This is a genomic window from Aliiroseovarius crassostreae (assembly GCF_049803815.1).
GTDB lineage: Bacteria > Pseudomonadota > Alphaproteobacteria > Rhodobacterales > Rhodobacteraceae > Aliiroseovarius > Aliiroseovarius crassostreae_A.
In genome coordinates, this window is sequence record NZ_JBNAGI010000001.1 from 57,672 (window position 1) to 514,412 (window position 456,741).

Sequence of the window (456,741 nt, forward strand, 5' to 3'; positions counted from 1 at the left end):
CAGCGCAGGGCGCAACCAGCCAAAGAACTCCGAGGCCCCTTCCTTGAAAACCAGCGTGAAGAACACGAAGGCCAGAATGACCGCTGCGGAAATCCCGAAGACGGGATTGTGAAAGTCGAGCCCGAAGATCTGGACGTTGTCCTGACCGACCTCATAGTCTGTATCTGTTTCTTGTGCCACGGGCACCCTCCTTACTCCTTCAGTATGCCGCGACCCTGCGGAGAAGGGTGATTCACGTCTGGGTTCAAGAGACCCTTTACCGCCTAAAACCGACACACGTGTCGCAAATGAACCCAACCCTGTCCTTTTTGACCATTGCTTCACGCGTTCAAGACCTCACTCTTGTGCGCATGGGGGGCAATTGGCACCCGTCCCCTGCAAGAAGAAGATAAAAGACAGGGAATAACATGAGTATCAAACCACCGTTTACGGAGCTGGAGATCCCAAAAGCTTCCTCCGGGTTTTATGAGGGGAACAGCGTTCCGATTGCGCTGATCTCGAAGGGGATCATGGTCGCCTTGGTGATCTGGGCACTGGTCTTTCCGGCCAATGCAAACTCAACACTGGGCAGCCTGAACTGGAAACTTCTGGAAGGCTTCAACAGTTTCTACATCATCATCGTCGGGCTGTTTTTGTTCTTTCTGGCCATCGTCGCCATCCTGCCCTCGACGGGTAGACGGGTGATGGGGCTGCCGGGGGAAAAGCCCGAGTTCTCCAACTTCTCCTGGTTCTCGATGATGTTCGGGGCCGGTCTGGGTGTGGGGCTGATGGTGTTTGCCACCGCCGAACCGCTGGGCCTGTGGGGATCAAACCCGGTGATCCTGACCGGGGACGTTGCCCCGAACACACCGGAATCTTTGCAATCCGGGTATCGTTATACCTTCTTGCATTACGGGTTCCATGCCTGGGCGATCTATGTCCTGACCGGGCTGTCGCTGGCCTATTACGCCTATACGCGTGACATGCCGCTGACCATCCGGTCGGCGCTGACACCGCTGTTTGGCAAGGCCGTGAACGGGTTCTTTGGTCATGTGGTTGACGTGCTGGGTGTTGTGGCCACCATTCTTGGTGTCTCGGTGACCATCGGCTTTGGCGTCAGCCAGTTCATCGATGGCCTTTATGCGATCACCGGAATGGAATGGATGATGGATATGTCGGGCGAAGCCCCTGCCCCGGGCAAGGTTGGCCTGGTGGCCGGTCTGGTCATGATCATGGGCCTGTCGATCATTTCGGCTGTGTCAGGTGTGGGGCGCGGGGTGAAATACCTGTCGAACCTGAACCTGGTTCTGTCGCTGATCCTGCTGGGCACCTTCGTGATCTTCGGGTCGTTCTTCTTTGCCATGTCCACCTACGGCTCGGCCCTGATCGACTATATCCTGCATATCGTGCAATTGTCCTTTGGCGCTTATGGTCCGCAGCCCGCGGGCGAGTTTACCGCGAACCTGCCCGAAGCCGCCGCCCCTCTGGCGGACGCCCTGAAAGGGGGCGCCACCAACGCCTGGGGCAGCTATGGGGGCTTTGTCTCTGGCCTGGAAGGCGATGCTGCCGCCCTGCCCGAAGATGTGCTGCGTCAGGTCTACGCCGCCGGTGAACCCGCCCGTCAGTTTGGCTGGCAGGCTGGCTGGACCACTTTCTACTGGGCTTGGTGGATTGCCTTCTCGCCCTTCGTTGGCCTGTTCCTGGCCCGCATCTCCAAGGGCCGTTCGGTGCGCGAGTTCATCGTGGGCTGCGTCTTTGCCCCGGCGCTGGTGTGTTTTGCCTGGATGACCATCCTTGGCGGCACGGCCATTGATCTGGAGCTGACCGGCGGCGCAGAGGGCGCCATCATCGGCGCGTCAAACACTGCAAAGCTCTTTGTTACGCTGGGCGAAATGATCTCGGGTCCGTTCCTCTCGGCGATCACCGTGATGTGTGTGGTGCTGATCCTGACCTTCCTGGTCACCTCGGCGGACTCGGGCATTCTGGTGATGAACACCATCATGTCGGGCGGCGAACAGGAAACCGGCATCAAGCACCGCATCGTCTGGGGTGTGATCCTGACACTGGTGATCGGCACGCTTCTGATGGCTGCCGGGGACAACAACCCGATGGATGCGTTGAAAAACGCGATGATCATCGGGGCGCTGCCCTTTACCGCGGTCATGGGGCTGATGATGGTGTCGCTGACCAAGGCGCTTTACCGCGACGGGTTGCGTGACAAACATGCCGAAAGCGCCGAGGCCCAAGTGGCTGAATAAGCGACCAGGTTAAAAACAGAATGCGGCGCGGGTAAAACCTGCGCCGTTTTCTTTTGCCCCACCCCGTCTTCCTGCATCACAGCGCCCGCTGAAACCGTGCCGCGTCTGCTGTTGAGGGGGCGAACCCGGCCCCTTGGTAAAACTGCTGTGCCCGGTCATTTCCAACCTCGGCCGCCACGGTCAGGAAATCTGCCTGCATTTGCCGCGACAGCTCTGCAGCGGCATGAAGCAATGCCCGCCCCACACCCGCTCCGCGCAACGGGCGATGCACAAAGAGGTGGTGCAGCTCCATCCCCCGTTGACCAAATTGCATCCGGGCGCGCGGGCACAGGGCTGCGTAGCCCACCAGACCGCCATGGTGTTCGGCCACCAGCACCCGCAGCCAGGGCGCCTGCCCCAGACAGTCGCGCGCAAGGCTGGCCTGTGTCACCCGCGCGGTATCCCCGTGGTGGCGCGCCAAACTGCTTACCAGATCGCCCAGCGCCCGCAGATCGCGCGCCTCGACGGGCCGTATTGTCAGATTGTCCATCTTGTCTTTCCTTTCTCAGCTCCCGAAAGACGGAGTTGGAAAAGAAAAAACCGCCCTCGGGGCGGTCGTCAGTGTCTGCACATGCGTTTCCACCCGTTCTATGAGAACAAGGCGTAAAAGACAGCGCTGTGCATGGTCATCTTCATAGCAGCCTTCTCGCGCATCGTCCGGGGCGGGTCAAGCCCCGCTTACCGTTTTCCCACCTCCTGGGCCAGGCGACGGACCTCAGCGTCCTCGGGCCAGCGTTTCATCGCCGCCTCAAGCAGATCACCGGGATAATACGCCCCTTCGGCCAGTGGACTGTCCGCCAACCGCGCCAGAACCAAGGGTTTCAGGATCGCAGCGCCCACATCCTGATCCACCATCAGCCGCAGATCTTCGGTGGTGAAGGTGCCGATCGGTTTGCGCCGCAGCGCGTGACTTTGTGCCACCAGATATGGGGCGCAACAGGGCATCGGCCAGACCACGCCTTCGATCTGCTCAATCGTCCGGGTCAGGTCGATCTGGGTCAGGTCGGCCCGGTTCAGATCGGCCTGTGGCTTCGGGTCGAGGGGCGCCCGCGCGCGCCCCTCTGGTCTTTGGTCTGGTCCGGTCATGGGAGCGCCTTAAAAGCTCATCCGTGCGTCGGCCTCAAGCATCGCCTTGGCCATCGCGTCCGGGGCCGCGACCCCAACACCGTCCAGCAACACCTCTGGCCCCACATCCTTGTTGGGCAGGTAAATCGCACAAACCTCAACCTTGGCACCGGGCAATCCGGCGATCTTCTGCATCAACGCCTGCGGGCCAACGCCCAGCGGTTTTTGCGGCGCAGTGGCGCTGTCGGGGGCGTCTTTCAGCGCCATATCGGCGGCAGGACCACACAGCAGCACATGCGGGCGCACGCCCTGTTCGGCGGATTTCATCGTCAGGACCATCGCCATCATCTGGGTTTGCGCATCCGGCGCGGTCAGGATGGTGACCAGCGTGTCGTCATCATCCGCAAGCGCAGGCGACACGGCGGCCCCAAGGGCCAAAATGGCGGCGGAGAAAGCGGTTTTCAAAGAGCTCTTAACAGCGGATGTCATGGGTGTATCCCTTTAGGTTCCAAAAAGAAAAAGGCCCCGCCAACGCGGGACCCCTTTGATCTAGTAATTACATTCACAAACATGAATGCGGCATCTTTGCATCCCCCCAAACCAGCCAGTTTTTGCCGTGGGGTCGGCGGTTGTCAGCCGTTCACATCCACAACCACGCGGCCCTTGACCTGACCTTTCAGGATATCCGCGCCCAGACGGGGCAGATCGTCGAGTGTCGCCGGGTTGATCATTGCCTCCAGCTTGTCCATCGGCAGATCCTTGGCAATCCGCTCCCAGGCGCGCAGGCGGTTGTCATAAGGCTGCATCACACTGTCGATACCCAGGAGGTTCACACCGCGCAGCAGGAAGGGGATCACCGTGGCCGGCAGCCCAGCGCCACCCGCCAAACCCACGGCCGATACGGATGCGCCATATTTCATCTGCCCCAGCACGCGGGCCAACATGTCGCCCCCCACGGCATCCACACAGCCCGCCCAGGTTTCCTTCTCCAACGGGCGTTTGGTGGTTTCATTCAGCTCTTCGCGCGGCACGATGGTGGTGGCCCCCAGCGATGTCAGATAGTCCGCCTGATCGGGGCGTCCGGTGACAGCGGCCACCTCATAGCCGAGATTTGCCAGAATGGCGGTGGCGACCGAGCCCACGCCCCCCGCCGCGCCCGTGACCAGCACCGGGCCAGTGCCCGGCGTCAGCCCATGATCTTCCAGCGCCATCACGGCGAGCATTGCGGTGAACCCTGCGGTTCCCACGGCCATCGCCTGACGGGTGGTCAGCCCCTCGGGCAGCGGCACCAGCTTGTCTGCATCGATCCGGGCCTTCTGGGCATAGCCGCCCCAACTCACTTCGCCAACGCGCCAGCCGGTCAGCACCACCTTGTCACCGGGTTTATACCGATCATCGTCCGACGCCTCGACCGTGCCCGCATAATCAATGCCCGGCACATGGGGGTAATTGCGCACAAGCCCCCCGCCCTTGGCCGAGAGGCACAACCCGTCCTTGTAGTTCACGGTGGAATATTCCACGGCAACCGTCACATTGCCCTCGGGCAGCGCATCCGTGTCGATCTCCTTGATCTGGGCCGCGGCCAGCCCCTCATCATTTTGCTCCATGACCAGTGCTTTAAACATCTTCATCTCCTCCTCTCGGGGCCTCTTGTCAGAGGTCTCTCCCGGTTAAATCCAAAACGTGTCGAAAACCGTGGCCGCGCGCGGGCCATCCGGGGTGATGACATCCAGTTCGGTGCCGCTCTCCCAATGGGTCATGCGCACCATACCGATGGCGACCCCGGTGCTGAAATCCGGCGAGTTGGCGGCAGAGGTCACCTGCCCCACCTGTCTTGTGCCATCCATCAGGGGCCAGGCGCGATCACAGGGTGGCACCAGACGCCCGTCACCTGTGTGGATCTCGATCGCGCGCACCTGCTGCACCGGGCCTTCCTTGGCCACACGCAACAGCGCATCGCGCCCCACACAGCCCAGCGCGCTTTGGGTCGAACAAAACCGCCCCAGACCGGCCTCATGCGGGGTGTTGTCGCGGGTCATATCGTTGCCGTAGCTGAGAAGCCCCCCTTCGACGCGTTCAATGCCATTGGGACAGCCGGCATGCACATCCATGGATCTGCCCGCCTCCATCAAAGCGTTCCAAAGCGGCATGGCGATATCACTGCCCTCCACATAGATTTCAAACCCGCCCTGTTTGGAGTAACCCGAGCGCGCCACAACCAGATTGCGCCCCTGAAACGCCAACCTCTTGTAGCCGAAAAACCGGATATCGCGCACCGCGTCGCCAAAGACCGCCGCGGCCAGATCGTCGGCTTTGGGCCCCTGAATGGCAAGCGGCGAGACATCCGGTTCATCCACCAGCACATCCAGCCGGAACCCATAAGCCAACCCTTTGACCCAAAAGAGCAGATCACTGTCGGCAATGGAAATCCAGAACCGGTCCTCGTCCAGTTTCACCGCCACCGGGTCGTTCAACATCCCCCCGGTCTCATCGACCATCGGCACATAGAAACACTGCCCGTCCCGCATTTTCGACAAATCGCGCGGGGTGAGCATCTGGATCAGGCGGGCGGCATCGGGGCCACGCAGCTCGACCTGACGCTCGCAGGCCACGTCCCAGACCTGAACCGCTTCTTTCAGGTGGCGATAATCTTCCTCCACCGACCGAAAGACGGTCGGCAGCAGCATGTGGTTGTAAACCGTGTAGCCCCTGACCCCGGCAGCTTCGACGCCATCAGAGAAAGGGGTGCGCCGCAAACGGCGTGAGGGTGAAATCAGTGCGGCAGTCTGTGCCATGGGTCGCGCTCCCTTGCCAGAACCTCCGGCCGCGTCAGCGACCGGGGCCTTTCCAGTCGATCTGGCAGATCTCGGCGGATTTGCCGTCGAAATCCCAGACCCGGCCAAAGGCGCGCACGCGGGCCTCGTCTGCTTTGGCGACGGTGATGTCCGGCCCCATCCAGTAATTGGTGTTGGTGATCACCTGATCGGCCCCACCCTTGCCCGGAACCGGGGTCACGGACCCGCGAATGGCCTTGCCGACAATCAGGCGACGGGTGTTGCCTTCGGTTTCAAACGATACCGGCGCGCGTTCGGCGCCCAGAAACTCGCTGACCAGCATCTTAAAGAGCCCGGTGGTGCCTTTGGCGGCCCCGGTGAAGATGTGGCAGAGCGCTTCAAACGCATCATCATCGGCGCGCTCGTCGATATAGGCGGCGGCTTTCCAGTTGCCGCGGGCCATACGACCGGGGATTTCCAGCAAAAGCCCTACGTTCAGGCCCGACAGGTCCACACCGCCGTAATTGCCGCTGTCGATGCGAATGCCCGCCCAGCCCATGCAATAGCCTTCCGTCGGCGGATGATCCCCCAGGCTGACCACACAGGGGCAAAACACCGTGCAGTTACAATTGAGGATCAGTTCCCCTTTGATGGCCCATTCAACCTGGCCGATTTGCGTCCCGTCCATTTCTCTCTCCCTTCTTTGCGCGCCCTAGATCAGGGTCAATGCGCCATTGGTGATGACCGCAAGCCCCAGGATCGTCAGTCCCCAGCCCAGCGGTTTGGTGATATAGCGGCCCAGTTCCGGCAGCTTTTCGAAAATCATGATCAGGGTGGCGAGCCCCATGAAGGCGATGTTCATCACCCCGCCCACGAACCCAAGCAGCATCAGGGCCCAGCAGCACCCAAGGCAGACCGCCCCTAGGCGCAGACCAAGCGAGATCGCGTTCCAGCGGCTCTCGCGCCAATACTGCATGTAAAAACTCATCGGATGGCGGCATTTCGACAGGCAGCTCTCTTTGAGCGCCGAAAACTGATACAACCCCGCGCCAATCAAAAGCCCGCCAGAAAGCCAAGCCGACAGGCTTTGCCCCAGGGGCGAGATCAGCCCCGCCTGAAACAGCGCCAGCTGCGCCCCAGCGGCCAGTAGTGAAAACCCCAGCCAGATGGCAAGGTATCCGCCCAGCAGTTCCGCAAAACCCCGGCGTGTGCCCGCCCCCGATGCAATCAGATCATCATAGGTCGCCAGCGCGGGAAGTGCGGTCGGGGCCATCATTGCCGCGGACATGATCATCCACATGGCAGACAGCCCCCAGAACCCGGCCTTATCCGGCGACACGATACACAAAGAGCGCCAGAACTCCGCCCCGTAAATCTGCGCCATCGCAAGCTGATCCGCCGGCACCGCCATGGCGTAAAGCACCAGCCAGCCCAAGGCCACCAGCCCAAACAGCGCCAACCAATGAGGGGCGGCCATCTGCCGAAGGCGCGGGGCTATTTTGGAAGCAAGCTGCATGTCGATCCTCATCCGAGTCGCAATTGTCTTACATTTAAACCTACGCGCAATTGTAATTGTCTGACAAATGAAATCTTCGCCCCCCGAAAGTGACGCGGCGTCCTGTTGACCGACCCGCCCCTTGCCGCCTACACAGGAAGGCATGAACGAGCAGAAACAAACCCCGCAGGACCTTTCGGCGCAAATTGCCAGCGACATTCGTGATGCGATCATCGCAGGCGACCTGATTGTTGATCAGCGCCTGCCCTCCGAGGCAGAGCTGGCCGATCAGTTCTCGGTCTCGCGCCCCACCGTGCGCGAAGCCCTGAAACGGCTGGCGGCGCAGAACCTCATTCGCACCCAGCGCGGAGCCACCGGCGGCGCCTTTGTGAACCGCATGTCATTTGAAGACGCCTATGATCAGCAGATCACCACTTCGACCCTGCTTCTGTCCATGAACCGCGTGGACTTCGAGACTGCGTGCGAGGCGCGATATGCGCTGGAACGTGCCTGCGCTCCGCTCTCTGCCCAACGCCGGACGGCCGACCACCTTGCCACCATGCGCGCCGAAATCCACCGCCAATCCCAACCAGGCCTGACCGACGAAGCCTTCTGTGCCTCGGACGTGGCCTTTCACCGCGCCCTGGTGGATGGCGCGGGCAACCCGGTGCTGTCCTACCAACTGGCCGGCGCGGTTGAGGCGATGCAGCCCCTGATGAACATGATCACCTATACGCAAAGGGATCGGGATCGGATTGTTGGGCTGCATACGCGGCTGGCGGATATGATCGAAGGACAGGATGGCGTGCAAGTTGACGCCATCCTTTCAGAGCTTGCGGATTATACGGTCGAATTGGGGCGCACTCGTTTGTCACAAAGCTGATGTGAGTGAGCCCAGCTTTCAGTCCGCGTTCACTTTCGCCGAAGAGACCGGAGCGCGGATTTCACGCGCGTAGATCATTGCCATCATGGCAACGGTTCCCCAAAACACGATGAGTGGGACCAGCAATACAAAGATCGATGTTCCGGCATTCAAAAGGACAATCGACACCCACCGGCTGCCCAACTGAGCCAACGGCCAATTTGGCAACATGATCCCAAGATCTGAAAGTACCGCAATCGCAGCCAAGAAAGCGCAGCCCACCATGATTTCTTTTCGATGCCGCATGCAGATGCGAACAGATCTAATCATGGAAACTCTTTTGTGCCCTACGGCCACAGCAATAAATCCAAGCCATAGGTAACACATGAGATGCATCATCAGGAAATACCTGACAAAGAGCCCTGCGGCTCCGAACACTTCAAATGGTATCGGGTCGAGTTTCTGACTTTGGAAAACTGCCCAAAGCAAATAGGAAAAATAGCCGACCCACTCCGATCCAAACCACCAGATCAGCGCAACAATTGTACCCCTCCACAAACAGGGCCAAACGACACCCGGCCGGGTGTGCAATCCACACCATCTCGGTTTCTCTCGTAGCAGTAGAAACCTCCACAGCCCTATTGCCATGAGGACCGCCAACAAAAGTCTTGTGAGTACCGACAGCCAAGAGGTGATTTGCAGATATTGCAGTATTTGCGGCTCGGGATTGATTTGCGCCAGCAACAACGCGGAAATGACACTGTAGACCACCAGCACAACCAAGTAAGGCACTGTCAGAAACAAAACCTGAGTGCGGGCACCGGCAAGAAGGCGAAAAATAGAAAAAACCACGAGAACTACCGCCTCTAAAAACAACTCAAAGCTTCACAGCTTTGATTATTCCCTCTGCCCCCTCTTTTCAATCCCGTCATCACCCCCTACATATGATCTGTCCCCTCGGGGACTATGGACATAAACGCGCTCGTAATAAGCGGATCGGACCCGGGGGCGGTACCCGGCGCCTCCACCATACAACACTCAGGGGCATCCTTCGCTTGGGGAACACCTTGATATCGTGGGGGCGAAACAGGATCGACGGACGTCTAAAGGGGTTAGCTTTGTTTCGGTGAGATACCACCGTTATCGGTTCACTTAAGCTAGTTGCAAACGACAACAAAGCTCCGGCAATGGCTCTGGCTGCGTAAGCAGTTCGGGTCGCCGAAACTTAAGTCCTTACGCCTAGCCGCGTTTGGCGGGGTTCGCAGGTACCTGGCAACAGAAACCTGCACTTTCCCCCGCACTTCCCCTCTGACATCTGACGTGTTTGGCTCGGCCCCCGGAATATGATCGCCCCGCTGCCCCGCTGACCGCGCCACCTGTCTAAAAGGACAAGTCTCAAAATAAGACTTTGTTCATATAAATCCGCGAGAATTTGACCAGAGCAACCCGCCTGAGCGAGAACGGAGAGAGCCGTGTCGAATTTGGACATCCTTAAAAGCTGGTATAACAAGGTCTGGATCGAGGGGGATCTCGACAGTATTGATGAGTTTTTCACCCCTGACGCCGAGGCCCAGGGCATGATGGATTTCACCGTGGGACCCGAAGATTTCAAAGCCCTTGTGGCCGCAATGCTTGAACAGATCGAAGAGATCGAGATCACCTTCAACCGCGTGGTCGAAACCGACCATTGGGTCTGGGCGCAAATGTCCGGCAAGGCAAAAGGTAAACTGACCGAAGCAGATGTGGAAGTGGCCGGACAGGTGATGTGCCGCTTTGCCAATGGTAAAATCGTTGAAGCATATAACCAAATGGATTTCCTCACTCTTTTTGAAAAACTTGGGCTGTTACCCGAAAACACTCTGGCACTGTGCCTGGCGGGGGAAACGATTGGCTGAACGGTCATCTCGCTGGGTGGCGCCGCTGACCCGCGCGATCTTCACGCCTGGCTCCGCCACGTTCAAAACCGCGATCACATCCTTGTTTTTTGCCCATGTTTCCATCAACTCTCCGCTTCCTTTTGCCCAAATTTCGCTTATGCTCAGATCAGGAAACAGCAAGGGTGCAGCATGTCCGCAACCATCGACTATGGAAACCTGATGCATGATGCCATGCGCGGCCTGATCAAGACCGTTCTGGACGACGTGGCGGAGGGTGGGCTGCCCGGTCAGCATCATTTTTTCATCAATTTCAACACGCGCCATCCGGAAACCGAACTGGCGGATTGGATGTATGATCGATTTCCCGAAGATATGACCATCGTTTTGCAGCATTGGTTTGCCGATCTCGAGGTCAGCGATGACGGGTTTTCGGTCACCCTCAACTTCGGGGATAGTCCGGAATCGATGTATGTGCCCTTTGATGCGATCAATACCTTTGTCGACCCGTCCGTGGAGTTTGGCCTGCGGTTTGAAACGCAAGACAGTGAGGACCATCACGCAAACCTGCATCTGGCAGGTGAGGATGAAGGCGAAGGCATTGACGAGGCAGATGTCGCCAGAGCCGCAGAGGACACTGCGGAGGCAGATGACCCATCCGAAGCCCCCGAGGGCGCGCATCAGGATGCCGAAGTGGTCAGCCTGGACCAGTTTCGCAAGTAGATCGCGCCGGGTCTTCCTGCCGGGCACTCCTGCTGGGTCCCCCCCGCGCATGGCTCAAAATCAGGAGAGGTTGTGGCGACCGTTCATGGGGTTTGACCGAAGGCGCCAAGAATTGTGCACGATTGCATGCAATGTTGGCGCTACCCCCGTTTTTCCGCCGTCTTTCCCACCTCTGCCCCATTGAATTTAACGCGCATTCGGGTAGAAAAGCGTCGGTTTCTTTTGAAAAAAGGCGCATGACATGACCGAGACCCGCACTGAATCCGACAGCTTTGGCCCGCTCGAAGTTCCTTCCGACAAATATTGGGGCGCACAGACCCAACGCTCGCTGATGAACTTCCCGATCGGTTGGGAAAAGCAGCCCGTCGCCATCGTGCGCGCCCTTGGCGTGATCAAACAGGCCTGTGCTGAGGCCAACAAAGCCGCGGGCAACATGGACCCGGCCATCGCAGACGCGGTGATCCAGGCCGCCAGCGAAGTGGTCGCCGGCAAGTTTGACGACAACTTCCCGCTGGTCGTCTGGCAAACCGGGTCCGGCACCCAGTCGAATATGAACGCCAACGAGGTGATCGCCAACCGCGCCATCGAAATCATGGGCGGCGTCATTGGCTCAAAAGATCCGGTGCACCCGAACGATCACTGCAACATGGGCCAGTCGTCGAACGACACTTTCCCGACCGCAATGCACATCGCCACCGCCATGTCGGTGCGTGACGTGCTGTTGCCGGGCCTTGAAAAACTGCTCGCCGGTCTTGAAGCCAAACAGGAAGAGTTCAAGGACATCATCAAAATCGGCCGCACCCACACCCAGGATGCAACGCCTCTGACCCTGGGCCAGGAGTTTTCCGGCTACGCCCATATGATCCGTCAGGGCATTGCCCGCGTGAAGGCCGCCCTGCCCGGCATTTACGAACTGGCGCAAGGCGGCACCGCCGTGGGCACCGGGCTGAACACCAAACAAGGTTGGGGTGAAGAGGTCGCCGCCAATATGGCCCGCATCACCGACCTGCCCTTCGTGACCGCGCCGAACAAATTCGAAGCGCTGGCCGCCCATGACGCGATGGTCTTCATGTCAGGCGCTTTGGCCACCGTCGCCGGGTCGTGCTACAAAATCGCCAACGATATCCGCTTCCTGGGCTCGGGCCCGCGGTCGGGTCTGGGCGAGCTGATCTTGCCGGAAAACGAACCGGGCTCCTCGATCATGCCGGGCAAGGTCAACCCGACCCAGGCCGAAGCGCTGACGCAGGTCGCCGCCCACGTGATGGGCAACAACGCCGCAATGACCTTTGCCGGATCGCAGGGGCACTTTGAACTCAACGTCTATAACCCGATGATGAGCTACAACCTCTTGCAATCCATCCAGCTTCTCGGCGACGCGGCTGACAGCTTTACTGAACGGATGCTGAATGGCATCCAAGCCAATGAACCGCGCATCGACAAGCTGATGAAGGAAAGCCTGATGCTGGTCACCGCGCTGGCCCCGACCATCGGCTATGACAACGCCACAAAGGTCGCCAAAACCGCGCATAAAAACGGCACCACCCTGAAGGAAGAGGCGATCGCGCTTGGCTTTGTGGACGAAAAAACCTTTGACGAAGTGGTCCGCCCCGAACAGATGATCGGCCCGAAAGCCTGATGGCAAAACCGGTCAACCTGAACCGGTTTCGAAAAGAAAAAGCGCGGGCCGAAAAAAAGGCCCGCGCAGATCAAAACGCCGTGTCGTTTGGCCGAACCAAAGCGCAAAAAGCGGTCGAGAAAGCCGAAAACGACCGGGTGACCCGCCTGTTTGAAGACCATAAACAGGAGGATGAGACATGAACACCCGCCCGCAAAAACACTCGCTCACGCTGCGTGGCCACCGCACGTCTGTGTCGTTGGAACCAGAGTTTTGGATGGCTTTTCAAGAGATTGCGAAATCTCGCGGTCTGGCCCTGAACGCGCTGGCGGCAGAAGTGGATGAAACACGTGGCATGGACCGCGGGTTGGCCTCGGCCATTCGGGTTTATGTGCTGAACCATTATCGCGGTTAACGCCGTTTTAACCAAGGCAGGTCAGGCTGTTGGTATGCCTATGCCTGCGCCCCTCTCCCCTGATGCTTGGATCACGGATCTGTTCAGCTCCAAAGCGGCCCGCCAAGGGGCCGTCATTCGGCGCAAATTTCGCGATATTGAACGCTATGTCGTGCGCCCAACGTTCGAGGCAGAACTGAGAAGGCGTGGATTTCATGCCGTGGAAAGTGCCGGGCAACTGGTGGTTTTCTGCAATCAGGAACCGATACAGCGCGTGGTTTAGCCGTTTTCTTGCAAGAAAACGCATCGGAAAATTGCAATCTTCCGTCTATCGGCGCGGCGTGAGCTTCAACCAGATCCCATCTTTGCCCCGCACGGTCAGATGCGCCACCGGCATCGCAGGCTTTTGCTCTACAATCTCAAACCGGTAGGCCCGGATAAGCAGTGAGAGGATCAACGGCCCTTCGATCATCGCAAAGGCCGACCCGGGGCACACCCGCTGCCCCGAGGAAAACGGAAAATAAGCCGCGCGCATACTTTCTTTGCCCTCGGGCGTCGAAAACCGGCCGGGATCAAATTCATCCGGGCGCTGCCAAATCCGCTCATGCCGATGCGCGTGCCAGGGGCTGAGCACAATCTGACTGCCTTTCGGCACCTTGCGATTGCGAAAACTTTCCGGGCACGCCGCTTCGCGCACCATCATCGGCACGGGGGGATAGAGCCGCATCGCCTCGCGAAACACGTCCCGCGACAATTTCAGCTTTGACATCACTGAAAAATAGATCTTCTCCGGATCAATCGCCGCCTGCGCTTCGTCCGCCACCTTCGCCTGCCAGTCGGGATATAGCGCCAGCAGATACAGCGACCAGGCCAGGGCCGACGCGCTGGTTTCGTGCCCTGCGAGGAAAAAGATCGCCACCTGGTCGACCATTTCCTCGGTGTCAAACCGCGCGCCCGTCACCGGGTCTTCGGTGGTCATGATCTTGGTGGCCAGATCATCCGGCGCGGTACCGGCCCTGATCCGATCCATCCGTTCGGCGGTCAGTTGGGTGATCAGCGCGCGGATGTCGCGCGCGGTGTCGCGGGTCTGGCGCGAATGAAAGCGCGGGAACCATTTCGGCAGGGGCAGGATGGCCCCCAGATTGACCACAGGTTGCGCGCGCTGGTGTTCCTTGAACCGTTCAAACACGGCCCCCGCGACGTCATGTTCGATCGGGATCGAAAACAGAGTGCGAAAGATCACATCCGCCGCCGCATGACTGGTTTGCAGCTCAATTTCAAGGGGTTGCCCGTTGGCCAACGGCGCCAGCCGCTCGACCGCCGCCACCCCGGCATCCCACATCGCCGGGAACACATCCCGCACCCGCCCGCCTTCAAAAGCCGGGTCGATGATCCGCCGCTGGCGTTTCCAGGTCTCGCCATTGGTGATGAAGACCGAGTTGCCCAACAGCGGTGCCAACCCTTCGCGAATCCGGTCAGATTTGGGAAAATCGTCGGGGCGCCCCTTCAAAACCAGATCAATCAGGTCAGGATCGTTGCACAGGTAACTGCGGAAAAACGGCGTGCGAAACTCCGCCATCCAGGCGCGATACAGACGCGCGGGCTGGGCTGACAGGATGTCTTCGCGAAACAGTTTGGCATAACGGCGCAGCGACACTTTTCCGGCGCGCGCCGGCGGTTTCGGGGGCAGATGCGGGCAGCTCGTCATGGGTCCATACTCGTATATTTCGATATGGAACGGTCAATGCGGCTGGCGGACGGTTTTCGGTTTTTATAGCGCTCAGAAAGGCTTATCGGTCCTGCCGTAATGCGGAAATAGTCGTAGTCACCGGGTTTGTCAAAGGCGCAGAGATATTGGAAATGCAGCCGGAAGAACCGCCATCTGAGTGCTTTCCAGCGTTCCGGGCTCAGCGTTTTGGTAAACGCCGCGGAAAAGACGATGGGCCAGCGTTTGCCCGGGGTCGGGGCCACGCCGGACACGCCCACCGGATCACACAGCGCAAAGGCACAGCCATCGCCCGGTGCGGTCACATCAATCCAGGTGATCTGATCTGCCTGGCACAGGTCATGCAGATCGCGCCGCAGCCGCCAGGCATCGGGTAGGAAACTGACCATTGGCACCACCTGCCCCAGCGTCAAAAATCCCAGTTTCGGCCCATCCGCCGGCACCCGCCCGTCCCGCACCAGATCCGCCAGGATCGACACGCCCAGATGCGCGCCGGAACTGTGGCCGACCACCAGTACCTCGTCCACATCACTTGTCAGCGCCGCCGCGATCTGATCGGCAAATTCGGCCATACGGGCCTCAAGCTTTGGCGGGTTGGCACCTTTCGAGGCCGCCGAATAGCTGTAATCATGCATCAGGTAATAAACGTAAAGCTTGTTGTCGATGTTGCGAAACCACCGCAGAGCGGCGACCACAACGGCGATGCCGACAATGACGCCAATCCCACTTGCAATCGTCGGCCCACTCAGCGGCGCCAGCAAAAGCGCCGCGCCCCCGCCGATGATCCACCCCGCCAACAGCGCAAGGATCAGCTGCAGGATCAACATGCCCACCGGATAAAGGGCCGCGATCACCGGTCCTTTGCGCAGCCGCATCAGGCGGCGCAACGCGCCGGACCCGATATAGGTCCAGGCGGTGCGCGCCATCAGCAAATAGGTCTGCAGGATGTTCAATTCCATGCTGTCGCGCACGATGTCGGACCAGACCAGCACGTCAAACTCGGCCTCGGTCTCTGTTCCGGACATCCGCCCCGTGACCTGCCAGCCATAGGTGCCTGCGCCCTGACGGCCGATCAGATCCACCTCATAGCCGGAAATCGCCCCCTGGCGTGCACTTTCCTTGCGATACAGTTCGCGATAGCGGCGGGGATGAATCGGGTCATAGCCGGGAATGTAAAACACTCTCCGCCTGCGGATTTCCTGCCCGTTCGACCCGTCTGTCACCATCTACCCGGCCTTTTCTCTGGCCCCAATCTGATCAGACGATAGCGCTGGATTGCGGCCAAAGTAAGCCCCGGCCTGTGGATTTGCCCCACTCGGCCCGCTCTTTTTCTTGCCCAAAGCACCTCGGGGTGAGGCCGAATGGCCGAGGGGCAGCGCCCCTTCCCCGTCAGCCCAAAGTGGCCAGTGCAGGGAAGGTTTCCAGCAGCCAATAGGAAAAGGCCGAGAAGCCGCCGGTCAGGATCAAAAGACCAATGGTCCACAAAAGCAGCCCCATGATCCGCTCAATCCGTTCCATATTGCGCTTCATGAACGCCATCAGCGGCCCCATGCGCGGGAAAAACGCGGCGACCAGCAGGAAGGGAAGGCCCAGCCCGGCGGCGTAAACCGCGAGCAAAAGCGTGCCGTGTGACACGGACCCTTCGGTGGCGGCCAGCGACAGGATCATGCCCAGCTGCGGGCCAATGCAGGGCGTCCAGCCAAAGGCAAAGGCCAAGCCCAGCAGATAGGCCCCAAAGGCACTGCCCCCCTGGTCGCCCGCATCCACACGCGCCTCGCGGTTGAGGAACGGAATGTTGATCACGCCGAGGAAATGCGCGCCGAAAACCATCACAACAACACCGGCGAAGGTGTTGAAATAGCCTTGATTTTGCAAAAAGAACGACCCGAAAACAGAGGTGGTGAACCCTAAAAACAGAAACACCGTCGACAGGCCCAGAACGAAGAACCCGGCGGTCATGATCACCTTGCCCTGCCCGGTTTTGCCTTCGGTCATATCCCCCATCGACACCCCCGACATATAGGCCAGATAGGGCGGCACAATCGGCAGCACACAGGGGCTGAGAAAGGACAGCACACCGGCCACCAGGGCCACGATCATTGCGGGCAAAAGGCTCGCATCTATGAGGTCAATTCCGAACATATCCCCCACATAGGGCAATGCGCGGGGGCTGTCACCTGCCAGATGGTCACATCCGCGCGACCGTGATGAACCGGCATGCTGGACAGACGGCCCCGGGCATCTTATGTGACCCACATGACCTATGATGAGACCCTCGATGCCATTGGGCTGTTGTGCCCGCTGCCCGTGCTGAAAGCACGCAAGCGTTTGAAATCCCTTGAAAGCGGTCAGGTGTTGCGGCTGGAGGCAACCGACCCCGCCGCGGTGATCGACGTGCCGCATTTCTGCGCCGAACAGGGCCATGAATTTCTGGGGGACGAAGCGGAGAACGAGGTTACCCATTATTTCATCCGCAAGGGCTGAGGTTTTCGACCTTCCAAAGATAAAGCCGGGCAAGTTGCCCGGCTTTTCTGTTTTCGTGGCTCAAACCCGCGAACCGGTTTGGCGGTCCAGTTTAGCGGCCGAGTGACCACCAGCCCTTGCGCTTGGGCTTGGGCGGCTCGTCCGATTTGGCCTCTTCCACCGGCGCAGGGTTCGGCGCGGGGTCCGCAACGGCCTCTGCGGTCTCAAGAACCGGTTCGGGAGCAGGCTCGGCCGGAGCCTCAACTGCTGCCTCAACGGCTGCGTCCACCGGAGCAGCTTCGGCATAAACCTCGGCTTCAGCCGCAGGCGTTTCTGCTTCTGCCGTCACGTCTTCCTTCTTCTTGCGCGGGGCGCGTTTGCGGGCGGGCTTTTTCTTCGGCTTTTCGTCCTCAGCGGGCGTTTCTGCCACCGCTGCCTTCGCCTCACCCTCGGCGGCGTCGTCGCTCACCGGAGCCTCTGGGGCCTCTGCGGCCTCTTCAGCCTTCTTCTTACGCGGCGCGCGTTTGCGGGTCTTCTTGGGCTTTTCCTCTTCCGCAGGGGGCGCGGCCTCTGCCTCTGCCGGAACAGCCTCTTTCGCCACCGCCTCGCCGTCCTGAGCCGCCTCAGCCGGAGCTTCGTCAGACTTTTTCTTGCGCGGCGCGCGTTTGCGCGTGGCCTTTTTCTTCGGCTTTTCGTCCGCCTCTGCGTCGGCAGCGGCTTCGGTTTTGGCCTCAGCCTCTTCGCCCTCTTTCACGTCAGCTGGCGCGTCTTTTTTGGGCGTGTCCTCGGACGAGGTTTCATCGCCGTCAGCCGATGCCTCTGCCTCGTTTTCGGCGTTTGCCTCGCCCTCTTCCCCGTTGCCGGAGCCGCGACGACGACGACGACGGCGGCGGCGTTTTTTGGGCTTCTGTTCCTCTTCGCCAGCGACGGTCGGGGTCTCTTCCTCAACCACTTCGGCCTCTTCGACCTCGTCAATCTCGCTCATCAGTGCGGCATCTGCGGTCACCACAGGGGCGGCCGCTTCGGGCACCACGCGGGTCGCGGTTTTGAACTTCTCGATCGCGTAATCCGGTGAAATCAGGAAAGGATCAGCCTCGATCCGCACCGACATGCCATAGCGCGCTTCGATCTGGGCGATATGTTCACGTTTGTTGTTCATCAGGAAGTTGACGATCCCCACCGGCGCCTTGACCAGCACCTCGCGCGAGCGGCGACGCACGCCCTCTTCTTCCAGCTGGCGCAGGATGTTGAGCGCCAGGTTGTCGTCGGACCGAATGAGGCCGGTGCCGTGACAATGGTTACACGGCTGGGTCGTGGCCTCGATCATGCCGGGGCGCAGTCGCTGACGCGACATTTCCATCAGGCCAAAGCCCGAAATGCGGCCCACCTGAATGCGGGCGCGGTCGGTCTTCAGCTTGTCTTTCATCCGCTTTTCAACGGCGGCGTTGTTGCGACGTTCATCCATGTCGATGAAGTCGATCACAATCAGGCCCGCAAGGTCGCGCAGACGCAGCTGACGGGCCACCTCTTCGGCGGCCTCCAGGTTGGTCTTCAGCGCCGTTTCCTCGATCGAGCCTTCCTTGGTGGCCCGGCCCGAGTTCACGTCGATCGCCACCAGCGCTTCGGTCACGCCGATCACGATATAGCCGCCGGATTTCAGCTGCACGGTCGGGTTGAACATCGCCGACAGATAGCTTTCGACCTGGTAGCGCGCAAAGAGCGGCATCTGGTCGTTGTAGCGTTTCACGTTTTTGGCGTGGGACGGCATGATCATTTTCATGAAGTCCTTGGCGGTGCGATAGCCCGCTTCGCCTTCCACAAACACCTCGTCGATCTCGCGCGAATAGAGGTCGCGGATGGTGCGTTTGATCAGGTTGCCTTCTTCATAGATCTTGGCGGGCGCAATGCTTTCGAGCGTGTGCGAGCGGATCTGTTCCCACAGGCGCTGCAGATATTCGTAGTCGCGCTTGATCTCGGTCTTGGTACGCTTGGCGCCCGCGGTGCGCACGATCAGCCCCGCACCTTGCGGCACGTCGATCTCAGCCGCGATTTCCTTGAGCTTCTTGCGGTCGGTCACATTGGTGATCTTGCGGGAAATCCCGCCGCCGCGTGCGGTGTTGGGCATCAAAACGCAATACCGGCCCGCCAGCGACAGATAGGTGGTGAGGGCCGCGCCTTTGTTGCCGCGTTCTTCTTTGACAACCTGCACCAGAAGGATCTGGCGCACCTTGACAACCTCTTGAATTTTATACCGTTTCGGGCGCGGTTTGCGACGCGGTCGGATATCTTCGGAACTGTCATCATCAGCGACACGTTCGATCTGGTCGTCTTTTTCATCCGCTTCCAGAGGATCGTCTTCATCATCCTCATCATCGTCATCCGCACTGGTGCTGTCGTCATCAGAGGTGGCAGCGGTGTTGGCGTTTTCTTTGGCCTCTGCGCCGGTCTCTTCATCCGACGCAGGCTGATCACCTGCATCTTCGGATGTATCTGCGGTCGCAGTCTCTGCCGCAGCGCCGTCTTCGGCCGCGGCCTCGTCCTTGGGGTCGGCGGGTTCGGCCACCGGGGTGTCCTCGACCAGATCCATGGGCGAATGGCCCTCAAGCGTGTCCGCCCCGCCTTCGTCCAGATCAATCACATCCATGCCCGATGCACCGGCGTCACCGGTCTCAGGGCTGGTGTCCACCTCTTTGGTGGCCACGGCATCGTCCGACTTGGTCTCTTCGGCCTTGGATTTCGACCGCGAGCGGCGGCGACGACGGGATTTGGGTTTTTCTTCCTCAGCGGCCATCGCTTCGGCATAGGCGCGCTCTTCTTCCAAAAGCGCCTCGCGATCCGCGACCGGGATCTGGTAGTAATCCGGGTGGATTTCCGTGAACGCCAGGAAACCATGGCGATTTCCGCCATAATCCACGAAAGCGGCCTGCAGGCTGGGTTCAACCCGCGTGACCTTGGCCAGGTAGATATTCCCGGCTAGCTGGCGTTTATTTTCCGATTCAAAGTCGAATTCCTCGACCTTGTTGCCGTCGACCACAACAACGCGGGTTTCCTCCGCGTGGGTGGCATCGATAAGCATCTTTTTAGGCATATTGTCTTTCTGCACCTAGCATCAGGCGCGCGCCCGACCCCTGTTGGGGGCGGACCCACGGCACGTGAAAGGTGGCTTGTCAGGGCGAAAGAATGCGGGGGAAAAGGCAGCGCATTCAGAGGCTTGCACCCCTGATCGTTTCTCTGCTCTGTCCTCGCACGCATCATCGCGTTTCTTCTCCGGAACCGGCGGCCTGCCTGCAACGATTGCGCGTCACCTGCTGAAAGACGGTTTCCCGTCTGTGGCCCGCGAGGCCCCAATTTCAAGCTGCCCCCGGCGTCCGGGGTACAGCGATGTATCCGACCGGACCACGATCATTTGCCGTGAAAGCCGATCTTCAATTCCTGCCGGTCAGGAGGTATTCTGCATGGTTTTTGCGAACCTGCCCTGGCGCGGCGCTCTCGGTCCGTTCTGTCCGGTGTCCTGGCAGTGACCTTGCGCTTGGCAATGGCCTGCCCCGAAGGGAACGGCGAAACTCTGATCAGAGGAAACGACAAGGCGCCCCTCTTCATCCTGAACATATGTGGCAAGTGGGGGGAATGACAATGGGCAAAATGCAAAGAAGGGAAAGCAATTCGCCATTTAGATGAGGCGGGACAACCGAAGCGCCCCGCCTGATCCGCCGATTTGCCCGTCCTGCTTGTCAGTATTGACCGCCCGAAGACAGCGAACCGAAATCTGCCTTGCCCGGCACAACCACACGTTCGCCGGTGGATGTGGTCACAACAGATCCCTGATCGTTTTCGGCCGGTGAAAACAGCGGCAGGTTCGACCCCATGGCAAAACCACCGTCAAACATGATGCCAAAAAGCGGCTCTTCCCCATCCCGGAAATACTCTGCCACCACGTGTTCACCGCTGGCGTCATTGGGCAGACGCGCGCCGGTGAAGCGGTCGATCTTGATGAAATGCCCCCCGGGCGGCACTTTGAACGCGCCCCCGCCATATTCCTTGATCGCCTCTTTCATAAAGCTGTTGAAGACCGGGCCACACATGCCACCCCCAGAGGCACCCGGCATGGTGCGCGGACGGTCATAGCCGATGTAACAGCCGGCCACGATATTTGAGGTAAAGCCCACAAACCACACGTCACGTGCGTCATTGGTGGTCCCGGTTTTGCCCGCGGTGGGGACCGGCAAGTTCACCGTGGACGAGGCCGTGCCGCGTTTGACCACCCCGGTCATCATCGAGGTCAGCTGATAGGCGGTGATCGCATCCATCACCCGCTCGCGGTTCGACACAATCGCCGGGGCCGCCCCGGCCGCCAGGTTCGCAAGGGTGCAGTCCACACAATCGCGCTGGTCGTGACGATAGATCGTTTTCCCCCAGCGATCCTGCACCCGGTCCACCAGCGTCGGCTCCACCCGTTCGCCGCCATTGGCAAACATCGCATAGGCCGCCACCATCTTAAAGAGCGTGGTTTCCTCGGCCCCCAGTGAATTGGCCAGAAACGGGTTCATATTGTCATAGACGCCAAAGCGTTCCGCATAGGCCGCCACCGTGTCCATGCCAATTTCCTGCGCCAGGCGCACGGTCATCAGGTTCCGCGATCGTTCAATCCCCGTGCGCAGCGGCGTAGGGCCGTAAAATTTGTTCGACGCGTTCTTGGGGCGCCAGACCTTGCCCCCGCCCACATCCACCTCGATCGGCGCGTCAATCACGATGGTTGCCGGGGAAAACCCGCTGTCCAGCGCCGAGGCATACACAAAGGGCTTAAAGCTCGACCCCGGTTGCCGCGTGGCCTGGGTGGCGCGGTTAAAGACGCTGTCCTGATAGGAAAAACCGCCCTGCATGGCGATCACCCGACCGGTGTTCACATCCATCGCCATGAAGCCGCCCTGCACTTCGGGCACCTGGCGCAGGGTCCAGCGGATAAAGCTGCCATCGTCGTCGCTGACCATGCGGCGCACCAGCACAACCTCGCCCACCTTCAGCAGATCCCCCGCAACCCGCGCCTTACGGCCCAACTGGCCGGTTTCCGGGTCACGGCGGCGTGCCCATTGCACATCTTTGGCCGGGATCCAGTGACCGTCTTCGTCTTCTTCCACCCCCTCAATGCCGATGCGGGCATCCTTTGCCCCGACCTCCAGCACAACGGCAGGGTGCCAGCCTTCAATATCTCGCGAGATCCTGGCGCCTTTCAACGCCGCCCGCCAGCTGGCCTCATTCCCCAGTTGATCGGCGGCAATCACTTCGCCGCTTGGGCGCCAGACCCCCTGACGACGGTCATATTTCTCAAGCCCGTCGCGCAGGCTTTTCGCCGCCACTTTCTGCAGTTTCGGATCCACGGTGGCGCGCACGGTCATGCCGCCGGTGAAAAACTCTTCCTCGCCAAAATCGCGCGACAGCTGGCGGCGGATTTCATCCGAGAAATAATCACGCGGTGGCAGGGCCTGCCGGAACGCCGGGAAATCCCCCGCCTGCACCGACCGCAGCGGCAGCGCGGCTTCGCTGTCATAAGTTGCCTTGTCGAGATAGCCGTTTTGATACATCTCGCGCAGAACATAATTGCGCCGCTTCAGCGCCGCCTCCTTGTTGCGCACCGGATGCAGGCGCGCGGGCGCCTTGGGCAGCGTCGCCAGATAGGCCGCCTCATGCGGGGCCAACTGCCCCAGCGTCTTATTGAAATAGGTCTGGGCCGCAGCCGTCACACCATAAGAGTTCTGCCCCAGGAAAATCTCGTTCAGATACAGCGACAGGATCTGATCCTTATCGAGCGTGTTTTCCAGCCGCACCGACAGGATCAATTCCTTGATCTTGCGCTCAGCCGAGCGTTCCGAGGACAGCAGAAAGTTCTTCACCACCTGTTGCGAAATCGTCGAGGCCCCGCGCAGGCGCCCCCCCTGGGCGGCCTCGATCGCGGCGGCAATAATGCCGCGCATGTCAAACCCTTGGTGATTATAGAAATTCTTATCCTCGGCCGAGATGAACGCGTTTTTCACCATTTCCGGAATTTCATCCGCTGGTGTGTACAGGCGTCGCTCGCGGGCGAACTCGTCCATCAGGTCGCCTTCACCGGAATAGACCCGGCTGATCGTGGCAGGGGTATAGTTCGACAGCTGCTCATGGCTGGGCAGGTCGCGCGAATACATCCAGAAGACGCCGCCAATCACCAATGCCCCCACAACCACCCCGAGGGTGATGAAGGTAAAAATAGAGCCAAAAAAGCCAAGAATGAATCGGACCACGTGCGCCTCCGGGTTACGTCCATCCTCCTATAAAGGGCGCGCCCTCGGGGGTCAAAACCCCAACGCGGGGAAAAATCGGCCAAATCACGCCCGTTTGACCTTTGGTCAGCCCCCATGGCAGCCCAAAATCCGCCTCAAAGCCCGCGGGTTCGCGGGGGCGGTCACCGATGAGCGGGTGCATGACGGGGCGCATGATCGGGCGCAGTTGATTGCATCCCCCGCGCCCCGCCCCTATGTCTTGAGGCAACAGATCAATCCGGAGGCAACATGTTCCACCCCCTTCCCTTCCCCGCCGCCAAACCCCTTTTTGACGCCAATGCCGGGTCCGGCGACGGCTCTGACGGTGGGGCATTTGGCAATCTGCCCAGCTGGGATCTGACCGATCTCTACAGCTCAGAAGAGGCCCCCGAACTGTCCCGTGATCTGGATTGGATCGACACCGCCTGTGCCGAATTTGCCGCGACATACCAGGGCAAACTGGCCGATCTGGACGCCGCCGGAATGCTGGCCTGTGTGCAGCAGGATGAGAAAATCACCATGATCGCCGGGCGCATCATGTCCTTTGCGGGGCTGCGGTATTACCAGGAAACCACCGATGCGGATCGCGCGCAGTTTTTCCAGAACTGCCAGGAACGCATCACCGTGGGCACCGCGCCGCTTGTCTTTTTCTCGTTGGAAGTCAACCGGTTGGACGACGATCTTCTGGAAGGTTGGTTTGCCGAAAACCAAGACCTCGCCCGCTACAAACCGATCTTTGACCGGATGCGCGCCCTGCGCCCCTATCAGCTGTCGGACGAGCTGGAACAGTTCCTGCATGACAAATCCTCGGTCGGATCTTCGGCCTGGAACACGCTGTTTGACGAAACTGTCGCCGGGCTGATGTTCACCGTAAACGGCGAAGAGCGCAATCTTGAGGCCACCGCCAACCTGTTGACCGAGCACGACCGCCCCACCCGCGAGGCCGCCGCGCGTGAAATCGCCCGCGTGCTTGGGGAAAACATCAAGATCTTCGCCCGCGTGCACAACACGCTGGCCAAGGAAAAGGAAATCGAAGACCGCTGGCGCAACATGCCCAGCCCGCAAATGGGCCGGCACCTGTCCAATCACGTGGAACCCGAAGTGGTCGAGGCGCTGCGCAACGCCGTGGTCGACGCCTACCCGCGCCTCAGCCACCGCTATTACGAGCTGAAGCGCAAATGGCTGGGCCTGGATACCATGCAGGTCTGGGATCGCAACGCGCCCCTGCCGATGGAAGACGACCGGCTGGTCGACTGGCCCACGGCGGAAAAAATCGTGATGGAGGCCTATGCCGATTTCGACCCGCGCATGGCCGAGATCGCAAAGCCCTTCTTCACCGATGGCTGGATTGATGCAGGCGTGAAACCGGGCAAGGCCCCGGGCGCTTTTGCCCACCCCACCGTGACCGACGCGCACCCCTATGTGATGCTGAACTATCTGGGAAAACCCCGCGATGTCATGACCTTGGCGCATGAACTTGGTCACGGTGTGCACCAGGTTCTGGCGGCCGATCAGGGTGAACTTCTGTCCTCCACCCCGCTGACACTGGCCGAAACGGCCTCCGTCTTTGGCGAAATGCTGACCTTCCGCAAGCTCCTGTCCGAGGCCAAGACCAAGGCAGAGAAAAAGGTGCTGCTGGCCGGCAAGGTCGAGGACATGATCAACACCGTGGTGCGCCAGATCGCGTTTTATGACTTTGAGTGCAAACTGCACGAAGCGCGCGCGGGCGGCGAGCTTACCCCCGATGACATCAACGCCCTTTGGATGTCGGTGCAGGCCGAAAGCCTGGGCGGCGCGTTTGAGTTCATGGAGGGCTATGAAACCTTCTGGGCCTACATCCCGCATTTCGTCCATTCGCCCTTCTACGTCTACGCCTACGCGTTCGGCGACGGCCTCGTGAACGCGCTTTACGCGGTCTACGAAGAAGGCGACGCCGACTTCCAAGAGAAATATTTCGACATGCTGAAAGCGGGCGGTGCGAAACACCACAAAGACCTGCTCGCCCCCTTCGGCCTCGACGCATCCGACCCGAAATTCTGGGACAAGGGCCTGTCGATGATCGAAGGCTTCATTGATGAATTGGAGGCGATGGAGTGATCCACGCTTAAACCATCCCCTCCCCGCCTGGCCACGCCCGCGCGGGGGGGCACCCTACAGGCGGGCACCGCGTGTGCGCCCCCAAGGCCCATTTCGGGTAACCTTTTTTTTCTTGCCCAAAATACCTCGAAGTTCGAGGGCTTATTGGAAACAGTCTGGGGGACTGTTTCGCCCGATGAACGGGCGAAGCCCTGTCAGCGGGCCGAGGGGCAGCGCCCCTTCCCCGTCGCCTTAATTCACTTCAACTGGCTGTCTTTCGACCCGCGGCGGTTGAAACCGGGGCGCGTCTTGAAGGCCGCATCGCGGTCGCGCACGCAGTCGATGCAGAGCTTCACCCCGGGAATGGCTTCGCGGCGCGCCTGAGGGATTTCCTCTTCGCATTCCGCGCAATGGGTAAAGCTTTCGCCCACGGGGGCGGCTTTTGCCTTCATTCGCGCCAACTCGTCGGACACCGACGCTTCGATCTGTTCGCTTACCGCACCGTCGCGCGCCCATCCACCGGCCATGAAGATCTCCTTTCCCTTTCAAATTTAGTCCCCTACGCCGCGCCTTCAAGTCGGTTTCCGCGGGGTCAGCCCCTGGTTGACCCCGGATTGACCTTGGCAAACCACACCTCTTTGCAGTTGTATCGATAAAAAGGGAGGCCGTTTTATGAAATGGATCAAGCGCGGTGTGGCCGTGATCGTGGGGTTGGTCATCGTTGGGGGGATCGGGTTCCTGACTTTCGCCCCACGGATTGCCGACACAAGGATGAACCCGGTGACGGATCACCCCCCCTATCCGGTCTCAGAAACCGCACAGGCGTTGCATAATGACCTTCTCATCGGCGATTGGCACGCTGACAGTCTTTTGTGGAAACGATCCCTGCTGAAGCGTCACGATTTTGGCCATGTGGATGTGCCGCGCTTGCAAGAGGGAAATGTGGCCGTTCAGGTGTTTACGGCGGTCACCAAAAGCCCCTCGGGCCTGAACTATGATGAAAACGCGGCGGATGCCCGCGATGACATCACGCTTCTGGCGATGGGGCAGCTTTGGCCGATCCGCACCTGGGGGTCGATCCTTGAACGCGCGCTCTATCAGGCGCAAAGGTTGCATGAGTATTCCGTCCTTGCGCCGTCTGATCTGCAAGTGGTGACCAATCTGGCCCAGTTGGACGCGGTGCTGGAGGCGCGCGCCAATGGCGATGATACGGTGGCGGGCATTCTGGGCATCGAAGGCGCGCATCCCCTTGAAGGCAAACTGGAAAACCTCGACCGGCTGGAGGATGCGGGCTATCGCCTGATCGGGTTGCAACATTTCTTTGACAATGAGTTGGGCGGGTCGTTGCATGGGCAGGGCAATCACGGGCTGACCGATTTTGGTCGTCAGGTGGTGGCCGAGGTCGCGACGCGTGGCATGGTGCTGGATCTGGCGCATTCCAGCTTGCAGGTGGTCAAAGACGTGCTGGACATGACCGATATCCCCTTGGTGATCAGCCATACCGGCCTGCATTCCCATTGTGAAACCAAGCGCAACATACCCGACGATCTGATGCGTCAGGTGGCCGCCACCGGCGGTGTGATCGGCATCGGCTATTGGGCGGATGTGACCTGTGATGACAGCCCCGCGGGTGTGGCCGCCGCGATCAAGGCTGCGATTGCCGCGGTGGGCGAGGATGCGGTGTCTTATGGGTCGGATTACGATGGCACGGTGCGCGTGAGGTTTGACACGTCCGAACTGGCGGCGTTGACGCAAGCCATGCTGGATGCGGGTCTGAGCGAGGCGCAGATCCGCAAGGTCGCCGGGGAAAACATGCTGCGGGTTCTGCGCGCGCGGCTCACTCCCTGACCATCTCCTGCATCACGGTGGCCTTGGGGATCGGGGCCTGACCCCGGTTCTGCGGCGGCAGGGCCGTGCCCTCGCCCTCCCAAAGCCAACTGGCAAAGGCGCGCCCATTGCGCAGCCGTTGCTGGATCATCCAGTCCGATTGCCCCCTGCCGAACTCCGGCAGGTCCGAGAAAAGCGACACCCCAAGACCGGCGCGCTGCCCTTGCGGCGCGAAGCCCATCGCTTCCAGAATGGTCGGGTAGAGGTCAATCATGCTGCCCGGACGAGAGATATCCTGTGACGACAGCCCCGCCCCCAGCATCAACGCCGTGTTCCGCCGATCAAATGCGATCAGGTCGGTAATGGCGCTGACGCGCGGGTGGGCCAGATGGTCAGAGACCAGCACAAACAGCGTGTTGTCCGGGTCCACCACGCCCTGCGCCCGGCGCACGAAATCGCGGGTCAATCGGGCGGTGCATTCCACCGCCAGCAGAATGTCAGGGTCCTCTGGCCCGATGCCGTCGCGACGGCATTCTTTCGACACATAGCCGTTGGGGCCATGCGGCCCGATCGTCACCACGGTCAGCGCATAGGGCTGATCGGCGCGTTCCAGCGCGCGCAGTTCGTCCAGCGCCGCCTTGAACACCTCGCCATCCTGCATCCCCCAACCGCTTTCATCCGTGGCCCCCATCGCTTTCAGGTTGTGCAGGTCGATCAGCGTGTCGGTGTGATGGGCATTCAGAAAGGCCGCCACGCCGCCAAACTCCGCCTCGACCCCCATGACGGCGACATTGCGATAGCCCGCCGTGTGCAGCACGTCGCCCAGGCAGGTCTGCCCGGCATAAATGCCGCCATCGGTGTCCACCCGGTTGTGCTGGGTCAGGCCACGCGGCACCATGGGATAGCCGCATTGCGAGGCGACGATGCCCGCCGTGGTCCAATCGGTCAGAGGCAGCTGCCCGACGCCGGTAAAACGCACCGCGTCCTGTGCGAGATCCGCCAGCGGCGCATAGGCCGCGCCAAACGGCGCTTCGCCATAGGTGCGTTCCAGCCCTTCAAGATAGATCAACACAAGGTTCGGGTGATCGCCTTTGATCCGCGGGGCCGGTGGGTGCACATCGCGCATCACCGCGGGCGGCGCCCCCACCGCAGCGAAATAGGCCTTGATGCCGGCGGCCTGGGTCACCGGGTTGGCCAAGGCAAAAACGATCGCGAGGGGCACCAAGACCGCCGCGCCCCAGCGCCGACGGCTGCCCACCATGTAAAGCGCATGGGCCATGGCCAGCATCAGCGCGGTGGCTGCGGCCAGCGGCAAAATGGTGCCATCCGGGATTTTATCGCCAAGGCCCGCTTCCAGGTGAAACACCAGGGCCGACAGGGAAAACGGGCCAAAATGCTGGCGCAGCACGGCCCAGGGCAGCAACAGCGCAGCACTTGCCCAATAGAGAAACATCACCCCGCGCGACACGCGCCGGTCTCCGGGGGCCTGCTGCCACAGCACCAATAGGTAAATCAGCGTGCCAACCACGCCGCCCAGCACCAGGTGCTGGCTTTCCACATGCATCCCCAGAACGGCGGCCACCACCCCAAGGGCGATTACAAATCCACGCCCCAGGGGGATCAATACCCTGCGCACATCCGGCTCCCTCAAACACAGGACCGGGCGCAAAACGCCCGGTTTCACACTATCGTTATAGACAGGCAAATAGGATCAGAGGATCCCTTTTTCAACCGCCAGTTCCCGCATCCGGTTTTGCAGCTTTTCAAATGCGCGCACTTCGATCTGGCGGATCCGTTCGCGGCTGACATCATAGACGCCCGACAGATCCTCCAGCGTCACCGGTTTGTCCTTCAGGCGGCGCTGGGTCAGAATGTCTTTTTCCCTGTCATTCAACACGTCCATTGCCTGCGCCATCAATTCGCGGCGCACCTCAAGCTCGTTGCTTTCGGCGTAATCGCTGGCCTGGTCGGCATCTTCATCTTCCAGCCATTCCTGCCATTCCATCGCCCCTTCGCCATCGGCGGAGACCTGCGCATTCAACGACGCGTCCCCCCCCGACAGGCGGCGGTTCATGGAAATCACTTCCTCTTCGGTGACATTCAGGTCATTGGCAATGCGCTTGACGTTTTCCGGGCGCAGGTCACCATCTTCCAACGCACCGATCCGTGCCTTGGCCTTGCGCAGGTTGAAGAAAAGCTTTTTCTGGGCCGAGGTCGTGCCCAGTTTCACCAGCGACCATGAACGCAGGATATATTCCTGGATCGAGGCGCGGATCCACCACATGGCGTAGGTCGCCAGACGGAACCCTTTTTCCGGGTCAAAGCGTTTCACCGCCTGCATCAGCCCCACATTGGCTTCGGAAATCACTTCGGCCTGCGGCAGGCCATAGCCCCGATAGCCCATGGCGATCTTGGCCGCCAGGCGCAGGTGCGAGTTCACCATCTGGTGTGCGGCATCCCGGTCCTGATGATCCACCCAACGTTTGGCCAGCATATATTCGGTCTCCGGCTCCAACATCGGGAACTTGCGGATTTCCTGCAGGTAACGGTTCAACCCTCCTTCGGGCGTCGGTGCGGGTAGATTCTTGTAATTGCTCATCGTCGTCTTGGCCCCCCTGGCCATCTGAACAGCCTGAAAATCAGGCCAAACTCTTCTTGTTCACCCTTGAATGTATCAAGGCTTAACATCGAGATAGGACACCCCCTTTCGTCTTTCAAGTGGGGTGATACAAATTATGTTATCGCTATATGACCCCGCCCGCAGCCATTGTGAACCACCCTCACGGCTTCGTGCTTGGTGTTACAGAGTGCATTCTGCTCAATCTGCGTCACCACCTTGCAATGCTTTGACAACTCGTCTCACAAACAGGACGGGTAGCGAGACCGCAACCCAAAGTGACGAAGCTGCCCAAGCTACCGCAAACGGGACCATCCACACACCTGCTGGAATTTTCAGACTGTGTCGAAGGACAACAATTGTGATCATGGACGACAGTGAGATTGCCATAGCAACTAAAAGATGTGTTCGCTGTTTACCCACTCTATCCTCCGTAAAATATGGTCCCTGAACCAAAACAGTTGCCCGTGAATATGAAACGGGCGCAAGTATTGCTGTTTGCACAACATTTGCCTGCTTGGATCATATCCAGAAGTCAAAAACCGTTGTCAAACCCTCCCCCTTGTCCGATTTCCTCAGCTGATGCACACTCATATCGGGAGAAAGGGTGTCTGTTTCACCGCAGGGCCTGTTGGCAAACGGGCCCGTGCGGCGCATTGCTTTGGGAGGAACCTGCCATGCCGTCGAAATCCGAAGGATCCGCACAGCCAGACAAAACATCGCCGCAACCGCAGGGCCTGCCTGAGGTCAATACGGTGACGCCCGCCGACATCACCGCTTCGCTGAAGTCAGGCTTTGCCGATTTTCTTGCCCACCCGGTGATGAGCGGCTTTTTTGGTCTGTTTTACGCGGTGTTTGGGATCCTCATTGTCTGGTGCCTGGTCTGGCTTGGTGCGATCTGGATGATCATTCCCGCCGCCGTCGGCTTTCCACTGGTCGCCCCTTTTGCCGCCGCAGGCCTTTATGAAATGTCGCGCCGGATGCAGTTGGGGGAACCTGTCGTCTGGTCACAGATCCTGACCGTCATCACCCGCCAAAGCCAGCGCGAGATGGGGTGGATGGCCTTTGTCACGCTCTTTATCTTCTGGGTGTGGATGTATCAGATCCGGCTCTGGCTGGCGCTGATCCTGCGCGATGCGTCCTTTTCGGATTTCGACGGGTTCCTGCACATCGTGTTTTTCACCCCCGAGGGCTGGACCTTCCTGCTGATTGGCACCGGGGCTGGCGCCATCCTGTCGGCGGTTCTGTTCTCTGTGACCGTGATCGCCATGCCGATGCTTCTGGAGCGGGAGATTGATTTCATTTCCGCCATGCTCACATCCATTCGTGTGGTCACGGAAAACCCGGTGGTGATGCTGATCTGGGCGGCAATCATCACCTTCACCATGCTGGTGTCGCTGGTGCCCGCCTTTCTGGGGCTGATCGTCACGCTGCCGATCCTGGGCCATACCACATGGCACCTGTATCAGCGGGCGGTGCAACCGGCCGAAGGGGTATCGCGCAGGCCGACCCTCTAAGCCTCAGTGCACCTGACAGAGCGCCCGTCACTTCACGCCCCCCTTCCCCGCTACAACAGCGGCGCCAGAGTGCCCACCGCATTGATCACAAGCCTCCGCAGACGTGACCAATCTTCGACATCCGCGCGCTCGATCAGAATGGAGTCACTCCAGAACACCTCCTGCTGGGCAAGGATTTCGCCAGCCAGCGCGGGGTCATAGAGCATCATCGAGTTTTCAAAGTTCAGATCAAAACTGCGCCGGTCCAGGTTCGCCGACCCCACCAGCGCCACCTGACCGTCCACGGTCAGAAGCTTCGCGTGCAAAAGCCCACCTTCATAGGTGGCGATCTCAACCCCCGCGCGCAGGAAACTGTCGTAATAGCTTTGCGCGGCCATCCCAACCACCCTGCTGTCATTTCTTGCAGGCAGGTTCACCCGCACCTTGATGCCCCGTTTGGCGGCGGAACAGATCTGCCCATGCAGCGCCTCGGACGGTACATAATAGGGCGTGGTGATCACCACCTCTTCCTGCGCGCTGGCCAAGAGCATCTGGATCATATCGGGCACGCCTTCATGGGTCAGAACCGACCCGGTCCCCGCCATGACGCCCGCAAAACCACCTTCGGGCACATCCACGGCCCGCTCCAGCAGGGCCGAAATATCGCTGCCCCCATGGACCATCCAATCGCCGATGAACAGGCGCTGCGCCTGCCAGGCCACCGGGCCTTCCACCCGCATCATCGTGTCCACCCAGGGCGCATATTTCGCCTTGATCCGAAACGCGGCGTCGGCGCAGTTCTGACTGCCCACATAGGTCACATCATGGTCGATCACCACAATCTTGCGGTGGTTGCGGATGTCCAGCCGTTGATACAGCGCGGCGATCAGCGGGTAGGAAATATCAAAGGCCACGACGCAGTCCACCCCGGCGGCATTCATCTGTTTCCACAAGGGATGAGACAAGAGCCTGCGCGAGCCGAGCCCATCGACAATCACCCGTGCCTTCACCCCCCGGCCCGCTGCGGCCATCATCGCCTCGGCCACGCGGGTGCCATTGTCATCTGGCAACCAGATGTAAAAAAGCAGATGGGCATGTTCGCGCGCCGCCTCAATATCCGCAACCAGCCAGTCGATCGCCTCGTTGCTATCGGCGGTCAGCTCGGCCCGGTTGCCGCCCAGGGTGCGAAACCCGTTGATCGCCTCGGCGCGGGCAAAGCTCTGGGCATAAAGCACGGGAAGGTCGGGGCGCGGCGGTTCCCCCAGCGGCGCACGCGGCAGGTCTTTGCGCAGGGTGACCAGTTTGCGATCCATGCGCCAGTTCGCGCTGGGGTCGCCGAAAAAGAAATAGGCCACGATGCCCAGAAATGGCAGCGCCAGAATGACCGTCACCCAGGCCAGCCGCGACGCGGGCGCGCGGTGTTGGCGGCTGATGGCGCGCACCACCACCACAATGTGCAAAACGAAAACAATAACCGACCAGATCAATGTCCAGTTCATAGGGGACCTACCCGAATGCTACCCGCGCGTTACCCCTGTTTCAGGGCTTCGATCAGGGCCAGCATATCGTCGGGGATCGGCGCCGCAAAGCTGAGTTTTTCACCGCTGACCGGGTGTTTGAACCCCAAAGTGGCCGCATGCAGCGCCTGGCGTGGAAAGGCGCGCGCGGCCTCAACCGCCCCTTCGCCGATGGCCTTGGCATTCAGCTTGCGCCGCCCACCATAGGTCGGATCACCAATCAACCCGTGGCCCGCATGGGCCATATGCACGCGGATCTGATGGGTGCGTCCGGTTTCCAGCCAGCAATCCACCAACGCCGCCTGCGCGGGGGTGCCATAGCTTTCAATGATCCGCGCCCGTGTCACTGCGTGCCGCCCGCCGGAAAACAGCACCGCCTGTTTTTGGCGGTCGGTCTTGTGGCGCGCGAGCTGCGTGGTGATTTTCAGGATATTGCCGCTCTCAAAACTCACGCCCTTGACGCCGCCCAGACGCGGATCCCCCTGATCGGGCGCACCATGCACAACCGCGCGGTAATGGCGTTCGGCGGAGTGGGCGGCGAACTGTTCGGCCAGTCCGTGATGGGCCGCGTCCGATTTCGCCACCACCAAAAGCCCCGATGTTTCCTTGTCGATCCGGTGCACAATACCGGGCCGCGCCACGCCGCCCACACCAGAGAGATCCCCGCCAAAGTGATGCAACAGCGCGTTGACCAACGTGCCGCCCGGCGTGCCGGGGGCCGGGTGCACCACCATGCCCGCTGGCTTGTTCACCACAATCAGGTCGTCATCTTCATGCACGATATCAAGCGGGATATCCTCGGGGCCGATATGGCTTTCCTCGGCCTGGGGCACGGAAATCATCAACACGTCCCCTTCGGCCACCCGGGCGCGCGGATCGGTGATCACCATGCCACCACGTGTCACCGCCCCATCGGCCAAGAGTTTCGCCAGCCGAGACCGCGACAGCGCAGCTTCTTCTGGCACATCGCGCGCAATCGCCTTATCAAGACGCTTGGGCGGATTTTCCGCAATCACCACCTCGATCAGGCGCAAAGGGGCCGACATGGACAACACTCCTCAGGACGACACCGCGCCGGACACCACGCCAATCGACGGCACCGTGCGGTTTCTGAAAATTCTGGTGACCACCCTGACGGCGACCACGATCTTAGGTCTCATAGTGCTGATCACGGTGATTGTCATGCGCTTCCAGCAGGAAAATGTGGTGCCACTTCCCGATGAGCTGGTTCTGCCCGCCGGTGTCACCGCCACCGCCGTCACGCGTGGGCCGGGGTGGTTTGCGGTGGTGACGGAAGATGAACGGATCCTGATCTTGGAACCGGACGGTCAAACGATCCGCCGCGAAGTGGCCATTTCGAAAGCCCCCTGAGCGCCCCGAGTACGCCCGGAGAACGCCCCGACGCGACCGCAGCCGCCAAACCTGCCCTACACCTGCACCGGGCGCAGATCGCTGGCCGCCCTGCGACGCGCCTTGCGCCAGGCTTCGATGGGGCGTTCGATCAGATAATAGAACAGCGCGCTCATGACCAGGGCAAACCCCGCCAAGAGCAGCAAGGCCAGCATCCCGTCCAGATCCGGGAACAGCCGGAACAAAACCTTGTTTCCAAAGGACACAAACAGGAAATGCACCAGATAGATCGAATAGGATGCGGTGCCCAAAAACATCGCGAGGCGCGACAGGCGCAACTGTGAAAATGCAGCGCTGATCACCACCAGATATCCCACTACGGCCAGGACAATCGCCTCCATCTGCGCCGCGCCCTCTGATTGACGCAGCACATGGGCCGCGACGACAAAACCAACCGCGCTGACCAGCAGGACCAACCGTGCCAGATTGGTCCGCAGGTCAAACCGCACGAAACTCCAGGCGGCCAGGATGCCAAAGGCAAATTGCACATTTTGCGGATGCAAAAGCCACTTGGTCCAGACCCCATCCCCCGCAACCCACAAAGAGGCCAGCGCCCAGCCACCAATCCCCACCAGACCGACACGCCCGAACAGGATGACCAAAAGGAACAGCCCGTAAAACAACAGCTCTTGTTTGAGCGTCCACAGCACCACCGGCGTGGGCGGCGTCGCGGAGGGCAGCAACAAAAGCGAACTGGCCAGGCCATCCAACGTCGGAACACGGCCGTAAACCGCAAATCCCAGCGCCAAAAACAGCGCCGAAACGATCAGCGACATGGGATAGATTCGCAAGGCACGCTGTTTTAGAAATCGCAAAGGGCGTTGCCGACGCCCCCAAAAAAACGGCAGCGAAATCACGAATCCCGAGATCACGAAAAACAGGTCCACCCCCGCCGCCAACCCGTGGGTCATGCGGGCCACAACCGGATCGGCCTGATACTTGTCCAGGCCAATCACCACCCCGCAATGAAACAGCACAACCGCACAGGCCGCGTAGGCGCGCAGCAGGTGGATCGAGGACACAAACTGGGTTTGGTTTTTGGCCTGCATGACGGGGCGGGTTTCTATTTCGAACAGTTGATCAAAGGCTTGACGGCCCGGAAACTATTGCTGACCCGAAACGGATTGTGAAGCGAAAATGGGGGGGGGTGGTACCGACACCCCGGCTCGAACGGGGGACCTCTTGATCCACAATCAAGCGCTCTAACCTACTGAGCTATGTCGGCACGTGGGATGCGTCATAAACCGAGCAATCGGCGTGCGCAAGAGGGAGAACTTGAAAAAGTTGCGAAAGATCCGTAACCCGACAGGAACGGAATTCAGACGGTCGCGCCGCGGCCAGGTAAGGAACACATCATGGGTATCAACGACGAAAGCGATATCGAGGCCAACCTGCAAATCGGGCCAACCACCGACGGGATGGTGCGCCTGTTTGTCGAGGGCAGCGGGATTGAGATCCCGATGGATTTTGACCCGGAAGAGGCGGAAGAAATTGCCGAGGAATTACAGGCGGCGGCGTCTCAGGCCCGTGCCATTGCCCAATCTGCCAAGGACAAAGGTGGCAAGAAAAAGCGCTAGCGTGGGTTTCGGTGGGGAAAGGGGCGCTGCCCCTCGCCTGCTGGCAGGGCTCCGCCCGTTCATCGGGCGAAACAGTCTCCCAGACTGTTTCCAATACGCCCTCGAACCCCGAGGTATTTCAGGCAAGAGGAAAAGGCGCGGATTTGGGGCTGCGCCTATTCAGGTCGAGATCAAAGCCGCGACGCCGGGATCACGAAAGGCGTGCAGGCGCCGCGCGGCGTGGGTGGCAAATTTCTGCACCATCACTTTGCGGCGGGCGGGGGCGAGTTTGCTTTCCGGCCCCATACGGATGATGTCCGCGTCATAACCATCGGCGATGATCAGCCCGGTATCCTCCGGCAAAAGCTCGGTCGGGAAATCCGCGTCCACCGCCCAGAAATAGCGGTCGCACCAGTCCAGATAGCCCTGCCATTTCCTGTCCGTGGTGAAGTCTTCGCGGCTTGATTTGCATTCGATCACCCAGATCTCGCCTTTTGGGCCAAGCGCCATCACGTCGACGCGCAGGCCACGGGTGGGCACAAGCTCTTCGACCGTCACAAACCCAAGCGTGATCATGTGGCGGCAAACCCCGCGGGCGAGGATCTGGCCGGGTTGTTTGTTGGGATATACATCAGCAAGCTGGGTCATGCGCCCATGTGAACAATTCATGAACAAATTGTCAATGGGGCGCGCGATACCGTTGCAAGTCGCCCCTTGCAACAGGCGCCCCCTGCCCCTATCTAGGCTGTGGCGGCTTCTGCCCTTTGCGTCACATGCGGGTAATATTCCGGTGGCCTTAAGCAATTCTGAGGGAGCTGGCTCTGGCATGGCCGTGGCTATGTTACCTGGCGCCCACCTGTACATACAGGTCCTCAGGAATTCAGACCCCGACGACTGCGTGCGGTTCCGCCAACCTTTCCCTGCGCCCCTCCCTGCGCCCCCGGTCATGGCACCGGAAATTGACAAGGCAAATTGACATGGCCCACCAATTGGCGGGCCTTTGCAAACTTACAAGTTTGAGATTTGGGGCTTTGAAAAGCTGAAACTTTGCCGCCTCAGCCCGTCAAAAGTTTAAAGTTTCCCGGTGCGCTTTGCAGGCGTCTGCGCGGCCTCGACCCGGACCGGGATATCGGTGGCAACCGGGATGCGTTTGCCGCCTTTTGGCGTCTTGTCCTCGTCCCCCATGCGCATGATCACAAACGCAAACTGTACGCCAGAAAAGACGATGCCGTTGAACATAAAGAGCATGATCGCCGCGACCCAACCCATGTCAGAGGTCGAAATCAAATGCCAGAGATTGGCCACGTTCGTGTAGAGAAGCGCCGCCACAAATGCCGCGGACAGGGCAAAGCCAATCAGGACATGGGTGATATACAGGCGGACAAGTTTGGGCATGGGATGCTCTCCGAACAGACTCACTAACACCAGTTTAACAGGAGAATGGTTAAGGGAAAGGGGCATGGCGTCGCATCGGCGGATCCCGTCCGGGCGCGCGCGCGGTTGATTCAGAACAAGGTCGGCGCGGTGTGATGGCGGGTAGGGTTGCGGCAACACACGAAAGGATCCTCGTATGACCCACCGTTCCCCAATTGCGTTGCGCGCCCTCCTCCTGGCGATCACCACCACCCTGCCCCTGGCCGGTGCAGCCCAGGCCGAAAGCTGGACCCGGATCACCACCGCCGACGCCTTTACCGAGTTTGCCGTGGGGCCGGTTTGGCAGTTCACCAAGGGCCATCAGGAGCTGTCAGCCGATGGCACCCTGACCGGCCATGTGCCGGGCTATGGCAATTTCCGCGGCACCTGGGAATGGAAAGACCAGATGTATTGCCGCAAGATCGACTTTTACGAGGTGGGTAAATCCGGCGATGACTGCCTGGTGATCGAACGCGATGGCACCATGATGCAGATCACCCGCGATTTCGGCAAAAGCCGCACCTATACGGCCGAGATCAAACCGAAGGAAGAGTGATCTCTTTCAATACCTTACCCAAAACGACAAAGGCCAGACGAGATGTCTGGCCTTTTCGCATCTGAAGCTGAATGAGCGTCGGCAGAGACGTCAGAACGCATCGGGACGGGCCTCGCGTGCCATGTGATCGAGCACCGCATTGGCGAACTTTGCCTCATCCCCCTCCGGGAAAAACGCCTTCACCACATCCACGAATTCGGTGATCACCACCTTGGGCGGCGTGCTGCTTTCGACCAGTTCGGCCCCGGCGGCGCGGAAGGTGGCACGCAGGGTCGGGTCGATGCGCGCGATGGGCCATTTGGCCACCAGCGCCCGGTCGGTCATCTGGTCGATCCTGGCCTGATGGTTCACCGCGTCTTCGACCAGCTTGCGAAAGAGCTTGCTGTCGCCTTCCATCATGGTGTGCGTGTCAAATTCCTCGCCAAAGCGATGGTCTTCGAACTCCACCTTCACCCGGTCCACGGTCTGGCCGGAGGCTTCCATCTGAAACAGCGCCTGCACCGCAAACAGGCGGGCGGCGGATTTCATCTGACGTTTCTGGTTGCCGGAGAGGGTCATGCCTTGGGGGTATCCTCAGGGTTATTTTGCGTGTCACCTGCAAGTTTGATCTGGTCCGAGATGGTCTTGAACCCGATCCCCTTGCTCGAAGCGCCCCATTTGCGCGAAAGCGCGATCAGATGCAAGGCCGCAGCGGCCGCCCCGCCGCCTTTATTTTGCCCGTCCACCTCTGCGCGCACCTCGGCCTGCGGGCGGTTTTCCACGGTCAGGATACCGTTGCCGATGCACAGCCCGTTCAGACCCATCATCTGGATCGCGCGCGAGCTGTCATTACAGACCGTTTCGTAATGGGTTGTTTCACCACGGATCACGCAGCCCAGCGCGACGTAACCGTCAAAGTTCGACATGCGTTCGGCGGTGGCAATGGCGGTGGGCACTTCCAGCGCGCCGGGCACTTCGACCACGTCCCAGGTGCCGCCGACGGCCTCAACTTCTGCCTTGGCACCGGCGACAAGATTGTCGGCAATGTCCTTGTAATAAGGCGCCACGACGATCAGGATTTTCACCGGTTTGTCAAATTCCGGGCGCGGCAGGATGTAATGTTGTTCAGCAGCGGCCATGATCAATCCTCCTGAATGGGGCGGGTGGCGGTGATGTTCAGCCCGTAGGCGTCGACCCCCACATAACGCGTGTCGGGGCTGTCGGTCAAAAGCACCAGATCAGAGAGGCCCAGCGCCGACAGGATCTGCGAGCCAAGACCGATATTGCGCACAGTGCCGGGTTCTTCCTCGTCCCGGGCGTAAAGCGTTTTGCGCGGTTCACGGAACAGGCAGACGACACCGCGGCCTTCGTTGGCAATGATCTGCATGGCGCGCGGCAGTTCATCCGCTGGTTTCGGCCCCATGCCCAGCACATCCTGCGATTCATTCAGTGCATGGGTGCGCACCAGAACAAGATCAGCAGTGGAGATATCGCCTTTGATCAGCACCACATGTTCGATCTCATGGGTGAGGTCGGTGAAGATCCGCATCTCCCATTCGCCGCCAAATTCCGAGGTAATGACCTCGCGGCCCGTCTCGCGCACAAGGTTGTCGTGGCGGCGGCGATAGGCGATCAGGTCTGAAATCGTGCCGATCTTCATCCCGTGTTTCTTTGCAATTTCAACCAGTTCCGGCAGACGCGCCATGGAGCCGTCTTCATTCATGATCTCGCAGATCACACCAGACGGGTTGCGGCCTGCCAGGCGGGCGATGTCCACGGCGGCTTCGGTATGGCCCGCGCGCACCAGCACGCCGCCATTGCGCGCGCGCAGCGGAAAGACGTGGCCGGGGGTGGCAATCTCGGCCGGGCCATTGGCCGGGTCAATCGCGGTCGCAACAGTCAGCGCGCGGTCGGCGGCGGAAATCCCGGTCGACACCCCTTCACGCGCCTCGATCGAGGTGGTGAAGGCGGTTTCATGGCGCGAAGAATTGTGCATCGCCATCATCGGCAGGCCAAGTTCCTCGATCCGGCGCGCTTCCATCGGCAGGCAGATCAGCCCGCGCCCATGGGTCGCCATGAAATTAACGGCCTCGGCATCACAGGCATCCGCCGGGATCACAAAATCGCCTTCATTCTCGCGGTCTTCATGATCGACCAGAATGAAGATACGGCCTTTGCGGGCCTCTTCGATGATGTCTTCGGCGCTGGCAATGGCGTCTGACAGGCTGGCCTCGACGGGGCCGGGCGTTTCGTAGGTGGTGCTGTCGCTCATGTCAGGGGTCCCCAGATGGCAAATGCAGTGCAGTTGGCCCGCAATACCGCAGCCTCGCTGCCATGGAAAGGCAAAACGCGACGTCTTAGCCCCCCGGAGCGCGCGAACGGTCCGTGGGGCGCACCAAAGTGGTGTCTCGGGTCCGGATCGGTGCCCTGTGCTTTAGATCCGTGCTTTAGAACTGCGGTTCAGAACTGCCACAGCGCCGGGATGAACCGGTATGCGTCACCGTCGCGCGCCACGTGGCCCACGCCGGGGAACGGGAAGTGATAGCCCAAGACGGCAATCCGATCGGTCGCGGCCATATCCAGCAGGCGCTTGCGGGTGGCCCCGGTCTGTGCCCCATCCGCGTCCCGCGCGCTGTACCAATTGGGATGGGCAAAGTTCAGCACCGCATGGGTCAGGCAATCGCCCAGCGCGAGGATCTGCTGCCCCTCGCTTTCGACCATCACCGACATGTGGCCGGGCGTGTGACCCGGCGTGTCGATCATGCGAATGCCTGGGGCGATTTCGTGGTCATTGCTGGCCAAGGTCCAATCCACCCCCTCGGCGGTGATCGAGTTCACCGCCCCCAGCACAAATTGCTGATCCTCCGGGGCCACGCGGTCCACCAGCCCGTCCTGCATCCAATGGGCATGTTCCGCCGCGCCGATCAGATATTCAGCGTCGGGGATGATCGGTTCGTCAAAATCGTCGCGAATGCCCCAGATGTGATCCGGATGCGCGTGGGTGATGGCCACATGGGTGATGCCCATCGGGTCAATCCCGGCGGTTTCCAGGTTTTCCATTAGCCGCCCGGTGGTGTCGAACCAGCGGTTGCCGGACCCCACATCCACCAGCACCTTCGCCTCTCCCAGCTCGATATACATGTGGTTGGTGTGCGAATATCCCACTTCGGGGTCAATGTAATGCGCGGCCATAAAGGCGAGCTTTTCATCCTCGGGCGCATTCATCGCCTGCCCCGCGAAGGGCAGCGTGAAATACCCGTCCGACACGATGGTGATCCGGGCCGCGCCGAGGGTGAAGCTGAAATGTGCCGGATTGCCATCGGTGGGCGCGCCCAGCATGGCGCGCGCCGAAACGGGCATGGCAAAGGCGGGGGCCATGGCGGCCAAACGGAGTAAATCTCGGCGTGTGGGTTTGATCAGGCTCATCACGGGCTCCCATATTTGGTTCACCCGTTAAGTCATATGCGAATTTGTGAATTTCGCAACATCCCAGCGCAGACCGGGCGGAGTTTTGACAAAACTCCGGACCGATTTCTTCAAAAGAAATCGCCCCCGCGCGGGTCAGCCGCCATATTCCGCCAGCCGCGCCACATAACGCGCCAGCGTGTCGATCTCCAGATTGATCCGGTCACCAACCTTGGCGTCGCCCCAGTTCGTCACCTCTTTCGTGTGCGAAATCAGGTTCACGCCAAATACACCGCCCTCAACTTCGTTCACGGTCAGCGAGGTGCCGTTCAGCGCCACCGACCCTTTGGGCGCGATGAATTTGGCCAGCTCTGATGGCGCGCGGAACTGCACACGGGTGCTGTCGCCCTCGGTCTTCATCGCGATGATTTCTGCCACGCCATCGACATGGCCCGACACGATATGCCCGCCCAGCTCATCGCCCACCTTCAATGCACGTTCAAGGTTCACCCGACGCCCAACCGCCCAATCGCCCAGGTTGGTCTTCGACACAGTTTCCGCTGAAATCTCAACATCATACCAGGTATCGCCCATTTCCACCACGGTCAGGCACACTCCATCAGAGGCAATCGAAGCCCCCAGATCAATACTCGCCGTATCATAAGCGGTTTCGATCCGCGCCCGCAGATCGCCCTTTTGCTCTAGTGCCGCAATTCGCCCCACATCGGTGATGATCCCGGTGAACATGTGCCTCTCCTTCTTGCGCTGGCTCAAGCTGGGCCAAGACCTACCCCGCGCCCACGCTTTTGCCAATCCTTCATCTCTGCCGCATACGGTGCAAACATGGCGGTGCAAAAACGGCCCATTCCGGCCACATTCCGGCCCAAAGCCATGATTATGGTAAATGCGGGTTTGTGGGTCTTCGCGCCCGCCCCTATAGTTAGTCGCGAAAAACCACCCGAAGAGGTGGCAAGTCGAAGGTGAAGAGACGTGGTAACCGGTGAAAACCGAAATTTCCTGTTCCTGCAAGGACCGCACGGGCCGTTTTTCTGGCGGCTGGGCAAGATGCTGCGCGCGGCCGGGGCCAAGGTCTGGCGTGTTGGGTTCAATTGCGGGGATCAGATGTTCTGGCCGGATAAGGCGAGCTACCTGCCCTTCACCGCCCCTCAGGACCAATGGCGCGACAGATTCAGCGAGTTTCTGACCGACAAATCCATCACCGATATCGTGATCTATGGCGACACGCGCCCCATCCATGCCCAAGCCGTAGAAATCGCGCGCGATCGCGGCCTTGGCATTCATGTTTTTGAGGAAGGCTATTTGCGCCCCTATTGGGTGACCTATGAGCGCGGAGGATCGAACGGCCATTCCAAGCTGATGGAGATGTCAATCGCCGACATGCAAGCCGCGCTGGCGGACGCGGAACTGGATATGCCAGAGGCCCCCGCCCATTGGGGCGACATGCGCCATCACATCTTTTACGGGGCGCTCTATCATTGGTTCGTGATGTTCCGAAACCGGCGTTACACCAATTTCCGCCCGCACCGTGCGCTATCTGTGACCAAAGAGTTTCGCCTTTACCTGCGCCGCCTTCTTCTGATGCCCGCGCAGGCGCTTGAACGGATGCTGGCGACAATGCGGATCAAATATGGCGGCTTCCCTTATCACCTGACATTGCTGCAACTGGAGCATGACAGCAGTTTCCAGGAACACAGCCCGTTTGACAGCATGACCGAGTTTCTTGAACTGGTGATGGACGGTTTCGTGACCGGGGCTGCACCACACCACCATCTGGTCTTCAAGGCCCACCCGCTGGAGGATGGTCGCGTTCCTTTGCGCAAGGAAATCAAACGATTGGCGCGCAAACATCAGGTAGAGGATCGGGTGCATTACGTGCGCGGCGGCAAGCTCGCGCAGCTTTTGAACCATGCGCGCAGCGTGGTCACGGTGAATTCGACCGCCGCCCAACAGGCGCTGTGGCGGGGCCTGCCAACCAAGGTCTTTGGCCGCGCGGTCTATGCCAAGCCGGAGTTCGTGTCGACCCAACCGCTGCCCGAATTCTTCACCCTGCCCACTCGCCCGGATAGCCGCGCCTATCGCGATTACCGCCACTATCTGCTGGAAACCAGCCAGTTGGCGGGCGGGTTTTATTCGGCGCGCGGGCGGCGGCAATTGCTGCGCCAGGTGGTCGACATGATGCTGGCCCCCGATGATCCCTATGATGCCCTCTCGCAAGGCACAGCGGCACCACGGCAACAGTTGCATGTGGTGAACTGAGCCAAGCATAGGAAATGCTGGATTTTTCTGCAGTTCCTTCATATTCTGCCCCTTAATAACAAATGAAAACCGAGGCCATCCTCCAATAAAGGAGCCCGAGCAGTGAAGATTATGGGCAAAACCATTATGCGCCGTGCGGCGCTTTTCGCGTTGGTCGGCGCCGTTGCCGCCTGCGGCTTGCCCCGCGTGGGTCCCAACAAGGCCGAGATTTATGCGGGCAGTGTGGACCGGCAAGGCGATGCTTTCATCGTTTCCGTCAATGACCGTGTGACCCGCGCCACTGCCGTGGTGCCCTCGCTGGGGTTTGACGACAATTTCAAGAACGCCGCCGTGGTCGGATCGGACACAATTCGTGCGGGTGACGTTTTGGGGATCGCAATCTGGGAAAACGTCGAAGATGGCATCCTGACCACCGCAGGGGCCCCCGCCTCGCTGGATGAAATCCAGGTGGATGGCGCTGGCTACATCTTCATTCCCTATGCAGGCCGCATCAAGGCCGCAGGCAACAGCCCCGAAACCATTCGCCGCATCGTGACCGAGAAACTGGCCAATCAAACCCCGGATCCGCAGGTGATGGTGCGCCGCTTGGCGGGTGACGGATCAACCGTGACCCTGACCGGTGCCATTGCAGGCCAGGGTGTCTATCCGATCGAACGCCCGACCCGCACGCTGAACGCGATGCTGGCCAAGGCCGGCGGCGTGGCGATTGCCCCCGAGATTGCCAAGGTCAAGATCAGCCGTGGCAGCCAGACCGGCGAGATCTGGTTTGAAGACCTCTTTGACAACCCCGAACTTGATATCGCCCTGCGCGGCGGCGACCGCATCCTGGTCGAGGCCGACACCCGCGCCTATACCGCCCTTGGGGCCACCGGTGGCCAAAGCCGCGTGAAGTTCGAAACCAAAACGCTCTCTGCCATCGAGGCCATCGCCCAGGTGGGCGGTTTGCAAAGCGCCGTGGCCGACCCGACCGGTGTTTTCGTGTTCCGCAACGAAGCGCCCGAGATCGCCAACCAGGTGCTGGGGCGCAGCGACCTGATCGGCGCACAGCGCATGGTTTATGTGCTGAACCTGACCGAACCCAATGGCATGTTCATGGCGCGTGATTTCGTGATCCGCGATGGCGACACGATCTATGTGACCGAAGCGCCGTATGTCCAGTGGACCAAGCTTTTGTCGACCATCACAGGGTCGCTGTCGACCGCAGGTTCGATCGCCTCATTGTCCAGCTCGCTGGGCGGATCCAGCAACTGACCGTGAGCACGCCTTTTCCTGACAGACATGCCGCCGGGGAGCCCACTTCCCGGCGGCTTTGCGTCTATAATGGCGGTTTTCTGACACAGACCCGTATTCGGCGTATTCTGGCCCTGTCCGGCTGGAAGGTGGAGGTTGGCCTGCCAAAAGACGGGGATTGGGTGGGCACCTGGGGCAAGAGCCCCACATCCGGGCGCGGCGAGTGGATTTCACAGTGGAAAAACAGCCCGGTTTTGCGGGTTGAAGACGCGTTTCTGCGATCTGTATTGCCGGGGCGCGAGGGCGAGCCCCCCTTGGGATTGCTGCTCGATGACATGGGGGTGCATTTCGACAGCTCTGCCCCGTCGCGGCTTGAACAGATCCTGTCGGACACTCCGTTGGACGACAGCGCGCTTTTGACCCGCGCCCGCCACGCGATGGCGCGATTGCAGGCGCTGCACCTGTCCAAATACAACGCTTTTGACCCCGCAACCCCCGCACCGGATGCGCCTTATATACTGGTGATCGACCAGACGCTGGGGGATGCCTCGATCGCCCATGCAGGCGCATCGGAAGGCACGTTTCGCGACATGCTGGTCGAGGCGCGGCTGGCCCACCCCCATGACCGCATTCTGATCAAGACCCACCCGGAAACCCAACGCGGCCACAGGCAGGGCCACTATGGGGGTGAGGACGAAAACGATCAGGTGAAGCTGATCCGCGATCCGATCAGCCCGTGGGAGCTTTTGTCCGGGGCCAAAGCCGTCTTTACCGTCAGTTCCGGCATGGGGTTCGAGGCCATATTGGCCGGACACAAACCGCGCGTCTTTGGCCAGCCCTTCTATGCGGGCTGGGGCCTGACGCAAGATGAACGCCCCCCAAACCGCCGCGCACGCAGCTTGACCCGGGCACAGCTTTTTGCAGGGGCGATGATGCTCTACCCGGTCTGGTATGACCCCTATCGCGACGCGCTGTGCGATATTGAGCGGGTGATCGACATTTTAGAGGCGCGGGCCCGGGCCTGGCGCGAAGATCGCCACGGCTATGTGGCCTCTGGCATGCGGCTATGGAAACGAAAACCGCTATCACAGTTCTTCTCGGCGCAGCTTGGCAAAGGGCGCACCGCGCCTTCGATAATTTTTGACGACAATGCCGGGCGGGCCGCGGAAGGCGCTGCATTGGTGGGAAAACCTCTGATGGTGTGGGCTGGTAAAGAGGAGGCGGCCCATCAGGGAGACGCGCCGCTTTATCGGATCGAGGACGGGTTCCTGCGATCACGGGGCCTGGGGGCAGACCTGATCCCGCCGCTGTCGCTGGTGCGCGATGATCTGGGCATTTACTACGATCCGACGCGCGAGAGCCGTTTGGAACGGCTGATCGCGGCACGGGAAAACCTGCCGAATCACGCACAGATCCGGGTGGAGCAATTGTTGGCGCGGCTGCGCACTGCAGGGATCGGCAAATACAACCTGGCCCGCCCTGCCCCGGATCTGAGCGCCCTGCCGGACGGTCCCCGCATTCTGGTGCCCGGTCAGGTGGAGGACGACGCGTCGATCCGGTTGGGCACCACGGAGGTCACAACCAATCTGGCGTTGCTGGAACGGGTCCGCGCGGAAAACCCCGACGCGGTGGTCATTTACAAGCCCCATCCGGACGTAGAGGCCGGGCTGCGCGAGGGAAGAATTGCCGCGGCTGATATGGCGCGGCTGGCGGATTTCGTGGCACATGAGGCCGATCCCATGGCGCTGCTGGATCAGGTGGATGCGGTCTGGACCATGACCTCAACCTTGGGGTTTGAGGCGTTGTTGCGAGGGGTCAATGTCACCTGTCTTGGGGCACCGTTTTACGCGGGTTGGGGGCTGACGACAGACCTGGGGGATGTCCCGGAACGCCGCACAGCACGGCCCACATTGGAGGGCCTGACCCATGCGGCGCTGATCGATTACCCGCGCTATTTTGATCCGGTCACAGGCACGGCCTGCCCGGTGGAAGTGGTGGTGGATCGGTTGGCCGATGGGGATGTGCCCGCCCCCGGGCGGGGCAATCGGATATTGGCCAAGGTGCAGGGGCTGTTCGCCAGTTACGCCTATTTGTGGCGTTGAGGAACAGGGGCGCTGCCCCTCGCCTCGTTGAGGCTCACCCCGAGGTATTTTCGGCAAGAAAAAGGGGGTCAGGCGCGTGCCCAGCGGTGCAGCACATCGCCGCCCAAGGCGCGGGTTTCGACAAGCCGGAAGCGCGGCGCATCGGTCAATTGGGTGATGCCCATGGCGGCCAGAGACGGGCGGCCCTCAGCACCAAGCGCGACCCCGGCAGTAAAGCCGATCAGCTCATCCACCAGCCCGGCCATGAGAAGCGACGCCGCAAGCCCGCCACCGCCTTCGCAGAAGACGCGGGTCAGGCCGTGGGTGCCAAGCGCCTGAAGCACCGACACGGCATCCAAAGTGCCGTTTTGTTCGGCCACCTCAAGGCAGATCGCGCCTTGCGCCCGCCAAAAAGCCACGCGGTCTTTGGGCGCTTTACGGCCATGGCAGAGCAGCACGGGAGTATCCGCCGCCGTGCGCGCAAGTTGGCTGTTTTGCGGCAGATCCAGATGGCGGGACAGGATCACGCGGGTGGGCTGTCGGGTTACGCCAAGACCGCGCACGGTGAGCGCGGGATCATCGTCGCGCGCGGTGCCGCCACCCACCATCACCGCGTCATGGCGCGCGCGCAGCGCGTGGACGTATCGGCGCGCGTCTGGCCCGGTGATCCACTGGCTTTCGCCGGTGGCCGTGGCGATGCGCCCATCAAAACTGTTGGCAAGTTTCAACGTGATCCAGGGCCGCCCTTCGGTGGTCTTGAGCAGGAACCCGGCAAGGTCATGGCGTGCTTCATCAGCACAAAGGCCGACCTCGACCGCAATCCCGGCGGCGCGCAGCATGGCAAACCCGCCCCCATCGACGCGCGGATCTGGATCCCCAAGGGCCACCACCACGCGCACCACCCCCGCGTCGATCAGGGCCTGTGCGCAGGGCGGGGTTTTGCCGTGATGGGCGCAGGGTTCCAGCGTGACATAGGCCGTCGCGCCCTTCGCATTGCCGGCCTGGGCAAGCGCAATCGCTTCGGCATGAGGGCGCCCGCCCGGATGGGTCCAGCCACGCCCAATGATGTGCCCATCACGCACCAGCACACAGCCCACCGCAGGGTTCGGGGCGCAGCTCCCCATCCCGCGCCGCCCAAGCGACAGCGCGAGCTTCATGTATCTGAGATCATTCACTCTTCTTCTTGGGGATAGTTCGGGCGCAGCTCGCTGACAAATTTGTCGAAATCATCCGCTGCCTGGAAATTCTTGTAGACCGAGGCAAAGCGCACATAGGCCACGGTGTCGATCCGGGCCAGGCTTTCCATCACGATCTCGCCAATGGTTTTCGACGGGATGTCGGTTTCGCCCATGCTCTCCAGTCGCCGCACAATGCCCGAGATCATCTGGTCGATGCGTTCAGGTTCCACAGGTCGTTTCTGCATTGAAATGCGGATGGAGCGTTCGAGTTTCTCGCGATCAAAATCTTCGCGTCTTCCGTTGGATTTGATCACCACCAAATCGCGCAGCTGAACGCGCTCATAGGTTGTGAAACGCCCGCCACAGGCCGGACAAAACCGCCGCCTGCGAATGGCCACATGGTCTTCGGCCGGTCGGCTGTCTTTCACTTGAGTGTCGATATTACCGCAAAACGGGCAGCGCATGGTGGCGTCCCTTTCCTTTATCTGACCGCCCGGGTCGGGATGAACCGCCCCATGGCGTGGGTCTTCGCCCAGTTATCCACAGGCACTATAGGGGAGCCACTAGGGTTTGTGTAGGGGGAAATGCTCGCCCCTAGATAGAGAATTTGCGCTGTCCAGTGGGAAGTTTAGGGATTTGGTCCCCCTAATGTGACGCAAGGGCCACCCCGGCCACCTGCCGGGTGTGCGGGCGATCACGATGTTCAAAGAGGTAGATCCCCTGCCAGGTGCCAAGCGCAAGGCGGCCGTCGAGGATCGGGATCGACAGGCTGACCGGCATCATCGCCGCCTTGATATGGGCGGGCATGTCGTCGGGGCCTTCGTAGGTGTGGGTCAGATAAGACATGGACGGGTCGGTGGTGGGCGGCACCAGACGGTGAAAGAAGTTGCGCAGGTCGGTCTGCACCTCGGGGTCGGCGTTTTCCTGAATGAGCAGCGAGCACGAGGTGTGGCGGACAAAGAGCGTCAGCACCCCGTCGCGGATCCCCTGCCCCTCTGCCCAGCGGGTCACGTCGTGGGTAAACTCGTATAGCCCCTGCCCGTTGGTGCTGATCGTGAATATGGTCATTGGCCCCTAGCCGAAAATCCGGTCGCCCATCTGGTCGATGAAGATCTTCGCCTTGCGCAGGCTTTCCGCGCTGGCCTCTTCTTTCGAGCCCAGTACATCCGCGCGCAGCATCAGGTGGGATCTCATCTCGCCGCCCACGTCCTTCTCGATCCGCGCGCCAATGCGATAACCGCCCGCTTCCTTTTCAGGCTCCGGGTAGATCGCAAAACCATTGTGCATTTCGGGTTCTGGCGGGGTTTCGGGGGGATTGGAGCCACCGCCGAAGAGTTTGGAGAAGAGGGACATGGGGGGATCCTTTTTGGGACTAGAATGGCGGTTGTTGTGGATCGAGGCAAGCCAACATGTGGCTTGGTAGAGTTCCCACCATTGGGTTTGCGCCCGGCCCGGGGTGGGCGTCTTGCGCCCGCCCTTGGGGGCGGGTCGGGCGCAAACCGGATCACGAGTGATCCGGTGGTGCCAATATCTTACCGTTCTGGCCAAAGCTCACCGCAAGGGTGCTCAACCTTATTTAGAAAAGATTCCATAGCATTCGACACAGGGGGAGAGATTTCAAAGGAATTACCATATCTGGCCTTAGCCTCACCCCAAAGTGCCTGCAATTTCCCCTTATGCCGATGGAACGGATGAAGCCACGCAAACTCCAAGACCCAACCTAGATCCCCATCTTTTTTGAAGGAAAGACCACCGATCAACGCTTGGCGCTCAACCCGGTCAGGACACCAATAGCTGTCGAGTAGTGGAATAAATTCAGTATCTTCCCAGCCCTCTGGGCTTTCATCCCAGATACATCCGTAGCCATTTTCACTTCCCATTTCCAATGACAAATAGCGCCGCAATTGTACTGCATATGCTCTTTGCCACCGGGGAGAAGTCCTAGTTATTGGATTATTAAACCTTCGCCCCTTTGCTGCAATCAGCGGGCGGATTACATCATTTTCAGCGCTAGAATAGAGCCTCTCGACCAACGAATACATTTACGCCCTCCAACAAAAAACGCCCCCTTGCGGGGGCGCTTTGATTACTGATCCAGGAAGCTGCGCAGCTTGCGCGAGCGGCTGGGGTGCTTCAGTTTCCTGAGCGCCTTGGCCTCGATCTGGCGGATCCGTTCGCGGGTCACAGAGAACTGTTGGCCCACCTCTTCCAGCGTGTGGTCGGTGTTCATGCCGATGCCGAAACGCATCCGCAACACACGTTCTTCGCGCGGGGTGAGCGAGGCCAGAACCCGCGTTGTGGTTTCCTTGAGGTTTTCCTGAATGGCGCTGTCCAAGGGCAGCACGGCATTCTTGTCCTCGATGAAATCGCCCAGCTGGCTGTCTTCCTCGTCGCCAATTGGCGTTTCCAAGGAAATCGGCTCCTTGGCGATCTTCATCACCTTGCGCACCTTCTCCAGCGGCATCTGCAGCTTCTCGGCCAGCTCTTCCGGGGTCGGTTCGCGGCCGATTTCGTGCAGCATCTGACGACCGGTGCGCACCAGCTTGTTGATTGTCTCGATCATATGCACCGGAATACGGATCGTGCGCGCCTGATCGGCGATCGAACGCGTGATCGCCTGACGGATCCACCAGGTCGCATAGGTCGAGAATTTATAGCCGCGACGGTATTCAAACTTGTCCACCGCCTTCATCAGGCCAATGTTCCCTTCCTGAATAAGATCAAGGAATTGCAATCCGCGGTTGGTGTATTTCTTGGCAATCGAAATCACCAGACGCAGGTTGGCTTCGACCATTTCCTTCTTGGCCTGACGCGCCTCTTTTTCACCCTTCTGAACCTGCTGAACAATGCGGCGGAATTCCGGGATGTCGACACCGACATATTGCCCAACCTGCGCCATGTCACCGCGCAGTTTTTCCACCTTATCGGCGGATTTTTCGATGAACATCTGCCAGCCACGACCGGATTTCTGGGTCATGTCGTCAAACCAGGTCGGGTCAAGCTCGCGCCCGCGATAGGCGTCGATGAATTCCCGGCGGTTGATCCGGGCCTGGTCGGCCAGTTTCACCATTGACGAGTCAATCGACATGATGCGGCGGTTGATGCCGTAAAGCTGGTCGATCAGCGCTTCGATCCGGTTGTTGTGCAGGTGCAATTCATTCACCAAAAGCACAATTTCCGAGCGCAGCTTCTGATAGGCCTTCTCTTCCTTGTCGGTGAAACTGTCATCTTCGTTGAGCGTCGCGCTCATCCGCAGATCCTGCATTTCACTGAGCATGGTATAGTCGCGCGCGATCAGTTCGAGGGTTTCGAGCACACGCGGTTTGAGCGCGGCTTCCATCGCCGCAAGCGACATGTTCGCGGCCTCATCCTCGTCATCATCATCATCGTTGTTCAGAGGATTGCCATCCGCGTCGAGCTCTTGTTCTTTTTCCTTTTTCTCGGCGGCGGGCGCGTCGGCTTTCGCCGCCCCATCCAGAACGGTCTCTTCCTCGTCATCCTCGTCCAGCTGATTGCCAAACGTGGCATCAAGGTCGATCACGTCGCGCAGCAGAATGTCTTCGTTCAGAAGTTCGTCACGCCAGATGGTGATCGCCTGAAAGGTCAGCGGGCTTTCGCACAGCCCGGCAATCATCGTGTTGCGACCGGCCTCGATCCGCTTGGCAATCGCAATCTCGCCTTCGCGTGACAAGAGTTCCACCGACCCCATTTCGCGCAGATACATGCGCACCGGGTCATCGGTGCGATCCAGTTTCTCGGTCTCGGCAGTGGCCACAGCCACCTCGCCGCCTGCGTTTTTCACGACAAGCTCGGTCGAGCCCTTCTCTTCCTCTTCCGCCTCTTCATCTTCGATGATGTTGATGCCCATTTCGCTGAGCATCGACATCACGTCTTCGATCTGTTCGGAACTGACCTGATCGGGCGGCAGCACCTGGTTGAGCTGGTCATAGGTGATATAGCCGCGCTCGCGCGCTTCGGCGATCATCTTCTTGACGGCGGCTTGGCTCATATCGCCGATCTGTTCGGCGTCCTGATCGTCCTTGCGGTCCGATGCGGTGTCTTTGGCGGCCATGGGCACTCCTTGCACTGCGGTCCGATTGTTTGGCCTGTTGCCGGGTCCCCTCTGGCATAGGCGAATCGGATGGCGGTTGATTCGGGTTGTCGAATCAAAACATTCGAATCGTTGATTCGCCAACCCATGTAATGTGTTTTCGCGCGTGATTCACGCAGGTTTCTCGCGTTTTGTTGCGAATCCCCTCAGCTGCCGGCGTCTTTCCCCTTGGTCACCGACAGCCCGGCCAGCATCCGGTCAAATACGTCCTTCTCTTCCCGACTGATCAACAGACCGTTCTCAGCCCGTTCAAACGTGGTCTTGTCTTCGGTCTGGTTCACAGTTGCCTGATTGCGCGCCTCTGCCGCCTGCGCCAACCGCCAGGTCACCCCTTCATCGGCAACCCCATCCAGATCGCGCGCGGCATCGCCCACCTCGCTTTGCACGCTTGGAAGCGCCTCAAGCCGGCGCAACGCGGACGCGATGGTGGCTTCGGCAATTTCGCTATCGTCGGGCAACCGAACCCCAGCCGATATTTTTACATGGTTGAGGGCGAACAGTTTTTCAAGGCAGGCAGCGCCAATCCTGTTGGTAATTTCCTCCCGGATCACCTGTTCGCCATCGGGTGCATATCGCAGCAGGATCCGTTGCATCTCGGCGTGATCGCGGTCAATCATTTCGATCCGTTCGATCCGGCTCTCCACGGCATCCAGCAAGTCCGGGCGCAGGATCAGGACCGCGATCAACACCGCTTCGCTGATCACAAGCTCCGCCTCGGCGCTGCCCCCTGCAAGGATCGAGCTTTTGGTGGTGTGCAAAACCGGTTCGTGTCGCGCTTTAAAACCTTTGCCGACCCCTTTCCCAAAGCCCTTGCCACTCCCGGGCTTCCAATCCCCTCGTCCGGCCCCGGATTGCGGGCGAGCTCGGAACAGTTCCCACCGTTTATCTTTGATCGCCTGACCGTAATGGGTGCGAATGGACGGGTCCTTGATGCGCGAAATCACCTCGCGCAGATCCTTATCAAGCGCGGCTTTGCGTTCCGGGCTGTCGAAATTCCGGCCCTCGGTTTCACGCCGCCACAAAAGCTCCACCATCGGCACCGCCTGGTCAATCGCCGCCTGCATCGCCTGCGGCCCCTGCGCCTTGATCAGGTCATCCGGGTCCTGCCCTTCAGGCATGATCGCAAAGCGCAATCCCTTCCCCGCCTCCAAGAGCGGTAGGGCCAGATCAATCACCCGCATTGCGGCGCGCAGACCGGCCGTGTCGCCATCCAGTGCAATGACGGGTTCGGGGTTGATGCGCCACATCAGGTGCAGCTGGTCCTCGGTGATCGCCGTGCCCAGCGGGGCCACCGTTGCCCCAAACCCGGCTTCGGAAATGGCAATCACATCCATATAGCCCTCGGCCACGATCAGCGGCTGGCCCTTGCCGGACGCGGCCCGCGCGGGGCCGACATTGTAAAGGTTGCGGCCTTTGTCAAAAAGCTCGGTTTCCGGGCTGTTGAGATATTTCGCATTGTCATTCGGGTCCATCGCCCGGCCACCAAAGGCAATGCAGCGCCCGCGCGCGTCGCGGATCGGGAACATGATCCGCCCGCGGAAGGAGTCATAGGGGTTGCCACCCTTTTGGCTGGGCTTGGCCAGCCCCGCGCCTAGGATCAAATCATCGGCAATAGCTTTGCCCTTCAGATGATCCCACAGCCCCTGCCACAGATCAGGCGCAAAGCCGATATCCCAACGATCCTGCGCGGCCTCATCCAGGCCTCGCCCGGCCAGATACTCGCGCGCGGCGGTGCCGGCGGCTGTTTTCAGCATCAGGCGGAAATGGCCCACGGCCATCTCCATCACCTCGGCCAGCTGGGTGCGGCGGTCGGCCTTTTCCTGCGCGCGCGGATCGCGGGCGGGCATTTGCAACCCGGCCTCACCGGCCAGGATTTCCACCGCCTCCATGAAGCCGACATTCTCCGTGTCCTTCACAAAGGAAATCGCATCCCCTTTGGCGTGGCAGCCAAAGCAGTAATAAAACCCCTTTCGGTCATCCACATGAAAAGACGCGGTTTTTTCGTGATGAAACGGGCATGGCGCCCACATGTCGCCCTTGCCCGGCTGCGATTTGCGCTTGTCCCATATGACTTTACGACCGACCACATCCGAGAGGGTCAGGCGCGTGCGCAATTCATCAAGGAAACCGGGTGGCAGAGACATGGCTCTTTATCCGCCGAATTGCGAACCGAGTCCAGCGGGTAGTCAGGCCCCAACGGCCCCGCGCACCATGTCCCAATAGATGTCCGCCACCGCGTCCTGGCTCAGCCGTCCGCCTTCACGATACCAGGTGTTGACCCCGGTCAGCATCGCAATCACCGCCATGGTGGCAAGGCGGGTGTCCGGCACATGGATCACCCCCGCATCGCGCCCCGCTTCCAGGATCTTCTCCAGCTCGCGCTCATAGCGGCGGCGCAGGGTTTCCAGCGTGGCGAAGTTGTCTTCGGTCAGGTTGCGCAGCTCCATATAGGCGATGAACACCGCATCCGGGCGATCCAGATGGAAATGGATGTGAAAGCGCGCGAAATCCTCAAGCTGGCCCAGCGGCGTATCCTGTTTGGGCGCAGCATCCCACGCGACCAACAGCTCGTCCATATGGGTGCGCATCAGATCAAACAACAGGCTTTGCTTGTCCTTCGTGTAAAGGTACAAGGCCCCCGCCTGCACCCCGACCTCGCGCGCGATCTGGCGCATGGACACGGCGGCATAGCCGTGGCGGGCAAACAGGCTGAGCGCCGCGTCGCGCACCTTGGGGCCAGTGATTTCGCTATGTGATCCGGTTTTACGTGCCATGGGGTCACGATAACTGAACAATCGTTCAAATAAAACCTCATTCTCTGGCGACGTGACGCAAACCCCCTGCCGCCTCCTGCACCGGCTTGCCCCCCGGCAGGGGCATGGATATGGTCTCCGCAAGATCAAACCACACGGCCGGACCCGCAGCAGATGACCCGCACCCTAACCATGTCCTTTCTGATCCCCGCTCTGATCGGTCTTGCCGCCTGTTCGCCCAGCCCGGAGGTGGGGAAACCCCTGTCCAACGTGGCGCGAAATGCGGATTACCCCAGGATCCTGCCGCTCGATACCCTGCTGGCCCAACAACCGGAAGAGGTCGACATTCCCGCCCTGACAGGATCGCTGACCAGCCGCGCCGCCGCGCTGCGTGCCCGGGCCGCTGCCCTGCGTGGGTCGATCGTGGACGGGGGCACCAGGGCGCGGATGCAAGACGCACTTGCCCAGCGTTAAACATGTCCCATTACTTCAAGGCCAGCCGCGGAAATAACACCCTCGGCGTCGCAATCGGCCAATGACCGCATTGCGTCCTGTGCCACCTTTCGCTAGATCTCGCCAAACGCGTCCCTTCACCAGATCCGATGGAGAACAACATGAGTGACATTTCCGCCCCCGGCACGCCGCTGCGTCTTGGTATCGCCGGTCTTGGCACCGTTGGCATCGGCGTGGTGAAAATCATTCGTCGTCAGGCCCATCTGCTGGAGGCCCGCGCCGGGCGCCCGGTGGTGATCACCGCCGTGTCGGCCCGGTCGAAAGACAAGGATCGCGGCGTGGACCTGTCGGATTACGCCTGGGAAGATGACGCGGTGGATCTGGCCAAACGCGACGATGTGGACGTGTTTGTCGAACTGATGGGCGGCCATGAAGGCACCGCCAAAGCATCGGTCGAAGCGGCGATTGCGGCAGGCAAGGACATCGTGACCGCCAACAAGGCGCTTCTAGCCCATCACGGGCAGGAATTGGCGCTGGCCGCGGAAGAGGCCGGTGTGCGCCTGCGCTTTGAGGCTGCTGTCGCCGGGGGCATCCCGGTGATCAAAGCCCTGACCGAAGGGCTAGCGGGCAATGACATCACCCGCGTCATGGGCGTGATGAACGGCACCTGCAACTATATCCTGACCCAGATGCAGGCCACAGGGCGCGGCTATAATGCACTGTTCGATGAATGCGCGGAACTGGGTTATCTGGAAGCGGACCCGAACCTTGACGTGGGTGGGATTGATGCGGGCCACAAGCTCTCGATCCTGTCTTCGATTGCCTTTGGCACGCAGGTGAATTTCGACGCGGTGGAGCTTGAGGGCATTCAGCGGATCGAATTGGAAGACATTGAAGATGCGGCGGCCATGGGGTTCCGTATCAAGCTGTTGGGCGTGGCGCAGATGACCGGCCGTGGGTTGGAGCAGCGCATGTCGCCCTGTCTGGTCCCCGAAACATCGCCGCTGGGGCAGTTGGAAGGTGGCACCAATATGGTGGTGATCGAAGGCGACGCGGTGGAACAGATCGTGTTGCGCGGCCCCGGTGCCGGCGAAGGCCCGACCGCAAGCGCGGTGATGGGCGACGTGATGGACATCGCGCGCGGCTTCACCCTGCCCACCTTCGGCCAACCGGCCAAGACCCTGCGCCCGGTGAACGGGGCAAAGGTGGCGAAACCTGCGCCGTATTACATTCGAATGGCGCTGCTGGACAAACCCGGCGCGCTGGCCAAGGTGGCGGCGGTTCTGGGGGATGCGGGCATTTCCATCGACCGGATGCGCCAGATCCGCCATAACGAGCAAAAAGCCCCTGTGCTGATTGTGACCCATAAATGCACGCGCGACGCGCTGGACACGGCGCTGGCTGGCCTTGGCGAAACGGGCGTCGTGGATGGCGAACCGGTGGCGATCCGCATTGAAGAGGTGTGATCCCCCAGGTGAATCACCCTTGGCCCCAAAGAACAGGGCGCTCCGATCGGGGCGCCTTTTTTGGTGGGAGGGTGTGCAAAGGGGCGCTGCCCCTCGGCCTGCGGCCTCACCCCGGGATATTTGCAACAAGAAAAAGAGGCAGCGCGCACGTTTCTGGTGTGTTTGGCGCGAAGTTGGTGCGAATGGGGCCCATTTCCCTTGCCCCGCTTGCGCCCCATCACTAAACCCATGCCCAACTGCATTATTCGAGGATTGCTCTCATGGCCGATAAAGTCGTTTTCGCCGACCGCATGTTGTCGCTGGGTCTGGCCCGTGTTTCCGAAGCTGCCGCGATGGCAAGTGCCACGCTGGTCGGGCGCGGCGATGAAAAGGCCGCTGACCAGGCTGCTGTCAACGCGATGCGCGATCAGCTGAACCTGCTGGACATCCAGGGCACGGTGGTGATCGGCGAAGGGGAACGCGACGAGGCCCCGATGCTGTATATCGGCGAAGAGGTCGGCTCGGGCGACGGCCCTGCCGTGGACATCGCGCTGGACCCGTTGGAAGGCACCACCCTGACCGCAAAAGACATGCCCAACGCGCTGACCGTGATCGCCATGGCCCCGCGCGGCACCCTGCTGCACGCGCCCGATGTCTACATGGAAAAACTGGCGATTGGGCCGGGCTATGAAAAAGACGTGGTCAGCCTGGAAATGTGCCCGGCGGAACGCGTGAAAGCCCTGGCTGCGGCCAAGGGCTGTGACACCACCGACATCACCGTTTGTGTGCTGGAACGTCCGCGCCACGAAGAGATGATCGACGGCATCCGGTCGACCGGGGCGGCAATCCGCCTGATCACCGATGGTGACGTGGCCGGTGTGATCCACTGCGCCGAGGCCGAGATCACCGGCATCGACATGTATATGGGCCGGGGTGGCGCGCCGGAAGGTGTGCTGGCAGCCTCGGCGCTGAAATGCATGGGCGGCCAGATGTGGGGACAGCTGACCTTCCGCAATGATGACGAACGGGGCCGCGCCGCCAAGGCAGGCATCACGGATCTGGACCGGATTTATTCGCGCGACGAAATGGTCACCGCTGACGTGATCTTTGCCGCAACCGGCGTGACCGACGGGTCTGTTGTATCTGGCATCAAGCGTGAACCGGGTTTCCTGACCACCGAAACCCTGCTGATGCGGTCAAAAACCGGGTCTGTGCGCCGCATGATCTATCGCAACCCTGTGAAAGCAGGCTGATCCGGCATGGCGCGCGCGTTGATCCTTGTGGACATTCAGGCGGGGTTTAGTGACCCTTACTGGGGCGCGCGCAACAACCCGGATGCGGAAGAAAAGGCGGGGCGGCTTTTGGCGCATTGGCGCGGTAACGGCTGGCCCGTTTTCCTGATCCAGCACCTGTCGACCAATCCCGACAGCCCGCTTTACCCCGGCAAGCCGGGGGTGGCGCTGCACCCGGCCATTGCCCCCCAACCGGGCGAACCGGTGATCCAGAAATCCGCCAATTCCGCTTTTATCGGCACGGATTTGGAGGCGCGCCTGCGCGCGAATGGCATCACGGATCTGGTCGTGGCTGGCATCACCACGCCCCATTGCGTGTCGACCACCTGCCGCATGGGGGCCAATCTCGGCTTCAATGTCACCTTGGTCCATGACGCCACCGCCGCCTTTTCCGAAGGGGCCAACACCGCTTGGCGGGGCGGCGGCGAAGTGGATCCCGACATGATCCACCAATCCGCCATTGATCACATCGCCGGCGAATTTGTCACCGTCTGTTCGACCGCAGAGGCGCTGGCATGAGCTTTCTCGGCGTTGACAGCTCGGCCACGGGTCGGCGCTGGATCGGGCCGGGCATCGAGGTGGATCGCCAGTCCGAACATCTGCACCAACTGACCCAACTGCCCCTGCCCCTGTGCAAGATCCTTGCCGGGCGCGGGGTCACGGCCGAGGGCGCCGCTGAATTTCTTGACCCGACCTTAAAGGCGCTCCTGCCCGACCCGCGCGGTTTGAAGGACATGGAGAAGGCGGCGGCACGCACGCTGCAAGCCTTTGATCAGAATGAAAAAGTCGCGGTGTTCGCCGATTACGACGTGGATGGCGCCACCTCGGCCACGCTTCTGATTGACTGGTTTCGCCAGATGGGGCGCGAGGTCACGCTGTATATCCCCGACCGGATTGACGAAGGCTATGGCCCGAACATCCCCGCGATGGACGCCCTGGCCGCCGAGCACAGCCTGATCATCTGCGTCGATTGCGGCACGCTGAGCCATGAGCCGATTGCAGCGGCGCAAGCAAAAGGCGCGGATGTGGTTGTGCTGGATCACCACCTGGGCGGCGAGACCCTGCCCCCCGCGGTGGCCGTGGTGAACCCGAACCGGCAGGATGAATTGGACGCGCCGGGTTACCTGTGTGCCGCAGGTGTTGTGTTTCTGATGCTGGTCGAACTGGGCCGCATCTTGCGCGAGGCGGGCCGCAAGGGGCCGGACCTGATTTCCATGCTGGATCTCGTGGCGCTTGGCACCGTGGCCGATGTAGCCCCCCTGGTGGACGCCAACCGGGCCCTGGTGCGTCAGGGGCTAAAGATCATGGCGCGTCGCGCACGCGCGGGCATGGTCGCACTGGCGGATGTGTCGGGCATGAGCGAAGCCCCCCGCGCCTATCACCTTGGCTATATGATGGGGCCGCGCGTGAATGCGGGCGGGCGCATTGGCAAGGCCGATCTGGGCGCGCGGCTTCTGTCGACCACCAACGCGCATGAGGCACAATCCATCGCCGCGCGACTGAATGACCTGAATGCCGAGCGCCGCGAGATCGAGGCGCGTGTGCAAGAGGTGGCACTGGAACAGGCCGAGGCGCGCGGCTTGGACGTCCCGCTGGTCTGGGCGGCGGGCGACGGCTGGCACCCCGGCGTCGTGGGCATTGTGGCCTCGCGTCTGAAAGAAGCCACCAACCGCCCGGCCGTGGTGATCGGCTTTGATGGCGAGGACGGCAAAGGCTCGGGCCGGTCGATTGCCGGCGTCGATCTGGGCGCGTCGATCCAACGGCTGGCCGCAGACGGCATGATCCAGAAAGGCGGCGGGCACAAGATGGCGGCGGGGCTGAGCCTGTCGCGCGACCAATTGGAACCGGCAATGGAACGCCTGTCAGAGCTTTTGGCAAAACAGGGGGCGGGCCTGCAGGGCGCGGCGGACCTGCGTCTTGACGGGGTGCTGATGCCCTCGGCTGTGACCGTGGACCTGATCGAAGAGCTGGAGCAGGCTGGCCCCTTTGGCGCCTCGGCCCCTGCGCCAAGGTTTGCCTTTCCGGATATACAGGTGTTCTTCGCGAAACGGGTCGGGCAAAACCACCTGAAACTCAGCTTTGGCGACGGGATGGGCCCGCGGATCGATGCGATTTGCTTTGGGGCATTTGACGGCCCGCTTGGCCCGCTCCTGGAAAACTCCGGAGGGCAAAGGTTCCACCTCGCGGGCAAGCTCGAGGTGAATCATTGGCAAGGGCGTTCTTCGCCGCAACTGCGCCTGGATGACGCCGCAACCGCCTGACAAAAAACGGTTTTCAATAATTTTTCCAATTCGGAATTTTCCCCCTTGCGCGCCCTCTCGGTTTTCCATAAAACCCGCCTCACCGACAGCGTGGCCCGTTCGTCTATCGGTTAGGACGCCAGGTTTTCAACCTGGAAAGAGGGGTTCGATTCCCCTACGGGCTGCCACTGCTTCCCCAAGAATTTAGGTGTGATGCGATGCCCTTTTTGAGGGTGCGCAAGCTTTACATGTCGTGCCGCAAATCCCCCACTTTTCGTCATCGTGGCTGGTTCCGCCCCACAGGTGTATCTTGTCTTTGCCTTACCGGCGCCTTACCGGCATCTTTGCGCATTCACACCGCCCTCAACTGCCCCTATGATTTTATGACCACCGCATTCGCGCTGACAAATAGGGGAACCATATGCACATAGATCTGAATTCGGATCTGGGAGAGGGGTTTGGCCCCTGGTCCATGGGCGATGATGCCACCATGCTGACCCTTGTCAGCAGCGCCAATATCGCCTGCGGCGGCCATGCCAGCGACCCGGAGACCATGTATCGCACTCTGAAACTGGCCTCAGACAACGGCGTCGTGGCCGGGGCCCATCCCGGATATAATGATCGCGAAGGGTTCGGGCGGCGGGTCATTCCCATGAGCCCGGATGAAATCGCCCGAATGGTGGCCGCCCAAATCGGCGCTTTTCTGGCCATTTCCGATCTTGCCCACGTCCCGGTGCGCTATGTCAAACCTCATGGGGCGTTGGCCAATCTGGCAGCGGCAAATGCGGAGGTGGCCAGCGCCATTGCCGGGGCAATCAAGTCATTGCGGGCAGATTTGGCTGTCTTGGCGATTTCCGGTACAGCCTTTGAAACCGCTGCCCGCACCACGGGGCTTGAGACCTATTCCGAGATTTTCGCCGACCGGGGATACCTATCCAGCGGCCAACTTGTGCCGCGCGGTCACGCACAGGCCATGATCCACGATCCAGAGGACGCAGCCACGCGGCTGATCCGGATGCTCGACAGCGGCAAAATGCCCGTGATTGATGGCGATCCCATCCCGCTTGCGGCCCATTCCATCTGTGTGCATGGCGACAGCCCCGGGGCGGTGGCGATGGCCCGGGAAATCCGCAACCGCCTGCAAGCGGCAGGCATCACCGTCGCACCTTTTCTGCCCTGATGACCTTCCCCCGCCCGACATTCACCGCCGTGGCGGATCATGGGCTTCTGGTCGCGTTTTCAGACCAGATCAATGATCGCGTTGCTGAGCAGATCCTGTCACTGGACCAGGCCATTGCCCGGACCCCGCCGCTGGGCGTGGAAGAGGTGATCCCCGCGCTGGTCAACCTGCTGGTGGTCTTCGACCCGCTGCTCACGGATCACGCTACATTACAAGCGGAACTGGAAACCCGGATCGCCGGACTGTCACACAATCGGACCGACACGCAAATCCATGAGGTCAAAGTCTGTTTCGATGCCCCCTTCGCGCCTGACCTTGGCGCGGTGGCCCAGCAAACGGGCCTGACCTCGGACGCGGTCATTTCACGCCACCTGAGCAGCCTTTATCGCGTTGGCATGTACGGGTTTGCACCGGGATATGCCTATATGACCGGCGTGGATCCGGCCATCCAGGTGCCGCGCAAACCCACGGCCCTGCGCGATGTGCCCGCGGGCAGCGTGATCATTGCCGGGCCGCAATGTCTGGTGACCACTTTGACCATGCCGACGGGGTGGATGATCATCGGCCGCTCCCCCACCCGCATTTTGCAAAATGATCCGGACCAGCCGTTTCTGTTCGATGTGGGTGACCAGGTTCGCTTCATACGGATATCGGCCGACGAGCTGGCCGCGTTGAACCCGGAGCTTGCCCATGGCTGATGCGCACCTTCGTGTCGGGTTTGCAGGCCCGTTGATCAGCTTTCAGGATGCCGGACGTCCGGGGCATATGCGCTTTGGGGTGCCCCGGTCCGGTCCGATGGATCGTCTGTCCCATCGCGCGGCCAATACCGCGTTGGGACAGCCCGCCGACAGCACGACAATCGAGGTCTCTCTGGCCGGGATGTCGATTGACTGTCTCGACGGTGCAGTGACCCTGTCCATTGCAGGCGGAGCCTTTCGCATCGACCATGCCGGGCAGGTTGACACGGGATGGCGCGTTGTGACCCTGCGCGCCGGTGAACGCCTGACCATGCGTCCCGGCCCCCGTGGCAGTTGGGCCTATCTGGCGGTCGCTGGTCATTTTCTCACGCAGACCTGGCTTGGACACAGCGCCACCCACTCCATTTCCGGTTTTGGTGGCGGGGCCATTCGGTCTGGTCAAGAGATTACGGTCATCGACGCCGAGATCCGTGAAGATCGCGAAGGTCCAATTCCCGAACCGGATTTTCATGTCCCCGACAAGACAACAGATGTTGTGATGGGGCCGCAGGATCAGCACTTTTCCCGCCTTGCGATCGAGCGCTTTCTGACAGAAAACTTCGCCCTATCTGATGCTTTTGATCGAATGGGGGTCCGGTTGACCGGTGCGAAGCTTGATCTTGAGCGCGCCCTTTCCATCCCCTCCGAACCGGTCTTACGGGGCGCAATTCAGGTTGCGGGGGATGGCGTGCCGACGATCCTGCTGGCCGATCATCAGACCACGGGCGGATATCCCAAAATTGCGACCATCCCGTCATATGATCTGGATCGCGTGGCCCAGATGCGCGCGCACGACGCGATTTCCTTTGTGCCGATCACCGCCGATCAAGCCGTTGCGGCAAGCCGCAAATATGCACATCTCTGCCGGCACTACCTCAACCAGATCGCCATACCGCGCGGCAACCTGACCCAGCGTCTGATGCGCGACAATCTGATCAGCGGCGTGGTGGCATGGCCTGACATGGAATGAGGGACAAAACTCTGGAAAACTCCGTTTTTTTTGACCATTGGCGATTTCAGGGGTTGCGTCCCTTTTGCGGACTGACTAAAAGCCTCCTCACGCCAAGCGCGGCCCGTTCGTCTATCGGTTAGGACGCCAGGTTTTCAACCTGGAAAGAGGGGTTCGATTCCCCTACGGGCTGCCACTTATCCTCGCAGATCATTGATGTTAAAGCAGAAATTCAGAAGTCTGGATTTCCATAAATTCTCTAATGCAAGCGCACAGACGTTCCGAACGCCCTGTGAACGCTCATGCAGACATGACCGCATGTCGCACCCCGCGACGTCAGGTGTTTTCCAGCTTCGCCCGTACGACGCCACACAAACACCTTATTGGTGTTAGGGTCGCGGCATTGAATCGCGAAAGAGGATATGAGCATGGACGGAAGTTCTGTGGTTGTTTTGGCGTTGGCGCTTGCGTCAATCGTGTCGTTGGCCGGGGTGATCACCCCATTCAAGCCGTTTAAGAACCGTTGGATTGCGTTGGCCTCTCTCGTCGGTTGTTTCGTTCTTATTGGTGTTACAGGACCCTCGCAGGACACAGAGAAAACCGCCACGCCGGATTTGAATGAACGACCGTGGGCCGCGTCCGATCGCAACCAACGGCTTTGGGTCACGTCCGAACGCTTGAACCGTCGCACATGCGCGTCGGAGAGTTGCGGTGTGGTCGGGCGATTGTTCTTCCGCGAAGGCGTGACAGTGCATGAAGAACGCGACGGGTGGGCGCGGATTTCGCAGCTCTATGAGGCGTCTTGCGTCGGCGGTCGCAGCGAATACGTCGATATGGGCAATGCCGCGTGCGACGATGCAAACGGCATAGTAGACGGGCAACTTGCCGAATGGGTGTCGCTTGAATACCTATCTGAAACGCGTCCGCCTGATCCGTCTGCGGACGCGTCGGGGATTGAGGAATTGGTGGCGGGATCCGACGACTTTGCCCGATACCGAACCACCTTCGCAATCGCGGCTCAATCGCTTATCGCGCAGCGTCGGTGCACCGAACGAGATTTCCGCGACATGGGCGGATGGGTAAAGTCTACAAGCCATAGAAACCAACCCGTCTACTTCACCTACTGCGGTGGTGCGACGGTCGCCAACCGGCTGTATTTGAACGCTGATACGGGAGACGTGTTCCGGTAAAAGCACCCCGGCTGCGTCGGTGCACGCGAACCGGGATCAGTTGCCCTTGGCTCTTGTGGAAACTTGTCTCGGCAGCAACTGCGTCGGTGCTGCGGCAGACTTCAAAGGGGCGGGCGCGATCCGGTGAGGTTTTACCCCGTCATCGAAAGCCATCGACCACCGTTTCGATCAGTTGACCTCAAACCGGGTTTCAACACCGGCTGCTTTGAAGATCACGGCAATCAGTACCCCCGTATCATTCACGACGGGCTTCAGATCCAGACAAGCGCGTTCGCTGATCAATCCGCGTGTCAGCTCGCGGCAGTACCGGCCATCTTCCAGGGTCCAGGTTCCGGCGTACGAAATCCCGTTAAACACCCCATCCAGGGTGCCATCCGCGTAAATATGCGCGTGTTTTACATGTGGGCTTTCCAGGGTCTTGCCCAATATGGCTTGCACAGTCTGGCCACTGTCACCGCGAACCACATTCGGCATAATGACCGACAGGACAGACAGCAATGTCAAGCACTTGCGCATGAAGCCCCCCTTTTAAAACACGTCAATTCCAACGTGTTGAGAGCGGTACGCAAGCGAAGGGGTGCTGTCAAGCGTTGCACAGCCCAATACCGATTTGGTCTTTACGCACCACGCAACTGTGATGTGTAAATCGTATAGCACGCCCTGCCCCGGTCCTTTGAGGCGTAAAGTGCGACATCCGCATCATCAATCATCTGCGCTGCATCCGGTTGATCATATTCCGCCGTGGTCACCATACCGATGCTTGCCGAAATCCTGCATTCTTCGCCGCGAAACAAAACCGGTTCTTCCAACCGTTCAATCATGCGTTTCGCGATCAAGGACAGGCTTTTATGGTCAATCTGTTCCGTCAGGATCAGGATAAACTCATCCCCCCCAACACGGGCCACCGTATCCGCTTCGCGGGTTTCAGAGGTCAGGATACCGGCCACGTTCTGCAACACCTGATCCCCGGCCAAATGCCCCATGGTGTCATTGACCGCTTTGAAGAAATCCAGATCCAGATGCATTAAGGCAAACTGCGCTTTTTGCGACAAAAGCCGCGTCAGAACCTGGTCAAGCGCCCGACGGTTTTTCAACCCCGTCAGCTCATCCGACATGGCTTCTGCCTCTGCTTCGGTCTTTTCCCCGTAAAGGCGTTGCGCCATCTGGTTCGAGGTTTCCATCGCCGCTGATTTCGCTTCGACCAGATAAAGCATTTCAAGCGTCAGATCGGTTGGGGCAAAATCGGATCCGGCAAGATCATACCGACGCACCGCATCCACGACAGAGTAGCCAAAGGACATGTTCAGCAACACCTGTTTGCCCCCCGGCAGGCAGGTCAGGGTGCCAATCAACGGGGTGTCAAACTCGTCCCGCAGCCGCATATAAAGCTTGCTGCCTTCCAGACCCCGCACCTGATCCATGCTGGTGATGACCTTCGGGCGGCGCAATTCTACCAGGCGAAACACGCTGGTCCCTTCCACCTGCTGACCCGGCAACAGTTTTGAAAACGTTGGACCTGCATGGATGACGATGCCTTTTGCGTTCAGCACGAGACACATGGGCATCATCTGATCCAGCCCATCCAGGCTGAGTTTTATCGGGATATGCACTGTCATCCTGTACCTACCGCAAGGTCAAAACGCCGGCCTTCGGCATAGGCCACATCCAGCAGCTGGACCGAAATGGTTTCAGTCTCTCCTTCACGCCCATCATGTTCCAAAAGCGCCAATGTCCCGTAATCATCCGCAAGGGCACGCAAGCTGCCCAGAATGACATGTCCAAATCCGGGTATCGGGTGGCGAACAGACAGGACAAACTGACCGTCGGGCAGTTCGTCCAGTTCTATTTCGGGCATGTCGATCTCGGGCACGGCCAGCCGGGCGCGCCCTGGCAAGTCTTCGAGGGAATGCAGGAACTCGGTAAAGGTCACCCCCCCAAACCGCAGCAACCGGCGGACCCGATCTGACCGCTTGTCGATGATCAGGAAGGTGCCGAAATCTTCCAACAGCGCATCTCGTGTTTTGCCCAGGCGGTCTGCGGCCTGGTCGACGATGTTTTCGGTCAGTTCCGGATCATAGCAAAACATGGGTTCGAAATGCGTAATCCCAAGTTTCAGATCATGTACGATATTGCACCAGAACTCCTCTCCGTAAGTTCCGCGCAAAAAACTCTCTAAAGATCGGTTGATTAAACCGTGCATAGATAACTCGCCCTACCATGTGACGTCATGAACTTAGGTGTGGTGAGTTAAGAAATTGAAAATGCAGGAGGGGACCCGGCTCGGAGTTTGGTTTAAAAAAAGAAGAATTACGTCAAATTGCGACAATTCTGCGCGTCAAGCTCAGGCAGGTCTTGATGTCAGCGTTGGTCTAGCCATCCTGCCAGATGGCCAATATCCGGCAGCACAATGTCACAATGCGGGGCAAGCTCGGCTTCGGTGGCAATCCCGGTCAGAACGCCAACCGTTGTCATCCCCGCCGCACGGCCCGCATGCAGATCATGCAGGCTGTCGCCAACCATGGCCACCTTGTCCGGATCCAGTCCAAGCTTTTTGGCAAAGGCCAGGCACTGCCCCGGGGCGGGTTTTCCGCCAAATCCGCTGTCATACCCGGCAATGAAATCAAACAGATCGGTGATACCTGCCCCCGACAGATGCGCCCGCGCGGGGTGTTCGGCATCATTGGTGGCGACCCCCAGGCCAAGCCCTCGGGCGCGCAAGTCCTGCAGGACAGACGGCAAATCCACGGCCTGGGCCTGCGGCGCAAGGGCGGCTTCTTCATTCAGGATCATTTCCAACTCTGCGGGGCTGTGATCAAAAAACTGGCCCAGGGCCGCGACCACCTCTTCGGGGGTGCCCGCAATCACGACACTGTCGCGCTGGAACCGGCCCGCATCATACGCAAATCCGATGGCCGCCCCCACGACGCGGGCGCGCTCCTGGTCTCCGTTTGTCAAACGGTCAAGGACGGCACGCGCCCACCCCTCCCAAGTGGCCTCAAACAGGAACAGCGTTCCGTCCTTGTCAAACAGCAAAGCTTCGATGGTCATGGCGCGTGCGTCCCCCCGGTAAAATCCGCGTTCATGAACACCCCCCGGATGCGGCGGGTCAAGTCCAATTCATATATGTGCCACCAGGCAGGACCATACGGGCCTGCTGCAAGGTCTCATATGGCAGGGAATGAGCCTGGCAAAACGCCATCACCCATTGGTCATCCATCATCAGGAAATCCAGGACCGCCCCCAAAAACTCGGGGTTTGCGGCCCCATCCTTCAGGTCATCCACCCCTGCCCCGGTTGCCCCCATAAAAACCGGCAACAGGTCATCATTTCCCACAAGCCAGGTGATTGCGGTCAGGCCAATGACCTCGGCCTTTTCATAATTCATTCACATTTCCTTCCGTTGGAAAGGTTTTCTTAACCAATTCAGCCGAAGCTATAGTCGAGCACAACACCAGAAAGAACCAGGGGTTCGAATGTCAGGGCGGATTCTCATAGCAGATGACGTAGCGACCAATCGCATCGTGTTGAAGGTGAAACTCACCTCAGCCTGTTATGATGTGGTGCAGGCCGCCACGGTAAGCGAGGTGATCAGCCTTGCAACCGCTCATCAACCCGACCTGATCCTGCTGGGGCAGACGCTTCAGGGCGGAGGTGGGGTTGAGGCCTGTCGACAATTGAAAGAACATGCCCCGCTTGCACAAATCCCGGTGGTTATTATCTCTCCGATCAATGATCGCAGTTCGCGGCTGGATGCCTTGCGCGCCGGGGCCGAGGATTTCCTGACCAAGCCACTGGACGAAAGCACACTTCTGGCGATGGTGCGCAACCTGATGCGTGTGCATGCGTCTCGCAACGAAATGGCCCGCCGGCAGGTCCTGGCCGAGGAAATGGGATTTGCAGAGGCCCCCGGGACATTTCAACGCCAGGCGCAGATCGCATTGTTGCCGCCCACGGTCGAAGCCGGGCTGATGTGGCGCAAAGCGCTGACCCATGAAATGTCGCAAAAAGTGCACGTCTTGACCAAGGCACAAGCGCTTGAGGATAGTGCAAAGGGCGATGCCGTGCCCGATGTCTTTGTCATTGCGGCCAATCTGCCAGATCCCGGCGATGGATTGCGCCTGCTCTCGGAATTGCGATCGCGCCTGTCGACACGCAATGCGCTGATCCTGTTTGTGGATGAAAGCAACGGTGGGACCGCAGCGTCCATGGCGTTGGATCTTGGGGCAAATGCGGTGTTGACCGGGTATTTCGACGCCGAGGAGATCAGGATTCGGCTAAAACGCCTGATCCCCGGAAAATTCCTGTCGGACCGGTTGCGCAATACGGTGGATCAGCGCCTGTCGCTGGCCATGACAGATCCGCTGACCGGGTTGTACAATCGACGCTACGCGGCCTCTTATCTGGAGCGTCTGGAAGCGCAGTCTGCCCAGGAGGGCAAGGGATATGCCCTGATGCTCCTGGATCTGGACCGGTTCAAATCCATCAATGACCGGTTCGGGCATATTGCGGGGGACGAGGTTCTGATCGATGTGGCCAATCGCCTGCGTGCCAATATCCGCGACATGGATCTGCTGGCACGATTTGGCGGCGAAGAGTTTTTGATCGCAATGCCAGACACCGATCACGATGCGGCCTTGATCATGGCAGAACGTTTGCGCCGCATTGTTGGCGAAACTCCGATCCCCTCCAAGGCCATACGTGGGGAAATTCCGGTAACCATGTCCATTGGCGTCGCTGTATCCCGTCCGGGGCGCACCGAAGACGGGGATATCCAGTCCTTGTTGCAATCCGCAGATCGCGCGCTTTATGCATCGAAGGCTGAGGGGCGCAATCAGGTGAGTTTTGTACAAAGCGCCGCCTGAGTGGGCGCGCATTCTGACGCCTAAAGCGTTTCGCTTTTAACCGGACACAGGGGGAAACGAAAACGCGGCAAGAAACACCAATGTCGTGGGCGTTTCGGACCAATCATCTGTCTCAAGTTCATCCCGATACGCTTTCCCCGAAACCGCGAACACGCGTCTGGCAGCGGATCAATCCCGTCGGCGTTCCCGATCTTTGTCGCCTCTGCGCGCGTCAAAATGCACCCGTTCGGCGACCTTCTCAGCAAATTCCTTGCGCTCTTCAGGGGTCATCAAACTGATCCGTTCGATCACCAGCTGCTGCAATGTGTCACCTGTTTCGCTGATCCGTGCCTTTTGGGCTTGCATCAGATCTTGCAAAGCGCCGGCGTCAAACGGTTCGGTTTGCAACACCGTCATCATGGCCACGAAATCACGGCGAATAGCGGCGCGATGATCGGTGAAACTGCCGCGTTCTGCCCGAAAGGCCTTGCCAATGGCGCGGCGGTCTTTCCTGGGCAGGGCGGATGCCAGAGGGCCAAACCCGAGATCGCGGATCATACCCCCATCCGGTCCACGCGGATTGAAACCATGATCATGGCCACCCGCCACTTTCGCCCCCACAACCATCCCCACCACAAGAAGGTTCAGGGTCAGCGACAGGGCGAATACCAGCTTCACCCATTTACGACTTTTCGGGGGCTGCGGGGTCTGGATGTCCGTCATGCTCATCCCTCCTCATCTGTCAGAAAACCCGATCCAAAGTAACTTGGCGCCAGGTCTTCCGGTGTATAGATCGTCTCGGTTGTGCTGTAATCGCCCGCCAGGATCACCCCACCGGACAAGGTTTCAAGCTGAACCGGCGCAGCAAATCCGATCCAGACACCGGCCACCGTGGCCGTGGCCATGCCCGCCAAAGCAGGCCAACCCCCGATCTGCGCGACCAGGTCCTGCCAGAACCGGCGACGCCGTGTCGGAACCGAGGCAGCAGGCCCAGGCATCTGGGCCGCCGCATCGTGCAAGATGGCCGTCATCAAAGCCTCTGATGGCACAGGGCTCGCCTTGCGCCCGGCGTCGAAAAAGGCTTCGAGCCCGGCATCGTCCAGATGATCTTTATCCGTTTTCGCCATATCCCAACTCCTCGCGCCGCCCAGCCAATGCCGCGGCCAGCGCCCGTTTGCCCCGGGCGGTCAGACTTTCGACCGCCTCGACGCTAATGTCCAATATTTCGGCAATCTCAGGGTTCGACGCCCCTTCGAGATGCCGGAGCGACACCGCGATGCGCTGCCGGTCGGGCAGTTGCATCAGGGCTGCCTGCAATGCCGCGGCCCGGTCGGCCTCGATCAACCCATCCACTGCGCTTTGTCGATCATCGGCGGGTTCCTCGATCGCATCTATATCCACCGAGCGCCGTTTGCGCAGCCGATCCGTGCACAGGTTCGACACCACCTTGTAAAGCCAGGTGGTGACTTTCGCCTCGCCCTGGCGCCACTGCCCCGCCTGCTTCCACAGGCGCAACATGGCTTCTTGGGTCACATCCTCGGCCTCGGCCCGGTCCCCCCCGAGAAGGCGTGACGCAAACCCCAACACCCGCGGCGCCAGCCGGCTGGTCAGGATCTGGGCCGCGAGGGCATCGCCATTGCCGTATAGCACCAGCAAAGCTTCGTCCGTGGCTTCGGAATATGCGTCAAGCGCCATGTTCATCCTTTGTGACTATCCCAGCCGCCGGTCTGTTTCAACGACCGCCCAGCCCGGTGTCATGCCCCCGTTTCCGAGGGCATGACAAGGCCGTCTTCAGCCGCCGTTGCGCCCGTGTTTGCCGTGACCTTTGCGGGATTTCATACCCATCCACATCTCTTTTTGGGCCTGACCAAACTCGGCCGCAGAAATGGCGTTGTCGTCATCCGTGTCAAACCGGTCAATCATGCGATCAATCCGGGCCTGATCCGGCATCATTTCCGCCGCACTCAGCGCGCCATCCTTGTCGGTGTCGCGTTTTTCCAGCATCCGTTCGGCCATCCAGCCCATGCGTTTTTCCGGATCGGGTGCCCAACGCCCTGCTTTGCGCGCGCCCTTGCCATCCTGTCCGGCGGCCATACGCGCGCTTATCTTCGCTTCCATTTCCGCCTTGAGTTCGGCAGGGGTCAGTTTGCCGTCCCCATTTGTATCGGCACCATCAAACCGGGCCCGGGCCATGGCTTGCAAATCCTCAACCGTGATCTGCCCGCTCTTGTCCAGATCCACATCTGTGAATTCCATTTGCAAAAAACGCCCCATTTTGCCGCCCATCCCGGACTTGCCGCCATGGGCGCTTGCCACCACGGTGCTGAGGGTGAGGGCTGATCCGGCCACAAGGGCAATTGCAGCAATTTGTGTCGCACGTTTCATCTTTATCTCCTTGATCGGTTTTTGATTGGCCTGTCCCTGCCCGGGCTGTTCTGCCCGGCGTCATATATATTCAACGCGCCACCCCCGGCATTCCGTCGCAACTATTTTTGGCACGTCCAGGGATCAGGTCCGGGCGACGTGTTTTCGCCCGGAAACGCAGGGTTACGCTTGACCCCCAGGCCAAATTGACCATGGGTGAGGGCATCGCAATAAGAGGCCCGAGATGGACACGAAGATCGACAAATCAAAGATCATCCGCAATGCAGCCACCGTGATCCTGATCCGGGACGCAGATACCGCGCCCCAGGTTCTGATGGGGCAGCGCGGGGCCAAAGCGGCGTTCATGCCGAACAAATTTGTCTTTCCCGGCGGGGCGGTGGATGCAACCGATGGCGCAGTTCCACTGGCCCATGTCGGCGCTGAGCCCTGTTTGACACGCTTGGGGGAGGACGCTGATCCCGATCTGGCGCAGGCCCTGCTGGTGGCCGCCATTCGGGAGCTGTGGGAAGAAACCGGGCAGATCCTCGGCGTGCCGGGGGATTGGCCCGACGCGGTGCCTGAGGACTGGAAGAGCTTTGCCGAAACGGGCTATGTGCCGTCTGCGGATGGGTTGGCCTTTGCATTTCGCGCGATTACCCCCAAGGGCCGCCCGCGACGGTTTGATGCGCGATTTTTCGTGGCCGATGCGGCGAAACTGAAAACCGATCCGGATGATTTCTCCCGCGCGTCAGATGAGCTGAGCCATCTGCAGTGGATCCCGATCGAGGATGTGCGCCGGTTCGATCTACCCTTCATCACCGAGGTTGTCCTGGCCGAAATCATCGGCAACCTGCCAGATCTTGGCGCGCCTGCCGCCGTGCCGTTTTTCAACAATTCACAGGAAGAAAGCCTGTTTGAGCGGTTGGGCGGAGTTGGGCCGCTGTCCGCAGACAGCTAAGCCTCGCATCGCTCGGCGCTTTCGGTGGCTCACTTTGTGAGCCTGACGGGCCGCCCTCCAAAAGCTGTCCTGTTTTCAAGACAAGCGAGGCGGTATTGTACAAAGGGGCGCTGCCCCTCGCGCTGCGCGCTCACCCCGGGATATTTCCAACCAGAAAATATGGGATCAGAGGAAGAGGATCAGGACGCTCACCGATATCAGGATCATTGCAGTGCCGGTGATTTCGCGCTTGGTGATCGTTTCCTTGAAGACGAAGAGCGTGGCGGCGTAGCTGAACAGAAGCTCGACCTGGCCCAGTGCCTTCACAAGGGCCGCGTTTTGCAGGGTAAAGGCGGTGAACCAGCAAAAGCTGCCGATCATGGAACTGAGCCCGACCAGCGCGCCGATACGCCAATTCGCGAAGACGCGGGTGATTTCGCCCGGCTCTATCAGGCGCATCCATATTGCCATGACCACGGATTGAAAAGCCGTGACACAGGCGAGCGTGAACCCGGCGCGCGCCACAACATCGCCAAGCCCCAGCGACAATGATGCCCCACGATAGCCGGTGGCGGACATGGCAAAGAGCAGGCCGGAAAGAAGCCCCAGCCCCGCCGCCTTGTTGAAAAACCGCCGCCAGCCGGTACCACCCTCGGGAGGGTCGGACAGCAAGATCAGCCCGGTAAAACCGATGGCGATGGCAAGGCTGCCCCAGACGCCGATCCCCTCGCCCAGCACAGCCAAGCCTACCAGCGCGGTCAGCACCACTTCGGTTTTCTTGAAGGTGATCCCGACGGCGAAATTGCGTTCAGAAAACAGCGCAACCACGCACATGGTTGCAAGGATCTGAGCCAGCCCACCGGCGAAGGCAAAGGTGAAAAACCGTGCGCCGGGCTGTGGCACCGCCTGCCCGGTGGTGGCGAAATACCCCAACAGGATCAAAGCCACGAGCGGCGCAGAGTAGACAAAGCGCGCGAAGGTTGCGCCGCTGGTCGACAGTTTGGTGTCTTTCAGCCGTTTTTGCAGCATGAAGCGCAGGTTTTGGCTGAACGCGGCGGCGATGGTGATGGGGATCCAGGCTTGCATCATCCCCATCTGCCATGATTGCGTTTGAAAAGCTAGCTGACCTGGATCGCCCGCCCCACGCCATCCGGGGTGGGCAGTTTGCCATGGGCCTCAGCGATCTCAGCCAGCCGCGCTTCGATATGGGCGGCGGGCGGCGAGGGCCTGCGGGTTTCCAGGCTGACATGCAGCAGGATATGCTCGCCAGTTGCCAGCAGACGGTCCCCTTCATACATCCGGTGGAACAGGTGCATTTTCTTGCCCTTGCCAAGCAGGCATTGGGTTTCCACGCGGATACGCTGGCCCAGATGCGCTTCGTCAATGTGGCGAATATGGGTTTCCGCGGTGAAATAGCTGCCCCCGGTGGCGATATAATCGGCGTCACAACCGATGATCTCCATGAACCGGTCGGTCGATCGCGCAAACGCATCGAGATACCGGCTTTCGGTCATGTGACCGTTGTAATCCAGCCAATCGACCGGGATCGCAGTGGCAAGCGTGGTGATCGGACCGGAGATGTCGACCTCGGGTTGGCCCAGTCGTTTGTCCTGTTCGTTCAAGAGCTTGCCCGCGCCCCAATCGCGCGCCTTGAGGCCGCGCATCATGACAACAAGGTTGTCGTCCCTCGCGCGCTCCAATTCGCGGATCGTCATGTGACCGGACTGCGCGTCAGACTGGCCTGCGATCAGATCGACCAACTCGTCGGTAAACTCCGGCACATCCATCAGCTTGGTCCAAGGCCATTTCAACGCGGGGCCAAACTGGGCCATGAAATGCTTCATACCCGCTTCGCCGCCTGCCACGCGATAGGTTTCAAACAGGCCCATCTGCGCCCAGCGTAGCCCGAAGCCAAAGCGCATGATGTCGTCAATCTCTTCGGTGGTGGCAATCCCGTCACTGACCAACCACAGCGCCTCGCGCCAGACGGCTTCCAGCAGGCGGTCCGCCACGTGGGCGTCAATTTCCTTTTTGATTTCAACCGGTTTCATGCCGATTTCGGTCAGGATCTCGGACGCGCGCGCGCGAAGCTCGGCCGAGTTTGCCGCCGTGGGCACCACCTCAACCACTGGCAGAAGGTAAACCGGGTTAAAGGGATGCGCGACCATCACCTGCCCGGGGCGCGACACCCCCTCTTGCAACTCAGAAGGTTTGAACCCGGAGGTCGACGAGCCCACGATGGCATCATCCCCAACCGCTTCCATCAATGCCGCATAGGTTTGCTGCTTCAAATCCAGACGTTCCGGCACACTTTCCTGCACCCAGATGGCGCCTTCTACGGCCTCGGCCAGATCACTGTGGAAGGAAAGCTGCCCTTCTTGCGGCATCGACACATCCGACAGACCCGGCAATGAGCGGCGCGCATTGTCCAGCACCTCGCCAATTTTTCGTTCGGCCTCCGGGTCCGGGTCAAATACCCGTACATTCCACCCCATCAAAAGGAACCGCGCGGCCCAGCCGCCGCCGATCACGCCGCCGCCAATAATTGCTGCTGTCTTGGTCATGTCTTCTCCGTGAAGGCGCGGTCAGTACATCTTCAGCCGCGCCAGATTGTAGCCGTTGAATTCGAACACATCCTTGGCCGCCTTGATCCGGTCTTCGCCCCCCGACCGCGCGCGATCGAGGATCCAGCCAAAGCTGCCAGACGGGGTGCCAATGGCGGCGGTGCGATAGCCCTCATCCACCCACAACACCCAGTATTCGGTCTGATAGGGCTTTTGCCCCAGGGTGAACCGCCCCGGCAGGGGCTGATCCACGTCGTAAATATCGGTCACGCGGCCATTTGCGGCATATAGGGCGATCTGCGCAATCTTCCCGGCATTGGGGCGGAATTCGAGCTTTCCGTGTTGCAGGTCTTCGCCCGGATGCACAAATTCCCCCCGGAAGAACCATTCGCCGGCAAACTGTGCCGTGTCGTACCGGGTGGTGGAACTGATCCTGGTGCTGACATCCCGGTGGAACTCCACCCCGCTGGGGCCGCCCCCGCCCACACAGCCCGAGATCACCGCCAAGGCCAAACCGGCCAACACCATGCGTCGTTTGATCCGCATCTTTACCCCCTCATGTTTTACCAAGGACCAATCCGGCCCTAGGTCTTCATGCGGCAATCGGGGCCCGTTTCACAAGACCGAGTTTTCTGCGCACCTCTTCCGGCCCGATCACCCGCGCGCCCATGTTTTCGGTAATGGTCACCGCGCGTTCGACCAGTTGGGCATTGGTGGCAAGTACGCCTTTTTCCAGCCACAGGTTGTCTTCCAGCCCCACACGCACATTGCCCCCCGCCAGCACCGCAGCGGCGACATACGCCATCTGGTCCCGGCCCAGCGAGAAGCCCGACCATGTCCAGTCGGATGGGACATTGTTTACCATCGCCATGAAGGTATTGAGATCGTTAGGCGCCCCCCACGGCACCCCCATGCACAGTTGCACCAAAGCGGGGCTGTCCAGAACGCCTTGTTCTACCAGCGTTTTTGCGTGCCACAGATGGCCGGTGTCAAAGGCTTCGATCTCGGGCTTCACACCCAGATCGGTCATCATCCGTCCCATGGCCTCGAGCATGCCGGGCGTGTTGGTCATCACGTAGTCGGCTTCGGCAAAGTTCATCGTGCCGCAATCGAGCGTGCAAATCTCGGGCAGGCATTCGGCCACATGGGCGACGCGTTCGGTGGCACCAATCATGTCGGTGGCGTCGGGGTTGACCGGGAACGGGCGTTCAGGATTGCCAAAAACGATGTCGCCGCCCATGCCAGCGGTCAGGTTCAGAACCACATCCACCTCGGCGTCGCGAATACGCTCGGTCACTTCGCGATAGAGCGCCAGATCGCGCGCGGGCGTGCCGGTTTCCGGGTCGCGCACATGGCAATGCACCACGGCCGCCCCCGCCTTGGCCGCATCAATGGCGGACTTGGCAATCTCGGCCGGGCTGCGCGGCACATGCGGGCTGCGATCCTGCGTACTGCCAGACCCGGTCACAGCGGCAGTGATGAAAACATCGCGGTTCATTTGAAGCGGCATGGCGTCCTCCCTATTGGGCCATCCTCGGAATTGGTCCATCCATATTGCGGAGCTGGACGTGACATGATTTGCTAATTACGATGCATAGTTGATGAAAAGCGCAAATATCTTTGAACCCGGCGGGCCGATCACCATCGGACTTTTGGTGCTGGAGGCCGCCAACACCCTGTCGCTGGCCGCCGTCGTTGACCCATTGCGCGCCGCCAACCGGCGTGCGGGGCGGGTGCTCTTTACCTGGGTCTGGCTGACCCCGGATGGCGGCCCGGTCCAGTTGACGTCTGGTTTGCAGGTCCCCGGAACGGCGTTTGCTACCGCTCCGGAACTGGATGCGCTTTTTGTGATTGCCGGGTTTGAGCTGGAGGCCCAAAGCACGCCACCACTATTGCGCAAACTGCGCCAGATCGCACAGGCCGGCGTGGCTATGGTTGGGGTTGATGGTGGTCCCTGGATCCTGGCGCGGGCGGGGTTGCTGAATAAACATCGCGCCACAACACATTGGGAAGATATGGAAAAGTTTGAAGCCAGCTTCCCGGAAATCAATGCCACACGCGATCGGTTTGTCATCGATGGGCAAATGATCACCACCGGCGGGGCGGGATCTGCGCTTGATATGATGCTGCACCTGATCCGTGCCCGCCACGGCGAGGCGCTTGCGATGCGCACGGCGGGTGCGCTGATCTACGAACCCGACCCCTCTGGCAACCGTCCGCAAACTGTGACCTCTCCTGCCCGGCTGATGGCACGCGCGCCCAAGGTCGCACAGGCCATTCGGATCATGGAGGAGCATTTGGAAGACCCGCCATCGGTGGCGGCGCTGGCCCAGCAGCTTGGTCTCAGTCAACGCAGCCTTGAGGTCAGATTTCAGCAGGCCCTTGGCACATCTCCCGGTGCCTATTTCCTGACACTGCGGTTGGATGAGGCGCGCCGCCTTGCCAGCGACACCGCGCTTCCGGTGGCCGAGATCGCCCTGCGCACGGGCTTTGCTTCCGCCGCCAGCTTTGCCCGCGCGTTCAAAGCCGCGCACGGGCAAAGCGTCAGCGCGCTCAGGAAACGTGCCTGATTTTGCTTGTTGAAACTATCCCCGCCGAAGACCCGAGGCCCGCGGTCGCGCATGCGGCCTCGTTTTCAGGTGGTACCGCTTTAGTAGGGATAGGGATGCGCGCGGTGGGCCAGATCTATGTCCGCCATCACCTCATCCGACAGCACCAGATCTTTGCCGTCCAGAACATGGGCCAGCTGTGCCGTGCTGGATGCACCGAAAATGGTTGATCCCATAAACGGGCGCGACATGGCAAAGGCCAGCGCCATCTGCACCACATCCAGCCCGTGTTTGCGGGCCACCTCCAGATAGGCCCCAACCGCGTCAAACACGCGGTCTGTTTTGCGTCCGCCAAGGTTCGGGTAGATCGACATCCGAGACCCTTCCGGCACCGCACCGCCCTGATATTTGCCGGTCAGAAGCCCGGTGCCCAAAGGCGAATAGGACAGGATGCGCACCCCTTCATGGTGGCAGAGTTCCGCCAAATCGGTATCGGCCTGGCGATACAGAAGGCTGTATTCATTCTGGATCGACACCACCTCTGGCGCGCCCATCTCGCGTGCCAGTCGCAGCCATTCCATCGTCCCCCAGGCGCTTTCATTGGATAGTGCGAAATGGCGCACTTTGCCCGCATCCACCGCGGCCTTCATGGCGCTAAGCACGTCGCGCATATGCGCTTTTGTGGCGTCGCGGTCCTGCCCTGAGGGATCAAAGGTCCAGTTCTGGCGGAAGGCATAGCTGCCGCGCATGGGCCAGTGCAACTGGTAGATATCAATGTAATCGGTTTGCAAATTGCGCAGACTATCTTCAATCGCCTCGGGGATCACCGACCCGTCATACCCGTTGCCGCCGCGCTTAAAGCCGCCATTGTCCCCTGTCACCTTGGTGGCGATCACCACATCATCACGCCGCCCGGTCCTGGCCAGCCAACTGCCGATCACGCGTTCCGATGCACCACATCTTTCGGCCTTGATCGGGTTGACCGGATACATTTCAGCGGTATCGATGAAATTGCCCCCATGATCGGTGAACATATCAATCTGCGCATGCCCCTCGGCTTCGGTATTGGTGGAGCCCCAGGTCATCGACCCCAGGCAAAGCGTGCTTACCTCAAGGGCGCCACCGGCCAGCTTGTTCATCTTCATCGCGTGTCTCCCGTTCGCATTGCACAGACCTTGTGCGGATCACTGGCGGGCGCAAGTCGAATGCGCCACGCCCTGCTCCCGTCCCCCAGGGAGGCGGGCCTATCATGCGGGTTCAGAACGTGGCGTTTACGCCGCCTCCGTCCAAAAGCACATTTTGCCCCACCATAAAGCCCGCATGTTGTGAACAGAGAAAGGCACAGGTGGCGCCAAATTCGTCAATGGTGCCATAGCGTGCAGCCGGGATGGTTGCCATCCGGGCAGCGCGCGCCTCGTCCATCGTGATCCCCTGCGCGTCCATCACCCCCTGATCCAACGACCGGGCGCGATCCGTGTCATGGATGCCGGGCAAAAGGTTGTTGATGATCACCCCCTTGGCGGCCACCTGCCGCGCAGTGCCCGCCACAAACCCGGTCAGTCCGGTGCGCGCGGTGTTTGACAGGCCTAAAACCGGGATCGGCGATTTGACCGATTGCGAGGTGATGTTGACCACCCGCCCCCATCCGCGCGTCATCATTCCCGGCATCAAAGCCTGCATCAGGGCAATCGGTGTCAGCATATTGGCATCAAAGGCAGCAATGAAATCATCACGGTCCCAATCCTGCCACAGCCCCGGTGGCGGACCACCCGCATTGGTGACAAGGATATCCACCTCACCCGCGGCCTTCAGCACCGCGTCACGCCCCGCTTCGGTGGTAACATCCGCCGCCACGGTGGTGACCGACACGCCACTTTCAGCGCGAATGGTGTCGGCTGCGGCCTCCAGCGTGTCTGCCGTGCGGGCATTCATCACAAGGTCCACCCCTTCGCGCGCAAGCGCCTGTGCGCAGCCAAACCCAAGCCCTTTGGACGAGGCACATACAAGGGCTTTCTTACCTGAAATTCCAAGGTCCATTTCATTTCTCCCTCTCATTGTGACAGCCCTAACATGGCCCTGGGTCTCTGGAAAGATATCTGAGTTTGGCATATTTCCCCCACGCGTTTTGCGTTGAAGATTGACCCAATTTCGTATTCCATCTAGATCTCGACCGGGCCTTGGCACACGTGCCCTTTTGGTCCAATCACCGCCGCAATTCCGCCCCAGATGCCGGTTATTTTCGACGTTCGACATTCACCCCACGCGTGACAGGTTTCACCAATGCCCCAATCGCCATCAGGCACGCCCGATCTGCCCCCCCTGCCCACGCGCACGATCCCCGTGCATCATGCGTCGGATTTTCGGGCGGTCCAGGGGGTGAATGAAGGGGACGCCTTGGGGGACGCGCGTGAGTTGCTGCTGGAAGACGCCTATATGCTGACCGGTACGCCGCCAAGTCACCTGTCGCTGACCATCCCCGCCACGACGGGCCCGTTGACGGTGGCGGAGGGCTCACAGGAGGGGATCGTCGGCGCACCACTTTTTCTGGATTGTTTGCTGACACTTATGCCGCCTCATGGCGATACGATCGAGGCGCTGGTCCTGGTGGAAACCACCGCGGATGCAGCGCGCATCAACAACGTGTACCTCTACCCGTTGACCGCGCTGGCGCCGAACACACCATACACCTTGGTCACGATCAACACCGATGATGCCCGCGCCCGGTTGGCGGAAACGGCCTCCGTGTCCTTCACCCGTGGCACGCGGATCACCATGGCCGATGGACGGCAAAAACCGATCGAAGAGCTGGCCCCCGGCGACCGGATCCTGACCCGTGACAGCGGCCCGCAACCGGTGCGCTGGATTGGCCAGCAAACCGTGCGGGCCACCGGGGCTTTTGCCCCCATCACCATCGCGGCAGGCGCGCTGAGCAATGACGCGGAACTGACCCTGTCGCCCAGCCACCGCCTGTTCATCTATCAACGGGTAGACGCGCTGAAGGCGGGCCAGAAAGAGGTTCTGGTACGGGCGCAGGACCTGGTGAACGGTCAGGATGTGACCCAAAGCGAAGGCGGATTTGTCGATTATTTTCAGCTGCTTTTCGACAAGCATGAAATCATCTATGCCGAGGGCATCCCCTCCGAAAGCCTGTTTGTCGATCACGTCAATCGCCCGGCCCTGCCCGACGAACTGCCCAGCCATGAGAAAGGGGCCGCCGCACAAGAACTTGGCCGGGAGAACATGAAGAGCGGCCTGTCCACCGATGCGCTGCGGGCGGTGAAAGGCGCGGGCAAACGATAAAGCAATCGGTGTTCCCTCAGCGTCGACCACATAGCCCCCAACACCAATGATGCCCGCACACCATTGCACCCTTCCCCAGCCCCGGCTATAGCGGAGCCATGTTGGATACCGCTTCAAATCGACCCGAATTGCCGCCCGAAATTGCGCGCCGCCGGACCTTTGCGATCATTTCGCACCCGGATGCGGGCAAGACCACGTTGACAGAGAAATTCCTTCTCTATGGCGGCGCTATTCAGATGGCGGGTCAGGTGCGCGCCAAGGGCGAGGCGCGGCGCACGCGGTCGGACTTCATGCAGATGGAAAAGGATCGCGGGATCTCGGTCTCTGCCTCGGCGATGTCCTTTGATTTCAGGAACTTCCGCTTCAACCTGGTGGACACGCCCGGTCACTCGGACTTCTCGGAAGACACCTATCGCACGCTGACCGCGGTGGACGCCGCGGTGATGGTGATCGACGGGGCGAAGGGGGTGGAAAGCCAGACGCAAAAGCTTTTCGAAGTGTGCCGTCTGCGCGACCTGCCGATCCTGACCTTCTGTAATAAGATGGACCGCGAAAGCCGCGATACGTTTGAGATCATTGACGAAATCCAGGACATGCTGGCGATTGACGTGACGCCTGCAAGCTGGCCGATCGGCATGGGTCGCGATTTCATGGGGTGCTATGATCTGCTGAATGACCGGCTGGAACTGATGGACCGCGCGGATCGCAATGTGGTTGCTGAAACCGTGCAGATTTCCGGGTTGGATGACCCGAAACTGGCCGAACATGTGCCCGCACATCTGCTGGACCAGTTCCTTGAAGAGGTGGAAATGGCGAAAGAGCTGTTGCCCGCGCTGGATCCGCAATCGGTTCTTGAAGGGCACATGACGCCGATCTGGTTTGGTTCCGCCATCAACTCGTTTGGCGTGCAGGAGTTGATGAATGGGATCGCCGATTTTGGCCCCGAGCCGCAGCCGCAACAGGCCGACCCCCGACAGATTTCCCCGGACGAAAAGAAGGTCGCGGGGTTTGTCTTCAAGGTGCAGGCGAATATGGACCCGAAACACCGCGACCGCGTGGCCTTTGTGCGCCTTGCGTCGGGGCATTTCAAACGGGGCATGAAGCTCACCCATGTGCGCACGAAAAAGCCCATGGCGATCTCCAACCCGGTGCTGTTTCTGGCGTCTGACCGCGAGCTGGCAGAAGAGGCCTGGGCAGGCGATATCATCGGCATCCCGAACCACGGCCAGCTGCGCATTGGCGACACGCTGACCGAGGGCGAAATGCTGCGCGCCACCGGCATCCCCAGCTTTGCGCCGGAATTGCTGCAAGGCGTGCGGGCGGGCGACCCGATGAAGGCCAAGCACCTGGAAAAGGCGCTGATGCAGTTTGCCGAAGAAGGTGCGGCCAAAGTGTTCAAACCCCATATCGGGTCCGGCTTCATCGTGGGCGTGGTCGGCGCGCTGCAATTTGAAGTGCTCGCCAGCCGGATCGAAATGGAATACGGGTTGCCGGTGCGCTTTGAACCGTCACAATTCACCTCCGCCCGCTGGGTGTCGGGGGACAAGGACACTGTCGAGCGCCTGATCAACACCAACAAGCAGCATATCGCCCACGACCATGACGGCGACCCGGTGTTTCTAACGCGTCTTCAATGGGATATCGACCGTGTTGAACGTGACTATGAGGGCGTGAAGCTGACCGCGACCAAGGAAATGATGGTTTAGGCGGCTTTCTTTCCGAACTCAGACCGGAAAAGATCCCATGCCTTGGCGTGGGTCTTTTTCGTTTCAGGCAACAGGTAGCGGAAGAGCTGGTATTTGTAGGCCAACACGCCGAGCCCGCGCCCTTTTGCGCCGACGCAATTGTAAAGCAGGACCACCATTTCATCATCGACCAGATGCGCGCGGATCAGGCGGACATAGGATTTCTTGTCGGTATCGGGGAGCATCGCGTTGTCCACAAACGCGATCAGATTGTAGAGCAGCATGAAATAGGTTTGGAATTCTGCGGGGAAGTCATGTGACACCATCTCAACATCAGGGCGCAGCACGTATATATACTCGTCATTTCGTCCTAGCTCCCAACTGCCAATTACCTGGACTTTCTCGGAGAAAATCACTCGACCTTGGCGAGGAGATTCAACAGGATAGTCGGAACGAAACTCCCCCACCCGATCATTCCACAGTTTCAGCATCTGGAAAAACGTGCCCTCAAAAGCCTGTTTCGCCATCACCTCCTGCTGCTTGGCAAGCGTATCTCGGCTGGCTTCCATCTCTGCTCGCTGCGCTTTCATCTCATCTACCTGCAACTGAAGCGCCTCGGACGACAGGGATAGTTCTTTGGTCTGCTGCTCCACACTGTCGCGGGTCAGGGCCAGTTCCTCGCTCTGCTTGGTCAACGCTTCGCGTTGCATCACCAGGGTGCCGATCAAACCCGCAAAGGCCAGACCAGAGAACAACGCGCCGACCCCGCCGAACAGATCGCCATATTCGCCTGCACTCTCTGGCCAGTCCCCATGTATCATGAAAACAACAATCGGAGCAGCAGCCCAGACCAGGACAACCGCAAGAAAGACGAGGATTTGCTTTGATCGGGACAGGAACATTTTCACCACTTACTTCATTCAATATGCCTTCGGAGACTACGGAACTTCACGCACAATTAAAAGTTGAAATGGCATCAATCCGCCGCGTCAAAAAGAGTATGTGACAAGCAGGCGACGTCGGGATATTCTGCGCGCAGTTATCGTGTCCTGATAGGAGTATCCTATGAAAACCAGCCCCCTTGCCTTTGCCGCCGTTCTTGGCACGGTCACCCCGAGCTTTTCGGAAACCGCGACCACGCCGGAGCTTGATATCTGGGCGATGATTTCGGATATCGAGATCGAAGAGATTGTCAGCGAGACCAGCTATGAGGTGCGCAAAACCTTCCCCAAGGGGATGGATGCGGATCTGGAGGGGGTTGAGATCACCGGTTACGCCGTGGCGATGCTGCCGGGGGGTGAGGTGCGCGACCTGATCCTGACCTCAGACACCGGCAATTGCCCGCTGTGCGGTGGGTTTGACCACAATGCCACGCTGCAGGTCACGCTGGACACGCCGCTGATGGGGTTTGAAGACGGGGCGCGGATCACCGTTTCGGGCACATTGACCCGGGTCGAAGACAGCGACACCTGGCAGGCCGCCCGCCTGACCGGCGCTGAGATCGTCAAGCTCTGAAGGGGTGGGCGGTGTCTCATCGCCCCTTTCCGCTGCAAAACCGTGTCTTGCCCACGGGTGAGATCGTGGCCGATCCGGCGCGTGGGCTGTTCACCGGCAACCGGGGCATCCTGCCCCTTGAAAACGGGCGACTTGGCACGGCGCGCTGGAAACATCCGCACTGGATCATCTGCTCGCTGACCCATCCCAAAGGGCGGTATCACGGGCCGATGCCTGCGCGCGGCTGGACGCCGTTGTTCTTTCTGGACGAGGCGGTGGGCCTGGCCGCCGGACACCGCCCCTGCGCCTATTGCCGCCCGACAGCCTATCACCGGTTCAAATCCCTGTGGCAGGACACGCTGGGACCCGCCGATCACAAGGGCATAGATCGACAGTTGCACAAGAACCGGGTGATGCGCACGCGGCAGCAAATGCGCCATGATGCCGATCTTGAGACCCTGCCAAGTGGTGCCTTCATCCTGATCGACGACCATGCGCATCTGTTTCACGAAAATCAGCTATTTCCCTGCAGCCCCACAGGATACGCCCCCCCTCGCAAAGCGAAACCGGGGCGGGTCACCGTGCTGACACCGCGCCCCAGCCTGGCGGTTCTTGGTGCGGGTTACGCCCCAATCCTGCACCCAACCGCGCAAGTTTGACCCCGTAACCTGCAACATCGCAACATATCGCGCGATTTGCGGCTATTTCCGGGGAACGCGTTGACCCTGCGACTTTTTTTCTTTACGCCTTCCTCATCCGAAAGGGCGACTGAGATGATCTTGTGATGATCCCGCGCGTTACGGCCATCCGGGCCTTCTTTCTTTGATGCACGGGCCTGATGTGTCCGTGAAACATGGACACATATGACCAAATTTTCTGATTTGAAACTCAGCCCCAAAGTGCTCAAAGCCATTGATGAAGCTGGGTATGAAACCCCTACCCCAATTCAGGCCGGCGCCATTCCGCCCGCCTTGGAAGGCCGCGATGTGCTGGGCATTGCCCAGACCGGCACCGGGAAAACCGCCTCTTTCACCCTGCCGATGCTATCGCTTCTGGCACGCGGTCGCGCACGCGCGCGTATGCCGCGCAGTCTGGTGCTTTGCCCAACGCGTGAACTCGCCGCACAGGTGGCGGAGAATTTTGACACCTATTCCAAGCACCTGAAGCTGACCAAAGCCCTTTTGATCGGTGGCGTCAGCTTCAAGGAGCAGGACCAGTTGATCGACAAGGGCGTGGACGTTCTTATCGCGACACCGGGTCGTCTTCTCGATCATTTCGAACGTGGAAAACTGATCCTGTCGGACGTGAAGGTCATGGTGGTGGACGAAGCCGACCGGATGCTGGACATGGGGTTCATCCCCGATATCGAACGCATTTTCGGCCTGACACCCTTCACCCGCCAGACGCTGTTTTTCTCGGCCACGATGGCGCCCGAGATCGAGCGGATCACCAACACCTTCCTGTCGAACCCCGAGCGGATCGAAGTGGCCCGCCAGGCCACCACATCGGACACGATCACGCAGGAACTCTGTATGTTCAAACCGACCCGCAAGGATCGGGCGGCCTCGCAGAAACGCAATATCCTGCGTGCGCTGATCGACCGCGAGGGCGAGGCCTGCACCAACGCAATCATCTTCTGCAACCGCAAGACCGATGTGGATATCACCGCGAAATCGTTGAAGAAACACGGCTATAACGCGGCCGCCATCCACGGCGATCTGGACCAGTCGAAACGGATGGAAGTGCTGGATGGGTTCCGCGCCGGCACGCTGAACTTCCTGTGTGCCTCTGACGTGGCGGCGCGCGGGCTGGACATCCCGAATGTGAGCCATGTGTTCAATTTCGACGTGCCCGGCCATGCCGAGGATTACGTGCACCGCATTGGCCGCACCGGCCGCGCGGGCCGTAAAGGCAAGGCGATCATGATCTGTGAACCCCGCGACGAGAAGAACCTGCAGGCGGTGGAAAGCCTGATCGAAACGGAAATTCCGCGCGTGGACAATCCGCTGGCGCAGGACGAACGGAAATCCCGTTCCCCTAAGAAGGTGGATCAGGCCCCGGCTGAGGACGCGCCCAAATCCGACAACACGCGCACCAAGAAACCGGCAAAATCCACCCCGGCTGCAAAGCCAGCCGAGCGCAACGAAGAGCGCAAACAGGATCGTCGCAGCGACACCCGCAACGATCAACGGAATGATCGCCGCAATGATCGCAATGGGGATCGCAATTCAAACCGTGGTCGTGGGGGATCAAACCGCCGCGACAATCGCGTGGTTGGCATGGGCGACCACATGCCGGATTTCATTGCCAAGAGCTTTGACGAGCGGCGACAGGGGTAACCCCTGCCCTCTTTAATTGAAAAAAGGCACCTCGATGAGGTGCCTTTTTTAGTTTGGAGCTCCGTGCCCGTCGGGATCAGCTTTCCAAGCGGCTGACAATCACGGTGACCTCGGGCTTGCGACCAATCTCTTCATTGGCCGTTTTGCGGGCAATGCGTTTCAGCTCTTCGCCCAGCTTATCATCATCGCGCAGGGTCTTGCCCCCTGCCCGCATCAGGAATTGGCCAAGGTCTTCTTCCAGCACGTCGACAAGCGGTGCGCGCGAGGTTCCGACCTCTGGCAGGCCCATCAGCTCGACCCAAGGCTCGCCCAGCGGTTCGTCATCTTCCACGATCACGTTCACGATCACATGGCCGTTTAGCGCAAGGCGGATCCGGTCGCGGACGATGCCGTCAAGCGCACCGATCAGGATGTCGCCATCCAGATAGATCCGATCCGCTTCCACATGTTCCACCACATGCGGCGCATTCCCGGTCAGATCACAGACCGCGCCATTGACCACCACCATGGATTTGCGCCCGGCTTGTTCCGCAAGTTTGGTATGTTCACGCAGATGGCGGTGTTCGCCATGCATCGGGATGACGATCTCCGGGTTGATGATCTCATGTACGCGCAGGAGGTCAGGCCGGTTCGCGTGGCCCGACACGTGGTACTGATCGCTTTCGGCCACCACATCGACGCCCATTTCAGAGAAGGCATTCATGATCCGCCCAACGCCGCGTTCGTTCCCCGGAATGGTTTTCGAGGAAAAGAGGAACATGTCCCCTTCTTTCAACGTCATCCCAAGGTATTTGCCGCGGGACAGCTGCGCCGAGGCCGCGCGGCGTTCCCCCTGGCTGCCGGTCACGATCAGCATCAGATTTTCGCGCGGAATATCGCGCGCGTCTTCGGCGGTCACGGTTTTGGGGAAATCGCCCAGCACGCCGGTTTCCACCCCGGCCTGGATCATCCGACGCATGGCGCGGCCCAGCAGGCAGACGGATCGACCCGCAGCCGCCCCGGCCTCTGCCAATTGTTTCACCCGCGCGACGTTGGACGCAAAGGTCGTGGCCACAAACATGTTGGGGGCCGATTTCACAAGGTCGCGCAGCGGTGCGCCGACGGAGGCCTCGGACCGGCCATCATGGGGCGAGAACACATTGGTGCTGTCACAGACCAGCGCTTTCACCCCCGGGGCAGCAATCTCGCGCCACAGGTCTTCGTCAAACGGGTCGCCCAGCACCGGGGTGGTATCAAGTTTGAAGTCCCCCGTGTGCACCACGCGGCCCGCCGGGCTGTCGATGATCAGGCCCGAGCTTTCGGGGATCGAGTGGCTGAGCGGCAGGAACGACACTTTGAAGGGCCCCGCGTCGATCACCTGCGGATAGACCCCGGCGGCGATCACCGCTTCGGGCACCTGCCCCGCTTCTTCCAGCTTGCGCTGCGCGTGATATCGGGTGAAGGGACGCGCATGTATCGGTGCCTTCAGACGCGAATACAGTCGCCCCACCGCGCCCACGTGATCTTCGTGGGCATGGGTGATGAAGATGGCCTCAAGCCGGTCGACATTTTGTTCCAGCCAGCTGATGTCGGGCATGATCAAATTCACCCCCGGCGTTGTGTCCATATCGGGGAAGGTCACGCCCAGATCCACAAGGATCAGACGTTCGCGGCCCGGCTGGCCGTATCCGTAGACATAGGCGTTCATGCCGATCTCGCCGGCGCCTCCGAGAGGGAGATAAATCAGGCGATCACTGCTCATATGTTGCCCTGTTCCTTATTGTAGTCGTAGATTTTCACCAGCCCGTGCAGGGTCAGGTCATGTTCGATAAAGTCGTAAAGTTCAGCCCCTTGCGCAAACAGCGACGACAGACCGCCGGTGCCGATCACCTTCATCGGTTTGCCGTATTCTTCTTTCACGCGGCCGATCAGGCCCTGAACCAGGCCGACATAGCCCCAGAAGATCCCCGACTGGATGCAGCCCACGGTGTTGGTGCCGATCACCTTGTCGGGCTGGGTCACATCCACATGGGGCAGCGCCGCCGCCCCCTGGTGCAGCGCTTCGAGCGACAGGTTCACACCGGGCGCAATCACGCCGCCGATATAAGCGCCATCTTCGGCCACCACGTCGATATTGGTGGCCGTGCCGAAATCCACCACCATGCAATCCCCGCCATGGCGATCATAGGCCGCAACGGCATTGGCCAGACGATCCGGGCCCGGAACGGCCCCTTCGTCGACACGCGGCGCAATCGGCAGCAGGCAGTCGGGCTTGCCCACCACCAGCGGGCGGCAGCCGAAAAAGCGGTCGGCAAAGACGCGCAGGTTCCACACCACGCGCGGCACGGTTGAACTGATCACCACCCCGGTGATGTCAGGTTTGATACCATAATGGCTCATCAACGTGGAAAACCATGTGAAATATGCATCCGCCGTACGCGAATGGTGGGTCGAGGTGCGCAGGGTGCACAGGAACCGTTCGCCGTCCCAGATCGAGAACACCGTGTTTGTGTTGCCGGTATCAATGGCCAGAAGCATGGGCTGCCTCCTTCAAAAGAAAATCTCGGCCGCGGGAATGATCTCGCGTCCCTTCGCGGTTGATAGAACAAGGTTGCCCTCGGCGTCCACCGTGTCAAATCGCCCCTGATACTCGGCCTGCATGGTGCGCGCTGTGATCACCTCGCCCAATTTGGCGGCACGGGCCAGCCAGGCCGCGCGGATCGGTTCAAACCCATAGGTGGTGAATTGCGCCTCGTGATGGGCGTAGGCCGGCGCGAGCAGGTCGAGGAACTCTTCCGGCGTCACGGTGATGCCGGTTTCGCCCGCCAGGCTGACCGGGGCCACGGCACCCGTTTCGACCTGATCCACCTTGGGCGCGTCAATCAGGTTCACGCCAATGCCGATGGCCAGATAGCCCATCTGCGTGCCAACGCCTGCGCTTTCCAACAGAATGCCAGCGATCTTACCGCCATTCAGCAGCACGTCATTGGGCCATTTGAGCGACAGCCCCGTGGCCCGCCCGGTCGCAGCGGCAAAGGCATCGTAGAGAGCAAGCGAGGCCACGAAACTGCGCAAGGCCACCACCTGCGGCGGTTCACTTGGCCGCATCACCAGCGTGGCGGAAAAATGCCCCTTTGGCGCAACCCAGGCACGGCCCCGGCGGCCGCGGCCCTTGGTCTGCTCATGGGCCAGGATCCATGTTGGACCAAGAAGACCCGACGCGATGCGCCGGGCCTCCTCGTTTGTACTGTCGACCGTGGTCAGAACATGCCGACCAACGCCATCCGGCCACTTATTTGACAAGGGCCGCAGCAGCAGCCTGCGCTGCCCCTTCGATGCCGAAGAAGTTCACAAAGCCCACCAGCACGATCACGGCAGAGGCCATCAGCGCGGTCCAGGCGGCAGGCGACATGTTCACCTCAACCCCTTCATTTTCTTCGCCGAAATACATGAAATAGACGATGCGCAGATAGTAGAAGGCACCGATCACCGATGCGATCACCGCGGCCACGGCCAGCCAGGTCAGCCCCGCGTTCACGGCGGCAATCAGCACGCCATATTTGGCGAAGAAGCCGAGCATCGGCGGCACACCAGCCAGGCTGAACATCAGGATCAGCATCGCCAGCGCGTTCATCTTGTTCACGGTCGAATACTGGTGCAGCGCCGAGATGTCGGCAATCGGTTGGCCGTCGCGTTCCATCGACATGATGAAGGCGAAAGCACCGATATTCATGGCTACGTAAACAGCCATATATTGCAGCATCATCTGGATGCCCTGCTCGGTCCCGGCGGCGAGGCCCAGAAGGGCAAAGCCCATATGCGCGATCGAGGAATAGGCCATCAGGCGTTTGATGTTGCGCTGGCCGATGGCAGCAAAGGCACCCCAGAACATCGACAGGAAGGCGATGAGGGCAATCACTTGCTGCCAGTCGCCAATGGCGCTGCCAAAGGCGTCAAACAGCACGCGGGCAAACAGGCCCATCGCGGCAAATTTCGGCGCGGTGGCAAAGAAGGCGGTGACCGGGGTCGGCGCACCTTCATAGACGTCCGGCGTCCACATGTGGAACGGCACGGCCGAGACCTTGAACGCCAGACCGGTGACCACAAAGACCAGACCGACCAGCAGGCCAAGACCCACCTGGCCGTCGGTGGCGGCGGCGATGATCCCGGCGAAATCCGTGGTGCCAGCATAGCCATAAACCAGCGACGAACCATAGAGCAGCAGACCCGACGAGAGAGCGCCCAGCACGAAATACTTCATGCCCGCTTCGGTCGATTTCACGCTATCACGGTTCAGCGACGCAACCACGTAAAGGGCCAGCGACTGCAGTTCAAGACCCATGTAAAGCGACATCAGGTTGCCCGCGGACACCATCATCATCATCCCCACCGTGGCCAGCGCCACCAGGATCGGATACTCGAATTTCAGAAGTCCACGGCGCGCCATGGTCGCCTCGCCCACCACCAGAACGGCGGCAGCCGCCAAGAGGATCGCCACTTTGGCAAAGCGGGCATAGGCATCGTCCAGGAACATGCCGTTGAAGGCCGTCCGTCCGCCCTCGCCCCCTGCGATCATGACCGCGATCACGACCATGACCCCGGCGGTGACCCAGGTCAGCGGTTTCGCCAGACCGTCCTTTGCCGTGTAGACCGCGCCCAGAAGGGCGGCCATGGCGTAGACGGACAGCAGGATCTCGGGAAGAACCGTTTGAATGTCGACAGAGCTCATATCCGCCCCCTTCAGTGCGACGTTGCTGCGTGCATCGTCTCGGCCATCTCGGCCGGGAGTGCAGCGTGGTAGTTGGTAAGAAGTGCCTCAACCGACGGGCCGATGATATCGGTCACCAGCGACGGGTAGACACCCAGGATCAGGGTCATGGCCACAAGCGGCGCAAAGATCATCTTCTCGCGCTTGTCCATGTCGGTGATCGCCTTCAGGCTTTCCTTGATCAGGTCGCCAAAGACAACGCGGCGATAGAGGTAAAGCGCGTAAGCGGCTGAGAAGATCACGCCCGAGGTGGCGACCAGCGCGACCCAGGTGTTGGCCTTGAACATGCCCACGAGCGTCAGGAACTCACCGATAAAGCCAGAGGTGCCCGGCAGGCCGACATTGGCCATGGTGAAGAACATGAAGATCAGCGCATAGGCTGGCATCCGGTTGACCAGACCGCCATAGGCGTCGATCTCGCGGGTGTGCATCCGGTCATAGATCACCCCCACGCAAAGGAAGAGCGCGCCAGAGATGAAGCCGTGGCTGATCATCTGGAAGATCGCCCCGTCCACACCTTGCTGGTTAGCGGCAAAGATCCCTGCGGTCACGTACCCCATGTGCGCCACCGACGAATAGGCGATCAGCTTTTTCATGTCTTCTTGCACCATCGCAACCAGCGAGGTGTAGACAATGGCAATTGCAGAGACCCAGAGGATGAAACAGGCCATCGTGTCTGCACCCACCGGGAACATCGGCAGGCTGAAGCGCAAGAAGCCATAGCCGCCCATCTTCAACAGGATCGCCGCCAGAACAACCGACCCCGCGGTCGGCGCCTGCACGTGCGCATCCGGCAACCAGGTGTGCACCGGCCACATCGGCATTTTCACCGCAAAGCTTGCGAAGAAGGCCAGGAACAGCAGGGTTTGGATCCCGCCGACAATCTGAATGCCGAGGAATGAGAAGCTTTCGCTGTCGAAGTTGTGACCCGCCAGCGCTTCGAAATCAGTCGAGCCCACCTCAAGCGCCATATAAACCATGGCGACCAGCATCAGAACCGAACCGATGAAGGTGTAGAGGAAGAACTTGAACGCCGCATAGATGCGTTCCTTGCCGCCCCAGATGCCAATGATCAGGAACATCGGGATCAGGCCTGCTTCGAAGTACAGATAGAACAACACCAGATCCAGCGCCATGAAGACGCCCAGCATCAGGGTTTCCAGAAGCAGGAAGGCGATCATGTATTCCTTCACGCGGGTTTTCACCCCCCAGCTGGCCCAGATGGTCAGCGGCATCATGAAGGTGGTCAGCATGACAAACAGAACCGAAATCCCGTCGACACCCATCTTATATTTCAGACCCATGATCCAGTTGGCTTCTTCCACAAACTGGTATCCGGTGTTTTCGGGGTCAAACCCGGTCAGCACCAGCAGCGAGAAGAGGAAGGTGGCAAGGGTGGCCGCCAGCGCCAGCCATTTGGCGTTGCGCGCCGCCGCCTCGTCATCGCCGCGCAAAAACAGCGCGAGGATCACAGCCGCCACCAACGGCAGGAAGGTAATGATGGAAAGCAGGTTATTCATTAGTGCGACCCACCGTTCAGAAGCATGAGTGTGACCAGCGCGACAATGCCGAGGATCATCGCGAAGGCATAAGTGAAGACGTAACCGGATTGTGCCCGACCGGCCTGTTTGGTGACCCATGGGACAAGGCCCATCGCCACGCCGTTCAGGAAGCCGTCAATGGTTTTCCCATCACCGCGTTTCCACAAGAACCGGCCAATGGCAAAGGCGGGCTTGACGAAGATCGCGTCGTAAAGCTCGTCAAAGTACCATTTGTTCAGCAGGAACTGGTAGATGAACGGGAAGGTTTTCGCCAGGCGCTTCGGCAGCGACGGGTTCACGATGTAGAACCAGAAGGCCGTGGCCAGGCCGATGATCATGGCGATGAAGGGCGAGACCTTGACCCATTTGGGGGCATGGTGCGCGTCATCCAGCACGTGATTGTCCGGTGCCATGAAGATCGCACCTTGCGGCGCGGTCCCATGATGGGCCGCCGCAACGGGTGCGTGTGCCGGATCTGCCATCGCCGTGTCATGGCTTTGGTCCGCGCTTTGGTCCGCACCATGGCTGTCTTCTGCATGATCATCCGCCGCAGCATCATGACCAGCCTCTGCCGTGTCATGGGCCGTGTCATGGGCCTCTTCATGGGCTTCAATGCCGAAGAAGTGGTTCACCTGATGGTGATCGCCAAAGAACGATCCGTACCAGATCATACCAGCGGCAATCGACCCCACGGCCAGAACCCCCAGCGGGATGGTCATGACCAGCGGGCTTTCATGGGCGTGTTCGTGGGTGTGCTTGTCGCCACGTTCTTTGCCGAAGAAGGTCATGAACATCAGGCGCCAGCTATAGAAACTGGTAAACAGCGCTGCGATGACCAGCATCCAGAAGGCATATCCGCCCTGGGTCCCCGCATAGGCGCTCTCGATAATCGCGTCTTTTGACAGGAAGCCGGAGAAGCCGATGGCGGTCAGCGGGATCCCAACACCGGTGATCGCCAGCGTGCCGATCATCATCGCCCAGAAGGTGATCGGCATCTTTTTGCGCAGGTTGCCATAGTTGCGCATGTCCTGTTCGTGATGCATCCCGTGGATGACCGACCCGGCCCCCAGGAACAACATCGCCTTGAAGAAGGCGTGAGTGAACAGGTGGAACATGGCGACCGAGTAAACGCCGACGCCCGCGGCCACAAACATGTAGCCCAGCTGCGAACAGGTCGAATAGGCGATCACGCGTTTGATGTCGTTTTGCACAAGGCCCACGGTTGCCGCAAAGAAAGCGGTGGTGGCACCGAGGAAGGTGATGAACGCGGTCGCCTCGGGTGCATATTCCATCAAAGGCGACATGCGGCAGACCAGGAACACACCGGCGGTCACCATGGTCGCCGCGTGGATCAGCGCCGACACCGGGGTCGGGCCTTCCATCGCGTCCGGCAACCAGGTGTGCAGGAACAGCTGCGCCGATTTGCCCATGGCACCCACGAACAGCAGGAAGGCCAGCAGGTTTGCCGCATTCCATTCGGTCCAGAGGAAGTGGATCTGTGTTTCAGCCAGCGCAGGTGCGGCCGCAAACACATCGTCCAGACGAATGCTGTCGGTCATGTAGAACAGGCCGAAGATCCCGAGGGCGAAGCCAAAGTCGCCCACGCGGTTGACCACAAAGGCCTTGATGGCCGCGGCGTTGGCCGAGGGTTTCTTGTAATAAAACCCGATCAGCAGGTAGGAGGCGACCCCCACACCTTCCCAGCCAAAGAACATCTGCAACAGATTGTCCGAGGTGACCAGCATCAGCATGGTGAAGGTGAAGAACGAGAGATAGGCGAAGAAGCGCGGGCGATAGCTCGCATCCCCGAAATGCTCGTCATGCGCCATGTAGCCCATGGAATAGAGGTGAACCAGCGAAGATACCGAGGTCACCACAATCAGCATGATCGCGGTCAGACGGTCCAGACGGATTGACCAGTCAACCGACAGGCTGCCCGACTGAACCCAGTCAAGGATATGAATGGTCTGCGGCTGCTCCAGCCCGAAAAAGATCGACCAGGACAGGGCCGCGGCCAGGAACAGAAGCGCGGTGGTCACCACCTGTGCCCCCTTGTCCCCGATCACGCGATGGCCGAAGCCCGCGATCAGCGCACCGACAAGCGGCGCAAAGAGTACGATCGTTGCTGCCATTGCCTCAGCCTTTCATCACGTTGACGTCTTCCACGGCAATGGTGCCGCGGTTCCGGAAGAAACTGACGAGGATGGCCAGGCCAATCGCGGCCTCGGCCGCGGCAACCGTCAGCACGAAGAGGGTAAAGACCTGACCGGTCAGATCGCCCAGATAGGACGAGAACGCGACCAGGTTGATGTTCACCGCCAGAAGCATCAATTCGATGCTCATCAGCAGGATGATCACGTTCTTGCGGTTCAGAAAGAGGCCGAAAATGCCGATGACGAACAATGCCGCCGCGACGCCCAGATAATGCTCAAGTCCTACCATTCTTTTCCGTTCCCTTCTTGGACAGCGCGGATTGCTGCCCCCTTCTTTTCGTATTCTTGCTTGCGGGTCATCACAGTTTCTTAATGCCCCACTTAAAGCCCTTGGCCCGGTTTCACGTCGATGACCTCCATCGCTTTGGCCGGGTCGCGGTGCATCTGGGCAACCACGTTCTGGCGCTTCACATGGGTGCGGTGGCGCAGGGTCAGGACGATGGCCCCGATCATGGCGACCAGCAGGATCAGACCGGCCAGTTGGAAGAGGAGGATATTGTCGGTGTAAAGCACCAGACCCAGCGCCTCGGTGTTATGCGCCTGGTCAAGGGCGGGCGTCACCATTTGGCGCGCGGCCTCGGCCCCATCGGAATAGACCCAGGTGCCAAAGATCGTGCCCAGCTCCATCAACAAGATCACACCGATCAACAGCGCAAGCGGCAGCGATTGGGCGATCCCGGCCTTCAATTCGGCAAAATCCACGTCCAGCATCATGACGACGAACAAGAACAGCACCGCCACCGCGCCCACATAGACGATCATCAACAGCATCGCCACAAATTCGGCGCCGAGCAGGACAAACAGCCCGGTCGCACCGACAAAGGCGGTGATCAGCCACAGGACCGAATGCACGGGGTTGCGTGCCATGACGGTGAAAAATCCACCCGTGACCGTGGTCAGGGCAAAGAGGTAAAAAGCGTAGTCGGCAACGCTCATGCGTCCCCCTCCTCGTTTTCGGCAAAGACGGCTTGCGCTTCTTCCAGCGCCCGGTTCATCGCCGGAAGGCCGCCCAACATGGACATTTGATAGATCACTTCCGCGATCTCTTTTTCGGTTGCCCCCGCTTCAAGAGCGTGGCGCACGGTGATTTTGATCTGCGGGCCAGCTTGCGCCCCCGCGGCCACCAGACCGGCGAGTGCAACCAGCATCCGCGTCTTGGTGTCCAGACCATCTTTGTTGAAGGCATTGCCAAACATCATGTCCATCATGTCTTTCGGCATGGTGGGCATCAGCTTGTCGAGGCCCTCGGGCACGAACTTCTCCAGCGCAGGGTTGAAGGCGCGCAGCATCAAGGTGCCCTGCTCCAGCATCTCGGCGTATTTCTTGGAAAAGTCGTTCATGGGATATCCTTTCGTCGGGCCTTAGCGATACGGCGCGTCCAGCTCGATATTGCGGGCGATCTCGGCTTCCCAGCGTTCGCCGTTCTCCAGCAGTTTTTCCTTGTCGTAAAACAGCTCTTCCCGGGTCTCGGTGGCAAATTCGAAATTCGGACCCTCGACAATCGCATCCACCGGGCAGGCCTCTTGGCAGAAACCGCAATAGATGCATTTGGTCATGTCGATGTCATAACGCGTGGTGCGGCGCGACCCATCTTCGCGGGGTTCCGCGTCGATGGTGATTGCCTGCGCCGGGCAAATCGCTTCACACAGTTTACAGGCGATGCAGCGCTCTTCCCCATTGGGATAGCGGCGCAGCGCGTGTTCGCCACGAAAGCGCGGTGATAGCGGGCCTTTTTCGTGCGGATAGTTCAGCGTCGCCTTGGGCGAGAAGAAATACTTCAGACCCAGCTGGAACCCTTTCACAAAGTCCGCCAGCAGGAAGTATTTCGTTGCGCGTGCGTAATCAAAAGCCATCTATCAGCCCCCCACAGCCCAGCGGGCATAAGTGCCCCAGAATGCCCCGTATTGGGCGAAGAATGCGACCAGTACAACCCAGGCCAGCGACAGCGGCAGGAACACTTTCCAGCCAATGCGCATCAGTTGGTCATAGCGGTAGCGCGGCGTGATGGCCTTCACCATCGAGAAGACGAAGAAGAAGAAGAAGATCTTCGCAAAGAGCCACAAGATGCCATCGGGCAGCCATTCCACCGGCGACAGCCAGCCGCCAAAGAACAGGATCGAAATCAGCGTACACATCAGCACGATGGCCACATATTCACCGATCATGAACAGAAGGAACGGGGTCGAGGAATATTCCACCTGATAGCCCGCCACCAGTTCCGATTCCGCTTCCGGCAGGTCAAACGGCGGGCGGTTGGTTTCGGCCAGCGCCGAGATCAGGAACAGGAAGACCATCGGGAAATGCGGCAGCCAGTACCAGCTCAGAAGCCCGGCCCCATCCTGGGCGCGCACAATGTCACCAAAATTCATCGACCCGGTGGTGATGATCACACCGATGATGATCAGGCCAATGGAGACTTCGTAGGAAATCATCTGTGCGGCAGAGCGCAGCGATCCCAGGAACGGGTATTTCGAGTTCGACGCCCAGCCGCCCATGATCACGCCGTAAACCTCAAGCGAGGAGACCGCGAAGACAAACAGGATCGCCACGTTCACATCGGCCAGAACCCAGCCGTCATTGAACGGGATCACCGCCCAGGCGACCATCGCCAGAACAAAGCTCATCATCGGGGCGAGGAAGAAAACAAACCGGTCGGCACCCGCAGGCACGACGATTTCCTTCAGCACATATTTGATGAAATCCGCAAAGCTCTGCAACACGCCAAAGGCGCCCACCACGTTGGGGCCCTTGCGCATCTGCACAGCGGCCCAGACCTTGCGGTCAAAATAGAGCAGAAAGGCAAGCGCCACCAGAAGGGGGACCACAATCAGCAAACACTGACCAATGATCAAAAGCGCGAGCCCCAAGTTCGTTGTCGTGAAGAATTCATACATATCTCTTCATGCCCTCAGACCGTCGGTATTCCGTTTTCAAGACAATTCTGAACAGTCACTTCCGCGTCGATCGTTTTCAGACCTTTGGGAAGGGCGGCCGAAATCACATAAGCCGCGTCGCCTGTCCAGCGCTTGCCGTTTTCATCCACTGTTGTGCGCACATGGCGGGCAAATCCGTACCCGCGAATAAGCGCATATTGCGCGGCTGCACAGCGTGCATACCCCGCCACATCTTCATGCCCGCGCGCGCCTTCCATGGCGACGCGGAAATTGACCAGATCCCCATCCAGAAGCTGCGTTTCCACACCCAGATAATTGGGGGTGAACACATCTTTGGAGGTCTTTGCATTCTCTTCCGGTTGCACACAGGCCGACAGAAGGGCGGCCATTGCGCCCCCTGTCATCATGGACTGTGTCACGGATTTGAACATCTTGGGATCCCGTCCTTTTCTTACTCAGCCGCGATTTTCTCACCCAGGCGCGCACGCGCCTGTGCGGAAAGCTCTGCCATGACCTCTGACGCCCGGGCAATCGGGTTGGTCAGATAGAAATCGCCAATCACATAGCGGAAGCTGGCATTGCCCAGCGTGCCGGTGGTCAGCGGTTGCCAGTCGTTTTCCACAACCTGATCGATTTGCGCCAGATGCGGCACGGCCTCAACCATGGCCTGACGCAGTCCGGCCAGGCTGTCCCACGGCAGGGTTTGACCCAGTTCAGCAGACAGCGCCCGCAGAATGGCCCAGTTTTCCTTGGCTTCGCCCACCGGGAAGGCGGCGCGTTGCGCAAGCTGCGGGCGACCTTCGGTGTTCACGAAAAGCCCGGCTTCTTCGGTGTATGCGGCGCCCGGCAGAATGATGTCGGCGCGCATAGCCCCTCGGTCGCCGTGGCTGCCCATGTAGATCACGGTCGGACCCGCATCAATGTCGATCTCATCCGCGCCCATGTTGAAGACCACGTCGGCGTCATGGGTGGCGGCTTCGATCCCGCCTTCGGTCACGGCCCCCACGTCCAGTGCACCAACACGGCCAGCGGCCGTGTGCAGCACCATCAGCTTGGATCCGGTATCTTCAGCGAGTTTCATCGCAGCGGCCAGAACCGCAAGACCATCCGCCTCGCGCAGGGCCCCCATGCCGACGATGACAACTGACGGCGTATCTTTCACCGGCCCGTAGTCTTTGTTCAGCAGGCTTTCCAGCGCCGCACGGTCATTGCCCACATGCGCGTATTCATAGGTTAGATCAGTGGCTTCACCAACCAGACCAACCTCGGCCCCCTTCAGCCACGCCTTGCGGATCCGGGCGTTCAGAACCGGCGCTTCGACACGCGGGTTGGTGCCAATGAGCTGAATGAACTTGGCGTTGTCGATGTCTTCGATCGACGCCGTGCCCACATACCCCGAGCGGTTGTCGGTGGGCAGGCGTGCGTTGTCGACGCGACATTCCACCTTGCCGCCCAACCCCTCGATCAGGGTTTTCAGCGAAAAGGCCATTTCGACATTCGCCAGATCGCCGATCAGACCGGCAACCTTCTTGTCCTTCATCGCGGCAGCCGCGGCCGCCAGGGCTTCGCCCCAGCTGGCTTTGCGCAGCTTGCCGTTTTCGCGCACATAAGGCGTGTCCAGGCGCTGGCGACGCAGACCATCCCAGACAAAACGGGTCTTGTCGGAAATCCATTCTTCGTTCACGCCATCATGGTTGCGCGGCAGAATGCGTTTCACTTCGCGACCTTTGGTGTCGACGCGGATGTTTGACCCGAGCGCGTCCATCACGTCGATGCTCTCGGTCTTGGTCAGCTCCCACGGACGCGCGGTAAAGGCATAAGGTTTTGACGTCAGCGCACCAACCGGACACAGATCAATGATGTTGCCCTGCAGGTTGCTGTCCAAAGTCTGGTTCAGATAGCTGGTGATTTCCGCATCTTCGCCGCGGCCGGTCTGGCCCATCTGCGAAATGCCCGCGACCTCGGTCGTGAAGCGCACGCAGCGAGTGCAGGAAATACAGCGCGTCATGGTGGTCGACACCAGCGGGCCGAGATCCAGATCATCCACCGCGCGCTTTTGTTCTTTGAACCGCGACCCGGACAGGCCATAGGCCACGGCCTGATCCTGCAGGTCACATTCGCCGCCCTGATCGCAGATCGGGCAATCCAGCGGGTGGTTGATCAGCATGAACTCCATCACGCCTTCGCGGGCCTTCTTGACCATGGGCGAGTTGGTTTTCACCACCGGCGGCATTCCGTCCGGTCCCGGGCGCAGGTCGCGCACCTGCATCGCGCAAGAGGCGGCAGGTTTGGGCGGGCCACCCACAACTTCCACAAGGCACATGCGGCAGTTGCCGGCAATCGACAGACGCTCGTGATAACAGAAACGCGGCACTTCCACGCCCGCTACCTCACAAGCCTGGATCAGCGTCATTGCGCCATCCACTTCGACTTCCATATCGTCAATGACGATCTTTTTCAGGTCGCTCATCACGGTCCCTTTTCATCCTGCAAGGGGCATCTGCCCCCTGCCCTCATTCGCGGCCCTGCCTGCCGGTCGCTGCCCTAATCGGTCAGCAACTTGCCTGCAAACGTGCCCTTTTCCATCTCTGCCCGGCCCACCGCGCAGTAGCTTTCTTCGTCGCCCTTGCGGGCGCCCATTTTTTTCAACATCGGTTCGGCAATGGCCCGAAACCGGTCTTGTTCCGATTTGCTGTCCACATAGGCGGTGACTTCGCTCAGCGAATATCCCAGCGACCGCGCATGTGATTGCAGCGCCATCGCCTTATTGAACAGACGAAACTTGCGCAGGCTCAGCTGGTCACAGTTCTCGTCGATCAGATAGGCGATCGACGCCCCCAACAGTTCGCGATGCACCCGCTCGTCCTTGCGCATGGCGGTGTAATCCACCGCCAAAGCGGGCGTTGCCATTGCCCCCAGCGCGAGGCCGGTGATCAAAGATTTGAATTTGCTCATGACATATCTCCTTTCGTTAGAAAGGAGATGGTGACGCCGGCGTCTGTCATGCAATAACAACGCGCTTGAGCGGGCGAATTCACGCCTGCTTTCAAGAGGTTGCGCATGTTACTGCCGATTGTCATGATCTGTCTCTTACCTTGCTCTTACTCTGCTGCCAGGCTGGCTTTGCCTTGCTTGTTCACCCGAATGCGATCTTCGATCTCGTCGCGGAAGTTGCGGATCAGACCCTGGATCGGCCAGGCGGCCGCGTCCCCAAGGGCACAGATCGTGTGGCCTTCGACCTGCTTGGTCACATCCCACAGCATGTCGATTTCCTCGACCTCGGCCTCGCCACGCATCAGGCGATCCATCACGCGCATCATCCAGCCGGTGCCTTCGCGACACGGGGTACACTGGCCACAGCTTTCATGTTTGTAGAATTTCGACAGACGCCAGATCGCCTTGATGATGTCGGTCTGCTTGTCCATCACGATGACCGCTGCGGTGCCCAGACCGGACCCCAGCTCGTTCCGCAGGTAATCAAAATCCATGATCGCGTCGCGCATGTTTTCGCCAGTCACGCACGGCACCGAGGACCCCCCGGGGATCACCGCCTTGAGGTTGTCCCAGCCACCGCGAATGCCGCCGCAATGCTTTTCGATCAGTTCTTCAAACGAAATCGACATGGCCTCTTCGACCACACAAGGGTTGTTCACGTGACCCGAAATACCAAAGAGCTTGGTGCCCGCGTTGTTCGGACGCCCAAACCCCGCAAACCACGACGGGCCACGGCGCAGGATGGTCGGCACAACCGCAATACTTTCCACGTTATTCACCGTGGTCGGGCAACCATAAAGACCCGCCCCTGCCGGGAAGGGCGGCTTCATGCGCGGCATGCCCTTTTTGCCTTCAAGGCTTTCCAAAAGCGCGGTTTCTTCGCCACAGATATAGGCGCCTGCCCCGTGATGCAGGAAGAGATCGAAATCCCAGCCGGATTTCGCGGCGTTCTTGCCCAGAAGACCCGCATCATAGGCTTCGTCAATCGCCGCCTGCAGCGCCTCGCGTTCGCGGATGAACTCACCCCGGATATAGATATAGGCGGTGTTGGCGTTCATCGCGAAGGACGCAATCAGCGCGCCTTCGATCAACGTGTGCGGATCGTGGCGCATGATCTCGCGGTCTTTACAGGTGCCAGGCTCGGATTCGTCCGCATTGATCACCAGATAGGCCGGGCGACCGTCGCTTTCCTTCGGCATGAACGACCATTTCAAACCGGTCGGGAAGCCAGCCCCCCCGCGCCCGCGAAGGCCCGAGTCTTTCATCTGGTCAATGATCCAGTCGCGACCCTTCTTGATGATCCCGGCTGTGCCGTCCCAATGGCCGCGCGCCTTGGCCCCCGCAAGGGTCCGGTCGTGCATACCGTAAAGGTTGGTAAAGATCCGGTCTTTATCCTGCAGCATTCGCTCTTATCCTTCGTCATTCCGGCGTGATTTGCGCCAGATCCGATATGTTAGAACCAGGCCAAAAACGAACCCGGCCAGGGCCATCAGATCCACCAGCGCCATGGCCCGGTTGGACCATTCGAGGCTTTTCCCGACCCATGCGGCACCGACCCACAGCGCGCCGGTCAGCGCAATGACGATGCCCGCCATGCGACCGTCCCGGCCAATGCCTTGTTGTGGATCCTGTGCCATCATCATTCCTTTTCTCGCCGCCTTAATAGACGTCGCCTTTCTTCACCTTGTTCGAAAACGCGGTCTCGCCACCTTCGGCAAGGATCTTGGCCTGTTCGACCCAGCCATCGCGCTCGATCCGGCCCTTGAATTTCAGGTTGTCATCCACCCAGGAAATCTCATCCGCGCCCCATTTGGCGATCTGGTCAAAGTGCCAGAAGCCCAGATCGTTCAGGGTCTGCTCCAGCTTCGGACCAACGCCCTTGAGTTGCTTGAGGTCATCGGCCCCGGCCTTGCGCGGCGCTTTCATGGTGCGCGGTTTTTTCGCCTTGCCGGTTGCGGCAGGTGCCGCGGCCTCAACCTTGTCAGCTTTGGCCTTTGCGGGTGCTTTTTTCGCAGCAGGCTTCTTCGCGGCTTTGGCTTCGGCCTTTTCTGCCTCCGCAACAGGTTTCGCCGCCTTTCTTTGCTGATTGGCCGGCTTGCCGGTCTCAGCCGCTTTTGGCGGGGTTGCCTTGGTGCCGGTGGCATTTTTGCCCAACCAAGGCGTCGACAGCGGCACTTCGGTGCCATCGATCCGCTTGATGCTATCGCCGATATCCGTGGCAAGCTGAACAGAGGCGTTATATTTGGTCTTGCCGCTTTCATATTCGGTCAGCGAGGTCAGCCCGGACAGCGGTTCGGCGGCATAGCGGCCATTTTGCGGACCCGGCACCGGCACGTCACCAGCGGCCATCTGATCGATCATCTTGGCAAAGCCTTCGGCGGTCAGATCCTCATAGTAATCTTTGCCGATCTGCGCCATCGGCGCGTTGGTGCAGGACCCAAGGCATTCCACCTCTTCCCAGCTGAACTTGCCATCGGTCGACAATTGATGCGGCTTGTCGGCGATTTTCTCGCGACACACCGCAATCAGATCTTCCGCGCCGCAGATCATGCAGGACGTGGTGCCGCAGATCTGGATATGGGCCACGGATCCAACCGGTTGCAGCTGGAACATAAAGTAGAACGACGCCACTTCCAGCACGCGGATATAGGCCATGCCAAGCATGTCGGCCACGGCTTCAATCGCGGGCTTGGTCAGCCAGCCTTCCTGTTCCTGAGCCCGCCACAGAAGCGGGATCACCGCCGAGGCCTGACGCCCTTCAGGGTATTTGGTGATCTGCCCTTCCGCCCAAGCAAGGTTGGCGGGCGTGAAAGCAAAGCTTTCGGGCTGTTCATGATGCAAACGGCGGAGCATTAGCGGTCGATCTCCCCAAACACGATATCCATGGTGCCGATGATGGCGGCGACGTCGGCGAGCTGGTGGCCCCCGGCCACGTAATCCATCGACTGAAGGTGCAGATACCCCGGCGCGCGGATCTTGGCGCGGTAGGGTTTGTTCGATCCGTCCGACACGAGGTAGACGCCAAATTCGCCTTTCGGTGCTTCGACGGCGGCATAGACTTCACCGGCCGGCAGTTTGAACCCTTCGGTGTAGAGCTTGAAGTGGTGGATCAGGCTTTCCATGTCGCGCTTCATGTCACCGCGTTTCGGCGGGGTCAGCTTGCCACGGGCCAGAACGTCACCTTGGCCCTCGGGCGCGCGCAGCTTTTCGATGGCCTGATGCATGATCTTGAGCGACTGGCGCATTTCTTCCATGCGGACGAGGTAACGGTCATAGCAGTCGCCGTTCTTGCCCACCGGGATCTGGAAGTCAAATTCATCATAACATTCATAGGGTTGCGCGCGGCGCAAATCCCAAGCCAGACCCGATCCACGGACCATCACACCGGAATAGCCCCAGTCGAGAATGTCCTGTTCATTCACCACGCCAATATCGGCGTTGCGCTGTTTGAAGATCCGGTTTTCGGTCAGAAGACCGTCAATATCGTCGATCTTTTCCGGGAACTCATTGGCCCAGGTTTCGATATCGTCGATCAGCTCCGGCGGCAGGTCCTGATGCACACCGCCTGGACGGAAATAGTTGGCGTGCAGACGGGCCCCACAGGCGCGCTCGTAGAAAATCATCAGCTTTTCACGCTCTTCAAAGCCCCAGAGCGGCGGCGTCAGCGCGCCCACGTCCATGGCCTGCGTGGTGATGTTCAGAAGGTGGTTCAGGATCCGGCCGATTTCAGAGAAGAGCACGCGGATCAGCTGGCCGCGGCGCGGCACTTCGACACCGGCCAGCTTCTCGATCGCCAGACACCAGGCATGTTCCTGGTTCATCGGCGCCACGTAATCGAGCCGGTCAAAATACGGCAGGTTCTGCAGATAGGTGCGGCTTTCCATCAGCTTCTCGGTGCCGCGATGCAAGAGGCCGATGTGCGGGTCAGCGCGTTCCACGATCTCGCCATCCAGCTCCAGCACCATCCGCAGCACACCGTGTGCCGCCGGGTGTTGCGGGCCGAAGTTGATGTTGAAATTGCGGATCTTCTGTTCGCCGGTTTCGGCGTCATTGAAGCCTTTGGTTCCGTCCATCATACGTTCACCATTTTCTGGGTCCATTCGTCGGGCAGTTCACCCATGAACTTTTCGACAAAATTGTATTGCGGGTTCAGCGCGGCTTTCAGTTTTCCGCGCAATTCATCAGTCAGGTCCGCCTGTGGGGATTTATGCACCACCCGGTCGAACTGGGCCTGCGCCGGGGTGATCCCCAAAAACGCGCTCAGCCGTTCGATGGCCTCGGGGGTGAACAGGCGTTCATAATATTCGATATGCAGCGCGCCAGTGGGCGCGGCACGCGACAGGCGATTAAGGGTGCGGCGATAGTTCGACCGTTCCAGAATATTGACGGCGGTGCCGTTCAGCACGCCCTCCACCTTCTGTTCCAACGCCGCCTTGCCCTGACCGCCCGCAACCATGCGGATGTTCGACCAGATCCGGTCCACCGGATCGCGCATCAGGTAGACAAAGCGCACCTTGTCAGTCAGCGCGGCCATGCGCGACAGCATCTTTTCCGACAAAAGCCCATAGGCCGGGGTGATATCCCCCACCAACCGCGCGTCGTCAGCGCCCTTGGTCACATAGTCGAGATAGGCCGCATCGCTGGCCGCATCATTCCCCTGCCCGTCGCAGATCGGGATCCAGTTTTCCAGATCCTGAACCAGCGCGCGCTTGTAATCCCCGGCCTTGCCGGTCGCCACATCGGCCTGCGCTGCCGCCAAAGCCGCCTGGTGCTGCTTCTTCTGCCAACCGGCATTGTCGCTATCCAGCGCATCGAAATAGTGCAATTCCTTCACGGCGCGAAGCTGCGCCTCTGGGTGGGAATACAAATGGTCGAAGAGCCAGCTTGTGCCGGCCTTCGTTGCACCCACGCAGAACATGAAGGTTTGCTCACCCATGATCAGGCTTTTGCCTCATCTGTTTTCTCGTCCCCGGGCAGCACATAGTTTGCACCTTCCCATGGGCTCATGAAATCGAACTGGCGATATTCCTGGGTCAGCGACACGGGTTCATACACCACGCGCTTTTCGACCTCGTCATAACGCACTTCGGTATAGCCGGTGGTCGGGAAATCCTTGCGCAGCGGATAGCCGCGGAAGCCATAGTCCGTCAGGATGCGGCGCAGATCCGGGTGGCCGGAAAACAGAATGCCGAACATGTCGAACACTTCACGTTCGAACCAGCCCGCCGCCGGGTGCACCTCGGTGATCGACGGCACCATTTCCTCTTCGCGCACCGCCACTTTCACGCGGATGCGTTGGTTGGTGTACATCGACAGGAAGTGGTAGACCACGTCAAAACGCTCTTCACGCGACGGGTAATCCACGGCGGTCACATCGACCAAGGTCGAGAATTTGCAGGACTTGTCGGCCTTCAGGAACTCGATGAACGAAGGGATTGCCGAGAGCGGAACAGTGACGCTCAGCTCGCCGTAAGCAACCTCCCAGCTCAGCACGCAATCGGGGCGCTTTGTTTCCAGCAGCGCGCCAAGTTCGTTCAGGGCTGCGGTATTCGGGGCTTCACTCATCGCTTACCTCGCAATCGTGCCGGTGCGGCGGATTTTGCGTTGCAGTTGCAGGATGCCATAGACCAGCGCTTCGGCGGTCGGCGGGCAGCCCGGCACATAGATGTCAACCGGCACGATCCGGTCACAGCCACGCACCACCGAGTAGGAATAGTGATAGTAGCCGCCACCATTGGCGCAGGACCCCATCGAGATCACATAGCGCGGATCGGGCATCTGGTCATAAACCTTGCGCAGTGCCGGCGCCATCTTGTTGGTCAGCGTCCCGGCCACAATCATCACGTCCGACTGACGCGGGGACGCGCGCGGCGCGATGCCATAGCGTTCAAGGTCATAGCGCGGCATCGAGGCATGCATCATTTCCACCGCGCAACAGGCCAGACCAAAGGTCATCCAGTGCAGCGAGCCGGTGCGCGCCCAGTTGATGATGTCATCGGTGGTGGTCAGCAGAAAGCCCTTGTCGGCCAGCTGATCGTTCAAAAGCCGCGTGGCGTGTTCACGATCGCCCTGCGCGGTGTTTGCTCCCGTTTGGATTTTCTCGGACATCACTCCCATTCGAGCGCCCCTTTCTTCCACTCATATGCAAAGCCGATGGTCAGCACGGCGAGGAACACCATCATCGACCAGAAGCCCACCAGCCCAACACCCTTGAAGGCCACGGCCCAGGGGAACAGGAAGGCAATTTCCAGGTCGAAAATGATGAACAGGATCGACACCAGATAGAACCGGACATCAAACTTCATCCGCGCGTCATCAAAGGCGTTGAACCCGCATTCATAAGCGCTGAGTTTTTCGGGATCGGGGTTGCGGACGGCCAGGACAACGGCGGCAATGATCAGCACAAGACCGATAATGATGGCAAGTCCGAGGAAAATGATGATCGGGAGATATTCCCTGAGAAGGTCTTCCACGTGTGGCTCCTTTTATGCGGTTCTATCCGCATTTCGCTAGCTATGTGCGGTTTACCGCCGCACTGGTGTCGGGTCAACCAACGCCCCCCTATATTCCGACATTTGAATATTAGCGTTCACCTTTGCCTCACTTGTGAAGCATATCCTTGTTTCAAAGGGCTTTTGGCGGTTTTTGATCCGCAGGAAAACACTTGGTTTCATCACCTGTTAAACAAAAAAATGGGAGGTGTGCCGTAAAACACACCTCCTTTTTGCAATCATATCGCTTTGGGGGGCTTGAAAAGAGACTCACTCGCCCTAACGCCAAGAAAAACACTCGGAATTAAGACGGGGACATCCCCTCAGACCCTCAGGATTGCCAGCTGGGTTTTTCTTTGGCGAAGAACGCGGCAATGCCTTCCTGCGCCTCGGTGCTTTCCCAGCGCGACACCAGACCGGCGATGGTTTCATCAATGATCGCCTCAGTGATCGGCGGCCCAAGACGGCGCGCAAGAGCCTTGGCCTCTGCCACGGCACCGGGGGCACAGTTCAGATAGGGTGCCACTTCGGCCTCAACGGCTGCGTCCAGATCGTCCGCGTCAACCGCCTTGGCCAACAGCCCCAACGTGACCGCTTCATCGGCGTCGAAAATCCGCGCCGACATGAACACCCGCCGCGCCATCGCCTCGCCCAGACGGGCCAGGACGTAAGGCCCGATGGTGGCCGGGATCAACCCCAGCCGCGTTTCGGTCAGACCGAATTTTGCGCCCTTCACACCGATCGAAATATCGCTGACCGAGGCCATGCCGACCCCGCCACCAAAGGCCTGCCCTTGCACCCGCGCAATCAGGGGCTTTGGCATGATATTCAAGGCGTTAAGCATCATGGCCAGCTTCTTTGCCTCGACCCCACGCGTGACCGGATCCGCCGCCATTTGGTCCTGCATCCAGCGCAGATCGCCACCCGCACAAAAGCTTTTCCCGTCGCCGGTCAGGATCACCACACGGACCGCGTCATCCGCGCCGAGTTTTTCCGCCGCATCGGTCAGTTCTTCGATCATCTGCGCCGACATGGCGTTGTGTTTTTCCGCCCGGTCGAGCAAGAGCGTGGCCACGCCCCGCTCGTCGGTGGACATCGAAATTGTCTCGTAGCTCATCGGTTATCCCTCAATCCGCATCTGCCGCGCCATTTCGGCGGCCTTGTCCAAAATGTCGCGATCAAGCCCGGTGGTCATACCAAGCGCGATCACCCGGTCATGCACCGCCTCGGTCGCCACATTGCCCTGCGCCCCGGGCGCATAGGGGCAACCGCCCAAGCCGCCAACCGCTGCATCAAAGACACGCAGGCCTTTTTCAATCGACGCTTCGATATTGTCGCAGGCCCGACCCGACGTGTCGTGATAGTGACCGGCAAACATATCCGGCCCCGCAACACCCAGCACCGCGTCCAGCATCGCCGAGATGCTCTCTGGCGTGGCCCTGCCAATCGTGTCGCCGAGGCTGATTTCATAGCAGCCCATCCCGATCAGCTTTTCGGCGACCCAAGCCACCTGCTCCGGCGCGGTCGGACCGTCGAACGGGCAGTCCGTCACGCAAGAAATATACCCACGCATTTTCACATTTGCCGCCTTCGCGGCCTCCGCAACCGGTGAAAATCGCTCCAGACTTTCCTCAATCGAACAATTTATGTTTGCCTTGGAAAACCCTTCCGAAGCGGAGCCGAAAATGGCGATCTCATCCGCCTTCGCGGCCACCGCGCCCTCAAACCCGCGCAAATTCGGGGTCAGCGCCGCGTAGGACACGCCCGGGGCGCGGGTGATGCCGGCCAGCACCTCTGCGCTGTCGGCCATTTGAGGCACCCATTTCGGGCTGACGAAACTGGCCACTTCGATGCGCTTGAAGCCTGCGCCGGACAGAAGATCGACCAAAGCGATCTTCTCCGCCGTCGGGATCTGGCGTTTTTCGTTCTGCAACCCGTCGCGCGGGCCCACTTCGAAGATTTCGACAGTGTCACTCATGCTTATTCCTCCGGCACAGGGTAAAAGTCCTGCGCGTAAAATTTCTGCACCCCTTCCCGCGCCACCGCGCGCTGGTACGAGGGCATGGCCTGCATTCGCTCTTGGTAGGCGCGGATATTGGGGAACTCATCCAGTTTCACGTAATAAGGCGCGGCAAACAGGTTGAAGCCGAACATGATGTCAGCGGCTGAAAAGCCGCGATCCAACAGCCAGTCGCGCCCGTCCAGACGGGCCTCCAACCCTGCCAGCGTATGGCGCAGCCGCGCGACGTTCAGCTTCAGCACAATTGGGCTGGCTTTGGCGGGCGGGCGCAGGAACACCATCTGCAGGTTCAATTGTTCAATCAGGCTTGCCATGGTTTCCGCATAGTGGATCCATTGCAGATATGTGGCCCGGTCTTCCTGGCCCGGGGCAACGCCCAGATCCGGCGCATAGCGTTCGACCAGATATTCGGTGATCGCGCCGCTTTCGCTCATCGTGACGCCATCCAGTTCCAGCGCCGGAATGCGGGTGGCGGGGGACACATCCCGCAGCCCCCCTTCAAACATCTCTTTCGAGCCGATCTGGTACTCCACCACCTCCAGCGGCTGCCCGATCTGGTCTGCCAGGCCAATCTCTTCGATCAGCCACAACACCCGGAACGAGCGGCCATATTGCACGTGGTGCAGGCGGAAGGGATGATCAGTCATCCTCTTCCTCCAGGCGGACCAGCGGCGCACCTGCCTCGACCTGATCGCCCGCAGTGCAGAGCACCTCGGCCACCACCCCGTCACGCGCGGCTTCCAGCGAATGCTCCATCTTCATGGCCTCAAGGATGGCAAGGCGATCACCCTGTTTCACCTCTTGGCCGGCCTCAGCAAAGACCGCCTTCACAAGTCCCGGCATCGGCGCTTCGATCACGCCCGCCCCGGCCCCGGCGCCCGTGTCCTGATCCAGCGGATCGGTGACGTGGAATTCCAGCCCGGATTGGGCAAAGACGGTGACAACGTTGCCCGCCTTGGTCACGCGCGGGCCGCGGTCGCCGCCCATTTTCCACTGACCGTGCAGGCGCTTGGCCTCGATGCTGTCCTCACCCACGGTGATCACGTGGCGATCTGCGCCGTAAGACGTCACCACCACATCCACGCTTTCGCCCGCATGGGTCAGCGTGACGAAATGGTTCTGTCCGCCCCACAGGGTGAACCCGTTGCCCTTGGGCTTCAGAAGGTCCAGCGCGCACAGGGCGGCTGCACCGATATCGCTGAGTGTGGGGCCGGGTTCATCGGTCAGCGCCTCAAGGTCACGTTCGATCAGCCCGGTGTCCACGTCGCCTGCCGCAAAGCCTTCGTGGCGGGTGAGCGCGCCCAGGAAGGCCAGATTGGTGACAGATCCTGCCACTTCGGTATGCGTCAGCGCGGTTGACAACATGCGCAGGGCCGCAGACCGGGTCGCCGCGTGGACCGTCAGCTTGGCGATCATCGGGTCGTAGAACGGGCTGATCGTGTCCCCTGCCCGCACGCCGGTATCGGCCCGCGCCCCTTCGGGGAATTTCAGATGGGTCAGCGTGCCGGTGGCGGGCAGGAAGCCCTTCGGCACATCTTCTGCGTACAAACGCGCTTCGAACGAGTGACCGTTGATCGACAGTTCGTCCTGCTGCTTGGGCAGCCCTTCGCCCGAGGCCACGCGCAGCTGCCATTCCACTAAGTCAACGCCGGTGATTTCCTCGGTGACGGGATGCTCCACCTGCAAGCGAGTGTTCATTTCCATGAACCAGAACCCGTCGGTGCGCAGGCTGCCCGCCCCATCGACGATGAATTCCACCGTGCCCGCGCCCTTATAACCAATCGCCTCGGCAGCGCGTACACCCGCCATGCCCATCGCCTCGCGGACCTCTTCGGTCATGCCCGGCGCGGGGGCCTCTTCGATCACCTTCTGGTGGCGGCGCTGCAGCGAACAATCGCGTTCAAACAGGTGTACCGCGTGAGTGCCATCGCCAAAGACCTGCACCTCGATATGACGCGGGGACAGGATGTATTTCTCAATCAGCACGTCGGGGTTGCCAAAGGCGGTTTGTGCTTCGCCCTGGGCCGAGGCCAGCGCGTCGGCGAAATCCTTCGGGTCATCGACGCGGCGCATGCCTTTGCCGCCGCCCCCGGCGACCGCTTTGATCAGCACCGGATAGCCCATTTTCTCGGCTTCTGCGGCCAGGAAATCGGGATCCTGGTTTTCACCGTGATAGCCGGGGACAACAGGCACGCCCGCCTCTTCCATCAGTTTCTTGGCGGCGTCTTTCAGACCCATCTTGCGGATCGCATCAGCCGAGGGGCCAATGAAGGTCAGTCCGGCCTTTTCAACGGCCTCCACAAAATCGGGGTTTTCCGACAAAAAGCCATAACCCGGATGGATCCCCTGCGCGCCGGTTTCCAGCGCGACCTCGATGATGCGATCGCCCAGCAGATAGCTTTCGGCTGGTTGCGGCGGGCCAATATGCACCGCCTCATCCGCCAGCCGCACATGGCGCGCATTGGCGTCTGCGTCGGAATAAACCGCTACGGTTGCCACCCCCAGTTTTCGGGCAGTGTCCATCACGCGGCAGGCAATCTCGCCCCGGTTGGCAATCAGAATTTTCTTGAACATATCTGTATTCCTTCTGGGCGATTACATGCGGAAGACGCCGAATTTCGTGTCTTCGATCGGGGCGTTGAGGGCGGCGAGGAGCGAGAGGTAAAGGACTTCGCGCGATTTGCGCGGGTCGATCACCCCGTCATCCCAAAGCCGGGCCGAAGCATAAAGCGGGTGGCTCTGTTCTTCGAACATGTCGATGGTCGGTTGCTTGAAGGCAGCCTCTTCCTCGGCTGACCACTCTCCGCCTTTGCGTTCGATCCCGTCGCGTTTCACGGTGGCGAGCACACCTGCCGCCTGTTCGCCGCCCATCACGGAAATGCGCGAATTGGGCCAGGTCCACATGAAGCGCGGCTGATAGGCGCGCCCCGCCATACCGTAGTTGCCCGCCCCGTAGGAGCCGCCCACAACCATGGTCACTTTCGGCACATTGGTGGTGGCCACAGCCGTCACCATCTTCGCTCCGTGGCGCGCGATGCCTTCGTTTTCATATTTGCGACCCACCATGAAGCCGGTGATATTTTGCAGGAAAATCAACGGGATCTTGCGTTGCGAGCAAAGCTCAACGAAATGCGCGGCCTTTTGTGCGGCTTCCGAGAAGATCACGCCGTTGTTGGCGATGATGCCGATCGGGCAGCCCATCAGGTGAGCAAAGCCGGTCACGATGGTTTCGCCAAAACGCGGTTTGAACTCGTCAAAGCGCGAGCCATCGACGATGCGCGCAATCACTTCGCGGATGTCATAGGGGGTTTTCAAGTCGGCGGGAACGACGCCCAGCAGTTCTTCGGCGTCATACAGCGGTTCTTCCGGTTCCTGCCACTTCACGGTGAAGGGCTTTTCGCGGTTCAGGCTTTCCACCGCGCGGCGGGCGAGTGCCAGCGCGTGGGCGTCATCTTCGGCCAGATAATCGGCCACACCCGACAGGCGGGTGTGCACGTCACCCCCGCCCAGATCTTCGGCGGACACAACTTCACCGGTGGCGGCCTTCACCAGCGGGGGACCGGCAAGGAAGATTGTGCCCTGTTCCTTCACAATGATGGTCACGTCCGACATGGCGGGCACATAGGCGCCGCCTGCGGTGCAGGATCCCATCACCACGGCGATCTGCGGGATGCCTTTGGCGGACATGCGGGCTTGGTTATAGAAGATACGACCAAAGTGATCGCGATCCGGGAACACCTCGTCCTGGTTCGGCAGGTTGGCCCCGCCGCTGTCGACCAGATAGATGCAGGGCAGATTGCATTCCTCGGCAATCTCCTGCGCGCGCAGGTGTTTTTTCACCGTCATCGGGTAGTAAGTGCCGCCCTTCACGGTGGCATCATTGCAGACGATCATAACCTCCTGACCATGCACCTGACCGATCCCGGCGATCACTCCCGCCGCAGGGGCCGCATCATCATACATGGCGTGCGCGGCGGTGGCGCCGATTTCCAGGAACGGGCTGCCCGGATCCAAAAGGTTCGACACCCGGTCACGGGGCAGCATTTTGCCACGCGACAGGTGGCGATCTCGCGAGCGTTCCCCGCCGCCTTGCATCGCCTTTTCAGCGGCCTCTGCCACCACGTTCAACGCCTCCAGATGGCCTTTGCGGTTGGTCTTATAGGCTTCCGATCCCGGCATCGCTTGTGAATTCAGTTTCATTCTGTGCATCCTTCATGGTTGCAGGTTGCGGCCTCATCAGCCGCGAGGTTCTGTTCAAGGGACCAGGCTTGTTGCGCGGTCAGATGGAGGTAGCACGACAGGCTGGCGGGGCCGCCCCCTGTGCCGCCCCCCCAGGTGGAGCGTTCGTATTCGCAAGACGCATCGCGAAACGGGATCCAGGCGCGCTGCATCTTGCGCAGCGCCTCGGCCTGGCTGGGCGCGCTGGATCCAAGCTCGGCCATTTCCGCATCGATCGCTTTGCTGTGTTTCATCAACAGCCCGTAGGCGGTGTTCAACCGGCGGTCCCAGTCGTTCACCTCGGCATCCAGACATTGCACCATTCCGGCGGTGCTCCATCCATACTCCGTGCTTTCCATACAGGCGTTGGCCGCGGCCCCGAAACACTGATGCGCCTCGCCGCTGTCGCCCTTTTCGGCCAGACAAGTCACCGTCGCATCAAAGGAATAGGTGACGTCCTGCGCCAGGGCGGGTGCCCCCGCGCAGGTCAAGGCAAATATGGCTGCCCAGCGGTTCATTATTGGTTCGCCATCAATTCACGGCCGATCAGCATACGGCGGATTTCCGAGGTGCCGGCGCCGATTTCCATCAGCTTGGCGTCACGGAACAGGCGGCTGACGGTGCTTTCGTTCATGAACCCGGTGCCGCCCATCGCCTGCACGGCCTGATGCGCCTGCACCATCGCCTGTTCAGAGGCGTAAAGCACACAGGCGGCGGCGTCCTGGCGGGTCACCTGACCGCGGTCACAGGCTTTGGCCACCTCGTAGATATACGCCCGGGCCGAGTTCATTGCGGTGTACATGTCAGCGATTTTGGCCTGCATCAGCTGGAACTCACCGATGGGCTTGCCGAACTGTTTGCGCTCTTTCAGGTAGGGCATGATTTCATCCATACAGGCGGCCATGATGCCGGTGCCGATGCCTGACAGAACCACCCGTTCATAATCCAGACCGGACATCAGCACCTTTACGCCTTTGCCCTCTTCACCCAGCACGTTTTCAAACGGAACTTCCACGTCTTCAAAGATCAGCTCGGCGGTGTTTGACCCGCGCATCCCCAGCTTGTCGAAATGCGGGCTTGTGCTGAACCCCTTCATGTCTTTTTCAATCAGGAAAGTGGTGATGCCCTTGGGGCCCGCATCCGGGTCGGTCTTGGCGTAGACAACCAGAGTGTCGGCGTCCGGCCCGTTGGTGATCCAGAACTTGGTGCCGTTCAGCACGTAATACCCGTTGCGCTTTTCGGCGCGCAGTTTCATCGACACCACGTCCGACCCGGCACCCGCTTCGGACATGGCCAGCGCGCCCACATGGTCCCCCGAACACAGCTTCGGCAGGTATTTTGCCTTTTGCTCGTCGGTCGCGTTGCGGCGGATCTGGTTCACGCAGAGGTTCGAATGCGCGCCGTAGCTGAGCGAGATCGAGGCCGAGGCACGGGCGATCTCTTCGACGATCACCACATGCGCCAGGTACGACATGTCCGACCCGCCAAATTCTTCGGGCGTGGTCACGCCCAGCAGGCCCAGCTCGCCAAACTCTTTCCACAGCTCATTGGGGAACTCGTTGGATTTGTCCGCCGCTTCGGCCATCGGCTTGATCCGCTCTTGCGCAAAGGCATGAACCATCTCGCGCACGGCGTTGACGTCTTCGCCCAAGTCGAAATTCATGGAGTTTGTGAACATGTCTGGATCCTTCGCATGTGGTCGGTTGGGCCGACGGGAACCGTCCTGTGCCCATTATTGAACGCTTGTTCAGTTCTTATGCGAGAGACACGATTCGCGTCAATGGGGACGCAGCGTCGCAAACTGCCGCGTCAGAGTGCCAAAACGAAACCGGGGCCGCCCATGGCAGCCCCGTAAATGCATTCTGGTTGAAGGTTTAGTGCGACAGCACTTCGGTCAGCGTCAGACGCCCATCGCGATTCTCATCAAACTCTGCAATCATCAGGCGCGCCATTTCCGCGTCGTCGATGGCCTCGTCGCTTTCCAATACAAGCTCCTGATCATCCATCAGGTCTTGCTCGTCCAGGGCCGCCAGGCATTCCACGGTTATGCCCAGCTCATCCGCAACGTCCTTGGTTTCGGTCTCGCTCATCCCCTCATCACTTGTGACCTGAACCATCTCTTCGGCGGTCACAAACCCGTTGCCGTCCAGATCCGCCTCCAAAAACATCTCGGCCTTGTCGCGGGCTATGGACGCGGCCAGTTCATCAAAGCTGATCGACTTGTCTGCATTGGCATCCAGCAGGCCCAGTTCTTCGCGCAGAAAGTCCTGCGTCGGGGTTTCAAAATCTTTGGCTATGTCGGTTCCGGCACAGGCGGCGGGCAGCGCGGGCGCCTCGTCCATATCCCCCATCGCATACCCAAAGAATTCTTCTTCACTGATCAGACCGTCGCCGTTCACGTCCATTTCGGCAAAGGTCATGCGCGCCTCTGGCGAGGCCTGCGCCACCATGCCAGCGCTGATCATATACCCCCCGGCCAACAGCAGCGCAGGCAGGGCCATCAGCGAAAATCGGGTCACGGATTTTGGGAAAAGTTTCGTCATAACAGGGTCTCCTTTTGCAGATAACACCCCACCCGTCATGTCGTCCGCCACAAGATCGCGCAGATACCCGCTCATCGTCTGCCCTTCGGACGCGCTGCGCCGGGCCAGATCCTCTTTCAATTCCGGAGAGAGGCGAAACTCGATGCTTTCGGTTTTCTTGCTCATGACCAAATGCCTTTCAACAACGGTTGGGGCCTGCCAGATGACCTGACCTGTCCCGCCCCCAGTTTCCAACTTTTCCGTGTCCTGAAAAAGGAATTTCGTGTCCGGACAGGTGATTTTCAAGCTGTCCGGACAATCCTGATCGTTCCCTGATGGGCTGTCAGGCCTGCTGAAACACCCCCGACACTTCGTCGCGGATGATCCGCGCGATTTGGGCGCAATCATCAAGGCTGAAGGTCAGCGGCAGGCGCAGGTCCAAGACCGCGCGCAGGATCCGGTCGGTTTGTGGCAGGCTGGGCGTGTCGGCGTAGCGCCAGCTGTCATAGCGGCTGGTGAACCCCGTGGGTTCCGCACCGCCGAACCATTTCAACTCCACCCCGCGCGCCGCACAGCGCGCGACCACCTCCTGAACCTTTTCTGCCGCCCAATCCAGCAGCAGGAACTGAAAAGACGACATGACATAGTCTTCCGCCTCAGGGCGCGGGATCACCGTCAGGCCCGGTGTCTCTGCCAGCCCATTCTCAACCACCCTGTACCGCGCATTCCACGCGTCACATTGGTCCTTCAGCCGGGCCAGCTGCGGGCGCAGGATCGCCGCGCGCAGATTGTCCATCCGGCCCGAGATATTTGGGGTCAGATATTTGATCTCGGCAAAGGCCTCGGGCGGCGGGGCGGCCAGATGGCGTTCATACAGCATGTAGGACCCGGAGAGGATCGTCGCCCGCGCCATCAGGTCAGGGTCATCCGAGATCAACAGCCCCCCTTCCCCGGAATTGAGATGCTTATAGGTCTGCGTCGAATAGGCGGCCATCGCCCCGTGCCGCCCGGACAGAACCCCGTTCCAACGCGCGCCCATCGTGTGCGCACAATCTTCGATCACCGTCACCCCGGCCCCGTCGCAGATGTCCATCAACCGGTCCATGTCACAGATATGCCCGCGCATATGGCTGAGCAGCAGCACCTTGGCCTGATCCACCTTGGCCGCCAGATCGTCGAGATCAATGGTCAACGCCTCGGTCACTTCCACGAAAACCGGTTTCCCGCCCACCGAGGCAATGGCTCCCGGCACCGGGGCGAGCGTGAAGGCATTGGTCAGCACCTTATCCCCCGGCTGCACCCCAACAGCGCGCAGCGCGGTCGCAATGGCATAGCCACCAGACGACACGGCCAGCGCGTATTTCGCCCCCATCTTGGTGGCGAATTCCTGTTCCAGAAGGGCCGTATGAGACAACTCCCCTTCCGCCACATTGTACCGGTGCAACCGCCCGTGTTGCAGCACCTCCAGCGCGGCGGCGATGGCGTCGTCGGGAATGGGGTCCTGCTGGGTGAAATTGCCGGTGAATGTCTCTTTGATCTGCTCGCTCATTCAGGCCCTCACGCAATTTCCGGCTGGCCAATCAGCCGCGCCACGATCCCGTCCAGATCATCATAGTGATCAAGCAAAGCGTCCGGCGACAACCGCGCCACGCCGTCGCCTTCGGGTCCAAACCCCACCAGAATGCACGGGACGCCCACGGCGCGGGCCGTGTTCAGGTCGGTGGCCGTGTCGCCGATGATCAGCGAGGTTTCCACCGCCCCGCCTGCCTGCTCAACCGACGCCACGTATGGCGCGGCATCCGGTTTGCGGGTGGGCAGCGTATCGGCCCCGATGAGGGATCCAAACAAATCGCGGATCCCAAGACGCGAGAGAAGCGTTTCCGCCAACCCTTCCGGCTTGTTCGTGCAGATCCCCACCGCATAGCCCTGCCCGCGCAGCCGCTCTACCGCGTCGATGGCTCCGGGATAGATCACCGTGTGCCGGTCGATGTCGCGTGCGTAATGGTCCAGAAGATTGGGGAACTCCCGCTCGACCGCAGCATCCTTGTCATCGGCAACAAGGCCCAGCCGGTCGAACCCCAAGGTCAGCATCGCCCGCCCGCCGTGAAATGCGGTCAGCGCATCCGCCACCGGATCGAGCAGATCGCCATGACCCAACGCCTGAAAGCACCCATTGGCCGCGGCAATCAAATCGCCGGACGTGTCCGCCAAAGTTCCGTCCAGATCAAAAATCACGGTTCTCATCTGTGGCTGTCCCTTCTCGGCAAAAACACGCCCGTCCGGGTGTCCTCGCGTTTCACTCTGTAACCCATGGTAAGGTTAATTGAACCTTGCCCTCTTGCGGACATATTCCCAACAGGTAAAACGGGACCAACAGATTTAAAAGAGCAGATCGACATGACCACAGCCTTGCCCACCGCCCTGATCCTGTTGGCCGCAGGCCGCGGCACACGGATGAAATCGGACCTCCCCAAAGTCTTGCACGAGGTGGGCAATGCGCCGCTCTTTGCCCATGCGCTGGCCTCGGGACGCGATTTGCAGGCTGCGCGCACGGTGCTGGTCGTGGGACACGGCGCGGATCTGGTGAAAAAGGCCGCCGACAAGATCGACCCCGAGATCACCCTCGCCGTTCAGGAAGAGCAGCTGGGCACCGGACACGCTGTGTTGCAGGCACGCGAGGCGCTCGCTGACTTTGAAGGCGATGCGATTGTCCTTTATGGGGACACCCCTTTCATTCGCCCGGAGACGCTTGAAGACATGTCGCAGGCGCGCCGCGATGGGGCCGACGTGGTGGTGCTGGGGTTCGAAGCCGCAGATCCCGGACGCTACGGGCGGCTTGTGGTGGAAAACGACGCCCTGACCCGGATTGTCGAATTCAAAGATGCCAATGACGCCGAACGCGCCATTACGTTGTGCAACAGCGGGGTGGTCGCCGCCGACGCCCAAACCCTGTTTTCGCTGATTGACGCGGTGGGCAATGACAATGCGTCGGGCGAGTATTACCTGACGGATATTGTCGAAGTGGCCAATGCGCGCGGTCTGAAAGCGGCGGCCGTCACCTGTGACGAGGCGGAAACGCTGGGCATCAACTCGCGCGCTGAACTGGCCGCCGCCGAGAACCTCTTTCAGGCCCGCCGCCGGGTCGAGGCGCTGGAGGACGGTGTGACGTTGCAGGCGCCGGACACAGTGTTTTTCTCGCTTGATACCGTGGTGGGGCGCGATGCGTTTATCGAACCCAATGTCTATTTCGGACCCGACGTGACCGTGGAAAGCGGGGCACGGTTGCGGGCCTTCAGCCATTTCGAGGGCTGCCATGTCTCGACCGGGTCCATCGTCGGGCCCTATGCCCGCCTGCGCCCGGGGGCGGAACTGGCGAACGGGGCCAAGATCGGCAATTTCGTCGAAATCAAAAACGCGCAGATTGGCGAAGGGGCCAAGGTCAACCACCTGTCTTATGTCGGCGATGCCTTTGTGGGCAATGAGGCCAATATTGGTGCGGGCACCGTGACCTGCAATTATGACGGGGTGATGAAGCACCACACCCATATCGGCCACCGCGCCTTTATCGGGTCGGACACGATGCTGGTCGCGCCGGTGCGGATCGGGGATGAGGCCATGACCGCCTCGGGGTCCACCATCACCAAGGATGTGCCGGACGGCGCACTGGCTCTGGCCCGCGCGGATCAACAGATCAAGCCCGGCCTCGCCGTAAAGCTATTTAAGAAACTCAAGGCCATTAAAGCCAAGAAACAGGGAATGAACTGAGATGTGCGGAATTGTAGGCGTATTGGGCAATCACGAAGCCGCCCCCATTTTGGTTGAGGCCCTGAAGCGGCTGGAATATCGCGGCTATGACAGCGCCGGGATCGCCACGGTGAACGAGGCCGGGCAACTGGATCGCCGCCGTGCGGTTGGCAAGCTCGTGAACCTGTCGGATCATCTGGTGCATTCGCCCTTGGCTGGCAAAGCTGGCATCGGGCACACCCGCTGGGCCACCCATGGCGCGCCCACCACCGACAACGCCCACCCGCATCGCGCGGGGCCTGTGGCCGTGGTGCATAACGGGATCATCGAAAACTTCCGCGAACTGCGCGAAGAACTGGCCGCCGAGGGCATCAATTTCGTCACCGAAACCGACACGGAAACCGTCGCCCTTCTGGCGCAAAGCCATCTGGACAAGGGGGCCACGCCGACCGAGGCCGTACGCGAAACGCTGGCCCGTCTCGACGGGGCCTTTGCGCTTTGCTTCCTGTTTGACGGCCAAGACGACCTGATGATCGCCGCCCGCAAAGGCAGCCCGCTGGCGATTGGCCATGGGGAGGGTGAGATGTTCGTCGGCTCCGACGCCATCGCCCTTGCGCCCATGACCGACAAGGTCACCTATCTTGAAGAAGGCGACTGGGCGGTGATCACCCGCGCCGGGGCCGAGATTTTTGACGCCCAGAACCGCCAGACCAACCGCCCTATGAAACAGGTGCGCCTGGATGCAAGCATGGCCGAAAAGGGCGGCTATAAGCATTACATGGCCAAGGAAATCGCCCAACAGCCGACCGTGGTGGGCGAGGTGCTCTCGGCCTATGTGAAAGATGGTGAGATCACCATGGACATGGGGCCGGTTGACTTCGCCAATGTCGACCGCCTGTCCATCGTCGCCTGCGGCACCGCCTTCTATGCCGGGCTGACCGCAAAATACTGGTTTGAACACTACGCCCGCCTGCCCGTCGACATCGATGTGGCGTCTGAATTCCGCTATCGCGAAGCCCCATTCAGCCCGCGCACCGCAGCGCTTTTTGTCAGCCAATCGGGCGAAACCGCCGACACGCTGGCGGCTCTTCGCTACGCCAAAGGCAAGGCCAATCACATCATCAGCCTGATCAACGTGCCGGAAAGCTCGATCGCGCGCGAAGGGGATGTGGCGATTGAAATCCACGCTGGCGTCGAAGTCTCGGTCGCCTCGACCAAGGCCTTCACCGCGCAACTGACCAGCTTTGCGATCATGGCACTGAAAGCAGCGCACCAGCGCGGGCATCTGTCGGGTGACGCGCTGGCCGGGAAACTGGCAGAGCTGCGCCAGTTGCCGGGTCTGATGTCGGCCGCTTTGTCGATTGACGAGGTCACGCAAAAGATTTCGGCCAAGCTGGCAGAGGCCCGTGATGTGCTGTTCCTGGGCCGTGGGCAGATGTTCCCGCTGGCCTTGGAGGGCGCGCTGAAACTCAAGGAAATCAGCTATATCCACGCCGAAGGCTATGCGTCGGGTGAACTCAAACACGGGCCCATCGCATTGGTCGACCAGCACACGCCGATTGTGGTCATGGCGCCCCATGACGGGCTGTTTGATAAGACGGTCTCGAACATGCAAGAGGTGATGGCCCGGGGGGGGCGCGTGCTGCTTGTCTCGGACGCGCGCGCCGCAGAAAGCGCGGGCGACGGGGTGTGGAATACGATCTCGATGCCGGACGCGCCGGAACTGGTGCAACCGATCCTCTATGCGATCCCGGCCCAGCTTATTGCCTATCACACCGCCATTGCCAAAGGCACCGATGTGGACCAGCCGCGCAACCTGGCGAAATCGGTGACGGTGGAGTAACCGGAAAAGGAGCCTTGGATGGCCAAGCAGTTTGACCAGATCGAAGACGCACATCGCAGCTTCATCGAAAAGCAACCGATGTTCTTCGTGGGCACCGCTGCACCGGATGGGCGGGTCAATGTCTCGCCCAAGGGGATGGACAGCCTGCGCGTTCTGGGGCCAAACCGCATCCTTTGGCTGAACTATACCGGGTCGGGCAATGAAACCGCCGGGCATTTGCGCCTGTCCAATCGCATGACGCTGATGTGGTGCAGCTTTGGTGCGCGCCCGATGATCTTGCGCACCTATGGGTCGGCCCGCACACTCCACGCGCGCGATGCCGATTGGGCCGATGCCCTGGCGCAGTTTGACGAACCCTATACCGCCCGTCAGATCTTTGACATGCAGGTCGAGATGGTGCAGACGTCCTGCGGCTATGCGGTGCCAAAAATGGACTTCATCGAAGACCGCAATGTCCTGCTGCCCGCAATGGCCGCCAAACCCGGCACGGTCGAAGATTTCTGGGCCGAGAGAAACACAACCACAATTGATGGGATGCCCACCGGCGTTCTGGGAGACGACGAATGACGCTGGACCAAGCCCTTGACGCGATGCGCGCCCACATCGACCCGAAACGGGCGGTGGAAAGCGCCGCTTATCACAAGCAAACGCGCGAGGTCTTGGGCGTCGCCAACCCGGTGCTCAATGACCTGACCAAGGCCTGGCGCAAGGATTTGAGCGTCGAGGAGCGCGTCGCCCTGGCCGATGCGCTTTGGAACACCGATATCTTTGAAGCCCGCATCGCGGCGGCGAAACTCTTGACCCAGGCGCGCATCCGGCCCGACGATGCGGCCTGGGAGCTGATCAAATCCTGGGTGCCGCAATTTGACAGCTGGGCGATCGCCGATCACGCGTGTATGGCGGGGCAGAAACGTCTGGTCGCTGATCCCGCGCGACTGGATGAGGTCGAGGAATGGGTGACCGCCGATCCCTGGCCCGACACGCTCTGGACGCGGCGCGCAGCCCTGGTGATCACGCTGCCCTGGACCAAACAGAACAACCCGAAACCCGACGAGGTTGCCGCGCGCGAACGCATTCTGGGCTGGGTCGCCCAATGTGCCACGCTGAAACATGGCGCGATGCAAAAAGCGGTGGCCTGGTGGCTGCGCGACCTGTCGAAACATGACGAACCCCGCGTGCGAGATTTCCTGATGGAACACGGCAACACCATGAAACCCTTCGCGGTGAAAGAAGCCGGGCGGCACATCGGGTTCACAGTGGATGATCTGCCTGCGCCGGAACCGGAAATGGATCCGCTGGCGGACCCTCAATCCGAGGACTGAGCGCTGCGGGGCTTACCCCCGTAACTCCCGCCGCATGATCTTGCCCGTCGCGGTCATTGGCAGCGCGGGCACAAACTCCACGACACGCGGCGCCACATGCGGGCTGATCCGGGCTTTGACCAGCGCAATCAGCTCGTCATCCTTGCCCGCCACGTCCACCCCTTCGCGCAACACCACCACCGCCTTGACAATTTCCGTGCGCAGCGCATCCGGCACGCCGATCACGGCGGCCATCACCACATCGGGGTGCGACATCAGGCAGTTTTCAATCTCGGACGGGCCAATGCGATAGCCGGCGGACGTGATCACGTCATCATCGCGGCTTGCGAAGGTGAAATACCCCTCCGCGTCCCGCGTCGCCAGATCGCCGGTGCGCATCCAGTGGCCCGTGAACTTCTCTGCCGTTTTCTCTGGCAGGTTCCAATAGCGCAGAAACATCACCGGATCGGGCGCACGCACGGCAATTTCGCCCATCTCGCCGGGCCCGCATTCGCGCCCCTCGGCGTCAATCACCGCCACCTCATGGCCCGGAATGGCCTGACCCATCGCACCGGGTTTGACCGCCATCGCGCCCGCCACGGACGACACAACCAAATTGCATTCGGTCTGGCCGTAGAACTCGTTCAATTCCACCCCCAGCACGTCGCGCGCCCAGCCCAAAAGCTCGGCCCCAAGGCTCTCACCCCCCGTGCCGATGGATCGGATCTCCACGCCGTCCGGCGGGGCGTCCGACTGGCGCATCAGTTTCAGCGCGGTGGGGGGCAGGAACAGGTTGCGGATCTTGTGATCGGCAATCAGCTGATAGGCAAATCCCGCGTCAAACTTGCGCATTCGGTGGCTGACAATGGGCACGCCGAAATACAGGAACGGGATCGCCAGATCCATCAAGCCCCCAATCCAGGCCCAATCGGCGGGGGTCCAGCCCTTGTCCCCCGCTTGCGGGAAATCGGGATTGTAGCTTTCCACACAGGGCAGATGCCCCAAGAGGAAGCGATGCGCGTGCAACACGCCCTTGGGCGGGCCGGTGGTGCCTGAGGTATAGATCATCAGCGCCGGATCTTCGGCCTGCGTGTATTCGGGTGCGGGCAAGGGAGGCGCGCCTGCAATCTCTTCGTGGAAATTGCGCGCACCTGTGCTGTCTCCCACCACAAACACATCTTGCAGGTCCGGCAGATCCCCCCGGATCCCATCCAGCTTCGCCGCCCCATCCGCGTCGGTGATCACCACGCGCGCGCCACTGTCGGACAGGCGATAGGCCAGGGCATCCGCGCCAAAGAGCGTAAAGAGCGGCAACACCACGGCGCCGATCTTGTAGGCGGCGAAATGGCAGATCAGCACCTCTGGCCCCTGCCCCAGCAGCACCGCCACCCGGTCGCCTTTCCGCACACCCGAGGCGCGCAGAACAGCGGCAAATCTGTCGGACTGGTCCTTCAGTGCCCCAAAGCTCCACTCCGCGGCCGTGCCATCCGACGCGATATGGGTCAGCGCCACGCGGTTCGGATCCATCGCCGCCCAGCTGTCGCAACAGCGTTCGGCAATGTTGAACCGGTCGGGGAGTGTCCACCGGAAATCGGCACGCATTTTGGACCAGTCCGACCAGGGGCCAAGCTGTTTGCGGGCGCGGCCCTCGGTCAGCCAGGGATCAGGTGTCACAGATTATAAACCTCAAGCTCATGCAGCCCGGCCAGCGGCAGATCCAGCAGCCGCAGCGCAGACAGCGAAAGGCGGCTGCCCGCGCCTGCCGGGCCGGAAATGGGCCGCAAGGTCACCTTCACGGTCCGTCCCGTCACCGCGGATTTCACCCGGCCTTCCTTGGGGGCGGACACCAGCGGCGTTTCCATCCAGAACCCCGCATCCGCAACATCCCCCAATGTGGCCACGGTCTTGCCAATGGCCCCGGCCCCCAGCGGGGCCGAGACGACGGCGTCCTGCCGGTCTTCCAGGCTTGTCGTATCAAACTCTTCCGCGCTGTCGGCATTGGCGGGCGGCGGGGGCGCACTGGCCGTGGGGCGTGAGGTGTTGGCGTCCGGGTTTGACGGCATGGGCAGGATTTGCGGCATATCAAAGCCGGCACAACCAGACAGGATAAGGGCAATAGCGGGGGGCAAAATCAGTTTTTTCATAAGTGAACCGTGACGCAAAATTGATCGCTGATCAACGGGGATTTGCACCCTCTGCCCTTGCAAGCGAACCGCCGCAAGAATAGGGTCGCGCCATGGAAAAGCCTGCCCAAATGCCCGCTGCTGCATCTGCCGAAACCCCGCGCCTGGTGGATCCGTTCATGCGCCCGGTGACTTACCTGCGCCTGTCGGTCACTGACCGTTGCGATTTTCGCTGCACCTATTGCATGTCGGAACATATGACATTCCTGCCGAAGAAAGATCTTTTGACGCTGGAGGAGCTGGACCGGATCTGCACCGCCTTTATCGGGCTGGGTGTGAAAAAGCTGCGCATCACCGGGGGCGAACCCCTTGTGCGTCGCGGGATCATGGAGTTTTTCCGCGCCATGTCGCGTCATCTGGACAGCGGCGCCTTGGGGGAACTCACCCTCACCACCAATGGGTCGCAACTGCACCGGTTTGCGGATGAGCTATATGATTGCGGTGTGCGCCGGGTGAATGTCTCGCTGGATACGTTGGACGAAGAGAAATTTGCCAAGATCACCCGCTGGGGCCGCCTGCCCCAGGTTCTGCGCGGGATTGAGGCGGCGCAAAAAGCCGGGCTGCGGGTCAAGATCAACGCGGTGGCGGTGAAGGATTTCAATCAGGAAGAGCTGTTTGACCTAACCCAATTCTGCGCGGATCGTGACATGGATCTGACTTTTATCGAGGTCATGCCGATGGGCGACATGGACGAGGTCGCGCGCCTTGGCCAGTTCTGGTCGTTGACCGACCTGCGCAATGAACTTGCCACCCGCTATACGCTGACCGATCTGGGTGATAATACCGGCGGCCCGGCGCGCTATATGCGGCTGGAGGAAACCGGGCAGAAGGTGGGCCTCATTCAACCGCTCAGCCATAATTTCTGCGAAAGCTGCAACCGGGTTCGGATGAGCTGCACCGGCCAGCTATACACGTGCCTGGGCCATGATGGCATGACCGATTTGCGCGCGCCCCTTCGGGCAAACGAGGACGATGACCACCTGATCGAAGCAATCCACGCCGCCATCGCCCGCAAACCCAAAGGGCATGATTTCGACTATTCTCGCCAGACCGTCAGCGGCCAGACCCAACGACACATGAGCCACACCGGCGGCTGATTGGCTATTTCAAGAAAAAACCACTTGAACGGGATTAGGATTTCCATTTTTTACGCCTCGTAAAGCAGTTTTATGAGGTATCAATGCTTAAGAATCTTTGCCCCTTGGCCGCCATCATCGCCCTTGCAGCCTGTCAATCCCCGATGGATATCACGTCTGAACCTGTCAATGCTGGTTTCAAGGCATCCGCCGGCCAAGAGCGTCTGGCACATGGGACCAGTATTATTGAGGTCCGCAGCTATAATCTGGTGGATGACAAGCCCGTCGAATTTGCAGGCGCAAGCTGTGTGGTCGAATCAGATGAGCTGTTCGCCAAGGTGATCACGCCCGCAAAACTGGTCGTGCCCTCCTTCAAACAGCGGAATGCACTGGAAAACCGCGGGGCCCCCAGCGCCCTGATCGCAACCTGTTCGGCAAATGGAAAAACCGCAGTTGCGCAGACCGTCGCGAACCAGAAACAGGCCAGTGTGGCCACGGGTGCCGGCCTTGCGGGCGCTTTGATCACCGCCGCTGTCACCACCGCAATCGCATCTTCCACCCCCTGGCGGTATTCGGCACCGCTGAAAGCAACGTTTGAGGAGTGAGTGATGACAGCCATGTGGATTTACCCGGTGGCTTTTGCGGCCGCGATTGCGCTTTCAGGATGCCAGAGCCGCAGCGATATTGAAGCCGAGGATCAAACAGCGGCGGTCAGGAACACTGAAGGGCTGCAGCCCTTGCAGCGCTATCCGATGACAATCCGCACCTTCAAGATGGTTTCGGGAAAGAAGAAAGAGGAAGTAACCGGCCTCAGCTGTACCTTGTCGTCAAAACAGCTTCAGGCCTCACTCGTGACACCAGGGCGTGTCCGCGTTCCGGCATTCGCCGCAGGCAAGCGGTTCAAAGATGGCGGAAAACCGGCTCCGCTCGCGGTGACATGCCAAGGGGGAGGTCTGAAAGGCCATAAAACCTTTGAAGCGGTTCAGCCTCGGGCCGGGGGCAGTTCCTCCTCCACCACCTATGCCTCTGATGGGTCTGCACAGACCACCAGCACTGTGGGGCTAGATCTGGGGCTCTCCTCTTCCTTTCCATGGGGGTTCACATCGATTGATCTAATCGTCGAGTAACCCGCAAAGAGATGAAAAGAGCCGCCCAAGGGCGGCTCTTTTTTGGTATGGCAGGCAGGATAGGGATGCCGCTAGAGCAAGTCGCGTTCATTCGCAGTCACGCGACCCACTCTTACGTCTTGATTTCGCATGTCCGAGGAGCGCAAAACCGGCACCCACTTTTGCGCGACATGCTCTCGTTCACCCAATCGGCATTCGCCGTTCTGCAATCTCTGCCCACCACGAACAGCCCGCGGGAATGGCTTCGTCATTGAAGTTATATTCCGGATGATGCACCGCCGCCGTGTCACCATTGCCCACGAGGATATAGGCCCCCGGGCGTTCCTCCAGCATAAAGGCGAAGTCTTCGCCGCCCATCACCAAGGGCGCTTCGTCGCAATTTCCTGAAACAGCGCGCGCCACATCGGCGGCAAAGGCGGTTTGGTCTTCGTGGTTCACCATCACCGGGTAATTGCGGTCATACTCCACCGTCGCCACGCCGCCAAAAGTCGCCGCGACCCCTTCGCAAATCTCGGTGATCCGCGCCTGGGCCAGGTCGCGCACCTCTTCGGACAGGGTGCGCGTTGTGCCTTTGATGACAACCCGTTGCGGGATGATGTTAAAGGCGGTGGAGGAGGTTTCGAACGAGGTCACAGAGACCACCAACTGATCTACTGGGTTAGCATTGCGCGCGGCCACCGTCTGCAATACCAGCACCGCCTGCGCGGCCATCACGGTTGTATCTACCGTTGTGTGCGGTTTGGCGGCATGTCCGCCTTTGCCTTCAAACGTCACGGTCCACACGTCCGTGGCGGCGAAAAAGGCACCGGGGCGGATGGCAAACTCGCCCAGCGGCTGCCCGGGCCAATTGTGCATGCCGTACACTTCTTGGATGCCGAAACGGTCCATCATCCCGTCATCACACATTTCCTTGCCGCCCCCGCCGCCTTCTTCGGCGGGCTGAAAGATCACCACAACGGTCCCGTCGAAACTCCGTGTCTCCGCAAGGTATTTCGCCGCCCCCAGCAACATTGCAGTATGTCCGTCATGGCCGCAGGCGTGCATCGCGCCCTCCGTTTTTGACGCATAGTCCAGCCCGGTTTGTTCATGAATGGGCAACGCATCCATATCGGCCCGCAGGCCAATCACCTTTCCGGATCCGGTCTTGCGCCCCTTGATCACGCCGACAACCCCGGTGCGCCCGATCCCGGTCACCACCTCGTCACAGCCAAATTCCGCCAGTTTCTCGGCAACAATCCCGGCGGTGCGATGGGTTTCAAACAGGATCTCGGGATGTTCGTGAAAATCCCGCCGCCAGGCGGTGATTTCCCCCAGCAACTCAGCAAAACGGTTCTTGATCGGCATGGGGTGTCCTATTCGTTTCAGTTACACGTGGTCGGGTTTGGCCAGGATCTGTGATCAAATCCTCTGAGATCGGCCAAACCGGAACCGAGCTATCATGGCCCAGTGCGCAGCGCGGGACAAGCTTTGTGATCCCAGGGGACCTTCCCTTGTCCTGTCCCTTGTCCTGACCTCGCATACTGCGCGCGGCGGTCCCTGATCAGGCCTCGTGATATCCACAGTCTGAAATCAAGACCTTATGGCCCGGCGACACCTCTTTGTATCGCGAAGGTTTCGATGCATATCCAAGGGGGTGGATCGGCGATGGGATCGGCCTGAAGCTCAGATCAGACAGATCATGCCGCCGGCGCGGATCCGCGATGGGGACAGCGCGTATCAGGGCTTTGGTATAGGGGTGCTGCGGATTTTCAAACACCGCCTGACGCGGCCCCATTTCGACAATGCGCCCCAGATACATCACGCCCACATCATGGCTGATCCGTTCCACCACCGCCATGTCATGACTGATGAACAGAAAGGACAGGCCCAGCTCGGACTGCAGCTCCATCATCAGGTTCAGAACCTGCGCCTGCACGGACACATCCAGCGCCGACACGGCCTCATCCGCGATAATCAGCTTCGGGTTCAGGGCCAGGGCGCGGGCAATGGCGATGCGCTGACGTTGCCCGCCCGAAAGCTCATGCGGGTAGCGGGTCATGAAATCGCGTGGCAGATGCACACGGTCAAACAGCTGCGCCACACGCGCGCTCAGCTCGCGGCCACGCGCCGTGTGAAAATTCCTTAGAGGTTCAGCCACTTGGTCAAACAAGCTCATCTGCGGATTGAGCGACGCGAAGGGATCCTGGAACACCATCTGCATTTGCGCTCGGCTCTGGCGCAGCGCATCAGCGCCAAGCGGCAGCACATCGGTGCCCTCCAGCAGGACCTGTCCGGCGGAGGGGTCCACCAGCCGCAGGATCGACCGGCCCACGGTGGATTTACCACAGCCACTTTCCCCGACCAGCGATAGGGTGCGGCCATAGCCCAGCGTAAAAGAAACATCTTCCACCGCATGGACCTGCGCGACCGTCCGGCGCAAAAGCCCGCCTTTGACCGGAAAGCGCGTGGTCAGACCCTCCACCCGCAGCAGATCGCGCTTTTCCAATGTGGCGTTAGGGCGACCGGGCGGCGCTGCAGCCTGCCCCGGCAAGGGCATCGGCGCGGGCGCGTCTTTGCCACGCATATCCCCCAATCGGGGCACAGCGGCGAGAAGGGATTTTGTGTAAGGGTGTTGGGGCGCATCGAAGATGTCTTCAACCGTTCCCTCTTCCACCTTTCGCCCCTGATACATGACCACCACGCGGTCGGCCAACTGCGCCACCACTGACATGTCATGGGTGATGAACAATACCGCCGTGCCGGTTTCCCGTTTCAACCGGTCAATCAGCGCAAGGATTTCCGCCTGGGTTGTCACATCCAGCGCCGTGGTGGGTTCATCCGCAATCAACAGGCGCGGCGCACAGGCCAGCGCCATCGCAATCACCACGCGCTGTCGCATTCCGCCCGAAAGTTCATGCGGATATTGCCCCATGCGCCGCGCCGGTTCGGGAATACGGACCTGTTGCAAAAGCTCGATCGCGCGCGCCTCGGCCCCGGCGCGGGTCATGCCTTTGTGGTGGCGCAGACCTTCGCACAGCTGAGATCCGATGGTGAAGACAGGATTGAGCGCGGTCATCGGTTCTTGGAAGATCATCCCGATTTCATTGCCGCGCACCGCCTGCATCTGTTCCTGACTGGCACCGGCCAGATCGATCCACGCGCCATCCGGTCCCTGAAATTCAAGCGCTCCGCCGGTGATCTCCCCGCCTCCAAACTCCACCAAACGCATCAGGGAAAGCGACGATACCGATTTGCCCGAACCGCTTTCCCCCACCACGCAAAGGGTTTCCCCCGCGCGTATGTCGAAGGACACATCCTTTACACCCTGCACCGGGCCTGCGCCGGTTTGAAACGTCACCTGCAACTGCTTTAGCCGCGCAACAGGGCGATTGGAAAGGGGGGCGGAAGGGTCCAGCATCAGGGGGAGCCGTATTATCAGAACGCAGGGATCTGACGACGCTAACGGCTGGGGAATGCCCCTGTCAAACAGCTTTGCAGATCCGCGACATGTGCGAGGCGAATTGCGACCGTCAGGGGTTGGTTTCAGTGCGTCACATGTTAATTTTACGCCTTAAGGCTTGACAGCACTTGCTTTTTTCTCGCCCAACCACTTTCATGGGGGAAGATGCGCGGGGGCATCCCTTGGAATTTTCGCTGCGTTGCTGACCCTACGGCACGTGGTTTTTGTCGTGGTTGAAAGTCTGAGAGCATGGTGTCCCCTACATGGTTGGGAATAATGGAGGGAATGGATGAAACGGACATCCTTGGCATTCGGGGCCGCTGCCGGAACCGCAGCCTGGCTGGCGTTGGGCGCACTTGCCGCCCACGCGGAACGAGGGGGTTCGGGCCATCTGAACATTCTCTATTGGCAGGCCGTATCGACCCTCAATCCGTTCTTGTCTGGCGGCACAAAAGATGTGCACGCCGCGTCGATGGTGATCGAACCGCTGGCGCGCTATGATGATGGCGGGCAGCTTGTGCCGTGGTTGGTGACCGAGATTCCCACGGTGGAAAATGGCGGGATCAGCGCGGATCTGATGTCGATCACCTGGACCATCACTCCGGGGCTGACCTGGTCTGATGGCAGCGCTTTCACCGCCGAGGATGTAGTGTTTACCGCAGATTACTGCATGAACCCATTGGGAGGCTGCCAACAGCTGACCAAATTCGCCGATGTGGCCAGGGTCGAGGCCCTGGATCCGCTGACCGTGAAAATCACATTCTCGAAACCAAAACCCTTCCCCTACGGCCCGTTTGTGGGCATGGAAAGCCCGGTGATCCAGAAGGCGCAATTTGCGGGGTGCGTGGGGGCGGACGCCCCCAATTGCACCGATCAGAACTTTGCCCCGCACGGCACCGGCCCCTACCGCGTGGCGGATTTCAAAGCCAATGACGTGATCAGCTTTGAGGCCAATCCACATTACCGGGATACCGCAAAGCCCGGCTTTGCCACGGTGACCTTCAAGGGCGGCGGCGATGCGGCCTCGGCTGCGCGCGCGGTTTTGGAAACCGGCGAGTTCGACTATGCCTGGAACCTGCAAATCGACCCGGCGATCCTGTCACAGATGGAAACAGCGGGACGTGGCAAACTCATCGCGGCGTTTTCAAATTCGGTTGAACGGTTGATGGTGAACCTGACCAACCCGTCGGCGGATCTGGGCGCGAAACGCTCAACGCTTGAGGGCGGCCCGCATCCGTTCCTGACGGACCCAACCGTGCGCCGTGCCCTGAGCCTGGCGATCGACCGAGCCACTTTGGCCGAGGTGGGCTATGGCGCGTCTGGCCAACCCACCTGTAATGTGGTCACCGCCCCTGATTACAACATGTCCACCGCCAATGATGAATGCCTGGTGCAGGACATCGCCAAAGCGAACCAGATCCTTGATGAGGCCGGGTGGGTGCGCGGGGCGGATGGGGTGCGCGCAAAAGACGGGGTGCGCCTGTCGATCCTCTTTCAGACCTCGACCAATGCGGTGCGCCAGGATACGCAGGCGCTGATCAAGGCATGGTGGGACGAGATCGGCGTGGAGACCGAATTGAAGAACGTCGATGCCGCCGTGTTCTTTGGCGGCGATCAGGCCAGTCCGGACACCTATCAGAAGTTCTTTGCCGATATCGAGATGTACACCAACCTCTTTCCCGGCACGGATGCAGAAACCTATATGAACAACTGGACCTGCGCTGAGATCCCCAACCCTGCAAACAACTGGCTGGGGTTCAATATGCCGCGCTATTGCAACGCGGCTTATGACGCGAAAGTGGCGCAGCTGGCTGAAACCGTCGGCACAACAGCGCGGGGGGCCATGGTGAAAGAGCTGAATGACATGCTGGTGCAGGACGGCGCAATGATCCCGCTGATCAATCGCGGGGTGACCGTGGGCCATGCCAACACGCTTCGGGGCATTCGCCTGAATGCATGGGACAGCCATCTTTGGAATATTGCAGATTGGACGCGGGCGCAGTAAACGCGCTAGTCTGAGCGAAGAACACCGAGTTCCGTGACCGCCTCGTGACGGGGCGGTCCTTTTTGCAACCATGGCCATGCAGGGCAACCCATGCTGACTTACACATTGCGGCGTTTGGTCTTCACGGTGCCGGTGCTGTTGTTCATCAGTTTCGTGATCTTCCTGCTTCTGGATCTGGCGCCCAATGATCCAACCGGCAATCTGCCGATGACGATCCCGCCAGAGGTGCGCGAAAAGATCCGGGTCAGCCTCGGCTTGGACGCGCCGCTCCATATTCGGTATCTTCTTTGGTGCAAACAGTTTTTCATCAATGAACCGCTGAACATCCTGGAACAGGTCACCGGGCTGACCATTGGCGATGGCGAGCGGTTGCGGGTGCGCAGCTGGTCCACGCGCTCGCCGGTGGTGGACCTGATTGTTGAACGCCTGCCGCAGACCCTGTGGGTGGTGGGCCTGTCTTACGTGCTGGGCATCCTGATTGCGGTGCCAATTGGTGTGATTTCGGCCTATCGGCAATATAGCTGGATTGACCAGATCGGTACTTTTATCTCGATGATCGGCTTTTCCGTGCCGACCTTTTTTACCGGTGTGCTGATGATTGTGGTCTTCTCGGTTGGGTTGGGCTGGTTTCCGTCCATCTATGACACCACCCATAAGGTCACCGACCTTGACAGTTTCCTCTTTCAGATCCGGCAGATGGCGATGCCCGTCTTTGTCCTGGCGCTTTACAACGCGGCCCAGATCAGCCGGTTCATGCGGGCCTCGATGCTGGACAACCTCAATCAGGATTACGTGCGCACCGCCCGCGCCAAAGGGCTGACGGAACGCACCGTGGTGCTGGTCCATGTGCTGCGCAACTCGCTGATCCCCGTCGTCACGGTGATCGCGCTGGGGGTGCCGCAGGTCTTTGGCGGGGCGATCATCACCGAACAGGTGTTCAAGGTGAACGGGTTGGGGCAGCTTCTGATCACCGGCATTCAGGGGGCTGATATTCCGCTGGTGCAGACGCTGACCTTCATCTTCGCAGTGCTGATCGTTCTGTTCAATCTGGTTGCCGACATCCTGTATGGTCTGCTTGATCCGAGGATCCGGTATGAGTGACATTTTCCCCACCGCGCGCCCCCGATCAAAATGGGCAGATGTCTGGCAGCAGTTTCGCAGCCACAAAGGCGCAATGCTGGGCATATGGGTCTTTGGGCTGATCACACTGGCGGTGATTTTCGGGCCGATGCTGTGGGATCTGGACCCCGGCAAAATCGATATCCGCGCCAAGAACCAGGGACCCGGCTGGGCACATCCAATGGGCACCGACCAGCTGGGGCGCGACATGTTTGCCGCCGTCCTATACGGCGGGCGCGTATCGCTTCTGGTCGGCGTGGTGGCGATGGCTCTGTCGCTGATCCTTGGCACATCTGTGGGCATCTTGGCGGGGTATTTCAAACGGCTCGACGCCGTATTGATGCGCCTCACCGACCTGTTCCTCGCCTTGCCCCTTCTGCCACTGCTTCTGGTGATCATCATGCTGTGGCGCGATACATTACGTGCCGCTTTGGGGCCGGAAACCGGGATCTTTCTGTTGATCGTCTTTATCATTGGCATCACCAGCTGGATGCAGACCGCGCGCATTGTGCGGGGCGAGGTGCTCGCGCTGAAGGAACGTGAATTTGTACTGGCGGCCCGGTCTCTTGGCACCAGAAACGGGATGATGATCCTGCGCCATATCCTGCCCAATGTGATGAGCCCGATCATGGTGTCGGCCACGCTGGGCATTGCCAATGCGATCATCACCGAAAGCGCGCTGTCTTTCCTTGGGCTGGGCTTTCCATCCGACTTCCCCACCTGGGGGCGGCTCTTGTTTGATGGCACCAATTACATGACGCTGACGCCGTGGCGGGTGCTCTGGCCCGGCCTCGCGATTTCCCTGACGGTGCTGAGTGTGAACTATATTGGCGATGGGCTGCGCGACGCGATGGATCCGCGGCTGCGGCGGTAAGGTGAAAATAGGAACAGAAACCTGCGCGCACCTTCTTTGACGGCACAGTTTCATCACCCGGACGATTATGGCGGAACACCGTCCCGCAGCCATTCAACCATTAGAATATTATTCACCAAGCCACACCTCTTGATGAAGAAAATTCTCTTGCACCCCCGATCAACCCACTGCATGGGGAACATATTCCCATAAGCGGAGATATGAAGATGTTCGAAACTCTCATCATAGAGGGGCTTGGGGTCGAAGACCTGTCGCCCCGCGCAGCGTCGGTCTGGTTTGGTCTGGCCCTTGGGCTGGGCTTTGGCGTTTTGGCGTTTCTCACCCGGTTCTGCCTGCGTCGCGGGCTGGTTGGTCCGGCCGCTGAACGGCGTTCCGCTTTGGCCACATGGCTTCTGGCCCTGTCCGTGGCCCTTCTGGGCACACAAGCGCTTGCCTGGACGGGCTGGCTTGAGATCACCGATCACCGGCTGCTCGCCGCCAACCTGCCGCTGGTGCAGGTGGTGCTGGGGGGGCTGCTCTTTGGTGCGGGCATGGTTCTGACACGCGGCTGCCTGTCACGCCTCACCGTTCTGGCGGGCGGCGGCAACTTGCGTGCGCTGGTCGTTCTGGGCGTGGCTGCACTGGTGGCACTGTCGACGCAGAAAGGCGCGCTCGCCCCGTTGCGCACGGCCGTGGCCGGGTTCGAGATCGAAGTGGGGCGTCTGCCGCAACTGCTTATCCTCCTGCCGGCCCTCCTCACCCTCGGGCTGCTCGTGAAAACCCGCCTGTCGGTTACGCAAACCATTCTCGCAATCCTGCTGGGCGCGCTGATCCCGCTGGGTTGGTTCGGCACCGGCCTTGCCCTGCAGGACGAATTTGACCCAATTGCCGTGGACAGCATCGCCTTCACCGGCCCTTGGGCAGACAGCCTGTTCTGGTCCGTCGCCTCCTCGTCCATCGAGGCGAGCTTTGGCACCGGGTTGATCGCAGGCGTGCTGATCGGCGCTTTCGCCATCGCCCTGATCACCCGCCAGTTCCAATGGCAAGGCTTTGACAGCCCCGTACAAATGGGGCGCTATCTGACGGGCGGGGCGCTGATGGGCTATGGCGGTGTGCTGGCCGGGGGCTGCACCGTGGGCGCAGGCCTGTCGGGTCTTGCGATCCTGTCAGTAACGGCTTTGGTGGCGCTGCTCTCGATCATCTCGGGCGCGCTGATCACCGACCGGGTGATCCTGCGCCGCCTCAATGCTCGATCGAATGCCGGATCCGCCGCACCATCATCCACACCAGAAGCACAACCGGCAGAGTAAGCCCGGCGGTCAGAAGACCTTTGGACACACCAAGCACACTGGTCAGCGGATAGAAGAAATAGCTGGCCAGTGACACGGCATAATAGCTGATCGCCACAACAGACAGCCCTTCCACCGTTTCCTGCAGCCGCAGTTGCAAATGTGCCCGTTTGTCCATGCTTTCCAGCACCGCCTGGTTCTGGGCCGACCGTTCCACATCCACACGAGTCCGCAGCAAATCACCCGCGCGCTTGGCCCGCTGTGCCATCGCCGTCAGTTGATTTTCAGCGCTTTCCACCGTGCGCATCGCCGGATCATAGCGGCGCATCATGAATTCCCGCCAGGTCTGACGCCCGTTGAACCGCTCTTCGCGCAGCACCTCGATCCGTTGGTTCACAATCGCGCTGTATGCTCGTGTCGCGCCAAAGCGGAACGAATTGCGCGCCATCAGATCCTCCAGCTCTGCCGAAATGGACAGAAGCTCATCCAAGGTGCTGGCCGCATCGCCGCCCTGCCCCATTTCCTGCACCACCCGCGACAGCTCGCCATCCAACGCGCCAAGCCTTGCATGCAGGCGACGGGCACGGTTGAGGCCCAGCATCGACATGGTTTTATAGGTCTCAATCTCGCAAATCCGCTGCACAATCCGCCCGGTACGTCGCTGGCCGGTGCCGGGGGCAACAAAGACCGAAAACCGCATGTGGCCTGCCGGATCGATGCGAAAGTCCCCCATCACAATCGCCGCCCGATCCAGAACCCAGCTGACCGCGACACTTTCCGCCACAAACCAGTCGTCAATGGCCCCCATCATCACGTCATTGGACGGCTGTTCCTGGATCTGGATCAGCGCCGACGTAATCCGGACACCCGGCGCACGCGCCACCCAATCTTCCGGGAAAACATCAAATTTCGAGGCGTCAAAGGGACGATCCGCCAACCCATCGGTGAAGATCGTATAGGTCACAAACTCTGTATGGCTTTCCCATTTCAGATAGTGGCGGCCGATCTGGCCGTAATAATGGCTGGCGTCTGGTTGCGGATGCGGGGCACCGAACCGGTCCAAAAGCTCGATCAGATGCGCACGATCCGCCGACCGATCCCGTTTCGCCGCATCCGTTGGTCGCTTGACCGCCAGATAGGCGGCAACGGCGGGGGCCTGAACAGGCGGAAACGGCCTGGCGTGCAGCTCGTTTGCAAGCGTGTAACGGTCTTTGTGATCGGCCAATGGAAACATCGCGCCCTCCTCCTGATGCCAAAGCGATCCCCTCCCGAGATCGCAAAAGCACGCCTTCTTTCGCGAAGCGTTACCAGAGCCGACGCACAATGCAAGCCTTTATAAACATGTTATTTTTTCATCATTTCGCATACCGCGGAATACAGTTAGCGCGAACGCAGAACAGCCTTCCTTCCATGCCCACGTTTGCGGAACACTCAAAGCAGGGCGTGCACCAGACGGGTGAAATCTTCGCCGCGCGCCTCGAAATCCGGATATTGATCAAACGATGCGGCCGCCGGGGCCAACAGCACCGTGTCCCCGGCCTGGGCATCGCGAGCGGCGGCGGCAACAGCGGCCTCCATCGTCTCGCAGACCTCATGCGGCAAGTTCCCAAGCTGCAAGGCAAATTCGCGCGCGGAATGGCCGATCAGATAAGCTTTGGTCACGCCGCCCAGATCGCCCTGCAGGCCTTCGATGCCACCGTCCTTGCCCAGCCCTCCTGCAATCCAACGAATGTTTTTAAAGGCCCCAAGGGCGGCGCGGGCGCTGTCCACATTGGTGGCTTTGCTGTCATTCACAAAGGCCACACCGTCCTTCTCGCCCACCCACTGCGACCGGTGCGGCAGGCCCGCGAAGCTAACAAACGCCGCTTCGATCTGTCGCGGTGCCAGACCCAGCGTCCGTGCCACAGCGTAGGCACAGCAGGCGTTTTGGTGGTTGTGGCTGCCGGGCAGCCCCTTGATGGCGCGCAGGTCGATCGAGGCCACCTGACGCCCCTTGCGGTATTCCGACAAGAACCCCTTGCGCGCAAAGACCTGCCACCCGGGGCCTGTCAGTTTGCGGTCCACGGATACCCGGATCACCCGATCATCCGCCGCCCCTTCGGACAGTTGCCCGGCCAGATACAGGCCCTCTTTCTCATCTACGCCGATCACCGCGCGGTCCGGCCCACCTTCGGCAAACAAGCGGCGTTTGGCGGCGAAATAGCCCCCCATGCCCCCGTGACGGTCCAGATGATCGGGTGACAGGTTGGTGAACACGGCCACATCCGGGGTCAGCGCGCGGGCCAGATCGGTCTGATAGCTTGACAGCTCCAGCACCACCACATCGCCATCATGCGCCGGGTCAAGATCCAGCACGCCACGGCCAATATTGCCCGCCAGTTGCGCCTGTCGGCCCGAAGCCTCGATCACGTGATGGATCAGCGCCGAGGTGGTGGATTTCCCATTGGACCCGGTCACCGCCACCACCTTGGGCAGTTTTTCAAAATTGTCCCAGTCCTGCGTGGCGAAACTGCGGAAAAAGAGCCCGATGTCATTGTCCACCGGCACGCCCGCCTGCATCGCCCGTGCGATCAGCTTGTTGGGCTCGGGGTAAAGATGCGGGATGCCCGGGCTGACGATCAGGGCCGAAACATCATCCCAGGCATTTCCTTTGTGAAGGTCATGCAGGGTGAGCCCCTGCCCTTCGGCCGTGTCGCGCGCATCTTGCCCGTCATCCCAACAGAGCGCCACCGCGCCGCCCGCCTCCAGCGCATGGGCCGTGGCCAGCCCGGACCGACCCAGCCCAAGCACTGCCACGTTCTGACCTTCATAACCTTTGACCGGGATCATGCGCCTGCCTCCTCAAAGCGTTTCGAACAAACCCAGCGATTCATCTGCACGTCGAAGCGCCTGGATTGCTGAGATATGGCTAGACCACGAGACCCAAAAACAAAAGCCCGGAGTGTCAAGGCTGCGGAGAAAGGGGCGCTGCCCCTCGCCGCGCTCGCGGCTCACCCCGGGATATTTCAGGACCAAAGATGGCAGGCCGTGTTGTCATCTTTGGTCAAAAAAATATCCCCGCCGGAGGCCGCCGACGGGGAGAAATTTCGCGCATTTGGTGTGTTGGATTACCGGATCTTCAGCGTCGCCAGGCCAATCAGCGCCAGGATCAGGGAAATGATCCAGAAGCGGATCACGATCTGCGGTTCTTTCCAGCCCTTGTGTTCGAAATGGTGGTGAATGGGCGCCATCAGGAACACGCGTTTTCCCGTGCGTTTGAAATAAAGCACCTGGATGATCACCGAAAGCGCCTCGACCACAAAGAGCCCGCCAACAATGGCCAGAACCAGCTCGTGTTTCGTCGCAACCGCAATCGCCCCCAATGCGCCGCCAAGGGCCAGCGACCCGGTGTCGCCCATGAACACGGCGGCGGGCGGGGCGTTGTACCACAGGAAGCCAAGGCCACCGCCAATGAGGGCCGAGGTGAAAATCAACAGCTCGCCAGTGCCCGGCACGTAATGCACTTCAAGATATTCGGTGAAATCGACCCGCCCAACCGCATAGGCAATGATGCCTAGGGTGGCCGCCGCGATCATCACCGGCATCACCGCCAGCCCGTCCAGACCATCGGTCAGGTTCACCGCATTGGCGGATCCCACAATTACAATCATCGCGAAGGGGATGAACAGGACGCTCATGTTCAAAAGCGCGTCTTTCAGGAAGGGAAAGGCCAGTTGATATTGCAGCGCGTCGGGGTGATAGGCCGAGGCCCAAAGGCCCGCGATCCCCGCGATCATCAGCCCCAGCGCCATCCGGATCTTGCCCGACACCCCGGCGGTGTTGTTCTTGGACACTTTCGCAAAGTCATCGGCAAAGCCAATCAGCCCGAACCCATAGGTCACAAAAAGTGTAATCCAGATAAACGCATTGTCCCACCGTGCCCACAAAAGCGTGGACACCAGAAGGGCAGACAGGATCAACAGCCCCCCCATGGTTGGCGTGCCCTGCTTTTCCAGGTGGCTTTGCGGCCCGTCATCACGGATCGGCTGCCCTTTGCCCTGCTTTTTGCGCAGGATGTTGATCAGGGGTTTTCCGAAGATAAAGCCGAAGATCAGCGCCGTGAAGAAGGCTCCGCCCGACCGAAACGTGATGTAGCGAAAAAGGTTGAACACATCGCCGCCATCCGAAAATTCGGTAAGCCAATAGAGCATGAAACTGTCCCTTCACTTGCGCGCCCGTCGATGCGGACGGCACATCTGTCATTCACCCGAAACCGCCCCAAAAGGGGCAAACCCGTAAATTACCGCCCCGGATGGCCCAATTTGCGCAGCGCGTCAACTGCGAGGCTGACTTTCGACCCCTTGGAGCCTTTCACCAGCACAATGTCCCCGGCATCCACCAGCCCGTTCAGCTGCGGCACGATCTCGGGTGCGGTCTCAACCCACTGCCCTTGTTTTTCTGCGGGCAAGCGTGCCCACAGCGCTTTCATCCGTGGCCCGACGCAATGGATCTGATCCAGCGCCTCCACAAATGGCAGGTCGGCAATCCCTTCGTGCAGCGCCACCTCATCCGGGCCAAGTTCGAGCATATCACCAAGCATCGCGATACGGCGCCCCTTGTGGATCTGCCCGACCCCATCAATGGGTTGCATGATCGACAACACCTCCAGCGCGGCCGCCATTGAGGTCGGGTTGGCGTTGAACGCATCATCCAGAAGCGTGAGCGAAAGCCCCTCCGGCCCATCCAGCACCACCTCTTCGCGTGTGCCACGCCCGGCAGGGGGCTGCCACAGCGGCATATCGCGGGCGGCAAGCGTCGGATCTGCGCCAAGCGCCCGGGCGGCGACCAGCACGGCCAGCGCGTTGCTTGCAAAATGCCTTCCAGGTGTGGCGATTTTAAAGATTTGCTCTTGCCCCGCGACAATGCCCTTGCAGATCGTGGCGTCCTCGGTCAACGAGACATGGGTCAGGTGGTTGGCATTCTCAGACTTGGCACCAAAGGTTTCCACCTGGGCATCCCCTGCGGCGGCCAAAAGGATCACCGATGTGGGCAGGTCGCCATTCACCACCGCCACGCCATCCGGCTCAAGCCCTTCAAAAATAGATCCTTTTTCGCGGGCAATCCCGGCGATATCGTCAAAGGCTTCCAGATGGGCGGCGGCCACGGTGGTGACCATCGCCACATGGGGGCGGGCCATTTTGGCAAGTGGGGCAATTTCACCGGGATGGTTCATGCCGATCTCGATCACCGCATAGTCCGTGTCGGCTGGCATTCGCGCGAGCGTCAGAGGCACGCCCCAATGGTTGTTGTAGCTGGCTTCGGCCGCGTGGGTTTTACCCTGCGGCGTCAGCACGGCGCGCAGCATTTCCTTGGTCGAGGTTTTCCCCACCGATCCTGTCACCGCCACGACGCGGGCATGGGTGCGCGCTCGGGCGGCGCGGCCCAGTTCCTCCAGCGCGGGCAATACATCATCGACCAGAAGCAGGGGCGCATCCTCGGCCACGCCATCTGGAACGCGGCTGACCAGCGCAGCACCTGCACCTGCCGCCAGCGCCTGAGCGACAAAATCGTGCCCGTCCCGCGCGGCTTTCAAAGCGACAAAAAGTTCTCCGGGCTGAATGGTCCGCGTGTCAATCGACACGCCATTCACGGCCCAGTTGCCGCCGAGCACCTTGCCGCTCGTGGCCTTTGCGGCCTCGTCTGAAGTCCACAAGCTCATGCCAGTTTCCCGTCCAATGCCGCGACAGCAACCGAGGCCTGTTCCACATCATCAAAGGGCAACACGTCTTGCCCCACGGTCTGGCCGGTTTCGTGACCTTTTCCCGCAATCAAAAGCGTATCCCCCGGCCCTAGCGCATCCACGCCGCGCAAGATCGCCTCGGCCCGGTCGCCCACATTGTTGGCGTTGGGACAGCCCTCCATCACCATGGCGCGGATCAGGTCCGGGTCTTCGGTGCGCGGGTTGTCATCGGTGACAAAAACCACATCCGCGTTGGCGGCGGCGGCCTCTCCCATCAGTTTGCGTTTTGACGTGTCGCGATCCCCGCCTGCACCAAAGACCACGATCAGGCGGCCAAGCACATGGGGGCGAATGGCCTTCAGCGCGGTTTTCAGCGCATCGGGCGTATGGGCGTAATCCACGTAAACCGCCGCGCCATTGTCGCGGGTTGCGGCCAGCTGCATCCGGCCACGCACGGTTTCAAGCTCTTTGAAGGAGGCAAACACGTCTGAGGGCTCTGCCCCACACGCGATCACCAGCCCCGCCGCCAACAACACGTTTTCCGCCTGAAACCCGCCGATCAGATCCAGCCGCGCGGCATACGCCTCGCCCAGCCAGTCAAAGCGCAGCTCCTGCCCGGTGCCATCAAACCGACGCCCCAGAAGGCGCAGGTCACAATCGTCATGGCTGCCCACCCGGATCACGTGCTGTCCGCGCGCCAAGGCGATGTCCAGCATATCCTGCCCCCGCGCATCATCCATATTGATCACGGCGGTGCCATCCTCGCCCAGCAGCCGACGGAAGAGACCGGATTTGGCGTGGAAATATTCTTCAAAGGTCTCGTGGTAGTCCAGATGATCCTGGGTGAAGTTGGTGAACCCGGCAGCGGTCAATCGCACGCCATCCAGACGGCGCTGCGCCAATCCGTGCGACGACGCCTCCATCGCGGCATGGGTGATCCCCGCCCCGGCCATATCCGCCAAGAGCTTGTGCAGGGTGATCGGTTCAGGCGTGGTATGGGTCATTGGCGCGGTATAAGCGCCCTCAACCCCCGCCGTGCCCAGATTGGCGGCGGGCAGGCCCAGATGTTCCCAGATTTGCCGGGTAAAACTGGCAACCGAGGTTTTGCCATTGGTGCCGGTCACGGCCACCATATGTTCCGGATGTGCGCCCGACCAGAGTGCCGCCGCATAGGCCAATGTCATGCGTGGGTCTTCCACCACAATCAGGGCGGCGTCCGAGGCGGCCAGTTCCTCGGCTGCAATCCGCGCCCCTTCCGGGTCGGTCAGGACCGCAGCCGCCTGCATGCGCAGGGCATATTGGATAAATTCGCCCCCATGCACCCTGGCCCCGGGAAGGGCCGCAAACAGGTGGCCGGGTTTCACAAACCGGCTGTCTACCGACAGGCCGGTGATTTGCGCATCCCGTCCGCCCTGTGCCGTCAGCCCCAGATCCGAAAGTGTCTTGTTGATGATATCGTCGGCCATGAGGCCCCCTCAGTCTTTGTGCGCCCGGCAAGGGTCGCGATCAATTCGAGGTGAGTGTTAGCGCAGAAGCGTCCAGGGGTTCAATCTCCGGCTTCAATCCCAGCAAAGGCGCGGCGCGGCGCACGATCTCGGCCGCCACGGGCACGGCGGTCCAACCAGCGGTGCGGCGCGGCTCTGACCCTGATGTGTCCAGCGGTTCGTCCAGGGTGACAATCAGCACGTATTTCGGATCATTTGCCGGGAACATGCTGGCGAAGGTGTTGATCACCTTGTCGTCGTAATAGCCACCGCGCGGTTTGGGTTTGTCGGCGGTGCCGGTCTTGCCGGCGACCTGATAACCTTCAACCTCGCCAAAGCTCGCCGTGCCTTCGGTGACCACCTTGCGCAGCATCTGACGGGCGGCGATGGCCGAGGCCTCGCTCATCACCCGCGGACCACGCGCGTAGCTGTTTTGCTTCAGCACCGTCGGCGTGACCGCATAGCCGCCATTGGCAATCGCGGCATATCCCGCGGCCAGGTGCATCGGGGTCGAGGACAGACCGTGGCCATAGGAAATGGTGATGGTCGACAGCTTGCCCCACTTGGACGGCAACAGCGGTGTTGACCCTTGCGCCTCGACGATCTCAAACGGGGTGCGGGTAAAAAAGCCCAGCGTTTTCAAGAACTCCTGCTGGCGTTCGGCACCAATATCCAGCGCCATGCGCCCGGTGCCCCGGTTCGACGACTTCACGATAATGTCGCTGACCGACAGCTTACCGTAATTCTTGTTGCGAAATTCCTTGATGCGGTATTTGCCGATTTTCATCGGGACACCGGTGTCGATCACGGTTTCCGGCCCGACCAGCCCAAGGTCCATCGCCTGAATGGCGGTGAAGATCTTGAAGGTGGAGCCAAGTTCGTAAACCCCCTGCACCGCGCGGTTAAAAAGCGGGCTGTCGGATTGGTCCTTGCCCGCATCCGCCACGGTCAGCGGTCGGGGGCGGTTGTTCGGATCAAAATCCGGCAGCGACACGACCGAGATCACCTCGCCCGTGTGCACATCCATCAGAACCGAGGCCGCGCCCTTGGCGTTCATCAGCTTCATACCGCCGTAAAGCACCTGCTCGATCGCGGTTTGCACGGTCAGATCCAGGGACAGTTCCAGCGGCGCGCCGCCATTGGCCGGGTCGCGCAGATAGTCATCAAACTGCTTCTCCACCCCGGCCACGCCGATCACTTCGGCCGCCGACACGCCCTCTTTGCCAAAACTGGCGCCGCCCATCACATGGGCCGCCAGTTTGCCATTGGGGTAGAGGCGCATTTCGCGCGGGCCAAACAAAAGACCAGGTTCGCCAATGTCAAACACGGCCTGTTTCTGTTCCGGGCTGATTTTCTTCTTGATCCACAAGAACTTGCGCTTGCCAGTAAAATCCTTGATCAGACGCTCTTCTTCCAGATCCGGGAATACTTTCACCAGTTCGCGGGCCGCCCGCTGCGGGTCCACCATTTGCGGCGGCTGGGCATAAAGCGCATGGGTCACCAGGTTGGTGGCAAGGATCCGCCCATTGCGATCCACGATGTCGGCCCGCGCGGTGGCAATCGCAGCCCCCGGCGCTTGCGCACGCGGTTCTTGTGGTTCGGTTGCGGACAGCATCGCCATGCGCGCGCCCACCACGATGAAGGCACAAAGGAACAGCCCGGCCAGCACCAAAAGCCGCCCCTCGGTCTGCACGCGAACAGTGTCGCGGATCACTTCGTGGCGCTTGTTCAGGTTCTCGCGCTCGATCTTGTCGGGGTTTTCCCCCTTCGCGCGGGCGGTGAGGATATGGGCCAGCGGGCGCAGTGGGGTCCGGGTCATTGGGCGGCCTCCGCATCATTGGCGGGGGGGATCTCGCCGCTCACTTCAATGGTTTCGGTCACCGGCAGGGCCTCTTCCTGCGGATAAGCGATCTGGTCCACGCGGCCAAATTGTTCGGGCGCGAGCGGCAACAATCCAAGCCGGTCGAAATTCATTTCCGCCAGATCCCGCAACCGATCCGGGCGGTTCAGATAGGCCCATTCGGCGCGCAATACGGACAGTTCTTCCTGCATCCGACCAATTTCACGCTGCAGATCCTCAACCTCATCCAGCGCGGCCTGGGTTTTGTAGTTTTCCTTGTAAGCCCAATAGGCCAATCCCATCACGGCCAAAGCAGACAAGACATAAAAAAGCGAACGCATCGTTACGATCCCTTCAAAACAAGTTTGGGAAGGCCGAGTTTGGAACGGTCCACCGCGCCTGCCGGGGCATCAGTGCGGGTCGCAACACGCAGACGCGCAGACCGCGACCGGGGGTTTTCCTGAAGCTCCTGATCGTCTGGACCAATGGCCTTTTTCGGCGTGAGGGTGAAGCTGGGCACCTCTTCTGCGCGTTCAGGCGCATAGCGCGACCCGCCCCCGCCGGAGGAGGCGCGCGCCTGCAAATAGCGCTTCACCACCCGGTCTTCCATCGAATGAAATGTCACAACCGCCAGTTTGCCGCCGGGTTTCAGCGCGCGTTCCGCAGCCTCCAGCCCTTCGATCAGCTGACCAAATTCATCGTTCACTGCAATGCGGATGGCCTGAAAACTGCGCGTCGCCGGGTGGCTTTGCCCCGGTTTCGGTCGCGGCAGGCATTTTTCGATCACAGCCACCAATTGCAGCGTGGTTTCAAAGGGTTGATCCGCCCGCGCCTTGACAATCGCTTTGGCAATCCGGCGCGAAGCGCGCTCTTCGCCGTATTGATAGAGCACATCCGCGATATCACCTTCATCAGCCTCATTGACGAAATCCGCCGCAGACGGCCCCGATTGGCTCATCCGCATATCCAGCGGACCATCCTTCATGAAGGAAAACCCGCGCTCCGCCAGATCAAGCTGCATCGAGCTGACACCAAGATCGAGCACCACCCCATCCAGCGGTCGCCCGGCCAGCGCATCCAGATCGGAGAACGTGCCTTCGACCAGCGCCAGACGGTCGCCATACTGCCCCGCCCAATCCTGCGCCATCTCAAACACCATCGGATCACGATCAATGCCCGCGACCCAATCCGCGCCCGCCTCCAGCAAACCACGGGTATAGCCCCCCGCCCCGAACGTCCCGTCGGCCCAGTCGCCAGAGATGGTGCCAGAGTCAGAAGAGACCGCCTCAAGGAGCGGCCTCAGCAATACGGGAATATGGGGACGATCAGAGGGGGCAGCATCTGACATGGTCACTCTCCTGCATCACCCGCGCCTGCCAAAAGCGTCAGCGGGTCAAAATCATCAGGTTGCTCATCCAGCCAGGCCTCGGTCTTGGCCATTTCAACCTCTTCATAGGTTTCCGGCTTCCAGATCTGAAAGGTGTCACCGGTGGCGATGAAAAAGGCTTCTTTTTCCAGGCCGATCTTCTGGCGCAGCTTGGCGGGCAGCACCAGGCGACCGGTTTCATCCACCGAGGTTGGGAAAGACTGACCATTGAAAAGACGTTCCAGCATGCGCCGCTCCATCGACCCACGCGGCAGTTTGGCGATCTGGTCATCAACCTCGTCAATCGCTTCGATGGTGTAAGCTTCCAGGTAATTGCGGCGGTGATCGCCATAGACAATCACCAGGTTCGGGGTGTCGCCTTCGCGGAAATCCGGGTCGCCCGCTTCCAGAACACGGCGAAAGAGGGCGGGGATCGAGACCCTGCCCTTCGCGTCCACCTTATGGTGGCTTTCACCTCTGAACCTGCGTGCCAAGCTGCGGTTCCTTTCCTGTCCTCTCGCGGGGTCCACGTGATCTGCGCGGGGTCCCTTGAATGAAAAACGGCGGATTGATCTAGCTGCCACTGATCAATCCGCCGCCGAGCCCGTTTCCGGGTGTCCAGTCGCGCGCGCCACCTGGGGGGATGTCTGCTCGCGTACGCGCCGGATCTCTTTACCTGATGAAGCGGGTGCCTGTATGAAACCTGACTTGGGAGTGTCACGTGAGGTCTTAGCGCCTCGTTGTTCCCGTCCTCATCATGGTTATAAGTATTAGACCGGGAATTCATGGGACGCAATACCCCCAGATGGGAAAAACCTACACCAAACGGGTCAAAATGCCTGCGTGAATGATGACGCATTCAAGCGACACCGCAAAAACCCACCCGATTTAGATTCCATCTCCCATTTATACACAACATATAGATAAGAGTTTGGGTTCCAAAAAATCCCAAAAAATCCCAACTTTTTTTGCAGCGTCACGGTATTTCAGCCAAAATCGGAAAAAATACCGCCGAATTTTCCGCGAATCTCTGGGAAATCCCAGAACCGCACCAGCCACGCTCCATGATTTCCCATACCGCCCATAAATTCCCATCCCCACCCGCGCGCCCCTGCATTGGCCGCCAAATGGCCCCGGGTCACGGCAAGGCGGCGGTCAAAACGACAACGCCCGCCAAAGGGCGGGCGCATCGGGCGTTGGTTGTGGGGTGGGGGCGATCAGGCCAGGCCGCGCGCCACCAGATGCTCGGCGACACGGCCATAGGCCTCGGCCACCGCGCCTCCGTTCAAAACAGCGGGCGCTCCGGCGTCCCCGGCCAGACGCACATCCAGCGACAGGGGCAGCTCGCCCAAAAACGGCGCGCCCAGATCGTCGGCTTCGGCCTTCACCCCGCCATGACCAAACAGATGTTCTTCGTGGCCACAATTCGGGCAGGTGTAGCTGGACATGTTTTCGATCAGCCCAAGGATCGGCACATTGACCTTGCCAAACATGTCAATCGCCTTGCGCGCATCCAAAAGCGCCACATCCTGCGGGGTCGAGACCACCACGGCCCCGGTCAGCTGCGATTTCTGCGCCAGCGTCAACTGCACGTCACCGGTGCCCGGCGGCAGGTCGATGATCAGCACATCCAGCGGTGCCCAATCGACCTGAAACAGCATCTGTTGCAGCGCCCCCATCAACATCGGGCCACGCCACACAACCGACTCGCGGTCGGATTTCAGCATCAGGCCGATCGACATCAGCTTGACCCCATGCGCCTCGACCGGGATCAGCTTTTCGCCATCCGGCGAGGAGGGGCGCACATTGGTGCCCATCATACGCGGCTGCGATGGGCCGAGGATGTCGGCGTCCAAAAGCCCCACCTTGCGGCCCTGCGCGGCCAGCGCCACGGCAAGGTTTGAACTGACCGTGGATTTCCCCACACCACCCTTGCCTGATGCAATCGCGATGATGTTCTTTACCCCCGGCACGGCCATTGGCCCGGCCTGCGGTTTCGGATGCCCGCCAATTTTCAGATTTGGTGCTTGCTGCGCGGGTTTTGCGGGCGACGCGCCATGAGCGGTCAGGATCGCGGTGACCTTTTCCACCCCATCCAGCGCAGCAATGGCCGCCTCGGCCGCTTTGCGCTGCGGCTCCATCGCGCCCGCCTGCTCGGGCGTCGCGGCTTCGATCACGAAGCTGACCGTGCCGCCGTCGACTTGCAGCGCCCGCACCATATCGCGCGAGGCCAGATCACCGCCATCGGGCAAGGCAATGGTTGAAAGAACAGACATGATTGTGTCGCGCGTTTGGGTCAAAGCCACCTCCTGCAGAATTCCTGACCCACATTTGCGCCCTCAAACGCAGAGTTACAAGGGAAAGCCGCCGCGGATTGAGGGCGGCACGCCGCCGCAACCCATATCCGCGCTTTCAAGGATACGATCCGAAGGTCACAGGAATGTGAATATAGGTCAGCAATACATATGCAGTTTCTGCATAGCGGCATTGCCCGTTCCGGGGATTGTGCAAATGCAGCGTTAGCGCCAAATAACCCTCAACAGCGCCAATATGGTGCAACGAGATATTCCGCGGCACATCTGCGAACAGGGCCGCACCCGAACCGAGAAGTGAGACATGACCATGGCATACGCTACTGAAATTCTGAACGCCCGCGTGGGCTTTGTTGACCGCCTGATCGCCCGCTTTGCTGATCTGAAAGACGCAATGGCCAAACGCGCCATCTATCGCGAAACCGTCAAAGAGCTGAACGCCCTGTCGACCCGCGAGCTGGACGATCTGGGCATCGCCCGCGGCGAGATCCAGCATATCGCCTACAAAGCCGCTTACCGCGCGTAAGTTTTACACGATTTCCCTGGCACCGCACCTCCTCCCTAGCGGTGCCGAGATTGGCGGCGGGGGCGTCCTCCTCCCTGCCCCCGCCAGTCAATCACGTTTCCGGACCTGTCCCTCCTCCCTTTGACAGGTTCCGGGATGCGGCAGCTTCCCCTCCTCCTCCCTGGGAAGCTGCCGCGCCCAAAGTTTCGAATGCCCTCTCCTCCCTTGGGTGTTCGCATCGCTGCCAGGTCTCTCCTCCTCCCTGACCTGCCAGCGCCGATGTCGCCCTCTCCTCCTCCTTGGGGACGGCATCAGACAAAGAACGGCGATGTCCACCTCCTCCCGGGCATCGCCGTTTTTTTATGCCTACCAACGGACCAAAAGAAAAAGGCGCCCGTCGGGACGCCTTTCGAAAGTCATGGGTGCAGCGCGGGTCAGAACGGCACGTCGCCCGCCTGCGCTGCGGGTACGATAAATTTCGCCACCACTTTCTTCGCCCCCGCATGGTCAAATTCGATATCCAGCTTCTCGCCTTCAACCCCCATCACGGTGCCATAGCCAAATTTCTGGTGAAACACGCGGTCCCCCTGGGTGAAGGAACTTGTGGCCGTGAGATCAATCACCATGCCTTTCGCCTTGCCCGATCCGGAATTCGGCCGCGTGCGACCACTGGTATTGGCCTGCATGCGCTTCCAACCGGGAGAGTTGTAAGCGTCGGCCTTGCGCGCGCGCTCTTCGATCTGCGACCCACCACCAAAATTGCCCCCAGCAGCGGCGCCATAGCCCCCGCCATACAGGCCCGGTGGGGTCAGCACCTCAACATGTTCTTCGGGCAGCTCATCGACAAAACGCGAGGGCAATTGCGATTGCCACTGGCCATAGACGCGCCGGTTCGAGGCAAAGGAAATGGTGCAAATCTCCTCGGCGCGGGTGATGCCCACATAGGCCAGACGGCGCTCTTCCTCGAGCCCCTTGAGACCGCTTTCATCCATTGACCGCTGCGATGGGAACAGCCCGTCTTCCCAGCCCGGCAGGAACACGGCGGGGTATTCCAACCCCTTGGCCGCGTGCAGGGTCATGATGGTGACCTTTTCTTCGGCATCCTCGCTGTCATTGTCCATGATCAGGCTGACATGTTCGAGGAACCCTTGCAGGTTTTCAAACGCCTCCAGTGCCTTGACCAGCTCCTTGAGGTTCTCCAGCCGCCCCGGCGCTTCCGGCGTTTTGTCGTTTTGCCAATGGCCGGTGTAGCCAGATTCGTCGAGAATCATTTCGGCCAGTTCGATATGCGAGACCGCGCTGTCAGCCTCAATCATTGGCTCGACGTAAATTCGCTCCCCTCCGCCAAAAACATCCCCATGAGGTCCGTCATTTTTTCCACCAAGCTCTTCTTGTGGCGGCTGGTAATTTCCCTTGAGATCATTCTCTGAAAAATCGGTGTTCTCATGTTCTGAAGGCACATCATGTTCAAATCGGTTGGCTGTGTATCGAACAGGGTCGTCCTCGCCAAAGCTCCTGCGCTGTGTGCCTGTCAGCAAATTGTGCCAACGATCCAAATTCGCCACAAGCTCGGCCAACCCCTTGCCACCTTTACCCTTGATCGCGCCCTGTTCCACCGCAAGCCGCGCGCCCTCAACCAGCGACACACCGTTTGACCGTGCCATGATCTGAATGGTCTGCACCGCTTTGTCGCCCAGCCCACGGCGCGGGGTGTTCACGATCCGCTCGAACGCCAGATCATCCTCCTGACTGACCGCCAGCCGGAAATAGGCCATGGCGTCGCGGATCTCCATCCGTTCGTAAAAGCGCGGGCCACCGATTACGCGATAGGGCAGACCGATGGTCAGAAAGCGATCTTCAAAGGCGCGCATCTGATGCGAGGCGCGTACGAGGATCGCCATATCATCGAGCGAGCGTGGGGCTTGCCCGCGTGTGCCGGACTGCATCGCCTCAATCTCTTCGCCCACCCAACGCGCTTCTTCGTCGCCATCCCAATGGCCGATGAGGCGCACCTTCTCGCCGCCCTCGGCGTCGGTCCAAAGCTCTTTGCCCAGCCGGTTTTCATTGCCACGGATGACACCGGCGGCCGCCCCCAGAATATGCGCGGTGGAGCGGTAGTTTTGTTCCAGTTTCACCACTTTCGCACCGGGGAAATCGGCCTCGAACCGCAGGATATTGCCCACCTCGGCCCCGCGCCAGCCATAGATCGACTGATCGTCATCGCCCACGCAGCAGATGTTCTTGTGCCCCTGAGCGAGCAACCGCAGCCACAGGTATTGGGCGACATTGGTGTCCTGATATTCGTCGACAAGGATGTAGCGGAACCAGCGTTGATATTGCTGCAGAATGTCGTCGTGTTTCTGGAAAATCGTGACCACATGCAACAGCAGGTCACCAAAGTCACAGGCATTCAGCGATTTCAGCCGTTCCTGATATTGGTAATACAGATCCACCCCCTGCCCGTTAAAGGCCGAGGCCTCTCCGGTTGGGACCTGCGCCGGGGTCCACGCCCGGTTTTTCCAATTGTCGATTACCCCGGACAAAAGCCGCGCCGGCCAGCGTTTTTCGTCGATATTCGCGGCAACAATCAGCTGTTTCAGCAGGCGATTCTGGTCATCCGTATCAAGGATGGTGAAGTTTGATTTCAGCCCCACCAGTTCCGCATGGCGACGCAGAAGTTTCACACAGATCGAGTGGAACGTGCCCATCCAGGGCATCCCTTCCACCGTCTGCCCCAACAGCGCGGCGACCCGATTTTTCATCTCGCGCGCGGCCTTGTTGGTGAAGGTCACAGACAAGATTTCATTGGGCTGGGCGGTGCGGGTATAGAGCAGATGCGCGATCCGGGTGGTCAGCGCCTTTGTCTTGCCGGTGCCCGCGCCCGCCAGCATCAGAACAGGGCCGTCCAACGCCTCAACCGCTTCGCGCTGCGCAAGGTTCAATCCGTCAAGATAAGGGGTCGGGTATGAGGCACCCATCCCCATCGCCCGTTGCGACAACGGGATTTTGGGCTTGGCAGGCGCAATCGGGGCAGGTTCCACCGCCTCGAACTCTTCGAACAGATCGTCGTCGTCAATATCGCTCATACTGTCTCTTTACCGATTTGCCCGCGCCGGGAAAAGGGGGCGTTCCACAAATGTTCCAGTTGGGCAGGGACCGCCCCTGGAAATGCGTGTATTTTTCCGCCCCCTAAAGGGGGCGCGACATCCCGGACCTTATTATAGAGAGAAGCGCCATTGACAATGCCCCCCTTCCGGCCACATCTACCGTCCGCAGATATGTCACCGCTGACTGTCATAAACGGCGGATAATAGTTCATGAGGATTGCATGCCAGTAGTCGTTGTCGAAAGCCCGGCCAAGGCCAAAACCATCAATAAATATCTTGGCAAGGATTACACCGTGCTGGCCTCATACGGCCATGTGCGCGACCTGCCGGCCAAGAATGGCTCGGTGGACCCGGACCATGGGTTCGACATGGTGTGGGAGGTCGGGAACGACTCGAAAAAACACGTGCGTGCCATTGCCGATGCGTTGAAAGAAGACAACGCCCTGATCCTCGCAACTGACCCCGATCGCGAAGGGGAAGCGATTTCGTGGCACCTTGAGGAAGCGCTGCGCAAGCGTCGTTCGATCAAGAAAGACACGCCAGTTTCGCGCGTGACCTTCAATGCGATCACCAAGGATGCGGTGCTGGATGCGATGGCCAATCCGCGCCAGGTGGACAGTGATCTGGTCGAGGCCTACCTTGCCCGCCGCGCGCTGGACTACCTCGTGGGCTTCAACCTGTCGCCGGTTCTGTGGCGCAAACTGCCCGGTGCGCGGTCTGCAGGCCGGGTGCAATCGGTCTGCCTGCGCCTGATCGTGGAACGCGAACAGGAAATCGAGGCGTTCAATGCCAAGGAATATTGGTCGGTCAAAGCGGTGCTTTCCACCCCGCGCGGGCAGGAATTTGAAGCCAAGCTGACGGTGCTGGGCGGCGACAAGCTCGACAAACACAGCCTGGCCAATGAAACCGCAGCGGAAATGGCTGTGCAGGCAATCTCGTCGCGTGACCTGACCGTGCGCTCGGTGGAAGCCAAACCCGCCAACCGCAACCCGTCTGCCCCCTTCATGACCTCGACCCTGCAACAGGAAGCCAGCCGCAAGTTCGGCTTTGGCGCGCGGCAGACCATGTCGACCGCGCAGCGCCTGTATGAGGCAGGCTACATCACCTATATGCGGACCGACGGGATCGACATGGCGCCCGAAGCGGTCTCTGCGGCGCGTGATGCGATCACCGACCGCTACGGCAAGGAATTCATCCCGGAAAAACCCCGCGTTTACAAGAATAAGGCCAAGAACGCGCAGGAAGCACACGAATGTATCCGCCCCACGGATATGACCGTCTCGGCCGAGGATCTGGGCCGGTTGGAACCCGATCAGCGCAAGCTTTACGACCTCATTTGGAAACGCACGCTGGCGAGCCAGATGGAAAGCGCCCGGTTTGAACGCACCACGGTTGAGATCGGGTCAGACGACGGTCAGGTTGGGCTGCGCGCCACCGGGCAAGTGGTTGTGTTCGAGGGCTTTCTGAAGGTTTACGAAGAAGGCCGTGACGACGCCGTGGTCGATGACGATGACAAGCGTCTGCCGCAGATCATGCAGGGCGAACCGGCCGACAAGCGCACGATCACGCCCGAACAGCACTTCACCCAGCCCCCGCCCCGCTACACGGAAGCGACGCTGGTGAAACGGATGGAAGAGCTGGGCATCGGTCGCCCCTCGACCTACGCGTCGGTGATCACCACGATCCAGGACCGCGAATATGTCCGCAAAGAGAAAAACCGCCTGTTCCCCGAGGATAAGGGCCGGATCGTGACCATCTTCCTGGTCAACTTCTTCCGCAAATATGTGGGGTACGAGTTCACCGCGAACCTGGAAGAAGAGCTGGATGAAATCTCGGCGGGGGATGCCAATTACAAAGACGTGCTGACCCGGTTCTGGCGCGATTTTTCGGCCGCGATCGCGGAAACCTCCGAGCTGCGCATTTCCGAGGTGCTCGACAAGCTGGACGCGGCCCTGGCCCCGCAGCTTTATCCGCCGCGCGAAGATGGCACCGATCCGCGGATCTGCCCGAAATGTGGCGAGGGTAACCTGCACCTCAAGACCTCGCGCACTGGCGGGTTCGTGGGCTGTGGCAACTACCCGGAATGCAACTACACCCGCCCGATTTCCGGCGAAGGGGCGGAAGGGTACGAGCGCGTTCTGGGCGAGGATAACGGCGACGAGATCCACCTGAAATCCGGCCGCTTTGGGCCCTATGTGCAGCGCGGAGAAGCCACGCCCGAAAACAAGAAACCGCCACGCTCGTCCCTGCCGAAACAGGGCAAGGAGTTCCTGCCCGGCTGGGGACCAAATGAGCTGACGTTTGAGCAGGCGCTGACGCTTCTGACCCTGCCGCGCACCATTGGCCAGCACCCGGATGGCGGCAATATCCAGTCGAACCTTGGGCGCTTTGGGCCTTACATTGCGCACCAGAAACCTGACGAGGAAAAGCCGGTTTACGTGAACCTCAAGGAAACGCTGGATGTCTTTGAGATTGGCATGAACCGCGCGGTGGAAATGCTGGCGGAGAAACGGGCCAATCCGGGCCGTGGGCGCGGGCGTGCCGCAGCCAAACCCCTCAAGGAACTAGGGGAACACCCGGAAGATGGCGGCGCGGTGAACATTCTCGATGGGCGCTACGGGCCATATGTGAAATGGGAAAAGGTCAATGCGACCATCCCGAAAGACGTGAAACCTGAAGATGTGACCATGGAGATGGCGGTTGCGCTGATTGCCGAGAAGTCGGCGAAAAAGAAGCCCGCCAAAAAGAAAGCCGCACCGAAGAAAAAGGCGACGGCCAAGAAGTAACCCATTGGCACCAGACATGAAAAAGCCCCGTCGACTATTCGGCGGGGCTTTTGTGTTTGAGCTGTGCTTCTTGCCCTCAAAGGTCAGAACACGAGGTTCAGCATGATCAGGGAAATCACCAGGAACAGCACCGTCATGATTCCCCCGGCCTTGACGAAATCCTTCACCTTATACCCCGCCGGCCCCATGATCAGCGCATTCACCTGATGGGTGGGGATGATGAAGGAGTTTGACGTCGAGATTGCCACGGTCAGCGCAAAAAGCGCGGGGCTGGCCCCTGCCGCCACCGCAATCGACACCGCCAGGGGCACCAGCAAGACCGTGGCCCCCACATTGGACATCACCAGCGAAAATCCGGTGGCCAGCACCGCAATCCCGGCCTGCAACGACCAGATCGGCCAGCCATCCAGCGCGGTCAGGATCTGTTGCGCAATCCATTCCGCCGTGCCCGTGTTCTGCACCGCCTGCCCCAGAGGGATCAGGCAGGCCAGCAGGAACACCGTGTTCCAGCCCACCGCATTATACGCCTCATCAATCGACAGCACGCGCGACAGCAGCATCCCCACCGCCCCGGTCAGCAGGCACAGCGACAGGCGCACATCGGTGAACAGGATCAGCGACAGCGAGAGGGCAAAGAACAGCATCGCCCAACCCACCTTATGCGGGCGCAGCTCTTCTTGCGGGAAATCCGAGGTCATGATGACGAAATTCTGGTTGCCCTGCAGGCGGGTCAGGTTGTCCCAGCGGGTGTGCGCCACCAACATGTCGCCCAGTTCAAACTTTTCAAGACCAATTGCGGTGGGGACATGATCGTCGGTTTCGACATGGCTCAGCGTTTCTTCGCGCCGATGGATTGCCAGCAGGGACAGACCATAGGTTTTGCGCAGCAGCAACTCGCGCGGGGATTTCCCGATCAGGTCACTTTCCGGCGGGATCACCAGTTCGGCAATGCCGGCATTGGTGGCGGCAAATTCTTCGGTGAACACATCCAGCTGCGGGCGCACGGTCAGCCCGTATTTCTCGGCAAACCGGTCCACCTCGTCCTTTTTACCGATGATCGCCAACCGGCACGGCGCGGCAATTTCGGCGGTCAGAACCTGCACCATCGAGGTCTTGCCCCGATAGAAGGTCGAGATGATGTAAAGGTGGTTTTCCAGGTTCACATCCGCCAACACCTGCCCCACCAACGGGCTGTCGGCGGGGACCTCCACCTCATAGACCGAGGCCGTCAATCCATAGACACGTTTCAGATAATCCGAGGTGCCCTGCCCCACCGAGGTATCGCTGACCGCCCCGCTTTCCGGCAGCACCCAACGGCCCAGAAGCAGGAAATAGAAGATCCCGCTGAGCACCAGAACAACGCCGACGGGGGCCACGGAGAAGAGGCCAAAAAGCTCCATCTTCTGCCCCTCAGGCAGGCTGGCATTGGCGGTTTGCAGCAGGTCATTGAGCAAGATCAGCGGCGAGGACCCCACCATGGTCATGGTGCCGCCCAGGATCGCACAAAACCCCATCGGCATCGCCAGGCGGTTGATCGGTATCCCCGACCGGGTCGAGATCCGGCTGATCACCGGCAAAAACAGCGCCGCCGCCCCCACGTTTTGCATGAAGCTTGATATCACCCCAACCGTGCCCGCCACAATCGGCTGGATCCGGGATTCAGACGCGCCGCCGCGCTGCATGATCGTGGCCGCGACCTTGTTCATGATCCCGGTTTTGTCCAGCCCGGCCCCGACAATCATCACCGCGATGATCGATATGACCGCATTGGACGCAAACCCGTTGAACAGCTGGTTGACGTCCGCCAGGTTAGAAAGCGTCGGGTGATAACTGAGAATGCCCAGAATAACCAAAACAAGGATCGCCGCGAGGTCAATGCGCACGATCTCTGAGACAAACAAAAACACGGTGAAGCCCAGCATCGCGCAGACCACACCCATCTCGAATGAAAACACCAGTTGTTCCATTGCCCCTCCGTCACCCGTTTTCTCTTATTGTGAACAGAAAGCATGATGACGCAATAAAATTGCGCAAAAACACGCAAGACCGACAGGGTAGAAATACTCGAAATCACCGTTTTTGGCCGCTGCTTCGTTGACAGTGCACCCTCGTCGCGCCAGAACAATTCTCAGAACTGACGAGAGGACACTTTCATGAAAAAGGTATACGGCTCGGCCGCGGAAGCGCTGGATGGCCTTCTGACCGACGACATGCTGATCGCCGCAGGTGGTTTTGGCCTGTGTGGCATCCCCGAACTTCTTCTGGACGCCATCAAGGAAAGCGGTGTGAAGGATCTGACCTTTGCGTCGAACAATGCGGGCGTGGATGATTTCGGCATCGGCATCCTCTTGCAGACCAAACAGGTGCGGAAGATGATTTCGTCCTATGTGGGCGAAAACGCCGAGTTCATGCGCCAGTATCTTTCAGGTGAGCTGGAGCTGGAGTTTAACCCACAGGGCACCCTGGCCGAACGCATGCGCGCCGCCGGGCACGGCATCCCCGGGTTTTACACCAAAACCGGCGTGGGCACCGTGATTGCCGAGGGCAAGGAACACAAGGACTTCCCGACCGGTCCGAATGGCGAGATGGAAACCTATATCATGGAAGAAGGCATTTTTGCCGACCTCTCCATCGTAAAAGCCTGGAAAGCGGATGAAACCGGCAACCTGGTGTTCCGCAAAACCGCCCGCAACTTCAACCCGCCCGCCGCCATGTGTGGTAAGGTCTGTGTGGTTGAAGTGGAAGAGATCGTGCCGACCGGCTCGCTTGATCCTGACGCGATCCACCTGCCGGGCATCTACGTGCACCGCCTGATCCAGGGCGAGCACGAGAAGCGCATCGAACAGCGCACCACGCGCGCCGCATAAGCGGCATTGGCAGCCTGAGGCGATCATGACCAAATCCACCCCGACATCCCCCTATCAAGGGCGACCCTCGCGCAGTTTCTGGCGCGGCGGGGTGGTGAAGGCGGACGCCTATCCTCCGTCAGACCTGTTTGAACCGAAGTTTCCGGTGGATCGCGAGATGAAGATCTTCACCGCCGGGAGCTGCTTTGCCCAGCATGTGGGCCGGGTGCTGCGTGAAAACGGGTTCAACGTGCTCGATGGCGAACCCGCCCCGGACGGCATGCCGATCGAACTGGCGCAAAAACACGGCTATCGGATCTATTCCGGGCGCTATGGCAATGTGTATACCGTGCGCCAGATGCGCCAGCTGCTGGCTGAGGCGCAAGGGGCGTTCTCTCCGGCGGAACCGGTCTGGGAGAAAGACGGGCGGTTTCACGATGCCCAGCGCCCCAATGTGGATCCACGCGGATTGCCTTCGCCCGATCTGGTGATGCGCGCCCGGGCGCAGCATCTGGCGATTGTGCTGGACATGTTGCGCGAGGCGGATTTGATGGTCTTCACCCTTGGCCTCACCGAGGCGTGGGAACATATCGAGACCGGCACGATCTACCCCACCGCCCCGGGCACCATTGCCGGTGAGTTTGACCCCGCGATTTACCGCTTCAAAAACTTCCGCGCCCGCGAGGTCCACGACGATTTCCTGGCCCTTCGGGACGCGCTGAAAAAGATCAATCCGGGACTGAAGTTTCTGCTGACCGTGTCCCCGGTGCCGCTCACCGCCACGGCAAGCGATCAGCATGTGCTGGCCGCCAGCACCTATTCCAAATCAGTGCTGCGCAGCGTCGCCGGAGAGCTGGCGATGGATTTTGACGATGTGGACTATTTCCCCTCTTTTGAAATCATCTCGTCCCATCCGGCCCCCAAAAGCTTTTTTGAAGAGAACCTGCGATCCGTCGCCCCGGAAGGCGTGGCGCGGGTGATGCGCCTGTTCCTGACCAGCCATGGGGTAGAGGTGTCGGACGATGCGCCCGAGACCGAAGAAGAGAAAACCGCCCGCATTCGTGCCATCCGGCAGGCCCGTCGTGCGCGGCGCCAAAAAGCCGCCCAGGGCAATGAAGATGACGTGGTCTGTGAAGAGGCCTTGTTGGAGGCGTTTTCCAAATGAGCGCCAAATCCACCAAAAAAGCACACCCCCCCGCTCCGGTATCGGTTCTGGTCATCGGCAGCTCGCATGTCGGCGCCCCGCGCACCGCAAAGGACAGTTTCCAAGCCCTTTACCCTGAGATCGAACTGAGCTTTTTTGCCGCGCCGGGGACCTCATTCACGCGGGGGCGGCTCGACAAGAACAATGTCTTTATCCCCAAAGTGTTCAGCGACCGGGATACGGACACCGTGGTCCAGATCAATGGAACGGACCGCGTGTCTCTGGATGCGTTTGACCATGTCCTGATCATCGGCCATCGCCCGCATTTGCTCGATCTGTGCGGTTTGGGCGGGGATGACAACACGACCTATGGCCTGCTGGACCAAGGAGAGGATGGGGCGCAGTTCCTGTCGCGCGAACTGGTTGAGGAGTGGCTGGATCATCTCCTTGATCCCTGGGTCGGAAAGATGGCCAGTATCTTTGGCAAGCGGGACGGTCTGTGTTTCACCGACGCCCCGCATCGCTCGATCTCGATGCTTGAAATCAAGGACCAGAAAAAAGAAGCCAGGATGTTCGACAGATTCCAAGCGATCCCCTTTCTGGCCGATCTGATGCAGATCTACGACCAGAAGATCACCGAAAAACTGGCGGCCCATGGCTATGGGTTCTTCAGCCAGCCGGACCATACAATCGCAACCCCCTTTGCCACGGTTGCCACCTATTGCCATGGCGGCAAGGACGGGGCGGGCAACGCCTCCCCCCCCGATCATCGCCACATGAACCCGGCCTTTGGGCTGGAACTGCTGACAACATACGCAACAACACAGCTTGGCCTGCCTGACCGGGCTGGACACGATTAATCAAGGAAGGAAACATCATGGCTTGGGACCGCAATCAAATGGCCGCCCGCGCGGCACAGGAACTGCAGGATGGCTGGTATGTGAACCTCGGCATCGGCATTCCGACGCTGGTGTCAAACTACATCCCCGAGGGGGTTGAGGTGACACTGCAATCAGAAAACGGCATGCTGGGCATGGGCCCCTTCCCGACCGAGGACGAGATTGACGCCGACCTGATCAACGCGGGCAAGCAGACCATCACCGAACTGCCGCAAACCGCCTATTTCGACAGCTCGATGAGCTTTGGCATGATCCGTGGCGGCAAGATTGCCATGGCAATCCTGGGCGCGATGGAAGTGGCGGAAAACGGCGATCTGGCCAACTGGATGATCCCCGGCAAGCTTGTCAAAGGCATGGGCGGCGCGATGGATCTGGTCGCCGGCGTTGGCCGCGTGGTGGTTGTGATGGATCACACCAACAAACACGGCGACAGCAAGGTGCTGAAGGAATGCACCCTGCCGCTCACCGGTCAGAAAGTGGTTGACCGTATCATCACCAACCTTGGCGTGATGGACGTGGTTGAGGGCGGGTTGAAAATCGTTGAATGCGCCGATGGCGTGACCGAAGACGAGCTGCGCGCCGCCACACAGGCGACCATCGTCAACTAAACTACCATCCATCCGGATCACGAAAGGCCTCCCGTTTTCGGGGGGCCTTTTGCGTCACAGCCCCCGGATCACGGGATCGTTTTCGGTACAGATTTGAAACAGACCCACAACAATGCTCTATTGAGAGGATCCAGAGAACGAGATGTGGATCAAACACCATGAAACGACCTCTTGTCGCCTGCCTCATTGCCCTGTCCACCCTGTTGGTCACCCCAGCGGTCGGATTTACCATTCAGGGCAACAAGGGCGGTGGGCTGACTGCCGAACCGATCGCCAGTTTTGATCGCCCCTGGGCGATGACGTTCATTGATCAGGACTGGCTGCTGGTCACCACCAAACCCGGCAAGCTCTGGCTGGTCGGAACGGATGGGCGGAAGCAAGAGGTTCAGGGCCTGCCCGAACCGATGGTCGGCGGGCAAGGCGGGTTGGGCGACGTGGTGCTGCACCCGAAGTTTGACCAAAACAGCCTTGTCTATATCTCGTTGGTTCTGCCGGGCGACACGCGCCGCACCCGCCGTGCCACCGTGCTGCGCGGCAAGCTGACCCTGGGCGACACATCGAAATTGACCGATCTGCAGGTGATCTGGACCCAGACCCCGGCCCGGCCCGGCAAGGGTCATTTCTCGCACCGGATTGTCTTTGGCCCCAAGGGAAAACTCTTTATCACCTCGGGTGACCGTCAGGAACAGACCCCGGCCCAGCGCTGGGACATGGCGCTTGGCAAGATCATCCGCCTGAACGATGACGGCACAGTGCCGGGGGACAACCCGTTTCAGGACAAGGGCGAACTTGCCAAAAGCTTTTGGACCACGGGCCATCGCAACGCATTGGGGATCGCCTTTGACGCGCAGGGTCGGCTTTGGGCGCATGAGATGGGGCCGCGCCATGGCGATGAGCTCAACCTGATCGAACCGGGCCGCAATTATGGCTGGCCGATTGTGTCGGATGGCGACAATTACAGCGGCAAACCCATCCCTGATCACGCCACCCGGCCCGATTTCGAAGCGCCGAAAATATCATGGGTGCCCAGCATCGCGCCCTCGGGCCTGGTAATCTATTCGGGTGAGGTGTTCCCCGACTGGCAGGGCGATGCGCTGATCGGCGGGCTGGTCAGCCGCGCCCTGATCCGCGTGGATTTGTCAGGCTCCAGCGCGCGCGAAGCCGAACGGTTTGAGTGGCGCAAACGCGTGCGCGAGGTGGAACAAGGCCCCAAAGGTCATCTGTGGGTGTTGGAAGATGGCGGCAAGGGGCGGCTGTTGAAGCTCTCTCCCTTCCAGAACTAAAGGACGATGGCCGCCACAGACCTCTGTCATGCGGGAGACCGCCTTGCCGAAGCCCATTACCGCCAAAAAGTGAATAATCCCTCGCCAAATTCCCCATTGTTTCATAATCTCGCCGCATTCTCCTGCCAGATAAGCGGCAATGACAATGAGCAGTACAGATACCTCTTCGCCGGTCGTTTCACCGGACACCCCTGCCCCTTCGCGTCGCCTGCGTGACGTTCTGGTGCTGGCGGGGCTGTTTGGCCTTGTGCTGGTTGGGCTGATCGGCCTGGCCGCCGCGACCGGATGGGAAGAGACGCGCGCCCAGATTGCCAAGCTTTCGATGTGGCAGATCCTGTTCCTTCTGGTCCTCAGCCTTGTGAACTACCTCTTCCGCGGCCTGCGCTGGCACGTCTTTGCCCGCCGCCTTGGTCTGCCCACGGGGCTGATGCAGGACCTGCGCCATTTTCTGGGCGGCTTTGCGATGTCTGTCACACCGGGCCGCGTGGGCGAACTTGTCCGTATGCGCTGGCTGAAACGCGAAACGGGCTGGAATTTCGAGCGCACCGCACCCCTCGTGCTGGTCGACCGCGCCTCCGACCTGACCGCGATGGCGGTGATCCTGGCCCTTGCCCTGTCCTTTTCCATGAAAGGCATCGCGGGCGGTGTGCCGGTTGTGATCCTCGCCCTGATCGCAGGGTTTGTCGCCACGCGCCCCGTGTTGCTGGCAGGCTTTGCCACGCTGGGCCACCGCATCACCGGACGGTTTGCACGCCTGTGGGTTCGCATCCGCCGCGCCGCGAAATCACTTTCGGCCTTCACCTCGCCCACCCTGATGACCGGAGCCGCCATTTTGGGCGTGATCGGCTGGATCGCCGAAGGCTATGCGTTTCACCTGCTTCTGGTCTGGCTTGGCTCCGACATCGGCTTCGCCACGGCGGTCGCCATCTTCGTCTTTTCCACCCTCGCAGGCGGCCTGACTGGCGCGCCGGGCGGCGTCGGCGGGGCCGAGGCCGCGATGATCGCGCTTTTGGCGCTGGAAGGCGTCCCGCTGGAGGTCTCCGTGCCTGCCACCGCCATCATCCGCGTGACAACGCTTTGGTTTGCCATCGGCATCGGGATGCTGATTTTCCCCGTCGCCGAACGCCATTCGCTCAAGACAAGAAAGACAACGACATGAGCTGGAAAACATCTGACTATGCAGGCTGGGGTCGTGTTCTGTCCGCAACCGGAGAGCTCGCCCGCCCGGAGCGTGCCCGCGCGCTGGCTGAGATCACCAAATCCGGCGGGCCTGCGCTTGGCAATCGCCGCTCCTATGGCGATGCACCGCTAAATTCTGACGGCCGCGCCATCGACATGACCCGTATGAACCGGGTGATCGGTTTTGACGCTGAAACAGGCCACGTCACGGTTGAAGCCGGCATCACCATTGGCGAGCTGGCCCATATCTTTGCCCCGCAAGGCTGGATCCCCGCCGTCATGCCCGGCACCGGGTTCGCCACCGTGGGCGGCTGTATCGCACAGGATGTGCATGGCAAAAACCACCACAACTCCGGCAGCTTCGGCCAGCATGTGACATCGCTCACCCTGATCCAAAACGGCAAACGCGTGGTGGCCACCCCCACCAAGAACAAGGCGCTGTTTCGCGCCACGATGGGCGGCATCGGCCAGACCGGTGTGATTGCCGAAGCAACCTTGCAGATGAAACCCTGCCCCGGCGACGTGATGATGGTCACCGAACAACGCGCCGAAAACTGGGACCGTCACGTGGCCCTTCTGGATGCCTCCACGGCGAGCTACTCCGTCGGCTGGATTGACGCCACCGCCAAAGGGGCCGCCCTGGGCCGTGGCATCGTCGAAGAAGCAGAGCTTGCCAAAGGGCTGCTGCCCAAGCCGAAATCGCCCAAATCCGTGCCGCGTGACGCGCCGAACTGGGCGCTCTCTGGCCCGATTGTGAAAGGGTTCAACGCCGCCTATTACCGCCGCGTGCCCACATCCGGCAAAAGCACAGTGAAGCGCATTGATGAGTTCTTTTTCCCGCTCGACAAGATCCATGACTGGAACCGTCTTTACGGCAAACGTGGGTTTTATCAGTTCCAGAACGTGGTGCCGCTTGCTGAGGTGGACGCGCTGCGCGGGATGCTCGAAAAGATCGCGGGCGCAGGCCTCGCCTCGCCCCTCGCCGTGTTGAAACGCATGGGCGACGGGCGCGCGGGCCATATGTCTTTCCCGATGGAAGGCTACACGCTGGCGGTGGATTTCCCTGCCCGTGACGCGGCCCGCGACCTGATCACCGAGCTTGAGAAGATGACCGTGGACGCGGGCGGGCGCCTGTATCTTGCCAAAGACGCGCTGGCCACCGGTGCGGCGATCAAGGCGATGTATCCCGAACATGGCGACTGGGCCGCGATTGCCGACAAATATGACCCGGACCGGCGGCTGGAAACCGATATGACCCGCCGCCTGACCCTGAGGGACGCGACATGAAAGACACCGTGACCGCCGCCCCGCACCCTGACCAGACGAGCCCCACCATGACCCAACCAAATACGGATCAGACCTGGATCATCCTCGGCGCGACCTCCTCAATGGCGCGCGCCTTTGCCCGCAAACTGGCCGACCAGGGTGCCTTTGTGCTGCTGGCCGGGCGCGATATGGAAGATCTGGAGCGCAGCGCCACCGATATGCGCGCGCGCGGCCTGCATGCCGAAGCGATCAAATTTGATGCACGTGATCCGAAAAGCTTCCCCGCGATCATTGACCGGGCCAGCGCGGTCACCGGGGTGATCAACGCCGCGGTCTTCGTGGGATCCATGCCGCCGCAAAGCGCCATTGACGACGATCCTGCCCTGATTGACGGCACGGTGATGGACAGCTTCACCGGCCCGGCCCGCTTCCTGCAACTGCTGGCCCCTGTCATGGAAACCCGTGGCGCGGGCACCGTGGTGGGGGTGGGGTCCGTGGCGGGCGACCGTGGGCGCATTGGCAATTATGTCTACGGCGCGGCCAAGGCGGGGTTTGCCACCTATCTGTCGGGGCTTCGCAACCGGCTCACCCGCGCGGGCGGCCATGTGGTCACCGTGAAACCCGGCTTTGTCGACACGGCGATGACATGGGACGTGGAAGGCATGTTCCTGGTCGCCTCGCCCGACAAGGTCGCGGGCGATATCCTGAACGCGGTCGAGAAGAAGAAAAACGTGATCTACACGCCGTTTTTCTGGCGCTATATCATGCTGATCATCCGCCACATTCCAGAGTTCATTTTCAAGAAAATGTCGATCTGATCGGACGGGGGAAAGGGGCGCTGCCCCTCGCCTCTCCGAGGCACACCCCGAGGTATTTTTAGCAAGAGGAAGGGCAGACTGTCTTTTCCTCTTGCCATAAATACCTTCGCCGAAGGCAAGGAATCTGCCGAGCAAAGCGAGGCCACCGCCGCGCGCGTTCCAGCTCTGCAAGAGCGCAGACCGGGCGCGGCCCGCTACCCCCGCCTCAGCCCAGCCCCATCCACTTCTGCCACAGCCCGGCCGCATAAAACATAATCGAGATCGACATAAGCATCAGGCCAATCCCCCGCTTGTCCTTCATCGCAAAGACAATCGGGTCGTGATCCTGTTTGCCGTACCAACCAAGCCGCACCATGCGGATCATCCACAGGGCCATCGGGATCTCGGCCACCCAGATCAGCCACTGTGTTTTGTAAAGGCCAATCGCCTGATCGGTGTAGGAATAAAGGAAGAACGCCACCAGCGCCGCGATGACGCCCAAGGACGCCACGTTCAAAAGGTCGGGCCGGTCCGCACGGCCATAGCCACGCCCGGGTAGACGCTCGTCCGACGTGGCGAGCGTCAGTTCGGTCAGCCGTTTCACACAGCCCAGCGCCAGGAACACCGGGAAGATGAAGACCAGCAGATACCCGGTCACGTAAATCCCGGTGGCCGCAGCGCCTGCGACCACGCGCAGCGTATAAAGGCTCGCCAAAACCGCGATGTCGATCCAGCGCATCCGTTTCAGTTTCAGCGAATAGGCCAACGACAGCACCATGTAGAAGGCCACCACGCCAAGGAAGGCCGGCGACAGCGCCGCCCCCAGCCCAAGGGCCACCGCGGCCAGACCAAAGAACGCGGCCATCCCCACCTGGATCGGCACCGCCCCGGACGCGAAGGGGCGCTTGCATTTCTTCACATGCAACCGGTCGGCCTCCAGATCCAAGAGGTCATTGACCAGGTAGATCGACGAGGCGGCAGCGGAAAAGCTGATGATGCCCAGTACGGCGAGCAGGATGGTCGAGAGCGAGAAATCATGAGCGGCGATCAGCGGCAGGAACAAAAGGATGTTCTTGACCCATTGATGGGGCCGAAAGCTCTTGATCAGGTCCCTGGTGGTCCAGCCCCCGTCGAGTTCCAGCACATCCTTGCCCGCATCGCGCATTTCCGCCGCAGATGTGCTGTCCCCCACCACAACGGCCCGATCGGCCCGGCGCCAGATCGGCCGATCGACCGGCGCATTGCCCGCGTAGTCGAACCCGCCCTCGCCAAAGACCTCAACCAGCGCCTCGGCCTTGGCATTGCCTTTCAGATTGTTGCGCCCCTGCGTGGCGAAAACCCGGTCCGACAGGCCGTGATGTTCTGCCAGCGGTTTGACCAGCGAAATGTCCGAAGCCGACGCCAGCACCACCTCGCGCCCGTCCTCCTGCGCCTCTGCCACCAGCGCCTTTGCCGGTTCAGATACTGGCAGCAGATCCACCCGCAACGGGGCAATCTCGGCCAGCCTGGCCTTCAGGGTTGCCGGATCGCGAAAATGTCGAAACGAGGCGCGCAGGGTGGCGATGGGATCGCGCCCAAGCCCCGCCCAGAAACATTCAAACAGCATGTCGGTCCTGAGGAATGTGCCATCCACATCCAGCACCAGGGGGTTCTTCGACATTCTCAAGATCCTTTCACTGAAAAAACGCACCCGTCACTGAGCAATTCCGGCGGGGTCTGGCACAATCCGCGCGCCACACGCCAGGCGGCCAACACCTTGGGGATATAGGCGCGGGTTTCGGCATAGGGGGGCACCCCCCCATTTTCCGTCACCGCGTTTTCACCGGCGTTATACCCGGCCATCGCCAGGATCGGGTCATTGTCAAAATGCTGCATCAACCAGGTCAAATAGGCCACGCCGCCCTTGATGTTTTGCGCGGGGTCGGTTGGATCAGACACGCCAAAGCGCGCGGCGGTGTCAGGGATCAATTGCATCACGCCCTGTGCGCCCGCAGAACTGATCGCGTCTGCCCGCCCGCCGCTTTCCACCGCGATCAGGGCCAAAACCCAGGCCGGGGACACATTTGTCCCCACCGTGGCCTTCAAAATGTCGATCCCATGCGTGGCAGCAATGTTTTGCAGGTGCTGCAACCTGGGTGCGGCCAACCCGTCGCGGGCGTCCAGTGCCGCCAGGGCCTTTTGCATGTTTCCCGGTCCGCTTTTGTCAAGCTTGGGCGACACGGTGGTCCAGAACCATTCATACCCGCTGGGGGCAAGAGGCGCGTCCTTCGCGGCGATCCCCTCTGGCACCGCGGGCGCGGGCGGGGCCAATAGGCGTGCCTGCTCTTCGGGATCGATTTGCACGGTGATGCGCTTGCCGCCCGTTTTTGGTACACCGATTTTCTTGAAGGTGAACTCTGGAAACGGTGGCGGTGTGGTTTTCGCGGGTGGATCCGCTGCGTACAGGATACCCGTGTGCCCGCCACCGGTCACCATCAGCCCCACAAGGGCCGATATCAGGGCTCTCTTCGCCACATACCGCATCTTCAGCAACACTGCTCTCTGGCTGCCTGGCCCGTTTTCATATTGCAACGGGCCCTATGGTTCGGGATTGATCCCGGGTTTCTTTTAAGGATTTGTCGCAAATCATGGGCAAAAAGACCAGAAATTCCTGCAGAAATTGCGGTAAATTTGTCGTCTCACTTGATGAAAATCCAGTACATCTTAATTTTTCTCACTTTTATTTTCCATTATTTTCAGTCAGTTACGTATTTTTTGCGGCAAAAAATTAAGATCCTCAAAAAGGAACGAAACCTGCCCAACTCTTGCCCCATTCAAAGGGCTAATTACTACCCATGCCGAGCGGCACTGAGGATCGAAACAAAGGTGGTTCACAGGGTTGCGCTTGGAAAACAACGTGACTGAGACACCTTTAGGAAGGACAAGACAATGAAACTCTTCAACCTGATCAACAAGTTTAAAGCTGACGAAGATGGTGCCGTGACCGTGGACTGGGTCGTGCTGACCGCAGCGATCGTGGGCCTGGGCCTGGCTGTTCTGAGCTCGGTTTCCGACGGGACCAACGTTCTGGCTGACCGGATCTCATCGACCCTGAGCACCATGACCATCATGTCCCACTAAGGGTTTCATGACCCAACTGACACTATTCATTCAAGGAACCAAGACAATGAAACTCTTCAACCTGATCAACAAATTCAAATCTGACGAAGATGGCGCCGTGACCGTGGACTGGGTCGTGCTGACCGCTGCCATCGTGGGCCTGGGCCTGGCTGTTCTGAGCTCGGTTTCCGATGGGACCAACGTTCTGGCGGACCGGATCTCATCGACCCTGAGCACCATGACCATCATGTCCCACTAAGGGCCAGATCTGACGGATCCGGAAAACCGCGCCCCATGGGCGCGGTTTTTCATTTGCACCGCCCCCTTTCCGCGCCTTGTTCAAACTGTCATATGACGGGCTGACCATCAAAAAGCCGACATCAGAATTTGAATTGTTTCTTCTTCAATCGGTAATTTGGAAACATTTCACCTTCTGTCCATAATATTGCCCTAATCGTTGTGCACGATCAGGGTCAGATTTTGAACCGCGCGCAGTTGCGCCCGTGTTGTGAAAGGAAATCCCATGCGTGCCGTATTTGGATTGGTACTGGTTTTCGGGGTCGCCCTGGCGGGCTTCGCCGTCTATCTGGCCCGCGACTATATCGGGGTCTATCAGGCCCAGCTTGAAGCAGAACGGGCCGCCGCCGCCGCCCATGTTCCCACTGTGGAGGTTTTCGTCTCGACCGTTCCCCTGCGCTATGGGCAGCGGATCACCGAAGAAACCGTTCGCGCAGTTCGCTGGCCCGAAAATGCCATCCCCGAAGGCACGTTTACCGCGCTCGCGGACCTGTTCCCGGAGGGCAAAGAACCCTATCGCACCGTGACACGTGCCATGGAAAAGGACGAAGCCCTGATGCAGGTCAAACTGACCGAACCGGGTCAGGATGCCGGTGTCAGCGCCCGCCTGTCCGCCGGCATGCGCGCCTTTGCCATCCGCGTTGACGTGACCTCCGGTGTGTCCGGCTTCTTGCGCCCCGGCGACCGGGTGGATGTCTATTGGACGGGCCGCATGCCCACGGCTGGCGGCGATGAACGCGAGGTGACCAAGCTGATCGAAGCGTCGATCCCGCTGATCGCAGTGGACCAAACCGCCGACAGCGATCGCAGCTCCCCCACCATTGCGCGCACCGTGACCATCGAAGCGACACCGCGCCAGGTGGCGGCTCTTGCCCAGGCACAATCCTCGGGCAAACTGTCCCTTTCGCTGGTTGGGGTTCGGGATGAAACCGTCTCTGGCACAGTTGAAATTGGCCAGAACGAGCTTTTGGGCGTCGTGGATGCCCCGCAGGAAGTGGCGCAGAAAACCTGCACAATCCGCACCCGCCGTGGCGCAGAGATTGTCGAAGTTCCAGTGGCTTGCCCAACGCAGTAAGCCCGGCGCCGCTTGGGACAGGCGCCGCTTTGGAGCGGATCAAACTCAGCAAACGGGGCCCGCGCGGCCCCGTATTTGTTGCGACCACACCACATGGGGTGAGGCGCTTAAGGTATTGATTCTTGCAAAAAAGCAAAATCTGGCGCATGGTCGCAATCAATTGGGCAAAATGATCCGGAATAAACGGGCTGCCCCAGCGATCGAACAGGCAATGGTCGCGACAAGAATGGGGACGAAAACACCCCAAAAAACAGAGGCGTGATCGAAAAGGCAGGATCACATGAAAATTGATAGACTAATGAAAGCGGCCCTTGTGGGGGTTGCACTCGGGACAGCAAGTCTTCCGACCGGGTCCATGGCTGAAACCTTGCGCGTGATGAGCGGCGCAACCTCTTCGGCATTGAATGTTTCGATGAACCGGGCGGTTGTGGTGGAAAGCGACACCCCGTTTGCGGAATTGTCGATTGCCAACCCAGGCATCGCGGACATCTCGACCCTGTCGGATCGCACCATCTATGTGCTCGGCAAGGCCCCGGGGCGCACCACACTGACCCTTCTGGGCGGTGACGGGCGCCTGATCACCAATGTCGAGGTCCGGGTCGCCCCGGATATCGCCGAGTTCAAGGAACGGCTTCGTCAGATCCTGCCCGGTGAACATATCGAGGTGCGCACCGCCAATGACGGGATTGTCCTGTCTGGGACCGTCAGTTCAATTGGCCGGATGGACCGCGCATTGGATCTTGCCGAACGCTATGCCCCGGAACGTGTTTCCAACCTGATGACCGTGGGCGGCACCCAGCAGGTGATGTTGAAGGTGCGTTTCGCTGAAATGCAACGCTCGGTCCGCAAGGCGCTGTCCAGTTCGCTTGCGATCAATGGCGGCACCAATCTGGGTGTGAACACGGAAACCGGGACATGGCTGGATGGCACGAACGCCTTGGGCAACGAGTCGATCTCGGTGCCCTCTGACAAGGAAGGCGCGATTGCGCTTGGCTTCAACGCTGGATCGTTCCAGGTTGGCATCCTTCTGGAAGCCCTTGAAACCAAAGGTGTTGTGCGCACGTTGGCAGAACCCAACCTGACCGCCCTTTCGGGGCAGGAGGCCAGTTTCCTGGCGGGCGGAGAATATCCGGTTCCGATCAGTTCAGATGGCGATGTCACCGTCAGCTACAAGCCGTTTGGTGTGGAAATGACCTTCACACCGCGGGTTTTGTCCGGTGACGTGATCAACCTTGATATCAAGACGGCGGTTTCGGGCATTGACCCGACCACCAGCGTGAACACCGGCAACGGCCTGTCCGTGTCGGCCTTCCGCCGCCGCGAAGCTTCGACCGTGGTCGAGATGCGCGATGGCGAAAGCTTTGCCATCGCCGGGCTCATCGAAGATGATTTCCGTGACCTGTCGGGCCAGGTGCCCTGGTTGGGGGATATTCCGGTGCTGGGATCGCTGTTTCGTTCGGCGGAATATGAGCGCCAGCAATCAGAGCTGGTGGTGATCATCACCGCCCATCTGGTCACCCCGACCCGGGGCGAAGCCCTGGCCCTGCCCACGGACCGGATCAAACCGCCTTCGGAAAAAGATCTGTTCCTCTTTGGCAAAACCGCTGCCCCGAACCGCCCGACCAAGGGCGCGGCAGGCGAAGTGGCCAAACAGGATTTCTCGGGCTCTTATGGCTATGTGATGGAGGACTGATCCATGAAAACCTCCGTAGTGACAACCAAACTCAAGCCCCTTCTGGCCGCAAGTTCCGTTCTGGCTTTGCTGGCCGCCTGTGGAGATGGCTATCAGGGGGTTGTGTCCGGCTCTGCCGGGGATTTCCTTGATGAGGGCTATTTCGGATCGCCCACCGCGCATAACACCGGGGTGCATAACGGCGATATCAACTGGGTTATCGATCTGGCGAAACGGTTCGGGCAGGAGGTGCCGGACACGGTGAACTTTGCCTTCAACAGCGCCCGGCTTGACGCAAATTCGCGCGCGATCCTGACCGAACAGGCCCGTTGGATTGCCCAATTCCCCGAAGTGCGGTTCCGCGTCTTTGGCCATACCGATCTGGTCGGCTCCAGCGCCTATAACAAACGTCTGGGCTTGCGCCGTGCGCGGGCGGTGGTGAACTACCTGGTGTCTCAGGGCATCAGCCGGTCCCGCCTGGAAGCCGTGGTCAGCTATGGCGAAACCCGGCCGCTGATTCAGACCGAGACACGCGAAGCGCGCAACCGTCGCACCGTCACCGAAGTGTCCGGTTTCGTGGGGCGTCACCCCACTGTGCTGGAAGGCAAATATGCCGAGGTCATTCAGCGCGAATATGTGGAAAGCGCGGTTCCGATCCCTGAACTGACCCAGGAAGGGGTCTCGGGCAGCGCGGTAGAATAAGCGCCGTTAACGGAAATGAAATGAATGGGGCGTGGCCGGTGGTCACGCCCTTTTCGGTTGAACACAGCCCGTTGCGCGGGCGCTCTCAAGCCCAGCCTCACAACCGCAGTCTAACCATCTGTTATTGATGCGCTTTTCACCCAACTCCCTTCTTTTTCACCTGTTCCGCATTTCGAAACAGCCCTCCCCCTGCCCCCGTATCGTCGCGAAATGACGAATAATTACGGTTTTTTAGCCCCAATCTTGCCAAGATTGCCTGTCACAAAATCAGGGAACTGGAGCAGTGCGCGCCAACGATTTCGAATCGCGCACGGTCCTGTGCGATGTCCGCCAGAAGAAGCGCGCGCAGCTGGACCGTTTTTTGGAAGGAACAAAGGCAATGAGTAGCAGTGTTGCGATACAGCCTGATGCCGCCCCGATCGTCGCCTGCACGATCTCTCGGGACGTGCAGAATTTCGACCTGTTGATTGAGGATATGGAAACCGAACTGGGCGAAGCCTGGGGGGACCTGTCCATTGATGACGCCGTCGCCTTTTTTGGTCAGCCCGAAGCCGATACGTTGGAATTTGTCGCCATCGCCATTGATGACGACGATGAAGAAAACCTGTCAAAGGTTGCGATGACGGTTAAGACCGCCGTCGAAAAGGGCATCAAGGTGATTGTGATCGCCGAAGAGGTCAGCCCAATTGCCCTGCATCAGCTGTTGAAAATGGGGGCGGCTGAATTTGTCCCCTACCCGCTTCCCGAAGGCGCGTTGCATGATGTGATCGAACGGCTGCGCACCCCACCGCCGACCTTTCCGGTCGCGGGCGATGCGGATGCCGCGATAAAACCCAAGGGCGACCGTGAAGGGGTGATCCTGGCGGTGCATGGCCTGGCGGGGGGCACCGGTGCCACCACACTGGCCGTCAACCTGGCCTGGGAACTGACCATGGTCGACAAAGACCGCGCCCCGCGCGTCTGCCTGTTGGACCTGGACCTGCAATTCGGGTCGACCTCAACCTATCTGGACCTGCCGCGCCGCGACACCGTGTACGAACTTTTGTCCGACACCGAAGCGATGGATCGCGACAGCTTTATGCAGGCGCTTTTGACCTTCAATGATCGGTTGCAGGTCCTCACGGCCCCCAATGACATGCTGCCGCTGGATCTGTTGACCAGTGAAGATGTCGAGCGTCTGATCGACATGGCGCGCTGCAATTTCGATTACGTGGTGATCGATATGCCCTCTACCGTAGTGCAGTGGACGGAAACGGTGCTGCAAGCCGCACATGTGTATTTCACCACGCTGGAATTGGACATGCGCTCGGCCCAAAATGCCCTCAGGATGATCAAAGCGCTCAAAAGCGAGGATCTGCCGGTCAACAAGCTGCGCCATATCCTGAACCGCGCGCCGAAGTTCACCGATCTGTCGGGCAAATCCCGTGTGAAACGCCTGGCGGAAAGCCTTGATATCAATATCGAAGTTCAACTTCCCGATGGGTTGAAAGCGGTTGTACAGGCGGGTGACCACGGTGTGCCACTTGCAGAAGGGGCCGCCAAGAACCCGCTTCGACGCGAAATCCAGAAACTCGCCAAATCCGTGCATGAGGTGAACCAGGACGCAGTAGCGGCCAATTGATCCGGAGGTCAGAATGTTTTCACGATACAAAAAACAAAGCCCCCGCCCGCCCAAGGCAGAAGGTGTGCCGAACCTGCAGGCTGTCCCCGGCGGCAAAACCGAAGGGGCCGTCGCCGACCTCGCCACGCCGCGCGCCCAGCGCAAACCGGCAGCCGAAAAGGTCTCCGCCCGTGCGGCCCCCCTGGACAAGGAGCGCAAGCGCAAGGAGCGCCTGTCGGAAATCAAGGTCGAGCTGCACAAAGAGTTGCTCGACAACCTGAACCTGTCGGCGCTGGAGCAGGCGTCGGAAAAGGAATTGCGTCAGGAAATCACCGCGATCACCTCGGAGTTTCTGGAAGACAAAAGTGTGGTTTTGAACCGCGACGAACGGGTGGCGCTCAACCAGGAACTTTATGACGAAGTCACCGGGCTTGGCCCGCTGGAAACCCTGCTGAAAGACGATGACGTGAACGATATCCTCGTCAACGGACCGCAACAGATCTTTGTGGAACGGGCGGGCAAGCTGGAACTGACCGACATCACCTTCAAGGACGAACGCCACCTGATGCGGATCATCGACAAGATCGTGTCCGCCGTTGGGCGGCGTGTCGATGAATCAAACCCGCATGTGGACGCCCGTCTGGCCGACGGGTCACGTTTCAACGCGATGGTGCCGCCGATTGCGGTGGATGGCTCTCTGGTGTCGATCCGGAAGTTCAAAAAAGACAAGCTGGGCATTGACGAGCTGGTGAATTTCGGCGCGTTTTCCGAAGAAATGGCCGCCTATCTTCAGGCCGCCGTGGCCTGCCGGTTGAACATCATCGTCTCAGGCGGGACCGGCTCTGGTAAAACCACCACGCTGAACGCCTTGTCGAGCTTTATCGACAACTCGGAACGGATCCTGACGATCGAGGACACTGCGGAACTTCAACTGCAACAGACCCATGTGGGACGCATGGAAAGCCGCCCCGCCAACGTCGAGGGCAAAGGCGCGGTCAGCCAGCGCGACTGTCTGAAAAACGCCCTGCGGATGCGCCCGGACCGGATCATCGTCGGCGAAACCCGCGGCGAGGAAGTGATCGACATGTTGCAGGCCATGAACACCGGCCACGACGGGTCGATGACCACAATTCACGCCAACTCGGCGCGCGATGGTGTGTCGCGTCTGGAAAACATGGTCGCCATGGCCGGGATCGAAATGCCGCTGAAGGCGGTGCGCTCGCAAATTGCCTCGGCTGTGCACCTGATCGTACAGGCCTCGCGCCTGCAGGACGGGTCGCGCCGCATGGTGTCGATCACCGAAATCACCGGCATGGAAGGCGAAGTGATCTCGATGCAAGAAGTGTTCCGCTATGAACGCCTGGGGCTGGAGCCCGACGGCAAGATCATCGGCCGCTTCAATGCCACCGGGGTGCGGTCGCATTATTCGGACCGGTTCCGCCAATGGGGTTACGACCTGCCCGCCACGATTTTCGAACCGATCATCTGATCAGGACAGCCAAAGGAAACTCCCATGTCCATCTCACCGGAACTTCTGATTTATGGCCTGATCTTCGGCGCGGTCCTTTTGCTGGTCGAAAGCATCTATTTGGCTGTTTTTGGCAAATCGATCAGCCTGAACAGCCGCGTCAATCGCCGCCTGGACCTTCTGGACAAAGGCGCGCGGCGCGAAGAGGTGTTGGAACAGCTTCGCAAGGAGATGAGCCAGCACATGAAAGCCAAGGGCTTTCCGCTTTATTCCATCCTTGCGCTGAAAGCCCAAAAGGCCGCCATCGCCTTTTCGCCACCCCAGCTGTTTGCGCTGATGGGGGTGCTGGCTGCGGTGGCTTATGTGGGGCTGACCGTCGGCACCGGCGCGGAAACCCCGGTGCGCATCGCGGTCTCGATCGCGATGGGGATTGGCGGCGTTTACCTGTGGATCGACAACAAGGCCAAGAAACGCATGTCGATGATGGAAGAACAATTGCCCGACGCGGTGGAACTGATGGTGCGCTCTTTGCGCGTCGGCCACCCGTTCACCTCGGCCATCCAGATCGTCGCCAAGGAAGTGCCCGATCCGCTGGGCACTGAGATTGGCATGATCTCGGACGAGGCTTCTTATGGCCGCGATGTGGGCGAAAGCCTGAAAGCGATGGCTGAGCGGCTCGATATGCAGGATCTGCGCTTTCTTGCCGTGGCCGTGACCATTCAACAGCAATCCGGTGGTAACCTGGCCGAAATTCTGGACGGTCTGGCCAAGGTGATCCGCTCGCGCTTCAAACTGTTTCGACGGGTGAAGGCGATCACCGCGGAAAGCAAATGGTCTGGGATGTTCCTGTCGATCTTCCCGATCGGTGCGCTGGTCATGATCAATGTGGTCCAGCCCGATTATTATAACGACGTGAAGGAAACCGCCTATTTCATCCCGGCCTGCCTGGTCGTGGCCGGGTTCCTGATCGCCAACATCTTCGTGATGAAGATGCTTGTGAACATCAAGGTGTAAGCCCATGGAAGTTCTGAACCAAATCCTGGTAGACAAGTTTGGCCCGATGGGCCCGCTGATCGCGGTGGGGGGGCTTGGCTTTCTCTTGATGCTGATCGCGGTCCCGATCCTGTTCAAAAAAGAAGCCGACCCGCTGGACAAGCTGCGCGACACCCGGCGCAATTCCGGCGGGGATGAACGCCAGGCCCTGCGGATCCAGGGCGGCGGGGACAAGCTTGAAAAATACTCGGCCTTTCTGGAACCCCAGAACGAAGAAGAATACTCCGCCATCCAGCTGAAACTGCTTCAGGCGGGCTATCCCGGCAAAAATGCCGTCCGCACCTTTCACTTTGCGCAATTTGCGCTGGGGATCGGCCTTTTGTTGTTCGGCGTGGTGATTGTGTTTCTGAAATCACAAAACCCGACGGTCGAACTGACCACAACAAACAAGGTCATGTGGATCCTTGGCCCAGGTATCGCGGGCTATATGCTGCCGAAATACTGGATCACCCGCCGCCTGGAAACGCGCAAAGAAGAAATCACCAACGGGTTTCCCGATGCGCTCGACATGATGCTGGTCTGCGTCGAGGCCGGTCAGTCGCTGGATCAGGCCATCATCCGCGTGTCACATGAAATCCGCGCGGGTTATCCTGCCCTGGCAGATGAATTTGAAATTGTCAGCCAGGAAATCAAGGCCGGCAAGGACCGGGTGCAGGTGTTGCGCGACATGTCGGAACGCGCAGGCGTGACCGATGTGGCCAGTTTCGTGACCGTGCTGATCCAATCCGCCACCTTCGGCACCTCGATCGCCGAAGCGCTGCGTGTCTTTTCTGCCGAAATGCGGGACAAACGCGTGATGCGGGCGGAAGAAAAGGCAAACACCTTGCCCACGAAGATGACACTCGCCACTATGATGCTGACCGTGCCGCCGCTTCTGATTATTTTGCTGGGGCCGTCCGTCTACAACGTGGTGCAGACCCTGTCGAAGATCAGCTTCTGATCGGCGCGGGGCCGCCCCCCGCAAGGAGAACGAGGGTGACGCAACTTCGCCCCATGATCATGATCCTGCCCCTGATAACCGCACTTGCCGGTTGTCAGGGGTCTTCGTCTTTTGACCCAAACACCGCGGACACCCCCTATGCCCCAAAGGGGATAAAACGCGGGGCGGACAGCGTGGATGGGCTGATTGTCGGCCATCGCCTGATGACGGCGGGCGAATATGAACTGGCGCTCAAGGCCTATACCCGCTCGGCGGCAGATCACGGCATCACCGTGGATGTGTTGTCGGCCATCGGTTCGGCCAACCTGAAACTGGGCCGTCTGGGCCAGGCTGAAAAGCAATTGCGCCAGGCGGTCGATATGGACGAACGCTTTGTTCCCGCCTGGAACAATCTGGGGGTCGTCTTGATGGAGAAAGGCGAAATCCCCGAAGCGGCCCGCGTCTTCCGCCTCGCTTTCGGGCTGGATAGTGGCCAATCTGCCGATATTCGCGAGAATTTGCGCTTGGCTATCGCCAGATTGGAAAACCCCGACTATGATTTTGTGAATGAGGACAACTTCGCGCTGATGCGTCGGGGGCAAGGGGATTACCTGCTCCTGTCGACACTTTAGAGCCCGCAAAGGGCCAAAAGCGCGCGTATTGAGCAGTAGAGGACGCCAGAGCATGCGCCAACAATTTCTTTTGACCTTGTGTCTGGGCAGCGCACTTGCGCTTTCCGCCTGCCAGAAACCCGGCAATTCCTCGGAAGAGGTGGACCGGACCCTGGCCGACCTGAACGTGATCGACGAAAGCAACCTCAGTGACATCATGCTGACGGTTGGCGATCCGAAAGAAGCGGTGGCCTATTTCACCCGCGCCACCAAGGACCAGCCCGATCGGGTTGACCTGCAACGGGGGCTGGCCAAATCCCTGATCCGCGCCAAGCAACCCACCCAGGCCGTCCCTGTCTGGAAAAAAGTCGTCTCCATGTCCGGCGCGACCAATGATGACCGGGTTGGGCTGGCCGATGCGCTGATCCGTTCGGGCAATTGGGGACAGGCCGAGATCGAGCTTGATAAAGTGCCGCCGACCCATGAGACCTATAAACGCTACCGGCTGGAAGCCATGGTGGCCGACAGCAAGAAGGAATGGAAAAAGGCCGACAGTTTCTATGAAACCGCCATGGGCCTGTCGACCAAACCCTCTTCGGTCCTGAACAACTGGGGCTATTCCAAGCTGACCCGCGCCGATTACAAAGGCGCCGAGCAGCTGTTTTCAGATGCGCTGAACTATGACCCCACCATGTTCACCGCCAAGAACAACCTGGTTCTGGCCCGCGCGGCACAGCGCAAATATGATCTGCCGATCGTCGATCTGACCCAGGTCGAACGCGCACAACTGTTGCACACGATGGCCCTGTCGGCGATCAAACAGGGCGACGTGTCGATTGGCAAAGGTCTTCTGAACGAAGCGATCAACACCCATCCGCAGCATTTCGAGGCCGCCGTGCGCGCACTTCAGGCGCTCGACAACAACGTGTCCAATGGCTGATCCGGTCATCGCCGCCGCATTGACCGTGCAATCCGCGACCACCTCACTTTGGTTCCTGCCCTTCGCGGCCCCGATCTGTATCTGGGCCGCGCTAAGTGACCTGAAGCGGATGAAAATTCCGAACAAGGCCGTGATGGCGCTGGTTGGGGTCTTTGCGATCATAGGCCTGATCGCCCTGCCCCTCGCGGACTATCCCTGGCGCTATTTGCATCTGGTCGTGGTGCTGGTGATCGGCTTTGTCTTCAATATTGCCGGCGCTTTCGGGGCCGGAGATGCCAAATTTGCCGCCGCCATGGCACCGTTCATCGCCCTGGGCGATGTGTATCTCTTTTGTATGATGTTCGCCGCTACGCTTCTGATTGGCTTTGCCCTGCATCGCATTGCCCGCGCCATCCCCGCCGTGCGCCGCGCCACACCCAATTGGGAAAGCTGGCAGCGCAAGGATTTCCCGATGGGCCTCTGTTTGGGCACCAGCCTGATCCTCTATCTGGCCGTGGGGGCACTCTACGGCGCCTAAGGCCGGTAAGACGCGGATCCCAAAAGACGCCTCAAAACAAAAGCCCCGCGCAAAACGCGGGGCTTTTTCATGTTTTTCATGTCTTGTCGCCTGAAGCTTTCCCAGGCCGGATCACCCGCCGATTGTGGGCAGGCGGTAAAGCACATATTCCCCGGTGCGACGCAGTTCGGTGACCTGCCCGGCCCAGGCCTGTTCCGAAATCTCGTCCAGGATCTTCTTGCGGGTGTCCTGCGCCAGCGGGCAAAGCGGCACCAGCAGCAGGTCCGCATTTTCGATCCCCGTCAGATCGCCGTAATACCAGGGGGCCGCACCGGGCACCGGTTTCCCGGCCCCGAACAGCCAATAGCTGGGCAGCAGATCCGCCACGAAATAGGATTTATCCTCGACCAGCCCAGAGGCAACGAGATCATCGGATATGGTTTTGAACCAGGCCACCATGCCCAGCTCAAGACTACACCAGGGCAGATCCTCGCCCAGAAAGGTCGTGGCATCGTCCTTTCGCGCCTCGGGGTCGTAAAAGGCCGAGAAGATTGTATCTGGCCCGTCCAGCGCGTGTTTCGCGTCGATCCGGTGGGCGCGCAGGTTGAAGGTCAGCAGGTCATCCTGCCCCGCCACCCCGGGCAACATCGGCACGTAATCCTCGGCCTCTTCCATCAGGTGTCGAAACGGGCTTTGCGCGATATTCAGGAAAGACGGGGCGGACAGCACAAGGGCGGACATCGCCACCAACGTGACGGCTTGGCGAAGGTCCCAACCAAAGCCGTTATACACCACGCGATCCGGGCGCAGGGCAATCAGCAGGATCCCCAGAAGCGCAATCCATTGCGGGTCATTGCCGAAATTCTGATAGGTGACATAGAAAAACCCGGGCAAAAGCAGGAACAGCACCAGCCCTTCGCGCATCTGCCCCGCCTGGCGCAGCAAGATCACCCCGGCCAGGGCCAGCAGGCTGCCGGGCAGATAGGCCGGGCTGCTCAGCACTTCGCCAAAGGGCAGACCGGGGCGTGGGCGCACCTCGCTGGTGGCCACGTTCAGAAGGTCCAGCAGGTAGTGGATCCAGAAGATCGGCGTGCCCACATAGGCGGTCATCGCGGCCACCGCAAACAGGCCACCAGCCAGCGCCCAGATCACCGACCGCCAGGCCCCCCTTGTGGCAAGCGCCACCAGGACCGCGGGCAGGAAAGCGGCAAAATAGGTGGCCTTGATCAACGCCATGACCGAAAAGGCCAGGCCGATGATGATCCCATCAACAACTTGGCCGTGCCCGGCATGTTCGCTTTTATGCGGTGGCAAAAGCGAGGTCACAATCGCGAGGAAAGCAGCCGCCCACGCCCAGCGGTTGTAGTGCATCGAAACCGACACGGCCGGGTTTGTTTCGCCGTGGATCAGACCAAGGCACAGCACCAGCATCCCCCCCATGAACACATAGCGCCAGACGCCGGACAACCGGGTCAGGGACACATACCAGATCGCCGGGAAAAACACCGCCCCCACAAGGATCTGCCCCCACAAAAACGCCTCGCCCACGCCAAATCCCAGCTTGGCAAAAAGCACCATCGGCGCAAAGGCAAGGATGCCAATGGGGGTGACGAAATCCAGATGGGGCATCTGCCCATCCATCATGCGAAACACAATTTGCAGCAGATGCAGCGTGTCGCCTTCATGTTGCCGGATGTAAAGCCCGCCCTTCGCCAAGAGCGAACCCGCAAGCAGAATAAACAGCGCCAACTGCACCCCTGCCAAAATGATGCCTTTTTCTTTGCTCATGCCTGCCCTCTTCATTGTTTACGAAACTAGGGAAAGGCCCGCGTTCGGGCCGGTTTCGTTGTCATTTTGGCCATAGTTCTGGCGTTAAATGGCGTGAATCGCAAGTTTTGGGTGAGGACACAGGCATGAACATCCAGACCACCGACCTAATTGCACCACCTGCGCTAAAGCGGCTGGAGGACACCGGGCTGACCATGGTGATGATGCGGGATATCCTGCTGAAAACCATGTTCCGCACCAATCTTGAACGGGTCTCGGACCTGGAACAGGCGCTGGCCCTGCCCGGTCGCGTCGTGCAGGAATTGATCGACCTTTGTCGCGAACAGACCCTGGTCGAGGCCATGGGCACCATGCATGCCGGCGCGCAAAGCAGCGAAATGGGTTATCGCCTGTCCGATGGTGGCAAGGCGCGCGCGCTGGATGCGCTGGCACAGTCTGAATATTATGGCGCGATGCCGGTGCCGATGGATGTCTATTCCAAACAGATGAAACGCCAGTCGATCCGGAACATCCAGATGTCGCGCGAACAGTTGACCGGCGCCATGGGGCACCTGATCTTGCCCCCCAACCTGCTGGACCAGCTTGGGCCGGCGGTCGGGTCGGGCCGTTCGATCCTGATGTATGGCCCGCCGGGCAACGGGAAATCCTCGATTTCCAACGGCATTCGCGACGCGCTTGGCGACAAGATCTACGTGCCGCGCGCCATCGTCTATTCGGGGCAAATCATCACCGTCTATGACCCGATTGTGCACACCGCGGCCGAAGACCATCTGGATGACACCACCAGCCTGCGTCGATCATCGGTCAAGTTCGACCGGCGTTATGTCCTTTGCGATCGTCCCACGGTGATCACCGGCGGGGAGCTGACGCTCGACATGCTGGATCTGAAATACAATCCGACCGCGCGCACCTATACGGCGCCGTTGCAGCTGAAATCCTCCGGCGGCGTCTTTATCGTCGACGACCTTGGGCGCCAGTCGGAACCACCGCAGGCGTTGATCAACCGCTGGATTGTGCCCTTGGAAGAGAACAAGGACATTCTGGCGCTGCAATCAGGTGAAAAATTCGAAGTGCCGTTTGACACGCTGGTCATCTTTTCGACCAACTTCCACCCAAACAAGATTTTCGATAAGGCGGCGCTGCGCCGGATCTTCTACAAAATCATCATCGACGGGCCGGATCAGGAAGGGTTTTTGAAGATCTTTGCCATGGTCGCGCGGAAGAAAAAAATGCCGTTGAACGAAGAGGCGCTGATTTACCTTCTGAAAAACAAATACCCGACGATCGACAATATCTATGCAAACTATCAGCCGATCTTCCTGATCGACCAGATGATTTCGATTTGCGAGTTCGAGTGCATTCCTTATCAGATGACCCCGGACCTGATCGACCGGGCCTGGGAAAACATGTTCGTCAGCGAAAAAGAGATCGTTCACTGATCAACAGGGGTCAAGACCCAAACACGACCGGATCACCAGCAGCAGGTGATATTGGGGCGGCGCGCAGAGTTCACACAAAATGTGCTCCGCCCCTATCGCTGCTTAAAAACCTAAGCTTCAGCGTCACGCTTCGTACGCGATGACGTCCACATATTGCTCGATCTGCACCGAACCTCTTTGACGACGTGCAGAGCTGGCATCGCTTGAAGCATGCCCATTCCCCAAAGATCCTGGCCGTTCTGAAAAGCTCTCAATCTGGCAAAAGCCCCTGCCGGACACTCACCTATCCGTTCCATTCTTCCCGATCATCACAACCCGACGCCCCCCGGCCTGTGACGCAACGTTGACCTTTGCCATCCCGCCACAGGTGCTAGCGTGCTTTGCAAGGAGAGATCATGCCCCTGACATCTGAGACCGATACCCGCATTCGCAAAAGCTTCGCCGCCCAATCGATGATGACCAGTTTTGGGGCAAGTCTGGACGCGTTGGACGACGGGTATTGCCGTATTTCGGCACCGATCCTCGACGGCCATCGGCAACAGCATGGCTTTGGTCACGCGGCACTGACTTTCGGGCTCGGCGATTCCGCCGCCGGCTACGCGGCTTTGACCAAAATGAGCGCGGAACATGAGGTGCTGACCGCTGAAATCAAGATCAACCTTTTGGCCCCCGCCAAAGGAGAACGTTTGGTGGCAGAGGGACAGGTGCTGCGCGCCGGGCGTCGGTTGGTGACCGTAGAAGCGAAAGTCTGGGCGGTTCAGGGCGATGAACAGCGGCAGATCGCGGTCCTTTTGGGCACCATGGTTCCGGTTAAAATCTGACACTGCCGCGACGTGACCCTTTTCACGCCGCTAAAACTCGTCACTACTTTCGAAAAAACAGGAAGAGGTCCGCAATGTCTGATCGTGTCACCATCACCCAAACCGGCCAGGTTGCCACCGTGGCCCTGTCGCGCCCGGAAAAACGAAACGCGTTGGATCTGAAAATGATCGAGGCGATTGTCGCCGCCGGGCAAGAGCTGGCAACCCGCAAGGATATTCGCGCGGTGGTTTTGACCGGAACGGGCGAGGCCTTTTGTGCAGGTCTCGACTTGGCTGCCATGCAGCAGCTGGCGCAAATCGCCATGTCCGGGGACGGGATAGAGGCCCGCACGCATGGCAGCTCTAATCTGTTCCAGGCGGTGGCCATGGTCTGGGCTGAACTGCCGCAACCGGTCATTGCTGCGGTCCATGGATATGCGTTGGGGGGAGGGTTTCAGTTGATGCTTGGCGCCGATATTCGCATCGCAGCCCCCGACACAAAATTTTCCATTATGGAAGGCCGTTGGGGATTGGTGCCCGATATGGGGGGCATGGCGTTAATGCCACGCATGGCCCGGACCGATATCATCCGCAAGCTGACATATACCGCCGAAACCTTCGAAACCCGGCAGGCGCTCGAATGGGGGTTTGTGACCGAGGTGAATGACGCCCCCCTTGAAGCCGCTGAGGATCTGGCTGCGCGGATCGCTCAGCAATCCCCCGATGCGGTGCGACGTGCGAAATCGCTGATTACCGAGACCGAGCATATGGACACACCGACGGCCTTGATGGCGGAAAGTACGGCTCAGAAAGCGCTGATTGGGCAACCCAATCAGATGGAAGCCGTGATTGCCGGGATGCAAAAGCGCACGCCCCAGTTCAAGGACTGAACCCCTAAGAAATCAACGCCGCCGGTCAGGTGCATGAACCTTACTCCGCCGCCGCGATGTTGGTTCCAGCGCTTAGTTTCGCATCTGCTGCATCCTCACTGATGCTGGTTGACGATTGCACAACCAGTTTTCCCAAAGCGTTTTCAAGCGTGAGCGCCTGTTCCTGCAGGTGCTCACTGTTTTCACGGACCTGCACAAACAATCCGGCATTCTCTTGCGTGGCCGCATCCAGATGGGTGATCGTTTCGCTGATGCTGACCAATCCCTTGGCTTGTTGATTGACCGCCTCCGCTGCTTCAGAGGTCTGTCGCGAAATGGTGCCAATCGCATTGCTGATCTCAGTCACCTTATCCAATGCCTCTGCCACCATCGAGACCGAGTTGCCCACGGCATTGGTGCTTTCATCAATCACGGTCGTAATTTCCCCAACCGCCTCTGACGAGCGTTGCGCAAGGGCCCGCACCTCCGATGCCACGACGGCAAAGCCACGACCGCTTTCACCTGCGCGGGCTGCCTCGACACCTGCGTTCAAGGCCAACAGGTTGATCTGAAAGGCAATATCTTCGATCACGTTGACAATCTTGTTGATGTTTTTTGTCGTTTCCGATGCATTATCAAGGGACGTGACCGCGCGTTGTGCAACTTCCGTTGTCGTCTTTGCGTTCAGTTCTGCGTCATTTGCACTGGCACTGGCGCGTTCGATGTTTTCTGAAACCGAAGATACGGTTGAACTGATTTCCTCAAGCGCGGCGGCGGCTTCTTCCAGCGACGCAGCGGAGTTTTCCGTCCGCTCGGCAAGATTTGTTGCAGTGGAGCGGATGTCATCTGATCGGCGCGCAACGGTCATGCCACTTCGGGCAACCGCATCAACCATCTCTTCCAGCGTATGAAGGGTCATGTTCATATTGTCCTGCAGCGTGGCAAAGACCCCCTCAAAATACCCGTCCATACGCGCACTGAGATCCCCATTGGCCAATTGTTGCAAAACACGTCCCGTTTCCCCAAGGCTGGTTTCGATGCCGGTCATCAGGGCATTGATCGCATCCACCATCGCCGAAAGGTTTTCACTGGATACATCGGCTTTCGCCCGACGCGAGAAATCTCCCCGCACGGCCTGGTCAATCACTTCACTGATGGCTGTCTGCACCATCTGGATTTCTTTCAGGCGTTCCTGCTCGGCCCTGGCCTTTTGATCTGCGGCAGCGCGTTCCTCTTTTTCCTTGGCGATGTTTTGCTCCAGCAATTCACGTTCTCTTGCGGAGGCGGCGGTCTGCTGTTCTTCCAATTCACGCGCATGAACCAGATTTTCACGGAAAGTTTGTGACGCGCGGGCGATGGCGCCGATTTCAGTATCGGCCAACATGTGCTCTACCGAAATATCGGTATTCCCTTGTGCGAGCTTGTCCATTTCCCGTGCCAGATCCTGGGCTGGCTGCGCAATGCGACGGATCAGAACAAATGATGTGGCAACAGCCATCAACGCACCTGCAACAGCCAGGGCCACAGCCACCAAAAGCGCCATCCTCTGCGACCAAGAGATTTTTTCTTCGAGCGTGTTGCGCGCAGCAATGGTTTCAGAGACCATCATGTCTTTTAGCAGTTCGATCGCATCTATGGCCGGGCCATCTGCAACCTTAACCGCCTGGTCGATCTCGGCGACAGATTTGCTTTGTTGCTTCATCTCTGTCACCTTGCGAATGCCAGCTTCATACGCCGCCACAACCCCTTCGATATCTGCCAGGGCCCTGGCTTCGGCATCGGAATGCGGAAAGCTTTGATATCCCTGCATGGCGGCGCGCGCATTGGCGATTGCGGCTTCGACTTTGGCGACGCGGGGGGCATCCCCTCGTAGGACGTAATTCTTGAACTGGTGAATCATTCCCCCATACCCCAGTGCACGTTCCAATGCGATCAGATGGGTGGTCTTGTTGGGATCACCACCAAGCGCCCCTTTTTCCATGGCCAGAAACAGCGTTTCCAACCCGGCCAGGGCTGCGTCATCCGACACTTTGACCTGTGCATCCACCTCTTCTGGCATCGCCCCAAAGACAAACGCGGTCTGCGCCTCGCCTATTGCCTCAAGATAGGAATGGATCACGGATTTGATATCCTTGACGGCCTGGAGTTCTTCGTCCGTCGGGTTTTGTGTTTCGAACTGGTGTAACGCGTTCAGGGCCGCACTGGCGGCATTGTTCACCTTGATCGAACGATCAGTTTCATTGCGCAGGACAAAGTTTTTGAAGTGATGGATAAAACCACCATACCCCATATTGCCCACAAGTTCGGTCACGGCCTGAACCCGGGCAGAGCTGGCTTGTTCATACCGGTGCCAGGCTTCATGGCTGTCGCGGATTTGGAAGAAGATATAAACTGTCGCAGCGGAAATCAAAATGCCGGTGGTCACAATCAATGCGACGAGATACCGGCTCATGGACATGATGGACATGGCGCGTGTCATATAGCTTTCCTCGTGAGAGTTTCTTACGGGTGACGCTAAGCCATGAATATGAAAGAGCGGTTAGGAAATTCGGCAAATTCGGCGCTATCGCCTATCTTTTGGTATAGGATTCAAAGGTTTTTTGCCCCGTCGCGGTAAAATGAAAAAGGCGAGCCGCCAAGCGACTCGCCCTCATTGTCTTAACTTTTTGACCGGTTCAGGCGGTCAGGCCCTCCGGTTCAGCCAGGTCATTGGCGCGGCAGCAGGCGGTCAGGGTGTTGGCCAGAAGGCAGGCAATGGTCATCGGGCCTACGCCGCCCGGCACCGGCGTGATCGCCCCTGCCACCTTGGACGCGCTTTCAAAATCCACGTCGCCAACCAGCTTGTTCTTGCCGTCGCGCTCGATCCGGTTGATGCCTACGTCGATCACGGTGGCGCCTTCGCGGATCCAGTCGCCGGGCACCATTTCCGGGCGACCCACAGCGGCAACCACGATGTCGGCGCGGCGCACCACGTCCGGCAGATCCTTGGTGCGGCTATGCGCAATGGTCACGGTGCAGCTGTCGCCCAGCAAAAGCTGTGCCATCGGCTTGCCCACGATATTCGAGCGGCCGATCACGACGGCGTTCAGGCCGGACAACGATCCGTGGTGGTCGCGCAGCATCATCAGGCAGCCAAGGGGCGTACAAGGCACCATGGATTTCTGACCGGTGCCCAGCAGGCCCACATTGGAGATATGGAACCCGTCCACGTCTTTGGCCGGATCAATCGCGTTGATCACCAGATCTTCGTTCAGGTGACCGGGCAGCGGCAGCTGCACCAGAATGCCATGCACGGCGGGATCATTGTTCAGCTTGGCGATCAGCGCCAGCAGATCCTCTTCCGAGGTGTCCGCGTCCAGCTTGTGCTCGTAGGAGTTCATGCCCACTTCGACGGTCTGCTTGCCCTTCGAGCGGACATAGACCTGCGATGCCGGGTCTTCGCCCACCAGCACAACGGCCAGACCGGGGGTGATGCCGTTTTCCTCTTTCAGGCGTGCCACATGGGCGGCCACTTTTTCACGGACAGTGGCGGCAAAGGCCTTGCCGTCGATGATCTGAGCGGTCATTGCTGCTCTCCCTTAATCAATCTCAGAAATCGGTCCGCGCATAGGCGTCCCGATAGTGGTTCATTTGCATTTCGGTCGCATGTACCGCGTTCGACATCAGCATCGCAACCGTCACGGGGCCAACACCGCCCGGCACCGGGGTGATCCAGCCGGCCACCTCTTTGCAGCTGTCCCAATCGGCGTCGCCCACGGTTTTGCCATCGACCCGGTTGATGCCGATGTCAATCACGGCGCAGCCCGGTTTCAGCATTTCCCCCGTCACCAGACCCGGCTTGCCCACGGCCACAAACACCGCATCCGCGGCGCGCGAGTGCATGGCGACGGAACGCGTCATGTGGTGGCACACGGTCACGGTGGCGCCCAGCCCCATCAGCAAAAAGGCGATGGGTTTGCCAACGATTTCCGAGTGTCCGATCACGGTCACATTCAGCCCTTCGATATCAATCGGCAGGGTTTTCAGGATTTCCACGGCGGCGACGGCGGTACAGGGTCCAAGCGCCAGGTCATTGTAGACAATATTGCCGATCGAGGCCGGGTGCATCCCTTCCACATCCTTCAGCGGGTGGACCAGTTTCTGGAAGGTCTTGACCGGGATGTGGTCAGGCAGCGGGCGCTGGATGATGATGCCGTTCACACGCGGGTCGGCATTGAGGCCCTGAATGATGCCAGTCAGCTGTTCGAGCGAGGTTTCGGTGGGATAATTCCGCGCCTCAAACTCGACCCCCGCGCTTTCAGCGGTGCGTTGCTGGTTGCGGACATAAAGTTCTGCGGCGGCCACATCGCCCACCGAGAGCGATACGAGTTTCGGTTGCCAACCCTTCTCGGCCAGCTTGGCGGCCTGTTTGGCCACGTCTTCGCGGATATTTGCGGCAATTGCCTTGCCGTCGATGCGTGTTGCGCTCATGTAGTTTGGTCCTTTGTCTGACGCGTTCGAATCGCTCAGACAGTTCTTAGAAAGCGTAAGGGGGGCTGTCGCCCCCCTTGGTCAAGTCCCTTAGAAGAGACCTTCAACGTCGCCTTCGGCGTTCAGGCCGATGGTCATCGCCGCCGGTTTGCGCGGCAGGCCCGGCATGGTCATGATGTCACCGCAGACCACCACGATGAAACCAGCCCCCGCCGACAGGCGCACTTCGCGGATCGGCACCGAATGCCCGGTGGGCGCGCCCCGCAGGTTCGGGTCGGTCGAGAAGCTGTACTGGGTTTTCGCCATGCAGACCGGCAGGTTGCCGTAACCGGCCTCTTCCCAGTCTTTCAACTGCTTGCGCACCTTGGCGTCGGCCAGAACCTCGTCTGCGCGGTAGATGCGCTTGGCAATGGTGTCGATCTTGTCAAAGAGCGACATGTCATCGGGGTAGATCGGAGCAAAGGCAGCCACATCAGCGTCGGCAATTTCTGCCACGCGGCGCGCCAGCTCTTCGGAGCCTTCCGAACCCAGTTCCCAGTGACGCGACAAGATCGCCTCAGACCCGTGGCCCTCGACGTAATCCTTTACCGCCTGCACTTCGGCGTCGGTGTCGGTGACGAAGTGGTTGATGGCGACCACAACCGGCACGCCGAACGACTTGAGGTTCTCGATGTGACGGCCGAGGTTGGCGCAGCCGTTGTTCACGGCGTCGACGTTTTCGTCGCCCAGGTCGGCCTTGGCCACGCCGCCATTCATCTTCATCGCCCGCACGGTGGCCACCAGCACCACAACCGACGGGGCCAGCCCTGCCTTGCGGCATTTGATGTTCATGAACTTCTCGGCGCCAAGATCCGCCCCGAAACCCGCTTCGGTCACAACATAGTCAGTCAGTTTCAGCGCGGTTTTGGTGGCAATCACCGAGTTACACCCATGGGCGATGTTGGCAAACGGGCCGCCATGCACAAAGGCCGGGTTGTTTTCGAGCGTCTGCACCAGGTTCGGCTGCATCGCGTCCTTGAGCAGAACGGTCATGGCACCGTCGGCACCGATGTCACGGCAATAGATCGGGGTGCGTTCACGGGTATAGGCCACAATGATGTCACCCAGACGTTTCTGCAGGTCTTCCAGATCGTTGGCCAGACACAGGATCGCCATAACCTCAGACGCCACGGTGATGTCAAAACCGCCCTGTCGCGGGAAACCGTTCGACACGCCGCCGAGGCTCACCACGATGTCGCGCAGCGCACGGTCGTTCATGTCGACCACACGACGCCAGGCCACACGACGTTCGTCGATTGCCAGCTCATTGCCCCAGTAGATGTGGTTGTCGATCATCGCCGACAGAAGCGAGTGGGCCGAGGTGATGGCGTGGAAATCCCCGGTGAAGTGCAGGTTCATCTCTTCCATCGGAACAACCTGGGCGTATCCGCCCCCAGCCGCGCCACCTTTCATGCCGAAGTTCGGCCCAAGCGAGGCTTCGCGGATACAGATCATCGCGTTCTTGCCGATGCGGTTCAGACCGTCACCCAGACCAACGGTGGTGGTGGTTTTACCTTCACCGGCCGGGGTCGGGTTGATGGCGGTCACCAGGATCAGCTTGCCGTCTTCGCGGTCTTTGACCGAGTTGATGAATTCCTGCGAAACTTTGGCCTTGTCGTGGCCATAGGGCATCAGATGCTCGTAAGCGATGCCAATCTTCTCGCCGATCTCTTTGATCGGGCGTTTCTTCGCCTCGCGGGCGATTTCGATGTCGGTTTTGTAAGCCATCAGCTGGTTCCCTTGAAAAGATGGGGTGCGACCCTTTGTCTGCACCTTCAATATCGGGGGAAAGAATTTCGCATAGGATGGAATCCGACATAATCCCCGCCGAATTCGTCGAAATGGAATACAGTTGCATCCCAAATCAGGTCTGATTCCACGAATGATTTCCTTCGCGCGTGCAGCATTTTCATGCCTTGACGGCTTGCAGATCCCAGCGTTCGGCTGACATCGGGGGCTGGTATCAAGACACCGGATGACCGCGATATGAGGGTGTATTTCACCTCTCTTTGCCCCTTGCAGATCCCGGCCTTCCGGGGCACGGTCGCCATTGGACAAGACACCCTATAATTTTTACGCAGGCCTATTTACATGAATGGATTTATCCGCCCCCTGTCCCATGTCGCCCTTCTGGGCATGCTGGCTTTGCCCACATCGTCTTTGGCTCAGGACGGGTTTTCGGAACATGCACGCAGCTTCATTATGGTCTGCCTGCAACATGCGCCGGGTCTGAGCGAGGCTGCTATTTCCAGGTCTGTTTCTCAGGAGCGCTTCAATGCACGTGGCAGCTCGGCCACCGCAAGCGTCGCCGTGCGCGACGGACGCAGCTGCAACCTGCGTATTGGCGGAGGCGAAACAGGAATGACCCCGCCTTCTGATCAGGAAACCCAACGCCTCGCACTCTGGTTTGCGGGTCGCGTCGGCGGCAACGTCACACGGCAGCGCAGCGCCATTGGTGGGAGCATCTGGTATAAGGTGCAGGTCGGACGTATGAAATACGGCGTCGAGGCAACGCTGGACAAAGGCGTTCTGTCTTATTGGATTGCAAAGCGCTGAGTGCCCGAGAGAGAGGCAAATCAGAGAGACCGAAGCTCCGCCAGCGCAGCAATGCATTGGTTGGAGGGCGAGCACGAAACTGGCGCATCCAGACCACGTCAGGTGGAAATCGTCAGATCTGGCGGTGAATTTCACCTCTCCTTACGTAATTTCCTTGCCAAAGATTGCGGATAGTCTATCCGATCATGCAAACCTCAAGACATGGCAGACCTATGGCAGCAGACATTACCGACCACTCCCAAAGCCAGCCCAATGGGCGATCCGCCCGTGAATGGGTCTCGACCCTGGCGAAATACCGCGACCCCAGCAGCCTGCGCAGCTCGTTTGAGCTGGCGATCAGCGCCCTGCCCTTTGTCGCGCTCTGGGCCTTGGCCTGGTGGTCCCTGTCGATCAGCTATTGGCTGGCCCTTGCCATCTCGGTTCTGAACGCGTTGTTCCTGTTGCGCCTCTTTGCCATTCAACATGATTGCGGCCACGGGGCCTATTTCAAGAACCGTCAGGTCAGCGATTGGGTCGGGCGCGTTTTGGGCGTCTTGACCCTGACCCCTTATGACGTTTGGCGGCGCACGCATTCGGTACACCATTCCACCGCCGGCAACCTGGACAAGCGCGGCATGGGCGATATTCACACGCTGACCGTGGCGGAATACAAGGCGCTGTCGCGTTGGGGGCAGCTGCATTATCGCCTCTATCGCCACCCGGTGACGCTGTTTGGCTTCGGCCCCGGATACCTGTTTTATCTGCAAAACCGCCTGCCAATCGGGCTGATGAACGGCACCCGCTATTGGGTCAGCGCCATGCTGACCAATATCGCCATCGTTGCGGCCCTTTGGGCGATCTACTGGTTTGGCGGGCTGATGCCGCTCTTGCTGATTTTCCTCCCCACCACGCTGGTGGCCGCCACGGCGGGTGTGTGGCTTTTCTATGTGCAGCACCAGTTTGAAACCACCCAATGGGATCAGAACGAGAACTGGAACCTGCACGAAGCCGCCCTGCACGGATCATCCTATTATCGCCTGCCCAAAGTGTTGCAATGGTTCAGCGCCAATATCGGCATCCACCATGTGCATCACCTCTATAGCCGCATTCCGTTCTATCGCCTGCCCGATGTGCTGCGCGACCACGCGGAACTGGCAGAAGAGGCCTATACGATGACGATCCGCGAAAGCTTTGCCAATGCACGGCTGCACCTGTGGGATGAAAACGGCAAACGCCTGCTGTCCTTCGCCCAGGCCCGCGCGCTGTAATTCCCCCCTGACAGGGGGGTGCGGCCCCGTCAGGCCTGCGCGGCCTGCAACACACGGCGATGACGCAGAAACGGTTTTTCAATCACGTGCCAGGACAGATACCCGGCCGCAAGGGCCAAGGGCATGGAGAGTGCAGCAAAGCCATAACCTGAATACCCTTCTCCCAGCGCTGCGCGCAGCACCTGTTGCAACGGCCATCCCCACAGGTAGATCCCGTAAGACGGATCCCCATACTGGCGCAGCCAGTCAAATACCTGATTGTCCTGCTGCCCCACCCAGATCAGCGGCAGGATGCAAAGTGGCGCAAACAGCACCGGCGCCAGAAGATGCCAATTGTCAACCTGCAACGACAGCGACACGAGGATCGCAAGGCTGGTCAGTGCAAACCCCCCTTTCACCTTCACATCCGCACAGAACAGGCGAAAGACCATGCCCACGGCAAAACTGGGTAGAAGGAAGTAAAAGCCGATCAGGAACTCATTGATCTGCCACCCATAGGCAAGGGCTGCAGTCAGCGCAAACACCAGCACCACCAAAACCATCGCCGGGCGCAAAAGCCCCAACAGCATCAAGCCCCCCACCAATGCGTAACAGGCCAGTTCCAACCGGATGGTCCACAACACCCCATTCAGAACAATCGGCAGCATCAGTGCCTCTTCGGTGGTCGCATCATAGATCTGGATCAAATCCGGCAAGTAAAGCGAACTGGACGCAAACCCCAAGGTCGATAAGAGCTGCGTCCAAACCTCTGGATGTGTCAGGAACTCGGCCAGCGGCACCCGTGCATAAAACGGTGCAACCCCCAACATCACCACAATGTTGCACACGACAAACCCGGGCAGGATCCGGCGCAGGCGTTTGGACCAGAAACTGGCCGAAGAGGAAGATCGGATGGCACTGTCGGTGATCAGGAAACCGCTGAGCACAAAAAAGATCATAACCCCATAAACGCCAAAGATTTCACCCGTCAGCGCCTGGGCCGGTTCGTTGGCCTCGCTATGTTCTGCAATCAAAAAGGAATGGGAAAACACCACCAGAAGGGCGGCGAAGATCCGAAGGATGTCAAATCCCGGGAAACGTGGTTTGGATGGGCCTGCGTTCAATCCCGCCCCTTGGCTGGTTTTCTTTTACCTCCCCGGAACTATAGGAAGCGCTTTGAAGCCAAGTCAAATTTTTGCTGGCCCGTGATCTGACAAATGAAAAAGCCCCGAGACTTACGTCGGGGCTTTCTCTTCATCTCTTTGTCGGGCCAATCACGCCGTGGGTTCGGGCTCCAGCCCTTCATCCCCTGACGGTTTCGCGCGCGGTTTGGTTTTCGGGATGGCCGTGACCGAAGGGGCGCCATCATCCGGCGTGTCCTCTTCGTCATCACCCTTATGCGGCGGCAAACCGTCCATCACGCGCTGGATCTCGGCACCCGTAAGGGTTTCGTATTCCAACAGACCCTGCGCCAGACGCTCCCATTCTTCCTTATGCTCGGTCAGGATCTTGAACGCGGTGTCATACCCGTCCTGGATAAAGCGCTTCACCTCATCCTCGATCAGCTCTTTGGTATTGGCCGAGACCGAGAAACCCGCGGTGTTGCCCGAATAGCCCTCGGCCGCCTCGGCATAGTCAATATTGCCAACCTTGTCCGACATGCCCCAGCGCATCACCATGGCGCGCGCCAGACCGGATGCCTGCTGGATGTCCCCCGCCGGCCCGTTCGAGACATTGTCCTCGCCATATTTGATGATCTCAGCGGCTTTGCCGGCCATGGTCATGGCAAGCTTTTCCTCGCACTCAGACCGGTGCCAGTTCAGACGATCAATCTCAGGCAGAGACACAACCATCCCCAACGCACCACCGCGCGGGATGATCGTGGCCTTATAGACCGGATCACATTGCGGCAGCTTCAAACCAACCACGGCGTGACCTGCCTCGTGATAGGCGGTCTTTTCCTTCTGGTCATCTGTGAGCACCATCGACCGGCGCTCGGCCCCCATCATCACCTTGTCTTTCGCGTTCTCGAAATCTTCCATGGTGACAAAACGGCGGCCCACCCGGGCGGCCATCAGCGCGGCCTCGTTCACAAGGTTCGCCAGATCCGCACCCGAGAAACCCGGCGTGCCGCGCGCAATGATACGCATATCGGCGTCAGGGCCCAGCGGCACTTTGCGGGCGTGCACGCCCAAGATCTTTTCACGCCCCTTGATGTCCGGGTTCGGCACGGTGACCTGACGGTCAAACCGACCAGGACGCAGAAGCGCCGGGTCCAGAACGTCACGACGGTTGGTCGCGGCCAGGATGATCACGCCTTCGTTGGCCTCAAACCCGTCCATTTCGACCAGAAGCTGGTTCAGTGTCTGTTCGCGTTCATCATTGCCGCCGCCATACCCGGCGCCACGATGACGGCCCACGGCGTCGATCTCGTCGATAAAGACGATACAAGGCGCGTTTTTCTTGGCCTGTTCAAACATGTCACGGACACGGCTTGCGCCCACACCCACAAACATTTCCACAAAATCCGACCCGGAAATGGTGAAGAACGGCACACCCGCCTCGCCCGCAATCGCACGCGCCAGCAGGGTTTTACCGGTGCCCGGAGGGCCCACCAGCAGCGCGCCCTTGGGGATCGTGCCACCAAGGCGCGAAAACTTCTGCGGGTTGCGCAGGAATTCTACGATCTCTTCCAGCTCTTCCTTGGCTTCGTCGATGCCCGCGACATCGTCAAAGGTCACACGGCCTTCGCGTTCGGTCAGCATCTTGGCCTTGGATTTGCCAAAGCCCATCGCGCCACCTTTGCCCCCGCCCTGCATCCGGTTCATCATGAAGAACCAAAAGCCGATCAGCAGAAGCACTGGCAAAAGCAGGGTGATCAGCGACATGAACCCGGATTGGGTCTGCGGTTCAGCCTTCACATCGACCCCTTTGGCCAACAGCCGGTCGGTCACCTCCGCATCACGCGGCAGGACCGTGGTGTACAGCTTGCCATCAGAGGCCTGATAGGTCAGCTCTTCGCCGTCTACCGTGGCCGATTGCACCTGATCCCCTTCCAGGGCCGCCACAAATTCAGAGTAGCTGACATTGGAAGATGACATCGACGACTGCCCGTTCGAAAACAGGTTAAAAAGGGTCAGGATCAGCAGAAACAGCACGATCCAGAAGGCGAAATTTCTCGCGTTGCCCAAGAGGGATCTCCTTTGAATGCTTTGACGCGGGGTCGGTTTGGCGTCCTCTCTTAAAATAGGGAGGAAACCGCCATGTTCAATGCGATAAAAGTGATGTGAGGAATTCAGTCAAGCTTGGCTGCATGAGAATGCGACATTTGTCGCTTTTCTCCACCAAAGGGGCCGCCAAAAGGCGCTTTCCGGCCCAAAGCGCGGGGGAGGACAGGAGGGTTTGCCGTGGCAGCCCGGTGTCACGCCAATCTTTGATCTGCGTGAGCCCCTCACCCAAAGCGCGAATCTCGCCGTCCAACCCGCTTTCAATCCGCCAGCGCCCATCCCAGATCTGGCCCGGGGTCACGGTCAGCCCGGCAACCGCGGACGGTTCGCGAATGACCCGCAGCCCGCTGCGATGGGGATGAATGAGACATCCTTGCAGATTGCTGCTTTGCCCGTCACGCGCGGCGACCAGAGAGCGGCGCAGGCTGGCCAGACGCGGACGGTACGGTGTGGAGGAAACAAATCGGATGCCCTCCGCGATGATCCGCTCGCGGGTTTCCTGCGGCAGATCCCAATACGGATCCGGGTCAATCACGACATCCCCCGCCTCAACCTGGCAGATTTCTTTGGCGGATTTATGCGCCAGATGAGCCAATGCCGCCCGCGCCGTGCCCATCGCCTGTGCGGTGCCTGCAAGCCGGTCTGCATCCAGCCCAAGCGCCGCCAGATCCTGCAACGCCTGACGCATCTTCACCCGGTCGAACCGGGGGTCAGAGTTGGACGGGTCCTCGATCCAAAGGGGGCCCCGATCGCGCAACATCGCACGCAATCCTTCGCGGGTCTCGGTCAATAACGGGCGCAACCAGCGCATCCCATCCGCACGCCAATCCGCACGCATGGCCGAGAGCCCATCCACGCCGGATCCACGCGCAAGCCGCATCAGAAAGGTCTCGGCCTGATCATCGCGTGTATGGCCCAAGGCCACAGCTGCACAGCCCGCGTCCCGCGCAGCCTTGGCCAGCAAAGCATAGCGTGCCCGTCGCGCCGCATCCTGCACGTTCCCCTGTCCGTCCCACCCGGTCCAGCGCAGGGTTTCATGGGGGATATCAAAAGAGGCACACAGCGCAGCGACCTGCCGGGCTTCCTCGTCCGCCTCGGGGCGCAGCCCATGATCCACCGTGAAACAGATCAGATCTGTCCCGGTGGTTTTGGCCCAATCCGACGCAAGGATCAAAAGCGCGGTGCTGTCACTGCCACCAGAGACCGCCACCCCCAGACGCAAAAGCGGGCCGTCTGGCCCGCCTGCTTGGTTCAGAAATGCCGCGACGGGATCGGTCACGTCAGTTACACCCGAGCGTTACCCGCGCAGCTTCTGCTTCTGCCACAGTTGCATGACCGGGAAAGCGTTTGCCCACTTCAGACAGCGTCACGCAGGCCTCTGATTGTTGCCCCAAAGCGCCCAGAGACTGCCCCAGACGGAAAAGCGCATCCGGCGCATTCGCCCCATCAGGGGCCCCGGAAAACGCGTTCAGATAGGCGCGGGCCGCGTTTTTCGCATCCCCCGCCCCGGTCAACGCCTCGCCGCGCAGAAATTGCGCCCGGGCAGACAAGGGACCGGCGGGGTAAGCTTCGAGGAAAGCCGCAAACTTCGTGGCCGCCCCGGTGAAATCCTGTGCTTCAAGGGCCGCAGCCGCCGCATCGAAATCGGCCTGTTCCCCCACCGCCAATTGCCCACCAGATTGAGGGGCTGGCTGCGGGGCGACGGTGACAGGGGCCTCGGGCAAATCGCCACCCAGCGTGGTGGTTTCCCCCAGCTGGCTGACATCCCCCCCTTCCAGTTCCACCAGGCGAAACTCCAGGTTGGCGATCCGATTGGTGCCGTCTTTCACGATCTGGTTGATGCGAAATTCCAGCTGTTCGATTTTGTCGGTGAGCCGGGTCATTTCGTTTTCGATGGTCGAAATGCGCTGCGTGGGGCTGCCTGCGGCCGCTGATCCCGTTGGGGCGCCGGTGGTGGAAAGCTCTGTTTTAAGCTGTTGGATTTCCACATAAAGCAGGGAAAGCTCCTGACGCACATCCGCAAGCGACTGCGCCCGGTCCTGTGCCAGAACCGGGGTAAGGCCCGACATCAGAGCCGTGCCCATCATCAAGGCTGTTGCCATCATCATTCGACGCATACCGTCCACCTTTTGCCCATTCACAAAACCAGAAAACTAGTTTTCTAGTTTTCTAGTTTTCTAGTTTTCTAGTTTTCTAGTTTTCTAGTTTTCTAGTTTTCTAGGAAACCCAAATCGCTCCTCCGCCCAATGTCAAGCAGAGGAGCCAGTCAGATCAGCTGGTCAGACCACCCGCCGCCAGCACGGTCACAGCACGACGGTTTTTCGAATAACAGATCTCATCCGAACAAATCTCAAGCGGGCGTTCCTTGCCATAGCTCACGGTCTTCAGGCGGTTCGGCGCGACCCCGCGTTCGATCAGGAAGTTCTGTGCCGCAGAGGCCCGGCGCGCGCCCAGGGCAAGGTTGTATTCCCGCGTGCCCTGCTCATCGGCATGGCCTTCGATCACCGCGGTGAAATTGGTGTTTTCCAACAGCCACGCCGCCTGTTTGGTCAGCACATCAATGCCTTCCGGGCTGAGCGAGGACTGGTCCACCGCAAACAGCACCCGATCCCCGATCGTTTGCTGGAAATAGGCGGGCGAGCGCGGATCCGAGGCGCTGCCAGGCACTATGGAGTTCGCGCCCGCGTCAAATCCGCTGTCCAGCGCGCCCGGGCTTTTCGAACAGCCTGCCAGGGCCAGCGCGCCCAGAACGACTGCGGTCAGTGCATAAGTTTTCATCACTTTGATCCTGTATCCTGTCAGACGCCATGCGCCTTGGGTTCAACTCTTCTGTTGCTCGTTTTTTAAAAGCCTAACAGATCCGGGGCGGATATGGAAATCTCTCCCGACGTTACCGGCCAGATGTCACCTATTTCATATACCAGATCTTATAAGCCAGACCTATTTCAAAAGCGGCGACCAGGCCGGGTCAGAGGCCGCGCCATTGGTCACCACACGGCGCAGGTTGCGCCCGGAAATATCAACCGAGTAAAGCGCCGGTGCCCCGTCAGCCCCCTGGCTTTCGCGGGTGAACATGATCACCCGGCCATTGGGCGCCCAGGTCGGCCCCTCGTCCAGGAAAGAGGCGGTCAGCAAGCGTTCTTCACTGCCATCGGTGCGCATCACGCCAATATGGAACCGGCCCGCGTTTTGCTTGGTAAAGGCAATCAGATCCCCGCGTGGGCTCCAGACCGGCGTGCCATAGCGCCCCGGACCAAAGGAAATCCGCCGCGCTTCCCCCCCTGTGGCGGGCATGATGTAAAGCTGTTGGGTGCCCGACCGGTCGCTTTCAAACACAATATATTGTCCGTCCGGCGAATAGGACGGCGCGGTTTCGATTGACGGGGCTGAGGTCAGGCGTTGCTCCCCCCCACCGTTCAAATTCATCGTGTAGATGTCGGTGTTGCCGCCAGCAGAGAGCGAATAGACCACGCGCTGCCCGTCGGGCGAAAAGCGCGGCGCAAAGCTCATCGTGCCCTCTTTCGATGACAAAACGCGCTTGGCCACATTGTTCACATCCAGCACATTGACCTGCGGGAAACCGCTGTCATAGCTGGTGTAAAGCACCTTGTCGCCAGTGGGCGAAAACCGCGGGGCCAGCACCAGCGAGGAACTGTCGGTCAGGAACTGCACATTCGCCCCGTCATAATCCATGATGCCCAGCCGTTTCAGGCGGGCGTTTTTGGGGCCGCTTTCCGAGACAAACACCACCCGGCTGTCGAAATACCCGCTTTCGCCGGTGATGCGCGAATAGACCACATCCGCCACTTTATGCGCCATGCGCCGCCACGAGGATGCCGCCCCGCCAAATTGCAGACCTTCCCCCAGTTGCTGGCCGGAAAACACGTCAAAGACCCGGAACTTGACGGTGATATTCCCCCCCGACTGGCTGACCGCGCCGGTGATCAGCGCCTGGGCATTGATCGCGCGCCAATCTTCATAGGCCACGGGGCTGGCAAAACTGGTGATGTTGGAAATGAACGCTGTAGACGGGATTTCCCGAAACAGCCCCGTGCCCGCCAGATCCGCCGCCACGAGGCGCGAAATGTCGCGCGCATAATCGCCAGCCCCGCCCGTTTCCGCCTGAAACGCCGGCACCGCAAACGGCAGGGGTTCAATGACCCCATCGGTGATCTCAATCCGCAAAGGCCCATCGCTTTGCGCCTGAACCGGAGCGGCGGTAAATGTGGTCAATCCGGCCAGAACGGCCAGTCCCATCAGCTTGGGTATCAGCGCGGTCATTCGCATCGCAGTCAGTTTCATTTGATCCTCATCTTGTCCGGGTTGAAGGTCATCTCAATTTCGCGCCATTGGCTGTATTTCTCTTGCGGCAGATCATAGCCTGTCCGCCCGCAGATCAAAATCGCACGGCGCGCGGCCTGATATGCAATATCAGCGGCCCCTTGGCTGGGGCCTTGCCAATCCACCATGCGCGTGCCGGTGGGTTTCCCGTCGCGGGCCATGTCGACCATGACAACAACCGTGGTGCGCATCGCGTCCGACGAGGCGGTGCCGAGGCTCCAGCATTGTTGCACGGCAAGGCGCAGCCCCTCTTTTTCGCCACGGGTCATCGGCGGGCCTTCGGGCACGTTCTGGGCCGGGCGATCCTCGTCCCCTCCTGCCACGGCATCGCTGACCGCATTGGCCACGGCGTTTGCGGCGGCGTTGCTGGGCGGCGCGGGGTCAGGCTCTGGTTCGGCCACCTCGGTCGGTTCCGGCTCCGGCGCAGGATCAGGAGTGGGCGCGGGCCGGTTAGGACGCGGCGCAGGGCGCGCAGATCGTACGGGCGCGGCGCTCACGTCTTCCTCAGGTTCGTTTGCCTCGGTCACAATCTCGGTTGTCGCCGCTTCGGGCGCAGTGGGTGTCACGTCGGGTGTTGGCGTCGCCTCAGGTTCCGGGCTGGGGGTTGGGGCCTCAACCACCTCAGGTGCCACCTCGGCCTGCGGGTCAGGTTCCGGCGCAGGTGTGGGGGCCACGCGCGGAATGTCCTGAAGGGCCGGTTCCGGCGCAGGCGGTTCGGGGGCGGGTTCTGGTTCCGGGACCGGATCGGGCGCAGGCGGCTCCGGGATCGGCTCTGGCTGAGGCTCTGGCTGAGGTTCAGGTTCTGGTTCTGGGTCGGGTTCCGGCACAGGTTCCGGATCTGGCCGCGCAGGCGGCACCGGCGTTTCAACCGGCGCAGCGGGCGCTGGCGCAGGCGGGGTTTCCGATGCGTTTGCCTCGCCACGCGGGGCGGTCAGGGCGGCAAACTCATCCTCGGTGATGAAGGACACATCAGATACCCGCAACTTCACCTCTTCGTTTCGCCACCCAATCAGCGATCCGAACAGAAGCCACAGGATCAAAAGCGCGTGCCCTGCCCCCGAGATATAAAGCCCCGTGCGCATCAGCGCCTAGCCCCCTTGCCCATCCAAAGTCGGTCCGCCACCATCGGTGACCATGCCGATATTGGTGAAGCCCGCAGCATTCAAGGCCCCCATCACGGTGGCAATTTCCGACCAGTTCACCGCGCCGTCCGCGCGCAGGAACACCTTGTTGTCCGAGCGTTCCGCAGCGACGGCGCGCAGCTTGCCAATCAGTTCCTCCTGCGCGATCTCGGTCTTTTGCAGCATCACCCGGCCATCCGCGTCGATGGTGATCGTCAGCGGTTCTTCTTCCACGGCCGGAAGCGCGGTTGCGGCGGTTTTCGGCAGCTCCACCGGCACGCCCACCACCATCAGCGGCGCGGCCACCATGAAAATGATCAGAAGCACCAGCATCACGTCAACAAAGGGCGTGATGTTGATCTCGGCCATCATCCGGCGGTGTTTGCCCCGGCGACGGCCCCGGCGGGCGCGGCGGTCAGCGCCGCCCTGGTTTACAGCGGCCCCCATCTCAGCTGTCCAACTGTCGGCTGAGGATGGTGGCGAACTCGTCGGCAAAGGCTTCGTAGCCTGCAAGGATATTGTCGCTGTCCACGCTCAGTTTGTTATAGAAGACGGCGGCGGGGATCGCGGCCAGAAGACCCAGACCCGTGGCCAAAAGCGCCTCGGCAATGCCTGGCGCCACGACCGCAAGGTTGGTGTTTTGTTGCTGCGCGATCTCGATAAAGGCGTTCATGATGCCCCAGACCGTGCCAAAAAGTCCGACAAAGGGCGCGGTGGACGCGGTGGTGGCGAGGAAGGACAGGCCTTTGTTCAGCGTCTCACCTTCCTTGGCAATCGCCACATCCATCGAGCGGTCAATGCGCGACTGGCCGCCTGCGATCAGCCCGCCATCCGCGCGGTGCGAGCGACGCCATTCGATCATGCCCGCGGCAAAGACTTTCTCAGGGGCCACTTCGGGCGCGGGACCAACCTTGTCAAAAAGCTCGTCCAGCGGTTCCCCGGACCAGAATTTGCGGTCAAACTCCGCCGCCTCGGCCCGCGATTTGCGATAGGCGATCAGTTTGGTGACGATAATGGCCCAGGACCAGAAGGAGGCGACGATCAGCACGATCATCACCAGTTTCACGGTCAGGGTTGCGCGAAGGAAAAGGGCCAGGAACGAGAAATCGATCTCCGTGGCCGCTGCAAGCGTTTCGGTTTCCATAGCTTTGATCTCTGCCTCTAGGTCGCCCTCTTTGGGGCTGTTTTGCCTGCAAATTAGCGCAATGGCACGGGGAAAGCTATCAAAACCGCGTCATCTGACAGGATTTCGCCGTGTTAATTCACCCGGCGGCGGAAATTCGCCGGAAGGCGTGTGGGGTGCCCATCCGACAGGCAAACGATGGTGACCTGCGCTTCAAACAACAGCTCTTCACCCCGTTTGACCCGCTGATCAATGACCAGCCGCGCACCGGTCACAGTGTTGATCACGGTTTCCACCGTCAGCTCGTCATCAAAGCGGGCCGATCCAAGATAATCGGCCTCAAGCCTGCGCACCGCAAACACCTGCCCCTCGTCGCGCATGGCGTTTTGATCGACGCCAATCTCACGCACCCAATCAGAGCGCGCCCGTTCGATATAGCGCAGGTAATTGGCGTAATAGACAATGCCCGCCATATCGGTGTCTTCGTAATAAACGCGGATCGGAAACTGGTGCATCGGGGCCTCAATCTGGTTTGGTTTTCCGAAGCTTAAAGCGTTTCGGTTTTACCTGACACAGGAAAAACCGAAACGCAGCAAGAGATATCAATGTCGTGGACGTTACGGGATAAACATGTGCCTCAAGTTTATCCCGTAACGCTTTAGACGGAGAGGTGATATTCCGCCAGCACGTCATGTCGCGCGCCGTCCGCGTGCAGTTCGGATCGGTAGAGGGCAAAACTGCCAAGCGTGACAGGCGGCAGGTCCACCTTTCCAAACACTTCCAACGCCCGCCCCAATGCCAGCTGATCTTCCGGCAGGGGCCTGCGCGGCAAACGAGCGATGGAAATGTGTCCGCGAAACTTGCGGTGGGGCAATGTCAGGCCTGCGCGTCTTGTGGCGGACATCACCTTCTTTTGCAAATCCTCCGCCCCCTCCGCCCGAATCGCCAGCACGGATGGCGTTTTGCCGCCCAACGGTTCCAGCCCACGCAAAGACAGGGTGATCGGCGCAGACTGGAGCTGCACCAATTCTTCGTGGAGCGCTTCCAAGGCGTCGACCGGTTGCTCATCCAGAAACGCCAGCGTCAGATGCAGGTTCTCTTCCGGCACGGCCCGCCCGACTTTCATCCGCGCTGCCAGATTAGCCAGCGCAGCGGTCAGATCGCGAGGCAGAGGACAGGCGATGAAGGCGCGCATCTTGAAGTTATTTCCCTAAGTTAGAGACCAATAATGCGCAGCAGCAGTGGCAATACAGACAGAGGCCCAAATTCGAGCCCCCCATTCCGTCTTATCTCCAAGCAAGCCTTCTGACACCAGCCCCACCCGCACACTGCGCGCAAGACTGTATGAGAATACACAGCAAGCTACCAGAATTGGCCCGAGAACGAACAGCAATTGCAAATTGTCAGGCAAAAATGAGGATAGGATCACCAAGAGCACGCAACTCAGCACAAGAGACACTGGTATCAGCTTGTCACGCCGCCCTAATCCGCCAAGCAAACGCCATTTCCCCTGTAGCGGAGTGCCAAACAGGATGATGAAGAAATAGGCCTGCGCCTTGCAGATAAAGTAGGCCGCCACCGCAAGCAAAGGCAGGACAAACCAGTCTTCCATCTTAGCCCTCTTGTGTTTTCGACACCTGCAATCGCGCGCTCAGCCGCAGCGCATGGCTGGCGTCATCCGCAGCCACCGGCATCACCGGATCATAGGCGGCCGCAACGATCCCCGCCACATCTGGGCGCAGGATCACCTGGCCGGTTTCGGGCAGCACAGCCAGCGGGCTTTTGGTGGAAAACGCCCCGTCGCCCCACAAAAGCACCGCCTGAACCGCCTGGGTCAGCGCAATGGTTTCGGCGGGTTGTTCGCCCATTTCACCCGCCATGCAGACAAAGACGAAACAGGCCTGTATGGCGCCGTCGTCATCAAAACGGAAGGCGCGGTATTGGCTGGCCCCTGCCCCTTTCAACCGCGCAACCAACGGGTCAAGATCCGGCACCATCTTGTCCAGGTTCGGCACGCCCAAAAGTTCGTCCCAGTTGCGAAAGAAAAACACCATCAGGTTTGCGCCCAGCTCGGGATCGGTTTCGGCCATTTTGTGACCGGCCAAGGCCACCACCGCCTCAACCGCGCCCTTCACAACCTGAAGCGTCTCTTCCTCGACCCCAAACACCACCGGCACAATCGGCCGACCCCAGCGGGCAAAGGCATAGGCCCCATCCTTGCCCGTGAAATAGGTCTGAATTTCTTCTGGTGTCATGGCGCTCCCCTCATCTGGTCACTCTGCATCAGCCTCCATAAATTCTCGCGTCCGCCCGTGCAATCAGTCACACTTTTTTCTTGTCAGAAATATCCCCGCCGGAGGCCAGAAAATCAAATCAGGACGTCACTTCCCAAACAGATCGGTCTGTGACTTCTCGACCACCTCGGGCGCCTCCAGCCCCAGATGCCGCCAGGCCTTTTGCCCCAACATCCGCCCACGCGGGGTGCGCTGCACCAACCCCTGTTGCAGGAGGAACGGTTCAATCACCTCTTCCAGCGCATCGCGACTTTCCGACAAAGCCGCCGCCATGGTTTCGATCCCCACCGGGCCGCCGCCGTAATGCTCCGCCATCAGGCCAAGATAGCGCCGGTCGGCCCCGTCAAGGCCCAGATGATCAACGCCCAGCCGTGTCAGCGCATTGTCTGCAATCGCGCGGGTGATCCGCCCGTCGCCTTCAACCACGGCGAAATCCACCACGCGCCGGAGCAGCCGCCCGGCAATCCGCGGTGTGCCACGGGCGCGTTTGGCGATCTCGCGCGCGCCATCATTATCCGCAGGGCTGCCCAGCTTCACCGCGTTGCGCGTCACGATCTCATGCAGCTCATCCACCGTGTAGAACTGCAACCGGGTCGGGATGCCAAACCGGTCGCGCAAAGGCGTGGTCAGCAGCCCCAAGCGCGTGGTGGCACCTACCAGCGTGAAGGGCTGCAGCTCGATCCGCACCGTGCGTGCGGCGGGGCCTTCGCCGATCACCAGATCCAGCTCAAAATCCTCCATCGCCGGGTAAAGCACCTCTTCGACCACGGGGTTCAGCCGGTGGATTTCGTCAATGAACAAGACGTCATTGGCTTCAAGATTGGTCAGGATCGCCGCCAGATCGCCCGCTTTGGCCAGCACAGGCCCGCTTGTCATGCGAAAGTTCACCCCCAGCTCGCGCGCCATGATCTGCGCCAGCGTGGTCTTGCCCAGACCAGGGGGGCCATGAAACAGCACATGGTCCATCGCCTCGTTGCGACGCCGCGCGCTTTCGATGAAGATGCGCAGGTTGGCACGCGCCTCGGCCTGGCCGATGAAATCGGTCAGCCGCTCGGGCCGCAGCGCCCGGTCCTGATCCATCGCACGATCTTCGGGGCGCGGGTCGGGGCGCAAGGTGGGGTCTGGTTCGCTCATGTCAGTTCTCGTTTAGACCGAAATCACGCGTATGCAAGCGCTTCTTCCAGCTGTTTTTAATCGCGACCACATCCTCGACCACCATATCGGGCGAAACGCGCTCGAGGATTGAAAAGCGGAAATTACGTGGATCACGAAGCTTCAACGCGGCTGTCACCCCGACCTCACTTGCAACATGCTGGCACCAGCGGCCCAAAAGATTCTCTTTGCCATAGGCCGATCCGACATAACGCTGTCCGTCGGTTTCATCCAAGATCAGATAGACCCCGCGCCATTCTCGCAATGCGACGCGCCACCTCTCCGGCAGGGCCTGAAGCAGCCCTGCGTTCAAGCTCATGTGCTGCCATGGCGGAGGGGGCACATCAAACCTGCTTTCCTGATGTATTGCGAGGATGGGTGCATCGAGGTTTTCGGCGAGACGAACATAGGATTGAGTGAGACGAACCTGAATAACCAGTCGACCCTGTAGTGACCGAAGCTCATCGATCAATTGGAAATCAAACCATTTCCATTGGGTCCAGCCAGGTACTTTCAACTCATCAAAAGTCCCGAATGTCTGATGCATCCACTGCACCTCAGGATCAGTCTCGATTTCACCCCGAGGGCGCATTGTCCCGCCGTCATTCAGATAAAGCCCCGTGAACAGCATGGCGGAAGTTCCCTGATCCGAGCCAACACCCGTTTTGACAAAGCTCGCAACATAGGGGCGACCCTGAGAGAGCGCGCGTTCCGCAGGGCCATTGGCGCGGTGATATGCTTGATAGGTTTCCATTGCCTTTCTGCGCGTTCGAACAAGCCCCGGCAGATGCTCCTGCAAGCCCCCACTCCGTGGAGAATGCAGCATGATATTCACATCTTTTGGGCATATCTCAGCGCGTTCGAGAACATCCTGAAATGTAAACATCCGCTACCCTTTCGGGGCCAGCAATTTCAACGCGGCCCGGATCAGACTGGCGGTGTCCGCGTCGGGATCCTCGCCCATCGCCTGCGCCACGGCCGACGCCGCATCGCCCGGCCCGTAGCCCAGATTGCCCAGGGCTGAGAGCGCCTCGGATTGCGCGGCGGCATTGGCGGGGGGGGCTTTGGCGGCGGATTTCGGTTTCGCACTGGGCGCAGGGGGGTCGATCACCTCGTCCACGGCATCCATCGCATCAGAAAGCGACCCACCCTGCCCGGCCATGGCCATGACCGATGCCGCCTTGTCCTTCAGCTCATTCACCACACGTTGCGCCGTTTTCGGCCCAACCCCTTTGGCGACCTTCACCGCAGACCAATCGCCCAACGCAATCGCCCGGCTGACGCCATCAGGGCCAAGCGCAGACAGGATCGCCATCGACGCTTTCGGCCCGATCCCCTGCACCGAGGTCAGCAACCGGTGCCATTCCTTCTCGACCAGCGAGGTAAAGCCAAAGAGCTGCAGATTGTCTTCGCGCACCAGAAGATCGGTATAAAGCGCCACCGCCTCGCCGGGCCTCGGCAGCGTGGTCAGGGTGCGGTCGGAGACATAGACCAGATAGCCCACGCCACGCACATCAATCAGCACGTGATCCTCGGCGCGATACTCCAGCACCCCTGCAATTTTACCAATCATGCGCTTGCCTTTCTGAGGACGTCCCTTAACCGCCCCGCGCTTTGCGCGTGAAAGGCGTGGCAGATCGCAATGGCCAGCGCGTCGGACGCGTCGGCCCCGGCCAGCGTCACGCCGGGCAGCTGCATCTTGACCATATGTTCCACCTGTTTCTTGTCCGCGTGCCCCACGCCGACCACGGCCTTTTTCACCGCGTTGGGGGCATATTCACCGATCTGCAGGTTAAATTTTGCGGGCACCAGCATCGCAATGCCGCGCGCCTGGCCCAGCTTCAGCGTGCCCACCGCATCCTTGTTCACAAAGGTATGCTCCACCGCCGCCGTATCCGGCGCATAGGTGGCAAACACATCGGACAGTTGTTCAAAAAGAGAGAGGAGCCGGGGACCAAGATCGGTGCCTTGCGAATGGCAGATCCCATTGGCCACATGGCGCATCTTCACGCCTTCGGTGTCGATCACACCCCAACCGAGGTTGCGAAGCCCCGGGTCAATTCCAATGACGCGCATCTGCCGCCCTGCTCTTGTTGTTGTTAACTGCGAATTAGCACGAAACGAGAACATGCACCAGTTCTTTCACCTGTCCAATCCGGTTTCCAATGAGATGTGCCGAAAACGACACCGTTGGCGCGGTGTGGTGTTTTTGGGAAAGTCATGGAATGGTTGCGAATGTCGGCTTTGAGCCCACTTTCACCGATGCTGCGCTGCGCACGAATGTCCGGTCTTCGAGCGACGGCCAAAACGTGACAAAATCAAACAGAGTTTTGCCAAGGGTTTGTGGCAGAAGATTTTCCAATGATTTCGGTCGCATCTCCGAGAGTGACAAAAACGACCGTTTTTGGCCAGATAGTTTTGTCTAGGGGTTTTTGGCACGAGGTTGCAACACCGAGCCATCTTGCCGTTTCGACTATAGCTTGCGCTTTGCGCGGTTTATTCTTAAGTCTCTAGTGAGAGCGATGATGATCGCTCTAGACGGAGATTTTATGAAAGAGCCCCGGGCATAAGCTCGTTCCCAGCTTACGGTTGTTGGAACGCTTAACATCTAGACTGCTCACGCGACAGGCTGAGCGGTCTTATGTTGCTTCTTCATAAGATCGAGAAAATCAGTTGAATATCTCAAAGCACGAACAGCGTGTTTTGCATGAACTTGCGCTTGGTGGTGCCATACATCACGAGCGAAACGAGAACGGCAAAATCCGCGAAATCACCTGCTACACGCGAGAGGGGCATATCCTGGCGGATTGTACCTTCCCGGTTTTCCTGCGGCTCAAAAAACGGCGCTTCATCCGGTCTCAAAGCGGACGACCGTATCGGGCGTCAAAGCTGGGGATAGAAGCCGTGCGCGCGCAGCTCAATCAAAGATAATCTGGTAAACTGATCCAAAGGAGGAACAAACGATGGAATTTACGACTGAATACAAAGACAAGGCAGGTGGCATCGTCGCGATGTTTTCGGACACCTTCACTACATCCGAGGGGCCAGAAGCTGGCGGACTGATCAAGGATTTGGTGGCCGATATGCTGTCTTCGCTGACTGCTGAAGACATCCACGTGTTTTCGGCAGTCGAGAATGCGGAGGTCTTGGCCAGCATCATCTTCACGCGAATGACCTATCCTGACGATGACCGAACGGTGTTCATCCTCGCACCAGTGGCTGTCTCAACCGGTCAGCAGGGCAAGGGACTTGGACAACGCCTGATTGGTCATGCTCTTCAGACACTGCGCGACACCGGAGTGGATGTTGCTTTGACCTACGGCGATATCAATTTCTATTCGAAGGTCGGTTTCGCTCAAATCACAGAATCGGATGCTCAACCTCCCCTGCCGCTAGAATATCCAGAAGGATGGCTAGGCCAAACTCTGACAGGCGAACCATTCACACCGCTCTCAGGGGCGTCCCGATGCGTCGGACCGCTTAACGATCCAGAGCACTGGTGAGGGCCTAACGCGCAAAGAAGGCATCCTGGCCAGAGGTTGGGGTGCTTTCAGTTTACATCGCACTGGTCAAAACTCATACGTTTCTGTCACCGGCGAAAACGACCGTTTTTGACACAGCCGAATCCTACTGAGCCGACCTTCGCGCAGCCGCAGCGAACTGGCGCTTCGTCCGGCAAAGAAGTCATTGAGATCTACCCCCAGAAGGCTTGGCAACCTTCCGAGCATGGACCTATGGGCGGGCGGGTCATGTTCATCTCTGGTTTTGCCCTGTTCTAAGTTTTCCCAACTCTTTTTTTTCCCTGTGCCGCAACAGATCTTGAAACGTCCCCTGCAAGCGCCGGGGGAGGTCAGGATATTGCCCAACTGAGTCGGGTTTTGGGCGTGTATGGATCGAGGTCCTGGTGGTGTTCCCCGCGCAACACCCTATGCAACGGAAATTTTTTTCCCTAACGATCCGTTAATTGCGACAGGCAAAATGGCCCATTTCTGACCATTTTCGACCGGCCGAAATCCGAAAACGACCACATGCAAAAAACGCATAGGTGTCATGCAATTATCGCGCTTGTCGCCGAAAAAAATCGATCCTAATTGGCGGACAAGAGCAATGGTGCTCTGACTTATCTTCTTGATCTAAGGACATGAGAAATGGCTGTCTTCGAACCCACCCTGCTGAACCATGCCGGTTCATCCTTCGGGGGCCGTCTGTCCATCGCTGTCCAGCGGGCCGTTGCCACGCTGACCGCCTGGAATGACGCGCGCTCGACCCGTAAAGCGCTGTCTGATCTGACCGACCGCGAATTGGCGGATATTGGTCTGTGCCGGGCTGACATCGAAAAGATGTAAGTGGCTCTCTGGGCGACGCGTCGCTCTCTCCCTGATGCGCCCCACCACTGATCAAAAAACCCGCGCCTGGCGCGGGTTTTTTTGTGCCGATCTGAACGCTTTAAGATAAACGGGCCCAGCAAAGATCTGCGAGGCCCGTTTGCGGTCAATTCAAAGCGGAGCTTAACGCGCCAGCGACAGGGCCAGGAAGCGCGGCTCGCCATTGCGGCGCACCAACAGCAGCATCGATTTGCGCCCCCCCTCGCGGGCGCCTTCAATCAGCTCTTCGAACTCGGCGATATTGCCCACGGGCGACTGCCCGGCCTCGGCAATGACATCCCCTGCGCGCAGACCCTTTTCAAAGGCTTCGCTGGCCTCATCCACCTCAGTCACGACCAGACCTTTGGCACCGGGCGCCAGGCCCAGCTCTTGGCGGCTGGCGTCATCCAGCTCGCGCAGGGTCATGCCCAAAAGCGTCTTCTGCGACGGTTCCGCCGGATCAGAGTTTCCACCGGAACTGTTCGAGGCAACGGCGTCTTCGCGACGACCCAGGGTGACTTTCAGCGTTTCGGTCTTTCCATCGCGCATCACCACAACGCGCACGGCTTTGCCCACCGGCGCATTGCCGACGATTTTCACCAGCTCGCGTGTGTTGGCCACATCCTGCCCATCGAAGGACATGATCACGTCACCGGCCATGATGCCGGCCTCTTTCGACGGGCCCTCGGGCACGTCATTGACCAGCACCCCGTCGGTCGAGCTCAGGTTCAGACCTTCCAGCATATCCTCGGTGATGTCCTGAATGCGCACCCCCAGCCAACCGCGGCGGGTTTCGCCAAATTCCTGCAGCTGGCCGACCACCTTGTCGACCACCACAGAGGACATGGCAAAGCCGATGCCGATCGACCCACCATTGGGGCTGAGGATCGCGGTGTTCACACCAATCACGTCCCCATCCATGTTAAACAGCGGCCCGCCGGAATTGCCCCGGTTGATCGCCGCGTCGGTCTGGATGTAATCGTCATAAACGCCGCCCAGGCCCCGGTTACGGGCCGAAATGATCCCGGCAGACACCGAGAACCCCTGCCCCAGAGGGTTGCCCACGGCCATCACCCAATCGCCCACACGCATCACGTCGCTGTCACCGAATTTCACGAAATCCAGCGGCTCGTCACTTTCGACCTTGAGCAGCGCGATATCTGTGTTGGGGTCGGTGCCGATCACCTTGGCGGGCAGTTCCTTTTCGCCGCCGAAGAACTCGATCATGATTTCATCCGCGCCTTCGATGACGTGGTTGTTGGTCACGATGAACCCGTCTTCGGAAATCACAAAGCCCGAACCCAGCGCCTGGCTGCGGCGCGGACGGTTGCCATTGCCCTGCCGGTCGCGATCCAGAAAATCGCGGAAGAACTCTTCAAACGGGCTGCCTTCGGGCACCATCGGCTGCGGGCCGGATCGGTTTTCCACGATGGTGGTTGTGGTGATGTTGACCACGGCGGGGCTGACCTGTTCGGCCAGATCGGCAAAACTGTCGGGGGCGCCGCGCGCCTCGGCCCGAAGTCCTGCGGCCAGCACCATTGCGGCGCTCATGATCATCGCCATGATGAACCGCGCGCCCATCGGGGACATGCGCGATATGGAAATTGCCTGCGCTCTCAAAACTCGTCTCCTCTTTCTCAAATCCGGTGAGGGCCGGCGGGTACTTGTGAGCACATCCGGCGGCCCGTTGCTGACAGTCTCTAGATAGGAACCAAAATGTGCAACGCAAATGTCTGCAAGGGGGATGTCACATCGCCTCACCCTCTTGTGATACCGATGCGCTGATGCCCAACGGCGAAGCCCTGCCGTTCGCGCCTCACCGACCCGCGGCCAACCTGCATTTTTCGCATATATCCCAAAGCATAAGAACGATTTTCAGACTATTTTAGCCTTGTTGCCTTATCCAGTCAGGGTGGAACAGAAGAATTTGACAGTCAACGGGCGTTGGCTTGGCGCCCTTCACGCCGCACCCCAGGCGGCTGTCCTGGCCCTTTTGGCCTGGGTGGCCCTTGTCGCCTCGGTTGGTTTCGCCCATGCAGACGACCGATGTGGGATCCCTGCCGAAGTGAACGCCCTGATCGATACCGTCAGCCTGGTCTCCAGCCATGATGAATATCTCAGCCCGCATGACCTGGATTTGCTGCGGCGCGAGTTGGACCAGGCCAAGCAGATCCTCGCCGATGACAGATCCGGGGATTTGGGGCTGGGCGGCTGGAAAGCGTCGTTCGACTGGCTGTTTGCCGCCAGCAACAGCGCCCTGAAAACGGGTCGCTTTGCAGCCCCTGATCAGGTGCGTGGCCAGGTCGGGGCGTTGATCGTGGCACTCAGGTTTTCCTGCAGCCCATCGGCGGCCAGTGGCCGGCAACTGGCAGATCAAAGCGATCAGGTCGGCGGATTTCGTCGCATGGCCCGGCGGATATTGGGCAAGAAGGCCGATCACCTGTTTGACTTGGGATATTCGCCCGATCTTTTGCTTGTGGTTTTGGGCATGGTCCTGTCCGCAACCGCCCTGATCTGGGCCAGCAGCCGGATCGCCAGCTGGATTGCCCGCCGCATCACCCCCAAGCTGTTATCAAAACAGCGACAGACCGCATCCGCTCCGGAAAGCCCCGCCGTGCCGTCTCAGGTTTACAACCAATATGACTGCCGCATTCCTGCCGCGCTGGAGGTCGGGCTGGACGTGGTGGATGGAAGCATCACTGCGCTGGACGGCATCGGGGCCCGTTTTTTGCCAGTGAATGACGGGGCCTTTGAACGGATCAAAGCCATCGAGGATCTGCAGGAGGGGGACCTTCAGGAGGTGACCTTGGTGGTGGGCTCCAATCAGCTGGCATTTCTTGTGCTCAGCGTGTCGCATGGGGTGGTGTCGGGGATCTTCAAACCACCCCTCTCTGCCCCACTGATGGAAACCTTGCTGAAGGCGTCAGAGGTCCCGACCACGTTCACGCCACCGCCAAAATTGGCCAGCCTTGCTGACTGAGGGCGCGGCGTCCCGCTGGGTCAGACATTCCGAAAGAGGCACGGCACAGCCTGCCACGTCCGGGTCCGCCCCCGGTTCGGGCACGCCCTTTATCCCTGCGACAACCAAACCATCACCGCACCAATGGCCACGGCCCCAAGCCCCAACACCCGACGATGATCCCGGCTAAGCGCATTGATCGCGGCCAACAACTCGTCCAATCGCGAAGGGGCCAGTGCGAACACCAGCCCCTCGATCACAAGTACAAGTCCAAATCCAAGCAGGACAAGGCTCATTTCCGGCCCTCATCGGATTTCAGATAGTCGAAAAACTCGCTATCGGGTGAAATCACCATCGACGAGTTGTCGCCCGCAAGCGATTGCTCGTACGCCTGCAGCGAGCGCAGGAAGGCGTAGAACTCTTCGTCCCGACCCAGCGCTTCGGCCAGGATCGCGTTGCGACGCGCGTCGGCCTCACCCCGGATGATCTGGGCGTTCTTGCGGGCTTCAGACGTGGTTTCCACCACGGTCCGATCCGCCGTTGCGCGCAGGCGTTGGGCCGCTTCGTTACCACGGGCAATCTCGTCTGCGGCCAGACGCTGACGTTCCGCCCGCATCCGCTCAAACGTCGCTTCAAGGTTTTGCTGCGGCAGGTCAGCGCTTTTGATCCGCACGTCAATCACTTCGATGCCAAGATCAACAGATTGGCTGCGGGCACGATCGCGGATCTGGTTCATCAGCAGGATCCGGTCAGCCGACAGGACCACGCCCGAGTTCACCTTACCCAGCACAGCACGAAGTTCGGCGTTCAGGATCCGCTCAAGCCGCGATGCAGCGCCAGCAATACCACCAGCCCCAACGGACCGGCGAAACTCCTTGGCATCAATGATACGCCAACGAGCAAAGGCATCAACTTCCAGACGACGCCCGTCAGCAGGCGTCACTTCCAGCTTGCGGGTGTCAAGCGGCAGGATCCGGTCGTCATATTTCACGACCTCGTCGATCAGCGGCACTTTGAAATAAAGCCCCGGATTGCGGATCTCTTCCTTTACCTCACCAAAGCGCAGCTTCAGCGCGGTTTCGCGTTCATCCACGATATAGATCGCCTGAAGGGCGGCCACAACGGCCACAACCAGGAGGGCAACACTCACTTGTGTCTTACGCATCAGTTCGACCCTCCGCTGGGTTTGTTCAGCTCATTGAGCGGCAGATAAGGCACCACGCCCCCTTCGCCCCCAACCGGCCCGTCGATGATCACCTTGTTGATCGATCCCATCACTTTTTCCAGCGTCTCGAGGTAAAGACGTTTGCGGGTGATGTCCTGGGCCTTGGCATATTCGTCGTAAACCGCAATAAAGCGCGCGGCTTCGCCTTCGGCCTCATTCACCACCTTGGCACGATAGCCTTCCGCCTCTTCCAGAAGCTGGGCGGCCTCACCACGGGCGGCAGCCACAACGCGGTTGGCATAGGCATCGGCCTGTTTCTGCAGCGTGTCGCGGGTCTGTTCAGCCGCCTGCACTTCGCGGAAGCTGTCGATCACTTCGCGCGGCGGGTCGGCGCGGTCGAAGTTCACCCGCACGATGTTGACGCCGGCTTCATAGCCATCCAGGGTCTGCTGAATCAGGTCCTGCAATTCCTGCTGAATGACACCACGATCCGAGGTCAGGATCGGGCCCAGAAGCGACCGGGCAATAATCTCGCGCATGGCCGATTCCGACACCGCACGAATGGTGTCTTCGGGGGCGGCGAGGTTGTAGACGAAATCCTCGATATTCGAGATGTTCCAGACCACCTGGAAATCGATATCCACGATGTTTTCATCCCCGGTCAGCATCAGGCCGGAATTGCCTTCGCCAATGTTGATGATATTTTCGCGGGTCACCGGATAGATTTCCTTGGTCACCACCGGCCAGGGCGCGAAGTTCAGACCTTCCTGCCCCACGCCGTAGCGCGCGCCAAACAGCTGCTCAACCGATTGCTCAGACGTGTCGACGCGATAGAAACTGGCAAAGACCCAGACACCAGCCGCAGCAAGCGCCGCCAGCATCAGCGAGCCACGGCCAAAGCCGCCCCCGCCGCCGCCTTGGCCCGATCCGCCGCGACGATTGTCAGACCGGCCGCCCATCAGAACGCGCAGCTGCTCTTGCCCTTTTTTCATCAATTCGTCGATTTCCGGGATCGGAGTTTGATCACCCGGACGTTGCGGCGGTCGATCACCACCTTTGTTGCCACCAGAGCCGCCGCGGTTGCCACCGCCGCCCCAGGGACCGCCATTATCGCTGGCCATTTGGTTGTTATCCTTATCTGGTCAAAGCTTCGCGACAATAACTGGCCTTTCAGACAGGTTTTTTCAAGTCAAAGCCCCCGGATTGCAGGGCATTTCCGTGGCGAAGAACATGATTTCTGCAAAAAACCAGAAAACTAGTTTTCTAGTTTTCTAGTTTTCTAGTTTTCTTCGAAATGCGCGTCGGGGGGCGTGGTCAAGCTGTCACTGCCGCCCCTTATGAAAAACGCGCACCAAATGGCGCGCGTCTTCAAGTCACGTGTCGCGGGTTCAGGTTCAGTCGCGACGGGTCGGTGTTTTCATCAGAACAATCTCTTCCGACATGGTCGGGTGCACGGCCACAGTGCGGTCGAAATCGGCCTTGGTCGCGCCCATTTTCACCGCGACCGCCGCCAGCTGGATCATTTCACCGGCGCCGGGGCCAACAATATGCACCCCCAGCACTCTCTGGCTGTCCTGCGCCACGACCAGCTTGAACAACACCCGTTCGTCAGACCCGATAAAGCTCGATTGCATCGGGCGGAAGGCGGCGGTGTAGACGTCGATTTTCTCTTGCTCGCGCGCCGCTTCCTCGCTCATCCCGACCGTGCCATATTCCGGCTGGGTGAACACGGCGGAAGCAACATTTTCATGATCCGGCTTGGTCGGGTTGCCCTTGAACACCGTTTCCACAAAGGCCATCGCCTCGCGGATCGCAACCGGGGTCAGGGTGATCCGGTCGGTCACATCGCCCACCGCGTAGATCGAGGGCACGGCGGTTTGCGAATAGGCGTCCACCTTCACCTCGCCCGAGCGGCCAAGCTCGACGCCGATCTCCTCCAGCCCCAGACCATCGGTGTTGGGCACGCGCCCGGTGGCAAAGAGCACCTGATCAAACATCTCTTCGCGCCCATCGGTGCCTTTGACCCAGATGGCCCCGTCGCGCTGCTCCATCCGTTCGACATCCTGCCCGACATGCAGGTCCACGCCGCGTGCCGTGATGTGTTCGGCCAAGAGCCCGCGCACCTCGTCATCAAAGCCACGCAGGATCTGTGCGCCGCGATACCATTGCGCCACATGCGCACCCAATCCGTTGAAAATGCACGCAAACTCGGTCGCGATATAGCCGCCACCGATGATCAGGATCCGGTTGGGGAACTGGTCGAGGTTGAAAATATCGTTCGAGGTGATGCCCAGGGCGCGCGCGCCCGGCGTGTCGGGCACAAAGGGCCGCCCGCCCGTGGCGATCAGGATGTGCTTGGCGGTAAACTCCTCGCCGGTCGACAGCGCAACCGTGTGCGCATCTTTCACCACCGCGCGGGCATTGAAAATATCCGCACCCGAATTGCCCAGGTTGCGCTGGTAGATGCCTTCCAGCCGGTCCAGTTCCGCATGCAGCATCGGCTGAAACTGCCCCCAGTCGAACGTGCCGGCGTCATTGCCCTTCCAACCGTATTTCGCGGCCTCGTCGGCGGCCGGGCCATAGTGGGACGCAAACACCATCAGTTTTTTCGGCACGCAGCCCCGGATCACACAGGTGCCGCCCATGCGGAACTCTTCCGCCAGCGCCACCTTGGCCCCGCCTTCCGCCGCCACCCGGCCCGCGCGCACGCCGCCCGACCCGCCGCCGATCACAAAGAGGTCATAGTCGAATTCACCTGCTGCGTTGCTCATGATTGTCCCTTCCGAAATCCAGTTGACGAGAACCTAGGGGCAAGCCGTTGATCTTTCCAGAGCGGGGGGCCGCGAAAACACCATGCGCGGTCACAAAACCGCGATCAGGTTCCCCCGGAGCGTCCTTCTGAGGGAGACAAAAGTTAAAAGTTTCGGGAATTCATCCCACAAAAGTTTAAACTTTTGCGTTTGCAGGCCTATAAATCTTTAAAGATATTGTCGCTGTCCACAAATTCGATCCGGTCCTCTTCAAAGGTGCCTTCGTTGATGTCGGTCACCTCCACCCGGCCATCGCCATGCCCCACCACAACCACGTCGCAGATGTCGATGAAAAGGCCATTTTCCACCACGCCGGGGATCTGGTTCAGCACCATCGACAATCTGCGCGGGTCGCCGATCCGTTTCAGATGCAGATCAAGAATGTAATTGCCTTCATCCGAAACAAAGGGCGAGCTGCCATTCATCCGGAGCGTTGTGGTCTGGCCCAGCACATCGAGAGACACCAGCATTTCTTCGACAAGGTTTTTCGAGGTCTGCCAGCCAAAGGGCACCACTTCCAACGGCAGCGGAAAAGCGCCCAGCGCATCGACAGATTTGGACGGGTCAGCGATTACCACCATCCGGTCAGACGCAGTTGCGACAATTTTTTCAAGCAGATGTGCGCCGCCGCCGCCTTTGATCAGACAGAGATCCGCATCAAATTCATCGGTGCCATCAATGGTCAGGTCCAGCCATTTTGCCTCGTCCAGGCTGACCACATGAATGCCCTGTTGGCGCGCCAGATCCGCGGTGCGCGATGACGTCGGCACCCCGGTGATCCGCAGGCCTTCGTCGCGCACCAGTTCGCCCAGGCAACGCACCATCCAGGCCGCGGTGGATCCGGTGCCCAGCCCCACGCGCATCCCGTCCTCGACAAACTCCACCGCGCGTTTGGCGGCGACAAATTTGGCGGTATCGATGGGTGACAATTCCCCGGACATGGCAGCAATCCCCTTTTGATGCACGTTCTGGTGCTTTTTCTTGGCTTATAAAAGAGTTGTACCGACGTGGCGATAGAGAAGTGCAAGTAAACCCGCCCCGGATCCAATTGCAGCACGTCGGGCCGTGGATATTATTACATACAATCAATGCGTTAATAGAAAATCACAGCGCGCTGGACATTCCGGTGACATTGCCCCAGCATGACGCGCGAAACGGTCGTTTGGAGAACGGCAAAGCGGATGAGCAAATTTTTCTACATGGCCCTGGGATGGGGGGCGGTGGGCCTTGGCCTGCTGGGGGTTGTGTTGCCGGTATTGCCAACCACCCCTTTCTTGCTTGTTGCGGCCTTTGCCTTTGGAAAATCCAGCCCGAAGGCACGCAACTGGTTGATCGAACACGCACATTTCGGCCCGACCATTCGCGACTGGGAAGAGCGGGGCGCGATTTCGCGGCGGGCGAAACTTCTGGCGACCAGCATGATGGCACTGGTCATTGCCTTTTCGATCTGGAAGGGTTTGCCGTTATGGGTCCTTCTCGTTCAGGGGGGGCTGATCGCTGCGGGGGCGGCTTTTGTGCTGACACGTCCTGACTAAGCAGGAAAATGTCGCTTTCTGCCCCTCGGCTTTGCTAAAAAATCGTCATGGTCGCCCTTATGCTTTTGGACCAAACCGCGCGAGGGTCTCATGTTTCTGTCTGTTTTTGACATGTTCAAAGTGGGGGTTGGCCCCAGTTCGTCCCACACGATGGGGCCGATGGTGGCCGGGGGTCGCTTTCTGGATTTGTTGCGGGAACAACCGTTTCAGGTGGCGGGGCTGCGGGCCTCGCTACACGGATCGCTGGCCTTCACCGGCGTAGGCCACGCCACGGATCGCGCCACCATTCTGGGGCTCGCAGGCTTTCTGCCGGATACCTATGAACATGCCGCGGCGGAAGAGTGCCTTGCAGCCATTGAGGCCAGCAAAACCGTCAGCCCCGAGGGGTTGGGCACGCTGAAATTTGACCCGAAAGCGGATTTGATTTTCGACTATGACCACCCGCTGCCCGGCCACGCCAACGGCATGGTGTTGATGGCCACCGACGCGCAGGGTGACGTGGTGGTGCGCGAGACGTATTATTCGATTGGCGGCGGGTTTGTGGTGACCGAGGCCGAACAGGCCGAAGAACCGATCCGCGACAAGGAAGATGCAAAAACCCACCCCTACCCGTTTGAAACCGCAGCACAAATGCTTGAGATGGCCGCGAAATCCGGCAAAAGCATTGCCGAGATGAAGCGCGCCAATGAGCTGGAACATATGGGGCCAGCCTCGCTGGATGCGGGCATCAAACGCCTGTGGCAGGTGATGGAAGATTGCATCACCCGGGGGCTGGAGCGTGACGGGATCCTGCCCGGTGGCCTGTCGGTGAAGCGCCGCGCGCGCAACATCTACGAGGCGTTGCAGGCGGAAAAGGGCCTGAACCTGACCGCGCCGCACACGATCAATGACTGGATGAGCGTCTATGCCATGGCGGTGAACGAAGAAAACGCCGCCGGCGGCCAGGTGGTCACCGCGCCCACCAATGGCGCGGCCGGTGTGCTGCCCGCTGTCATCATGTATTGGCTCAATCACGTCCCCGGGGCCAGCCGCGACAAGATTGACGAATTTCTGCTGACCGCGTCTGCGATTGGCGGGATCGTCAAACACAACGCGTCGATCTCGGGCGCCGAAGCGGGCTGTCAGGCTGAGGTCGGATCGGCCAGCGCCATGGCCGCTGCGGGCCTGTGTGCTGTGATGGGCGGCACGCCGATGCAGGTGGAAAACGCCGCGGAGATTGCACTGGAACATCATCTTGGCCTGACCTGTGACCCGATCAAGGGGCTGGTGCAGGTGCCTTGTATTGAACGCAACGGGGTGGGCGCGATCAAGGCGGTGTCCGCCGCGTCGCTGTCGCTGCGCGGCGATGGCACCCATCTTGTGCCGCTGGATGCCTGCGTGAAAACCATGTTCGAAACCGGTCAGGACATGATGGAGAAGTATAAAGAGACCTCTTTGGGGGGGCTCGCGGTCAACGTCCCGAATTGCTGATCCCAAGACCGGCGCATTGACTTCCCGGTGGGGCGATTTAAAGCGTTTTGGCATATTGTTGAGACACAATACTGAGGCGAAATACTGAGGCGAAACGCTCGGAACGTCATGACGATGCGGGCGTTTCGAAATCAACTTGTGTTTCAAGTTAATCTCGAAACGCTTTAGGGTCGCGCCATGACTGATCAGACCACCCCACATGACCGGCCCCTGCTTGGCATCCTGTTGATGCTGGGGTTTTGCATGTTGGTGCCGCTGTCGGATGCACAGGCCAAGGCGCTGGGGGCAGAGGTGGCGTTGCTGGCGCTGATCACCCTGCGGTTTCTGTTTCCCTTGTTGCTCTATCCTTGGCTCAGGATCCGGGGGATATCCTGTGTGCCGCCCAAAGGGGCGCGGCTTTGGATGCTGGCGCGCAGCCTCGTCCTGCTGATATCCATGGCTTTGATGTATCAATCGCTGCGCTTTCTGCCCCTGGCAGATGCGGTGGCCATCGCCTTTGTGGCACCGTTTATCATGCTGGGTCTTGGGCATTTTTTCCTGCATGAACAGGTGGGGCCGCATCGGATTGCCGCCGCGCTGGTGGGCTTCATTGGCACGCTTTTGGTGATCCAACCCAACTTTATTGCCGTGGGGCTGGTGGCGGTTTTGCCTTTGGGCGTGGCACTGGGATTTGCGGTCTTTGCCATGATCACGCGCAAGATCTCTCGGGCGCTGGATCCTCTGGCGATACAGGTGGCGAACGGGTATCTGGGGGCGATTGTGCTGTTGCCGCTGTGGATCCTCGCGGGGCCCGTCGCCCTTCCCCCGTTATCCACACTGCCCGACCTCATTGCCTTCGGCGTGATCGGCACCGGGTCAGCCATCCTGATGACCGCCAGTTTGAAATACGCCCCCTCTGCCACGTTGGCCCCGATGCAATATCTGGAAATCCCATTTGCCACCCTGATGGGGTGGCTGTTCTTTCGTGACCTGCCCAATGGGCTTGCCGCGGTGGGGATTGCCATCACCGTGGCGGCCGGGCTTTACGTGGTTGCGCGAGAGCACCGCCAGGCGCGGGAAATGGCCTAGGCCCGTCAGGACAGCGCCACCACCACAGCCGCCAGATGGACACGCGGCAAGATCACCAGCATGCCGGGGCAATTGAAGCGCAAGTCCTGCTCGGGCATGGTCACTTCGTTTGAGGTCCCCACCCGTGCCCAGGGCGCCATGACCAACCCATCGACAGGCCATTTCAACCCGGTGCAATACCCCGCCACTTCGGCCATGGGAAAAAGCGACAGGCGCGTGCCCACCGGCAGGCCAAGCGTGATCTGATCGGGGACGTGAAAACACAGATCTTCCTCGCCCACCAACACACAGCGCCGGTCACTGCGCACCAGCGCGTTATAGCAGGCCAGTTCATGATCCAGTCGCCCGCCCATGAAACCAACCCCAAGGGCCAGCGGCGCGGCCACGGTTTCCAGCGCCTTATCGAAATCAGTACGGTTTTGGTCAGGGGTCTCGATGATGCTTTCAGGGTCCAACCGTGCGCGGGCGACCTGCGACAGGCTGTCGAGGTCCCCCAGAACCTGTTCCGGCACCAGATCGAGCGCCAAAGCGGCATCTGCGCCCCCATCCACCGCCACCAGACGCGGGGCCAGCGCGAGACAATCCTGAAGAATCGCGTGGTTAACAATCCCGCCCCCCAGCAGCGTGACATGATCTGATTGTTGCAAAATCTGCCCTTTCATGCGGTTATTGTTTCCAGCTGAGAAACTAAACACATTCCTGCCCAGAAAAAATACCGCGAATTTCCCGGTTTTGTTCATTTTCCCGAACCAGTGCATGGTAAACAGGTTCCTGCTGGATCGGGGGAGAAAGCGAGTTATTTATGGTGAGCAATAGCAAGATTCTCACTGTATCTTACGGCACGTTTTCGTGCACGTTGGAGGGTTTTGACGAGCCTTTCAACACGATGAAGTCAATTGCGGAGTATTTCCGTGATCTGGCAGCAGACGATCGCTACTTCGGCGCGGAACCACCGACGCCGGATGCCGAGATGCTGCATCGCATCGCTGAACGTGAGATCCAGAAACGGGTGGAAGCCCGCATTGAAGACGATGGCGTGGTTTTGCGCCAGGCGGATGCCGAAACCGGTGCGCAAACAGCGGTTGGTGCCACCTTGGTTGCGGCCGATCATTTGTTGACCGATGAGGCCGCTCCGGATGTGGTGCAAGAGGACCCGACCCGGTCCGTGCAACCTGCATCAAACGCCCCGTCGCCCGATGCCCGCACCGACATGCAGGCACCGGTCGTCGAAGAGGTGACCGCCACGCCCGAGACCCCATCGGAGACCCAACCCGAGACCCCACCCCAGACACCAACGGCCGAAAAGACCGAGGCCGATGCTGTGGCGGATGAGGTGGCAGACCAGGTGGACACACCGAAACCCGTCATCACCACCCCGGACAACGCCCCCTCGGACACCAAATCCGACACCACCGTCGCGCCTGCCATGGGCAGCATTGCCGACAAGCTGCAACGCATTCGCGCCGTGGTCGATGAAAAACGCGCCGGGGGCGAAGCCGCCTTTGTCGCGGCCGACCAGTATGCCGAGGACCAGGAGACAAGCAGTCTGTTTGCAGACGGCGATGCCGAAGATGTAACGGACGAAATCGAACACCCCGACGCCTCCCCGTCGCCCCTGACGTCGACCCCAATGGACACGGCGGCCCCGACCGATGAGGAACCGCAAGAGGCTGAAGAGACCCCGCTGTCGTCTGATGAGCTGCGAGATCTGCGTCAGCGTCGCCGCGCCCGTCGCGCGGAAAAGGAACGTCAACAGGATCTGACAGACGACACCGCTGACGAAATCACCGAGGCTTCGCCCCCGGCGGCGGAGGCCATCGAGGCTGAAGGCAACGATGGCTCTGATGCAGCGATCTCCACCACCGCAGAGGCCCCCCAACCGGAGAAGGCCCTTCCGGAAGAGGAACACGCCGCGCCCAGCACCGTGTCGTCGGTTCTGGCCGTGATGGATACAGATGCCGACCCTGACGGCCCGTTTGATGCCGAGGAAGATGCGTCTTACAACGCTGCGTTGCTGGAGCGTGCCGCGCAGGTCAAAGACCAGCCGGCCCCCGCCGAACCAGATGCGACGGACACCCTGTCGCGCGGCGACGGTGATGACACCATTTCAGACGTCTTGTCGCGTCTGAAAGCAGAAGATGTCATCGACGCAGACGCAGACGCAGACGCGGAGGCGGAGGCGCAAGCTGACGCAGAAGATTCTGCTCAGGATACCGCTCCGATCACTCCGACATCCACACGCGAGACGGAAGAGGGCGAAAAAGAGAGTGCAAATGCGCTGTCTGCTCTTGTGTCAGAAGCTGTGGACGAAGAGGCCACGGCACAAACAGACGAACGCGAGGACACCACAAAAGAGGTGAGCGAAGCAGAGGTGGCCGACGCCTCTCCGCTGCGCAAACCGCGTGTGATCCGGGTGCGTCATATCAAGGGTGGCCGCCCCGAGGCAGCCAAGACCGAGCTCGAAGAGGCGGCGGCTGAGGACGACGAGAACTCGATGCTGACCCCGGATGAAGAAGCCGAGCTGATGGCAGAGCTGGCCAAGGCCGAGGCCGAGGCACGCGCGGATCTGGACCCGGAGGAGCCAGGCACGGATCCGGTGCAAGAGGGTTCGAATGAGGCCGCAGAGGATGACACTGCGCCCGAAGACGCCCCGCACACCCCCCTTGAGACGTCAGCACCAAAAGCGGCGGATGTCGTGGCAGATGCCGCGACCCCCAACGCTCCGTTCCTGTCCGGCACCAGTGCCGAAGACGACCTGTCAGAGGAAGACAGCCCCAGGCTGACGGCCTTTGATGACGGTGGTGTTGGAAAAAGTGATGATGCGCTGGATCGGATCCTGGCGGAAACCAACTCGCATATGGAAAGCACAGAAGTGTCCCGCCGCCGGTCTGCCATCGCCCACCTGAAGGCAGCGGTTCAAGCCAAGCGCGCTGATGAGGATGCGGATGATGCGCTGGCAGGGGATACCGGTGCGGACAGTGTCGGCGCGTATCGTGACGATCTGGCCCGTGTTGTGCGCCCACGCCGTCCTGGCAAATCGGACACCCCCGCACGCCGCATGCCCCCGCTTGTTCTGGTGTCAGAGCAACGCATCGACGACGGCCCGGCGGAAGAGGAAACCCACGCGACGGCAACCCCGTCCCAGGTGGTGCGGCCCCGGCGCGTGATGCGTGACGCGCAAATGACCCGCGACATGGAAGACGCCAAAGAGCCGGCGGACATCCTGATGTCTGACGAAACCGGGTTCATCGACTATGTCGAGCAGGTTGGGGCCCATGAGCTGGGCGAGCTGCTGGAAGCGGCGGCCTGCCATACGGTTTTGGTCAATGGTCAGGAAACCTTTACCCGTCCAATGGTGATGGGCATGGTGCGCCGCTATGTCGGCGAGAGCGCATTTTCCCGTGAAGAAGGGCTGCGCGCCTTTGGAAAACTGCTGCGGGAAGGGCGGATCAAGCGCCTCAAACGCGGACAGTTCGAACTGACCGACACCACGCGGTTCCGCCCCAACGGCCAGACAACAGGAAAGCCGGGTGATCGCCAATCGGCCTGATCTCGCACGATTGGTCCAAAAGAAAGGCCCCCGATTTTCGGGGGCCTTTTTCAATTGCGTGTTTCGTTCTTTTCATGGTCCTTCAGCGCATATTTCCCGGCGGGATCATGCGGATAGTTCGACGGGTCCTCTTCGGGGTCCGCTTTCCCCACCCCCAAAAACACCTTCTTGAAGGGCAGCATCCAGAGGAACCCCAGCACCACATAGATGATCAGCTCCAGCCAGATCGGCGGGCGATCAAACAGTGACACCACCCAGATCGCCATGATGATATAGGCGGGCAGACCCAGCACGAGGATCAGAAGCGAAAGGCGCTTGCGGGTTTTGTAACTCAGGGCCATCGGCGTTTCCTTCGTTTGAAAAAGGCGGGCAACGGTTTCCCGCGCCCGCCTTCAGATCATTGCAATGCAGTGCGGATCAATCCGCAAACGGGTCGGTCACCAGGATCGTGTCATCGCGTTCCGGGCTGGTCGAGAGAAGCGCGACGGGGCAGTCGATCAGCTCTTCCACGCGTTTGACGTATTTGATCGCATTGGCCGGCAGGTCGTTCCAGCTGCGCGCACCTTCGGTCGATTCGCTCCAGCCCGGCATTTCTTCGTAGACGGGCAGGCAACGAGCCTGTTGGTCGGCGGCGGTGGGCAGGTAATCCAGACGCGCGCCATCGAGTTCATAACCCACGCAGATTTTCAGGGTCTCGAACCCGTCCAGAACGTCAAGCTTGGTCAGCGAAATGCCCGACACGCCCGAGGTGGCGCAGGTCTGGCGCACCAGCGCCGCGTCAAACCAGCCGCAGCGGCGCTGACGGCCTGTGGTGGTGCCAAACTCATGGCCACGGGTGCCAAGGCGTTCGCCGTCAGCGTCGGGGGTGCCATCGTCGTTCAGAAGCTCGGTCGGGAACGGGCCTTCGCCCACGCGGGTGGTGTAGGCCTTTACGATGCCCAGCACATAGTCGATGGAGCCCGGCCCGATGCCCACGCCGGTGGCGGCCTGACCGGCAATCACGTTGGACGAGGTCACAAAGGGGTAGGTGCCAAAGTCGATGTCGAGAAGCGCGCCTTGTGCGCCTTCGAACAGGATCCGTTTGCCGGATTTGCGCTTTTCGTTCAGCACCTTCCAGACGGGAGCCGCGAAATGCAGAATTTTCGGTGCAACGTCCTTGAGTTGTGCGATCAAAGCGTCGCGGTCGATGGGGTCGACCCCCAGACCTTTGCGCAGCGGATCATGGTGCTGCAGCGCGCGGTCGACGCGGGCCTCAAGCGTGGCGTCATCGGCCAGGTCGGCCACACGGATGGCACGACGCCCCACCTTGTCTTCGTAACACGGCCCAATGCCGCGCCCGGTGGTGCCGATTTTGGTGCCTTTCGAAGCCGCCTCTTCACGGGCACGGTCCAACTCGCCATGGAAGGGCAGGATCAGCGGCGTGTTTTCCGCAATCATCAGCGTCTCGGGCGAGATTTCCACGCCCTGCGCCGTCACGGTTTCAATCTCTTTCAACAGGTTCCACGGGTCCAGCACGACCCCATTGCCGATCACCGACAGTTTGCCACCGCGCACCACGCCAGACGGCAGCGCGTGCAGCTTGTAAACCTTGCCGTCGATCACCAGGGTGTGGCCCGCATTGTGCCCGCCCTGAAACCGGCAGATCACATCTGCGCGTTCGCTGAGCCAGTCAACGATTTTGCCTTTACCTTCGTCACCCCATTGGGCGCCTACGACGACAACATTTGCCATGGTCTGTTCCTATCTCAAAGAAAACCCGGCCCGTCATAGCGGGAGTCTGCCGCTGGGGGAACAGCTAATTCGCCGCAGACGCAAAAAGGCGGAGGATCGGCCTGCGGAAGCATCCGTTGGTGACGCGACAAAACCAGAAAACTAGTTTTCTAGTTTTCTAGTTTTCTAGTTTTCTAGTTTTCTAGTTTTCTAGTTTTCTAGTTTTCTAGTTTTCTAGTTTTCTTCGAAATGCAGGCTCTGCCCTAGCTGTCAACGCGTGATTTCGAAGATCATCTTCGTTTTTCTGCCCTCAGACACCAGGCATTCCGATTGGCGACTTGCACCGCCCCGCCCTTTCGCCTACATACCCGCGAAGATCGTCGTAACCGAACATTAGGCCCCGCTTATGGAAAATGTCGTCCTTGTTATCCACCTGATTCTGGCTTTGTCGCTGATCGGTGTTGTGCTTCTTCAGCGTTCCGAGGGCGGTGGGCTTGGGATCGGTGGCGGCGGCGGTGGCGGCATCATGTCGTCGCGCGGGGCTGCGACGGCGCTGTCGAAAATCACCTGGGGCCTGGCGATTGCTTTCCTGGTCACCTCGATCTCGCTGACGATCATCGCGGCGAAAAACTCGGCTGACAGCTCGGTCACTGACGCGCTTGGCCTGCCGACCACTTCAGAAGAGGCCCCGGTCACCCCGGCGCTGCCGGACGTGGAGAGCCTGCTTCCGCCGGTCTCAACTGACGAAAGCCTGACCCCGCCCCGCGCGGACTAAATCACTACAGTTTGTGAAGTGGCGGTTTTTCCGCCCCTCATCTTGCGGTTCGGTTGCGCGGGATACCGGAATCGTGTAAGTCTTAAATCCCGTGGAATGCGGATTCGCAGGCCCGTTCGTTTTGGTGTTTCGCAGATGGTTCGAAGCACATTTACGACAGGTACTTGCGCATTCGAAAGGACTTGACCGGGCGCTTTGCAGACAGCCAAAGGCCCAATCTCACGGGGGCAGCCAAGCATATGGCACGTTACATCTTCATCACCGGTGGTGTTGTTTCCTCTCTTGGCAAAGGCCTGACATCGGCCGCCTTGGGGGCGCTGTTGCAGGCGCGCGGCTATTCGGTCCGCCTGCGCAAGCTGGACCCCTATCTGAATGTCGACCCCGGCACGATGAGCCCGTTTGAGCATGGCGAAGTGTTTGTGACCGACGATGGGGCAGAGACCGACCTGGATCTGGGCCATTACGAACGCTTCACCGGCGTGGCCGCGCGCAACACCGATTCTGTCTCGTCCGGCCGGATCTACACCAATGTGCTGGAAAAAGAACGCCGGGGCGATTACCTGGGCAAAACCATTCAGGTGATCCCGCATGTGACCAATGAAATCAAAGACTTCATTGCCATCGGCGATGACGAGGTCGATTTCATGCTGTGTGAGATCGGCGGCACGGTGGGCGACATCGAGGCTCTGCCCTTTTTCGAGGCGATCCGCCAGTTCAGCCAGGAACGCCCGCGTGGCCAGTGTATTTTCATGCATCTGACCCTGCTGCCGTATCTCGCGGCGTCTGGTGAGCTGAAGACCAAGCCGACCCAGCACTCTGTGAAAGAATTGCGCTCGATCGGCATCGCACCCGACGTGCTGGTGTGCCGGTCGGAACACCCGATCCCGGACAAGGAACGCGCTAAAATCGGCCTCTTTTGTAACGTGCGCCAAGAGGCGGTGATCCCGGCCTATGACCTGAAATCGATCTACGAAGCACCGATGGCCTATCATAAGGTGGGCCTTGATCAGGCGGCGCTGGACGCTTTCCAGATTGCCCCCGCCCCCAAACCCGACCTGCGCCGCTGGGAAGATGTGGAAGACCGCATTCACAATGCCGAGGGCGAAGTGAAAGTGGCCGTGGTGGGCAAGTACACCCAGCTGGAAGACGCCTATAAGTCGATCAAGGAAGCGCTCGCGCATGGTGGCATGGCCAACCGGACAAAGGTGAAACTCGAATGGGTGGATGCCGAGCTGTTCGACAAGGGTGATCCTGCCCCGCATCTGGAAGGGTTCCACGCCATCCTTGTGCCCGGAGGATTTGGCGAACGCGGCACCGAAGGGAAAATCAAGGCGGCGCAATATGCCCGCGAACACAAGATCCCCTACCTGGGCATTTGCCTGGGCATGCAGATGGCCGTGGTCGAAGCCGCGCGCAACGTGGCCGGCATCAAGGATGCAGGGTCAGAGGAGTTTGACCACGAGGCGGGCGAAACCCGTTTCACCCCTGTCATCTATCACCTGAAGGAATGGGTGCAGGGCAACTATAAGGTCAAACGCAAGGTTGGCGATGACAAGGGCGGCACAATGCGCTTGGGGGCCTATTCGGCGACGCTCAGCGAAGGGTCGAACGTGGCGCGGATCTATGGCGGCACGGAACTCGAAGAACGTCACCGTCACCGTTACGAGGTCGACGCAAAATATCGCGATCAGCTTGAGGCCTGCGGGCTGAAATTCTCGGGCATGTCCCCCGATGGGCGCCTGCCGGAGATTGTGGAATGGGAAGATCACCCGTGGTTCATCGGCGTGCAGTTCCACCCCGAACTGAAGTCGAAACCCTTTGATCCCGCCCCGCTGTTTGCCGATTTCATACGGGCGGCGAAAGAGGTGGAACGGCTGGTCTGATCCACCCCAAGCTCAAACATCAAAAGGCGCATCACAGTCCAGTGGCGCGCCTTTTTGTTTGCCCTCTTGCCGCTTTGCCCGCCGATGGATAGGCTCGCGCTAACACGTAAGAGGGTCCCATGCTGTCAGAGTTCTTTCAGAAGTTTACAAAAACCCCGCAAGACGCCACGCCCCTGCCAGAGCTGGATGGGGAACTTGCCATGGGCGTGCTTCTGGTGCGTCTGGCCAAGGCCGATCAGAATTACGCGGTGGAAGAGATCGCCATGATTGACCGGCTGTTTGCGCGCCACCGGGACCTCAACCCGGTCGAGGCCGCCAAAGCGCGTGCTACCTGTGAAAAGCTGGAACGCGAAGCGCCGGACACGTCGACCCTCACCGCATTGGTGCGCGAAGGGGTGGATGCCAAAACCCGTGTCACCATGCTCTCGGCGCTCTGGGGCGTATCGCGGGCTGATGGCCTGGTGCGCGACGAAGAAACCTGTTTCGTCACCCAGGTTGCGCAGGAGTTGGGCCTGTCACGCGACGACATTTCCAATGGACACAGTGCCACCTCGGAAGATTGAGATGTACCGCATGGGCATCTTATGCCCCCTTGCAGCGACGATCATCTCAATCACGTCGCCCCCCCTCAGCGCAGAGACAGTGCAGCCCGTGCCCTATGCACAGCTCGAGCGTGAACTTTCCGGCCGGATCACGTTCGAAACACTGCCTGTCCTGCCTGAACCGGGTGCATCCTATGACGGCATCCTCACCGCCCCCTCTGCCCGCATCGGCGAGCGGCTTGCAGGCCAGGCACGGCAGGCGGTCGACGGGTTCGATCAGCTCTCTGGCCCGCCCCGCCTGCCATTGGAGGTGGTCGCGGGAGGCCCCGGTGAAAACCTCGCCGTGGCCTATCATGCCGGGTTCGGCTCCAATGCCCTGTTTCCGCTTGGCCCCGAAGGGTTCCAAGACATTACCGGGCGTGGCGAAGGCGCGCTGGCCATTGTGTTTGACCACGCGATCACGCGCTTTGCGCTGAAACTTCATGCCGATTACGCCGACCCGCTGGGCAGCCGCCCCATCCCGGGGCCTGTCACGATCACCTTCCATGACGCGGCGGGCAATCCGATCGCCATGCAAACCCTGCGGCCAGATACCGGAGTGGCCCCTTATGGGTTTCACCTTCCCAGCCCGGCGCGCGCCGTGACAATCACCCACATGGACCCCGGCGGAATTGCGGTAGATGACATACTCTACCCGCTCGACACACCTACCAGCTGAAGGAATGGAACATGGCAAAAGGATACTGGATCGGCCGGATCGACGTGCATGACTTTGACGAATACAAGAAATACATCGCGGCCAACGGCACGGCCTTTGCCGAATTCGGTGCGCGTTTCCTGATCCGTGGCGGCGCATTCGAAACCATGGAAGGCACCGCGCGCGCGCGCAATGTGGTGATCGAGTTTCCAAGCTACCAAGCCGCAAAAGACTGCTACGCCAGCGCAGAGTACCAGGCCGCCAAAGCCCTGCGCGACCCGGTCAGCGAAGGGGATCTGATCATCGTCGAAGGGTACGCGGACTGACCTCGCGACGATATTGTTCATTTTCTAATCATAAATATACCGGGGTGAGCGGCCCCGCCGCGAGGGGCAGCGCCCCTGCCGAGCGACGCGAGGCCACCCCCAACCGGATGCGCCCCGCGAGGGGGGCAAATCCGGGCGGGAGCCCCGCTTTCTCAGAACCTTCGCGCGCGCCACCTTTCCCCCGCGCCCTCCCTGCCCTATATCTAACCCCATGATTTCTTCGCTTCTCGACCGGCTGTTTGCCCCCGCCCCCGATCCGCTGAACCAGGACGATGCACGCCTTGCACTGTCGGCCCTTCTTGTGCGGCTGGCCCGTTCTGACGGGGATTACGATGCCCGTGAAATCGCGGCCATTGATGCGGCGCTGGCGGCCCGTTACGGCCTGACCCCAGCCGCCGCTGCAGACCTGCGCCAAGAAGCAGAAGCCTTTGAAACTCAGGCCCCTGATACGGTGCGCTTCACCCGCGCGATCAAGGACGCGGTGCCGCTGGACGACCGCATCGCAGTGATCGAAACCGCATGGTCCGTGGTGCTGGCGGATGGCACCCGCGCCGAGGAAGAAGACGCGCTGATGCGTATGGTGGCGAGCCTTCTGGGGATAAACGATCGCGATTCGAACATCGCCCGTCAGCGCGCACAGGGCAGCTGATCCTCTGACACCTGTCACCCGTCTGACGCGAGGACCTTGCGCCGGGGACGCATCCAATCGGCTTATCGTCGGTTTTATCGTCGATAAGCCGAACCTTACCTTAGGGGCACGTGTTTTCGCCGTTGCAATTGCAAAAGAATTGCGCCCTACTCACGGGTCAATGAACGAGGCAAATTCGGATCCACTCTGTGACCCCAGACACGCTAACTGACACGACAGCTGCTGCTGACACACCCGTGATCGAAATCCGCGACCTGCATAAAAGCTATGGCGCGCTTGAGGTTCTGAAAGGGGTCGATCTGGTTGCCCCACGCGGGCATGTGGTCTCGTTGATCGGATCATCGGGGTCAGGGAAATCCACCCTTTTGCGCTGTGCCAACCTGCTTGAAGAAAGCCAGCAGGGTGAAATCCGCTTTGAAGGTGAACCGATTTCCTGGCGCGGTCATGGGCTGGATCGTCACCCGGCGGATCGCAAACAGGTCACCCGCATTCGCACCAACCTGTCGATGGTCTTCCAACAATTCAACCTGTGGTCCCACATGACCATCCTGCAAAATGTGATGGAGGCCCCGGTCACGGTGATGGGCCGCGACAAGGCCGAGGTTGAGGAAAAGGCGCGCTATTACCTCGACAAGGTGGGCATCGGCGACAAATGCGACATGTGGCCGTCGCAGCTTTCGGGCGGGCAACAGCAACGCGCCGCGATCGCGCGGGGCCTGTGCATGGAACCACGCGCGCTTTTGTTCGACGAACCCACCTCGGCACTCGACCCCGAGCTGGAACAGGAAGTGATCAAGGTGATCAAGGATCTGGCCGCCGAGGGCCGCACCATGCTCATCGTGACCCATGACATGCGTATGGCTGCCGATATTTCCGACCACGTGGTGTTCCTGCACCAGGGTCTGGTCGAAGAGGAAGGCGCGCCGGCAGATCTTTTTGGCAATCCGAAAAGCGAGCGACTGAAGCAATTTCTGTCGCATTCGCAGCCGCACTGACACAAGAAACCAACAAAATCACCAAGGGAGAAAAATATGAAGAAACTGATCCTGACCACGGCCGCCATGGCCGTTACCGCGGGGTTCGCCATGGCGGACACCGTGCGCATGGGCACCGAAGGCGCCTATGCCCCGTGGAACTTCGTCAATGATGCCGGCGAAATCGACGGGTTTGAACGCGAATTGGGCGACGAGCTGTGCAAACGCGCCGAGCTCGAGTGCACCTGGGTCAAGAACGACTGGGACAGCATCATTCCGAACCTCGTGTCGGGCAACTACGACACCATCATCGCGGGCATGTCGATCACCGACGAGCGCGATGAAGTGATCGACTTCACCCAGCCCTACACCCCGCCAGATCCCTCGGCCTATGCCGCCATGTCGGCGGATGTGGACCCGGCAGGTGGCGCTGTGATCGCCGCCCAGGCGACCACCATTCAGGCCGCTTTCGTGGCCGAGCAGGGCTGGACCCTGATCGAGTTTGCCACTCCGGAAGAAACCGTCGCTGCGGTGAAAAACGGCGAAGCGGACGCGGTTCTGGCCGACAAATCCTTCCTCGACACCATGGTGGGCCAGGACGGTCTGGTGATGCTGGAGCGGATGGAAGCCATCGGTGGCGGCGTGGGCATGGGCATCCGTGAATCGGACCCGGAACTGCGCGCCAAGTTTGATGCGGCCATTCAGTCGATGAAAGACGATGGCACGCTGAACACGCTGATCGCGAAGTGGGAAGTCTCGTCTCAGTGGTGATCTGATCCCATGATTTATCGGGGCCTGCCCTTGTGGCGGGCCCCCTTTCACACCCGGCCGCCAGACGGGGTGCGCAACCCCTGCACAGCCCCTGATCTTCGGCCCCCGCCCTTCGGACACCCGCGATGTTTTCCTACTGCACCGACCCCTCGACGCTTGAAGGCCTGTCATGGCTGTCGTGTTACCTGACCACAGGCAAGCACATGTCTTTCTACCTGTCCTTCGGGACGGTTCTGGTGCTGTTGGCAATCACCGCGCCGGTGGCGCTTGGCTTTGGATTTCTGGGCGCAATGGCATCGCGCGCACGCATCGCGCCGATCCGCTGGTTTGGTAAGGCCTATACCTCGATCGTGCGCGGCGTGCCGGATATTGCCTTTTTCCTCTTCTTCGTGATTGCGCTGGACCAGGCGTTTGAATGGATGCGCCACAAGGTGAAATGCCCCGACTGGACCGACCCGGTGCGGCAGGGCAATGATTTTGTGGTCTGCGCCGAGGCGAAGCTGCCGCTGTCGACCAGCCCGCAATGGGTGCATGAAACCTATGGGTTTTTCCTGGCCGTGCTGACCTTCGCCATCGTGTTTGGTGCCTTTGCCGCCAATGTGATCTATGGCGCGATGAAGGCGGTGCCGCGCGCACAGATGGAAACTGCCGAGGCCTATGGCATGTCACATCGGCAGGCCTTTTGGCGGATCATGGTGCCGCAAATGTGGATCTATGCCCTGCCCGGCCTCAGTAACCTGTGGATGATCCTGATCAAGGCCACGCCGCTTTTGTTCCTGCTGGGGGTGGAAGACGCGGTCTATTGGGCCAAGGAGCTGGGCGCGACCAAGACCGCGCGCTTTTCCGATTACCCGCACGCCAACTGGCACATGTATTACTATTTCGGGCTGCTGGTCTTTTACCTGGCCTTCACCAGCCTGTCGGAACGCGTCTTCAAACGGATCTCGGCCCGCCTGTCCAAGGGGCAGGCCACCGCCGCCGGTGAAGCACAAAGAAAGGCCGCGGCATGAGCTGTCTTCAAACCATTCAGGATTACGCCTTCCGGTCCATCGGCTATGGCGAACGTCTGCTGCCGCGCTCGGATTTCACGCTGTGTGAACAGTTCACCCTGATCGGGTCGGGCATGATCTGGAACATCTATTACGGGCTGGCCGCGATCATCTTTGGGTTTGTCTTTGCGGTGGCCCTTGCGATGGGCAAGAACAGCCGCAACGCCGCCCTGCGCAAACCGGCGGAGTTCTTCATCTACGTGTTCCGCGGCTCGCCGCTGTTTATCCAGTTCTTCTTTGCCTACGCGGTGTTTTTGTCGCTGAAACAGGCCTATCCGGTCTTTCAGCCGCTGACCGCCGCCTGGTTGGGGGCGACGGTTGTGCTGTTTTTCAACACCTCCGCCTATTCGGCAGAGATCTTTTACGGCGCGCTTCGGTCGATCCCGAAAGGGGACCTGGAAGCGGCGGATGCCTATGGGATCATGGGGCTGACCCGGTTCAAGCGGATCACCTTCCCCACCATGCTGCGGCTGGCCTGGCCATCCTACACCAACGAAGCGATTTTCTTGTTTCACGCCACGGCGCTGGTGTCCTTTTCCAGCTTTCCGGTGCGCGGCCAGCAGGGGGATGCGCTTTATTACGCGAGCTACTTCGCCGACAAAACCTTCAACCCGTTTATCCCCTATCCGATCCTGGCCGGTTATTTCATCCTGTTGACCCTTGTGGTGATCACGGTGTTCGGGGTTGCAAGTCGTCATCTGAACCGCCACCTGCCGCAGGAACGGCGCAAGCCGGTGAAGCTTCGGATGAATCTGTTCCGGTAAGAGCAGCGTCAAGGGGGCCTCGGCTTGCGCCTTAGCCCGCTGTTGGTGGCTCACTTCGTGAGCCTGAACAGGGGCGCTGCCCCTCGCCTCTGCGAGGCTCACCCCGGGATATTTATGTCCAGAAAATGAGAAATGACGCCACGCGCTGTCAAAGACGCATGCCGAAAGAGACCCGTAGCATATTCTCCGTCACGAAGGTGCTTGTCGCCAGCGATTGGCTCGGTTAGTCTGGCCGCAGAAATTTGATCAAATTTGGTGACACATGAAGATCGGTATCCTGCAAGCAGGCCACTCGCCTGAAGAAGTGCGTGACAGTGTTGGTGACTACGGCGAAATGTTCACCCGGCTTTTGGATGGGCATGGGTTCGCATTTGAAATCTTTTCCGTGGTGGATGGGGAGTTCCCCCCGGGTCTGGATGCGGCCGATGGCTGGCTGATCACCGGGTCGAAACACGGGGCCTATGAAGACCATGACTGGATCCCGCCGCTGGAAGATCTGATCCGCAAGATCAAGGCGGCAGGTCAGCCCCTTGTGGGGGTTTGCTTTGGCCATCAGATCATTGCCCAGGCGCTTGGCGGCAAGGTTGAGAAGTTTTCCGGCGGCTGGTCGGTGGGGCGCACCGAATATGATTTCGGCGACGAGACCCTGGCCCTGAACGCCTGGCACCAGGATCAGGTGACCGAACTGCCCGAAGGGGCCCGCGTGATTGCCTCGACCGATTTCTGCGCCAATGCGGCATTGGTTTATGGCGACCAGATCCTGACCATTCAGCCGCACCCGGAGTTTACCTCTGACCTGGTGTCCGGGCTGATCACCCATCGTGGGCGCGGCAATGTGCCAGATGAATTGCTGGATCGCGCGGTGGAAAACCTGCCAGCCGACAATGACAACAAGACATTCGCCGATCGAATGGCTGCGGTGTTGAAACAGGGGGCCAAGTGATGGGGACGCCTGACAAATCGACCACGGGCTGGATGGTCAATCTGCCCGATGCGGCAAGGGACTATCTCGACGGGCATCGTCTGGACGAGGTCGAATGCGTGATTTCAGACCTGCCCGGCATTGCCCGGGGCAAGGCGGTGCCGGCGGCCAAATTTGGCCGGCAAGAGCATTTCCACCTGCCTGACAGCATTTTCTATCAAACCATCACCGGCGATTGGGGTGAGGCGGCGGGCGAAGAGGGGTTTATCGAGCGCGACATGATCCTGCGCCCCGATATGACCACCGCCACCGCTGCGCCCTGGACGGCGGACTGGACCCTGCAGGTGATCCACGACGCCTATGATCGCAATGATCATCCGATCCCCTATTCGCCGCGCAATGTGTTGAAACGGGTGGTGGATCTGTATCACGCCAAGGGGTGGGAGCCCGTGGTGGCCCCGGAGATGGAGTTTTATCTCGTGGCCCGCAACCTGGATCCGGCTGAGGCGATCAAGCCGATGATGGGGCGCTCTGGCCGCCCCGCGGCGGCCCGTCAGGCCTATTCGATGACAGCAGTGGACGAGTTTGGTCCGGTGATTGACGACATCTATGATTTCGCCGAAGCGCAGGGGTTTGAGATTGACGGGATCACCCAGGAAGGCGGCGCCGGCCAGTTGGAAATCAACCTGATCCATGGCGACCCGATCAAACTGGCCGATGAGGTGTTCTACTTCAAACGGCTCATTCGCGAGGCCGCGCTGCGCCACGATTGTTTTGCCACCTTCATGGCCAAACCGATTGCCGAAGAACCGGGGTCGGCCATGCATATCCACCATTCGGTGCTGGACCGCGAGACCGGAGAGAATATTTTCACCGGCCCGCAAGGCGGGGAAACGGATGCGTTTTTCCACTTTATCGGCGGCTTGCAGAACCATTTGCCCAGCACCGTGGCGGTACTGGCCCCTTATGTGAATTCCTATCGTCGCTACGTGAAAGACAATGCCGCGCCGATCAATCTGGAATGGGGGCGTGACAATCGCACGACAGGCATTCGGGTGCCGCTCGCATCGCCCAAGGCGCGGCGGGTCGAGAACCGGATTGCCGGGATGGATTGCAACCCCTATCTGGGCATCGCGGCCTCGCTTGCGGCGGGCTATCTTGGCCTGATCGAGCAGGAACGACCACGCGCACAGTATAAGGGCGATGCCTATGAGGGCGACGGGGATATCCCACGCGGTCTGGGCGATGCGCTGGATCTGTTCGATGCGGCCCATGAAATGCAAGAGGTTCTTGGCCCCGACTTTGGCCGGGTGTATTCCATTGTAAAACGCGCGGAATATGACGAGTTTTTGCAGGTCATCAGCCCTTGGGAACGGGAACATCTGTTGTTGAATGTCTGACGGGCCGGATGTGCGGCCATCTGCAGGATCCTCCTGATTTACCCCGGAAAACGTCACGTTTCCGGGGTATTTTTTGTGGTGTGTACGTGCAAACTGCATTAGAATTTCCGAAATGACTTTTTGGGAATTCCGAAACGGATCCAAAACCAGGCCAGAAAGACGAGGCAGACAGGAGATCTTATGTCGCTTGCACCCAATGTCTATGACGCAGAACCCATCCCCGAAGCAGCACGTGCGGAAATTGACCGGCTTCTGAGCTCCGGTGATCTGTTTCGCTACACTGCGCCGATGGACGCGCCGGTCGCCCTGCTTGAGGCGGAGTTTGCCGAGTTGATGGGGGCCAAATACGCGCTCGCGGTGGCCAGTTGCTCTGCCGCGCTGTTCCTCTCGCTCAAGGCGCTGGACCTGCCGCGCGATACCAAAGTGCTGATCCCGGCCTTCACCTTTGCCGCCGTGCCCAGTTCAGTTGTGCATGCGGATTGCGTGCCGGTTCTGGTGGAGGTGGGCGAAAATTACCGCATCGACATGGCAGATTTCGACGCCAAGCTGACCGATGACATCGGAGCCGTGATCATCAGCCACATGCGCGGGCATACCTCTGACATGGACGCGATCATGGCGCTGTGTGACGCGCGGAATGTGCCGGTGATCGAGGATGCCGCCCATTCGCTTGGCACCCTGTGGCATGGGAAAAAGATCGGCACCATTGGCAAAATCGGCTGTTTTTCCTTCCAAAGCTACAAGATGCTGAATGCGGGTGAAGGCGGGATCATGGTCACAGATGACGCCGAAATTGCCGCGCGCGCGGTGATCATGTCGGGCGCCTATGAGCACAATTGGAAGAAGCACAAATCGCCTCATGGGGACAATTCCCCTGATCTGGCCGAGGCCTTTGCCCGCTGGCAAAACAAGCTGCCGCTTTATAATACGCGCCTGTCGAACCTGTCGGCCGCGGTGATCCGACCGCAAATCCCGGAACTGGCGCAACGGGTGACGGACGGGTTGCGCAACCATGATTTCGTGGCGGAGCTGCTGAACAAAAGCCCTTGGCTGGACGTGCCCGCCCCCTTGGCCCCGGAAACCCGGGCCCCGGATTCGATCCAGTTCAATCTGGTGGGTTTCAGCGACGAGGAAACCGTAAGCTTTCAAGACGCGGCCAAAGCACGCGGTGTGTCGGTGCAGGTGTTCGGCCTGAGCGAGGACAATGCGCGTGCCTTCTGGAACTGGCAATTCATGGCGGACCCCGGTCCTTTGCCGCAAACGCGAGAGATGTTGATGCGCGCCTGTGACACCCGCCTACCCGTACGCCTGACCCAGCCTGAACTGGAGTTCATTGCAACCGCCTTGGTTGAAGCGGCGAAAGATGTGAAGAGCATACAGCGCCATTCGGCGGCCTGAGCGCCAAGCCGGGTCATACGCACAGCAGCCACTCCCAGTATAACAAAACCAGAAAACTAGTTTTCTAGTTTTCTAGTTTTCTAGTTTTCTAGTTTTCTAGTTTTCTAGTTTTCTAGTTTTCTAGTTTTCTAGTTTTCTAGTTTTCTAGTTTTCTTAGAATGCGTTCAATGCGTTTCCAGGCTACAAAAAAGGGCAGGAACACCTGCCCTTTTTCATAACGTTTTTAACAGATTACTTCTGCTTAATCCGCCCATCAAGCATCGGTTTCACCGGCCCCATTTTGGCCATGTATTCTGCCGTCACATCGGCCAGGTCCGGCCCGAAATCATAGGCGTTTTGCGCATCAACAAACATTTTGTACCCATCCCCACCGTTGCGCACATAGTTGTTCGAGACAACGCCATACATCTTGGACGGGTCAATCGGGGCGCCACCAACCATGACATCTGAAATTCGGTTGCCCGGTTCTTTTGACAGATCAAACGTATAAGTCATCCCTGCCACTTGCGGAAAGCGACCTGCGCCGTCTTCATATTGGCTGACCCCGTTTTCCAAGGCGGCCAGGATGGTTGCGCCATCCACCTGGAAGGTCGACAACGTGTTCTGGAACGGCAGCACGGTCAGCACCTCGCCCATGGTCACTTCACCAGCGTCGATCGAGGCCCGGATGCCGCCACCGTTTTGGATGGCGATCTCAATCCCCTGATCCTTCACGCGGTCCAGCATGGCATCCGCGATGATGTTGCCCATCGCGCATTCCATCGCGCGGCAGGATCCGCGCTCGCCATCAATCGGTTCAGAGCTTTCAGCCACCACACGCGTCTTCATCTCTTCGATCGGGCCCGCCAGTTCGGCCACCCGAGCCACGATTTCCGGATCTTCCGCAACTGACGCGTCCAGAAGGATTGTATCCCCAGTGGCCGACGTCACATTCCCCTCATCATCAAACACCAGCGTCAACAGCCCGACGTATTTTGAATAGGCATAGGCCTGCACCACCGGGACATTGCCCACCATGGTTGGATAGGCCATCGCGCCGTCTTCGGTGTTCGAGAATTTGGTGTGCGAATGCCCGCCCACAACCGCGTCAATGCCGGTGACCGCTTCGGCAATTTTCATATCCTTTTTCACGCCCACATGGTTCAGCGCGATGATCTTGGTCACCCCTTCAGCGGTCAGTGCATCCACATCCGCCTGAAGCGCCGTGATCTCATCCTCGAACATCACCGCGTCACTCGGGCTGGAGGTTTCCACCGTGTCCACGGCAAGGGCAGAAATCACCGCGACTTTTTCGCCACCCACATCCAGCACAACATGGTTGCCCAGCTTGCCGGCTAGGACATTGGATTTGCTCACGTCGAGATTGCCGGAAATCACCGGAAAGGACACACCATCCAGCAGCTTGGCCAGACCTTCGTCCCCATCATCAAATTCGTGATTGCCAACCGCCATCACATCGAAACCGATTTTCTCCATCATTTCGATTTCAACGTCACCCTTATAGGTCGTATACATCAGCGACCCCTGGTACTGATCGCCCGCATCCATGACGATGACATTCTGGCCATCCAGCTCCTTGCGCAGTTCGGCAATCTTAGTGGCAACCCGGGCATAACCGCCAAAACACTTCCCTTCGGCATTGTCCTCGGCTTTGCAGGTCGAATCGTATTTGTTGATCGGCTCAACCCGGCTGTGCAGGTCGTTTATATGAATGATATTCAACGTGTAGTCGGCCTGGGCCACACCTGCGGTCATGGCCATGGCAGCAACGGATGTCAGAAATCGTTTCATTGGGAACCCCCTGAATATTGGTGATGGCGAAAGAGTTGCGCGAGTCGGGGCGGCTTGTCAAAGCCGGGTCATACCTTCCGCCACGGAAAGGCAGCCCGAAACCTGTCGGGATTTCGCCGCTTGGATCTTGTTAACAATCCTGCCTTCCCCTTATCATGATCAGGCACATTCTGCCGCAACCGCACCAATGTTGGGCACAAAGAGAAAGGTCTGCCATGGCACGCTATCCGCGCGACATGTATGGGTACGGCGCAACGCCCCCTCATCCGCAATGGCCAGGCGATGCCAGGATCGCTGTCCAATTTGTGCTCAATTACGAAGAAGGCGGGGAAAACTGCCTGTTGCATGGCGATGCGGCATCAGAGGCCTTTTTGTCCGACATTCCGGGGGCTGCCCAATGGGCCGGGCAGCGTCACTGGAACATGGAGAGCATTTACGAATATGGCGCGCGGGCCGGGTTCTGGCGGTTGCACCGCCTGTTCACCAGCGCCGGAGTTCCGCTGACCATTTACGGCGTGGCCACAGCCCTGGCCCGTAGCCCCGCCCAAGTGGCTGCGATGAAAGCCGCAGGATGGGAGATCGCAAGCCATGGGTTGAAATGGGTTGAGCACAAGGACATGAGCGAAGAAGAAGAGCGCGCCCAGATCGCAGAAGCCATCCGCCTGCATCGCGAGGTCGTGGGGGAACGCCCACGCGGCTGGTACACGGGGCGCTGTTCCGCGAACACCGTTCGGCTGGTTGCCGAAGAAGGGGGTTTCGATTATATATCAGATACTTATGACGATGATCTGCCCTATTGGATTGAGGTAGGCACACGGGATCAGCTGATCATCCCCTACACGCTCGAGGCCAATGACATGCGCTTTGCCACGGCGCCCGGCTGGGTCACGGGACGGGATTTCGGTGACTATCTGATCGACAGTTTCAATACGCTATATGCAGAAGGTCAGGCCGCACGGCCCGCGATGATGAGCGTGGGGCTACATTGTCGGTTGGTCGGGCGTCCGGGCAAGATTGCCGGGCTTGGGCGGTTCATCTCTCATTTGCAGAAACATGACGGTGTGTGGTGCCCCCGCCGGATCGATATCGCGCAACATTGGGCAAAAACCCATCCGCACACGCGCCGGGAACGGCCCAGCCAGATGTCCCTCCCCCGGTTTGTCGAACTGTACGGCGGCATTTTCGAACACTCCCCCTGGGTGGCAGAGCGTGCCTTCGCACTGGAACTTGGCCCCGCCCATGACACGGCCATCGGGTTGCACAACGCACTTTGCCGCGCCTTCCGAAGCGCAGCGGAGGAAGAGCGGATGGGCGTCCTGAAAGCACATCCGGACCTGGCCGGAAAACTGGCCGCCGCCGGGCGGTTGACCTCGGACAGCACCTCAGAACAGGCCTCGGCCGGGCTGGATATGCTGACAGATGAAGAACGCGACACCTTCACCACCCTCAATCGGCAATATGTTGAAAAACATGGATTTCCCTTCATCATTGCTGTGCGCGACCACAACAAGGCCTCGATCCTTGCCGCGTTCCAGGCGCGCATCGACCATGACACGGATGTCGAGTTTACCGAGGCTTGCAAACAGGTCGAGCGCATTGCGGAGTTTCGTCTGATGGACTTGCTGCCATGACCGAAAAGGCACGAGAGATCGTCGCGGCCCCCCTAACGGCTTCTGAATTTTCCGCCTTCGGGGATGTGTTGGACTGCACGGCCGAAAGCATCCCGATCAATGCCGGGATGTGCCAACGCCATCATGACCTCGCGCAACTGGATTTCGGGTCCGGCCGCGCCGGGATCAGCCTGTTTCACGGCAAGGCACGCCACTTTCCCTATATGCTGGATCTGGTCGAACGCCACCCGGAAGGATCGCAAGCCTTTATCCCGATGAATGCGGTCCCGTTGCTGATCACGGTCTGCCCGGATGAAAATGGCACCCCCGGCACGCCACGCGCCTTTCTGATGCAATCCGGACAGGCGGTGAACCTGCATCGCGGCACCTGGCACGGGGTGTTGGCCCCGATTGGGGCACAGGGGCTTTATGCGGTGGTGGATCACATCGGCTCTGCGCCGAACCTCGAAGAACATCTGTTCGACCATCCATGGACCATCCTGCCGCCACCTGACTGATCCCGTTGCAAATAAGGGGCACAGGGCTTATGGACGGGGCATATGGACGGGCCAAATCACCACAGCAAAACCACGGGCGATATGAAGGCAAACATCGAAGACAGGATTGAAAAGACGGTTCTCGAAGCGATTGCGGAACGTCGCCTGCCGCCGGGCACCAAGCTGGGCGAACAGGCGCTAAGCGACATGTTTTCGTGCAACCGGGCCAATGTGCGCCGCGCGCTCGCCTCGCTGGCCGCACAGAATGTGGTGGATCTGATCCCCAATCGCGGCGCCTTCGTGATCTCGCCCTCGCCCAAGGACGCACGTGACATTTTCGAGGCCCGCCGCGCCATTGAACGCACGGTGCTGGAGGCGGCCTGTGACGCGGTGACCGACGACGACCTGTCGGCGCTGGCGCATATCATTTCCGAAGAAGAAGACGCCCGCGCAACCGAGGATGAACCACGTGCGCTGCGCCTGTCATCGCAGTTTCATCTGAAGCTCGCCGAAATTGCGGGAAATGCCGTTCTGGCCCGGTTTCTTGCCGATCTCACCATGCGGTCAGCGCTGATTATCGGGCTTTATGGGGACAAAAGCGCCTCGCATTGTGACGAGGACGAGCATGCACGTATTCTTCACGCCCTGACTGACCGCGACAGCGCCCGGTTGATTGCAGAAATGGACGCACATCTGGCCCATCTGGAAGCCGATCTGAACTTTGATCCGGTGCGCGAAAAGCCCATTCCTTTGAAAGATCTGTTGTTTCGCTGATCCAAAGACCTGCTGGCGCGGTCAGAACTTGTTCAACGGCATATGCCGGTTCACATCCTTGTAAAGCAGGTATCGAAACGGCCCCGGCCCGCCCGCGTAACAGGCCTGCGGGCAAAAGGCGCGCAGCCACATGAAATCGCCGGCCTCGACCTCGACCCAATCCTGGTTCAATCGATAAACGGCTTTGCCTTCAAGCACATAAAGCCCGTGCTCCATCACATGGGTTTCGGCAAATGGGATCACGCCACCGGGTTGGAAGGTCACGATATTCACGTGCATATCGTGACGCATATCGGCGGGATCAACGAACCGTGTCGTGGCCCAGGCCCCATTGGTGTCGGGCATCTCAATGGGGGCGTGATCGCGTTCATGGGTGACAAAAGCTTCGGGGCTGTCGATCCCATCCACGGCCTGATAGGCCTTGCGGATCCAGTGAAATTTCGCTCGATCCGGCCCCGTCGCCCAGAGCGCCCATTTGGCACTTGGTGGCAGATAGGCATAGCTGCCTTCCGTCAGGTCGTGGTCAACGCCATCGACAGTCAGCCGCGCCGACCCGCCGGTCACAAACAGCACGGCTTCAACATTCTCATCACTTTCTGGCCGGTCAGACCCGCCGCCGGCCTCCACTTCTGCAACATATTGCGAGAATGTCTCGGCAAACCCCGATAAGGGCCGCGCAATCACCCAAAACCGCGCCTTCTCCCAATGCGGCAAGGCAGAGGTCACGATATCCGAAAACGTCCCGCGCGGGATGACCGCATAGGCCTCGGTGAACATGGCGCGATCGGTCAGGATCTGCGTTTGCGGTGGCAATCCGCCTTCCGGGGTATGGTATTTCGACATCTGGACCTCTCAATCTGCGCGGGGATCGGCCCTGCGCCGCGCCATTGTTAACAAACCCCGCGCAATCGCCAAGCCAATTCGCGGCATCTGGCCCGCAAAGCTGCGCATAAACTTGACGCCGCCTGTCCCGCTTGGCATGTGGGGCGCATGCTGATCTATAAAATCCTCCGGGCCCCGGAATGGGCCGCTTTTCAAGCTGCAGGCAGCACCCAGGGCGCGCCGGTTGATCTGGCGGATGGGTTCATCCATTTCTCGACCGCCGGCCAGGCGCGTGAAACCGCGGCCAAGCATTTCGCCGGTGAAGACGATCTATTGCTTTTGGCCTTCGAGGCCGACGCCATGGGCGACGCGCTGAAATGGGAGCCATCGCGCGGCGGCGATTTGTTTCCCCATCTGTACCGCCCCATGACGCTGGACGAGATCATCTGGCAAAAGCCGCTGCCACTTGGGCAGGACGGCCATGACTTTCCGGAGGACATGCAATGAACCTCGTTGAAAAACTCGCGATCAAAGCGCTGCACAAGGTGGATCCGGAACGCGCCCATACCCTGTCCCTGATGGCCTTGCGCGCAGGTGTTGTGCCGCTGGCGGGGGACGTGACCAGCGCGCGATTGAAAACCAATTTCTGCGGTCTGGACCTGTTGAACCCGGTCGGGCTGGCGGCGGGGTATGACAAGAACGCCCAGGCCGTCGCACAATTGACGCAGGCCGGTTTCGGCTTTGTCGAAGTTGGCGCCATCACCCCGCGCGCGCAGCCCGGCAACCCGAAACCGCGCCTGTTTCGGCTGACCGAAGATCGCGCTGTGATCAACCGGTTCGGCTTTAACAATGAAGGCATGGACGCCGCCGCTGCACGCCTGGCCCGCCGCGATCGCCGCCGTCCGGTGCCGGTGGGGCTGAACCTCGGCGCAAACAAGGATAGCGATGATCGCGCCGCCGATTTCGCCAAGGTGTTGGCCTGCTGTGGCCCGCATCTGGATTTCGCCACCGTGAATGTGTCCTCTCCCAACACGGAAAAATTGCGGGACCTGCAAGGGGCTGACGCGCTTCGTGGCCTGCTGACCGGTGTGCAGAGCGTGCGCGACGGGTTGGGCAAATATGTTCCGATCTTCCTGAAAATTGCCCCGGATCTGACCGATGACGAGCTGGCCGAGATTGTCCAGGTGGCGCAGGAGGTCAAGATCGACGCGGTGATTGCCACCAACACCACGCTGTCCCGAGATGGTTTGAAAAGTGCTCATAAAGGCGAAATGGGTGGGCTTTCCGGCCGTCCATTGTTCGAAAAGTCCACACGTGTGCTGGCAAAACTGTCGCAACTCAGCGATGGAAACCTGCCGTTGATCGGTGTGGGGGGCATTTCCAGCGCCGAAGACGCCTATGCCAAGATCCGCGCCGGTGCCTCGGTGGTTCAGCTTTACTCCGCGCTTGCCTATCAGGGGCTGAGCTTGGTGGAAGAGATCGCCCGCGGCCTTGATGACCTGCTGGCCCGTGACGGGTTTGCCAAGGTCAGCGACGCGGTGGGGACGGGACGAGAGGACTGGCTATGACACCCACGTTAATCTGGCACAACCCGCGCTGTTCGAAATCGCGCCAGACGCTTGAACTGGTCGAAGACCTCGGCGCGGTCGAAGTTCGCAAATACCTGGACGACGCGCCCAGCGCCGATGACATCCGCGCAGCGGCCGAGTCTTTGGGCGTCACACCGATCCAAATGATGCGCAAGGGCGAGAAGATCTTCAAAGAACTGGGCCTTTCGACTGATACGCCTGACGAGGACCTGATCGCCGCAATGGCGTCCCACCCGATCCTGATTGAACGGCCCATCGTTTTCGCCAACGGGCAGGCGCGCATTGGTCGCCCGCCGGAACGCGTGCTCGAAATCCTCTGACCTGCTTATTTTCTGGTCACAAATATCCCCGCCGGAGGCCAGAAAACGCCGAGCGCAGCGAGGCCCCCGCCCGCGGCACGCGGTGACCGTCAGGTCACGCCCCCCCTCTCGGCCTGTCCTGGCACAGCAATAGATCGCTCCAGCGCCGGATAGCGCCAGGCCAATGTCGCCCCGCGTGCCACAAAACTGATGAGCAGCGCGAGCCAAAGTCCGTGATTGCCCAGTAGCGGCAGCAAAATCGCAAGCGACAGCGCATAAATCAACGCCGACAGGGCCATCATATTGCGCATCTCGCCACTGCGAGTTGCCCCGATGAAAATCCCGTCGAGCATAAAGCTGGGCCAGCCCATCACGGGCGCAAAAACCATGTAGATCAGATAGATCTGCGCCACAGCACGCACATCCTCGGCGGTGCTCATGGCGTGGATCACCGTGGGTCCAACCGCCCAGAAGACCAGCGCCAGCAGCACCGATACCCCCGCCGCCCATTGGCTTGACAGAAGCGAAGCCCGGCGCAATCTTCCCCGATCACGCGCCCCCGCCGCCTGCCCCACAAGGCTCTCGGCTGCCAGCGCAAACCCGTCCAACGCATAGGCGGTCACATAGACAAACTGGATCAGCACCTGGTTGGCGGCCAGTTCCACATCCGACAGGCGTGCGCCATAAAACATGAAGCTGATGAAAATCCCTTGCAACAGAAGCGACCGGATCAGGATGTCAGTGTTCACCACGGTCATGCGGCGCAACACCACCCGATCCAGAAGACGGCGCGTATCGGCCCATCCGGGGGTCTGAAACACCGCGCGACACAGGAAAAGCCCAACCGCCAACCCCAACCATTCGGCGATCAGCGTGGCATAGGCCACCCCGGCCACACCCCAGCCCAGTTCCAGCACAAACCACAGATCCAGCAGGATATTGGTGCAGTTCGTCAGAAGCTGCAGCACCAGAATGGCCCGCGTGCGTTCCAGTGCAATCAGCCAGCCGGTGATCGCATAGACCCCAATTGCTGCGGGGGCACCAAAGATGCGGATCTGCAGATACTGCTGCGCCAACGCTTCGACCTCGGCCGAGGCCGGCGCGATCTGAAACGCGGCCCAGATCAGGGGGATTTGCAGCGTGATCAGCACCAGACCGGCCAAAAACGCAATCATCAAGGCCCGGCTGAGCATCGCAGCGGTTTCAACCTGATCCCCTGCCCCATGGGCCTGCGCGGTCAGCCCGGTTGTCCCCATGCGCAGGAACCCGAAAAACCAGAAAAGCGCGGACAGGATGGTGGCCCCAATCCCCACGGCCCCAATGGGCACGGCCTGCCCCAGCTGCCCGACCACACCGGTATCCACCACCCCCAAAAGCGGCACGGTCACATTGGCGAGCGTGATGGGCAAAGCGAATTTCAGGATCCGCTTATGGGTGATCCGTGGGGTGCCAGACATGAAGGATCAATCGCGGGAGGGCATCAGGAAATGGCCCGTCGCCTGGGCAAACAGCTTTTGCCGATTGTCTTGCCAGGCCTCGACATGAACAGAGGCATAGCGCCGCCCAGATCGCACCACACGGGCACGGGCATAGGCGTCGCGCGGCAGGCCAGAGCGCAGGTAATCGATCGAGAAATCGATGGTTTTGGGCAGGTAGGACAGGATCGCATCGCGTTGATGTTCCTGATCCAGAAGCCCCGCTTCCATATCCGCCCAGACGCTGACCCAGGTCAGTTCGATCACGGCGGCGGTTTCCAGAAAGGCCGCCGTCACACCCCCGTGAATGGCGGGCAGCATCGGGTTGCCGATCAGCTTGTCGGCAAAGGGCAGAATCGCGGTGAGCTCATCCCCGTGGCGTTCCACTTCAATGCCAAGAAATTTGATATAGGGCACACCGTTTACCAGGGCCGACAAGGTGCTGTCGCGGCGGTGCTTGACCACTTCGACCGGTTCGGGTTTGCGACGGGTCGGATTGCTCATGACACCGCCTCCGTGGATTTGCGGCTCAGATCGCCATCGGCGGTGAAGGCCCCTGTGGCCGTGGCGACCGGGCGATTTTCATCTTCATCCAGCGCTACAGCGCGCACAAAGGCCACAGAGCGGGTCACATGGTAACACGTGGCCCGCGCGGTGATCTTCTGTCCCGGCGTGGCCGGACGCATATAGTCGATGCGCAGGTCAATGGTTGCGGTGATGGCGGGGGCGCGCGGGTGGCTCATCACCGCGGCACCACAACAGGTATCAAGCACGGCAGAGACGGCCCCCCCGTGGATCACACCTGTGCGCGGATCCCCTACAAACGCTTTGTTATACGGCATGGAAATCACCGCCTCGCCTTCGCCGATCTCTTCAAGTGTCATGCCCAACGCGCGGCAATGGGGAATCGCCTCGGTGAACTGCCGGGCAATTTCCGCCTTCTTTTCCGGGGTCAAATCCTTGATCATGCGGCAGGTTCCTTCCAGCTTGCTGCTTCTTTTATTGGCGCTTGCCTTTTGGTCGGCAAGCCCTTAGTTTTGCATTTGCGACTTATTCTCAATTGCAGGATCCCCCCGGATGGCCACAACAACAACCCTGACCTCTCCGTTTGGGCAATTGCGCCCAAAGCGATTGCTTGTCTTTGCGACATTTCTGGTGCTGGCACTGGCCCCTGGCACATTGGGGGAGCTGACCCGCGAATTGATGACAGATGCCTATGTACAGGTGTCGGTCTTTGTGGCCGCGACGCTGATGCTTTTTTACGGCGCAGAGCGGCTGTTTAAGTTCAACATTGGTTTGGCCCTGTCCAATGCCAAGGCCGCGCAGGTGCCGCTGGCGGCCCTTTTGGGGGCCACGCCGGGCTGTGGCGGCGCGGTTGTGGTGGTGGCCGCCTATAGTTCCGGTCATGTGGGGTTCGGTGCCGTCGTCGCCACCTTGACCGCCACCATGGGGGATGCCGCATTTTTGTTGATCGCAACCCGCCCCGATGCGGCCATTGTGGTGCTGCCCCTGTCTTTTGTGGTGGGCATCCTATCCGGTTGGCTGGTGGATCGCTTCAACACGGTCGAATTTCGCAGCACCTGCAGCGCGGCTTGCGACATCGCCCCCAAGATCGGCAAAATCCGCCCGCAAGACATCGCCTATCTGGTGCTGGCCATCCCCGGTCTGATCGTCGGGGCCGCCCAATTGGCCCAGATCGAGATCAGCGCGCCCCTTGGCATTCCGGTGGTCTGGATCGCGCTTGCCGGCACTTTCCTGGGGCTGTTCATCTGGTCCACTTCGATCCTGCAGGCGATGACCCATGCCGAAGATCACCCGATCACCCGCATGGCGGAAGAAACCAGCTTTATCTCGGTCTGGGTGATCGGGGCCTATCTGGCCTATGATTACATGGCGACGTTCACCGGGGTGGATGTGGCGCTGATGTTTGAAACCGTTGCGCCGCTTTTGCCGCTGATGGCCATCGTGATCGGGTTCATCCCGGGCTGCGGGCCACAGGTGCTGGTGACCACGCTTTATATTAACGGCGCCATTCCTTTTGCTGCCGTCATGGGCAATGCCATCTCGAACGACGGGGATGCGCTGTTCCCGGCCATTGCGCTGAACCCCAAGGCGGCAGTGATTGCCACGCTTTACTCGGCCATACCGGCCCTGATTGTCGCTTATGGGTTCCACTTCCTGGCGCCGGATTTCATGAACTGACCGCCTTCAGGACAATCCAAGTTGCAAACCAATATGCAAACGGCCGCCCTGTCGCGGCCGTTTTTGCTCAGAATTTTGCGCATTGCGTAGTTCTACAGAATTGCGCTGCAGCGCAGAACACAGTACCTAGGGAGGGATCCGACACCAACGGAGAGCGAACAGGGAAGCGATATGTCTGAAGAACGCCTGACCTTCAAAGAAATGTGCGCCAGGTTCGATGTGACCCCGCGCACATTGCGGTATTACGAATATATCGAGCTTCTGGCACCGGAGAAGGAAGGCCGTTCACGGTTTTACACGCCTCGTGAAGTGGCGCGAATGACATTGATTCTGCGCGGCCGTCGCTTTGGGTTTTCCCTGGAAGAACTGCGTCAATGGCTGCTGATCTACGATGAAAAAGGCACCGAAGCCCAAAACAAAGCCTGGGTGGAACTGGCGGATCGCCAATTGAAAGCCCTGCGCGAGCAATACGCCCAACTGGCGGACAGCATTGATGACCTGCAAGACCTGCGTGACGATGTGGCAAAGCAGCTGAAATAACCGCCACGGCCCCCTGCCCCTGCCCCAAAAGACCCAAGCTTTACCTCTGGAGAATCACCTCTCTGGAAACGGCCCGCCCCCGTCGCGGACCGTTTTTGCTCGTGGCGTGCCCCAAAATTGCACGCAGTTTTCCCGAAATGACGTTCCGTTACGGAAAGAAAAGTTGACGCGACGCCATTGAAAAGTTTGACGTCACGTTACATTTACGTCAACGTAAACTTATGCAGTAAACATGACCGGTCAGATCACGATCGGCGATGCGGATGAGCCGCCTCGTCGCAATATAGCACCGGTGTCAAAAGAGGATCGAATGTTCGATATGACCGACGACCTTATGACCATTCGTCAGATGTGTGACGCTTTCGGCGTCACGGCTCGCACCCTTCGGTTTTACGAAGCAAAAGAGCTGTTGGCCCCGGTGCGCGATGGCCAGAAACGCCTGTTCACCAAACGCGACCGGGCGCGGCTGAAGCTGATTTTGCGCGGCAAACGCTTTGGTTTTGCACTGGAGGAAATCCGCCAGTTGCTTGACCTCTACGATATGGGCGACCAACAGCAAACCCAACTGAAGCGCACCTATGAGGTTGGCCGCGAACACCTGGCCGACCTCAAGAAACAGCGCGCCGAACTGGACGAAGCCATTGCCGATCTGACCGATCAATTGAAATGGGCCGAGAAAACCATTCAGGAATTCGACGGCACCTAAGGCCCCCATCCAAGAGGAACCACCCCATGACGAGCTATACCGCCCCGACCAAGGATATGGGTTTCGTGTTGCACGAAGTCCTGAAAACCCATCAGTCCGACATCCCCGGATATGCGGACCTGGAGCCGAGTTTCACGTCGGCCGTTCTGGAAGAGGCAGGCAAGTTGGCCAGCGACGTGTTGACCCCGTTAAATGCGGTGGGCGATCAACAGGGCTGTCGTTTGGAAGACGGCGTGGTCTATACACCCGAAGGGTTCAAAGCGGCCTTTGAGCAGATGAAAGAGGGCGGCTGGACCGGTCTGGACATGCCCGAAGAGTTCGGCGGCCAGAACATGCCGGTCGTGCTGGGCACCGCGGTGGGCGAGATGTTCTCTGCCGCGAACCAGGCCTTCACCATGTATCAGGGCCTGACCCACGGGGCGGCCTCGGCGATTTTGGCCCACGGCACGGACGAGCAAAAAGCCACCTACCTGCCCAAGATGGTCAGCTGCGAATGGACCGGCACCATGAACCTGACCGAACCGCATTGCGGCACCGATCTGGGCCTGATGCGCACCAAGGCGGAACCGCAGACGGATGGGTCTTACAAAGTGTCCGGCCAGAAGATTTTCATCTCTGCGGGCGACCATGACATGTCCGAAAACGTGATCCACCTGGTGCTGGCAAAAATCCCGGGCGGCCCCGAGGGCATCAAAGGGGTTTCGCTGTTCATCGTGCCGAAATTCAACGTGAACGAAGACGGCTCTGTCGGGTCGCGCAATGGCGTGTCGGTGGGCAATATCGAGAAGAAAATGGGCATCCACGGCAACTCGACCTGCGTCATGAACTATGACGAGGCGACCGGATATCTGCTGGGTGACATGCACAAAGGTATGCGTGCCATGTTCACGATGATGAACGAAGCGCGTCTGGGTGTTGCGATGCAGGGCCTGGCGCAAGCCGAAGCCGCCTATCAGAACGCGGTGATCTACGCCAAGGACCGCCTGCAAGGGCGTGACGTGACGGGTGTGAAGAACCCTGATGGCCCCGCCGATCCGCTGATTGTCCACCCCGACATCCGCCGCTCGCTGATGGATCAGAAGAGCTTTGTCGAAGGGGCGCGCGCCTTCCTTTTGTGGGGGGCATCGCTGATTGACCAGGCCCACCGCGCCGGGGACAAGGACGCCGATGACCTGATCTCGCTGATGACCCCGGTTCTGAAGGGCTTCCTGACCGACCAGGGCTATGACATGACCGTGCTGGCGCAACAGGTCTATGGCGGCCACGGCTATATCGAAGAACATGGCATGAGCCAGTTCACCCGCGACGCACGGATCACCCAGATCTACGAAGGCGCCAACGGTGTTCAGGCCTTGGATCTGGTGGGCCGCAAACTGGCCGCCGGTGGTGGCAAGCCGATCATGGGCTTCTTCGACATGATCAAGACCTATTGCAAGGAACAGGGCGACGACGAGGCGATGAAAGAATTCATCGAACCGCTGAAAGACGCGTCGAAACACCTGCAGGCCTCGGCCATGTATTTCATGCAATCTGCGGGCAAGAACCCCAATGACGCGCTGGCCGGCAGCTATGATTTCATGCATCTCTTTGGTCATGTCTGCCTGGGCTTCATGTGGGCGAAATCCGCCCGTGCCGCATTGGATGCCTTGGCAAACGGTGCCTCTGACGTCACGTTCTACGAGACCAAGCTGACCACGGCCCGCTACTATATGGCACGCCGCCTGCCCGCCACTGCGATGCATCTGGCGCGGATCGAAAGCGGATCTGCCACCGTGATGGGGCTCGACGCCGAACAGTTCTAAACAATTGAAAAGAGGACGGAATGCCCAAACGCTTCAAACTCACCCGCCGCTTTCCCTGCGCCATGACCGAAGACGGCTATCGCCGCCTGAAACGATTTGCGCAGGAAGCGGGGCTGGATGAGGGCGAAGCGCTGTCCTTCCTCTTTGAACATTTCGACAGCGTAACACATCAGGAAAACCTGACCGCACGCCTTCGTCTGTTCAACGCGGAACTGGACGCGCGCAAACGCTAATCGCCCCGCCGGCGGACAGGCTGGATCTTTCGGCGGGGATATTTGAAACAGGAAAATGCAAAGCGACACCCTCGTTTTCTTGCTCAAAATACCTCGGGGGTCTGGGGGCAGCGCCCCCAGCTTCCAACAGCAAACCGACATCACAATGGGGAGAACGTGATGACCATCAAACTCTACTGCTTCGGCGAAAGCGGCAATGCCTACAAGGCGGCGCTTGCGCTGGAACTGTCTGGTCTGGATTGGGAACCGGTCTACGTCGATTTTTTTGGCGGCGAGACCCGCACGCCCATGTATCGCAAGATCAACCCGATGGGCGAAGTCCCTGTGATGGTGGACGGCGATGTGACCCTGTCGCAATCGGGCGCCATTCAGGATTATGTTTCGTCAAAATCCGGCAAGCTTGGGGGGCGCAGCGCGGCAGAGCGACGCGAGATCCTGCGCTGGCAATTCTGGGACAATCACAAAATGTCCTCGATGGCGGGCATGACCCGGTTCCTGATGAACTTCCTCCCCGAAGACAAACGCCCGGCTGAGGTGATCGCCTTCAACCAGGGCCGCCTGAAAAGCGCTTACAAGACGCTTGAGGGCGAACTGTCTTCCCGAAACTGGTTGGTGGGCGATGCGCTCACCCTCGCCGACATTTCCTGCTGCGGTTACCTCTACTACCCCGAACCCTTCGGCTTTGACCGCGCCGACTGGCCCGCGATTGACGCCTGGCTCACGCGGATTTCCGAGACCCCCGGCTGGAAACACCCCTACGACCTGATGCCCGGCAGCCCCGCTGACCGCGCCTGAAATTTCGGACATAAGATCCTGAAAGGAAACAGAATAATGACCGACGCCTATATTTATGACGCCGTGCGCAGCCCGCGCGGCAAAGGCAAAAAAGACGGCACGTTGCACGAAGTGACCGCCGTGCGCCTTGGGGCTGAGACCCTGAATGAACTCAAGCGCCGCAACAATCTGGACGGCCACGCGGTTGAGGATGTGATCTGGGGCAACGTCACCCAGGTCGGCGAGCAAGGCGCCTGTCTGGCCCGCTCGACCGTGCTCTATTCCGACCTGGACGAGCGCATCCCAGGTGTCTCAATCAACCGTTTCTGCGCCTCGGGGCTTGAGGCCGTGAACATGGCCGCCAACCAGGTGCGCGGGGGCGCGGGCGACGCCTATATCGCCGGTGGTGTCGAAAGCATGTCGCGGGTGCCGATGGGGTCGGACGGGGGCGCAATTGCCGCGGATCCGTATCTCGCCATGAAGACCTATTTCGTGCCGCAGGGCATTTCGGCAGACATCATCGCCACCGAATACGGCTTTAGCCGTGATGATTGCGATGCCTATGCCGTCGAAAGCCAAAAACGCGCGGCTGCGGCGCGCGCTGCGGGCCGGTTTGACAAATCCGTCTACACGCTGCGTGACCAGAACGGTCTGGAAATCATGTCGCAGGACGAGATGATCCGAGAAACCAATATGCAGACCCTGGGTGGGTTGAACCCCTCGTTCGCCATGATGGGCGAGCAGATGCCGGGTTTTGACGCCGTGGCTCTGCTGAAATACCCGCATCTGGAAAAGATCAACCACGTGCACCACGCAGGGAACTCGTCCGGGATTGCCGATGGGTCCGCCGCTGTGCTGATCGGCAACAAGGAATTTGGCGAACGCCACGGGATCAAACCGCGCGCGCGTGTCCGGGCCACGTCGAAGGTGGGCACCGATCCGACCATCATGCTGACCGGCCCGGTTCCGGCGACCGAGCGTGTGCTCGCGGCCGCAGGCATGGGGATTGGCGACATTGATCTGATGGAAGTGAACGAAGCCTTCGCATCCGTTGTGCTGCGCTTCCTGCAAGCCTTCAACGCCGATCATGACAAGGTGAATGTGAACGGTGGGGCAATTGCCATGGGCCACCCGCTGGGCGCCACGGGCGCTATGATCCTGGGCGCGCTTCTGGATGAAATGGAGCGGTCGGACAAAGAAACCGGTCTTGCCACGCTGTGCATCGGATCTGGCATGGGTGCCGCAACCATCCTTGAACGCGTTTAAGAAGGGACGTTTAAAAATGGCTGATTTCAACTACACCGTTGACGCCGATGGCGTCGCCACCATTTCCTGGGATGTGCCGGGGAAATCGATGAATGTGCTGTCTTATGCCGCTCTGGAAGAGCTGAACGGGCATATCGACACCGTGTTGTCAGATGATGCGATCAAAGGAGCAATCATCACCTCGGGCAAAAAGGATTTTGCCGGGGGCATGGACCTGAATGTCATCGCCCAGATGAAGGAAGACGCGGGCGACGACCCGGCCAAGGGTCTGTTTGACGGCATCATGCAGATGCACGGCGTGCTGCGCAAAATCGAACGCGCAGGCATGGATGCCAAGACCAATAAAGGTGGCAAACCGATTGTTGCGGCGCTGCCCGGCATCGCGCTTGGCATCGGGCTGGAAATCCCGCTGGCCTGTCACCGCATCATTGCCGCCGACAACCCGAAGGCCAAGATCGGCCTGCCGGAAATCCTTGTGGGCATTTTCCCCGGCGCGGGCGGCACCACCCGTCTTGTGCGCAAAATGGGCGCGATGGCGGCGGCCCCGTTCTTGCTGGAAGGCAAAACCGTGGCCCCGACCAAGGCAAAGGCGGCAGGTATTATCGACGAGGTTGTCGCCCCCGACGAGTTGCAGGCCCGCGCAAAAGAATGGGTTCTGAACGCCAAGGACGCGGACATTGTGAAACCGTGGGATGCAAAGGGGTATAAAATGCCCGGCGGCATGCCCTATCACCCCGCAGGCTTTCAGACTTTCATTGGTGCGGCGGCGATGATCCATGGCAAGACGGCGGGCGTTTACCCCGCGGCCAAGGCGCTGCTGTCGGCCGCCTACGAAGGGGCAATGGTGCCGTTTGACGACGCGCTGCGGATCGAATGCCGCTGGTTCGTGAACGTGCTGATGAACCCGTCCTCCTCGGCCATGATCCGGTCCCTGTTCATCAACAAACAGGCGCTGGAAAAAGGCGCGGTGCGCCCCAAGGATGTGGCAGATCAATCGGTCAAAAAGGTCGGCGTCTTGGGCGCAGGCATGATGGGCGCGGGCATTGCGCTGGTCTCGGCCATGGCCGGCATGGAAGTGGTTCTGATCGACCAAAACCAAGAGGCGGCGGATCGCGGCAAATCATACTCTGAGACCTATCTGGACAAAGGCATCAAGCGTGGCAAAGCCACGGCTGAGAAGAAAGAGGCCGTGCTGGGGGCGATCACCGCCACCACCGATCTGGACGCCCTGAAAGGGGCCGATCTGATCATCGAAGCGGTGTTTGAAGATGTGGGCGTGAAGGCCGAGATGACCAAGAAGGTCGAGGCCATCGTGGGCGAGGATTGCATCTTCGCCACCAACACCTCGACCCTGCCGATTTCCGAACTGGCAAAGGCGTCGGAGCGCCCGGATCAGTTCATCGGCATCCACTTCTTCTCGCCGGTCGAAAAGATGATGCTGGTCGAGATCATCAAGGGTAAGGAAACCGGGGATCGGGCCGTGGCGAAGGCGCTGGATTACGTGCGCCAGATCCGCAAAACGCCGATTGTGGTGAATGACGCGCGCTTCTTCTACTGCAACCGCTGCATCATTCCTTACATCAACGAAGGCATCCGCATGGTTGGCGAAGGGGTCAGCCCCGCGTTGATCGAAGGGGCCGCGCGCCTGTTGGGCTTCCCGGTGGGGCCGCTGCAGCTGGTGGATGAAACCTCGGTCGAACTGGGCGTGAAAATCGCCAAGGCCACCAAGGCCGCGATGGGCGATGCTTACCCCGACAGCGCGGTGGACGAAATCATCTTCTGGATGGCGGATGAGGGGCGCATGGGCCGCAAGGCCAACGCGGGCTTCTATGACTACGACGACAAGGGCAAACGCACCGGTCTGTGGGCCGGGCTGGGCGAGAAATTCGCCGAGCTTGACGAGCAGCCCGACCTGACCGAAGTGAAACATCGCCTGATGATGAGCCAGGTTCTGGAAGCGGTGCGTGCGCTGGAAGAAGGCGTGCTGGAAGATATCCGCGAAGGCGACGTGGGCGCGATCCTGGCCTGGGGCTTTGCGCCCTGGTCCGGTGGCCCGTTCAGCTGGCTTGACATGCTGGGCGCCCCTTACGCGGCAGAGGTCTGTGACCAGTTGACCGAAAAGTTCGGCCCGCGTTTCACCACCCCTGCCCTGTTGCGGGACATGGCAGAAAATGGCGAAGGCTTCTATGAGCGTTTCGACAAGAGTGCAGAGGCGGCCTAAAGGCGGCCACACCAAACACAGGAAAAGCCCGGCATGGTCCGGGCTTTTCTTTTTGCGACATGACACGCAACAAAACTAGAAAACTAGAAAACTAGTTTTCTAGTTTTATGCGCCCCGTCAACGCCCCTCTTTCACCAGTTTTCGCAGCTGGAACTTCTGGATCTTGCCGGTGGAGGTTTTGGGCAATTCACAGAACTCAACGATTTTGGGCGTTTTGAACCCGGCAAGACGGTCGCGGGCAAAGGCAATCAGATCTTCTGCGCTGACCTCCATGCCTTCTTTCAACTCCACAAACGCGCAGGGCACCTCGCCCCATTTGTCATCGGGCTTTGCCACCACGGCACACAGCATCACCGCGGGGTGGTGCATCAACACCCCTTCAACCTCAACCGAGCTCACGTTTTCGCCGCCCGAAATGATGATATCCTTGGCGCGGTCGGTGATCTGGATATAGCCATCCGGTGTCTGATGCGCGATGTCGCCAGAGTGGAAATAGCCCCCGGCAAAGGCCTCGGCGGTCGCTTCGGGGTTCTTCAGATAGCCTTTCATGACGGAGTTGCCACGGATCATGATTTCGCCCGTGGCCGCGCCATCCATCGGGATCTGGGTCATCGCGTCATCCATCACCGTGATGTCTTCCATCTGCGGAAACAGGACCCCGGTTCGGGCCTTGATGGCCGCGCGTTCGTTTTGTGGCAGGCTGTCCCACTTGGTGCCATCCCACAGGCATTCGGTCACATGGCCATAGGTTTCGGTCAGCCCGTAGACCTGCGTGATATTAAAGCCCAGGGGTTCAACGGCGGCCAGAACGGCTGCGGGGGGCGGCGCGCCGGCGGTGAAGACTTCAACCGTGTGATCAAAAGGTTTTCGGACCTCTTCGGGCGCGTTTACGATCATGTTCAGCACAATGGGGGCCCCGCCGAAATGGGTCACGCCTTCGTTGGAAATCGCGTCATAAATCGCCGCGGCAGTCACGTCACGACAGCACACAATGGTGCCACCCAGCGCGGGCATCATCCAGCTGTGGTTCCAGTTGTTGCAATGAAACAGCGGCACGATGGTCAGATATCTGGGATACAGCCCCATATTCCAGCTGATCGGCGTGCCCATGGTCATCAAATAGGCGCCCCGGTGGTGATAGACCACGCCTTTGGGTCGCCCGGTGGTGCCAGAGGTATAATTAAGCGCGAGGCTTTCCCATTCATCCTGCGGCATGATCCACGCGAAGTCTGGGTCGCCAGACGCCAGAAAATCTTCGTACTCCAGGTGCTTGCCGGACGCCGGGTGGCCTGCATGCGTGTCGGCCACTTCGATGATCTCGGGCCCGTCGCCGTCCATCAGCGCAATCGCCTTCTCCGCCAGGGGCAGGAATTGCGCATCCACCAGCACGGCCTTTGCCTCGCCATGGGCGAAGATATAGGCAACCGTATCCACATCCAGCCGGATGTTGATTGTATTGAGCACCGCCCCGCAGGCAGGAATGCCAAAGCTGGCTTCCACATGGGGCAAGGTGTTGGGCAGAAGGGTCGCCACCACGTCGCCCGGTGTGATGCCGCGCTGTGCCAGTGCCGCGGCCAGGCGCGTCACGCGAGCATGGTAATCACGATAGGTCAGACGGGTTGGGCCATAGATCAGCGCCTCGCGATCCGGAAACACTTTTGCCGCCCGTCTGAGATGCGAGAGCGGTGTCAGCGGCACAAAATTCGCCGCGTTCTTCTCCAATCCTGTTTCATTTGCCATCCAACCCATCGCGCGCTCCCTGTTGCAGTCATTTCGTTTCCTCTGGTCTTTCTTGCCAGAATGTCGTTTTTCGAGCAGACCAGATCGCAGGTCGTCTGGTCAATGCCCCAAACACCCATCGTTTGATTGGAAACCGACATGTCCACGGACAGTTTCACCGAGTCTCCCGCGCCCCTGCCAGGCGTGGACAATGTACCGGATCACGACCGCAGCCGTGATCGCCCGGCGGCTGCGGCGGGGGTGGTCTTTCTTGCCATGTTCATCTTGGGGGGGCTGGACAACGCGGTGGCGGTCATCGCACGCGATACGGGGCTGTGGCAGTTTCATTTCATCCGTGCCTGCCTGGCCGTCACGATCATGGTTGCCCTGGCGCAGATGGGGGTGATCAATATCACGCCCAAACGCACCTGGGCGGTGGCGCTGCGAGGGGGGCTGACCGGGCTTGCAATGCTGGTCTATTTTGGCTCGCTTGCCTTTTTAACCCTGTCACAAGCGGCGGCGGGGCTGTTCACCGCCCCGATCTGGGTGATGCTTTTGTCTGCGGTATTCTTGCGCCAAAGGGTGGGACCGATGCGGATACTGGCCGCCGCAATTGGCTTTGCCGGTGTGCTTCTGGTCTTGCGCCCGTTTGACGGAGGGGTGAACACGCTCGCGCTGTTTCCGATGGTGGCTGGCTTTTTCTACGCCTGCGGGGCCATCGCCACACGGCAATGGTGTACGGGCGAAAGCGCCATGTCGATGCTGCTTTTCTTCTTTCTCTCTTTGGGCGTGTTTGGCCTGTGTGGCGCAACAATCATGTCGCTTTGGCCGCATGAGGTGCCCGCTGGACCCGACGGGTTCATCCTGCGCGGCTTTGGGCCGATGGGACAGCTGTCTATCGGGTTGACCGTGCTGCAGGCCGTCGGGTCCATGTTGGCGGTGGGGTTTGTGTTTCGCGGCTATCAACTGGGTGACGCAGCGCAGGTCGCGATCTATGAATACGCGCTTTTGGTGTTCGCGGCGGGCTGGAGCTATCTGCTCTTCGATCAAAGCGTCACCCTGATGAGCGCGATCGGCATGGGGTTCATTATTCTTTCGGGCATCGTGATCTCTCTGCGCTCGCGCAGGGCATAGAAACCGGTTAGGGTGCGGGCATGATCATTTCACATGGCCGCCGCTATATCTTTGTTCACGCTCCGAAAACCGGAGGAACCTCGTTGGCCCTGGCGCTGGAGGCGCGGGCGATGAAGGATGATCTGATGCTGGGGGACACGCCCAAGGCGATGAAACGGCGAAAGCGGTTGAAGGATGTGCAGGCGGCGGGGCGACTGTGGAAACACTCTAGGCTGTGCGACATCGCGGGGCTGGTGACGCCGGATCAGATGCGCGACTATTTTGTGTTCATGCTGGTGCGCAATCCCTGGGATCGGATGGTGAGCTATTATCATTGGCTCCGCGCGCAGGGGTTTGATCACCCGGCCGTACAATTGGCCCGATCTTCTGATTTTGCCGCATTCCTGAAAGCGCCTGAAACCCAGGCCAGTTTTCAGGCCTCGTCCTTCGCAAGCTACGTGACGGACGCACAGGGGCATGATTGCGCGGATCTGTTCATCCGGCTGGAACATTTAAACGAGGACCTGCCTGCTTTGGAGGCGCATCTGGGCTTTTCTCTACGCCCTCTCCCCCATGCGAACCGGTCTGCGCGGGGCAAGGATTTTCGGGATATGTATACCGATGATCTGGCGCAGATCGTGGCCAACTGCTGCGCCGAAGATATTGCGCGATTTGGTTACGCCTTCGAATGACAAGATGCAGGGGGTGCCTTTGGCGTCCCGAAGTCTTTCATGAAGCGTTAACAAAACCAGAAAACTAGTTTTCTAGTTTTCTAGTTTTCTAGTTTTCTAGTTTTCTAGTTTTCTAGTTTTCTAGTTTTCTAGTTTTCTAGTTCGGGGAATGCGGCGCTGGCTGTCAGCAGTCAACACGCAAAGTATGACCAAGACCCGCAAACCGACAAAAAAACGCCGCGCGGGAAAACCTGCGCGGCGTCTCCTGTTTCAGGGCATGTCAGGCTTATCTGCCCAGCGCGCCCTTCACTTGCTCGATCACAGCCGATACCAGTTCGGGATTATTGGCGGCCTGCTCAACGGCGGCTTTCAGCGCCAGTTTCTGCACGTCGCTCAACGACGACTCGTCGATCAGCGCAGCCACCTTGCTCGCGTCAAACCCTTCCGGGGTCAGCACCGTCTTGGCCGTATCCGTTTCGCTGGGCGCGGCAGTCCCTGCGGTCTCAGCAGGGGGCTGAGTAGCTTCGGCAGCCGCTTCAGTGCCCGCCTCGTTTGCGGTCGCGGTTTCGGCGCCTGCCTCAGTGGTTCCGGTCATGGCATCCGTCGCCGCACCAGCGGCATCTTCCACGGCGCCAGCCACGGCATCGGTGGCCGCTTCCGTCGCGGCCCCAAGCGCCTCGGTCATGGCTTCGCTTTCACCCACAATATCGGTGACCGCTTCCCCCACCGCTTCCATGGCACCTTCCACAGCCGTGGTGGCCGCTTCGGTGGCGGCGTCAGTCGCTTCGCCCGCAGCTTCAGAAACCGCGTCGGCGGCGGCAGCCGCTTCCTCAGCAGCGGCAGCGGCGGCTTCTTCGGCGGCGGCGGCGGCGTCTTCAGCCGCTTTGGCAGCGGCTTCTTGCGCCATTTTCGCGTCCTCTGCGGCTTTCGCCTGTGCAGCTTCAGCCGCCTCTTGTGCTGCAACAGCAGCTTCTTCTGCCGCCATTTTGGCTTGATTGTCGGAATACCACTTGTACCCCCCGAAGGCTGCGACAGCGGCAATCACGATGGCAATCAGCGTCTTGTTCATTTTTTCTTCCTCAAATCCTGGAAATGGAACGGTTGTGCTCCGGGTTTCCCCCGGCTGCCCTTCAAATCGGTTATTTCCGCCGAACCCTCAAGGGGAGTTTCGCCACAGACACGTCAAAACGCAAAATCCCGCGCGGATTCGGCTTGAAAGCGCGGAATACCGCCTTTACCTTGCGCCCAGAGAATACTGAAACTTCAGAAGGAATGGCACCATAGCCCGCAGACCTCACAACGCGCCCCCGCAGCGCGACACCGGCCCACGCGTCAACGAACGCATCCGCGCCCCCGAAATCCGCCTGATCGGCGCCGAAGGCGAGAACGAAGGTGTTGTCACCCCGGCCCGCGCCATGGAACTGGCGGAACGTGCCGGTCTGGATCTGGTCGAGATTTCGCCCAACGCCAACCCGCCCGTGTGCAAGATCATGGATTTCGGCAAGTTCAAATATGAACAGCAGAAACGGGAGAGCGAGGCGCGCAAAAAGCAGACCACCATTCAGGTCAAAGAGGTCAAGTTCCGTCCGAACACCGACACGCACGACTATGACGTCAAGATGCGCAACGTGGTGAAGTTCCTGGAAAAAGGCGACAAGGTGAAGGTCACCCTGCGCTTCCGCGGTCGCGAAATGGCCCACCAGAACCTTGGTCGTGAACTGCTGCAACGTGTGGCGGAAGACATCAAGGACCTCGGCAAGGTCGAGAATATGCCGAAGATGGAAGGCCGCCAGATGGTGATGATGATCGGCCCGCTGCCGAAGTGATCATCCCGCGATGAGTTTAAAAAAGACGCCCTGCAGTTGCGGGGCGTTTTTTATTGCGACTTAGCCAAAATCAAACGCGCCATTGCCATTGTCCGGCAGGTCGTTTGGAGGAGAGCCCGCTGGGGGGTCCAGCGGTTCAATCAATTCCGGCCCATCATCTTTCATGCCAAATTTCGCCACCGGGTCCACCTGAAAGCGGCCTTGCCAATGGGTGCCAAAGGTGCTGCGGATTTCTTCATCGGGGGCGGCACTGTCCATCCATGCCTGGGCTTCCTCGACATTCAGGATCACCGGCATGCGCGGGTGCAGCTCGGCGATTTCTTCCAACGCAGGGCGGGTCAGAATAGTGCAGGTCCGCTGGCCGTCCTCCAGCTGGCTGTGCAACCCGGCCATCAGCATGATAGGGTGATTTTGCTGCAATCGGATATGATTGGGCATTCGGTTGGATTTCGGCCCCGACCATTCATAATATCCCATTGCGGGGATCAGGCAGCGCCCGCTTTTCCAGGCGGTTCGAAAGGTCGGTTTTTCAAAGGCGGTTTCAATCTTGGCATTGAACGTCGTGGCCTTCCACTCCTCCGCCCGCCCCTTGAACCAATGCGGCACCAGCCACCAGCGCGCAGTTGACGCCGTCACCCCGCCCCCTTGCGGAAACAGAACAGTTACCTGCTGTGTCGGTTTCACATTATACCCTGTGGCCGCGGGCAGCGCCCCCGCCTCGGTCACCACCGATCCGGTTGGATACAGAAAGCCCTCAATGATGGCCAGCATCTGGGCCTGGGTCATATCCCCTGCAATCAATCTTCCACACATGTCCAAGGTTTAGCACCTTGGCCTGCGGGTTGACCATGCTCACTGATCACAAAGACGCACGCCCATGCGTGGTCGCGCCTGCCCGGCGCGCTGCTTGGCCACCAGTTCTGCCAGGATCGACACGGCAATCTCGGCGGGGCCAACCGATCCGATATCCAGCCCCACAGGTCCGTGGATGCGCTTCAGGTCATCTCGTGCAAACCCCCGTTGGGACAGGCGCCTCATCCTCTCGGCCTGGGTGCGGCCGGACCCGAGCGCCCCAATGTAATAGGCGTCAGACCCAAGACCCGCCTCCAGCGCCGGATCATCGATTTTCGGGTCATGGGCCAAGGTGACAATCGCGGTGCGGTGGTCAATGCCGATTTGGTCCAGCACCTCGTCCGGGTAGTCTTCATAAAGGGTCACGCCGGGAAACCGCGCCTCGGTGGCAAAGGCCCCGCGCGGATCGATCAGCACGACATCATGGCCGACAATCTGCGCCATCGGGATCAGCGCCTGCGCCACATGTACGGCACCCGCTATGATCAAACGCAAAGGGGGGGCGTGCAGATGGGTAAACTCTGCCCCGCGCATCCCCGTGACGGCATCTTGCGACGGCGTTTTCAGATCCCGTGCCCAGGATTGCGTGTCCAGATGATATAGCACCGAACGCCGCGCAGCGCGGGCAGACACCAGTTCTGCAAGCAAGACCACGGGCATCCCCTGCCCTTTTCCATGATCCCCGATGGGTTCTACCAGAACCGAAATCTCGCCACCGCAGGCCAATCCGGCAGAAAAGGCATCCTCTCCGGACACGCCAAACGTCAAAAGGCGCGATTTTCCGTCAAGGATGGCATCCTGCGCGGCCATCACCACCGCGCCTTCGACACATCCGCCCGACACCGACCCTTCAATAGCGCCATCCGCAGCAACCACCATCTGGCTGCCCGCCGGACGAGGGGCACTGCCCCAGGTGGCGACCACGGTGGCAATCGCCACCGCCCGGCCCGTCTGGTGCCAGTCAAGCGCCAGTTCGGGGATCTTGTCAAAGATTTCGGCCTGCATGGGCAGCGCTCCTGGAAACTGCATTCTGACAATATAGATATAAATTGTCAGACCCTCAAGGCCGCAAAAGAAAAGGGCCGCAGAAGGCTCTGCCGCCCTTTTTGATGGCTTTGGTTTTGGGGGCTCAGGCCGGTTTGCCCCGCCCGTGTTTATTCAGCCGGTTGCTTATTCAGCCGGTTGTGCCATCGCGGCCTCTCCTCGTGGCGCGTCGGGCACCACAAAGGCGATCACGACAAAAAGCACCCCAAGCCCAAGCCCCAACACATCGCCGGGAAGGGCGGTCAGCCCGTCATATTTTGCACCTGGCACGGTGCCCAGGGTCACTTTGCCACCGGCAATACTATCCAGCAGGCCTGATGCTTTTACCGTGGGGTAGGTCATCATATAGGCCGCAGCGCCCATCAGCCCGCCAAGGATGAAAAAGAGCGCATCCTTGCGGCCCGTTGCGGCCGCACAAACGCCCGTGCCAGGACAAAAGCCAGACAAAGCCCAGCCCGCTCCGAGCAACAGCCCACCGACAAACACACCGACATAGGCGGTTTTGACCGACATGTGACCCACATCCACCAAACCGGTCATCTGCCCGCCAAACATCAGGATCGAACCGACGCCGATCGCCAGCAGGATCGCTTTCATCAGGCCCAGCGACCGCAGCGATAGCATGCGGATCAAAACGGACGGGTTGGTGGCGCCGATGCGATCAAGGACAAACCCGAAGAGCGCACCGATGACGAGAGCAAGAACAATCTGCATGGCTTATCCTTTCTTGTAGATCATGATCGCGACCGGGACCGCCGCCGCAAAGGCACCCGCCGCGAAGATGTAACCCGACACAGCGGTCTGCATCATCCCCGACATCATGTGACCCGACGTGCAGCCGCCCGCCAGGCGCGCACCGTAAAGCACAATAAAACCGCCAAGGAAGGCAATCGCATAGCGTTTCCCGGGCGTATCGCCGAAGTTGTCATAGTGAATGGCGGGCAGTTTGTTTTCATCCGCACCGTTTCCGCCACGCAGCAGCATTGACAAAGCCGCCCCCACCATCATCGCCACCACAAAAACAAAGCTGTAATTCAATGGGTTCGCGATCGATTTTGCATATTTGCCGTTTGATTTGGCAAGGTAGGCATTTGTCGAAGTGTATCCCTCGTCCGTCTTGGTCACCAATTCCGCGTTAACCGCATCACCGATGATCCCGTCGAGGATCACAAATTGCGTGGACACGCCAATTGGCTTGACCAGCGCCACGGCCAGAAAGAAGACCAGCCCAAGCGCCAGCCCGCCGATTTTCCAGTTCAGTTGCATGGGGTCACCCCTCATCTATTAATATTCGCATGTTTTAATATTAATAAGAATTGGCGCCCGGCGTCAATGCACACACTCGAACGGGCCTGCTGCATGGCGGGCACAGAATGCCCTTTGCGAATTGTTCAAGCCCTGGCACAAGTTGACGAATAATCCCGGTTCTGACAGAAATATTGGAAACAATATTAAGCCTTTCGGGGGATAACCGGAGGGACCGAGAGCAGGCGTAGATATGACCAGTTTCCTTCCCGCCAGATCGGGACCCGCGAGTTTGGGGGACACCCGATGCGCATAACCGCAGTGACCTGCGTCAAAAACGAAGGCCCATTCCTGATCGAATGGATCGCTTTCAATCGCGTGATTGGTGTCACGGATTTCCTTTTCTATTCAAATGATTGCACCGATGCGACAGACAAGATGCTGGACGCATTGCAGGACCGGGGCATTGTCACCCACCTGCCCAATCCCGCACAGGGGCGCAATTACCAGATGGAGGCCCTGAAAGCGGCGAAATCCCATGACCTTGTGCTGTCCTCTGACTGGGTCTGGATTGCGGATGTGGACGAGTTTTTGAATATTCACCATGGCAATGGCACCCTGCCCGAACTGATTGAGGCCTGTGGCAACCCCCACGCCATCTCGCTCACCTTCCAGTTCTTCGCAAATTGCGACATCGAGGCCTATGAAGATCGCCCGGTGATCGAACAATTTACCCGTTCACACAATCCTGACATCTGGTGCGACCAGTCCGCCCAAGAGGTCAAGACCCTGATCCGACACGATTTTCCGGTGAAGTATTACGGCGCTCACCGTCCCTTTATGAAAGAAAACCTGCCCAAGGACCGCCGCCCGGTCTGGAAAGATGGGGGCGGACGGGATGTGCCGTGGAAGTTCCGCATTGCCGCCAATAAACGCCGCATCCGCAAGTTTCCGGCCCATGGCGCGCGGGAACTGGCGACACTGAACCACTACGCCCTTCGGTCTCTGGACAGCTACCTGGTGAAAAACGACCGGGGCGACGTGAACCGCGAACATCGCCATTTTGACGACACCTACTGGCGCGAGCGCAATGATGATGCCTATGAGGACAAATCGATTCAACGCTATCTGCCGCGGCTGAAAAAAGAGATGGACGCGCTTTTGGCCGATGAAGAAATCCGCGCCCTGCATGACGAAGCCGTGGCCGCCCACCGTGCGACGCTGGACCGTTTGATGAAGGACGATGATTATCGCGAGCTGCGCGACCGTCTGCGCGCCTGCCCTAAAATCAGCCCGGCGGAACTGGCGTTGAAAGAACTGATCGAAACATGAATACCCCAGCAAAGAGAGCGCCCTTGAAGGTGATCAACCTTGGCCTGCCCAAATCCGGCACCACAACGCTGGGCCAGGCCCTTAAACACGCCGGATTGAAAGTCGCCGATTGGCGCATCCGACGCGGTCAAAGCAAAGATGACGTTCTGGCGCGTGCCTTTGTTGGGCGCCAGATGTATAAGGCCTATTTCGAAACGGGCGACCCTCTGTCGACCATGAGCGAATTTGATGCCTTTACCGAGATTGATGTGGTGCGCGAGGGGCTGAACCTCTGGCCGCAATGCGACTGGGGGCTGCTTGCCGCCATCCGTGCCCACCATCCGGGTGCAAAATTCATTCTCACTCACCGCGATCCGGTGAAACTGTCCAACAGCATGGGGCGCTGGTCCAATCTGGGCAGCGCCCGCCTGCCGCGCAACGCGATCCCGGGCCTTCCCAAAGGGTTTGGCAAGACGGATGCGGAGCGGATCCGCTGGATTGAAGGGCATTTCGCCTTTTGCCGACAGGTTTTTGCCGGCGCAGACGATTTTATCGAATATGACATTGAGGATGACAGCGCGCGCGACCGGTTGTCAGAGTTCCTTGGCCTCGACCTGCCCTGGTGGGGCGTGGCCAACGTGAACCAGAACCGGCCCGGCGATGTCCCTTCCGAAGATAAGGATAACAGCTGATGCGCATCTATCTGCATATCGGCGTCGAGCAATGCGGCGCAGACCGCCTGCAGGACGTGCTGGACCAGAAACGCGATCAGATGATCGACAAGGGGGTGCTTTATGCCCGCAGCCCCGGCCGCAAGAACAACACAAGGCTTTACATGGCGGTCACGGACCCGGAGCGTGTGGATATCCTGCGCCATAATCGTGGCTTTGCCACGGAGGAAAAGCAGGCGATGCTGTTGCGTCAGGTGGGGGAGGATCTGGCGCAGGAAGTGGCGAAACACCAGCCAAAGACATTGATCCTATCGGCCAGCCAGCTGTGCACGCTGCCCAATAAAAGCGAGCTGTCGCGTCTTCGCGCCCTTCTGTTGCCCTTGTCCGACGACATTCGGATTGTCGCCCATGTGGATGAACAGGGCCGCGTCCTGACCCGCCATTATGCCCATGCGGTGATGCGGGGGCGCACCGCGCCCTTGTCACAAGAGATTGCCTTGGCGAAGAAGGCCAAGGGCAGTTGGTCGAAGGCGGCTTTGAAAGCGTGGGGCAAACCCGACCCGGCACGCCAGCAGTTTGACGAATTGCAGGCCGCCCCGCATTGGCTGGACTACGGCGCGCTCAAAGACCGGTGGGAAGCGGTGTTCGGCAAGGGAGCGTTTTCCCTGCGCGCCTATGACGAAACGCTGTTCTATGGCGCGTCCCTGACCGATGAAATCCGCAGCTCCTTTGCGATCAAACCGAATATTGGCAAGGCGTCGCCCGCGGAGATCCCATTCCTGCCCGCAGACGCCTGGGTCACACGGGCACGCCAGATGAACGAGGTGCTGGTGGCCCTTCTGGACAAGGGGCGGATCATTCCCCCCCCAATGTGGCGGCGCTTGGTGGGGCAGGTTTTTGTGGAGGGCGACCCAATCCAGCCGGGCAAATTGGCGGAGTTTTCAAAGGGATTTGAAAAAAGCAATAAAACACTTTCTAAAGAAAATGATCTACCGAAAGATTGTCTGAAACGAGACCGCGCCATTTCCGGCGGCTGGGAAGAGGCCGACCCGACCAACGGCTATCGCGCCACGCAATATGTGGCCGCGCTTTTGCCGCGCATTGATCAGGTGACGCGCGAACAGCGCAAGGCTGGGAAGGGCGACGCCACCACAAAACCGGCACAGACAAGCGGATCCGCCTCCGCGATGAACGGATCCAAAGATGCGGCCCTTAGCCCGGTGGCAGAAGCGCTGATGACCCCGCGTGCGGTGGAGAACTTTCACCACCTGCGCGGCGGGCGTTTTGCGCCGCACAACAATATTGGCCGGGTCAACGAGCATGAAATCGGCGCCGCCTATACTGAAGTGCCGATGCGCGATCTTCCCGATGCCCTCACACCCGGTGGCAATTCCGGCAATGTGATTGTCGGCTGCATGAAGAACGAGGCCCCTTATATTCTTGAATGGGTGGCCTTTCACCGCGCGATGGGGATCGACAATTTCCTGATCTACACCAATGACTGCAGCGACGGGACCAGCGAAATCCTGGACCATCTGCAAGAGATGGGCGTGCTGCAGCACCGCAATAACGACAACTGGAAGGGCAACAGCCCCCAGCAATACGCGTTGAACCAGTCGCTCAAGGAAAATGTGATCAAGAACGCGGAATGGGTCATTCACATTGACGTGGATGAGTTCATCAATGTCCGCTGCGGAAATGGCACGTTGCACGATTTCCTGAACCGCGTGCCGGACGCCACCAATGTGGCCATGACCTGGCGGCTGTTTGGACATAATGGCGTCACCGTATATCGCGACGATCTGGTGATCGACCAGTTTGACACTGCGGCCCCGAAATACGCGCCCAAACCGCACACGGTTTGGGGGTTCAAGACCATGACCAAGAATGTCGGCGCCTATGAAAAGTTTTCGTGCCACCGCCCCAACAAGCTGCGCGACACCCATCGCAACAAGGTGAAATGGGTCAATGGATCGGGCCTGCCGATGAGCGAGGATTACAAGGATCGGGGCTGGCGATCAGACCTCAAGACCATCGGCTATGATCTTTTGCAGCTCAACCATTATGCGCTGCGGTCGGCCGAAAGCTATCTGATCAAGCGGCAGCGGGGCCGCGCCCTGCATGTGGATCGCTCGATCGGCATCAACTACTGGGTGCGGATGGATTGGGGCGGCAACACGGATGTAACCATCAAGCGCAACATCCCGCGCACCCGGGCAGAGCTGGACCGGCTGCTGGAAGACGAGACCTTGGCAAAGCTGCATGAAAATGGTGTGGCATGGCATCGCGCAAAGGCCGCAGAGTTGCGGGAAAACCCCGAGTTTTCAAATCTGTATGACCAGGCCCTGAAAACCAAGCTGACCGAAATGGAACGCGTCGCCTATGCGCTGGCACTCGATATGGAGAGCTGACCCATGCGCTTCACCGCTGTCCTTTGTGTGCGCAATGAAGGCGCGTTCCTTTTGGAATGGCTGGCCCATCACAAGGGCATCGGGTTCACCGATTTTCTGATCCTGTCCAATGATTGTGATGATGGCACCGATGCCATGCTGGACCGTTTGGAACAGATGGGTGAGGTTGCCCATATCCGCAATGACGGCCCCTATGGGCAGGGCGGCATCCAGTGGACCGGCTACAAAATCGCTGACAAGCACCCGCTGGTCAAAACAGCCGACTGGCTGATGACGCTGGATATTGATGAGTTTGTGAACATCCATGTGGGGGACCATACGCTGTCCGCCCTGATTGACGCCTTACCAGACGCGGACGCCATCCCGATCACCTGGCGACTGTTTGGCAATGCCGGACAGCTACGCTTTCAGGACCAGCCGGTGACCGAGATCTTCACCCGCGCCGCGCCGGACGTGATGTATTGGCCCTGGCGCGCCTACATGTTCAAAACGCTGTATCGCAACAACGGTGCCTACAAGAAACTTGGCGTGCATCGCCCGCGCAGCCCGGTGGAGGGCAAGGTCGAAGCCACCCGCTGGTTCGACGGGCATGGGCGCGCGCTTGAGACGCGATTTCAGAAAGGGCAGATTTTCTCGCCGTTTGGCCGGCCCAATTACGGGTTGGCACAGCTCAACCACTATGCCCTTGGGGCGATGGAAAGCTATATCCTGAAACGCGACCGGGGGCGCGCGGTGCATCAAGGGGATCTGTTGGGGTTGGATTACTGGACCGAACGCAACTGGTCGGATGTGGAGGATCAGACGATTCGCGCCTGTGATCCGCTGCGCGACAGCCATCTGCATCGCTATCGCGAGGATGACAGGCTGATGGAATTACACGAGAAATCCGTAGCTTGGCGCAAATCCCGCTTTGACGAACTGATGTTGGAAGAGCCCAATCGCGCGTTGATGGGACGTTTGATGATGTCGCCCCCGGCCCGTCCGCTGCCTCTGAAACTCGCGCGTCAGTTGTTTGACCATGCACAAAGGGCGCGTGGCGGCTGGCATTGATGCCTTGGGGTAAACAGTTAACAAATTGGGCAGGCCAAATCACGGATTTGCCCCATTGCACACCCAATCGCGCCCGCATTACTTTCTAGCTAGTCCCTAAGAGACGCCAGAGCCAGAAGGTATGAAGATGCAGGATGACACCCCAACCCACGTCGATGAGTTTGATCTGGATGAAGCGGATTTCAACGCATGGTTAGAAGCCATTGACGAGATGGGGGAAGAGCGGGGGTATTTTGAACCGGTTGGTCCGCGCCATTCCGCAATCCTGACCGACGAAGGCCCGACCCTGATTGTCACCTTTGAAACGGTCGATACCATACGCCAAAGCGACGACCATTTGCCGATGGGATGGTCCTTGGTGCGCGACAATGGCTGGTCCAATCTCTGCATCCTCGCCCATGACGACAGCTGGTTTCGGGACAAATCCGTTTATGGCTATTTTGATCGGCTGGTGGATGACGGATTCTTTGAAGATTTCGACCAGGTTGTGTTTTATGGGGCTGGCGCTTGTGGCTATGCGGCCTGCGCCTATTCGGTTGTGGCCCCCGGCGCCACGGTGATTGCGGTGGCCCCGCAGGCCACGCTTGATATGAATCGCGCCGGGTGGGACCACCGTTTTCCGCAGATGCGCCGCACCGACTTCACCTCCCGCTATGGCTATGCGCCCGATATGGTGGAAGGGGCCGAGGCGGTTTATCTGCTGTTTGACCCCGCGCAACGCGAAGATGCGATGCATGCGAGCCTGTTTCAGGGCGACAATATTCACCCGCTGAAACTGCGCCATTTCGGGGAATGGTTGCCTGCGGAACTTTGGTCGATGAACGTCCTGCCCGACCTTATTCAGACCGCCGGAGAAAGCAAACTGTCCCCCCTGACAGCCCACCGTATCCTGCGCAAGCGCCGCACCCACCTGCCCTATCTGCGCCTGATCCTGGACAAGCTGCAGCAGGCCGGACGCAGCAAACTGGTGGCCGCGCTTTCCGGCCATGTGGTCGAGCGACGCAATGCGCCCCGCTTCCGCAAGGCTTTGGTGCAGGCGCAGGAAAATCTGGAACTGGAAGACGCCTGAACACGCCGCATGGTCCCACAGGTGTTCCCTAAATGTTCATGAGGCATTAACCAATGCGGCCGCATTGTGGTCACATGAAACAGATTCGAGAAAAATTGAGCGGAACGCCGATCTGCCCGGCCGATGCTCTGCTGCCCCTTCACCCGGCCGAGGAACTGGCCGATCTACGTCGCCAGATCTCTCGACTGCGCAAACGCGAATCTGAACTGCGCGAAGCCTTTCTGAGTTGCGAAGACCCCGATATGCTGGAGGGGTCAACCCATCGGGTTGTGATCAAAACCACGCGCGCCAAGGTGTTTGACACGTCGTTGCTGCCCCCCGTGATCCAATCCGACCCCCGCTTCTTCACCACCCGCGAACAGACCCGTGTCTGTGTGCTACCTATGGAACGACTTGCCCGGCGGCAGGGTGTTTTCTCGGGCATGGGCATTCCTTATCGCCCGGAGGCGGATGATATCGAGGTGCTGGAACCATTTTCCGCGATGTTGCGTAAGGCCTGAAGCAATAAAGCCCTTCCCTGTATGGCGGGCTTGGTCTAATCACACAGGCGATGACCCAGACCATTACAATCCGCCGCCCCGATGACTGGCACCTGCACCTGCGCGATGGCGAGGTGCTCAAGGCCGTCCTGCCCGAAACCGCACGCCATTTTGGCCGCGCGATCATCATGCCCAACCTTGTGCCGCCCGTGGTCACCCATGCGGACGCGCAGGCCTATCATGGCCGGATCATGGAGGCCCTGCCTGCGGGCATGAGCTTTGACCCGCTGATGGTGCTGTATCTGACCGAAGATACCGATCCGGAAGACGTGGCCCGCGCCCATGCCTCGGGTCTGGTCAAAGCGGTGAAGCTTTACCCGGCGGGCGCCACCACCAATTCGTCTTCCGGCGTGCAGGATTTCACCAAGGTCGCAAACGTGTTTGAGAAAATGGCCGAAATCGGTCTGCCGCTCTGCGTGCATGGTGAAGTGACCGACCACGAGATCGACATTTTTGACCGCGAAGCCGTGTTCATCGACCGGGTTCTGGACCCGATCCGCCGTGCCCATCCCGATCTGCGCGTGGTGATGGAGCATATCACCACAAAAAACGGTGTCGATTACGCGCGGTCCGGCGGCGACAATCTGGGGGCGACAATCACCACGCACCACCTGATCATCAACCGCAACCACATTCTGGTGGGCGGGATCAAGCCGCATTATTATTGCCTGCCGGTGGCCAAACGCGAAGAGCACCGCCTGGCCCTGCGCGAAGCAGCCACTTCGGGAGATAAAACCTTCTTTCTCGGCACCGACAGCGCACCACACACCGACCCGAACAAGGAAAGCGCCTGTGGCTGCGCGGGCTGTTTCACCGCGACCAACACCATGTCTTGCCTGGCAGAGGTGTTCGAACAGGAGGGCGCGCTCGACAAACTGGAAGGGTTTGCCTCGCGCCACGGTCCGGCCTTCTACGGCCTGCCGGTCAATGAGGGCACCATCACCCTGACCAAGGGCGATCCCGTGTCTTACCCGGATAAGATCACCACAGCCGACGGGCCGATCACCCTGTTTGACCCCGGCTTTGCGCTTCACTGGTCAGTCGCCACATAACACACCAATTTTCTTCCCAAGAAAGTTGGTCGGAAAATTTAAATTTTCCGGGCGGGCCCGCCCGGACGCCCCGCCCCGATCTGCCATTAAGGAGCTGCCACATGATCCCATCATCTTTCCCCGCAAAAGAAGAAATCGCCCGTCTGACCGCCCGGATGCTTTTGGAAATCGGTGCGGTGAATTTCAACACGGATGAGCCGTTCACGCTGGCGTCGGGCCTGCCCTCGCCCAGCTATATCGACTGCCGCAAGCTGATTTCCTTCCCGCGCATCCGCTCGACCCTGATGGATTTCATGTCTGTGACGATCATGCGCGAAGCGGGGTTCGAGGCGTTTGACAATATCGCGGGCGGCGAAACCGCGGGCATTCCGTTTTCCGCCTGGGTCGCCGAGCGTCTGGCCCTGCCGATGACCTATGTGCGCAAGAAACCCAAAGGCTATGGCAAGAACGCGCGGATCGAAGGCGCGATGTCGGAGGGGCAGCGGGTATTGCTGGTGGAAGATCTGACCACCGATGGCGGCTCGAAACTGTCATTTGTGGATGCGATTCGCGACACGGGGGCGACCTGCGGTGCGACCGCCGTTGTCTTCTATTACGACATCTTCCCCGAGACCGAGAAAACCCTGTCCGATCATGGTGTTCAGCTTATTCACCTATGCACCTGGTGGGATGTTTTGGCTGAGGCGAAAGCACAGGGGGCGTTTACAACCGAGACATTGGACGAGGTGGAACGTTTCCTGAAAGACCCGCGCGCCTGGCAGGCCGAGCGGATGAAAAGCTAACAGGTCGCCACCAAGTTTAGGCACCCTTTTGCGGGACTCCACCAAATATGGTAGGGTCCTGCCTGTGCTTTGACTTATCCACATGATGTTCACAGAAACATACATTTTGCGTTGAACCGGGGTTCGCGCGTAAAACACCGACCCAAGGGACAGAGGCTGGACACACTGGCATGAACGAGATCAGCACCATTCCGGGCAATCTGCCCGCCGCACCTGATGCATCCGAAGAGATGCAAGGCGTGCTGCCGCATCACATTGAGGCGGAGCAGCAGCTTTTGGGTGCGATCCTGACCAACAATGATGTTTACGACCGGGTCGCCTCGATCATCAATGCCTCGCATTTCTATGAACCGGTGCACCAGCGGATCTATGAGATCGCCGCCAGCCGGATCGCCAAGAACGCACTGGCCAGCCCGGTGACGCTGAAGGCGTTCATGGAAGAGGACGAAGGGCTGAAGGAGCTGGGCGGCCCGGCCTATCTGGCCCGTCTGGCGGGGGCGGCGATTTCATCTTTTGCGGCGCGTGACTATGCGCAGATGATCTATGATCTGGCGATCCGGCGCGAGCTGATCCGGCTGGGCGAAGACATCTCCGCCAAGGCCGCCAAGGTTGATATCTCGTCCGAACCCAAGGAACAGATCGTCGAGGCCGAACAGCAGCTTTATAAGCTGGGCGAAGCCGGACAGGTCGACAGCGGATTTCAATCCTTCCTCAAGGCCGTCACCGGCGCCGTGCAAAACGCCAATGCCGCCTATGAGCGGGGTGGCGGCATGGCCGGGATTTCCACCGGGCTGATTGATCTGGACAAGAAGATGGGGGGCCTGCACCCGTCTGACCTGATCATTCTGGCGGGGCGTCCCTCGATGGGGAAAACATCGCTGGCGACCAACATCGCGTTCAACGTCGCCAAAGCCTATAAAAAGGGGCTGAAACCCGACGGAACCGAAGGGGCGATTGATGGCGGTGTGGTGGGCTTCTTCTCGCTTGAGATGTCGGCCGAACAGCTCGCGGGGCGGATTTTGGCCGAAGCGGCCGAGATTTCCTCGCACACCATTCGCCAGGGGGATTTCCAGGAAGACGAGTTCCGTCGTCTGGTGCAGGCGGCCAAGGATCTTGAGGCCTGCCCGCTCTTCATCGACGACACCCCGGCCTTGCCCATTTCACAGCTGGCGGCGCGGGCGCGGCGTTTGAAGCGGACCCATGGCTTGGACCTGCTGATTGTCGACTATCTGCAGCTTTGCCGCGGCATGGCCGACAACCGGGTGAACGAGATTGCCGAGATTTCCATGGGGATGAAGGCGATTGCGAAAGAGTTGAATATCCCGGTGATTGCCCTGTCACAGCTGTCACGTCAGGTGGAAAGCCGTGATGACAAACGCCCGCAACTCAGCGACCTGCGGGAATCGGGCTCGATCGAACAGGATGCCGACGTGGTGATGTTCGTCTATCGCGGAGAATATTATAAGGAACGCGAGAAACCGGGCGATCACGAGCTGGACCGGATTGCCGCCTGGCAAGAAGAGATGGAGCGCCTGCACGGCAAGGCCGAAGTCATCCTGGGCAAGCAGCGTCACGGTCCAATTGGCACGGTGGAGCTGAGCTTCGAGGCGCGCTTCACCCGCTTTGGCAACCTTGTGCAGCAATGGCAGCAAGGGTCCGAACCGGACTACTGATCAACGACATTTCACGGTAGGGTGCACCACTCACGGGGCCCCGCCTATCGAGCAAGGGCCCCCAAGAGGTAAATTCTGGGGGTCCTTTTGTTTTGCCCGGGGGTCCCCCCCAAAAAACGCGGAGTATGTGGATAGGACGGATGCCTCCGGCGGAGGAATTTTTTGCAAGAGGAAGCGGCCACCGGGTCGGGATATCCGATGGCGTGTTTCCAGGTTTGACTGAGGCCGGAGGCCCTGCCGCGCAGCATCGGCCCAACGGCGATTGCGCCGCGACGCGGTGCTCGCGCATTTCAATCTCCGTTGCAAACGCTTGGAATGTCGGGTTCAGCGGCGGTAATCGGTGATCATCATGTAATCCTTGCGCGGCCCGCTGACCCGCCAGGTCGACCGCCAGTTTGGCCAGCGGGTGAAGGCGTAGCTGACCTCGTAATCATCTGGTGGGCAGTGGTGAAACCCGGTGGCGGTATCGCCCGCAAGGCCGATGCGGTGGAAATCGCGCCCATCGTCAAACAGCACACGCACGCCGTCCGGGTCCGGCCGCCATAGGTACCGGCGGGTGGCCTGCATGGTGGTGGACCCATTTGGACCAGTGGGCAGGCGCAGCTCGCCAACCTCGTCATAGACAAAGCCCTCGACATCCGGGATGAACGTGGCGACCCCGTCAAAAGCCCCGGAACTGCCCGCCTTGGCGTCTTCGATCCGGCGGGTGATCAGCCAGCGCCCTTCAAAATCGGCAAGTTGCAAACTCACTTCACCACCCCTTCATAGATATCACCACGCGACCCGATAAAGCGCACCGCATCACCATTGCGCGCCATGTCATAGTAGCTGGCAAGGGGCGACGCGCCCCAAGTCGAGCAATATTGGTCGCCCTGAACAAACCATGTGCCCCAGCTTTCGCCCGCCCCTGCGGCATAAAACGTGCGCCCATCCGCGTGAAAGATCTGCCACACGCCCTGATCTTTGCCCAGGTAATTCACCCGGGCATCAGTCAGAACGGTACGAATCTCATCGCCATTCGTTGGATGAAACCCCTCATCCGCGCCTGCAATCGGGACATTTCCCAGCATGAATGTCGCTAACAGCGCCGCAATCCGCCCCATCTGCGCGCCCTTCTCTTGTTTGCCGCACTGCGGCAGTCTATGACAGCGCCAACCGGAGCCACAACGTAAAAAGGCCGTGACATGATCCCACGCTATTCCCGCCCCGAAATGGTCGCCATCTGGTCGCCCGAAACCAAGTTCAAGATCTGGTACGAGATCGAGGCCCATGCCTGCGACGCGATGGCCGATCTGGGTGTCATCCCGCGTGAAAACGCCGACGCGGTCTGGAAAGCGAAAGACGTGGAATTTGACGTGGCGCGGATCGATGAAATCGAAGCCGTGACCAAACATGACGTGATCGCCTTTCTCACCCACCTGGCCGAACATGTTGGGTCGGAAGAGGCCCGTTTTGTGCACCAAGGCATGACCTCGTCCGACGTGCTGGACACCTGCCTGAACGTGCAACTGGTGCGCGCCGCTGACATCCTGCTGGACGGCATGGACAAGGTGCTGGCCGCGCTGAAAAAACGCGCGTTTGAACATAAAGACACGGTGCGTGTGGGCCGCAGCCACGGCATCCACGCCGAACCGACCACGATGGGTCTGACCTTCGCGCGCTTCTATGCGGAAATGGATCGCAACAAGAACCGTCTGGAAAAGGCCCGTTACGAAATTGCCACCGGCGCGATTTCCGGCGCGGTGGGCACCTTCGCCAATATCGATCCGGCGGTTGAGGAACATGTCTGCGAGAAGCTGGGCCTGCGCCCAGAGCCGATCAGCACACAGGTGATCCCGCGCGACCGCCACGCCATGTTCTTTGCGACGCTCGGTGTGATTGCCAGCTCGATCGAAAACATCGCCGTAGAAATCCGCCACATGCAGCGCACCGAGGTTCTGGAAGGGGCCGAGTTCTTCTCGATGGGCCAAAAGGGCTCGTCCGCGATGCCGCACAAGAAAAACCCGGTGCTGACCGAAAACCTGACCGGTCTGGCCCGTTTGGTGCGGATGGCCGTGGTGCCCGCGATGGAAAACGTGGCACTGTGGCACGAGCGCGACATCTCGCATTCGTCGGTGGAACGCGCAATTGGGCCAGATGCCACTGTGACCCTCGACTTTGCCCTGCATCGTCTGGCCGGCGTCGTGGACAAGATGCTGATCTTCCCCGACAACATGCTGGACAATATGAACAAATTCCCCGGCCTGGTGATGAGCCAACGCGTATTGCTGGCGCTGACCCAAGCAGGTGTGTCGCGCGAAGACGCCTATTCGATGGTGCAACGCAATGCGCTGAAGGTCTGGGAAGAACGCCTTGATTTCCGTGAATTGCTGCTGGCGGATGAAGCCGTTGTCGCGGCACTTGGCGTCGACGCCATCAACGAGAAATTCGACATGGGCTATCACACCAAACATGTCGACACGATTTTCAAGCGGGTGTTCGGCGCGTAATCGCCACCCAATTTCAGGAAAATCGCGATTTGTGGTATCATGGGGCTCTTCACTATGGAGGGCCCCATGTTCATTCGTACATTTCTGGTTGGGCTCAGTCTGACCGTCACATTGCTTCTTTCTCCTGCCCAAGCCTGTGAAAGGCACTCAAAACAGGCGCAAAGCTGTGTCGCGGGACATGTCTGGGACGATGACAGCAAGACCTGCGTGCCGGTGGTCTCCGGCTGATCTCTTGGCTGCAATTTTATCTTTCCGGCCATAGGGTAAGCGGCTGTTAACACCGCTCTGGCACAGTGCCCACAAAACGGGATACTGGAGCGGACTTTGAGCAACGCGCTTACACCGATGGACAGCGATGTGGTTTTGCCCGGCGATCTGCCGGACCTTGGGGCCATGGGAATGCCCCAACCGTCCATGCCTGGCCAGATGGGCGGGCAAATGTCGTCAGTGCCGCACCTGACAAAAAAGAAAAAAGCCGCCATTATCGTACGGTTGTTGCTGTCGGAAGGGGCCCAGCTGCCCCTGGCAGATCTGCCTGAATCGATGCAATCTGATCTGATCGAGCTCCTGTCGGACATGCGGCTGGTGGACAAGGCCACGGTCACCGCGGTCATCGAAGAGTTTCTGGCTGAAATCGATGCGGTGGGGCTGACCTTTCCCGGCGGGTTGGAAGGGGCGTTGAGCATCCTTGATGGCTCGCTTGATCCGGGCATGATCGCGCGGGTGCGCAAAAATGCCGGGGTTAAAGTGGCGGGCAATCCTTGGGAAACCATTGCCGGGCTTGATCCGAAGAGACTTTTGCCCGTGTTGGAAAGCGAAAGCACCGAAGTGGCAGCCGTTTTGTTATCAAAGTTGAAGGTCTCGGTCGCGGCTGAGCTTTTGGGCCAATTGCCCGGGCCGCGCGCCCGCAAGGTGGCCTATGCCGTGTCGCTCACCGGCAATATCGAACCGAATGTGGTGGATCGGATTGGCCGCTCTTTGGCAGAACAGCTGGATGCCCAACCGGTCAGCGCCTTTGCAGAAGGGCCGGTGGAACGGGTCGGCGCGATCCTGAACTTCTCGCCCGCGGCCACGCGCGATGATGTGTTGACAGGGCTGGACGAGGAAGATCAGGTCTTTGCCGAAGAGGTGCGCAAAGCCATCTTTACCTTTGCCAATATCCCGGCTCGGATCGATCCGCGCGACGTGCCGAAGATCACCAAAGATATCGATCAGGCCGTGCTGATCACCGCATTGGCCGCCGCAACGGGCGAGCTGGAAGCGGCCGCCGAATTCATCCTCGGCGCCATGTCGAAACGCATGGCCGAACAGATCCGCGAAGAGATGCAGACCCTCGGTAAGGTCAAGGCCTCGGATGGTGAGGCCGCGATGAATGACGTCGTTTCGCGTATCCGCGAGATGGAAGGCGCAGGCGAAATTCTGTTGATTGCCGAAGATGAAGAATAGTGCTGCGCGCAGGCACTAACTGCCAAACGCGATTGGCTTGCGGTCAGTGAGGTCCGGAATTATACCAGATCCATGACCATTGCCCGTAACAGCGGGAACTGCCGGCAAGCTAAAGGGGTCTCATGGCGAAATCGGAGTTTGAACCCCGGGCTTACATGGCTTATCTGGCCCTGCGTGCCGTGCTTGGCTTACCCAAATTGCTACCTTACCGCGCGCGGATCAGAACCATCGGCTGGTTGACATCGGCCCTGGTCGCTCCGGTTGCAGGCTATCGCAAGCGGGTCCGAAACAATCTGCGCCTGATCTTTCCGGACATGGACCCGGCCGAGGTAAAACGCCTGGAACGTGCCGTTCCCAACAATGCGGGGCGGGTGTTGGCCGAACTGTTTTCATCCGATGATTTTGTGCGCCACCTGGGCAAGCTGGAGCTATCCGGTCCCGGTGTCGAGGCGCTGATCAAAGCGCGCGATGACGGGCGCCCAATCATCGGCGTGTCCGGTCATTTCGGCAATTACGACGTGATGCGGCTTGCCATGGTTCAGAACGGGTTTTCGATTGGTGCGCTTTTTCGGCCCTTTGCCAACAAGTATTTCGATCGCTACTACCGCCGCGCGCTGGAAACCGTGGCCAAACCAATTTTCCCTCAAGGTCGCCGCGGCCTGACCGACATGTTGCGCCACCTAAAAGACGGCAACATGATTGCCATTCTTGCCGATCAACGGGCGGATGATGGCGAACGGTTGTCGTTCTTTGGTCGAGATGCGTTGACCCCTATTTCAGCAGCCGAAATGGCACTGAAATACGATGCAATGCTATTTTGCGCCTATGGGATCCGCCGCGAAAACGGGGTGGATTTTGACATGGTGATCGAAGAGCCGATCCCCCATGGCGACCCGAAGGAAATGATGCAGGCGATCAATGATAGTCTGGAAGCGCGGGTGCGCGACAATATGGATCAATTTCTGTGGATCCATAACCGCTGGCAGATCCCGGACAATCGTCAAGACGGCAGCTGATAAGACCGCACAGGCCGGGGTCTTGAAGCGTTTCGGTGTTCATCTCGCACAGGCGAAAACCGAAACCCAGTCAGCGATATCAAGGTCCTGGGTGTTTCGCGGCAAACATGCCGCTGAGGTTTATCCCGAAACGGATCAGTTTAACCGGATCGCAGCCTGAACCGGACCGGGATACCCTTTGTCCGTTATGGATTGCAAAATCAGCGCCGCTGCCCCTTCGCCAAGCGTGGGCAAGGTCAGCTCCAGCTCACCCGCTCCGTCCCAACTGGCCACGGCATCCAGCCTGGTCACGACATTGGAATAGGTGATCTGGTGGCCCGCATTTTCCCCGCGGGTGATCATCACGGTTTGACGTGGCATGAAGTTTACAAGCAAGGCCACCATCGGTGCTTCGGGCACGTTATGGGTTACCGCATAGGCCTTTACAACGGCCCCCCCCTGATCGTCGGGCTCGGCCGACAACATGACCTGCCCCATCAAGTCGCGGTGTTTTTCCAACGCATCAAACACTTCCATCGGGCGGTTGCCCACCGCATGGGTGACCCCGCCAATGACCATTTGTGGCGTGTATTTATACCGCGCCTGGACCGCCCGGCGATAGCCTTCCTGACGGTCGGTAAATTGCGGTTGCGCAAAGGTATCTTTCCAGCCGATATAGTCCCAGTAATCCACGTGAAACGCCAGCGGCAGAAGGTCTTCGCGCGAAGACATATCCGATAACAACTGATCGGCAGGCGGACAGGACGAACAGCCCTGTGATGTAAAAAGCTCTACCACCACAAGCGACCTTTCACCAGCCATCGCCGATCCGATGGTCATCATCATGGCCAGTGCAGTGCCGTATATTGCCCGCATCAATTCACCTCATCCGTCTTCTTCCCCCGTGATAACGCAGCGCAGGCGTTGGGGCCAATCAAGGTTTTGCGAGCAGATTGTTACAGTTGGGCCTTGATTTGGAGAATTTGGTATACAAATGCATACCACAATATACTCACCCTTGAAACCACCTCACGATCTGGGCGACAACCGTAGCAGCAACCCCCGTGAACCCACACCATAAGGGAGCCATTTTATGACTATCACCGTAGGATCCGACAGTATTCAGTCCCGTAAGTCGTTGAAAGTTGGCGACACTTCTATCTCCTATTATTCCATTCCCGCAGCCCAGAAAGCCGGTCTCGGAGACTTTTCGCGCCTGCCCGCCGTTTTGAAAGTGGTGCTCGAAAACATGCTGCGGTTCGAAGATGACGGCCGCACCATCAGCGTCGATGACATCAAGGCTTTTGCCGATTGGGGCAAAAACGGCGGAAAAAACCCGCGCGAAATTGCCTATCGCCCGGCCCGTGTGTTGATGCAGGATTTCACTGGCGTCCCCGCCGTGGTTGACCTGGCCGCCATGCGGGATGGGATCAAGGCGCTGGGGGGGGACGCGCAGTTGATCAATCCGCTCAACCCCGTGGATCTGGTCATCGACCACTCGGTCATGATCGACGAATTTGGCAATCCGCGCGCGTTCCAGATGAACGTGGACCGCGAATATGAACGCAACCTGGAACGCTATACTTTCCTGAAATGGGGCCAGTCTGCGTTCAACAACTTCCGCGTTGTGCCCCCGGGCACCGGCATCTGCCACCAGGTGAACCTGGAATATCTGGCCCAGACCGTCTGGTCGGACGAAGATCAGAACGGCGAACAGGTGGCCTATCCGGACACGTTGGTGGGCACGGACAGCCACACAACCATGGTCAACGGCGTGGCCGTTCTGGGCTGGGGTGTGGGCGGGATCGAGGCCGAGGCCGCGATGCTGGGCCAGCCGATTTCGATGCTGATCCCCGAAGTTGTCGGGTTTGAACTGACGGGCGCGATGGTCGAGGGCACGACCGGCACGGACCTTGTGTTGAAGGTGGTCGAAATGCTGCGCGCCAAAGGTGTGGTTGGCAAGTTTGTCGAATTTTACGGCGAAGGGCTTGATCGCTTGCCATTGGCCGACCGGGCGACGATTGCAAATATGGCACCGGAATACGGCGCAACCTGCGGCTTCTTCCCCATTGACGACGAGACCCTGCGCTATTTGCGCAATACCGGTCGCGACGAAGACCGTATTGCGCTGGTCGAGGCCTATGCGAAGGCCAATGGTTTGTGGCGCGACGCAGACTATGCGCCGATCTACACCGACACGCTCTCGCTGGATATGGGCACAATTGTGCCCGCGATCTCTGGTCCGAAACGCCCGCAAGATTACACCCCGCTGGATCAGGCCGCGACCGCATTTCTTGACGTCGTGAACGAATATCGCGGGATTGATGCGGATCCGGAAGCCGAAGAAATGGCCGCCGAAGGCCCCGCGCCCGAAGCCCCGGCGGACCCGCGCAAATCGGTGGCGGTCAAGGGCGAGGATTACTCGATCCGTGACGGGTCGGTGGTGATCGCTTCGATCACCTCCTGCACCAACACTTCAAACCCCTATGTGATGATCGGCGCCGGTCTGGTGGCGCGAAAGGCGCGCGCTTTGGGATTGAACCGCAAGCCGTGGGTGAAGACCTCGCTCGCACCCGGGTCCCAAGTTGTGTCCGCCTATCTTGAGGCCGCCGGCCTGCAGGAAGATCTGGATGCGATTGGCTTCAACCTGGTGGGTTATGGCTGCACCACTTGCATCGGCAACTCTGGCCCGATCCAGAAAGAGCTGTCCGAAGCGATTGCCGAGGGCGATCTGGTGGCAACCTCGGTCCTGTCGGGCAACCGCAATTTCGAAGGTCGGATTTCGCCGGACGTGCGCGCAAACTATCTGGCCTCGCCGCCTCTGGTGGTGGCCTATGCGCTGGCGGGCGATATGAATATCGACCTGGTCAACGACCCGATTGCGCAGGATAAAAACGGCAAGGATGTTTATCTGAAAGACATCTGGCCCAGCACCGAAGAAATCGCGGAGCTGGTTGAGAAAACCGTGACCCGCGAGGCGTTCCAGTCGAAATATGCCGACGTCTTCAAGGGCGATGAGAAATGGCAGGCGGTGGAGACCACCGGGGATGAAACCTATGACTGGCCCGCCGCCTCGACCTATATCCAGAACCCGCCTTACTTCCAGGGCATGGCGAAAGAGCCGGGCAAGATTGCCGATATCACTGGCGCACGGGTGCTGGCGGTGCTGGGCGACATGATCACCACCGACCACATCTCACCGGCCGGGTCTTTCCCCACCACCTCGCCCGCAGGCCAGTACCTGCTGGATCACGGCGTTGAACCGCGCGAGTTCAATTCCTACGGCTCGCGGCGCGGCAACCACGAGGTGATGATGCGCGGCACCTTCGCCAATATCCGCATCAAGAACGAGATGCTGGATGGCGTCGAAGGCGGCTATACCAAGGGGCCAGATGGCACAAAGGCGTCGATCTATGACGCGGCCATGGCCTATCAGGCCAAGGGCACGCCGCTGGTCGTCTTCGGCGGGGTGCAATATGGCGCAGGCTCCAGCCGCGACTGGGCGGCCAAGGGCACCAACCTATTGGGCGTAAAAGCGGTGATTGCCGAAAGCTTTGAACGCATCCACCGTTCAAACCTCGTAGGCATGGGTGTGATCCCGTTCGAATTCACCGGCGGCGACACGCGCAAGACCCTGAAGCTGACGGGCGAGGAAACCGTTTCGATCAGCGGGCTGGAAGGCGATCTGAAACCGCTGAGCAACGTGCCCTGCACCATCACCTATGCCGATGGCTCGGAAAAAGAGATCACGCTGAAATGCCGGATCGATACCGAGGTTGAGGTGGAATATGTCGAAAATGGTGGGGTGCTGCATTACGTGCTGCGCAATCTGGCCAAAAGCTAATCCGGGCCTCACCACCAGGAAACGCGTCGTTTCGGGCGGGTTTCCTCATTCCCCTCCGATTGTCATTTTCTCTGCACGCCCAACCTGTTACCCTTTTAAGGCGAACAGGAGAGACAGATGACCAAAACCGTTCTCATCACAGGTGGCGCGCGCGGGATTGGCCGGGCGATTGCCGATGATCTGGTGCGCGATCACCGGGTGATCCTGACCTATTTTTCGGACAAAACGCCGGGCAAAATTTTTGTCGCCAAGAACCCGGGCAACCTTGCGATCCGCGCAGACTTCACCAATCCGGATGAACCGGCAGAGGTGGTCAAAATGGCCGTATCCGCCTTTGGGAAAATCGACGCCATTGTGAACAACGCGGCAATTGTCGCGGAAACTCCGATCGAGGATATGGATCCTGCGCAACACGCGGCCATGTATCAGGTGAATGTCACCGCCCCGGCGGCGCTGGTGGCTGCGGCCCTGCCCCATATGCCGGATGGATCCGCCGTCCTGAACGTCGCATCTGTCAATGCCTTTTCCCCGCCTGCCAGTGCGGGCGCCTACGCGGCCAGCAAAGCGGCGCTGATTGCCATGACAAAGGCGCAGGCCAAGGCGCTGGGGCCGCGCGGCATTCGCGTGAACGCCATCGCCCCCGGCCCGATTGAGCGGTCTTATGCGCCACGCCCGGAGGAGGTTCAGGCGGACATTCGGACGGACAGTGCCCTGGGGCGCAATGGCCAGCCGTCTGATATCGCAGGCCCCGCCCGGTTTTTGCTCAGCGAGGCCGCGGGGTTCATCACCGGAGAGGTTCTGACAGTCTCCGGTGGTTATCGGCTGTAACACACCATTTCTTAAACCCTTGATGCAAAAAGGGGACATGCGGCAAATCCTGCGACATATCCCCTTTCCGGTTTTCGAAGCCCTCGCATTTGCGGGCTTTCTGATTTTACTGCATCTGGCGGCCTAAGCCCTGCGCTGGGATCAGCTGCCTGCTTGCCCGGCCTCGGCGATGGCGGGGCGGATGATCGTGTCCAGAACGCTTTCGGTGATCGGTCCGGCAAACCGTTTGATGATCACCCCGTCCTTGTCGATCACGAAGGTTTCCGGCACGCCATACAGCCCCCAATCAAGCCCGGTGCGGCCTTTCTTGTCAGCCATCAACGCCACATAAGGGTTGCCCAGTTCTTCCAGAAACCGCAGCGCCTTGGTGTCTTCATCCTTGTAATTGATGCCGTAAATGGTCACGCCATCGCGCGCCAGCGTTTCCAGTTGCGGGTGTTCCACCCGGCAAGGCGCACACCAGCTGGCCCAGAAGTTGACCAGCTTTACGCCGCCAGTTTTCAGCTCTTCCTGGGTGAACTCCACCCCGGTGCCCAAGGGCGACACCGACAGTGCGGGCACGGTGCCCCCTTCGCGGGTGGACGGCAAGGCACGCGGGTCTTTGCCATTGGACATGCCCCACAGGAACATGCCAGCGAGGGCTGCAAACAGCACCGGCGGCAGGATCATCAGCGGGGAAATCTTTTTCTTCTCAGCCATTTTTGCGGCGCTCCTCAGCGGCGGTCAAATCCGCCTTCACCTTGCGGCTTGTGCGCAGGGTCACGAAAATCAGCAATCCGACCAGAAGCAGGGTCAGCCCCCAGGACCACAGGATTGCGTCGGCATATTTTCCAAGCTCAAGCATCGATCATCCTTTCACGGGCCATCAGGGCATGCAGGCGACGGCGGCGCACTTCGGTGCGGGTGCGGATCAGCAGCAGCACCACAAAAAGGAACCCGAAGCCGATGATCGCCAGCACCAAAGGCTGCCAATAGACATTGGCCACATGTTCTTCCTTATCGAGCGACAGGGACGCGCCCTGATGCAGGCCCTGGTTCCAGAAATTCACCGCGTAGCGTGACAGAAGCGCAAAGACCGACCCTACGACGCACAGGACCGAGGTCAGGTCGGCGGCGGTATCCGGGTTCTCGATCGCGGCCCACAGCGCCATGTAACCGAGGTAAAACAGAAAGAGGATCAAGAACGAGGTCAGGCGCGGATCCCAAGCCCAATAGGTGCCCCACATCGGTTGCCCCCAAACCGCCCCCGTGATCAGCGAAATCACCGTCATGGTCACCCCGATCAGCGCGGCGGCCTTGGCCGCCAACGCCGACACATGGTGGCGACGAATGAGCCAGATCAGCGAGGTCACCAGCATCATCACCCAGATGTTGATCGCCATCGTAGAGGACGGCACATGCACATAGATGATCTTGACAGAATTGCCGAAATTGGCGGCTTCGGGGGTGAAGAAGAAGCCCCAGATCAGGCCAGGCACAAGGGTGAGGACGCACAGGGCAATGGCCCAGGGCAGCACTTTGCCCGACAGGGCCATGAACTTCACCGGGTTGGCATATTCCCACAGCGCGTTCATGCGCTGGCCGAGCGACCTTTTTTCGGAACGGTTGGTCGTTGTCTGTGTCATCGGGTTTCCTCTAAGGCTCCCATAATCGGTGGCAGGTCTGGGCGCAACACTAACCCAGGTCACAAGCGGGTGACTTGATTTATCTCAGGCCTATCTAAGATTAACACGCAAAGCAGCCGAGGCGGCAAATGGCAGCAGGGCGATGGAGCCTGCGGTGATGCCCGCCATCATCAACAGCGGTGTGGTGGCGGCGAACCCGGCCATGCCGCGGGTGGCGGCCTCAGCCCCGAAAATCAGCGTCGGGATGTAAAGCGGCAACACCAGAAGCGACATCAAAAGCCCGCCGCGCTTCAACCCCACGGTCAGAGCGGCCCCAAAGGCCCCGATCATCGACAGCGCCGGGGTGCCCAACAAAAGCGTGATGAAGATCCACGAAAACCCGGGGCTTTCGAGCTGCATCAGCGCGCCGAAAAACGGTGCGGCCAGGGTCAGCGGCAGGCCCGTCACCAGCCAATGCGCCAGCGCTTTCACCGCAACGATCCCCTCAAGCGGGATCGGGGACGTGGCCAACAGATCCAACGAGCCATCTTCGAAATCGAGCTGAAAGATCCGGTCCAGCGACAGAAGGCAGGCCAAAAGCGCGCCCACCCACAAAATCCCCGGCGCGATGCGCGACAGGATATCGCCTTCGGGGCCGACGCCGAACGGCACCAAGGTTGAAACGATCAGGAAAAACGCAAGACCAAGGCCAAAGCCGCCTCCGGCGCGCATCGCCAGCCGCAAGTCCCGGATCAAAAGTGCAATCATAGGAACGCCTCATCAAAACCGTCGGAATGGGCCGGGTCGCTGGCGGTGGCGGGGTCGGCCTTAAAGGGGCCGATGTCAAAGCTCGCCGCCTCCAGACCGAGGTCGATATGGGTCGCAATCAGGGCCGCGCCGCCCCGCGCCTGATGGGCGCGTACCGCATCGGCAAACAGCCCAACGGACGGCACATCCAAGGACACGGTGGGTTCATCCAAGAGCCAGATCGGTCGGCCCGTCACCAAAAGCCGCGCCAGCCCCAACCGGCGTTTCTGCCCGGCCGACAGGTTGGCCGAGGGGCGTTCCACCAGCCCCGCCAGATTGAAGCCTTCGACCGCGGCGGAGATATCCTCCTGCCCATGCACCGACGCCCAGAAGCGCAGGTTTTCCTCGACCGTCAGCGTGGCCTTCAACCCGTCCGCATGCGCCCCATAGGTGATGGTTTCCGGCTCCGCCTGCACCTCGCCCACCAGCGGGGGTTGCAGCCCGGCCAAGGTCCGCAGAAGCGTTGTTTTGCCAGATCCGTTTGGACCGCGCAGGATCAGCACCTCACCGGGATTGAGCGCAAAACTCACCCCTTGCAGGATCGGCACGCCACCCCGGGTGACGGTCAGGTTTTCGGCCGCGAGTCGGGCGTTATGACGGGGCAAATCTTTCATACGCTTGGCTTAGACCGGAAGTGCGGCCAAGGCAATGCGCCGCCCCTCGGCCAGCAGCACATTATAGGTGCGACAGGCGGCGGGGGTGGCCATGGGTTCCACGCCAACGCCCTTGGCTTCCAGCGCTTCGCGCAGGGCTTTGGGCGCATAGGCGGTTTCAGGGCCGGTGCCGAAAAACAGCACATCAATCTCCCCTGCCAATGCCTCGATCGGGGCGCTGTCTTTGCCATCCCAGCTGATCAGCCGCGCGGCGGTCAGCAGGATCGGGCCGTGGGTTACCTCATCCGCGATACGGAAAAAGCCGGGGCCATAGCCATCGACCGGGGTCGCCCCATCAAACGTGACTTCGTGAAACTGCATGGCGCTCTCCTGTCAGGATTGGCTGGTGAGGATGGAATAAAGGCCCGACACCGCCGAACCCGCAATGATAAGATAGGCAACCCGCCGGTAAAGTTCGGTCAAGCCGGGGCGAAACAGGTGATTGCCCAGAAGATTGCCAAGAAGGTTGGGCAATGTGGCCAGGATCCCCAGTACAAGCGGCAGGCCGATCAACCGGCCCAGCGCCAGAAATCCGATCAACATCAGGATGTCAAAGGCAAACAGAAAGGCTGTGTTATTTGCGCGGATCACGCGGGCAGGATGCGTGGACGCCATATAAAGCAGGATGACCGGCGGGCCGGGAATGCCAGCGGCGCCCCCCAACAGGCCCGACATGCCACCGGTGGCCCAGACCAACCTTGGGGTCAACATGCCGTGATAGCGAAACCCGGACACCAACAGGCCAACCATGCCAAGGCTGATCACGGATACGCCCAGTTTGAAGACCGACGGGTCAACCGCAAAGAGCACGGCAAGCCCGACGGGCAACATCAAGACCAACCCGCCAAGAAGTCGCAGCAGATCCTTGGGGTGACCATCACGCAGCGCTCCGGGTATGGCTGGCATCGGACCGATGATGTCCATGACAATCAGCACCGCCACGGCGGCCACCGGATCAACGACCTGCGAGGCGACGGGAAGAAAGATCAGCGCGGTGCCAAACCCTGCAAAGCCGCGCACCAGCCCGGCCACAAAAGCCGCGGCCAGCAACCATCCAAGCCCTGGCAGGGCCAGGGCTTGGACAAAGATATCAGGCATCGATATTGGCGAACTCGTTGCCAAGATCCTTGGTTTCGGTCTTGTCCCAATTGCGCTTCACACCAAGGCGCAGCAGGATGGCCGAGGCCACGAAGATCGAGGAATATGTCCCGACCACAACACCCCAGATCATCGCAAAGACGAAACCTCGGATCACGTCGCCGCCCAGCACGTAAAGCGCGATCAGCGCAATCAACGTGGTGAGCGAGGTCATCAAGGTCCGCGCCAGCGTCTCATTGATCGACAGGTTCAGCACTTCCTTCAAGTCGAGCTTTTTGTAGCGCCGCAGGTTTTCGCGCACCCGGTCAAACACAACCACGGTATCGTTCAGCGAATAGCCAACGATTGTCAGAAGCGCCGCGATGATCGCGAGGTCGAACTTGATACCCAGAAGGGCAAACACCCCGATGGTCAGCACGATGTCGTGCACCAGCGCCGCCACAGCCCCCAGCGAGAACTGCCATTCGAACCGCAACCAGATATAGACCAACACCGCCGCAATCGCCGCGAGGACCGCATAGACCGCCGTCAGGATCAGCTCGCCCGACACTTTCGGGCCCACCGATTCCACCGACGGGAAAGTGATCGCCGGATCGACACCCGACAAGGCCCCTTCGATCAGCGCCATGGTCTCAGGCGTCATCGCCTCCTGGCCTTCCTGGGCTTCGATGCGGATCTGGCTCACATGCTGATCCGCGCGGAAGTTCACATCGTTCACCTCAACAATCGAGATGTCGCCCAACCCCAGCGGGGCCAGCGCATCGCGATAGGCGCCCACATCCACGGCCTGGGTCGATTCCGTCCGGATTGTGGTGCCGCCACGGAAGTCGATACCGAAGTTTAGGCCAATCACGAAGAAGAGGACAATCGATGCAATCATCGCCAGGCCAGACGCCCCAAGGGTCGCAATGGTGTTTTTGAAGAAATCAAACACGCGGCCCTGCGGGGCCAGGCGAATGCCCTTGATTTCCAGCGTCTTGGGTTCCTTGCGCTCATGCCACATCACGATCATCAGGCGGGTCAGGAAGATCGCGGTGAAGACCGAGGTGATGATCCCCAGCCCCAGCGTCACGGCAAATCCGCGCACCGGGCCCGAGCCCATGACAAACAGGATCACAGCGGTGATGAAGGTGGTGATATTGGCATCGAGAATGGCGCTGAGCGCCTTTTCATAGCCAAGCTCAATCGCCCGCGCAGGCCCTTTGCCCGCTTTCAGCTCTTCCCGGATCCGTTCAAACACCAGCACATTGGCATCCACCGCCATACCGATGGTCAACACGATCCCGGCAATGCCCGGCAGGGTCAGCGTGGCCCCGATCATCGACAGAAGGCCAAAGATCATGCCCACGTTCAGAATGAGCGCCACATTGGCCACAATCCCAAACCAGCCATAGGCCATCCCCATGAAGATCAGCACACCGGCAAAGGCCACCATCGAGGCCACTTTACCTGCATCAATGCTGTCTTGGCCCAGTTCCGGGCCAATGGTGCGCTCTTCCACATAGGTCAGTTCGGCTGGCAGGGCACCGGCACGCAGCAGGATCGCCAGATTGGTCGATTCCTCGATCGAGAAATTACCGGTGATAATGCCGGACCCACCACAGATCTGTTCATTGATACGCGGGGCCGAAATCACCTCTTCATCCAGCACAATTGCAAACGGCGCACCCACATTGGCGCCGGTATAGTCACAGAACTTGCGCGCGCCAGAGACGTTGAAGCGGAAGTTCACCGCAGGCTGGCCATTCTGATCGAAGGCCGGCTGCGCGTCGTTCAACTCTTCCCCCGTCACAACCGGGCTTTGCTCCAGCACATAATAGATGCCTTCCTCGTCCATCGACGGGTAGAGCACATTGCGCGCGCCCGGGTCGGTATTGGCATTGGAGGTGCGATTTTCCACCGGGTGGAAGGTCAGCTTCGCGGTCTTGCCGATGATCTCTTTCAACTCGGACGCCGACCCAATGCCCGGCACCTGGATCAGGATCCGATCCCGGCCCTGACGCTGAATGGTCGGCTCGCGTGTGCCCACCTCGTCGACACGGCGGCGAATGATTTCAAGGGTTTGCAGGATGGTCCGGTCATCGGTGGCAATGCGCTCTGCCTCTGACAGGGTCACAACAAACTCGCCCTCGCGGCCCGTGGACACCTCGATATCGGTTGACCCGACACCTTGCAGGCTGACCACCGGCTGCGCCAGGGTCTGCACCTTTGCAATCGCTTCCGGCAACGCTTCGGGGCGCGAGATTTTCACCCGCAGTTCATCCGGCTTGCTGTCCTGGCGACGAATGGTGCCAATGGTGTCACGATCATCGCGCAGCAGGTTGCGCACCTCGGGCCACATCGCATCCATGCGCGCGCCGTACACATCCTCAACCTCAACTTCGGCCAGCAAATGCGCGCCCCCGCGCAGATCAAGCCCCAGGTTCACCAGCCCGCTGGGCGCCCAATCGGGCCAGGCAGAGCGGTCCGCCTCCAGTTCGGCTGTGGCGCCAGTGGTTTCAATGGCTTTCACCGCGTCATTATGGGTTTCCACGCGGGTGTAAAACCCGTTCGGCGACGCGAAATACAGGCCCAGGATCACCAGACCCCAAATGACCAGTCGTTTCCAAAGAGGAATTTGCAGCATGATGCCTGCCCGATTTTGCCCGTGTATCAAAAGGAAAACGCGGCCTCGGGGGGCATTCCCGGGCCGCGTCGGAAGGTGTTAACCCTCAACCGGTTCGGTTTTCGACACCACCTGCGCGATCGTCGAGCGCACAACGCGCACCTTCACGCCCTCGGCAATCTCGATCTCGACCTCGGCTTCGTCTTTCACATTGGTGACCTTGCCAATCAGACCGCCCTGGGTGACCACCTTGTCATTGCGACGAAGCGCCCCCAGCATCGCCTGATGCTCTTTCATCTTCTTCTGCTGCGGACGGATCATGAAGAAATACATGATCGCAAAAATCAGCACCATGGGGATCAGCATCGAGTTCAGGATACCGCCACCGGCACCCCCTGCAGCCTGAGCAAAAGCCGGAGTTGCAAACATCTTATTTTCCTTTTCTTCCGGGGGCGCACCACGGGTCATCACGACCGCACCCCACCTGTCTGGCGCGCACCCTATATGGGGGCCAATGGCTTGTCCAGCAAGGGAGAGAGGGAAGGTTTGTGGCTGGGGAAAAGACGGCAGGTGACAGGCGGTGGGGGATGGTGTTTTGTGGGGAAAACAACTTATGCGGGGATAAATGAGCGGCGAGGTCAAAACACCATCGACGTTTAGTGTCGTATTCTTGATCACTATGATGCTACTTGCGCTTTACGTAGCCTTTTTCGAAGGCAGGCCCATCTATTGTTTCATCCTGCTTCTAGGACTATGCAACCCTAGGCTTTGGCGGGAAATGACCTTGTTTGCGAAGCAATTTTTTGGATCTTCAAAGCGAAGTTGAGATAAACCAAAAGCAACACTTAGAAGGTGCGAATCCAATTGGCTGTCGGCGTCGGGACCTAACAACATGTCATCAAATAACAGGACCTACTTTACCAGTTTTCATCTCCTAATCATTGTTCTCGCTGCCACTGGCATATGGGCGGCAACTGGCTTCGAATACAAATTGCTATTCGTCATATTCATATTTGTGGCATTCGTTCTGCATATCATACAGAATTCTCGCTTAATGCGGGCTGACCTTCTGGGCAATGATCAACAATATGAGGGCATAGATGAAAGCACGTTCATAGGAGCACCCCGCGCTCTGCCTAGTTTCTTTAGAGCTTACAGAAAACTCCTTTGGCGCCATCCATCTTTGATGAAATTTGCCACCGAAGTCAGCTTGGCGCTAGTTGCACTCTTGCTCATGGTACTATCAGCTCAATTCATCGGCGGTAACGGCGTGCTGATAGTGATGACACTTTACTTCCTGACCATCATGAGAAGATTTATTTGGGAAATAGGCCGCCACCCGAAGTTCCAACTCCGATTTCCTTTTTCGCGCAACACACACACTCGATGATTGGCGAACACCGCAACACCTAACTCCCCCCTTCCCCTGCCGCGCCCAAACTGGCATATGGGCGATAGGCCCAGACAGGCCGCAGTTTAAGGATAAATGACATGCATGATATTCGCCTGATCCGTGACAACCCTGATGCGTTCGACGCCGCGATGGCCCGTCGGGGCCTTGATGGTGTGTCAGGTGAAGTGCTGTCGCTGGATGGTGCGCGCCGAGATGCAATACAAGCAGCAGAGGCGCTGCAAGCCGCGAGAAATGCTGGAGCCAAGCAAATCGGCGTGCTGAAAGCCAACAAAAATAGATCCCAAGAGGACGAAATGCTCTTGGCTACTCTGATGGATGATATGTCACGTCAGAAGAGTGAGATTCAGCAAGCTGCTGAGCAAGCCAAAGAGCTCGACGCGAAACTGACCGACATCCTGATGGGCCTGCCCAACATCATGTATGACGATGTGCCGGACGGCGAAGACGAAGACGACAACGTGGAAATCAACCGCTGGGGCACCCCGCGCGAGATGGATTTCAAACCTGTGGAACATTACGAGCTGCCCGCCGTGCAGGCGGGTCTGGATTTTGAAACCGCCGCCAAACTCTCCGGTTCGCGCTTTATGGTGCTGTCGGGTGCTGTCGCCCGCACCCACCGCGCGCTTGCCCAGTTCATGATGGACGTGCACACCGAAGAAAACGGTCTGACCGAAACCTGGACGCCGGTGCTGGTCAAGGAAGAGATGATGTATGGCACCGGGCAACTGCCGAAATTTGGCGAAGACAGCTACAAGACCGAAGATGGCTGGTGGCTGGTGCCGACCGCCGAGGTGACCCTGACCAATATCGTGAATGGCGTAACCGTCTCTGAGGATTACCTGCCGCGCCGCTACGTGGCCCACACCCAATGTTTCCGCTCGGAAGCGGGCAGCGCGGGGCGCGACACAGCGGGCATGCTGCGCCAGCACCAGTTTGAAAAAGTTGAAATGGTTTCAGTGGTTAAGCCGGAACTGTCCGAAGCCGAACACGCCCGTATGACGCGCTGTGCCGAGGACATTCTGGAACGCCTGAACCTGCCCTACCGCACCGTGAACCTCTGTTCCGGCGACATCGGCTTTGGCGCCAAACGCACCCATGACATCGAGGTCTGGTTGCCCGGTCAAAACACCTATCGCGAGATCAGCTCGGTCTCGACCTGTGGTGATTTCCAGGCGCGCCGGATGAACGCACGTTACAAACCCAATGAGGGTGGCAAGCCCCAGTTCCTGCACACGCTGAACGGCTCTGGCCTAGCTGTGGGCCGCGCCCTGATCGCGGTGCTGGAAAACGGCCAACAGGCGGATGGGTCGGTTGACCTGCCCGATGCGCTGCACCCCTATCTGCGCGGAAAAACCCGGATCACGGCGGAAGGCGTCCTCGCTTAACCCCCTGACAACATAAAGAAACCCAAAGCCCGGCCATATTGACCGGGCTTTTTCATGTCTTCATTTTCTGGACAAAAATATCCCCGCCGGAGGCACAGGCTCATCGAAGATGAGCCATCGCCGCTGCGCGGCGCGAGGCTTTGGCCGAGCGCGTTTTATCCAGCCAAATAAACGCCTTTGCGACCGGCGAGATCGATGAAATATTGCCACGCCACGCGCCCGGATCGCGCGCCCCGTGTGGCCTGCCATTCAATCGCTTCGGCGCGCAGGGTATCAGCGTCAACGTCAACGCCATAGGCCTCGCAATAACCTGTAATCATTGACAGATATTCATCTTGCGAACAGGGGTGAAAGCCCAGCCACAGGCCAAACCGATCCGACAGCGAGACCTTTTCTTCCACCGCTTCCGACGGGTTGATCGCCGAGGAGCGTTCGTTCTCGATCATGTCGCGCGGCATCAGGTGGCGGCGGTTTGAGGTGGCGTAGAACACCACATTGTCGGGCCGCCCTTCGATGCCCCCGTCCAGCACCGCTTTCAAGCTTTTGTAATGCTGGTCGTCATGGCTGAAGCTGAGGTCATCACAGAACAACAGAAAGCGGTGTTCAGAGCCGCGCAGGAGGTTCAGAAGCCGCGCCACGGAATGCAGGTCTTCCCGTTGTAATTCCACGATTTTCAGCGCCTCCCCCCGCGCCAGAACCTCCGCATGCACCGCCTTGACCAGCGAGGATTTCCCCATCCCCCGTGCCCCCCACAAAAGCGCATTGTTGGCGGGCAGTCCGCGGGCAAATTGAAGCGTGTTTTCCAAAAGCGTATCGCGTGAGCGATCCACCCCGACCAAAAGATCAATGGCCACCCGGTTCACGCGGGGCACGGGTTCCAACCGGTCGGGCGCGGTGTGCCAGACAAAGGCATCGGCCAGGCCGAAATCCGGGGCAGCCAAAGGGGCGGGTGACATGCGTTCCAGTGCCTCGGCGATACGTGTCATGAGGGTCTGATCCGTGCCTGTGGCCGCCATGGGGAGCTCCTTTGCGATCCAAACAAAAGTTTAAACTCTTTAAAGGGGGAAATGCGGAAAGTTTAAAGTCTTTAAAGGGTGAAGGGCAAAACTTTAAAGTTTTCACCGATAGGGCAAAGCCGTTCTTCTTGGTCCGATTCCCGTCTGTTCAGCCGCATCAGAAAAAGAAAAAGCGCGCATGAAGGCTGCGCGCTTTTTGTTGTGTCATTGTCAGGGATTATTTGCCTTTGTCGGTGCCTTCATCCCCGGCCTCATCACCGATTTCGGTGGCCTCGTCTTCGTCAAACTCGGCCATCAGTTCGTCGTCTTCAGCCTCGTCATCATCATCCTCGAACCACAGGCCCTGCGCGCGCAGATCTTCTTCGCGCTTTTTCTCGACCCGGCCGACAAGGAAGATCGAGATTTCATAAAGGCCGTAGACCACCACAAAGAGGATCACCTGGGTGATCACATCGGGCGGCGTCACCAGCGCGGCCAGCACAAGAATGCCCACCACGGCGTATTTGCGCACCTCTCCCAGCCCTTTGGCGGACACCAGCCCGGCTTTGCCCATCAGGGTCAGCAGCACAGGCAGTTGGAAACACAGCCCGAAGGCCACGACAAATTTGATCGTCAGGCGCAGGTATTCCTGCACCGAGCCCTGGAAATCGATCGAGGCCTGTACGTCGGTTTCCCCCACGCCGCCCGTCTGCTGGAAGCCCAGGAAGAAGTCGAAGGCCAGCGGCATCACCACGTAGAAGGCAAAGCTTGCGCCCAGGAAAAACATCACCGGGCTGGCGATCAGGAAGGGCAAAAACGCATTCTTTTCAGACTTGTATAGCCCGGGCGCCACAAAGCGCCACATCTGGTAGGAGATATAGGGAAAGGACAGGATCAGCCCGCCAAACAGCGAGATCGACACCGCGACAAAGAAGCCTTCCTGCAGCTTGATCAGGATCAGCCCGCAATCCGCCTGCCCGCGTTCGGCCATGGTTTGACACAGCGGGTCGGTCAGGAAGTTGAAGATCGGGTTCCACACGGTAAAACAGATCACCATGCCCACGATAAAGGCGATGGCAGAGTGCATCAGCCGGGTGCGCAGTTCCGCCAGATGTTCAATCAGGGGCGCAGAGCTGTCCTGAATATCGTCCTGCGTGTCGTCTTGCATCTCGTTCGGGATCTCGTCGGTTTTTGTCATGCGTCAGATGCATCCCCAGAGGGTTTGGTGGGCGTGCTGGCCGCTTTCTTGGGCGCGGCTTTCTTGGCGGGTGCCTTTTTAGCGGTTGCTTTTGCAGTGGTTTTCGCAGCCGTCTTGGCGGGCGCTTTCTTGGCGGGCGCTTTCTTGGCCGGGGCTTTTTTCGCCGCTGGTTTCTTAGCGGCGGGTGTCTTGGCAGGGGTGGATTTTGCCGCATCCCCCGCCGCCGCATCTGCCGCTTTCGCCTTGCCTTTGCCGGTCGAGCGTTTCACCGGAGCCGATTTCTTTGGGGCTGCTTTCTTGGGGGCCGTCTTCTTCGCCACCGGATCGGTTGGACCGTCTGCAATCTCGGCGGCTTCGCGGGCCTTCTGTTCGGTCGCGGCTTTGGCGGTGGCTTCGTGGATCTTGCGGGCCACTTCGGCGCGTTCTTCCGACAGTTCGGGCGTTTTGGTCGCCTCATCCGCCGCCTTCTGGTCGCGCAGCGCCTTGGAGGGATCCCATTTCTCGAACCCGTCTGCGGCACGATTGAGCGCATCCAGCCCCATGGATTTCGGGTTGGCCACACCTTTCAGCGTGCCGGCGATATCCTTGGCGCCGCTTTCATCGGCGGCTTCGTTCATGGCCTGGCTAAATTCGCGCGCCATCTGGCGGGCACGGGCCGTGAACCGCCCCAAGGTGCGAAACATCTGCGGCAGGTCTTTTGGACCCACCACGATCAGGGCAACCACCCCGATCACCAACAGCTCGGTAAACCCGATATCAAACATGGGCAGCGCCCCCCAACAGGTTGCCCGGTTTCATGGCAGGTGGGATCCGCGCCCCCTGCCCCCAGGCCGGTTGCGGCTTACGCCTTTTCCTTGTCTTCTTCTTTCTCGGGGGTGACGTCTTTGGCAGCCTCAGAAGCCTGATCTTCGATCTCTCGCTTGCCGTCATCCACGCCTTTCTTGAACGCGGTGATGCCTTTGCCAACCTCACCCATCAGCGACGAGATCTTGCCCCGGCCAAACAGGACCAGAACCACAACTGCGATCAGAAGAAGGCCGGGAAGGCCGATATTGTTGAGCATAAGTGTCTCCCTCACCAGACGGGCAGTGCCGTCTTCATATCATTCAGGAGAGATATGTATTCCTTTGCGGGGAAATATCAAAGCCCGAAAGCGAAAAATGCGGCAAGAAAGGGCGATTGCCGCCATCGTTTCACAAAAGGCCGCCTTGGCGACAACCGGTCACCCGTCTGCGCGAAAGACGAAACAGCGGTCGCGGCGGATGGCGATCCACAGGGGGGTGCCGGGTTTGGGCAGGAAGACCGACGGCACGGTGGCGCTGAGTTTCGATCCATCCTGCATCACGAACTCCACCAGGCTTTCCTTGCCAATGAACCGCGCACGGGTGACTTCGCCACGTGCCCAGACCCCATGGGCCGGGGTTGGGTTGGGGCCTTTGCCCTGCCGGTCGAAGTCGATTTTCAGGTGCTGCGGGCGGATCACGATGTCCACCCTGGTGCCATCGGGCATGCCGGGGGCAAGGAACTGGCCAAAGGCCGTGTCGGTCAGCGCGCCTTCGACCACGCCGGAAATCACATTGATGTCGGAAAAGAACCCGGCGGCCTTTTTGTCGACCGGGGAATTGTAGACATTATAAGGCGCGCCGCGCTGCACGATCACCCCATCGCGCATCAGTGCAATCTGGTCGGCCATGCGCATCGCCTCTTCCGGTTCATGCGTCACCAGCACAACGGCGGTGCCTTCTTCCTTCAAAAGCGTCAGCGTTTCATCGCGGATCCCATCCCGCAGACGGTTGTCCAACCCGGAAAACGGCTCGTCCATCAGCATGATCGACGGGCGTGGGGCCAGGGCGCGCGCCAGCGCCACCCGTTGCTGTTCGCCACCCGACAGTTCATGCGGGAACTTGTCGATGAAACGCAGCAAACCGACCTTCTCCAGAAGCTCCTGCACGCGCAGGCGTTTTTCGGTGCGTGATCCCTTTAGGCCGAAGGCGACATTGTCGGCGACAGACAGGTGGGGAAACAGGGCAAAATCCTGAAACATCAAGCCGATATGGCGTTTTTCCGGTGGCACAAACACCCCGGGCCCGGCCACCATCTCGCCATCCATCCACACTTCGCCCGCATCCTGCTGATCCACGCCCGCGATGATGCGCAGGGTGGTGGATTTGCCGCAACCGGACGGGCCCAACAGGCAGGTCACCTGCCCCGCCTCCAGCCGCAAGGATATGCCCCGCACCACCTGTTGCCCGCCGAACTGGCGTTCCAGGTTGCGGATCTCTAGCCGGGCGGCGGTGGTTGTGTTGGCATCCAGCATGGGCGGCCTTTCGTGAAACGGCAATTCCCGACGGATTGCATCGGGTTTCAGCCGGGATAACAGCCCCCCCACCCCGCTGCAAGACACCAGAGCCCAGGAAACGACGAAGTTTTGTCGCAGACAGGCATGCAGCCCAGCGTCTTGGCCGCAAGTTTGGGCGTCAGGTCATACCCTGTTTGTTCCACTGTTTGCCGCACAGTTTGCCCCGAGGAAGCCTCATGCGCCTGCTGATTTCCTTCACCGCCCTGCTTCTCTCGGTGATCTTGCTGCAGCTGAGTTCAGGCGGCGTGGGGCCGTTGGACGCGCTGTCGGGTCTGACGCTGGGCTTTACCACCGCGCAGATCGGCCTGTTGGGCTCGGCGCATTTTGTGGGGTTCTTCATCGGCTGCTGGTGGGCCCCGCGACTGATGGGGGCCGTGGGCCATTCACGCGCCTTTGCGGTGTTCACAGCGCTCGGGGCGATCGGGCTCTTGGCGCATATGCTGGTCATTCACCCCTATGCCTGGGCGGTGATGCGGATTGCCTCGGGGCTGTGTGTGGCCGGGGCCTACACGGTGATCGAGGCCTGGATGAACGCGAAGATCACCAATGAAACGCGGGGCCGCGCCATGGGCGGCTATCGTGCGGTGGATATGGGGGGATCGCTGGCTGCACAGCTTTTGATCGGCGTTCTGGAGCCCGCCCATTATGTCAGCTACAACCTGCTGGCGCTGATTTGCTGCGCCGCGATCCTGCCCCTGACCCTGACCCGCGCCAGCCAGCCGGAAACACCCGACGCGCCGCGACTGCGGCCCGGTCTGGCCTGGCACCGCTCGCCTCTGGCGGCCATCGGCTGTGTGGTGGCCGGGGTGACCTCCGCCGCGTTTCGCATGGTGGGGCCTGTATACGGTCAGGAAGTGGGGCTTCAGACCGGGCAACTGGCATGGTTCCTGGCCTCTTTTGTGTTGGGCGGCGCGCTGGCGCAGCTGCCTGCGGGGTGGTTGGCTGACAAATATGACCGGCGCTGGGTGCTGATCTGGCTGTCTGTCGCGGCGATCCTCAGTTGCACATTGACGGTGGCAGCCAGCGATATGGGCACGCAGATGGCCTTCCTGACCGCCGGGCTCTTTGGCTTGACCACCTTCCCGATCTTTTCTGTTTCCGCCGCCCACGCGAATGATTTTGCCACATCGGAGGAACGGGTCGAGCTGTCCGCCGCCCTGATGTTCTTTTATGCGGTGGGGGCGATTGCCGCGCCCTATGTGTCTTCGAGCCTGATTGCGGCCTTTGGTCCCCCGGCGCTGTTTGCCTTTGTGGCACTGGGTCATCTCGGGCTGATCGGCTTTGGCCTGACCCGGATGCGCGCGCGCCCGACGGTTGCGCACAAGACCCCTTATACCTACACCCCGCGCACCTCGTTTTCGATGGGGCGGCTGTTTGGGCGGCTCCGGGACAAGTGACGGTATTGTTGACAGGCCGGGCATGAACCGATAGCACCGCGCTCTTTCTCATTCCGAAGGATAGTGTGCATGTCTGCGACCCCATCCTCTTACCTGTTCGCGCCCGATCTTGGCCCCGTTCTTGCGGTCGATTTCGGCACCTCCAACACCGCCCTTGCCCTGCTGCAAGAGGGCCAGATCCGGCGCATCCCGGTTGAAGGCGCTCACGATACCCTGCCAACGGCGGTGTTTTTCCCCACGGAGGACGGTGAGATGCTGGTGGGCCGTGCGGCGGCCCGCGCGCTGATCGACGGCGATGAGGGGCGCTATATGCGCGCGCTGAAGTCGATCCTGGGCGATCCGCTGTTTCACGAAAGCCGCCTTCTGGGGGGCAAACGCCAGACATTGGCCGATGTGGTCACCGCCTTTCTGGTCACGGTGAAGACCCGCGCCGAGGCCGCAACAGGACAACGCTTCACCCGGGTCCTGTCGGGTCGGCCGGTGCGGTTTCACTCGGATCATGACGACAAGAACACCCAGGCCGAGCACGACCTGCGCGCCTGTTATCACGCCGCCGGGTTTGATCAGGTCGATTTCCGTTATGAACCCGAAGCGGCAGCCCATGCCTGTCACGGCTTGGGGCCTGCACAGCAAAGCGCAAACCAGATCGGGTTGATCATCGACATCGGCGGCGGCACCTCGGATTTCACCGTGTTCCGCACCCGCGATGGCCAGATCGAGATCCTCGCCAGCCACGGGATCCGGCTGGGCGGCACCGATTTTGACCAGAAGATCTCCATGGCGCATGTGATGGCGCTGCTGGGCCATGGCGGGCAGCTTAAGCGCACCTTTGGGGACGAGCTTTTGCCCATGCCCAACGCGATCTTCCAGGATCTCGCCACCTGGGCCAAGATCCCGTTTCTTTACGGGCGCGAGACCGAGCGGAAGGTGGAGGATCTGTTGGCCCATGCCGTCGAGCCTCAGAAGGTTGCGCGCCTTCAAGAGGTGATCACCCAGCGGCTGGGGCATGAGCTGGCCTTTGCAGTGGAAGATGGCAAAATCGCCGCCAATGGCAAAGGGGGCAGCGCCGGACAAGACGCTCCGACCAAATCAGACATCAAGATGGGGTTCATTGAACGCGGTCTGTCGGCGCCGATCACACCCGGCAGCATGTCTGCCGCATTGACCGCCCCCGGCGCGGGGTTTGACGCGGCATTGACCGGCGCGATTTACCAGACCCTGATGGATGCAAGTGTGATGCCCGCGCAGATCGACACCGCGATCCTTGTGGGCGGGTCGAGCCTGATGCGGCTGGTGGAAAACACCGTCACCACCACCTGCCCCGCAGCGCGCATCGAACGGTCCGAGGCGTTTACCGCGGTGGTGGACGGGCTGGCGGTGGTGTCGAAATCCAAATGACCGCAGATAGACGATCACCCAGACATCACATTCGAAAGGGGCGCTGCCCCTCGGCCTGACGGCCTCACCCCGGGATATTTCGGGACCAAAGATGGCAGGCTCACGCGGTGCCCTCGGGCCATCTTTGGTCGGTAATTATCCGGGGGTCGAGGGCGTCCCGGAAGTGGTCCTGGGGATCGACCTGGGGATCAATTTGCCCGAAGAACGGACGGAGCCCAGGATTGACGTCTGAGGGGCAAAGCCGCTTGATGGCACCTGTCACTGCCCTCTGGTCCTTTGCACAATTTCCGCGTAGACAGGCAAAAATTCTGGCGCGAACCTGAATTTGCCCTCATGACGGTCAATATACGGATAACTGCACATGAACCGCGTTCTTATCACCTCGGCGATCCCCTACATCAACGGGATCAAGCACCTCGGCAATCTTGTGGGCAGCCAGTTGCCCGCCGATCTTTATGCCCGTTACAACCGGGGGCGGGGGCGCGAGGTGATGTTTATCTGCGCAACGGACGAACACGGCACCCCTGCTGAACTGGCCGCGGCCAAGGCCGGCAAGCCGGTGGCGGAGTTTTGCACCGAGATGCACGAGGTTCAGGCGAAGATTGCCGATCAGTTCCGCCTGTCTTTCGACAATTTCGGCCGCTCATCCAGCCCGCAGAACCACAAGCTGACCCAGCATTTCGCGGGCAAGCTGGCCGAGAATGGCTATATTGAGGAAGTCAGCGAGAAGCAGGTCTATTCCAACGCCGACGGGCGGTTCCTACCGGATCGTTACATCGAAGGCGAATGCCCGAACTGCGGCTATGACGGCGCGCGTGGGGATCAGTGCGAAAACTGCACCAAGCAGCTGGACCCGACCGATCTGATCAACCCGCGCTCGGCGATTTCCGGGTCAACCGATCTGGAAGTGCGTGAGACCAAGCACCTGTATCTGCGGCAGTCGAAGTTGAAGGACAAGCTGGATCAGTGGATCGACACCAAGACCGATTGGCCGGTGCTGACCACTTCGATTGCCAAGAAATGGCTGCATGATGGCGATGGGCTGCAGGATCGGGGCATCACCCGCGATCTGGACTGGGGGGTGCCGGTGAAGCGCGGCGATCAGGATTGGCCGGGCATGGAAGGCAAGGTCTTTTACGTCTGGTTTGACGCGCCGATCGAATATATCGCCGCCACAGCCGAACTGGCCGATGAAAAGGGCGAAGGGCCGGAGTTCTGGGAGCGTTGGTGGCGCACCGACAAGGGTGCCGATGACGTGCGCTACGTACAGTTCATGGGCAAGGACAATGTGCCGTTCCATACGCTCAGCTTCCCGGCCACGATCATGGGGTCGGAAGAGCCGTGGAAGCTGGTCGATTACATCAAATCGTTCAACTATCTGAACTATGATGGCGGGCAATTCTCGACCTCAAAGGGGCGCGGCGTCTTTATGGATCAGGCGCTGGAGATCCTGCCCGCGGATTACTGGCGCTGGTGGCTTTTGTCCCACGCGCCGGAAAATTCGGACAGCGAGTTTACCTGGGAAAACTTCCAGGCCTCGGTGAACAAGGATCTGGCGGACGTCTTGGGCAATTTCGTCAGCCGCGTGACCAAATTCTGCCGCTCGAAGTTTTCCGAAGCCGTGCCGGCAGGTGGAGAATACGGCGAAGTAGAAACCGCGTTGATCGCCGATCTGGGCGCGAAACTGCGCGCTTACGAGGGCCATATGGAAGCGATGGATGTGCGCAAGGCGGCACAAGAGCTGCGTGGCATCTGGGTCGCGGGCAATGAATATCTGCAAACTGCGGCCCCTTGGACCATGTTCAAAACCGATCCCGATCAGGCGGCGGCGCAGATCCGTCTGGCGCTCAACCTGATCCCGTTCTACGCGGTGCTGTCGGCCCCGTTCATCCCGGATGCGGCAGAAAAACTCTCTGAGGCGATGAAGGTGGATATGCAGTGGCCGGGTGACGTGGCAGAGGCACTTGCACGGCTTGAAGCCGGGCACGAGTTTACCGTGCCGGACAACCTTTTTGCCAAGATTTCAGACGAAGAGCGCGAAGGCTGGCAGGAACGGTTTGCGGGCACGCGCGACTGATCTGACGATCCGGAAACTCACACAGATTTGCCGACAAAAGCCGTGCCCCGCTGCACGGCTTTTGCTTTTCGAGCCACTGGCACTTGATGCAGGTCATGGTCCGCCTTTCCGTTCAGGGCCAGCTTTGGGTATGACCAATTTGATCAAGGAGCGCGAGATGGGTCGCCATGACACCCCGGCAGATCGCGACCTTCCGACAATTGCCCTTGTGCCATTTCTGGCGCTGACCTTTGCCCTGTCTTGGACCATTGTGGGCAGCTATATCATCTTCCCCGACGCGATGTCGGCGCGGTTTGGCAGGCTCAGCGGGGATCATCCGCTCTACTTCCTCGCCACATGGGGGCCCGCCTTGTCGGCGTTGGTTTTGGTGGCGCTGTATACGGGGACATCCGGGCTGCGTGCCTTTCTGTCGCGCCTGATGCTGTGGCGGATGCCCATGCTTTGGTGGCTGTTCATTCTGGTTGGCGTGCCGCTTGTCTATATGGCCGGATCGCTGATCAAAGGCGGGGGTCTGATCACCCCATTGCCGCCGCAAGGAATTGGCGTCGCCCTGGCCTTTCTGGTCATGATGCTGTTTTTGGGTCCGGTTGAGGAATTTGGCTGGCGCGGGGTGGCGCAACCGATCCTGCAACGCCATATGCCCCCCCTTTTGGCGGGGGGGATCATTGGTTGTATTTGGGGCCTCTGGCACCTGCCCGCTTTCTACCTGGCCAGCACGGTCTATGCCGACTGGAATTTCCTGCCGTTTTTCATTGGCAATGTCACCCTTGCGGTGCTGGTCACCCCAATCTTCAACGCCGCCCGGGGCAGCCTGTTTGTGCCTATGATGTTTCACTGGCAGTTGATCAACCCGTTCTGGCCCGATGCACAACCTTATGACACCTGGATCTTGGTGGGAGTGGCCGCGATCCTTGCCCTGACCTGTCGCAAAGCGATGCTTATGCGTGGGGATGCGGTCACGCGGGTTGTCCCGCTGCGGTGATGGGCGCCCTGTCATTTTTCGGCCTGCACGTGGACCCCTATCTTGTGGCTCGCCGGACATCTGCCACGATATAGGCGCCTTCACGCAGGCTTTGCCTTGGATTTGGTGCAAATTCGCGCTATCTTAAAGAAAAGATAAGACAATCCCCGGAACATTAGGGGGAGAAGAGAATGGGCGACAGCAAAGGCAGCAGTAAATTGTCGATTGCCAAGGGAAAACAGAAACCGATCCGGCTTTCACTGTCCGACAAACGGTCGGTGCGCACGCAGTTTGGTGCGCTGCCGTACCGGATCAAGGATGGCAAGGTTGAGATCCTGTTGATCACCTCGCGCGGCAGTGGGCGATGGATTGTTCCCAAAGGCTGGCCGATGGATGGCGAAACCCCTGCGGGCGCTGCGGCCACCGAAGCCTATGAAGAGGCGGGGGCGATGGGCAAGCTGTCCCATCAGGTGCTGGGGTTTTACGCCTATGACAAGGGGCACGCGGGCGAAAAACTGCCCTGTGTCGTTGCGGTCTTTCCGCTCAAGGTCAAGCGGCTGCTGAAAAATTTCCCCGAGGCCGGGCAGCGCCGCCGCAAATGGATGAGCCAGAAGAAAGCGGCACAAATGGTCAGCGAACCGGAGCTGCGCCAGATTATCAAAGCGTTTGACCCCAAGCTGTTGCGGGGCTGAGGCACGCACCCGTGCCGCGTCGCATCGGGCGTGCTGGACAATGGCAGGGAAAGACCCCCATGATCGGATATATCTCCGTTGGTATGGATGACATGGCCCGCGCAAAGCCGTTTTACAACGCCACTCTGCCCGCACTGGGGGACCGCTCTGGGATATGTGCTGGAGGAAAGCCCGACGGGGTTGAGCTTTGCGCGGCCTGCCACAAAGGGTCGACCTGCGTCACAGCCGGATTTCTATGTGAAACACAGTTTTGACGGGCCTTTGACGGGCAACCGGCCTTGGCCGGGAACGGATCCATGGTCGCATTTGACGCGCGGACGCAACAAGAGGTGCGTGATCTTCATGCCGCTACCCTCGCCGCCGGTGGCACCGATGACGGCGCGCCGGGGTTTCGCACGGCTTACAGCGCGACGTTTTACGTGGGAGATCTGCGCGACCCGCAGGGCAATAAGATCGCGGTGTTTTCGAATAATCCGCAGGAACCGGGGCGTGATGCGTAGCCCTCTTGCCATAACCGCCCCGCACTTCCATATTGTAGAACGCTTTGATATGGGACCGACATGATCCGATACGCCCTGAAATGTGACCAGAACCACGGGTTTGACAGCTGGTTTCAGAACGCCCAGGCCTTTGACAGTCTGCAGGCGGCGGGGATGGTGTCGTGTCCGGAGTGTGGATCGACCAAGGTTGCGAAATCGCTGATGGCCCCGAGAGTGCGCCCGTCGCGCAACGCGGTGGCGACCCCGGTCCCATCGGAGCCCATGCCAGCCCCCCCTGCGCCAGCCGCCCCCTCTGCCCCTGCCCCCGTGGCGGCAGCGCCCGACCCGGAAATCGCGCGCCAGATCGCCGAGTTGAAGGCCAAGGTCGAGGCGGAAAGTGATTATGTGGGCGACAAGTTTGCCCAAGAGGCGCGCGCGATGCATCTGGGCGACAGCCCGGAGCGGGCGATTTACGGTGAAGCCAGGCTGGAAGACGCCAAGGAGCTTTTGGAAGAGGGTGTGCCGGTCCTGCCCCTGCCCTTCACCCCCACCCGCAAAACCAACTGATCCGTGACCCATATGTGACCCGTGACCTGGTGCGCGTCCTCTGATACCTTGGCGACGTATCGGCAGGATCGGGAGTGTGACATGCGCGTGGTGATCACAGGGGCCAATCGGGGCATCGGACGGACATTGTATGACCGCTATCTGGCGCGGGGTGAGACGGTGATCGGCACCGCGCGGGGCGGCAAGGATGGCATGGTGGCGCTGGACGTGACCGTGCCGGACAGCTTTGCCACGCTGCATGAGGCCGTGGGCAACGCCCCCGTTGATCTGCTCATTTGCAACGCCGGTGTGTATCTCGACAAATTTGAACGGCTGAGTGACGGATATCCGGCTGAGCAATGGGCAGACACATTTGCCACCAATGTGACCGGCGTCTTTCAGACAGTGCAAACCCTTTTGCCCAACCTCTTGTCAGCAAAAGGGAAAATCGCGATTATTTCTTCTACCATGGCCAGCCAGACCCGAGCACCCGGGGGCAGTTACATTTACCGCGCCTCGAAGGCGGCGGTCCTGAACCTGGGGCGCAATCTGGCCACGGATCTGGCCGCGCAGAAGGTTGCGGTGGGGATCTATCACCCCGGCTGGGTCAAGACCGATATGGGCGGAGAGGAGGCGGATATCACCGTGGAAGAGGCCTGTGCCGGACTGGTGGAGCGGTTTGACGCGCTGTCGATGGAAAGTACGGGCGCGTTTGAGACCTGGGACGGGCATCCGCACCCATATTGAGTTTGCGGCTGGTTGAGTTTGCGGCTGGGGAAAAAAGGGGCGCTGCCCCTCGGCCTGCGCATAGCTCCGCCCGTTCATCGGCGAATTGGCCTCCCGGGTCAATTCCGGGAAGCCCCCGAACCCCGAGGTATTTCTGGCAAGAAAAAGGGGCCGGTGGAACCCGGTGGCAGGGCGCAAGGTGACGCGGGAGGGCGCGCGCGGCCCCGCTCAGAGCAGCAATCTGTCGTCGCCAGGGGGATTTGCCCCGGTTTTATTGCGTTCGGGGGGCTTTGTGGGTTCGATCCCGCCTTGCTCTTTGCCTTTGCCCTGCGTAAGACATGCCGGACGAAAAAACAGGGATGGGGGAACCATGCCAACTCTGGTGATGAAATTCGGCGGCACGTCGGTGGCCAATCTGGACCGGATCGCGCGGGCGTCCAAACGCGTCGCGCGTGAGGTGGCCAATGGCTATGACGTGATTGTCATTGTCTCGGCCATGTCGGGCAAGACCAACGAGCTTGTGGGCTGGGTCAGCGACACGTCGCACCTGTATGACGCACGCGAATATGACGCGGTGGTGAGCTCGGGCGAAAACGTGACCGCGGGCCTGATGGCGCTGCGGTTGCAGGAAATGGGCATCCCGGCGCGCAGCTGGCAGGGCTGGCAGGTGCCGGTCAAGACCACCAGCGCGCATAGTTCGGCGCGGATCGAAGAGATCCCCAGCGACAATATCAACGAGAAGTTTGGCGCGGGTATGAAGGTCGCCGTTGTGGCGGGCTTCCAGGGGATCAGCCCCGAGGGCCGGATCACCACGCTGGGGCGTGGCGGATCGGACACCACCGCCGTGGCCTTTGCCGCTGCGTTTGAGGCCGAGCGTTGCGACATTTATACCGATGTGGACGGGGTTTACACCACAGACCCGCGCATTTCCGACAAGGCGCGCAAGCTGGACAAGATCGCCTTTGAAGAGATGCTGGAGCTGGCGTCCCTGGGGGCGAAAGTGCTGCAGACCCGGTCTGTTGAACTGGCGATGCGCTATAAGGTGAAGCTGCGCGTCCTGTCGAGCTTTGAAGAATATGACCCGGAAGCAGGCACGCTGGTCTGCGACGAGGAGGAAATCATGGAACAGAACGCCGTATCCGGTGTCGCCTATCAGCGCGACGAAGCAAAGATGACCCTGATCTCGGTGGCGGACCGCCCCGGGATTGCCACCGCGATCTTCACCCCCCTGGCCGAGGCCGGGATCAATGTGGACATGATCGTGCAGAACATTTCCGAAGAGGGTCGCACCGACATGACCTTCTCGTGCCCCGTTGATCAGGTCGCGCGCGCCGAAAAGGCGATGCAGGAGGCCAAGGACAAGGGGGACATCAATTTCCACGACGTTGTGGCAGATACGGATGTGGCGAAGGTTTCGATTGTTGGCATCGGCATGCGCTCGCAAACCGGGGTTGCCGCGAAAATGTTTGACGTGCTGTCGAAAGAGGGCATCAACATCAAGGTGATCACCACGTCTGAGATCAAGATTTCCGTGCTGATCGACCGCAAATACATGGAGCTGGCGGTTCAGGCGCTGCATGATGCGTTTGAGCTGGAGAAGGCGTAGCGCGCGCATCTGACCAGGCGAAGATCTAGACCCTCGGCATGTCGCCGGGGGTTTTTTTTGTCCCTCTAAAGCGGTTCGGTTTACCCCTGTGTCAGGTTAAAACCGCAACGCTTTTTAGGGCCCAGCAAGGGGCCTGGTTTGGGGGCTCAAGCGGGCTGCGCCGACGCAATGGACCGGGTCCGCGAGGCGTCTGAAACAAAAATTAACCGAATGTCAGCCTATACCTAAGAAGGTGCATGCCATCGGGGATGATTCCCCAGGTGAATGAAAAGGAGACCTGCTTGATGCTGAACCTGAGACGTCATGGAACAAATACTGCCCAAGCGACCGACGCCTTGGTCCTGCAACAAGTCTTAGATGATGTTCAGGCCATCATCTGGTTCGACTTGGAGGGAAACATTCTGGATGCAAATCAGAATTTTCTCGACGCTGTGGGGTATGAGCTGGCCGAAATCAAAGGCCAGCATCACCGAATGTTCATGCGCCCTGTTGACGTGGCAAAACCTGATTACAAGACGTTCTGGACCAAGCTTGCCAAGGGGGAGCGCCATCAGGGCAAGTTCCACCGGATTGGGAAGGGAAATCGGGATATCTATCTTGAAGCATCCTATAATCCGGTTTGCGATCCCGATGGCAATCCGGTCAAGATCGTCAAATTTGCCATTGATATCACCGAAACCCGCCTTGCCGCATTGGAAGCCCATGGCAAGCTGGATGCGCTGTCGCGATCACAGGCCGTGGTTGAATTTGACACTAAGGGCAACATCCTGACAGCAAACGATAATTTCTTGAGCGCCTTGGGGTATGAGCTGTCAGAGATTCAGGGAAAGCATCATCGGATGTTTATTGACCCCAGCTTTGCTGGCAGCACGGATTACGAAGACTTCTGGACCGATCTGGCCAAAGGGGGCTTTCGCAGTGGCGAATTCAAACGCATTGCCAAAGGCGGGCGAGAGATTTGGATCCAAGCCACCTATAATCCGATTTTTGACGAAGATGGTCGCCCCTTCAAGATCGTCAAATTCGCCACAGACATCACCGCAGCAAAACTTGATGCGGTGAACGCCACCGGCCAGCTGGACGCCATTTCACGATCGCAGGCGGTCATCGAATTTGACATTCAGGGCAACATCCTGACGGCAAATGAAAACTTCCTGAGAGCATTGGGGTATTCACTGGACGAGGTGATGGGGAAACACCACCGGATCTTTGTGGATGCCGAAGAATCCCAACGCCCCGAATATCAGGAATTCTGGAAAGAGCTGAGCCAGGGGAACTTTAGTTCCGGGGAATACCGACGTGTCCGAAAAGACGGCGCGGAAATCTGGATCCAGGCGACCTATAATCCGATATTGGACCCGGATGGCAAACCTTACAAGGTGGTGAAATTTGCTACAGACATCACCGCAAAGAAACTGGCCATCGAAGAGGTGCGCCACAGGATACTTTCCCTGTCTGAAGGCAAGCTGTCAGACCGGCTTCCAACAGATATGGACGCAGATTTCACCGCTATTGCAGAGGCTTACAACACCACGATGGAGCGGTTGGAGCAGCTGATCCACGGTATCCAGGACGCCGCCGACAGCATTGCCCGCGACTCGGATGCCATTGCCTCGAATGCTTATGATCTGGCCACGCGCAGCGAAAGCCAGGCCGCCACGGTCGAACAGACCTCGGCCGCCATGGAGGAACTGTCAGCCTCGGTTACCGGCACCGCAACCAACGCCGAAGCCGCCGCCGAGGCCACCCGTCTGGCCTCGGAGCAGGCCCAGAAAGGGGCGACGATCGTGGAAGACACGATGGCTGCCATGCGGCGCATCGAGGAAAGCACCCGCAAGATCAGCAAGGTGATCGAGGTGATCGACGGTATCTCGTTCCAAACCAACCTGCTCGCGCTGAACGCGGGGGTTGAAGCGGCCCGTGCCGGGGAAAGCGGTCGGGGGTTTGCGGTGGTTGCCTCGGAAGTGCGCGCCCTGGCCCAGCGGGCCGCGGACTCCGCCCAGGAAATCAACACGCTGATTTCCAAAAGCTCCGAAGAGGTGGGCACAGGGTCGAAACAGGTCACGATCAGCGGTGAAGCCCTTACCGATATCGGAACCGGCGTTGAGAAGGCTGTCGAGAACATCAAAGGTATTTCAAACGCTTGTCAGGAACAGGCCGTTGGCATCAACGAGGTGACACAGGCGGTGACGCAGATCGACAAGGACACCCAAAGCACAGCCGCCTTGGTGGGCGAAAGTGCCGAGGCGGCCCGCACCCTGGCACAGCAGGCGTCTGATCTGCGTGAGTTGATCAGCTTCTTCAAAGTCCCCTCTTCCTCGGAAATGACTTCCTCGGGAATGGACCGCGACGAAACATCCCCCGCAACCCAGCAGGATGCAGCCTGACGCCAGGGACGACATGCGCGATGTGAAGCAGACGTGGAAAAGCCCCGGCGCGCGGCGGCACCGGGGCTTTTCCACGTCACGTCTGGTCGGAGGGGTTTAATCGCCCATCTGCGCGGTCGGAGTAGATTGCGAAATCGCAATCTCCTCTTCGCTCATCCCTTCGGCGATGCCGTCAAACAGCGGCGTGGACAGGTAACGCTCGCCCGTGTCCGGCAGCATCACAAGAATGTTGGCGCCTTCCGGAGCGGTCTCGGCGGTTTTGATCGCTGCGGCAAAAGTTGCCCCGGCCGAGATCCCGACAAAGATGCCTTCTTCGGCGGCCAGACGTTGTGACCACTGGATCCCATCTGGGCCCGGCACTTTCAAAAGCGCGTCATACCCGCCATTGTCCAACACTTCCTGCAGCACATGGGGAATAAAATCCGGGGTCCAGCCCTGAATCGGATGCGGATTGAAATCCGGGTGGCCTTCGGTGGGCTGGTTCTGGTCATTGCGGGTGTTGATATAGCCCGAGCTGATCAGCGCGGCATTGGCCGGTTCCGCCAAAATGATCTTGGTGTCAGGGCGTTCTTTGCGCAGCACCCGCGACACCCCGGACACGGTGCCACCGGTGCCATACCCGGTCACCCAGTAATCCAGCTTCTCCCCTTCAAAATCCGCCAGGATTTCGCGTGCGGTGGTGTTTTCATGGATATCCGCATTGGCCGAGGTTTCGAACTGGCTGGCCAGGAACCAGCCATTCTCTTCGGCCAGCTCCTTGGCCTTGGAATACATGCCAAACCCCTTGAGTTCCTTGGGGGTCAGCACCACTTTTGCGCCCAGAAATCGCATCAGGCGGCGGCGTTCCACCGAGAAGCTTTCCGCCATGGTGACCACCAGCGGATAGCCTTTGGCCGCGCAGACCATGGCAAGGCCAATGCCGGTGTTGCCCGAGGTGGCCTCGACCACGGTTTGCCCGGGTTTCAGGGTGCCGTCGCGCTCTGCGGCCTCGATGATATTCAGCGCCAACCGGTCCTTGACCGAGCCCGCCGGATTGGCGGCCTCAAGTTTCACATAGATATTTACGTGTTTCGGAGCAATCCGGTTGATCTTGACGACCGGGGTATCCCCCACGGTTTCAAGGATACTGTCATAGCGCTTGCCGCGCCCATCTGTTTGTCTGGTAGCCATGTGAAATGTCCTTAACTGGATCCGCCAGGATCGTGATTGCAGTGAACTTAGGCCTATGTTCTGGAAAGAACCAGATTTACGCAGCCGAAAAGACCATTTTCCCGCATCCCACAACCATATCACGGATTTGTTCCAATGGCAGGGGGGCACCGGGACAGCTTTCACCCCTGTGAAACCGGGGATCCGCGACGCACAAGGCGGCGCACGCTGTTTCATTTTTTGCATAAACCTCAGGCGGGACACACCATGAGGTGCGTTGAAACTGCGCGATATGAGGAAATGTGCCGCGCCCTCCCCCTATGGTTGAATTTCACTGGCGTCGCGCGGCATTCCCCGGCATGATGCCGATCAGACGGACGATCGATGCATTGTGTTCTGGCGTTACGCAGGCAGAACGCATAACGTGGATACGGCCCATTTCGGCGCAGCCCGCGCCGCGCACGCGGGGCCAAGAACAACACCCGAACGGGTAAAGCGTGCAGGGGGGCACGGGGATGGCAGAAAGCCAACAAAGCGACAGTCGCAAGCTGCTGGTCAAGCTGCGAGAAACCCTTGCGGCGGCGTCCGAAGGGCAGGAACGGCTGGACCGGATCACCACCCTGATCGCCGAAAGCCTGGGGGTCGAAGTGTGCTCGATCTACCTGTTTCGCGACAGTGAAACGCTGGAGCTTTGCGCCACGGAAGGCCTGAACCCCGAAGCTGTGCACCAGACGCGGCTGCGCATCGGCGAAGGGTTGGTGGGACGCGTGGCCAAGACCCGCGCGCCGGTAAACACCAGTGATGCGCCTTCGGAAAAGGGCTTTCGCTTTATGCCCGAGACCGGCGAAGAGATTTATTCCAGCTTCCTGGGGGCACCGATCCAGCGGCTGGGGGAAAACCTGGGCGTGCTGGTGATCCAGTCAAAAGTGGCGCGCAGATTTTCCGCAGATGAACTGTACGGGCTGGAAGTGGTCGCCATGGTGCTGGCCGAAATGACCGAATTGGGGGCGTTTGTCGGGGAAGGGGCCGCCATGGCCGCCTTGCACCAGCGCCCGGCCACGTTCCAGGGTCAAATTGGACAGGAAGGGGCGGCAGAAGGCCATGTCTGGTTGCATGAACCACGCGTTGTGGTGACCAACCCGGTGGCCGATGACCCCGACACCGAACTGTGTCGCCTGCAAGATGCGGTGGAGGAGCTGCGCCTGAAAGTGGACGAGCTGTTGGAAACCGCGCAAACCGGGGTGGGCAGCAAGGACAAAGAGCATATGCAGGTGCTCGAGGCCTACCGGATGTTCGCCAATTCCAAGGGCTGGATGCGCCGGATGGAGGAAGACATCCGCCGCGGCCTGTCTGCTGAAGCGGCTGTGGAAAAGGAACAATCTGCGGCGCGGGCGCGGATGAACCAGGTCCCGGACCCCTATCTGCGCGAACGGCTGCATGATCTGGATGACCTGTCCAACCGCCTGCTAAGAATTTTGACGGGCCAGGGCCGGGAAACTGGCGCGGAAATGCCGGAAAACCCGATCCTGATTGCCACCAATATTGGCCCGGGCGAGTTGTTGGAATATGGGCGCGGATTGCGCGGAATCATCCTTGAGGAAGGATCGGTGGCCAGCCATGCGGCCATTGTCGCCCGCTCTTGGGCGATCCCGTTGGTGGTGCAGGCCGGCCATGTGGCGACCGAAGCGCTGAACGGCGACCACGTGTTGGTGGATGGCGAACATGGCATCATCCATTTGCGCCCCGAGGAAAGCATCATTGGGGCGTTTCGTGACAAGATGTTGATGGAGGCGCAGCAGCAAGAACGCTATCGCAGCCTGCGCAACAAACCTGCCAAGGGGCTTTGTGGCACCGAGGTGAAACTGCATATGAATGCGGGGCTGATGGCCGACCTGCCCAGCCTGGAAAACTCAGGCGCCGAGGGCGTTGGACTGTTCCGCACCGAGCTGCAATTCCTGACCGTGTCCAAAGTGCCGCGCCGGGGCGAGCTGGTGGACACCTATGCGCGCGTGATGGACGCGGCGCAGGGCAAGCGGCTGGTCTTTCGCACGCTGGATATCGGGTCGGACAAGGTGCTGCCCTATATGAACCCGCTGGACGAACCGAACCCGGCGCTTGGCTGGCGCGCCATTCGCGTGGGGCTGGACAAGCCCGGCGTGATGCGGATGCAATTGCAGGCAATGATCCGGGCCGCAAATGGCCGCACTCTGACCGTTATGTTCCCGTTTATCGCGCAGCTGGACGAGTTTCGCGACGCGCGCGAAATGCTGTTGGCCGAGGTGGAGCGGGAACGCAAGCTGGGCCATGTCCTGCCAGAGAAACTGGAAATCGGCGCGATGCTGGAAACGCCATCCATGGTGTTCGCCCCTCGTCAATTCTTTGAAATGGCGGACTTTATTTCGATTGGCGGCAATGACCTGAAGCAGTTTTTCTACGCGGCGGATCGGGAAAACGAACGGGTGCGGCGGCGCTATGACACGTTAAATGTCAGCTTCCTGAACCTGATCGAACAGATCATCGATCGCTGCAAAGAGGTGGGCACGCCGCTCAGTTTCTGTGGCGAAGATGCGGGCCGTCCGATTGAAGCGGCCTGTTTTGCTGCCCTGGGCATGAAACAACTGTCGATGCGACCCGCTTCCATTGGCCCGGTGAAAAGCCTGATCCGCCGGATCAATCTGCAAGAGCTGCGCGCCCATATCAATGACGCGCGCCTGTCGGGCGAACAATCGGTGCGCGGCACGGTGATCGACTGGATTGCGCGCAACCGCCATTCTTTCCAGGCCGAGTGACTTTCTGACCCGCGCGAGGGTGCGGGTTAAGCTTTTGTTCACCAAACCCCGTCACCCTTGGACCTGGCCAAGGATGACTCGGAGGGTGACATGGCGGAATTTCTGACCATGATCGATGCAAGCCTCGCCCTGTTGATGCTGGGCCAGATCTGGCGCAATCGACAGCGGCTTAAGGGACTGGATCCCTATCGGCACCGGGTAGAGCCCCCACCTCTGGGGCACCCATCCCATATTGTCCGATCCTCACCCGGTGTGTTTTTCAACAGATCCGCGCAGCCCCTGCCACGCGTCCGGAGCCAGTTCGAGCCCCAAAACCCGATCCGGGTTGGTGGGCGGCGGCATGATCACACCGTCAAGACGGTGGAACCCAAACCGACGATAATAGGGCGCATCCCCCACCAGGAGGACACGTTCCCACCCATCTAGTCGCGCCTTGTCCAGGCTGCCATTCATCAAAAGCCCGCCCAGCCCCTCTCCCTGACGGGTCGGGTGCACCGCAACAGGACCAAGCAAAAGCGCCGTCTGCCCCGAGACCGTCACCGGCCAGAACCGGATGGCCCCGGCCAGAATATCGTCCGGATCACGTGCCACCAGCGACAGGCCCCGCACCGGCGACACCCCGTGACGCAGCCGGTAAGATGACAGCGCCTCGCGCCCCGGCGCAAAGCAGGTGTCATAGAGGGCTTCGACCTCCCACCAGTCTTCTTCACGTTCCACCGACAGCGTGTACACGCGCGCGTTTCCCTTCCTGCCCACCGCCCCCGATCATGCAGGCGGCTCCTCTGCTTTCAGACTATCCGATTTGAACAATCTGGCGAAACGCCTTAGCAGGGGGAAGACGCCGAGAAAAGAGAGAAGCGCATGTTTTACGAGCCAAAAAACGGGCACGGCCTGCCGCACAACCCGTTCAACGCGGTGATCACCCCGCGCCCGATTGCCTGGATTTCCACCCGCAGCGCCGAGGGCCAGGACAATCTGGCCCCCTATTCCTTCTTCAATGGTGTCGCCTATGATCCGCCGCAGGTGATGTTTGCCTCGACCTCGGGCAAGGCAGACCGGGATCTGGGCAAGGACAGCTTGGACAATATCAACACCACCGGCGTGTTTTGCGTGCATATTGTCAGTGACAATATGACAAATGCGATGAACGTGAGCTCCGGCGCTTATGGCCGCGAGGTGGATGAGTTTGCCCGCGCGGGGCTTGCGAAAACCGCGTGCGAATTGATCGATTGCGCGCGGATTGCCGATGCGCCTGCCGCGTTGGAATGCAAGCTGACCCAGATCACCCGCCTGCCCGGCGACGAAAACTTGGTCTGTTTTGGCGAGGTGATCGGCGTGCATCTGAACGATGACTGTCTGACCGACGGAATCTTTGATCCGACCACCAAGGGGCTGCTGGCGCGGATGGGATACCGCAATTACACGCTGGTGCGTGATCAATTTGAGCTGAAGCGGCCGGATGATTGAACCGCAAAGAAAAAGGGCGCCGGGTGGCGCCCTTTTCGAATATCCTCGGGGCGCTTAATGCCCGCCCAAAATCCCGGTCTTGACCGAGTAATCGGCCGCAATTTCGTAATCCGGGTCATCGTCACTGTCGACCATCAGGTGGCCCGCTTTGGTCAGCAACTCGTGACAGTCCCGCGACAGGTGGCGCAGCTGGATCGACTTGCCCGCCGCCTCGTATTTCGTGGCAATGGCTTCGATCGCCTGCAGGGCGGATTGATCCACCACCCGGCTCTCGGCAAATTCGATCACCACGGCTTCGGGGTCATTTGCCACGTCAAACAGCTCCAGAAACCCTTCGACAGAACCAAAGAACAGCGGGCCTTCGATTTCATAGACTTTGCGGTGACCATCATCATCCACGCGGGTGCGGGCGTGAATGCGGGACGCGTTTTGCCAGGCAAAGGCCAGCGCGGACACAATAACACCCACCACAACCGCCACGGCAAGGTCTTCATAGACGGTGACGGCGGTCACAAGGATGATCACAAAGGCATCCAGGCGCGGCACTTTGGTGAGGATGCGGATCGAGTTCCAGGCGAAGGTGCCGATCACCACCATGAACATCACGCCCACCAAGGCGGCCAGCGGGATCATTTCAATCCAGCTGGAGGCGGCAACGATGAACAGCAGCAGGAAGAGCGCGGCGGCGATGCCGGCAATCCGGGTGCGCCCGCCCGATTTCACGTTGATCATTGACTGGCCGATCATCGCACAGCCGCCCATGCCGCCGAAAAAGCCGGTGACCACGTTTGAGGTGCCCTGCGCAATACATTCCTGCGACGCGCCGCCGCGCTGGCCGGTCATTTCACCCACCAGGTTCAGGGTCAGAAGGCTCTCGATCAGGCCAATCGCCGCAAGGATCACGGCGTAGGGCAGGATGATCCAGAGGGTTTCCAGCGTGAAGGGCGCAAGCATCGTGCCATAAAGCCCCTCGCCCTCGCCAAACATCCAGTGGAAGGACGGCAGGCCGCCCTTGATCGAGGCCATGTCGCCCACGGTGGGCACATTGATGCCAAAGGCAATGACCACCCCGGCGACAATGCCGATCCCGGCCAAGGGTGCGGGGATGATATTGGTGATCTTCGGCAGACCCCAGATGATCAGCATGGTCAGGCCGACAAGGCCCAGCATCATGTAAAGCTGCGTGCCCGAAAGCCAGGCATCCGGGTTGCCCGGCTGTTTGAACTGGGTCAGCTGGGCGAGGAAAATCACGATCGCCAGACCGTTCACAAAGCCCAGCATCACCGGGTGCGGCACCAGCCGGATAAACTTGCCCCAATGCATCACGCCTGCGAAGATCTGCAAGATCCCCATCAGGACCACGGTGGCGAAAAGGTATTCCACCCCATGATCCGCCACCAAGGCCACCATCACCACGGCCAACGCGCCGGTGGCGCCCGAAATCATTCCCGGGCGTCCGCCAATGAGCGCGGTGATCAGCCCCACCATGAAGGCCGCGTAAAGGCCGACCAGCGGGTGTACGCCCGCCACAAAAGCAAAGGCCACGGCCTCTGGCACCAGGGCGAGCGCCACGGTCAGGCCCGACAGGATTTCTGTCTTGAGTCGCGCGGGCGTCAGCGCCTCGGAGGGCGACAGGCGCAGGTCGGGGCGTTCGATACGGGCCGCATAACGGGCCAGAAGAGCTCGGGGCATAGGGTCACCTAGGTCAGGGGAGTGTTCGCGATGTGCTTCCCTAATGTGTTTCACGCAAAAAAGAAACCCTGATGAGGGAAAACCCGCTCTGCCGTCCCTGCCCCATGGCCATCCGTGACCCCAAGCCGTCTCGCCCCAATGTGATTGGACCGTGAGCCATCGGGCAGGCCAAGGTTTCCCCAGCCAATCGGTGATGATCGGAGATTGCATGATCAACCCCCATACCTGTTGCCGCGCAATTTCAGTGATCCGCTTTGTGCCCATTGTGATTTTGGCGTGTATTGTCCCGCTGATCACACCTGTCATCACATTTGCGCAGGACGCCGATGGCAATGATCGCCCGTCCAACTGGGTGGTCACCTATCAACAGGCCCATGGGATCTGGGACACAGTCTGCGATCAACGCGGCGACGGGGAGGCGCATGAAAAGCGGTGTTATATCAGACATGTAGACGTGTTTTCCCCGCGTCCTGCCTTTGCCGCGCAATTCCTGTTTGTCACCAATGCGGATGGGGTCAGCGTGCAGTTTGGCATTGAACCCGGCACCCTGTTCCTGCCTGGAAATTTCAGACTGGAGCGCGTGGATGACGTGGTCTGGTCGACGCGGCACCCCGGTTGCCTGACCGGGGTTTCCTGCGCGTTTGACGGCGAAGCCGCATTGGAGCTGCTGACGGAGATGGTCACCGGCGGCACATTTGCCTTTGACTTTCGTGACCGGCACGGGGCGGTGCAATCGCTTCGCTGGTCTTTGGAGGGGTTCGCCGCCGCATTGGATGATTTCAACACGCAATCCACAGCAAGAGAATTGCCCCCAATTTCCCTAACCCGCTGATTCTGCCTTGCCCTCGTGCAAAAGCCTGATCAGAGTCGGCCGAAAGGCCGCGTGAGCACGGCACAGCAGCAGGGGACAGGATGCGCAACCAAGGTGTTGATATTGCAAGGTTCATCGCCTTTACGGGCATGGTTTTGGTGAATTTTCGAATTGCGGCAGAGGTGACCACCGGCGGCGGCTGGGGGGGTGCGGATGTCGGGGCGGATTGGGCGCTGGATTGGCCAGCCACCCTGACTGGATATCTGGAAGGCCGCGCGGCGGCGCTGTTTGTGGTGCTGGCGGGTGTTGGCGTGGCGCTTGGGGCCGCGCCCTGGCATCTGACCCTGCGCAGGGCCCTGTTCCTGTTTGTGATCGGCATGGCGGACATGCTGATTTTCGACGCGGATATCCTGCATTTCTACGCCTTCTATTTTCTTGTTGCGATGGTGTTTATGGGGCGGTCCAACCGTGCGCTTTTGCTGGGCGCGGCAGGGTTTGTGGGGATCGGCACCCTGGCGCAGGCCCTGCTCAATTATGAAGCGGGTTGGAATTGGGACACGCTGAGTTACGCCGATTTCTGGACCCTCCCCGGCTTTCTGCGCCACACGTTTTACAACGGTTGGCACCCGGTGTTTCCCTGGGCGGGGTTCCTGCTTTTTGGCATGTATCTTGGGCGTCTGAAACTGGACCGCGTGCCGGTGCAGCTGATCTTGCTTGCAGGTGGCGGGGCGGTGGCCCTTGCAAGCGAACTCCTGTCTCGTCAGTTGATTGAACTGCCCGAATGGGGCGAGCTTCTGGGCACCACGCCGATCCCCCCCGGCCCGCTTTACATGGTGGCTGCGGGGGCGTGGGCCACGGCGGCGCTTGGGCTGATCCTGCTGATCACCCCGTTGATCCGGTTTTTACGGATCGAGTTGCTGTTGATTGCCCCCGGTCGCATGACGCTGACACTTTATGCGGCCCATATTCTGATCGGCATGGGGCTGTTGCAGGGTCTGGGGCTGTTGGGCGGGCAAATGTCGAGCCTGGAAATATTTACCTATTCGATTGCTTTTGTCGCCTGTGCCGCATTGTTTGCACTGGTCTGGTTGCGTAAGTTCCGGCGGGGGCCGCTGGAGGCCCTGATGCGCATTCTGACCGAAGGTAAGACATGAAAACCGTCAAGGACTATATCCGCACCATCGTCGATTTCCCGCATGAAGGGATCCTGTTTCGCGATGTGACCACGCTGTTTGCTGACCCGCGCGGGATGCGCATGGCAATCGACCAAATGCTGCACCCCTATGCGGGTCAACCCATTGATAAGGTTGTTGGACTTGAGGCGCGTGGGTTCATCATTGGCGGCGCGATTGCCCACCAGTTGGGCACCGGGTTTGTGCCCGTGCGCAAGAAAGGCAAGCTGCCGGGGGAAACTCATTCACAGGCCTATACGTTGGAATATGGTGAAGCGGTGGTCGAGATGCACACCGATGCGATCCAGCCGGGGGAACGGGTGCTTTTGGTCGATGACCTGCTGGCCACGGGCGGCACGGCGGGCGCGGGCATCAAGCTCCTTGAACGGGTTGGCGCCGATATTGTCGGCTGCGCCTTCATTGTCGACCTGCCGGAACTGGGCGGGCGCAAGGTGCTGGAGGATATGGGCATGGAGGTTCATGTTCTGTGCGAGTTTGAAGGACTTTGAAAAAGCCTTTCTCGTGAACGGGTTGTTAAGGAATCACACCTAAAAGGATAGGTGTCTGTTGGAGCAACGGACGCTGCTTGTGCACGACGATTTTATCGACCCCGTGCGATGCCCTGCCTTCACCCAAAGGCGGGGCATCAATCATTTTGGGGATGGTTTCGTGGATCTCCCGCAGTCTGCCCCTCTGCTGCGCAGAGCGCCGCCTTTTGGGCGTGGCTCATCCTGCGGATGAGCCTGAAGGGGCGCTGCCCCTCGCGAGGCAAGCCAGGGGCTCCGCCCGTTCTTCGGGCGAAACCGTCTCCCAGACGGTTTCCGGGAAGCCCTCGACCCCCGGGATATTTATGACCAGAAAATAAGCCAAAGCGTTTTCGGTTTAATCTGACACAGGGGGAAACCGAAACGTTGTAAGACCAGACAAGAGGGGCGCGGCGTCAGGCCTTGATCGGGAAGATCACGCCGGGGTTCATGATGCCCTTGGGATCCAACGCCTGTTTGATCGCGCGCATGGCGGCAAGCCGGGTGGGATCTGCGTAGCGGGCAAGCTCATCTGTCTTGAGCCGCCCGACCCCGTGTTCCGCCGAAAAAGACCCGCCCATCTGATGCACCAGCCCATAGACGGTTTCCCGGATTTCGGCGACCTGCCCAGCGTATTCCTGTTTTTTGTGCCCCTGCGGCGGGAAAATATTGTAATGCAGGTTGCCATCGCCAAGATGCCCAAACGCGTTGATGCGATAAGGGCCAAGGACAGTGATGGCGGCATCCGCTTGCGTCAGGAAATTGGGGATTTCCGACAGCGGCAGTGAGATATCATGGGACGAGATCGCCCCCACATGACGGTTCGCCAGCGGGATCTCTTCGCGCAGTTTCCAAAGCGCAATGCGCTGTGCGTCAGAACTGGCAATCACGCCGTCAGACACCAGACCAGCCTGATGTGCGGCCTCGAACAATTGCTCCAACTGCTTCGCCGCGTCCTGCGCGCCCCCCACCCCCAGTTCAATCAGCACCGACCAGTTCGGGCGCGTATCAAAGGGTTGCACGCCGCCCAATCCGGCCTCGCTCAGAAAATCGACCCCAGTGCCGGACATCAGTTCAAAGGCGGAAATTCCATCCCCCACCTGCGCCTGGGCAAGCGACAATAAGGCAAGGGCGGCGGCAGGGGTATCGACCACCATCAACGCTGTGCCCACCGAGGCCGGACGGGGCGACAAGCGCAGGCTGGCCGCCGTGATCACCCCCAACGTGCCTTCGGCCCCGCAAAGAAGATTGACCAGATCATAGCCGGTGTTGTCCTTGCGCAGGCGCTTTAGTCCGTTCCAGATCCGCCCGTCGGGCAGAACCGCCTCCAGCCCCAGACACAACGCCCGCGCGTTGCCGTAGCGCAGCACATTCACGCCGCCCGCATTGGTCGACAGGCACCCGCCGATCCGGCAGGACCCTTCGGAGGCAAGCGACAGGGGAAAGAGCCGCTCCACCCCTTCCGCCGCCGCTTGAACATCGGCCAGCACCGCGCCGGCCTCCACCACCATGACGTTTTCTTCGGGGTAAACCGCACGGATCTGTGTCATCCGCTCCAGCGACAGGATCACCGGGCGCGTGCCCTCCGCCGCCGGCATCACCTGCCCGCCGACCAATCCGGTACCGCCGCCAAAGGGGATCACGGGCACAGACGCGTCATGACAGGCGCGCAAAATGGCCGACACCTCGTCCACCGATCTCGGCGCCAGAACAAGCCCGCCCGCACCATGAAACTGGCCGCGTGGTTCCTCCAGGTAGTGCGGCGTCAATGGACGAAACGCACCGTCAGGCAATTGCGTCCGCAACAGCCCCTCAAACGTTTCATCCGCATCCCGCATAGCACCCTCTTTTTCCACACTGGCTTTTCCCACACTGGGATCAGGCCCGTACTCTAACCGACCTATCCGGCCATCTTTGGTCCGAAAATATCCGCGCCGCAGGCAGGCCGAGCGGAGCGAGGCCACCGGCAGCGCGCAGATCGCGTGAGCGATGCGCCCCTTGCCTGCCCCCCATCCGATCAGCCCACCAAAGTGCGCCCGCGCCGATCCGACCGCAGATTGGCATAGAGCACATGGTTGCGCCAGCGCCCGTTGATCTGCAAATAACTTTGCGCCACGCCTTCATATTTGAACCCAACCCTTTCGAGCACCCCGCGCGATGCGGCGTTTTCGGGCAGGCACCCGGCCTCTAACCGGCTGAGATCCAGTTCGGTAAAGGCGTAATGCACCAGCGCCTCCAATCCTTCGCGCATATACCCCATCCGGGCAAAGCGTTCGCCCACCCAATAGCCGGTGGTGCCCGCCTGCGACGGGCCACGGCGGATATTGTCCAGCGTGATCGCCCCCAGCAGCGCGTCATCTTCACGCCGGATCATAAAGAGCGGCAGTGCCGTGCCCCCGGCGATCGATCGGTTGGCCCAATAGACCCGGTTGGTAAAGCTTTTGCGCGTCAGGTGATCCGTCGCCCAGGTGGGTTCCCACGGGCTGAGGAAATCCTGGCTCGAGGCGCGCAACGCCGCCCAGGCGCGGTAATCGCCATGCAGGGGGGAGCGCAGGGTCATGCGCTCGGTTTCGATCCGAACTTTCTTGCGGGTGCGGGTCGAAAACGGGCCAAACATCATGCGGCGTTCCGGGTGTCGTTCAGCGCAGAAAGCGGCAGGGCGCGGTCCGCGGGCCCGTAGACCGCCATGGCCATCTGGGCCTCGCGCGCCATTTTCCGGCCGATCGCGCGCAGATCCGACAGGGTGACCGCATCGATCTTTTCGACCGTCTCATTCAGGCCCGGCACCCGGTCCCAGATGCCGATCAGACGCGCCATGCGTTCGGCGCGTGACGATGGGCTTTCCAGCCCCATCAGCAGCCCGGCCTTCAATTGGGTGCGCGCGCGTTCGAGCTCTTTTTCCGTCATCTCATCAGCCGCTTTGGTCAATTCCTGCACGGTGAGTTGCGCCAGATCCCCGATGTCTTCGGCGGAGGTGCCCGCATAGATCGTCATCATCCCGGTGTCGTCATAGGACCCCAGTTGCGCAAAGATCGAATAGCACAGGCCCCGCTTTTCGCGCGCTTCCTGAAACAGCCGGGACGACATACCGCCGCCCAAACCCGAGCTAAAGAGTTGCCCTGCGTAAAACGCGTCATCGCGATAGCTGGGCGCTTCGATGCCAAGGGTAAAATGCACCTGCTCCAACCCATTGCGGATCTCGTGCCGTTCGCCCGAGGCCCAGCCCGCGGCGTCTGCCACATGATCTGCGCCACGGGTCAGCCCGCCAAAAGTTTTCTCTGCCAGGCGCATGATCTCGTCATGATCGACGGCGCCCGCGGCTGACAGGATCAGGCGTTCGGGACCGTAATGCTGGGCGACAAACCCGGCCAGATCCTCGCGCGAGAAGGCGTTCACCCGTTCGACCGGGCCCAGGATGGTGCGGCCCATCGGTTGGTCGGGAAAGGCGACCTCTTGCAGCCAGTCAAACACCACGTCATCAGGCGTATCCAGCGCCTGACCAATTTCCTGCAGGATCACGCCGCGTTCGGTTTCAATCTCGTTCGCGTCGAAAATCGGGTTCAGCACAATGTCGGAAATCACGTCGAAGGCCAGCGCCACATCCTGTTTCAGAACGCGGGCGTAATAGGCCGTGACCTCGCGCGAGGTATAGGCGTTGATATAGCCGCCCACATCCTCGATCGCCTCGGCAATCTCCAGCGCCGTGCGCCGGTTGGTCCCCTTGAACGCCATATGTTCCAGGAAATGCGCAATGCCGTTCTGGGCCGCCGTTTCATGGCGCCCGCCAGCCATCACCCAAATGCCAAGCGAGGCGCTTTCCAGCCCCGGCATCTGTTCGGTGACAACGCGAAAGCCGTTTTCCAGCCGTCCGATTTCAACTGTCATATGGCTTAACGTCCTGTTTTTTCGCGGATCGCGGTTTTCAGCGCGTCAAGGTCGCCGGCGACGCGGGTCACGCGTTCGTCGCGGTCAAAGAGATCCGCCATGCGCGGCGGCAAGGGCGCGTCCTGCCCAGAGGCGTCTTTCACGGCGGCGGGGAATTTCGCGGGATGCGCGGTGGCCAGCGTGATCATCACCGTGTCGGTCAGATGTTCGCGCGCCACTTTTACACCCACGGCAGAATGCGGGCACAGGACCTCGCCGGTTGTTTCAAAGCTGCGTTTGATTTCGGCCATGGTGTCGTCTTCCGACGCGCGGCCCGAGGTGAAGTGATCCTTGAGGTATTCCATCGCCCCTTGCGAGATGGTGAAACCGCCCGAGGCCAGATCCGCCATCTGGCTTTGCACCGCTTTGCCGTCGCGCCCATAGGCATCAAACAGCGCGCGTTCGAAGTTCGAGCTGACCTGGATGTCCATCGACGGTGAAATCGACGGCGTCACGCCCGCTTTGGTATAGGCACCGGTTTCCATGGTGCGGTGCAGGATGTCGTTTTGGTTGGTGGCGATCACCAGCTGGTCGATGGGAAGCCCCATCTGTTTGGCGATATAGCCTGCGAAAATATCACCAAAATTGCCTGTGGGCACGGTAAAGCTGACCTTGCGATGCGGTGCGCCCACGGCGACGGCCGAGGTGAAGTAATAGACCACCTGCGCCAGCACCCGGCCCCAGTTGATCGAGTTCACGCCTGCGAGTTTCACCTCGTCCCGGAACTCGAAATCGTTGAACATGTCCTTCAGGCGCGCCTGACAATCATCGAAATCGCCATCGACGGCGAGCGCGTGGACATTGCTTTCCGTCGGGGTGGTCATCTGGCGACGCTGCACGTCAGAGACGCGACCATGGGGGTAAAGGATGCAGACATCCACATTGTCCAGCCCCCGGAAGGCTTCGATCGCGGCAGAGCCAGTGTCACCTGAGGTCGCGCCGACAATGGTGATTTTCTCGCCGCGTTTGGCGAGCGCCACTTGAAAAAGATGACCGATCAGTTGCATTGCGAAATCTTTAAAGGCCAGCGTTGGCCCGTGAAAGAGTTCCAGCAGGAAATGGCCGGGCTCCAATTGCACCAGCGGCGCGCGGGCCTCGTGGCCGAAACCTGCATAGGCCTTGGCGATGATCTCGCGGAACTCGTCTTTGGTAAAGCTGCCCTCGACAAAAGGCCACATCACGCGAAAGGCGGCCTCTTCGTACGGCACACCGGCCAGGGCGGCAATGTCGTCCTGGGTCATGGTCGGCACGGTTTCGGGCACATAAAGGCCGCCGTCACGGGCAAGCCCGGTCAGCATGGCGTCTTCGAAACTCAGAACCGGGGCCTCTCCTCGGGTCGAAACATAGCGCATTTCCGTGATTCCTTTATGCGTCGGAAGGGGGTGCAGATTTGGGGCGTCGGCGCTTCATACGCCAAAGCGCAAAGCCTGTCATCACCGACCATGTGATGGCGAGCAAAAACCATGTCCCGACATATTCCAGATGGCGGTTGGGGATGCCCGACGTGGTGATTGGCACGGCATGGATCGCGGCGGCGGTTGGGGTGCGGGCGACGATCAGCACCGGATCCGTGTTCAGGTGCTGGGCGAGCTTGTCTACGTCGCGGGCAAACCAGGTGTTTGCGACAAGGTCATCTTCGGGCGTGTAACTGTCGCGTTCATCCGGCCAATAAAGATTGCCGGTGATCCCAGCCGTGCCCCCCGCAAAATCGGGCCGTCCGGCCGCGACGGGCAAGAAACCACGGTCGATCAGGATGCGGCGGCCATTTTCGGTGGTAAAGGGCGAAATCACCCGATGCCCCGCGCCGAAATCGCGGGTGGAGCCAAGCACAAAAACCGCGCCGGGATCAAAGGCGCCCACCACCGCAACCGGCAGATATTGATGATCTTCCATCCGCGGCGCGTCGGGCAGCCCCACGGGATCTGCGCTGATTTTCGCGTCAATCTCGGCAATCAACGCCTCTTTCCATTGCAGGCGCGACAGCTGCCATGTGCCCAGCGAGAGGAACACGGCCAGCACGGTGAGGCTAAGGAGCGCGGCAAGAAGGAATTTCCAGTTCATGTGGGCTGGGTCTCGGGTTGGGTGTCAGGCTTGGCGGAATGGGAAAGGGCGCGGGGTTCCCCCCACGCCCATACTTAAAATGCTTCGCGCCAAAATTGAACCACGAGATTTGTGCGAAGCATTCCGGTCGTTTTTATCGGGTGGGCGTTTCAAGCCAAAGCGGCAAGCCTCTTTGTCATGAAACGCTGCTGGACCGAATTTGGATCAGGTTCAACGGCCCCAGATATAGACCGCGACGAAGAGGAACAGCCAGACCACGTCCACAAAGTGCCAGTACCAGGCGGCGGCCTCGAAGCCGACATGGCTTTCCGGGGTGAAGTGGCCCTTCAGCGCACGCAGGCAGCAGACGCCAAGGAAGATGGTGCCGACAATCACGTGGAAGCCGTGGAAACCGGTCGCCATGAAGAAGTTCACGCCATAGATGTTGCCAGAAAAGCCAAAGGCCGCGTGGCTGTATTCATAGGCCTGGAACACGGTAAAGATCGCGCCCAGAAGCACCGCAATGGCCAGACCGTTGATCAGGTCTTTGCGGTTGTTCTCATGGGCAATCGCGTGGTGTGCCCAGGTGACCGCAGCGCCCGACAGAAGCAGGATCAGCGTGTTGATCAGCGGCAGGTGCCAGGGGTCAAAGGTTTCGATCCCTGCGGGCGGCCAGACGCCATCCACCTTGGGCGAGCCTTCGGTCATTGGGTACAGCGCATGTTTGAAGAAAGACCAGAACCAGGCCGAGAAGAACATCACCTCGGACATGATAAAGAGGATCACGCCATACCGAAGCCCGATCTTCACCACCGGGGTGTGATCGCCGGTCTGCCCTTCATGCACCACATCCGACCACCAGGCGAACATGACGTAAAGCACGCCAACCAGCCCGATGAAGAACAGCCATGGCATGCCATTGGCCATCCACTGAACAGCGCCAAACAGCATGATAAAGCCTGCAACCGCACCGATGAACGGATTCACCGATGGTGGTAGAATGTGATAATCGTGGTTCTTAGCATGTGCCATTTGTGTTCTGGTCCCTATTCTTCCGGCCCCTTGGCGGGGCCCTTTTTGGCCTTAGTTGTTTTGCGTGGTGACCGTGTCGGGGTCGGTTGCCAGTCGCGCAACCTCCTCGGGCAGGTCGGTTTCATGGAATGTGTATGACAGCGTGATCGCCTTGACGTATTGGGCTTCGCGGTCCTCGACCAGTTCGGGGTCGACATAGAAGGTGACCGGCATGGTCACCCGTTCGCCCGGCTGCAATACCTGCTCTTCAAAGCAGAAACAGTCGATCTTGGTGAAATAGCCGCCGGCGGCAAAAGGCGCGACGTTATAGCTGGCGGTGCCGGCCACGGGGCGGCTGGTCGGGTTATAGGCCTCGTAAAAGGCCAGTCCGGTTTCGCCGATCTTCACGCGCATTTCATGCTGCAGGGGTTTGAACTCCCACGGCATGCCGCGTTCTTTCGAGGCATCAAAACGCACCAGCATTGTTTGGTCCAGCACCACGTCCGATCCCGCATCAGCGACCGAGGTTTCGCCGCCAAATCCGGTGACCCGGCAGAACCAGTCGTAAAACGGCACAGAGGCCCAGGACAGCGATCCCATCAGGATCACCACACCGACCATCTTTGCTGCGGTTTTATGATGTGCGCTCTGGCTCACTCGGTGGCCTCCGCAGCAGGGTCCGGCTGATAAAGTTCCCCCACTTTGACCACGGTGATCCCGTAGACCAAAGCGACAAAGCCGATCAGCACCAGGCCAAGGCCCAGATTGCGGCCAAAGCGGCGTTTGTGCAGTTCATGGTCTTCCTTGAAGGTCATCACCAGCCTCCCCATCCGAAGGGTTTCAGGCCTGCTTCGATCAAAAGCGCGCCGTAATGGGCAAAAAGGTAAAGCAGCGACAGTTTGAAAAGGCCACGTTCCGCCTTGTGCGTGTCGGCCTCACTGTCGTCGTCATTGCGCTTGAACACATCCCAGGCGCCCTTGATGAACATGGCGTTCAAGACCATGGCAATCGCCATATAGGTCGGCCCACCAACCGAGGTCAGCCCCAGCGCAATCGCCACCAGCGCCAGCACCAAAGTGTAGCCGAGGATATGGGCGCGGGTGGTCTTGCGGCCATGGGTCACGGTCAGCATCGGCACGCCCGCGTTCGCATAGTCACCTTTGGTAAAGAGCGCCAGCGCCCAGAAATGCGGCGGGGTCCAGGCGAAGGTCAGGGCAAACATCAGGAGGCTTTCGATCGACACGCCCCCGGTCGCCACGGCCCAGCCGATCATCGGTGGGAAGGCGCCTGCCGCGCCACCAATCACGATGTTTTGCGGCGTCCAGCGTTTCAGCCACATGGTGTAAATCGCCACGTAGAAGAAGATGGTGAAGGCCAGAAGGAACCCGGCCATGAAGTTTGCGGTCAGCGCCAGAAACACACAGGCAAAGACCGACAGCGTCATGCCCAGCGCAAAGGCCTCGCCTTCTGTCACGCGCCCCGCCGGGATCGGGCGCGATTGGGTGCGGCGCATCTTGCGGTCGATGTCGGCGTCCCACCACATGTTCAGCGCGCCGGACGCGCCGCCGCCCACGGCGATGAACAGGATCGAGGCAAACCCCAGCAGCGGATGCACGCCGTTCGGTGCGACCATCAGCCCGACAAAGGCGGTGAACACCACAAGCGACATCACCCGCGGCTTCAACAGCGCGAAGTAATCGCCAAACCCGGCCTCGCCGATCTGGGGGCCGGTTTGGGTGGAGTTAAAGCTTGCGTCGCTCATCTGTCCTCACATGGTGCTGGCCGAAGCCCGTGATATTGCCGGGCGTGGCGGGCGGATGATTGGGCGAATGCGGGCGCCCTATTCAGGACGCCCCGCGATTTGCGTTTACTCGGCCGAGGCCAGGTTGACCTGCGGAAGGCTGTCGGGGTTGCCGGCATATTCCTCGATCGCGCCCTTCAGCCAGGCGTCATACTGGTCCTGGGTCACGGCCTTCACGGTGATCGGCATATAGGCGTGGTCCTTGCCGCAAAGCTCGGAACATTGACCGAAATAGATGCCTTCCTTGCCTTCTTCGACTTCGAACCACAGCTCGGCCAGACGGCCCGGAACAGCGTCTTGCTTCACGCCAAAGGCGGGGATGGTCCAGGCGTGGATCACGTCACCGCCGGTGACCTGCACCACAACCTTTTTGCCGGTCGGCACCACAACGGCGGTGTCGGTGGCCAGAAGGTAGTCGGATTGCGCATAGCCGTGCTCTTCCAGAGCCGATTTATCCAAAAGGAAGCTGTCAAAGCCGAACTCATGCTCGGGATATTCATAACCCCAATACCACTGATACCCGGTGGCCTTGATCACCACGTCCCCTTCCGGGATCACCTGCTGTTTGAACAGGACGGGCAGCGAGAAGGCCCCGATGAAGACCAGGATGATCACCGGGATGATGGTCCAGGCAATCTCGATCGGGGTGTGGTGCGAAAAGGTGGCCGGTTCCGGGTTGGCACGGCGGTTGAAGCGCACAATGCACCAGGCCAACAGAAGCGTCACAAACCCCGCAATGGCGATGATGATGATGTTGATCATCCCATCCAGCCCCTGGGTGGCCACGGCGATGTCGGTCACCGCAGGTTGAAACCCGGTGGCCCCGTCAACCGGTTTGCCGATCACGTCCAGATTTTGCAGATTGTCCTGTGCGGCCGCACCCGTGGCGGCCAAGATGGCAGTTGCAGTGGCAATGACGCTGCTGAAACGCTTCATATGTCTTTTCATCCCTGTTCGCGGGGGACATCGAAGGTCAGCTCGATCTGCGCCCCGGATCATCTCTTTACAGCGGGTCTCTTCCTCTCTCTGGCCTTTTTGATCGGGCCGAAGGATTATCTCATGAGATTCCGTTGTTTCTCTTTGGCTTGAAACCATATTACAACGGAAGGGACAAGGAAAACCTTCTCAGGTTAAGCAATGATCCATGTCAAATCGCCGTTTTTTGAGGACCCAATGACCGACAGCACAGCCTTTCGCCCGTTTGACACCCATCTCGACCCGGAGCGCGCCAAATCCATCCTGGCCGACGCCACAAATGGGGCGGATGATGGCGAGCTGTTTTTGGAACGTCGTCGCTCCGAATCCCTCGTGTTTGACGACGGGCGGCTGAAAAACGCGAGCTATGATGCATCCGAAGGGTTTGGGCTGCGCGCCGTGAAAGGCGAAACCGCAGGGTACGCCCATTCGACCGAGATCTCCGAGGCGGCGCTAACCCGCGCGGCGGCCACGGCAAAATTGGCCGTGGGTGATGGGGGGGGCAGCTGGGCCGATGCGCCCAGCCCGACCAACCGCAAGCTTTATTCCGATGCCGATCCGATGGCGGATGCGGAGTTTCCGGTGAAAATCGAAACCCTGCGCGAGATTGACGCCTTTGCCCGTGGGCTGGACCCGCGTGTGCTGCAGGTCTCGGCCTCGATGGGTGCGTCATTGCAAGAGGTGCATATCCTGCGCCCGGATGGTCAGATGGTGTCGGACACAAGACCCATGACGCGACTAAATGTCTCAGTCATTGTCGAACAGGACGGGCGGCGCGAAAGCGGCGGATCGGGTGGCGGCGGGCGCATTGGCCTGTCGGGTCTGCTGGAGGCCGACAACTGGCAGATGCACGCGCGCGAGGCGCTGCGCATTGCGCTGGTGAACCTTGAGGCCATCCCCGCGCCTGCGGGCGAAATGGATGTGGTGCTGGGCAATGGCTGGCCCGGCATTTTGTTGCACGAGGCGGTGGGCCACGGGCTTGAGGGCGATTTCAACCGCAAAGGCACCTCGGCGTTCTCGGGCCTCGTCGGCCAGCAGGTCGCCGCCAAAGGCGTGACCGTGGTGGATGATGGCACCCTGCCGGATCGGCGCGGATCGCTGTCGGTGGACGACGAAGGCACGCCCTCGGGCCGGGCGGTGCTGATCGAAGACGGGGTGCTGGTGGGCTATATGCAGGACCGCCAGAACGCCCGCCTGATGGGGGTGGCCCCCACCGGCAATGGACGGCGCGAAAGCTATGCCCACGCGCCGATGCCACGCATGACCAACACCATCATGGAAGGCGGCGACGCCACCCCGGACGAGGTTCTGGGCGAGCTGAAAGACGGCATCCATGCGGTCGGGTTTGGCGGCGGTCAGGTGGACATCACCAATGGGAAATTCGTCTTTAGCTGCACCGAAGCCTATCTGGTGAAAGACGGTAAACGGGTGGCCCCGGTGAAAGGCGCCACGCTGATCGGCGACGGCCCGCAAGCGATGAAACAGATCCGCGCCATCGGCAATGACATGGCGATGGATCCGGGCGTCGGCACCTGCGGCAAGGCGGGCCAATCCGTACCGGTGGGCGTGGGTCAACCGACCCTCTTGATCGGCGGGCTGACCGTCGGTGGGGCGTCAGTGTGACGCCCCCGCCGATCCGCGCGGTTGTAACCGAGGATATCCTGCCCCTCGCCCATCTCTGGCATCACCAGTGGATGCGCGCACATGCCGATTACGTGCCAAAAGAGCTTACCCTGCTGCGCACCGAAACGGACTTTCAGCGCCGCCTCAGGGCATTTGGGCAGGCAGCGCGCACAATTGGCCCCATCGGCGCGCCCGTTGGGTTCTGCGCCATCGACGGTGCCGAGCTGGATCAGATCTATGTTGATCAAACGGCGTCCGGCACCGGAATTGCCGACCTGCTTTTGGCAGATGGAGAGCGCCGCATCGCAGCATCCGGGCACACACACGCGCGCTTGGCATGCGTGAAAGAAAACCTGAGGGCACAACGGTTTTACTCGCGAAACGGCTGGGAGGAGAGCCATACCGCGATTGCAAATCTGGCCACTTCAACCGGAGATTTCCCGCTGGACGTGGTGTATTTCGTTAAAAACCTGACAACACCCGACCGCTCCCAGCGCCGATAAGTGGCGGCAGAGGGTGGCCCCGATAGGGACAGACCAGGGCCTCCGCCTAAGCAAAGCAGATGGCGCTTACATGTGTTTGACGCCATAATCAAAGTTCCATGACTGACACTTCCGCCCCCATCTGGCTCTACCTCAAATCCACCCTCTGGACGCTTGTCGCGCTGTTTGGCCTTGGCGTGGCCTGTTGGGCGGCATTTTTCCTGATCGAAGGGGCTGTTGCCTTCACCGGCGGGTCGGTGTTGGAGCATGAGGTGATCGCCCTCCCCTTCACCGCGCTTCTGTTCATCGCCGCCGCCTTTACCTTTGGCTTGATCTATGTGGCGCCTCTGGCGGCCCTTGCCGTGGCGATATTCTGGGGGCTGGGGCAGTTCGTGGCCGAAAGCCGCGCCCTTGCGATTGTCACGGCCACCGTGACCTCATGGGCGGCGGGCCTGCACACCTATCTGAACGATATTCAGAACCTGCCCGGCACAAGCCCGGTGCCTGCGATGGTACTATACACTCTGATCGGCGTGATCGCCGGGTCCGTGTTCTGGGCGGTGCTGGGCGGGCGGCGCGAACGCAACGATCAGGGCGACCGGGCCCGGAGCTGAGATAATTCCGAATTTCTCCAAAGTTTCTGTTTTTCGTTAGGGGAGCGTTAACCATTTCGCGACCATGGTGTACGGGCAAGAGACGGAACAAAGGTATGGCCGCGGATTTATTCCCTTCCCCCCACCCCACCCCCTCACCCCAATGTGTGGAAGATGAGCTGAACTGGCTCCGTCTCTTGCGCTCACGCCGGGTTGGCGTGGCAACCTTTTTCAAACTGATCAACGAACATGGAAGCGCACAGGCCGCCCTTGAGGTATTGCCGGAAGTGGCCGGTGCGGCGGGTGTGAAAGACTATCACCCCTGCCCGATGGCCGTGGTTGAAGAAGAGATGCGTCGCGGCAAAAAGGCCGGGGCGCAATTGGTGTTCTGGGGGCAAGAGGCCTATCCCGCCGCGCTGGCGCAGATCGACGATGCCCCGCCGTTTTTCTGGGCGATCGGAGATCTTTCAGTCTTGGATCGCCCAATGGTGGCCCTGGCCGGGGCGCGCAACGCCTCGTCTCTGGGGCTGCGCATGGCCCGCAAACTGGCGCGCGACCTGACAGAGGCGGGGCATGTTGTGGTCTCTGGCCTGGCACGCGGCATTGACACGGCCGTGCATGACGCGGCTTTGCAGCATGGCCCAACCGTGGCCGTGATGCCTGGCGGGGTCGACCTGATCTATCCCGCAGAAAACACCGACCTGGCAAAACGGATCGCCAAAACCGGGCTGCGCCTGTCGGAACAGCCAATGGGCCTGTCACCGCAGGCGCGCCATTTTCCCTTGCGCAACCGCCTGATCTCGGGCCTCGCGCAGGCCGTGGTGGTGGTGGAGGCGGCGGCGAAATCCGGCACAATGATCACGGCACGCAATGCGCTTGATCAGGGGCGCGATGTTTTGGCGGTGCCGGGCCACCCCTTTGATGCCCGCGCGTCGGGCTGCAACATGCTGATCCGTGACGGTGCGACGTTGATACGCAACGCTGATGACGTATTCGACGCGCTGCGCGGCGCATTTGCGCAGCCTGACCGTGTCGATTCCCGGCAAGATATCCCTCAACCACCGGGTCCAATCCCGGCGGTGGAACCGGCATGTGCCCCCGCAGAAATCGACGGGCTGCATGACCAGATTTTGGCACGCCTGGACGCCGCGCCCCTGGCAGAAGATCAACTGATCCAGGAGCTGGGCCATCCGGCACAAATGCTGTCGGCGGAGATTGTTTCGCTGGAGCTGGAAGGGCGAATCACTCGGGTGGCGGGCGGCCTGTTGTCCCGCTGCTAAAGGATAAATTGGTAAGCTAAGGTAACCAATTTTGAGGCAAATCTTGCCAAATGTAACAAAACAGTTGCGCTGCACTGCAGCAAATCGTACCAATCCCGCCATATCCACAGCGGCCGGCCCACCTGATATGCCGACCCGCTACAGACACCACTCATCGACACCGAGGGGAGATGCCGATGCGCGAGTTTCAAAAAATCCTGATTGCCAACCGAGGCGAAATTGCGATCCGTGTGATGCGGGCCGCCAACGAGATGGGCAAGAAAACCGTTGCCGTCTATGCCGAGGAGGACAAGCTGGGCCTGCACCGGTTCAAGGCGGACGAAGCCTATAAGATCGGCGAAGGGATGGGGCCGGTGGCCGCGTATCTGTCGATTGACGAGATCATCCGTGTGGCCAAGGAAAGCGGCGCGGATGCTATCCACCCGGGCTATGGGCTCCTGTCAGAAAACCCGGATTTCGTGGACGCCTGCGAGGCCAATGGCATCACCTTCATCGGCCCCAAGGCGGCCACGATGCGCGCATTGGGCGACAAGGCGTCGGCGCGCAGAGTGGCGATCGAAGCCGGCGTGCCGGTCATTCCCGCGACCGAGGTTCTGGGCGATGACATGGATGCGATCCGCGCTGAGGCCAAAGAGGTTGGCTATCCGCTGATGCTGAAAGCGTCCTGGGGTGGCGGCGGGCGCGGGATGCGCCCGATCTTCTCGGAAGACGAGCTGGAAGAAAAGGTTCTGGAAGGCCGCCGCGAAGCCGAAGCCGCCTTTGGCAATGGCGAAGGCTATCTGGAAAAGATGATCACCCGCGCGCGCCACGTTGAAGTGCAGATCCTGGGCGACAGCCACGGCGAGATTTACCACCTGTGGGAGCGCGACTGTTCGGTGCAGCGTCGCAACCAGAAAGTGGTTGAACGCGCCCCGGCCCCCTATCTGTCCGAAGAACAGCGCGCCGAAATTTGCGAGCTGGGTCGCAAGATCTGTGCCCATGTGAATTACGAATGCGCGGGCACGGTTGAGTTCCTGATGGATATGGAAACCGGCAAGTTCTATTTCATCGAGGTGAACCCGCGCGTTCAGGTGGAACACACCGTCACCGAAGAGGTGACCGGCATCGACATCGTGCAGGCGCAGGTGCGCATTGCCGAGGGCAAGACACTGGCCGAGGCCACCGGCAAGGCCTCGCAAGACGAGATCTACCTGAACGGCCACGCGCTGCAAACCCGGATCACCACGGAAGATCCGCAAAACAACTTCATCCCCGATTATGGCCGCATCACGGCCTATCGCTCGGCCACCGGCATGGGCATCCGCCTGGATGGCGGCACCGCCTATGCGGGCGGGGTGATCACGCGCTATTATGACAGTCTGCTGGTGAAAATCACCGCGCACGCGCAAACGCCCGAAGCGGCGATTGCCCGGATGGACCGCGCGTTGCGCGAGTTTCGCATTCGTGGCGTATCGACCAATATTGCGTTCGTGGAAAACCTGCTGAAACACCCGACCTTCCTGTCGAATGAATACACCACCAAGTTCATCGACGAGACGCCGGACCTCTTTAATTTCAAGAAACGCCGCGACCGGGGCACCAAGGTCCTGACCTATATCGCCGACATCACCGTGAACGGACACCCCGAGACCGAAGGCCGGCCGGCCCCGGCGGACGGGTTGAAGGCCCCAAAAGCCCCCGCCCATGGCGTGGAGATCCCGGCGGGCACGCGCAACCTGTTGGAAGACAAGGGCGCCAAGGCCGTTGCGGACTGGATGCTGGGTCAGAAAAAGCTGCTTTTGACCGACACCACGATGCGCGACGGGCACCAGTCGTTGCTGGCCACCCGGATGCGGTCGATCGACATGATCAAGGCGGCGCCGGCTTATGCGACCAACCTGTCCGATCTGTTCTCGGTCGAATGCTGGGGCGGCGCGACCTTTGACGTGGCTTATCGTTTCTTGCAGGAATGCCCGTGGCAGCGCCTGCGCGATCTGCGCGAGCGGATGCCGAACGTGCTGACGCAAATGCTGCTGCGCGCGTCCAATGGCGTGGGGTACACAAATTACCCCGACAATGTGGTCAAGGAATTTGTCCGTCAGGCGGCCGAAACCGGCGTGGATGTGTTCCGCGTGTTTGACAGCCTCAACTGGGTCGAAAACATGCGCGTCGCGATGGATGCGGTGAATGAGTCCGGCAAGATTGTCGAGGGCACCGTGTGCTACACCGGTGATATCCTGAACCCGGACCGGTCGAAATACGACCTGAAATACTATGTCGGCATGGCGAAAGAGCTGGAAGCGGCGGGTGCGCATATCCTTGGTCTCAAGGACATGGCGGGCCTTCTGAAACCGGCCTCGGCCACGGCGCTGATCAAGGCGCTGAAGGACGAGATTTCGATCCCGGTGCATTTCCATACCCATGACACGTCGGGCATTGCGGGGGCGACCATTCTGGCGGCCTCGGCGGCGGGCGTCGATGCGGTGGACGCGGCGATGGACGCGTTTTCCGGCGGCACCTCGCAGCCCTGCCTTGGGTCAATTGTCGAGGCGCTGCGCCACACGGAACGTGACACCGGCCTGTCGATCGAGGCCATTCGCGAGATCAATGATTACTGGGAGCAGGTGCGCAGCCAATATGTGGCGTTTGAAAGCGGCCTCGCCTCGCCCGCGTCGGAAGTGTATTTGCACGAGATGCCCGGCGGTCAGTTCACCAACCTCAAGGCACAGGCGCGCTCGCTTGGGCTGGAAGAGCGTTGGCCCGAGGTGGCGCAATCTTACGCAGATGTGAACCAGATGTTTGGCGATATTGTCAAAGTGACGCCCTCGTCCAAAGTGGTGGGTGATATGGCGCTGATGATGGTCAGCCAGGGCCTGACCCGAGATGAGGTCGAGGATCCGGATCACGACGTGGCCTTCCCCGACAGCGTTGTGGACATGATGCGCGGCAACCTGGGCCAACCGCCCGGTGGGTTCCCGGATGGGATCGTCAAAAAGGTGCTGAAGGACGAAGCGCCGAACCTTGAACGCCCCGGCAAGCATCTGGAGCCGATTGACCTGGAAGCAACTCGTGCGGAATTGTCCAGCGAACTTAATGGGTTCAAGGTTGATGACGAGGATCTGAACGGGTATCTGATGTATCCCAAAGTGTTCCTGGATTACATGGGGCGCCATCGCCAGTACGGCCCGGTGCGCACCCTGCCCACCAAGACCTTCTTCTATGGCATGGAGCCGGGCGAGGAGATCGAGGCGGAAATCGATCCGGGCAAGACGCTGGAGATCTTGTTGCAGGCCGTCGGTGAGACCGACGAGAACGGCGAAGTGAAGGTGTTCTTTGAGTTGAACGGCCAACCGCGTGTCATTCGCGTGCCGAACCGTCTGGTCAAGGCCACCACGATCAGCCGCCCGAAAGCCCAAGAGGGTAACGCGGACCATGTGGGCGCGCCCATGCCGGGCGTTGTGGCCAGCGTGGCCGTGACCGCGGGCCAAGAGGTGCATGAAGGCGACCTGCTGTTGACCATCGAAGCGATGAAGATGGAAACCGGCATCCACGCCGAACGCGACGCCACGGTCAAGGCGGTGCATGTCAGCGCCGGGGGCCAGATCGACGCCAAGGACCTGTTGGTGGAGCTGGAATAAGCTCTCTCAACGTAACCCTATGCAAACACCCGGTCAGCCCCCATGCTGGCCGGGTGTTTCATTTTGGAGATTGCGCGCATGACCGTCACCCCGATCTATGCGGGCCTGCTGGCCCTTTTGTTCCTCTATCTCAGCTCGCGGGTCATTCGCACCCGGCAAAGAGAGCGCGTGTCGGTGGGGGATGCGGACAACAAGCTGATGATCAAGGCGATGCGCACCCAGGCCAATTGCGCGGAATACGTGCCGTTGGGGGTGATTTTGCTGGCGTTGGCAGAGCTGCAGGGCGCACCGGGTTGGGGGCTGCACCTGTTGGGGCTGATGCTGGTTGCGGGGCGCGTGCTGCACGCCATCGGCTTTGGTCGCACCCCGCAGATCATCCCCCTGCGCAGGACGGGCATGGTGCTGACGCTCGCGATGATTGCCATCACCGCAACGGCCAATATCCTGCATGCGCTGATCTGAGGGGAATTCCGCAGCAATCGGGATTTTCTTGAAAAAAGACCGGGGAAAGTGCATTTTCCTCTTGCAGGTACCGGCGGGATTTCATACATCACGCCTCACCGAAGGACGCGGGTGTAGCTCAGGGGTAGAGCGTTACCTTGCCAAGGTAAATGTCGTGAGTTCGAATCTCATCACCCGCTCCAATCGGCCATAACATCGGACCCTACCCAGGTCCTTCCGGGCAAACCCAGCCATAGGAAATTCGGTGTGTTCAGGATGCGGGTGTAGCTCAGGGGTAGAGCGTTACCTTGCCAAGGTAAATGTCGTGAGTTCGAATCTCATCACCCGCTCCAATCAAAAACGCCTCTGATTTTCGGGGGCGTTTTTGTTTGCGGGTGTCGCCTGCATATCCAGGACAACAAACGCACCCTAAACACACCATGAAAAAAGCGAACGGAGTTTCCCCCGTTCGCTTTATCGGTCCCACCCCGTCCCGGATGTTCATCCGGGGTTTGCTCGGAACCGGTTCGCTGCATCCCGCAATTTTGCCACGCGAGATGCGGCGCAAGCATTCTATGTTGTCTCCCCAAGACCCCTTCCCCAAGGTCTCCCGGTGAGGGCTGCGAACCGTCAGGCCGACTTGCGCAGCTCACTGTTTTCACGGCCTGCCAGTTCCATGATCATGGTCTGGATCTGGTTGCGCACCGCATCATCGGTAATAGACGAAAGCGCCTTTGCCGCCCGCGCGGTGCGTTCATCTAGCTGTGCGGGTTTGTCCGTATCCGCGGTCTGGTAGCCATCGAAAAAATAGGACGGTTCCACACCAAGCAGCTGCGCAATCTCGTATAGGCGGCTGGCTGACACCCGGTTATGACCGGTTTCATATTTCTGCAATTGTTGAAAGGACAGACCAAGCTGTTCTGCTACATTCGCCTGGGTCAACCCACGCAACAGGCGGATTTCCCGCACCTTTCGCCCAACATGGGCGTCCACTGGATGCACCATTTCCTCACCATTTCATTTGTTTCCCGTTAAGCGAGAGTGTCACATATGCCTGAATAAGCAATTGATGAGCGATCATCGGTTCGGGAACAAATATTGACAAGTGATGGGTGATTTATTTACCATCACCTTTGGACTGAACTTGTTTTTCAACGGGTTCGCTTGCCCTGTTTGAGAAATGGCAAGTGACCCAGATGCACCATTTTACAACCTCAAGGTAAGCGACCGCAAATGTCATCCAATCCGCCTCCTGCCCTGTTGTTCGAGATGATGCGATCTTTTGCAACGCTTGCGCGTACGCTGAACCTGTCGCAGGCCGTGCGCGAGCTGGGCAGCACGCGCCAGACCCTGCGCCGCCATATTTCACTGCTGGAGGAGTATAAGGGCGGCCCGCTTTTCAACCTCGATGACCGTCAGTATAGCCTGACCCAGATGGGCAAAGATAGCCTGGAGGAGGCCAAGACGCTTTTGGCCCGCGCCGAAGCCTGGCTGCACAATGAAACCTCGGGGCGCAATGGGTTGTTTCACTTTGCGCTGCAGGAAGGTCAGGTGCCGTACATGCTGCAACAGCATCCGCTGTCCGAATTGTGGATCAGCAGCTCGCCGTTTCTGCAATGGGGATTTCAGGTCTGGGCCCGGGCCAAGGGGCAAATCGAAGCGCGGGAATTTGCCCCGCTGCGCCCCTACCTCATGACGTTTCGCCCAGCGGATGACGGGTGGATCTGTACCGAGGTGGGCGAGAAATCCTCGTTTGCCACCTGGTTTGGCTGGACCCTGGAGCGGTCTTCGGTCGGGCGGCGGATTGCTGATCTGCCGGGGGGCGAGGGGTTTACCCGCCTGCTGACGGACCCGTTCCGCGAGGTGCAACGAAACCACGGGGTGCGCCTGGATCATATTTTCACCCGGATGCGGCGCGGACCCGACCTTCCGCTGGAATCAATGTCCTATCACCGGCTGGCTCTGGGCTGTCGTTTTCCCGATGGCAGCTTTGCCCTTGCGACCCTGGTGGACCGGACCCACAAGATCTTGATCGAAGCCCTGCCGGAAGAGATGCGCACCGAGATGGACCCCGAGATGATCATGAGTATTTTGCCACCTGAGGTAGATCGTTAACCAGAAATCGCGACGCTGGCACACCCATGAGTTAACCTCTCCCTATCACTGGTTGCATGGGAGATTCTAATGACCATCTATGATACCTTCACGGGCGCACAATATGTCTCCGCCATTCTTGATCTGGCGGAAACCAAGGACCTGGTGCTCGAAATCGGATCGGATTTCACCGTCTATGCCGACGCGATCCGCACCCACCGCCCCGAACAGCCTCTGGGGCAACCCTTTGATCCGGAATTCCACAAGCTGGGCGAACAAAACGCGTTCTGGATCCTGGGCTGGACCCGCGAAGGCGAGCTGGTGCACACGCAGGCGATGCGCCTGTTGGATCTGCAAGGTCTGACCCTGTCAGATTACATGGCCCATAATTTCCGCGCCTTCCCCCCGGCCATACCGGATCTGGATATGGACCGGTCGTTCTTTCGCCCCGGCCCCGGGGCCAACCGGATCACGGGGCAGGTGTTTTACCATGGCGAGCTTTGGGTGAAACGCGATCCGCGCTTTCGCGGCACCGGCCTGCCGGGCGCCTTGGCGCGATTTGCCATGGCCACCTGTGCGCTGCGCTGGTCGCCCGATCACATCTTTGGCTTCATGCCCGAGGGGCTGGCCTATCGCGGATTGCTGGCGCGTGAGGGGTATATGCACGCCGATCCGGGTGCAATCACCTGGCATGTGAAGGGCAAGAACACCCCGATGCGCTGCTTCATGCCCTATATGAGCCACGAGGATCTGAGCTTTATCCTGCGCCTGCCCACATCCGAGATCCTGCCGGCGCTGGCGGCCTGATCCACGCGCAAGTCATACTGCCGGTCCGGTTTCCAGGACATGGCACAAGACATGGCACCGGGATCCGAGCGCGTAATGGTTTACGTGTGTCGTGACGTTCGATCCCAATCGCCCGACTGTTGGGCCCCTGTTTAACGAGTTTACAGACCACATGTTCTCTCAGGTGCCTCACCTGCGGGCCCGTTCCCATGCCCATCCGTCAGCCGCGGGTCACGCCAGAAAACCACATCCCCGGCAAAACGACATTTGCCCGCTTTCCCCTTTTCTTCCGCCCCCCTATAAAGCCGGGGTGAAACAAAAGGAGTTGCCCATGCGCGTCGCCAAGATCAGCCGCAGCACGGCCGAAACCGAGATCAGCGTCGAGATCAACCTCGATGGCACCGGCACCTATGACAACCAGACCGGCGTGGGGTTCTTTGACCACATGCTCGATCAGCTGTCGCGCCATTCGCTGATCGATTTGACGATCCGGGCCAAGGGCGATTATCACATCGACGACCACCACACGGTCGAGGACACCGGCATCGCGCTGGGTCAGGCGCTGGCCAAGGCCGTGGGCGACAAGAAGGGCATCCGGCGCTATGGCGAATGCCACCTGCCGATGGATGACGCACAGGTCCGCGCCGCGCTGGATCTGTCGGCCCGCCCGTTTTTGACCTGGAATGTGGAGTTCACCGCGTCGAAAATTGGCAACTTCGACACTGAATTGGTGCGCGAGTTTTTCCAGGCCTTGTCGACCCATGGCGGGATCACCCTGCATGTGGATCAGATCCACGGGTTCAATGCCCACCACGTGGCCGAAGCGGCGTTCAAGGCGGTGGCCCGGGCGCTGCGCATGGCGGTTGAAACCGATCCGCGCATGGCCGATGTGCTGCCCTCGACCAAGGGCGCGCTCTAAAGCGTTTCAGTTTCCACCTGACACAGGGGAAAACCGAAACGCCCAAAGAGATATCGATGCTGTGCATGTTTTGGGAAAAACCGGTGTCTGAAGGGTGTCTCAGGGGGGGCTCGAAACGCTCCAGGCATCCACCCGCCCCGCCCTTTCCCGGATGCACGTGAGCTGCATTTGACAAAGCCGCGCCCGAGGACGGGTGCGGCTTTTTGGTTTGGGGTATTTTCTTTGGCGGGACAGGTCCCGCCCCGACAGCCCCCCACGGCCCAAGCATCGCAGCAGGCGCCAGCCCTGGCACCAGACCAGATACCGGACCGGGGGCGGCGTGGCTCCGCATACAGAGCAGAGGGACAGGCTGGTCCACGCGCTCCTCAATCTTGGGGATATGACCGGTATGACCGGGCCGGAGTCACATGGGCCAACCTGCTGCCCTCGGCTTTACGACACCCAGATAACCATCTGAATGCAATCGCAAAATGCTGGCAATCGCCAGGACGGCCGAGGGACAAATTACAGATCACCGATGTAAATGCGATCACATACTCATTACCTATCCTGACGCCAAAACGCGCCAACGAGGCCAGAGAACATTTCGGATGTGACAGTGTCAAGTTAATATTTGACTTGGGTCCAAACCCCAATCAAAAGAAGGGATGAGCGACCAGAAACACGCAAACACCTCGCCGCGCAAACGCACCGGCAAAGAGGCCTTGATCCAGGCGGGGCTGGACCTGATGTCGGAACATGGGGCCGAGAGGTTAAGCCTGCGTCAATGTGCTGCCCGGGCGGGAATGTCACATGCGGCCCCGTCCCATCATTTCGGCGGTTTGGCCGGGTTGAAACAGGCGGTGGTGGCGGAAGGGTTTCGCCAATTCAAGACATGTCTGCAAGACGCGCTGAAAGACGCGGGGAACGATCCTCTGGTGCGGCTCAAGACCATCTGCCGGACCTATATCCGCTTTGCCCTGGCGCGCCCTGCGCTCTTCAAAGAGATGTTCGCCCTGAACCTTCACGACATTCAGCCCGGTCGGGTGGATGCACATATCGTCGACGCATGGGAGGTGTTTCACACCCATTGCGCGCCTTTTGAGCGCCCGGGTCTGCCGATCGAGGTGATCGAAACCCAGGTTCGGTCTTTCTTGCAGGGTTATACCCGCATCGCCCTGACCGGCCAGTTCGGCCCGCCCAGCGATGACGGCCTGCCCGAAGGTCCGCTGGAAGAGGTGATGGCGATGCTGGATCATCTTCAACCGACCCCGGATTGCCCCCCCGGCCCGGTGCGGGCTTGACCCCCGCCCGGTTCTGCGCGAGATCAGTCCCGAACGACTGAAGCAAACGGCAGATCAAAGGACCGTCCCATGCGCACCGTGATCATCGACTATGACAGCGGCAACCTGCACTCCGCTGAAAAGGCCTTTCAGCGCATGGCCGCGGAAACCGGCGCCGGTGAGGTGATTGTCACCTCTTCCCCTGAAGATGTGGCTGCCGCCGACCGGATTGTGCTGCCCGGTGACGGGGCCTTCCCGGCCTGCAAGAAACAGCTCGACGATCATCGCGGCATCTTTGAAGCGGTGGACGAGGCGGTGATGCGCCAAGGGCGCCCCTTCATGGGGATCTGCGTGGGTATGCAGATGCTGGCCACCGTCAGCCATGAATATGAAGACACGGCCGGGTTTGGATGGATCCCCGGTGACGTGGTGAAGATCACCCCGTCTGATCCCACGTTCAAGGTGCCGCATATGGGCTGGAACGACCTGATCATCGACCATCCGCACCCGGTTCTGGCGGGAATTGAAACGGGCGCACATGTCTATTTCGTACATTCCTACCACATGAATGTGCAGGATCCGGCGCAACGCTTGGCCTATTGCGATTATGCGGGCGATATCACTGCCATTGTGGGGCGTGACAATATTGTCGGCACCCAGTTCCACCCGGAAAAAAGCCAGGCCACCGGATTGCGGATGATTGCCAATTTCCTGACCTGGGCCCCGTAAGGCGCGCCATGGATCTGCAGGCCATCCTTGATGAGATCACCCAAGAGGTCGCGGCGCGCCCGGACCGGGGCCGCGTCGCAGACTACATCCCCGAGCTTGCCCGCGTGGATCCCAACCAGTTCGCCATTGCCGTCGCCACCCCGGACGGCACCTTTCACGCGGGTGATGCAAACACGCGGTTTTCGATCCAATCGGTGTCCAAAGTGTTCACCCTGGCGATGGCTTTGGGCCGGTTTGGCGACAACCTTTGGGCACGGGTGGGGCGCGAACCCTCGGGCAATGCCTTCAACTCGATTGTGCAGCTGGAGCAGGAACACGGCATCCCCCGCAACCCGTTCATCAACGCGGGCGCGATCGTGGTGACGGATGCCATCCTGTCCGGCCACGCCCCGCGTGAGGCCCTGGGCGAGCTGTTGCGGTTCGTGCGCGCCGCCGCCGGGGATGATGACATTCACATCAACGCAACCGTTGCCGCCTCGGAACAGGCGCATGGCGCCCGCAACCTGTCGCTGGCGCATTTCCTGGCCGCGCATGGCAATCTGGAAAACCCGCCCGACCTGGCCTGTGGCACGTATTTTCACCAATGTGCGATTGAAATGACCTGCACCCAACTGGCCCGCGCGGGCCGGTTTCTGGCCAGCTCGGGGGAAATGCAGAGCACCGAGGGGGCGGGTTTCCCCCAGCTTCTGGCACCCGCCCGGGTGCGGCGGATCAACGCGTTGATGATGACCTGCGGCCACTATGACGGGTCGGGCGATTTCGCCTATTCGGTGGGGTTGCCCGGCAAAAGCGGGGTCGGTGGCGGCATCCTGGTCAGCGCCCCGGGGAAGGCGTCGATTGCGGTGTGGTCGCCGGGGTTGAATGCAAAGGGCAATTCGCATCTGGGCACATTGGCGACCCATATGCTGGCCCAGCGCACCGGGTGGTCGGTGTTTGGCTGACGCGATGCGCGGCAGGGATCCGGCGGCTGCAAATGCAAAGCGCCGGAGCAGATGCCCCGGCGCCCATTCGCGTGAGTGATGCCATGAGTGGTGGCTTTGGCGCGCCGCAAGCAGCGCTTTTCGGCTATTTCACGCGTGTCCAGGTTTGCTTCTTGCAGAACACAGCCACACAGCCCGACACCTTCAAGGTATTGCCGGACAACGACATTTTAGATTTGAATTTTTTCCCGGTTGACGGTTGCCAGATCGTGCCGTTCTTGTAAGATCCGCCGCCCTGCGGCTGCATGCCCCAAACCAGTTTCTTGCCGATATTGGGTGTGGAAATCTCGCCGCTGGCATCGAAGGCCTTGGCGATCACGCCGCAAATCTCGGACCCGCATTTTGACATGGCGATATGGGCATAATTGCCATCATCCACCTGGGTCTTCCATGTGCCCAACACCGGGTCGGCCAGCGCGGGCGCGGCCATGGCAAGGCTGACCGCTGCGGCCCCCAAAAACTTCTTCATCTGTCTCTCCCTGAACATGTTATATTCTTTTCCGGCCATCCTGCCGGGGGGAAATTCGTCTGGCAATATTGACGTGGCAGGAAGCCACGCTTGGCAAAGACCTGCTGACATGGCAAAAGGCGCTGAAATCCACCAATTGCTTCATGCAAAGACACAGGGAACCGCCATGATCCTCTATCCTGCCATCGACCTGAAAGACGGCCAATGCGTGCGCCTGTTGCGCGGCGAGATGGAGGCGGCGACCGTGTTCAACGACAACCCCGCCGCCCAGGCCAAGGCCTTTTCTGACGCGGGCTGCGACTGGATCCATCTGGTTGATCTGAATGGCGCTTTTGCCGGCGAGCCGGTGAACGCAGGCGCCGTGGAAAGCATTCTGGCCGCCATCGACGTCCCCGCCCAGCTGGGCGGCGGCATCCGCGACATGGCGACGATTTCCACCTGGATCGAAAAGGGGCTGAGCCGCGTGATCCTGGGCACGGTGGCGGTGGAAAACCCCGATCTGGTGCGCGACGCGGCGCGCGAATTCCCCGGCAAGGTCGCCGTAGGGATCGACGCGCGCAATGGTCGCGTGGCCACCAAGGGCTGGGCCGAGGAAACCAACGTGATGGTCACCGACCTTGCCAAATCCTTTGAAGACGCAGGTGTCGCCGCGATCATCTATACCGACATCAACCGCGACGGCGCGATGCAGGGCCCGAATATCGAGGCCACCGCCGACCTGGCCCGTGCCGTGTCGATCCCGGTGATTGCCTCGGGCGGGGTCAGCTCGATGGACGACCTGATTGCGCTGCGCGATTGCGGCGTCGCCCTGAACGGGGCCATTTCGGGCCGCGCGCTTTATGACGGGGCGATTGATCTGAAAAAGGCCTTAGAGGTCTTGAAAAGCGCATAATGTGAAACAGGTTCGCCTCACCCCCCTGCCCCGGACATCAAAGCTCTGGGAGAAATTCTCGAAGGGCGACTTCATCGACGGATACGCGGTGACCAGCCCCCTTTCCGCGCAAGAGGCGTTGCAAATTGGGCTGGCCCTGCCGTCATGGGCGATGACACTTTTGAAAATTCGCAACCGCATCCTGTCCCCCTTCGGGTTCAAGACACGGATTGACCAAGGCTATGTGGACAGCATCTTCCCCCTCGACTTCGAAGATGAGAACGAGGTGATCGTCGGCACGGATGACTGGCATCAGGATTTCCGGATCTCGGTCTATAAATCCCAAGGCACGATCCATATGTCGACCTGGGTGCACCGCCATAACCTGGCTGGCTATATCTACCTGGCTGTGGTCATGCCATTTCACATCCTGATCGTTCGCGATGCCATGCGGCGCATTGCGCGCACAACAATTGCACCTGCCGCGCAAGCGCAGTAGACACGAACCCGTCAAACAACCGAGGGCACCATGCTCAAGACCCGTATCATCCCCTGCCTCGACGTGGCCGAGGGCCGCACCGTAAAAGGCGTCAATTTCGTTGACCTCATTGACGCGGGCGACCCGGTGGAACAGGCGCGCGCCTATGATGCCGCCGGCGCGGACGAGCTTTGTTTTCTCGATATCAAGGCCACCCATGAAAACCGCGGCACCATGTATGACCTGGCCACCCGAACGGCAGAACAATGTTTTATGCCGCTGACCATTGGCGGCGGCGTGCGCAGCCCGGGGGATGTGCGGGATCTTCTTTTGGCGGGGGCCGATAAGGTCAGCTTCAACTCCGCCGCCGTGGCGGACCCGGATGTGGTGGCGCGCTCTGCCGATCGCTTCGGGTCGCAATGTATCGTCGTGGCGATCGACGCCAAAACCATCGGCCATGACGTAAATGGCGTGCCAAACAAATGGGGCATCTTCACCCATGGCGGGCGCAAATCGGCCCTGGACGCCGAGGGCAAGCCGATTGACGCGGTGGAATTTGCCCGGCTGATGGAAGCCAAGGGTGCGGGGGAAATCCTGCTCACCTCGATGGATCGTGATGGCACCAAGGCGGGGTTCAACCTGCCACTCACCCGTGCCGTGTCAGACGCGGTGCATGTGCCGGTGATCGCCTCGGGCGGCGTGGGCAATCTGGACCACCTCGTCGAGGGCGTGACCGAAGGCGGCGCAAGCGCCGTTCTGGCCGCGTCCATTTTTCACTTCGGCGAATACACGATCCGCGAAGCCAAGGAACACATGCAGGCGGCTGGCATTGAAATGAGGATCGACTGATGGACATTCTAAAACAGCTCGAAGCCACCATCGCAGCCCGCAAATCCGCCGACCCGGACAGCAGCTGGACCGCGCGCCTTCTGTCCAAGGGCCCGGAAAAATGCGCCGAGAAGTTTGGCGAAGAGGCGATCGAGGCGATCATCGCCGCCGCCAAGAACGACCGCGAGAACCTGACTTACGAGGCCGCGGATGTGCTGTATCACATGCTGGTCATGCTGGCCGCGCGCGACGTGGCGCTGGATGACGTGCTCAGTGAACTCGCGCGCCGCCAGGGGCTGTCAGGGATAGATGAGAAGGCCTCCCGCTAGGCCTCTCTCATTTTCTAATTCCAAATATCCCGGGGTGAGGCTGAAAGCCGAGGGGCAGCGCCCCTTACACGCTCACCTCGGAAAGCTCCGCCAGTGGCCGATCCCCAAACAGGCGCGGATATTCGATCTTCGGGCAGTGATCTTCGATCACCTCAATCCCCTTTGCCTCTGCTGCCTGACGCGCCCCGGCGTTGAAAATCTCCAACTGCATCCAGACCGTGCGCAGGCCCGGCAACGCCTCCAAAGCGTCATCCACAATCGGGCCGACCGCATCGGAGTTGCGGAAAAGGTCAATCATGTCGGTCTCTGGCGGCAGGTCCTTGACCGAGGCCACCACCACTTCCCCAAACATCTCCTGCCCGGCAAGCCCCGGATTGACGCCAATCACACGATAGCCCCTGGCGGCAAGGAACTCTGCCACACGGAAACTGGCACGGGTCGGTTTGTTGGACAGGCCAACAAGCCCGATCACGCGGGTGGTGGTCAGGATCTTGCGAAGGCGGGGGTCGATATCGGTCTGGGTCATGACATCAGACTTAAGGGCATGGGGATCATATTCAATACGCGAGATAAAAAGACGTCGCGTCGCTGGCGCAGAATAAAAAAAGCGCCCGTGGCGTTGGGCCCGGGCGCAGTTTCGGAACGAGGGACAGTGTAAACGACAGCGGGGTTCCGTCCCGCTCGTCTGGTAAACAGATATGTGCGTTTTGGGTGGGTTAAAGGCCTGCACACGCAGCTGTGAAGCCGCGTGTGCGGATCTGATTTTCAGGCGTTCAGAATGCCCGGCCAGTTGGCATTGCCCTTGGCGATGTTCCCCGGCACGTCCTGAAGCCACAGGTCGCGCGCGCGCAGGCTGAAGTTCAGGTAAAGCTTGTCATCAAAGACCGTCCAGGCCTCGGGCACGGTGGGGGCAATATAGCCCTTGCTGGCCGCATAGGCGCAGTAGCCACCAAATTGCGGCGCATATTTTTCGGGGTTCGCGATGAACATGTCACGGGTTTCCGCAGAGGAAAACAGAACCTTCGCCCCCATGTAATCCGTGGAAAATTCATCACGCCCCGGGGTTGGTGCGCCTTTGGTGAAATAGGCCACCGGGTCATGGCCATCCCAGGCGATGCCCGCTTCGTTATAGACCGGTGCATTGGCGGCAAAGGCCGGGCGGATCAGGGCGGCGCTGGCCAGAGGGGTTGCAATAAGCCCGGTCAGCAGGCTCCGGCGTGAGAGTGTGGTATCAGACATGAGGGGGTCTCCTTTCCCCTCGTAATCTGCCCTGCCCCGGCCAGGATTTCACCCCGCCTCACCTGAATGTCAGGCGGAGTTGATCACTTCGTCAACCGGCGAACCGGATCAGCGCGTCGACCGTGTCGCGTAGAGGGCCACGGCCGCGGCGTTGGAGACATTGAGCGAGCCAAACGCGCGCGCAAAGGGGATTTTCACCAGCTGATCGCAGGTCGCCTTGGTCTTGTCGCGCAACCCCGGCCCCTCGGCCCCCAGCACCAGCGCCACCGGGCGGTCCGGAAAATTGCCCAGCGCGGTTTCAATCGTGTCGTCCGCTTCGCCATCCAGACCCAGCACCACGTAGCCCATGGATTTCAGCTCTTCCATCGCCTCGGCCAGATTGCGAATGCGCACATAGGGCTGACGTTCCAGCGCGCCGGACGCGGTTTTCGCCAGCGCGCCGGTTTCCGGGGCCGATCCGCGTGCGGTGCCGACCACGGCATTGGCACCAAACACTTCGGCCGAGCGCAGGATCGCGCCCACATTATGCGGGTCGGTCACCCGGTCGAGCAGCACCATGATCGGCAGCCCATCGCCCGCATCCACCGCGCGATCAGCAAGCGAGCCCCATTTCAAGGGCTTCACTTCCAACGCCGCGCCCTGGTGCACCGATTGCGGATCGAGCACGTTTGGAAACTTGCGCGGGTCAACCATTTCCGGCGTCATGCCACTGTCGCCAATCGCATCCGCCAGCTTGTCAGACGCGTTTTTCGTCACGATGAGTCGCAGCTTTTCCCGCTTCGGGTTCAAAAGCGCATCGCGCACCGCGTGCAGGCCAAACAGCCAGACGGTTTCCGCCGCCGCTGCCTTTTTCGCCCGTTCCTTTTCCACCGCCCATTTGGGTTTTTTCATCGCTTCATCTGCCTTTGCGCCGCGTCAGGGCGCCTTTATTGCCCCGTAAAATAAAGAGACCCGGACAATGCGGTGAAGCGCGCCGAGAGACAAGCGAATTTCCGTGCTTTTTCGGCTTGACCCCCGCGATGTGGCGGTTTAATCAGCCCCCATTCCAGCGCTCAGGCGCAAAGGAAGTGGGCGACAGGCCGCAAGGTGTGGCAGGGGACTGTAACTCCCTCGCGGAGACGCACGCTTGGTTCGATTCCAAGGTCGCCCACCACTTCCCCCCCCCCGGCATCTTGTAAAATCGGAAACCCGTGTCTTTGCGTGCGGCTGTGGCCGGCTGGTCGATGAGCGCATTTTGCGCCGATCAAAGGGCAAATGCCTCTCTTCGTCTCCCTTCGCCCCTCTTCGCGCTGAAACCAGAGGTCAGATGCCCGGGCTGAGCGATCAGGGGATCAGCACGCTGTTGATCCAGGTCCGGATGGCGGCTGGCGTTGCCGGGAGCTCTTCGGCCACCTCTCCACAAAACGCTTCAAACGCATCGCGGTTGAGTTTGTTGACGCCCACCAGCACCGGGATGTCTTTCGCCAACGCCGTGGCAATGGCATCCCGAAAGCCCCGCCCCTCGGCCTCGTGCTTGCCGAACTTGTTGATCAACAGCAAATCCGCGCCCTGTTCCAAAGCGGCTTCGGTATCGGCCACCGCCCCTTCCAGCGCATCCGTGTCCAGGCGACATCCGCGCGCGCCCGCACCGCGGTCTTCGGAAATGCGGATCAGTGGCCCGTCGGGCAACACCTTGACATCCATGTCGCATTTGCGGTCTTCGCCGCGATCTGTGTCAATCTGAACGGTGCCGATCACGCGGATCTTGCGGGCCATCAAGGTCTCGGCGATGTCGGCCAGAAGCACGTTGGTTTCTCCGCGCCCCGGCGCGATGGTGAAGGCGAGTTTCATGGGGGTCTCCTGTGCGCGTTTCGAGAATGATCTACGATGGAGCCAAAGAAAAGACATTGAGTAAAGTCAAACCCGGTGGGGTTTCTTTCGGGCAGACCAAAAAAAGGGCCAGGCGATGCCCGGCCCCTTTTGCTGCTCGTCTCTGCGTGGCCCCGCCTCAGTTGCCCGAGGTCAGGTAGCCCTCGATTTCGCCTTTGGCATCCGCCACCTCGCGCCCGCTGGGCAGCGGCAGTTCGCCTGCGGCGGCCATCTGATCCACCACCTCTTCATAGCGTTCCTGCCAGCCTTCGGGCAGCTCATGCGCGATGCCCTGGTGACAGTCGATGCAGGTTTTGCCGTCGTCCAGCGCAACCTGGTGGTTGTCGGCGGCCCGGTTTTCCTGAACCGTGAAATCCATGAAGTCAAAGTTGTGACAGTTGCGGCATTCGCGCGAGTCGGTGGCCTTCATCCGGCGCCATTCATTCGCGGCCAGATCAATCCGGTGATCCTCGAATTTTTCGCGGGTCCAGATCGACTTGGTGATGAAGTGGCCATAGAGCTCTTTTGTGGCCTTGATCTTGCGCACGATCTTTGGCCCCCAATCTTTCGGCACGTGGCAATCCGGGCAGGTGGCCCGCACGCCAGAGCGGTTCGATTGGTGGATCGTGCCCTGATATTCGGCATAGGCGTTGTCTTCCATCTCGTGGCACGAGATGCAGAACTCTTCCTTGTTGGTCATCTCAAGGGCCCAGTGGAACCCACCCCAGAACACCACCCCGGCCACAAAGCCGGAAACAAGCAGCGCCCCCAGAGAGATTGCGCCTGTTGGTGTCCAGAACCAGTTCCAGGTACGGCGGATGAAGCCGGGATTTTTGTCAGACATTTCCTTTATCCTTTCCCTTCCTCATCGCCACCTCAGTTCGAGGCCTCGAAGGTGTTGTCGACCAGTGCGGGGGCATCGACCTGCGGCACGTGGCATTGGTTGCAGAACCAGCGGGTTCCGGCCACGGTGTCCAGCTGGTTGCCGTCGCGGTCCTGATAGTGGGTCATCGACAGGGTCGGCGCGTTGCGCTCGCCTGCGTTGGTCCAGTCATGGCAGGACAGACAGCGGTTCGCCTTCAGGTCGATCTGATATTTCTCGATCGAATGCGGAATAAGCGGCGGTTGCTGACGATAGTTGCGGGTGAACCGCTCCTTGTCCTGGTGATAGACATGTTCCAGCGCAACAGGCTCGTCCACAGCGGCGCCCCGCAGGGTTTCAACGCTGGCGTTTTGCGCCCAGACGGCGCTGGCCAGAAGCGTCGGGACGACGATGGCGCTGATCAAAAAGTGCTTTCTCATTGGGCTACTCCCGTGTTTTGTCAGGCCGCGCGACTGGCCTCGGGTTGACGTTTGGTATTCCGGCGGACCGCGCGGGCGGGCGCGGGGGTTTCATCGAACCGGGTGGTGAATTTGAAGACATCCGGTGCGCAGACGTCGATGCAACGTCCGCAATTGGTGCAGTCGGATGACAGGATGATCGGGGTGTCCGTGTCCGCGCCGCGCAGCGCGGGGGTGATCACGTGCATTTCGGGGCAGACGGCAAAGCAGTCCATACAGTCGTCACAGTCCGCGCGCCCCACGGCGCTGACCCGCAGGACAGACCCTTTGCCAAGCAGGCCGTAGAAGGCCCCCACCGGGCATAGGTGCCCACACCAGCCACGCCGCGACACGACGAGGTCAAAGATGAAGACAGCAAGAACAAAGGTCCAGGCAAAGCCCATGCCAAAGATCAGGCCACGGTGCAGCATCGAGATCGGGTTCACGAACTCCCACGCGATGGTGCCGGTGAGCGCAGACACGGCGATGACCATGCCCAGCACCCAATAGCGGGTGTTGCGCTTGGGCTGCCAGCCTTTGGCAAAGCCCAGCTTATCGTGCAGCCAATGCGCCCCATCGGTCACAGGGTTGATCGGGCAGACCCAGCTGCAATAGACGCGCCCACCAATGAGGGCATAAACCACGGCAACAATGACCGCGCCAATGATGGCGGTCAGCTCGGGCCAGTGCAGCGCGACAAGGCCCTGCAGCAGGACAAAGGGGTCGGTCAGGGGCAGAATGTCAAAGGTCAGTGACCCGGCCAGATTGCCCTTGACCCACCAGATGCCGAACCATGGCCCCAGCAGGAAAAGCCCCAGGAAAAACGCCTGGCTGATGCGGCGCAGGATCAGGAACCGATGGGCGTTCCACCAGCCCTTCTCAAGGATGGCTTCGCGCCCAACCGGGAGTGCGGTCTTATCGCTCATTGCCCTGCCCCCCCTGTTCCGGGAAGCGAGAAGGACGGGGTAAAGCCGCCCTCCATATTCGGGTCCGGCATGCCTTCGGGCAGATATCCACCGGGGGCGACAAGGTTGTCGGTGCCCGGTCCCGGCAGGCGGTCCGGCAGGTCGATCAGGTCATCCACCAGCGGGTTGTTCTCTTCCCAGCCCAGGCGATAGTGATCGGCAGCATCGGCGGTGGCCATGCGGATCGGCAGCACCTTGATGGCGGCCTCCCCGGGCAGCACACAGGATTTCTCGCATTTGCCACAGCCGGTGCAGTGATCGGAATGCACAATCGGCATGAAGATCGCGTGGTGGCCGGAGCGTTCATTGTGGCGCCGTTCCAGCGTGATCGCCTCGTCAATCACCGGGCAGACACGATAGCACACGTCGCACCGCAGGCCGAGCGCATTCAGGCACCGTTCTTCGTCAATCAGCACCGCAAGGCCCATGCGGGCGTCATCAATATTGGTCAGGTCATGATCCAGTGCACCGGTGGGACAGGCCACAACACAGGGAATGTCATCACACATCTCGCACGGGATGTTGCGGGCGGTGAAAAACGGCGTACCGGTGGCCGCGCCATCAAGGCCCAGCTCGGCAAGTTCCAGCGTGTCATAGGGGCAATCGCGCACGCAAAGCCCACAACGAATGCACGCGGCCAGAAAATCTTCTTCCGGCAACGCCCCGGGGGGGCGAATGGCCTGGGCGGGCAGCGCACGTGCATCGGTGGCAAGCTTTGAAATACCCATGCCCGCCACCGCGCACGCCCCTGCCGCCCGGGCCGCATCCTGCAGGAAGCGGCGCCGGTTTGGCGATTTGGGGTTGCGGTTTTGTGCGGCGGACATGGGTTTGGTTTCCGAATGTAGGGGTCAGTTAAGCGCGTTCGACTTTACAGGCGCATTTCTTGAAGTCGGTTTCTTTCGAAATCGGGCAAGTTGCGTCCAGGGTCAGCTTGTTGATCAGCTGGCCTTCATCAAACCACGGCACAAAGACCGAGCCTTTCGGCGGCTTGTTCCGGCCACGGGTTTCGACGCGCGAGGTCATTTCGCCGCGTTTCGACGAGATCACGATCTCTTGTCCGCGCCGCAGACCCCGTTCCTTGGCGTCTTCCGGGTGCATGAACACCACGGCGTGCGGGAACGAGCGGTGCAGTTCGGGCACGCGGCGGGTCATCGATCCGGAATGCCAGTGTTCCAGCACACGGCCAGTGATCAGCCACAGGTCGAACTCTTCGTTTGGCACTTCTGCCGGGGCCTCATAGGGGGCGAAGATGATGTTCGCCTTGCCATCGGGCTTGCCGTAGAACTCCACGCCAGCGCCTTCTTTTACGTAGGGGTCATAGCCTTCGCGGAAGCGGTAGAGCGTTTCTTTGCCGTCCACCACCGGCCAGCGCAGACCACGGGCCTGGTGATAGGTGTCAAACTCGGCCAGATCGTGGGCCTTGCCGCGTCCGAAATCGGCATATTCTTCGAACAGGCCTTTCTGGACGTAGAAGCCGAAGTCTTTCGATTCCTGGTTGCCAAACCCTTCGGCCGTTTCCGAGACCGGGTATTTGTTGACCTTGCCGTTTTCATAGAGGATCTCATACAGGGTCTTGCCACGATATTCCGGCATCTGCGACAGAAGCTCTTCCGGCCAAACCTCTTCGGCCTTGAAGCGTTTTGAGAATTCCATCACCTGCCAAACGTCTGAGCGGGCCTCGCCCGGGGCATCCACCTGTTGACGCCAGAATTGGGTGCGGCGTTCGGCGTTACCATAGGCGCCTTCCTTTTCCACCCACATCGCGGTCGGCAAGATCAGGTCAGCGGCCAGCGCGGTAACGGTCGGATACGGGTCGGATACGGTGATGAAGTTTTCCGGGTTGCGATAGCCCGGCAGCCCTTCTTCGTTCATGTTCGGGGCCGCTTGCAGGTTGTTCGTGCACTGCACCCAGTGGCAGTTCAGATCACCATCTTTCAGCTTGCGGTGCTGCAGCACGGCGTGGAAGCCCGGTTTGGCGGGAATGGTGCCTTTCGGCAGTTTCCATTTCTCTTCAGCCAGATCGCGGTGCTTTTCGTTCATCACCACCATGTCGGCGGGTAGACGGTGGGCAAAGGTGCCCACTTCGCGTGCGGTGCCACAGGCCGACGGCTGGCCGGTCAGCGAGAAGGGCGAATTGCCCGGCTCGGCGATTTTGCCCACCAGCAGGTGCACGTTGTACATGAGCGAGTTCACCCAGGAGCCGCGGGTGTGCTGGTTGAACCCCATGGTCCAAAGCGACATCACCTTGCGGTTCGGGTCGGCATATTGCTTGGCCAGTGCTTCCAGCTTGGCAGCAGGCACACCGGACAGTTTCGACGTGTATTCAAGGGTATAGGGGGCAACCGCCTCTTTATACTCTTCAAAGGTCATGTCCGACAGTTTGCCGTGTTTGCCTTCGTGGGCCGGGTTTTCCGCGGCCTGTTCCAACTCGTGAGTCGGGCGCAGACCGTAACCGATATCGGTGGCGGTGCGTTTGAAATGGGTGTGTTTTTCAACAAAGTCCCAGTTCACCGCATCATTCTGGATGATGTAGTTGGCGATGTAGTTCAGGATCGCCAGGTCGGTTTGCGGTTCAAACACCATGCCATTGTCGGCCAGTTCGAACGAGCGGTGCTCAAACGTCGACAGAACATGCACTTCGCTGCCCGGTTTGGTCAGGCGGGTATCGGTCAGACGCGACCACAGGATCGGGTGCATCTCGGCCATGTTGGAGCCCCAGAGCACGAAGGTGTCGGCGTGTTCCAGGTCGTCATAGCAGCCCATCGGTTCATCGATGCCGAAGGTGCGCATAAAGGCGGCCACGGCCGAGGCCATGCAGTGACGCGCGTTCGGGTCGATGTTGTTTGAGCGCAGGCCGGCTTTCATGAACTTGGCGGCGGCGTAACCTTCCCAGACGGTCCATTGGCCGGATCCGAACATGGACACCGCGGTCGGGCCTTTCTTGGCCATCGCGTCTTTCCATTTCTCGGCCATCACGTCAAAGGCTTCGTCCCAGCTGACCGGTTCAAACTCGCCTTCTTTATCGAAAACGCCGTTTGATTTGCGCAGAAGCGGGGTGGTCAGGCGGTCTTTGCCGTACATGATCTTGGACAGGAAATAGCCCTTGATGCAGTTCAGGCCGCGGTTCACCGGGGCTTCCGGGTCACCTTGGGTGGCAACAACTTTGCCGTCTTTCACACCCACCAGAACGGAACAGCCCGTGCCGCAGAAGCGGCAGGCGGCTTTGTCCCAACGGATGTCGGGTTTGCGCACCTGGGCGGCGGCCGTGGTCGGCAGGGTGATACCGGCGGCGGACGCGGTTGCGGCGGCAGCGCTGGCTTTCAGGAATGTGCGGCGGGACGTGGTCATGATCGGTCTCCCGTTTCAGTGTTTGGTCGGCGAAGAACCCTCGACGTCCTCGTCGAGCTCTTCGAAGTGATGATAGGTGAGTGTGACGGTGATCACGCCCGGGATCTGATGCATCTCCATGATCTGGTCTGATGCGCGCATCTCGGACGTGTCTTCGACGGTCACAACAATGCGTCCGTCTTCGTGGGCATGAACTTCGCCGCCCTCTGTGGCATCAATGGCCGCCATGACCTCTTGGGTCTTGTCGGGCATCGTGTGCACCAGGCAGCCGCAGATATTCAGCATGGGCGGGCCTCCGTTTCGGTAACAGGTGTATCGGTTGGGATATGCGTGAATGCGATGGCACCGACCGGGCATGGGGCCACGCAGCCCCCGCAGCCCGTGCAGGCGTCGGTGTCAAAAATCGGCTGGGCGGATCCACCCAGTTGCAGTTGAAAGCGAATGGCGCCTTCGTCGCAATGATCCTGGCAGGCGCGACACTGCACCCCGTTCAGCGACAGGCAGTTTGCGGCTGCGCTGGCACGCCAGGGGAAAGGACGCTCCGCGATCAGCGCCCCGGCTTCGCAGGCGGTGACGCAGTCGTTGCAGAAGGTGCAGGCACCATTTGAGACATCCAGGATCGGCAGACCCTTGTCATCGCGCCGGATGATCCCTTCGGGACAGGCCCGCGCGCAATCGCCGCATTGGGTGCAGTCCTCATGAAACGCCATTTCACCAGCGGCTCCGGGGGGGCGCTGGCGGGGGATCTCGTTGATCCTGCCTCTCAGAAAGGCACGGCGGGAAGGGGTTGCATTCAAAGATTCGGCTCGCTGTGATTTGGCTTGCTTTGTAAGGCTTATCCTGCGCTTGGGTGCGACCCTTTGACTTAAGTCAATACTTGTATGGGACGTGAAAAAATGTATCAGAATGCAAATAAATCCAATTTCTTGAATGTGTTAGGCGCAATTCTGTAACGCCCTGTAATCACGTTATTTTCACGACACCGATTTGCCACATATTGTCGCACCGGGCTTGGGAGGGGGGTGTTAAATATTTTTTTCACTCTGCCCAGTTCCGGTGCGGTTTTGCGAAAAAGGAGGGGTGTTTTCGGAATACAACTGCATGCCGCAATCCTACGCCGGGTGGCGCAGGCCCCCAGATTCGTTTCTGTATTTGCGAAACGATCACGCAGGCGCTTCGCCCCAACCGGATGTCCAGATGGCGGGGCATGACGCGCCATGAAACGGCTGGGCCAGCCCCCCTGCCCGCGCCACATTCACGCGGTTGTGTTAGGGTCCGATTGGACATTCTCCTCACAACACCCCACGTTATGGTTAACGAAGACCTACAAAAATAAATGGAAATTTAACGGTTTTTACAGTACTCTAATCCTATGCGGATCCCGTGCGCAAAAGTGCTGAGCCAGACCGGGGTAGTCATGGCTCAATCCGTATTCGAACCGAGCGTGATTGCAGGACAAAGTGTTCAGCGAAGGCTGCCCTTCCGCTTTGGATGGCACGCGCCAATATTTCGGAATTCTAAAATCAGGGGGTGAGAAGGGAGCCTAATTACAGGAGGTTATCGCATGGACGAAATCATCGAGCTGTTCACGGCAAGCCATTCCGAAGCCCGTGACAATGAAATGCCTTTAAGCACATATCTTGAAAGCTGCCGGGACGACCCGGGCATGTATGCAGGTGTTGCGGAACGCATGTTGGCCGCCATTGGCCCTGAAGAATTGGTGGAAACATCCAAGGATCCCCGCCTTGGCCTGATCTTTCAAAACCGCACCCTGAAACGCTACCCCGCCTTTGACGAATTTTACGGCATGGAAGACACGATCGAACGGATCGTCGGCTATTTCCGCTATGCCGCCCAAGGGTTGGAAGAGCGCAAACAGATCCTCTATTTGCTGGGCCCCGTTGGCGGGGGCAAATCCTCGCTGGCGGAACGGCTGAAACGGCTTTTGGAAGAAGAACCCATTTATGTGCTCAAGGCCGGCGATCAGATCAGCCCGATTTTCGAAAGCCCGCTGGGCCTGTTTGACCCGACCCGCATGGGTGAGATGATGTTTGATCGCTATGGCATCGCGCGTCACCGCCTGCCCGGCTTGATGAGCCCCTGGGCCGTGAAGCGATTGGATGAATTTGGTGGCGACATCAGCAAGTTCACTGTCATCCGCATGATCCCATCACGCCTGCGCCAGGTGGGGATCGCCAAGGTGGAACCGGGGGACGAGAACAATCAGGACATTTCCACATTGGTCGGCAAAGTCGACATTCGCCAGCTGGAACATTTCAGCCAGAACGACCCGGATGCCTACAGCTTCTCGGGCGGCTTGAACCGCACCACGCAGGGCATGATGGAATTCGTCGAGATGTTCAAAGCACCGATCAAGATGCTGCACCCGTTGCTGACCGCGACACAGGAAGGCAACTATATGGGGACTGAAAGCTTTGGTGCGATCCCCTATCAGGGCAGCATTCTGGCGCATTCCAACGAAAGCGAATGGCAGCAGTTCAAGAACAACAAGAACAACGAAGCCTTCATCGACCGCGTGTCGATTGTGAAAGTGCCTTACTGTTTGCGCGTCACGGAAGAGGCGCAGATTTACCAGAAGCTGTTGGAGAACAGCGAGCTGAAGGATGCCTCCTGCGCGCCAGAAACGCTCAAGATCCTCGCGCGCTTCTCGGTCCTGACCCGGTTGGCACCACATGAGAACTCCAACCTTTATTCCAAGATGCGGGTCTATGATGGCGAAACCCTGAAAGACACCGATCCCAAGGCCAAGACCGTGCAGGAATATCAGGACGTGGCGGGTGTGGATGAGGGCATGACCGGGATCTCCACCCGCTTTGCCTTTAAGGTGCTGTCATCTGTGTTCAACTATGACACGGAAGAGGTCGCGGCCGATCCGGTGCATCTGATGTACCTGCTTGAGCAGCTGATCAAACGCGAACAGTTCCCGCCGGAAACCGAGGCGACCTATCTGGAGTTTATCAAGACCGAACTGGCGCCCCGGTACGGAGAGTTCATCGGCAATGAGATTCAGAAAGCCTATCTGGAAAGCTATTCCGAATACGGCCAGAACGTGTTTGACCGCTATATCGCCTATGCGGACGCGTGGATCGAGGAGCAGGATTACAAGGATCCCGACACCGGGCAGCTGTATGACCGCGAGATCCTGAACGCAGAGCTGACCAAGATCGAAAAACCCGTGGGCATTTCCAACCCGAAGGATTTCCGCAACGAGGTGGTCAAATTCTCGCTGCGCCACCGCGCCAATACCGGCAAGAACCCGGCATGGAATTCCTATGAAAAGCTGCGGGACGTGATCGAGAAACACATGTTCAGCCAGGTCGAGGAACTGCTGCCGGTGATCAGTTTCGGATCAAAAAAAGACAGCGACACCGAAAGCAAACATCTGGAATTTGTCGATCGGATGAAGGGCCACGGCTATACCAGCCGACAGGTGCGCCGACTGGTCGAATGGTACATGCGGGTGAACAAGGCGGGATAACCCGGAGGGCGAGCAGATGCATCATTTCATCGACCGACGCCAGAACCCCAAGGGGAAAAGCCTCGGCAATCGACAGCGTTTCCTGCGCCGGGTGCGCGGCCATGTGAAAGACATGGTCGACAAATCGGTGCGGGATCGTTCGATCCGCGACCATAGCGCCAAAGGGCTGGAAGGGGGCGAAAAAGTCACCATTCCGGCCAAGGGGATCAAGGAACCGAGGATGATCCTGTCGGGCAACACTGGCATGCGGCGCAAAGTCTTTCCCGGCAACAAAGATTTTGTGGTCGGCGACAGTTTCAAACGCCCCGAAGGGGGTGGTGGTCAGGGCGGGCGCAAAGCGTCTGAGGAAGGAGAAGGGCAGGACGAGTTTTCCTTCACCCTGACCAAAGATGAGTATCTCGAACTGTTGTTTGACGGGTTGGAACTGCCGGATCTGACCAAGAAAAACATTGTCGAGACGGAAACCGTGGGGCGACGGCGCGCGGGGCTGACCACCTCGGGCACGCCCGCAAATCTGAACCTTGTGCGCACCATGCGCAACTCGCTGGGACGGCGGTTGGCGCTGGGGCGGCCGTCGCTGGCCTCATTGGAAAAACTGGCCGCAGAGATCAAAGCGCTGGAAGAGGTTGATCCGCGCAGCGCGGAGGAAGAACGTCTTCTGGCAGAGCTGCGCCAGAAATACGAAGGGCTGGAGCGCAGACGCAAGATCGTCGGATACATCGACCCGCTGGACCTGCGCTTTGACACCCATATTCCCGAAGTGGTGCGCAACTCCAAGGCGGTGGTTTTTTGCCTGATGGATGTGTCGGGATCGATGCAGGAACGCGAAAAGGATCTGGCGAAACGGTTCTTCATCCTGCTGCATCTCTTCCTTGAACGACGCTACAAACGCACCGATATCGTCTTTGTCCGCCACACCCATCTGGCGCAGGAAGTGGATGAGGAAACCTTTTTCTACGCCCGCGAAAGCGGTGGCACGATCGTCAGCACCGCGTTGGAAAAGATGCATGAGATCATCATAGATCGCTATCCAACGGATGAGTGGAACATCTACGGCGCGCAGGCCTCGGACGGGGATAATTTCGGGTCGGACAGCGGCAAATGCCAAATGCTTCTAAACGAAAAGATCCTGCCGCTCTGCCAGTATTACGCCTATGTGGAAATTGCCCATCCCAGCGAGGAAGGCGGAATGCCATCCGACGAAAACGGCGCGGATCTGTGGCAGATTTACCGGCAGGTGCAGGGCGACTGGCCCAATTTTCAAATGCGCCGTGTGTCTGAAGCCGCACAGATTTACCCGGTCTTCCGGGGGCTGTTTTCAACCGACAAGAAAGGCGAAACGGCATGATCAGTGACACCGCCGCCAAACCGCTGTTTGAGGGCCCTGATTGGAATTTCGAACTCTTGGGCAAAGTGCATGACGCGATCCAGGAGATTGCGCTGGAGGAGCTGGGGCTCGATATCTATCCCAACCAGATCGAGATCATTTCATCTGAGCAGATGCTCGATGCTTATTCCTGTGCGGGCATGCCGCTGATGTATCAGCACTGGTCCTTCGGCAAACATTTCGTGCGCGACGAGACCTATTATCGCAAGGGGTTGACGGGGCTGGCCTATGAGATCGTGATCAATTCCAACCCCTGCATCAGCTATAATATGGAAGAAAACTCCATGGCCATGCAGACGCTGGTCATGGCGCACGCCGCCTTTGGGCACAATCATTTCTTCAAGAACAACTATCTGTTTCGTGATTGGACCGACGCCAGCGGCATTCACGACTATCTGGCCTTTGCCAAGAACTTTATTGCCAAATGCGAAGAACGCTATGGGGTGGATGAGGTGGAACGGATCCTCGATGCCGCCCACGCACTGCGCGAACAAGGCGTCTTTCGCTACGGCCGCCCGCCCCGCCCCACCAAGCAGGAAATGGAGGCGATGCAGCAGCGGCGCGATGAACATGCCAGCCAGCAAAGCGTCTTGGACCTCTGGACCGACAGCACCATGGGGGCAGAAGTCGACAAGGAGGATTTCGCCCGCGTTGAGCAGAAGCTGCGTCAGGGGGATTTGAACCTGCCGCAGGAAAACCTGCTCTATTTCTTTGAAAAAACCAGCCCCGGCCTGAAGCCATGGCAACGCGAAGTGGTGCGGATTGTGCGCTTCCTGGCGCAATATCTATACCCGCAGAAACAAACCAAGGTGATGAATGTGGGCTGCGCCACCTTCGTGCATTACTACATCGTGAACCGGCTTTATGAGAAGGGCCTGATCACCCAAGGCGCGTTGATGGAAATCCTGCATTCCCACACCAGCGTGATCATGCAGCCCGAATTTGACGACCCACGCTTTTCCGGTCTCAACCCCTATGCGCTGGGGTTTGCGATGATGGAGGATATTCGCCGGATCTGCGAGGATCCCACAGACGAGGACCGCGACTGGTTCCCCGATTTCGCCGGCAACCCGGATTGGAAAGCGGTGCTGCGCGGGGCCTGGGCGAATTACCGCGACGAAAGCTTTATCCTGCAATTCCTCTCGCCGCATCTGATCCGCAAATTCAAGCTGTTTGTTATCACCGACGACATGAAACACCCGGAACTGGTGGTCAGCCATATCCACAATTCCCAAGGTTATCGCGAGATCCGCCAGATCCTCGCCCGGTCCTATGACAGCGCCTATATCGACCCGGACATTCAGGTGGTGGATGTGGATCTGAAAGGGGATCGCGAGCTGAAACTGCGTCACCGGGTGTTGGACGGTATCTTGCTGGATGAGGCCGCCTGCCAAGAGGTTCTGAAACATGTGAAAGTTCTGTGGGGTTATGACGTGAGCCTGACGGGCGAAAGCGATGACGGAACGGTGGATTTCAACCTTTCCACCAGGACACAAAAAGGTGCCTCCGCGCCAATGAACTAGGGACGATTGGTAAACGCCTGAGTCCCCTATTGCTTCCAAAACATATCTAAAGCACTCCCACGTGACGTTGAAACCGCGTGATGTGGCAACGCCGCGCATCACGTCAGGGGGGCGTTCCAGTCGCCGCTGTGATCAAACGATACCCGGACGTGCGTTACCTTTGCGCGCCGGCAACGATCTGGCCCAGCCCTCTCAGGCGCGCGCCTGCGTGTCGAAAGAACATCGTATAGCTTTCGCAGAAGTAATTATGCCCCGGATCTCCGGATTTTGAGGTGGCAAACCGGTGTTTGGGACAGCCCCCATGACAGGCAAAGCGATAATCGCAAGCCCGGCACTGTTCGGTCAGAGCGTCCGTCTTGTCGCGGCCAAACTGCGCCTGACGGTCGCTCCAGATCATGTCGCGCATCGGGGTGTCGGTGATCCGGCCCAGACGGTATTCCGGATAAACGTAATGGTCGCAGCTATAAAGACTGCCATCATGTTCCAGTGCCAGCGCGTTGCCGCAGGTTTCCGCAAAGACGCAAAGCGAAGACGCCTGCCCCATCCACACCCCGACCTGCGTATCAAAGAACTGGACAAAGACGCGGCCCAGATCATTGCGAAACCATTGGTCAAACACCTCACAAAGAAACTTGCCATAGACGCGGGGGGACACGCTCCATTTGCTGACGGAGTTGCCCGGATCGCGGTCGACCTGCGGTGCCCCCGCCAGGCCGCCTGCCCCCACCCGTTCGACAATCGGAATGAACTGGATGTGGTTAAACCCAAGACCTTTCAGGAACTTGTAAACCTCTTTGCCCTTGCCCCCATTGGCACGATGCACGGTGCAAAGCGCATTGTGGTCCACCTTGTGCCGCTGCAGCACCTCCAGCCCGCGCATCACCGCATCAAAGGTCGGGCGGCCTGCCCGGTCTACACGATAATGGTCATGGATCTTTTTCGGTCCATCGACACTCAGCCCCACCAGAAACCCGTGATCATGCAGGAACCGCCCCCAGTCCTCATCCAGCAAGATGCCATTGGTTTGAAAGGCATTGGTGGCAGTGAGGTGCGCGGGCAGGTGTTTGGCCTGAAGTGCTACGATTTTGCGGAAGTAGTCGACCCCCAACATGGTCGGCTCACCACCTTGCCAGGCAAACTGCACTTCGGGCAAGCCTGCGTCCACCGCACAGTCCACGGTTTGCCGGATATAGCTCTCCAACACGTCATCGGACATGCGAAACTTCTTTTCATCGGGAAAGAGTTTTTCCTTTTCAAGGTAATAGCAATATTTGCAATCAATATTGCAGCGCGGCCCGATTGGCTTTGTCATGATATTAAAGGGCGTGATCGGGGCGGACATTCAGCGATTCCTGTCGGGCTGCAGATCCAACCTGAATGCACTGAATTGCACGGAGAATGCAAATTCCGAGACGGCTTTCCCATAATCCGAAGCCAGGGTTCAAAACACAGTACCAACGACGGTTTGTGAAATGGTCGCCAAGCCAAACCTTGAAGCCTGAAGACAAAGCTGGCAGTCTCGCATTCATTGAAATGCACTTGGCAGCATTGACCAAAAAACAACAGGCGCAAGATACGAAACATGAGCGATCAAGCAGAACAAACCAAAGAGAGTTCCGAACTCCCAGACCATCCGGCTGAGGTCGTGGAATTGTTCCCCGCCAGGGAATTGGATGCCCTGGCGATGGAGGCGGGAACGGACAAAAGCTCTAAACGCCATGATTACATGCGGTTCTACGAACACCTTCTGACGCCCTATCGCGACAAAGAGTTCACGATGCTGGAGCTTGGGGTCGGCATTCCCAGCCGCAAGGCGCCGTCACTGCGCACCTGGAAAGCGTTTTTTCCAAAGGCCCGGATTGTCGGGGTGGATATTCGAAAAGTCTCTAAAAACTTCGAAGAAGACCGTATCCATGTGGAAATCGGCGATGCGTCGCGGCCCCGTTTCCTGCGTCGGGTCTTCAAAACCTATCAGCCATCGGTCATCCTGGATGACGCGTCGCATTTTTGGTCGCATCAGATCATCGGATTCCAGACCATGTTTCCAATGCTGCCACCCGGTGGCGTTTATATTATCGAAGATGTGCATACCAGTTTCCGCACTGACGAAAAAAGTTCCCAATATGCAGATCATGAGGAATCATTCTGGAGCTATTTCAACCGCTTACAATCCGCCATGGTGTGCGCCCAACGCCATGGCCCCGCACTGACAACCGAGGAATCGCGCCTGGTCAGCTGGATCGATGTCATTCTGGTGTCGCGCAAAACGGTTGCCGTGGTGAAGCGACAAAAAATGAGACACCGAGAGTTCACCCGGTCAGACAGCTAAAGTCAGACAGCTAAGGAAGGGGGCGGGTCCGTCGCCGCCTTCAAGAGATATCAATGTCGTGGGCGTCTCGGGATAACGACGTGCCGCAAGACTAGCCCGGCACGCATTCAACGGATATAGCCCCCACAAAACTGGTCACGCGATGGCCGGAAACACGTTTGTTTTCTTCACGGTGCCGTACACAAAGCTGGTGTCGATTGAGGCAATCCCACCGATGCGATGAATGCGGTTGCGGATAAAATCCTCATACGCGTCGAGGTCTGACACCACCACGCGCAACTGATAATCGGACGCCCCGGTCAGGACGTGGCATTCCAGCACCTCGTCGATGGACATCACGCGCTGTTCGAACCGCTTCACGTCTTCTTCATTATGGCGCTCCAGCCGAACCCGCACAAACACCGTGATCGGCAGCCCATAGGCCTTGGCATCCACCTCGGCGCTATAGCCCTGAATGGCGCCGCTCTCCTCCAACAGGCGCAGACGGCGCAGACAGGGGGATGGCGACAGGTTGACCCGTTCGGCCAGGTCCTGGTTGGTCATCCGCCCGTTGGCTTGCAGCGCACGGATGATCTGGCGATCTTTACGGTCCAAATCGGGTCTCCTTGGCAGTATCTGCCAATTTCATAGCCTTTAATGGCAGACTTCGCAACAAAATGCCGTGATACCGCGCGCAAACTGTTTGCACCACGGAACAATGAGGTCGCCATGAACACCAAATCCGGCTTTGCCACCCGCGCCATCCACCACGCCTATGATCCGCAACAGAACGAGGGCGCGCTGACCCCGCCGCTTCACCTGACCTCGACCTTCGCATTTGAAAGCGCCGAAGCGGGGGGCGAGATGTTTGCCGGCGAGCGTGAAGGCCATATCTACAGCCGCATCTCGAACCCGACCTGCGATCTCTTGGAACGCCGCATCGCGACGCTGGAAGGGGCCGAAGCCGCCCTCGCGCTGTCGTCGGGCATGGGCGCGATCACCGCCGCACTTTGGACGGTTCTGTCGCCGGGCGACGAGCTGATTGTCGATGAAACCTTGTATGGCTGCACCTTCGCCTTCATGCGTCACGGGCTGGCGAAATGGGGCGTGACCATCACCCATGTCGACATGACCGAACCGGAAAACATCCGCGCCGCGATCAGCGACAAGACCCGGGTTGTCTATTTCGAAACCCCCGCCAACCCGAACATGCGGCTGGTGGACATTGCCGCCGTGTCCGAGATTGCCCATGCGGCCGGGGCCATCGTGATTGTCGACAACACCTATGCCACGCCCTACCTGACCCGGCCGATCGAACTGGGTGCGGATCTGGTGGTGCATTCGGCCACAAAATACCTGGGCGGCCATGGCGATGTGGTGGCCGGACTGGTCGCGGGCACGGCTGAAATGGTCACGGACATTCGGCTGGTCGGCATGAAAGACATGACCGGCGCGGTCATGGCGCCCTTCAACGCCATGCTGATCCTGCGCGGGTTGAAAACCCTTGCGCTGCGGTTGGACCGCCACTGCGCCTCGGCGGACATCGTGGCCAATTGGCTAGAGGCACACCCGGCGGTTGGTGCGGTGCATTTCCCCGGCCTTCCGTCTTTCCCGCAACACGATCTGGCCCGCCGCCAGATGGACAAACCCGGCGCGATGATCGCCTTTGAACTGGTTGGTGACCGCGATGGCGGCATGGCGGCCGGGATTGCCCTGATGAACCGGTTGACCATGATCCAGCGCGCCGTATCGCTGGGGGATGCGGAAAGCCTGATCCAGCACCCGGCTTCAATGACCCATTCCACCTACACCCCCGAAGAACGCGCCGCCCATGGGATCAGCGACGGGTTGATCCGCCTGTCGGTCGGGTTGGAAGAGGTCGAGGACATCCTGGCCGATCTGGACCAGGCCCTGCCCCGCCAAGCCCGCCACGCCGCAGAATAATCCCACGAAGGAGCGCGAGATCATGACCCCGGACATGCACCATCTGAAGACCATCGAACAGCGCCTGTTGTGGCTGTCGCATTGGATGATCCACCACGCAAACCACATCCGCCCCAAGGTGGATGGGATCAAGGTCGGCGGCCATCAGGCCAGCTCCGCCTCGATGGTGTCGATCATGACGGCGCTTTACTTCTCGACCCTGAAACCCGAGGACCGGGTGGCGGTCAAACCCCATGCCTCGCCGGTGTTTCACGCGATGCAATACCTGATGGGCAACCAAACCCGCGAAAAGATGGAAAACTTCCGCGGGTTTGGCGGGGTGCAAAGCTACCCCAGCCGCACCAAGGATATCGACGACGTGGATTTCTCGACCGGGTCGGTGGGGCTGGGCGTGGCGATCACATCCTTTGCGTCGATCATTCAGGATTACATCACCGCGAAATCCTGGGGCAAGGACGCCCCGATGGGCCGCATGGTGGCGCTGGTGGGGGATGCCGAACTGGATGAGGGCAACATTTACGAGGCGCTGCAGGAGGGTTGGAAAAACGACCTGCGCAACACCTGGTGGATCATCGACTATAACCGCCAATCGCTGGATGGGATCGTGCGCGAGGGGTTGTTTGAACGGATCGAGAAGATCTTTGACGCCTTTGGCTGGGACGTGGTGCGCATCAAACATGGGGTGTTGCAACGCGCGGCCTTTGACGAGCCGGGCGGGGAGAAGCTGCGCGACTGGATCGACAGCTGCCCGAACCAGGACTATTCGGCCCTGACCTTCATGGGCGGCGCGGTCTGGCGCAAGCGGCTGATGGAGGAGCTGGGCGATCAGGGTGACGTGACCGCGCTGATTGATCGGCGCAGCGACGAAGAACTGGCTGCGCTGATGGAAAACCTCGGCGGCAACTGCGTTGAGACCATGGCGCAGACCTTTGATGCCATCACCCACGACCGCCCCACCTGTTTCCTTGCCTATACGATCAAGGGCTGGGGCACGCCCATTGCGGGCCACAAGGACAATCACGGCGGGTTGATGAACAGCACGCAGTTTGAGGCCTGGCAGACCCATATGGGCGTGGCCAAGGGGGCAGAATGGGAGCCATTGGCCACCGTCGACGACCCTGCGGCCCTGCGCGATTTCCTGTCCAACGTGCCGTTCTTTGCCGATGGCCCGCGCCGCTTTGCCGATGACAGGCTGGCCGTGCCGTCAATCGCCATCGACACCTCGCGCGAGATTTCGACCCAGATGGCCTTTGGCAAGATCCTCGATGACCTGTCGAAAGGCGACAGCGATCTGGCCGCGCGCATCGTGACCACCTCGCCCGATGTGACCGGGACCACCAATCTTGGCCCCTGGGTGAACCGGCGCAAGTTGTTTGCCCGCACCGCGCAGGCCGATGCCTTTATCGAAAACCGCATCCCTTCCACCGCGAAATGGGAATTCACCCCCGAGGGCCAGCATATCGAGTTGGGCATTGCGGAAATGAACCTGATGCTGCTTTTGGGCGCGGCGGGCCTGTCGCATTCGCTCTTTGGCAAACGGCTCATTCCCATCGGCACGGTCTATGATCCGTTTGTGGCCCGGGGCCTCGATGCGCTCAATTACGCCTGCTACCAGGACGCGCGCTTCATCTTGATGGGCACCCCATCCGGCGTCACGCTGGCCCCCGAAGGCGGCGCACACCAGTCGGTTGGATCCCCCTTGATCGGCATGTCACAAGACGGACTGGCCAGCTTTGAACCGGCGTTCGCGGACGAACTGGCGGTGATCATGAGTTGGGCCTTTGATTATGTGCAGCGCGATGGCGAAGGGGACCCGGATGAGCGCACCTGGCTGCGCGATGAAACCGGCGGCTCCGTCTATCTGCGCCTGACCACGAACCCGATTGAACAGCCCGGCAAACGACATGACGAGGCGTTCCGTCAGGGGGCCATCGACGGCGCCTATTGGCTGCGTAAACCGGGGCCGAATTGCGAGGTGGTGATCGCCTATCAGGGCGCCGTCGCGCCCGAGGCGATCAAGGCCGCGGGCAGGATTGGGGAAACCCGCCGCGATATCGGCGTGCTGGCCGTGACCTCTGCCGACCGGCTGAACGCGGGCTGGACGGCGGCGCAACGCGCGCGCTCGCGTGGAAACCGCGCGGCGCAATCGCATATCGAGGCCCTGATGGGCGCGCTGCCCCCGCATTGCAAGATCGTCACCGTGATCGACGGCCACCCGGCGACCTTGTCGTGGCTGGGCAGCGTGGCGGGGCACAAGACGATCCCGATGGGGGTCGAGCATTTCGGCCAGACCGGCACCATCGGCGATCTTTACCGCCATCACGGCATGGATGCCGAGGCGATTGTCGAGAAGGTGAACGGGCTGACGGACGGGAAATATGTGGGCATTGGCAGACCACAGGCAATGACCTTCAACTGATCCACCCAGGATACCGACATTGCTGACCTGAGCCGCTTAAACTCCTCCAATTCTGTGTAGAGTTTGCCCAACTGAAGGACGGACAAATGAAGACGGAATTCTCCGACGAGCAGATCATTCAGATGATCAAGGAACAAGAGGCTGGCGAAAAGACAACGGAGGCCTGCGATGAGGTGGCTGGCGTGGAGCCTTCAATCTGAGTGTACAGGTCCGGCCGCTCTGCAATCAGATAGTCGAAGTCGCTAACATTTGCGACATGTTGCAAGCGGTCGTTTATACAACCCAGATCTTTCCCACATTCAGCCAGCAGATCTACATCGTTTTGCCGAGAAAGATCTTTATATCTCTCGATAACCTCTGTGGGGTCGCAATCACTATCATCAAAGCACGAGGCGAGCTCTCTTTGCAGAGCTTCCGCTTGTGCAAGTAGATCAACCTCCTCAGAGACAGCCGCTCTGTGCGCAGCACTCAGACTGAACATAAGTTTGAAGATCAACGTCTGCATTCGGATCCTTGGGGTGGAAGCCCTCATCAAAAATTTCATCGGGTCCACGAGTGTCACCTCGATATACCGTATCGGGCAAGTCTGCGTTATTTGTGGCATCTAACTGACACCAATACCCAAGCTGGCCACATGGGTTTCGTGCCCATGCATGATGAACCCATCGCCACGCTCAGCAACAGCAGCACCTGCGAATGCAATATTGGTGCTCGGTACTGATGGTGCACGGGCTGCAAAGCAAACATCAAGGCCTTGCTCAATATGCGAGATTTCGGTTTGAGGACAGAAAGATTCTGATGCAGAAATCGATCTGCTATTCAATGAACGCGAACTAAGTATAGTGAAAATAAGTAGAAGAAGAGGGCGAAGAACATTCATTGGAGTTCCCCTCATCAAAGTCCCTTTTCTGCAAAGTGATCCGACATTCTTTGGAGGTATTCCATGCATGCCGTCATGTCTGGCTGATAATCAGCGGTAGATCGAACCTCGCCTTTATCACTAACAACCAGCGCACATTTCCGCACGCTAGCTACGTCTGGAATAGCGATGTTTGGGTTACGAAAAAACATCCAAGCTCGACCATAATTCAAGCATTTCTCTTGAAGCAAATTTTGCCCGTGTTGCCTGAAATCCCCCCACTCCAGCTCCGCAGATTTCTGCGCCAAAACACAAATCTCTTCGTACTTTAGTTTCTGTTTTTCCATCATGGGTAACCTGGTCTCACGATCAAATTTGGCTGCAATTCAACAATACTTCCAAGCTGTGGATCAACGTAATGTACGGTGCCGCCCTTATTGACACCAACGATTACATGTTCAACATCTCCGGCCTGTTGTATTCGGACCACTGCATAAGCTCCATCGCCTTGTGATAACAGTTCATTCGTTACGTTGGCTGGTGATGTTTGCGCTCCAAATCCCAAGGCGCAGATGGTGTCAAATCACTGCCAGTACCGTAGCCGTTTGACTGGCCAGCAACTGCGTTAGGATTGCGTCCAGTTAGGCGATCCACTGTTGCGTTCACACAAGAGACGCAGTTGGTGTTAATGCCTGGCCCTGCTCCATCGACATAATGCGGATTAACTCCAGCCAACTCAGGAAATTCATCAGTCATTGGTCGAGTATTGCCGTATATACCGTCAATAGCACTCCCACATCTGCCACTCACACAACTATTTGGTGTATCAACTTCTTTCGTAACGCTAGGTGACCCATCCAGTTTCTTGACGACAACTTTCAGCCCGCCACCCACGAGAGGCACGACAGCCACAGCAGCCCCGGCACAAGCCCCGATTGAGGGGTTCTGAATGCATTCAAGCGCTCCGATTGCGTCGCCGATGCCGGGGATTTCTTCAATGAGGAACTGAACCGCTGCTGGGCCGACCTCCTTTACATGGGCCTCCCAAGCGTCATCACATGCTGAGCCAGAGACACCCTTGCTGGCACAGAAATCTGCGGCGTCTTTTTCCAGCAGAACCGCTGTTGCGAGATGCTGATAGACTTGGCCTCCGGCGTCGAATGACCCCACAAGAGCGAGGGCCGCTTCAGGTGAGACACCCGCAAGAGCAAGCACGGCGGCATCACCACCTTGGACAGCAGTATCCAGTCGATCATTGATGCATTCTGCGTCAAAACCACATTCCTCAATCAGGGCCTGATCGTTTGAACGAGAAAGGGATTTATAGTCATCGATGATCTTCTGAAGGTCGTCACCTTCACATTTCTCGGTAGCACTCTGGGCAGCGCAAGCTTGCAAATCCGCGCCTAGGTTAGCGATATCCGTATGACTGAGATAATTATTCACGAACGCGCTTTGCCCGATGCCAGCGGCGGTTAGGGTGGCGGTGGTGTCTGCGCCGGTGAGGGCGGCGGCGAGGCCTGCGATGAGGTGGGCTTCATCGACAAAGCGACCTTTGTCATTGGTGTCTAGCCCATCCACATAGCCCGCAAAGAGGGCGCTTGCGGCACCGGAGGCGGCCCCTGCGGCGCAGGTGGAGCCTTGCAGTTCGGCGGCGATACAGCCAAGCCCCGCGTGGGTCAGTGCGTGGCTAGTAGATCATACCTATCAAGTTCGACTGACAGCTTAGCGATCAATAAATTGGCTCGTGGTTAAGCTATACTCGCCAACAAGGTGGAAGATAGGTTTGGCCAAGAGACTGCAATATATTGAGAAGTCAACACATTTGGAATTGGGTAACAAAGGCGCATTATCAAATGGGTAAATGATGATTTTTTTTTCTGGGGAAATTAGAAGATCAAAACCCTCAACCGACTGACCATCTTCGAAATAGTAAATTGCGCCAGAGCCTTCACCGGCGTTAACGCGTTCGAGAATATAGCTTTCTAGCATTTCGCTCGAATACATAACCGGGACAAATTCTGGACCATCCTGATCGCCCTTAAGCAGCTGAATAAAATTGTTTTTTAGAACTGGTGTTGCTCCACCAGCTTTTAGTTCCTTTATTAACCCACTAAAAACAGCTTTGGTCGACCATTCTTTGGAAGATGGGTCAAACACTAGATATCCACGATCAAGGCTCATTTTTCTTTCTCAGTCATACTCAACAACTCCAATTGATTTGCTAAATAGCCAATCTTTAATGTGTTTTGGAATGGGTGAATTTGAGTGCAGCTCATATTGATACCCGTTAGCTGAGGCAACTTTTGCTCCGTATCCCATTTGCGTCTTGAACTTACTTTCTAGGTTTGGATCAGCTTGCAGTTTTTCCCAATACCCCCCACTTTTAGCTTCAATCAACACATCCGCGCCATCACTCTCACGAATATACGCTCCATCAAAATCTCTGGGTTTTGAGCTCCCGTCTGGCATTCTCATTTCTCCAACTTTACGGCCAAATGGTAACTCTTTCTGAAGAAAATCTTCAAATTCCACTCCCAAAAGGTTTTTGGCCGACGACTTTACAGTAGGCAACAGCCCAATCAGCATACCCAGACCAATCAACGGGTTCTGAAACAATTCGTCTGCCGCCAGCAAATGAAGATTTCCGCAGCTTGCTGTCCAATTCTGATAGCAATCCTGTGCAAGGCGCTGCATTTCAATGGCGCGAACCTTCGTAAATGTCTCGGCATAGAGGTCTTGATCAATGCCAACGATCCCGCCATGAGATGCCACTTTGGTTGCAAATACACTTGGATTGGTAAGCCCGGCATCGCCCAGTAAGTCAGTTAGTTCTTGGTCATTTATGGTCGAACTGATCGCTCGATACAGACAATCGGCATCTTCGCACTCTGCCATCGCCGCGTTATTCTCCTGAGATCGCTCAAGCAATTTCTGGCCAACCACGTCGAGCTCCTGCTCCGAACAAACACCATCATCGCTAAGGCATTCTTGAATCAGTTCTCTAATGAAGGCTTCATCCGTATGGCTGAGATAATTATTCACAAAGGCCGACTGCCCGATGCCAGCGGCGGTCAGGGTGGCGGTGGTGTCTGCGCCGGTGAGGGCGGCGGCGAGGCCTGCGATGAGGGGACTGGCGTGAATGAGGTCGCTGCGGGGCAGGTCTTTTAGGCCGGACCTATCGACATAGCAGGTAAAGTAGGTGACGCCCGATCAAATTGGGGTTGGGCTACGCTGGGAACAGCGATGCTTATCAGCGCGGCAGTCGCCGGTGCTGGGGCCTTCTACTTCGCCGCAGACCAGATCACAGCCAACGACTTCGACCGCTCAGTCCGCCTCATCACCCAAGGCGACAACGCTGATTGGTGCGGCCAAGCAAAAGGCCAAATCATCAACAGCCTGTCAGGCAGCAAAATTCTGTGCACTCCATGTGCCAAATTACGCAGAGCCAGAAATAGACGCGGAGTAAGCACGGCTACCCAAATACGACCCGCCTAATCCCATCCTGTATTCCGCTTGTACTTTGATCATTAAACACACCGTAGGCCGCTGTAAGCTTCCAACATTTTTCTAAGCAAAGCGATACACCTTTCGGCAGATCAGACATTATCCGTTCCGGTGCCTTCCCGACGATGGGCCAAAAACTCTCGCCAAACCACATGTACCCTGCCGATGCTTCAACATAACCTTGATGCAGCCTATAGCGGCCAGGGTTGTTATCAGTGTCAACGATCTGCTGCTCAAGAGGGAATGGTAAACCATTGGATTTCATGGGCAAGCCATCCAAAGAAAGGCCGAGCGCCTTAAATTGCAGCGGATCATAAATATTCTGAAGGTACTGATAGTTTTTATCAACCAGATGCGCCTGCGTGAAGTTTGGATCATCCGCAATTGTTTCAGAGATCAGTTCATCGCAAAACTCAGGGCTTAACACGATTAAGCTAGCTTCAATAAAAACGTGATCATAGTTTTGGCCACCGCTCTGCCCGTAATTGAAACTGAACCCATCCCCCAATACTTCGAATGACGGCACATGAGCACCATCAAGAATTTCTTCGACTTTTGACGCCTTTATGGAAGCCCGATTGATGTCCGGTGAATGGAAGGAGACCAACATTCCATCCGGGACACCAGAGTAAAGAAACTGAGACCATATCGCCGAAACATTTAACTGTTTTATGCGCCCAATGATCCATAGCGCACGATCAAACTGATTAGAATTCATTGATCCTCACCTGCACACCTCTGGATGCGCCATAGTCGATAAGAGATTGTGCAGAAGTCGCCCCACCGGGTTGAACCCTAATATCAAGAACCTTTGCTGCATTCGGATTGGTCGGACTACTCCATATTTCAAGTTCTCTGATGTGCGAACGCATGGCAGTCTGCCAACCGCTACCGCCTGTATTGACAGTTTTCAAACTGACCCAAGTCGATCCCTGATTGAAGTCCCAAGCAGGAGAAAACCCATTGTCTTGGGAGCCAACACGCGTCCAACCGTTATAGTCAGTTCCGGCCAAGTGATCTTCAATGGCGTTGCCGCGCTGAATAGGCGTAAAGCGCCCTTGATCCCAAATCCCGTCTATTCCCCTATTTGTAGCATCAAAATCCGCGCCAAAACTCAAGCTTGCCACATGGGTTGCATGCCCGTGCATAGTGAAACCGTTGCCTTGCTCGGCAACGGCGACACCCGTAAACGTGATATTGCCACCAATGATCGGTGGTGCGCGAGCGGCAAAGTTTACATTAGTGTAATCAGCTGGCGCCGCTTCATGGTGTGGGAAAAACCCTGCTTGGGTTGACGTTAATGGCACCAATGGCGTGGAAACCGCGCCCAAAGCTGAGAACAGCAGTGCGGCGAACAAGCCAATGATATAACGTAGAACCGTCATACGGCGTTACTAGGTGGCATGAACGCGTCATTCTCAAAGTAATACGTCGCAGCGGAGCACAAGTCATCCAAAGAATAATCTGGGTACCATGCGTTCAGGCTTTGCTCTATCGAACGCAAATCCTGCACAGATAGGTATTCCTGCATTCCAGCTTCTTCGGCGGCTACCGGAGTAAAGTCATCTTCAGCCAATTCAGCTTCATCAGGATTAAGTAGTATGCAGGGCGATGACAATAATACTCCCCCCTGCATTTCTAAATAAACCCAGTCCTTCCAGTCAAACCCGCCCAAGTCGCGAAGCACATTACCAAATGTGGTTTGGTTCATTCTGTCCCCCAATCTGCAAAACCACCTGAGCCACTTGGATGAAGAGTACCTTGAACCGGGCCGGGTGCTGTGTGTTGATCAATCGGAATCAACTGCATTTGACCAGGTTGAGTTCCATGATGCCAAGTCACATCAGATGTCGGCGCTGATCTTGGGAAGGCTCCGCGTGGACCGGGGTTAACACCATCAACGATACCCGGATACAAGTTTTCCATTTGCGCAGCAAAAACAGGATCGGCCTCAAAAGCTTCATGCATTGCTTGGTTTGAAATCTGGTTGTGTCTTTGGCGTGAAACTCCCGGATACGCATTTGAGGGCAACTGGACTTCCGTTGCTACCGAATAATTTGGACTATCGGGCGGCCTAACAAGTGCACCATTCGATGTCTCAATTGGTGTCTTATTTGTAGCAACCCCATCCGCGATTTCAACAAAATCATCACCGATTTTGGTGAAGGTCTTCCCGCCAATGGAGACGAGCTTGCCCGCACCCACTCCGGCCAGCTCCAGAACAACACCTTCCCAGGTTGACGGGGCGACGATATTCACGATGCCGAGGCTCCGCAAATCTGCCTGAATTTCTTCGCGGCGGGTCGAGAAGCAAGCACCTTCTGGTGGGCAATTGTCGAAGTTAACCGGATCGTTTTCGTCGTTCAGAACCGCAAGTTCGGTCAGAAGCTCTGCCTCTATCCTCAGACGATCATCGCCCCAAAGGACCAGTTCCCCTTCGATACCATCGGCGATGTCCAGCAGGACTTGCCCACCGGAGGTCCAGACAGAACTGCCTGAGGCATCAATGATCACCTCATCCAGACTGCCACCAACACGCCCCTCAAGTGCGGGATGATAAAACAAGCCCAAGCCGACATCGAATTGCGATCCGCCGACCGTATCATCAGCCCAGGTGACATAGGACTTGGCTTCATCCAGGTGTTGCTGGCATTCGGCACTGCCGGGGTTCGCGCCACATGCGGCCAGCATTGCTGCTGTGTTTTCGGCAGATTCACCCTGTAGCGTTTGGAGCTGCGATAGGATTTGACCACATGCCTGTGTTGCATCGCCAAATTCACCATTACAATTCTGCGCATAGTCAGCGAGCAGCGCCTCTGCCCGTTCCCTTTGTTCGTGGTTCAGATAATTATTCACAAAGGCCGACTGCCCGATGCCAGCGGCGGTCAGGGTGGCGGTGGTGTCTGCGCCGGTGAGGGCGGCGGCGAGGCCTGCGATGAGGTGGGCTTCATCGACGAGGGCGTTGCCGTCGAGATCGTTGCCATCCACATAGCCCGCAAAGAGCGCGCTTGCGGCCCCGGAGGCGGCCCCTGCGGCGCAGGTGGAGCCTTGCAGTTCGGCGGCGATACAGCCGAGGCCCGCGTGGGTCAGTGCGTGGCCCAGACTGCCTTCGCAACCCGCATTTCGGTAAATCCTATGCCGTCAACCTCAACCACGTCCACGAAGAGCTGCAAGACTTGGTTGAGCGTGTGACGATTGAACTGGAGCTGATCAACGTGGCACGGGAGTTGGAACGGTGATCAGGCCTGCTCTATATACTGTTTCGCAGTTTTTTCAGGGTCATCACCACTCATCAATGCTTCATAAGCAGCTTCTGCGTATTCTTCATTGGACTTAGAATTAGCCCACATAACCAAAGCCGCAGCTATACGCGCCAGCTTAAAATACAAACCCGCTTTTTCATCATCGCCGTCATCTTCCGCATCGAAGTAGCATTCGTCCAATGCGTCTACTAAGTCGGCACGGCCTGCAACATTCGGTAGCTGACGCCTTAGCAGGCAATCCAACTCCGCACTCTTGCCAATTTCGTCCAGCGTAAGCGGATCAAGCTTATCGAAGCAAAACCAAAACACGCTTTCGAACTTTGCAGCCGCTCCCCCCCTCACAGTTTCGAATTGAGCGGCTAGTGATGAATTTAAGGTCTTCAGTCGCATGGTATTACTTCAACGGTGTCGTAATATTTGTGTCATCTGGAATGACGCCTTGGCAGTTGGTGCAAACCGGTCTAGTTGCTCCAATATCAACAATCGTTAATCCGTTTTCTTCTGCATAGCGGACGATGTCTGCTTCAGCATGGCTGCCACGTGGTCCACGCACCAAGACTTCTCCATCATTCAAACTAACACCAGGTCTCAAGTAGCCGTTAGGTTCAGATGTACTTACTAAGATTCGGCGATTGCCAGCTACATCCTCAACAACTGCAACCCCCATAGTAATTCTACCGCGAGAATTCTCTGGTATTTGTGCAGTCAATTCATCAATCCGGCTACCAACAACTTGAGAAGGATTATCAAACAGATCGCCTGCCCAATTTGTACCCCCCCCTCCCGGCAAGTTCAAGCTTCCGTCTTCGCCTGTGATAAACTCTCCAATCTTAACGGAACCACCGGATTTCACCGCCACTTTGATCCCCGCGCTGGTCGCGCTGACGGCTCCGGGAACACCTGCCACAGCCAAGGCGCCACTGATGAACACCTTGCTTCGGATCTTGTTGGCTTCTTCAAGATTGCCCTGGGCTTCCACAACATCCGCCCGCGCAAGCTCTGCTGCGATTTGCGTTTCAATCGTTCCGACAGGGTCCGTCACAAGCGCCTGCATGTGATCGGCAATCATGCCCATCTGCAGGATTGACTGCTCGTCTCCGGTCAAAGCGCCTGCGGCTATACTTGCCAGATCAATCAACCCTTTGGCCGTATCGACCGGCATTTCGATCAGAGCTGCGCGGGCGGTTTCTGACATCGCCTGACTGCTAAGATCACCAAACTGCCCAGCAACCTCGAGCGCCTCGCCCAAAGTTCCATCGCTAAAGACATCTCTGGAAGAAATAACACCCGTGTAAGTTTCGAAGGCATCCTGCAACTTGGTCAGTTCAGCCTGACATCCGGTGCTGCTGGCCCCTGCTCCACAGGCCGCAGCAAGTGCCGCATCTCGATCAGCATCAAGTTTGTTTAGGGCAACAAGTTCGTCGCGCAGGGAGTTTATCTCGCTCTCAGAGCAAGCATTTGTATTGTCGAGGCAGTTATCTAATTCACTTATAATGGCGGCGCGACGCGACGCTTCTTCGTGGTTCAGATAATTATTCACAAACGCCGACTGCCCGATGCCAGCGGCGGTCAGGGTGGCGGTGGTGTCTGCGCCGGTGAGGGCGGCGGCGAGGCCTGCGATGAGGTGGGCTTCGTCGACGAAGCTGGCCGCATCTCCGTTATCCAGCCCATCCACATAGCCCGCAAAGAGCGCGCTTGCGGCCCCGGAGGCGGCCCCTGCGGCGCAGGTGGAGCCTTGCAGTTCGGCGGCGATACAGCCGAGACCCGCGTGGGTCAGGCTGCCTTGGCAACCCGCATTTCGGCAAGAGCTATGCCGTTAATCTGAACCATGCCCACGAAGAACTGCAAGATTTGCTCGAACGCATCACAATCGAACCGGAGCTGCTCAACGTGGCAAAAGAGTTAGAACGGTGATCAAACCGATGGATTTTCGTCGCTATACTCAAACTTCGTCTTTACCTGCCCATTTTCTTCAATAGACAGCGTGAATGCTTGCCAGTCACCGCCAGTGTGTTCTTTCATAAGCTGGTGAAGCTTGGGAACGAGCCCTATTGGCCGTTCCTCCCGTGCTTGCCGATAGTTCAGGTGCTTAGAATGCTTCGAGCCATTCAGTTCATATTCGAAGGCAGTATCTACAGCGCGTGATCCATCTTCCTCAGCGTAATACTCGAAACGACAGGTTGCGGTATCGAAACCAGTTTCTGCACTTTCGACCATCAAATGATAAAGCTGATCAATAACAAGCCTTTGTTTTTCTACTGGGTTCATTGACCACCTCCGGCAACGTTTTCAAATTCCCGCGTTCGCGCTTGTCCATTTATTGAATATTCAATTGTTAAGCTATCAGGTCTTGCGCTGCTAGGGTTTGAACGATCAAAGCGGACTGTTATTGCACCAACAGTATCACCATTTTGCAACGAACGCGTGATTTCATTTTCCCACCGGCGGTAGGGACTACTGTTGAAGTTTGAATTTTGCGGAAACAGATTGAATCGGTCACAAGTGCCACCATGTCGACAAGCTTGGATATGTCCGCCAACATCACCAGCAATACCTTCTCGTCCAACAGCGGTTTGGCGACTATCACGCACACCACGTTGGTTGACTGGCGTGTAGGTGATTTCTTCAATGTAGCCTGACTCATTAGTGCGGAATGCAGTCCCGTTGTCCAATTCAACGCGTGTGTTTGCCGGTGGGTTGTTCAGAGTTTCATACTCTGGCGTACCACGTGTTGCACCTGATGTATCAACGGTGACTGTTCTATTTGGTGCGGACGGCAGAACAATGTCATCGATGTCTGCCTGTGTACGCGCAAATGTTCCGTCCGGTCTTTGGATTATTGCGTTACCATCATTGTCGATCACCCATCTATTACCACCAGCCAACGTTGGGCGAGCAGCATTCGTGGTGTCATCAATTAAGCGATAACCATCTGGCAGTGTCCTATTTGTAGCATTAATAACATCGCCACCTTCAGGAACAAGGATTTTTATGCTTTTTCCGAGTGTGGCAACTCCGCCCGCCGCAGTGCTTGCCCCTGCGGTCGTAATTCCGGCACCTAGGCGGATCAACATCAGGTCGGCTTCTTGATGTCTGCCCTCTGCAACAAGCTGATCATATTCGTTTACCCAATCGGCACCCGCCTGATCTATAGCACCGGCGGGATCCAGAACTGTCTCTTTCACCGTTTGCGCAAGCGCACGGAGTTGCAGCTGTGCCGTCTCGTCACCAAGGGCCGCGGCCCCCATAATCGTCGCAAGATCAATTGCGCCCGTCACCGCATCAACAGGCATCTCAAGCATTGCCTGCGCCCAGAGCTGTGTATAACCGTCATTCTTGATGACAGCCCATTGTTCGACAACCTGACCGCTTTCCTCACCCAGCACCCACCAACCGGCATAGCTGTCTACGGCGGCTTTCAGATCCAATATCGCAGCCCCACAAGCTGAAGAATAAGGATCACCCCAACACGCCTGCTGTAACGCAATATCTCGCGCGGCATCCAACTCATCAAGCGCCAGAAGCTCTGCTTCCAACGCGGGGCATGCACCTTCAGCGCATTCGGGAGATCTCAACTGCTCCTCAAGCGCCTGTCTTCGTTCTTCCTCGGCATGGTTCAGGTAGTTATTCACAAACGCGCTTTGCCCGATGCCAGCGGCGGTTAGGGTGGCGGTGGTGTCTGCGCCGGTGAGGGCGGCGGCGAGGCCTGCGATGAGGTGGGCTTCGTCTATGAAGTCGTTGCCATCAAGTTCGGAATTGCCTTTGATGTAACCTGCAAAGAGCGCACTTGCGGCACCGGAGGCGGCCCCTGCGGCGCAGGTGGAGCCTTGCAGTTCGGCGGCGATACAGCCGAGGCCCGCGTGGGTCAGTGCGTGGCCCAGACTGCCTTCGCCGCCATTGGCCCCGCCTGCGAACTCATGACCAATCAGCTCCTGCAGGTCGGCGGTGGCGAGGGAGACCACACCAGAGGCGAAGCTGGTCAGGAAAGTGTCGAAGAAGTCCTCTCCGGTCAGGGCTGCGGTGATCCCGGCGTTGATGGCAGAGGTGCCGAGCGTGTTGACGATGGCGGCGGCGGTCAGGTCCCCGCCTTTGCTCAGAAGGCCAAGGGAGGCGCCCTCGCCCAGTCCAAGCGCCGTGGCGAGCTTGAACGTGCCCGCCCAGGCGCCGATGCCTGCGGTAAAGGCCGAGGTCAGGGCCTGGCCCAGGTCGAACTCGCCCGAGACAATCCCATTCACGCTGGTGGTGACGAGGGACCGGACAATCGCCTGTTGCACCGCCCCCTGTACATTGGCGAATATCGCCCCTTCGGCAAACATGCCCCCGGTGAAATAGGCCAGCAGCAGGTGGCCCACGACGCCCAGTTGGGTGGTTTTGTCATAGAAGTGGTGGTTGACCAGCTCCATCTCGGCGACGGTCAGCTGGTCGGCGGCGAAGAGCTGATCGAGATAGGCAAAGCCCGCGCCGTCAAGGGTGCCGGGGACGGGGACGGAGAAGGTGGAGTTTGAAAAGTCATTCGGGCTTGGTTCGTCGCTGTCATCCCCATCCGCCCCATCCGCATCGTCAGAGCCGCCCGATTTGGGGGTGAACGCCGCCTGGATCGCGGCGGCAATGGGATCAACCCCTGCGGTCGGGGGCCCGTTGGCCTCTGGCAGATAGTGATCGACCAGCGCCATGCGCACCGCGTCTTCGCCCTCGGGGGCCAGCAGGGCCGGAATGGCATGGATCAGCGCCGCCTGGCTTTGTTGCAGATCCACGTAAACGGGGGCCTCGCCAAAATCAGCCTTGCCGTTGATCTCGGTAAACCCTGCGGTCTGCACCGCATCCACCTGATGGGTGTCCACCACAATGACACCAAAATTGGAATGGGTGATGGTCTCGGTATAATCCGTATCAACCGTTGCGATCAGCGCCACGTTCTGGGCGTCGAAGATCACATTCTCGCCGGTCAGACGCCCGCCTTCGATGACGATATCCTGTCCGGCGGTCAGCCGCAGATCCTTGGCGGCTGTGGCTTCGATGGATTGCGCGGTGGATTTGAGCGAATTGACCTCGGTCGACCAGTCCATCAACCCCCAGAAGGTGGATTTGTGGACCTTGGTTTTTGAGGCCTCAAGATCGGTCACCGACAGGCTGTGCACGCTGCCCGATTGCGCGGTCAGATCCAGGTCACCTGTTTTGGCCAGGAGAGTTGAAGCCTGATCCACCACATTGCCCGCCGCCGATATCGACACCTGCCCCGCCTCGATGGTGTTGCCGGTCCAGGTGGCCGAGAGTTTTTCGGTGTGGGTCTGCTTTTTATTGATCCCGAAAAGGCCATATTGCTTGGAACTGTGGCTTTCAAAATACCCCGTATCCAACACAGCGCTGAGGGTGACATTGCCCGCAAGGGCCGCGATATCCACGGTGTCATGCGCAAGTACCGTGGTGCCGGACAGGGTGATATCGCCCCCGCCCGTCAGACGGGTTGCGCCATCACGTTCTTCGGTTTGCGCGGATACAATACTGACCGATCCGTCTTTGGATTGGATTAGGCTGTTGATATGGGTGCGTCGGGCAATGTTCAGCCCGTTTTTCTGATCCCCGACACGGAGGGCGGAAGAGTTCAAAACGCTGCCAATATCAATGTCACCACCCGCAAAGATCGACAGGTCATCCGTGGCGACCAGAGACGCGCCGGAGACCGAGATATCCCCTGCCCCAACTAAGGACAGCACGCCACCAGAGCGAATGCTGGCGACCCGGCCAATATCGGTGCGATGATTGTCCGGCGTGCCAAACCGTTCCGACACGGTTTCGATCAAGATCTCATTGGCGCGGATACCAACCGACCCGCCAGACAGCAGCCCGGATTGCAACGAGACCTGCCCTAGCTCAGAACTGAGTGACAGCGCGCCACCTGCGATCATCTCGCCAAATTGGTTGGTAATGTCACTTGCCGCCGCGATCACAAGGTCGCCGCTGGTCTGGAACGCCCCGCCCAGATTGGCAAGATCCCCAACCTTGAGAGAGATATCCTGCGCGGTGAAGGTTGCCCCCGGGGTCTTGCGGATCAGCCCGGCGGATCCCGCCAAATAGATCTGCGGCACCAACACTTTTTGGCCAGAGACCACGCGTTCCTCCAGCCAGACGATATCTTCGGTCAATCGGCTGATCTGCTGCGGCGACAAGGCCGTGCCCACGGTCAGGCCCAGCGATTTGCTGGCATCCACCGCATTGTCATACATGGCACGGATCTGGTCTTTTTCCGTCTTGGCCCCGGGCAACAGGCGGCGGCCCGTCAGGTCATAGATCTGGTCGCGGATCAGATAGGTTTCCGCCAGCGCATCGCCAAACCGGGTCTGGGTCTTGGCGGGATCATAGTTCAGGGTCTTCAGGAAATAGTCGGAACTGATAAAGCTTTTGCGATCAATGAACCCATGGCGCGTTTCTACCAGATAGCCTCCTAGCGTGGGGCGGTTCAGGCGGAACAGCTGATTGTTGCCAAAGCTTTTGAAATCAATGCTGCCGATCAGCCGGGTGAACCCGTCACTCACATTGCCGCCCGCGCCCCAGCCCGAGATGCTGTTTGGATCCAGCGGGTGCAAGACCAGATTGCCCGCCGAAAGCCCCCCCAACGTGGCGCTCGACAGTTTCGACAAAGATGTAATGGCCTGACCCTGTGCCGATGCGAGGGCCAGCTTGGCCGCAGGTCCGCCGGGCAGGCGAGGATCCACATCTGGCCTTGTGTTGCCAGTGCCAAAGAGCCCGGATTTGTTGGCCCCAACCGCCCAATTGCTGACGGTGCCGGTCACGTTACCATTGATCGAACCACCAGCTTCGATTGTGCCGAACACGTCACCTTGTGGCAGGAACGTCTTCTCAGACGGGCTGAAGCTTGCCCATTCGCTCACATCATCATGGATTTTAAGGCCCGCAATCAGCAGGTCATGATTGGCAAGGATCGATCCCCCCCGGTTGTAAACATTGCCAGACGCGCCAATCACAAGGGCCGCGCCCCCGGCATAGATCAGCCCGCGATTGGTGAGGTTGCCTTGGGCGAGCAGCGTGACCGCGTCCGTGGCTGACGCAATGGTGCCCGAGTTGTTGATCGCGCGCGCCTTGATGATCAGCTTGCCCTCATTGACCAGTTTCGCCCCGGCATTCACCGTCAGCCCCGGCAGATATCCACCATCTTTACCCATCAGTGACACGGTATTTTCGCTGACTACCTTTCCCCACGCACCTGCGCCCAGGGTCAGATGAGACAAGGCCTCTAGCACCACGCCATCTTCGCCAAAGATGGTGCCACCTGCATTGTTAAACCCGGTCAGGTCGGTCAGGAATGTGGTGCCACCGTGGCTTTTGATCTGGCCGGAATTGCGCAAATCATCTGCGCTGATCTGACTGTTGCCCGCCGCGGTTTCGATCCGGCCGGAATTGGTCAGCCGCCCGCCAATGCTGGCATCCAGCAGGGTCTGGGCGCGAAACGCCCCCGCATTCACAGCATTCCCGCCGATTGACAGGGCGATCTGATCGGCCTGGCTTTTCCCGGTTGCCGTGGTGGTCAGGGACCCCGCGTTGATCACCAGCGTTTCATCGGCCAACAGTTGCCCCGAATTGGTCACCGCCCCTGCGGCGGTGACCTGGGCAGAGCTGCCCGCCGTCACACGGCCCGCGTTTTGCACACGGCCTGTTGTGGCCTCCAGCACCACCAATTGATCGCTGGTCACTTTGGCGCCCGAAGCGATATCCACCGATGCGCCGGTCAGATAGGCCCCGGTGACAAACGAGGGATCCGCATCCGCCGGGCGAACCACATCAATGTCCCCCGTGACGGTCAAGGCGCCGGTGGCGGTGGCGACAATTGGCCCGGACAGGCTGCCGCCCAGCTGCATCGCTGCCTCTGACTTCGCGTCAATGAACCCGGCCACAACGTCAGCAAAGCTGACCAACCCACCCGTTTGCGCGCGCAGATCCAACCGCCCGCCGGTTTGCACGTTGCCGCGCAGATCAAGGCGGTCCCCGGTCAGCGTGGCCCCGGTCTGCCCAAATACGGTGCCATCTGTCCGAAGCGTACCTGCGGACGTGACCGCCAGGCCGTTTTCCACAGAGACCAGCGTGGCCGAGGACCCCATCGAAAGATCTTGTGCGGATGTCAGCGCCAGCGCCCCGTTGGTGGCCACTTCCCCCAGGATGGAAATGTCCCCTGTGGTCGAGGTGATATCGATCCCATCGCGCGCCGAGACAATCCCGTCCAGGGTCATGGTTCCTGCGCTCAGGCGCAGCGGTGCGTTGGACCAACCAAATCACTCGACGCGATGCCTCCGGCGACGGTCAAACGGTACGAGGTCCGCGACCAGAAAGTAAACGGCCTGCATGTGCGTGTGTCGACCACAGGTGCCTAGGTGTTCTAAACGATGGTGCGCCCGAACGGTTCGCGCAGGCGTATCGAAATCGGCCCTTACCCTGTGGTCTCCCTTGCCGACGCCAGACGCCGCGCGATGGAAGTCGCCCGTGACGTCGAGTTGGGCGAGTTCGAAAAGGCTCCTGAGGTTTCAGAGGCATCTGCCCCGACGCTGGGCGAAACAATCCCCGAGTTTATCGAGCTGCATGCCAAGCCCAATACCAGGGACTGGAATCGCACCGAAAGCGTTTTGCACAGGTTCGATGGATCGAAGGATCGGCCTCGCGTTGCAACCATTGCGCAGACATTCTGTCTCTGCTCGATATGCTACCCAAATGATACCCACGCGAAGCTCGGGCTAACTTCACGCAAAGATGTCAGCGTCTAGTCTTTTGTTTTTTTTGATCTAAATGGTGCCCGGGGGCGGAATCGAACCACCGACACGAGGATTTTCAATTTTCCCAGATTTCCATTCAGACTCTAGCAGGCTGTTTCAATCCATCGCGAAAACTATTTCTGTTGAATGGCTTACGGATGCCAGAGCTATCCGCCGTCTATCAAGCCATTTCATTCTAGCTCGACACTTTCAGCACCCATCGGGCACCCAAGAGAGACTTTGACCTCGCATTTCGAGACAACAAACCGAGTTTTTGTACGCTGCTCCATAGCTTCAGGTCGTTACTTTTCTCGCCGTTTGTATCGGCTTTCCAACGCCACGAACATGAGCCTTCCGCCAAGTGAGTTTCCCATTTCGCGCAAGAAACAGATGGCCACGGACCCAATGCGCAGTTCTTTTGCTACGCCCCAACGTGACCGCGTCTGCCACGTCGAGATCAGTGGTAGCAGCAATTCGAGAAAAGCTAAAGACGGTCTGGGATTATCCCTGACATCAGAGCAATCCGCGTCTTATCGATCTGCATCAGCAACTTAGGAGATCGACATGGCCGATATCGTCACACTGAAAGCCCTTTGCGAAGAACTGAAGATCGACCCGCGTGAAGCCCGTGAGCGACTACGCGCAGCTGTAAGCGATGCTAAGGCAAACCCTGAACTGGCAAAGGCACGCAAGCCGCGCACGCCGTGGCAATGGGTGAAGGGGTCTGCTGCTTACAACGAAGCGGTTTCTATCCTTAAAAAGTGACACAACTGCCACCAAGCATGTTGCTCAGATTGCCCCTTTGCCGTTAAGAACATAAAAAGAACATTTGACGACTATCACTCGGTGAGTTGATTTGGTCGACCACAATGTGTTGTATGAGCAAAAAGAGGGCGGACAACATGCTGACATCGGTTGAACTATGCGCAGGCGCGGGCGGTCAAGCACTGGGCCTTGAGCAAGCAGGCTATAAGCACTCAGCATTGGTTGAGATCGACAAGCACTGTTGCAACACGCTGCGTCATAATCGGCCTGAATGGAATGTCCTTGAAGAAGATATGAGAATCTTCAAAGAGCGTGCATCTGATTTCAAGGGAATGGATCTGCTCGCCGGTGGCCTACCGTGCCCTCCTTTTTCCGTCGCAGGTAAGCAGCTTGGCGAAAAAGACGAACGCAACTTATTCAACGATGCGATTGACATAGTCGATGCCGCCCGGCCGCGAGCAGTGATGATTGAAAATGTCCGTGGGTTCTTGGACGCTGTATTCCACGACTATCGTGAGCATTTGAAGGCGCAGCTAGAAAAGCTGGGATACAAGACAGACTGGAGGCTATTGAACGCATCGGATTTCGGCGTTCCACAATTGAGACCTCGGGTGGTTATCGTTGCTATCCAAGAAGAGCGCGGTGAGTTTTTTGATTGGCCCGAACCCAATCCTCACAATCCCCCCACAGTAGGTGAAACGCTTATTGACCTTATGGGGGAACGGGGATGGCGTGGCGCTGAGAAATGGGCTGATAAAGCCGATGAGATCGCGCCAACAATCGTTGGTGGATCGAAGAAACATGGAGGACCTGATTTGGGTCCGACCCGAGCACGTGCAGCGTGGGCAACACTGGGTGTTGAGGGGCGCACTATCGCTCCAGAGGCTCCAGATGCATTCCACGAAGGCATGCCCCGTTTGACCGTCCCAATGGTTGCCCGCATTCAAGGTTTTCCAGATGAGTGGCACTTTACGGGCGCCAAGACCAATGCATACAGACAGGTAGGCAATGCTTTCCCACCGCCAGTCGCCAAGGCTGTATCTGTGAAGATCGCCAAAGCCCTGAGAAAACGTGTGCTTCGTTCAGTGGTCGCCTAACTTCCAAATTACATTCCGATATGTCAGCTTGCTGAGAGAACTATAGAATCTCAGGACGCTAGGCATTTGAAGAAGAGCATTCCAGACAGCATCGTTGTGCCGGGGCATCCCGACTATGACCTATTGACGGGGCTGGCAGATGAAATCACCAAACGTGCAGGGGGCCCGAAGGCGCTCGGGCAAGGGTTTTCGGCGATGCTGCGTCAGTGCGTTGACGATGTGATCATGACGCCCAAGACCGGTCGCCGGTCTTATGACGAGTTGGAGAAGACGGAAAAGACATACATCGGTACGAGAGTCGAAATTGAACTCCGAGCAATGCTGCGATTGCCGAAGGGCAAATTAGATACTCTTATCCTCGGCCAAGATGTCGATATCAAAAATACTATGGGAAGCAATTGGATGATCCCTACAGAGGCCATTGATCATCCATGCATATTGGTCGCGGCGGATGAGAAGAGAGCAATGTGCTTTCTGGGCCTCATAGTAGCGAAACTGGACTATCTAACGGCTGGTCAAAACAAAGACGCGAAGAAGAGCGTTTCGGCTGAGGGATTTGCCAACATCCTATGGCTTCTAAAAGAAAGACCCTATCCACCGAATTTCTGGCAAACCGTACCATCAGACGCTATCGAGCGAATTTTTTCAGGATCGTCTGGGAACCAACGAATGGCTAGCCTGTTTAGGGAGGTTCAGGACACCCCCATCAAGAGGGAAGTTGTTGAGGCCGTTGCAAAGCAAAAGGATTTCATGAGGCGCATTAGGTCTGACAATGGCCGAGGAACCAGAGACATACTTCTAAAGGATTCTATCCTGTTACTTTCGGGCGATTTCGATGCTGGGCTTATCAAACAACTTGGGTTGCCAGAATGCTCAGGAAGCGAGTTCATTTCGTACCAAGTAAAAACAGCCCTAGATGTAAATCTTGCGTCAAAGCATGGAGTGATAGTCAGCGCTGCTTCAGACTAGTCGTAAAACGATTGTTTCAGCAATACGCCCGTAACGCCTTGTCATATGCGTCTAGGCCTGCTGCAACCGAATGATACCTAGAAATCGTGATTGATGGCGCGTCGTAGTGGTGCGTCACCCCTTTGTAGTAGGTGTGCGCCAATGAATTCCGACGCTCCTTTAGGTTACCGAGCTCTGATTTGAAACTTGTTGAGACCGTGGTGGGAATAGACTTCTCTAAAGTCTCATAACCATGAAAGCCGACCAAGGATGTTATGAGCGACACGAAGTGTTTCTTGTATTCGAAGCCGTAGTTTAGCTTTACCTTCTCTCTCACGGCTCTACGGTTTTTCTCTTGCTTCAAGCCTCTAACGCAGCCTCTCAAGACGATGTCGTCCATCGAAAGCTCGATCCAGCCACACAACTCGAGGATTGCGAGTTTTGAGCAATAGCTCGCCTCTGTAATAGAGTTTGTTCTTCGATAAACACGGTCAAGGTATGCAAGGTTGCTCTTGATGTAACTGTGCGAAATCATTTGGAGAAAATATCTGTTGCCTCAGCTAGCCTTGCGTCGACTTTGTCTTTCTTAGACAAGCCTTCAGCAAGCCCTTCATCCTTGAAATTCTGAGAGTCTCGAAGTTGCTGATAGCGTTCGAGTATCCCAGCTTTATCCAGCGCTTCAACCTGCTCGATATTTCGGGCAACTCCAACGAGCAGTGCCTCAACAACGGCTGTAGGCATTCTATCGGCCGGCCCTTCTGGGAACGCCTTGTTCAGGACATCAACTACTCTGACAAAGATATCCCGTTTTGACGCGATAAACTCGGCATCGGGGTTGCGACGTGGATACATGTAGTCATTCAGGAACTTACCAACCTGTCCGCCGTACTTTTGAGGCTCATCCAGAAAGGCAAAAAACCGAAGGATGACTTCCTGTTTCACAAACCGGTAATTGTTGTCCTTTTTCATTTTGTTGAAGGTTCTCCAACCCTCAATCCTGTCGAGTTCACGTAGCAGCATGTTCAAGTCGCCACTATAGATGCAGTTTCGAATTTCTTGGTTGTTGAGCTTTGACCCACCTGAATTTAGGCGATGGAACACTGTAAATAGATACTCCATGTGGCTTTTCTTCGAAAAGTCACAGCGCAATACGGTTATTGGCAGCGTCTTATTTTGAACCCGATCAAATATCTTTTTCTGCTCGCCCTTCCCGTTCTTGAAGGTCGCAGCAAGCTTGCCAGCCACCTTAGCGTCAATGTCGTCTAGCTTCGACAGGCGCCAATCACCACCGGCCAAAAACTTCACGATTGAACTCATACGTTGCAAGCCATCGATGACAATCCATGTATCGGTCTTGTGGTCCAAAGCAAAACACATACTCGGAATTGGTAGCTGCTTGATCAGCGAGTCGATGAAACGTGTTTGGTCGGCAGGTTTCCAAACTACATCACGTTGAAAATCCGGCTGAAGATCGATGATTCCATCGCTGGTCATTCTGGCGAGGTCTGCACAGGAACGGAGTTCATTGTATGCAACAATGTCGGTCGGTGGGGTCTCAGAAGTATCGTCTTCGTTGAATTCTGGATCTTCGAATTCTGGAAGGTGATCTTCCACCACATCGTCATCAGCCAAATCAAATCTCCTTCTACTTGAAACCACTATTACTCTAATCGCCATCAGTTTGAAGCATAACCCTCACTCGGGAAGGGCTTTAACAAAAACCAAGCACCCACACGGCACCCAGCATCGCAATACCTTGACGAAACGGTGTTCGCACTAGTCGCAACAATATGTTTTATTTGGCAAAAGTGGTGCCCGGGGGCGGAATCGAACCACCGACACGAGGATTTTCAATCCACTGCTCTACCCCTGAGCTACCCGGGCACGGGTGAACTTCGTTTCGTCAGTGACGTTTCGTCGTTCGGGTAGCGGGTTTCTAGTCGGGGGGGGCGGGGGTGTCCAGAGGGAAAATCGGTTTTTTTAGTGCGGTCGTGAAGTTTTTTCCGAAAGCGCCTTGGCGAGCTCGTCCATCGCTTCATCCACGTCCTCTGGCGCATCCGCCGGCACCGCGTAGGACCCGTTCAGCCAGCGGCCCAGGTCCACATCTGCGCAGCGGCGTGAGCAGAAGGGGCGGTATTTCTGGTCGGTCTCTTTCGAACAGATCGGACAGCTCATGCCAAGCTCTCTTTCAACGGAATGCGTTCGCGTTTTCGCTGTAGTTCAAAGTTGCCCAGCACGGTCCAGCCCGCCAGAGAGGTCTCAACCCCATCCGCCCTGAACGCATTGCGCAACGCGGTTTCGATCTGGCGGCGTTCTTTCTTGGGGCTCGGTGCAAAATCCACGACAATCTGCCCGCCGAGCCCGCGCACACGCAGGGCGCGCGGCAGCACTTTGGCCAGCGCAATATTGGCCTTCAGGCCAGCCGCCGGGCTCGCATCCGGGCCGGTGTTCACGTCCACCGCCACCAAGGCCCGGGTGGGTTCAACAAAGGCATAGGCCCCACCGGGCAGGCGCACGCGCGCGCCCAGCGCCTCGTCGATCAGATCTTCGACACCGTGACGGTCAAACGCGCCTTCGCCGTCATCCAGCTGATCAGGCAGCTCCCATTCGCGCCAGGCCAGCGTGTGGGCATCTGCCCCATCAACCAGCAGCTCCGGCGCGCGCCCTTCCGCATCCGCCAGCACCGCGCGCGACAGATCGAGCATCGTGGCGATATCCCCCGCCACATCTTCATCCGATCCGCTGACCGAGACCGAGCGCAGGATCAGGCCCTCGTCAGCCCCGCCCATCACCTCATGGGCGATTTCCATCAGGCGTTCGCGTTCTTCTTCATCGCGGATCGACCGGCTGATGTTCAGGCCCGGCGCGCCGGGGGTGACAATGGCGTAACGGCTTTTAAAGAGCACCTTTTGCGTGACTGGCACCGCCTTGCCCGCCTCGGCAAACCCAATCACCTGCACCAGAATCGCCTGACCGGGCGACAGCCCCTTGCCTTGACGCAAAAACGCGGTTTCGCCATCCGGCAGGCGCAGCATCATGCCCCCCTGCCCTTTCAGCGGACGGTCACAGATGGCGCGGTATATCGCCCCGGGCAGCGCGTACTGCTCGGGCGGTTCGATCAGGAAATCATCCAGCTGCCCATCGACGATACGGGCTGCGGCCTTGCGGCCCTTGTAGGTATCAAGCGCAACAACACTGCCCTTCATGATCGTCATTCCTTATGTATCGTAGAGCGGATATCCGGCCGCCACCAACAGCCCGGCGGTTTCATGCACGGGCAGGCCAACCACGGCGGTATAGCTGCCTTGGATCCAGCTGACAAAAGCACCGGCAGGCCCCTGAATGGCATAACCGCCTGCTTTGCCTTGCCAGTCCTTTGACGCAAGATAACTGGCAAGTTCCTGATCTGACAGGCGTTTCAGCTTGACCGCGGTCACCACATCGCGTGCCCAACGGCCCGCAGCGGTTCGGACCACAACCGAGGTGATCACCTTGTGACGCCGCCCTTCTAGCGCGCGCAAAAACACGGCGGCCTCGGCTTCATCACGGGGTTTGCCCATGATCCGGCGGCCCAAGGCCACGGTGGTATCGGCGCAGAGCACCACCTCATCGGCAGCCACCTCCATCGCGTCGGCCTTGGCACCTGCGATGCGGCGGCAGTAAGTCAGCGGCAGCTCGCCCTTTTGCGGGGTTTCATCCACATCCGGCGGGCGCACGTCATCAGCACGAAGGCCGAGCTGACCCAACAGCTCGGCCCTTCGGGGGCTTCCAGACCCGAGAATCAGCTTGGGGCGTGTCATGCCCGTCTGATCCGGTTACTTGAAGCGATAATTGATCCGACCCTTGGTCAGATCATAGGGGGTCATTTCGACCTGCACCTTGTCGCCAGCCAGAACACGGATGCGGTTTTTCCGCATCTTGCCTGCCGTATGCGCAATGATCGTATGGCCGTTTTCCAGCTCGACCAGAAATGTCGCGTTCGGCAGGAGTTCCTTCACGACACCGGGGAATTCGAGCAGTTCTTCCTTGGCCATGTTCACTCCTGTTAAAACACCCGTCCATCACGGGCGCCCCTTAAATGGTCCCAAACGGGCGGGTTTTCAAGGGAAATTCGGCGGTTTCAGCACAAAGTGACATTTGTGACCTTTGGCAGGTGGATTTCCCGCGCGCTGCCCCCGCCCTGATACTGTTCCGACCAGTGGGATTTGTTCAATACCGCCCCGTCGCACCGCACTTCGTGAAGCACGGACAGGTCCACCTGGGCAAGTATCCAACCCGGGGTCTCAAATTCGCCCTGAGCGATGATGCCGTTGTCCGGGAACCCCTTGTCCGAAGGGCCGTAGATCGCGGCCGCCCCGGTGTTCACATCCACAATCTCGTTCCAGTCCGCCTTGCCCTGCGTTGGTGCATGAACCGCGATGCACTGCCCCTCCAAGGCGCGCGCCATGGCCCCAACCCGCACGCGGGAATAACCTGACAGGCCTTCCGTGGCAGAGGGCACCAGGATGATCTCGGCCCCGGCCTCAACCAAGGCGCGACCCAGCAGGGGGAATTCGCTGTCATAACAGATCAATACGCCGATCTTGCCCAGCGCGGTGTCCATCACTTTCAAGGGTGCCCCGCCCTGTACCGCCATCGGGTCCCGCTCCCACCGGGTCATGATCTGTTTGTCTTGGGGAACCTGCCGCCCGTCCGGGGTGAAAAACACCGCACGATTGACCGGACGCGGGAAGGCCGGGTCAAAGACCGGACCGGAGGGCCCAAGAATATGGACCCCATGCCGCGCCGCAAGCCCCGAAAGCAGCGCATTCAGGTCCGGCATCAGATCGCTTACCGCCCGCATGGATCCCTGAATATCCGCGGCCTCTTCGCGCCCGGCCAGCGAGGCCAGCTCCATCGCGCCATATTCGGGAAAGACCAAAAGCTGCGCGCCCTGCCCGGCAGCCTCTTGAGCCCAACGGGTCAGCTTTCGTTCAACACTTTCCCAAGTGTCATGCCAGTCAATCGGATAGGCTGCGGCGGCAATGGTCACCTTGCTCATGATCTTCCTTTTGTCATTCAGGGGCGCTGCCCCTCGCCTCTTCGAGGCTCACCCCGGGATATTTCAAACCAGAAAATAGAGGCAGCTGTCCCGTTCATTTTCTAATCAGAAGTATCCTGGGGTGAGGACGAAGTCCGAGGGGCAAAGCCCCTGCCCCCTCACAGGATACGGATCCAGAATTGAAGTTGCTTGGAGTCTTCTTCCAGTTTCCCAACATCTTTCCACGAAAAAGACGCTAAAACACCCTCCAGCTTTTCATATCCCCGCTTTCGCCAGAACCCATCCAATGGGCGATAGCCATGCGGGCGCGCCGGGTGGTCATCTGCGCGGATCACCCCGCAAAACGCTGCATATTTGCGCCCCAGCGCACGCGCGTGGGCTTCGCGCGCATCAAAGAACGCGTGACCAATCCCGCGACCGCGATACTGGGGCAACAGAACACTTTCCGCATTGTAGAAAATATCTTCCAACGCATACCCCGTGCCGTCAAAGGCGGTGGCGAAATCTTCGGCATGATCCTCCATCGGCGCTCCGGTCGAGGCCCCCACCAGCCGATCCCCCTCAAAGGCGCCAACCAAAATGGCCCCGGACGAGTTGCGATAGCTCTGCAAATAACGATGTTCGTAGTCAAACGTGCCGTCATACAGGTAAGGCCAGGCGCGAAATACCTGCATCCGCAGCCGCGCCACATCGTCCAGGTGCGCGTCCAGATCCGCACCTGTCAAAGGCCGCACATCTATCATGACACCTGCCGGATCCAGTCATTCAGGTTGTAATAGGTGCTGACCCGCGTGATCAGACCGTCCTTGAGCGAAAAAAACGCCCCGGCCGGCAGAACATAGGTCTGACCATGGGCCTCGGGCAGGCCGGGATCGGTTTTCAGATAGGTGCCGTTCACGGTAAATTCCGCCGCCCCACGGGTGCCGTCCTCGCTGAGCATCACAACCAGATCGGTCAGGGTCTCACGGTAGGTCTCGCTCATATGGGTGCAAAAATCGCCAAAGGCCTCTTTGCCTACGCGGCGGTCACCCTCGTTGACGTCATGCACAAATTCGTCCGACAGGCAGGCCACCATGCCCGCGATGTCGCCTGCGTTAAAGGCGTCGTAATAACGTTGAATGGTCTCGCGGCTCATGTCTTTCCCCGTTGAAACTGCTGGGGCCACCCTGCCGCCGGGCGGGCGAACGCTCAAGCCGGAAAGCGACATATCCCCTGCAAAACCGATCAGCGCAGGCCGGCGCGGATATGCAGGCAACAGGCGCGCCCAAGGGGCAACGCGGGTCAGACCTCAGTTGGCGGACCAAACCGTTCCAAAAGCTTGCCACGGATCTGGTCGCGCGCCTGCCGATATGCATCAAGCTTTTCCTCCCGCCGCGTGCCCATCGCCGTGGGATCGAGGATGGGCCAATAGACGATATCCAGATGATACAGCCGGGTCAGCTCAACAGCGCGATGTTGGCTGGCGGGCGACAGGGCAACCACAAGGTCGAAGCTCGACAATTCCTCGCCCCATTCCTCCATCTGGTCAAAGCTGCGCACCTTATGGTCCGACAGCTCGACGCCCAGTTCGGCACAGACCGCCACGGCAAACCCGTCGATTTCCAGCTCGGAATGCACCCCAGCGGATTGGACATAGATATCCTGACCGTAAAAGGCCTTCATCAACCCCTCGGCCATCGGGGAACGCACCGAATTATGATCACAACAAAATAGAACCGACTGCGGGCGATCAACCATGCATTATCCCCAGTGCAACACACAGATCAGAGTGAACAGACGCCGCGCGGTGTCAAGATCAATCTCGGCCTTGCCTTCCAGCCGTTCCTGCAACACGCGCGCACCTTCGTTGTGAATGCCGCGCCGCGCCATGTCGATGGCTTCGATCTGGCTGGGGGGCAGTTTTTTCACCGCGTCGAAGTAGCTTTCGCAGATTGCAAAGTAATCCTTCACCACCTGGCGAAACGGCCCAAGCGACAAAACCACTGCGCCTGCCGGTTCCCCCGCTTCGGTCTTGGCGTCCAGCACCAGGCGCTTTTCGCGAATGCCCAGCCCCAGATGATAGGGCCCGTCCGGCACGGCTTGATCACCACGCGCCACAAGCTCAAAGGAATTGTCTTCGAGAAGGTCAAAGATTGCCACCTTGCGTTCCTGTTCAATCGCAGGCGTGGGGGCGGCCAATCCGTCCTCATCAATTTCGATATGGGTGATGCGGTTCGTGCTCATGATCTGCTCAACACTCTCTCTACTCGTTCAACGCATCCAGCCGGGCACGCACGGACAGCCCATGCGCCTCAAGGCTTTCAGAAATGGCCAGGGTTTCGGCGGCAGGCCCAATTGCGGCCAAGGCCGCCGGGGTCATCCGCGCCAATGTGGTGCGTTTCACGAAATCCATCACGCTGAGGCCCGATGAGAACCGCGCGGACCGCGCCGTGGGCAGCACGTGGTTCGGCCCGCCCACATAATCGCCGATGGCTTCGGGAGTAAACTGTCCCAGGAAAATCGCGCCCGCATGGGTGCATTTCTCGCCCAGCGCATCCGGGTCCGCCACGCAAAGCTCCAGATGCTCCGGCGCAATACGATTGGACAATGCCGCCGCTTCCTCCAGATCGCGCACGGTGATCACCGCGCCGAAATCGCGCCAGCTTGCCCCAGCAATTTCGCGCCGTTCCAGTGTGTCCAACCGCGTCTCAACCGCCGCGGCCACCGCGCGCCCGAACGCCGCATCCGTGGTGATCAGGATCGATTGCGCGCTTTCATCATGCTCGGCCTGGCTCATCAGATCCAGCGCCAGCCAATCGGCATTGTTGTCCGCATCAGCAATCACCAGAATTTCTGACGGGCCGGCGATCATATCGATGCCCACCTTGCCAAAGACGCGCCGTTTGGCCGCCGCGACAAAGGCGTTGCCCGGCCCGGTGATCTTGTCAACCGGGGCGATGCTCTCGGTGCCATAGGCCAGCGCGGCAATGGCCTGCGCACCGCCGACGCGGTAAATCTCATCCACACCAGAGATCTTTGCCGCCAACAGAACCAACGGGTTCACTTCTCCGTCCGGCGTCGGCACGGTGATCGCCAGACGCTGCACCCCTGCCACTTTGGCCGGGATGGCATTCATCAACACAGAGGACGGATAGGTCGCCAATCCTCCCGGCACGTAAAGCCCCGCGGCCGAAACAGGCGTCCAGCGCCAGCCCAGATCCGCGCCGCTGTCGTCCGTCCACATGGCGTCCGCGGGCAGCTGTTTCTCGTGATAGGCCCGGATCCGCTCCGCCGCCAGTTCCAGTGCCGCGCGATCCGCGTCCGACACTTTGGCGCATTCCGCCTCGATCTCGTCCTCAGAAAAGCGCAAGCCCCCCGCGTCCAGCGCCAGCCGGTCAAACTTCGCGGTCAGTTCCAGCACCGCCGCGTCGCCCCGCGCGCGCACATCCGCGATAATGCCCGCCACGATATCATCCACTTCGGGGCTGTCTTCGCGCTTCATCGACAAAAGCTCGGCAAAGCGCGCCTCGAAATCGGCGTCCTGGCTGTTCAGAAACTGGGGCATCTTGTTCTCCTTTGCCCACCTCTAGCGAGCGCACGCGCTCCCCTCAAGCCTCACACAGCAATTCCGGCCTTATTTTCTAATCAAAAATATCCCGGGGTTCGAGGGGTCCCGGAATTGATCCGGGGGATCAGTTCGCCCGAGAACGGGCGGAGCCCCGGTGCGAATGGCCTCGCGAGGGGCAGCGCCCCTCTTACTCCGGGTGTTCCGGCGTGTGTTTCGAGGGCGCCACATAAGGTCGCGTCACATCCTGCAACGTCACATCCAGCGCCTCAACCTCCAACTGGATCGCGCCATCCCCGGCAAGCGTCAGCTCCAAGACCCCGGTGCCGTCCTCACCCGCCGAGAACCCCAGCGACAGAAGCGACAGGATCGTATCGCCATCACGCGACACGCCCTGGCTGCGCACTTTCATCACGTCCGAGACCGACAAAACCGCCTGCACCCGCTCCACGTCGCGGCCACGCGCATCTGCGGCCTGCATATCTTCCCAGCGAAACCGGTTCAGAAGCAGCGAAAAGCGCCGCTTGCCCGGCTCCCATGACATCTCTGATGCCGGGAACACCGCGTCCTGCGTCAGCGTGGACAGCACCTGCAAATCCTCGGCGTCATAGGCCAAAAGACGCAGCGCCTCTTCGCCGCCATCTTCAAACCGTGCGTCCTGCATGTCACTTGCCATGGTTCGGCTCACTCCTTGATCCGTTCGATCTTGGCGCCGATCGATGACAATTTGCGCACCACTTTCTCGTATCCGCGATCCAGGTGATAGACGCGGCTGACAATGGTCTCGCCTTCCGCCGCCATGCCCGCAAGGATCAGCGACACTGAGGCACGCAGATCGGTCGCCATCACCGGCGCGCCTTTCAGCTTCTCAACCCCATGCACCGTTGCCGTGCCGCCATGCACTTCGATATTTGCCCCCATCCGCACCAGTTCCGGCGCGTGCATAAAGCGGTTTTCGAAGATGGTTTCATGCAGGGTAGAGGTGCCTTGTGCCGTACACAGCATCGCCATCATCTGCGCCTGCAGATCGGTCGGAAAGCCCGGGAACGGTTCGGTGGTCACATCCACGGCAGACACGCGGCCATTGCGGCGCGCCACTTTCAGGCCGCGTTCGGTTTCTTCCACCTGAATGCCCGCCGCATCCAGTTTCTCGCAGAAACTTTCGACCAGCGAAATCCGCCCGCCAAGACATTCCACCTCACCCCCGGCAATCGCCGGGGCCAGCATGTAGGTGCCCAATTCGATCCGGTCGGTGACCACCGGGTGGGTGGCCCCGTGCAGGCGATCCACGCCCTGAATGACAATCTCGGACGTGCCGTCGCCCTCGATCTGTGCGCCCATCTTGCGCAGGCAATCCGCCAGATCGACGATCTCCGGCTCGCGCGCGGCGTTTTTCAAAACAGTGGTGCCCTTGGCCAGGGTGGCGGCCATCAGGATGTTTTCGGTGGCCCCGACCGAGGCAAAGCTCAGCTCGATCTCGGCGCCTTTCAACCCGCGCGGCGCCTTGGCGTGCAGATAACCATCCTTCAGCTCAATCTCGGCCCCTAGCTTTTCCAGACCAAAGATGTGCAGATCCATCGGGCGCGCGCCAATCGCACAGCCCCCTGGCAGCGACACAACCGCATGGCCCAGCCGCGCCAGCATCGGCCCCAACACCAGGTTCGAGGCACGCATCTTGCGCACGATGTCATATTCCGCCACGTGATTGTCGAGGTTGTGGCTCGACATGGTCAGCACCTGACCATCCTGCATCGAGGCCGCTTCGGCCCCCAATGATTCGAGCAGCTGCGTCATCGTCTTGATGTCCGACAGGCGCGGTGCATTGGTCAGCGTCAGCGGCTCTTCGCTGAGCAGCGTCGCCGGCATCAATGTCAGACAGGCGTTTTTCGCCCCCGCAATCGGAATTTCACCAGACAGCGCGCCACCGCCCGTTACCACAATCGAATCCATCTGAACCGCCTCTCGTTACGCTTTTGTTTCTGTTATGTCTTTGTCTTGGCCGTATCGACCTGATTTTCCGCTGCATTTTCAGCCTGATCCGTGCGCGCGTTCGCCCGCGATTTGGCCTGCGCCTTGCGCCGACCCATATTGGCCTTCAGCGCCGCTTTCAAACGATCTTCGCGAGTTTGCCCTTTTTTTGCGGGCTTTGCAGGTGCGTTTTTCTGTTCCATGAGAAATTATTTACCCCAGACGAAAAAAAGGGTCCAGAAGGGGCTTGCGCCCTCGTGCGAATATGATTATTCCCCGCCCCACGATAGCGATGCTGTGGTAGCTCAGTGGTAGAGCGCACCCTTGGTAAGGGTGAGGTCGGGAGTTCAATCCTCCCTCACAGCACCATCGTCCTCCCCTAAAACAGAACGGCATCCCTGCCCGTCTGACCCGTCAGACGGACGTCGCTATGGGTCAAAATGATCTGTATCCGGTTCCGTCATTTTCTTGGCATGCTGTGATATTTTGATACGTGGTTCCGGGGACGCGCGAGGCGTTAACCATGTTTTCTCTCTATAAAAAAGGACCTCCGCCAAACGGCCTTCGACCTCAAGCGGACTGCCCTAAAGGAAGGTGCAATTTGGGGTTGTAAACCTTGATTAAGGTAAACAGAATTTAACCATGGGACGTAATCTGAGTATCGATTCTTTGTTGGATGAATTGGGACCCCTCGCACAAGCAGGGTACTTCATCGGCCTTCACATTCGTTTTGCCTCACCGCTGATGACCTTTCAAACCTACCCGCAAGCCTGGTCTGATCATTATACCCAGAACGCCTATGCGCTGCGTGATCCGCTGATTGCCACCGGCATTTCCCACACCGGCGCCATTCGCTGGAGCGAGATCACCCTGCCGGATCCGTTTGGCATCATGGAAGAGGCCAAGCAGTTCGGCCTGGTCTTCGGCGTTTGCGTGTCTTGCGGTCCCATGACCTCGCGCACTGTGGGCAGTGTCGCCCGCAGCGACCGTGAATTTACCGACGAAGAAATGGCCATGATCAGCGGCATCATCTTGCGTCTGCACCATGAAAGCCAACCCCCTGACAGCCTGACACAGGCCGAGATCGAGGCGCTGCAAATCCTCGCGGCCGGGGAACGCTATGCCAATGGTGCGGCCCTGTTGGGCATCTCAGAAAGTGCTCTGAAAGCGCGGCTGACCTCAGCCCGCAAGAAACTGTTTGCGCGCACCTCAGCCGAGGCGATCCAGCGCGCCAAAGATTACCGTCTGATCTGACGATCCAGGCGGATTACCCCGGGTGTCGATCGCTGCCACCGGCGGCACCCTTTGTTTGCTCACAAAACCTGGAGGGACGTCATGCAAACCACCACACTTTCGTTCGAAAATCTTCACAACCATGGCGAGCTTTTCGCAAACTTGCTTCGCGCCCGGCGACAAAGCTTTATCGTTCAAAACAACTGGGACCTGCCCGAAGCTTTGGGCATGGAATACGATCAATACGACACGCCGGCCAGCCGCTGGGTGGCGGTGCATGAATTTGGTCGCATCCTTGCGGGGATCCGGCTGACGCCGACCACCACCCGTTGCGGCATCTACAGTTACATGATCCGCGACGCGCAAAAGGGCCTGCTCGATTCGATCCCGCAGGACCTGCTCTATGACGAGGCCCCGGTGGCCGACAATATCTGGGAATCAAGCCGCGTCTTCGTGGCCCATGACACGCCACAGCGCATCCGCAATATCGTGCATGGCATGTTGATCAGCGAGATGACCAAAGCCGCGCGGGATCTGGGGGCAACCCAGGTGCTGGGCCTGATCCCGGCCGCCTGGCCGCGCTTTGCCAAACGGCTGAAGCTGGATGCCCATGCGGCGGGGCGCGTCATGCATATTGACGGGGCAGACAACCAGGTTGTGACCATCAATCTGACCTCGAAACTGCACTGATCCCGCACCGCGCTGTCATCAGCAGCACATTTTCTCGGGCTGTTTTGCCCGACAGTCAAAAAGGGCGCTGGAATGCGCCCTTTTTAGCTTGTTTTCATGGGTGTGCCGGCATGCGCTGGCCGATGAATCCCGTTTCCTGTACACTGAGGACAGGTGTCATAACAGGCCGGAGCATTCCCGCATAAATATTGCTCTGAATTTGCTCTGTGCCAGAACGGATCCGCCCCGACCCTTACATCCCCGGGTGGATCGAAAGGATGGATACCATGATGAAGACCCTGTATTCCTCTGTTGCCGCACTTGCCCTTTTGTCGGGCGCTGCTCTTGCGGGTACGTTAGAACAACCAGCCCAGCCTGCCCCTGTGACCTATACCGAGGTCGCCGCCGCCCCTACGGGCGAATGGACCGGGCCCTATGTGGGGGCGCAAGTCGGCTATGCCGATGTGGGCAGCTCTGCGGTGGGCGTTGAAGGGGACGGCGCGATTGGTGGGATTGTCGCCGGGTATGACTGGGATCTTGGTGACTGGGTTATGGGCGTCGGGCTCGACTATGATTTCGCCAATATCGACCTGGGTCCGGCAACCCTGGAAAACGTGCTGCGGGTGAAGGCCCGCGGCGGGCGCAAAGTGGGCAGCGGTTTGGTCTATGGTACGGCGGGTTATGCGCACGCCTATACCGATGCTCTCGGTGACGATGGCGGGTTTTTTGTCGGCGCAGGCTATGAACAACCCGTCTCGGACCAGTTCTCAATCGGCGCGGAAATCCTTTATCACGAGTTTGCCGACTTCAACGGATCCGGCGTGGATGTGGACGCCACCACATTTGAACTGCGTGGGTTGTTTAGATTCTAAAGCCCTTAACCGGAAATCTGAAATACGGATTTGTGGTCAAACAACCTCAATCCCCTGGACGCCTTGCACCGTCACGCTTTTTTGGTTCCATAGAAAGGCGTGACGCCCACGCGGTGGCAAGCGCCCTGTATCGTTAATATCAACTTCCGCGAAAATTTCCGCAGTTATCGACGACATCCCAGGCAGTTTTGGTAAAGCCATTTCCGGCATCCATGGTAATTTGAACCCATGTCCGAAATCGACCTTCATACCTGATCCAGCCTTTTGTTTCCAATTCAGGACGCCATTCCGGTTCTTGTGGCGTCAGAACTTTGCAGCAATCTGGAATTTTCTGAATGAACTCTTCCTGGCTCGCATAAGTGACGTAGCTCTTACCAAGATAGTCTTCGGCGGCTGGTGATTGAGTGTAGGCGCGATATTTGATAAACGCCCGCGCCTTCGCCAAATCCACAATCTCGGCATCAGAGTATCTGCGCATTTCGCGCACGCAGACGCCGTTGTAATTCAGCGCCAGAAACCCGATGAAAACCGCAGCGGCGGACAACAACAAAATCAAAGACACGCGCATAAATTTCCCACACTTCAATTGATGACAACCCACTCGCGACAAAAGAAAAAACGCCCGAGCCAAGGCCCGGGCGTCCTATCACACTATACCGAAGGGATCACTCCATCCATTCGTAGGGTCGGGTGAACTCGCCCAGGCAATGGGTGACCGCCTCGTAATCCACCTCGCCCGTGGCGCGCAGGCGTGCCACCAGCCCGCGTTTCTTATCTTCGATCACCTCGGCGACCACAGCGGCATGGCCCGCATCGGCCAGCGCCTTGTTATATATCCGGGTGATCGCCAGTTTGCGCAGATCGGGTTTGAACACTTTGCCCACCGCGGTTTTCGGCAACTCGTCAAGGATCTCCACATATTTCGGCAGCGCCGCCTTTTCGTGGATGTGCGACTTGGCATAGGCGCGCAGCTCTTCCGTGGTGACCGAGGCACCCGCGACCAGTTCCACATAGGCGCAGGGGATTTCGCCCGCGTAACTGTCGGGCTGGCCGATGGCGCCCACCATGGCGATGGCTTCGTGACCGGCCAGGCATTCTTCAATCTCAGCCGGGTCGATATTGTGCCCGCCGCGAATGATCAGATCCTTGGCGCGGCCGGTGATCCACAGATAGCCATCTTCGTCCAACCGCCCCAGATCGCCGGTGCGCAGATGGGTGCCGCCCGCAAACAGCCCGATATTCTTGGCCTCTTCGGTATAGGTGTGGCCCGTGAAGACACCGGGACCGGTCAGGCAAATCTCGCCCACCTCATCCACCCCATGTTCCTTAAGGATGGTGCCCGCGTCATCGCAGGTCAGGATCTTGATGTCGGTATAGGGGAAGGGCACACCAACCGACCCCACCTTCTTGGCCCCCGTCGGCGGATTGCACGACACCAGACAGGTCGCTTCGGTCAGGCCATAGCCTTCGACAATCGTCACCCCGGTGGCCTCGACAAAGCGGTTGTAAAGCTCGATCGGCAGGGGCGCGGACCCCGAAAACGCGGTCTTCAGCGAGCTCACATCCGCATCCACCGGCCGCTGCATCAGCGCGGAAATGGCGGTGGGCACGGTGATCATGAAGCTGACCTTGTAGCGTTCGATCAGCTTCCAGAAATTGTCAAACACCCCGTCCCCACGATAGCCCGCCGGGGTCGGGTGCACAAAATGCGCACCCGACATCAGGCAGGACATCCAGATCACATGCACCGCAAACACGTGAAACAGCGGCAGCGGACACATGATCACGTCTTTTTCATCAAACAGCAGATTGCCACCCAACCAGCCATTATACACTAGGCCCGAGTATTTATGCTGCGCCACTTTCGGTGTGCCGGTGGTGCCGCCGGTATGAAAATAGGCCGCCACGCGGTCTTCGGTGCTGTCGGCAAAATCAAGCGTCTTGTTTTGCTTGGCCATCTCGGCGTTGAAGTTCAGCACCTGCGCATTATGCGTCACCGGCACTTTCGGACGCACCAGCGGTACAATCCAGCTTTTCGGCGGCTTGAGATACCGGTTCAGGTCGATCTCCAGCACCGTTTTCACATTGGGCGCCATCGCCACCGCTTCGTTGGCCAGCTGCGCCACCTCGGCCTTGGGGAAGGCGCGCAGCGTCACCAGAACCTTGGCGTTGGTTTCGCGCAGGATCCCGGCCACCTGTTCGGCGTCCAGCAGCGGGTTGATCGGGTTCACAATCCCCGCGATCCCGCCCCCCATCAGCGTGTAAAGCGTTTCATTGGAATTCGGCAGCAGATAGGCGATCACATCATCTTCACCAATGCCCAGCGAGCGAAACAGGTTTGCTGCCTGACAGGATCGCTCCAGCATTTCGCGCCAGGTCACGGTTTCTTTTGGATCCGATGGTCCGGATGTCAGTTGAAACGATGCCGCCGCGCGGTTCGGAAACGCCTTTGCCGTGCGTTCCAGCATGCCAAAAAGGGTCGCAGGCTTGTCTCGCGCGTCCCAGCTCATTTCGGCCTCAACCGCATCCCGGTCAATCATCGAGCCAAAATCATACATATGTCTTCCTCCCCTGCCCCATTCATGGGGTCGTGCCATCCAACAAACATGAGCGCAAAAACGACACCGGGCAAGAGGAACGTGACGTGGAAGTAAAGTGCAGTCACGTCACTTCGGAAAAACAATGGAAAATCCACCAAAAAACGGGCCGCCCTGGCTGGGGCGACCCGTTGATTCACATGTTTCCCTTAGTTTCCCTTAGGTTAGCCCTCAGGTTAGCCCTCAGGCGACACCATCCGTGAACTGCAGACGCGCCAGATGGGCGTATAGCCCGTCTTGTTCGACCAGCTCATCATGGCTGCCTTGGGCGACGATTTTACCTTCGTCAAAGACGACAATCCGGTCGGCCTTTTTCACCGTCGCCAGACGGTGCGCCACGATCAAGGTGGTCCGGCCTTGGGCCAGCTCATCCACTGCGGCCTGCACCAGACGTTCGCTTTTGGCGTCCAAGGCCGAGGTTGCCTCGTCCAGAAGCAGCACCGGCGCGTCGCGCAGGATCGCACGGGCAATCGCGATGCGTTGCTTCTGCCCGCCCGACAGCATCACACCGCGTTCACCGACATAGGTGTCATAGCCATCCGGCAAGGCCGTCAGGAACTCATGCGCGGCGGCGGCTTTTGCGGCGGCTTCGACCTCGGCATCGGTGGCGTCTGGGCGGCCAAAGCGGATGTTTTCACGCGCCGAGGTGGCAAAGACCACCGCATCCTGCGGCACCAGGGCCATGTGCTGGCGGAAATCATCGCGACGCATCTCGCGCAGGTCGACCCCGTCCAGTTGCACCGACCCGCTGGCCGGATCGTAAAACCGCTGCAGCAGTTGGATAATGGTGGATTTGCCCGCCCCGGACGGACCAACCAGCGCCACGGTCTCGCCGGGGTTTACCTCCAGGCTGACGCCTTCCAACGCTGCGAAATTCGGGCGCGCCGGGTAGTGGAACGTCACATCCTTGAACGAAATTGCCCCTTCGGGGCGCGACGTGATCAGCTTGGGCTGGGCCGGATCCTGCACCTGATCTTCGGCGTTCAGAAGCTCGACCAAACGCTCAGTAGCCCCCGCCGCGCGTTGCAATTCCGACCAAATTTCAGACAGCGCCCCCACCGCGCCCGCCACCATGACCGAATAGATCACAAACTGCACCAGCGCGCCGATCGACATGCCACCTTCGGTCACGTCATGCATGCCGACCCACAGGATGCCCACCACGCCGGAAAAAATCAGCGTGATGACAATCACCGTCATGATCGCGCGGGTGGTGATGCGCACATGGGCGCTTTTGAAACTGGTCTCGGTCAGGTCAGAAAACTCTGCCCGGCTCAGGTCTTCATGGGTGAAGGCCTGCACGGTCTGCACCGACAAGAGCGCCTCAGACGCATTGCCTGAACTTTTGGCGATCCACTCCTGGTTTTCGCGCCCCAGATTGCGCAGCTTGCGGCCCAAAACGATGATCGGCACCACCACAATCGGCACCAAAAGCAGCACCAACCCGGTCAGCTTGGCCGAGGTGAACAGCATCAGAATGAGGCCACCGACAAAGATGAACATATTGCGCAGCGCGACCGATACGGACGACCCGATCACCGACAGGATCAGCGTCGTGTCGGTGGTGATGCGGCTCAACACTTCGCCGGTCATGATCCGCTCGTAAAAGGCCGGGCTCATCCCCACCACGCGGTCAAACACCGCCTTGCGGATATCGGCCACAACCCGTTCGCCCAGGCGCGTCACAAGGTAGTATCGCAGCCCGGTGCCCAGCGCGAGAAGCACCGCCACCATCAGCGCGGCGGCAAAATACTTGTCCAGCAGATGCGCGGTCGCCCCTTCGGCGCCAAATCCATCCACCACGCGGCGCACGGCAATGGGCAGGATCAGCGAAATTCCGGCAGTAAACACCAGCGCCAGAAAGGCCCCGAGGATCCAGATCTTATGCGGCGCCATGAACGGCCACAGCCCGCCCAGCGCGCCAATGCGTTTGGATTTCTCGCGTTCGGCCGCTTCCAGATCGGCTTCCATCCCTGCGTTTTGTCGTCTTGCCATGAACCGCTCCTTTCCGGCAGCAATAGCCGCCCCGCCGCGCGGGGACAAGCCACCCGTTGGCACAAACCCCAGAAAGTCTTGCCTGTAAGGCGCAGGGGACGGCAAGGCCGAGCAAGCGGCTCCGCGCATTTCGCTTGGCGGTTCAGGCCAGGCCCCATGGGGTCCCTGGCCGGGCACGACCAAAACAGTGACCGTAGGAGCGATGGCGGGCGACCCTTGGGCGCGAGAAATCCGAACCCCAATTGCCCGACCTGTCACGACCCGAGATCACCCGGGTCATGCAGGTGACATGGGGCTACCTCCCCTGTTTCTGAGAGGTTCAGATGTCACGTCGCATTGGATGCGCCTGTGCCAAGCGTTTCGGTCTTGGGGAACAGGCGCGACCACGCGCGCCTGTTCCCCCGCTCAGAGAGTCCAACTACATCAGACGGCCCTGCAGCGCGCGGGTTTCGCGCACCGACAAGGACGGGCGTGCCACGCGACCATAGCTTTCCAGCTCCATCTCCAGCTCGGGGAACAGGTCAAAGATCTCGCGCCGCGTTTCATCGGCAAAGCTGCCCATGCCGACCTGCGCCGGGTGGAAGCTCTCGGTTGGGATGCCGTTGGAATAGACCAGCTCATGCCCGTCGAACATCAGATGGAAATACTCCACCTCGCCGCCCTCAACAATCCGCACGCTGTCATCATTGACCAGGCCTTTTGCGGGCGCCAGAACCTGGCTTTCACCAAACATCAGTTCCGCCATCGGGGTTTTCAAAAGCAGGCGGTGCTGCTGGCTGACCCAAAGATCACGCTCCAACCCGAAATGTCCGGCCTTGATGCGCACCGGCGCAAACTTGCCATGGGCCTTGACGATCCGCGAGCCGACCCAGCGCAGGCGCTGAAACCCACGATCCAGCGTGACGACGCGCATGTCGGGCGTCAAATCCTCGACCGGCACTTCGCCCTCGGCGGTCAGGATCATCGTGCCCCGGGCAAAGCAGACAATATCGAAATTGATCACCTCGAAATTCTCAAACGAGATATTGCCAATCTTGCCGCTTTCATCACCGCCGGTGATCGTCACCGTGCCCGACAGGTTGGGGTTGCCCAGAAGATCCGCCAACGTCGGTTCCCCCGGCCCACCAAAGGTGACATCCGGCGCGCCGGATGTGGGTGAAAACACCCCGGTCACGCCCGGATCCAGCCCCTCGATCGTGGCGCGATCCGTCACTGTGGTGGTCAGGGTGATCGTATCATCGCGCGCGGTTTCGTCCGCCACAAAATGCTCAACCCCGGTCAGCGTATCGGTGGTTGCATCATCGGTCTTGGCCACCGTGCCCGCGCCGTCATCGGCCACCGTCACGTTGATCTGTTCGTCCAGCGGACCATCGGCGCGATAGCTGTCCTGCCCGTCGCCACCCGACACGGTATCTGCGCCGGTGGACAGGATCATGGTGTCATCGCCATGACCACCGATCAGCTGGTCATCCCCCGCGCCGCCATCCAAACGGTCATCGTCAATGCCACCATCCAACAGGTCGTCATCCGCCCCGCCGGACAGCGTGTCATTGTCATCGCCGCCATAGATGCTGTCATTGCCCGCGCGCCCTGACAGGCTGTCAGAGTTGTTGTCGGGTTCTGGATCGGTCAGCGTGTTGGCCCCGTCATCCTCCAGCGAATAGATCCCCATCGCAGCGTAATCCGGGCTGGTCGGCGACAGGCCGCCATAGATCACATCATGACCGTCGCCGCCTTCGATCGTGTCATTGCCTTCCTGACCCTGCAACGTGTCATCGCCCAGGCCACCGTCAACGCTGTCATCGTCAAAGCCCGCATCGACCAGATCATTGCCGCTGCCGCCCAGGATGGTGTCATCATCATCGCCGGTCAGGATCGTGTCATTCCCGGATCCGCCATCGACGCTGTCGCGGTCATTGTTCGGGTCGCTGTCCGCCGGATAGCTGAACAGCGCGCTTTCATCTTGCGGCGTGGAGGGGTCGTCGGGATAAACGATCCCCACATCCGGCGCACCGGTGCCCGGCGAGGTGCGGGTGTTGATCAGATCATCCCCGCCACCGCCATCCACGGTGTCGCTGCCTTCATTGCCAAAAAGCGTATCCGCCCCGTCGCCCCCCGACAGGCTGTCATCCCCGGCCCCGGCAAAAATGCTGTCATTCCCATCAGAGCCGGTGGCGGTGTCATCGCCAGATCCCAGCGTGACGCTTTCGATTTCGCTGAAGGTGACAGTGTCGGTGCCATCGGTCAGCGTGCCACTTTCGGGGTCCGCGCCCGAGAGATCCAGGGTCAGGTCATCGGTGACATCGGACGCGTCCAGCAGGTCGCCGCCCTCATCTTCGGCTCCTTCTCCGCCGGTGATCGTGTCATTCCCAAAGCCGTTTTGCAGTTCGATCCGGTCGTCACCATCACCGGCCTCGACAATATCGTCGCCTGCGCCCGGGGCAATGGTATCATCGCCTGCGCCCGCACGGATGTGGTCATCATCGCCCACCATGCCGGGCAACACGGCGTCCCCCGCATCCACCATGTCATCGGTGGGGTCGCCAGTATAGCTCCCGTCAATCAGATCGTCCCCGGACGAGCCGTCCACATACCCATCGGTGCCACGCGGAATGCCGATTGCCACCAGCGCATCATGCACGGTCAGCGGATCGGTGAACGGGCCCGCGGGCACATCCACCAGCGTCACGCTTTCGCCATTCGGGAAGGTCAGAACCGGGTCGCCATCCGGATTGGTGGTCACGGTCACATCCATCGTGTCGACCGGATCACCGCCCGCATCGGTCAGGCCAGACACATCCAACAGGTCGTTGGGTTGGGTCGGGTTGCCATTGCTGTCAAGCACCGGCCCGTCGAAATTGTGGATCACATCCTGGCCGTCGCCATCCTCAAACACCAGGCGATCCACATCGCCATCCGGCGTGCCCGGGTTGTTGGGGTCCTGACCGAGATCGATCACATCATTGCCGCCCCCCGCGTCAACCGTATCGGCCCCCGCGCCTGCGTCGATTGTATCGGTCCCGGTGCCGCCGGTGATCGCGTCCTGCCCGTCACCGGCCACCACATCAATGCCCGATGTGGTGGCGGATCCGTCGATCACATCATCCTGACCCGTGGCAATCACTTTCTCGATCTCTTCGAAGGTGATGTCGGGCGAGGCATCGCCATCCAGCCCATCAACCGTCCCATCCTCGGGGTCCGCGGTGAACGTGATGTCCACCCCGCCGGGGGCTGCCGACAGGTCCAGCACATCGCCTTCATCGCCGTTTTCCGGCCCGTCCGGGTGGCCATCGGTGCCGTCGGACCCACCGTCAATGATCGCAGTCACATCACCCGACAGATCCGTGGTATCAAGCGTGAACACATCATCGCCGGTGCCGCCCGACGCCGTGTCGGCCCCGCCGACCGAGATATCATCATCCCCTGCGCCACCGGAAAGGTCATCGGCACCGCTGCCGCCCACGATCGTGTCCGCATCCGCGCCGCCATCTATCGTGTCCGCGCCAGTGCCGCCCAGCAGGCTGTCATTGCCGTCGCCGCCATGGATCAGGTCATCGCCAGCGCCGCCATCCATCGTGTCGTTGCCCGCGCCGATGCCGGTCGGCACCTCGGGCACTTCGGTCAGAGACACATCATCCAGCACCACGCTAGGATAGGTCATCGTCGCATCTGGCGACTGGTTCGGGCGCAACTGGATCCCCGTCACCCCGGCCGGGGCCACGAACTGAATCTCGTATTCCTCGTAGCTGGTGCCCTGCACAACCGCCGTGCCCAGCACATTGCCATCCTGGTCGAGAATTTCGAAATTGACCGGCTTGTCCACCGCGGTGAACCACTGCCCGTTCACATAATCCGAAGAATAGGCATCAAAGGTGAAACTGTAGGTCTTGCCCTCTTCGAGCGGCGCGCCCAGCGTCTGCCCCATGGTTTCATTGGGCGCGTTGGTGTCGCTCCACATTGTAATGTAACCGGTGCCATCCGACCCGGCATGTGAGGGGTTCCAGCTTTCCGCCGAGGTGCCATCATCCGCGCTGTCGGGCGAACCTGCAATGTTGAACCAATTGTTCAGCCCATCCACGCCATTGGCCGAATGGGTGCCATCCTCAAAGGATCCGTTGGCAATCAGTTCGGGCATGACGGGCGCGACATAAACCCCCATCGTGTCATTGCCATCGCCCCCCGACAGGCTGTCATCGCCCTGCTGACCCAACAGCGTGTCGGCCCCGTCGCCGCCTTCCAGCGTGTCGTTGCCCGCGCCGCCCTGCGCGCTGTCATTCCCTGCGCCGAGATCCACATTGTCATCACCCGACGACCCGGTCGCGGTGTCGTCCCCGGACCCGAGGTGCACATTTTCGATCTCGGAAAACGTCAGCGTGTCGCCACCCGCGCTCAGCGTACCACTTTCCGGATCAGAGGCACCATTGGCAGACAGATCCAGCGCGATGTTGTCAGACATGCTGGACGCATCCAGCGTATCGCCCGCGGTTTCGCCCGTCTCGCCGCCCACAATCGTGTCGCTGCCAAACCCCGCATCCACGTCAAAGACATCATCCCCACCGTCGCCAAACAGCTGGTCATCGCCGGCCCCGGCGACAAGCGTGTCGTCATCTGCACCACCGCGCAAAATGTCGTCGCCGCCGCGCCCGTCGATATAATCGTCGCCCGCGCCGCCGTCGAAAATATTGGTGTAATCGGTGGCCAGATCGCCGGTCAGAGATTGGCCGTCATAGCCCAACAGCGTGTCGTCATGATCCGACCCGATGATCCCGTCAACGCCGGTTAACATATCCCCTTCGGCATCACCTCCACTGCCAGTGCCGGATGACAGATCCACCGTTACCGCCGCCGACGAGGCGCTGTAATCGGCCGTATCCTGCGCCGCGCCACCCTCCAGATAGTCGGCCCCGGTGCCGCCTTCCAACGTGTCAAGCCCCTCGCCGCCATACAGGCTGTCATTCCCGGCACCGCCCGACAGGCTGTCATCGCCTGTCTCCTTGATCGGATCGAAGTAAATGTCCGTGATGTCCACCGCGTGGGTCGTCGCGTCTCGGTTGGCATAGGAGATGACGATCTTCGACACCGGCCCGGGGATCTCGACCAGCAAAGACGCCTCTTCGCTGGCCGTGGTATAATTGCCCTGCCCAGTGGCGGTGTCGCCAGACAGGCCCATGTCGCTGCCGGCGGTCAGGTTCACCGTCACCGGATTGCCATCGGCGTCATAGGCGGTCACCACGATCTCGTCGATGTGGTTGCCGTCCACCCGGTCCAGATCGTTGATCCGGAAGGCCACATTTTCCACCTCACCCGAGGCAGACGACCCCGCGGATGCCGCGAAATCGACCGTCAGCACCGCCGTGTCAGCATCCCCATCGCCAAACAGGCGCCCTGCGGAATTCGCATCAAACGGACCGGATCCGGTATATTGCGTGTTGCTGGTTTCAACGGCAAAGGTCGTGTTGTTGTTGCCCGGATCGGTGAAGCTGACCGAAACGTCCACGTCGCCTGTGTCCTGGGTGAACCCACCCGTCAGGTCGGTGCCATCGCTGCCCAACAGCGACCAATCCAGAAAGGCACGCGCAGCATCCGTCAGGTGATCGCCATAAAGCGTATCCTGCCCGGCGCCCCCTTCGACGGTATCATCGCCACCGCCGGCCACCACCAGATCATCGCCGCCCTGTGCATCAATGCTGTCATTTTCGTGATCCCCGATCAGGGTATCATTTCCAGAGCTGCTCGTCGTATTGGTCGCCATCTACACTTACCTCAAATCATCATCTACACGCAGCTGGCCGGCCGTCCGCCCACGGCAGAAGACACATGGCGCAAGACGCACTGCTTTCCCTATGCAGGTATTTAGTTAAATTCAGGCAAATTCATGGCGGACATATGGAAAGATTTCATCCCCGACCGGTTTCGAATATCCTTCGTTTTGTCAATGCGTTAGGCGATCTAGCCGCATCATATCCAAATGGCATTTTACACATTTTTTTACACCCGCCTGCCCCCCCCCAACCGATGCGCCCTTTTCCTTCACCGCCCAAGCGGATACACCGCTGGGATGAGCCAAGACCGCCTTGATATCTTCCTTGTGGCCCCCCCGGGGCTGGAACACGCCCTGCGCGCCGAAGCGTTGGAATGCGGGTTTTCCGCCCCCAAAGTGCTGCCCGGTGGGGTGGCCTTCAAGGGGCGCTGGCAAGAGGTCTGGCGCGCCAATCTGGTTTTGCGCGGGGCGACGCGGGTGCTGGTCCGGGTCGCCGAATTTCCCGTCACGCACCTGTCGCAGCTCGACAAAAAGGCGCATCAGGTGGACTGGGCCGCGCTTTTGCCGCAGGGCGTTTCCGTGAAGGTCGACACCACCTGCCGCAAGTCGAAAATCTATCACGACCGGGCGGCCAGCGAACGGATTGAAAAGGCGTTGGTGGATGAGGTCGGCGCGGTGCTGCCCCAGGACACCTCCGAGGCCGAGATTTCGGTGAAGATGCGGATCGAAAAGAACCTCTGCACGATCAGCCTCGATACCTCGGGCGACAGCTTGCACAAGCGCGGCCATAAGACCGCCACCGGCAAGGCGCCGATGCGCGAAACCTTGGCCGCACTTTTCCTGCGCGAGATGGGGTTCGACGGTTCCCAAGCGGTGCTCGACCCGATGTGCGGATCCGGGACGTTCGTGATCGAGGCCGCAGAATGGGCGGCGGGGGTCCTGCCCGGGCGCGACCGCCACTTTGCCTTCGAAAAACTTACAAGTTTTGAGGCTGAGACCTTTAAAAAGTTTAAAGATCGGGGGGCGCAGGCCTTTAAAGACTTTAAAGTTTTGCCCCCGCGCTTTTTTGGGTCCGACCGCAACGCCGGCGCGGTGGAAAATAGCCGCAAAAACGCCGAGGCCGCTGGCGTCACCGCGCTGACACGTTTCACCCATGCCGCGATCAGCGACCTGCAGCGCCCTGATTGTGATCCGGGCATTGTCATTGTGAACCCACCCTATGGCGAGCGAATTGGCGATAAAAAACAACTCTTTGCACTGCATGGGCGGTTTGGTCAGGTGATGGCAGAGCGGTTTTCCGGCTGGCGTGTCGGCATCATCACCTCGGATGCGGGGCTGGCCAAAGCCACCCAATTGCCGCTTCTGCCCCCCGGCCCGCCGATTGATCATGGCGGGTTGCGGGTGAAGCTGCACCAGACAGACCCACTTCCCTGATCCGCGACCCTGATCAATCTTCAGACGACAAAAGATCCCGTTCTTCCAACACCTTACGGGCAATGCGGAAACATTCCACCCCCTGTGGAACCCCGCAATAAATTGCGATCACATGGATCGCAGCGCGGATTTCCTCGACGCTGACACCGTTGTTGATCGCGCCGTTCAGGTGCAATTCCCATTCATGCATCTTGCCCAGCGCCCCGATCATCGACAGGTTCATCAGCGACCGGGTCTTGGCGTCAATCGCCTCGTCCCCCCAGCCAAACCCCCAGCACCATTCGGTCATCGCCTCTTGGAACGGCCGGGTGAACGCATCCGCTGCCGCCAGGTTTTTCTCAACATATTCAGCACCTAAGGTCGCTTTGCGCTGCGCCAATCCGGTCTCGAACCGCTCACTCATATCATGTCCTTTCAAGGCAAGTCGGGCAGCTATTCCAGCCCTTCAATGATGGCAATATCCGCATCACAGGCCCCGTCGCGATGCGCTTTGGCCGCCTGATATTCGGGGCTGTTGTAACAGGCGTGGGCCGCGTCCAGACTGGCAAATTCGATCACCACGCGGCGTTGCCAATCGCGCCCTTCCAATGTGTCCGCGTCGCCCCGCGCCAGAAACCGCGCGCCGTATTTCGCAAAAGCAGATGGCGCAAGCGACTGATACCCCGCGTATTTTTCAGGATCCATGATGGTGACATTGGCGATCCAATAGGCTTTCGGCATGGTCAAACATCCTCGCCCTGTTCCGCCAACAGCCGAGCGGCAATGGCCTGTGTGTCGTCCAGATGGCGGCTCACAGCGGCCCGCGCTGCATCAGGATCCCCGGATGTGATCGCCTCACAAATCGCTTGCATGTGTTCGGCGCCGGGCCGTTCCCGGTCGGTCGACGATAAGGTCATCGCGCGCAACCGGCTGATCCGCCCATTCAGGCGCTGCACAATTTCCCAGGCGATGTGATGCCCCGCGCCATCAAAAATCTCGGAATAGAAATCCGACGACGCGCGGAAAAGCTCGCCCGGCGTCGCCCCGTCCCGTTCCCGTTGCAGCCGATCCAGAGCCACCCGCAGGTTTTCAGACCGCTCCGGCGTGATCTTGCGTGCGCATTCTTCGGCCGCCGACGTTTCCAACATCCGGCGGATCTCATAGATCTGCTGCGCGTCCTGCCAGCTCATCGTCGCCACAATCGGCCCGCGCCCGGGCAGGATCTCGACCAACCCTTCCGCCTCAAGATACCGAATTGTTTCCCGAATGACGGTTCGGCTCACGCCCAGCTGTTCGCAAAGCGGACGTTCCACCAACCGTTCTCCGGGTTTGAAATGCCCCGCGATGATCGCCTCGCGCATACGTTCCTGCACCATATCACGCAGGGTTTGCGGTGGCTGCTCGATCGGGGAGAGGATGCTTTTGGTCATGGCTCTTTGTTAGCAGCGGGTCACCTGCCGGGCAAGATCATATTGACTTATCATATCATGGTATACCATCCTACCGATGACGAATCGAGAAAGGTCCCCCATGCCCGCTGAAATCCGCAAAACGCTGCTGCATGTCGAAGAAACCCTGATCGAAGGGGGCAAACCCGCCGAGGTTTCGCTGAAGTTGATTGCCGCCCTAGCGGTGATCAAAAACCCATGGGCCGGACGGGGGTTTGTCAACGACTTGCGCCCAGAAATCCACGATTGTGCCCCGGGATTGGGAGAGCTTCTAACCGGTATGATCCTGGAGGCCGCAGGCGGCGGCGACAAGGTGGAAGCCTATGGAAAATCAGCGATTGTTGGCGTGAATGGCGAGGTTGAACATGCCTCGGCGCTGATTCACACCCTGCGCTTTGGCAATCACTACCGCGAGGCGGTCGGGGCAAAATCCTATCTCGCGTTCACCAACACGCGCGGGCCCGCGAACGCCCCGTTGCAGATCCCGCTGATGGACAAAAACGACGGCGGCAGGCGCAGCCACTACCTGACCATCGCGCTGCAAGTGGCCGACGCCCCCGGCCCGGATGAGATTGTCGTCGCCCTTGGCGCCTCAATCGGAGGCCGCCCGCATCACCGCATCGGCGACCGCTATCAGGATCTGAAGGAATTGGGGCATGACGTTGATAACCCGGCAGCAGTCTGACCGTCACGGCACACTCTCTTACCGCGAAGCCGGGTCCGGCCCGGTTCTGGTGTTGCTGCATGGCGTGGGCATGCAGTCTGCGGCATGGGAACCCCAGATCATCGGTCTGTCGCAAACACATCGGGTGATCGCGCTGGATTTGCCGGGGCACGGCGGTAGCTCGCCTTTGGCAAAAACCGCCCAACTGGCTGATTTTGTGGACTGGTTGCACGCTGCCCTGATCACTTTGGGGATGTCGGATCTAAGCCTTGCCGGGCACTCAATGGGGGCGCTGATCGCAGCCGGTTACGCTGTCACCCACCCGAAAAACCTGCAACGGGTCGCCCTGTTAAACGGGGTCCATCGCCGCTCGGAAGAGGCGCGCAACGCCGTGATCGCGCGGGCAGATCTGATCCGGTCCGGATCGTTTGACGCAGAGACGCCTCTTGCCCGCTGGTTCGGGGACAGCCCAATTGATCAGGACGCCCGCGACAAGGTTTCCCGCTGGTTAAGTCAGGTTAACAAAGAGGGATACGCAACCGCCTATTCGGCCTTCGCACGCGGGGATGAAACCTATGCGGATGAGATAAACAACATCCCCTGCCCGCTTCTGGCCCTGACAGGCGATGGCGATCTGAACTCGACCCCCGCCATGTCACAGGCAATGGCAGACGCCGCCCCCTTGGGCCGTGCTATGATCATCGAAGGCCACCGCCATATGGTCAACCTGACCGCCCCGGATGCGGTGAATGACGCCCTGCTGACATGGTTGGAAACGACACCCGAAGGAGAGACATCATGAGCGAGATTGACCCGCGCGCCTTGCGCAACGCCTTTGGCGCTTTCATGACCGGCGTGACCGTGGTGACGACGCATGATGCCGATGGAAACCCGGTTGGGTTCACCGCAAATTCTTTCACCTCCGTGTCATTGGATCCGCCTTTGGTGCTGGTGTGCCTCGCCAATTCCTCCAGCAACTACAACACCTTCGCCAACACTGGCGGCTTTGCGGTGAACATTCTGTCCGAGGGGCAGATCGACATATCCAACACATTTGCCCGCCCGGTTGAAGACCGCTTTGCCGCCGTGGACTGGCGCAAGGGGCCCGTGGGCAGCCCGGTCTTTTCCGGCACCTCGGCCTGGTTTGACTGTTCCATGTTCAACACTGTGGTCGCGGGCGACCACCTGATCCTGATCGGCAAGGTCGAAGCCTTTGAAAATGACACTGCACCGGGGCTTGGCTATGCGCGCGGGGCCTATGTGACCCCCGCGGCCGAAGTGGACGCGCTCAGCAACCAAGCGGACCTGATGGTCTCGGCCCTCATTGAACGCGATGGCAAGATCCTTCTGGTCGATGCCGGCGACGGGCGCCTTACCCTGCCGGAAACCAAGGTTAAGAAAGACGGGGCCTCGGCCGCCCTGACCCGGCTGATTGATGACCTCGGCGTCATCGCTGATCCCGGGTTCATATACTCTGTCTACGAAGATGAAGCGCGCGAACATCAGCACATCTCGTTTCTCTGTCAGGCGGCTGAAGGCGACCCCGCCCGTGGCCTCTTTACCGAGCTCAGCCAATCCACCCTGATGGACATCGCGGACCCCGCCATGTGCACCATGTTGGAGCGGTTCGCGCAGGAAAGCCGGATGGGGAATTTTGGTGTCTATTATGGCAATCAGCTGCGCGGCAAGGTCCGCCCGCTGTCGCAAGGGAGCAAACCCCAATGAAGTTTTCGCTTTTTGCGCATATGGAGCGCATTTCCCCCGATCAGGACCAGAAGCAGCTGTATGACGAGTTTATCGAGCTGTGCAAAATCGCCGATCGTGGCGGGATGCATGCGATCTGGACCGGCGAACATCACGGGATGAATTTCACCATCGCGCCGAACCCGATGCTGAACCTGATCGATGTGGCCCGCCACACCGAACATGTGCGCCTTGGCACCGGCACGGTGATTGCCCCCTTCTGGCACCCGATCCGCCTGGCGGGGGAGGCGGCGATGACCGATATCATCACCGACGGGCGGCTGGAGCTGGGCATTGCCCGCGGCGCGTATGAGTTTGAATATGAACGGCTTATGCCCGGCATGGATGCCTGGGAAGCGGGTCAGCGCCTGCGCGAATTGGTGCCTGCTGTTCAGGCCTTGTGGAAAGGGGATTATGCCCATGAGGGAACGTTCCACCAGTTCCCCAAAACCACTTCGGCCCCACAGCCGGTACAGTCGGGCGGCCCACCTATCTGGGTCGCGGCCCGTGATCCGAACAGCCATGAGTTTGCGGTCTCAAATGGCTGTAACGTTCAGGTCACGCCACTGTGGAAAGGTGACGAAGAAGTTGCGGACCTGATGAGCAAGTTCAATGCGGCGTGCGAGAAGTTCCCGGACCAGCCGCGCCCGAAGGTGATGTTGTTGCAGCATACCTATGTGGCGGCGGATGAGGCGGACACAAAGTTGGGGGCCGAGGAGCTTAACCGCTTTTACTGCTATTTCGGGGCTTGGTTCATGAACAAGCGCGAGATCACGCAAGGCCTGATTGACCCGCTGACGGATGAGGATATCGCCAACCATCCGTTCTATTCGCCCGAAGCGATGGAACGCGATCTGGTGATCGGCACGCCCGACAAGGTGATCCGACGCCTAAAGGGTTACGCGGCGCTGGGATATGATGAATACTCGTTCTGGATCGACAGTTCGATGAGCTTTGAGCGCAAGAAAGCGTCGCTTGAGCGGTTCATCAATGAGGTCATGCCCGCGTTTTCTTAACGCCCCTTGAGGAAAGAGATAATGCAGCAGTTTCAGCAATATATCGGCGGTGCTTTCGAGGATGGATCGGCGCAGTTCGACAGTCTGGATCCGGCCACCGGGCGGGTTTGGGCAAAGATGCCCGCCGCCAGTGCGGGCGATGTGAACCGCGCTGTGATGGCCGCTGAAACGGCGTTTTTCTCATCCGAGTGGGCCGGGATGACAGCGTCTGCGCGGGGCAAATTGCTGTTGCGGTTGGCGGATTTGATGGCTGAGAACGCGCCTCGTCTGGCAGAGCTGGAAACCCGCGACACCGGAAAGATCATCCGCGAAACCTCGGCTCAGATTGCCTATGTGGCGGAATATTATCGCTATTACGCCGGGCTGGCGGACAAGATCGAAGGGGCACATTTGCCGATCGACAAGCCGGATATGGAGGTTTGGCTGCGGCGCGAGCCTCTGGGGGTTGTGGCCGCCGTAGTGCCGTGGAACTCGCAGCTGTTTCTGTCAGCGGTGAAGATCGGTCCGGCGCTGGCGGCGGGGTGTAGTGTGGTGTTGAAGGCGTCCGAGGACGGCCCGGCACCGATGCTGGAATTTGCCCGCGTCTTTGATCAGGCGGGCTTCCCGAAGGGCGTTTTGAACGTGATCACCGGCGGGCCGGACGTGGGTGCCGCGCTGACCCGCCATGAAAAGGTGGCCCATGTGGCCTTTACCGGCGGACCGGAGACCGCGCGCCACATCGTGCGCAATTCGGCAGAGAACCTTGCATCCACGTCGCTGGAGCTGGGCGGCAAGTCCCCCTTCATTGTGTTTGAAGACGCCGACCTGGAAAGCGCTGTGAATGCGCAGGTGTCGGGGATTTTTGCGGCCACCGGGCAAAGCTGCGTGGCCGGGTCGCGATTGGTGGTGCAAGATACGATCAAAGAGGAATTTCTGGCCCGGTTAAAAGCCAAGGCCGAAGCGATTGTGATCGGTGCGCCGGAGGACATGGCCACCGAGGTCGGGCCACTATGTACGCGTCGCCAACGCGACGTGGCTTTGGATTTGATAGACCGGTCGGTGGCGCAGGGTGCAAAGCTGATCACCGGCGGACAACCCATGGACCAAGAGGGGTTTTATTTCCCCCCGACCATTCTGGATTGCGATGCGGCCCCAGATGCCGACAGCCTGACCAACGAGTTCTTTGGCCCAGTCCTGTCGGTGGTCAGTTTCAAGGACGAAGCCGAGGCGATCGCCATTGCCAATAACACGAAATTCGGTCTGGCCTCGGGCGTATTCACGCAAAACCTGACCCGCGCGCATCGGATGATCCGGGCGATCCGGTCGGGCATTGTCTGGGTCAACACCTATCGCGCGGTCAGCCCGATTGCGCCCTTTGGGGGGCATGGTCTGTCGGGGCACGGGCGCGAGGGCGGGATCGAGGCCGCACTGGAATATACCAAGGTGAAGTCCGTGTGGCTGCGCACATCAGACGATCCTATCCCCGATCCTTTTGTCATGCGGTGATCCCCCCCGCCCCAGATCCATCCCTTTTTCAAACCATCTGCAACCTTGGCCATCTGCGACCTTGGAATGTGGGGGAATCATGGCTGTTTCAGGCGGAATACACCCGGTCTTTGCTTGCAAAAAACCCTGAACATTGTGCTAGCTTGACAGATCCCCCTGTAAATGCTGAGCTAAATGCAGGTCGTCACGCATTTTTTCAAGCGGATCCTGGCGACGGAAACGGCCAGGATCATGTTGGGATATGGCGGGTTGCGGCCAGCATACGGCGGCAGAGGCACTTCGCTCTGCATCAATTTTCGGATATCCGAGCCTGCAATTTCCCCTGCCGTTTTGACCATTTTCAACCACGTTTCCATTTCTAAGGAGGGGATCATCATGTTTAGAAAATCATTTTGTGCGGCGGGGCTGTGCCTTGCGTTAGTGGCCTGTGAAACACCAGAGGAGGTGGATGTTTCCAACGCCCCAACCGCCCCGGAGTATTATCCCTGTGGCAAACTGTCAGATGCCATTAAAACGGCCGACCAATTGCTGCGCGATCCGTCGTCTTTGCCAAAAACCGAACAGGCCTATTGGTATGACCGGAAAGAACGGCTGATCAAGCGGTATTGGGATTGCAAGGGCTAACAGGCCGCGCGACACAAAACGTCATGACACAGAAGCCGATTAAGGGGGCCGAGTGAGAGGATCACCGGCCCCTTTCCCTTACGGAAAGCAATATTCCAACTCATTCGACCCTGCCCATACGGATTAGCGGCCCCGCCACACCCCTATCCAAAGAGGTGTCGAACACATGATCATCAGGAGTGCCTTTGATTGATTTGAACGCTTTTTGCAATTCATTTCCCTTATGGGAGGATCGAAGCCAAATACCCTTCAACCCAAAAGCACGACGGCGAGCAAATTATGCCTTTATTCTCAATGCGTTGGAGGGCCGCACGCCGAAAGGACTAGCCGCTTCCCCCGCGTCTAACCCTCTAATTAATTGAAAATTCTATCTAATCGCAAATATCCTGAAGATGCGGCGAAATTTTGCCGACAACGAAAAACAAGATTTAAAGAACGAGAAAATAACAGAGGCGAGCGGTGTCAGTGAAAACTGTCCATCGTGAACAGCACAAAATGGGGCCCATATAAAAAATCGCCCCCGGTTAATGAAAAGCCCCAACGAACGGCTTTCCCAGAGCAGACCAGTGTACCCGCGATGAACCGACTAGGTGGGGACCAAACTATGCTTGCTCAAAAAACAAAGCGCCATTTGGCGCAACAGACGCGTGTGCCGCGAATTGTGGGAAAATCAACGATCCTGATCACAGGTGGGGCTGGGTTTCTCGGATCACAATTGTGTCGCCGCAAACTGGGACGGGGTCATTCTGTCATTTGCCTGGACAATCTGCAGACGGGTCGGATCAGCAATATTTCCGATCTGATGCACCATCCAAACTTCCGCTTTCAGCGGCATGACGTGGTGCACCCGTATGATTTCGACGAGAAGATTGATTTCATCTTCAACCTGGCCTGTCCGGCCTCTCCGCCGAAATATCAGATGGATCCTGTCCATACGTTCAAAACGAGTATCATGGGCGCAATTCACGCGCTCGATCTTGCCCGCAAGCATAATGCAAGGGTGTTTCAGGCCTCGACTTCAGAAGTCTACGGCGATCCGGAAATTTCGCCACAGCCGGAAGGCTATCGGGGTAATGTGAACACCTTTGGCCCCCGCGCCTGTTATGACGAAGGCAAACGGGCGGCCGAAACCCTTTTCCACGACTATCACGATCGCTTTGGTGTGCGGATCCGCATTGGCCGGATCTTCAACACCTACGGGCCCTATATGGACCCGGATGACGGGCGGGTGGTGTCAAATTTCATTACTCAGGCCCTGCGCGGTGAGAACCTGACTGTTTATGGTCAAGGGCAACAAACCCGGTCCTTTTGCTATGTCGACGACCTTCTGGATGTCATCGAATTGATGATGCGCCACGAGCTGGACGACAAGACGCCGATCAATATCGGCAACCCGGGCGAGTTCACCGTGCTGGACCTGGCCCAGCAGGTCATCGATATGACCGGCAATCAGGTCGAAATCGAATATCGCGACCTGCCCCGCGATGATCCGCGGCAACGCAAGCCGGATATCTCCGAGGCGATAGCCCGCTTGGGGTGGCAGCCGAAGGTTGCCCTGCGCGACGGGCTGGCCAAAACGATCAACCATTTCAAGGACACATTGCATCATCCGGTACATGTGCTGGCGGGCCAATGACCACCGCCATTCCCATTCTGGTCACAGGTGGGGCGGGCTTTATCGGCAGCCACACCTGCAAACGCCTGGCGGCCGAGGGGTTTTTGCCTGTCACCGTCGACAATCTGTCCACCGGCCATGCCGATGCGGTGAAGTGGGGGCCACTGGAACGGCTGGACATCCGCGACCGGTTTGCTCTGGGCCAGGTGATTGCCCGCCACAAGATCAGCCTGGTGATGCATTTCGCAGCATGTGCCTATGTGGGGGAATCCGTGCAGGATCCCGGGCTTTACTACGACAATAATGTTGGGGGCATGACGTCCCTTCTGACCGCCTGTCGCACCGAAGGGGTGGACAAGATCATCCTGTCCTCAAGCTGTGCGACCTATGGCACACCCGCCCAGATCCCGGTCAGCGAAACCTGCCCACAGCGCCCGATGAGCCCTTACGGGAACACCAAGCTGATCTGCGAAGAGATGTTGCACGCCTATGAGGTCGCCCATGGAATGCGTCATGTGGCGTTGCGCTATTTCAATGCGGCGGGGGCCGATCCGGAGGGGGTGCTGCGCGAACGGCACGATCCCGAAACCCATCTGATCCCGCTGGCCCTGATGGCGGCGGCAGGCGCGGGCCCGCGTCTGAAGATCTTTGGCGATGATTACAACACGCCCGACGGAAGCCCGATCCGCGATTACATCCATGTGGACGATCTGGCCCGCGGTCATGTTCTGGCTGCCCGCTATCTGCGTGGGGGTGGCGCAAGCATCGCGCTCAACCTCGGCAGTGGTGTCGGGCAAAGCGTGTTTGACGTGTTGGACGCGATCAAACGTGTCACGGGCAAAGATGTGCCCCATGATCTGGCCCCACGCCGCGCCGGTGATCCGGCCGCGCTTTGGGCGGCTCCGGAACGCGCCGCCCACATTCTGGGCTTTGAGACGCAACGATCAGAGATCGAGCAGATTATTCGCGATGCGGCCCCGGGCTTTGGCCTGCCCGTTCTCGACCATCCTGATGACAAGGAGGGACCCCATGCCCGATTTGTCGCCGAATAACGCCCTAAAACCGCGCGCTGCGCGCAGCACCTGGCCATTTTGGCTGTGCTTCGCGGGCCTCGCCCTTGCCCTGATCTGGTTCTGGCAATGGTGGTTGCGCCCCGAACACGTTTTGGGACCGGTGCGCTTTACCGTCATCAGCCTGTGCTTGGCCTGGCTGCATTTCATGATGCTCTATTTCATCAGTTTCCTGCTGAACGGCACTCGGCCCCACCTGGTGCCGACCACGCAGGGCCCCTTGCGGGTCGCCATGATCACCACCAAAACGCCTTCAGAGCCGCTTTCCGTGCTGCAAACCACGTTGAAAGCCATGCTTGAACAGACGCCTGCTCATGACACCTGGTTGGCGGATGAGGATCCAGACGAAGACACGATCGCCTGGTGCAAGGCAAACGGTGTGAAGATCTCGACCCGCAAGGGTGTAGCCGAATACCATCAAAAGGAATGGCCGCGCCGCACCCGATGCAAGGAAGGCAATCTGGCCTATTTCTATGACCATTACGGCTATGACCAGTATGATGTGGTGTCGCAGCTGGATGCCGACCACGCGCCGGAACCCGGCTATCTTCAGGCGATCCTGAACGGGTTTGACGACCCGAGGGTGGGTTATGTCAGTGCGCCGTCGATCTGCGACAGCAACGCGAAAGACAGCTGGTCGGCGCGCATGCGCCTTTACGCCGAAGCGCCGTTTCACGGCGGCATCCAAGTGGGCTATTCCAACGGCTGGGCACCGATGTGCATCGGGTCACATTACGCGGTGCGCACCCACGCCTTGCAAGAGGTGGGCGGTCTTGGGCCGGAACTGGCCGAGGATCATTCCACCACAATGATCCTGAATGCCGGCGGCTGGCGCGGGGCGCATGCCCCCAGGGCGATTGCCCATGGCGCGGGACCGGCCTGTCTGACCGATTTGATCACGCAGGAATTCCAATGGTCGCGCAGCCTGACCACGTTGCTCATCCGTTATACGCCTCGATACCTGAAGGGGCTGACTCCCAAACTGCGTTGCCAGTTTCTGTTGTGTCAGGCGTGGTATCCGCTGTTCGCGGCGTTCATGGCGATCATGTATCTGTTTCCGATCCTGGCCATCGGCTTTGACATGCGGTTCGTGAACGTCACCTTCCCAGAGTTCCTGGTGCACAGCATTCCCATTGCCATGGTGGTCATCGGTTTTGTTTACCTGATGCGCGCGCGCGATTACCTGCGGCCGTATGACGCCAAGATCCTAAGCTGGGAGCGTACCCTGTTTGCCGCCGCCCAATGGCCCTGGGTGCTGATGGGGTGCGTGGTGGCGGTGATTGACCGGATCCGCGGCGGGTTCGTGGATTTCCGCGTGACGCCCAAGGGCGAAACCGGCCCGCCGCCCCTGCCGACCCGGGTGCTGATCCCGTATTTCCTGCTGGCCTGCGGGGCGGTGGCCCCGATCCTGATCGCGCCGCAGCCGACCAAGGCGATGGGGTTCGTGGTGCTCAGCCTGTTGAACGCCGCCGTCTACACCCTGCTTCTGGCGGTGATCCTGATCCGCCATCGCCGGGAAAACGGCCTGGGGTTGCGGCATAATCCAATTGGCACATTGGGCCAGATGGGGGCAGTGGCGATGCTGGTGCTGGCGGTGGCGCTGTCGCTGGACAACCACGGGGCGCACAGCCTCTACGCCCTGTCCTTCGGAACTGACGTGATCACCGTCGCGGAACCGCGCTTTGTCGTTGCGGGCGCGGGCACCGGCGCAGCGGCTGGCAGCGTCGATTACCAACTGAATTTGGAGGCAGATTGGCTGACCTCCCTTACAACCTTGATGGAGTAAAACAATGGGACGTTCTAAAACTCTGTCAGCAGTTCTGCTGACCGTCACCCTGGCAACACCTGTTCTGGCGGACACCAAGCCACCAGATTACGGGGTTTATGACCCGCTGGGCGATTACACCACCTCCGATCTGGTGAAGATCGAACACCTGTTCCTGCCCTGGGAAGACCTGTTTCTGGAAAGCCTGATCGAGGCGGATGCCTATGCGCTGGAACGTGGACGCGACGTTCTGGTCACAATTGAACCCTGGACCTGGACGCGCGATGCCCGAAACACGCCAGAGGCGCTGATCCGTGGCATCAATGATGGCACCTATGATGACAACATGTCCTCCATCTGCGGCGAGCTGAACAAGTTTGAAAGCAAGGTCACCGTGCGCTGGGCGCAGGAAATGGACTTCAGCGAAGGTCAGTTCATCTGGTCCGGCTGGGAACCGGAGACCTATATCGACGCGTTCAAACGTGTGATCGATCTGTGTCGCGCGGCCGCCCCTGAGGTTGCGGTCATGTGGTCCCCGCTGGGCGATGATGGAATGGAAGATTTCTATCCCGGCGACGATTATGTCGATGTGGTGGGCGTGTCGGTCTTTGGCTATCAGCCTTGGGAAGAACGTATCCTTGGCACATCCCGCACCTTCCACGACATTTTTGCCCCGCGGTATGAAAATGCCCGCCAGTTTGGCAAACCGGTTGTGGTGGCGGAGCTGGGCTTTTCCGGGGTTCAGGAGTACGTGGACCTGTGGCAAAACGACATTGAACAGCCGATGCCGCAATATCCAACGCTGGAAAGCGTGGTCTATTTCAACCAACAAGAGGTTCACCCCTGGCCGGATGGCTTTGGCCTGCCGAACTGGCGTATTGGCGACCGGGTGATTGTCCGTTCCGCCGAAGCCCAGCAATAACACCGCCCCGCTTGGGGCACGTCCCAGTAATCATTGTGGCGCCGCGCAGGTTTTTTAACGAACCTGTTGCGCGGTCGCCACAATGGTTTTTTTCACATTTTCCCTAACAAACTGTTTTCGCACGGGCCTTCTGCCCGGCCACGGATGTGCAGATATCCGCCGACACCCCTTGTTTTGTAGGGGCAATTGCTCTTGCGCCACGCAATCTCTTAAGTGGCGGTAACCAGACGGCAACCTTTCCGGTGTACCCAAAAAAGAACGTACAGGCGTTCAGCCGGATCCGACACAACTCTGGTGAGGTAAAAGGAGCAGAAATATGAGCAAGGCCATCGCCTTCGCGCTGGGGATTGCCCTGGCCAGCAGTGCTGCCATGACCCCGGCTTTTGCAAACACGAAAAGCAAAACCGCATTGACCACCAGCAAGACAACCTATGTCTGCTCGTTCAGCGGGTTTGGTCGCAAACCAAAATGCTACGCAAGATAAACGCACCCCGCGCCTGACCGGCGCGGTTTTTCGTTTGTAGCAACGCAAAGTGATGTGCCTCGCACGTGCGGGAGGTACTGATATTTTGTCGTCAACTCACCTTCGCGACGGCGCGCGACGCGTCACATTTGGCCGGGTCCAGATCGGCCAATAGGTCCAGACATAAATCGCAAACCCGGCGACCCAGCAAAAAAGCGATGCGTAAAGCCCTTCGCGCCCCATCAGCCCATAGGCCACCAGGCTGCGCAAGATGACGGCCCCCAGGACCAGCAGGTAACTCGCAGTCACACGAGCCGTTGCACGCAGCGGCAACCCCGCATGCGCCAGGCTAGCCCGTGTCATGATCGCCAATGTCATCACCCCGATCCCGCCCGCCATCCAAAGATGCAATGCGCCGATATCGGGGAAGATCTGACTATTTAATCCAGACAACCCCAGCGCTAGAAAACCTGCAGGAACAAATAGATACCCCACGTGCAAGATCCACAAAAGCGGTTCTTTGCGACACATCCACCCGTTCCAGCGGATCAGGCGCAACAGGTGCCCGCCCCCCACCAGCCAAAAGAGTGGCGCAAGATCCTCGGGCCGGGGGAACACCACCCAGATCGCCAAACAGAAGATGGTCGACAGCAGCACCAGCTTATCAATCAGCCCAAAGCTCGCCGGCAACTCGCTTCGCCCCTGTTTGACCAGCCAGTTGCGCGTAAAACTGGGAATGACCCGTCCACCAACCAGCGACAACAAGATCACGGTCACCGCCAAGCCAAGTCGCAACCCCATGCCCTCGGCGGCAAAGCGCCCTTCCATCACGCCGGACAAAAACAGCGCATTGCCGGTGATATACAGAAGATAGAGCGCCAAAAGCGGCAGGTTTTTCCAGTTCTTCCCCGCCAGCACCTCGCGCAGGATCATCCCGGCCAGAAGCGCCGGAAATCCCAATTGGGCAAGGATGACCACGGCCCAAGGCAACCAGATGGACACGCCGATCGCCACCCGCCCAAGGCACCAAAGCGACAGCAGCCCGGCCAGCGGCCAACCGAGGATCGGCAGCCGGCCGGTCCAATTCGGCACAGCGGTCAGCAGAAATCCCGCCAGCGCCGCCCCAAGATAACCATAGAGCATTTCATGCGCGTGCCAGGAAATCGGGTCAAACCGTGTGGGCAGATAGGCAAGGCCGGATATTTCGCCCACCCAAAGCCCCATCGCCAGCATCGCCCAGATGCCCGCAGCCAGAAAAAATGGCCGATAGCCATAGCTAAGCAACGCCGGCCCGGTCCAGGATCGCACCCGACCGGACCTGTTGTGAGCGTTTTGTTCGTCGGCGTCCGCCATCCGATTGGACCTACCCGGCCATCTGCGCCCGACACCACGCCAGCAGGGCCGATTTCTCTGGCGCAAGTTCCTTCGCCGTGCCGCCAGCGAACTCGTCAAACGCCTCGCAGCTGTTCATCCCAACGCCCACCAGGACCGGCACACCCTGCCCCACGGCCTTGCCAATGGCGGACACGAAACCACGCCCGGCCAACTCTTCCGGACCGAATTTGTTCAGGATAAAGAGGTCGGACCTATCCAGATCACCGCGTTCCACCTTGGACACCGCATCGACAATCGCCGCCGGATCCAAGCGGCAGGCATCGGAGCCCGCGCCAAGGTTTTGCGTGATCTGGATCACCGGCCCTTCAGGCAGCACCCGCACCTTCATGTCACAACCATTGTCGAACTGGCTTTCATGGGCCTGATCCTTGACGATCCCTGCAAGTTTCGCGCCCGCTTGCTGCAACTCGTCAGCCACCTCGGACAGCAGCCGATCCACTTCGCCCCGTTCCGTTGAACTGACTCGTGCGATTTTCATCTGCGTTCTCCCTTGTGTTTCGGATCAGGCACTTGCCCCGGGGTTGCCAGCCGACCAATCCACGCCGCGCGCGCCGGTTAGAAAGCCGTCGGACAGGCGGGTATTGGCGTCGAGCGCGATGATTTTTTCGACAGCCGCCCCCGGAGACATGGCGCGATCAAGCACCGCGCGATAGATCCCGCACAGGTCGATAAATCCGTTCGATTGCGGCGACAGGCGCAGGGCGGTCACGCCAGCCTCAGCCAGAATGCCGATCTGATGCACCGTACAGGCATAGCTGTCCGACAGGGTCTGCACGCCGTTCATGGTCAGAAACGGCTTGTCCTCCATCGTCTTCACATCCAGACCGTCCAGATCCTCTTCGCAGGCGAACTGGCAATTGTCCTTGGTGCGGCCATGGCGGCGCGCGTGATAGCAGCGGCCCGATATGGCCAGTGGCAGGCGGCCATGACCCCAGGCTTCGATCACCAGCCCCAGTTCCGCCCCTTTGGCCGCAAGCGTGGCGACCGATTCCAGCGGCAATTCGGGCGGCAGGCAGACGCGCACCGCCCCACGGCGTGCCAGCCAGTCCAGCGTGCCTTCATTATAGACATTCACCAGGGGACCGACGGAAAACCGTGCGCTGTCAGGCAGATAGCTAATCGCGGTCAGATCGTTGATCTCAACCTCAACACCCATTTCGGCCAACTCGCCAGTCAATTTGCGTTCGCGTTTCAAGGTCACCAGCGCCAGCGAGGTCAGGGCGACCTGTTTGCCTGCCTCCACCAGCGTCGCAATCGCCTCGGGGATCCGGTCATGGTAAAACGGCAGGCGTTTTGAGCAGACAAGTTCGCCCAGCGACACGCGGTCGACGGGGGACTTGGCAAGGTCCTGGTAAAGCTGCGTCCAGCTCTCGGCGCTCCAGAAAAACTGGTTTGGTCCGACGGTCAGTTCCATGGTCATTTCTCCCTCACCGCCATGTTTTCTTATAGGCCCCGGTGGTCATTGCCCCGCCTTCGGACAGGCGCGCGAGCATCCCTTCAGGCATCGGCAATCCGGCCTCAAGCGCATCAACGGCCGTGCGGAAGTTCCTGACCACCTGCGCCACGTAAGAGCGCGAGCGTTGTCGGCCTTCGATCTTCAACGCGGTCACCCCGGCCTTTTTCAGCTGCGGCATCAGCTTTTCGGCGTTCAGGCTGACCGGATCTTCAAACAGGTGGCCTTCCTTACCGCCCGCGGTGAAACACCCTTTGCAAAGCGTCGGGTACGGCGCGCTTTCGTCTTTGCCCACGCGGTGAATGGTATAGCCGCCCAGCTTGGCGTCCAGCACCCCGTCTTCATCTTGATATTCCACGTGGCTCGCGGGGGAACAGACCCCGTTCATATTGGGCGACCGGCCTGTGGCGTAAGAGGACAGCGAACAGCGCCCTTCGGCCATGACACACAGCCCGCCGAACACGAAGACTTCGGTTTCCACCTCGGTTTCGTCGTTGATTGCGGCGATTTCCGGCACCGAAAGCACCCGCGGCAGGACCACGCGTTTCACGCCGAACTCATTGGCATAGAAATTGATCACATCGGCATTGGCGGCGGCGGCTTGCACCGACAAGTGGCGGCGCAGGCCGGGATGGTTGCGCGCGGCGTAATCCAACAGACCAATGTCAGCCAGGATCACGGCATCGGCACCGCAAGCCTCGGCATCGGCAACCGCGCTGTGCCAGAGCGGCTCACTGCCCGCACGCGGGAACGTGTTGATTGCGACCAACACCTTGGATCCGTGCTGATGGGCAAAGGCAATGCCGTCGCGCATTTCGGCCCGGTCGAAATTCAGGCCGGGGAAATTGCGCGCATTGGTTTCATCGGCAAAGCCGCAATAGATCGTGTGGGCACCGGCCTTGACGGCAGCACGCAGGGCGGCGGGGGTTCCGGCGGGGCAGACAATTTCCATCACCAGACCTCCAGTTCATCATTGCGGCTAAGGCTGACGCCCGTGCGCGCTTCCAAAAACGCCAGTGCCTTTTGCACGGGGGTCGCGAGCGGGCCGGAAATCTGGGCCACTTCTGCGCTCAGATCCAGTTCCGCGTCATCCACCGCATTGCGCAGGGCAAGGGCGGCGGCGGTATCGCCTTCGATCACCAGATCGCGCGAGAAAAACAGCGCGTCCCCGTCATATGCCCCGTGGACAAGCCCCAAAAGCGCCGCAAGAGGACCGGCAATGCGCGCCTCGCCCTGACCGTCGCCCCGCACCACCCGGATCTTGGGGGTGCCGCCATTGGGCTGCATCTCAATCACGAAGGGCAGATCGGTGGGGTCTAGCACAAAGCGCGTGTGATCATGGTCGCCCAACCGGCGAAACAGCCCCGGATGCTGTTTGGCAACCCGGCGCGCATAGGCGGTGAGAGAGAATGACAATGGCGTCAACGGCAAGCGCCGCAACGCCCGGGCCGCAAGCGGCGGGAGCTGCGGGATCGGCACGGCTGGCTGGGTCAAATGGAGCTCCTTTTCACCCTTGGTTCGAACATGTCCCTGACGAATTGCTACGCCCATCGCGACTGCGACGAATTGACCATTGTCAAATCCCCGCAAGATTTTTGCTGCTATCTGCGAAGGGTCTTTGAACGAGGATCCTGCCTTGCGCTCTCATCCCCCCTACCCGTCGCTGCGTGCCTTTCTGGATTGGTGCCGCGACAGCGGACAGTTTCAGGCGATCCCTGATCCGGTGTCGATCCAGCATCAGATGACCGCTGTGCACCGGCAGGTGCTGGAAGCCGGTGGGCCGGTTTTGCAGTTTGACCAGCCGGTGACGGCAGAGGGCGTACGTCTGGACATGCCCGTTGTCACCAACCTGTTTGGCACCACATCGCGGGTTGCTGCCGGGTTGGGAATAGAACTGGAACAATTGCCGGATCTTGGCGCCTTTCTTGCGGCGCTGCGCGCGCCCACCCCGCCCGAAGGGATGCGGGACGCGCTGTCGCGTTGGCCGATGTTGAAAGCCGCGCTGTCCACACGACCCAAGATCAGCCGCAAAGCGGCGGTGCAGGAGGTGGTGCAGGAGGGCGACACGGTTGATCTCGCGCAGATCCCGGTCTGCACGCATTGGCCCGGCGATGCGGGGCCGCTGATCACATGGCCGATTGTGTTGACCCGCCCACATGGCACCGAGGCCAAGGAGGTGGGGCGCTATAATGCGGGCGTCTACCGCGCACAGGTGATTGACCGAGACAAGATCATCATGCGCTGGCTGGCCCATCGCGGCGGGGCACATCACCATCAAAGCTGGGCGCGCGCGGGCGTAAAAACACCGGTTGCGATCGTGTTGGGCGCAGACCCCGCGATGCTGTTGTCCGCCGCGCTGCCCCTGCCCGAAACGGTGTCAGAGCTAAGCTTTTCCGGGGCCTTGAACGGCCACCGCCCCCGTGTGGTGCCCGCCAAAACCATCCCGATGATGGTGCCCGCTGAGGCCGAGATTGTGATCGAGGGGTATGTCTCACCCACCGAAATGGCGCCGGAAGGGCCGTTTGGCGATCACACCGGGTATTACAACCCGGCCGAGGACTTCCCGGTGCTGACCGTCACCGCGATCACCCATCGCAAAGATCCGCTGTACCTGTCGACCTACACGGGGCGTCCGCCCGATGAACCAGCGATCATTGGCGAAGTGTTCAACCAGCTGGCCCTGCCCACCCTTCAGGCGCAGATCCCGGAAATCCACGATCTGTGGCTGCCGCCCGCCGCCTGTTCCTATCGCATCGCGGTGGCGAGCATTCGCAAGCGCTATCCGGGTCAGGCGCGGCGGGTGATGATGGCGCTGTGGGGGATGTTGCCGCAGTTTAGCTATACCAAGATGATCATCGTGGTGGACGACGACATTGATCCGCGCAATTGGGACGATATCGCCTGGGCGCTGGCCACGCGGATGGACCCGTCGCGCGACGTGATGATGGTGGAGAACACGCCGATGGACTACCTCGATTTCGCGTCGCCCCAGCCGGGGCTGGCGGGCAAGATGGGGATTGATGCGACGGGCAAGCTTGGGGCGGAAACCACGCGGGACTGGGGAACGGTGATGCAAACCGCGCCCGAGGATGCCGCCTTTGCCAGTGACCTGATCACCCGCCTGATGCCGGAGTTGAAGACATGACCAAACGTCTCATTGTGGGGATTTCCGGCGCATCAGGGGCAGCTTTGGGTCTGTCCGTCATGCGGCAGTTGGCAGACCTGCACGTCGAGGTCGACCTTGTGATCAGCCCCGCCGCAGAGCGCACTTTGACTGAGGAATGCGGGGCGGATGCCTTGGCCCAAATCACCGACCTGGCAACCACTTGTCACGACATTCGAAATATCGGGGCAAGCATCGCCTCTGGCTCGGTTCCGGTGGCGGGCATGATTGTTGCGCCCTGTTCCATGCGCAGCCTTGCAGCGGTTGCAAACGGATTGGATGACAATTTGCTGACGCGGGCGGCGGGGGTACAGTTGAAAGAGCGGCGGCGCCTGGTTTTGCTGGCCCGCGAAGCGCCGCTGACGCTGGCCCATCTGCGCAATATGACCCGCGTGACCGAAATGGGCGCGATTGTCCTGCCACCAGTGCCCGCCTTTTATCTGAAACCGGACAGTGTGGGTGCCATTGTCGATCAGATCGCCGCGCGGGCGATTGATCTTTTCCGGTTGGGTGACCCTCAGGCGCAGGCCTGGTCGGAAGGATGATCAGGGTTTGGGAAAGCGGTCGCGAAACTCAGCCAATGTCAGATCGCGCAGGGTGACATAACCCACGACCTGGTCGGCCTCGGTCGCCACCGCGTGTTCGACGCCCAAGCGGGTGAGCAGGCGGATCGCATAACGCGCCTGCATGGCGGCGGGCACGATCAGGGCAGGCTTTTCCATGATCTCATAGACGCTGACCCGTCCGGGGTTGCGCCCCGGCGCCATCACATCGCGCCCGATCATTCCCATGGTGATCACGCCGTATTCATCGGCAGCATCCCGTTTGTCGATCACCAACGCATCAACGCGGGTTTCTTCCATGGTTTCCAAGGCTTCCCGGATCGAAGACAGACCGTCGATCAGGTGCAGATCGTCCTGCATCGCGTCGCGCACATGGGTCATTTCAGGCTGGCTCATAGCTCATCCTCCTTCAGCGCGTTGCGCAGGGCGGCCACCTGAGTTTCCAGCCCAATCGCGTCTTCGATGTCGATCTGGAAGACCACGCCGCTGCCCGGTTCTTCGATAAAGGCACCCGCCCTGGCGACGGCTTCGAGGATCTCGGTGGCCTTGTGTTCTTCCACCAAAAACAGCGCCATGTCGCGTTGGCCCGCCACGGTCAGGCCAAGGAAGCTTTTCTTCTGCTTGAGCCCCTCACCCCGAACCGAGGTGATCACGGTGGCGCCCGTCGCCCCCGCCGCGCGGGCGGCATCCAGCACCTTGTCGGTCTTGGCATCTTCGACCAAGGCAATGATCAGTTTGAACTTCATGGCGCGTCCTCTCTGTCGCCGTCTATGACGTGTTTAATACCATTACGTCGCGCGTTCCACTCTACCAATTGCGCGTATCCCATGACGGTGATCATCGGGAAGAGGCTGGCCAGAGCCACCAGGCCGAACCCATCGAGCACCGGGCTGCGTCCCGGTACGGTGGAGGCTAGGCCAAGGCCAAGGGCTGCCACCAAGGGCACGGTCACGGTGGAGGTGGTCACGCCCCCGCTGTCATAGGCCAAGGGCACAATCATCTTGGGCGCCGACATGGTTTGCGCGATCACGATCACGTATCCGACAATCATGTAAAGATAGAGCGGCGTACCGGTCACGATCCGGTAGGTGCCCACCGTCAGGCTGAGCGCCACGCCCACGGCCACCGCAATCCGCAGCCCCCATGCGCTGACCGCGCCGCCCGACACGTCGCGCGCCTTGAGCGCCACCGCGATCAGTGAGGGTTCGGCGATGGTGGTGGAAAAGCCGATCGCAAAGGCAAAGAGATAGGTCCAGCCATGTGCGGTCCAATCCGCCGGGTTTCCGATGAAAGACGGGTCGGTCAACTGCCGCGCCATGCTTTCACCGATTGGGAACAGCGCGTGTTCCAGACCAAACAGGAAGAGGCCAAGCCCGAGCACAACATAGACCGAACCGATCAAAACCTGCGGCAGGTGCGGCACCGGCTTGCGCAGCACAACCACTTGGAAAAACACCAGGATCCCGGCAATGGGCAAAATATCAAGGACGGTCGACAGGATGGTTTGGATCAGGTCCGCAATCATCCAACCGCCCCCCAAATACCGAAGCCCAGCACAAAGATGATCGGCAAGAGCGACGCAAACGCCACCAGCCCAAACCCGTCAATCATCGGGTTGCGGCCCTTGATCACGCTGGCCAGCCCCACGCCAAGCGCGGTGGTCAGCGGCACCGTCACGGTCGAGGTGGTCACGCCCCCGCTGTCATACGCGATACCAATGATTTCAGGTGGGGCGAACCAGGTCATAATCACCACAATCACATAACCGCCGATGATCAGATACTGGATTGGCCAGCCAAGCAGAATGCGCATGACCCCGATGACCAGCGAGGCCCCCACCGCCACGGCCACCGTATAGCGCAGCGCGTCTGCATAAGTGGTCTGCGCGGCCGGGTCATCCGCCACGGCACCGATTAGGGTCATGGTCCGCGCCGCCTCGCCGGTCACCGCAATCAGCGCGGGTTCGGCCACGGTGGTGCCGAACCCCAGCGCGAAAGAGAAAAGCAGAAGCCAAAAGAGGTTGCCCTTGTTGGCGAACGCGTCAGCAAGGCTTTCGCCCAAGGGAAACAGGGCCAGCTCCAACCCGCGGATGAACACGGCCAACCCGACCATCACGAAGAGAAGCCCAATCAGCTTGGTCGACAGATCATCAATGGGCTGCTTCAGCACCAGAAACTGAAACACCGCCACCACGCCCACAATCGGGGCGAGGTCACGCGCGGTATCCAGCGTGAGGCGGGACAGGGCCTTGATCTCGGGATGCATGGGCGGGGCTCGGGCCTCGGAAACGGTTATTGGTATTCTGGCAGGTTTGCCCTGCCTTAGGGTATGTCTCAGATCAAAGTAAAAGAATTATGGCGCGGGGCAAAGCGAAACGCGGCAAAAAAATGTGGGGAATTGCGCCAAAAGGAAAAGGGCCGCCTGCGCATCTGCCAGACAGCCCCTGTGTAATTCATCACATTGTCGGATGGTCAGCCTTAGCCGCCGAAATCATCCAGCATGATGTCTTCGCGATCCACACCCAGCTCCAACAGCATGTTGATCACGGATTGGTTCATGATGGGGGGACCACACATGTAGTATTCGCAATCTTCTGGGGCCGGGTGGTCCTTGAGGTATTCGTCATGCAGCACGTTGTGGATGAAGCCGGTATAGCCGGTCCATTCATCTTCGGGCAGCGCATCCGACAGGGCGACGTGCCAGGTGAAGTTCGGGAATTCCTTGGCCAGCTCGTCGAAATCTTCCACAAAGAACATCTCGCGCTTTGACCGCGCCCCGTACCAGAAGGTGATCTTGCGATCCTTGTTCTTCAGGCGCTTGAGCTGATCAAAGATGTGGCTACGCATCGGGGCCATCCCGGCCCCACCGCCGATGAACACCATTTCCTTGTCGGTGTCACGGGCGAAGAACTCGCCATAGGGGCCCGAAATGGTCACCTTATCGCCCGGTTTCAGGTTGAAAATGTAAGACGACATCTTGCCCGCCGGAATGCCCTCGCTGCCCGGAGGGGGCGAGGCGACACGGACGTTGAGCATGATGATGCCCTTTTCATCCGGGTAGTTGGCCATCGAATAGGCGCGTTCCACCGGCTCGTCCACGACGCTTTCATATTGCCACAGATTGAACTTGTCCCAATCTTCGCGATATTCGTCTTCGATGTCGAAATCGGTGTATTTCAGCTTGTGCGCCGGGGCTTCGATCTGGATGTAGCCGCCCGCGCGGAAATTCACATCCTCGCCTTCCGGCAATTCCAGCACCAGCGCCTTGATGAAGGTGGCGACGTTTTCGTTGGAACGCACGGTGCATTCCCACTTTTTCACGCCGAACACCTCTTCGGGGACTTCGATTTCCATGTCCTGTTTCACGGCCACCTGACAGGACAGGCGGTCGCCACAGGCGGCTTCGCGTTTGGTGATGTGGCTTTCTTCCGTGGGCAGGATCGACCCGCCACCGGAATGCACCCGCACCCGGCATTGCGCACAGGTGCCGCCACCGCCACAGGCGGAGGGGACAAACATCTTCTCGCCCGCCAGCGTCTGCAACAGCTTGCCGCCTGCCGGGACCGAGATGGTTTTTTCACCGTTGATGGTGATGTTCACATTGCCCGACGACACCAGTTTCGAGCGGGCCGCCAGAATGATCGCGACCAGCGCCAGAACGATCAGGGTGAAAAGGATGATACCTAGGCTAAACGTTTCCATTCTTTCGCGCCCCTCAGAGTTTCACGCCAGAGAAGGACATGAAGGCCATCGCCATCAGACCTGCGGTGATGAAGGTGATGCCCAGGCCCTGCAGACCATCGGGAATGTCCGAATATTTCAGCTTTTCACGCACCCCGGCCATCGCAGTGATCGCCAGCGCCCAACCAAAGCCCGAGGAAATCCCGTAGGTCACGCTTTCGGAAAAATCATACCCCCGCTCGACCATGAAAAGCGAACCGCCCAGAATGGCGCAGTTCACGGTGATCAGCGGCAGGAACACCCCCAGCGCGTTGTAAAGCGGCGGGAAATACTTATCCAAGACCATCTCCAGGATCTGCACCAGGGCTGCAATCACACCGATGTAAGAAATCAGACCAAGGAAGGTCAGATCCACATCGGGAAAGCCCGCCCAGGCCAGCGCCCCGGGCGCCAGCAGGTAGCTCAGGATCAGGTTGTTTGCGGGCACCGTGATCGACTGCACGATCATCACCGAAATGCCCAGACCAATGGCGGTCGAGATCTTTTTCGACACGGCGATGAAGGTACACATGCCGAGGAAGAAGCTGAGCGCAAGGTTTTCAACGAAGATCGCCTTGACGGCAAGAGAGAGAAGACCTTCCATCAGTGACCCCCAACATTCTGGATTTCAAATTCGCGTTCTTCGACCTGCTCGGGTTTCCAGCTGCGGAACGCCCAGATGATCAGACCGATGATGAAGAACGCCGAAGGCGGCAAAAGCAAAAGGCCGTTTGGCACATACCAGCCACCATTGTTCACGGTTTCCAGGATGGTGACGCCAAACAGGCTGCCCGAGCCGAACAACTCGCGCACGACACCGACCAGCATCAGGATCAGGCCATAGCCCAGACCATTGCCGATCCCGTCGATGAAACTGTCAATCGGCGGGTTCTTCATGGCGAAGGCTTCGGCGCGGCCCATCACGATACAGTTGGTGATGATCAGCCCCACAAAGACCGACAGGGTTTTCGAGATTTCGAACGCGTAAGCTTTCAAAACCTGATCCACCAGGATCACCAGCGACGCGATGATTACCATCTGCACGATGATGCGGATCGAGCTGGGAATGTGGTTGCGGATCATCGAAATGAACATCGACGAAAATGCGGTCACGAAGGTCACCGCAATTGTCATCACCAAAGCCACCTGCAACGACGATGTCACCGCCAGTGCCGAACAGATCCCCAGCACCTGAAGGGTGATCGGGTTGTTGTCGACCAACGGGTCGGTCAGCATTTCTTTGCGTTTATGGGCCATTACAAATCCCCCGATCTCAGGTTCTCGAGGAAGGGCTCATAGCCTTCTTCCCCCATCCAGAAGCGCACCAGATTGTGCACGCCGGCGGTGGTCAGGGTGGCCCCTGCCAAGGCATCGACGTGATATTCGGGCCCTGCCGGCGGCACGGATTTGGTCACGCTGATCCGCAGCTCGCCCTCTTCATCAAACAGCTTCTTGCCGTTCCACTGGGCCTTCCAGCGCGGGTTGTCCACCTCGGCGCCCAGGCCCGGCGTTTCCGCGTGTTCATAGAACTGCAGGCCATAGATGTCGTTGCCGTTTTCTTCCAGCGCGATAAAGCCATACAGCGTCGACCACAGGCCGTAGCCATGCAGCGGCAGGATCACCTTGTCGATGGCGCCTGCCTCATCACGCAGCAGATAGACGGTCACGTATTCCGCCTGACGGCCAATGCCCGCAGGGTCGTCTGCCAGGGCAATCGAGATATCGGGATCGTCGGCGGCCTTGCGGTCATCGAACGCAGCCGGGTCAAACTTGTCGGTAAACGCGCCGGTGGCCAGTTCCAACACCTTCGGTTCAAAGGCCGAAAAGGCCTCGACCACGTCAATCTCCGGGTCGTAGATACCGGCGACCTGCAGAATGTTGATCTGCTTGTCTTTCAGCGCATTCACCGCCTGCAACGGGCGCAGGGCGACCGCGGCGGCGGACACGATCATCGACGCCACAAGACACAGGGTCACGGCGACGAACACGGTTTTCGCAACGGAATCCGCGGGCAGATCCAGAAAGCGGCGGATGGCCCCTTTCGGGGCCGTATCGGTTTGAAGATCGTTAGGCATTTCGCTTCGCCCTACGTTTGATGTTGGCCTGAACGACGAAATAGTCGATCAACGGCGCAAAGACATTGCCAAAGAGAATGGCGAGCATCATCCCTTCCGGGAAGGCCGGGTTGATCACCCGGATCATCACCACCATGAAGCCAATGAGCGCGCCATAGATATAGCGTCCGGCATTGGTCTGCGACGCCGAAACCGGCTCGGTCACCATGAAAACCAGACCGAACGCATAGCCGCCCAGAACCAGATGCCAATACCACGGCATGGCGAACATCGGGTTGGTGTCGGACCCGATCACGTTCAGAAGCAGCGAAAAGCCGATCATCCCGGCCAGACAGCCAACCACCAGTCGGAAATTCGCAATCCGGGTGGCCAGCAGGAAGGCCAGCCCGAACAGCGCCGCCAGGGTCGAGGTTTCCCCCATCGACCCGGGAATGAAGCCCAGGAAGCTGTCCCACCAGGTCACGCCGCGCGCGGCCAGGGCCTGAACCCCATCGGACGCCGACACCGCCAGCGCGGTCGCGCCGGTGAACCCGTCCACCGGCACCCAAACACTGTCGCCCGACAGCTGCGCCGGATAAGCAAAATACAGGAACGCCCGCCCGGTCAGCGCCGGGTTGAGGAAGTTCTTGCCGGTGCCGCCAAACACCTCTTTGCCGATGACGACCCCAAAGATGATGCCCATCGCCACCTGCCACAATGGCGTCGTGGCCGGAAGGATCAGCGCATAAAGCATCGAGGACACAAGGAAGCCTTCGTTCACCTCGTGCTTGCGTACCGTGGCAAAGATCACCTCGAACACACCGCCGGCCACAAGGGTGACGATGTAGATCGGCAGGAAATACAACAGGCCATGGGCCATGTTCGCCAGCGGGTTTGCCGCGTTAAAGCCGATGCCCAACCCATCAATGATCGCCGCACGCCAGCCCGACGGGCCAAATTCGGCAATCGCCAGATTGCTTTGCAGACCAGTGTTGTACAGCGCCATCAAAATGCAGGGGATCGTCGCGATGACCACATAGGTCATGATCCGCTTCATATCCACGTAAGAGCGCGCATGGGGCGCAACGGTGGTGACGGTTTTCGGCGTGTAGATAATACTCTCGACCATCTCGTAGATGGGGTAGTATTTCTCGTATTTGCCGCCCTTCTCAAAATGCGGCTCGATCCGATCGAAAAAGTTTCGCAAGCCCAAGGTTTACCCCTCCTTCTCGATCTTCGTCAGACAATCCCGCAGCGCAAGACCGTATTCATACTTGGCGGGGCAGGCAAAGCCCACAAGGCCAAGATCTTCTTCGTCCAGTTCCAACGCGCCCAGTGCCTGCGCCTGATCGGTGTCCATCACCAACAGCGCGCGCAACAGTTGCGTGGGCAGGAAATCCTGCGGCATCAGCGTTTCAAACGTGCCGGTCGGCACCATCGCGCGGCGCCCTCCGTTCAGGTTCGAGGTCAGCGGAAACTTGCGGTCCGACAGGCGCGCCAGCGCAGATCCCAGCACCGGTTGCACCGCGTATTTCGAAAACATCGGCCGGATCCAGCCCATCGGGATCTGGGTGTGATCCTCTTCGATCAGCGTAATCTGACGCGCATACCGCCCCAGATAGGCGCTTGGACCTTCGCCCCCGCGGCCACTCAGCACCGAGCCCGAAATCATCCGCACCGGCAGGTCCGCCGGCAGATCGCCCGCCACCAGATCCGCCATCGACGCACCAGCCATCGTGCGTACCAGTCGGGGATCATTGCACACCGGACCGGTCAGCGCCACGACGCAGCGCGCATCATAGGTGCCGGTCAACAGCAGGCGGCCGATTACGATCACGTCCTGATACCCGATGGTCCAGACAAATTTGTCGGCGCGCGGCGGTTCCAGGAAATGCATGTGGGTGCCAGAAAGCCCCGCCGGGTGCGGCCCCGCAAAGGCGACGGCTTCGACGCCCGCCAGGTCATGCCCCGGCAACGCATCCCCATCGCTTTGACACAGATAGGTCGTGCCTTCGGTCAGGGACGCAACCGCCTCCAGCCCCTTGGCAAAGGCCTCGGCCTCTTCGGTGATGATTTCGGCCGGGTCAGCCGACAATGGTTCGGTGTCCATCGCGTTGACATAGATCGCCGCGGGGCGCGCGTCTGGCGCGGGCACCTTTGAATAGGGGCGCGTGCGAAACGAGGTCCACAGACCCGCCGCACAGAGCCGTTCCACCAGACCCTCCGGGGTCGACACATCGCCCACCGACGAAAAGTCGACCGGGTCGGCGCCCTCGCCCACTTCGATCTCGATGCTGATCAGCTTGCGTCGCGCGCCGCGATTGATCGCGGTGATCTTGCCGCCCACTGGCGACACGACCTGCACCTCGGGCATGTCCTTATTGACCAGGATCGGCGTGCCTGCCCCGACCACATCCCCTTCTTCCACCGAGATGCGCGGCTTCCACCCGACATAGTCATCACCAAGAATGCCGACGCGTTTTACGTCTGGCCCATTTTCGATGCCGAGCCTCGGCGCTCCGGAAATCGGGATGTTCAATCCCTTGCGTAGCAAGAAACGCTGCACAGTGTTCCCCTCTTCAGATTGGCTGGCATGCTTATGCAATGAGATGGCCTTGGGTGAAAGTGCTCTTTTCCCAATAAACCCCAACTTTTTTGGTTGAATTGGCGCCCAATGTGGCAGAAAAGCCTCTAGATACTGTTCAATCCGACCTATACGCGACCGAAAGGGGTTTATCCGTGCCCGATCTGACCAAATTTTCACGCCGCACCTTCATGCTCATGCCGCTGGCCTTTGCCGCTTGCAAGCCATCGACGGCGTTTTACAAGATCACCGGACTGACCATGGGCACGACCTATAACGTCGTAGCGCGTGACCCGGAAAACGGTGTGACCGAGGCCGAGGTACAAACGGCCATCGACGGTGCGCTGGCACAGGTGAACCAGCAGATGTCGAACTGGGATCCGCGCTCGGAAATCTCGCGGTTCAACACCCAAAACGGCACTGCCCCGGTTCAGGTCTCGGCGGAACTTGCTGAGGTGATGCAGGCCGCGGAACAGGTGAATCTGGCCAGCGACGGTCGCTTCGACACCACAATCGGGCCGCTGATCGAACTCTGGGGCTTTGGTGCCCCCGGTGCGCAGGCCACCCCGGCAGAAGCGCAGATCGCAGACGCACAACGGCGCTCGGGTCATACCAACACGTTGAAAGTTGCTGGATCATCCCTGCAAAAAACCCGCACCGATGCGCAGATTTACCTGGCCGCCATCGGCAAGGGCTATGGCGCGGACGCCGTTGGCAAGGCTTTGGAAACGCTTGGCGTTTCGGATTACATGGTAGAAATCGGCGGCGACCTTTACGCCGCTGGCCGCAACCCGTCGGGTCAGCCCTGGCAGATCGGTATCGAAAAACCCGCCGCGCTTTCGGGCGGCATGCAGGACGTGGTCGGCATTTCGGGTCTTGGCCTCGCCTCGTCGGGCGACTATCGCAACTATTATGAGAAAGACGGCCAGCGTTATTCGCATATCATCGATCCGAAAACCGGCCGCCCGATCACCCATAAAACCGCGTCGGCCACCGTGCTGGCAGATAACGCGATGCTGGCCGATGCCTGGTCCACGGCCATGCTGATCCTGGGGCGTGAGCGCGGCCTGGAAGTGGCCAAAGCGCATGACATTGCCGTGTTGTTCATCGACCGCGACAAGGCCGCATCGGACCTGCAATTCACCACTACCGCCAGCCCGGCCTATCAGGCGCTGACGGCGTAACAATCCCGAGATCAAGCTGCCCCGCGGCTTGATCTCGCCCCTTTGCGTCCCGATATTGGGACGAGACCCCGGACGCCCAGAACACAGAAAGCCCGCCCCATGGCCACCTTCTTCATGACCTTCGCCATCCTGATGATCGTGATGCTGGGCATGGCGCTTGGGGTGATTCTGGCAGGGCGCACCATCAAGGGCAGCTGCGGGGGCCTGAACGCCATTGGCGACGCGGATCAATGCCTGGTCTGCAGCAAGGAAATCGACCCCAACAGCCCGCTGCGCGACCGCCTGGAATGCCCGCGCAAGCGCAAGGCGCGCGAGATGGCCCAAGAGATGGCGGCGCAGAAGGGCTAGGCCCTCGGCCCCTACCCCGCCTCAAGCGGTACAAATCCCAGCACCAACAGCCCCGCCGCCGTCAGCGCGCCGTAAAGCCACAGCTGCCAGCGCGGCCCCTCTTGCTTCCACACGCGCCGATATTGGTACCCGCACAGGCAGGCCAACACGAAGATCGTTGTTGCCAGCAGGGGCGTAAGTGTGACATGCGCCATGATTTTTTTACTCCGGATCTTCAATAATGTGGTTATGGTGGGTGTGTAGAGGAAAGACAAACACTTCAGGAAGGAGAGTGACCCCATGCCAACTTCCTATCGGAGCCCCATCCGTGGAGATCATAAAACCCAACGCAGCCACAGCCAGGATCAGAGCAGCAACCTGAAGAAAGATCAGGCCCAGGTGCATCACATTATGGATCGCAAGGGGCGCGATGTGATCACAATCTCGCCCAGTGACACGATTGGACACGCGGTTGAGGTGCTGCGCGATGAAAAGATCGGTGCGCTTGTGGTAACAGACGATCAGGGCGCGCTGAGCGGCATCCTGTCGGAACGCGACATCGTGCGCAAACTGGCGGACACGCCCGGCCACACCCTGCCCCAGCTTGTCAGCGAAGTGATGACCGCCGAGGTCGAGACCTGTGGGCTGAGTGATTCCCTCGACTTTGTGCTAAAACGCATGACCGAAGGCCGCTTTCGCCACCTGCCCGTCCTGAAGGCAGAACAGCTGATCGGCATGGTGTCGATTGGCGACGTGATCCAGCACAAACTGCTGGAACTGGAGCATGAGGCGCTGCAACTGAAACAGCTGATCGTTGGGTGACTTCCACCTTCATGGCGCAATCATAAATTGTGGAGTGACACATAGTTTGACCCCTGGACGCCTTCTAACCCATTGATTTTACGTCGCCCGAAATATGAATAAAGCACCTGATTGACCTTTTTTGACAGTTAGTTTGACTCTGCAGTTGAAAACGATGCGTTACAGGCACAAAAAAGGGTCGGCAAATGCCGACCCATGCGCTCAGTTAAAGTTTTCAGATAGAAGTTAGATCGGCGCGCCGATAGATCCTACTACCACCGCCCAAAAGAGTGGCAGGCAAGATGTTCTTAGCCGCCAGGTGTTGAGCCAAAGGACCCGGCGCGCGCTTCTTGGTATCTGACAATTCCGCCAACGAGATGTGTTTTGACCGGAACTCCGCGACTGATTGAGCCGTGACAAGTTCAACCGTTCGACCCTCGATCGGCCAGGTGAAAACCTCACTCTTCAGCACGCCAGCGTCAATCAGGTTTGTAATGGTGCTGGTTGAAACACGCAGCTTTTCAACAGCAGCGCTGACGGAGAAACCAATATCGTGCGGAGGAACGAGCAGTTCGCGAAGTTCGTGCAGATCAACACCAACGGATTTAAAAAGTGTTTCACTTGAAGCACGCCGGCTAGATCCAAGGCGGTTTTCAAGGATCAACTCGACGATATGCTCGATGCGGCAGCGTGTTCGGTGCGCCGCCGTCGGTATGTCGGTCAGCGTTTCAACCGCAAGCCGGTCTTTCGGTTTTTTCCAGAGATCCGCAATGAAACGCTTCAAGTGGATATCTGTGAAGCGGGGCCAATCAGTACCTGGTTTCACCAAATGCCTGATCCACCCCCTTCCAATAAATCGCGCCATGAGGTTTCTGTTGATGCCGAGATACTGAGCCGCCTGTCCGATGTCCATCGTACCAATCGTATCAAACACGATGTCTTCGACTACCGCGTTTTGAATGTAAGCGTGTATCTTCGGAGTAGTCGAGCCCACCACTGGCTGGGCCAGACCGCGCTCCACAAGGCATCGACTGAGCATCTGCCTCGAGATTCCGTAACGGCGACTGGCCGTGCAAATCGTGTGCAGTTTCTGTTCGGTGCAAGGAACGCCGAGAACGAGAGCTCCAGGTTTGACTGGAAAGTTGTTGAACACGAATTGGCGAACGTGATCGCGGATTTCGTCAAATTCCGGCCCCTCGTCACGATCACGAAGCCATTGGTAGAAGACACGGTACTTACTGCGATAGAGCTGGTATTCGATCGGATTTCTGTTCTGGATCTCTTTCAGCTTCCCGGTCAAGGCATCTTTGCCGTTCCTCAGCACCCGATAACCGGCAGCACCTGCCTCAACCCATTCACGCTCAGTGGTCTGATGTCGGACGGCTTCAGCACCTTTTGTCAATAGTAACCCGAAATTCTCGCAAAGCTGCGCAGCGACGTGGAACTGCAAGGTGTCCAGCCATTCCGGCCCTTTGGCACCGCGGATACGCCGCAGAAGATACCGCTCAAGTTCCAGATCGCACATCTTAACCGGCTCAATCACCATTTCGCCTTGCTCTGTGCGCCGTGTGGTCAGCTTCAAAAGAAAGTCGTCACCGTCACTTGGAGCACCAGCGTAAGACAGGTCAACTAGCATACACTGGTGGAAATGGCAGGACCGGATCGAGGTCAATACCCAACTAGACCGTTGATAAGGTCCAAGTGCTCCATTCAACTTCCTGTCTTCGGCGAGGCAAGCCGGGCAATATCGAAGTCTGTTTCGTTGGAGCGCCCGCCATTTGATGACCTCAGCGCCGAAACCAAACAGGTTGCGGTCGAGCATCCTTGGAGTGTGGGCAAGCAAGCATTCGTATTCAACACCCGCGAGCTCAGCAAAAGCACGTAACGTGTCTGGGTCTCCCCGTCCAAGATAGAAGGACGACACTCCCATATCGGTGCAGAATTCGAGAAGGCGAGCAGAGCCGTTTCGTACAGCTAGCCGCGATGCAAAAGAATTCGCAGTTTCACCTTTTCCCAGCGGCACAGACAGTAGTCCTTTGATGGTGTTGTCCGACATTACAATCCCTCCGAACAGCTGAGGATCGCGCGTGGATCGACATGTTCAAAGTCGTCAATCAGGAAAGGGTTCAGCCCGTCGATACACCCTGATCTCCGCCTGAAGGCATCGACAAACATGTGGGAGGTGAGCTTGGGTTGCTTCGCAATCAGAGCTTCCTCGATGGCCGCGATGATCAATTCGATCACCAAGCCAAATTCGCTGGCCGCAGCATGGACCAACCGTGCCGTGAAATCACCGCTCGAAAGCGTGTCAGCAGCGACAAGCCCGGACTTGCGGCAGTAGGCCTGCACAAGTTCACAAACGTCATCGCCATCATTGAGCACATCCAACGGTTCGAGTTGGATTGGATAGACACGTCGGCCCAACTGAGCGTCGAAGTTAAGGATATCTCTGAGTTCGTGGGTTCCAGAGAGAATGAACCCGACGGGCCATGCTGGATCCTGCATCAGAGATTTCAGCATAGCCGTCGTTCGTTCACACCGCAGCGAATTCAACGAAAGAGCCCATAACTACCGATGCTGCACCTTGCACGAAGAGCCGAATATGCAGTGAAAGCCAACATTGGCCATGTTTACTCGACCCAGAGCCGACTTTGAACCTGTAGTACGAATGCCGCGCTCGCAGCCCGTGTTGCGCACCTTCGCCGCGGGTGCAAAATCCGTCAGAACTGGGGATCCGCTGTGCTGGCAGAACTGTCGCTTGTCCACCCGTCGCCAATCAGAACTCGACCCTAGAGACCTGTCAACAAACATGTACATCGTTTCATTTCAGTCGAGAATGTTTGACGTTGAATGCCTTGCATTCATTCCTGCAAAGATTTTTGTTGCCCCGGGTCAAATAGGAGGTGGGGAACGTGCCCGTCTATCGTGCAGCTTGAAGCGCTAAAGAAAGAGTTAGACTTGCTCCAATTTCCACGGGGTCAATCACGAGTTTCCCGCCGTGTCGCTCTGCAACCGCTGAAACTATAGAAAGACCAAGGCCGCTTCCTTGCGACGGCTCAACTTGTGAGAAACGCCCCAGTGCCAAATCACTTTCTTCCGGAGACAACCCTTTGCCGTCGTCATAAACGGTGATCAATGCCTTGTTTCCGTCTTCCCGTAGGCGCACCACAATAGAGCTCAGCTTTGGGCCACCGTGTTTCAAGGCATTGTCGATCATGTTCTTGATCGCCTCAGCAATGAACACTTGGTCGCCTGTCATCTCAACGGGGTGGCCAGGAGAGGCAAGCTCGAAGTCGATATCGCGCGACAGCACCTCTGGCCCCACATCGGCACATATGGTCCTGAGCACGTCAGAAAGGTCAAATCGCGATCGGCGACTGTCGGGCATGGGTTGGCGCAGCCGGTCCATCGACAGCAATTGCTTGGTCACGCGGGCCGAGGCGCGGGCCGCGACGACAAGGTCTTCGATCCGCTGTTGTTGGTCTTCGCTGCTGGGCGCATCCCGCAGGCTTTCCGCCATGGACTGCACGGATGCAGCTGGATTACGCAACTGGTGGGCCGCGTTCGAGATAAACACCTGTTGGGCCGTCATACTGTTCTGCACCTTGGCAAACAGGCGGTTCAACGTTTCTACAATACCCTGCGCCTCGATTGGAATGGGGCGCCGGATTTGGCTTAGATCGTCTGGAGAGCGGACCTCAATCGCCTGCTGCAGATCAAGTAGCGGGCGCAGACCGCGTGCCACACCAAACCACACCACCAGGGCCAGCGTCAGCAACAAGCCCCCGATCAGTCCCGCAGCCCGAAGGGCAAGTTCCGTGGCGAACCTGCTGCGTTCGGACAGTCGTTGCCAGACCGTCACCGTGGAACTTCCCGACACACCGTCGCTGGTGACGCGTTCCACGACCTTAAGAACCCGCACAGTCTCGCCGCGGTATTCGGCCTTGAAGTAGTGCGGGGTATAGAGGTCCATCTCGGGGACGACACCGGTGGGCGGATAGGCATAGCCCGTCACATAGATCCCGCCCGGCCCCGTCGCGTGATAGAACACCTCGCCGCCAGCCGCGTCTTGGATCAGGTCGCTGGTTGAGGGTAAAAGCGCGTCACCTCCTGAAATCGCCACATCCCGCGAAATGGCCAATGCGGCAGACAACAAAGAACGGTCAAAAAGCTCTTCAGCCGTGTCCTGCGCCACGGAAACGCGCCAATAGCCCAGCACCAGCCCCATCAGCATGAGAGGCACAAGAATGAGGACGAAGAGCCTCTGGCGTAGGGAAAACACCCGCGTCACGTGGCGACCACTTCCAGCATATAGCCAAGGCCCCGCGCCGTTTTGATCGCGACGCCGTGGTCGGCCAGTCGGCGCCGCAGACGCGAGACCAAAGGCTCGACCGCCGTGTCGTCAACTTCGGCACCGACTCCATAGACATGATCCGTCAGAACGGGTTTGGACACGATCCGGCCGCACCGTTCCAGAAGACATTCAAACACCGCCAGTTCCTTGCGCGGAATATCCAGCGGCGATCCGTTGGCCGATACCTGTCGGGCGGTGCGGTTAAAGGACAAACCGCCAATGGTTTCAACCGCGCCAAACTCGAGGTCCCGGCGACGTGACAAGGCGCGGATACGCGCTTCAAGCTCGTCCATTTCGAACGGTTTCACCAAGTAGTCATCGGCCCCAAGATCAAGTCCGGCGACTCGGTCACTGATTTCGGTGCGGGCAGTCAGCAGGATCACGGGCGCATTGTCCCCCCGCGCCCTCAGATCCCGCAGCACGTCTAAACCCGTCATACCCGGAAGATTGATGTCCAGCACGATCAGGTCAGCCCCTTCCTGCGCCAGAAACGCATCGGCCTCTTTGCCATCATGCAGCACATCCGCCGCATGCCCACGATCCCGCAAGCGATAGGAAATCGCCTTGGCCAAGGGCTCGTTATCTTCAACGATGACTATTCGCATTTTGAGGTCCGCAAGGTTCACGCAAGGTTGGCCTTCCATGATCGCTGGATCGAAAGGGGAATCAACCCCAAGAATTTCAGAGACATGCGCGATGGTGCTGAGGACGCCTTTGTGTTTGTCTGGTCAACAGGGAGGAACCAATGACCAAATTCAACTTTACGCGCCGTGCTGTCATGGGGCTGATCGCCGCCGCCGGCGTTGCCGCACCGGCCACCGCCGAAGTCGACTTCTCGGGCAAAACCATTGAATGGGTCATCCCTTTCTCGGAAACTGGTGGTTCGGCCAAATGGGCAAACTTCTTCGGTCCGCTGCTGTCAGAAGCCATGCCGGGCAACCCGACCGTGGTCGTCAAATTCATGCCGGGTGCGGGCTCGACCAAGGGCGCCAACTGGTTCCAAGAGCAAAAACACGAGGACGGCACGTTGCTGTTCGGCACCTCGGGGTCGACCCAGTTCCCCTACCTGCTGGGTGATCCGCGCGTGCGCTATGAATACAACGACTGGAACCCGGTCATGGCATCGGGCACCGGCGGTGTTGCCTATCTGAACGCTGAAGATGGCGCTAAGTTCGACGGTTCGGCCAACGCGCTGAAAGACAACAACTTTATCTATGGTTCGCAGGGCGCAACCCGTCTTGACCTTGTACCGCTGCTGGCTTGGAAGATGTTGGGCCTGAACGTCGAGCCCGTCTTTGGCATCAAGGGCCGTGGTGATGGCCGCCTAATGTTCGAGCGTGGCGAAGCCAATATCGACTATCAAACCTCGTCTGGCTATCTGGGCGGCTCGCTTGCCATGGTCAACGACGGCAAAGCCGTTCCGATGATGACCTGGGGTGCATTGGACGCGGATGGCAACATCGTGCGTGACCCGACCTTCCCCGACATCCCGACCTTCAAGGAAGTCTGTGAAGCAACAGACGGCTGCGAAACCTCGGGCGATGCTTGGGACGCTTGGAGAGCCTTCTTCGTCGCAGGCTTCCCGGTTCAGAAACTGGCCTTCCTGCCCGCTGGCACGCCCCAAGACGTGATCGACACCTACACCAAAGCGTTCCAGGATGTTGTGGCTCGTGCTGACTTTGCCGAGATCTCGTCCAAGCGCGTTGGCAAATACCCGGTCTTCACCGGCGAAGGCGCTCAGGGCGCGCTTGGCACGGCCACGCAGGTTAAAGACAGCGCCAAAGCCTATGTCACCGACTGGCTGCAAGAAGCCTATGGTGTCTCGCTGAAATAAGCAGATCTAGGGCGCGCGGCGCAACTGAACCGCGCGCCACTTCCAAAATTTCTTGATAGAAAGGCGGCTCCCATGGAGATCTTCGCCACCGCACTTCCTGCGCTTGGAGAAGCGTGGGCCCTGATCTTGCAGCCTGTCGTTCTGGGATATTTGATCCTTGGTGTCGTGATGGGGCTGGCCGTTGGTGTCTTCCCCGGTCTGGGCGGCATTGCCGGTCTGTCCCTCTTGTTGCCTTTCATGTTCGGCATGGACCCGGTTCTGGGTCTGGCCCTGATGATCGGCATGGTCGCCGTGGTCCCGACCTCGGACACGTTCGCGTCGGTCCTGATGGGGATCCCTGGATCATCCGCCTCGCAGGCAACGGTTCTGGACGGCTTCCCGATGGCCAAGAACGGTCAGGCCGCACGGGCTTTGTCCGCCGCCTTTACCTCGTCGCTTTTTGGCGGACTGGTGGGCGCGACCTTTCTGACGCTTTTCATTCTGATTGCCCGCCCCATCGTGTTGGCATTCGGCCTGCCCGAGATGTTGATGATCACCATTCTGGGCCTGTCGATGGTCGCCATTCTTGCAGGCCGCTTTGCCCTGAAGGGTCTGGCCGCCGCTGGGCTGGGTATGATGATCGGCACCATTGGCGAGGCCGATGCCGGTGGTTCGCTGCGCATGGCGACCTATGACATTCCCTATCTTACCGACGGGCTGAAGCTGGTCATCGTGGGTCTTGGCATTTTCGCCATCCCCGAGATCGTCTCGCTTCTGCGCCAAGACCGCTCGATCGCCAAAGGGGCCTCGCTGGGGGCTGGTTGGATGGACGGCGTGCGCGACTGGATGGCCAACAAGTGGTTGTCGGTGCGCTGCTCGATCATCGGTGTGGTCGTGGGGATCATCCCCGGCCTGGGCGGATCGGTCGTGGACTGGATCGCTTACGGTCACACGGTGCAAACGACCAAGGACAAATCGAATTTCGGAAAAGGTGAAGTGCGTGGCGTGATCGGGCCGGAAAGCTCGAACAACGCGAAAGAGGGCGGCGGCTTGGTACCCACTCTTCTGTTCGGCATTCCCGGCTCGGGCTCGATGGCGATCTTCATTGGCGCGATTGCTCTACTGGGCTCGGGCGACATCGAAGTCGGTCCGGCGATGCTGAAAAACAACCTCGACATCACCTATTCGATTGTCTGGCTGCTGGCGCTGGCTAATGTGGTTGGCACCGTCTTGTGCATCGCGGCCTCGGGCGGGATCGCCAAGCTGACCACGATCCGCTTCACTTATCTGGCACCGTTCCTGTTCATGCTGATCAGCTTCGCGGCCTTCCAGTCGGGTCAGAATTTCGAAGACCTTCTGGCACTGTTTGCCATCGGTCTGATCGGCATCTTCCTGCGCCGGTTTGATTGGTCACGCCCGGCCTTCCTGATCGGTTTTGTTCTGTCCAACCCGGTCGAAAAGTTCTCGAACCAGGCCTTCCAAATCGCTTCGTTCCGCTTCCGCAAAAGCTTTGAAGAAGGCATCGATTATGTCTTCTCGCCCATCGTGATCGTGCTGATCATCATCACCCTCGTGTCCGTCGTGCTGGGCATTCGTCAGGCGAAATCCATCATGGCCGAAGGCGAGGTCCAGTCCGGATCGAAACGTGCACCGCTGATCTTCCTTCTGGTCCTAGCGGCCTATCTGATCATTGCCCTGATCAATGCCAACATGATCCCGGACTACAACATGACCGATAAGATCATCCCGCTGGTGGTTGGAGGCTTCTCGCTTCTGTGTTGCCTGATCCTTCTGGTACAGATGATGCGCCGCCCAGAAGGCGACGCGATCTTTGCTGACAAGGAAGTTGCCGGCGAAGACGCAGATGCGCCCTATGGCCTGTGGTCCACGCTGGCGTGGTTTGGCGGGCTCATCGCGGCCACGTGGTTCGTGGGCTTCATCCTCGCGCTGATCGGTTTCCTGATCACCTTCCTGCGTGTGCGGGCTGGCGCTGGCTGGAGCAAGACCCTGATCCTGACCGTGTGCGGCATTGCCTTCATGTGCCTGATGGCGGGCGCGCTCAACCGCGACTTCCCTCCGGGCCTTCTGCAAGGGACAGTTGATTTGCCGTGGCCGCTGAAATGACCCAGACAGCTATCCCCTATATCCTGATGCGTGGCGGCACGTCGAAGGGTCCCTACTTCCGGCGGGAGGATCTGCCGGAAGACCTGGACACCCTCTCCGAAGTCCTGATCGCGGCTGTTGGCTCGGGCCATGCACTGAACATCGACGGGATCGGCGGCGGGGCCGCCGTGACCACCAAAGTCGCCATGCTGTCGGAAAGCATGGATGACTGGGCCGACGTGGACTATTTCTTCGCTCAAGTCTCGGTCGAGGATCGACTGGTTGACTACAAACCCACTTGCGGAAACATCTTGTCCGGCGTCGGCCCTGCCGCCATTGAAATGGGATTGGTGACCCCCACCGCGGAGGTGACCGAAATTCGCATTCGCGCCGTCAACACAGGAGCCCGCGTGGTGGCCAAGGTGCAAACCCCCGGGGGCGCACTGTTCTATGAGGGCGATAGTGAAATCGCCGGTGTCCCCGGCACATCGGCCCCCATCCAGTTGAACTTCATGGGGGTCGTTGGGTCGTCGACCGGGGCCTTCCTGCCCACCGGCAACCTGCGTGACACCATCGACGGGATCGAGGTGACCTGCATGGACGTCGCCATGCCCGTCGCCATCGCGCGGGCCGAGGATTTCGGCCTGACCGGCTATGAAAGCGCCGAGGAACTGGACGCCAACACCGACTTTTTTGCCCGCATGGAAGCCATCCGCATCGCGGCGGGCGAAAAGATGGGCATGGGGGATGTGTCAAAATCGGTGACGCCGAAATTTGGCCTGCTGGCCCCGGCGCGCAACGGTGGAAGCATCGCGGTCCGGTATTTTATGCCATGGAAAACCCACCCCACCATGGCGGTGACCGGTGCGCAGTGCCTGGCCTCTTGCGCCCTCACCCCGGGCACGGTGTCCGACGGGCTGTTGGCACGCCCCAATGAAAACCCGGCCGAACTGGTGTTGGAACATGCGTCGGGCACGATCGATGTGCTGGTCGATTTCTCGAACGAAGACGGCTTTTCGCTGAACTCGGCCGGGCTGCTGCGCACGGCGCGTAAACTGGCGGATGGAAACGTCTATGTTCCTGCACGCATCTGGCCCGGACAAGGAGAGACCCTATGAGCGTTCACAACATACTTGTTGCCTTCAACGGCTCGGACAGCTCGGTTTCCGCGCTGAAGTACGCGGCATCGCTGGCAAAAGGCGGTGCGCATGTCACCGCACTGCTAGCGCATTCAAAGCACGAAGCCGTCAACAGCAACGCAGCCTGGGTGCCCGCCAAAGCGCGCGAGATCATTGCGCAGGCCAATGCCGACATCCTGTCAGGGATACAGGCCCGTTTCGAAGAGATACGCCCGCAGCTATCCCTTGGCGATCAGCTGCACTTCGAACAGGAGTCCGGACGCGTTGATGCGGTTCTGTCAGAGACAGCACGCAACTATGACCTGCTGGTTGTCGGCCATGACGGTGCAGAAGAGGTAGACGAACATGTGTCCATCCACCCGGACCGCATTGCCCTGATGAGCGGCCGCCCCGTGCTGATCGTGCCGAAAGGCCATGACGCAGATGCGCGCCACGCCCATGCCGCGCTTGCCTGGGACGGAAGCCGCGCCTCGGCGCGCGCCCTTTCGGACAGTTTGGGACTGCTCGAGGATCAGGGGCGTGTGACGGTGCTGACCGTCGGCGACGAACCCACCCCGCGCCCGGTCGCAGATGTGATGACCCACTTGGCGCGTCACAATGTTGACGCCACGCATGAAGCCATTCCAGCAGAGCCCGGCATTGCGCGCGCATTGATCGCGTATTGCCACGCGACCGATCCGTGCTTGCTTGTCATGGGGGCTTATGAGCACTCTAAATTCCGCGAAGATTTCCTTGGCGGCGTAACCGCCCGCGTCCTGCGGGATGCGCCGATCCCTGTCTTGCTCTCACACTGAAAGATCACACGAAATGACCACTCACGACGCCATCACCGAAGTTAACGCAGCGATGGACCGCCTGCGCACCGTACGCGATGCTCTTGGCAAACAATTGGCGGACAGAACCTGCCAATCCAGTGAAGCGCGGCAGATGTCAGATCTGCATGATCGCGTGGCATTGGCAATCGCAGCGTACAAACGCGGGAAATAATCATGCGTATTCACATCCTAGACGACTGGTTTGACACTCTACGAAAGCTGCCCAGTTTTCGACTGCTGAATGGGCATGACGTTCAAGTTTGGACCGACCATGTTGAGGATGTGAATGCGCTCGCGGACCGCTTGTCAGACGCGGATGCGGTGGTGCTGTTTCGAGAACGAACAAAAGTCACCAGAGAGCTTATCGAGCGTCTGCCCAATCTGCGCTTGATCAGTCAACGCGGTGTCTATCCGCACATCGATATCCCCGCCTGTACAGAGCACAAGGTACTTGTTTGCTCTAAAATACCCGGCGGTGGTGGCACCAATCACGCCGCTGCCGAGCTGACTTGGGCGCTGATCATGGCGGGCATGCGTGACCTGCCTGCACAGATGGCAAGTGTTAAGGCGGGCAGTTGGCAATCCGGTGTGGGTAAGACCTTGAACGGCAGGCAACTGGGGCTTTATGGATATGGCCGGATCGCCAAGGCCGTTGCGGGCTATGCCGAGGCGTTTGGAATGCGTGTCGTCTGGTGGGCGTCCGACGAGGGCCGCGCGCGCGCAGCTGCGGACGGCAGAACAATTGCCGCTGATCGCACCTCCTTCTTTGAGGATAGCGACATCGTTTCCATGCATGTTCGGCTGAAACCAGAAACCATAGGGATCATCACTGCAGAGGATTTTGCCGCGATGCGATCTGATGCTCTGTTTGTGAATACCTCGCGCGCAGGGCTAATTGCGCCCGGCGCCTTGCTGGACGCGTTGAACGCGAACCATCCCGGCAAGGCTGCAATTGACGTGTTCGATGCCGAGCCGCTGACCGATCCTAAAGACCCGCTGCTCGCGCATCCCAACTTGATCGCAACGCCGCATATTGGGTTTGTGACCGAGGACGAGTTCGACCTGCAGTTTTCTAACATTTATGAACAAGTCAAT

440 protein-coding genes, 8 tRNA genes, 1 other RNA gene and 2 pseudogenes (2 of these 451 running past the window's edge) are annotated in these 456,741 nt (G+C 59.6%); 202 read left to right on the top strand and 249 right to left on the bottom strand.

Features of this window, described 5'->3' with window-relative positions; genetic code table 11:
• Nucleotides 1-180 carry the start of a BCCT family transporter gene (locus ACP15V_RS00275; RefSeq protein WP_424941684.1) on the bottom strand. 1,401 nt of this gene lie to the left of the window's left edge, so 180 of the gene's 1,581 nt are visible here — the first part of the coding sequence; its start codon is at nt 178-180; the stop codon falls past the left edge of the window.
• A gap of 227 nt (nt 181-407) precedes the next feature.
• Here ACP15V_RS00275 and ACP15V_RS00280 point away from each other — a divergent pair, with 227 nt between their 5' ends.
• A complete protein-coding gene (locus ACP15V_RS00280; protein WP_424941685.1) occupies nt 408-2,237 on the top strand; it encodes a BCCT family transporter in 1,830 nt (609 codons plus the stop codon).
• A 76-nt stretch (nt 2,238-2,313) separates the two neighbouring features.
• Here the strand turns inward: ACP15V_RS00280 and ACP15V_RS00285 are convergent, their stop codons facing one another.
• The 7 genes from ACP15V_RS00285 to ACP15V_RS00315 form a co-directional block, all read right to left on the bottom strand.
• Nucleotides 2,314-2,766 carry an N-acetyltransferase family protein gene (locus ACP15V_RS00285; protein WP_424941686.1) on the bottom strand — a complete coding sequence of 151 codons (453 nt, stop codon included), beginning with the start codon at nt 2,764-2,766 and terminating at the stop codon, nt 2,314-2,316.
• A gap of 188 nt (nt 2,767-2,954) precedes the next feature.
• Nucleotides 2,955-3,362 (bottom strand): contact-dependent growth inhibition system immunity protein, encoded by a 408-nt coding sequence (locus ACP15V_RS00290; protein ID WP_424941687.1) that lies wholly within the window; start codon nt 3,360-3,362, stop codon nt 2,955-2,957.
• 9 nt (nt 3,363-3,371) lie between these two features.
• Nucleotides 3,372-3,830 carry a hypothetical protein gene (locus ACP15V_RS00295; RefSeq protein ID WP_424941688.1) on the bottom strand — a complete coding sequence of 153 codons (459 nt, stop codon included), beginning with the start codon at nt 3,828-3,830 and terminating at the stop codon, nt 3,372-3,374.
• Nucleotides 3,831-3,973: 143 nt separating this feature from the next.
• Entirely contained in the window at nt 3,974-4,966 is a 993-nt protein-coding gene (gene acuI, locus ACP15V_RS00300) for an acryloyl-CoA reductase (RefSeq protein ID WP_424941689.1), read from the bottom strand.
• A gap of 45 nt (nt 4,967-5,011) precedes the next feature.
• Nucleotides 5,012-6,136 carry a dimethylsulfoniopropionate demethylase gene (locus ACP15V_RS00305; RefSeq protein WP_424941690.1) on the bottom strand — a complete coding sequence of 375 codons (1,125 nt, stop codon included), beginning with the start codon at nt 6,134-6,136 and terminating at the stop codon, nt 5,012-5,014.
• A 34-nt stretch (nt 6,137-6,170) separates the two neighbouring features.
• The gene (locus ACP15V_RS00310; RefSeq protein WP_055191758.1) at nt 6,171-6,803 is read right to left on the bottom strand and encodes a DUF1326 domain-containing protein; all 633 of its coding nucleotides are present in this window, start codon (nt 6,801-6,803) and stop codon (nt 6,171-6,173) included.
• 24 nt (nt 6,804-6,827) lie between these two features.
• Nucleotides 6,828-7,592, bottom strand: a complete 765-nt coding sequence (locus ACP15V_RS00315; protein WP_424941691.1) for a DUF2182 domain-containing protein — start codon at nt 7,590-7,592, stop codon at nt 6,828-6,830.
• Nucleotides 7,593-7,773: 181 nt separating this feature from the next.
• Between ACP15V_RS00315 and ACP15V_RS00320 the strand changes: the two genes are divergently transcribed.
• On the top strand, nt 7,774-8,493 hold the full coding sequence (locus ACP15V_RS00320; RefSeq protein ID WP_424941692.1) for a FadR/GntR family transcriptional regulator: 720 nt from the start codon (nt 7,774-7,776) through the stop codon (nt 8,491-8,493).
• A gap of 18 nt (nt 8,494-8,511) precedes the next feature.
• Here the strand turns inward: ACP15V_RS00320 and ACP15V_RS00325 are convergent, their stop codons facing one another.
• Nucleotides 8,512-9,324 carry a hypothetical protein gene (locus tag ACP15V_RS00325; RefSeq protein WP_424941693.1) on the bottom strand — a complete coding sequence of 271 codons (813 nt, stop codon included), beginning with the start codon at nt 9,322-9,324 and terminating at the stop codon, nt 8,512-8,514.
• Nucleotides 9,325-9,384: 60 nt separating this feature from the next.
• Here ACP15V_RS00325 and ssrA point away from each other — a divergent pair.
• From ssrA to ACP15V_RS00355, 6 genes are all read left to right on the top strand, one after another.
• Nucleotides 9,385-9,762, top strand: a transfer-messenger RNA (tmRNA) gene (gene ssrA / locus ACP15V_RS00330).
• Between the two features lie 182 nt (nt 9,763-9,944).
• Entirely contained in the window at nt 9,945-10,367 is a 423-nt protein-coding gene (locus ACP15V_RS00335; RefSeq protein ID WP_424941694.1) for an ester cyclase, read from the top strand.
• Between the two features lie 171 nt (nt 10,368-10,538).
• On the top strand, nt 10,539-11,069 hold the full coding sequence (locus tag ACP15V_RS00340; RefSeq protein WP_424941695.1) for an SspB family protein: 531 nt from the start codon (nt 10,539-10,541) through the stop codon (nt 11,067-11,069).
• A 241-nt stretch (nt 11,070-11,310) separates the two neighbouring features.
• On the top strand, nt 11,311-12,705 hold the full coding sequence (gene fumC, locus ACP15V_RS00345; RefSeq protein ID WP_424941696.1) for a class II fumarate hydratase: 1,395 nt from the start codon (nt 11,311-11,313) through the stop codon (nt 12,703-12,705).
• Nucleotides 12,705-12,887, top strand: coding sequence for a DUF4169 family protein (locus ACP15V_RS00350; RefSeq protein ID WP_424941697.1), 183 nt, complete (start codon nt 12,705-12,707; stop codon nt 12,885-12,887). The genes fumC and ACP15V_RS00350 overlap by 1 nt, the downstream gene beginning before the upstream one ends.
• A complete protein-coding gene (locus tag ACP15V_RS00355) occupies nt 12,884-13,099 on the top strand; it encodes a ribbon-helix-helix domain-containing protein (protein ID WP_424941698.1) in 216 nt (71 codons plus the stop codon). The genes ACP15V_RS00350 and ACP15V_RS00355 overlap by 4 nt, the downstream gene beginning before the upstream one ends.
• 7 nt (nt 13,100-13,106) lie before the next feature.
• Here ACP15V_RS00355 and ACP15V_RS00360 read toward each other — a convergent pair whose 3' ends face one another.
• The 4 genes from ACP15V_RS00360 to ACP15V_RS00375 all read right to left on the bottom strand — a co-directional run bounded on the left by ACP15V_RS00360 (nt 13,107) and on the right by ACP15V_RS00375 (nt 16,946).
• The gene (locus ACP15V_RS00360) at nt 13,107-13,385 is read right to left on the bottom strand and encodes a hypothetical protein (protein WP_424941699.1); all 279 of its coding nucleotides are present in this window, start codon (nt 13,383-13,385) and stop codon (nt 13,107-13,109) included.
• A 21-nt stretch (nt 13,386-13,406) separates the two neighbouring features.
• Nucleotides 13,407-14,786 (bottom strand): cytochrome P450, encoded by a 1,380-nt coding sequence (locus ACP15V_RS00365; protein WP_424941700.1) that lies wholly within the window; start codon nt 14,784-14,786, stop codon nt 13,407-13,409.
• Nucleotides 14,783-16,030 (bottom strand): hypothetical protein, encoded by a 1,248-nt coding sequence (locus ACP15V_RS00370; RefSeq protein ID WP_424941701.1) that lies wholly within the window; start codon nt 16,028-16,030, stop codon nt 14,783-14,785. Before ACP15V_RS00370 ends, ACP15V_RS00365 begins: the two co-directional genes overlap by 4 nt.
• A gap of 163 nt (nt 16,031-16,193) precedes the next feature.
• Entirely contained in the window at nt 16,194-16,946 is a 753-nt protein-coding gene (locus ACP15V_RS00375; RefSeq protein WP_424941702.1) for a cytochrome c biogenesis CcdA family protein, read from the bottom strand.
• A gap of 114 nt (nt 16,947-17,060) precedes the next feature.
• Here ACP15V_RS00375 and ACP15V_RS00380 point away from each other — a divergent pair, with 114 nt between their 5' ends.
• Nucleotides 17,061-17,288: a sulfurtransferase TusA family protein gene (locus tag ACP15V_RS00380; protein ID WP_424941703.1), complete on the top strand. Its 228-nt coding sequence runs from the start codon at nt 17,061-17,063 to the stop codon at nt 17,286-17,288.
• A gap of 91 nt (nt 17,289-17,379) precedes the next feature.
• Here ACP15V_RS00380 and ACP15V_RS00385 read toward each other — a convergent pair whose 3' ends face one another.
• Entirely contained in the window at nt 17,380-20,355 is a 2,976-nt protein-coding gene (locus ACP15V_RS00385; RefSeq protein ID WP_424941704.1) for an Rne/Rng family ribonuclease, read from the bottom strand.
• Between the two features lie 643 nt (nt 20,356-20,998).
• Nucleotides 20,999-23,542 (bottom strand): penicillin-binding protein 1A, encoded by a 2,544-nt coding sequence (locus ACP15V_RS00390; RefSeq protein WP_424941705.1) that lies wholly within the window; start codon nt 23,540-23,542, stop codon nt 20,999-21,001.
• 267 nt (nt 23,543-23,809) lie between these two features.
• Here ACP15V_RS00390 and ACP15V_RS00395 point away from each other — a divergent pair, with 267 nt between their 5' ends.
• On the top strand, nt 23,810-25,657 hold the full coding sequence (locus tag ACP15V_RS00395) for a M3 family oligoendopeptidase (RefSeq protein ID WP_424941706.1): 1,848 nt from the start codon (nt 23,810-23,812) through the stop codon (nt 25,655-25,657).
• A 236-nt stretch (nt 25,658-25,893) separates the two neighbouring features.
• Here the strand turns inward: ACP15V_RS00395 and ACP15V_RS00400 are convergent, their stop codons facing one another.
• Nucleotides 25,894-26,163 carry a DksA/TraR family C4-type zinc finger protein gene (locus ACP15V_RS00400; protein WP_424941708.1) on the bottom strand — a complete coding sequence of 90 codons (270 nt, stop codon included), beginning with the start codon at nt 26,161-26,163 and terminating at the stop codon, nt 25,894-25,896.
• A 145-nt stretch (nt 26,164-26,308) separates the two neighbouring features.
• Here ACP15V_RS00400 and ACP15V_RS00405 point away from each other — a divergent pair, with 145 nt between their 5' ends.
• Nucleotides 26,309-27,484: a dipeptidase gene (locus ACP15V_RS00405; protein ID WP_424941709.1), complete on the top strand. Its 1,176-nt coding sequence runs from the start codon at nt 26,309-26,311 to the stop codon at nt 27,482-27,484.
• Here ACP15V_RS00405 and ACP15V_RS00410 read toward each other — a convergent pair.
• Nucleotides 27,474-29,099, bottom strand: coding sequence for a sulfatase-like hydrolase/transferase (locus tag ACP15V_RS00410; protein WP_424941710.1), 1,626 nt, complete (start codon nt 29,097-29,099; stop codon nt 27,474-27,476). The two genes, ACP15V_RS00405 and ACP15V_RS00410, sit on opposite strands and share 11 nt — an antisense overlap.
• Before the next feature lie 75 nt (nt 29,100-29,174).
• Complete coding sequence (gene rpoH, locus ACP15V_RS00415) at nt 29,175-30,062, bottom strand: RNA polymerase sigma factor RpoH (protein ID WP_424941711.1); 888 nt, start codon at nt 30,060-30,062, stop codon at nt 29,175-29,177.
• Between the two features lie 695 nt (nt 30,063-30,757).
• On the opposite strand from rpoH, the gene ACP15V_RS00420 reads away from it, so the two are divergent.
• Nucleotides 30,758-31,597 (top strand): DUF2189 domain-containing protein, encoded by an 840-nt coding sequence (locus ACP15V_RS00420; protein WP_424941712.1) that lies wholly within the window; start codon nt 30,758-30,760, stop codon nt 31,595-31,597.
• Between the two features lie 50 nt (nt 31,598-31,647).
• Here the strand turns inward: ACP15V_RS00420 and ACP15V_RS00425 are convergent, their stop codons facing one another.
• A complete protein-coding gene (locus ACP15V_RS00425; RefSeq protein ID WP_424941713.1) occupies nt 31,648-33,075 on the bottom strand; it encodes a phospholipase D-like domain-containing protein in 1,428 nt (475 codons plus the stop codon).
• Nucleotides 33,076-33,104: 29 nt separating this feature from the next.
• A complete protein-coding gene (locus ACP15V_RS00430) occupies nt 33,105-34,139 on the bottom strand; it encodes an RluA family pseudouridine synthase (protein WP_424941714.1) in 1,035 nt (344 codons plus the stop codon).
• Here ACP15V_RS00430 and ACP15V_RS00435 point away from each other — a divergent pair.
• Nucleotides 34,138-34,464 (top strand): DUF6476 family protein, encoded by a 327-nt coding sequence (locus ACP15V_RS00435; protein WP_424941715.1) that lies wholly within the window; start codon nt 34,138-34,140, stop codon nt 34,462-34,464. The two genes, ACP15V_RS00430 and ACP15V_RS00435, sit on opposite strands and share 2 nt — an antisense overlap.
• A 56-nt stretch (nt 34,465-34,520) precedes the next feature.
• Here the strand turns inward: ACP15V_RS00435 and ACP15V_RS00440 are convergent, their stop codons facing one another.
• Nucleotides 34,521-35,552, bottom strand: coding sequence for an acyltransferase family protein (locus ACP15V_RS00440; RefSeq protein WP_424941716.1), 1,032 nt, complete (start codon nt 35,550-35,552; stop codon nt 34,521-34,523).
• Nucleotides 35,553-35,651: 99 nt separating this feature from the next.
• Nucleotides 35,652-35,728, bottom strand: a tRNA-His gene (locus ACP15V_RS00445).
• Between the two features lie 130 nt (nt 35,729-35,858).
• Here ACP15V_RS00445 and ACP15V_RS00450 point away from each other — a divergent pair.
• Complete coding sequence (locus tag ACP15V_RS00450; RefSeq protein WP_424941717.1) at nt 35,859-36,080, top strand: DUF6324 family protein; 222 nt, start codon at nt 35,859-35,861, stop codon at nt 36,078-36,080.
• A 159-nt stretch (nt 36,081-36,239) separates the two neighbouring features.
• On the opposite strand, the gene ACP15V_RS00455 is transcribed toward ACP15V_RS00450, so the two are convergent.
• Together ACP15V_RS00455 and ACP15V_RS00460 are read right to left on the bottom strand one after the other, a co-directional pair.
• A complete protein-coding gene (locus ACP15V_RS00455; protein WP_424941718.1) occupies nt 36,240-36,707 on the bottom strand; it encodes an MmcB family DNA repair protein in 468 nt (155 codons plus the stop codon).
• A 423-nt stretch (nt 36,708-37,130) separates the two neighbouring features.
• Nucleotides 37,131-37,454 (bottom strand): hypothetical protein, encoded by a 324-nt coding sequence (locus tag ACP15V_RS00460; protein ID WP_424941719.1) that lies wholly within the window; start codon nt 37,452-37,454, stop codon nt 37,131-37,133.
• Nucleotides 37,455-37,629: 175 nt separating this feature from the next.
• On the opposite strand from ACP15V_RS00460, the gene ACP15V_RS00465 reads away from it, so the two are divergent.
• Nucleotides 37,630-38,028 carry a hypothetical protein gene (locus ACP15V_RS00465; RefSeq protein ID WP_424941720.1) on the top strand — a complete coding sequence of 133 codons (399 nt, stop codon included), beginning with the start codon at nt 37,630-37,632 and terminating at the stop codon, nt 38,026-38,028.
• Between the two features lie 90 nt (nt 38,029-38,118).
• Here ACP15V_RS00465 and nusB read toward each other — a convergent pair whose 3' ends face one another.
• The 5 genes from nusB to ACP15V_RS00490 all read right to left on the bottom strand — a co-directional run bounded on the left by nusB (nt 38,119) and on the right by ACP15V_RS00490 (nt 42,159).
• Nucleotides 38,119-38,586 carry a transcription antitermination factor NusB gene (gene nusB, locus ACP15V_RS00470; RefSeq protein ID WP_424941721.1) on the bottom strand — a complete coding sequence of 156 codons (468 nt, stop codon included), beginning with the start codon at nt 38,584-38,586 and terminating at the stop codon, nt 38,119-38,121.
• Nucleotides 38,583-39,146, bottom strand: coding sequence for a 6,7-dimethyl-8-ribityllumazine synthase (locus tag ACP15V_RS00475; protein WP_424941722.1), 564 nt, complete (start codon nt 39,144-39,146; stop codon nt 38,583-38,585). The genes nusB and ACP15V_RS00475 overlap by 4 nt, the downstream gene beginning before the upstream one ends.
• 2 nt (nt 39,147-39,148) lie before the next feature.
• Nucleotides 39,149-40,279, bottom strand: a complete 1,131-nt coding sequence (gene ribB, locus ACP15V_RS00480) for a 3,4-dihydroxy-2-butanone-4-phosphate synthase (RefSeq protein ID WP_424941723.1) — start codon at nt 40,277-40,279, stop codon at nt 39,149-39,151.
• A gap of 188 nt (nt 40,280-40,467) precedes the next feature.
• Nucleotides 40,468-41,433: an MBL fold metallo-hydrolase gene (locus ACP15V_RS00485; protein WP_424941724.1), complete on the bottom strand. Its 966-nt coding sequence runs from the start codon at nt 41,431-41,433 to the stop codon at nt 40,468-40,470.
• A gap of 135 nt (nt 41,434-41,568) precedes the next feature.
• On the bottom strand, nt 41,569-42,159 hold the full coding sequence (locus ACP15V_RS00490; protein WP_424941725.1) for a riboflavin synthase: 591 nt from the start codon (nt 42,157-42,159) through the stop codon (nt 41,569-41,571).
• Nucleotides 42,160-42,402: 243 nt separating this feature from the next.
• Between ACP15V_RS00490 and ACP15V_RS00495 the strand changes: the two genes are divergently transcribed.
• The 3 genes from ACP15V_RS00495 (at nt 42,403) to ACP15V_RS00505 (ending at nt 47,021) form a co-directional block, all read left to right on the top strand.
• Nucleotides 42,403-43,689, top strand: coding sequence for a capsule biosynthesis protein (locus ACP15V_RS00495; protein WP_424941726.1), 1,287 nt, complete (start codon nt 42,403-42,405; stop codon nt 43,687-43,689).
• A 111-nt stretch (nt 43,690-43,800) separates the two neighbouring features.
• Entirely contained in the window at nt 43,801-44,940 is a 1,140-nt protein-coding gene (locus tag ACP15V_RS00500; RefSeq protein ID WP_424942698.1) for a polysaccharide biosynthesis/export family protein, read from the top strand.
• Between the two features lie 2 nt (nt 44,941-44,942).
• On the top strand, nt 44,943-47,021 hold the full coding sequence (locus ACP15V_RS00505; RefSeq protein ID WP_424941727.1) for a capsular polysaccharide biosynthesis protein: 2,079 nt from the start codon (nt 44,943-44,945) through the stop codon (nt 47,019-47,021).
• 68 nt (nt 47,022-47,089) lie between these two features.
• On the opposite strand, the gene ribD is transcribed toward ACP15V_RS00505, so the two are convergent.
• The 8 genes from ribD to ACP15V_RS00545 all read right to left on the bottom strand — a co-directional run bounded on the left by ribD (nt 47,090) and on the right by ACP15V_RS00545 (nt 55,063).
• Entirely contained in the window at nt 47,090-48,157 is a 1,068-nt protein-coding gene (gene ribD, locus ACP15V_RS00510; RefSeq protein WP_424941728.1) for a bifunctional diaminohydroxyphosphoribosylaminopyrimidine deaminase/5-amino-6-(5-phosphoribosylamino)uracil reductase RibD, read from the bottom strand.
• Nucleotides 48,158-48,171: 14 nt separating this feature from the next.
• Complete coding sequence (gene nrdR, locus ACP15V_RS00515; protein ID WP_424941729.1) at nt 48,172-48,642, bottom strand: transcriptional regulator NrdR; 471 nt, start codon at nt 48,640-48,642, stop codon at nt 48,172-48,174.
• 181 nt (nt 48,643-48,823) lie between these two features.
• Complete coding sequence (locus tag ACP15V_RS00520) at nt 48,824-49,246, bottom strand: secondary thiamine-phosphate synthase enzyme YjbQ (protein ID WP_424941730.1); 423 nt, start codon at nt 49,244-49,246, stop codon at nt 48,824-48,826.
• Between the two features lie 6 nt (nt 49,247-49,252).
• Entirely contained in the window at nt 49,253-49,531 is a 279-nt protein-coding gene (locus tag ACP15V_RS00525) for an HlyU family transcriptional regulator (RefSeq protein ID WP_424941731.1), read from the bottom strand.
• 179 nt (nt 49,532-49,710) lie between these two features.
• Entirely contained in the window at nt 49,711-50,220 is a 510-nt protein-coding gene (locus ACP15V_RS00530; RefSeq protein WP_424941732.1) for a hypothetical protein, read from the bottom strand.
• A 44-nt stretch (nt 50,221-50,264) separates the two neighbouring features.
• Nucleotides 50,265-52,250: an RNA polymerase sigma factor RpoD gene (gene rpoD, locus ACP15V_RS00535; RefSeq protein WP_424941733.1), complete on the bottom strand. Its 1,986-nt coding sequence runs from the start codon at nt 52,248-52,250 to the stop codon at nt 50,265-50,267.
• A gap of 185 nt (nt 52,251-52,435) precedes the next feature.
• A complete protein-coding gene (gene dnaG / locus ACP15V_RS00540) occupies nt 52,436-54,433 on the bottom strand; it encodes a DNA primase (protein ID WP_424941734.1) in 1,998 nt (665 codons plus the stop codon).
• A 42-nt stretch (nt 54,434-54,475) separates the two neighbouring features.
• Entirely contained in the window at nt 54,476-55,063 is a 588-nt protein-coding gene (locus ACP15V_RS00545) for a TetR/AcrR family transcriptional regulator (protein WP_424941735.1), read from the bottom strand.
• Nucleotides 55,064-55,216: 153 nt separating this feature from the next.
• Between ACP15V_RS00545 and ACP15V_RS00550 the strand changes: the two genes are divergently transcribed.
• The 11 genes from ACP15V_RS00550 (at nt 55,217) to ACP15V_RS00600 (ending at nt 64,528) form a co-directional block, all read left to right on the top strand.
• The gene (locus ACP15V_RS00550) at nt 55,217-55,516 is read left to right on the top strand and encodes a hypothetical protein (RefSeq protein WP_424941736.1); all 300 of its coding nucleotides are present in this window, start codon (nt 55,217-55,219) and stop codon (nt 55,514-55,516) included.
• Between the two features lie 140 nt (nt 55,517-55,656).
• Nucleotides 55,657-56,961, top strand: coding sequence for a homoserine dehydrogenase (locus tag ACP15V_RS00555; RefSeq protein WP_424941737.1), 1,305 nt, complete (start codon nt 55,657-55,659; stop codon nt 56,959-56,961).
• 260 nt (nt 56,962-57,221) lie between these two features.
• Nucleotides 57,222-58,193: a class II fructose-bisphosphatase gene (gene glpX / locus ACP15V_RS00560; protein WP_424941738.1), complete on the top strand. Its 972-nt coding sequence runs from the start codon at nt 57,222-57,224 to the stop codon at nt 58,191-58,193.
• 6 nt (nt 58,194-58,199) lie between these two features.
• Nucleotides 58,200-58,751, top strand: coding sequence for a cysteine hydrolase family protein (locus ACP15V_RS00565; RefSeq protein WP_424941739.1), 552 nt, complete (start codon nt 58,200-58,202; stop codon nt 58,749-58,751).
• Nucleotides 58,748-60,493, top strand: a complete 1,746-nt coding sequence (gene recJ, locus ACP15V_RS00570) for a single-stranded-DNA-specific exonuclease RecJ (protein ID WP_424941740.1) — start codon at nt 58,748-58,750, stop codon at nt 60,491-60,493. The genes ACP15V_RS00565 and recJ overlap by 4 nt, the downstream gene beginning before the upstream one ends.
• A 92-nt stretch (nt 60,494-60,585) precedes the next feature.
• Nucleotides 60,586-60,660 (top strand) — tRNA-Glu (locus ACP15V_RS00575).
• Nucleotides 60,661-60,893: 233 nt separating this feature from the next.
• Nucleotides 60,894-61,652, top strand: coding sequence for a LamB/YcsF family protein (locus ACP15V_RS00580; RefSeq protein ID WP_424941741.1), 759 nt, complete (start codon nt 60,894-60,896; stop codon nt 61,650-61,652).
• The gene (locus ACP15V_RS00585; RefSeq protein WP_424941742.1) at nt 61,652-62,350 is read left to right on the top strand and encodes a 5-oxoprolinase subunit B family protein; all 699 of its coding nucleotides are present in this window, start codon (nt 61,652-61,654) and stop codon (nt 62,348-62,350) included. Before ACP15V_RS00580 ends, ACP15V_RS00585 begins: the two co-directional genes overlap by 1 nt.
• A complete protein-coding gene (locus ACP15V_RS00590) occupies nt 62,343-63,359 on the top strand; it encodes a biotin-dependent carboxyltransferase family protein (RefSeq protein ID WP_424941743.1) in 1,017 nt (338 codons plus the stop codon). Before ACP15V_RS00585 ends, ACP15V_RS00590 begins: the two co-directional genes overlap by 8 nt.
• A 100-nt stretch (nt 63,360-63,459) precedes the next feature.
• A tRNA-Glu gene (locus ACP15V_RS00595) sits at nt 63,460-63,534 on the top strand.
• A 232-nt stretch (nt 63,535-63,766) separates the two neighbouring features.
• A complete protein-coding gene (locus ACP15V_RS00600; protein ID WP_424941744.1) occupies nt 63,767-64,528 on the top strand; it encodes a hypothetical protein in 762 nt (253 codons plus the stop codon).
• Between the two features lie 168 nt (nt 64,529-64,696).
• Here the strand turns inward: ACP15V_RS00600 and ACP15V_RS00605 are convergent, their stop codons facing one another.
• From ACP15V_RS00605 to ACP15V_RS00625, 5 genes are all read right to left on the bottom strand, one after another.
• A complete protein-coding gene (locus tag ACP15V_RS00605; protein WP_424941745.1) occupies nt 64,697-65,044 on the bottom strand; it encodes a hypothetical protein in 348 nt (115 codons plus the stop codon).
• Nucleotides 65,045-65,145: 101 nt separating this feature from the next.
• The gene (locus ACP15V_RS00610) at nt 65,146-66,144 is read right to left on the bottom strand and encodes a diguanylate cyclase domain-containing protein (RefSeq protein ID WP_424941746.1); all 999 of its coding nucleotides are present in this window, start codon (nt 66,142-66,144) and stop codon (nt 65,146-65,148) included.
• Nucleotides 66,141-66,728: a heme NO-binding domain-containing protein gene (locus ACP15V_RS00615; RefSeq protein WP_424941747.1), complete on the bottom strand. Its 588-nt coding sequence runs from the start codon at nt 66,726-66,728 to the stop codon at nt 66,141-66,143. Before ACP15V_RS00615 ends, ACP15V_RS00610 begins: the two co-directional genes overlap by 4 nt.
• Nucleotides 66,729-66,886: 158 nt before the next feature.
• On the bottom strand, nt 66,887-67,576 hold the full coding sequence (locus ACP15V_RS00620; protein ID WP_424941748.1) for an HAD family hydrolase: 690 nt from the start codon (nt 67,574-67,576) through the stop codon (nt 66,887-66,889).
• Nucleotides 67,577-67,634: 58 nt separating this feature from the next.
• Entirely contained in the window at nt 67,635-67,913 is a 279-nt protein-coding gene (locus ACP15V_RS00625; RefSeq protein ID WP_424941749.1) for a DUF3572 domain-containing protein, read from the bottom strand.
• Between the two features lie 88 nt (nt 67,914-68,001).
• Here ACP15V_RS00625 and ACP15V_RS00630 point away from each other — a divergent pair, with 88 nt between their 5' ends.
• The gene (locus ACP15V_RS00630; RefSeq protein WP_424941750.1) at nt 68,002-69,390 is read left to right on the top strand and encodes a diguanylate cyclase; all 1,389 of its coding nucleotides are present in this window, start codon (nt 68,002-68,004) and stop codon (nt 69,388-69,390) included.
• Nucleotides 69,391-69,558: 168 nt separating this feature from the next.
• Here ACP15V_RS00630 and ACP15V_RS00635 read toward each other — a convergent pair whose 3' ends face one another.
• The 4 genes from ACP15V_RS00635 to ACP15V_RS00650 all read right to left on the bottom strand — a co-directional run bounded on the left by ACP15V_RS00635 (nt 69,559) and on the right by ACP15V_RS00650 (nt 71,754).
• Complete coding sequence (locus ACP15V_RS00635) at nt 69,559-70,092, bottom strand: periplasmic heavy metal sensor (protein WP_424941751.1); 534 nt, start codon at nt 70,090-70,092, stop codon at nt 69,559-69,561.
• Nucleotides 70,093-70,094: 2 nt separating this feature from the next.
• On the bottom strand, nt 70,095-70,496 hold the full coding sequence (locus ACP15V_RS00640) for a dihydroorotate dehydrogenase (RefSeq protein WP_424941752.1): 402 nt from the start codon (nt 70,494-70,496) through the stop codon (nt 70,095-70,097).
• Complete coding sequence (locus ACP15V_RS00645; RefSeq protein ID WP_424941753.1) at nt 70,480-71,070, bottom strand: RNA polymerase sigma factor; 591 nt, start codon at nt 71,068-71,070, stop codon at nt 70,480-70,482. The genes ACP15V_RS00640 and ACP15V_RS00645 overlap by 17 nt, the downstream gene beginning before the upstream one ends.
• Nucleotides 71,071-71,160: 90 nt before the next feature.
• Entirely contained in the window at nt 71,161-71,754 is a 594-nt protein-coding gene (locus tag ACP15V_RS00650; protein ID WP_424941754.1) for an EF-hand domain-containing protein, read from the bottom strand.
• Nucleotides 71,755-71,977: 223 nt separating this feature from the next.
• Between ACP15V_RS00650 and ACP15V_RS00655 the strand changes: the two genes are divergently transcribed.
• The gene (locus tag ACP15V_RS00655; protein WP_424941755.1) at nt 71,978-72,691 is read left to right on the top strand and encodes an NUDIX hydrolase; all 714 of its coding nucleotides are present in this window, start codon (nt 71,978-71,980) and stop codon (nt 72,689-72,691) included.
• Nucleotides 72,692-72,856: 165 nt separating this feature from the next.
• Here ACP15V_RS00655 and ACP15V_RS00660 read toward each other — a convergent pair whose 3' ends face one another.
• Genes ACP15V_RS00660 through ACP15V_RS00675 form a run of 4 tightly spaced genes read right to left on the bottom strand, consistent with a single transcriptional unit; the run spans nt 72,857 to nt 76,744 of the window.
• Nucleotides 72,857-73,756 (bottom strand): EamA/RhaT family transporter, encoded by a 900-nt coding sequence (locus ACP15V_RS00660; protein ID WP_424941756.1) that lies wholly within the window; start codon nt 73,754-73,756, stop codon nt 72,857-72,859.
• 32 nt (nt 73,757-73,788) lie between these two features.
• Nucleotides 73,789-75,234, bottom strand: coding sequence for a carnitine 3-dehydrogenase (locus ACP15V_RS00665; RefSeq protein WP_424941757.1), 1,446 nt, complete (start codon nt 75,232-75,234; stop codon nt 73,789-73,791).
• 21 nt (nt 75,235-75,255) lie between these two features.
• The gene (locus ACP15V_RS00670; protein WP_424941758.1) at nt 75,256-75,780 is read right to left on the bottom strand and encodes a lipocalin family protein; all 525 of its coding nucleotides are present in this window, start codon (nt 75,778-75,780) and stop codon (nt 75,256-75,258) included.
• A gap of 46 nt (nt 75,781-75,826) precedes the next feature.
• Entirely contained in the window at nt 75,827-76,744 is a 918-nt protein-coding gene (locus tag ACP15V_RS00675) for a 3-keto-5-aminohexanoate cleavage protein (protein ID WP_424941759.1), read from the bottom strand.
• 91 nt (nt 76,745-76,835) lie between these two features.
• Between ACP15V_RS00675 and ACP15V_RS00680 the strand changes: the two genes are divergently transcribed.
• Nucleotides 76,836-77,804 (top strand): GlxA family transcriptional regulator, encoded by a 969-nt coding sequence (locus tag ACP15V_RS00680; RefSeq protein ID WP_424941760.1) that lies wholly within the window; start codon nt 76,836-76,838, stop codon nt 77,802-77,804.
• 80 nt (nt 77,805-77,884) lie between these two features.
• Here the strand turns inward: ACP15V_RS00680 and ACP15V_RS00685 are convergent, their stop codons facing one another.
• Nucleotides 77,885-78,928, bottom strand: a complete 1,044-nt coding sequence (locus ACP15V_RS00685; RefSeq protein WP_424941761.1) for an aldo/keto reductase — start codon at nt 78,926-78,928, stop codon at nt 77,885-77,887.
• 112 nt (nt 78,929-79,040) lie between these two features.
• Entirely contained in the window at nt 79,041-79,820 is a 780-nt protein-coding gene (locus ACP15V_RS00690) for an SDR family oxidoreductase (protein ID WP_424941762.1), read from the bottom strand.
• Between the two features lie 243 nt (nt 79,821-80,063).
• Between ACP15V_RS00690 and ACP15V_RS00695 the strand changes: the two genes are divergently transcribed.
• Both ACP15V_RS00695 and ACP15V_RS00700 read left to right on the top strand, forming a co-directional pair.
• Complete coding sequence (locus ACP15V_RS00695) at nt 80,064-81,083, top strand: Hint domain-containing protein (RefSeq protein ID WP_424941763.1); 1,020 nt, start codon at nt 80,064-80,066, stop codon at nt 81,081-81,083.
• Nucleotides 81,084-81,181: 98 nt separating this feature from the next.
• Entirely contained in the window at nt 81,182-82,789 is a 1,608-nt protein-coding gene (locus ACP15V_RS00700) for a peptide chain release factor 3 (RefSeq protein WP_424941764.1), read from the top strand.
• Here ACP15V_RS00700 and ACP15V_RS00705 read toward each other — a convergent pair.
• Nucleotides 82,786-83,670, bottom strand: a complete 885-nt coding sequence (locus tag ACP15V_RS00705; RefSeq protein ID WP_424942699.1) for a putative phage abortive infection protein — start codon at nt 83,668-83,670, stop codon at nt 82,786-82,788. The two genes, ACP15V_RS00700 and ACP15V_RS00705, sit on opposite strands and share 4 nt — an antisense overlap.
• A 163-nt stretch (nt 83,671-83,833) precedes the next feature.
• On the opposite strand from ACP15V_RS00705, the gene ACP15V_RS00710 reads away from it, so the two are divergent.
• The 3 genes from ACP15V_RS00710 to ACP15V_RS00720 all read left to right on the top strand — a co-directional run bounded on the left by ACP15V_RS00710 (nt 83,834) and on the right by ACP15V_RS00720 (nt 86,601).
• On the top strand, nt 83,834-84,283 hold the full coding sequence (locus ACP15V_RS00710) for a hypothetical protein (RefSeq protein WP_424941765.1): 450 nt from the start codon (nt 83,834-83,836) through the stop codon (nt 84,281-84,283).
• Nucleotides 84,284-84,294: 11 nt separating this feature from the next.
• Nucleotides 84,295-84,921, top strand: a complete 627-nt coding sequence (locus ACP15V_RS00715) for a hypothetical protein (protein ID WP_424941766.1) — start codon at nt 84,295-84,297, stop codon at nt 84,919-84,921.
• A gap of 204 nt (nt 84,922-85,125) precedes the next feature.
• Nucleotides 85,126-86,601, top strand: coding sequence for a DEAD/DEAH box helicase (locus ACP15V_RS00720; protein ID WP_424941767.1), 1,476 nt, complete (start codon nt 85,126-85,128; stop codon nt 86,599-86,601).
• Nucleotides 86,602-86,677: 76 nt separating this feature from the next.
• Here ACP15V_RS00720 and ACP15V_RS00725 read toward each other — a convergent pair whose 3' ends face one another.
• The 32 genes from ACP15V_RS00725 to ACP15V_RS00880 form a co-directional block, all read right to left on the bottom strand.
• A complete protein-coding gene (locus ACP15V_RS00725) occupies nt 86,678-88,342 on the bottom strand; it encodes a ribonuclease J (protein ID WP_424941768.1) in 1,665 nt (554 codons plus the stop codon).
• Entirely contained in the window at nt 88,339-89,118 is a 780-nt protein-coding gene (locus ACP15V_RS00730) for a type III pantothenate kinase (protein WP_424941769.1), read from the bottom strand. Before ACP15V_RS00730 ends, ACP15V_RS00725 begins: the two co-directional genes overlap by 4 nt.
• Before the next feature lie 12 nt (nt 89,119-89,130).
• The gene (locus ACP15V_RS00735; protein WP_424941770.1) at nt 89,131-89,883 is read right to left on the bottom strand and encodes a biotin--[acetyl-CoA-carboxylase] ligase; all 753 of its coding nucleotides are present in this window, start codon (nt 89,881-89,883) and stop codon (nt 89,131-89,133) included.
• Nucleotides 89,873-91,309, bottom strand: coding sequence for an NADH-quinone oxidoreductase subunit NuoN (gene nuoN / locus ACP15V_RS00740; protein ID WP_424941771.1), 1,437 nt, complete (start codon nt 91,307-91,309; stop codon nt 89,873-89,875). Before nuoN ends, ACP15V_RS00735 begins: the two co-directional genes overlap by 11 nt.
• 11 nt (nt 91,310-91,320) lie before the next feature.
• The gene (locus ACP15V_RS00745; protein ID WP_424941772.1) at nt 91,321-92,868 is read right to left on the bottom strand and encodes an NADH-quinone oxidoreductase subunit M; all 1,548 of its coding nucleotides are present in this window, start codon (nt 92,866-92,868) and stop codon (nt 91,321-91,323) included.
• The gene (gene nuoL, locus ACP15V_RS00750; RefSeq protein WP_424941773.1) at nt 92,868-95,021 is read right to left on the bottom strand and encodes an NADH-quinone oxidoreductase subunit L; all 2,154 of its coding nucleotides are present in this window, start codon (nt 95,019-95,021) and stop codon (nt 92,868-92,870) included. The genes ACP15V_RS00745 and nuoL overlap by 1 nt, the downstream gene beginning before the upstream one ends.
• Before the next feature lie 4 nt (nt 95,022-95,025).
• The gene (gene nuoK, locus ACP15V_RS00755) at nt 95,026-95,331 is read right to left on the bottom strand and encodes an NADH-quinone oxidoreductase subunit NuoK (RefSeq protein WP_271053781.1); all 306 of its coding nucleotides are present in this window, start codon (nt 95,329-95,331) and stop codon (nt 95,026-95,028) included.
• Nucleotides 95,332-95,423: 92 nt separating this feature from the next.
• Entirely contained in the window at nt 95,424-96,038 is a 615-nt protein-coding gene (locus ACP15V_RS00760; protein ID WP_424941774.1) for an NADH-quinone oxidoreductase subunit J, read from the bottom strand.
• On the bottom strand, nt 96,035-96,442 hold the full coding sequence (locus ACP15V_RS00765) for a carboxymuconolactone decarboxylase family protein (RefSeq protein WP_424941775.1): 408 nt from the start codon (nt 96,440-96,442) through the stop codon (nt 96,035-96,037). Before ACP15V_RS00765 ends, ACP15V_RS00760 begins: the two co-directional genes overlap by 4 nt.
• Nucleotides 96,443-96,463: 21 nt before the next feature.
• Complete coding sequence (nuoI, locus tag ACP15V_RS00770; protein WP_424941776.1) at nt 96,464-96,955, bottom strand: NADH-quinone oxidoreductase subunit NuoI; 492 nt, start codon at nt 96,953-96,955, stop codon at nt 96,464-96,466.
• Between the two features lie 3 nt (nt 96,956-96,958).
• Nucleotides 96,959-97,996 carry an NADH-quinone oxidoreductase subunit NuoH gene (nuoH, locus tag ACP15V_RS00775; protein ID WP_424941777.1) on the bottom strand — a complete coding sequence of 346 codons (1,038 nt, stop codon included), beginning with the start codon at nt 97,994-97,996 and terminating at the stop codon, nt 96,959-96,961.
• A gap of 14 nt (nt 97,997-98,010) precedes the next feature.
• Nucleotides 98,011-98,427: a hypothetical protein gene (locus ACP15V_RS00780; RefSeq protein WP_424941778.1), complete on the bottom strand. Its 417-nt coding sequence runs from the start codon at nt 98,425-98,427 to the stop codon at nt 98,011-98,013.
• Between the two features lie 20 nt (nt 98,428-98,447).
• The gene (gene nuoG / locus ACP15V_RS00785) at nt 98,448-100,466 is read right to left on the bottom strand and encodes an NADH-quinone oxidoreductase subunit NuoG (protein ID WP_424941779.1); all 2,019 of its coding nucleotides are present in this window, start codon (nt 100,464-100,466) and stop codon (nt 98,448-98,450) included.
• A gap of 74 nt (nt 100,467-100,540) precedes the next feature.
• Nucleotides 100,541-100,951, bottom strand: a complete 411-nt coding sequence (locus ACP15V_RS00790) for a DUF5333 domain-containing protein (RefSeq protein WP_424941780.1) — start codon at nt 100,949-100,951, stop codon at nt 100,541-100,543.
• A gap of 146 nt (nt 100,952-101,097) precedes the next feature.
• Nucleotides 101,098-102,393, bottom strand: a complete 1,296-nt coding sequence (nuoF, locus tag ACP15V_RS00795; protein ID WP_424941781.1) for an NADH-quinone oxidoreductase subunit NuoF — start codon at nt 102,391-102,393, stop codon at nt 101,098-101,100.
• Between the two features lie 6 nt (nt 102,394-102,399).
• A complete protein-coding gene (locus ACP15V_RS00800; RefSeq protein WP_424941782.1) occupies nt 102,400-102,627 on the bottom strand; it encodes a DUF5337 domain-containing protein in 228 nt (75 codons plus the stop codon).
• A 22-nt stretch (nt 102,628-102,649) separates the two neighbouring features.
• A complete protein-coding gene (locus tag ACP15V_RS00805) occupies nt 102,650-103,843 on the bottom strand; it encodes an NADH-quinone oxidoreductase subunit E (protein WP_424941783.1) in 1,194 nt (397 codons plus the stop codon).
• The gene (locus ACP15V_RS00810) at nt 103,843-105,063 is read right to left on the bottom strand and encodes an NADH-quinone oxidoreductase subunit D (RefSeq protein ID WP_424942700.1); all 1,221 of its coding nucleotides are present in this window, start codon (nt 105,061-105,063) and stop codon (nt 103,843-103,845) included. The genes ACP15V_RS00805 and ACP15V_RS00810 overlap by 1 nt, the downstream gene beginning before the upstream one ends.
• Nucleotides 105,063-105,926: a sulfotransferase gene (locus ACP15V_RS00815; protein ID WP_424941784.1), complete on the bottom strand. Its 864-nt coding sequence runs from the start codon at nt 105,924-105,926 to the stop codon at nt 105,063-105,065. The genes ACP15V_RS00810 and ACP15V_RS00815 overlap by 1 nt, the downstream gene beginning before the upstream one ends.
• Before the next feature lie 2 nt (nt 105,927-105,928).
• Complete coding sequence (locus tag ACP15V_RS00820) at nt 105,929-106,555, bottom strand: NADH-quinone oxidoreductase subunit C (protein ID WP_424941785.1); 627 nt, start codon at nt 106,553-106,555, stop codon at nt 105,929-105,931.
• A 3-nt stretch (nt 106,556-106,558) separates the two neighbouring features.
• Nucleotides 106,559-107,098: a NuoB/complex I 20 kDa subunit family protein gene (locus ACP15V_RS00825; RefSeq protein WP_424941786.1), complete on the bottom strand. Its 540-nt coding sequence runs from the start codon at nt 107,096-107,098 to the stop codon at nt 106,559-106,561.
• Nucleotides 107,098-107,463 (bottom strand): NADH-quinone oxidoreductase subunit A, encoded by a 366-nt coding sequence (locus ACP15V_RS00830; protein WP_424941787.1) that lies wholly within the window; start codon nt 107,461-107,463, stop codon nt 107,098-107,100. Before ACP15V_RS00830 ends, ACP15V_RS00825 begins: the two co-directional genes overlap by 1 nt.
• A 349-nt stretch (nt 107,464-107,812) precedes the next feature.
• The gene (locus ACP15V_RS00835) at nt 107,813-108,598 is read right to left on the bottom strand and encodes a crotonase/enoyl-CoA hydratase family protein (RefSeq protein WP_424941788.1); all 786 of its coding nucleotides are present in this window, start codon (nt 108,596-108,598) and stop codon (nt 107,813-107,815) included.
• Between the two features lie 3 nt (nt 108,599-108,601).
• Entirely contained in the window at nt 108,602-109,459 is an 858-nt protein-coding gene (locus ACP15V_RS00840; protein WP_424941789.1) for a hydroxymethylglutaryl-CoA lyase, read from the bottom strand.
• Between the two features lie 2 nt (nt 109,460-109,461).
• Nucleotides 109,462-110,148 (bottom strand): glutathione S-transferase family protein, encoded by a 687-nt coding sequence (locus tag ACP15V_RS00845; protein WP_424941790.1) that lies wholly within the window; start codon nt 110,146-110,148, stop codon nt 109,462-109,464.
• Complete coding sequence (locus tag ACP15V_RS00850; protein ID WP_424941791.1) at nt 110,141-112,075, bottom strand: acetyl/propionyl/methylcrotonyl-CoA carboxylase subunit alpha; 1,935 nt, start codon at nt 112,073-112,075, stop codon at nt 110,141-110,143. Before ACP15V_RS00850 ends, ACP15V_RS00845 begins: the two co-directional genes overlap by 8 nt.
• A 21-nt stretch (nt 112,076-112,096) precedes the next feature.
• The gene (locus ACP15V_RS00855; protein WP_424941792.1) at nt 112,097-113,701 is read right to left on the bottom strand and encodes a carboxyl transferase domain-containing protein; all 1,605 of its coding nucleotides are present in this window, start codon (nt 113,699-113,701) and stop codon (nt 112,097-112,099) included.
• Nucleotides 113,698-114,237 carry a lysozyme inhibitor LprI family protein gene (locus ACP15V_RS00860; protein ID WP_424941793.1) on the bottom strand — a complete coding sequence of 180 codons (540 nt, stop codon included), beginning with the start codon at nt 114,235-114,237 and terminating at the stop codon, nt 113,698-113,700. The genes ACP15V_RS00855 and ACP15V_RS00860 overlap by 4 nt, the downstream gene beginning before the upstream one ends.
• On the bottom strand, nt 114,237-115,397 hold the full coding sequence (locus ACP15V_RS00865; RefSeq protein WP_424941794.1) for an isovaleryl-CoA dehydrogenase: 1,161 nt from the start codon (nt 115,395-115,397) through the stop codon (nt 114,237-114,239). The genes ACP15V_RS00860 and ACP15V_RS00865 overlap by 1 nt, the downstream gene beginning before the upstream one ends.
• A 196-nt stretch (nt 115,398-115,593) precedes the next feature.
• Nucleotides 115,594-116,427 carry a hypothetical protein gene (locus ACP15V_RS00870; RefSeq protein WP_424941795.1) on the bottom strand — a complete coding sequence of 278 codons (834 nt, stop codon included), beginning with the start codon at nt 116,425-116,427 and terminating at the stop codon, nt 115,594-115,596.
• A gap of 157 nt (nt 116,428-116,584) precedes the next feature.
• Entirely contained in the window at nt 116,585-117,790 is a 1,206-nt protein-coding gene (locus tag ACP15V_RS00875; protein ID WP_424941796.1) for a DegT/DnrJ/EryC1/StrS family aminotransferase, read from the bottom strand.
• Between the two features lie 8 nt (nt 117,791-117,798).
• Entirely contained in the window at nt 117,799-118,485 is a 687-nt protein-coding gene (locus tag ACP15V_RS00880; RefSeq protein ID WP_424941797.1) for an HAD-IA family hydrolase, read from the bottom strand.
• Nucleotides 118,486-118,650: 165 nt separating this feature from the next.
• On the opposite strand from ACP15V_RS00880, the gene glmU reads away from it, so the two are divergent.
• The 4 genes from glmU to ACP15V_RS00900 are packed head-to-tail and all read left to right on the top strand — an operon-like array spanning nt 118,651 to nt 123,150.
• On the top strand, nt 118,651-120,006 hold the full coding sequence (gene glmU / locus ACP15V_RS00885) for a bifunctional UDP-N-acetylglucosamine diphosphorylase/glucosamine-1-phosphate N-acetyltransferase GlmU (RefSeq protein ID WP_424942701.1): 1,356 nt from the start codon (nt 118,651-118,653) through the stop codon (nt 120,004-120,006).
• Between the two features lies 1 nt (nt 120,007).
• Entirely contained in the window at nt 120,008-121,828 is a 1,821-nt protein-coding gene (glmS, locus tag ACP15V_RS00890; protein ID WP_424941798.1) for a glutamine--fructose-6-phosphate transaminase (isomerizing), read from the top strand.
• Between the two features lie 18 nt (nt 121,829-121,846).
• Nucleotides 121,847-122,395, top strand: coding sequence for a pyridoxamine 5'-phosphate oxidase family protein (locus tag ACP15V_RS00895; protein ID WP_424941799.1), 549 nt, complete (start codon nt 121,847-121,849; stop codon nt 122,393-122,395).
• Nucleotides 122,392-123,150: a DNA alkylation repair protein gene (locus tag ACP15V_RS00900; RefSeq protein ID WP_424941800.1), complete on the top strand. Its 759-nt coding sequence runs from the start codon at nt 122,392-122,394 to the stop codon at nt 123,148-123,150. Before ACP15V_RS00895 ends, ACP15V_RS00900 begins: the two co-directional genes overlap by 4 nt.
• Before the next feature lie 12 nt (nt 123,151-123,162).
• Here ACP15V_RS00900 and ACP15V_RS00905 read toward each other — a convergent pair whose 3' ends face one another.
• Both ACP15V_RS00905 and ACP15V_RS00910 read right to left on the bottom strand, forming a co-directional pair.
• Entirely contained in the window at nt 123,163-124,731 is a 1,569-nt protein-coding gene (locus ACP15V_RS00905; protein WP_424942702.1) for an AMP-binding protein, read from the bottom strand.
• A gap of 68 nt (nt 124,732-124,799) precedes the next feature.
• A complete protein-coding gene (locus ACP15V_RS00910) occupies nt 124,800-125,273 on the bottom strand; it encodes a D-galactarate dehydratase (protein ID WP_424941801.1) in 474 nt (157 codons plus the stop codon).
• A 92-nt stretch (nt 125,274-125,365) separates the two neighbouring features.
• Between ACP15V_RS00910 and moaA the strand changes: the two genes are divergently transcribed.
• From moaA to ACP15V_RS00925, 3 genes are all read left to right on the top strand, one after another.
• Entirely contained in the window at nt 125,366-126,409 is a 1,044-nt protein-coding gene (gene moaA, locus ACP15V_RS00915; protein ID WP_424941802.1) for a GTP 3',8-cyclase MoaA, read from the top strand.
• An 83-nt stretch (nt 126,410-126,492) separates the two neighbouring features.
• A complete protein-coding gene (locus tag ACP15V_RS00920; RefSeq protein ID WP_424941803.1) occupies nt 126,493-126,993 on the top strand; it encodes a hypothetical protein in 501 nt (166 codons plus the stop codon).
• Nucleotides 126,994-126,996: 3 nt separating this feature from the next.
• Nucleotides 126,997-127,515: a hypothetical protein gene (locus ACP15V_RS00925; protein WP_424941804.1), complete on the top strand. Its 519-nt coding sequence runs from the start codon at nt 126,997-126,999 to the stop codon at nt 127,513-127,515.
• A 180-nt stretch (nt 127,516-127,695) separates the two neighbouring features.
• Here ACP15V_RS00925 and ACP15V_RS00930 read toward each other — a convergent pair whose 3' ends face one another.
• Both ACP15V_RS00930 and ACP15V_RS00935 read right to left on the bottom strand, forming a co-directional pair.
• Entirely contained in the window at nt 127,696-128,859 is a 1,164-nt protein-coding gene (locus tag ACP15V_RS00930) for a M20 aminoacylase family protein (RefSeq protein WP_424941805.1), read from the bottom strand.
• Between the two features lie 196 nt (nt 128,860-129,055).
• Nucleotides 129,056-130,912 carry a dipeptide ABC transporter ATP-binding protein gene (locus ACP15V_RS00935; RefSeq protein WP_424941806.1) on the bottom strand — a complete coding sequence of 619 codons (1,857 nt, stop codon included), beginning with the start codon at nt 130,910-130,912 and terminating at the stop codon, nt 129,056-129,058.
• Between the two features lie 331 nt (nt 130,913-131,243).
• Between ACP15V_RS00935 and ACP15V_RS00940 the strand changes: the two genes are divergently transcribed.
• The 4 genes from ACP15V_RS00940 to ACP15V_RS00955 all read left to right on the top strand — a co-directional run bounded on the left by ACP15V_RS00940 (nt 131,244) and on the right by ACP15V_RS00955 (nt 136,241).
• The gene (locus ACP15V_RS00940; protein ID WP_424941807.1) at nt 131,244-132,959 is read left to right on the top strand and encodes a peptide ABC transporter substrate-binding protein; all 1,716 of its coding nucleotides are present in this window, start codon (nt 131,244-131,246) and stop codon (nt 132,957-132,959) included.
• Between the two features lie 90 nt (nt 132,960-133,049).
• Complete coding sequence (locus ACP15V_RS00945) at nt 133,050-134,060, top strand: ABC transporter permease (protein WP_424941808.1); 1,011 nt, start codon at nt 133,050-133,052, stop codon at nt 134,058-134,060.
• Complete coding sequence (locus tag ACP15V_RS00950) at nt 134,053-134,952, top strand: ABC transporter permease (protein WP_424941809.1); 900 nt, start codon at nt 134,053-134,055, stop codon at nt 134,950-134,952. The genes ACP15V_RS00945 and ACP15V_RS00950 overlap by 8 nt, the downstream gene beginning before the upstream one ends.
• A 206-nt stretch (nt 134,953-135,158) precedes the next feature.
• The gene (locus ACP15V_RS00955) at nt 135,159-136,241 is read left to right on the top strand and encodes a YeeE/YedE family protein (RefSeq protein ID WP_424941810.1); all 1,083 of its coding nucleotides are present in this window, start codon (nt 135,159-135,161) and stop codon (nt 136,239-136,241) included.
• Here the strand turns inward: ACP15V_RS00955 and ACP15V_RS00960 are convergent.
• The 10 genes from ACP15V_RS00960 to ACP15V_RS01005 all read right to left on the bottom strand — a co-directional run bounded on the left by ACP15V_RS00960 (nt 136,174) and on the right by ACP15V_RS01005 (nt 148,929).
• The gene (locus ACP15V_RS00960) at nt 136,174-137,454 is read right to left on the bottom strand and encodes a DUF3422 family protein (RefSeq protein ID WP_424941811.1); all 1,281 of its coding nucleotides are present in this window, start codon (nt 137,452-137,454) and stop codon (nt 136,174-136,176) included. The genes ACP15V_RS00955 and ACP15V_RS00960 overlap by 68 nt on opposite strands.
• Nucleotides 137,455-137,651: 197 nt before the next feature.
• Complete coding sequence (gene murD, locus ACP15V_RS00965) at nt 137,652-139,049, bottom strand: UDP-N-acetylmuramoyl-L-alanine--D-glutamate ligase (protein ID WP_424941812.1); 1,398 nt, start codon at nt 139,047-139,049, stop codon at nt 137,652-137,654.
• Nucleotides 139,050-139,327: 278 nt separating this feature from the next.
• Complete coding sequence (gene mraY, locus ACP15V_RS00970; RefSeq protein ID WP_424941813.1) at nt 139,328-140,410, bottom strand: phospho-N-acetylmuramoyl-pentapeptide-transferase; 1,083 nt, start codon at nt 140,408-140,410, stop codon at nt 139,328-139,330.
• An 89-nt stretch (nt 140,411-140,499) separates the two neighbouring features.
• A complete protein-coding gene (locus ACP15V_RS00975) occupies nt 140,500-141,918 on the bottom strand; it encodes a UDP-N-acetylmuramoyl-tripeptide--D-alanyl-D-alanine ligase (RefSeq protein WP_424941814.1) in 1,419 nt (472 codons plus the stop codon).
• A complete protein-coding gene (locus ACP15V_RS00980; RefSeq protein WP_424941815.1) occupies nt 141,915-143,405 on the bottom strand; it encodes a UDP-N-acetylmuramoyl-L-alanyl-D-glutamate--2,6-diaminopimelate ligase in 1,491 nt (496 codons plus the stop codon). The genes ACP15V_RS00975 and ACP15V_RS00980 overlap by 4 nt, the downstream gene beginning before the upstream one ends.
• A 40-nt stretch (nt 143,406-143,445) precedes the next feature.
• A complete protein-coding gene (locus ACP15V_RS00985; RefSeq protein WP_424941816.1) occupies nt 143,446-145,242 on the bottom strand; it encodes a peptidoglycan D,D-transpeptidase FtsI family protein in 1,797 nt (598 codons plus the stop codon).
• Nucleotides 145,239-145,604, bottom strand: a complete 366-nt coding sequence (gene ftsL / locus ACP15V_RS00990; protein WP_424941817.1) for a cell division protein FtsL — start codon at nt 145,602-145,604, stop codon at nt 145,239-145,241. The genes ACP15V_RS00985 and ftsL overlap by 4 nt, the downstream gene beginning before the upstream one ends.
• 2 nt (nt 145,605-145,606) lie before the next feature.
• A complete protein-coding gene (gene rsmH, locus ACP15V_RS00995) occupies nt 145,607-146,611 on the bottom strand; it encodes a 16S rRNA (cytosine(1402)-N(4))-methyltransferase RsmH (RefSeq protein ID WP_424941818.1) in 1,005 nt (334 codons plus the stop codon).
• 2 nt (nt 146,612-146,613) lie between these two features.
• Complete coding sequence (gene mraZ / locus ACP15V_RS01000) at nt 146,614-147,123, bottom strand: division/cell wall cluster transcriptional repressor MraZ (RefSeq protein WP_424941819.1); 510 nt, start codon at nt 147,121-147,123, stop codon at nt 146,614-146,616.
• A gap of 723 nt (nt 147,124-147,846) precedes the next feature.
• Nucleotides 147,847-148,929 (bottom strand): P-loop NTPase, encoded by a 1,083-nt coding sequence (locus tag ACP15V_RS01005; RefSeq protein WP_424941820.1) that lies wholly within the window; start codon nt 148,927-148,929, stop codon nt 147,847-147,849.
• Between the two features lie 316 nt (nt 148,930-149,245).
• Between ACP15V_RS01005 and ACP15V_RS01010 the strand changes: the two genes are divergently transcribed.
• A complete protein-coding gene (locus tag ACP15V_RS01010; RefSeq protein WP_424941821.1) occupies nt 149,246-149,467 on the top strand; it encodes a DUF1127 domain-containing protein in 222 nt (73 codons plus the stop codon).
• Nucleotides 149,468-149,880: 413 nt separating this feature from the next.
• Here the strand turns inward: ACP15V_RS01010 and ACP15V_RS01015 are convergent, their stop codons facing one another.
• Complete coding sequence (locus ACP15V_RS01015; RefSeq protein WP_424941822.1) at nt 149,881-152,532, bottom strand: ATP-dependent helicase; 2,652 nt, start codon at nt 152,530-152,532, stop codon at nt 149,881-149,883.
• Nucleotides 152,533-152,774: 242 nt separating this feature from the next.
• Here ACP15V_RS01015 and topA point away from each other — a divergent pair, with 242 nt between their 5' ends.
• Nucleotides 152,775-155,339, top strand: a complete 2,565-nt coding sequence (gene topA, locus ACP15V_RS01020) for a type I DNA topoisomerase (RefSeq protein ID WP_424941823.1) — start codon at nt 152,775-152,777, stop codon at nt 155,337-155,339.
• 83 nt (nt 155,340-155,422) lie between these two features.
• Here the strand turns inward: topA and ACP15V_RS01025 are convergent, their stop codons facing one another.
• The gene (locus ACP15V_RS01025; protein ID WP_424941824.1) at nt 155,423-157,306 is read right to left on the bottom strand and encodes an SLC13 family permease; all 1,884 of its coding nucleotides are present in this window, start codon (nt 157,304-157,306) and stop codon (nt 155,423-155,425) included.
• A 186-nt stretch (nt 157,307-157,492) separates the two neighbouring features.
• Between ACP15V_RS01025 and ACP15V_RS01030 the strand changes: the two genes are divergently transcribed.
• The 8 genes from ACP15V_RS01030 (at nt 157,493) to ACP15V_RS01065 (ending at nt 165,382) form a co-directional block, all read left to right on the top strand.
• Nucleotides 157,493-158,206: a CoA transferase subunit A gene (locus ACP15V_RS01030; protein ID WP_424941825.1), complete on the top strand. Its 714-nt coding sequence runs from the start codon at nt 157,493-157,495 to the stop codon at nt 158,204-158,206.
• A gap of 25 nt (nt 158,207-158,231) precedes the next feature.
• Nucleotides 158,232-159,350, top strand: coding sequence for a GSCFA domain-containing protein (locus ACP15V_RS01035; protein WP_424941826.1), 1,119 nt, complete (start codon nt 158,232-158,234; stop codon nt 159,348-159,350).
• Nucleotides 159,347-160,189, top strand: coding sequence for a hypothetical protein (locus tag ACP15V_RS01040; protein ID WP_424941827.1), 843 nt, complete (start codon nt 159,347-159,349; stop codon nt 160,187-160,189). The genes ACP15V_RS01035 and ACP15V_RS01040 overlap by 4 nt, the downstream gene beginning before the upstream one ends.
• A 17-nt stretch (nt 160,190-160,206) precedes the next feature.
• Nucleotides 160,207-160,836: a 3-oxoacid CoA-transferase subunit B gene (locus tag ACP15V_RS01045; RefSeq protein WP_424941828.1), complete on the top strand. Its 630-nt coding sequence runs from the start codon at nt 160,207-160,209 to the stop codon at nt 160,834-160,836.
• A 158-nt stretch (nt 160,837-160,994) separates the two neighbouring features.
• Entirely contained in the window at nt 160,995-162,119 is a 1,125-nt protein-coding gene (locus tag ACP15V_RS01050; protein ID WP_424941829.1) for a PQQ-dependent sugar dehydrogenase, read from the top strand.
• A 145-nt stretch (nt 162,120-162,264) separates the two neighbouring features.
• Complete coding sequence (locus ACP15V_RS01055; protein WP_424941830.1) at nt 162,265-163,278, top strand: lysylphosphatidylglycerol synthase transmembrane domain-containing protein; 1,014 nt, start codon at nt 162,265-162,267, stop codon at nt 163,276-163,278.
• The gene (locus ACP15V_RS01060; RefSeq protein WP_424941831.1) at nt 163,275-164,585 is read left to right on the top strand and encodes an FAD-binding protein; all 1,311 of its coding nucleotides are present in this window, start codon (nt 163,275-163,277) and stop codon (nt 164,583-164,585) included. The genes ACP15V_RS01055 and ACP15V_RS01060 overlap by 4 nt, the downstream gene beginning before the upstream one ends.
• A gap of 47 nt (nt 164,586-164,632) precedes the next feature.
• Nucleotides 164,633-165,382, top strand: a complete 750-nt coding sequence (locus tag ACP15V_RS01065) for an SDR family NAD(P)-dependent oxidoreductase (RefSeq protein ID WP_424942703.1) — start codon at nt 164,633-164,635, stop codon at nt 165,380-165,382.
• Nucleotides 165,383-165,587: 205 nt separating this feature from the next.
• Here ACP15V_RS01065 and ACP15V_RS01070 read toward each other — a convergent pair whose 3' ends face one another.
• Both ACP15V_RS01070 and ACP15V_RS01075 read right to left on the bottom strand, forming a co-directional pair.
• Nucleotides 165,588-167,021 carry a UbiA family prenyltransferase gene (locus ACP15V_RS01070; protein WP_424941832.1) on the bottom strand — a complete coding sequence of 478 codons (1,434 nt, stop codon included), beginning with the start codon at nt 167,019-167,021 and terminating at the stop codon, nt 165,588-165,590.
• Between the two features lie 2 nt (nt 167,022-167,023).
• Entirely contained in the window at nt 167,024-167,884 is an 861-nt protein-coding gene (locus tag ACP15V_RS01075; RefSeq protein ID WP_424942704.1) for a lytic transglycosylase domain-containing protein, read from the bottom strand.
• A gap of 405 nt (nt 167,885-168,289) precedes the next feature.
• Here ACP15V_RS01075 and ACP15V_RS01080 point away from each other — a divergent pair, with 405 nt between their 5' ends.
• The 12 genes from ACP15V_RS01080 (at nt 168,290) to ACP15V_RS01135 (ending at nt 179,314) form a co-directional block, all read left to right on the top strand.
• Nucleotides 168,290-168,481, top strand: a complete 192-nt coding sequence (locus ACP15V_RS01080) for a Flp family type IVb pilin (protein WP_424941833.1) — start codon at nt 168,290-168,292, stop codon at nt 168,479-168,481.
• Nucleotides 168,482-168,527: 46 nt separating this feature from the next.
• The gene (locus ACP15V_RS01085) at nt 168,528-168,719 is read left to right on the top strand and encodes a hypothetical protein (protein ID WP_424941834.1); all 192 of its coding nucleotides are present in this window, start codon (nt 168,528-168,530) and stop codon (nt 168,717-168,719) included.
• A 264-nt stretch (nt 168,720-168,983) separates the two neighbouring features.
• Entirely contained in the window at nt 168,984-169,832 is an 849-nt protein-coding gene (gene cpaB / locus ACP15V_RS01090; RefSeq protein WP_424941835.1) for a Flp pilus assembly protein CpaB, read from the top strand.
• 280 nt (nt 169,833-170,112) lie between these two features.
• Nucleotides 170,113-171,525, top strand: a complete 1,413-nt coding sequence (locus ACP15V_RS01095; RefSeq protein WP_424941836.1) for a type II and III secretion system protein family protein — start codon at nt 170,113-170,115, stop codon at nt 171,523-171,525.
• Between the two features lie 3 nt (nt 171,526-171,528).
• The gene (locus ACP15V_RS01100) at nt 171,529-172,206 is read left to right on the top strand and encodes an OmpA family protein (RefSeq protein ID WP_424941837.1); all 678 of its coding nucleotides are present in this window, start codon (nt 171,529-171,531) and stop codon (nt 172,204-172,206) included.
• A gap of 379 nt (nt 172,207-172,585) precedes the next feature.
• Nucleotides 172,586-173,827 carry an AAA family ATPase gene (locus ACP15V_RS01105; RefSeq protein ID WP_424941838.1) on the top strand — a complete coding sequence of 414 codons (1,242 nt, stop codon included), beginning with the start codon at nt 172,586-172,588 and terminating at the stop codon, nt 173,825-173,827.
• 13 nt (nt 173,828-173,840) lie between these two features.
• Nucleotides 173,841-175,295, top strand: a complete 1,455-nt coding sequence (locus ACP15V_RS01110; protein WP_424941839.1) for a CpaF family protein — start codon at nt 173,841-173,843, stop codon at nt 175,293-175,295.
• Between the two features lie 24 nt (nt 175,296-175,319).
• Entirely contained in the window at nt 175,320-176,288 is a 969-nt protein-coding gene (locus tag ACP15V_RS01115; protein WP_424941840.1) for a type II secretion system F family protein, read from the top strand.
• 4 nt (nt 176,289-176,292) lie between these two features.
• A complete protein-coding gene (locus tag ACP15V_RS01120) occupies nt 176,293-177,267 on the top strand; it encodes a type II secretion system F family protein (RefSeq protein ID WP_424941841.1) in 975 nt (324 codons plus the stop codon).
• A 35-nt stretch (nt 177,268-177,302) separates the two neighbouring features.
• Nucleotides 177,303-177,878 (top strand): tetratricopeptide repeat protein, encoded by a 576-nt coding sequence (locus ACP15V_RS01125; RefSeq protein ID WP_424941842.1) that lies wholly within the window; start codon nt 177,303-177,305, stop codon nt 177,876-177,878.
• 52 nt (nt 177,879-177,930) lie between these two features.
• On the top strand, nt 177,931-178,797 hold the full coding sequence (locus ACP15V_RS01130) for a tetratricopeptide repeat protein (protein ID WP_424941843.1): 867 nt from the start codon (nt 177,931-177,933) through the stop codon (nt 178,795-178,797).
• Nucleotides 178,790-179,314 (top strand): A24 family peptidase, encoded by a 525-nt coding sequence (locus ACP15V_RS01135; protein WP_424941844.1) that lies wholly within the window; start codon nt 178,790-178,792, stop codon nt 179,312-179,314. Before ACP15V_RS01130 ends, ACP15V_RS01135 begins: the two co-directional genes overlap by 8 nt.
• A 111-nt stretch (nt 179,315-179,425) precedes the next feature.
• On the opposite strand, the gene ACP15V_RS01140 is transcribed toward ACP15V_RS01135, so the two are convergent.
• A complete protein-coding gene (locus ACP15V_RS01140) occupies nt 179,426-181,081 on the bottom strand; it encodes a hypothetical protein (protein ID WP_424941845.1) in 1,656 nt (551 codons plus the stop codon).
• A 125-nt stretch (nt 181,082-181,206) separates the two neighbouring features.
• Between ACP15V_RS01140 and ACP15V_RS01145 the strand changes: the two genes are divergently transcribed.
• From ACP15V_RS01145 to ACP15V_RS01155, 3 genes are all read left to right on the top strand, one after another.
• Nucleotides 181,207-182,520, top strand: coding sequence for an ATPase (locus ACP15V_RS01145; RefSeq protein WP_424941846.1), 1,314 nt, complete (start codon nt 181,207-181,209; stop codon nt 182,518-182,520).
• Between the two features lie 395 nt (nt 182,521-182,915).
• On the top strand, nt 182,916-183,341 hold the full coding sequence (locus tag ACP15V_RS01150) for a PaaI family thioesterase (RefSeq protein WP_424941847.1): 426 nt from the start codon (nt 182,916-182,918) through the stop codon (nt 183,339-183,341).
• A 74-nt stretch (nt 183,342-183,415) separates the two neighbouring features.
• Entirely contained in the window at nt 183,416-184,210 is a 795-nt protein-coding gene (locus ACP15V_RS01155; RefSeq protein ID WP_424941848.1) for a crotonase/enoyl-CoA hydratase family protein, read from the top strand.
• Nucleotides 184,211-184,250: 40 nt separating this feature from the next.
• Here ACP15V_RS01155 and ACP15V_RS01160 read toward each other — a convergent pair whose 3' ends face one another.
• From ACP15V_RS01160 to ACP15V_RS01175, 4 genes are all read right to left on the bottom strand, one after another.
• On the bottom strand, nt 184,251-186,668 hold the full coding sequence (locus ACP15V_RS01160; RefSeq protein ID WP_424941849.1) for a methyl-accepting chemotaxis protein: 2,418 nt from the start codon (nt 186,666-186,668) through the stop codon (nt 184,251-184,253).
• Between the two features lie 196 nt (nt 186,669-186,864).
• The gene (gene folD / locus ACP15V_RS01165; RefSeq protein ID WP_424941850.1) at nt 186,865-187,755 is read right to left on the bottom strand and encodes a bifunctional methylenetetrahydrofolate dehydrogenase/methenyltetrahydrofolate cyclohydrolase FolD; all 891 of its coding nucleotides are present in this window, start codon (nt 187,753-187,755) and stop codon (nt 186,865-186,867) included.
• 22 nt (nt 187,756-187,777) lie between these two features.
• Nucleotides 187,778-188,659: a bifunctional 5,10-methylenetetrahydrofolate dehydrogenase/5,10-methenyltetrahydrofolate cyclohydrolase gene (locus tag ACP15V_RS01170; RefSeq protein ID WP_424941851.1), complete on the bottom strand. Its 882-nt coding sequence runs from the start codon at nt 188,657-188,659 to the stop codon at nt 187,778-187,780.
• Between the two features lie 90 nt (nt 188,660-188,749).
• Nucleotides 188,750-190,426, bottom strand: a complete 1,677-nt coding sequence (locus ACP15V_RS01175; protein WP_424941852.1) for a formate--tetrahydrofolate ligase — start codon at nt 190,424-190,426, stop codon at nt 188,750-188,752.
• A 363-nt stretch (nt 190,427-190,789) separates the two neighbouring features.
• On the opposite strand from ACP15V_RS01175, the gene ACP15V_RS01180 reads away from it, so the two are divergent.
• Together ACP15V_RS01180 and ACP15V_RS01185 are read left to right on the top strand one after the other, a co-directional pair.
• On the top strand, nt 190,790-191,254 hold the full coding sequence (locus ACP15V_RS01180) for a hypothetical protein (RefSeq protein WP_424941853.1): 465 nt from the start codon (nt 190,790-190,792) through the stop codon (nt 191,252-191,254).
• Nucleotides 191,255-191,466: 212 nt separating this feature from the next.
• Nucleotides 191,467-192,501 (top strand): fatty acid desaturase, encoded by a 1,035-nt coding sequence (locus ACP15V_RS01185; protein WP_424941854.1) that lies wholly within the window; start codon nt 191,467-191,469, stop codon nt 192,499-192,501.
• A 29-nt stretch (nt 192,502-192,530) separates the two neighbouring features.
• On the opposite strand, the gene ACP15V_RS01190 is transcribed toward ACP15V_RS01185, so the two are convergent.
• The 17 genes from ACP15V_RS01190 to ruvC all read right to left on the bottom strand — a co-directional run bounded on the left by ACP15V_RS01190 (nt 192,531) and on the right by ruvC (nt 207,814).
• Nucleotides 192,531-193,604, bottom strand: coding sequence for an acyltransferase family protein (locus ACP15V_RS01190; protein ID WP_424941855.1), 1,074 nt, complete (start codon nt 193,602-193,604; stop codon nt 192,531-192,533).
• Between the two features lie 150 nt (nt 193,605-193,754).
• A complete protein-coding gene (gene ftsH, locus ACP15V_RS01195) occupies nt 193,755-195,671 on the bottom strand; it encodes an ATP-dependent zinc metalloprotease FtsH (protein ID WP_424941856.1) in 1,917 nt (638 codons plus the stop codon).
• Nucleotides 195,672-195,747: 76 nt separating this feature from the next.
• Nucleotides 195,748-196,986, bottom strand: a complete 1,239-nt coding sequence (tilS, locus tag ACP15V_RS01200; RefSeq protein ID WP_424941857.1) for a tRNA lysidine(34) synthetase TilS — start codon at nt 196,984-196,986, stop codon at nt 195,748-195,750.
• 1 nt (nt 196,987) lies between these two features.
• Nucleotides 196,988-197,824, bottom strand: a complete 837-nt coding sequence (gene ybgF / locus ACP15V_RS01205; RefSeq protein WP_424941858.1) for a tol-pal system protein YbgF — start codon at nt 197,822-197,824, stop codon at nt 196,988-196,990.
• Between the two features lie 154 nt (nt 197,825-197,978).
• Complete coding sequence (gene pal, locus ACP15V_RS01210; protein WP_424941859.1) at nt 197,979-198,485, bottom strand: peptidoglycan-associated lipoprotein Pal; 507 nt, start codon at nt 198,483-198,485, stop codon at nt 197,979-197,981.
• Between the two features lie 162 nt (nt 198,486-198,647).
• Nucleotides 198,648-199,964: a Tol-Pal system beta propeller repeat protein TolB gene (gene tolB, locus ACP15V_RS01215; RefSeq protein WP_424942705.1), complete on the bottom strand. Its 1,317-nt coding sequence runs from the start codon at nt 199,962-199,964 to the stop codon at nt 198,648-198,650.
• A 41-nt stretch (nt 199,965-200,005) separates the two neighbouring features.
• Nucleotides 200,006-201,130 (bottom strand): energy transducer TonB, encoded by a 1,125-nt coding sequence (locus ACP15V_RS01220; protein WP_424941860.1) that lies wholly within the window; start codon nt 201,128-201,130, stop codon nt 200,006-200,008.
• Between the two features lie 6 nt (nt 201,131-201,136).
• Nucleotides 201,137-201,616, bottom strand: a complete 480-nt coding sequence (gene tolR / locus ACP15V_RS01225; protein WP_424941861.1) for a protein TolR — start codon at nt 201,614-201,616, stop codon at nt 201,137-201,139.
• Nucleotide 201,617: 1 nt separating this feature from the next.
• Entirely contained in the window at nt 201,618-202,313 is a 696-nt protein-coding gene (tolQ, locus tag ACP15V_RS01230; RefSeq protein WP_424941862.1) for a protein TolQ, read from the bottom strand.
• A 113-nt stretch (nt 202,314-202,426) separates the two neighbouring features.
• On the bottom strand, nt 202,427-202,807 hold the full coding sequence (ybgC, locus tag ACP15V_RS01235) for a tol-pal system-associated acyl-CoA thioesterase (protein WP_424941863.1): 381 nt from the start codon (nt 202,805-202,807) through the stop codon (nt 202,427-202,429).
• Nucleotides 202,808-202,950: 143 nt separating this feature from the next.
• Nucleotides 202,951-203,487, bottom strand: coding sequence for an RNA 2',3'-cyclic phosphodiesterase (thpR, locus tag ACP15V_RS01240; RefSeq protein ID WP_424941864.1), 537 nt, complete (start codon nt 203,485-203,487; stop codon nt 202,951-202,953).
• A gap of 15 nt (nt 203,488-203,502) precedes the next feature.
• Nucleotides 203,503-203,904: a hypothetical protein gene (locus tag ACP15V_RS01245; RefSeq protein WP_424941865.1), complete on the bottom strand. Its 402-nt coding sequence runs from the start codon at nt 203,902-203,904 to the stop codon at nt 203,503-203,505.
• 1 nt (nt 203,905) lies between these two features.
• Nucleotides 203,906-204,547, bottom strand: a complete 642-nt coding sequence (locus tag ACP15V_RS01250) for a hypothetical protein (RefSeq protein ID WP_424941866.1) — start codon at nt 204,545-204,547, stop codon at nt 203,906-203,908.
• A 126-nt stretch (nt 204,548-204,673) separates the two neighbouring features.
• Nucleotides 204,674-205,720, bottom strand: a complete 1,047-nt coding sequence (gene ruvB / locus ACP15V_RS01255; protein ID WP_424941867.1) for a Holliday junction branch migration DNA helicase RuvB — start codon at nt 205,718-205,720, stop codon at nt 204,674-204,676.
• A 1-nt stretch (nt 205,721) separates the two neighbouring features.
• Nucleotides 205,722-206,624, bottom strand: a complete 903-nt coding sequence (locus ACP15V_RS01260) for a GIY-YIG nuclease family protein (protein ID WP_424941868.1) — start codon at nt 206,622-206,624, stop codon at nt 205,722-205,724.
• A gap of 3 nt (nt 206,625-206,627) precedes the next feature.
• Entirely contained in the window at nt 206,628-207,311 is a 684-nt protein-coding gene (ruvA, locus tag ACP15V_RS01265; RefSeq protein WP_424941869.1) for a Holliday junction branch migration protein RuvA, read from the bottom strand.
• The gene (ruvC, locus tag ACP15V_RS01270; RefSeq protein WP_424941870.1) at nt 207,308-207,814 is read right to left on the bottom strand and encodes a crossover junction endodeoxyribonuclease RuvC; all 507 of its coding nucleotides are present in this window, start codon (nt 207,812-207,814) and stop codon (nt 207,308-207,310) included. The genes ruvA and ruvC overlap by 4 nt, the downstream gene beginning before the upstream one ends.
• 627 nt (nt 207,815-208,441) lie before the next feature.
• On the opposite strand from ruvC, the gene ACP15V_RS01275 reads away from it, so the two are divergent.
• The 3 genes from ACP15V_RS01275 to ACP15V_RS01285 all read left to right on the top strand — a co-directional run bounded on the left by ACP15V_RS01275 (nt 208,442) and on the right by ACP15V_RS01285 (nt 210,084).
• On the top strand, nt 208,442-208,669 hold the full coding sequence (locus ACP15V_RS01275; RefSeq protein ID WP_424941871.1) for a YjhX family toxin: 228 nt from the start codon (nt 208,442-208,444) through the stop codon (nt 208,667-208,669).
• A 32-nt stretch (nt 208,670-208,701) separates the two neighbouring features.
• Nucleotides 208,702-209,241 carry a GNAT family N-acetyltransferase gene (locus ACP15V_RS01280; RefSeq protein WP_424941872.1) on the top strand — a complete coding sequence of 180 codons (540 nt, stop codon included), beginning with the start codon at nt 208,702-208,704 and terminating at the stop codon, nt 209,239-209,241.
• A gap of 645 nt (nt 209,242-209,886) precedes the next feature.
• Nucleotides 209,887-210,084, top strand: coding sequence for a DUF1127 domain-containing protein (locus ACP15V_RS01285; protein ID WP_424941873.1), 198 nt, complete (start codon nt 209,887-209,889; stop codon nt 210,082-210,084).
• Nucleotides 210,085-210,246: 162 nt separating this feature from the next.
• Here ACP15V_RS01285 and ACP15V_RS01290 read toward each other — a convergent pair whose 3' ends face one another.
• Nucleotides 210,247-211,683, bottom strand: a complete 1,437-nt coding sequence (locus tag ACP15V_RS01290; RefSeq protein ID WP_424942706.1) for a Do family serine endopeptidase — start codon at nt 211,681-211,683, stop codon at nt 210,247-210,249.
• Between the two features lie 331 nt (nt 211,684-212,014).
• Between ACP15V_RS01290 and ACP15V_RS01295 the strand changes: the two genes are divergently transcribed.
• The gene (locus tag ACP15V_RS01295) at nt 212,015-213,082 is read left to right on the top strand and encodes a hypothetical protein (protein WP_424941874.1); all 1,068 of its coding nucleotides are present in this window, start codon (nt 212,015-212,017) and stop codon (nt 213,080-213,082) included.
• Nucleotides 213,083-213,171: 89 nt separating this feature from the next.
• Here the strand turns inward: ACP15V_RS01295 and ACP15V_RS01300 are convergent, their stop codons facing one another.
• From ACP15V_RS01300 to rpiA, 5 genes are all read right to left on the bottom strand, one after another.
• Nucleotides 213,172-213,357: a DUF2065 family protein gene (locus ACP15V_RS01300; protein WP_424941875.1), complete on the bottom strand. Its 186-nt coding sequence runs from the start codon at nt 213,355-213,357 to the stop codon at nt 213,172-213,174.
• The gene (gene hflC, locus ACP15V_RS01305; RefSeq protein ID WP_424941876.1) at nt 213,354-214,226 is read right to left on the bottom strand and encodes a protease modulator HflC; all 873 of its coding nucleotides are present in this window, start codon (nt 214,224-214,226) and stop codon (nt 213,354-213,356) included. The genes ACP15V_RS01300 and hflC overlap by 4 nt, the downstream gene beginning before the upstream one ends.
• Nucleotides 214,226-215,347, bottom strand: a complete 1,122-nt coding sequence (gene hflK, locus ACP15V_RS01310) for an FtsH protease activity modulator HflK (protein WP_424941877.1) — start codon at nt 215,345-215,347, stop codon at nt 214,226-214,228. The genes hflC and hflK overlap by 1 nt, the downstream gene beginning before the upstream one ends.
• A 273-nt stretch (nt 215,348-215,620) precedes the next feature.
• Entirely contained in the window at nt 215,621-216,997 is a 1,377-nt protein-coding gene (gene gor, locus ACP15V_RS01315) for a glutathione-disulfide reductase (protein WP_424941878.1), read from the bottom strand.
• A gap of 197 nt (nt 216,998-217,194) precedes the next feature.
• Complete coding sequence (rpiA, locus tag ACP15V_RS01320) at nt 217,195-217,977, bottom strand: ribose-5-phosphate isomerase RpiA (RefSeq protein ID WP_424941879.1); 783 nt, start codon at nt 217,975-217,977, stop codon at nt 217,195-217,197.
• 240 nt (nt 217,978-218,217) lie between these two features.
• Between rpiA and ACP15V_RS01325 the strand changes: the two genes are divergently transcribed.
• From ACP15V_RS01325 to ACP15V_RS01335, 3 genes are all read left to right on the top strand, one after another.
• Nucleotides 218,218-218,571: a YbaN family protein gene (locus tag ACP15V_RS01325; protein WP_424941880.1), complete on the top strand. Its 354-nt coding sequence runs from the start codon at nt 218,218-218,220 to the stop codon at nt 218,569-218,571.
• Nucleotides 218,572-218,661: 90 nt separating this feature from the next.
• The gene (locus ACP15V_RS01330) at nt 218,662-220,041 is read left to right on the top strand and encodes an L-serine ammonia-lyase (protein ID WP_424941881.1); all 1,380 of its coding nucleotides are present in this window, start codon (nt 218,662-218,664) and stop codon (nt 220,039-220,041) included.
• 177 nt (nt 220,042-220,218) lie between these two features.
• A complete protein-coding gene (locus ACP15V_RS01335; protein ID WP_424941882.1) occupies nt 220,219-221,109 on the top strand; it encodes a DMT family transporter in 891 nt (296 codons plus the stop codon).
• 5 nt (nt 221,110-221,114) lie between these two features.
• Here ACP15V_RS01335 and ACP15V_RS01340 read toward each other — a convergent pair whose 3' ends face one another.
• Nucleotides 221,115-221,771 (bottom strand): thiamine diphosphokinase, encoded by a 657-nt coding sequence (locus tag ACP15V_RS01340; protein ID WP_424941883.1) that lies wholly within the window; start codon nt 221,769-221,771, stop codon nt 221,115-221,117.
• A 224-nt stretch (nt 221,772-221,995) separates the two neighbouring features.
• Between ACP15V_RS01340 and ACP15V_RS01345 the strand changes: the two genes are divergently transcribed.
• Complete coding sequence (locus tag ACP15V_RS01345) at nt 221,996-224,659, top strand: hypothetical protein (RefSeq protein WP_424941884.1); 2,664 nt, start codon at nt 221,996-221,998, stop codon at nt 224,657-224,659.
• Between the two features lie 50 nt (nt 224,660-224,709).
• On the opposite strand, the gene ACP15V_RS01350 is transcribed toward ACP15V_RS01345, so the two are convergent.
• Nucleotides 224,710-225,000 (bottom strand): DUF2842 domain-containing protein, encoded by a 291-nt coding sequence (locus ACP15V_RS01350; protein WP_424941885.1) that lies wholly within the window; start codon nt 224,998-225,000, stop codon nt 224,710-224,712.
• Nucleotides 225,001-225,076: 76 nt separating this feature from the next.
• Entirely contained in the window at nt 225,077-226,390 is a 1,314-nt protein-coding gene (locus tag ACP15V_RS01355; protein ID WP_424941886.1) for an adenylosuccinate synthase, read from the bottom strand.
• 385 nt (nt 226,391-226,775) lie between these two features.
• Between ACP15V_RS01355 and secG the strand changes: the two genes are divergently transcribed.
• From secG to ACP15V_RS01420, 13 genes are all read left to right on the top strand, one after another.
• Nucleotides 226,776-227,144, top strand: coding sequence for a preprotein translocase subunit SecG (gene secG / locus ACP15V_RS01360; protein WP_424941887.1), 369 nt, complete (start codon nt 226,776-226,778; stop codon nt 227,142-227,144).
• A gap of 239 nt (nt 227,145-227,383) precedes the next feature.
• Entirely contained in the window at nt 227,384-229,027 is a 1,644-nt protein-coding gene (locus ACP15V_RS01365) for a CTP synthase (protein WP_424941888.1), read from the top strand.
• Nucleotides 229,028-229,146: 119 nt separating this feature from the next.
• Nucleotides 229,147-229,590: a TerB family tellurite resistance protein gene (locus ACP15V_RS01370; RefSeq protein WP_424941889.1), complete on the top strand. Its 444-nt coding sequence runs from the start codon at nt 229,147-229,149 to the stop codon at nt 229,588-229,590.
• A 79-nt stretch (nt 229,591-229,669) separates the two neighbouring features.
• Nucleotides 229,670-230,287 carry a hypothetical protein gene (locus tag ACP15V_RS01375; RefSeq protein WP_424941890.1) on the top strand — a complete coding sequence of 206 codons (618 nt, stop codon included), beginning with the start codon at nt 229,670-229,672 and terminating at the stop codon, nt 230,285-230,287.
• Between the two features lie 11 nt (nt 230,288-230,298).
• Nucleotides 230,299-230,592 carry a DUF1330 domain-containing protein gene (locus ACP15V_RS01380; protein WP_424941891.1) on the top strand — a complete coding sequence of 98 codons (294 nt, stop codon included), beginning with the start codon at nt 230,299-230,301 and terminating at the stop codon, nt 230,590-230,592.
• Nucleotides 230,593-230,803: 211 nt separating this feature from the next.
• Nucleotides 230,804-231,241 (top strand): TerB family tellurite resistance protein, encoded by a 438-nt coding sequence (locus tag ACP15V_RS01385; RefSeq protein ID WP_424941892.1) that lies wholly within the window; start codon nt 230,804-230,806, stop codon nt 231,239-231,241.
• A 188-nt stretch (nt 231,242-231,429) separates the two neighbouring features.
• Entirely contained in the window at nt 231,430-232,236 is an 807-nt protein-coding gene (locus ACP15V_RS01390) for an ABC transporter ATP-binding protein (RefSeq protein WP_424941893.1), read from the top strand.
• Nucleotides 232,237-232,272: 36 nt separating this feature from the next.
• Nucleotides 232,273-232,986, top strand: coding sequence for a transporter substrate-binding domain-containing protein (locus ACP15V_RS01395; RefSeq protein WP_424941894.1), 714 nt, complete (start codon nt 232,273-232,275; stop codon nt 232,984-232,986).
• Nucleotides 232,987-233,111: 125 nt separating this feature from the next.
• Nucleotides 233,112-233,996, top strand: coding sequence for an ABC transporter permease (locus ACP15V_RS01400; RefSeq protein WP_424941895.1), 885 nt, complete (start codon nt 233,112-233,114; stop codon nt 233,994-233,996).
• Entirely contained in the window at nt 233,993-234,799 is an 807-nt protein-coding gene (locus ACP15V_RS01405; RefSeq protein WP_424941896.1) for an ABC transporter permease, read from the top strand. Before ACP15V_RS01400 ends, ACP15V_RS01405 begins: the two co-directional genes overlap by 4 nt.
• 262 nt (nt 234,800-235,061) lie before the next feature.
• Nucleotides 235,062-235,742 (top strand): type 1 glutamine amidotransferase, encoded by a 681-nt coding sequence (locus ACP15V_RS01410; protein WP_424941897.1) that lies wholly within the window; start codon nt 235,062-235,064, stop codon nt 235,740-235,742.
• Nucleotides 235,742-237,121, top strand: a complete 1,380-nt coding sequence (locus ACP15V_RS01415; RefSeq protein WP_424941898.1) for a glutamine synthetase family protein — start codon at nt 235,742-235,744, stop codon at nt 237,119-237,121. Before ACP15V_RS01410 ends, ACP15V_RS01415 begins: the two co-directional genes overlap by 1 nt.
• 180 nt (nt 237,122-237,301) lie before the next feature.
• Entirely contained in the window at nt 237,302-238,519 is a 1,218-nt protein-coding gene (locus tag ACP15V_RS01420) for a DegT/DnrJ/EryC1/StrS family aminotransferase (RefSeq protein ID WP_424941899.1), read from the top strand.
• 231 nt (nt 238,520-238,750) lie between these two features.
• Here ACP15V_RS01420 and ACP15V_RS01425 read toward each other — a convergent pair whose 3' ends face one another.
• Nucleotides 238,751-240,310 (bottom strand): bifunctional metallophosphatase/5'-nucleotidase, encoded by a 1,560-nt coding sequence (locus tag ACP15V_RS01425; RefSeq protein ID WP_424941900.1) that lies wholly within the window; start codon nt 240,308-240,310, stop codon nt 238,751-238,753.
• Nucleotides 240,311-240,525: 215 nt separating this feature from the next.
• Here ACP15V_RS01425 and puuE point away from each other — a divergent pair, with 215 nt between their 5' ends.
• Genes puuE through ACP15V_RS01440 form a run of 3 tightly spaced genes read left to right on the top strand, consistent with a single transcriptional unit; the run spans nt 240,526 to nt 243,191 of the window.
• Nucleotides 240,526-241,941 carry an allantoinase PuuE gene (puuE, locus tag ACP15V_RS01430; RefSeq protein WP_424941901.1) on the top strand — a complete coding sequence of 472 codons (1,416 nt, stop codon included), beginning with the start codon at nt 240,526-240,528 and terminating at the stop codon, nt 241,939-241,941.
• A complete protein-coding gene (locus ACP15V_RS01435; protein ID WP_424941902.1) occupies nt 241,938-242,438 on the top strand; it encodes an ureidoglycolate lyase in 501 nt (166 codons plus the stop codon). Before puuE ends, ACP15V_RS01435 begins: the two co-directional genes overlap by 4 nt.
• A gap of 42 nt (nt 242,439-242,480) precedes the next feature.
• Nucleotides 242,481-243,191: a GntR family transcriptional regulator gene (locus ACP15V_RS01440; protein WP_424941903.1), complete on the top strand. Its 711-nt coding sequence runs from the start codon at nt 242,481-242,483 to the stop codon at nt 243,189-243,191.
• Nucleotides 243,192-243,212: 21 nt separating this feature from the next.
• Here ACP15V_RS01440 and ACP15V_RS01445 read toward each other — a convergent pair whose 3' ends face one another.
• Nucleotides 243,213-244,034, bottom strand: coding sequence for a bifunctional allantoicase/(S)-ureidoglycine aminohydrolase (locus tag ACP15V_RS01445; protein ID WP_424941904.1), 822 nt, complete (start codon nt 244,032-244,034; stop codon nt 243,213-243,215).
• Nucleotides 244,035-244,181: 147 nt separating this feature from the next.
• On the opposite strand from ACP15V_RS01445, the gene ACP15V_RS01450 reads away from it, so the two are divergent.
• The 3 genes from ACP15V_RS01450 to arsC are packed head-to-tail and all read left to right on the top strand — an operon-like array spanning nt 244,182 to nt 245,922.
• On the top strand, nt 244,182-244,520 hold the full coding sequence (locus ACP15V_RS01450) for a DUF952 domain-containing protein (RefSeq protein WP_424941905.1): 339 nt from the start codon (nt 244,182-244,184) through the stop codon (nt 244,518-244,520).
• The gene (locus ACP15V_RS01455) at nt 244,517-245,581 is read left to right on the top strand and encodes a quinone-dependent dihydroorotate dehydrogenase (RefSeq protein ID WP_424941906.1); all 1,065 of its coding nucleotides are present in this window, start codon (nt 244,517-244,519) and stop codon (nt 245,579-245,581) included. Before ACP15V_RS01450 ends, ACP15V_RS01455 begins: the two co-directional genes overlap by 4 nt.
• Entirely contained in the window at nt 245,578-245,922 is a 345-nt protein-coding gene (arsC, locus tag ACP15V_RS01460) for an arsenate reductase (glutaredoxin) (RefSeq protein WP_424941907.1), read from the top strand. Before ACP15V_RS01455 ends, arsC begins: the two co-directional genes overlap by 4 nt.
• A gap of 89 nt (nt 245,923-246,011) precedes the next feature.
• Here arsC and ACP15V_RS01465 read toward each other — a convergent pair whose 3' ends face one another.
• The 3 genes from ACP15V_RS01465 to ACP15V_RS01475 are packed head-to-tail and all read right to left on the bottom strand — an operon-like array spanning nt 246,012 to nt 248,344.
• Nucleotides 246,012-247,358 carry an MATE family efflux transporter gene (locus tag ACP15V_RS01465; protein ID WP_424941908.1) on the bottom strand — a complete coding sequence of 449 codons (1,347 nt, stop codon included), beginning with the start codon at nt 247,356-247,358 and terminating at the stop codon, nt 246,012-246,014.
• 6 nt (nt 247,359-247,364) lie between these two features.
• Nucleotides 247,365-247,880: a PaaI family thioesterase gene (locus tag ACP15V_RS01470; RefSeq protein WP_424941909.1), complete on the bottom strand. Its 516-nt coding sequence runs from the start codon at nt 247,878-247,880 to the stop codon at nt 247,365-247,367.
• On the bottom strand, nt 247,877-248,344 hold the full coding sequence (locus tag ACP15V_RS01475; RefSeq protein WP_424941910.1) for a PaaI family thioesterase: 468 nt from the start codon (nt 248,342-248,344) through the stop codon (nt 247,877-247,879). The genes ACP15V_RS01470 and ACP15V_RS01475 overlap by 4 nt, the downstream gene beginning before the upstream one ends.
• Nucleotides 248,345-248,453: 109 nt before the next feature.
• On the opposite strand from ACP15V_RS01475, the gene ACP15V_RS01480 reads away from it, so the two are divergent.
• From ACP15V_RS01480 to ACP15V_RS01515, 8 genes are all read left to right on the top strand, one after another.
• On the top strand, nt 248,454-249,578 hold the full coding sequence (locus ACP15V_RS01480; protein WP_424941911.1) for a putative manganese transporter: 1,125 nt from the start codon (nt 248,454-248,456) through the stop codon (nt 249,576-249,578).
• 171 nt (nt 249,579-249,749) lie between these two features.
• Nucleotides 249,750-250,118 carry a MerR family transcriptional regulator gene (locus tag ACP15V_RS01485; RefSeq protein WP_424941912.1) on the top strand — a complete coding sequence of 123 codons (369 nt, stop codon included), beginning with the start codon at nt 249,750-249,752 and terminating at the stop codon, nt 250,116-250,118.
• A gap of 319 nt (nt 250,119-250,437) precedes the next feature.
• A complete protein-coding gene (locus tag ACP15V_RS01490; RefSeq protein WP_424942707.1) occupies nt 250,438-250,824 on the top strand; it encodes a MerR family transcriptional regulator in 387 nt (128 codons plus the stop codon).
• Nucleotides 250,825-250,850: 26 nt separating this feature from the next.
• Nucleotides 250,851-252,626, top strand: a complete 1,776-nt coding sequence (locus ACP15V_RS01495) for an acyl-CoA dehydrogenase C-terminal domain-containing protein (protein ID WP_424941913.1) — start codon at nt 250,851-250,853, stop codon at nt 252,624-252,626.
• A 20-nt stretch (nt 252,627-252,646) separates the two neighbouring features.
• Nucleotides 252,647-252,859 (top strand): hypothetical protein, encoded by a 213-nt coding sequence (locus ACP15V_RS01500; protein ID WP_424941914.1) that lies wholly within the window; start codon nt 252,647-252,649, stop codon nt 252,857-252,859.
• A gap of 159 nt (nt 252,860-253,018) precedes the next feature.
• Nucleotides 253,019-253,654 (top strand): glutathione S-transferase family protein, encoded by a 636-nt coding sequence (locus ACP15V_RS01505; protein ID WP_424941915.1) that lies wholly within the window; start codon nt 253,019-253,021, stop codon nt 253,652-253,654.
• 36 nt (nt 253,655-253,690) lie between these two features.
• Complete coding sequence (locus ACP15V_RS01510; RefSeq protein ID WP_424941916.1) at nt 253,691-254,899, top strand: acetyl-CoA C-acetyltransferase; 1,209 nt, start codon at nt 253,691-253,693, stop codon at nt 254,897-254,899.
• Between the two features lie 16 nt (nt 254,900-254,915).
• On the top strand, nt 254,916-257,120 hold the full coding sequence (locus tag ACP15V_RS01515) for a 3-hydroxyacyl-CoA dehydrogenase NAD-binding domain-containing protein (RefSeq protein WP_424941917.1): 2,205 nt from the start codon (nt 254,916-254,918) through the stop codon (nt 257,118-257,120).
• Between the two features lie 117 nt (nt 257,121-257,237).
• Here the strand turns inward: ACP15V_RS01515 and ACP15V_RS01520 are convergent, their stop codons facing one another.
• A complete protein-coding gene (locus tag ACP15V_RS01520) occupies nt 257,238-258,869 on the bottom strand; it encodes an AMP-binding protein (protein WP_424941918.1) in 1,632 nt (543 codons plus the stop codon).
• 129 nt (nt 258,870-258,998) lie between these two features.
• On the opposite strand from ACP15V_RS01520, the gene ACP15V_RS01525 reads away from it, so the two are divergent.
• A complete protein-coding gene (locus ACP15V_RS01525; RefSeq protein ID WP_424941919.1) occupies nt 258,999-259,973 on the top strand; it encodes a DMT family transporter in 975 nt (324 codons plus the stop codon).
• A gap of 20 nt (nt 259,974-259,993) precedes the next feature.
• Nucleotides 259,994-260,644, top strand: a complete 651-nt coding sequence (locus ACP15V_RS01530) for a sulfotransferase family 2 domain-containing protein (protein WP_424941920.1) — start codon at nt 259,994-259,996, stop codon at nt 260,642-260,644.
• A 265-nt stretch (nt 260,645-260,909) separates the two neighbouring features.
• On the opposite strand, the gene ACP15V_RS01535 is transcribed toward ACP15V_RS01530, so the two are convergent.
• A complete protein-coding gene (locus ACP15V_RS01535; RefSeq protein ID WP_424941921.1) occupies nt 260,910-261,692 on the bottom strand; it encodes a translation initiation factor 3 in 783 nt (260 codons plus the stop codon).
• Nucleotides 261,693-261,903: 211 nt separating this feature from the next.
• Here ACP15V_RS01535 and infC point away from each other — a divergent pair, with 211 nt between their 5' ends.
• A complete protein-coding gene (gene infC, locus ACP15V_RS01540) occupies nt 261,904-262,449 on the top strand; it encodes a translation initiation factor IF-3 (RefSeq protein ID WP_424942708.1) in 546 nt (181 codons plus the stop codon).
• Nucleotides 262,450-262,509: 60 nt separating this feature from the next.
• On the opposite strand, the gene ACP15V_RS01545 is transcribed toward infC, so the two are convergent.
• The 4 genes from ACP15V_RS01545 to ACP15V_RS01560 all read right to left on the bottom strand — a co-directional run bounded on the left by ACP15V_RS01545 (nt 262,510) and on the right by ACP15V_RS01560 (nt 265,611).
• Nucleotides 262,510-263,262 (bottom strand): SOS response-associated peptidase, encoded by a 753-nt coding sequence (locus ACP15V_RS01545; RefSeq protein ID WP_424941922.1) that lies wholly within the window; start codon nt 263,260-263,262, stop codon nt 262,510-262,512.
• A 39-nt stretch (nt 263,263-263,301) separates the two neighbouring features.
• A complete protein-coding gene (locus ACP15V_RS01550; protein ID WP_424941923.1) occupies nt 263,302-264,306 on the bottom strand; it encodes an XdhC family protein in 1,005 nt (334 codons plus the stop codon).
• Nucleotides 264,307-264,471: 165 nt separating this feature from the next.
• Nucleotides 264,472-265,059 (bottom strand): DUF6691 family protein, encoded by a 588-nt coding sequence (locus ACP15V_RS01555; RefSeq protein ID WP_424941924.1) that lies wholly within the window; start codon nt 265,057-265,059, stop codon nt 264,472-264,474.
• 3 nt (nt 265,060-265,062) lie between these two features.
• Nucleotides 265,063-265,611 carry a YeeE/YedE thiosulfate transporter family protein gene (locus ACP15V_RS01560; RefSeq protein WP_424941925.1) on the bottom strand — a complete coding sequence of 183 codons (549 nt, stop codon included), beginning with the start codon at nt 265,609-265,611 and terminating at the stop codon, nt 265,063-265,065.
• 285 nt (nt 265,612-265,896) lie between these two features.
• Between ACP15V_RS01560 and ACP15V_RS01565 the strand changes: the two genes are divergently transcribed.
• The 9 genes from ACP15V_RS01565 (at nt 265,897) to ACP15V_RS01605 (ending at nt 276,148) form a co-directional block, all read left to right on the top strand.
• Nucleotides 265,897-266,922, top strand: coding sequence for a glycosyltransferase family 2 protein (locus ACP15V_RS01565; protein WP_424941926.1), 1,026 nt, complete (start codon nt 265,897-265,899; stop codon nt 266,920-266,922).
• A complete protein-coding gene (locus ACP15V_RS01570) occupies nt 266,919-267,593 on the top strand; it encodes a sulfotransferase (RefSeq protein WP_424941927.1) in 675 nt (224 codons plus the stop codon). Before ACP15V_RS01565 ends, ACP15V_RS01570 begins: the two co-directional genes overlap by 4 nt.
• Nucleotides 267,593-269,983 (top strand): glycosyltransferase family 2 protein, encoded by a 2,391-nt coding sequence (locus ACP15V_RS01575; protein WP_424941928.1) that lies wholly within the window; start codon nt 267,593-267,595, stop codon nt 269,981-269,983. The genes ACP15V_RS01570 and ACP15V_RS01575 overlap by 1 nt, the downstream gene beginning before the upstream one ends.
• 3 nt (nt 269,984-269,986) lie before the next feature.
• On the top strand, nt 269,987-271,033 hold the full coding sequence (locus ACP15V_RS01580) for a glycosyltransferase family 2 protein (RefSeq protein ID WP_424941929.1): 1,047 nt from the start codon (nt 269,987-269,989) through the stop codon (nt 271,031-271,033).
• Nucleotides 271,034-271,160: 127 nt separating this feature from the next.
• The gene (locus tag ACP15V_RS01585) at nt 271,161-272,102 is read left to right on the top strand and encodes a phosphoadenosine phosphosulfate reductase (protein ID WP_424941930.1); all 942 of its coding nucleotides are present in this window, start codon (nt 271,161-271,163) and stop codon (nt 272,100-272,102) included.
• Nucleotides 272,103-272,176: 74 nt separating this feature from the next.
• The gene (locus ACP15V_RS01590) at nt 272,177-272,602 is read left to right on the top strand and encodes a hypothetical protein (RefSeq protein ID WP_424941931.1); all 426 of its coding nucleotides are present in this window, start codon (nt 272,177-272,179) and stop codon (nt 272,600-272,602) included.
• Nucleotides 272,603-272,652: 50 nt separating this feature from the next.
• A complete protein-coding gene (gene pyrC / locus ACP15V_RS01595; RefSeq protein ID WP_424941932.1) occupies nt 272,653-273,693 on the top strand; it encodes a dihydroorotase in 1,041 nt (346 codons plus the stop codon).
• A gap of 101 nt (nt 273,694-273,794) precedes the next feature.
• Nucleotides 273,795-274,475: an orotate phosphoribosyltransferase gene (locus ACP15V_RS01600; protein ID WP_424941933.1), complete on the top strand. Its 681-nt coding sequence runs from the start codon at nt 273,795-273,797 to the stop codon at nt 274,473-274,475.
• Between the two features lie 170 nt (nt 274,476-274,645).
• Nucleotides 274,646-276,148, top strand: coding sequence for a replicative DNA helicase (locus tag ACP15V_RS01605; RefSeq protein ID WP_424941934.1), 1,503 nt, complete (start codon nt 274,646-274,648; stop codon nt 276,146-276,148).
• Nucleotides 276,149-276,472: 324 nt separating this feature from the next.
• Here the strand turns inward: ACP15V_RS01605 and ACP15V_RS01610 are convergent, their stop codons facing one another.
• Entirely contained in the window at nt 276,473-276,898 is a 426-nt protein-coding gene (locus tag ACP15V_RS01610; protein WP_424941935.1) for a DUF6314 family protein, read from the bottom strand.
• The gene (locus ACP15V_RS01615) at nt 276,895-277,218 is read right to left on the bottom strand and encodes a hypothetical protein (RefSeq protein WP_424941936.1); all 324 of its coding nucleotides are present in this window, start codon (nt 277,216-277,218) and stop codon (nt 276,895-276,897) included. The genes ACP15V_RS01610 and ACP15V_RS01615 overlap by 4 nt, the downstream gene beginning before the upstream one ends.
• Before the next feature lie 114 nt (nt 277,219-277,332).
• On the opposite strand from ACP15V_RS01615, the gene purB reads away from it, so the two are divergent.
• The 4 genes from purB (at nt 277,333) to ACP15V_RS01635 (ending at nt 281,099) form a co-directional block, all read left to right on the top strand.
• Nucleotides 277,333-278,637 carry an adenylosuccinate lyase gene (gene purB / locus ACP15V_RS01620; RefSeq protein ID WP_424941937.1) on the top strand — a complete coding sequence of 435 codons (1,305 nt, stop codon included), beginning with the start codon at nt 277,333-277,335 and terminating at the stop codon, nt 278,635-278,637.
• Nucleotides 278,638-278,703: 66 nt separating this feature from the next.
• The gene (locus ACP15V_RS01625) at nt 278,704-278,865 is read left to right on the top strand and encodes a hypothetical protein (RefSeq protein WP_424941938.1); all 162 of its coding nucleotides are present in this window, start codon (nt 278,704-278,706) and stop codon (nt 278,863-278,865) included.
• A gap of 171 nt (nt 278,866-279,036) precedes the next feature.
• The gene (locus ACP15V_RS01630) at nt 279,037-280,083 is read left to right on the top strand and encodes a flagellar motor switch protein FliG (RefSeq protein WP_424942709.1); all 1,047 of its coding nucleotides are present in this window, start codon (nt 279,037-279,039) and stop codon (nt 280,081-280,083) included.
• A 122-nt stretch (nt 280,084-280,205) separates the two neighbouring features.
• Nucleotides 280,206-281,099, top strand: coding sequence for a lysophospholipid acyltransferase family protein (locus tag ACP15V_RS01635; RefSeq protein WP_424941939.1), 894 nt, complete (start codon nt 280,206-280,208; stop codon nt 281,097-281,099).
• A gap of 135 nt (nt 281,100-281,234) precedes the next feature.
• Here the strand turns inward: ACP15V_RS01635 and ACP15V_RS01640 are convergent, their stop codons facing one another.
• Complete coding sequence (locus ACP15V_RS01640; RefSeq protein WP_424941940.1) at nt 281,235-281,954, bottom strand: DUF1223 domain-containing protein; 720 nt, start codon at nt 281,952-281,954, stop codon at nt 281,235-281,237.
• 217 nt (nt 281,955-282,171) lie between these two features.
• Here ACP15V_RS01640 and acnA point away from each other — a divergent pair, with 217 nt between their 5' ends.
• Together acnA and ACP15V_RS01650 are read left to right on the top strand one after the other, a co-directional pair.
• On the top strand, nt 282,172-284,922 hold the full coding sequence (gene acnA, locus ACP15V_RS01645; protein WP_424941941.1) for an aconitate hydratase AcnA: 2,751 nt from the start codon (nt 282,172-282,174) through the stop codon (nt 284,920-284,922).
• A 117-nt stretch (nt 284,923-285,039) separates the two neighbouring features.
• Nucleotides 285,040-285,750 (top strand): SDR family NAD(P)-dependent oxidoreductase, encoded by a 711-nt coding sequence (locus ACP15V_RS01650; RefSeq protein WP_424941942.1) that lies wholly within the window; start codon nt 285,040-285,042, stop codon nt 285,748-285,750.
• A 141-nt stretch (nt 285,751-285,891) separates the two neighbouring features.
• Here the strand turns inward: ACP15V_RS01650 and ACP15V_RS01655 are convergent, their stop codons facing one another.
• From ACP15V_RS01655 to yajC, 9 genes are all read right to left on the bottom strand, one after another.
• Nucleotides 285,892-286,449, bottom strand: a complete 558-nt coding sequence (locus ACP15V_RS01655; RefSeq protein ID WP_424941943.1) for a DsbE family thiol:disulfide interchange protein — start codon at nt 286,447-286,449, stop codon at nt 285,892-285,894.
• Nucleotides 286,442-286,594, bottom strand: a complete 153-nt coding sequence (gene ccmD, locus ACP15V_RS01660) for a heme exporter protein CcmD (RefSeq protein ID WP_424941944.1) — start codon at nt 286,592-286,594, stop codon at nt 286,442-286,444. The genes ACP15V_RS01655 and ccmD overlap by 8 nt, the downstream gene beginning before the upstream one ends.
• Entirely contained in the window at nt 286,587-287,375 is a 789-nt protein-coding gene (locus tag ACP15V_RS01665; protein ID WP_424941945.1) for a heme ABC transporter permease, read from the bottom strand. The genes ccmD and ACP15V_RS01665 overlap by 8 nt, the downstream gene beginning before the upstream one ends.
• Before the next feature lie 90 nt (nt 287,376-287,465).
• On the bottom strand, nt 287,466-288,122 hold the full coding sequence (gene ccmB / locus ACP15V_RS01670) for a heme exporter protein CcmB (RefSeq protein WP_424941946.1): 657 nt from the start codon (nt 288,120-288,122) through the stop codon (nt 287,466-287,468).
• A complete protein-coding gene (ccmA, locus tag ACP15V_RS01675) occupies nt 288,119-288,775 on the bottom strand; it encodes a heme ABC exporter ATP-binding protein CcmA (protein WP_424941947.1) in 657 nt (218 codons plus the stop codon). The genes ccmB and ccmA overlap by 4 nt, the downstream gene beginning before the upstream one ends.
• A 9-nt stretch (nt 288,776-288,784) precedes the next feature.
• Nucleotides 288,785-289,135 (bottom strand): Mth938-like domain-containing protein, encoded by a 351-nt coding sequence (locus ACP15V_RS01680; protein ID WP_424941948.1) that lies wholly within the window; start codon nt 289,133-289,135, stop codon nt 288,785-288,787.
• Between the two features lie 12 nt (nt 289,136-289,147).
• The gene (locus ACP15V_RS01685) at nt 289,148-289,912 is read right to left on the bottom strand and encodes a TSUP family transporter (RefSeq protein ID WP_424941949.1); all 765 of its coding nucleotides are present in this window, start codon (nt 289,910-289,912) and stop codon (nt 289,148-289,150) included.
• Entirely contained in the window at nt 289,905-292,538 is a 2,634-nt protein-coding gene (gene secD, locus ACP15V_RS01690; RefSeq protein WP_424941950.1) for a protein translocase subunit SecD, read from the bottom strand. The genes ACP15V_RS01685 and secD overlap by 8 nt, the downstream gene beginning before the upstream one ends.
• Before the next feature lie 78 nt (nt 292,539-292,616).
• Nucleotides 292,617-292,946: a preprotein translocase subunit YajC gene (gene yajC, locus ACP15V_RS01695; protein ID WP_424941951.1), complete on the bottom strand. Its 330-nt coding sequence runs from the start codon at nt 292,944-292,946 to the stop codon at nt 292,617-292,619.
• A 757-nt stretch (nt 292,947-293,703) separates the two neighbouring features.
• Between yajC and ACP15V_RS01700 the strand changes: the two genes are divergently transcribed.
• Entirely contained in the window at nt 293,704-293,907 is a 204-nt protein-coding gene (locus ACP15V_RS01700; protein WP_424941952.1) for a hypothetical protein, read from the top strand.
• A 101-nt stretch (nt 293,908-294,008) separates the two neighbouring features.
• Nucleotides 294,009-295,316, top strand: a complete 1,308-nt coding sequence (gene serS, locus ACP15V_RS01705) for a serine--tRNA ligase (protein ID WP_424941953.1) — start codon at nt 294,009-294,011, stop codon at nt 295,314-295,316.
• Nucleotides 295,317-295,471: 155 nt separating this feature from the next.
• Here the strand turns inward: serS and ACP15V_RS01710 are convergent, their stop codons facing one another.
• The 5 genes from ACP15V_RS01710 to ACP15V_RS01730 form a co-directional block, all read right to left on the bottom strand.
• Nucleotides 295,472-296,332 carry an ATP-binding protein gene (locus tag ACP15V_RS01710; protein ID WP_424941954.1) on the bottom strand — a complete coding sequence of 287 codons (861 nt, stop codon included), beginning with the start codon at nt 296,330-296,332 and terminating at the stop codon, nt 295,472-295,474.
• Nucleotides 296,333-296,549: 217 nt separating this feature from the next.
• Entirely contained in the window at nt 296,550-297,509 is a 960-nt protein-coding gene (tatC, locus tag ACP15V_RS01715; RefSeq protein WP_424941955.1) for a twin-arginine translocase subunit TatC, read from the bottom strand.
• Nucleotides 297,506-298,273 (bottom strand): Sec-independent protein translocase protein TatB, encoded by a 768-nt coding sequence (gene tatB, locus ACP15V_RS01720; RefSeq protein WP_424941956.1) that lies wholly within the window; start codon nt 298,271-298,273, stop codon nt 297,506-297,508. The genes tatC and tatB overlap by 4 nt, the downstream gene beginning before the upstream one ends.
• Before the next feature lie 77 nt (nt 298,274-298,350).
• A complete protein-coding gene (locus ACP15V_RS01725) occupies nt 298,351-298,572 on the bottom strand; it encodes a twin-arginine translocase TatA/TatE family subunit (RefSeq protein WP_424941957.1) in 222 nt (73 codons plus the stop codon).
• 159 nt (nt 298,573-298,731) lie between these two features.
• Nucleotides 298,732-299,826, bottom strand: a complete 1,095-nt coding sequence (locus ACP15V_RS01730; protein ID WP_424941958.1) for an ABC transporter ATP-binding protein — start codon at nt 299,824-299,826, stop codon at nt 298,732-298,734.
• 218 nt (nt 299,827-300,044) lie between these two features.
• Between ACP15V_RS01730 and ACP15V_RS01735 the strand changes: the two genes are divergently transcribed.
• The 10 genes and pseudogenes from ACP15V_RS01735 to ACP15V_RS01780 all read left to right on the top strand — a co-directional run bounded on the left by ACP15V_RS01735 (nt 300,045) and on the right by ACP15V_RS01780 (nt 312,137).
• The gene (locus ACP15V_RS01735; protein ID WP_424941959.1) at nt 300,045-301,265 is read left to right on the top strand and encodes an MFS transporter; all 1,221 of its coding nucleotides are present in this window, start codon (nt 300,045-300,047) and stop codon (nt 301,263-301,265) included.
• A 69-nt stretch (nt 301,266-301,334) separates the two neighbouring features.
• Nucleotides 301,335-302,663 carry an Hsp70 family protein gene (locus tag ACP15V_RS01740; protein WP_424941960.1) on the top strand — a complete coding sequence of 443 codons (1,329 nt, stop codon included), beginning with the start codon at nt 301,335-301,337 and terminating at the stop codon, nt 302,661-302,663.
• 361 nt (nt 302,664-303,024) lie between these two features.
• Nucleotides 303,025-304,740, top strand: a complete 1,716-nt coding sequence (metG, locus tag ACP15V_RS01745) for a methionine--tRNA ligase (protein WP_424941961.1) — start codon at nt 303,025-303,027, stop codon at nt 304,738-304,740.
• A gap of 130 nt (nt 304,741-304,870) precedes the next feature.
• The gene (locus ACP15V_RS01750) at nt 304,871-305,722 is read left to right on the top strand and encodes a type II CAAX prenyl endopeptidase Rce1 family protein (protein ID WP_424941962.1); all 852 of its coding nucleotides are present in this window, start codon (nt 304,871-304,873) and stop codon (nt 305,720-305,722) included.
• A 170-nt stretch (nt 305,723-305,892) separates the two neighbouring features.
• Nucleotides 305,893-306,393 (top strand): NUDIX hydrolase, encoded by a 501-nt coding sequence (locus ACP15V_RS01755; protein WP_424941963.1) that lies wholly within the window; start codon nt 305,893-305,895, stop codon nt 306,391-306,393.
• Nucleotides 306,394-306,452: 59 nt separating this feature from the next.
• Nucleotides 306,453-306,893: pseudogene (locus ACP15V_RS01760) on the top strand (VOC family protein).
• Nucleotides 306,894-306,953: 60 nt separating this feature from the next.
• A complete protein-coding gene (locus ACP15V_RS01765; protein ID WP_424941964.1) occupies nt 306,954-307,439 on the top strand; it encodes a DUF1178 family protein in 486 nt (161 codons plus the stop codon).
• An 81-nt stretch (nt 307,440-307,520) separates the two neighbouring features.
• Entirely contained in the window at nt 307,521-308,165 is a 645-nt protein-coding gene (locus tag ACP15V_RS01770; RefSeq protein ID WP_424941965.1) for an SDR family NAD(P)-dependent oxidoreductase, read from the top strand.
• A gap of 349 nt (nt 308,166-308,514) precedes the next feature.
• On the top strand, nt 308,515-309,750 hold the full coding sequence (locus tag ACP15V_RS01775; RefSeq protein WP_424941966.1) for an aspartate kinase: 1,236 nt from the start codon (nt 308,515-308,517) through the stop codon (nt 309,748-309,750).
• Between the two features lie 284 nt (nt 309,751-310,034).
• On the top strand, nt 310,035-312,137 hold the full coding sequence (locus ACP15V_RS01780) for a methyl-accepting chemotaxis protein (RefSeq protein ID WP_424941967.1): 2,103 nt from the start codon (nt 310,035-310,037) through the stop codon (nt 312,135-312,137).
• A 96-nt stretch (nt 312,138-312,233) separates the two neighbouring features.
• Here the strand turns inward: ACP15V_RS01780 and cysK are convergent, their stop codons facing one another.
• Entirely contained in the window at nt 312,234-313,307 is a 1,074-nt protein-coding gene (cysK, locus tag ACP15V_RS01785) for a cysteine synthase A (protein ID WP_424941968.1), read from the bottom strand.
• 494 nt (nt 313,308-313,801) lie between these two features.
• Between cysK and ptsP the strand changes: the two genes are divergently transcribed.
• Nucleotides 313,802-316,075, top strand: a complete 2,274-nt coding sequence (gene ptsP, locus ACP15V_RS01790; protein ID WP_424941969.1) for a phosphoenolpyruvate--protein phosphotransferase — start codon at nt 313,802-313,804, stop codon at nt 316,073-316,075.
• A 243-nt stretch (nt 316,076-316,318) separates the two neighbouring features.
• On the opposite strand, the gene ACP15V_RS01795 is transcribed toward ptsP, so the two are convergent.
• Complete coding sequence (locus tag ACP15V_RS01795; protein WP_424941970.1) at nt 316,319-316,807, bottom strand: GNAT family N-acetyltransferase; 489 nt, start codon at nt 316,805-316,807, stop codon at nt 316,319-316,321.
• 129 nt (nt 316,808-316,936) lie between these two features.
• On the opposite strand from ACP15V_RS01795, the gene ACP15V_RS01800 reads away from it, so the two are divergent.
• Nucleotides 316,937-317,542 (top strand): flavin reductase family protein, encoded by a 606-nt coding sequence (locus tag ACP15V_RS01800; protein ID WP_424941971.1) that lies wholly within the window; start codon nt 316,937-316,939, stop codon nt 317,540-317,542.
• A gap of 54 nt (nt 317,543-317,596) precedes the next feature.
• Here the strand turns inward: ACP15V_RS01800 and ACP15V_RS01805 are convergent, their stop codons facing one another.
• On the bottom strand, nt 317,597-319,234 hold the full coding sequence (locus ACP15V_RS01805) for a SulP family inorganic anion transporter (protein WP_424941972.1): 1,638 nt from the start codon (nt 319,232-319,234) through the stop codon (nt 317,597-317,599).
• Between the two features lie 208 nt (nt 319,235-319,442).
• On the opposite strand from ACP15V_RS01805, the gene ACP15V_RS01810 reads away from it, so the two are divergent.
• From ACP15V_RS01810 to ACP15V_RS01820, 3 genes are all read left to right on the top strand, one after another.
• The gene (locus ACP15V_RS01810) at nt 319,443-320,066 is read left to right on the top strand and encodes a hypothetical protein (protein WP_424941973.1); all 624 of its coding nucleotides are present in this window, start codon (nt 319,443-319,445) and stop codon (nt 320,064-320,066) included.
• Between the two features lie 80 nt (nt 320,067-320,146).
• A complete protein-coding gene (locus ACP15V_RS01815; RefSeq protein WP_424941974.1) occupies nt 320,147-321,199 on the top strand; it encodes a DUF418 domain-containing protein in 1,053 nt (350 codons plus the stop codon).
• Nucleotides 321,196-321,726, top strand: coding sequence for an adenine phosphoribosyltransferase (locus ACP15V_RS01820; RefSeq protein WP_424941975.1), 531 nt, complete (start codon nt 321,196-321,198; stop codon nt 321,724-321,726). The genes ACP15V_RS01815 and ACP15V_RS01820 overlap by 4 nt, the downstream gene beginning before the upstream one ends.
• A gap of 431 nt (nt 321,727-322,157) precedes the next feature.
• Here ACP15V_RS01820 and ACP15V_RS01825 read toward each other — a convergent pair whose 3' ends face one another.
• From ACP15V_RS01825 to coxB, 10 genes are all read right to left on the bottom strand, one after another.
• A complete protein-coding gene (locus ACP15V_RS01825) occupies nt 322,158-323,579 on the bottom strand; it encodes an FAD-binding oxidoreductase (protein ID WP_424941976.1) in 1,422 nt (473 codons plus the stop codon).
• Nucleotides 323,580-323,758: 179 nt separating this feature from the next.
• Complete coding sequence (locus ACP15V_RS01830) at nt 323,759-324,361, bottom strand: GNAT family N-acetyltransferase (RefSeq protein ID WP_424941977.1); 603 nt, start codon at nt 324,359-324,361, stop codon at nt 323,759-323,761.
• Nucleotides 324,358-325,626: a M16 family metallopeptidase gene (locus ACP15V_RS01835; protein ID WP_424941978.1), complete on the bottom strand. Its 1,269-nt coding sequence runs from the start codon at nt 325,624-325,626 to the stop codon at nt 324,358-324,360. Before ACP15V_RS01835 ends, ACP15V_RS01830 begins: the two co-directional genes overlap by 4 nt.
• A 5-nt stretch (nt 325,627-325,631) precedes the next feature.
• Nucleotides 325,632-327,017 carry a threonine synthase gene (gene thrC, locus ACP15V_RS01840; RefSeq protein ID WP_424941979.1) on the bottom strand — a complete coding sequence of 462 codons (1,386 nt, stop codon included), beginning with the start codon at nt 327,015-327,017 and terminating at the stop codon, nt 325,632-325,634.
• Nucleotides 327,018-327,030: 13 nt separating this feature from the next.
• Nucleotides 327,031-327,726: an SURF1 family protein gene (locus ACP15V_RS01845; protein ID WP_424941980.1), complete on the bottom strand. Its 696-nt coding sequence runs from the start codon at nt 327,724-327,726 to the stop codon at nt 327,031-327,033.
• Nucleotides 327,727-327,936: 210 nt separating this feature from the next.
• Nucleotides 327,937-328,737 (bottom strand): cytochrome c oxidase subunit 3, encoded by an 801-nt coding sequence (locus ACP15V_RS01850; protein WP_424941981.1) that lies wholly within the window; start codon nt 328,735-328,737, stop codon nt 327,937-327,939.
• A 51-nt stretch (nt 328,738-328,788) separates the two neighbouring features.
• Nucleotides 328,789-329,373 carry a cytochrome c oxidase assembly protein gene (locus ACP15V_RS01855; RefSeq protein ID WP_424941982.1) on the bottom strand — a complete coding sequence of 195 codons (585 nt, stop codon included), beginning with the start codon at nt 329,371-329,373 and terminating at the stop codon, nt 328,789-328,791.
• On the bottom strand, nt 329,370-329,531 hold the full coding sequence (locus tag ACP15V_RS01860; RefSeq protein ID WP_424941983.1) for a hypothetical protein: 162 nt from the start codon (nt 329,529-329,531) through the stop codon (nt 329,370-329,372). Before ACP15V_RS01860 ends, ACP15V_RS01855 begins: the two co-directional genes overlap by 4 nt.
• Nucleotides 329,531-330,478 carry a heme o synthase gene (gene cyoE, locus ACP15V_RS01865; RefSeq protein ID WP_424941984.1) on the bottom strand — a complete coding sequence of 316 codons (948 nt, stop codon included), beginning with the start codon at nt 330,476-330,478 and terminating at the stop codon, nt 329,531-329,533. Before cyoE ends, ACP15V_RS01860 begins: the two co-directional genes overlap by 1 nt.
• 105 nt (nt 330,479-330,583) lie before the next feature.
• A complete protein-coding gene (coxB, locus tag ACP15V_RS01870; protein ID WP_424941985.1) occupies nt 330,584-331,453 on the bottom strand; it encodes a cytochrome c oxidase subunit II in 870 nt (289 codons plus the stop codon).
• Nucleotides 331,454-331,690: 237 nt separating this feature from the next.
• Here coxB and tldD point away from each other — a divergent pair, with 237 nt between their 5' ends.
• From tldD to ACP15V_RS01910, 8 genes are all read left to right on the top strand, one after another.
• The gene (tldD, locus tag ACP15V_RS01875; protein ID WP_424941986.1) at nt 331,691-333,115 is read left to right on the top strand and encodes a metalloprotease TldD; all 1,425 of its coding nucleotides are present in this window, start codon (nt 331,691-331,693) and stop codon (nt 333,113-333,115) included.
• Nucleotides 333,112-333,618 (top strand): GNAT family N-acetyltransferase, encoded by a 507-nt coding sequence (locus tag ACP15V_RS01880; RefSeq protein ID WP_424941987.1) that lies wholly within the window; start codon nt 333,112-333,114, stop codon nt 333,616-333,618. Before tldD ends, ACP15V_RS01880 begins: the two co-directional genes overlap by 4 nt.
• A 98-nt stretch (nt 333,619-333,716) precedes the next feature.
• Nucleotides 333,717-334,211: a hypothetical protein gene (locus ACP15V_RS01885; protein ID WP_424941988.1), complete on the top strand. Its 495-nt coding sequence runs from the start codon at nt 333,717-333,719 to the stop codon at nt 334,209-334,211.
• A 95-nt stretch (nt 334,212-334,306) separates the two neighbouring features.
• Nucleotides 334,307-335,470: a DNA-processing protein DprA gene (gene dprA / locus ACP15V_RS01890; protein ID WP_424941989.1), complete on the top strand. Its 1,164-nt coding sequence runs from the start codon at nt 334,307-334,309 to the stop codon at nt 335,468-335,470.
• A 176-nt stretch (nt 335,471-335,646) separates the two neighbouring features.
• Nucleotides 335,647-339,087 (top strand): pyruvate carboxylase, encoded by a 3,441-nt coding sequence (locus ACP15V_RS01895; RefSeq protein ID WP_424941990.1) that lies wholly within the window; start codon nt 335,647-335,649, stop codon nt 339,085-339,087.
• 42 nt (nt 339,088-339,129) lie between these two features.
• Nucleotides 339,130-339,549, top strand: coding sequence for an MAPEG family protein (locus tag ACP15V_RS01900; protein ID WP_424941991.1), 420 nt, complete (start codon nt 339,130-339,132; stop codon nt 339,547-339,549).
• 107 nt (nt 339,550-339,656) lie between these two features.
• Nucleotides 339,657-339,731, top strand: a tRNA-Gly gene (locus ACP15V_RS01905).
• 75 nt (nt 339,732-339,806) lie between these two features.
• Nucleotides 339,807-339,881: transfer RNA gene (locus ACP15V_RS01910), tRNA-Gly, on the top strand.
• A gap of 277 nt (nt 339,882-340,158) precedes the next feature.
• Here ACP15V_RS01910 and ACP15V_RS01915 read toward each other — a convergent pair.
• Nucleotides 340,159-340,533 carry a helix-turn-helix domain-containing protein gene (locus ACP15V_RS01915; RefSeq protein WP_424941992.1) on the bottom strand — a complete coding sequence of 125 codons (375 nt, stop codon included), beginning with the start codon at nt 340,531-340,533 and terminating at the stop codon, nt 340,159-340,161.
• Nucleotides 340,534-340,761: 228 nt separating this feature from the next.
• On the opposite strand from ACP15V_RS01915, the gene ACP15V_RS01920 reads away from it, so the two are divergent.
• The 6 genes from ACP15V_RS01920 to ACP15V_RS01945 all read left to right on the top strand — a co-directional run bounded on the left by ACP15V_RS01920 (nt 340,762) and on the right by ACP15V_RS01945 (nt 346,259).
• Nucleotides 340,762-341,643, top strand: coding sequence for a LysR family transcriptional regulator (locus tag ACP15V_RS01920; RefSeq protein WP_424941993.1), 882 nt, complete (start codon nt 340,762-340,764; stop codon nt 341,641-341,643).
• A 69-nt stretch (nt 341,644-341,712) separates the two neighbouring features.
• Nucleotides 341,713-342,429, top strand: coding sequence for a hypothetical protein (locus tag ACP15V_RS01925; RefSeq protein WP_424941994.1), 717 nt, complete (start codon nt 341,713-341,715; stop codon nt 342,427-342,429).
• 310 nt (nt 342,430-342,739) lie between these two features.
• The gene (gene hisB / locus ACP15V_RS01930; RefSeq protein WP_424941995.1) at nt 342,740-343,327 is read left to right on the top strand and encodes an imidazoleglycerol-phosphate dehydratase HisB; all 588 of its coding nucleotides are present in this window, start codon (nt 342,740-342,742) and stop codon (nt 343,325-343,327) included.
• A 647-nt stretch (nt 343,328-343,974) separates the two neighbouring features.
• Nucleotides 343,975-344,610 (top strand): TetR/AcrR family transcriptional regulator, encoded by a 636-nt coding sequence (locus ACP15V_RS01935; protein ID WP_424941996.1) that lies wholly within the window; start codon nt 343,975-343,977, stop codon nt 344,608-344,610.
• Nucleotides 344,611-344,679: 69 nt separating this feature from the next.
• Complete coding sequence (hisH, locus tag ACP15V_RS01940) at nt 344,680-345,318, top strand: imidazole glycerol phosphate synthase subunit HisH (RefSeq protein ID WP_424941997.1); 639 nt, start codon at nt 344,680-344,682, stop codon at nt 345,316-345,318.
• A gap of 8 nt (nt 345,319-345,326) precedes the next feature.
• On the top strand, nt 345,327-346,259 hold the full coding sequence (locus ACP15V_RS01945; RefSeq protein WP_424941998.1) for a glutaminase: 933 nt from the start codon (nt 345,327-345,329) through the stop codon (nt 346,257-346,259).
• A 124-nt stretch (nt 346,260-346,383) separates the two neighbouring features.
• Here the strand turns inward: ACP15V_RS01945 and ACP15V_RS01950 are convergent, their stop codons facing one another.
• Nucleotides 346,384-346,767, bottom strand: coding sequence for a DUF2147 domain-containing protein (locus ACP15V_RS01950; protein ID WP_424941999.1), 384 nt, complete (start codon nt 346,765-346,767; stop codon nt 346,384-346,386).
• Nucleotides 346,768-346,933: 166 nt separating this feature from the next.
• On the opposite strand from ACP15V_RS01950, the gene hisA reads away from it, so the two are divergent.
• Genes hisA through ACP15V_RS01970 form a run of 4 tightly spaced genes read left to right on the top strand, consistent with a single transcriptional unit; the run spans nt 346,934 to nt 349,273 of the window.
• The gene (gene hisA, locus ACP15V_RS01955; protein ID WP_424942000.1) at nt 346,934-347,659 is read left to right on the top strand and encodes a 1-(5-phosphoribosyl)-5-[(5-phosphoribosylamino)methylideneamino]imidazole-4-carboxamide isomerase; all 726 of its coding nucleotides are present in this window, start codon (nt 346,934-346,936) and stop codon (nt 347,657-347,659) included.
• A gap of 1 nt (nt 347,660) precedes the next feature.
• Nucleotides 347,661-348,137, top strand: coding sequence for a DUF2867 domain-containing protein (locus ACP15V_RS01960; RefSeq protein ID WP_424942001.1), 477 nt, complete (start codon nt 347,661-347,663; stop codon nt 348,135-348,137).
• A 30-nt stretch (nt 348,138-348,167) separates the two neighbouring features.
• A complete protein-coding gene (gene hisF, locus ACP15V_RS01965; RefSeq protein ID WP_424942002.1) occupies nt 348,168-348,965 on the top strand; it encodes an imidazole glycerol phosphate synthase subunit HisF in 798 nt (265 codons plus the stop codon).
• The gene (locus tag ACP15V_RS01970; RefSeq protein ID WP_424942003.1) at nt 348,965-349,273 is read left to right on the top strand and encodes a phosphoribosyl-ATP diphosphatase; all 309 of its coding nucleotides are present in this window, start codon (nt 348,965-348,967) and stop codon (nt 349,271-349,273) included. Before hisF ends, ACP15V_RS01970 begins: the two co-directional genes overlap by 1 nt.
• A gap of 64 nt (nt 349,274-349,337) precedes the next feature.
• Here ACP15V_RS01970 and ACP15V_RS01975 read toward each other — a convergent pair whose 3' ends face one another.
• The 3 genes from ACP15V_RS01975 to rlmB all read right to left on the bottom strand — a co-directional run bounded on the left by ACP15V_RS01975 (nt 349,338) and on the right by rlmB (nt 351,403).
• Nucleotides 349,338-349,799, bottom strand: a complete 462-nt coding sequence (locus ACP15V_RS01975; protein ID WP_424942004.1) for a CoA-binding protein — start codon at nt 349,797-349,799, stop codon at nt 349,338-349,340.
• A 239-nt stretch (nt 349,800-350,038) separates the two neighbouring features.
• Entirely contained in the window at nt 350,039-350,512 is a 474-nt protein-coding gene (locus ACP15V_RS01980; RefSeq protein WP_424942005.1) for a YHS domain-containing (seleno)protein, read from the bottom strand.
• 108 nt (nt 350,513-350,620) lie between these two features.
• Nucleotides 350,621-351,403, bottom strand: a complete 783-nt coding sequence (gene rlmB / locus ACP15V_RS01985; RefSeq protein ID WP_424942006.1) for a 23S rRNA (guanosine(2251)-2'-O)-methyltransferase RlmB — start codon at nt 351,401-351,403, stop codon at nt 350,621-350,623.
• 178 nt (nt 351,404-351,581) lie between these two features.
• Between rlmB and ACP15V_RS01990 the strand changes: the two genes are divergently transcribed.
• A tRNA-Tyr gene (locus ACP15V_RS01990) sits at nt 351,582-351,665 on the top strand.
• A gap of 170 nt (nt 351,666-351,835) precedes the next feature.
• Here ACP15V_RS01990 and ACP15V_RS01995 read toward each other — a convergent pair.
• The 8 genes from ACP15V_RS01995 to napF form a co-directional block, all read right to left on the bottom strand.
• Complete coding sequence (locus tag ACP15V_RS01995; protein WP_424942007.1) at nt 351,836-352,342, bottom strand: DUF2478 domain-containing protein; 507 nt, start codon at nt 352,340-352,342, stop codon at nt 351,836-351,838.
• 157 nt (nt 352,343-352,499) lie between these two features.
• Nucleotides 352,500-353,204, bottom strand: coding sequence for a NapC/NirT family cytochrome c (locus tag ACP15V_RS02000; RefSeq protein WP_424942008.1), 705 nt, complete (start codon nt 353,202-353,204; stop codon nt 352,500-352,502).
• Between the two features lie 32 nt (nt 353,205-353,236).
• Complete coding sequence (locus ACP15V_RS02005; protein WP_424942009.1) at nt 353,237-353,662, bottom strand: nitrate reductase cytochrome c-type subunit; 426 nt, start codon at nt 353,660-353,662, stop codon at nt 353,237-353,239.
• Between the two features lie 20 nt (nt 353,663-353,682).
• Nucleotides 353,683-354,606, bottom strand: coding sequence for a quinol dehydrogenase ferredoxin subunit NapH (gene napH / locus ACP15V_RS02010; protein ID WP_424942010.1), 924 nt, complete (start codon nt 354,604-354,606; stop codon nt 353,683-353,685).
• Nucleotides 354,603-355,469 (bottom strand): ferredoxin-type protein NapG, encoded by an 867-nt coding sequence (gene napG / locus ACP15V_RS02015; protein ID WP_424942011.1) that lies wholly within the window; start codon nt 355,467-355,469, stop codon nt 354,603-354,605. The genes napH and napG overlap by 4 nt, the downstream gene beginning before the upstream one ends.
• Nucleotides 355,470-355,497: 28 nt before the next feature.
• Nucleotides 355,498-357,993 (bottom strand): nitrate reductase catalytic subunit NapA, encoded by a 2,496-nt coding sequence (gene napA, locus ACP15V_RS02020; RefSeq protein ID WP_424942012.1) that lies wholly within the window; start codon nt 357,991-357,993, stop codon nt 355,498-355,500.
• Nucleotides 357,994-358,008: 15 nt separating this feature from the next.
• Nucleotides 358,009-358,278, bottom strand: coding sequence for a chaperone NapD (locus tag ACP15V_RS02025; protein WP_173487556.1), 270 nt, complete (start codon nt 358,276-358,278; stop codon nt 358,009-358,011).
• Nucleotides 358,272-358,790, bottom strand: a complete 519-nt coding sequence (napF, locus tag ACP15V_RS02030; protein WP_424942013.1) for a ferredoxin-type protein NapF — start codon at nt 358,788-358,790, stop codon at nt 358,272-358,274. Before napF ends, ACP15V_RS02025 begins: the two co-directional genes overlap by 7 nt.
• 767 nt (nt 358,791-359,557) lie before the next feature.
• Between napF and ACP15V_RS02035 the strand changes: the two genes are divergently transcribed.
• From ACP15V_RS02035 to ACP15V_RS02045, 3 genes are read left to right on the top strand one after another with little or no spacing between them, the layout of a single operon-like run.
• On the top strand, nt 359,558-361,492 hold the full coding sequence (locus ACP15V_RS02035) for a PrkA family serine protein kinase (protein ID WP_424942014.1): 1,935 nt from the start codon (nt 359,558-359,560) through the stop codon (nt 361,490-361,492).
• Nucleotides 361,493-361,508: 16 nt separating this feature from the next.
• A complete protein-coding gene (locus ACP15V_RS02040) occupies nt 361,509-362,840 on the top strand; it encodes a YeaH/YhbH family protein (protein ID WP_424942015.1) in 1,332 nt (443 codons plus the stop codon).
• On the top strand, nt 362,837-364,402 hold the full coding sequence (locus tag ACP15V_RS02045; protein WP_424942016.1) for a SpoVR family protein: 1,566 nt from the start codon (nt 362,837-362,839) through the stop codon (nt 364,400-364,402). The genes ACP15V_RS02040 and ACP15V_RS02045 overlap by 4 nt, the downstream gene beginning before the upstream one ends.
• 154 nt (nt 364,403-364,556) lie before the next feature.
• On the opposite strand, the gene ACP15V_RS02050 is transcribed toward ACP15V_RS02045, so the two are convergent.
• Nucleotides 364,557-365,744, bottom strand: a complete 1,188-nt coding sequence (locus ACP15V_RS02050) for an anaerobic sulfatase maturase (protein WP_424942017.1) — start codon at nt 365,742-365,744, stop codon at nt 364,557-364,559.
• Nucleotides 365,745-365,984: 240 nt separating this feature from the next.
• Between ACP15V_RS02050 and ACP15V_RS02055 the strand changes: the two genes are divergently transcribed.
• Nucleotides 365,985-366,731 (top strand): class I SAM-dependent methyltransferase, encoded by a 747-nt coding sequence (locus ACP15V_RS02055; RefSeq protein WP_424942018.1) that lies wholly within the window; start codon nt 365,985-365,987, stop codon nt 366,729-366,731.
• A 135-nt stretch (nt 366,732-366,866) separates the two neighbouring features.
• On the opposite strand, the gene ACP15V_RS02060 is transcribed toward ACP15V_RS02055, so the two are convergent.
• Nucleotides 366,867-367,325: an Lrp/AsnC family transcriptional regulator gene (locus ACP15V_RS02060; RefSeq protein ID WP_424942019.1), complete on the bottom strand. Its 459-nt coding sequence runs from the start codon at nt 367,323-367,325 to the stop codon at nt 366,867-366,869.
• A 114-nt stretch (nt 367,326-367,439) separates the two neighbouring features.
• On the opposite strand from ACP15V_RS02060, the gene ACP15V_RS02065 reads away from it, so the two are divergent.
• Together ACP15V_RS02065 and ACP15V_RS02070 are read left to right on the top strand one after the other, a co-directional pair.
• The gene (locus ACP15V_RS02065) at nt 367,440-368,654 is read left to right on the top strand and encodes a methionine gamma-lyase (protein WP_424942020.1); all 1,215 of its coding nucleotides are present in this window, start codon (nt 367,440-367,442) and stop codon (nt 368,652-368,654) included.
• Between the two features lie 22 nt (nt 368,655-368,676).
• Nucleotides 368,677-371,073, top strand: a complete 2,397-nt coding sequence (locus ACP15V_RS02070) for a 1-deoxy-D-xylulose-5-phosphate synthase N-terminal domain-containing protein (protein WP_424942021.1) — start codon at nt 368,677-368,679, stop codon at nt 371,071-371,073.
• Nucleotides 371,074-371,513: 440 nt separating this feature from the next.
• Here ACP15V_RS02070 and ACP15V_RS02075 read toward each other — a convergent pair whose 3' ends face one another.
• The 12 genes and pseudogenes from ACP15V_RS02075 to ACP15V_RS02130 all read right to left on the bottom strand — a co-directional run bounded on the left by ACP15V_RS02075 (nt 371,514) and on the right by ACP15V_RS02130 (nt 378,427).
• Nucleotides 371,514-371,657 carry a scabin-related ADP-ribosyltransferase gene (locus ACP15V_RS02075; protein WP_424942022.1) on the bottom strand — a complete coding sequence of 48 codons (144 nt, stop codon included), beginning with the start codon at nt 371,655-371,657 and terminating at the stop codon, nt 371,514-371,516.
• 20 nt (nt 371,658-371,677) lie between these two features.
• The gene (locus tag ACP15V_RS02080) at nt 371,678-371,953 is read right to left on the bottom strand and encodes a hypothetical protein (protein WP_424942023.1); all 276 of its coding nucleotides are present in this window, start codon (nt 371,951-371,953) and stop codon (nt 371,678-371,680) included.
• 14 nt (nt 371,954-371,967) lie between these two features.
• Complete coding sequence (locus tag ACP15V_RS02085) at nt 371,968-372,282, bottom strand: hypothetical protein (RefSeq protein WP_424942024.1); 315 nt, start codon at nt 372,280-372,282, stop codon at nt 371,968-371,970.
• Nucleotides 372,279-372,422, bottom strand: coding sequence for a hypothetical protein (locus ACP15V_RS02090; RefSeq protein ID WP_424942025.1), 144 nt, complete (start codon nt 372,420-372,422; stop codon nt 372,279-372,281). The genes ACP15V_RS02085 and ACP15V_RS02090 overlap by 4 nt, the downstream gene beginning before the upstream one ends.
• 38 nt (nt 372,423-372,460) lie before the next feature.
• Nucleotides 372,461-373,513 (bottom strand): VENN motif pre-toxin domain-containing protein, encoded by a 1,053-nt coding sequence (locus ACP15V_RS02095; RefSeq protein WP_424942026.1) that lies wholly within the window; start codon nt 373,511-373,513, stop codon nt 372,461-372,463.
• 144 nt (nt 373,514-373,657) lie between these two features.
• Nucleotides 373,658-374,116, bottom strand: a complete 459-nt coding sequence (locus ACP15V_RS02100) for a hypothetical protein (RefSeq protein ID WP_424942027.1) — start codon at nt 374,114-374,116, stop codon at nt 373,658-373,660.
• A gap of 9 nt (nt 374,117-374,125) precedes the next feature.
• Nucleotides 374,126-374,878: a hypothetical protein gene (locus tag ACP15V_RS02105; RefSeq protein ID WP_424942028.1), complete on the bottom strand. Its 753-nt coding sequence runs from the start codon at nt 374,876-374,878 to the stop codon at nt 374,126-374,128.
• A 141-nt stretch (nt 374,879-375,019) separates the two neighbouring features.
• Nucleotides 375,020-375,094 (bottom strand): annotated as a pseudogene (locus ACP15V_RS02110) (hypothetical protein); the annotation flags it as partial.
• 313 nt (nt 375,095-375,407) lie between these two features.
• Nucleotides 375,408-376,157 (bottom strand): hypothetical protein, encoded by a 750-nt coding sequence (locus ACP15V_RS02115; protein ID WP_424942029.1) that lies wholly within the window; start codon nt 376,155-376,157, stop codon nt 375,408-375,410.
• Complete coding sequence (locus tag ACP15V_RS02120) at nt 376,147-376,824, bottom strand: hypothetical protein (protein WP_424942030.1); 678 nt, start codon at nt 376,822-376,824, stop codon at nt 376,147-376,149. The genes ACP15V_RS02115 and ACP15V_RS02120 overlap by 11 nt, the downstream gene beginning before the upstream one ends.
• Nucleotides 376,821-377,150 (bottom strand): DUF7716 domain-containing protein, encoded by a 330-nt coding sequence (locus tag ACP15V_RS02125; protein ID WP_424942031.1) that lies wholly within the window; start codon nt 377,148-377,150, stop codon nt 376,821-376,823. Before ACP15V_RS02125 ends, ACP15V_RS02120 begins: the two co-directional genes overlap by 4 nt.
• Entirely contained in the window at nt 377,147-378,427 is a 1,281-nt protein-coding gene (locus tag ACP15V_RS02130; RefSeq protein ID WP_424942032.1) for an HNH endonuclease, read from the bottom strand. The genes ACP15V_RS02125 and ACP15V_RS02130 overlap by 4 nt, the downstream gene beginning before the upstream one ends.
• Nucleotides 378,428-378,528: 101 nt before the next feature.
• Between ACP15V_RS02130 and ACP15V_RS02135 the strand changes: the two genes are divergently transcribed.
• On the top strand, nt 378,529-378,678 hold the full coding sequence (locus ACP15V_RS02135; RefSeq protein ID WP_424942033.1) for a hypothetical protein: 150 nt from the start codon (nt 378,529-378,531) through the stop codon (nt 378,676-378,678).
• On the opposite strand, the gene ACP15V_RS02140 is transcribed toward ACP15V_RS02135, so the two are convergent.
• The 4 genes from ACP15V_RS02140 to ACP15V_RS02155 all read right to left on the bottom strand — a co-directional run bounded on the left by ACP15V_RS02140 (nt 378,679) and on the right by ACP15V_RS02155 (nt 386,945).
• A complete protein-coding gene (locus tag ACP15V_RS02140) occupies nt 378,679-379,092 on the bottom strand; it encodes a hypothetical protein (RefSeq protein ID WP_424942034.1) in 414 nt (137 codons plus the stop codon).
• A 4-nt stretch (nt 379,093-379,096) separates the two neighbouring features.
• Nucleotides 379,097-380,377, bottom strand: coding sequence for a DUF6862 domain-containing protein (locus tag ACP15V_RS02145; RefSeq protein ID WP_424942035.1), 1,281 nt, complete (start codon nt 380,375-380,377; stop codon nt 379,097-379,099).
• A gap of 239 nt (nt 380,378-380,616) precedes the next feature.
• The gene (locus tag ACP15V_RS02150) at nt 380,617-380,970 is read right to left on the bottom strand and encodes a hypothetical protein (RefSeq protein ID WP_424942036.1); all 354 of its coding nucleotides are present in this window, start codon (nt 380,968-380,970) and stop codon (nt 380,617-380,619) included.
• Nucleotides 380,967-386,945 (bottom strand): DUF6862 domain-containing protein, encoded by a 5,979-nt coding sequence (locus tag ACP15V_RS02155; protein ID WP_424942037.1) that lies wholly within the window; start codon nt 386,943-386,945, stop codon nt 380,967-380,969. Before ACP15V_RS02155 ends, ACP15V_RS02150 begins: the two co-directional genes overlap by 4 nt.
• Before the next feature lie 153 nt (nt 386,946-387,098).
• Here ACP15V_RS02155 and ACP15V_RS02160 point away from each other — a divergent pair, with 153 nt between their 5' ends.
• The 4 genes from ACP15V_RS02160 (at nt 387,099) to ACP15V_RS02175 (ending at nt 390,292) form a co-directional block, all read left to right on the top strand.
• Nucleotides 387,099-387,473 carry an Arm DNA-binding domain-containing protein gene (locus ACP15V_RS02160; protein ID WP_424942038.1) on the top strand — a complete coding sequence of 125 codons (375 nt, stop codon included), beginning with the start codon at nt 387,099-387,101 and terminating at the stop codon, nt 387,471-387,473.
• Between the two features lie 552 nt (nt 387,474-388,025).
• Nucleotides 388,026-388,226, top strand: a complete 201-nt coding sequence (locus tag ACP15V_RS02165) for a hypothetical protein (RefSeq protein WP_424942039.1) — start codon at nt 388,026-388,028, stop codon at nt 388,224-388,226.
• A gap of 137 nt (nt 388,227-388,363) precedes the next feature.
• Nucleotides 388,364-389,323 carry a DNA cytosine methyltransferase gene (locus ACP15V_RS02170; RefSeq protein WP_424942040.1) on the top strand — a complete coding sequence of 320 codons (960 nt, stop codon included), beginning with the start codon at nt 388,364-388,366 and terminating at the stop codon, nt 389,321-389,323.
• Between the two features lie 66 nt (nt 389,324-389,389).
• Nucleotides 389,390-390,292 (top strand): NaeI family type II restriction endonuclease, encoded by a 903-nt coding sequence (locus ACP15V_RS02175; protein ID WP_424942041.1) that lies wholly within the window; start codon nt 389,390-389,392, stop codon nt 390,290-390,292.
• A gap of 510 nt (nt 390,293-390,802) precedes the next feature.
• On the opposite strand, the gene ACP15V_RS02180 is transcribed toward ACP15V_RS02175, so the two are convergent.
• From ACP15V_RS02180 to ACP15V_RS02250, 15 genes are all read right to left on the bottom strand, one after another.
• Entirely contained in the window at nt 390,803-391,903 is a 1,101-nt protein-coding gene (locus ACP15V_RS02180) for a DUF262 domain-containing protein (RefSeq protein ID WP_424942042.1), read from the bottom strand.
• Nucleotides 391,904-392,080: 177 nt separating this feature from the next.
• Nucleotides 392,081-392,155: transfer RNA gene (locus ACP15V_RS02185), tRNA-Phe, on the bottom strand.
• A 96-nt stretch (nt 392,156-392,251) separates the two neighbouring features.
• On the bottom strand, nt 392,252-392,446 hold the full coding sequence (locus tag ACP15V_RS02190) for a DNA gyrase inhibitor YacG (protein WP_424942043.1): 195 nt from the start codon (nt 392,444-392,446) through the stop codon (nt 392,252-392,254).
• Nucleotides 392,443-393,477 (bottom strand): ribonuclease E/G, encoded by a 1,035-nt coding sequence (locus tag ACP15V_RS02195; RefSeq protein WP_424942044.1) that lies wholly within the window; start codon nt 393,475-393,477, stop codon nt 392,443-392,445. Before ACP15V_RS02195 ends, ACP15V_RS02190 begins: the two co-directional genes overlap by 4 nt.
• Before the next feature lie 12 nt (nt 393,478-393,489).
• A complete protein-coding gene (locus ACP15V_RS02200) occupies nt 393,490-394,071 on the bottom strand; it encodes a Maf family protein (RefSeq protein ID WP_424942045.1) in 582 nt (193 codons plus the stop codon).
• 15 nt (nt 394,072-394,086) lie between these two features.
• Nucleotides 394,087-394,305: a translation initiation factor IF-1 gene (infA, locus tag ACP15V_RS02205; RefSeq protein ID WP_008186030.1), complete on the bottom strand. Its 219-nt coding sequence runs from the start codon at nt 394,303-394,305 to the stop codon at nt 394,087-394,089.
• 86 nt (nt 394,306-394,391) lie between these two features.
• On the bottom strand, nt 394,392-395,303 hold the full coding sequence (locus ACP15V_RS02210; protein WP_424942710.1) for a carbon-nitrogen hydrolase family protein: 912 nt from the start codon (nt 395,301-395,303) through the stop codon (nt 394,392-394,394).
• A 167-nt stretch (nt 395,304-395,470) separates the two neighbouring features.
• Complete coding sequence (locus ACP15V_RS02215; protein WP_424942046.1) at nt 395,471-396,055, bottom strand: N-acetyltransferase family protein; 585 nt, start codon at nt 396,053-396,055, stop codon at nt 395,471-395,473.
• Nucleotides 396,052-396,447 carry a ketosteroid isomerase-related protein gene (locus tag ACP15V_RS02220; RefSeq protein ID WP_424942047.1) on the bottom strand — a complete coding sequence of 132 codons (396 nt, stop codon included), beginning with the start codon at nt 396,445-396,447 and terminating at the stop codon, nt 396,052-396,054. The genes ACP15V_RS02215 and ACP15V_RS02220 overlap by 4 nt, the downstream gene beginning before the upstream one ends.
• A 146-nt stretch (nt 396,448-396,593) precedes the next feature.
• Nucleotides 396,594-397,049 carry a low molecular weight phosphatase family protein gene (locus ACP15V_RS02225; RefSeq protein ID WP_424942048.1) on the bottom strand — a complete coding sequence of 152 codons (456 nt, stop codon included), beginning with the start codon at nt 397,047-397,049 and terminating at the stop codon, nt 396,594-396,596.
• A gap of 3 nt (nt 397,050-397,052) precedes the next feature.
• On the bottom strand, nt 397,053-397,535 hold the full coding sequence (locus tag ACP15V_RS02230) for a UPF0262 family protein (RefSeq protein ID WP_424942049.1): 483 nt from the start codon (nt 397,533-397,535) through the stop codon (nt 397,053-397,055).
• A 19-nt stretch (nt 397,536-397,554) separates the two neighbouring features.
• Nucleotides 397,555-398,856 carry a histidinol dehydrogenase gene (gene hisD / locus ACP15V_RS02235; protein ID WP_424942050.1) on the bottom strand — a complete coding sequence of 434 codons (1,302 nt, stop codon included), beginning with the start codon at nt 398,854-398,856 and terminating at the stop codon, nt 397,555-397,557.
• Nucleotides 398,857-399,046: 190 nt separating this feature from the next.
• The gene (locus ACP15V_RS02240; protein WP_424942711.1) at nt 399,047-399,520 is read right to left on the bottom strand and encodes a DUF2948 family protein; all 474 of its coding nucleotides are present in this window, start codon (nt 399,518-399,520) and stop codon (nt 399,047-399,049) included.
• Between the two features lie 20 nt (nt 399,521-399,540).
• Nucleotides 399,541-400,806, bottom strand: a complete 1,266-nt coding sequence (murA, locus tag ACP15V_RS02245; RefSeq protein ID WP_424942051.1) for a UDP-N-acetylglucosamine 1-carboxyvinyltransferase — start codon at nt 400,804-400,806, stop codon at nt 399,541-399,543.
• Nucleotides 400,807-400,838: 32 nt separating this feature from the next.
• Nucleotides 400,839-401,027 (bottom strand): hypothetical protein, encoded by a 189-nt coding sequence (locus ACP15V_RS02250; RefSeq protein WP_424942052.1) that lies wholly within the window; start codon nt 401,025-401,027, stop codon nt 400,839-400,841.
• 91 nt (nt 401,028-401,118) lie between these two features.
• On the opposite strand from ACP15V_RS02250, the gene ACP15V_RS02255 reads away from it, so the two are divergent.
• The 4 genes from ACP15V_RS02255 (at nt 401,119) to ACP15V_RS02270 (ending at nt 403,598) form a co-directional block, all read left to right on the top strand.
• Nucleotides 401,119-401,193, top strand: a tRNA-Thr gene (locus ACP15V_RS02255).
• Nucleotides 401,194-401,466: 273 nt separating this feature from the next.
• Nucleotides 401,467-402,078, top strand: a complete 612-nt coding sequence (locus tag ACP15V_RS02260; RefSeq protein ID WP_424942053.1) for an autoinducer binding domain-containing protein — start codon at nt 401,467-401,469, stop codon at nt 402,076-402,078.
• A gap of 81 nt (nt 402,079-402,159) precedes the next feature.
• Complete coding sequence (locus ACP15V_RS02265; RefSeq protein WP_424942054.1) at nt 402,160-402,747, top strand: acyl-homoserine-lactone synthase; 588 nt, start codon at nt 402,160-402,162, stop codon at nt 402,745-402,747.
• Nucleotides 402,748-403,013: 266 nt separating this feature from the next.
• Entirely contained in the window at nt 403,014-403,598 is a 585-nt protein-coding gene (locus tag ACP15V_RS02270) for an outer membrane protein (RefSeq protein ID WP_424942055.1), read from the top strand.
• A gap of 139 nt (nt 403,599-403,737) precedes the next feature.
• Here the strand turns inward: ACP15V_RS02270 and ACP15V_RS02275 are convergent, their stop codons facing one another.
• The 4 genes from ACP15V_RS02275 to ACP15V_RS02290 form a co-directional block, all read right to left on the bottom strand.
• Nucleotides 403,738-404,160 (bottom strand): hypothetical protein, encoded by a 423-nt coding sequence (locus ACP15V_RS02275; protein WP_424942056.1) that lies wholly within the window; start codon nt 404,158-404,160, stop codon nt 403,738-403,740.
• A gap of 103 nt (nt 404,161-404,263) precedes the next feature.
• Nucleotides 404,264-406,156 carry an acyl-CoA synthetase gene (locus ACP15V_RS02280; protein ID WP_424942057.1) on the bottom strand — a complete coding sequence of 631 codons (1,893 nt, stop codon included), beginning with the start codon at nt 406,154-406,156 and terminating at the stop codon, nt 404,264-404,266.
• Nucleotides 406,157-406,378: 222 nt separating this feature from the next.
• Nucleotides 406,379-408,190, bottom strand: coding sequence for an ABC transporter transmembrane domain-containing protein (locus tag ACP15V_RS02285; RefSeq protein ID WP_424942058.1), 1,812 nt, complete (start codon nt 408,188-408,190; stop codon nt 406,379-406,381).
• 418 nt (nt 408,191-408,608) lie between these two features.
• Entirely contained in the window at nt 408,609-413,942 is a 5,334-nt protein-coding gene (locus tag ACP15V_RS02290) for a Hint domain-containing protein (RefSeq protein WP_424942059.1), read from the bottom strand.
• Nucleotides 413,943-414,248: 306 nt separating this feature from the next.
• Between ACP15V_RS02290 and ACP15V_RS02295 the strand changes: the two genes are divergently transcribed.
• Entirely contained in the window at nt 414,249-415,385 is a 1,137-nt protein-coding gene (locus tag ACP15V_RS02295) for a THUMP domain-containing class I SAM-dependent RNA methyltransferase (protein WP_424942060.1), read from the top strand.
• 13 nt (nt 415,386-415,398) lie between these two features.
• Here ACP15V_RS02295 and ACP15V_RS02300 read toward each other — a convergent pair whose 3' ends face one another.
• Genes ACP15V_RS02300 through ACP15V_RS02310 form a run of 3 tightly spaced genes read right to left on the bottom strand, consistent with a single transcriptional unit; the run spans nt 415,399 to nt 416,794 of the window.
• Nucleotides 415,399-415,788, bottom strand: coding sequence for a carboxymuconolactone decarboxylase family protein (locus ACP15V_RS02300; RefSeq protein ID WP_424942061.1), 390 nt, complete (start codon nt 415,786-415,788; stop codon nt 415,399-415,401).
• Nucleotides 415,789-415,817: 29 nt separating this feature from the next.
• Nucleotides 415,818-416,105, bottom strand: coding sequence for a DUF1330 domain-containing protein (locus tag ACP15V_RS02305; protein WP_424942062.1), 288 nt, complete (start codon nt 416,103-416,105; stop codon nt 415,818-415,820).
• A gap of 2 nt (nt 416,106-416,107) precedes the next feature.
• Nucleotides 416,108-416,794, bottom strand: coding sequence for a GntR family transcriptional regulator (locus tag ACP15V_RS02310; RefSeq protein ID WP_424942063.1), 687 nt, complete (start codon nt 416,792-416,794; stop codon nt 416,108-416,110).
• A gap of 100 nt (nt 416,795-416,894) precedes the next feature.
• On the opposite strand from ACP15V_RS02310, the gene ACP15V_RS02315 reads away from it, so the two are divergent.
• Genes ACP15V_RS02315 through ACP15V_RS02335 form a run of 5 tightly spaced genes read left to right on the top strand, consistent with a single transcriptional unit; the run spans nt 416,895 to nt 421,720 of the window.
• Nucleotides 416,895-417,497, top strand: a complete 603-nt coding sequence (locus ACP15V_RS02315; RefSeq protein WP_424942064.1) for an amino acid synthesis family protein — start codon at nt 416,895-416,897, stop codon at nt 417,495-417,497.
• On the top strand, nt 417,469-418,278 hold the full coding sequence (locus tag ACP15V_RS02320; protein ID WP_424942065.1) for an alpha/beta fold hydrolase: 810 nt from the start codon (nt 417,469-417,471) through the stop codon (nt 418,276-418,278). Before ACP15V_RS02315 ends, ACP15V_RS02320 begins: the two co-directional genes overlap by 29 nt.
• Entirely contained in the window at nt 418,275-419,201 is a 927-nt protein-coding gene (locus tag ACP15V_RS02325) for a flavin reductase (RefSeq protein WP_424942066.1), read from the top strand. The genes ACP15V_RS02320 and ACP15V_RS02325 overlap by 4 nt, the downstream gene beginning before the upstream one ends.
• Nucleotides 419,198-420,235: an LLM class flavin-dependent oxidoreductase gene (locus ACP15V_RS02330; protein ID WP_424942067.1), complete on the top strand. Its 1,038-nt coding sequence runs from the start codon at nt 419,198-419,200 to the stop codon at nt 420,233-420,235. The genes ACP15V_RS02325 and ACP15V_RS02330 overlap by 4 nt, the downstream gene beginning before the upstream one ends.
• Nucleotides 420,236-420,256: 21 nt before the next feature.
• Complete coding sequence (locus ACP15V_RS02335) at nt 420,257-421,720, top strand: aldehyde dehydrogenase (RefSeq protein WP_424942068.1); 1,464 nt, start codon at nt 420,257-420,259, stop codon at nt 421,718-421,720.
• Between the two features lie 170 nt (nt 421,721-421,890).
• On the opposite strand, the gene ACP15V_RS02340 is transcribed toward ACP15V_RS02335, so the two are convergent.
• On the bottom strand, nt 421,891-422,076 hold the full coding sequence (locus ACP15V_RS02340) for a hypothetical protein (RefSeq protein WP_424942069.1): 186 nt from the start codon (nt 422,074-422,076) through the stop codon (nt 421,891-421,893).
• Nucleotides 422,077-422,095: 19 nt separating this feature from the next.
• Between ACP15V_RS02340 and ACP15V_RS02345 the strand changes: the two genes are divergently transcribed.
• The 6 genes from ACP15V_RS02345 (at nt 422,096) to ACP15V_RS02370 (ending at nt 428,200) form a co-directional block, all read left to right on the top strand.
• The gene (locus ACP15V_RS02345) at nt 422,096-422,344 is read left to right on the top strand and encodes a hypothetical protein (RefSeq protein ID WP_424942070.1); all 249 of its coding nucleotides are present in this window, start codon (nt 422,096-422,098) and stop codon (nt 422,342-422,344) included.
• Between the two features lie 661 nt (nt 422,345-423,005).
• On the top strand, nt 423,006-423,980 hold the full coding sequence (locus ACP15V_RS02350) for a UDP-glucuronic acid decarboxylase family protein (protein WP_424942071.1): 975 nt from the start codon (nt 423,006-423,008) through the stop codon (nt 423,978-423,980).
• The gene (galE, locus tag ACP15V_RS02355; protein ID WP_424942072.1) at nt 423,977-425,011 is read left to right on the top strand and encodes a UDP-glucose 4-epimerase GalE; all 1,035 of its coding nucleotides are present in this window, start codon (nt 423,977-423,979) and stop codon (nt 425,009-425,011) included. The genes ACP15V_RS02350 and galE overlap by 4 nt, the downstream gene beginning before the upstream one ends.
• Nucleotides 424,989-426,815 (top strand): glycosyltransferase family 2 protein, encoded by a 1,827-nt coding sequence (locus tag ACP15V_RS02360; RefSeq protein WP_424942073.1) that lies wholly within the window; start codon nt 424,989-424,991, stop codon nt 426,813-426,815. Before galE ends, ACP15V_RS02360 begins: the two co-directional genes overlap by 23 nt.
• 4 nt (nt 426,816-426,819) lie before the next feature.
• Nucleotides 426,820-427,716 (top strand): glycoside hydrolase family 26 protein, encoded by an 897-nt coding sequence (locus ACP15V_RS02365; RefSeq protein ID WP_424942074.1) that lies wholly within the window; start codon nt 426,820-426,822, stop codon nt 427,714-427,716.
• A 316-nt stretch (nt 427,717-428,032) separates the two neighbouring features.
• Complete coding sequence (locus ACP15V_RS02370) at nt 428,033-428,200, top strand: hypothetical protein (RefSeq protein ID WP_424942075.1); 168 nt, start codon at nt 428,033-428,035, stop codon at nt 428,198-428,200.
• Nucleotides 428,201-428,296: 96 nt separating this feature from the next.
• Here ACP15V_RS02370 and ACP15V_RS02375 read toward each other — a convergent pair whose 3' ends face one another.
• From ACP15V_RS02375 to ubiT, 5 genes are read right to left on the bottom strand one after another with little or no spacing between them, the layout of a single operon-like run.
• The gene (locus tag ACP15V_RS02375; RefSeq protein ID WP_424942076.1) at nt 428,297-429,532 is read right to left on the bottom strand and encodes an NnrS family protein; all 1,236 of its coding nucleotides are present in this window, start codon (nt 429,530-429,532) and stop codon (nt 428,297-428,299) included.
• A 10-nt stretch (nt 429,533-429,542) separates the two neighbouring features.
• Complete coding sequence (locus ACP15V_RS02380) at nt 429,543-430,052, bottom strand: DUF2478 domain-containing protein (protein WP_424942077.1); 510 nt, start codon at nt 430,050-430,052, stop codon at nt 429,543-429,545.
• Between the two features lie 24 nt (nt 430,053-430,076).
• Nucleotides 430,077-430,988, bottom strand: coding sequence for a ubiquinone anaerobic biosynthesis protein UbiV (gene ubiV, locus ACP15V_RS02385; protein ID WP_424942078.1), 912 nt, complete (start codon nt 430,986-430,988; stop codon nt 430,077-430,079).
• A 13-nt stretch (nt 430,989-431,001) separates the two neighbouring features.
• Nucleotides 431,002-431,979: a ubiquinone anaerobic biosynthesis protein UbiU gene (gene ubiU / locus ACP15V_RS02390; protein ID WP_424942079.1), complete on the bottom strand. Its 978-nt coding sequence runs from the start codon at nt 431,977-431,979 to the stop codon at nt 431,002-431,004.
• The gene (gene ubiT / locus ACP15V_RS02395; RefSeq protein ID WP_424942080.1) at nt 431,979-432,521 is read right to left on the bottom strand and encodes a ubiquinone anaerobic biosynthesis accessory factor UbiT; all 543 of its coding nucleotides are present in this window, start codon (nt 432,519-432,521) and stop codon (nt 431,979-431,981) included. Before ubiT ends, ubiU begins: the two co-directional genes overlap by 1 nt.
• Nucleotides 432,522-432,663: 142 nt before the next feature.
• Between ubiT and ACP15V_RS02400 the strand changes: the two genes are divergently transcribed.
• Both ACP15V_RS02400 and ACP15V_RS02405 read left to right on the top strand, forming a co-directional pair.
• A complete protein-coding gene (locus tag ACP15V_RS02400) occupies nt 432,664-434,172 on the top strand; it encodes a UbiD family decarboxylase (protein ID WP_424942081.1) in 1,509 nt (502 codons plus the stop codon).
• A complete protein-coding gene (locus tag ACP15V_RS02405) occupies nt 434,169-434,735 on the top strand; it encodes a UbiX family flavin prenyltransferase (protein ID WP_424942082.1) in 567 nt (188 codons plus the stop codon). Before ACP15V_RS02400 ends, ACP15V_RS02405 begins: the two co-directional genes overlap by 4 nt.
• Here ACP15V_RS02405 and ACP15V_RS02410 read toward each other — a convergent pair whose 3' ends face one another.
• The 10 genes from ACP15V_RS02410 to ACP15V_RS02455 form a co-directional block, all read right to left on the bottom strand.
• Nucleotides 434,736-435,149 carry a CBS domain-containing protein gene (locus ACP15V_RS02410; RefSeq protein ID WP_424942083.1) on the bottom strand — a complete coding sequence of 138 codons (414 nt, stop codon included), beginning with the start codon at nt 435,147-435,149 and terminating at the stop codon, nt 434,736-434,738. It abuts the gene before it with no gap.
• A complete protein-coding gene (locus ACP15V_RS02415; protein ID WP_424942084.1) occupies nt 435,146-435,499 on the bottom strand; it encodes a P-II family nitrogen regulator in 354 nt (117 codons plus the stop codon). Before ACP15V_RS02415 ends, ACP15V_RS02410 begins: the two co-directional genes overlap by 4 nt.
• Nucleotides 435,496-436,278, bottom strand: coding sequence for a DUF1538 domain-containing protein (locus ACP15V_RS02420; RefSeq protein WP_424942085.1), 783 nt, complete (start codon nt 436,276-436,278; stop codon nt 435,496-435,498). Before ACP15V_RS02420 ends, ACP15V_RS02415 begins: the two co-directional genes overlap by 4 nt.
• Complete coding sequence (locus ACP15V_RS02425; RefSeq protein ID WP_424942086.1) at nt 436,275-437,018, bottom strand: DUF1538 family protein; 744 nt, start codon at nt 437,016-437,018, stop codon at nt 436,275-436,277. Before ACP15V_RS02425 ends, ACP15V_RS02420 begins: the two co-directional genes overlap by 4 nt.
• Nucleotides 437,019-437,230: 212 nt before the next feature.
• Nucleotides 437,231-438,454 carry an NADH:ubiquinone reductase (Na(+)-transporting) subunit F gene (gene nqrF / locus ACP15V_RS02430; protein WP_424942087.1) on the bottom strand — a complete coding sequence of 408 codons (1,224 nt, stop codon included), beginning with the start codon at nt 438,452-438,454 and terminating at the stop codon, nt 437,231-437,233.
• Between the two features lie 13 nt (nt 438,455-438,467).
• Nucleotides 438,468-439,076 (bottom strand): NADH:ubiquinone reductase (Na(+)-transporting) subunit E, encoded by a 609-nt coding sequence (gene nqrE, locus ACP15V_RS02435; RefSeq protein ID WP_424942088.1) that lies wholly within the window; start codon nt 439,074-439,076, stop codon nt 438,468-438,470.
• Complete coding sequence (locus ACP15V_RS02440) at nt 439,076-439,729, bottom strand: NADH:ubiquinone reductase (Na(+)-transporting) subunit D (protein WP_424942089.1); 654 nt, start codon at nt 439,727-439,729, stop codon at nt 439,076-439,078. Before ACP15V_RS02440 ends, nqrE begins: the two co-directional genes overlap by 1 nt.
• Nucleotides 439,729-440,547: a Na(+)-translocating NADH-quinone reductase subunit C gene (locus tag ACP15V_RS02445; RefSeq protein WP_424942090.1), complete on the bottom strand. Its 819-nt coding sequence runs from the start codon at nt 440,545-440,547 to the stop codon at nt 439,729-439,731. The genes ACP15V_RS02440 and ACP15V_RS02445 overlap by 1 nt, the downstream gene beginning before the upstream one ends.
• A complete protein-coding gene (locus ACP15V_RS02450) occupies nt 440,540-441,739 on the bottom strand; it encodes an NADH:ubiquinone reductase (Na(+)-transporting) subunit B (RefSeq protein ID WP_424942091.1) in 1,200 nt (399 codons plus the stop codon). Before ACP15V_RS02450 ends, ACP15V_RS02445 begins: the two co-directional genes overlap by 8 nt.
• A gap of 3 nt (nt 441,740-441,742) precedes the next feature.
• Complete coding sequence (locus ACP15V_RS02455) at nt 441,743-443,092, bottom strand: Na(+)-translocating NADH-quinone reductase subunit A (RefSeq protein ID WP_424942092.1); 1,350 nt, start codon at nt 443,090-443,092, stop codon at nt 441,743-441,745.
• Between the two features lie 173 nt (nt 443,093-443,265).
• Between ACP15V_RS02455 and ACP15V_RS02460 the strand changes: the two genes are divergently transcribed.
• Together ACP15V_RS02460 and nqrM are read left to right on the top strand one after the other, a co-directional pair.
• Complete coding sequence (locus tag ACP15V_RS02460) at nt 443,266-444,294, top strand: FAD:protein FMN transferase (RefSeq protein WP_424942093.1); 1,029 nt, start codon at nt 443,266-443,268, stop codon at nt 444,292-444,294.
• A 99-nt stretch (nt 444,295-444,393) separates the two neighbouring features.
• The gene (gene nqrM, locus ACP15V_RS02465; protein ID WP_424942094.1) at nt 444,394-444,642 is read left to right on the top strand and encodes a (Na+)-NQR maturation NqrM; all 249 of its coding nucleotides are present in this window, start codon (nt 444,394-444,396) and stop codon (nt 444,640-444,642) included.
• Nucleotides 444,643-444,653: 11 nt separating this feature from the next.
• Here the strand turns inward: nqrM and ACP15V_RS02470 are convergent, their stop codons facing one another.
• Nucleotides 444,654-444,836, bottom strand: coding sequence for a hypothetical protein (locus ACP15V_RS02470; protein WP_424942095.1), 183 nt, complete (start codon nt 444,834-444,836; stop codon nt 444,654-444,656).
• 85 nt (nt 444,837-444,921) lie between these two features.
• Between ACP15V_RS02470 and ACP15V_RS02475 the strand changes: the two genes are divergently transcribed.
• The gene (locus ACP15V_RS02475) at nt 444,922-445,443 is read left to right on the top strand and encodes a CBS domain-containing protein (protein ID WP_424942096.1); all 522 of its coding nucleotides are present in this window, start codon (nt 444,922-444,924) and stop codon (nt 445,441-445,443) included.
• 214 nt (nt 445,444-445,657) lie between these two features.
• Here the strand turns inward: ACP15V_RS02475 and ACP15V_RS02480 are convergent, their stop codons facing one another.
• From ACP15V_RS02480 to ACP15V_RS02495, 4 genes are all read right to left on the bottom strand, one after another.
• On the bottom strand, nt 445,658-447,478 hold the full coding sequence (locus ACP15V_RS02480; RefSeq protein ID WP_424942097.1) for a TniQ family protein: 1,821 nt from the start codon (nt 447,476-447,478) through the stop codon (nt 445,658-445,660).
• Nucleotides 447,478-447,942 (bottom strand): hypothetical protein, encoded by a 465-nt coding sequence (locus ACP15V_RS02485; protein WP_424942098.1) that lies wholly within the window; start codon nt 447,940-447,942, stop codon nt 447,478-447,480. Before ACP15V_RS02485 ends, ACP15V_RS02480 begins: the two co-directional genes overlap by 1 nt.
• 400 nt (nt 447,943-448,342) lie before the next feature.
• On the bottom strand, nt 448,343-449,656 hold the full coding sequence (locus ACP15V_RS02490) for a sensor histidine kinase (RefSeq protein ID WP_424942712.1): 1,314 nt from the start codon (nt 449,654-449,656) through the stop codon (nt 448,343-448,345).
• Nucleotides 449,657-449,709: 53 nt separating this feature from the next.
• Nucleotides 449,710-450,381: a response regulator transcription factor gene (locus ACP15V_RS02495; protein ID WP_424942099.1), complete on the bottom strand. Its 672-nt coding sequence runs from the start codon at nt 450,379-450,381 to the stop codon at nt 449,710-449,712.
• A 140-nt stretch (nt 450,382-450,521) separates the two neighbouring features.
• Between ACP15V_RS02495 and ACP15V_RS02500 the strand changes: the two genes are divergently transcribed.
• From ACP15V_RS02500 to ACP15V_RS02525, 6 genes are all read left to right on the top strand, one after another.
• A complete protein-coding gene (locus ACP15V_RS02500) occupies nt 450,522-451,610 on the top strand; it encodes a tricarboxylate transporter (protein WP_424942100.1) in 1,089 nt (362 codons plus the stop codon).
• Between the two features lie 72 nt (nt 451,611-451,682).
• Nucleotides 451,683-453,713 carry a tripartite tricarboxylate transporter permease gene (locus ACP15V_RS02505; protein ID WP_424942101.1) on the top strand — a complete coding sequence of 677 codons (2,031 nt, stop codon included), beginning with the start codon at nt 451,683-451,685 and terminating at the stop codon, nt 453,711-453,713.
• Nucleotides 453,710-454,810 (top strand): 4-oxalomesaconate tautomerase, encoded by a 1,101-nt coding sequence (locus ACP15V_RS02510; protein ID WP_424942102.1) that lies wholly within the window; start codon nt 453,710-453,712, stop codon nt 454,808-454,810. The genes ACP15V_RS02505 and ACP15V_RS02510 overlap by 4 nt, the downstream gene beginning before the upstream one ends.
• The gene (locus tag ACP15V_RS02515; RefSeq protein WP_424942103.1) at nt 454,807-455,625 is read left to right on the top strand and encodes a universal stress protein; all 819 of its coding nucleotides are present in this window, start codon (nt 454,807-454,809) and stop codon (nt 455,623-455,625) included. Before ACP15V_RS02510 ends, ACP15V_RS02515 begins: the two co-directional genes overlap by 4 nt.
• Nucleotides 455,626-455,638: 13 nt before the next feature.
• On the top strand, nt 455,639-455,818 hold the full coding sequence (locus ACP15V_RS02520) for a hypothetical protein (protein WP_424942104.1): 180 nt from the start codon (nt 455,639-455,641) through the stop codon (nt 455,816-455,818).
• A gap of 2 nt (nt 455,819-455,820) precedes the next feature.
• Nucleotides 455,821-456,741: the 5' portion of a D-2-hydroxyacid dehydrogenase family protein gene (locus tag ACP15V_RS02525; RefSeq protein WP_424942105.1), read on the top strand. 54 nt of this gene lie beyond the right edge of the window; only the first 921 of its 975 coding nucleotides appear in the window; the start codon lies at nt 455,821-455,823; the stop codon falls past the right edge of the window.

Coding starts and splice junctions, on each gene's coding strand:
- ACP15V_RS01405 (WP_424941896.1), top strand. CDS start 233,993: ATGAGCTGTCTTCAAACCATTCAGGATTACGCCTTCCGGTCCATCGGC.
- ACP15V_RS01120 (WP_424941841.1), top strand. CDS start 176,293: ATGGAAGTTCTGAACCAAATCCTGGTAGACAAGTTTGGCCCGATGGGC.
- ACP15V_RS00800 (WP_424941782.1), bottom strand. CDS start 102,627: ATGGCACAGGATCCACAACAAGGCATTGGCCGGGACGGTCGCATGGCG.
- hisF (WP_424942002.1), top strand. CDS start 348,168: ATGCTCAAGACCCGTATCATCCCCTGCCTCGACGTGGCCGAGGGCCGC.
- ACP15V_RS02485 (WP_424942098.1), bottom strand. CDS start 447,942: ATGCTGAAATCTCTGATGCAGGATCCAGCATGGCCCGTCGGGTTCATT.
- ribD (WP_424941728.1), bottom strand. CDS start 48,157: ATGAAGCTCGCGCTGTCGCTTGGGCGGCGCGGGATGGGGAGCTGCGCC.
- galE (WP_424942072.1), top strand. CDS start 423,977: ATGACCACCGCCATTCCCATTCTGGTCACAGGTGGGGCGGGCTTTATC.
- nuoH (WP_424941777.1), bottom strand. CDS start 97,996: ATGTATGAATTCTTCACGACAACGAACTTGGGGCTCGCGCTTTTGATC.
- ACP15V_RS00545 (WP_424941735.1), bottom strand. CDS start 55,063: ATGGCACGTAAAACCGGATCACATAGCGAAATCACTGGCCCCAAGGTG.
- ACP15V_RS02475 (WP_424942096.1), top strand. CDS start 444,922: ATGCCAACTTCCTATCGGAGCCCCATCCGTGGAGATCATAAAACCCAA.
- ACP15V_RS01885 (WP_424941988.1), top strand. CDS start 333,717: ATGACTGACACTTCCGCCCCCATCTGGCTCTACCTCAAATCCACCCTC.
- ACP15V_RS01105 (WP_424941838.1), top strand. CDS start 172,586: ATGAGTAGCAGTGTTGCGATACAGCCTGATGCCGCCCCGATCGTCGCC.
- ACP15V_RS00500 (WP_424942698.1), top strand. CDS start 43,801: ATGGGCAAAACCATTATGCGCCGTGCGGCGCTTTTCGCGTTGGTCGGC.
- ACP15V_RS01700 (WP_424941952.1), top strand. CDS start 293,704: ATGAAATTTGCCACCGAAGTCAGCTTGGCGCTAGTTGCACTCTTGCTC.
- ruvA (WP_424941869.1), bottom strand. CDS start 207,311: ATGATTGGTAAAATTGCAGGGGTGCTGGAGTATCGCGCCGAGGATCAC.
- mraY (WP_424941813.1), bottom strand. CDS start 140,410: ATGCTCTATTGGCTTACCGAATTTTCGGATGGCGGCGATGTGTTCAAC.
- ACP15V_RS00550 (WP_424941736.1), top strand. CDS start 55,217: ATGACCCGCACCCTAACCATGTCCTTTCTGATCCCCGCTCTGATCGGT.
- ACP15V_RS00360 (WP_424941699.1), bottom strand. CDS start 13,385: ATGCGTTTTCTTGCAAGAAAACGGCTAAACCACGCGCTGTATCGGTTC.
- ACP15V_RS02070 (WP_424942021.1), top strand. CDS start 368,677: ATGACCCCGGACATGCACCATCTGAAGACCATCGAACAGCGCCTGTTG.
- ACP15V_RS00420 (WP_424941712.1), top strand. CDS start 30,758: ATGCCGTCGAAATCCGAAGGATCCGCACAGCCAGACAAAACATCGCCG.
- ACP15V_RS00895 (WP_424941799.1), top strand. CDS start 121,847: ATGGCCAAGCAGTTTGACCAGATCGAAGACGCACATCGCAGCTTCATC.
- ACP15V_RS01410 (WP_424941897.1), top strand. CDS start 235,062: ATGAAGATCGGTATCCTGCAAGCAGGCCACTCGCCTGAAGAAGTGCGT.
- ACP15V_RS01440 (WP_424941903.1), top strand. CDS start 242,481: ATGGACGGGCCAAATCACCACAGCAAAACCACGGGCGATATGAAGGCA.
- ACP15V_RS00425 (WP_424941713.1), bottom strand. CDS start 33,075: ATGAACTGGACATTGATCTGGTCGGTTATTGTTTTCGTTTTGCACATT.
- ACP15V_RS01140 (WP_424941845.1), bottom strand. CDS start 181,081: ATGAGCAAAGAAAAAGGCATCATTTTGGCAGGGGTGCAGTTGGCGCTG.
- ACP15V_RS00465 (WP_424941720.1), top strand. CDS start 37,630: ATGACCCACCGTTCCCCAATTGCGTTGCGCGCCCTCCTCCTGGCGATC.
- ACP15V_RS01770 (WP_424941965.1), top strand. CDS start 307,521: ATGCGCGTGGTGATCACAGGGGCCAATCGGGGCATCGGACGGACATTG.
- ACP15V_RS01095 (WP_424941836.1), top strand. CDS start 170,113: ATGAAAATTGATAGACTAATGAAAGCGGCCCTTGTGGGGGTTGCACTC.
- tldD (WP_424941986.1), top strand. CDS start 331,691: ATGACCGACAGCACAGCCTTTCGCCCGTTTGACACCCATCTCGACCCG.
- ACP15V_RS00450 (WP_424941717.1), top strand. CDS start 35,859: ATGGGTATCAACGACGAAAGCGATATCGAGGCCAACCTGCAAATCGGG.
- ACP15V_RS01500 (WP_424941914.1), top strand. CDS start 252,647: ATGCCCAAACGCTTCAAACTCACCCGCCGCTTTCCCTGCGCCATGACC.
- ACP15V_RS01605 (WP_424941934.1), top strand. CDS start 274,646: ATGAACGAGATCAGCACCATTCCGGGCAATCTGCCCGCCGCACCTGAT.
- ACP15V_RS00805 (WP_424941783.1), bottom strand. CDS start 103,843: ATGCTCCGCCGTTTGCATCATGAACAGCCCGAAAGCTTTGCTTTCACG.
- ACP15V_RS01545 (WP_424941922.1), bottom strand. CDS start 263,262: ATGTGTGGAAGATTGATTGCAGGGGATATGACCCAGGCCCAGATGCTG.
- pyrC (WP_424941932.1), top strand. CDS start 272,653: ATGACCCAGACCATTACAATCCGCCGCCCCGATGACTGGCACCTGCAC.
- ACP15V_RS01680 (WP_424941948.1), bottom strand. CDS start 289,135: ATGCAGTTTCACGAAGTCACGTTTGATGGGGCGACCCCGGTCGATGGC.
- ACP15V_RS01710 (WP_424941954.1), bottom strand. CDS start 296,332: ATGGCGGCCACAGGCACGGATCAGACCCTCATGACACGTATCGCCGAG.
- ACP15V_RS00810 (WP_424942700.1), bottom strand. CDS start 105,063: ATGGACGGAACCAAAGGCTTCAATGACGCCGAAACCGGCGAACAGAAG.
- ACP15V_RS00460 (WP_424941719.1), bottom strand. CDS start 37,454: ATGCCCAAACTTGTCCGCCTGTATATCACCCATGTCCTGATTGGCTTT.
- ACP15V_RS02520 (WP_424942104.1), top strand. CDS start 455,639: ATGACCACTCACGACGCCATCACCGAAGTTAACGCAGCGATGGACCGC.
- ACP15V_RS01895 (WP_424941990.1), top strand. CDS start 335,647: ATGCGCGAGTTTCAAAAAATCCTGATTGCCAACCGAGGCGAAATTGCG.
- ACP15V_RS01445 (WP_424941904.1), bottom strand. CDS start 244,034: ATGTCGAAATACCATACCCCGGAAGGCGGATTGCCACCGCAAACGCAG.
- ACP15V_RS00365 (WP_424941700.1), bottom strand. CDS start 14,786: ATGACGAGCTGCCCGCATCTGCCCCCGAAACCGCCGGCGCGCGCCGGA.
- hflC (WP_424941876.1), bottom strand. CDS start 214,226: ATGCGTAAGACACAAGTGAGTGTTGCCCTCCTGGTTGTGGCCGTTGTG.
- ACP15V_RS01480 (WP_424941911.1), top strand. CDS start 248,454: ATGGCCACAACAACAACCCTGACCTCTCCGTTTGGGCAATTGCGCCCA.
- ACP15V_RS02495 (WP_424942099.1), bottom strand. CDS start 450,381: ATGCGAATAGTCATCGTTGAAGATAACGAGCCCTTGGCCAAGGCGATT.
- ACP15V_RS02310 (WP_424942063.1), bottom strand. CDS start 416,794: ATGACCAAAAGCATCCTCTCCCCGATCGAGCAGCCACCGCAAACCCTG.
- ACP15V_RS01450 (WP_424941905.1), top strand. CDS start 244,182: ATGCTGATCTATAAAATCCTCCGGGCCCCGGAATGGGCCGCTTTTCAA.
- ACP15V_RS02420 (WP_424942085.1), bottom strand. CDS start 436,278: ATGATTGCGGACCTGATCCAAACCATCCTGTCGACCGTCCTTGATATT.
- ACP15V_RS01630 (WP_424942709.1), top strand. CDS start 279,037: ATGCCCCAACCGTCCATGCCTGGCCAGATGGGCGGGCAAATGTCGTCA.
- topA (WP_424941823.1), top strand. CDS start 152,775: ATGCCAGTAGTCGTTGTCGAAAGCCCGGCCAAGGCCAAAACCATCAAT.
- dprA (WP_424941989.1), top strand. CDS start 334,307: ATGGCCGCGGATTTATTCCCTTCCCCCCACCCCACCCCCTCACCCCAA.
- ACP15V_RS01455 (WP_424941906.1), top strand. CDS start 244,517: ATGAACCTCGTTGAAAAACTCGCGATCAAAGCGCTGCACAAGGTGGAT.
- metG (WP_424941961.1), top strand. CDS start 303,025: ATGAACCGCGTTCTTATCACCTCGGCGATCCCCTACATCAACGGGATC.
- ACP15V_RS01980 (WP_424942005.1), bottom strand. CDS start 350,512: ATGTCTGATACCACACTCTCACGCCGGAGCCTGCTGACCGGGCTTATT.
- ACP15V_RS01590 (WP_424941931.1), top strand. CDS start 272,177: ATGAAACAGATTCGAGAAAAATTGAGCGGAACGCCGATCTGCCCGGCC.
- ACP15V_RS02085 (WP_424942024.1), bottom strand. CDS start 372,282: ATGATGGAAAAACAGAAACTAAAGTACGAAGAGATTTGTGTTTTGGCG.
- ACP15V_RS00295 (WP_424941688.1), bottom strand. CDS start 3,830: ATGACATCCGCTGTTAAGAGCTCTTTGAAAACCGCTTTCTCCGCCGCC.
- ACP15V_RS02300 (WP_424942061.1), bottom strand. CDS start 415,788: ATGAGTGAGCGGTTCGAGACCGGATTGGCGCAGCGCAAAGCGACCTTA.
- ACP15V_RS02270 (WP_424942055.1), top strand. CDS start 403,014: ATGATGAAGACCCTGTATTCCTCTGTTGCCGCACTTGCCCTTTTGTCG.
- secG (WP_424941887.1), top strand. CDS start 226,776: ATGGAAAATGTCGTCCTTGTTATCCACCTGATTCTGGCTTTGTCGCTG.
- acnA (WP_424941941.1), top strand. CDS start 282,172: ATGACTATCACCGTAGGATCCGACAGTATTCAGTCCCGTAAGTCGTTG.
- ACP15V_RS02280 (WP_424942057.1), bottom strand. CDS start 406,156: ATGTATGATTTTGGCTCGATGATTGACCGGGATGCGGTTGAGGCCGAA.
- ACP15V_RS02480 (WP_424942097.1), bottom strand. CDS start 447,478: ATGTCGGACAACACCATCAAAGGACTACTGTCTGTGCCGCTGGGAAAA.
- ACP15V_RS01945 (WP_424941998.1), top strand. CDS start 345,327: ATGGATCTGCAGGCCATCCTTGATGAGATCACCCAAGAGGTCGCGGCG.
- ACP15V_RS02290 (WP_424942059.1), bottom strand. CDS start 413,942: ATGGCGACCAATACGACGAGCAGCTCTGGAAATGATACCCTGATCGGG.
- ACP15V_RS00580 (WP_424941741.1), top strand. CDS start 60,894: ATGCACATAGATCTGAATTCGGATCTGGGAGAGGGGTTTGGCCCCTGG.
- ACP15V_RS01155 (WP_424941848.1), top strand. CDS start 183,416: ATGTCTGATCGTGTCACCATCACCCAAACCGGCCAGGTTGCCACCGTG.
- gor (WP_424941878.1), bottom strand. CDS start 216,997: ATGAGCAACGCAGCAGGTGAATTCGACTATGACCTCTTTGTGATCGGC.
- ACP15V_RS01740 (WP_424941960.1), top strand. CDS start 301,335: ATGTCTGCGACCCCATCCTCTTACCTGTTCGCGCCCGATCTTGGCCCC.
- ACP15V_RS02200 (WP_424942045.1), bottom strand. CDS start 394,071: ATGACACGCCCCAAGCTGATTCTCGGGTCTGGAAGCCCCCGAAGGGCC.
- ACP15V_RS01580 (WP_424941929.1), top strand. CDS start 269,987: ATGCGCTTCACCGCTGTCCTTTGTGTGCGCAATGAAGGCGCGTTCCTT.
- ACP15V_RS01425 (WP_424941900.1), bottom strand. CDS start 240,310: ATGAAACGATTTCTGACATCCGTTGCTGCCATGGCCATGACCGCAGGT.
- ACP15V_RS01725 (WP_424941957.1), bottom strand. CDS start 298,572: ATGCTCAACAATATCGGCCTTCCCGGCCTTCTTCTGATCGCAGTTGTG.
- thpR (WP_424941864.1), bottom strand. CDS start 203,487: ATGCGCGCCTTCATCGCCTGTCCTCTGCCTCGCGATCTGACCGCTGCG.
- ACP15V_RS01525 (WP_424941919.1), top strand. CDS start 258,999: ATGTCCACGGACAGTTTCACCGAGTCTCCCGCGCCCCTGCCAGGCGTG.
- infA (WP_008186030.1), bottom strand. CDS start 394,305: ATGGCCAAGGAAGAACTGCTCGAATTCCCCGGTGTCGTGAAGGAACTC.
- ACP15V_RS01185 (WP_424941854.1), top strand. CDS start 191,467: ATGGCAGCAGACATTACCGACCACTCCCAAAGCCAGCCCAATGGGCGA.
- ACP15V_RS00340 (WP_424941695.1), top strand. CDS start 10,539: ATGTCCGCAACCATCGACTATGGAAACCTGATGCATGATGCCATGCGC.
- ACP15V_RS02115 (WP_424942029.1), bottom strand. CDS start 376,157: ATGAATTCTAATCAGTTTGATCGTGCGCTATGGATCATTGGGCGCATA.
- ACP15V_RS01300 (WP_424941875.1), bottom strand. CDS start 213,357: ATGAGCCTTGTCCTGCTTGGATTTGGACTTGTACTTGTGATCGAGGGG.
- ACP15V_RS02320 (WP_424942065.1), top strand. CDS start 417,469: ATGACGTTGATAACCCGGCAGCAGTCTGACCGTCACGGCACACTCTCT.
- ACP15V_RS00620 (WP_424941748.1), bottom strand. CDS start 67,576: ATGACCATCGAAGCTTTGCTGTTTGACAAGGACGGAACGCTGTTCCTG.
- ACP15V_RS00405 (WP_424941709.1), top strand. CDS start 26,309: ATGAAATGGATCAAGCGCGGTGTGGCCGTGATCGTGGGGTTGGTCATC.
- rpoH (WP_424941711.1), bottom strand. CDS start 30,062: ATGAGCAATTACAAGAATCTACCCGCACCGACGCCCGAAGGAGGGTTG.
- ACP15V_RS01900 (WP_424941991.1), top strand. CDS start 339,130: ATGCTGGCCGGGTGTTTCATTTTGGAGATTGCGCGCATGACCGTCACC.
- ACP15V_RS01220 (WP_424941860.1), bottom strand. CDS start 201,130: ATGCGCACGGGGCTTTATATCTCGGGGGCAGGGCACGCGCTTTTGATC.
- ACP15V_RS00875 (WP_424941796.1), bottom strand. CDS start 117,790: ATGAGCGAGCAGATCAAAGAGACATTCACCGGCAATTTCACCCAGCAG.
- ACP15V_RS01290 (WP_424942706.1), bottom strand. CDS start 211,683: ATGGGCGCGCGGTTCATCATGGCGATGATCATGAGCGCCGCAATGGTG.
- ACP15V_RS00285 (WP_424941686.1), bottom strand. CDS start 2,766: ATGGACAATCTGACAATACGGCCCGTCGAGGCGCGCGATCTGCGGGCG.
- ACP15V_RS00825 (WP_424941786.1), bottom strand. CDS start 107,098: ATGTCCGAGAAAATCCAAACGGGAGCAAACACCGCGCAGGGCGATCGT.
- ACP15V_RS00720 (WP_424941767.1), top strand. CDS start 85,126: ATGACCAAATTTTCTGATTTGAAACTCAGCCCCAAAGTGCTCAAAGCC.
- ACP15V_RS00370 (WP_424941701.1), bottom strand. CDS start 16,030: ATGGTGACAGACGGGTCGAACGGGCAGGAAATCCGCAGGCGGAGAGTG.
- ACP15V_RS01915 (WP_424941992.1), bottom strand. CDS start 340,533: ATGGTGCATCCAGTGGACGCCCATGTTGGGCGAAAGGTGCGGGAAATC.
- nuoF (WP_424941781.1), bottom strand. CDS start 102,393: ATGCTGCAGGATAAAGACCGGATCTTTACCAACCTTTACGGTATGCAC.
- ACP15V_RS02160 (WP_424942038.1), top strand. CDS start 387,099: ATGGTGCGCCCGAACGGTTCGCGCAGGCGTATCGAAATCGGCCCTTAC.
- ACP15V_RS00475 (WP_424941722.1), bottom strand. CDS start 39,146: ATGGCCGCTGCTGAACAACATTACATCCTGCCGCGCCCGGAATTTGAC.
- ACP15V_RS01060 (WP_424941831.1), top strand. CDS start 163,275: ATGAGCTGGAAAACATCTGACTATGCAGGCTGGGGTCGTGTTCTGTCC.
- ACP15V_RS01055 (WP_424941830.1), top strand. CDS start 162,265: ATGAGCAGTACAGATACCTCTTCGCCGGTCGTTTCACCGGACACCCCT.
- ACP15V_RS01085 (WP_424941834.1), top strand. CDS start 168,528: ATGAAACTCTTCAACCTGATCAACAAATTCAAATCTGACGAAGATGGC.
- ACP15V_RS00985 (WP_424941816.1), bottom strand. CDS start 145,242: ATGACCCGGACCCCACTGCGCCCGCTGGCCCATATCCTCACCGCCCGC.
- ACP15V_RS00635 (WP_424941751.1), bottom strand. CDS start 70,092: ATGACGGACATCCAGACCCCGCAGCCCCCGAAAAGTCGTAAATGGGTG.
- rlmB (WP_424942006.1), bottom strand. CDS start 351,403: ATGAAAAAACCCAAATGGGCGGTGGAAAAGGAACGGGCGAAAAAGGCA.
- nuoI (WP_424941776.1), bottom strand. CDS start 96,955: ATGGCTTTTGATTACGCACGCGCAACGAAATACTTCCTGCTGGCGGAC.
- ACP15V_RS00385 (WP_424941704.1), bottom strand. CDS start 20,355: ATGCCTAAAAAGATGCTTATCGATGCCACCCACGCGGAGGAAACCCGC.
- ACP15V_RS02100 (WP_424942027.1), bottom strand. CDS start 374,116: ATGAGCCTTGATCGTGGATATCTAGTGTTTGACCCATCTTCCAAAGAA.
- ACP15V_RS00400 (WP_424941708.1), bottom strand. CDS start 26,163: ATGGCCGGTGGATGGGCGCGCGACGGTGCGGTAAGCGAACAGATCGAA.
- ACP15V_RS01415 (WP_424941898.1), top strand. CDS start 235,742: ATGGGGACGCCTGACAAATCGACCACGGGCTGGATGGTCAATCTGCCC.
- ACP15V_RS01850 (WP_424941981.1), bottom strand. CDS start 328,737: ATGGCACATGCTAAGAACCACGATTATCACATTCTACCACCATCGGTG.
- yajC (WP_424941951.1), bottom strand. CDS start 292,946: ATGTTTGCAACTCCGGCTTTTGCTCAGGCTGCAGGGGGTGCCGGTGGC.
- ACP15V_RS00655 (WP_424941755.1), top strand. CDS start 71,978: ATGGACACGAAGATCGACAAATCAAAGATCATCCGCAATGCAGCCACC.
- ACP15V_RS01160 (WP_424941849.1), bottom strand. CDS start 186,668: ATGACACGCGCCATGTCCATCATGTCCATGAGCCGGTATCTCGTCGCA.
- ACP15V_RS01825 (WP_424941976.1), bottom strand. CDS start 323,579: ATGCGGGATGCGGATGAAACGTTTGAGGGGCTGTTGCGGACGCAATTG.
- ACP15V_RS02045 (WP_424942016.1), top strand. CDS start 362,837: ATGATCAGTGACACCGCCGCCAAACCGCTGTTTGAGGGCCCTGATTGG.
- ptsP (WP_424941969.1), top strand. CDS start 313,802: ATGGCAGAAAGCCAACAAAGCGACAGTCGCAAGCTGCTGGTCAAGCTG.
- ACP15V_RS00640 (WP_424941752.1), bottom strand. CDS start 70,496: ATGGCGAAAACGGATAAAGATCATCTGGACGATGCCGGGCTCGAAGCC.
- ACP15V_RS01925 (WP_424941994.1), top strand. CDS start 341,713: ATGACCATCTATGATACCTTCACGGGCGCACAATATGTCTCCGCCATT.
- nqrM (WP_424942094.1), top strand. CDS start 444,394: ATGGCCACCTTCTTCATGACCTTCGCCATCCTGATGATCGTGATGCTG.
- ACP15V_RS01575 (WP_424941928.1), top strand. CDS start 267,593: ATGCGCATCTATCTGCATATCGGCGTCGAGCAATGCGGCGCAGACCGC.
- ACP15V_RS01135 (WP_424941844.1), top strand. CDS start 178,790: ATGGCTGATCCGGTCATCGCCGCCGCATTGACCGTGCAATCCGCGACC.
- tolR (WP_424941861.1), bottom strand. CDS start 201,616: ATGGGGGCCGCTGTAAACCAGGGCGGCGCTGACCGCCGCGCCCGCCGG.
- ACP15V_RS01080 (WP_424941833.1), top strand. CDS start 168,290: ATGAAACTCTTCAACCTGATCAACAAGTTTAAAGCTGACGAAGATGGT.
- ACP15V_RS01365 (WP_424941888.1), top strand. CDS start 227,384: ATGGCACGTTACATCTTCATCACCGGTGGTGTTGTTTCCTCTCTTGGC.
- tatC (WP_424941955.1), bottom strand. CDS start 297,509: ATGACAAAAACCGACGAGATCCCGAACGAGATGCAAGACGACACGCAG.
- ACP15V_RS00435 (WP_424941715.1), top strand. CDS start 34,138: ATGGACAACACTCCTCAGGACGACACCGCGCCGGACACCACGCCAATC.
- ACP15V_RS02260 (WP_424942053.1), top strand. CDS start 401,467: ATGGGACGTAATCTGAGTATCGATTCTTTGTTGGATGAATTGGGACCC.
- ACP15V_RS02000 (WP_424942008.1), bottom strand. CDS start 353,204: ATGTCTGACAAAAATCCCGGCTTCATCCGCCGTACCTGGAACTGGTTC.
- ACP15V_RS01015 (WP_424941822.1), bottom strand. CDS start 152,532: ATGAGCGATATTGACGACGACGATCTGTTCGAAGAGTTCGAGGCGGTG.
- ACP15V_RS02305 (WP_424942062.1), bottom strand. CDS start 416,105: ATGCCGAAAGCCTATTGGATCGCCAATGTCACCATCATGGATCCTGAA.
- ACP15V_RS01325 (WP_424941880.1), top strand. CDS start 218,218: ATGAGCAAATTTTTCTACATGGCCCTGGGATGGGGGGCGGTGGGCCTT.
- ccmD (WP_424941944.1), bottom strand. CDS start 286,594: ATGCTTGAGCTTGGAAAATATGCCGACGCAATCCTGTGGTCCTGGGGG.
- ACP15V_RS01860 (WP_424941983.1), bottom strand. CDS start 329,531: ATGACCTTCAAGGAAGACCATGAACTGCACAAACGCCGCTTTGGCCGC.
- ACP15V_RS02080 (WP_424942023.1), bottom strand. CDS start 371,953: ATGAATGTTCTTCGCCCTCTTCTTCTACTTATTTTCACTATACTTAGT.
- ACP15V_RS01730 (WP_424941958.1), bottom strand. CDS start 299,826: ATGCTGGATGCCAACACAACCACCGCCGCCCGGCTAGAGATCCGCAAC.
- ACP15V_RS00945 (WP_424941808.1), top strand. CDS start 133,050: ATGCTGACTTACACATTGCGGCGTTTGGTCTTCACGGTGCCGGTGCTG.
- ACP15V_RS00670 (WP_424941758.1), bottom strand. CDS start 75,780: ATGCGGATCAAACGACGCATGGTGTTGGCCGGTTTGGCCTTGGCGGTG.
- ACP15V_RS02440 (WP_424942089.1), bottom strand. CDS start 439,729: ATGGCCCATAAACGCAAAGAAATGCTGACCGACCCGTTGGTCGACAAC.
- ACP15V_RS00585 (WP_424941742.1), top strand. CDS start 61,652: ATGACCTTCCCCCGCCCGACATTCACCGCCGTGGCGGATCATGGGCTT.
- ACP15V_RS02315 (WP_424942064.1), top strand. CDS start 416,895: ATGCCCGCTGAAATCCGCAAAACGCTGCTGCATGTCGAAGAAACCCTG.
- ACP15V_RS00700 (WP_424941764.1), top strand. CDS start 81,182: ATGTTGGATACCGCTTCAAATCGACCCGAATTGCCGCCCGAAATTGCG.
- glmS (WP_424941798.1), top strand. CDS start 120,008: ATGTGCGGAATTGTAGGCGTATTGGGCAATCACGAAGCCGCCCCCATT.
- ACP15V_RS02230 (WP_424942049.1), bottom strand. CDS start 397,535: ATGAGCACGAACCGCATCACCCATATCGAAATTGATGAGGACGGATTG.
- ACP15V_RS02370 (WP_424942075.1), top strand. CDS start 428,033: ATGAGCAAGGCCATCGCCTTCGCGCTGGGGATTGCCCTGGCCAGCAGT.
- ACP15V_RS01505 (WP_424941915.1), top strand. CDS start 253,019: ATGACCATCAAACTCTACTGCTTCGGCGAAAGCGGCAATGCCTACAAG.
- ACP15V_RS00765 (WP_424941775.1), bottom strand. CDS start 96,442: ATGAACGACTTTTCCAAGAAATACGCCGAGATGCTGGAGCAGGGCACC.
- purB (WP_424941937.1), top strand. CDS start 277,333: ATGATCCCACGCTATTCCCGCCCCGAAATGGTCGCCATCTGGTCGCCC.
- ACP15V_RS01030 (WP_424941825.1), top strand. CDS start 157,493: ATGAAAAAGGTATACGGCTCGGCCGCGGAAGCGCTGGATGGCCTTCTG.
- ACP15V_RS00835 (WP_424941788.1), bottom strand. CDS start 108,598: ATGAGCTACGAGACAATTTCGATGTCCACCGACGAGCGGGGCGTGGCC.
- ACP15V_RS01175 (WP_424941852.1), bottom strand. CDS start 190,426: ATGGCTTACAAAACCGACATCGAAATCGCCCGCGAGGCGAAGAAACGC.
- ACP15V_RS02195 (WP_424942044.1), bottom strand. CDS start 393,477: ATGAAGGGCAGTGTTGTTGCGCTTGATACCTACAAGGGCCGCAAGGCC.
- ACP15V_RS00680 (WP_424941760.1), top strand. CDS start 76,836: ATGAAAAGCGCAAATATCTTTGAACCCGGCGGGCCGATCACCATCGGA.
- napH (WP_424942010.1), bottom strand. CDS start 354,606: ATGAGCGATAAGACCGCACTCCCGGTTGGGCGCGAAGCCATCCTTGAG.
- ACP15V_RS00375 (WP_424941702.1), bottom strand. CDS start 16,946: ATGTTCGGAATTGACCTCATAGATGCGAGCCTTTTGCCCGCAATGATC.
- pal (WP_424941859.1), bottom strand. CDS start 198,485: ATGAAAACTTATGCACTGACCGCAGTCGTTCTGGGCGCGCTGGCCCTG.
- secD (WP_424941950.1), bottom strand. CDS start 292,538: ATGCTGCAAATTCCTCTTTGGAAACGACTGGTCATTTGGGGTCTGGTG.
- ACP15V_RS02360 (WP_424942073.1), top strand. CDS start 424,989: ATGCCCGATTTGTCGCCGAATAACGCCCTAAAACCGCGCGCTGCGCGC.
- ACP15V_RS02470 (WP_424942095.1), bottom strand. CDS start 444,836: ATGGCGCATGTCACACTTACGCCCCTGCTGGCAACAACGATCTTCGTG.
- ACP15V_RS02510 (WP_424942102.1), top strand. CDS start 453,710: ATGACCCAGACAGCTATCCCCTATATCCTGATGCGTGGCGGCACGTCG.
- ACP15V_RS01385 (WP_424941892.1), top strand. CDS start 230,804: ATGATTTCTTCGCTTCTCGACCGGCTGTTTGCCCCCGCCCCCGATCCG.
- ACP15V_RS02265 (WP_424942054.1), top strand. CDS start 402,160: ATGCAAACCACCACACTTTCGTTCGAAAATCTTCACAACCATGGCGAG.
- nqrF (WP_424942087.1), bottom strand. CDS start 438,454: ATGGAAACGTTTAGCCTAGGTATCATCCTTTTCACCCTGATCGTTCTG.
- tolQ (WP_424941862.1), bottom strand. CDS start 202,313: ATGGAAACCGAAACGCTTGCAGCGGCCACGGAGATCGATTTCTCGTTC.
- ACP15V_RS02380 (WP_424942077.1), bottom strand. CDS start 430,052: ATGAAAATCGCACGAGTCAGTTCAACGGAACGGGGCGAAGTGGATCGG.
- ACP15V_RS01100 (WP_424941837.1), top strand. CDS start 171,529: ATGAAAACCTCCGTAGTGACAACCAAACTCAAGCCCCTTCTGGCCGCA.
- ACP15V_RS02340 (WP_424942069.1), bottom strand. CDS start 422,076: ATGGAAACGTGGTTGAAAATGGTCAAAACGGCAGGGGAAATTGCAGGC.
- ACP15V_RS01655 (WP_424941943.1), bottom strand. CDS start 286,449: ATGGCTGAGAAGAAAAAGATTTCCCCGCTGATGATCCTGCCGCCGGTG.
- ACP15V_RS01330 (WP_424941881.1), top strand. CDS start 218,662: ATGTTTCTGTCTGTTTTTGACATGTTCAAAGTGGGGGTTGGCCCCAGT.
- ACP15V_RS01110 (WP_424941839.1), top strand. CDS start 173,841: ATGTTTTCACGATACAAAAAACAAAGCCCCCGCCCGCCCAAGGCAGAA.
- ACP15V_RS02285 (WP_424942058.1), bottom strand. CDS start 408,190: ATGGCAAGACGACAAAACGCAGGGATGGAAGCCGATCTGGAAGCGGCC.
- ACP15V_RS01355 (WP_424941886.1), bottom strand. CDS start 226,390: ATGGCAAATGTTGTCGTCGTAGGCGCCCAATGGGGTGACGAAGGTAAA.
- ACP15V_RS01465 (WP_424941908.1), bottom strand. CDS start 247,358: ATGTCTGGCACCCCACGGATCACCCATAAGCGGATCCTGAAATTCGCT.
- ACP15V_RS02405 (WP_424942082.1), top strand. CDS start 434,169: ATGACCAAACGTCTCATTGTGGGGATTTCCGGCGCATCAGGGGCAGCT.
- ACP15V_RS01340 (WP_424941883.1), bottom strand. CDS start 221,771: ATGAAAGGGCAGATTTTGCAACAATCAGATCATGTCACGCTGCTGGGG.
- ACP15V_RS01475 (WP_424941910.1), bottom strand. CDS start 248,344: ATGATCAAGGATTTGACCCCGGAAAAGAAGGCGGAAATTGCCCGGCAG.
- ACP15V_RS01435 (WP_424941902.1), top strand. CDS start 241,938: ATGACCGAAAAGGCACGAGAGATCGTCGCGGCCCCCCTAACGGCTTCT.
- ACP15V_RS00745 (WP_424941772.1), bottom strand. CDS start 92,868: ATGAATAACCTGCTTTCCATCATTACCTTCCTGCCGTTGGTGGCGGCT.
- ACP15V_RS00690 (WP_424941762.1), bottom strand. CDS start 79,820: ATGGACCTTGGAATTTCAGGTAAGAAAGCCCTTGTATGTGCCTCGTCC.
- ACP15V_RS01485 (WP_424941912.1), top strand. CDS start 249,750: ATGTCTGAAGAACGCCTGACCTTCAAAGAAATGTGCGCCAGGTTCGAT.
- ACP15V_RS01260 (WP_424941868.1), bottom strand. CDS start 206,624: ATGTTTACATTTCAGGATGTTCTCGAACGCGCTGAGATATGCCCAAAA.
- ACP15V_RS00675 (WP_424941759.1), bottom strand. CDS start 76,744: ATGCCGCTTCAAATGAACCGCGATGTTTTCATCACTGCCGCTGTGACC.
- napG (WP_424942011.1), bottom strand. CDS start 355,469: ATGTCCGCCGCACAAAACCGCAACCCCAAATCGCCAAACCGGCGCCGC.
- nuoG (WP_424941779.1), bottom strand. CDS start 100,466: ATGAGCGACCTGAAAAAGATCGTCATTGACGATATGGAAGTCGAAGTG.
- ACP15V_RS00530 (WP_424941732.1), bottom strand. CDS start 50,220: ATGTATTCGTTGGTCGAGAGGCTCTATTCTAGCGCTGAAAATGATGTA.
- ACP15V_RS00880 (WP_424941797.1), bottom strand. CDS start 118,485: ATGAGAACCGTGATTTTTGATCTGGACGGAACTTTGGCGGACACGTCC.
- ACP15V_RS01625 (WP_424941938.1), top strand. CDS start 278,704: ATGTTCATTCGTACATTTCTGGTTGGGCTCAGTCTGACCGTCACATTG.
- ACP15V_RS01280 (WP_424941872.1), top strand. CDS start 208,702: ATGGAATTTACGACTGAATACAAAGACAAGGCAGGTGGCATCGTCGCG.
- ACP15V_RS02505 (WP_424942101.1), top strand. CDS start 451,683: ATGGAGATCTTCGCCACCGCACTTCCTGCGCTTGGAGAAGCGTGGGCC.
- ACP15V_RS02065 (WP_424942020.1), top strand. CDS start 367,440: ATGAACACCAAATCCGGCTTTGCCACCCGCGCCATCCACCACGCCTAT.
- ACP15V_RS02365 (WP_424942074.1), top strand. CDS start 426,820: ATGGGACGTTCTAAAACTCTGTCAGCAGTTCTGCTGACCGTCACCCTG.
- ACP15V_RS01555 (WP_424941924.1), bottom strand. CDS start 265,059: ATGCAGATTGTTCTTGCTCTCGTCATCGGTGCGCTCTTCGGGTTTGTC.
- ACP15V_RS00310 (WP_055191758.1), bottom strand. CDS start 6,803: ATGGACGGGACGCAAATCGGCCAGGTTGAATGGGCCATCAAAGGGGAA.
- ACP15V_RS01935 (WP_424941996.1), top strand. CDS start 343,975: ATGAGCGACCAGAAACACGCAAACACCTCGCCGCGCAAACGCACCGGC.
- ACP15V_RS02240 (WP_424942711.1), bottom strand. CDS start 399,520: ATGCAGGACGCACGGTTTGAAGATGGCGGCGAAGAGGCGCTGCGTCTT.
- ACP15V_RS01400 (WP_424941895.1), top strand. CDS start 233,112: ATGTTTTCCTACTGCACCGACCCCTCGACGCTTGAAGGCCTGTCATGG.
- arsC (WP_424941907.1), top strand. CDS start 245,578: ATGACACCCACGTTAATCTGGCACAACCCGCGCTGTTCGAAATCGCGC.
- ACP15V_RS01335 (WP_424941882.1), top strand. CDS start 220,219: ATGACTGATCAGACCACCCCACATGACCGGCCCCTGCTTGGCATCCTG.
- ybgC (WP_424941863.1), bottom strand. CDS start 202,807: ATGCACCAGTTTCCGATCCGCGTTTATTACGAAGACACCGATATGGCG.
- ACP15V_RS01510 (WP_424941916.1), top strand. CDS start 253,691: ATGACCGACGCCTATATTTATGACGCCGTGCGCAGCCCGCGCGGCAAA.
- ACP15V_RS01395 (WP_424941894.1), top strand. CDS start 232,273: ATGAAGAAACTGATCCTGACCACGGCCGCCATGGCCGTTACCGCGGGG.
- ACP15V_RS01535 (WP_424941921.1), bottom strand. CDS start 261,692: ATGAACAAGACGCTGATTGCCATCGTGATTGCCGCTGTCGCAGCCTTC.
- ACP15V_RS00565 (WP_424941739.1), top strand. CDS start 58,200: ATGGCGCGCGCGTTGATCCTTGTGGACATTCAGGCGGGGTTTAGTGAC.
- murA (WP_424942051.1), bottom strand. CDS start 400,806: ATGGATTCGATTGTGGTAACGGGCGGTGGCGCGCTGTCTGGTGAAATT.
- ACP15V_RS01515 (WP_424941917.1), top strand. CDS start 254,916: ATGGCTGATTTCAACTACACCGTTGACGCCGATGGCGTCGCCACCATT.
- ACP15V_RS02410 (WP_424942083.1), bottom strand. CDS start 435,149: ATGAGCCAGCCTGAAATGACCCATGTGCGCGACGCGATGCAGGACGAT.
- ACP15V_RS00520 (WP_424941730.1), bottom strand. CDS start 49,246: ATGACCATATTCACGATCAGCACCAACGGGCAGGGGCTATACGAGTTT.
- nuoL (WP_424941773.1), bottom strand. CDS start 95,021: ATGGCAGCAACGATCGTACTCTTTGCGCCGCTTGTCGGTGCGCTGATC.
- ribB (WP_424941723.1), bottom strand. CDS start 40,279: ATGAGCGACAGCACCACCTACGAAACGCCCGGCCCCGTCGAGGCCAGC.
- ACP15V_RS00280 (WP_424941685.1), top strand. CDS start 408: ATGAGTATCAAACCACCGTTTACGGAGCTGGAGATCCCAAAAGCTTCC.
- ACP15V_RS00930 (WP_424941805.1), bottom strand. CDS start 128,859: ATGCCGATCAAGAACCGTTTTGCTGAGTTGCTGGGGGAAATCACCGCC.
- ACP15V_RS01805 (WP_424941972.1), bottom strand. CDS start 319,234: ATGCCCCGAGCTCTTCTGGCCCGTTATGCGGCCCGTATCGAACGCCCC.
- ACP15V_RS00380 (WP_424941703.1), top strand. CDS start 17,061: ATGACCTATGATGAGACCCTCGATGCCATTGGGCTGTTGTGCCCGCTG.
- ACP15V_RS02225 (WP_424942048.1), bottom strand. CDS start 397,049: ATGGTTGATCGCCCGCAGTCGGTTCTATTTTGTTGTGATCATAATTCG.
- ACP15V_RS01370 (WP_424941889.1), top strand. CDS start 229,147: ATGCTGTCAGAGTTCTTTCAGAAGTTTACAAAAACCCCGCAAGACGCC.
- ACP15V_RS00315 (WP_424941691.1), bottom strand. CDS start 7,592: ATGGCCGCCCCTCATTGGTTGGCGCTGTTTGGGCTGGTGGCCTTGGGC.
- ccmB (WP_424941946.1), bottom strand. CDS start 288,122: ATGATTGCACTTTTGATCCGGGACTTGCGGCTGGCGATGCGCGCCGGA.
- hisB (WP_424941995.1), top strand. CDS start 342,740: ATGCGCGTCGCCAAGATCAGCCGCAGCACGGCCGAAACCGAGATCAGC.
- rpiA (WP_424941879.1), bottom strand. CDS start 217,977: ATGTCCGGGGAATTGTCACCCATCGATACCGCCAAATTTGTCGCCGCC.
- ACP15V_RS00485 (WP_424941724.1), bottom strand. CDS start 41,433: ATGAGCCTGATCAAACCCACACGCCGAGATTTACTCCGTTTGGCCGCC.
- ACP15V_RS02035 (WP_424942014.1), top strand. CDS start 359,558: ATGGACGAAATCATCGAGCTGTTCACGGCAAGCCATTCCGAAGCCCGT.
- ruvC (WP_424941870.1), bottom strand. CDS start 207,814: ATGCGCGTCATTGGAATTGACCCGGGGCTTCGCAACCTCGGTTGGGGT.
- napA (WP_424942012.1), bottom strand. CDS start 357,993: ATGACCACGTCCCGCCGCACATTCCTGAAAGCCAGCGCTGCCGCCGCA.
- ruvB (WP_424941867.1), bottom strand. CDS start 205,720: ATGAGCGAACCAGACCCCACCTTGCGCCCCGACCCGCGCCCCGAAGAT.
- ACP15V_RS01180 (WP_424941853.1), top strand. CDS start 190,790: ATGAATGGATTTATCCGCCCCCTGTCCCATGTCGCCCTTCTGGGCATG.
- ACP15V_RS02250 (WP_424942052.1), bottom strand. CDS start 401,027: ATGGAACAGAAAAACGCACCTGCAAAGCCCGCAAAAAAAGGGCAAACT.
- nuoN (WP_424941771.1), bottom strand. CDS start 91,309: ATGAGCTCTGTCGACATTCAAACGGTTCTTCCCGAGATCCTGCTGTCC.
- ACP15V_RS01130 (WP_424941843.1), top strand. CDS start 177,931: ATGCGCCAACAATTTCTTTTGACCTTGTGTCTGGGCAGCGCACTTGCG.
- ACP15V_RS01245 (WP_424941865.1), bottom strand. CDS start 203,904: ATGGAAGACTGGTTTGTCCTGCCTTTGCTTGCGGTGGCGGCCTACTTT.
- ACP15V_RS02050 (WP_424942017.1), bottom strand. CDS start 365,744: ATGTCCGCCCCGATCACGCCCTTTAATATCATGACAAAGCCAATCGGG.
- ACP15V_RS02490 (WP_424942712.1), bottom strand. CDS start 449,656: ATGCTGATGGGGCTGGTGCTGGGCTATTGGCGCGTTTCCGTGGCGCAG.
- ACP15V_RS00730 (WP_424941769.1), bottom strand. CDS start 89,118: ATGCTTCTGGCCATTGATACCGGCAACACAAACACGGTGTTCTCGATC.
- ACP15V_RS02165 (WP_424942039.1), top strand. CDS start 388,026: ATGGCCGATATCGTCACACTGAAAGCCCTTTGCGAAGAACTGAAGATC.
- murD (WP_424941812.1), bottom strand. CDS start 139,049: ATGATCCCGGTCAAAGGTTATGAAGGTCAGAACGTGGCAGTGCTTGGG.
- ACP15V_RS02500 (WP_424942100.1), top strand. CDS start 450,522: ATGACCAAATTCAACTTTACGCGCCGTGCTGTCATGGGGCTGATCGCC.
- ACP15V_RS01565 (WP_424941926.1), top strand. CDS start 265,897: ATGCGCATAACCGCAGTGACCTGCGTCAAAAACGAAGGCCCATTCCTG.
- ACP15V_RS02140 (WP_424942034.1), bottom strand. CDS start 379,092: ATGCGACTGAAGACCTTAAATTCATCACTAGCCGCTCAATTCGAAACT.
- rsmH (WP_424941818.1), bottom strand. CDS start 146,611: ATGTCAGATGCTGCCCCCTCTGATCGTCCCCATATTCCCGTATTGCTG.
- ACP15V_RS01350 (WP_424941885.1), bottom strand. CDS start 225,000: ATGGCCCTGAGTTACAAAACCCGCAAGCGCCTTTCGCTTCTGATCCTC.
- ftsL (WP_424941817.1), bottom strand. CDS start 145,604: ATGCGTTCGCTTTTTTATGTCTTGTCTGCTTTGGCCGTGATGGGATTG.
- serS (WP_424941953.1), top strand. CDS start 294,009: ATGCATGATATTCGCCTGATCCGTGACAACCCTGATGCGTTCGACGCC.
- ACP15V_RS00780 (WP_424941778.1), bottom strand. CDS start 98,427: ATGTTCAAATCCGTGACACAGTCCATGATGACAGGGGGCGCAATGGCC.
- ACP15V_RS01150 (WP_424941847.1), top strand. CDS start 182,916: ATGCCCCTGACATCTGAGACCGATACCCGCATTCGCAAAAGCTTCGCC.
- ACP15V_RS01345 (WP_424941884.1), top strand. CDS start 221,996: ATGAAGTCAATTGCGGAGTATTTCCGTGATCTGGCAGCAGACGATCGC.
- ACP15V_RS00525 (WP_424941731.1), bottom strand. CDS start 49,531: ATGTCCCTCTTCTCCAAACTCTTCGGCGGTGGCTCCAATCCCCCCGAA.
- ACP15V_RS02295 (WP_424942060.1), top strand. CDS start 414,249: ATGAGCCAAGACCGCCTTGATATCTTCCTTGTGGCCCCCCCGGGGCTG.
- ACP15V_RS01615 (WP_424941936.1), bottom strand. CDS start 277,218: ATGCTGGGAAATGTCCCGATTGCAGGCGCGGATGAGGGGTTTCATCCA.
- ACP15V_RS01045 (WP_424941828.1), top strand. CDS start 160,207: ATGGCTTGGGACCGCAATCAAATGGCCGCCCGCGCGGCACAGGAACTG.
- ACP15V_RS01835 (WP_424941978.1), bottom strand. CDS start 325,626: ATGACAGTTGAAATCGGACGGCTGGAAAACGGCTTTCGCGTTGTCACC.
- ACP15V_RS01170 (WP_424941851.1), bottom strand. CDS start 188,659: ATGAGCGCAACACGCATCGACGGCAAGGCAATTGCCGCAAATATCCGC.
- ACP15V_RS01250 (WP_424941866.1), bottom strand. CDS start 204,547: ATGACACCAGAAGAAATTCAGACCTATTTCACGGGCAAGGATGGGGCC.
- ACP15V_RS02330 (WP_424942067.1), top strand. CDS start 419,198: ATGAAGTTTTCGCTTTTTGCGCATATGGAGCGCATTTCCCCCGATCAG.
- ACP15V_RS00660 (WP_424941756.1), bottom strand. CDS start 73,756: ATGCAAGCCTGGATCCCCATCACCATCGCCGCCGCGTTCAGCCAAAAC.
- ACP15V_RS02125 (WP_424942031.1), bottom strand. CDS start 377,150: ATGAACCAAACCACATTTGGTAATGTGCTTCGCGACTTGGGCGGGTTT.
- ACP15V_RS02415 (WP_424942084.1), bottom strand. CDS start 435,499: ATGAAGTTCAAACTGATCATTGCCTTGGTCGAAGATGCCAAGACCGAC.
- ACP15V_RS01820 (WP_424941975.1), top strand. CDS start 321,196: ATGAAAACCGTCAAGGACTATATCCGCACCATCGTCGATTTCCCGCAT.
- ACP15V_RS01755 (WP_424941963.1), top strand. CDS start 305,893: ATGGGCGACAGCAAAGGCAGCAGTAAATTGTCGATTGCCAAGGGAAAA.
- ACP15V_RS02335 (WP_424942068.1), top strand. CDS start 420,257: ATGCAGCAGTTTCAGCAATATATCGGCGGTGCTTTCGAGGATGGATCG.
- ACP15V_RS00685 (WP_424941761.1), bottom strand. CDS start 78,928: ATGAAGATGAACAAGCTGGCCGGTGGCGCCCTTGAGGTAAGCACGCTT.
- ACP15V_RS00925 (WP_424941804.1), top strand. CDS start 126,997: ATGACAGCCATGTGGATTTACCCGGTGGCTTTTGCGGCCGCGATTGCG.
- ACP15V_RS00870 (WP_424941795.1), bottom strand. CDS start 116,427: ATGAGCAAGAAAACCGAAAGCATCGAGTTTCGCCTCTCTCCGGAATTG.
- ACP15V_RS00430 (WP_424941714.1), bottom strand. CDS start 34,139: ATGTCGGCCCCTTTGCGCCTGATCGAGGTGGTGATTGCGGAAAATCCG.
- ACP15V_RS01010 (WP_424941821.1), top strand. CDS start 149,246: ATGACCATGGCATACGCTACTGAAATTCTGAACGCCCGCGTGGGCTTT.
- ACP15V_RS01470 (WP_424941909.1), bottom strand. CDS start 247,880: ATGAGCAATCCGACCCGTCGCAAACCCGAACCGGTCGAAGTGGTCAAG.
- ACP15V_RS01285 (WP_424941873.1), top strand. CDS start 209,887: ATGGCTGTCTTCGAACCCACCCTGCTGAACCATGCCGGTTCATCCTTC.
- ACP15V_RS01775 (WP_424941966.1), top strand. CDS start 308,515: ATGCCAACTCTGGTGATGAAATTCGGCGGCACGTCGGTGGCCAATCTG.
- ACP15V_RS02005 (WP_424942009.1), bottom strand. CDS start 353,662: ATGAGAAAGCACTTTTTGATCAGCGCCATCGTCGTCCCGACGCTTCTG.
- ACP15V_RS00650 (WP_424941754.1), bottom strand. CDS start 71,754: ATGAAACGTGCGACACAAATTGCTGCAATTGCCCTTGTGGCCGGATCA.
- ACP15V_RS01050 (WP_424941829.1), top strand. CDS start 160,995: ATGAAACGACCTCTTGTCGCCTGCCTCATTGCCCTGTCCACCCTGTTG.
- ACP15V_RS00625 (WP_424941749.1), bottom strand. CDS start 67,913: ATGAATTATGAAAAGGCCGAGGTCATTGGCCTGACCGCAATCACCTGG.
- ACP15V_RS01845 (WP_424941980.1), bottom strand. CDS start 327,726: ATGAACTGGAAATTCCTTCTTGCCGCGCTCCTTAGCCTCACCGTGCTG.
- hisD (WP_424942050.1), bottom strand. CDS start 398,856: ATGCCCCAGTTTCTGAACAGCCAGGACGCCGATTTCGAGGCGCGCTTT.
- ACP15V_RS02055 (WP_424942018.1), top strand. CDS start 365,985: ATGAGCGATCAAGCAGAACAAACCAAAGAGAGTTCCGAACTCCCAGAC.
- ACP15V_RS01950 (WP_424941999.1), bottom strand. CDS start 346,767: ATGAAGAAGTTTTTGGGGGCCGCAGCGGTCAGCCTTGCCATGGCCGCG.
- ACP15V_RS00555 (WP_424941737.1), top strand. CDS start 55,657: ATGAGTGACATTTCCGCCCCCGGCACGCCGCTGCGTCTTGGTATCGCC.
- cysK (WP_424941968.1), bottom strand. CDS start 313,307: ATGGCTACCAGACAAACAGATGGGCGCGGCAAGCGCTATGACAGTATC.
- ACP15V_RS00395 (WP_424941706.1), top strand. CDS start 23,810: ATGTTCCACCCCCTTCCCTTCCCCGCCGCCAAACCCCTTTTTGACGCC.
- ACP15V_RS01650 (WP_424941942.1), top strand. CDS start 285,040: ATGACCAAAACCGTTCTCATCACAGGTGGCGCGCGCGGGATTGGCCGG.
- ACP15V_RS01035 (WP_424941826.1), top strand. CDS start 158,232: ATGACCAAATCCACCCCGACATCCCCCTATCAAGGGCGACCCTCGCGC.
- ACP15V_RS01070 (WP_424941832.1), bottom strand. CDS start 167,021: ATGTCGAAGAACCCCCTGGTGCTGGATGTGGATGGCACATTCCTCAGG.
- ACP15V_RS00815 (WP_424941784.1), bottom strand. CDS start 105,926: ATGGGTGAGCAAACCTTCATGTTCTGCGTGGGTGCAACGAAGGCCGGC.
- ACP15V_RS00290 (WP_424941687.1), bottom strand. CDS start 3,362: ATGACCGGACCAGACCAAAGACCAGAGGGGCGCGCGCGGGCGCCCCTC.
- ACP15V_RS01115 (WP_424941840.1), top strand. CDS start 175,320: ATGTCCATCTCACCGGAACTTCTGATTTATGGCCTGATCTTCGGCGCG.
- ACP15V_RS01815 (WP_424941974.1), top strand. CDS start 320,147: ATGCGCAACCAAGGTGTTGATATTGCAAGGTTCATCGCCTTTACGGGC.
- ACP15V_RS00905 (WP_424942702.1), bottom strand. CDS start 124,731: ATGCGTGCCGATTTCCGGTGGACACTCCCCGACCGGTTCAACATTGCC.
- coxB (WP_424941985.1), bottom strand. CDS start 331,453: ATGAAGCGTTTCAGCAGCGTCATTGCCACTGCAACTGCCATCTTGGCC.
- ACP15V_RS02445 (WP_424942090.1), bottom strand. CDS start 440,547: ATGCCTAACGATCTTCAAACCGATACGGCCCCGAAAGGGGCCATCCGC.
- rpoD (WP_424941733.1), bottom strand. CDS start 52,250: ATGGCCGCCAAAGACACCGCATCGGACCGCAAGGACGATCAGGACGCC.
- dnaG (WP_424941734.1), bottom strand. CDS start 54,433: ATGTCTCTGCCACCCGGTTTCCTTGATGAATTGCGCACGCGCCTGACC.
- ACP15V_RS01735 (WP_424941959.1), top strand. CDS start 300,045: ATGCGCCTGCTGATTTCCTTCACCGCCCTGCTTCTCTCGGTGATCTTG.
- ACP15V_RS00760 (WP_424941774.1), bottom strand. CDS start 96,038: ATGAGCGTTGCCGACTACGCTTTTTACCTCTTTGCCCTGACCACGGTC.
- ACP15V_RS00440 (WP_424941716.1), bottom strand. CDS start 35,552: ATGCAGGCCAAAAACCAAACCCAGTTTGTGTCCTCGATCCACCTGCTG.
- ACP15V_RS00950 (WP_424941809.1), top strand. CDS start 134,053: ATGAGTGACATTTTCCCCACCGCGCGCCCCCGATCAAAATGGGCAGAT.
- fumC (WP_424941696.1), top strand. CDS start 11,311: ATGACCGAGACCCGCACTGAATCCGACAGCTTTGGCCCGCTCGAAGTT.
- ACP15V_RS00615 (WP_424941747.1), bottom strand. CDS start 66,728: ATGCACGGTTTAATCAACCGATCTTTAGAGAGTTTTTTGCGCGGAACT.
- ACP15V_RS00350 (WP_424941697.1), top strand. CDS start 12,705: ATGGCAAAACCGGTCAACCTGAACCGGTTTCGAAAAGAAAAAGCGCGG.
- ACP15V_RS02515 (WP_424942103.1), top strand. CDS start 454,807: ATGAGCGTTCACAACATACTTGTTGCCTTCAACGGCTCGGACAGCTCG.
- cpaB (WP_424941835.1), top strand. CDS start 168,984: ATGCGTGCCGTATTTGGATTGGTACTGGTTTTCGGGGTCGCCCTGGCG.
- nusB (WP_424941721.1), bottom strand. CDS start 38,586: ATGACCCTCTCCGGCAACCAGAAACGTCAGATGAAATCCGCCGCCCGC.
- ACP15V_RS00320 (WP_424941692.1), top strand. CDS start 7,774: ATGAACGAGCAGAAACAAACCCCGCAGGACCTTTCGGCGCAAATTGCC.
- puuE (WP_424941901.1), top strand. CDS start 240,526: ATGGCACGCTATCCGCGCGACATGTATGGGTACGGCGCAACGCCCCCT.
- ACP15V_RS02375 (WP_424942076.1), bottom strand. CDS start 429,532: ATGGCGGACGCCGACGAACAAAACGCTCACAACAGGTCCGGTCGGGTG.
- ACP15V_RS00790 (WP_424941780.1), bottom strand. CDS start 100,951: ATGAGCAAATTCAAATCTTTGATCACCGGCCTCGCGCTGGGGGCAATG.
- glpX (WP_424941738.1), top strand. CDS start 57,222: ATGGCCGATAAAGTCGTTTTCGCCGACCGCATGTTGTCGCTGGGTCTG.
- nuoK (WP_271053781.1), bottom strand. CDS start 95,331: ATGGTAGGACTTGAGCATTATCTGGGCGTCGCGGCGGCATTGTTCGTC.
- ACP15V_RS02190 (WP_424942043.1), bottom strand. CDS start 392,446: ATGAGCTGTCCGATCTGTTCGAAAGAGACCGACCAGAAATACCGCCCC.
- ACP15V_RS00855 (WP_424941792.1), bottom strand. CDS start 113,701: ATGAAACTGAATTCACAAGCGATGCCGGGATCGGAAGCCTATAAGACC.
- ACP15V_RS00605 (WP_424941745.1), bottom strand. CDS start 65,044: ATGCGCAAGTGCTTGACATTGCTGTCTGTCCTGTCGGTCATTATGCCG.
- ACP15V_RS01550 (WP_424941923.1), bottom strand. CDS start 264,306: ATGCAGGCCGAAATCTTTGACAAGATCCCCGAACTGGCGCTTGACTGG.
- ACP15V_RS00980 (WP_424941815.1), bottom strand. CDS start 143,405: ATGGCCGACGATATCATCAACAAGACACTTTCGGATCTGGGGCTGACG.
- ACP15V_RS00850 (WP_424941791.1), bottom strand. CDS start 112,075: ATGTTCAAGAAAATTCTGATTGCCAACCGGGGCGAGATTGCCTGCCGC.
- folD (WP_424941850.1), bottom strand. CDS start 187,755: ATGACCGCTCAGATCATCGACGGCAAGGCCTTTGCCGCCACTGTCCGT.
- ACP15V_RS01830 (WP_424941977.1), bottom strand. CDS start 324,361: ATGATGTTTGGCCCGTTTTCGACCCGCACCCGCAAGAAAGTTCGGATC.
- ACP15V_RS01800 (WP_424941971.1), top strand. CDS start 316,937: ATGTTTTACGAGCCAAAAAACGGGCACGGCCTGCCGCACAACCCGTTC.
- ACP15V_RS00935 (WP_424941806.1), bottom strand. CDS start 130,912: ATGCTGGACCCTTCCGCCCCCCTTTCCAATCGCCCTGTTGCGCGGCTA.
- ACP15V_RS00305 (WP_424941690.1), bottom strand. CDS start 6,136: ATGGCACAGACTGCCGCACTGATTTCACCCTCACGCCGTTTGCGGCGC.
- ACP15V_RS00900 (WP_424941800.1), top strand. CDS start 122,392: ATGACGCTGGACCAAGCCCTTGACGCGATGCGCGCCCACATCGACCCG.
- ACP15V_RS01495 (WP_424941913.1), top strand. CDS start 250,851: ATGACGAGCTATACCGCCCCGACCAAGGATATGGGTTTCGTGTTGCAC.
- hflK (WP_424941877.1), bottom strand. CDS start 215,347: ATGGCCAGCGATAATGGCGGTCCCTGGGGCGGCGGTGGCAACCGCGGC.
- nqrE (WP_424942088.1), bottom strand. CDS start 439,076: ATGGAAGGTCTTCTCTCTCTTGCCGTCAAGGCGATCTTCGTTGAAAAC.
- ACP15V_RS02215 (WP_424942046.1), bottom strand. CDS start 396,055: ATGATAGATGTGCGGCCTTTGACAGGTGCGGATCTGGACGCGCACCTG.
- ACP15V_RS00910 (WP_424941801.1), bottom strand. CDS start 125,273: ATGAAAAAACTGATTTTGCCCCCCGCTATTGCCCTTATCCTGTCTGGT.
- ACP15V_RS01995 (WP_424942007.1), bottom strand. CDS start 352,342: ATGAAACTCGCCTTCACCATCGCGCCGGGGCGCGGAGAAACCAACGTG.
- ACP15V_RS01520 (WP_424941918.1), bottom strand. CDS start 258,869: ATGGGTTGGATGGCAAATGAAACAGGATTGGAGAAGAACGCGGCGAAT.
- ACP15V_RS00590 (WP_424941743.1), top strand. CDS start 62,343: ATGGCTGATGCGCACCTTCGTGTCGGGTTTGCAGGCCCGTTGATCAGC.
- ACP15V_RS00820 (WP_424941785.1), bottom strand. CDS start 106,555: ATGAGTGAAGCCCCGAATACCGCAGCCCTGAACGAACTTGGCGCGCTG.
- ACP15V_RS02120 (WP_424942030.1), bottom strand. CDS start 376,824: ATGACGGTTCTACGTTATATCATTGGCTTGTTCGCCGCACTGCTGTTC.
- ACP15V_RS02170 (WP_424942040.1), top strand. CDS start 388,364: ATGCTGACATCGGTTGAACTATGCGCAGGCGCGGGCGGTCAAGCACTG.
- ACP15V_RS00725 (WP_424941768.1), bottom strand. CDS start 88,342: ATGAGCAGTGATCGCCTGATTTATCTCCCTCTCGGAGGCGCCGGCGAG.
- ACP15V_RS00920 (WP_424941803.1), top strand. CDS start 126,493: ATGCTTAAGAATCTTTGCCCCTTGGCCGCCATCATCGCCCTTGCAGCC.
- ACP15V_RS02220 (WP_424942047.1), bottom strand. CDS start 396,447: ATGAGCCGCGAGACCATTCAACGTTATTACGACGCCTTTAACGCAGGC.
- ACP15V_RS02150 (WP_424942036.1), bottom strand. CDS start 380,970: ATGAACCCAGTAGAAAAACAAAGGCTTGTTATTGATCAGCTTTATCAT.
- ACP15V_RS00455 (WP_424941718.1), bottom strand. CDS start 36,707: ATGACCCAGCTTGCTGATGTATATCCCAACAAACAACCCGGCCAGATC.
- ACP15V_RS00975 (WP_424941814.1), bottom strand. CDS start 141,918: ATGAGCTTGTGGACTTCAGACGAGGCCGCAAAGGCCACGAGCGGCAAG.
- ACP15V_RS02425 (WP_424942086.1), bottom strand. CDS start 437,018: ATGCATCCCGAGATCAAGGCCCTGTCCCGCCTCACGCTGGATACCGCG.
- ACP15V_RS00845 (WP_424941790.1), bottom strand. CDS start 110,148: ATGACTGATCATCCCTTCCGCCTGCACCACGTGCAATATGGCCGCTCG.
- ACP15V_RS01585 (WP_424941930.1), top strand. CDS start 271,161: ATGCAGGATGACACCCCAACCCACGTCGATGAGTTTGATCTGGATGAA.
- ACP15V_RS01765 (WP_424941964.1), top strand. CDS start 306,954: ATGATCCGATACGCCCTGAAATGTGACCAGAACCACGGGTTTGACAGC.
- thrC (WP_424941979.1), bottom strand. CDS start 327,017: ATGCGCTATGTTTCGACCCGAGGAGAGGCCCCGGTTCTGAGTTTCGAA.
- ACP15V_RS01025 (WP_424941824.1), bottom strand. CDS start 157,306: ATGGAACAACTGGTGTTTTCATTCGAGATGGGTGTGGTCTGCGCGATG.
- ACP15V_RS02155 (WP_424942037.1), bottom strand. CDS start 386,945: ATGACCCTGGACGGGATTGTCTCGGCGCGCGATGGGATCGATATCACC.
- ACP15V_RS01750 (WP_424941962.1), top strand. CDS start 304,871: ATGACCAATTTGATCAAGGAGCGCGAGATGGGTCGCCATGACACCCCG.
- ACP15V_RS02325 (WP_424942066.1), top strand. CDS start 418,275: ATGAGCGAGATTGACCCGCGCGCCTTGCGCAACGCCTTTGGCGCTTTC.
- ccmA (WP_424941947.1), bottom strand. CDS start 288,775: ATGAAAGATTTGCCCCGTCATAACGCCCGACTCGCGGCCGAAAACCTG.
- ACP15V_RS01685 (WP_424941949.1), bottom strand. CDS start 289,912: ATGCCTGATATCTTTGTCCAAGCCCTGGCCCTGCCAGGGCTTGGATGG.
- ACP15V_RS02025 (WP_173487556.1), bottom strand. CDS start 358,278: ATGCTGAATATCTGCGGCTGCCTGGTGCACACGATGCCCGACAAGACC.
- nrdR (WP_424941729.1), bottom strand. CDS start 48,642: ATGCGCTGCCCGTTTTGCGGTAATATCGACACTCAAGTGAAAGACAGC.
- ubiU (WP_424942079.1), bottom strand. CDS start 431,979: ATGGAAATTGTCTGCCCCGCCGGAACCCCCGCCGCCCTGCGTGCTGCC.
- ACP15V_RS00665 (WP_424941757.1), bottom strand. CDS start 75,234: ATGACCAAGACAGCAGCAATTATTGGCGGCGGCGTGATCGGCGGCGGC.
- ACP15V_RS01065 (WP_424942703.1), top strand. CDS start 164,633: ATGACCCAACCAAATACGGATCAGACCTGGATCATCCTCGGCGCGACC.
- ACP15V_RS02345 (WP_424942070.1), top strand. CDS start 422,096: ATGTTTAGAAAATCATTTTGTGCGGCGGGGCTGTGCCTTGCGTTAGTG.
- ACP15V_RS01665 (WP_424941945.1), bottom strand. CDS start 287,375: ATGACACAGACAACGACCAACCGTTCCGAAAAAAGGTCGCTCGGCCAG.
- ACP15V_RS01570 (WP_424941927.1), top strand. CDS start 266,919: ATGAATACCCCAGCAAAGAGAGCGCCCTTGAAGGTGATCAACCTTGGC.
- ACP15V_RS00630 (WP_424941750.1), top strand. CDS start 68,002: ATGTCAGGGCGGATTCTCATAGCAGATGACGTAGCGACCAATCGCATC.
- ACP15V_RS00705 (WP_424942699.1), bottom strand. CDS start 83,670: ATGTTCCTGTCCCGATCAAAGCAAATCCTCGTCTTTCTTGCGGTTGTC.
- ACP15V_RS00610 (WP_424941746.1), bottom strand. CDS start 66,144: ATGACAGTGCATATCCCGATAAAACTCAGCCTGGATGGGCTGGATCAG.
- ACP15V_RS00710 (WP_424941765.1), top strand. CDS start 83,834: ATGAAAACCAGCCCCCTTGCCTTTGCCGCCGTTCTTGGCACGGTCACC.
- hisA (WP_424942000.1), top strand. CDS start 346,934: ATGATCCTCTATCCTGCCATCGACCTGAAAGACGGCCAATGCGTGCGC.
- moaA (WP_424941802.1), top strand. CDS start 125,366: ATGGAAAAGCCTGCCCAAATGCCCGCTGCTGCATCTGCCGAAACCCCG.
- acuI (WP_424941689.1), bottom strand. CDS start 4,966: ATGTTTAAAGCACTGGTCATGGAGCAAAATGATGAGGGGCTGGCCGCG.
- ACP15V_RS01970 (WP_424942003.1), top strand. CDS start 348,965: ATGGACATTCTAAAACAGCTCGAAGCCACCATCGCAGCCCGCAAATCC.
- ACP15V_RS00860 (WP_424941793.1), bottom strand. CDS start 114,237: ATGAACCGCTGGGCAGCCATATTTGCCTTGACCTGCGCGGGGGCACCC.
- ACP15V_RS01920 (WP_424941993.1), top strand. CDS start 340,762: ATGTCATCCAATCCGCCTCCTGCCCTGTTGTTCGAGATGATGCGATCT.
- ACP15V_RS00960 (WP_424941811.1), bottom strand. CDS start 137,454: ATGTTTCCATTGGCCGATCACAAAGACCGTTACACGCTTGCAAACGAG.
- ACP15V_RS00955 (WP_424941810.1), top strand. CDS start 135,159: ATGTTCGAAACTCTCATCATAGAGGGGCTTGGGGTCGAAGACCTGTCG.
- ACP15V_RS01075 (WP_424942704.1), bottom strand. CDS start 167,884: ATGCGGTATGTGGCGAAGAGAGCCCTGATATCGGCCCTTGTGGGGCTG.
- ACP15V_RS01975 (WP_424942004.1), bottom strand. CDS start 349,799: ATGACCCAGACCGATATCGACCCCCGCCTTCGCAAGATCCTGACCACC.
- cyoE (WP_424941984.1), bottom strand. CDS start 330,478: ATGAGCGACGCAAGCTTTAACTCCACCCAAACCGGCCCCCAGATCGGC.
- ACP15V_RS01560 (WP_424941925.1), bottom strand. CDS start 265,611: ATGCAACTGAACTGGAAAATCGGCGGGCTGGCGCTTGGGCTGGTCTTC.
- ACP15V_RS00865 (WP_424941794.1), bottom strand. CDS start 115,397: ATGTTCACAAACTCCATGAATTTCGACTTGGGCGAAGACGTCAACGCC.
- ACP15V_RS01040 (WP_424941827.1), top strand. CDS start 159,347: ATGAGCGCCAAATCCACCAAAAAAGCACACCCCCCCGCTCCGGTATCG.
- ACP15V_RS01145 (WP_424941846.1), top strand. CDS start 181,207: ATGAACATCCAGACCACCGACCTAATTGCACCACCTGCGCTAAAGCGG.
- ACP15V_RS01490 (WP_424942707.1), top strand. CDS start 250,438: ATGACCGACGACCTTATGACCATTCGTCAGATGTGTGACGCTTTCGGC.
- ubiV (WP_424942078.1), bottom strand. CDS start 430,988: ATGGAACTGACCGTCGGACCAAACCAGTTTTTCTGGAGCGCCGAGAGC.
- tatB (WP_424941956.1), bottom strand. CDS start 298,273: ATGTTTGATATCGGGTTTACCGAGCTGTTGGTGATCGGGGTGGTTGCC.
- recJ (WP_424941740.1), top strand. CDS start 58,748: ATGAGCTTTCTCGGCGTTGACAGCTCGGCCACGGGTCGGCGCTGGATC.
- ACP15V_RS01635 (WP_424941939.1), top strand. CDS start 280,206: ATGGCGAAATCGGAGTTTGAACCCCGGGCTTACATGGCTTATCTGGCC.
- ACP15V_RS00940 (WP_424941807.1), top strand. CDS start 131,244: ATGAAACGGACATCCTTGGCATTCGGGGCCGCTGCCGGAACCGCAGCC.
- ACP15V_RS01420 (WP_424941899.1), top strand. CDS start 237,302: ATGTCGCTTGCACCCAATGTCTATGACGCAGAACCCATCCCCGAAGCA.
- hisH (WP_424941997.1), top strand. CDS start 344,680: ATGCGCACCGTGATCATCGACTATGACAGCGGCAACCTGCACTCCGCT.
- ACP15V_RS02040 (WP_424942015.1), top strand. CDS start 361,509: ATGCATCATTTCATCGACCGACGCCAGAACCCCAAGGGGAAAAGCCTC.
- ACP15V_RS00695 (WP_424941763.1), top strand. CDS start 80,064: ATGCCCCAATCGCCATCAGGCACGCCCGATCTGCCCCCCCTGCCCACG.
- ACP15V_RS01380 (WP_424941891.1), top strand. CDS start 230,299: ATGGCAAAAGGATACTGGATCGGCCGGATCGACGTGCATGACTTTGAC.
- tolB (WP_424942705.1), bottom strand. CDS start 199,964: ATGGGACTGGCCGTTCTGGCCGGATTGACCACATTTACCGCCGCTCCG.
- ACP15V_RS01530 (WP_424941920.1), top strand. CDS start 259,994: ATGATCATTTCACATGGCCGCCGCTATATCTTTGTTCACGCTCCGAAA.
- ACP15V_RS01640 (WP_424941940.1), bottom strand. CDS start 281,954: ATGCGGGCAATATACGGCACTGCACTGGCCATGATGATGACCATCGGA.
- ACP15V_RS00645 (WP_424941753.1), bottom strand. CDS start 71,070: ATGAACATGGCGCTTGACGCATATTCCGAAGCCACGGACGAAGCTTTG.
- ACP15V_RS00840 (WP_424941789.1), bottom strand. CDS start 109,459: ATGAGTGACACTGTCGAAATCTTCGAAGTGGGCCCGCGCGACGGGTTG.
- ybgF (WP_424941858.1), bottom strand. CDS start 197,824: ATGCGTCGAATGATGATGGCAACAGCCTTGATGATGGGCACGGCTCTG.
- ACP15V_RS01600 (WP_424941933.1), top strand. CDS start 273,795: ATGATCCCATCATCTTTCCCCGCAAAAGAAGAAATCGCCCGTCTGACC.
- ACP15V_RS00600 (WP_424941744.1), top strand. CDS start 63,767: ATGGACGGAAGTTCTGTGGTTGTTTTGGCGTTGGCGCTTGCGTCAATC.
- ACP15V_RS00355 (WP_424941698.1), top strand. CDS start 12,884: ATGAACACCCGCCCGCAAAAACACTCGCTCACGCTGCGTGGCCACCGC.
- ACP15V_RS00490 (WP_424941725.1), bottom strand. CDS start 42,159: ATGTTCACCGGGATCATCACCGATGTGGGGCGAATTGCGGCACTAGAG.
- ACP15V_RS01780 (WP_424941967.1), top strand. CDS start 310,035: ATGCTGAACCTGAGACGTCATGGAACAAATACTGCCCAAGCGACCGAC.
- ACP15V_RS01810 (WP_424941973.1), top strand. CDS start 319,443: ATGATCAACCCCCATACCTGTTGCCGCGCAATTTCAGTGATCCGCTTT.